Origin of the sequence: Bacillus sp. cl96 (genome assembly GCF_900100505.1) — a bacterium.
GTDB classification, from domain to species: Bacteria; Bacillota; Bacilli; order Bacillales; family Bacillaceae_G; genus Bacillus_A; species Bacillus_A cereus.
Genome location: NZ_FNDM01000003.1, coordinates 1 through 461,373, shown reverse-complemented (window position 1 = coordinate 461,373; position 461,373 = coordinate 1). Strand labels below are relative to the sequence as shown.

Genomic DNA, 461,373 nt, shown 5'->3' with positions numbered 1-461,373 from the left:
AGCCAAATTCATCACCTTTACCGAAGAAGGGATTGTTTTTGCTCGAACCAGTTCCTTCGCTGCCGATGGTACAGTATTAACCAAAGTTACACCTTTGGTAGACAACTTCTCTAGATGTAGAGCATTTTCAGTGACAATCACCTTACCACCCATCGTTAAGGGAACAAATACTTCAAAAACGGATAAATCAAAAGATAGCGAAGTTGAAGCTAACACTCCCGCTAATTCCTTTCGGGAATACGTATGATGCGCCCAATGAATCATTGTTACTGTATTCCTGTGCTCAATCATTACTCCCTTTGGATTTCCAGTGGAACCTGAAGTATAGATAATATAGGCTAAGTTATCGCCCGTCACTTCACTCGTACATACCGTAGTTACTTCTTGTTCTATTTCTGCTCGATTACTATCAATACAAATCACGTTGACGAGTTTAGGTATAACCATTTTTTGTTGTAACTTTTCCTGTGTCACCAGTACCTTTATTTGAGCATCTTCTAAAATGTACTGTAGTCGACTTTCCGGATACACTGGATCAATTGGGACATATGCTCCTCCCGCCTTCATAATTCCTAAGAGACCGACAATCATCTCAGATGAACGTGTGACGCAAATCCCAACTAATGATTCGCATGTTACACCATTTTTTTGTAAATAATGTGCCAACTGATTCGAGCGTTCGTCCAACTCTCGATATGTTAGTTCTTCATCTTCGCACACTACTGCAATTGCTTCTGGTGTTTTTTTCACCTGTTCTTCAAACATTGTATGAATCGTACTTTCTTCCATATCTATAACACGCGATTTATTCCATTCCTCTAGTAGTTGCTTATATTCTACTTTCGATAATATATTCAGTTCTGATAATACACCTTTTGGATGAGAGACAATTTGATTTAACCAATGCTCAAAATGACTTGCCATACGTTCAATGGTTGTATCATCAAACAAATCAGTATTGTATTCAAAGGTTAGTGATAATCCTTCTTCCGTCTCAGTAACAAATAAACTCAAATCAAATTTCGCTACAGAAGCATGGCTTTCCATGAGTTCCATTTGTCTTTCAGATAGCTGAGGAAATTCTTGCTTCGCATTCTGTAAAGTAAACATAGTTTGGAATATTGGTGAATGACTTGTATTCCGTTCCGGCTTTACGGATTCTACCACTTTCTCAAATGGGATGTCCTGATACTCGTATGCTTTTAGTGCTTTTTTTCTTACCTGCGACAAAAGTTCTTGGAACGACGGATTTTCACTGAAATCAGCTCGATAAACCAACGTATTTGCAAAGAATCCAATTAATCCCTCAATCTCTTTCACATTTCGATTAGCGATTGGGCTTCCAACCAAGATGTCATCCTGTCCTGTATAACGAGAAAGGAAGCTTTGATACGCTGCCATCAATGTCATAAATAAAGTGCATCCTTCTTGCAGACTTAAATCTTTGAGCTTTTCCTGTAGGGAATTCGCCACTATTAAGGACTGACTTGCACCACGATGGGTTTGAACTGCAGGTCGAGGACGATCCATCGGTAATTGTAAAACCGGTAGTTCCCCAGATAATTCTTCCTTCCAATATTGAAGGTGCTGATTCAAATTTTCTTCTTTTTGCCATTCCTTCTGCCACATGACAAAATCTGCATATTGGATAGATAATTCCTTCAATTCCGCCGGTTTTCCGCTTAATGCTCCTTCATAAAAAGCCATCCATTCTTCAAGTAAGATTCCCATTGACCATCCATCTGAAATAATATGATGCATCGTACAAATGAGAATCCATTCTTCCCTGTCCACTTTCAATATTCGTGTTCGAATCAGAGGATCTTGTCCAAAATGAAATGGTTCCTCAGCTTCGTTTTGAATGAGCCGTTTCATTTCTCTTTCCCTATCTTCCAAAGAGAGATCTGTTAGATTCGTTTGAGGAATATGTCTGAATACATGAGATTGAACTTGTTGAAAAGGTTCACCCTCTTGTTCTAGAATTATCGTCCTTAATGATTCATGACGCTCCAACAATTGATTCCATCCGGCCTCCAATGCTTCAATTGACCATTCACCTGTTAAGCGACACGCTGCATGAATATTGTACATAGCACTATTTGGCATTAATTGATCAATAAACCATAGACGTTTCTGCGCATAGGAAAGTGGGATAATTTCTTCTCGTTTCATAGGTACAAGGGGAGCAACCTCTCGTTTTTTATCTTCTTTTCGTAACTGATCCACCCGTTTCGCCAATGCTTCCACTGTATCGTGCTTGAAAAGTTCACGTAATGGAATTTTAATTTGGAACAGTTCTTGCAATCGAGAGACAATTTGAGTAGCAAGTAGTGAGTGCCCACCACGTTCAAAGAAGGAATCTTGAATACCAATATTTTCTGTTCCTAACACTTTGCTCCAAACCGAGGCAATAAGCTCTTCCGATGGCGTCCGAGGTAGCACATTTAAATCTTCAATAGCTTGCTCATCAGGTGCTGGCAAGGCCTTTCGGTCAATTTTCCCATTCGGAGTAAGTGGGAAGTGTTCTAACTCTATAAAGTGCGCTGGAATCATATGATTCGGTAATTGGTTTTGTAAATACTCTCTCCACTCCTCGGTATTTCCATCGCTTATTACATATGCAACCAATCGTTGATCACCTGGACGGTCTTCTCTAACTAATACGACAGCCTCTTTAATAAACGAACATTTTTCTAAAGTGGCTTCAATTTCTCCTAATTCAATCCTAAAACCACGCATTTTGACTTGATGATCCATTCTACCTATAAATTCTATATTTCCATCAGTTAGATATCTTACTGAATCTCCTGTTCGATATAGTCGTTCCCCCAATCGAAATGGGTGCGAAATGAATTTTTCAGTAGTAAGATTCTGACGATTTAAGTATCCACGCGCTAAACCAGCACCACCAATATATAACTCACCCTCAGTTCCTATTGATTGCAAGCGTTGATTTTGGTCTAATACATATAATTGCGTGTTCTGTATTGGCTGCCCAATAGAAACAAATTCTTGATTAGGCTGAATATCAAATGCATTCACATAAATAGTGGCTTCAGTTGGTCCATAAAAGTTGGTTAATTTCACTTGTCCACTATAATTCCATTTCTGTTGAAATCGTCTAACTAACCCTGAACTTAGTTCTTCTCCACCAGAAAATACATGGCGTACGGACGAACAATTCATGTTCATTTCAATATGATTGAAGTGATCTAAGAAAACAGATAACATCGAAGGTACAAATTGAACTATAGTAACCTGATGTTGTTTAATCACTTCAGCTATAATAGAAGGATCTTTTTCTCCACCTGGAGGTAGGAAAGATACACTTGCACCAACGTGAATGCCCCAAAACAATTCCCAAACAGAGACATCAAATGAGAATGGCGTTTTCTGCAAGACCACATCCTTTTCAGAGAGCGGATATTTATGTTGCATCCATTCTAGATAATTAATTACTGAATGATGCTCAATCATTACTCCCTTTGGATTCCCTGTAGATCCTGAAGTATACATAACATACGCTAAATTTTCTCCTGTTACACCACTTATACATGGGGTTGTTTCTTCTTTTTCAATTGCAGTATAATCTTTATTCATACAAATCGTTTCAATATTTTCAGATACAAACAAATTTTTAGAATTCTCTTCCGTCACTAGTACTTCGATTCCAGCATCCTCTAATATATATCGAAGTCGACTCTCTGGATAAGTAGGGTCAAGTGGAACATACGCTGCTCCTGATTTTAGAATACCTAATAACGCTATCATCATTTGTAATGAACGTTCCATATATACCCCAACTAGAGACTCTGGGCCTACACCATGCTTTTGTAAATAATGAGCTAGCTGATTTGCACGCTTCTCCAACTCTTTATAGGTAATTTGTTCATTTTCGTAACTAGCCGCGATTGCTTCCGGTGTTTTTTTAACTTGTTCCTCAAACATCGTATGAATCATGCCTTCAGCCAAATAATTAACTTGAGTATGATTCCATTCCTCTAGTAACTGTATCTGTTCTTCTTCTGTTAAATGAGTAATTTCAAATAGTTTTGAATCTAGGCTCTTCGTCATCTGAATTAATATTTGCAATAAGTGATTCTGAATCCGATTTATTGTTTCTTCATTAAAATAGCTTCGATCATACATCAACTTTAAAGTAATTTTCTTACCGGGCATTACAATGAGTGTTAAAGGATAATTTGTTTGTTCCGTGCTTGTAACATCTAGTAATCTTAAATCATCATTTCTCTCACCTTGAATTGGATAATTTTCAAACACATACAAGGTATGAAATAAGGAGCTATTTCGCGGAACCTCACTCCAGCCTTGAATATCTATCAACGAATTATACTCATACTGTCTTCGTTCCATTTCTTTCATTTGTATTTTACGAAGCCAATCTACTACTGATGTATTATCCGTTAATCGAATTCTGGTAGGTAATGTGTTAATAAATAGCCCCACCATATTCTCTGCTCCTATTAAATCAGTAGGACGTCCAGCGCTAGTTACGCCAAATACGACGTCATTGTCACCGCTATACCTACTCATCAAATAAGCCCATGCACCTTGTACTAACGTATTCAACGTTAATCGACTATTTCGTACCCACTCTTGTAAATTCTCAGTAAGTTCCTCAGATACTTGATAAGCACACTCCCCATAACCCTTCTCTTGTCCTTGATCCTTTCTTTCCATTGCTAATGGAGTAGGTGCATAGAATCCTTTTAATTCTTCTTTCCAAAATTCCTCTGCTTGACTTTGATCTTGTTTATTTATCCATTGAATATATTTTTTATAAGGAAGAGATTTAGGAAGATTCAAAAATTCTCCCTTTATCATCTTGAGATAAACTTCCATCACTTCACTAAAGACCAATGACACACTCCATCCATCTAGCAAAATATGATGATGTGTCCAGATAATTCTCGTTTCCTCTTTTGCTTCTTTAATCGCAGTGACTCTCATCAATGGTGCTTCATCCAATAAAAATCCTTTCCTACGATCTGCAGTCAAAAACTGTTGTAATTTCTTCTCCTTCTCCTCATGCGAATAGGTACTCCAATCCTCTTGATGAATAGTAAAAGGAAGACGTTCGTAAACTGCTTGTAGAGGTTTTTCTACTTCTTCCCAAACAAATACTGAGCGCAGAACCTCATGTCGTTGAATAACATATTCCCAAGCTTTTTCAAAAGTGGCAACATCCAATTGCCCCCCGAGCAAGAAACCTACTTGTACAATATAGGAAAAAGAATGTTCATCATCTTGATCGTATAAAGTATGAAACAGTATTCCTTTTTGCAAAGGTGATAAACCATATATGTCAATAACGTCTCCCATTTTTACACCCTCTTCTTTGTTAATTTAAGTAATACTTTGCTTAAGCTTTCTTCCGTAAGATCCTCTGCATCAGCAAAATCTGATACCGTAAAAGCAGACTCTGTTGTTGGTTTATTTATAAGTTGACGGAGATGCCTTAACATACCATCTGCTATCACTTGAATTTTCAATTTAGAAAACTGTTCCCTACTATACATCCAAATAAAATGTAACTTTTCATCTTTCACCATTCCGATAACATCAATTAGATGAGACGGTTTGGAATCTGGAGCATGATCTAAAAATGTAAATCCTGTCTCTTGCATAAACAAAGAGTCCCTTGAAAACACCTGATCAAATTGGCCCAAATAGTTAAAGCTTATTGAAGGCTTTTGCTGATAAAACGGAAGTAATCCTTTATTCAAGTAACGTAAAATACCATAGTCAACTCCGCGATTTGGAATTCGACGTAATTGTTCTTTGACAGCCTTTAACCCTTCAATAGGTGTCTGAGTTCCTTGAAAATTGAGATGAACGGGATAAATACTCGTGAACCAGCCCACTGTCCTTGATAAATCAATACCTTCAATCATCTCTTCTCTTCCGTGTCCTTCTAGATGAATAGAAACGGTTTGCTGATTTATACAATCAACGATAGCTTGTCCTAATGCCGTTAATAGTACCTCATCAATCCTTGTCTTATGAGTGACTAGAACTTCGTATAACAATGTTTGTGTTTCTTCTATTCCTAGAGTCCTCGTCACTTGATCAATCGATTCTTCTGTTGTTTCTTGTATTGGATAGTCCATTGGAATTTTCATCGTTTCTTTTTCTACTTGTTCATTCCAATAATTTTGTACTTCTTTTGAAATACCCGAATCACTGTATGTCTGGAGTCGTTCAGACCACTCTTTAAAAGATGTACTTTTCGCAGGTAAGCGAACTTCTTGACCTTGTTTCATCTGGTTATATACCACCTGTAAATCTTCCAATAGAATCCTCCATGACACTCCATCTACTACTAAATGATGAATCACCCAGAATATTCGATCATTTCCAGTCAAGTTATCTTCAAAGTACACTACTCTCATTAACGGACCAGTAACTAAATTGAAACTAGCTTGATTAATGTTCATCTCTTCTTGTATTATTTTATTCCACTCTTTTTCATTAACTTGATTACGTTTTACAACATGGAGTACTGACAGCTCATCAGTCCCTTCATTTCTCTGCCTCCACGTTCCGTTTGGTAACTGTTCGTACCGGAAACGTAAAGCATCATGATGTTTCAGTAAATTTAATATCGCTCCCTCTAGTAATTTCACATTCAATCTTTCTTTTACTCTTAAAAGCATTGATTGATTCCAATGCTCTGTATGTGGATGTTCTTGCTCGAAGAACCAGCACTGAATTGGAGTAAGAGGCACATCACCTATCACAATTCCCTGCTCCGCTTGTACTCCCTGCGTTTCTATAGCCACTTGTGCCAGCTCAGCGATAGTTGGGCATTCAAACATTTGCTTTGGAGTAAGTTTTAACCCCACTTGACTTGCTTGAGATATGATTTGAATACTGAGAATCGAGTCGCCACCAATTTCAAAGAAATTATCATAGATTCCCACCTTTTTAACACCTAATACTCGCTTCCAAATGGCAGTCAGTATCTGTTCGTTACTATTCCGAGGGCCAACCCATTCACTATTAATCTGCTTTTCCTCTGGCATAGGTAAGGCCTCACGATCAACTTTACCGTTAGCTGTAAGTGGAATAGCTTCCATCGCCACAAATCCCGAAGGAACCATATAACTTGGTAGTTTCGCTTTAAGATACTCTCTCCACGCATCTACATTTCCATCTCCTACAACATATGCTACTAATCTTTTATCGCCCGGCTGATCTTCTCTTACAATTACAACTGCCTCTGTTACAGATGCATATGTATTTAAAGTAGACTCAATTTCCCCAATCTCAATTCTGAAACCACGTATTTTAACCTGATGATCAATTCTTCCACGATAATCTAGATTCCCATCTGGCAAATACCTAGCTAAGTCTCCTGTCCGGTATAATCTTTCTTTCGGATTACTACTAAATGGATGAGATATAAAACGCTCTGCTGTTAATTCAGGTCTATTTAAATATCCACGTGCCAATCCTGCTCCACCAATATAAAGTTCACCATCAACACCTATAGGAACAGGTTGTTGATAAGCGTCTAGTATATACACTTCTAAATCGGGAATCCGCTTTCCAATATTACTTCTTGAAGCATGCTGCACATCATCTTGAGTAATTGGATAATATGTAACATGAACTGTAGTTTCTGTAATTCCATACATATTAATTAACTGTGGTTTTTTCTCCCCATACCTTTGAAACCACGGTAACAAGCCAATAGGTTCTAACGCTTCTCCGCCAAATATCACGTAACGCAGCTGCAAATTTTTATTCTTATCTTCTTGTTCACACACTCGTATTAATTGGCGGAATGCGGAAGGTGTCTGATTTAGAACTGTGACTTCTTCCTCCACCAATACTTGATAAAAATCCTTAGGTGATCGACTAATCCAGTACGGAACAACAACTAATTTCCCACCATATAATAACGCTCCCCAAATTTCCCATACTGAGAAATCAAATGCATACGAATGAAAAAGCGTCCAAGTATCTTTTTCATTAAACTGATACAAACAATCCGTCGATTTAAATAACCGTATAACATTGTGATGCTCTATCATAACGCCTTTTGGATTTCCCGTTGATCCCGAAGTATAGATTACATATGCCAGATTTTTGGGACCGACACTAGAAACCGGCAAAGTCTTACTTTCTTTCCCAATCTCATCTTGATCACGATCCAGGCAAATCGACTCAACATTTTCTGGTAACCAGTTCAATTCTTTTAAACTTTCTTGCGTTACGAATAACTGAATGCTAGCATCTTCTAAAATATATTGAAGTCGCTGCTCTGGATATGTTGGATCAAGTGGAACATAAGCCCCACCAGCCTTCAAAATTCCTAAAATACCTACAATCATTTCGAGGGAACGTTCAACGCACAGTCCAACTAAAGTATCAGGTCCTACTCCCTTTTTCTGCAGATAATGAGCTAACTGGTTTGCACGTTCATTAAGCTCCTTATAAGTAATTTTTTCTTTTTCATACGTAACTGCAATAGCATTTGGATAAATCATCGCTTGCCGTTCGAACATTTCATGAATAGTTACTTGAGGTGGGACATCCAGTTTAGGATTGTTGAACTCAACTAAACTTTTTCTTTTATCTTCCTCAGAAATGATTTCTATTTCAGCCACCTTCTGCTTTGGGTTTTCAAAAATATTTTCCAGTATCACTAGCATAACGTTAAAGAATCGTTCTATCTCTTCCTTAGAAAATAGCTCCTCACGATAATCAATATGTACATGTAAAGAGTCTATATCAATTAGATTTTCAATATGAACTGCAAAATCTTGTACTTCTTCACGGTTTGGAATCCATAGTGAGTCACCACTTTCATCACGATCCCTATAATCAATCGTAGTTCCGAAAAGTCTCACATTACTGTTATTCTCTTTATTAATCTGCTTTAATAACAAATCAAATGGATATTTCTGGTGTCTTAATGATTTACTTTGTTTTCTGGACACTCTACTAATAAATGAAAGTACTTCTTCTTCCGGATCAATATCCATTCTTAAAGGAACTGTACTCACCATCATTCCAATCAATTTTCGTTCCATTTTAGTCATACGGTTGCCGTAAGCCATTCCTAAACCAATATCAAGCGATGAGGTCCACCGATACATGGACAACGAAAAAGCAGCAACAAAAAGAGTATACAAACTAATTTTGTAATCTTCAGAAAATTTTTCTATCTTTCTCTTCAAATGTTCCGTTAATATAAACGTCTCACGTGATGCTTTTGTACTAACTTGGTACGTATTATAAGGCTTCAATCCAGTCACAGATGGCAGTGTTTTAAATTCCTCTAACCAAAATTTTTGATCTTTTTGAAAGCGACTACTATTCAAGTATGTTTGTTCGTTGGTCAGAAATTGAACATATGAATTTTTAATTTCGCCTTCCTGATTCTCGTTATGCATGTCATAATAATATTTTGCAATCTGCTCAGTAAATATTTGAATTGATAAACCATCCATAATAATATGATGAACATTTCCAAAGACTGCACATTCATTATCGTTTAATTTTATTAAAGCGAAATAGTATAAATTTGAATTAAATAATGTAAACGTTTCTTTTGTTTTCTGCTCAATCCATTCCTCAAGCAAATTTGTATTCTCCACATTACTGAAATCAAAAAACTCAAATTCTTGTTCTTCATGTTTAGTAAAATATTGTTTCGGTTCCTGATGCCCATTTTCTTTTAACCTAATGCACAGACCGTCATTTTCACTGATAACGCGATTCACAACTTGGTTTAATTTTGAATAATTCATTTTTCGATGAAGTTTAAATAAAAATCTTAAATTACATATTCCTTTATCAGAATAAACGACTTCTGTATACCATATTCTTCGCTGCGGATGGCTTAATGGATAGCATTCCTCATTGGTCATAAAAATCTTCCCTTCAAAAATTATTTGCTCTTATAGGTTCGTGTTTATGTTTAGCCCATAAATATTTCTGCAGTGAAACTCCAATTACTCCAATAATAACAAGCCCAATCCCTCCATAAACATAGAGTTGAGTTACTCCAAACAAATGCACTAATGGACCACTCATAGCAGGAGAAATAATTAGAACTGCGTTTGTTAAACTGCTTTGTATACCAAATACTCTTCCTACTTGATCTTGATCGGATTCTATTTGTAAAATGACTTGATTAGATACAAGCATCAGCCCACTTCCGATACCAGCGATAAAACTAATTAAATAAGCTAAAACGAAGACCGTACCGGGCGTTATCAAACCAATCCCCCCAAAACCAATTCCCATTAAAACCATACCTCCACATACTACCCAGCCATATTGAAATTGTTTTAATTTCTGAGTTAGTAATGCACCAAGTATTCCGCCAAGACCAATAATAGAAATGATATATCCCATTTTACTTTTATCATGTGGGAATAAGCTCTTAAATAAAGTTGGGAATTGTGAGTCTACTAATTGTAATACCGCCATGGCTATTGTAACGAAAATCATGGTTGATAATATTATCCGATTAGATAACACATAACCCCACCCTTGTACCCAAGCGGTCCAAGTACTTTGTTTTTGCTGTTCAACAAATTCTTTCGATATAGTTTCTTTAAATTTTATTGTGGGTATGAGAACTAAGGTAGCTAATAAACAACTTATAGCTCTTATAATGAGGCAGAACTCTGGTTGAAACCAGCTCAACAACATGCCCCCTATAAGGGGGCCTACTATCTTTGTACCCTGCTCTACTATTCCGTTGATACTTACTGCTTTAGTAAGCACGTCCGGGGATACAATCTGTCTTGTTAGTGTTTGCTGTGCAGGATAATAGAAAACAATAAAAATGGAACGAATCATTAATGCCACTAAGAGCCAGTGGATATCTTGTACAAATAAAAGAGCAATTGTTATTAGACCAACCATTAGATTACAGAACATCATAATTGGAATTTTTCTAAAACGATCTGCAATAACACCTGCCCATGAGCCAAAAATAATTCCAGGAAGTGCATATGCAACAGGAATCAATCCAATCATAGTAGGATCTACTTCCCATTCAAACCCAACTATAGTCATAATCGCTAACATATCAATAAAAACACCAAGCATAAGCAATGAATAGGCAGAGAAAACTTGTAAATAAACCCTATTTCCTAATAGGCCTTTTGAATCAGTAGTTTTCATAAAAGCAAGCTCCTTAGGTTACTAATATAAACGCTTTTGCGTATAAGGTACCTCTTTATTAAACCTAATTAATCATTATTGACATCTCACCTAGAATTTAACTTCGCCAAAACTCAGACCGGTCTTATTTTTCATATATTTAAAATAGTCAGACAAACGAAAGCATACCTATTTCTTCATTTTTATATCAACTGTTACAAAATATATCTTTACCTTACACTAATAACAGCTAAACGTTGCCTTAATATAACCCTTTACAGTCGTTTACACATTCAATTCACATCCTTTTTAAAGTTGGCTTTTTTCTATCTCAAATACTATCACACAAATATTTCACCTACTATATTCATAAAGTTGAAATATTTGAATCAGAAAATTCGGATAAAAAACCAAATCCACAAATCATAACAAACTATTATTTATTTATATTTTCATTTTATAGATAGCTTTAACCATAAGGGTATCAAGAATTAAGTTTTTTAATTTTATTAACATAATAGTTTAAAGAGACCGTAAATCCTACTAAACAAAAAAAATATACAATAAAGTATATTTTTTTCTTATCCTACATATTTTCTATGCAAATTAATCCCAATAACTAAAGTTGATAATAAAAATATAATATTACCAATCACTAATGTACTCATAACAAGAATTGAATAATATAGTATTAATACTTCTGCACCTACTACCTATTTTATTTATTGGATATTTATACTTCAAAAAATTACACATCATTCACAATTAGGATACATACCCAAAATATGTTTTGAACGTTTTATTATATTTTAAGATAATATAAAATCAGTTTTTCTATAAGAGAACTTAATTTTTATGTAGTACGAAACTGTTAGTAATACAGTATATACTAATTTAGTTATAAAAACATTTAAAGACCACCTATTTCCATAAGTGATCTTTCTTTGTAATTCTGTATTTGTGCACTACTGTAGAAATATATCGTAGAAACGCTTTGTTTGCTAAATGTTTAGTTCTTTCTATTTACTAAAAAACATAGCTTCATACAATTAATATCATATTCGTTACATTGCAAACTATTATTTTGTCTTCTGTACAGGCAAACTACTAAAAATTAATTCAGCAACTTTTACATATCCTTTTGAGTTTGGATGAATTAAATCCTTAGACCAAAGCGTATTGTCATTAACTAAATGATGATTCCAAAAATCAACATGATGAAGCTTATACTCTCTGCTCAGTGAATGTATAACTTCATTTGCCTCTAATAATTGTTCTTTTATTACTTGTTTTTTTTCAGAAGCAAAAGGAAGCCTAACTGTAAAATCTGGAAGGTTTGCTATAATAATATCAGCCCCTGCTTTACTTAATGTATCTATCATAAATTCCATATCGTTCTTATATGCATCATGATTCCAACGTCCTTTTAAAACATCGTTTGCCCCTGCAATGAGACTAACCAAATCTGGATTAAAAGTTAGCGCCTTTTCCAATTGCTGCGATTGAATTTCTTTAGTTACTAACCCACGCTTTGCAAAATTGGCATATTCTATATCATTTTCACACAGTTGAACAAAATGATCTACCCAGCTTTTTAATGCAATTCCCTCAACTTCATCCCCTATCCCCTCTGTAAAACTATCGCCAATTGCTACAAATCGCTTCCACATATGTATTCCCCCTTTATTGTTAACCATATCTATACTATACAATAGCTCACACCGTAATTGTTATTTCTAAGTGGTTTTCGATTTCAATTATATTCCACTTTACTATATTTACATTTAGAATCGGTCATATTCATATATTTACTAAAGAAATAAAATCTATCTAGGAATTATACTTTTTTCAAAAAATTTGTTGTTCTTTGTTTCGCCCAGTTGATACATTTCTTTTCGATTAAATGATATGAAACTATAGAAAAAAGTAGTGTCATTGCAATGCACAAAGTAAGAAGAAAAAATTACACCCTGATATTCCAAGCTATCCACATAAGAATCTATAGTACTTTGAAATCTTTTGTTTCAAACTAATATTTAGTTGTATCCTATAAAATTAGCTTTTTATTATATCAATCGCACTATCCCACATGCCACTAAAAAAAGATCCTGTTTTACGTATAAAACGTGTAAACCACTTTGCTTGTTCCACATCAGATTTTGTTACAAGGTCTATTTGTAATGATTTACCTGATAAGAACCCAGGATCTGTATTATCTTTAGGCGAGATAATCATTTTACTAATTGTTACACCTTTTTTAATAGGCGCTTCTTGTTCTTTATTCAATACTTTAAATTCTTTTTTATAAATGTCTTTATTGCCCTTCGACATTGGAAGTGAAACAGCTTGCTTCGTTTGAACTACTACATCTTTGTCTTTTGCATTTGCCACTCGAACTGTTTCATATCCTTTTATTACTGAATCTTTTCCATAGAAATTCTTCACTTCAAAATTCGCAAATCCATAATCGTATAATTTCTTTGTTTCATCAAAACGTGCCGTATGAGATTTTGCTTTTATCACTACAGAAATTAGGCGCATACCATTTCTTTCTACTGTACCAGTGAAACAATCTCTCGCTTCTGGAGTCGTTCCTGTTTTCAAACCATCTACACCTTCATATTGCTTAATTAAACCTTTTAACATCCAGTTAAAGTTCGCCATATCAATTGGATATTTACCACCCTCTTGGAATGTTTTTTTAGGAATTTTTGCTGTATTTAATATTTTGGGGAAATCTTGAATAAGACGTTGCGCTAAAATTGCACAATCCCTTGCAGACATTTTATTTTTCTCGTCTAGAGTTGTCCCTTCTGGGTGATATCCTTTTAAATCTTGATTTGTTAAGCCTGTAGAGTTTACAAATTTATAATCTTTCATTCCAAACTCTTTCGACTTATCGTTCATCATTTTTACAAAATTGACTTCTTTACCAGCAATCTGTTCAACTAAAGCAATTGTTGCACCATTTGCAGAGTAAATTGCCATTGCCTCATATAACTCTTTTACCGTATAAGAGCCACCATTTTCTAATGGAACGTTTGATAATGAACGATCTTGCGAAATCTTATGTGCATATTCAGAGATTTTAACTTTTTGATCCCATTTAAGTTTTCCTTTATCCACCGCTTCATGAACTAAGTATTCGCTCATCATTTTTGTCATACTAGCAATTGCCAATGATTCATCTGCATTTTTTTCATATAAAATTTTTCCGGAATTTGCTTCTATTAAAATTGCTGATCCCGCTTCAACGTCTATAGCAGAAACTGTTTCCGCTGCTGCTCTTCCAAATGTAACGAACATGCTAAAAAATAGTGTAAGCACTGTTACTATTGTAATAAATCTCTTGCAAAACATACCTTTCACTTCTGTTACCTCCAATACCTTTGTACTCAAAAAAAAGCATTATTCTAACATAATCTCAAAAAAATAGACAGTGTTCTCAAATTATATATACATATTAGACGTTAGGATCGCTTTCATATAGACCATCTCATCCGACACTTTTAGGTGCCCTGATACTTTGTACTCCCACACATATCCCTATTTTTAATCCCCTTATATTTTTCAAAATGATTCGCACTTTCATATTTTTTAGGATTACAATTAATAGACAGTCTAGATGCTACATTTGTTCCATATTTACAAAAAATAAAGTGAAACTTTAATCAGTGGGAGTCTTACTGCCCGTTAATGCTTTATTAGCTATCAAGGATTTTAATTATTCAATTCAGCTATTTGCTAGACCTATATTAGAGATGAATTTTATTTAGTCTAAACTATTAGTTTTTTGTAATAAAAAAACTACACCCTATACTGGATGTAGTTTTTCTAACTGATTTATTTATTTTTCACTTCATTTTTATAAAAAGCAAATAATGGTTCGATGGATGGACTAGATAACAGCGGAATTGCCTTCTCAATCAATTTCCTATCCCAATCAAACCAACGCATTTCCATTAACATATTTATCTCTATATCAGTGAATCGTTTCTTTATTTCCTTAGCAGGATTTCCACCAACTATTGTATACGGCGGAACATCTTTACTTACGACAGATCCTGCAGCAACAATTGCCCCTTCACCAATAGTAACGCCAGGCATTATTATAGCATTCATTCCAATCCAAGCATCACTTTGAATGACTGTATCGCCCTTTGGTTCATATGATTGTTTGATTTGCTCAGCGAATGGATATACTGTAATCCATTCTGAGTGATGATTATGATTACCACCCATTAAAATGACTACCCCACTTGCAATGCAAACATAATTCCCAATAATGAGTTTATCAAGATGCCATCCCATCTGTTCAATTGGATTGAAAAGTGCTTGAGACTTAGCATCTCCCCACAAATACCTTACACAGCCATCTTCAAAATTTTGATGGCTATAATAGCCTGAATAATAGGAGTACTCTCCTACTTCAATGAGTGGATTTGTTACTATATCTTTTATATACTTTGTTTCTGACCAATGATTAAATAATGGATACTTCATAACTTTATTCCTCGCTTCTAAGTATTATATATTTTGCTATTTACTTAGAAGCTTACTACGACTGCTACATTTTTTAGCTTTCTCAAACGACGAATCATTATCTTCAAGCCTTTCTTTTATACTATAAAAAAGCATAACGCAATATATTACACTAGTCAAATTGTGTAATTTTGAACACATCTTAAACAGCGTAATACTGCAATAAGAACATGAAAACACTCTAACTTTGATCCAAATAATATATTGATTACATTTAGTTTATATTTTGTAAAAAAATTTTAATTGCCATGACAAAGCAAACAATAACCACTATTGGTCGTATTAATGACGTCCCTTTTGTAAGCACCATCTTCGCTCCAATATACGATCCTATAATTTGACCAAGCATCATAATCAACCCAATTGTCCAATCGATTTGGCCAAAAATAATAAAATATAACAAAGCAGCGAAATTACTTGTAAAATTCAAGATTTTAGCATTTGCAGTTGCTCTCGTAGCACTATATCCACATAAAAGAATGAATGCTAAAGCAATTAAACTACCTGTTCCTGGGCCGAAGAAACCATCATAAAATCCAAGGAATGGAGCCACTGTTAACGCAAACAACAACATACTTATTTTTCTCGGTCGATCTTCGTTTGCTATATTTGGAGATAATAGAAAATAAAGACCAATAATAATAAGTAAAAAAGGTAATATCATGATTAAATATTCTGCTCGTATCTGTAAAACAAGCCATCCACCCAAAACTGATCCCAAAAAGGTCATTAAGATGGACAAACGCATTTCTTTAAGATTAATTTCTTTCTTCTTAATAAAAAACACTGTTGCCATGAGGGTTCCGCTACTCCCTTGTAGTTTATTAGTCGCTATCGCTACAGAAGGAGACATACCTACTAATAACATTATCGGGATAGTTATCATACCACCGCCCCCAGCAATCGTATCTATCCATCCTGCTAATACAGCTACTAAAAATAGTAGTATAAGTAATTCAATAGTAAAATCCATACAAAGAATATGGGGAGGCTTGAGCTATTATAACCCAAACCTCCCCATCGTCCCTCCTCTCTTTAAACTAGTTAATTAAATCTGTAAAGTAACTTTCTTTTTGATCACGTAATCGACTGGAAACGTATTGTCTGCAAACAATTCTTCTTCCATATTTATTGTTTCCAATCGGGATTTTATATTCTTCCTCAGATAACCTTTCCCTACCATGAGTTACATTTGTTTGTTTACCATAGTATGAATTTGGTATAAGTAATAAATCTTCAGATGTAAGTGGAACCTTATAAGTAGGCGTTGTTCGTAAGAGTTCTAAAAACATGTCAAATTTCAATTTTTCTTCTTCACTTTCTCCCACATAAATTAATCTATTTTCCGCTCCATTCAAACAAGTTGCAATAATATCACCATTATCATCTAAAAATATAATTTGGTTTATTTCTCCTACAAATCCCGATATTTCACCATCAGCCATTCCTGCGATATGAGCAATAGGCATTTTACTTACCGCCAATATGTCATCTTTACTGAAGTGATTTTCTTCAAGATGCTTTTGCAGTAATTTTGGCGTTCCAATATGAGTTTGAGTTTTTAAATTTAACACTCCTTTTAATAAAAGAGCATCAACTCTAGTAAATTTTCCACAAGTAATTTCAGACACTATTCGTTCCACGGATTTATTAAGTCTATTTGATACAATTTCTAAATTCGTATTGAATGTTTTCAATCTTGCTTCAATATCTGATTGGTCTTTCATATCTGTATACACTGTGGCATCGTTATGTTGATAAAAGTTCCCGCCACCGGTGCTTGCACCGACATTTCGCAAAACTTCATCGTTGTTTAAAGGTGAAATAAGATGAAATCTATTTTTCCCTGCATGTTCGGATGGGTGAATTAAAGCATCATAATTAAAAAGTGTGGCAAAAAGCCATGTGACCCATTCTGCATAAAAATATTTTTTCATTCTATCGTGTTCGTCTTCGCCATAATTAAAACCTCTGCGATTTTCCCCAGGTAATAGTGTTTCCATAGGATCACATGGAGTATTTTTAATAAGAGTAGGTGGTACGTTTCCGCCACAATTCGCTATTTTTATTATATGTAGTAGGTTTTTCATATCTGAATTCGGATTTTTCTTTGAATAGTCAATCAAACAATTAAGCCACTCTTTTGAAAAATATGCTGCTATTTCTTGATCACAAGTATAAGGATTATGAGTTTTCAATTCATTTTCTATCAGATTCTTCATTTTATCCTTCAATACATTAGGAATGCTAATTTCTTCAATTTCTGTAATCTGCAGTATTCCTTTATTCATTATAAAACCTCCGTTGTTTTATTTTTTATACCCTATCTTCTATTAAACAAACTATCCATTTCTTTTTTGCTCCTTCGCTTTTCGTCAGAGCTATTAGAACTACCGATTTACAAATAAAAAACGTGGATTATAAGAGATTTCTTCTTAGGTACATTTCCCCGACGAACCTCTATTGAATTGGTAAATTTAATTTAAAAATCTCTTTCATTTTCTAAAGTTTTCCTAATTTTAAAATCAGAATTTTCAATACAACTATGTTAACATTAAAAATATAACACGAAACCAAAAAATGTAAATGAATAGTTTTTTTATAAAAAATAGTCAGACTATTTATGAAGTAATTCGTATTCCATTGAACGAACTACGGCCCCTCAATTTTATTGATAACAATAAAAAAACCCCTAAATTGATAGAGGAATTTTTTTCAAGTATATTCTATTTTAAAGTTCTTACTTACCTTTTACCCCGCTATTTGCCGGGCAGTAAGACCCCTACCTTAAAATACAGCGGAAGCAAAGAAGTTAGGTGGGGGTTCGGGCTGCCCATAAAAGCAAGATTGGTGAGGGCTGATAATCAGTGGGGATGAACAAAACTCCCCCTGATTAAAGTTTCACTTTATTTTAAAAGATATTGCTGTAACTTCTTTATTAACAGTTCCATCCCGTTTGGACTTACAATAATCTTCCCATTCGCTAACGAAATATTGCTGTCTGAAATATCCCCTGTAAGTGCACAAGCTCTTGGAGATTGATATTTTCGTAAAATAATCTGGTCCTCTTCTATAAACATTTCAAGAGAATCTTTTTCTACAATTCCTAAACTCCGTCTTATTTCCATTGGAATAACAATACGCCCCATGCTATCTGCTTTACGAGTAATTCCTCTTGATTTCATAAAATGCCACCCTTTATATTTATCTAATATTACGGTATTTATTTTAGCAATAAACAACAATTAGGAATAGTTCGTATTACAGTACTTTTTTTAGAAAAAAATAACAATTAGGAATAGTTTATGTTAGAATTCTTTCTTGTTTATTCTTGATTTTTAATATATTTTTCCTTGATCATTTTTATATATTGTTTTCTTTCAGTTAGTTCAAATATAAATAATGCTTTTTTTATGTCTGTTAAACCAACTTCATTAGAGTGCTGAACTTTCAATAAAATTGCACCTTTTTCAAAAAATAATTCACCTAATAAGTATAAAGTATTCATATTTATCGCTAATTTTATACCTATTTCACTATACTTTATTGCTTCTTCATATTGATTTGCAAGGTGTAAACATTTTGTTAACGTATGAATGAGTCTTAATTTGATTTCTTTTTCTCTAGGAAATTCTATCTTATTAAAATTAATTAAACTTTGTTTTAATATATTTATACTTTTCTCATACTCTTCATTTTCTGCATGTATTATAGCAATTGAATTCATTATGCTTATTTCTTTTTCTGATAAAAAGTTACTACTACTTAAGGTTTGTTTTAGTGCTCTATTTAAAATGTCAAAGGCATTACTTGTTGCTCCATTTACATAATATATAGCAATCGCTTCATGCCATAATAGAAATTGTTTATCTTCTTTTGATTGAAAATTATTCTCATCTTTCTCTTTTTTTACTATTTCGTAAAGCTCATTATATTGTTTTTGTTTCACACAATCTCTCATTACACATTTTACATTTTCAATATATTTTATTTTTTTATTTTTGGTTAGTGCGAATATATAATTTGGATCAATACCAAGTCTTTCAGATAATTGATACAACAATATGCTAGATGGATAAATAATACCTTTTTCTATCTTACTAATTTGACTTTGTGAACATATTCCATGACATAATTCAGATTGTGACATGTTTTTTTTCTTTCTAAGTTCTTTAATAATAATACCAAGATTGTAGAATTCCATCTTTCCTCCCTCAAATGTAACACTTTATGAGTATAAGAATATTTCCCAACTTTTAATGTAATGTAAAATTAATATAGTTACAATTACTAATTATATGGATTTATAGTTTCTTTTACAAACTTGTATTACAATACGAGAAATTATTAAAAAATGGTTCACTAATAATTAATGGGAGTTTTATCCCCCCACTGATTATTAGTCCACTCCAGGCAGGCTTTTACAGGGAGTTAGACTTCTTTGCCACATCTAAATTTTGAGGTGGGAATCTTACTATCCGCAAATAGCCTGATTAAAATAAATATGATTTTTCACCTTTATTTCTTTTAATAGTTTCTTTTGATTTTTATATAAATAATTTCGAAGGAGCGTATTTTATGAAAAGAATGTTGACCGAAAGAGAGTTAGAAGTAGCTATTTATGTAGCAAAAGGATATACAGATGCAGAAATTTCCAAAAAAATATATGTTACCCCTCGAAGAATTTCAACGATAATTAATCATATTAAAGAAAAATGGCATATTAATTCTAGAGTGGAATTAGGTATTTTAGTTTATCATTATGGTTTTATAGATGCACCCTTATTTTCAAATAAAAAAATTCAGCTATGTAAAAAGGTTGTACAATAGATAGCGGAATATAACGAGTTTAAATTGCAAATAAAAATAGAAGAGCAGACAAATTTTTATTATTTGGTTTACTCCATCAGTTTTTAAATTTCATACATTAATATAAAAAGGTTAGAGAATTAACTTCTCTAACCTTTTTATATACACTATTAGGTTTCAAACAGTAAAGATGCCCTAATGCTACCATTGATCCTGTTCCCTATTCAACCCTGTATAAACACAAAAAAGAATCAGACATTACCACTATTCAAAACCAGTTACAATTCTCTCTTTCATTTTCTGTAATACTTCACTGCTCAATACTTTTTGACCAGTAGGAAGTTTTAATATGGCAGCGGCACCTTTACTAAGGTATATTTCTTGATCATTATTTTGATTTACTACCAATATTCCTTGCCCTTCAAATTCGAAATAACTAATTTCTTTTGTTTCATTTGTATTATTCTTTATTGCTGTATATAATCCATATAAATCTTTACTTCTATTTTCTCCGCCCGTTCGAATCGGTTCAATATCATTCGCAACAATTAGTCCTTCTGGCTGCTCACCCTTCATAATAAACCACAGCTTTTCATTTGTTGATAATAGTAAATTCTTAAATTCAGAGCTATTTAAAATTTGCTGTGCTGGAATTGTTGCATAGATTGGTAACGAAAATGGAGATGTTGTTATTTTTTCAAAACTTAAATTTTCAGAAGAACTTCCCTTACTATATTGATAATCTTTTAATGCGATCGATTGTACTGATTCACTTTTATTTTTTGATGCATAACTAATTTTACTAGCGAAAATAATAACGGTCATTAAGCACATGCACGGTATCACAAGCTTAAGTAGTTTTCCCATTTATGAACCCCCGCTTTTAATATTATTAGTTTGCATGGATATTATAAACAGTTTCACTCCACCAAAAATTATTATTGTTATGGAACGTACTGAAATTATGATTATAATGATCACCATACCAAGGGTCCATGTACGTTATATAATCTGTTCCATTTGTCCCTTTATAAAATCCATCAAGTACTAGAAAGTGTCCGATGTTAGCTCCATTTTGCCACATAATGAGTGCAATCATCGGCTGATTACTATTAATTTGACTTTTGAACCAATCATATGATTTTGCTCCAGAACTTATAGCTGAGCTAACACCATATCCTGATAATCCATATTGTATTTCACGTGAAGTTGCAGGATTATTATATGATCCACCCTTAACATACCTAACGTACTGATCTTGTGAAGGAGTTTCCCCAAAATAATTTAAAACTGAAACCGAAGTGCCTGCCCAACACCAATTTGATCTTTCTTGTAATATGTTAGGTACAGATAATTTACGATCTATTGATGTATTTGGAGGATTTCCATTAATATACGCTGACGTTACATATACTTTTTTTCCATCTTTAAAATAATAAAACCAACGATTATCTAAATTTCCTGTCCAGTAATCTTTAACCGCTTCACCATACTCCCATCCTTTAAAAGATACTGTTGTATTTCCGGGAATCACATCTACAATATTTGCATTCAAACTTTTTGCCTCTCTAACATTAACATTCAATGGAGCTGTTGTTCCTGTAAATTCAACTTCCTCTGCTATTATTTTCTGAACACCAATAAAACTAAATGTGAAGAACAATAAAAACATACAAACAATAAAATGCTTTCTTCCCTTCATTTCTCCACCCCTTCATCAGTACTAAAAAACATCAACAATTCATCCTTATTAATTGTTCAAGCTTAATATTACATACTAACGAAAAATGACTTCTCATAAAGTGAAACTTTGATCAGTAGTGGTTTTATTCATCCCCCACTGATTGTTAGTTAAACCAATCGGGCTGCTCGGCAAATAGCGGGATAAATTCCAATACAAAAAAGGAGCCTATAAATTTTTATAGGCTCCTTTTTATTTCGTCGTTATTACTTAGCTAATTCTTTTGTACCCTTCATTACATCAATGAAGAATCCCCAGTTATTCACTACAGAAGAGATACTGATATGTTCATCTGGAGTGTGGACGTTAAAAATGTCTGGTCCGAATGAAATTGCATCTAATTCAGGCATTTTTTGAACGAATGCGCTACACTCAATCCCCGCATGCACAGCGAAGATTTCAATTTCTTTATTGTATTTTTCTTGATGCACTTTTTCAAATAAATTACGAATTTGTGAGTTTGGATTGTATGGCCATTCTGGATACTCTGACTCTATTTCAAATGTAGCACCAACTAATTCAGCAATATATTTGATTTCTTCTGCAACATGTTGTTTTAAACTACTTACAGAACTTCGCACTTCGTTACGTAATTTAATTTCATCTTGCAACGTTTCAATAACGCCTAAATTTGTTGAGCTTTCTACAAGACCTTTAATATCCATGCTCATACTTTGAATGCCATTTGGAATTAAGAATAATGATGAAATAAGCTGCTTTTGTGTCTCTTTAGCAAATACTTTTTCAACTGTTTCATCCAATTTTGTCAGTGTAACATGAACATCTGGATCAACAGCACGCATTTCTTCTTGTAATACACGTGTCCATGATTCTAGTTTTTCTTCTACTTGTCCTACATCTTCTGTACGAATTAAAAGTGTAGCTACACTTTCACGCGGAATTGCATTCGTTTTTAATCCGCCGTGAACTTCACTTATGTTAAACTCCGTATGTGCCGATAAATCACGTAATACTCGTCCTAATACTTTGTTCGCATTACCGCGTTGTTTATCAATTTCCATACCAGAATGTCCGCCTTTTAGACCACCAACATATAGACGGTATGCATCCATATTCGCTGGCGTTTCATCCCAAATTACGGGAATTGTTTCAACAGCTTTCGCACCACCTGCACTACTTACAAGTAATTTATGATCTTCTTCAGAATCAATATTTATAAATATCTTTCCTTCAAAATGATTTGGATCAATAGCAAAAGCCCCGCCCATTGTCGTTTCTTCTTCAGTAGTGATAACGACTTCAAGTGCTGGATGCGGAATTTCTTTCGAATCTAATAAAGCTAATGCATACGCAACTGCAATACCATTATCAGCACCTAAAGTTGTTTGATTTGCATATAACATGTCCCCAATGATTCGTAATTCAATTGGATCTTTTTCAAAATCATGTACTGTTGCTTGATTTTTTTCGCAAACCATATCCATATGACCTTGAATAATAATAGCTGGTACATTTTCATAACCAGTTGTTGCTTCTTTTTTAATAATGACATTTAATGCTTCATCTTGAATAACTTCTAAGTTACGCTCTTTTGCAAAGCCCACTAAATAATCACTAATTTCCTTTTCATTACCTGATCCTCTAGGAATCTTTGAAATTTCTGCAAAATGATAAAATACAGGGTGCTTTGTTAATTGTTCTAAAGTAGAATACATTTTTCAAGCTCCTCTCCAAATGACAAAATAATATGTAAGTCTCATATCATTATACCATGATTCATTATTTTACCTTTCTTTTAACTTTTATTGTTCATTTTATGTACAACAATATTACAATATTGTAAGGGCGTTGTAATCTATATCGATTTTTCTCATTTAATAATAATCGTATACTTTTTAAAGAAACACATTAAAGGAGATGAAGAAAATGAAAAAGTTTTTAGCAATTATTACACTATGTTTATTATTTTTTAGTTTTACTATTGGCTGTGAGAGAGCGTCACTAAATAGAATTGGTAAAGATGTATATTACATGCAAATAAAAGGCGAAGGAACTATTGAAAAGGTAGATGGTAGAAACTTACGAAACTATACGCTGCCCGCATATGATGAAGATGGTGTTAAAAAACAAATTACATTTAGAAGTACAAAAAAAGAAAACGCCCATAAATTAAATGAAGACGCGTTTTTACGCCTTTATGTAGATCAAGATGATAATAGCAAAAATGAAATATCATCAATTGAAGTAAAGTCCTATGAAGAGATTCAGAAAGCAGATTTACCTGAAAAAGTAAAAGATAAGTTTACTATTAAATAAAAAAACAAAAGAAAATGCTCTATGCATTTTCTTTTGTTCTTTTCACCTGTATATATTTTGAACTACTATTATTCATCAGTTTCTCTAACCGATTTATATTCTCCGTTAATGCACCTTTCACAAGAGAGAAATCTGTATTTGATTCTTCTTTTTTTTCTTTAAAAAACGAAGACTTTTGTACATTGACTTCAGCCATCTCTTCTCCCCCTTTTCAAAAAGATACAACCTTTTATTTATATTATATAGCAAATGTAGAAAGAGTGTACACTTATGATTTTCTTTTTAATTCTTCTTCTAATTCTTCTACTTGCTGCAACGTATCCCCTTTTATTAAAGAGAAATCTGTTGTATCTTCGTTACCTTCTTTAAAAAAATCATTGTCATAATCTTTTACCACTACAATCACCTCTACATGCTAGTGTAGGAATGATTGTCCAATTTTATTCAACTTTGTCGGATTTTGTTTTTAATTTATGTATAGAAGAAAAGGACAGAAAAAGATTCTGTCCTTATTTACTAAAATAACTATGATGTATTGTTAAATTATATACATTTTCAAAATCCCGATCTTGCAGGTTATTTTTCTTTCCATCAATAACAATGAAAACGTCACTTACTATTTTTGCTGGTATAATCCCGACATTTTCTACTTGCACCGCTTTCTGCTCATTCAATTGCTCGATATGTTCTAACGGAACGATAATACTAAATTGCGAGCGAATACCACGAAAGTTTGTATTTAACTCTTTCGCGGCTTCAAAAACAACAATTTTCGCGCCAATCTTTTCCCCATATGAATCTAAAAATGCATTTAAGCTCTTTGTATATTCCTCTTCCGTATGCCATTCCATCGTACCGAATACTGCTGGATTAACATTTTGAATAATTGTCGTGTATATTTCCCCTCTCGCTTTAGATGCAATTAATGATCGTTTTATTGATTGAACTGTCTTGCCAATATCGCTAAATTTCGCACCCCATATTTCTGAAATATTAGGCGTTAAAATGAACGCAATATCAACAAAAATAACCATTGCAGTAAACATTAAAAGATTTTTCCAGAGGGTTAAATCAATTCCTTTTATCATGAAATACACGGTGACAGATATGATAAACAAACCATACCAAGTCTTTCTAATACGTTGCTTTTTCTCCTCGTACAACTCCTCATTTTTCCAATAAAAGAAAACAAGGACTACAAAGACAATCGCTAAAACAAATAAGCCGATTCGAATGTTAGAGATCATTAATCACATCACCCTCCATTCAAAAACTACTCACGATATCATTACATGCGCAAGCTGCTCTCTTTATGACAAAAGACGTGGACTAGCTTCTAAAATTAGCTACATCGCATATATATTAGAAAGTACCACGTCTTTTATCCTGTTATTTGTGGGAAATAAGACCCCTACTGATTAAAATTTCACTTTACCATGAGTCTATATTGTATATGTAGACAAGCATTCATTTCAAATTTTCGTATTAAAAAGAAATATGTTTCGGAATTTCCCCTTCAGGTACTTCTCCATCCATACTTAAATAATAATGACGAATCGGACGTAAGTTTTCGTCTAATTCATAAACAAGCGGAATGCTAGTGGGAATATTTAATGAAACTACACCATCACTTGAAAGGTTGTCTAAATATTTTACTAGCGAGCGAATTGTGTTACCGTGTGATGAAATAATTACTTTATTACCACTTTTTAATGTCGGCGCAATTTCTGAATGCCAATAAGCAAGTACTCTCTTCTCCGTATCCTCTAAACATTCAGTTAATGGAAATTCACCTTTTTTGAGTGTTTTATATCTTGGATCGGTCGCTTCATATCGAGGATCGTCTTCAGTAAGAGCCGGTGGTCTTACATCAACACTTCTTCTCCAAATATGAACTTGCTCCTCACCATATTTTTGTGCAGTTTCATCTTTATTCAGCCCTTGCAATGCACCATAATGTCTTTCATTTAGCTTCCAAGATTTATGTATTGGAACCCAAGTAAGATCCATCTCATGAAGTACAATCCATAACGTCCGAATTGCGCGTTTTAATACTGATGTATAAGCCACATCAAAAGTATATCCGTTTTTCTTTAATATTGCTCCTGCTTCTCTCGCTTCACTTAATCCATTCTCTGATAGATCAACATCTGTCCATCCCGTAAAGCGATTTTCAAGATTCCATAAGCTTTGTCCGTGACGAATAAGTACAAGTTTTATCATTATAATTCCCCTTTCGGAAATGTGAATTTTATTGTTCCATTGCGTACACGTATAAAGTATCTAGTAATGTATCTTTTTATCCATTCACTCTATGACCAAATCATAGTTGCCAAATGTATGGATAAAATTTGTTCTTTTTCAAACGATAAAAACAGAAGTTTTTTCATTATTTTTGATCGACTGGTATTTCACGTTTGGATATCCAAGCATCAAAACCTGATCGGCTATTTGCCATTTCATTCATAACTTGGTGCCAATTGTCCTCACATGATTCACCAAATTTTGAAAAAATAGCACCCATTTGTTGTCTTTGTACATCACTCAGTTTTTTCTCTAAATCTGTACCTTTTTCTGTTAAAGACAACTGTTTTACACGTCGATCATGCATAGCTTCATTACTCTCAATTAAGCCCTTTTCCACAAGTTGACGTAGCGGTCCGTGGAGAGCTTGTTTACTTATTTCTAATAGTGATAGTAACTCATTTACACTTATCCCTGGAAAACGTGCGATAAAAAATAAAATTCGATGATGTACTCGTTGAATGCCATATTCTTTTATAATTTCATCTGGCTTTTCAGTAAATGTTTTATATGCAAAATAAAATAATGCTAATGCCTCATTCATCTGTTCTTCTTTATGTTGTGTCATCTACTTTCCCCCTGTATGTAAATTATACCACAATCTAGTAATGAATATTTTAATCAACGCATTAGAACTTATTTAGTCTATTGAAACATTCATTGCATAATTAGGAGATGATTCATTTGAAAAAACAATATACTGTAAGTACATATTTATTGGATAGACTACATGAATTAGGAATTGAACATATATTTGGGGTTCCTGGTGATTATAATCTTGCCTTTTTAGATGATGTGGTAGCACATGAAAATTTAAAGTGGATTGGCAATTGTAACGAATTAAATGCTGCATATGCAGCAGATGGGTACGCTCGCATAAAAGGAATCGCTGCTCTTATTACTACTTTCGGTGTTGGAGAATTAAGCGCTATTAACGGTATTGCTGGCTCATATGCGGAAAACGTGCCAGTTATAAAAATCACGGGTACGCCACCAACAAAAGTAATGGAAAATGGAGCAATCGTCCATCATACGTTAGGAGATGGAAAGTTCGATCACTTTTCCAATATGTATCGAGAAATCACTGTGGCACAAACAAATGTAACACCTGAGCATGCTGCTGAGGAAATTGACCGTGTTTTACGCGCATGTTGGAATGAAAAACGCCCGGTTCATATTAATTTGCCGATTGATGTGTATAATAAACCAATTAATAAACCTACAGAACCAATTTTATATAAACCGATTTTAAGTAATAAAGAAGCGTTGGATAAAATGCTTCTACATGCCACTTCAATAATAAATAACGCCAAAAAACCTGTAATTTTAGCTGATTTTGAAGTAGATCGATTTCACGCTAAAGAAAATTTACATCAATTCGTAGAAAAAACTGGGTTTCCCATCGCGACGTTAAGTATGGGAAAAGGAATATTCCCAGAAAAACACCCTCAATTTATAGGGATTTATACTGGTGATGTAAGTTCTCCGTACTTGAGAAAAAGAATTGATGAATCTGATTGTATTATTAGTATTGGTGTGAAGTTAACTGATACTATTACAGGCGGCTTCACACAAGGTTTTAAAAAAGAACAAGTTATAGAAATCCATCCCTACACTGTGAAAATTATAGATAAAAAATACGGTCCAGTTGTAATGCAGGATGTTTTACAACATTTAAGTGATTCAATTGAGCATCGTAATAAAGATACCCTTGACGTTAAGCCATTTATTTTAGAATCATCACCTTTTACTGAAGAGTTCATTCCAAAAGCACAAATGGTCACACAAAAACGTTTTTGGCAGCAAATGTACCATTTCTTACAAGAAAACGACGTCTTAATTGTAGAGCAAGGAACACCTTTCTTTGGTAGTGCTGCTATCCCTCTACCTAATAACACTGCATATGTAGGACAACCGTTATGGGGATCTATCGGCTACACACTGCCTGCTCTACTTGGTACACAGCTCGCCAATTTATCACGGCGCAACATTTTAATTATTGGTGATGGTTCTTTCCAAGTAACTGCCCAAGAGTTATCAACTATATTACGTCAAAATTTAAAACCAATTATATTTTTAATCAATAACAACGGATACACTGTTGAACGTGCCATTCACGGCCAAAACCAACCTTATAATGATATACAAATGTGGGATTACAATAAACTATCAATGGTATTTGGGGCAGAAGAAAAAAGTCTAACATTTAAAGTAGAAAATGAATCAGAATTAGCAGAAGTCTTAACAAATATAACTTTTAATAAGAATCAACTTATCTTTATTGAAGTTATAATGAGCCAAAGCGATCAACCTGAATTGTTAGCTAAACTCGGGAAAAGATTTGGTCAGCAAAATTCTTAATATAAAAGCATAACCTAATTATACAATTGGTAGTGTAAAACTTGTTTTGAGAATAGTTTCGACAATCAAAATACATAAGGAAAAGGATGGAAAGCACCATCCTTTTCTATTTTAAGAGCGTTCTTCGACTAACGCCCCGTGCGACAAGCAAAAATTCTTAATCCATCTTTAACTTTATAGCTTTTGTCGCAATAAATGTTTTAATATGCTTATCTAATATCCTTGTTCCACCAAAATCATCCTCATAAAAACCTGTTATAGCAAAACCAGCTTCAATTTGGCCTTGGATTTGGTCTTCTAAAGTATGCGCATATTCTATTGTTTGATTTGAATCGATGTAATCTTGAACTTCATCCTCTGGTAAATAATCCAATATTGATGAAGGAATTGAATGTTTAACATCCAGAATACCTTTTTGTTCTTGGTTATCATCAAAGATCCATAGTAACGGATTTGTAAATCCAGCAATAAGAATACCTTTATTCTTTAAAACCCTAGAAACTTCATTCCATACAAGATGAACATCTTTTACAAACAAAAATAAGCTACGCTTTTTCTTTTTTATTCAGCAAGAGTTAACTGCCAAGATACACCATACTTATCATTTAACCAGCCAAACTTTTTACTAAACGGATAAGAACCTAAAGGCATAAGAATCGCTCCATCCTGCGCTAGTTTATGAAAGACCGTATCAATTTCTTCTTCTGTCTCACAAGTTACATAAAGAGACATAGCTGGAGTGAATGTAAAATTATGATTTACATAACTATCAATACACATAAACTCTTGGCCATTTAGCGTAAAAGTTGCATGAATTACAGTTCCCTCTTTACCAGGTCCATTTTCATCATAGCGAGAAATACTTACAATTTCTGATTGATCAAATAGCGACGTATAAAAATTCATTGCTTCCTCAGCTTTGCCCTCAAACATTAAAAACGTAGTAATTTTTTGATTTGCGTTACTCATATGGAGACAGCCCCTTGTTATGTATTTATGTAAAACATACGTCACTCAAAAAACGAACGTATATTCCTATGAATATATTGTCTATAAAAACGATGAGTTTGTCAATTATCTACTTTATTATTTCTTCTTAAATAATGCTGTCCAAAGAAATGATTCTCCAAACATTTCATTCGGTTGTTTCATTTGTTTCATCCTTCTAATCTCAATTACCTCTAATTCTTTAAATATCTCTCTTAACTTTTCTTCCGAGTATGCAAGACCACCTTGTAGACTCCATTCTCTATATACGTCCCAATCTGTTATTTCTGATCCATTTCGCTCATCTAAATCGCCTGCTGCAAAACATGTTAATCCGAAATAACCACCCGATTTTAATGAGTTTTTAATTAAATCCACATAATTTATTCTTCTATGCGGTGGAATGTGATGCAAACAGCCCGAATCATATACAAAATCAAATTCGTTTTGAACCTCTAAATTAAAAATTGAATCACAAATAAAATGAATTTCTACCCCTTTTGCCAATGCCCTTTCTTTTGCCCAGTTAATGCCTTCTACAGATAAATCCACTGCTGTTACATCAAATCCTTCATTCGCTAGATAAATTGCATTTCTACCCGGACCACATCCAAGTTCTAATACTTTCCCTTTTAAAACTCTCTCTTTTTGTATATAAGAAACTAGATTCTCATCTGGAACATTTTCAAAAAACGGAACATCCTTTTCTCTATTCTCATAAAACTCATTCCAAAATGGTTCAGCAGGTCTTAATAATGAATCAAGCATTTTTAAAATATCTTCTTGTGTGTGTAACATTTCAGTTTTCATTAATACCCCTCCATAAATTAATAGTCAGAAAATTATTATATATCTTTTCGAACTTTCAAACAAAGAAAAAACTCCTATATTCAATAGGAGTTTTTGTCTTTAAAATCCGAGTATAGCTAACCATTTTAACAATTTCTCTTCTCGCGCTTTTAAATCATCATTCCTAAACTTGCCTAGTTGTATTTCACTAACAACTTCTCCGTCCTCCATAAAAAGAACTCTTTCTGTTTTCTCTGCTACCTATACAACATGAGTCACTTAAGAAGGTTACTTTGCTGAAAAATAAAGCCGATTTCGTTAAGGGATATTTTTGCTAACGCCTCTTCTTTCATACATGTTATTTCATACAATCATACTTTTCTAATAAAATAACGCTTTTGTTCACTTTTTTGATACATTTACGAAACATTCATGTGTTACCTTCATTAAGTTCTTTTCTTTTTATAATGTCGTGTGAGATATACCAACAGAGGAAGCCCTAGATCCCCTAATCCTAGGGCTTTTTTATAAGAATTTTATACATTTTATTATTTCCACTAACTCTTTAAATTGTATATACATAATATAAAATTTTCATGTTGTTATATTTTTTGATGGCCTCTTATCTTTCCTTAAAAGGCTTTTTTTCAAATAACGCTTTTATTTAATTTATATTTAAAAAGTTCCTTTTCATAAAGACTTCCCTTATATGCTATACTCATTCTTAAATAATTGTATAAGGAATGTTAAAAATGGATGATAGATCGTCAAGACAATGGAAATTGCGACAAAAGTTAAGAGCACTGAAAACCAAAAACAACAATGACACAAACCCTTTGTTTAGTGAATGCCTTGAATCCCTAGGAAACGAAACTCTCATTTTCTCCCAAGAAAAAAGCCAGCAGATTGCTATTATTTTAATGAATTCATTTCCTATAACTGTCTCGGGAAGAATAGATTGGGAACAGATAGATAACCAATTCATAGCTTCGAACAAAGAACAACTAATTTCCCTTATTAGAGCAAACCAACTAGATTTTGACGAACAGATTTTTATAATATGGGATAACTATGAAATCCCTGTAGTAAGTACAAATCTTGATAAAGTATTCCAATCATTAGTTGACGTTGATGCAGTCAGTTTTTATTACTGGATATTAGACAAAGAATATAGATTCGTAATTGAAATAAATGATAAAGAATTGATTAGGATTGGGTTTCGCTAATACTCTAAGCATATTTCCTCATTCTACTGATCTGCAAAATTTAAATTGTATTATTTATCAAAGACTTAAAATATACGAATGTCACGTAAACCGATTGGTGTTAATCATGTTTATGTTTATAATTACGTTGATTTGGATAACTTGCATTTATAAAATGTAAATGTTTTACAAATTCAAGTTAAACAAACATTGTTATATCAAGGTTTGTTTGACCTAACATGTTATATTCTTGATACTAAGACGGTTTTTATGAGCATTTCGTATAAGTGTGATTTAACTGATTAAGACTATTTTTAAAAACGACATATCAGCGATAATTTATGTCTATTCTGTATAAGTGTTAGCAAGATCGTTTGCAAACTTGTTAGCACTTTTTTAAAACTTAAACCAGAGGAGATTCATACAATTTAGTAACAATGTAAAATTGTATTTATCAAGGATAAACCATTTAACAAATAGTTTGCAGCACTGAATGATTTACAAAAGAATACCCATCGATACACTACGAATAAAAATAATCAGCTAATCGAGGGAATATAATTATTTTTATTTAATTCGCACTTGTACTTCTTGTTCTTGTATTACTTGAATGATTAACTCCAATACAATATTTTGTATTAACTGATGCTCATTATCATGAAGTTTACTTTGTTCTGATATGTATTCAATACATTGATATATATACCCTTCTACCAATAAGCTCCCTTTTTCAACTGTAAGTGTATTTTGCTCATTCTTTTTTACCTTTGGTATTAAAAATTCGGTTTTTGTCAAAATAATCTCCTGTTCAACCTCTTTTATTCCAATCACTTTTTCTTTAAATACAACCTTTTCTCGCAAACTAATTTCACCTTTATATCTTCCTATTTCTATTGGTAGTTTCGCTGTAATAAAATTATTTACGTCTTCCCCATTTTCACTCTCTAATATTATACTGTGAATAGGAATCCATGAAGATGCCTCTACCTTATTCTCTTCTTTATTCCCTTTATTTTTTTGGTTATATAATTCAAAATGAATTCTCTTCTCATGAAGATTTAAAGAAACTAATTTACAATAACTATCCGAATAATATTGTTGCACTGTAGTTAATAACTTACAATCTAATTCACGCCCTTCTACACCTTTTTCATTCCTAAATACAAATGCTTCTTGATTTTTAACATTTATTTTGGGAAATATTTTAAAACTAGTTACTTCTGAAAAAATAGAAAATGGAGTTTTGACCACCAGTGAGCGTATTAAAGGCCCTATTTGTGATCCAGACGCTTTACCTTCTTTCTCTAATTTTGATGCTACATATTCTCCCTTTAATTCAGGTGGTATTTCTTCTTTTCCCCCTCTTTTTTCGTGTAAATTATCTTGTATATTCAGTTTTTTATACTTGTAAATTTCATCCCATATCCCCTTACCAATCCATGGATTTTTCATCACCATCCCCCCGTCTGATGAAATTCAAAAAATTTGTTTTTTGTATGTGACCATTTCATCATTATATATGTTGTATAAAAATAAAAAAGAAATTGTCTTTTTAACAAAGACAATTTCTTTTTATTTTTATAGTGCTACTTGTACTTGTTGTACTTGTAAAACTTTTAAAGTAAGATCTAGTACAATTTTTTCACGAAGCGTATCAAATGGTTCGTTTAGGTTTGTAGGACAAGGTGAAAAGTCTAATTCAAAAAATTGAGCGCTTACTAATTCACAATATGGTTGTTCGTTATAAAAAACTGCATTTTCAAAGAAATATTTGTCTAGACGTGGTAAATCACCGTTTTTAGGATTTATAAAATGAGAAGTAGTGTCCGAAGAAGAAGCTACTAAAGCTAATGATAGAAAATCACCTTCTGTCAGATCTGCAAAACCAGAAAATGGAACATTTGCAATACGATCATATAGAACTCCATTACACTCGTCATTTGCATATTCAATATTTTTACGAATATAGCCTTGTACAAATAATTTCGCTCTTGTAACTCGTCGGTAAGGTGTACCTGGTACTGGTACGAATGCTACAGGCACTAACTTACATTGTGTTAAAAATACGTTTTTTAAGATGCGTTTAATTTCGACTGCTGGAGGCTCTAATGAAATATCAGACTCTACAACAATTTGAAGCGTTCTTTCAGCTAATACAACTGGAATCTTTACAATAGGTGCTCCTGGAGTAACAATTGGTGTTGCAGTCTCATCACTTAATGGTGTTTGGGTTTGTCCCGCTACCTGACATGGTACATTAATTGGACATTGTTCGCTCATGTTTTATGCTCCTCTTTTTATAAGATTTTAGAGTTTATGAAATTTTCAAACTCATAATACTTGTATATGTCTTTCTTCTACTAATGTTTGGGTTCTATAGTAGCCTTTTTAATCATTATCATTAAGTTAGTATAATCTAATCATTTTTATTGAAAATTCTGAAAATTAATATTTTTAGAGGAATACAAATTCTGTTTTCAACGTATCTCGCAGATTCGGTAAAATTATGAAGTCTTTATTACATGAGTTATCTTGAATTTAATTTTGGATATCACGATATGAACATGGTTACCAAATGATGATTTTTATTTTTATCAAGCTATATATTCGTAAAAAATCGCTTTACATATACTGAAGTTTTATTTGTTGTTACATAAAATCTTTTACCTATTCAATTTTGAAATATACATTCAAGACAGTATACTCCAAAATAAGAAATTATTTTAAATTAGAATATTTTCTTTGATAAATGTGTGTTGATTAATTTCATAATCAGTAGTTCTATCCACTCTCCCTTAAAAATTAGCATAGTTTTTATGAATTCTATATCTAGTAGAAAGCTCTCTATCATATAAAAGTATAATAATAGGTTAATAAACAAGCAGTTTTTTTACTAAAACATAGAATAATACTGACCCTAATTGAAGGGAGGCATAAAAGATTTCCTGGAATAATGATTGCTGAAAATTTAAAGACAAGCACCATTGTGATGACGATAAATTTAGATATATTATTTAAATAATTTGTGTTATAGTTTCAAATATTAATTAATTACAATATTTTTCAAAAAGAGTATACATAGTCATATAAATCATGTTATTTTGGATAGTTTGTTCTTTAAATTAGGAATTAAATAAAGAATTATAAAAACGCGCTAGGTACAACTAAGAAAGAAACAGGATAAAGAATAAGTCATATTACCTGTAGTAATAACACTAAGTGAATTGCACCTCTTATAAGTGACTTGTGTATCTCTTACTGCGTTTGAAGTTAATTGCCAATATTTCGTGTCGTTCTTCTACAAGACATTGCGTAAAACCGTTTGGTTACCAATTCCACCAACGTAATCTTCAACATCTTTCATTCACTTCATTAAATTGTCCTGTTGCTTGATTTTGTGCTTCTTGAACTTTTTTATTCAACTCTGTTTTTGTGGTTTCAATATCTTTGTTGACTTGCTCTAAGGTATCTTCCTTTACTTTGTCCATATCAGGAACAACCGACTCCCAATTGCCATTCTTCCATAATTTGAGGATGCCAGGCTTGCCGTTTGAAATATCTAACCATAAGGTTTTTCCATTTTCTAAACCGATTGTCGGTGGTTTTGCGCTTTCAATAATTTTTGTTTGATAATTTTTAAGGTTTTCTTGTACTTTTTCTGCTAACTTTTTTGCTGCTTCTGATTCCTTTTTCACAACATCAACTTGTTCATTTGTCTCTTTCACAAGTTCTTCCAACTTATCTAACAAGCCTTTATTTGCTTTTCCAGCTAGACTGCCCATAACTTGGGCATACATGTGATCTAACAGACTTCTCGTATCTTCTACTTCTTTAAAATCAACAAAATAATATTTATCATTTGCCGCATTTGTATCACATTCATCCGCTGCGATAAGACGTGCTTCTAAAAACAAAGGTGGCGTAAATTTTGTATCTTTGAAATGGACAATATCGCCCTTATTTACTTTTTCATGAGATAAACCAAATATCTTTTCTAATGCAATTGGAGTTACTTCATACTGTACAGTGCTATTAATACGTTTCTTTAGTTCCGCTTCCGTTAGTTGTTTTAATCTTTCGGCTGACATATTTTGATCTTCTGTTTGTGGACTATAGATGTCATATTTGTGTGAACCATCTTCTGTCCAACGTTGTAAGGCATCTGCATCAGCGACGTATAACTTCCCACCGTTAATCTTTTCAAAAGTTAGATACTCACCTGTTTCTTCGTTTACTTCAACAGTAAAATCCTGTAGCGGTTCTTTTAAACTTTTCCTAGCCACTCCGCCATGCCATGTACTACCTGCACCAAAGTTATCTATAACAAAGCGCTCACTATCTGACTTTAGAGTTCCTGTGTTTTCACCTTCGTTAGTGTTTGGACCATTTTGATTCCAACCAACCATTGTTTTCATTTCATCGTGCATAACAAGCTGTTCTTTCTCGACTGTTCGTTCTTCCACAGAAACAGGGTATCCCATACGAAAATGTTGAATTTCTTCTTCCTTTTTTCGTGAAATATCAATAAAAGTAGAGGGAGTTTCTACCTTAACTATGAACGTAGGATCAGAATATTTACTCTCATTATTCGATATATTTGTAATTAATCTACTTCCTTGTAATTTGAAATCTATTTTTCTCCTTGGGCCTAGTTTATAAGGCATTGGACAAATGAATTTTAAGGTGCCTTTTCCTAAACTCATAAAATTATCAACATTAAAATCTTCATCAATAACAGCTATATATGTTCTATCTAGTTTTGTATCAAAAGTTAGCTCGGTTGCTTGTTCAGTAATTAACCATGTCGCTATTTCTTCTTTTAACGTTTCTAAATCTGTTCCATCTGGAACGATAATTCCCACAGGGACAGAAAGTCGACGAGGATCTGTTTCCATTCCTAATAATCTTGCGCCTGGATATCCAGGCGTGTTTAAGAATTTACGTTTTAGAGGTTCCCATGTTGGCGGGCTCCATCCTCTTTCTAGTTGGATATATTCTTTTCGTTGATTGTTGAATGTAAAAGAGCTCATTTTGACACTCCGTTTTTTTATAAAATAAAAGAAACCCAAACCTAAAAGGCTGAGTTTCTCTTTTCTTCTCTTTCTTGATACTCGGTTGTATAGCCGATAAGTACCGCGTGCCACGTCTCTTCCTTCTAAATTTACGGGTACTTCAATAAATCTCCACCAAGCATTGGAATAACTCCACCGCCAGATGATCCGAAAGAATTATTAATGACTTGATTTGATACACTATTTGTCATGGCTTGTCTACTGTTTGACATACTTCCATATACACCACTCATGACGGTCTTTAATCCTCCTAATTGGCTTGCGGAAGTAGCCATCATACGGCTTATATTATCCATTAATTGATTTTATAGATTATAAAGGTATATTATGAGTTGTGTTTTCCGCCACTTCTCACAATACAAATATATCACGTTAACTCCAAAACGACCGGCACATTTCCTGCCAAAAAACGGCCATAACCCTTTCACTTTTTATTATCTGATTTACATATAATTACAATGAAAAATGCAATTATGCTCACAAAAGAAGGGATTATTTTTAATCCCTATCTTTTGTGATTGTAGTATTTATGAAATTAGAGCTATCAAAGAGATGTATATCAATAAAGGCTGATGTTAGTTTTCATCTTTATCATTTTCTGATTTCGTAGCAGTATCTTTAAAAAAATCACCTGCTAAATTAAGTAGTTTCTTTCCACCTTCACTATTCAAAAGATTCATTAAAAATACCGGATCTTGAACCTTTTGAATAAGAGCTTGCATAAATACGGATTTAGCAACACCTAATATCTCTGTCGAAGTTATTTTTATATTAAAATATGGAATATTAATTTGGAATGGCGAATAATCAGATGAATTATTTTTCTGTTTTTTTAATGTTTCATCAGTCGTTCCATTGATTGCTTCATTGGTTGTTTCATTATTCGTTTTGGAAAGTGTAACAGCTTCGGCCGCTATTATTCGACTTTTCTTCTGAGTTACTTCGGTTATTGGAATAGATGAAGTTTGATACGAAACATTTTTATTAAAATATGGGCTAGATCCCATTTTTTTCTCCTTTCATAACGAACACATTATATATTCTAAACATATATTAAACTATATTGATGAAGGATTACTTCACACTACGTGAAGCAACCCTTTATTTATTCTTGGTGATATAAGAAGGTTGTTACTTAAAAACCACCATATCCGCACCAGCTTGCACCAACGATAATAAGCAAGATAAACAATACGATTAGTAATGCAAATCCTCCGCCATAACTACCACAACCACTTCCATATCCTTTTTCTGCAGCCAAGATACACTCCTCCTCTCTAGAAAAAAATGAAGTTCATAAACTAGCAAAAACAAGCAGCGCCAACGATAATAAGCAAGATAAACAATACGACTAGTAATGCAAATCCTCCGCCATAACCACAACCACTTCTATATCCTTTTTCTGCAGCCAAGATATTCCCCCCCGATCCTATAACAAAGATGCGTTTCATAATAACTAACAGAAGTTCTATTAATTTAACTCGTAATGAAAACAAGCTAACAGAAAAATAATTTTTCATTGCAGTCATGTTGTACTTGCTTATCACTACACTGACACTATATGTATTGGGCTGTAAACGGTTATGTGCTTTTATATCAACTTTTCCATTTTTGAGGAAAATGTCATTGACCATTTTTAAAATCGTTATATTTATATTAATAATTTTATAACCCACATTTAAATTTAATCATTCGTATCTTTTTCTCTACTTTGACGATTTGAAATCATTATCTTCTTAATCCATACTATTTTCACTAAGTAATTAATATATTATTTCAAGTTCTCTATGACTTACCCATATCTTATATTGTGTGTAACTGAACCCTTTGCTGAATCCCTTGGTATCATTGAATTTATAACACTTTCTTTTTTGAGTTACATAGTACAAAATTTATGAGTAACTGTAAGGAATACCACCACATTGCTACCAAGCTAAGAATATGAATTTTATCAATCCATGTTTTTCGTTTGCATATTGGCTAGTATAGAACAAAAGGTTATCAAATGCCGAGGGAACTCTCAGCAGATGATAACCCTTTGAACTAGCGTATCAATAATTTAATTAGATAACCTCACAAATATATTATTGAACCACCCCAAATACATTAATTTCAGCGGCACTTGTCCATGGATTGTTGTTTACCTCGCTTAATGCACGTAGTTTAATATAACGACCTGTCTTGTTTACAAAGCTGACCTCTTTCAAGTTAATATTGTTTGCAAAAGCACCTATGGATACCGCTGTTCCCCAGTTTACTCCATCACTACTGACGTAAAACTCATAGTCCTTAATCGTTCCATTTATTTGGCCGTCTTGCCTTGGCAAGTAGCTGAATTTGGAGAGGTTATAAGTTGCACCTAAATCAATTCGAATCTCGTGCGGCATTGGAGCTACGGGGCTCCAGTTTGTATGCCAAAATGTGTCTTTGTTTCCATCAAAGGCATACGTACCTAAATTGTACCAATTATAACTATCTATATATTTTAGTGTCCAGTTTGTTTGTGGAATTAAACTAGCTTCTTTTGTTGTGACTGCTACATTCATAGCAGAATTACTTGTACTTGTCGTTGTAATCGTTACTCCTGATTTTTCTCCCGTGTAGGTATTACTATTCGGATTAGTTTCTGGACCAAAGGTAGCAGCATGATTTTGATTCGTGTAATAGAACGGGTCTTGGTATTCACTGACTGATTGTTCTATATCAATGAAAGGATGCGGATCACTGGAATTATTATTCATGGATTCATCAATATGCCAAACTGCAATACCACCAGAATTTGTTGGTAAGCTCGCATCATACCCAACCTTTGCGCGATTCTCAACTAAAAAATACGTATTATCCTTTAAAGGAATCTTTAACACATTATAATTATTTGGGATAGCATTTAGAGTAAAGTTATTAGTGGTATTTACTACATTTGGTGTTACAAATCCTAATTTTACTTTTGACCAAGCATCCATATGACCCGGTGTAGCTCCATAATCTTCTCCTTGTAGACTATTCCAAGATCCATTACCCATTATACTTAGGCTACCCACACGATTATTATCACCATATAGATCTGGCAGGCCAAAGGAATGACCTAACTCATGAGCAGGGATACCAATTGTTGCCATATGACCATATTGTTTTTCACCCTGCGCCGTATACATGCCTGATACCGTAACACCATCGTGATTTGTATTTGGAGCATACGACTGATGTGCCCAAATATAAGGAAGTGGAGCACCAGGAGCAGCCTGTTCATTACCAGCAAGAAAACTTACAATGTAGAAGCCATCTTTAGAGTCAATGACTTGATCATTATTAGTATCAAGACTAGCAAAATCCACTTGAGAATCAGCTTTAGCCAGTGCATCTGTTATAACCGTACCCATACTTTTTCCCGATGTACTCGGATGAGCGTAATCTAATTTCACTTTAACCACTCCATCATTTTGAGTACCATATGTTTCAGGAGCTGGAGTTATCTGTACTTTTCCGTTACTTACTTCATTATAGTAATTCTTAACTGACTTTTGATTTGTAGAAAAGAATTTGTTACTCCAGTCGTTATCGTTATATGCAATATCAACATCTGTAAACCCAATTAACAAAACAAGTAATTTTTTGGTTCCTACAACTGGAGTGACAGTTCCATCAATATTTTTTGGTGATTCTTTTTGTAATTTATTCATGTGCACCTGTTTTTTCTTTGCTTGAGGGTTGTATTTTTTTATCCACTTATTCAAATTGTCCTCATTTAACGCCATTGAAGGCTTCTTATCGATTTTATATTTTGTACCCGTTGATATCAGTTCATCTGATGTAAGCTCAGCGTAATTCCAATATCCCTTCTGATCTTGTAAAAGTATGTCGCCATCCTTTGTACTTACCCAGTGGAACCATTCATCTCCATGTAACGTGCCTTCAAAAGTTTCGCCTGACGGCTGCTTCATTTTGACAACTCCCTCGTATGCTGGTGCGGCAAAAGCGTTCGTTTGAACATACAAAACACAAATCAAAGAAAAAACGAACATGAACAGGAACTTTAAAATTCTTTGCATAAACATTCCCCCTTTTTCAATTGTGTGTGAAATATTCTGTTGATAGCCAGACTAGATTCATACATGGAATAGATTGAAAGATACATTTGTATAACACTAACAGAATACCTTTAATTATAATTACAGGAAATTGAAAAAATGTTAATTTTTTATCCAGATAAATATTTTCTCAAGATTATCCAATAAAACAGGATTGATAATGGTAGTTCTTCAGAGAACTACTGATTTTCTGCCTAAAATGTGTCTTAACGTAACATGCGAATTTTTTTGATGTGGCGATCCCATCGCAATCAGGCTAAGGTTTTAAACTATCCCAAAAGAAAAAGCAATGATTAAATTTTAAACCTAGTCATTGCCTTATCCATTGCATCTTGATTTACACCTATATAACGTAACGTGACCTTCTCTGACGAGTGATTAAATATCTCCATGAGCAATGCTATGTTTTTCGTTTGCATGTACATGTGAGACCCGTATGTTTTTCTCAATGTATGTGTTCCTATTTCATCTAATCCAAACTCTGCCACTGCTCCGCTTAATATCTTATATGCCATACTACGACCAATTGGACGATTCCTACCTTGTCTACTTTGCAATAAATACTCATTATCTTCCCTTTCTTCGATAAACCATTTAAGCTCTCTTTTCATTGCTGCAGTAATTTGTATTCGTTTCTGTTTCCCAGTTTTCATTTCTCTCATAGATATATGACTACTTTTAACATCTCCTACCTTCAATTTCAAAATGTCCGAGATTCTCAGGCCTGTATTGATTTTCATAATGAAGAGGATGTAATTGCGTAAGCTCTTTTCCTTAAAATACTCTTTAAGCTGCTGTATTTGTTCTGGATCACGTATTAGCTGAACAAAATTCATTATTCATTACCTCTAGTTTCTTCAGTCTCATAAACTTCTAATCTAAGAGCAAAAGCAAGTTTATAAAATACTCTAGCCTTAACACGTCGATAAGTACGCTCACTCATGCCGATTTCGTTATATACCATATAATCACATACATCTTCATCTTCTAGATAACGCTTAATGATGATGTCTCTTTGCTCCCTTCCTGCACGCCCATTACCCAAACGACTAAGAAACTGGTCAATACGAAATGATGTTTGCTTAATCCATTCTTCTCTTTTACTTTGTTGAATATTAGCCATCGCTACATCTTCTAATGGCTTTCCTACATCATTTGTAGATCCGTGATATCTAATTTCATAAGAAGGAGTAACTTTCATTTCTTCACGCATCATTCCAAACTGTCTATATAAATGTACATTTTCGAGAGCACCTTCTAATTTTTTCTGCGTTGCTACTCTATCGATTTTTGGTAAGAAAAATAATTGTTTAGTCATGTAAGACCACTCCTGTTTATTTTTAAATTATTTTTGTCTTAATGCTCCGTGTCTTCGTTCATAACAAGGTCTATGTATTCCCATTAAATCACCAATTTCACGAGTACTTAATTTCTCTTTTTGTTTTTTCTTATTTTTCTTCTTTCCTTGCTTGGATTGCTTTTTCCACTCGCGTAATTGTTCTTTTAGTGCCCTCATATTTCCCCATCCCTCTTTTCAAAATAAAAAGAACACCTATTCCTAAAACAGCTTTAATTGCTGCTTTAATGAATTGGTGCCCTCTAGTTTTCTAGCCGGACTATATTCTGTTTGTTTTACTTTAAAAGGATTATTTTGTTAAAAAATTCATTCTAACTTATAAACACTATCTTTTTCTTATATTTCCCATTAAAATTTAATAGAAATATTCCGATAACAAAGGAGCAACCTATGAAACATAATATAAATCTATGGTCCTTTATTTTTTCATTCGTTTGTATTGCTTGTTTTCTTTTATATCTTGAAGTATGTACACCTGAAATAAATGCATCTTTTATAAACGCCGTTTATTTTCACCCTTTATTTTTCGTACTCATTTTTTCAATAGGAACTTTTTTTGCTGGTATTAAAGGATTCTCTAAAGTAGATAATTGGATATCAATGCTTAGAAGCATAGTAACAGTTCTACTAACAATGTTATTATCAGTGTTTTTAACACTAACTTTGATTGTGGGCTATGCATTAAGTTAATCGTAGTTCTTCACGAATAAAAACCAATATTCCGTCAATACTGTAGACACATGGTTATCTTTCTCCGATTTCCTTATATAAGCAGTTAGCTTTTGCTAGCTGCTCTTTATTTGTACAAGGTACTCAATTGACTGGCGCACATATAATATCCTGAGTTCCTTTCTTTATAAAATAGTCGTTATAAAATGAGACTCGTCACGAGAGCACTTTACTAAGTGCTCTTTTTATATTCCAACTTAATACAAAATGAAAGTTTGATTAAGCTTATTTTTACTACCGCATAACATGTTTAATTCTGCTTATAATATAGTTGTAACTTAAAGTTACATATCATTTACTTGTAGGGCCTAATCTTCTTTTGTACAACAAGCAGTTAGCTAATTAAGCTGGCTGCTTTGTTGTGCAAAATGAAGTTTTTATACGATTTTAAACACATTTAAAAATAAATTCATATGATATTATTCCTCTCTTTTACAAAATGGATTTTGGTCAGAAGAGCACTTTTACAAAGTGCTCTTTTCCCATGGAATTAAAGCTCTACAAAATAGAGTTTTTGTTCAAATTAACGATCATACAATTGGACGGATTTACTAGTATTTTTACCAAAAAATTCATGATATGGTTAATTAGTCGAGTACGTCATTACTTGGCACTTCCCCTTAGAAGCCCCGCGGACAATCGGGGTTTCTTTTATCAATATATATTTGTCAAAATAGTTAGTTGAGTGTTAAAATATCATAGATTCTCCTTAGGGAGTTTTCATGTAATTAAACAAGAGTTTACAAGTTCTCGAATCTTCGCCCCTTGGAGCGCCCTTCAAGGGGCTGAACTAATTAAAATAACGATTTTGTTCACTTTTTTGATACATATATGAAACATTCACATGTTATCTTCAATATGTTCTATTCTTTTTGAAAAACCATGTGAGAATACCAAAACAAGAAGCCCTAAATCTAGGGCTTCTTGTTTTCAAATAAGGATTTTGTTAAAAACTACACATTTATTAAGAACATGCATAAAATATAATGTGGTATTCTTTTTCAATATTATTTTTTATCCGAGAGCGCCTTGAATGGCGCTCTTTAATTTCTAAATAACATTTTCAGATAATTACGAGAGCGGATTTTATTATGTCTTACAAGCACTACTTCACTTTATTAAATAGACTATATAGATATCTAAAAGAAGGGAGCTTTAAATTCATATGGCTGATTACTTTTATAAAGATGGTAAAAAATATTATAAAAATCAATCGCATTCCAACAATCAAAAAAACAACTGTTTTATTGAAACTCATACGATAGCTGGTTCTGCAGAAAATGCAAATGGGAATATACCTGTATCTGTTTTCCTTGAAACCACCGCTCCACAAACTGTATTTGAGGATTTTACAAACAATCATAATAAAACATTAATTCAGTTATTCGTTGTCGGTATGAGTGCACCCGTTCAAGTAACTATTCTAACAAGAAGATCTAACGTACCAATTACTACTACATTACAACCTGTTCAAACAAAAATATTTCAAGTTGAAGATTTTCAAAGTCTTACTCTTACAAAGCAAGAAGGTTCTACTAGTGTAGTTAGTTTATTTGTTCAAAAAACATTCTGTATATGCTGTAACGATAATAACGATTCATGTGATAAATATTACCACGAATGTAATTGATAGATTAAATCACCAGAAGAACCCTTTATATAAAGGGTTCTTCTCCTTTAACTCCCCCACATTTTCCGGTTTTTATTAAACTAACTATTTTGTTAAAAATCTTTCTTCATTCTTTTTAGATCAAGTAACATATCTTACTAGATAAGGATATATTCCACAAAATTTTGAAAGGAGGACTTTTTATTAACACTACTTTAATTTCTCATTTTTATAACGAAGAGTATCTGCTTCCGTGGTGGTTAATGCACCACACAAAATTATTTGATCATGGCATTCTTATTAATCGTGGGTCTACTGATCGTTCGGTTGAATTATGCAAATTATTTGCACCTCATTGGGAAATCCGTGAATCAAAGGTACTAGAGTTTGATGCCATTTTAGTTGATCAAGAAGTAATGAACATAGAAAAAGAAATTACGGGATGGAAAATGGTACTAAATACCACTGAATTTCTTTGCTGTGTTGATAAGGAAGCCTTTTTCTCATCTCTTGCCAATTTAGGGCAAAAGATGTATGCTATTAGAACTATTCTGATGGTGGATGACCCTGCTCACGGTTATACCAATCCCAGATACGGAATCCCCCTTGTCAAACAGCGTTATCATGGGAGAATAATCCCTCCTAATCCACCTGCTCCATACTATGGTGGTAGATTAATCCACCATTATTCGCATGGTAACTATTGGGCAGGGCGACATTGGTCACCTCATCCATTTATCGTTTACATGTATCCTGCTTTCATTTTAAAATTCTTTTACAGTCCCTGGAATACTGCTATGAAAAACCGAAAATTACAAATTGGGCCTACTCTTTCTAAACATAGCATCCAGCGTGACTTAGGTACTCATCATCTGGCAACACTAGATAAATTAGAAAAAAATTATATACACTTTACAACCTCAACTACTGATCTTCGGTTAAACCCGGAATATCAAGTTTTATTTCCAGATTTATGTTTTCCTAACTTACAGTAATGTCCTTAAAAAAACATTCATATATATTTATCAGATGCACTTTGAAATCCCAGAGTATCGAATACTTTTATGAGTCGACTGACCAACAATATTCGATTTATCTTTAAAAATTTATTAAAAATAACTTAGATACAAAAAAGCTACGTTTTATATAGGATAAAAATTTTTTTACGCAAAGGAGCTTGATTATTTGTGAATTTCCAAAATGATAACAACTCTAACATTCACAAACCTTGCACTTGTCCATCCCCCACGGCTAATAGCTTAAATGTTGTTCAAACTACCCCATCAATAGTTTCTGTAAATTCCGCGATTCCACTAGATACCGTGGCAAATTCTAATGGTACAGCAATCTCGTTCACACCACCAACAACTGTTTTACTTGAAGGTGGAAGAACCTATTTGGCAATCTATGAAGTACAAGTTATCATTCAACCAGGAGGTAATTTGGCAGGTATCACTATGTATCTTAATAATAATCCAATCATTGGATCTGGTACTTCTCTGGGATATACTGCAGGATTCACTTCTGTATCAGCACCCGCAATTTTCACTACACCTTCAGGTATAACAAGTACTCTTACTATTAATGTAGGACCATATTCTAATACATTAAATACATTGGGCTTGACTCTTGCTGTTGTAGCATTAACATAGTTAAATCTAATACTTTCTAAAATAAATTTCTTTGTCCTTTAACTGCGGTTTGGAGTTAACCTCTTAGAACTCACTATAACTACATATAGAAAAAGATTATTATCTAAAATCAATAGTATTGGGTGACTCGGCTGACACAATTGCTGAGTCACCCATTTTTTATAATAAATTAACGCTTTTGTTTAGTTCTAATTTTTATAGTTAGATTAGATAAATTTATTTCTTATTATCTCAAAATACAATCACACCCAATTCATATCATGCATCTACTGGATATAATCTGCTATTCTTAGAGAGGATGATATACATATGTCTAGAAAAGACAGATTCAATTCACCTAAAATAAAATCTGAAATTTCAATTTCTCCCGACCTAGTCGGGCCTACTTTCCCACCAATCCCATCATTTACTCTGCCTACTGGAATTACCGGACCTACTGGCAACACTGGGGCTACCGGCGACACTGGACCTACCGGACCCACATTTAACATTAATTTTCGTGCAGAAAAAAATGGTGCACAGTCTTTTACTCCTCCTGCAGATATTCAAGTATCGTATGGTAATATAATATTTAATAATGGTGGAGGGTATTCTTCAGTAACGAATACATTTACAGCCCCTATAAATGGTATCTATTTATTCAGTGCCAATATAGGATTTAATCCAACTTTAGGTACGACTTCTACTCTAAGAATAACTATAAGAAAAAATTTAGTATCCGTTGCTAGCCAAACAATAGATATACAATTTTCTGCAGCAGAAAGCGGAACTTTAACTGTAGGCAGTAGTAATTTTTTTTAGTAGCGCATTATTACCATAATGAAAATCTTAAAATATAATAGCTACAACAAATCTCATACATATAGGAGGACCTTAATGATTCTAGCTCAAGAAAAGAACATAAAATTAATTATGCATTTTCTTACCTTATTATCTTTTTTTATTCTTATTTTCTTTAGCATCACAATTTTTTATATACCGTTGATTTTTTATTTTGTATACAAATCACAAAACATTCAAAAAAAATATCCTTGAAGCTGTGTTTTATCAACTATTCATTTGGATAATTACAGTAATTTGGAATCTCTTCGCAATAAGAATCTTAATGCTATCCTTGTCTAATTTAGACTTGACTTCAAATAATACTTTGATTATTTTCGGCATAGCTCCTTTATATCTAATACTGTTCCTTTTGTTAATTTTCGGGTCTATAAAAGGGATTTTATATGCGCTACAAGAAAAAGAGTTTCATTATCCTATTATTTCTAAATGGATTAACAAATAAAATCACGTGTAGAAGAATTCAGAGTTTTACTGAATTCTTTTTTTATGGACCTTTCAAAGTCTTTTACATATTCCTCCGTTCCTTCTTTTAAATAAAATCCAAATTCTATACCAATTAATTGACTTATATTTAATTTTTTGGGATTTCATAATAATATTTACCTATAAAATCATTACCCTTATATAAGGAGCCATGAGCCTTTCCACTCATGGCTCTTTTTTATTACGATTTTCATTTCACATCTACACGATTTTGACTAGCTTCTCGACTAAATCCGTCTGGATATCTTGTTGCTAATTTAGATATATTCATTTGAGCAATATCTCCTAGGGTATATTCCCTTTCGTGAGACATGATTGAAATGTAGTACAAGATGTCCCCTATCTCTAAAGCGATTTTATGTGTATTTCCTTCTTCTTCTCCTGGACAATAAGCTGGATCAAATCCATGACCATGAAAAATTGCTTTTTTACAACATCAGCAACCTCACCAACTTCTCCCGTAAGCCCTAATGCTGCATTTAAAACAACTCTACCAAAATCGTTATTTGTATTCCATGTACATAATGTCGCTTCTTGATATTGATCTAATTCACAAATTTGATTGATATTCATTACAGCTTGTCATTCCATTGATTCACTAACTAATCTGGTTGTTTCATATACACCGTTTTCCATAGCGTTCATTTTATTTTCCCCTTCCTATTTAGCAAATTCCTAATCCTTTTTGAGGTAAGTTCGATGACTGGTATAAATCTTCAAATTCATTTATCTAATTTACATCTGTTAACTGAAATTCAATAAGATATTCTCTTTCTCCCAAATTTCGTTTTAATCTTTCTAAGTCTTCATTGCTTATTACAAATCGCTTTGAACTAACGATTGATGGATTCATTTGAACATCACGAACACATGCTGATATCGTAAATTCTTGTTCTATATTATTTTTTATAATCCATATTTCATCTCCAATATGCAGATTGTATTTTTGCATAAAATAAATCGGTACACCTATTTCCCCTTTACTAATCTGTATCACTTTATTATTTAAATCTAATAAAAAATTAAAATTAGCGTTTTGTTTCACGGAACTAATATCTATTACGCTATTATGTTCGCCTTATTTTTATTTTGTATAAAAATGTTATACCCGTTTACTTGTACTTGGATCATCTCTGCCGTTTGCTACTTTTTTACAAAAGGAGTTTTTTCTACAAATGAATCCATTGACTTTTGATTTATTTCTCCGGTATGAATCTGTACGACGTGCGGTGCGCTTGATACTTTAAACAATCGATCATAGATTTATAACGTTACTTGAAGCACTAGCCATTAAAAACTTGATAACTTGATAAACATAAATAAAATGATAATTATCATTTTATTTTTAGAGAAATCTCTTTTTAACATTCTCCTAATCATATGAAGCTAGTTCCCTTCATTTCTTAATATTTTCTTCGTCACTATAGCTATTAATATCATTATGAAACTAATAGCAAATATAGGTAAATAAATTTTCGTACTGAATCCTTCAAACATAAAACCATATACGACTTGCCCAATTGGTGCCATACATTGAGATACCGCTGTTATAATTGCCATCACTTTTCCTAGATTTTCATTTGGTGTTTTCTTTTGGACTACAGTAATCACATAGATGGATACAATTGTCATAATCATTGCGATTAGAAGAGAAGAAAGTATAAAGAGGATAAATGGTGGATAGTATCCTAAATTAAGAATAAACGGTGTAACTGATAGTGCCACTGGCATTACTAATAAAGCTATGATAAGCATCCAATTATATAATGTTCTCATCTGTAACTTTTTAGCAAAGAAACCGATTGACAATGCTCCTAATATGGTTGCAAAATCAATTAATCCCATTCCAATTCCATACATCGTATCGCTACTCTGCATAGTTACTCGTAACATAATAGGTCCTCCAACAACAAATAACGGTGTCAAAATTAAGTTTAGTAAAGCTGCAAGTAACATAGCTTTCAAAATAAAAGGTTGCTTTAAAACATAAAGAAAACCTTCTTTCATATCTTTTACAATTGTCGGTACGATATGGCCTTCCTGTATTCTTTTTATAAATGGTATTGTAATAAACATTTCTAAAATCGCAGATAAAAAGAAAGCAAGACAACTTGTTATTACGAGCATTTTCAAACCAATTATGCCGTATAATATTCCTCCTAGTACAGGTGCAACTATATTAGATAATGCTTGCACACCATTTACGATACCGTTTGCTTGTTCTAACTTTTTCTCTGGAACTAATTGCGGAATACTCGCCATTACAACTGGTGCGTACATTGCACTAATGACTGCTAGTAAAAACATAATTGTTCCAATCAATAAAATAGATACCGATTCAGTTAATAACAAAACTATAAAACTTAATACAATAGCAGCGTTTATAAAATCAAAAATGACCATTACATTACGGCGGTTGAAACGATCTGCTATTGCTCCGCCAAGAGGTGCTAGCAGAAACGGAATACTCGTTACCGCATATAACCCTGCGAATATATCTGCACGCCCTGTTATATCTAGCACATATAGTGAGAGAGCAAAACGTAATAGTGTTGAACCTAAAATAGTAATAATTTGACCACTTACCATTAAGTGGAAATCTTTCAAGGAAGATTGAATACTTGCTGGCATCCTCATCACATCCTTCATTTAGTCTAGACCGACTGCCGGTCTATAACACCCAAACAGAAAAAAGCTATTTCTGTTTCATTAAAACCTCGATCATATAATCAAAGGACCCTTCTTTTGCTCCAACAGATACTTCCATCATTTTAATATAAGCCTTAGCTCTTCTCATCATTTCTTCCGGTTTCCACTGAAATAAACCATCATCAAATATGACTTGTGCTGAAGAGAGTAATAATTCAATTGTTTCTTGTGGGTATGGAGTATAAAATATGCCTTCTTCTATTCCTTGCTCTAAAACTTCCGTTAATACAGGAGATAAATGTATAATGGATTGCACTAAACTTTTCTGATGCATTTCTGCATTATTTGGTTGATGGAATTGTTCAATCATTTTTTCTTTGACATCTCCTGATTTTGGTGATTGTTCCATTAAAATTTTAAATAACTTATCTAAAACGGGGATATCGGGATTGGAGACAATCCTTTTCGCCTTAGTGACATCCTCTTTAATAATCCTCATAATGATTTCATCCATTACTTCCTCCTTCGACTTAAAATAATGATAAAACGTCCCCTTTGCTATACCTATTTCTTTTAAAATGTCATTTACGGTTGTTTTCGTATAACCTTTCGTAAGAAACAAACGCTCAGCTGTTTCTAAAATTTCCTTTCTACGCTCCTCATACTCCTTTACAATTCGCATTCAAGTTCTCCTTCCCACCTGACCGACTGTCGGTCTATTAAAATTATATGTTTAGTTTGCAAAAAGTTTCCTATTATCGTACATATACAACACCATACTTTCTATTTCCTTTATAAATTTTTATTTTTTAACGTCCGCTCAATTTGTTTAAAACGTATCTCATGTTTCTTATCGTCACCTTTCATTTTAGGAAAAGAACCATGCCCTCCGCTTGATCCTATTTTTCTCAATTCTTCATCCAGACGCACAACACTTTGTAGTTTTTCAGCTCCTTCACCACAAGTAAGCGCATCTCCTTTACATCGATGACTTCAAAAAATGACAATTGATTCATACGACACGGTTCCCCTCCGTTCGATCTATGTTCTTATCAATGGAGTATTTTGTTGAGTTCCGATATGTAATATTGCATATTTTGTACTTTTAATTTTTGCACATGCGATAATTTATTTATAAAAATATAATTATTGATAAGGGTAATTTATATGAGCAAGTTCCGAAAGAAAATGATTAAATATTTGCAAACATTTTGGGGATGCTTAGCATTTGGTGTATTAATGTTTGCTATCTTCTTAATTACGGATTTAACAGATGCATCTTTAAATACATTAGGCTGGAGAGACTGGCTAGGTTCTGTAGCAGGCGCAACCATTTTATCTGTTGGAATATTTACTTTAAATAAATTGAATTTAAAATAAATATTCGGTCAATACTGTATGTAGGCTGTATGCCAACATTCATTTAAAGTAGTCTTCTCTGTATCTCCTTGTATTGAGCAGTTAGCTTTTGCTAGCCGCTCTTTTATTTTGTTCCGGTTCTTGCCTCTTAAAGAACTCTTTATCTACTTTCCCCCTAATAAGTACACATATCTTATCTATTCCCCATTACTACAAAATGAAATCTTTATTTTGTTTTACGCGTCGCTTCTTCAATCAGCCAAGATACAATATTAAAATCATTAGCATCACCCTTTAAAGATGTTCCGTTCCAAAAGCATTCTTTCATCACTTCAAGTAATTCTTCAACAACTTCAATTCATCTCATATTCATTTTCCCTTTCTTCCAAATAACTATTTTGTTTTACTAATTAGCTGATTAATTTCACAAACACCTTTATCAAACATTCCACGTTTCTTCACCCCGTGAATATTTTTCAAATAAAAATACATACTATTTTCAAGCCGCCGTGTCCACGGCTAATACCTCTTTCTTTTGTTACAGCAAAAGCAGGTAGGTTCTTCACTTATCTGCTTTCTCTGTATATTTTTTAAGAAATCGAAAATAATACCAACAAGCTGTTTGAACTAGCAGCTTCACTCTTCTCGCAATGGGGATGCAAATTATCACAATTAGCTAACTCATTGAACTCACTGGCAGACAACCAAAATCGTTGTCTGCTTTTTGTATGAGATTTTTCGTTTTACATATACTAATTTTGAACCTGCAGACCAATACGAGCCATTTTTGTGCTTGGGATTTCCCTTCCGGGGATAAGTATTTTTTACTTATCCCTTTTTTGTATAGACACGTATATTTAGGGTAAAACTAATTACAAGCAGATTTTCTGTTTATGCGTAGTTCTAAACAAGATTACTTTTTCTCCTATTAAAGGACGGCAGGTACGACTGCTAGTCCTTTTTTCTTATTTCGCATATTATCACTACATTACCTTCATCGTCGTAAGCAATTTCCTCATAAGGATGGCAGTGTTGCTTCTCGAGTTCCTCATCGATCAAAACTAACAAATTAGTTTTCCAGTTTCCAACGATCGTACACCAATACGAGTTTAATCCTTCATAAACTTCTCTTGTTCTATTTCGATAATTGCGGAATGTATAATGAAAATACTCGCTCGCTTCAATACCTTTTTTTAACCAAAGTGTTCTGCTGAATGATAGTAATACCCTCGCTCTAATGGTTTTGGACTATAAAATTTCCTTTATAAATTCCAAATACGGTGAATGAAATTTTTGTTTTTTTCTTGCCATCATCCTTGTTATATACAAACAAAAAAAGAGCCACAATATTTTGCGACTCTTTTACAATTATAACTATTTAACGGCCACGTCTTTGCTGACCTTGCTTTGTACTACCTTTTTTATTACTTGGCTTATTAAATGATCGGTTATTTTCATTTCTAGAACTATTTCTCGAACTATTTCTTGAATCACTTCTCGAGCTATTTCTCGAATCACGTCTTGATTCACTTCTTGAACCCTCGCGGCTATCTCTTTGACGATTTTGACCTGATTTCTTCGGAGCCGGCTTTGGTACCGGTTTTCCATTTTCATCTACACGTTTTATCTTCGGTTGTTCGATTATTTCTCTTTGTATTGGTGCACCAAGCGTTTTTTCAATTTCTTCTAAATGTTTTTCATCTTTCGCTGCAACGAACGTAATTGCAAGACCTGATCCACCTGCACGTCCTGTTCGGCCAATGCGGTGAATATAACTTTCTACATCTTCAGGGATATCATAGTTAAATACGTGCGTTACACCATCTACATCAAGTCCACGAGCTGCTACATCCGTTGCGATTAAGTACTGAATTTTAGCTTCGCGGAAACTCTTCATAACTCTTTCACGTTTCGCTTGAGGTATATCACCATGAAGTTCAGCACAATTATAACCTAGTCCTTTTAAATTATCATAAAGCTTACTTGCTCTAACCTTTGTACGACAGAAAATAACAGCTAAAAATGGCTGATCACGATCCATAACAAAACGAAGTGCATCTGGCTTTGCACGGTCTGTCGTCTCAATGACACGCTGCTCAATTGTATCAACCGTTACTTCTTCACTTTGTACTTGAATCATTTGCGGTTCATCCATATAACGCTTCGCCAATTTTTTAATATCTTTTGGCATCGTTGCTGAGAATAACATCGTTTGTTTACTACCTGGTGTCTCATCTAAAATGTCTTCAATATCATATAAGAAACCAAAATAAAGCATTTGATCCGCTTCATCTAGTACAATCGTTGAAAGATTACTTAAATCAATTGTTTCACGTCGTATATGATCTAATAATCGTCCTGGTGTTGCAACAACAATATGTGTATTACCTTTTAATTTTCTCAATTGTTGTGCTACATCTTGCCCACCATAAATCGCTAGTACATTAATATCTTCTCTTTGAACAAGCATTTTTTTAATTTCAGTTGTAATTTGCAGAGCTAGTTCCCTTGTTGGTGCAACAATTAAAGCCTGAACATCACTAGACTCTGGATCGATTTTTTCTAAAATCGGTAACACGAATGCTAACGTTTTACCCGTTCCTGTTTTCGCCTGCCCAATAATATCTTTACCTGACAGAATAACTGGAATTGCCTTCTCTTGAATTGGTGTTGCTTCTGTAATTCCATTTTCACGTAATGTATGATTAAAAGTTTCACTAATTCCTAATTCTAAAAAGTTTTTCAAATAGACCACTTCTTTTCCTTATTTTTCACATTAGCTTTCATTGTACCATTTGTTTCGCCAAATATGAAAAATAAAAAAATTCTTATCTTCTTTTTTTATATTCATCCTGTACTAGATGAACAAATTCTTTTTGCTTTTTCTCAGATTTTATTAATGTTTCCATGTTAGTAGAAGACAAAATGAACTTCTTAATTTTTCTATTACTCCAAATTAAACTTGTATACTTCGGATCTTCATGTAGATTTCGAAACCACTCTAATTCACTTAATTTTGCGATATGCTGTTTCAATTTCATGTCATTTCGAGGATAAAATAAAATGATATCTGCTATTACATGAAATAACGAACCCATTTTCTCCCCCCTATACCCTTGCTCAAATTATATATATTCTTCTTTACATATATATTTCAATTTTACCGAAATATAATGTTACTGATTTGGTTGAAATCGCAAAATATATGAACTAAAAAACCGATCTTTTCGATTTAGGAAAGACCGGTTTTCATTAATTTATACAGTAAGCTTTCCTCCATGATAGCAATAATACTGTGCTGCTTTAAAACTTTTAATCCTATTTAAAGACTGTTTCGCTTTTTCTATATCCAAACAAAAATTCGGATTAGCTATTACTAACTCACGATTCTCTTGAACAGCCGCATCTCCCGTAATTACACAGTCTAAATTCGGAAAATATAATGAAATATGCCCCGAAGTATGTCCTGGCGTTGCCACTACTTGACATTCATTATTCAAAATCATTTGACCATCATGTACTTTTTCATCGACGGAAATATGTTTTATATTTTTTAACTGTTGTATAAACCATTTGCCAAATTCTTTTTCTTCATTGGGCATACGTTCTAACATTTCTTCAGCTTGAACTAACCTCTCTGATTTTATATCACCATTAATATAGTTAGATTCAATTTCACTAGCAATAACATTAATATTTGGATATTTCACTTTAAAATCATATACAGCCCCTATATGATCGTCATCATAATGGGTAATAATTATATTCTTTAAGTTTTTCATCTCATATCCATGTTTTAATATTGCATTTTCAATTAAAGGTAAAAAACTTGGATATCCTGTATCAACTAACGTTAATTCATTATGTAATATAATTAAACTTGGATAAATACATTGTTTTTGCCCGTTAAATTCGAATTCAATTGGTAGTTCTATTATTTTCATTTTTCTTCCCCCATACCGCTTATAAAATGCATAATAATAACTAAATCATACACATACATTTTACTGTACATATCACAAATAATTTGAATCCAAATATCCATTTTGTTAGAATTCACGTTTAATGTGTAATTTCTATATAACAAAGAAAAAAGCACCCGTTATGGATACTTCCTTATCTTACCTGCTCAACTACATAAATCAAATTGGGTCTATCCGAAACCTGATATGTATAGTCTTCATTTTTATGCATATATGTTTCTATCCTATTTATCACTTTAAACATTCTGTCTGAATTCGCACTGAAACGAGATACTGAATCACATAAAACTATTGACCCTTTCTTATAAAAATTTATAATTTCATAAATATCTCGTTCTAAACAAACTTCTCCTACTTGCAAATCCTCTTTCGCTTCATAGTTATAAATTCCCATTTTCATTTTCCCCTCAAATTGTATTTTTTCTTACAACATCCCCTTGTTACATAAATAATACCACGATAAAATTCTAAAACTCAAACTCATCGGCTTCATTTGAGAAAATAAAAAAGCCATCACCGAAGCGACAACTTTTAAGAAAATGGGAGAAAAGAGAGGAAAAATGGTTCGAACCAAAGTAACACCTGAAATGCTAGATGAAGTGGCTAATCTTGCAATTAATACCAGAATTACATTAGAAGCCTATGAACCAACAGCGAGTAAAGAGGCTATTTAAGAATTACAAAAGTTCTCATCAATAAATGCACCCTTAGATTATTTAGAAGTAATTCAATATTGTACGAATGCAGAGATTAATGTAGAAAATGAACTTTAATACGTATTACCACCAAACGTTACCTGCGTAGTACCTTTACTTGGAACGAACACATACTATGTAACGGAACACTGTTCAAAATAATCCACATTATAATATTTTGAACAGGTATTCCCCTATTTTTATGGAAATATATAATTAAGAAAAACAATAAAATTGATTACTCTCTCTCTTCTTTGTCCATCCTTTTAAAAAATCTATGTTTTTGTAAAAGGAGTGTTTATATGGAGAAACAGACCCTTTGGAAAAAGTTCAAAAAAAGCTCTGTAAACCTCGGTAAATCCAGCGTATATGAAAGTATTATTTTATTCTATACAATGAAAAAGAAAGAATTACCTAATAAAGCGAAATTCATAATATTAGCCGCTTTATCTTATTACGTATTAACAATTGATTTCATTCCAGATATAGCTGCTATTATTGGGATCGGCTTATTAGATGATGTTTTAGCAATCGCTGTAGCGCATAAATACGTGATGAGACACGCAGATGCTGAAATTCGAGAGAAGAGCAAAGTAAAGATGGAGTCATTATTTACTTCAGCACAAGCATAATGAAACTATCTAGTCATTTACCATGAGAGCATTGCAGAATAAATTCCTAAACAGTAAAAGAATTTCTCTTAGTCCTCAAACCGTAAACAAATAGGGAATCAGCACTTGTTCCTAAGTTCTGACTCCCTTTTATTTATTCTTATATCTATCTGTTATACAGTTTCATGCGTTCCCTTATATAAAACTGCTATTGCCGCTACTATAAGAATCATACCCATAAAAGCAGGTGCGGCATGACCAAGTGATACATAGATTTGTCCTCCAAGAATAGGACCAATCATTCTTGCTAAAGCTTGAATAGATTGGCTTCCACCTTGAATCCTTCCTTGTTCACTAGAACTGACAGACTTTGAAAGCATCCCGTTGAATGAAGGTCCGAAAATTGAATCCCCAAAACCATACATCAGCATCCCAATGATAAGTAGTGGATAGAGTGAAAACAAAGCTGATGCCGCAATAAAACTGTATCCTATAATCTCCGAAACCATCCCAAGAATTGCTATTTGTTTATCACTAAGCTTGATCAAAAGCTTTGGCATGATAAAACTTTGTGAAACAATGTCTTGAAAGCCCAAAATTGAAAACATAAGTCCGATTAATGCAGGTTTCCAACTGAAAGTATCCATTGTAAATTGCGTGAAAATTGATTGTAAAGATCCGTTAGGTATCCAAAGTAAAAACGCTGAGACAAGTAACCACTTTAAATTTTTCATGGAAAGTATGTTTGCTAGCTGCGCAAAAGGATTTAACCTTACAAACGTAATCTCTTTCAACCTATTATTTTTGTCAAGGCTCTCAGGCATATATTTGATCCCATATACAACATTTATTAACGTTATGATTGCACCAAAATACATAGGTACAGTATCACCAAACTTGGCAAGTACCCCCCCAATGGTTGGGCCAATGATAGTTCCCGCACCTACAACTGCACTCACCCATCCAAAGTATTTCGTTCTCTGCTCTTTTGGAATGATGTCTGCAAAATATGCGAAGATAGTACTTATGCTCCCACCTGTTATACCTTCTATTATGCGTCCAGCAAATAGTACCCATAAAGCTCCTCCTATTCCCAAAACTAAGTACCCAATTGCAGAACCAAATAAGCATATTAAAAGTAATGGACGACGGCCATACTTATCGCTTAAAGCTCCGAGTACTGGTGCAGTTAAAAACACGCAGGCCGCATATACGGAAGTTAGTAGTGTAACAACCAATGCTTGTTCTTCCGGATTACTTGTATATGGCTGTACTAAGAATGGGACTACAGGCATGATGATACTGAAACCTATACCACAAAGAAATACAGAAATAAGTCCGAATAGTAAAGCATGTTTATCTATGCTTTTTTCAGTTCCCCTTTCATTTTTCAATCTAAATATAGACATTTAACTTCTCTCCTAAAAAAATGTTGCTTTGTCAACAAAATAATAACTCTATTTTGTTGATTAGTCAACAAAAATAAAATAATAAAAAAGCAGCCTATTCTCATTAGAGTAAGGCTGCCCGTAAAAGCCCGATTGGTGAGGGCTGATAATCAGTGGAGATGAAGACCCCCCACTGATTAAAGTTTCACTTTATTATTAAAATATATTACGATTTAATATGTATACCTTGTTTCTTTATTTCTGCATCCAAATGTCTACTATACTTTTCCACAAAGCTAATTATACTGTTGAATTCTTCTTCAGTTACTTGTTCAAATACAGCTTTATCTCGCTCTTGAAACTCTTTGTGTAGATTTTCATGGATTTTATAAATTTCTTTCCCTTGTTCGGTAAGCCTAAAATAAATTTCTTTCTTATTTTCTGACTTTTGGTAGCTTTCAACAAGGCCTTTTTGTATGAGCTTCTTAGTCATTCTACTTATAGCACCGCGAGTCACATAAAAAGCCTCTGCGAGTTGTGTCACGTTAGAATCTGCATTGTTTTCAATATATTCAATGCAGTGGACTTCAGAAGACTTAAAACCTTTAAGACCCTCTTCCATCTTATCTTTATTAAGCCAAACCAGCTTATTATATAATTCCCTGAAACCGTTCATGACCTGTTCTTCTTTATTCATGCCCTGCCCTCCTCACCGCTCATTAGCACATTAAAACTATTATATTAAATTTCTGCTTACGTTTCGACAATATTGAAATAATTATTATAACATTAAAGATATGTGTAAAAATAGGCGCTTAAATAAAATAATTTTTAAACAGCAAATTTTGCAAGTCTATTTCTACTTACAGTAAACGGTAGACAAAAAGTAAGAGCTAAGATCATTTCTCTTAGCTCTTCTTTCATAAAACTATTTCACTTCATTAGCGACAAAAAAGTGCTCACATACACTTGATATGCGCTGTAAGTCCACGTTCCCACCAGATATAACAGCCACTACTTTTTTCCCTTTTATATAACTATCAACTTTTCCTGCAAGAAGTGCAGCAGTTGCTAATGCACCTGCACCTTCTACAACAGCTTTCCCACGTTGTAATAAATCTTTCATCGCTACTTCCAGCTCTTTTTCTGATACAGTTACAATATCATCTACTAATTCTTTTACAATTTCAAATGTTAATTCACCTGGTATTTTAACTGCGCAACCATCTGCAATAGTAGGCGCCTCATAGTGTTCTACGATTGCTCCTTTATCGTAAGATGCCTTCATTCCATGAACATTATCTGCTTGGACACCAATTATATTAATGGATGGATTAAAAGATTTCAATGCTACAGAAATACCAGAAATAATTCCGCCTCCACCTATTGGTACAATGACAGTATCTACATCCCACATATCATCAAGAATGTCTAATCCAATTGTACCTTGACCAGCCATTACCTCTACATCATCATATGGATGTAAGTATGTTTCACCTGTTTCCCTTATAATTTCTTCACATTTTACCTTTGCATCATCAAAGGTTTCACCATGTAAAATCACTTCAGATCCATATCCTTTTGTTGCTTCAACTTTTGCCTGAGGTGCAGAAATTGGCATAACAATTTTACTCTTAATACCGAGTAAATGAGCAGATAATGCAACTCCTTGTGCATGATTACCTGCTGAACATGCAATTACACCTCTTTCTTTTTCTTGATCCGTGAGCCGCGACATTTTATTAAATGCGCCACGAAATTTAAAAGAACCCGTTAATTGCATATTTTCTAATTTCAAATGAATTTCTCCACCCGTTTTACTAGTCAAGTAAAAAGATTTTACTAATGGCGTTTTACGAGCATTTCTATCTAGAATTTTGTGAGCTTTTTTAATATCGTCTATATGTAATGGTAGTTTTCTAGTTATCATACCGACACCTCTTCCAATGTTCTATTCCTAAGTTTTCGTAAGTCGTAGCTCCTTTATACGAAAAGAAAAAGTCTTTATATATGTACCCCACTCTGAAATAAACACATTTGCAAACAATTTAACATCCTCTTCATATCGCGTTCTTTATAATGATTTAAACATGCAATTTGGATCCAATTATTCTTTTGTAAATAAGATGACTCATAATGAACGATGTATCCTTGTAATGCTAATGTATCGCCTACTACTTTAGAAGAATGATCTTCGCTCAATACAATAGTAAGTATAATTGGCGCGGCATGTTCTTTAGGTGAAACAAGCTTTAAACCCATATCAGTAATAACTTCTTCAACATAATCATATGTCTCTTTAATTTTTACAAATGCCTTTTCATCTTTAAATCTCTTCAACGCTTCTTGCAATGCATAAATTAAATTCCATGATTGTGAGTATGGAATACTTTCATTTTCTTCATACATGCCAATGTCCATATAGGCCGGCACAGCCTCGTTTATTTTTACAATGTGGTTATGAAAAACGAAAGAAATTCCTGTATATGATTTAATCGCTTTACCGCTAACACCACTTGCAAAATACACATCCTTCAAGTCTAATGGTATTGCTCCAATTGAGCTTATGCAATCTACACACAGTTTCATTTGATTCTCGTTACAAAGAGTATTTAGCTCGTTTAAATCGTTTAACATTCCAGTAGATGTTTCATGATGAACAAACCAAATCCATTCATAATTTCCAGTTGTCATAATTTCTTCTAATTCGGTATAAATAAATGGATCTCCCATTTCCTTTTTATACGTATCAAAATGTAACCGTGCTCGTTTTGCATGTCCAACTAATCTATTACCAAATTCCCCATTTGTTAATACTAGTCCTTTCCCTTTTAAAGAACGTAACTGTAAAGCAATCGCATCATTTGCTAACGTCCCTGTTCCTAACATAAGCTGTACATGTTTTGCTTTTGTCATGTGAAGTAACCGTTTTTTCACATTGTCCATCATCACTTGAAATGACTTAGAGCGATGGGAAATAGGTCGCGTAGAAAATGCCTTTCGAACGTTCTCTTCAATATCTACTGGACCAGGTAAAAACGTATATTCTTTCGTCATAATCCCCCCAACACTCGACTCTTCAAACATAGCAGGGGTAACATACATTGGCTGGAAGGCTGCTTCTTCTGTACCAACTAACGTATGGAAAGATTTGAATCCCATTTGCTCATATAAAGCTAGTTCACGTGTTGTTGCAGAAATGAGTGCTAATTCATATCCATTTAGAAGCAAATAACGATGTAGAAAACGAATTAATCCTAACAACGCTCTTCCATTTCTATATTCACGTTCTACTGAAAGTAAACGAATTTCATACACTTTTTCTCCATGCTCTTGCAAATAAATATCTAAATTTGAAATTTTATAATCTAACGAGAATGGTCGTTTTCCCCGCACTGCGACCATACCTACTAATCTATCCTCATCTAAACAAATTAAATATGTATTTTCTATATGAAACCGATCTATACGAAACCGTTCTTTCGTTTCTTCATGTTGTGGTATCTCTTCTACAAAAGTTTTATAATTCAATTTATGTATACTTTCAAATTCCCAATCTTGATCAGCAACTTTATAAATTAACCCCATGCCTTATCTCCTTTATCTATTTAATAAAAAATGATAAGTGGAGATTATCCCCACTTATTAAACATTCATTTTATTCTCGATTTACATATAGAATGAGTACAATAATTATTCCACTTAATATAGTGGTAACAATAGAATAAGAATAAAGAATCATACAAATTGGTAAACAAGCAATCGTAATTAGTCCTGGCTTCGTAAACCCTTTAAATATTAAATAAAATACAATAAAAATGCCTAAGAGGGTAAGCGCTATCAAATAATCAAATGCGATTAGTCCTCCTATAAATGTTGAAATACCTTTACCGCCCTTGCCTTTAAATAAAACTGGATAAATATGTCCAATAATAACGGCCAATAATGTTAACATTACGAATGTAGGATCTTCAAAAAGGTATTTTGCTACAGCAACAACGATTGCCCCTTTAATTGCATCACCTAAAAATGTAGCGATGAAATACCCTTTTCCATATACGCGCCCCATATTTCTTGCGCCAGGATTTCCGCTTCCTTCATCCCTAATATCAACGTTATGTCTCAATTTTGTTACTATATAAGCGGTCAATATGTTTCCAATTAAATAAGAAGCCACCAAATATAAAAACTGCATACTATTAATCATGTAATCATTCACTTTCTACATGGGAATACATATACAATATTCAATTACTACGTATATTGTACGTTTTTAACATACATCCCTTTATACATTTTAACATCATATTTTTACAAATCATACAAAAATTCTCATACCTATTTTTAAAAATATATATCCCTCATTAAATAATATGTTCCTTTCACTGCCATTTCTGCTTGTGATACGAATGTAATTTCTTTCATACTTTCTTCACACCATTTCTTAAATACAGCAAATATTTCAGGAACTAAACGCAATATACTGCCACTTACTGCAATTGGCGTTGAGTGCTTAAAGTTCAACTTGTTATAAACATTTACTGTAATCCTTGCTAATTCCTTTCCAGCTTGCATCATAATTTCATGCGCATCATCATTGCCATCTCTCGCTTCCTGAATAACTAATGGGGCGATTGCTGCAATTTTATCTTTAGAAGAAGTATATACTAAGCTTTTTATATGAGACGGTGTCAAAAGTTGAAACTGGCTTTGAATATTCAAACTCAATGGACAAAGACTGATTCCTTGATCGAACTGAATTGCCATTTTCTTTAAAGCTTGTAATGCAATCCAATATCCGCTCCCCTCATCTCCTAAAATATGTCCCCATCCACCGCTATACTGATATACTTCTCCTTTTTTTCCTATACAAATTGCACCTGTACCACCTATAGTTAATATTCCATCCTTACCTTTTAAAGCAGCTGCATGTGCGATCATTGCATCATTAAAAATTTCAATTTTTGTTCCGTATTTCTTTTTTAAACGTAATGTTAATTCATTTGTATTCGCTCCGCTTATACCAGCTAATCCTAAACAAACACAAACACAATGCCCATTTATTAAACTCTTCTGGCATTGATTAATTGCTTCCATAATATGCACAAGAGCTTCTTCAAAATCTATTAATATGTTTCCAAAACCACTGGTAGCTCTTACAAGTTCATTTCCGTCTTTATCAAATGCAATTGCCTCGGTCTTCGTTCCCCCGCCATCTACTCCAATCATATACTTCATATGTTCGCCTCATTTTCATTTGCGTATGGAGGGAATGTTATATTCCCTAAAATTATGGAATTCTTAGCACCTGTTGCGCTCGGCACATTACTCGGATTACGATGATACGTTTCGTTTGCTAAAATAGCAAATGCAATTGCTTCTTTCGCTGCTGAAGAATGACCAATATCTTCTTGTATACATATGCTACATTTCTCTTCTCTTAATCCATTCCGTAACATTTCAACAAGTGTATTATTATAACTTCCACCACCACCTAAAATCACCTCATCAATTTCATAATACGGCAAAATAAACGCCTTATAATGATGAACAATTGAACATGCTGTAAACATCGTGACAGTTGCCAATATATTTTCTTTACTATGCTTTTTAAATCGATTCAATAATTCAGTCACAAACGCTTCTCCAAACTGTTCTCTACCTGTTGATTTTGGTGGTTTCATGTTCAAAAATGGATGGTTCATACAGTATGTTAAAATTTCATCTACAACTACCCCCTGCTTTGCAATCCAACCATTTTGATCATATGGTACATGAAATAATCTTTGACATACTTCATCGATTACCATGTTGCCTGGTCCAGTATCGAAAGCAATAACACTCTCTTTACTTCGTTTACTTGGAACCACTGTAACATTACCAATCCCACCAATATTTTGTAGTAGTCTATTTTTAGTTTGATGCCGATATAAAATAATCTCTGAATATGGTACAAGTGGTGCACCTTGTCCCCCTGCCGCCATGTCCATCGTTCGGAAATTCGAGATAACCGTCGTGTTCGTTTCATATGCTATTACTGCTGGTTCCCCAATTTGCAATGTTGAAGAAATAATATTCCCTTCTTGCTTTGGCTGATGATAAATCGTTTGTCCGTGAGAGCCTATTAAATCTAATTGTCTCAAAGGAAAATTGGCTTCTTTACAAACTTCCTTTACAGCATTGGCGAAGCATAAACCAAGTTTAAAATTTAAACTACATATAAGTTGGACATTCGAAGTTTCAATCGATAACGCTTGTTGGATCTCATTTTTCATATCATTACAAAATGGAACAGTAGTAAAATGGATGAGTTCGATTTTAGAATCTACACCACTTCCTTCTATATGAACGAGCGCTACATCTATTCCATCTAATGAAGTACCAGACATTACCCCTGCAATATACATAACATGCATGACCTCCTATTTACTAAAAAACAATCATGTAAGTAACGAACGTACAACAAATCGAAAACAATATAAATCTAAAAAACAACTGAGCTTTCGATGCAAACGATCCATCAATGAAAGAAACAACTACCGTAAGCAAAATGCTTGCCGCAATACTTGTAACAAGCCAGATACTATGCATTTGTGATAGATTTAGCATGCCTAATAAAGGGACAAAAAGTAAATTTGCACAAATCACTCCAAATAATAATAAAAATACGCCTTTATAACTAAATTTTATATTCATTCTATTTCCCCCTTTCTAGTTTTAATGTGAAAGAAGTGATAGACAAAAAGTCTATCACTCAAAATAACAGCGTGCAGATTAAGGATTAACAGATTCCCCGTCACCATTTTTTTCAATTTCAAGCATATTTTTGTCGTACATTTTAAAGAATGGTAAATAAATAAGGAACGATATTGCTATATTTATAAAAACTAATACAATCGCACGCCAATCTCCTCCTGTTGCTAAATATGCACCAATTGGAGCAGGTAGTGTCCATGGCGGCATAATATGCGTTGGTGTTACAAATCCCATCGCAGTTGCTGAATATGCAACAGTTGCTGTTACAAGTGGTGTAATGATAAATGGGATAATTAAAATTGGATTTAGTACAATCGGTAATCCGAATATGACTGGTTCATTAATATTAAAAATACCCGGAACAATACAAGTTCTTGACAATGCTTTCGAATATTTCGATCGACCAAATACAATCATAGCTAATACAAGCCCTAACGTCGCACCAGAACCGCCAATCCATATAAACCATTGATATAACGGCTCTGGTGAAATAAATGGCAACTGATCTGCTCCACTAGCAACTGCTTCACCATTTTTCCCTAGGTATACTTCCCATAATGGCCGAGCAACAGTTCCAACAACCGACACACCATGGATTCCGAATGACCAAAAAAACGTAATTAAAAACACTGGAATCATTACACCGAAGTAACTATCCCCAGCTTTTACTAATGGTGCTGCTAATTTATCAACAACATGGTGTAAATCAATGCTAAAAACGACAGTTACTAGACTCATTATAATAATAACGAATGCTGCAGGTATAAGTGCTTCAAATGAACGCGATACAGATGGCGGTACTTGTTCTGGCATTTTAATCATTACATTTTTCTTCTTACAAAACCTTAAAATCTCTACGGATAAAATAGAAACAATCATCGTCACAAATAATCCATGACCTCCGAGATTTGTCATCGGAAGCATGAATCCTTTTTTATCAATTAACTCAGGCGTTAATGTTAAAAGTAGTGAACATACCGCGAGCTGTGCTCCTGATAAAGCATCTAATTTATAACTTTTCGCTAAATTATATCCTATTCCAAATGCGATATATAAGGACATAATAAACATGGTTAAACGATATGGTATCAATATACTTGTTTGATTCTTTAATGCCCAAACTGATATAAAACTATCTTTCGGCAGTGGTGGAAATGCTACTATTAAAAAGAAGCTTCCTACTATAATAAATGGTAACGCCGAAATAACTCCATCACGGATTGCTTGTAAATGTCTCTGCTCAGAAAGCCTTGCCATCGGTCCAGATAAGTTTTTATCAAGAAACGTGACAAACTTATTCATAACGTTTCCCCCTAACTGATTAATTCATTTACAGTTTTTAATAAAGTCGGGCCGCCAAGCGGTGTGTATGCTTGCGGCGGTATGATGCCACACGGAATAGATTCCTCCTCTGCAAATTTTTTTACAGAGTCAAATCGGTGTCTTATTTGAGGTGCTACCATTACGACATCCCAGCCATTCTTTACTTCTTCCTCTACCTCATTCGTTCCAATTGCATGCACTTCCATGTTCACACCACTTTTCTCCGCTTCTTTTTTTAAAGCGTTTACAACAATTGCACTGGACATTCCTCCAGAACAGACGAACAAAACTTTCATTTATTAATCCTCCTATACTTATAATTTATTACCCTTCAAATGAAAGGAAGTTTCACTTTACTAACAAGCATATGAAGTAGTAAATGAATTTAGTTATAATGAAAGTAAATTTCATTAAAAATATTTTTCCTATTAAATTAATGTTTCAATATGCAATTTTCTCTATTGCAAGGTCAACCTCGCCTCAGATATTATTTTAAATAATCATATGATAGGGAGGCGTATAAATGATCGTTAAACGTTTATTAATGATATGTTGTATCGTTATCTTGTTCATCCCTTTCTCTTTCATTCCCCCTCACTCTACTTATGCTGAAGTAAATACTACGTACAAAAAACATGAATTACGTGCTGTATGGATCGCATCAGTTCTGAATATTGATTGGCCCTCAAAAACTGGCTTACCTATTGAAAAACAGAAGCAAGAATTTATAAGATTATTAGACGATGTAAAAAGCACTGGTATGAATGCAGTTGTTGTACAAATTAAACCAACCGCTGATGCTTTCTATCCTTCAAATTACGGTCCTTGGTCTGAATACATTACAGGAACACAAGGAAAAGATCCTGGTTATGACCCGCTCGCATTTATGATTGAAGAAACTCATAAAAGAAATATAGAATTCCACGCTTGGATTAACCCATACCGAATAACGATGAATCACACCGATATAAATCGATTATCAAATAATCACCCTGCAAGGCAACATCCCGATTGGGTTGTCCCTTATGGCGGAAAGTTATATTACAATCCCGGTATTCCGGAAGTGAAAAAATTTATAACAGAAGGCGCTTTAGAAATCGTACAAAATTACGATATTGATGCACTGCATATGGATGATTATTTTTACCCATATAAAGTAGCCGGTGAAGAATTTCCAGATCAGAAAACGTACGAAACATATAATAATGGTAGATTTACAAATATAGAAGATTGGCGACGTAATAATGTAAATGAACTTGTAAAAGATTTAAATACTGCTATAAAACAAGAAAAATCATATGTAAAGTTTGGCATTAGTCCGTTCGGCGTATGGCGAAATATAGCTGACGATCCTACTGGCTCTAACACAACCGCAGGCCAAAGAAACTATGATGACCTTTATGCTGACACACGTGAGTGGATACAAAAAGGATATATTGACTACATTACACCGCAAATATATTGGAATATAGGTTTCACCCCAGCTGCATATGACATATTAGTAGATTGGTGGGTTAAAGAAACAAATAACAAACCGCTTCACCTATACATCGGTCAAGCGGCCTATAAAATTAATAATAACTCCGTCCCTGCTTGGTCTGATCCAGAAGAATATCCAAAACAAATTGCATTAAACCGGCTATATCCTGATATAAAAGGTAGTATGCATTTTAGCTTAAAAGATATTAATAACAATCCACTCGGAGTTAAAGATAGACTTTCAAAAAACATATATAAACATCCTGCATTAATCCCGCCTATGCCTTGGCTTGATCATGATCCACCAAAACAACCGACTTTAAAAGGCGCCATTCCAAGAGATGAAGGTATTGCAATCGGTATCATTGACAATAGAGATAATGATTCTGCTTATTACGCTATTTACCGCGTGAACGGGAAAAATGAAGTGGATATACAAAATCCCAAAAATTTACTTACTACTGTAAGAAAAACAAAACTTGGAGAAATTTATGTAGATAAAACCGCTATTTCCGGAGAAACGTATACGTATGTCGTAACTGCAGTTGATCGATTGCATAATGAAAGTGTGGCTTCTAGTCATACTACCGTTAGAGCAAAATAAAACCTCATAAAAAAAGCGCCTTAAAGCCGTGATACTTAGCTTTTAAGGCGCTTTTTGTTATTTATTCTTAAACTTCTCAGTCGCTGCCCTCATCTTCACATTTAAATCGTGATCAATCGAGTCGCGAATATCTCGCTCTACTACTTCCATTTCTTTTTTGAAATTTTCCAAGTAGATCTTCAGTTCTTCTTCCTTCTCTGGTCTTTGTGAAGGTGGTAATTGTACTACCAACGATAACATGGCCGTTAAATCTTTCATTAAGAATGTTTCAAGTTTATGTTGTTGTTCAAACATGCGTTGCTCTTGATAGTACGGAAGTGCATTTAATACTGAAATTGTAATATCATCAACCGTTCTTTGTAATGAAGGATTTATTGAGCGTTTATACGCTTGAATTGTATTTAATGCGTCTGGATAACGGTCATAAAAATACAATTTGTAAAATGATAAGTCTGTCGGTTTTACCGTTTGCTGCGCTTCTTGTCTTAAGAAATCTTTCACTTTCATCGCAGCCACATCAATATCTTCATTTGTAAGCTTTTTCGTAGTTTTTGCCATTACATGCACTTTTTTCTGCTTTTCTTTCGGTAACATCGAGAAGACTTGCTCTCTCGTACGTTGACCTGATGCACAAAATAGAGTATTTAATGTATTTTGTTCTTTCTTTCCTTCGGTGCGAATCCAGCGATAAAACAGTGGATGTTGTGTAAATTCTTGTAGAAACGTTATTGATTTGTTTGATATCTTATCTAAAGAATCTTGCGCTCTTTTATATGGCTTCGTCCATGAAAAATACAGTTTCCGCCCGAAGTATACGACTAAAACAACGACAGTAAATGCTATTAAAAGCAATGTACCGAGTAGTAATAGTACTGTTTGAATGAAACTCATTTGTTCACCTCCTCTAATAATCCGTTATTTCCTTGGACGCTGAATGAGTTTCTGCTTCATCTCATCATTAAATGTGTCTAGTTCAATAACGAACTTCTTGCTTGACTCAATAATACGTTCTGACGATTTTTCAGATGCTTCAATTGCAGCGAACACATTTTGGAATGATTCACGTAATTTATCCATGCTAATAGCAGGGTTTTCAAGCAATTTCGTCGTTTCTTCTGTATTTTGTTTTAACGCTTGAGAATTACTTAATACCATCGATTCAATTGCTTCATTCGTTGCATTTACCGCATCAATTGTTTTACGTTGATTCGTTAATGCAAGCTGAATAGCAGCTGAAACTGTTACAACGTTTTGCGTCATCGTAATTGCATTACGTATTGCCTCTGTTAATTTTTCATTATTTTTCTTAATGATGTCTACAGAAGCTATAGATTGTAATAATACACTTTTCGCTTGCTGCATATTACGTGTACGTACAAGTATCTTTTCTAATGCATCGTTAATTAACGGAATATCCCTTTGACGCTCTGGGTTTTGTTTCTCAGCTTCAAGCATGCCAGCAAGCTTTTTCCCTAAGTATACTTGTTTATCAAGAGCATGAATTTTATCGTGCGATTGTTCTTTTAACATTTCAAGACCAACTGTATCCTCTTGTAAGTTATCACGACCAATTAGAAGGGATCTAATAATTTCCTCAATTTGCTTATCTATAGATTGATATTTATGCACGTATGTTTCAAGTGGATTTTTCTTAAATACTTTAAACATAATTTTCTTCATACCACTTGCTTTTAATGAATTCGGATCAAGCTCTGATACTACTTTGCGTAATTCTAACAATGTATTTGGAATTTCTTCATTCTTTCCATTCATCATCGCTGTGACAGGACGTTTTAATGCTGATAACGTTTGTCCTGCTGCTTGTTGTTCTTTATCCCCCAAATCTCCTAGCTGCGACAATACTTTCGATAAATCTGTATTTTGCTCGCTATTTAACTTTTGTACATAAAGATCGGCTTCTTTATTTAATTCATCAAGTTCTTCATCTTTTATAACTGTATCAACCACTACTTCTACATTATTATCTTTCACAATGGATACAGGTTCTTTTTTCTCGAGTTCAGTCAACAAAATCGCTCCTTTATTTATATGTGCGAATTTATATGCACTATATTTCATCAATTATATCGTATTTCATACACATTCTGATTGCTTGAAATCGATTTTTTTAGAAATGTCTGTTTATGCAGTCATTCCCTGTTTCTTACTATAAGTATACCTGTAATCAACATAATTTTCCTCAGACTTAAGACCTAGAGAACTACATGCTGAAGGCGGATTCTTCATATATTTCCTAAATAATTTACGTTCTTTTAATCGTGCTACACTCAATCTTTTGACATTCACCCGTTTTCAATGTGATAATTCTATTACACTCACTTCTATTTATTTTTGCGAGCTACAAATGCTCCCTTTTGAAACGCTAATAACACTGTTTCAAACGTATCATCTTCTTCAATCATTTTTATAAACTCATCTAATTCACTTGCATGAGAAGTTGCATTATCAACAACAAGAAAACCTTTTGGCTGTAACATACGTTTTATATGCTCAAACCACCACATGTATTGCGTGCGCTCTGAATCTAGGAAAATAAAATCAAATGAATGATCTAATTGGGAATCTAAAAATGCCCCTGCTTCTTGATTGTGAACATCAATCCTTTGTAAAAGGTTTGCCTTTTCAAAATTGACAAGTGCCTCTCCAACTCGTTCTGAAGAAAGCTCTACAGTTGTTACATTTCCATTTGTTTCTTCTACCGCATTAGCCAACCACAATGTAGAATAACCATTAGAAGTTCCAATTTCTAAGATATTTTTTGCATTACACCCTTTTACTAAAATTGATAAAAATTGCCCCATCTCACGAGAAACATTCCGTAATTTTTCTTCCCTTGTTTTTTTATTTCGATCATGCTCTTCTCCATATTGTTCAAGTTGAAGTAATAATGAATCTAACGTATCCATTCTTTTCATCGCCTTTCCAAGCAATATGATGAAAAAGCTCTTGCTGCCCGTCTACTTTTATTATATGCGAAACGAAATCCTTTTTCCCGTTATATGACAAAGATTTATAATTTTTTATAGCATATTGTTTCGTTTTTTGGTAAAGTTAATTTCTACGTGCAATTATTCCATTCATATTATTTCATATAAAAATTGCAGTTATTAAATTATATAAACCCCATTTAAATGAATCGGTATTTCAAATTCAATTAAGCGCCCTTTTCGGACGCATTTTCTTTGTTTATATATTTCCAGAAGAAAGGATGCTTACAAATGAACGTGATTAGCTTAGATGCTGCTCGAAAACGAAAGCAGCATAAAAAATTAATGATTACTATACCGATTATTACACGTATTTATGAAGAAGACGGGGAAATTAAATTTGAGGTAGCTGGCGAAAAAGATGTACCTCTTGAAATGTTAGAAAAATAATAAAAAACGCATTTCTGAAGAAATGCGCTTTTTTATATTTTTACATTCAAATGCATAAGTTTTTCAGGATTAACCATCATATAAATATTTGAAATCTTCTCATCCTCAAATGCAAACGAAAGAACATATGTTACTTTATTATTTATTGTAACTATAACTCCTGGTATACCATTTACCATTTTGAAATCAACAGTGTACTCCTCTGTCAATCGTTGTGCAATCCCAAAGAACAAACGTATAATTCGATCTGCAGAATAAATTGGATTGATCGCAGTCGTAACTTTACCGCCACCATCAGCTTTGAGTATAGCATCTGCTTTTAATACTTCCAACATACCTTCCGTATCCCCACACTGTAATGATGCTACAAACTTTTCAACATAAGAAGCCATTTTCTCCGTGCTTAATTTTGATTGCTTCGGTTTCTCCAACATGCTTTTTCGTGCACGTTGAAAGATCTTCCTGCAGTTCACACTACTCTTATCAACAATTGAAGCTATTTCTTCGTATTCATAACTGAAAACCTCTCTTAATATGAAAACAATCCTTTCTACCTCAGATAGTTGTTGTAAAAGTAATAAATATGCGGTGGAAAGGGATTCTTTCATTATAAATGACTTTGATGGCTCATCACTATCTTCTACAAGTGGCTCTGGTAACCACATCCCTACATACACGTTACGTTTATGCGCTGCCGATCGTAATTTATCAATTGAACGATTTGTCGCCATCTTACATAAATATGCTTTCATATTTTCTATAGATTGTGGATCTTCTATATTATTTAGCGAGATAAATACATCCTGAACGATATCCTCAGCATCCATAACACTCCCAAGGATTCTGTATGATAACGAAAATAATAATGGTTGATACGCTTCATATAACTGCTCCGTTTCCATGATGAACTGCCTCACTTTCATATTGCTTTAAAATGTGTAACGCTGCACGTTTCCCGCTTGCTACCGCAGCATCAGCTAATATTTCATCATGCCCTGCCCAATCTCCTGCAACATAAACACCTGGCATTTCAGGTATATTAGGACCCGGCTTTTCAACACGGTCAATATGAGGAAAATCATGTACTACTGTTATTTTCGGTAAATATTGCTGTGCAACAACTTCTCTTTTCCAATTTGAGTGTAACAACTCCATCGTACTTTCCAACTGTTCTTTATCTTCATGAATATGATTCATCTCTAGCACAGGATTATGGTACTTAATTAGACTCACTGCAATTGATCCGTCTTCACTTAATTTAGCTGCTCTCGATTGATTTGTGAAAAATATAGGTTGATCTAATCCTAATACAAATTGATGTGTAGGATTGGGTAATTGTCTCAAGCCAATATCTAATGCACCAACAGTAACCGGTACCGATTGTTCACTCCATTTATGCAAACTTGTTCCTTCTGCACCTTTTATTATTTTACAAGCCTCTTTCGGCGGAGTCGTCACGATGACTGTACCTACTTCAAAAACCTCATCATCAACACAATGTATTCTTTGTTTACCTTCGGAATGCTCAATTTCCACAACATGCTTTTTAGCCAAAAACTGCACCCCGATATCATTTGCTATAGCTCTTAATTTTGTTATTATCGTCTCCCAACCACCATCTACATAAAGCACTCCTTCTTTTATAGAAAGCTGTATTTGCTTTAGTACAGATGATGCTAATTGTATTGTAGGAGCAAACGTATATGTTGTTGTCCGGCATAGCGCATAAAATATATTGCGAATCATTGGATCTTTTATTTCATTTTCTGCCCATGTAGTTAGACTCATTTTCGGAACTTCTCCTACATCTAAATTTCCTAAACGAATCATAAGACGTGAGAATTGTACTTTTGCAGACCAAGAAAGTAGTGGTGTTGATAAAATTGAGCGAAAATCTGTTGGGATGGTGAATATATCCCCTTTCCATATTCCATGTGCTTTTGTAGATGGTATTCCACCTGGAAGAGTCATACCGAGCTCATTAAAAGTTATAAACGCTGCCCCGCCTCTATATAAAGCATGTGCACCAAGATTCATGCAGATTCCATTTTTATTTGTAGTCATCCCTCGGCCACCGAATTGACTGGACTTTTCTAATACAATCACTTTCCTTCCAACTTTCGCTAAATATATAGATGCTGTTAATCCAGCAAGCCCACCGCCAACAATTGCTACATCAAATTTCTTCATAATAAAATCCCTCCTTAATCGTTCTACATACAAGACGAACGATTAAGGAGGGATGTGACATAAAAATAAATTTTTATTACCCTACTATATTTCATTACTTTTTAATTCGGTCATATTGCATACGAAATAACTCAATTGCAAATGGAATATCCTCTTCACTCTTTAAATAATAACTGATCCATCCTGATTCAGGTAATACGTGATGTGGTTTTACCAAGCCTTGCTTCACTAATTCATCTCGCTTTAACTTCGGAAATGGTAAATCAGCTAATTTATCACCATGAAGATGGCCAAGTTCTTTCTTGCCATAATTTATTTCAATACCACCAAATCGATGCGGTTTTTCAGAAACACCCGCCCAGCTGAGTACTTCATTTCTAATCATTTCACTAAATGACATGAACATTCACTCCTTATAAATGATTGATGTAATTTTAAATTAACATTTTCATTACTTTTTTCCATCAATCCAAAGTATGAATGGGAATACGAATATAGTTTGGTCTTAACACCTTATTCTTTATGGAATAAGTGAATTTATTAAGCTACCGATAACAGCACAAAACAAAGACTAGACACATATCCTAATTTTGTAACCTAACTTACCTATAGAAAGGCGGGTAATACAATTGACTGCCAACATCGACTATACCTCCCCCTCAACCAATTTTACTTATGATGTAAATAAAAGTAATTTTTTTCGGAAAGATGCCCAAAATTATATAAATGTACTTGGTATTAAACAATTAAATACTTTAGAAAATACTTCTTTATTAGATATTTATTTAAGTACAGGAAATGTTGTAGAACCACATATTCATCAAAATGCAGCTGAACTTGTTTATTGTATTTCAGGGTCTGCTGTTGTTTCTTTACTTAATCCATTTACGAATCAAATATTAAACTTACCGATAAAACCGGGGCAAGTTGCCAACATTCCACAAGCGTGGTGGCATTATGAAATTGCTACAGCTGATAATACTCATTTATTAGCTATTTTCAATGCCCCAGCGCCAGAAGTTATTTTCGGTTCTGATATTTTAAGATTAACTCCGGCTCATATGATGGCCCATACTTACTGCCTCAATGAACAACAATGGAAACAAGCGGTTTCTCCTATTCAATCAACTACTGTTATTGGCCCTCCGGCAAACTGCAATCAAAACCGTGGAATGAAAAATTACCCAACCCAGCCCCTCCCTCAACAACATAATCCGTATCCCCAAGATTCTTATTACTTTCCTCTTTACTGGGGCTATTAATTTGTAAATTTTTAAAAGAATCATCATTTATCTCCTAGGAAAATACCGAGGAGATTTTTTTATTGTATGTTCTCTTCCTATTAATAATAGTAACAATTGATAGTGTACATACATATAATATTTATATATTAAATTGGAGGTGATAGTACTATGAGTAATTATAACTATCGAAAAAACTACTCTTATAATAAAAATAGTAGCTCTTCAGCATCCTCTCAATCTTCCAATTCTCAATCTTCCAATTCCCAATCGCAAAGAGACTTAGCCGAGCAAGGCTATGTAAAGAAAAAAGGATGTAACTGTAATAAAAATAAATAGTTTATTTTATGGATGAATTCTTTTTTAAAAGAATTCATCTTTTTTTGCTGATCGGAAATTTTTAAAGTTACATAACTTATGCCTTAAATGAGAAAGGGTAAATTATACTTTTTTATACGAACTTAACAAAGAGTAATTGTTCAATGGATTTATTACTTATTTCTCAAAAAAATATAGTCCTTCCTAAATTTATTAGGAAGGACTATATACAAACCCCTGTTTAATTTCCTACTAAATGTAACAAATTAAACGATATTAATACCTGCACTTACAAATCCAGCAACTGCAGCTATTGGACTTGCTGCTGTTAATGAAACATATAACAGTATTTTATCCCCAGCCGCTACTGGAATAGCTTCAGGTATGATTCCTGATGCTGTAGAACCAATCGCTATTGCGGCAAATGCTGGTGTTAATAAAAGAGGTGCGCCTTGTACTGTAAACGTATTGCTTGCTGCAGGTGCAGTTAATATTTGTATTTGTACTTGAACAGGTGATAATGGAGCTAATGCAGCTGTTGCACTAAAGAAACCTGCTAATGACGTAATAACCCCTGCTCGTGGTGCTACAAATGCATAATCACCTACACCTAATGCTAATGTGATACTTGTTCCACCCGTTAATGCTATACCAGGCTGACTAAATCCAAATCCAAGAAGAGTTCCTGTATTAGCTACTAACGCATTAACTAACGCTGCTGGTGTTGTACCTGAAGCAAACGGAATAATAGCTCCGCCACCAGTTGCACCCGTTGCTCCTGTTAAGCCTGTTGCCCCTGTTAAACCTGTTGCTCCCGTTGGGCCTGTTGCTCCTGTTGGACCTGTCGCTCCTGTTAAGCCTGTTGCTCCTGTTAAACCTGTTGCTCCTGTTAAACCTGTTGCTCCCGTTGGGCCTGTTGCTCCTGTTAAACCTGTTGCTCCACCAGTACCTGCTGGACCTGTCGCTCCTGTTGGGCCTGTTGGACCTGTCGCTCCTGTTGCTCCTGTTGCTCCTGTTGGACCTGTCGCTCCGCCTCCTGGACCTGTTGGACCTGTTGGACCTGTCGCTCCACCTCCTGGACCTGTTGGACCTGTTGGACCTGTTGCTCCGCCTCCTGGAGTAGCACCAATTAATTGAGTTAATAAGTTTAATAAAAGTTGTAAACTTGCAGGGTCAATAATTAAAGAGAAGAAGAATGGTGCAAGAGCACTGTAGAATTGTTGTAATAAAGAAAGTAATTGACTTAGATTTGGGTTAGGAGATTGTAGTAAATTAATAATACTTTGAATTAATTGTTTTAAGAAATTCCCTTCTGGAGAAGGTGCTAATTCATTTAGTAAGTTCAATAGTTGAGTAAACAAATTGAGTAAAGCTAATCTGTTTGCATCACTTGGATTTGCAAAAAACGCTGCAATAGCCGAAATTAAAGAGTTTAGTAAAGTAATTAATCTACCTAATTGCTCACTAGTAATCGGAACTGTTTGTGGATTATTACAACAATCTGGAGTGAAAACAATCGGATTATTGCAGTGGTTATGACCGAAACAATTATTACTTGTCATTTATGTCCTCCTTACTTGTTTTATATTTGAGTTTTTCCTATTATAAGGATCATAAAGTTGTAAAAGAGTATGTGTTATATATTGACTTAAAATAGGAAACATGAAATATAATTAAACTTAAAAACGTTATTTAATTATGTTCATGACTCACATATTAATTATATGTTTTTAATAATTGACTGCTTAGATTAAATACCTAAACTTACGGGTTTATTTTATTTTTCCACGTTTATCTCTTAGGTTTAAATACACATATTAATTTGAATATACTCAACAATTAACAGTGCCATTTTTTCATATAAATATACATTATTTCTTTACTAAGATTGTGTTCTCTTTTTAAACATGAAGCCCTTTGTATTATAGAGAACTCTCATATACTATATTGAAAAATTCATTTTATATTTTATTCCAATACACTATGAAAAGAATTGAAGTTAAAATTCCTATCATTCAACCATTTATGACAGCTAGAAATTGAATGTACCTTCACTTAATTTTAACTATTTAAATATAAAACAAAAAGGACAGATTCCTTTTCATTAAGGATCTGTCCTTTTAATTAATAATAATAAATTGTAATATAATTGAAGATCCTTGCGATGGTGGTTGCGTATCCAATAAAGTTAATTTACCAGTACTCACTTCATATAATGGTTGTGGCTGCAGTATTCCATTAACAAACAAATTAATATAAGAAACTTCACTAGGAGACAAAATATTCGTTGTACCATATTGGGGTATCCCGTCAGCATCTGTATATATAAGCTTCTCTCCATCCGCAAAAGTGTAATATAACACATTGGTGGTTGTTATAGGGCCAATCCCCCCGGTAGGACCTGTTGCTCCGGTTGGTCCCGTTATTCCAGTCGGGCCCGTTTCTCCAGTTGGACCTGTTGCTCCGGTCGGGCCCGTTATTCCAGTCGGGCCTGTTGCTCCGGTTGGGCCTGTTATTCCAGTCGGGCCTGTTACTCCGGTCGGCCCCGTTTCTCCGGCTGGTCCCGTTTCTCCAGTTGGACCTGTTGCTCCGGTCGGGCCCGTTATTCCAGTCGGGCCTGTTGCTCCGGTTGGGCCTGTTATTCCAGTCGGGCCTGTTACTCCGGTCGGCCCCGTTTCTCCGGTTGGTCCCGTTTCTCCAGTTGGACCTGTTGCTCCGGTCGGGCCCGCTATTCCGGTTGGGCCTGTTGCTCCGGTTGGTCCCGTTATTCCAGTCGGGCCCGTTTCTCCAGTTGGACCTGTTGCTCCGGTCGGGCCCGTTATTCCGGTTGGGCCTGTTACTCCGGTTGGGCCTGTTATTCCGGTCGGCCCCGTTTCTCCGGTCGGCCCCGTTATTCCAGTCGGGCCTGTTGCTCCGGTTGGAATATAAATTGGTGGAAGAATCGGAAATGTAGGTCCAATATTTTCTGGGCCTATCATCCCCTTATTCAATGATAAATTGTCATTGCGTTTCAATTTAATACCTCATTCCACATGTTTTTTAATTCATACACATCATTATGACCCTATCATTAAAGAATAACTTTATAACTATTCTCTTTTTTCTTCCCAAAGAATTATTACATATATTAAACATTTTACCGTTGCTATAACCGCTTTAATTAATATAATAAATTAATCATTCTATTTAAAAAGTACTAAATCTATTACATTCTTATTTAAAAAGATGAGGTGATTTATATTCAAGATAATAATGAAATTAGAAAAAAAGAAATAATGTCAATGGCCCTTGACATTATTTTCCCTTACAGGCTTACTGGACCTACGGGGCCTACTGGAAGTACTGGGCTTACCGGGAGTACTGGATCTACCGGAAGTACTGGGCCTACCGGAAGTACTGGGCCTACCGGAAGTACTGGGCCTACCGGAAGTACTGGGTCTATCGTTACAACAAACTCTATGTTCGCTAATAATACATCAGGTGGTCCTGTTTCAGTCATATTAGGAGGAACAAACATTCCACTTTCAAATAACCAAAGTCTTGGTAATTTTACAGTTAACGCTTCAAATGACGTATTTACAATTCCTGTAACTGGAAGATATCATTTAACCTATCAAGTTAATACGACAACCGCTCTACTTGCTGGAACTAGACTACTATTAAACGCTTCTACGCCAATTCCTGGCTCTATTTTTTCTCCCGCTTTATCAACTTCAAATTATAGTAATAATTTAATTACTAATTTAAATGCTGGTAATACAATTTCACTACAATTATTTGGTATATTATCTGTCGTGAATTTAGTTGGAGGTGGATCAACAGGTGCCTCTCTTACAATTATACGAATTGATTAAAAAATGATTCATTCTTTTTATAATAAACAATCTAAATACTCAATTGGTAAATATTACGAGAGTGATGACGTAATAAAAATAAATTGTACTATATCCATAGTAGAAAACATCTATACTAAATTTTCCGTATATATATTATCAATTTACACTTCCCCCATGTCGGTGTTACATTAAAGATGAAGATTGTTTCTTCTTTACAGACCATCTCAATATGTATTTGAGGAACATCTCCAATCCTATACGCGAGAGCAATACTATATTGACACTCTATTGAGTGTCTTTTTTTATATTCAAAAAATAAAACCATCTCTTATAGATGGTTTTAACAATACACTTTTACTCTTTATATTATTGCCAGCTTATAAAGCTGGATAATAAATAGTCATACTTAACCGCGTTAATGTTCTTCCTGAATTAGTATAAGTATGCGGTCTATCCGCCTTAAAGCGAATTGAGTCTCCATTATTTAAAGTATATTGACAATCGTTTATGTCAATTGTCAATTTCCCTTCAAATACCGTTATAAACTCTTCTGTTCCTTCTTTATGCGCTTCTGAACTTAATTTCCCTTCTGTATCAATTTCAACCATATAGATTTCAAAATTCCTATTATCTTGGAAAGGAAATGAGGGATACACCTTATATCTCCCATTGTCTTCAGACAATACTTGAACATCATTTCGTAAAACTACTTTTGTATCAGGCTGTGGATTATTAATTAAAGAGGTAAATGATACTTTCAAACCATTAGCAATTTTCCATATTGTTGTTAGTGTCGGGCTTGAATCTCCTCTTTCTATCTGTCCAATCATTGTTTTACTTACACCTGTTAATTGAGAGACCTTTTCTAAACTTAATTTTTCTTTTTCACGTATTAATTTTAAATTTTTTGCCAGAATAAGTTGAATTTCTTCCATAAAAAACACTCCTACACTGTATACAATATAACGACCGTTATGTATAATAAAAAGCACACGTTATATTGTTCTTTTCGGTCATTATAACACACAAAAAATAGGGGGTTTTGAAATGCCTATATTTTCTTTTTTGTTATTTGTATTTATAAGTAGCTTCACACCTGGTCCCAACAATTTCTTAGCTATGACATACGCAAATCAACATGGATTAAAGAGAAGCATAAACTTTTGCTTTGGAGTAGCATTCGGTTTTTTCATCCTCACTTCTTTATGCAGTTTCTTTAATATTGTATTAATTAATATTATCCCTATAATTGAATTTCCTTTAAAAATTTTAGGTGTCGCGTATATGCTATATTTAGCCTTTAAAATAATTACTAGTAAAGGCGGTGCCGGTCACAATGAAAAAAATAATAAAAACTTATTTACAGTGGGTATTTTCCTTCAATTTATTAACCCTAAAGGAATATTATTCGGACTCACAGTAGTCTCTACTTTTATACTCCCTTACTACAATTCATATTCAAGTTTTCTACTTCTCTCATTATTTCTAGGTATAGTCGGTTTACTGAGTACATTTAGTTGGAGCCTTTTTGGTTCCATGTTCCAAAAACTTTTATTAAAACATAATCAATTATTTAACATCATTATGGCTGTTTTATTAGTTTTCAGTGCCGTTTCAATCGTTATACACTAATTCGATGCTCATTTTAGATTTTGTACTTTTTAATACCACTCTTTATCATTCAGACTACTTTACATACTAATCCATCCACATACCCTATGTGGTTTAAAACTTTTAAGAGGAAACCTTCTAACAATAGGTTTCCTTCCATATTATATTAAATAAGAAGCAGGTTAAATACGGAGGTGATTTTGATTAAGACTACTTTAATTTCTCATTTTTACAATGAAGAATATTTACTTCCGTGGTGGTTAATGCACCATACAAAGCTATTTGATCATGGCATTCTTATTAACCGTGGATCCACTGATCGTTCAGTTGAAATCTGTAAAACATTCGCTCCTAATTGGGAAATACGAAACTCAAAATCATTCGAATTTGATGCTTATTTAGTTGATCAAGAAGTTATGGAAATTGAAAGAGAAATTACAGGATGGAAAATGGTATTAAATACGACAGAATTCCTGTGCTGTTATAATAAAGAACAATTTTTCAAATCACTTAACACTATGGGCGGCAATATGTTTTCAATAAGAATGATTATGATGATTGATGAACCGACTCATGGCTACACTAATCCAAGATATAGCTCTCCGCTTGTTAAACAACGTTATCACGGCATAATAATTCAACCTAATCCAAACCAACTATATCTTAACGGTAGATTAATTCACAATAATTCGCACGGGAACTATAGAGTCGGGAGACATGGTTCGCATTATCCTTATAGCATTTACATGGAACCTGCTTTTATTTTTAAATTTTTTTATAGTCCATGGAACGATGCAATGAAAAAACGAAAATTACAAATCGGGCCTACTCTTTCTCAACATAGTGTACGACGCGGATTAGGTTCTCATCACTTAACAACAATTGAAAAATTAGAAAAAAAATACAAATACTATGCAACCTTAACTACGGATCTCCGGTTATTCCCAGAATACCAAATTATATTTCCTGATCTTTGTCCTTAATGTCATGAATATTTAGTTTCGACATCCATCCGTTTTTTATTAACATACCAACTCCAACTAAATACTTTTCTCTAGTAGAAATCTGAGCTAGAACTCTTGCTGCACGGAAATTCCTCTTATTTAATCTCGTATCACTAGCCTATAATCTTTCATACCATTTCATTAAGCACTTGATGTTGGATCAGAAATAAAAAATGGTAGTTCATTTGGAAAATTTTCAATTTCAGATTTTATACCTTCTAAAACAAAGAATTCAAACAATAGAACCTAAACTAAGATTTTAAGTTATGGCTTTATTTTTTTCTTATTATTCACTTTAAAATCTTTTTATAATAATATTGAAAAATACGATATAATATAAATTACTGTTCTTTAGGAGGATCACAATGGCTGATAAGTATAAATTTTTTATTCTCATTGTTACCGCATTTTTTTCATTCTTTTCTTTAATAAAAGATTTCCGCAACACTTCAAAAAGTTTCTTTTGGGGTAGTTTTATCATTCTTACAAGCTTCATGATACTATTAATACATGCTCTAGATTTAACTCAAATACTTTTTTATCCAAAGCAAATTGCGCTTGAATTTATTACAATACCACGTAAATTATTTCTACCATCTGTCACTGAGGCCGCCAGTTTCCCTCCAACACTAAAATAATAATTTGATTAAGAGCTCTTTCTAAAAGAGCTCTCTTTTTTAACATAAACATACCATATACAAAATCCACCCTTAACCACTTAATTACTTATAAGAACCTAACTTATAAAACGCATAATAATTATACTTATTTACTAGTATACAAGCCGTATCTCTTAGTAGAAGCACAGCATAATATACGATACAGGACAAAACTTTCAAAAAACTTGTCTAAGTTAATTCTCAAAAAGGGGTGAATATAAATGCCTATCGTTAAACCTTTTATAGCAGGAAGACGATTTGTAAGTACAGCAGCAACAGGAACTGCTGCTGGAGCAGATTTAACTTTTGCTAACACAGACTTCACTGATGACACTGGTGCTGTAACAACATTCCCTGCTTCTTATGCCTTTTTAACACTTTATATTAATGGTGTTATTCAAACAGGTGATACTATTACTGGTGTGACTACTACAGCTGCTACTATTGTAGGAGGAGCAGTCCTAGATGGAGGCACTCCTATCGCAATTGAATTTACTATAACGTAAATTTAGTTGTCTTTTTAGAGGTTTCATTAAAAGAAACCTCTAATTTTAAAAATTCACATCAATTTTAGTAGCAACTACATAATACAGTGCAAATACTAGATAGAATGATAGAAATTTATACTCACTCTCAAAAAGAGTACTTATCTGTATTGATCTTTTTGAGAGTGCAATAATTTTGCGCCTATTTGCTCTTGGAGAACCTACTAAGCAGTTAGCTAACTGCTTTTCCATATAGTATTTATTATTATTCATTGCTTTATTCGTAATAGTGAAGCTTGTGCACTATCTACTATAAATTTTCATATATTGTATTATGCTTGTCCAAAATGTGAAGTTAATACTCACGAAATCTAAATACAAGAAAGGAGTGAAAATATGCGCTCATCCATTCGTAAATTCGCTAATTTTAATTGTGAAGCACACGCACCTAGTACACTACCTGCCCTAGGTTTTGCATTCAATGCTACTTCACCTCAATTCGCAACATTATTTACACCACTACTATTACCTAGTACAGGCCCAAATCCTAATATTACTGTCCCTGTAATCAATGATACAATTAGTACTGGAACTGGTATTAAAATTCAGGTAGCTGGTATTTATCAAATTAGCTATACATTAACGATTAGCCTTGATAACCTTCCATTAGCCCCGGAAGCAGCACGCTTTTTCTTGACATTAAATTCATCGACTAATGTTATTGCAGGATCCGGAACCGCAGTCCGTTCTAATATTATAGGAACTGGTGAAGTCGATGTATCAAGTGGTGTCATTCTAATTAACTTAAACCCTGGTGATTTACTTCAAATTGTCCCCGTTGAAGTAATAGGTACAGTAGATATTCGTTCTGCAGCGTTAACAGTTGCACAAATTCGTTAATAAAGTGAAACTTTAATCAGCCCTCACCAATCGGACTTTACGGGCAGTCCAGCCCCCACCTAACTTCTTTGCTTCTGCTGAATTTTGAGGTGGGGGTCTTACTACCCGGCAAATAGCAGGATAAAAACAAAAGACTTGGCTAATTAACATTTATTGTTCCTTATACACAATATCTTTTTATAGATTTGACACACATTTATATTAAACAAGCATATTTTATTGTATGACTATATAGTCATACAAATCTAAAGCGTTCATAAAAGCACACTTATATGTGTGCTTTATTTTTCATTAAAACCTACAACATTCTCACACAATATCCATATATTATCTTGACTCCTCTCTAAATATATGATTTGTCTCAGAGCGCTTTTAACAGCGCTCTTTTTATTTAAATTCCAATTTTTAAAGTTCGATTTTATGATTTACGTTATACACATGCTACGCTACTTTTGAAACAAGGTATACATCCAAAGACTGTAAGTAAACACTTCAGTTATAAAGATATGTTCATAACATTAAATCGTTATTCACATGTTTTTCCTAGAATACAAGGGGGTGCTGTTAAAATATGTAGTGAAAGACCATTCGAATAGTAACATTTACAAATATAAAAATACGGTTTCTCCTCTCAAGAGAAACCGCAACATATCAATGCTTTTACTATATTTTAAACTGGCTCGTATACAAATCAAAATAAAACCCTCTATCTTCCATGAGAGATTCATGATTCCCTCTTTCTAAAATATTTCCATCTTTTATAACAAGAATTTGATCTGCTTTTTCAATTGTTTTAAGTCGATGAGCGATCACAAAACTTGTGCGACCTCTCATTAAATTATTTAGTCCTGCTTGTATTTGTAATTCTGTTCTTGTATCAATATTTGATGTCGCTTCATCGAGAATTAATATATCTGCATCTGCTAAAATTGCTCGTGCAATCGCTAGAAGTTGTTTTTGTCCTTGACTTAAATTCGATCCTTCTGAAGCAATTTCTGTTTCATATTGATTTGGCAAATGCTTAATAAAAGAATGTGCAGATGCTGCCTTAGCTGCAGTGATAACTTCTTCATCAGTAGCATCTAAGCGTCCATAACGGATATTATCCATAATCGAACCAGCAAATAAATACGTATCCTGTAAAACTACTCCTATTTTACTTCGTAAAGAATTAATATCATAATCTTTTATATCTTTTCCATCAATATGAATTTGTCCTTGCTGTATATCGTAAAAGCGAGTTAATAAATTAATGATTGTTGTTTTCCCTGATCCAGTCGGACCAACTAAAGCAATTGTCTCTCCTGGCTGCGCTTTAAGACTCACTTCTTTTAAAATCGTTTTATTTTCTGCGTAGCCAAATGAAACATTCTCAAGTGCAACATGCCCTTGTAAATTTTGTACAACGAATGCGTCTTTTTTATTTTGAATTTCTGGTACCTCATCCATAATTTCAAAAACACGTTCTCCACCAGCAACTGCCGCTTGAATTGTATTCATTAAAGTCGCAAATTGACTTAGCGGTCTTGAGAATTGACGAGAATAATTAATAAAAGCCGCAATAACTCCTACTGTTGTCATTCCGTTTAAGACCATAACTGATCCAGTCCCAATGACAAGGCCCATACCTAAATTATTAATAAAGTTCATACTTGGAAAAATAAAAGCTGAAAATGTATCAGCCTTCGTAGCTGAAACTCTTAGCTGTTCATTAATTTTATTGAAATTTTGTACAGTTTCTTTTTCTTTTCCGTACAACGTTGTAACATCCGCACCTGTAATTGCTTCCTCAATAAATCCATTTAATTCACCTAAATCTTTTTGACGCTTCGCAAAGTTTTTACCACTATATGCAACTAGTTTTTTTGTAACGTAAAACATAATAGGTACTGTAATTAAAGTTACAATTGCTAAAATCCAATTTAAAGCGAACATCGCAATCGTTACACCTATAAAAGTTAACGCTGATGAAATAATTTGTACAACACTTTGTGTCAAAGCTTGATTCAAATTATCTATATCATTTGTCACACGGCTCATTAAATCACCTTGGGAACGCACATCAAAGAACCGTAAAGAAAGCGTTTGGATTTTCTCAAAAATATCTTGTCGTATTTTTTGAATTGTTTTTAATGCAACGTTAATCATGACAAATGTTTGTAACCATGTTAAAAGTACAGTTATACCGTAAATTGCGATAAGTAACATACACATTCTTGCTGTACCACTTAAATCTTTCGGTACAATATATTGATCTATAATGATCCCCATAAAATAGGGACCTAATAATCCAAGTAAAGTAGTAACAACGACTAGAAATATAACAAACATAAGAGCAGCTTTTTGGTAGCCCATATAGTTCCATATCCGCATTACAGTTCCTTGAGCATTTTTAGCTTTCCCCATCTTTGGCGTGTTTCGTCCACCTTTATTAGCAAATTGCCCTTGAAAATTACGCATGTTCTTCCCCACCTTCTTTATGCAAATTACCACCTTGGGAAAGATAAATTTCCTGATAAACCTCACTTCGTTCTAACAATTGTTCATGTGTACCATTGCCAACTAATTCACCATTATCTAATACAAGTATTTTATCCGCATCCATTATGGAAGAAATTTTGGACGCGATTAATAAAGTCGTTGTGCCTTTATATTTTGTTTTTAAAGCTGTTTGAATAGTAGCCTCTGATTTTGCATCAACTGCTGATGTAGAATCATCTAATATGAGAATCGGTGGTTTTCTCACAAGTGCCCTTGCAATTGATACACGTTGTTTTTGTCCACCTGATAGATTTGTCGCACCTTGTGTTAAATTATATTGATAAGATTCTTCCAGCTTATTGATAAACTCAGTCGCACAAGCTGATGCAGCTGCTACTTCCAGCTCATCAAGTGTTGCATTTTCTTTACCATAACGTAAATTCTCTTCTATACTACCTGAGAACAACAAAGCCTTCTGAGGTACAAACCCTATTGAAGCACGGAGTTTTTGCAAATCATATGTTTTAACATCTATTCCATCTATACATATTTCACCTTGATCCACATCATATAGACGTGGTAACAGTTTCGCTAAGGTAGATTTACCACTTCCAGTTGATCCAATAATCCCTACTTTTTCACCTTTTTGTATGTTAAACGAAATATCTTTTAAAACGTATTCATTATTTTTCGTATAGCTATAACTAACATTTTTAAATTCGATATTCCCCTCGATTTTCTCAGGTTCGATTGCATTCGCTTCGCTTATTATATCAACCTCGGTATTTAACACTTGCTGTACACGATCCGCAGATGGAAAAGCTCTCGCAATTTGAATAAATACCATGCTAATCGACATAAGTGACATTAAAATGATATTCAAGTAATTAATAAATGCCAAAATCGCTCCTACTTGAAGCGTTCCATTGAATACTTTTTCTCCACCAATCCATAATGTTGCGACAATCCCCCCACTTACAACTAGCATAATGATTGGCATCATTAAAGAAATAAGCTGCACAGCTCGAATATTTATCTTCGTTAAATTTGTATTTACACTTCCAAATTGAGCGATTTCATATTTTTGTCTTACATACGCTTTTATAACACGTACACCAGATAAATTTTCTTGTAACTTTGTATTCACTTTGTCCAATGCCTCTTGCACCTTTTTAAATGTACCACTTGCTTTACTTGCAATTAAAATAATCGCAAGTAATAAAATCGGAACAACTACAAGTAATATTGGAAATAACTCTCTTGCTGTTACAAAAACAATAATTATACTTCCGATAAATAACAGCGGACCACGAACGAGAACACGTAATGTCATCGTCATTGCTGATTGAATGGAAGTGATATCATTCGTCACGATCGTTAATAATTTACCTGTTCCAAATGAATCACGATTATTACTAGAAAATGTTTCTATTTTCGCAAACACATCTTTTCGTATGTCAGTAGCGAAATTAACAGCTGCTTTTGTAGAATACATCATACACCCAAGCCCTCCAACTAAACCGAGTGCTGCTGCTCCTATCATAAGAAGCCCCATTTTTATTACATAATTTAAATCCCGATTTGCAATCCCAACATCAATGATATGTTGCATAATAGTCGGTTGAATTAAGTCCATCGCAACCTCAAGTACCATAAATAGCGGTCCAATAATAGCGAAGAACATGTATGGTTTTAAATACTGTAATAACTTACGAAATGATTTCATACATAGTCTCCTTTTCCCATGAAATTACCACTGAATAATTCATATCCCTCCTTATTTAAGCGATATTTTTTGTAATTTCTTCATTACTTCTATTATATTATGTAAATTAATATTTAACATTATTAAATGATAAGTATTAATGACTTTCTGGTCAATACATATGCTTTATATTATGTAAATACAAAAACCGCATTCTTAATGAAAAGAATACGGTTTTTCATCTATAATTCTTCAATTGTAAAATGTAAAAACTCAGTCTCAAATCCCTTATTTTTAGAAGGACTACACGTGTAAAAACCTATTTTAATAGGCTCATTTCCTATATCCTCCATTAAATGAGCGATTCTTATTTGTTCCCATTGATGTCTCTTTTTCACATATATTGTATAATCACCGCGTTTTCGAATAATTCGAAAACGCAGTTGTTGCTTAGCTGCTTCAGTTGGATAATCTTGCGTTGACCAATCAGAATATCCATTATTCGTTACGACAGCACCTAAGTGAGATGGCCCTTCGGGGATATATTCTAAAGATGTTTTTAGCCAACAGTTCTCCGAAATCATAACCAAAAGACCTGCTTGATCGAATTTTGAATTTGGATTCATACGTAACTGAACTTCAGCTTGAAAGTCTGTCATCATCTCATTATAAAATACATGACCATTCATTACTTCAAAACCATAATGTGTTTTAAGCCAAAAATCAGTTTCTGCTTTCGAACGGACAATAAACGCATGATTATCATTAATTTTATAGTATTCAGGTACATTCATTATAGTGAGTTGCTCAATATGTTCTGGTATATACGATATATTCATAGCTCCTCCATAATAAAGCATTTATATAGACATTCAAAACTCCGCTAATACTGGGAATTTATAACCTTTAAAATCTAACTCTTTATCACTTCGAACCATTAAATACTTGCTAGACTGTACTTCTGTAAACTGTACTTCCTCAACCCCTAATTGATCCGGAGAAAAATAAAATTCGATTTCCGTAAACCTTTCATTGATTTCTCCACATAATTCATCTAAAACCGGAAGTACTGGCGCAAATACTCCAAATAATTTCAACTTTTCATTTTCTACTTCATAAACGATTAGAGCATCTAGTTTCTCTGAATAATACAATTTCTCATTCCATTCCGAATCATACATATTCAAATAAAATGAAGGATGGAAGTTTAAAGTTGAAAAACTATTTGAAAGTCTTTGGCTACTATCAATAGTTTCATGTATTAACTGTCTATTCTCTATATTATAGTAATCTAACTTTTTAAGTAGTGAATCGTTATTATTAATATTTTTATCATATGGTATAGTCATCAAATATTCCTGCACAACTTTAAATCCAAATGCTGTATATAGTTCAGGGTTTTCCGTAAACAATAATGCACATTCACATTTCTTATCGATTTCTTCTATCATTTTACCCATTAATTGTGTCATTAACCCTTGTCTACGAAAATTAGGGTGTGTCATTACTGATTGAATACCCGCTGCATTTATTTTTTCACCATTAATTAATAATGGGAGTGAAAATGCCGCAACATTTGCAATCACTTTATCTTCTTGTAAAAATGATAAAGCTTTATATGTATCATCCCAATATCCTTTATCCGAAAAATCATTCAATGTTTGATTTGTAATTCCAAACACTTCTTCAAATAAAGGAAATAACTGCTCTCTTTTCGGTTCTTCTATTAGAAGACTTGCCAATTTTTCAACATTCCCCATGTTGTACCTCCAAATGTTAAATTCCATTAAATTAGATATACTTATATGACCTACTCTTAAAAATAGAGGTCTTACCAATCAATATACTATCACAAAACATAAAAAAAAAGTCTAATTAATTTTATGTTTTGACTATTTGAAAATAAGTCGAATAAAACGATATTAAGATTTTTGGATATTAATTAGTTTATTATACAAAAATAGCGCTTTCTAATTAGCTTTTACTAATAGAAATACACTATTTATAATAAAATATTTTTAGTCTTTTATTCCTTCAAGTCTTTCCTTCGTATTAATTTCTTCTCCACTTATACGCTTTTCAAAAGACTTTCTCCAACTACATGAAAGTGCATTTACTTCTAATATCCTTTTTACCCCTTCAATATTTTGTTTTTCCTTATGCATGATACGATTAGCAAACGCTACTGAAACACCTTTTGGATTAGACTGTAGTTTTTTTAAGGTATCGACTGATGATACCCATCCTTCTTTTAATACACGAAAATAAAATCCTGTATATCCTGTTTCTTGAAAATATAGTGGTAACTTTGGAATATTATATTTTTTTGCTAATTTAAAACAAGGTTGCCTTGGTTGTGTTACCTGTACGATTGCCTGTCCTAGCTCAAACGTATCACCAATACAAACATCCTCTTCGCGCATACCACTAACTGTTATATTTTCTCCGAAAGCCCCATATACAAAATCTTGATTCAATTCTTTTTCCCAATATGGATAGTGATCACCAGTATAAACACAAACTGCTTTATCTACTCCTCCATGATGAACTAAGTCAGCTTGTCCATCCCCATTAAATTTTACAAAGGATAAATATACCGGTTCCTTTACTTGTTTCTTATTTATGCCTGTATGAATTACTTTTCCGCCGTATGTAACCTCTTTTGGTAATCCTATATTTAAAGATAATAATTGATATTCATTAGCCATTCTATTTCCTCCTTTACAGGTGTTACATGTATTTTCTCTCGATTAATTTTTACAAACCTCTCTGTTATATAAAGATGATTATAAAACCTCTAAAATCATTGTTCAATTCAATTATTTATATAATAATGATAGGTATAACCTATTATTATACTTGAGGTGATTCCAATCGAATTACGACAACTTGAATACTTTTTAGCTGTTTCAAAAGAATTACATTTCACAAAAGCAGCTGAGAAATTAAATATTTCACAGCCTTCACTAAGTCAACAAATACGTGCATTAGAGAATGAAGTAGGAATGCCACTTTTCGATCGAATTGGTAAAAAAATATCTTTAACTGAAGCAGGGAAGGTTTTATTATCACATAGTAAAACCATTTTTCATGAAGTCGAACAAGCTCGTTCAGCTATTCAAGACCTAAACGGATTACAGCAAGGTTCCTTAACAATAGGGGCTTTGTTAACCGTCGTAAATTATTTACTACCACCAGCTATTTTAAATTTTAATAATTTATATCCTAATATAGAGCTTTCTGTATTAGGGCTTCGTACAGGAGATATTCGTGAAAAATTATTACAAAACGAACTAGATATTGGAATTACATTTCTCCCGGTGCAAGATAAAGAGATTATCTCCATCCCTCTATACAAAAGCGATCTTACATTAGTCGTGCCCACTGGTCATCGATTAGCTGAACGTAATCATGTATCTATTGCTGAATTACAGAACTATCCTTTAATTCTTTTACCTAAAAATTTCTTTTTAACCGAACTAATTACATCTCATTGTCAAAAGTTAAACTTTAAACCAAGACCAATTTTAGAAATTAGCACGATGGAATCTTTAATCCAAATGGTTTCCAAAGGAATGGGAATTACAGTGTTACCCAAACCATATATAGACTTTTTACAAAATAATAACATTCAAGCTATTAAAATAGAAAAGCCTACTCCAACAATTGAAATAGGGCTAATTTATAGAAAAGATAAATATATGTGTGCTGCAACTCGAGAATTTATTGAGCAACTAAAAAGCACAGTACGTTCTTTCCAAAACTAAACAAAAGAGATTATCCTATGAAACCGTTTCACAACGATCTAGTAGAATAATCTCTTTTCAAAACAAAGTAAACATTATATTTAACTCCTATAAACTTTAATGTACCCTTTTAGATATTGGAATATATTTAGTAAAATATGCACCAACTAGCAATAATACAATTGAAAATAACCAAGTAAAAGCACCGCCAAAATGAAACCAATATGCAAACATATTTAAGATTGCAAGTGAAAAGAAGCAAATAGAAGTTAACGCACTTTTCAATCCTTTTATCCCAGATTTTTTTCTCTTTTGATAAGCAATATACATCGCAATAATAAGAAAAAAGATAAGAACAAATGGTAACATAACTTTCAGCATTGGTAATCCCTCCAGTGTAAATGCACTCTTTACATCACCATCTTATCCCATTTATCTTTTAGGTATCAATTCATTCTTATCTTCCTTCCAAAAGTCAGTATAAGTTTTATTTTTAAAGTTCACGTTCACCTCAGAAAACGGCATACTTCCTCCAACTTTCAATGAATACCAGTCGTTTAAAAGTGGTGATCCGAAACAAATCTTCATTGTACGATCATGTAAATCGAATAATACAGAATGTAAAGTTCCAAACCATTCTTCATAGTTATGCACAGTAAGTCCAGCAGGATATTCTTCTTCTACTAACTTTTTTAAAGACTCTATGCTTACTTGTTCACATCTATTTAAATGCTCATGTAAAAGGTAATATCTCTTTGTTGATTGTTCTAATTTCCTATTATTTAATTTCTGAATTGATGAACTAACTGCATGGTTTGTTGATACAATAAAAGCTTGTTTTTCATCATCAATCGTTATTGTGGATTTATGACCGTCCAATATTTCAATATATGCTGCATTTAAAGGATCAGCTATTATTAAATTAATATTACTAGCAATTGGGATTTCTTCTATTAGTAACTTAGCTTCCTGCACATTTTTACATTTCTCCAACAACAATCGAATTACCGCAAAACATTGTAAACCACTCACCATTGGCTTTCTTAAACCTGCAATATTTCCTACTGGTTGACCACATGCTGAAAATGTAACAGCTAATCCATGCTCGTTTATCCCTTCCGTTCGGCCAAAATATTGAGTAGAAAAGCCACTATGTGCATACGCACCTTCAACATGAGTTGAACAAAAACGCATATCATCTATTACTGGTGACAAATCATAATTCCTTAATACATATGTGTGCTCTAAATCGGTCTTTTTAGGTAATACTGCACAATGACTACAACCTGCTTTCAATAGTGTTTGATAGTAATACATCATATTTTTTGAAGGAATTTTTAACACTTCACAAAACCCCTCAATTTCTTCATTTATGCCTGGACAATGTTTGTTTAGTATATTTCTCGATTCTGTCCAATGGTTATTAGATATTACATTTTCTTCGTGTATAAATTGCGGGATGAGATACGGATTTTGTTTCACGAATTCCCCTTGTTGCTTTCCAATCTCATAATAACTTCCTTTTAATGATGAAAAATACCCCTTTACTTGATACATCAAACTCCCCCTCACATTGGATATATCCATATCGTACCAAATGGATTTCATTCATCCTTGATGTTTTTTACTATCTTTCTTTAACACCATCCCATTTTAATATCTCCACTAATAATTATTTACTAGACAATTAAAGTTTTGTTAATATTGCTGTAATAGCTTTATTTCAAAATAAAGTAGTTTGGATATCAAATGAGCAAAATACTTTGTTAAACCCACTTATAAGCAATCATCTAATTCATGAAATCAAAAAACTTATTTATCAAAATAAAAGGAGAATTTATGTATGAGTAGTTGCAAACCAATTGATGAATTAACTATTGAAGACCTAAAACAAAACCCCATATGGGAATGGGCAATAGATGAAGAGGAAAATGAAGAACATGACGAAACATGGGTAAAACCAGCAACAACTACTAATTTTACAGAGGAGTTAAACGGTTCAATCGTACTAGGCGAACTATTCTTACATAATGGTGAAAAATTCCCTATGATGTGTGAAATTGATATTGAAGGTAACGAGGCAGTAATCCGTTCTGTTGTTTATTATAACGAAACAGAAAATGAGTATATTGCTATAGAAGATATTGTGAAAACGGTCGAAATGCCGTTATCGATTATTATTAACCTTACAATTCATGCAGAATCCAAAACCTTACGCTTCACTGCACATAAAGTAGATATTTATAAAAATTCAATAACAACTAATTTAAAGTAAAGTTGGTCGAAATATAGAAAACCATTATGAAATAAAAACTGGGAAATCATTAACGATTTCCCAGTTTTTTAAACTATATTAAAGTATCCCCTTTTCCACTAAAGTCTCTGCGATTTGAACTGAATTCCAAGCCGCACCTTTTAATAGGTTATCGGAAACAATCCAGAGGTGGAATCCGTTTGGCGTATCAGGATCTTTACGTATTCTTCCGACAAATGTATCTATTTTCCCTTCTGCATATAATGGCATTGGATACAGCTGTTCACTAGGGTTATCCTGCAAAATAACACCTGGTGCACCCATTAATACTTCCTTAATTTCCGCAACGGTTGCTTCTTTTTCCAGTTCTATATAAACCGATTCTGAATGCCCTGATACAACTGGAACACGTACACAAGTAGCTGCCATTTTCAAGTTTTCATCTTCTAATATTTTCTTCGTTTCTTGAATCATTTTGACTTCTTCAAAAGTAAAATCATTGTCTGTAAATATATCTACTTGAGGCAGTACATTAAATGCTATTGGATAATGTTTTTTATCTTTTTTCACCGGTAATATATCACTCTTCACTTCTTCACCTGCAAGTATAGACTTAGCCTGCTCTCGTAATTCATGAATCGCATGAATGCCAGAACCCGATACAGCTTGATATGTTGAAACGATAATTCTTTCTAAACCAAATGATTTTCGAATCGGCTGAAGTGCTGTTACCATCTGTAGTGCTGAACAATTTGGAACTGCAATGATACCTTTATGCTGTTTTAAAGTGTGCGCATTCACTTCCGGAACAACGAGCGGTACACCTTGTGCCATTCGGTACTCACTTGTGTTATCAATTACAATCGCACCACTAGAAACTGCATGAGTTACAAATTGTCTAGATACTTCTCCCCCAGCGCTAAAAAAGGCAATATCTACACCTTCAAAACTAGTTGTTTTTGCCTCTTGTATAATTATCTCTCGTCCTTTGAATCTTACTTTCTTACCAGCGGATCGTTTTGACGAAAGCAATGTAACTTCAACTATATTAAACTTCATTTCATTCTCTAACAGTTCAATAATTTTTTGCCCTACCGCACCTGTAGCCCCAACAACAGCTACATGATAGCCCTTTTTGATCATCTTTTCTCCTCCAATATCACCTGAATGAATATTTCTACAATTTCATTTTATACAGAATTTAATCATTTGGAAAATTAAAATACATGATATAATCATTCACAAATCATGATAATAAAAGAGGGATCGCTTATGGAAATGAGACATGTTAAAACATTTTGCGCCATTGTGAAGTATGGTAATTTTTCTAAAGCTGCGCACGCGCTAGGTTATGCGCAATCTACTGTTACAGCACATATGAAAGCTTTAGAGAACGATTTACATATTCCTCTTTTCGATCGGTTAGGGAAAAAAGTGCTACTTACAAAAGCCGGTCATCAATTTCATCCTTATGCATTAGAATTACTTTCAATATATGAAAAAGCGCAAGAAATCCCCCAAAATACAGATTATTTAGAAGGTACATTAAGTATTACATCTAATGAATCATTAGCGGTATACCGATTACCACAATTATTACGTACTTACAAACAGAAAAATCCGAAAGTAAATATCGTACTTGAAACGAACACAAATGAACAAGCATTACAAAAATTACGTGAAGGAGAAACAGACGTTGTCTTCATAATTGGAGAAAGTATAGAACATAATGATTTTATTACGCGTACTTTTAGTAATGAAACATTTGGATGGATTTTACCAGCTTATTCCGCTGCACATACAAATCCATTCCAGTTATTACAGGAAACCCAGTTCATTTTTACAGAACAAAGCTGCGGCTATAGGACAATGGTAGATCGTTTTTTACGTCAAAGCGGAAATATTCCAGCTAAAACATTTGAAACTTCCAATGTTGAAGTCATTAAACAATCCGTCATGTGTGAGTTAGGCATTTCAATTCTTCCTTATATCGTTGTACAGGAAAGTTGTCAAAAAGAACAACTATGTTTTCAGCCTATCGAAACTCCATCCGTTATTCAAAGTCATGTAATCTATCATAAATCCAGATGGATTTCCCCGGTGTTACAGTCGTTTCTTTCCTTACTTGAACGAGATTAAGATATTAAGAAGTACATTTAAAAAGAGTAATTGCCTAATAAGCAATTACTCTCTTACATTAATTAGTATATTATTTATTAGTCTGTCCGCCACCTGCAATTAATTTACTACCTGAATATGTACCTTTGTTCATAAACAATTGATTAATTAATTCTTTTTGCTCAGCTTCCGACATTACTCCTTTTCCTTCTCCTAAATTCCCACTTTGTAATTTCCAAATCTTATTGTGATCCCCATCAACCTTTTCATATTTTCCTTGTTTCCATCGTTCTAAAATTTCTACATATGTACTTCCCTGTACAAGATCATTACTCTTTACAATATCAATTAAGCTTTCAATCCGCTCTTGTGTAATAAAAATATAACCCCACTTTTGATCAGCTTTCGCTTTTTGATGTGCCATTTCATGTAATGCTGTCTGTATGTTCTCATCTGTCCATTTAAAATTTTTATTAAAACCACTATTTGGCAATGAATAATTGCCATTCTCTAAAATCTTTGCATCTTCTGCTTTTACGTTACTATCAGCTAATACTTCTACTGCTGGAGCAGCTGGTGATGCCTTTTTCGCAGCTGGTTTACTATTATTTAAATAATGCAGCATACCATATGTTAAACCTACTCCGATTACCGCCATACCAGCTATAACACCTATTATTTTCAAAAATGTTTTCATCTCGCTTGTTTCCTCCCAAATATCTCTGTTCTGACTACCTAATTATTTCTTATATAAAAACTGTTACTTCATTCAAAATATCGCATCCCCTATCATATTATTTATATATACTTCCTCATATTGTATTTCTTTTTCTTTAAAATCGAAAGATTATTCTGTTAAATAATGAAAATATTCTACAAATTTTTCCTTTATATTTATAAAGAAACAAAAAACAACGAGCGTGTTCTACAACACTCGTTGTTTTTACTTTATGCACGATTTTCTTTTAACCACTTCGTAATCGCATCTAACCTCGAAACATCAAAACGTCTCTCTTCACACACATTCAAATTTTTTGAGTTTCTCACTATTTCTAATTCATTATTTCTTACACTTTTCGCCTCAATTAATTTACAATACCCATCTGTAACAGTATTTAAATTTTCATAATAACGCTGAAACGATTTTGATATATGTAAATGTTTTTCAAAGTTTCTTCTTCTTTTCGTCTCATCAGATACTTTCCGCTTTCTAAGTTCTTCATCGTTCGTATATAAATAAAAATATTGATCCGGAAAACCAATTTCCCTATTTATCATCTTTTCTTTATAAAAATTTTCTATTAAAGATAATGGCTGATTAAATATACCAAAATGAAAGCACCAATTATAACTAAGTGGTTGATATATATCCCCATCGAGTATTACTAATTCATATTGCTCTGACTTCTGAACAGCTATATTCCAGCGCTCAACTTGTTTTTCAAAATACCATGTTCTATGTTCATTTTTTGGCCTTTCAAATAAAGAATTCACTTCAGGTATTATATAAGCACCATAATTCTTTTCTAATTCACGGCACGTGGTACTTTTACCAACAGCGCTTGCTCCCTCAAATGCTATTATCCCCATAGTTTCCCCCTCTTTCATTAACTAAAATTTCGTTGTTTCGCTTTTCTTCCCCATAACTTTCTCCATAAAACAATTGAAGCAATAGTGAGCATGATTGTTGTAATGATACTACCTTCAATTCCGAACGTGCCTCCATGCAATGTTTCTGGTCCATTTGTTATAGACTTAAAAATTGGAGTAGAATATACAGTTGTGCCACTAACTGCAAAGCCATATACATTATATTGAGCCCAGTTCCAAATTGAGTGCCATGCACATATTCCCCACAGACCATCTTCTTTCAATACGTATAAAGCTGCGAAAACACCCACTAATATTATATTCGATATAGATAATATTGTAATTCCCGGATTAAGTAGATGAAGAAATCCAAATAAAAATGAAGTTACAATTATCCCAACCCATATACGACTTCTAACAGAAAGAACCGGGAATAACCAACCTCGTACAATAATTTCTTCCGTTGCCCCTTGTATTAAAAATGCAACTAGAGATCCTACTATTCCTACTATTACTGTTGAGGTAATATGTTGTACTTGCAATTTCACACTCCCCATTAATAATAGTAGAATAACTGGCGTTGAAATAAATACAAACCCTATTAACGCACCTTTTAAATACTTTCTCATCCATTTCTCTTTCCAAAAGCCAATGGATGAAAAAGGTCTTTTTTCTACAAAACGAACCCATATAAATAAAATAAATATAGCTCCGCCAAACGTTAACACCATTCTAACATTGTCATAAATACCTTTCATGAATATCGTTTCAGCTTTTGGTAAAAATAACATAAATAACATAAAAAGTTCGCCTAAAGTCAAAAATATAATGGCTAATATTACAGCAAAGACTGGATGCACCTTTTTTCTCCCTGCTTTTGCTGCTTCAATTATTATAAATGAATTATTTTTCACTTTCTTTTCTCCTTTTATAATATTTAACTACTACCAGTCAACAACCATATTTTACCATAAAAAATACAATATTAATATTTACTCTAAGTTTTTCTTACATGATTTTGCATAAATCCAAATTAGGAATAATATATAAATAAAAGAGGTGCCTTTGTGCCTTTACTATTATCACCCAGATTACTCAGTGGTATTACCAGCACTTGCTATTTCCAACCATTTGTTGTAAGATAGTAATTAAGGTCAATTTAACACTATATTTTCTTTGCATATTATCAAGTATCAATCAGGGACATTTTGTATTCCTTATGGGTTTTTGATAATATGTGAACTTTTATTTTCATTCAAATAAGGCCGATCATATTGTAATTTTTCTACTTTTAGGAGGCATTACCATGACATTAACAGGTAAAGTAAAATGGTTTAACAGCGAAAAAGGTTTCGGTTTCATCGAAGTTGCAGACGGTAACGATGTATTCGTTCACTTCTCAGCTATCACTGGCGACGGCTTCAAGTCTCTTGACGAAGGTCAAGAAGTTAGTTTCGAAGTTGAAGAAGGTAACCGCGGACCTCAAGCTAAAAACGTTGTAAAGCTATAATTCAAACAATAAAAAGGTTGTTACCAGCAAGGTTAACAACCTTTTTAATATATAACTAAAATTTTTTACATAAAAGGAGTGGTTACATGTATCGCAATCGAAAGAACGATGTAGCAGAAGTACCACCAGAACAAACCCCTGTTTGGGAATGTGAATCAGAGGATTGTTTAGGATGGATGAGAAAGAACTTTTCATTTGAAGAAGAGCCTAAATGCCCTTTATGTAAAAGTAGCATGAAAAGCGGAGAACGTTTATTACCTAAATTAGGTTAATTTATAATAAAAAAAACCTCTTTTAATTAAGAGGTTTTTTTTATTATAAATTTATGTCCTCAATATCAGTTCGTACTATAGAATACAATAATGCATCGTGTTGCTTATTTCCTTGATGAATATATCCACGCAATAGACCTTCCTTTTGGAAGCCAATTTTAGATAACATTCTACAAGAAGTATCATTTTCAGGATATGTAATAGCTCCAATTCTAAACAAACCTAAATCTTTAAATCCATAATCAATAATTTCTCGAGCTGCTTCCGAAGCGTAACCATTTCCCCAATAACGAGGATGCAGATCATATCCAATCTCAGATCGTTTACTCCATAATTGTAAATTGTTTAGTCCAATTGTTCCTATTAAAACGTTCGTTTCTTTTAACACAATTCCCCATCGTATTGCCTTTTTCTCAAAGTAATTTTTTGAAAAAGATTCGATCATACGTGAAGCTTGTCCAAACTCCGTAAAAGAATTCATACCGTAATAACACGTCACTTCATCCAATGAAAAGATTTCATATATTTTTTGACAATAAGATTGTTCTATTTCAACTAAACGTAAGCGTTCTGTTTCTAATATAGGAAATGCCATAGGATCACTCCTTTCTCTCTACTCATTCATTATATCAGAAAAAATATGTATAATTAGTAAAGTCCTTATTGTTCCATAAGTCAAACATTTCTAATGGCGCATTCCCTCTTTATTCTATATACACGAATTGGATACCTTCTGATTGCGACTCAAACATCACGCTATAATTTCCATAAATCAAATTTTAAATTATCAAGAACTGTAAAGAATTTGTTCCTTCATTTTTTCCTTCTAAATAACCACCCTAACCCATACATTTATGGTAAAATATAGTTAATCCATTTTACGCTATGGAGGTGTAAAAATCTATGTATATATTCATCGGCTTATCCCTCTTACTCATATTACTTATTTTTTTATTCGCAAAAAAATTCACACCAAACTCATTCATGATGACTAGCTTTAAAGGCAATAGCTTTAAGACATTTTCAATCGGTATTTTAATCGCTGCCATACTCTCACTTTCATATGGGACTTATCATGCAGTAACATATCAACCTAGTTATTTAGATATTAAATTAAAAAATCAAAACTATACTGTTTTCGGTAATGTAGGCGAATTCGGTTATTTCTCCGAAGAATTATTAAAAAAAGATACAGAAGTACAACTATATTTCGTCTCTTGGAAAACAATAAAGTTAAAAAATCCGGTAATACTTATAGAATATCCTTCAGGAAAACAAGAAACATGGAAGCCAAATATCGTATCAATACCGGTAAATAAATTACAAGAAAAACTTGATATAAAAGATATTTATCAACTATCACCGTATTCATTTAAAGAGTCTGGAGAAATAATATTAACAATAAAAGAAAACAATGCAAAAAACAATACAATTTCCATTCAAATAAAATAAATAAAAACTGTTCCTCCATTTTGCTGAAGGGACAGTTTTTATTTATTCTACAGTATTATTTATTTAATGTATCCATTATTTCATTGGCTATATTCTTTCCATTTCCAATACACGCACCAATTCCAACACCATAATATGAGGCACCAGCTAAATATACATTTGGATAAAGATTCGTCATTTTTTCTTGTAATGCTTGAACCGCTTGATTATGTTCTAAATGATATTTCGGCATTAAATCTTTCCAATTTGTAACTTCAACTACTTCTGGTTCACCTTTAATTCCGAGACTCTTTTCAATATCATATAAAGCGACTCGTACTAATTCTTCTTCACTGTAATTCTTGATTGTTTCATATACCGGATTGGTACTCTTATAAAACATTCTAACTAATAATTTTTGTTTACCCGATGTATGTTTCCACTTTCGACTTGTCCATGTACAAGCATCACAATGTAAATCACTGTTTTCCGTTACAATAAACCCCGTACCATCAGCTGGTAGTTGTTCATCTAGTATGTCAAATCCTAAATAAATACTTATAAGAGATGAGTTTTTAAATGTATTAAACTGCTCATTTAACTCATTAGACTGTAATAAAGTTTGTGCAATATCATGTGGAGCTGCTAAAACAACATAATCAGCTTGTATTGTTTCATGATTTGCAAAAGAAACCTCATATCGATCTTTTTGTTTACTTACAGCCGTCGTTATAGCACCTTTTTTTACGACAGTTTCAGTCAGCACTTCTTCTAAGCGATTAATTATCGTAGATAGTCCACCTTTAAATGATACGAATTTTTTATTTCCTGCTGATTGAAATTGTTTTTTATTCTCTTCAAAACCTTTAATAATACTTCCATACTTATTTTTATAATCCAGTAAATACGGTAATGTAGATGCCATTGTAAGCTCATTCAATTTACCAGAATATACACCTGAAAGCACAGGAGCAATTTGTCTTTCCACTAACTCTTTCCCTAAAAAGCTTTCTAAAAATAAAGCAAGTGATGTATCTTTCGTAAACTCTTTATTTTTCGTTATGAAATCTTTTAAAGCTACGATTTTCCCCTTCGTTGAGACTAGCGTACTGCTAAACAACGACTGGGCGCTCATCGGTATCCCAAATATAGTATCAGAAGGAATCGGATGTAACATGTTTTCAGAATATATGTAAGAAATACCCGTTTCATTATATACCATTTCATTTTCTAAATTTAAATCTTTTACAAGTGGCATAACGTGTTCATTACGAGCAACGATTGAATCCGCTCCTGACTCCATAATGAAATCCTTTTCTTCCACACTATGGATTTTACCACCTAAATACTCTTCTTTCTCAATAAGAATTAAATTTAAATCGATATTATAATCCTTTTTTAATTTTTCTAAATAAAACATAGTAGAAAGTCCCGTTATACCTCCACCGATAACAACAACTGTTTTCATATGTGCTGCGCTCCTAACCGATACAATTAATAATTCCTTTTTATTATAACCAAAAGTCCTTATATTCGACTAGCAAGTTGCGCATTCTGTAAGAAATTAGACAATATATTTTAATATATTTTCAAATTACCTAATAAAAAAGAACTATAACATTTACAAACCCCGTCATAGTTCTCTTTATTTTAAAAACATAAAGTAATTGATTAATTTGTCTAGTTCTTGACTCAATGCCAATACTTTTTCATGTTGAATTCCATAATCCGATACTAAATATAAAAGTTCTTCTTTTTTTATTTCAATTACTTTTTCCAATTTCGCTAGTTCCATGTCGTTTTACATCTCTCCAAAAATAAAATGTATGTATTTCAGTATAGCCTACTTACATAATTAGTAAAAGTAAAATACGCATGTAAAATCTTACATATTTGAAAAAATAATATACTACTAACAAAAAAAGAAACTAGATTAAACATCCTTTTACAGATCATTAACGTTCATTAAGAATGAATAACATAACGGAATTTTTCTAATGTGATATCTTTATAATTTGGAGCTCTCTGTATATGATTAAAATAACTATATGAGAATTTAAATACATGACCAAAATCCCAATCGAATTCACTATAGTCTTTTATCCAAAATATATTTTCAGTTGGTAAAATATTTGCACGTTTAGATTGAATTAAAGGTAATCGATCTATAGGTGAGTGTAAAGTTATTTCCGTATTCAGCTTGAGCTTTTGGCTAGCTCTTAGTACGTATACTAGTTTTAACAGCGGACGTATCCCTCGTTGAAATATATCTATATGTCCTAAATCGTACATTATATTAATTGCGTGAGAGTATGTAAGCAAATGCCCAATTAAATCATGATGTGATTCCGCTCGATAAATACTATTAAATTTCGATAACTCATTTAAAATGAACTGAGATACTTGTGTTGGATTACTCAATTCACTTTGTATCTCCTCTTCAAAACTTAATTGTTTTACTTCTTTCGTCGTATAACCAATCCACGATCTACCTGGAATTGTTTTTCGAAATGATAAAATAAGAGTAGTAATCCCTTCAATTGCTTGATTATCACCCCATTTTTGTAGCTCTTTCATAGCTAATAAACTTAATGACGCATAAATGACGTTATGCCCCACCCAATGAAGCTCATCAATCGTTTGTTCTAAAGATTTTATAATCATATTTTCCGCAATTTTAAAATCTATTTCTTTTTTATCATCAATCATCTCACCAATTTTTTTCTTGTTCAGCATCATCCTTGTTTGCGAATACATATTACGAGCTGTTTCTTCATCAATATTATTATCCTTCATAAAAAAATAACTAGCAATTGCAGCTGCTCCAAAATGTGCATGCCAAATATCATTTGTTTCTTTTTTACATTGAGAAATAATTGAAAGACCGCCTTTCAAAATACTTTTTTCCATTTTCTTTCTCCCCTATTAAAAATCACTATATTTTCATCCTAAAGATGGTGTCAGTACAAATAAAATGTGATTCGATTCATCACTTTTATTCAAAAATCGATGCTTCACATTCGGTGGAATACGTACAACATCGCCTTCTTCTAAAAAATATTCTTTTCCCTCCAATTCCACATACACTTCCCCTTTCATAATAACAGCAATCTCTTCCTTATCTTCATGGGAATAATGGCTTTCTGTTGTGTTTGCTCGTTTATTTAAATCCATCATTAACATTTCAATACGTGCTTTCATAAAATCAGGTGTTAATACATCATATACAATGTGATCATTGTTTTCCCGATATACTTTTTTTCGATCTTTTTTCTTAGAAATGAGCGAATCTGTATCGATATCGTTAATAAAAAGTGTAAACAGCGGTACATTTAATGCTTTTGCAATTAACTCCAAAACATTTAAAGAAGGATTAGCATGTCCTCTTTCAATTTGGCTAATTAGTGATGTACTAATTCCTGCATAATCAGCGAATTCACGAATTGTCATATTATTTTTCTTACGATAACTTAATACTGTTTGTCCAAGCCTATCATGTATCATAGTAAAACTTCCTTTCATCCATCATAATGCATATTTCATTGTCTTTGTGCTGACATACTAAACAAAGGCAAATAATCCTTTCCTATTATCTCCGGGACTTATATACTTACCTTTGTACATTATATCGTATTAAGTTCATTATAATAAACATTCTATCGGAGGGACAAACTTTGAAATCACCTATTCTTTCATATTGCATCTTATTTTTTGGTGTATTCGCCTTATCAACTTCAGCTATTTTTGTAAAATTGGCAGATGCTCCTGCGACAATCATTGCTTTTTACCGATTATTCTTTGCCACACTGATCCTGTTACCGTTATTACTATTTAATAAAAATAGTCGAAATGAGCTAAAAACTTTAATGAAAAAACAATGGGCACTTGGATTCGTATCTGGGCTATTTTTAGCTGCACATTATGTACTATGGTTTGAATCATTACAATATACTTCTGTAGCAAGCTCTACAGTTATCGTAACGTTACAACCTTTGTTCTCAATGATTGGTGGTTATTTTTTATTTAAGGAAAGATTTACGAAAGGAGCGGTTATTGGTTGCCTCATCGCTATTTCAGGTAGTATCATCATTGGCTGGCAAGATTTCCAAATTAGTGGAGAAGCTTTATATGGAGATATTTTAGCATTTATTGCTGCCGGTATCATTACTGCTTATTTTTTCATTAGCCAACACGTTCGTAAAGATTTGTCACTTATACCCTATTCAGTAATTAGTTATGGAAGTAGTGCTGGCTTTCTTGGCATATTTGCTTTCACGCAACAAGAATCTTTCATCCATTACTCTACACAAACTTGGTTGTGCTTTATTGGATTAGCTTTCATTGCTACAATTTTAGGACAAACCATTTTTAATTGGTTATTAAAATGGATGAGTGCTACTGTAATTTCAATGAGTATTTTAGGTGAAACAATTGGCACTTGTATACTAGCGTACTTTATATTACATGAGACCATTTCTTTACAACAAGGACTAGGAATTACCGTTATTTTTATTGGTTTAGTATTATTTTTATTGCAGCCAAGTTCTAATAAAAAAGCATGACGTATGCTGTCATGCTTTTAACTATTCATTATGTACAATTAAACCATTCGGTCTAAAACGACTCATCATAATTTCATTAATAAACTTTCCATGAGCTTTCAAATTCCCTATCTTTACTCCCTCTTCTACAAATCCAAATTTTTCATATAAAACTTTTGCTTTTGGATTCGTTTCTAATACACCTAGTTCTACTCTCTCTAACATTAACCAATTATCAGCCAAATCAAGCATCTTCGTAAGAAGTGCTCTCCCAATTCCTTTATTATGATATTCACTGTCTACCCCAATGAATAAATCGCCTGAATGAGATCTTCGGCCCGGACTTTGTGTTAAACCTACAAACCCAACAACTTCTCCATCATATTCTGCAACAAATTCAAATTGATTTGGTGCTAAATTTCGAATTCTATTTTCCATAGCCTCTACACGCATGCTAGGTAAGAAAACCATATACGGTAAAACGTCATCCTGTATACATATACGATGAATTGCTCTAGCATCTTGTATTTCTACTGCTCTAACGTTGATTCCCATCTTTCTCTCCTCCATATAAATAACAATATATTTGTGTGTATTCTAGAAACGTTCACGAATGACCTTCTCGCCCGGATTTCTTTATGTCATTTTTACATAATTATTTCGATATAATACTTAATTTCCAAAAAGATTAAAGACTATATGATATGGATTTGGTTAACTTTTCACCTTGTTATATAAATCAAGCAAATTTTCAATCAGAATACCATTTAGTTTCATGCCGACTATATCACAATTTTCTATTTCAATATTTTTCAGATTACTATTACTTATAGTGCTACATTCCAAATCACATTTATCGAATACAATAGGTTCCTTCTCATCTCCGAGACTTGTATTTTTAAATTGCACTCCACCTAAAGTCACCAAATTAAATTTACTGCCAGAAAGATTTAAATCTGCATATGATGACCTTCTAAAATTTATATTTCTAAACTTGGATTGACTTACATTACAATTACTCATATTCATATTCATTATATTGCTACCAACAAATGAACTGTTTTTTAAATTCACTTGATAATACTCTGTATTTGCTAAATTACAGTTTTCGTATTGACTATTTTTCATATCTTTATTTGTAACTACACTCGCTTTGTTTGAGCTTGTTTTTATTCTTTTCACGTAACAATACTCATCTTCCGATTCAAAAATCATTTGGTAACCCATCTTTTTATAAAAGTGATGATTGTTAATTTGTCTACTAGATGTTTCGAGATCCCAAATCTTTATGTTCGGATATTCCTTTTCTATTAATTTCATAACATGTGATCCAATTCCTTTTCCTTGATAAACAGGATCTACAAAAATACGATCAATTCGACCGTACGACTTACCAGAAATCGTAACTATTATCCCTCCGATTATTTCTTTATCCATTACAACTTTGAAAGAATCCAATTCTTCAATGGAATATTCCATCATTTCAACTGAAGAATATCCTGGCGGTTGAATGTTATAATCAATGACATCATCTTGGCCATATAGCCATTGTTTTGCTTCTGCATCAAATGTTCTTTTCATTATTTCTGTTAATTTCTCAGCATCTAAAATTGTAGCTTTTTCTATAGATATTTTCGTCATTTTCGTTTTCCCCTTCATTATTACAAACCAACCATTTTTGTGAATGGCATAATTATCAATTCACTTTTGTTTTTAATGCTTTTCCCATTATTACATATGGAACATCATTTTTACTTGGATGAAATGGTTCTAATACATTTACCCAATCTAATCTTTCATATAACGAACGTGCTTTTTCATTGTTTATTTGTGTTGTTAAAACACTCGTTCTATTTGGAATCCCTTCTATTGAGACTCCCACGACTAAAGTCGCAAGCCCTAATCCTTACGGATTGACGGGTGGGATTCTTGAATGACTAAACGTTCGCAGTCCATTTCTGTTTTGAACAGACTTCAAGATGAGGGCATCTCATTGCCCCTCCTAAGACAGTGCGTATAGCATCTTAGGCTGATTGACTGTTACCATCAATCACAGTTGCGTAGCGAATATTCATCGCCCCAACAATATCACGATGTTTCTCAAATCCACATCGGCACTTGTATTTTCTGTCTGGTGCTTTGTTCTTTTCAGAACATTTCGGACATGTTTGACTTGTATAAGCAGGTTTCACATATTCTACCTTAATACCAACTAAATTCGCTTTGTATTCAATGAATTGTGCTAAACGATAGAATGACCAAGTGTGTAGATTTTTCTCGTTTTTACGGCTTGTTCTTGCCGTCTGTCTAATATTCGTTAGTTGTTCTAAACGAATAACAGAAATGTTATTATCAGTTGCAAAGTCAATGATTTCACGACTTACTTTGTGGTCTTGGTCTTGCATCCATCTTTGTTCTTTATCATCAAGTTGTCGAATGGCATTTAATTTCTTATTTTCACCTAACTTCTTACGAACACTACGAAACTTACGTTTCATATATTTGTTTTGTCTACCATTGCCGAAGAAACGAACTTTCTCATCGTCTGTGATGGCTACCGCAGGGACTTTAAGACCTAAATCTACCCCTAAAATCTTCGTTCCTGTTTTTTCATTTGTAGGAATTGTGACAGATATTTGAGCAATCCACTTATTAGATTTCTTCGTGATACGAAGTGTACCTAACTTGTGTGTTAACAAATTAAAATTGCGATTATATTTATCAGTTAATAAAGCACGAACCTTTAAGCGAGTTGATTTTCCATTTACCATGAGTGGAACTGAAATGTGCGTGAAGTCAAACGAATAGTTTTGATTGTTCCATACACAAACAGGTCTCTTTAGAATCGGAATAACTTTGTATTTACTTTTTTTCACCTTTGTAGAAAACACACTTTTAGCGTCTTTAATTGCTTGGTTCTTCACTGCGCTTGGAAGATTCGCTTCAACATCTTTTGTACTTTTCTTAGTGCTCTTCTTCGCTTCAGCCATTTCAGATACAAGTGTATTAATGACTTTGATATACTCATAGCTACTTTGTTCCAATAACTGAATTTGTTCTTTTGTTGGAAGCAATTTAACTTTGACTGTGATTGTTTGTGACACAATTTTCACCCCCTCGTCTTTTGATTTTCAACATACTGTTTAATTGTCTCAGTCGATACATTTCCAGCAGTAGAAACAAAATAGGAACGTGTCCATAGACTTGGCAAGTGTTGAAGATGAGGAAACTCTCCTCTCAAACGCTTCGATGTCACTCCTTTAATTTTCGCCATTGTGTCAGCAGGACTAAGTGTTGGTAGTGTATTTAAGAACAAGTGAACGTGGTCTTTGTCGCATTCCATTGCGACAATAGCAACATCCATTTCTCCGCATATTTCTTGAACCAACTCTTTGAAACGTTCTTCTACTTTTGTGTTAAGAAAAATTTTTCTTCTGTATCGCGGGCAAAACACAAAATGGTAGCTAATTAATGACACAGTTGTTTTGGTTCTTCTATAATCATTTATCATATTCACATTGTATCAGTTTTACTTTTAAACTACACCACAAAAGATACCAATATTTTGGATACTTAAAGTACCACAAACTTAGCGATTTTTAGTGGTACTCCGTATCCAACCTCACTTTCATCCCATGCCTAAAGGCGATGGGCTTTCCCGTTCGGAAAGGGCTGTAAGAATCAATTCACATATTTCTGGAAATCCATCCACATACTATAGATAAATCAAATGAAATTTGGAGGATACATACATGAATAACAAAAATATGAATAAAAAAGAAAATGTTACTGAAAACACTACATCTATTCAAAATAATAATACTGCAAATCTTACTATCGAAGAACAAGCAATGAACGGCTTATACGGAATGCCCGAAACAACAATTGAAGATGCTGATCACGCTGCAGCTGATGATTTAACTTCAAAAAATTAATTAACTACATTGAAAAAAGCCAAGGAAAATATCCTTGGCTTTTTTAACTATGCATCCACCTTTTGTATTTCTTCACTCTTTCTTGAAAGTTTACCTGGCCAAAAAGCAAATCGGCCTAACACAACTGTAATTGCGGGTACAAGTAACGGTCTTACGATAAATGTATCTAGTAATACGCCAATTGCAGTTACAATACCAAATTGAACTAATACTTGAATTGGAAGTGTACCTAACACTGCAAAAGTTCCTGCTAAAATTAAACCTGCCGATGTAATAACACTACCTGTTTGTATTACACCATTTTTTACTGCATCCAAGTGATTTTGTGTCTTTCTGTTTTTCCATATTTCTGAAACCATAAAGATATTATAATCTTCACCTAAAGCAACTAAAAATACGAATGCGTACAACGGTATCGCACCTTGAATGGCCGGCGCACCCATACCGTAATGAAGTAATATCCATCCTGCTCCTAACGCTGAGAAGAATGATAAGACAACAGTTACAATTAAATAAATCATCGCAACAACCGATCGTAAGTAGACAAGTAATAGTAAAGCGATAATGCTAATCATTACTGGAATAATTACTGATTCATCACGTTCCGTAATTTGCTTTGTATCATATAATGAAGCTGTTTCCCCACCAATCCATAATTGATCTTTAGCATTACTAATCCCAGCATCTTTTAATACTTTTTCTACACTGCTTTTCAATTTAGGAATTTGATCTAACGCTTCAATTGAGTATGGATTTTCCGCTAAAGAAACTTCATACATTTGTATTTGCTTATTTTCTTTTCCCTCTTTTGGCTCTTTTACTGTATTTACGAAAGAAAATTTCTCTAGTTCTTGTTTAATAGGAAGCTCTTTTCCTTTCGTATCAACAACAACTTTTATTGGTGCTAGTTCACCAGCTGAGAAATGATCACTAATTAACGTAAACCCTTCACGAGAAGGCATATCCTTTGGAAACGACTCTAATAAGTCATATGTGTATTGAATACGTGGTACGAATGAAGCCAATCCGCCTAATACAAATACAGTTAGCATAATTATTGTCCATGGTCTTCGTACTACAATATCTCCAAGTTTTTTACTAAAGGAGCCTTTTGATTTTTTAACTTTTACAGCCCTCTTTTTCTTTCTTGCAAACTCCTCATTCATTGAATTTGTTCTCGGTATAAACGGGAAAAATGCAATTCTACCGAAAATTAATAATAGTGCTGGTAAAATCGTTAAAGCCGCGATTCCCATTATAAATACAGCAACACTAAATGGTACTGCAAATCGATGAAAGGCACCATAATGAGCAAGTAGTAATGTTCCTAATCCAAGTACAACAGTTAACGCACTCATTATTATTGCACCGCCAGATGCTTTAATCGCAAGTTGCAATGCTTTATATTTACTTTCTTCTTCTAACAAGTACTCTCTATATCTCGAAATTAAAAATAGACAATAGTCCGTTCCAGCGCCAAACAATAATACTGTCATAATTGATATCGCTTGGGCATCTACTTTAATCCATCCGTGATCAGCTAAAAAACCGAGTGTAGGACTAATAATACCGTATGCAAAGCCAACAACAAGTATAGGTAAAATCGCTAAAATTGGTGAACGATACAGTAAAATTAACAAAACTAACACTAGTAGTACAGTAGCCACTAACAATTTCACATCTGCTTGACTAAATAAACTAACTGCATCCGTTTGAATACCTACAGGTCCTGATAATCGAACATGTAAACCAGATTCACTTATTTTTTGTTTAAATGGATCTTCATCCACCTTACTATTCACTATTTTTCTAAACTCTTCAAGATTCCCTTTTAATATATCCGTACCAGCAGATTTATTAAAAAATACCGGTGTAACAAATGATGTACCATCTTTTGACGCACTTTTTGATAATACTTGCTCTGGAATTGTATCAAATGGTGGTAACGTTGATTGTTCTTTTAAAGGACTAGATTTTAACTCTTTATAGACATCTTGTATGAGTTTATAATCCTGTGACTGTAATCCACCATCTCTATACCATACTACTAATAAAGGATTCCCTGCATTATTCGGAAACTCTTTTTTCATAAGTGCTTCCGCTTGCTGCGACATAGCTGTTTCGGGTAAATTTTTCGGGTTCGGTTCTTTCGTACTATTTACTTGTGGTAACGTAAATGAAAGTAATAATGTAATAAGAATCCATACCGATAAAGTGATCCATTGCGTATTTTTACCTGCTACAAGCCTCCCTAACATATGTAACGGGTGCTTTTTCATAAAAAACCCACCTTTCTTTTTTCCTCCACTATTAATTATATATACTGGTCGGTTAATTAATCAAGAATGAATAAAAATTATGTTATAATTATCTAAACAATACATGTCAGGAGCGAATGGATTTGGAACAAAAACAACGCACTCTTGGAAGGCCTCGTCAAAATAAAAATACAAAATCTACAAAAGAAACCATTTTAGAAGTTGCAACTCGGTTATTTCTTACTCAAAATTATCAAGTCGTTTCTATGGAGGAAGTAGCAAAAGTTTGTGGTGTTACGAAAGCAACTGTCTACTATTACTATTCAACAAAAGCCGATTTATTTACCGCTACTATGATCGAAATGATGGTACGTATACGTGAGAATATGTCTCAAATACTCTCTACAAACAAAACTTTAGAAGAAAGATTATTAGACTTCGCTAAAGTTTACTTACACGCAACGATGGATATTGATATGAAAAATTTTATGAAAGATGCAAAACTGTCGTTATCTGAAGAACAATTGAAACAATTAAAAAATGCTGAAGATAATATGTATGAAGTACTAGAAAAAGCACTCGATAATGCTATGCACATCGGAGAAATTCCGAAAGGAAACGCTAAATTTGCGGCTCATGCTTTCGTATCTTTATTATCTATTGGGAATTTTAAAGATGAAAATCACAATCCTATTCTTGCAAATATAGATGAATTAGCACAAGAAATCGTTTCTTTTTATTGGAACGGATTAGGTCATTCATATTAAACAGATTTCCTTTAATAAAAAAGCATGTTTGAATTTTTTTCAAACATGTTTTTTATAATTTAGCATCCATTATCTAAAAATTATTATCTTCGACTTTTATAAATTTTGAAGTTGAATCTTTATATTCCCCTTACTTAATCCCCCATGGTAACAAACTACAGATTCAATATCTAGATTTAAATACTTCTTCAAAGACTGCTGTGCTTCCTTAATATTTATAGTTGTTGGGGCGTGAATTCCTCCTAACATCCCATTCACACTATACATAGAGTCTCCTGCAACAAGAATTTTACTTTGTTTCAAATATAAACTAATATGACCCGGGGTATGCCCTGGAGTATGAAGAATTAGTATTCCACCGCAATACGGAAGTTCTTGCCCGTCAATCATAGTATCACTCACTTTTCCTTTTGGTCGGTTCTCTACATTTCCGTCCTTCAATAAAGGTAAATCCCCCTCGATATATGGCTTATCTAGTTCGTGCGCATAAACTTTAATATTACTTCGACAGCGCTGCAACAACTCCGGAAGACTACCTATATGATCAATATCCTGATGCGTCAAAATCACGACTTTTAACTTATCAAATGATACCCCAACCTTTTCCATCTCTACTTGTATATCTTCAATTTGTCCTGGGAAACCCGTATCTATTAATACTGCCATTTCATCATCCCATAAAAGAATTGGATGAATAACAAATTCTTGAAATTCAAGTTGTAACATTTCTATCCCTTTAGCAATCTCCATACAGCCATTCTCCTTTATGTTGAAGTTTGAAAATATGTACGAGTAAACTGAAAATATAAAGTGAAACTTTAATCCGTGGGGCTTTTACTACTCGGCAAATAGCGGGATAAAGCACCTCTATCTTATAATATGTTTTGTCATCCCAATAGAGAATGCTTCAAACCCTATAGATTCATAGTAAGATTGCAATTTTTCTACACACATAAGTTGTGGAATAACCTTGTTTTGTTCACAGTGTTGGATTAATCGTTTCACTATTTCTTTTCCGATGCCACTAGACTGATATTTTGGCAATACACCAACTCCACAAATAATGCCTGTTATGACTCCATCTGATATGACACGCCCCATCCCTACTAACCTCTTATCATCAAAAACATAAATTGCATACCAACTTTGCTTACACATTCGTTCTAACTCGTTAACCGTTAATTTAAGAGAATTCCATCCTAAAGATTCGTATAAGGATAATAATCCATTAAAATCTGTAGGATGTTCACTTATGTAGCGTATACTATTTTCCATGTCAATACTCCCTATTCTCTGGCTTGTTTATATTTCATAAAATTCCCTTTACACAATTCTGATTGATGTAAAAATAACTAGAACAAACTTCAATAAGAAAGATAGAATTCCTTCTCAATATAAAGTAAAAAGAAGTTATCTCACTTAAGATAACTTCTTTTATATAAGACTCTCATTATATTATCAACCAAAAAATATACAACTGCATACGATTAGCACAAACAAAACTAATAAACCATTTGAGAAATAACCCATTGAATACTACCCCTTTATTAAATTATGTAAAAGATTTTATCATAAAATGATTTACAACTTAATAACTGAAAAAGACATTGTATTCATTAGTTATATATGTTTAGTAATATTTTATTTTCGGTTATATTCTCGTTCCCTGAAAGTGCTTATCATACTCTTCTACTTCAGTTCATATAAGTTCAAAATATTAAATAATAAGTAAAAAAGACCTCCACCTTACGAGATCTTTTTTACTTATTTTCCAAATACACTAATTGATTCTTCCTCAATTACAAGTAAACAATTAGCATATTACATGATTTAATATCCCAATAGCCAATTCAACTCTATTAATTCGGTTCGACCTTAATATCCCCCTTTTGTTCCAAAAACTCAATAATCGTTTCACAGACTTTATCCATCTCCTCGATATCTGGGAAATGTCCACTATTTTCAAATATAACAAGTTTACCATTTTTCAATTGTCTCGTTATTCTATAACTCATTCCTACACCCGTGTTATAGTCATGCGCTCCAACTATGACACACGTATCAATTTCTAAACCTTTAATACGCTCAATAAGCGGTAAAGATGCTTTTGTTCCAAAAATAACTTTGCTCATCTTCCCTGTATTACTTAACTGACTTTCCTCCCAAAACCTTCTATTTAGCTTTGCAAATTCTTCATTTTTAAACAATAGTCGATCTACAGCTTTTGTATCAACTATACTCCAAACTTGATTATACCTTTCTTTTAAAGGAATTTCTGACTTACTTATTATCAATATTTGTTCTTTCATTTCCCCTTTCGTTACTTGTAGAAAACCTTCTATCTGCACAGTATACATATCATTAAAATCATCTAACGATGGTGCTTGTAATACCATTTGTTCAACATTTTTTGGATATTTCAAAGCATACTCTAAACAAAGTTGTCCACCAAAAGAATATCCTAACAAATTTATCTTCTCTACATGTAATTGCTTTCTTAATTCCTCTAAATCTTCGACTAGAGTATTGATTGAGTACTCACCGTCATCTTGTGGTGCCTCACTTCGTCCGCAACCTCTTTGTTCGTAATAAACTACAGTCATATTTCCTTCTAACTTCAAACCAAGCGTTCTTTCGAATACATAATGATTACCACCTGGACCACCATGTACTATAATAAGAGGGACTGTATTATGAGCTGTCCCTGCAACTTTACACCAATGCATAATCCCATTGATTTTCAAATAGTGTATACCATCTTGCAACATTAACTGATTCATTTATCTTCTCTCCTCATCGCTCACTTATTACTATCTAAATATATAAGTTCTGACCATTTACACTTTTTCCCTTTATATTCTTTAGACACTATCCTCATTTATAAGAATAGCTTTCTTATTCAAAAATAGATTTTTAAAAATTCCTACTCCCACAATTAATAAACCTATACCAACTAATTTATTTACTTGTAATGGAACACTCTCCATTCCAAATAATCCGAATGTATCAATGCATAACGCAACGACCAATTGAGTAATAAGACTAATTAGCACCGTATATGCTGGACCTAAACTCTTTATTGCACCCATTATACAAATAATTAACCCGATGCCAAACAGTCCACTTACATAAAACAAATAATTTGCAGTATACACTTTAATGCTAATACTGTTTTCTGTAATGATATAAAATAGAATAGAGCTAATGAGACCTATTCCAAGGACACATGTAGTCGTTAACCACTGTCCTACATTTTCATTTACTTTTGCATTAAAAACAGATTGTAAGCTAATTAATATTCCTGCCAATGTAGCTAAACTAAATCCAATCAAAATCTTCCTCTCCCTTTCATTGCTCATATATATTATCTTTAGCGACTTCCTTCATTCTAAAAAAATCTTTAATTACAATAACTCCATTCCTCTTTTCAATTAATTTTTCATTATAAAATTTTTGTAATACCCGTATTACGTGCCTATAACTTACCCCTATAAAATCCGCAATACTCGTTACCGAAGTTGCATCCAAATCCTCTTTATACATATTTCCGTTACTATCTGTTGAAATTGAAAGTAAATAACTAGCTACACGTACTTCTACAGGATAAAGTAAATTAAGAGCAGTAAAACGAGTCGATATTTTTAATGTGTTCGCAATGTTTTCAAGCAAGAACTTCATAAATATAGGATCATGTAATAACTTGTTTCTAATAACCGTATTAGAAATAGAGATTGCTACAACATCTGAACAAGCTTCAACGACATTATGTGCTTTGCTATTTTGAATTAATTCAATATCACCAACAATGGCCAATGGATTGATAAAGCGAAGAATTAGTTTCTTCCCTTCAGGTGTAATCGTATAAACTTTTACTTTACCTTTAACAACAAAATATAAACGATGCATTTCGTCATCTATATTGCAAATAAGCTCGCCTTTTTCAAAGTGATTTAGTTGAAAATATGCTGTATCTATTTCTGAAAAAATCTCGAGCGTTTTATTGGTTTTCAAATAATGCGTAATTAAACCTGATCTATCCTCCATATTCATTTCCCCTTTCATTTACATATTAAATACAACAATACCTATAATCATTACTATTGTTCCCACAATATGATATCTCTCCATCTGTATCTTTTTTATATGAAACAGTCCTTTCATTTCAATAACTGTTGCCGTTAACAATTGAGCAACCATTAGTGTGCCGGCTGTCAATGTAACTCCTAATGCATATATCGCCATAGTTTCTGCACAAATAATGAATCCACCAAATGCACCCGCTGCTAAATATACTTTTTTTACACTCTTTAAATCTGTTACTTTCTCTTCTTTCTTTAACAAAAATACAGTTGTTGCAATAATGAATCCAATTAAATGCGTAATAATACTTGTCGACCATATACCAATATGTGAACTAAGTTTCGCATTAAATGTGCCTTGAAGTGTAATAAATATGCCAGCAAATACAGCAAATATAATACCTTTCAAAAAATCATCTCCTCATCTTTTATTTCTGACTTAATTAAAAGCTATAATCCTATAATGGCAAAAGGACAAATGTCACATCACTATGAAAATAACTTGGAATGAAAAAAACACACCTCAAAAATGCGAGATGTGTTTTTGATTATTTATATATAATGTTTTACGAATGAAAATTACGCTACATTAAAAGATTTCTTTTTCATAACAAACTTTGCAAATAAGAAACGTACAAGCGGCCCCATAATAATTAATTGTAATGGATACGCCATAATGAAGTTTTTAATAAAAATCGAGAAATACATTGAAACAAAAGATTCACCATGTAATCCATTATGAAAATACATCATTGCCATTCCATAAAACGACATGAAGAAAACCATTCCAATAACCATAGCTGTCGCCATCGCAATAATAATATTTACTTTTTTCGATTTATCAAATGGCAACATGAATACAATTTTTTTCGCACTAGGTCCAACGATACATATTTCAATTAATAGCGCAATAATAAATCCAATTAGTAGTTCTAATGCGATCTCCTTAATATGAATTGGCCCTCCTGATCCATTCGTTAGTAAATTGTAAAACGTCATTACGATAACCATCCCAAGGCACATCATCATACCAAATTGGAGGTTTTCCTTTCTTGTTGTTGGCAAAATTCATCATCCTTTCTCTTTGAGTCTTTGTCATTATATCGATATTGGAAACCTCTTCGTAAGTGAACATTTTGTGAACAAATTTAAAACGTTTTCATATATTTTCTTTACTTTCAACTCAAATTCTCACTTTTACTTATAACGGTTTTATATATTTCAATGTTGAATTACTAAATTTAAACATTACTACTAGGAGGAGAACCATGAATGAACAAGGATTTTTCGTATATCATATCGTAACAAGGAAAAAAATGAAGATCGGACAAAGCATTCAATTTAATAAAAATCAAACTAATACGCTATTCCACTTCTTTTTTGAAAGAAAACATTTAAATTCTAGTGGTGAAGATTCTATACAAATTTTAAAAGAACATTATACAAATGAAGAATTACATATAAAGAATGAAAATGCTACAGTAGTTATGAATTACATGGATCAAACAATTAGAGCCATTAGAGAAACGATTATGGAAATGGTTAGGCTGCAAGAATATCCTGATTATCCATCAAGATTGTCTTGTTTATATGCTGCTAAAAGCTATGAAGATGCTTTAAAATGGAAAGCATTATTTGATTCTTACAATCGAGAAGTTTTGCAGATTGTTAAACTACGAGTAATCGGAAGTTCTTTTGAAGGTGACGGGAATCTTTTACCGAAAGAAGATGCTATTCCTTTTTCTCAAAAAATGGAACAAGCTAGAGAATATTGGAAAGGAAATGTGAATAACGAACTCCCTGAGCTACTCATTAATGGCGAAATTGAAGTAGTCGAAATTATTGATGACTTTTCCTCAATTCATGTTTAATTTCTAACTAAATCAAATAGGATGGAGATTACAATGATGAAAAAAGTGTACTTCAATCATGATGGTGGTGTAGATGATTTAATTTCACTATTTTTATTACTTCAGATGGATAATGTCAAACTTACAGGTGTTTCAGTTATCCCTGCTGATTGCTATTTGGAACCAGCAATATCTGCAAGTCGCAAAATTATTGATCGCTTCAGCAAAGAATATATTAAAGTAGCCGCATCAAATTCCCGTGCGAAAAATCCATTTCCAAAAGACTGGCGGATGCATGCATTTTATGTAGATGCTTTACCAATTTTAAATGAGGCTGGAAAAGTTATAACACCTGTAGCAGCAAAGTCTGCACATCATCACTTAATAGAAACGCTTCTACAAACGGAAGGAAAAACAACTTTATTATTTACGGGACCCCTAACTGACCTTGCTCGTGCATTATATGAAACTCCCATCATAGAAGATAAAATTGAACGTCTCGTTTGGATGGGTGGTACATTTCTTACAGCAGGCAATGTACATGAACCAGAGCATGATGGAACAGCTGAGTGGAATTCGTTTTGGGACCCTGAAGCAGTGGCTCGTGTATGGGATGCAAAAATTAAAATCGACTTAGTGACACTAGAAAGTACAAACCAAGTTCCGTTAACTATAAACATACGTGAACAATGGGCAAAAGAACGAAAGTATATTGGTATGGATTTCCTTGGTCAATGCTATGCAATGGTTCCCCCTCTCGTTCACTTCTCAACGAACTCTACCTACTATTTATGGGATGTACTAACTACCGCGCTTGTCGGAAACACTAACCTTGCAAAAACTGAAACAATTAATAGTATTGTTCATACATACGGACCAAGCCAAGGACGTACAGAGGAAACTGCTGATGGACGACCTGTAAATGTCGTTTACGATGTAAAACACGATGTTTTCTTTGAATATATTACTAAATTAGCTAAAAAAGCTGCTACTTGAAACCTCAATAACACGAAAAAAATTTATTAAGAATGATATACTTTAATTAATATAACATGAGGTGATAAGATGGATTATGAGTTACTAAAAGAACGAATAGAAATTATAACTTCTAGAATTAAATACATAGGTGGTGAAGTTCAAGAAGTTTGTATAGATGAACCATCTTCCCTTGAACAAATAATCCAAGTAGAAGAAAAACTGGGTATTAAACTACCAAATAGCTTCAAAAAAGTACTTTTAGAGTTCTCAGGAAATTTTAGCTTACGCTGGTTTTTACCTGACGATGTAGAGCTACCAAATGAACTTACTGATATTTTTTGCGGAACACCCCACTGGAGTTTAGAAAGTCTTTCTGAATTCGAAAAAGAACGTAAAGACTTGGTTGACGAGTTTTTTTCAAATCTAGATGATGAATATGATGTAGTTTGGCACAACAAATTAGCATTTTGTGAAGTGGGAAATGGAGATTATTTAGCATTTGATATGAAAGATGATATAGATGCTCCAATAATTTACCTAAGCCACGACGATGGAGAAGGACATGGGTATAAGATTGCGAATAATTTCATTGAATTCATTGAGAATTGGTCAAGAGTAGCTTTTGTAGGATGCGAAGATTGGCAGTGGTTACCTTTCACTACCAGTTTTGAAAGTGGTATAAATCCAGATGATGAACCAGCCAAAAAATTTAGAAATTGCTTGGGACTTAATATTTAAAAGAGTATTGAATTAAATTTCAATACTCTTTTTGTGCAATTTAATTATATTGGATTAATGTAGTGTCTTATTGATTATTCATTTCATAACCATTGACAAAATAAGTTATTGTTTCTAACTCATCTTCATTTAATTCTCTATCTAGTTCTTGTTTATACGCTGCCTTTATCTTCTCTTCATCGCCCTTATGAGCTTCTGTATAAGTTCCTACTGCTTTTAACATGCGAATCTCTTGTAAAAACTCCTCTCGATTTATCGCTTCCCCATGAGAAAGAATATATGTCTCAGCATCAAATTTTTCTAATTCATCTATTAATGCAAACATTCTTTTCGTCGTATAGTTCCACTTCGAAGAAAAAATATCTGCATATATACAGTCTCCTAAAAATAATATCTTTTCTTCTTTCACGTAAATAACAACTGAATCATGTGCATGATCTCCGCCCACATGTTTTAACACGCATGTCACTTCACCAAGATCTAATTCCATTTGATTCTGGAACGTTAAGGTCGGAGGAATAATGTTAATATTTCTCGCTTTTTCTTCAAACTCTTTTTTTATGCAATCCGCACAAAATGCAATTTCAGTACCCTCTTTTACGCGTGCGTCCAAAGCTTCATCTGTCCATTCATAAGAAACAAGTTTACGTATCTCTTTTTTCGTTTCAGAATGTGCAATAGACAATGCATCTTGTAGTACAGGCAATCCAAAAATATGATCCCAATGCCAATGGGTTAGTGCTACGAAATCTGGATTCGATACATTTTGTTCTTTTAACATTTCTAAAAATAATTGTGCATGTTCTTCTGAATTCCCTGCATCAATCATTAACGTTTTTTCTTGTCCAACGACCATTCCTAAGATAGGTCTATCTGTTTCAGAAACAGGTGTCATATACCAAAATGAGTTTCCTATTTTTTTAATTTGTTGCATAACCAATTCCCCTTTTCATTTCCTCACTTAAGTTTAATATATAGATTATAACGAATCACTACTTTTTTCTCTATACTCAAACACAATTACTTGGACTATTCTAACTTTCCTTTTCGTAAGCTAAAAATAAGTGGAAGAATCGGAGTGTGATACTATGGAACGATTATGGATTCCAATGATTGTTACGTTTTTTTCATTTGGTGGATTACTATTAGGCGGTGCTGTTGGAGTAGCAACACGCCAACTCATTGAAGAAAAGATGCATCGTTTATACGCATTATGTGGCGGTATTTTACTTGGGCTTTTATCCCTTGAAATTATTCCTGAAACATTTTCAAGCTACGAAATGATTGGGCCTATACTTGGTATAGCCATCGGTATTTTAGTTATGAGCTTATTAGATAACTATTGTCACCATCCAATGATACATAAAAAAGATCAACAAGCATGGCAAACCTTCCTTTTTCTCTCTTTCGCTATATTTATTCATAATATACCGAGTGGATTTGCGTTAGGTACAGCTTTTATAAATCATAATGACTCTGCCATTCCCTTTTTAATAGCAATTGTCGTTCACCATATTCCAGAAGGATTAGCTTTAATTATTCCATTTCTTTTTACAAAACATAAATATATTTCCTTTTTATTAACGACTTTATTACTTTCTCTTATTCTCGGTACTGGCACAGTTTTTGGCATTTTGATGGAAGGAAAAGCTCTTCACCTGCAAGGACTCATTATGGGAAGTGCTATTGGTTCACTTGGATATGTCACAATTCATGAAATGCTTTGGAAAGCTAAGAAACAGCTCTCTTTCCTTACATTTCTAATGTGGGCAACTAGTGGTTTTTTACTAATAACAGTGTTCACTTTATTCGCTGGGCATCATTAAAGTTGCTAAAGTGAAACTTTTGTACCTCCCACACTGATTCTTAGGTCACAAATAACCAGATAAATTTTCTTATTTGTATATTTTTCCTTTTTATCCAAAACATAATGTTATCTACTTATTATAAGGAGGAACACTTATGTTTGGGAAAACAGCCGGTGAAGCATTAGTTGATTTATTAATTGACTGGGGAGTAGAACACATATACGGTATGCCTGGAGATTCCATCAATTCTATCATTGAAGCTTTAAGAAAAAAACAAGATAAAATTAAATTTATTCAAGTTCGCCATGAAGAAGCTGGTGCATTAGCAGCGGCTGCCTATGCGAAATTAACAGGAAAACTTGGCGTTTGTATGGCAATTGCAGGACCTGGTGCTATTCATTTATTAAATGGTTTATATGATGCGAAACTCGATAAAGCCCCTGTTCTAGCAATTTCAGGTCAAGTAGAAACCGATTTACTTGGAACGGACTTTTTCCAAGAAGTAAATTTAGAAAGAATGTTTGATGATGTTGCGGTTTATAACCAGCGTATTATGTCAGCAGAGCAACTACCTGCCGTAGTGAATCAAGCAATTCGAATGGCTTATACGAAAAAAGGTGTATCCGTTCTTACAATTCCAGATGATGTCCCGAAATTCGAAGTAAAAAATGGTGCTCGTATTACAAATACTTCTTTTACTTTGCCTGAGTTGTTTCCACAAAAAGAAGATTTAGATGCGGCGAAACTCGCAATAAATGAAGCGAAAAAGCCTGTGATTTTAGCTGGAAAAGGAACAAAACATGCGAGAGAATCTTTACTTGCATTGGCAGAACATATTGGTGCTCCAATCGTACTTACATTGCCAGCTAAAGGAATTATTCCTGATGAACACCCTCTTTGTATTGGTGGATTAGGATTGATTGGCACGAAACCTTCTTATGAAGCAATGAAGCATGCAGATACTTTAATTATGGTCGGTACTTCTTATCCGTTCACCGGCTTCTTACCTGAAAAAGCAAAAACAATTCATATCGATACAGATCCTGCCCAAATCGGGAAACGTTATGCGACAGATATTGGTTTAGCTGGTGATGCTGATAAAACATTACGATGGTTAATTGAAAATGTTGAAGAACACACAGACCATTCCTTCTTAGAACATCACCAAGAAATGATGAAAAAGTGGGAAGAAAAATTACACGATCAAGAAGAAGACTCTTCCATTCCAATTAAACCACAACGCGTTATGCATGCTCTGCAGCAAGTAGCACATGATGACGCAATTCTATCAGTCGATGTCGGAAATGTAACAGTATGGACCGCAAGACACTTCCGTATGACAAACCAGCAATTTGTCATTTCTAGCTGGCTCGCAACACTTGGTTGCGGTTTACCTGGTGCTCTTGCTGGAAAAATTGCATTCCCGGATAAACAAGTATTTGCAGTTTGTGGTGATGGCGGATTTGGAATGACGATGAATGACTTCGTAACAGCTGTAAAATATAAATTACCAATCGTTGTCGTCGTATTAAACAATAATAAAATTGCGATGATTAAATTCGAGCAAGAAGTTATGGGTAATATCGAATTCGAAACAGACTTAACGAACCCTGATTTTGCAAAATATGCAGAGGCGTGTGGAGGTATTGGATACCGTGTTGAGAATTTAGATGAACTACTTCCCGCTTTCCAAAATGCAGTAAAACAAAATAAACCATGTATTATTGATGTAGTTGTAGATGCTAACGAAGCACCAATGCCAGCAAAAATCACATTTGGTCAAGCCGCTGGTTATACGAAACATATGATAAAAGAATTATTTGAAGAAGGTAAGATTGATTTACCACCACTTTAAGCGAAAAAAGATAGCTGAAAACAATTTGTCTTCAGCTATCTTTTTTATTTTTGTATCTCTCTATAAAAAGAAAAGTCATCCATAGTTAGTTGTACTTGTTTCTCTACTTGTAATTCTTTACTTTCCCTCTCTAGCTTTCTCACATTTCCTAACTTAATCGCATCTTGCATGCTATTACTAATTAGATTTCCAGCTAAAATTGTCATACTATAAAAAGCAATCGGTATAAGTACAATCCATGTATGAGTAGTTAAATGACGGAAGTTTTGACCAATTAGGCCGGTCCATTCTTTTGTTACACTATCTGCCTCTGTACCAAAGATAATTGTTCCGCCAAAAAATAACTCTAACAAGCCAAGATGCAAGAGAAGTAATAAAGTACTCACAAATTGTTGAGCAACAAGTAAAAAAATGATGGTAATACGTGTGGCCATACGTGATTTTTCACTCTATGCCATTTACTGCCCCCAAGCACAGTTGCTGCCATCATAAATTCTTCTCTTTTTATCCGACGGACTTCCTGCGCTGTATATAACATAATTGTTGGTACCGCTAAACATGTAAGGATAACCATTTGAAATATTACCCTTAAATGAAACGGCTCTGGTACTGTCCCATTTTCAAACACTAAAACTTCCCTTAACACAAAAAAAGAAATCATAACCATAGGTACAATGCTGAACGGATCAAAAAAAGATGCTATAACTGGAAAAGAACGTTTGCTATACATACCAAGAAGCAAACCAATACCTCCTCCAACTATAACTCGTAGAATCGCTATAATTACGCTCGCACCAACTGTCCATTTCGCTCCTTCTATTATTAGCTGGAAAAGATCGCGTCCTTTCTCATCACTACCGAACCAAAATTTATTCGACGGTGAAAACGGAGCAGCCTCTAGTTCTCCTTTTTCGTTATACATCATCGTAAGTTCACGGATATTCCCATCGAAAAATAAAGTATTTCCAATACTAACAATCATAAGTACGCTTAAAAAAGTAACACCAAACCAAAATCTCACATCTCTTTTTACAACTTGCCACATGCTAAACACGCTCCTTTATTACATTTTGTAAAAATGTATGTAATAAACGAAATAGTATAAAAAGCGGTACGTATAATATAATTAAACTTACTGTAAATATTTCTAATTTCGAATTTTCTTTTACAAAAACAAACATACCGTACGTATTAAATATCCATTCAATAATATATAAATTTGATAACATAAATAAAATATTTGTTTTTGCATAATAGATTGTTGTTAACAAAACATTTCTTGAAATATGATTTGTTAAAATATGTCGTAAACTAAGCCCTTTACTTTTAGCAAATATACTATAATCTTTCTCTAATTCTTCTCTGAAACGTAATAGTAGTAGCTTAATAAATAATAGTGTTGTAGGCAAAGTTAGACATATTATTGGCAATAGGCGAGCCCTTTCCTCCCCAATCCCCGCTAGTTTTACTGGCATAAAGCCTGTCTTTTGAAAGATTATTACGACTAGAAGTTGCGATAATAAAATTATTAAAATATCTGGGATGCTTTCAAGTACGACAAAAATCCCATTCCACATTCGTTGCTTTGATTGAGACCGTTGTAATACCCACACAACGAGAAGATACGCAATAAGTAATGACAGTAAAAATGCCGAAATAAATACAAACATTGTCTCTAAATAATGAATCCATATTTGCGGAAATAATTTCCTCGAATCTCGAAATCCATATGTAATTTCCCAAGGTTGGAGTAACTTTCCTCCAATAAACACAATCGTGTTCCAAAAACCAATTAAATCAATTTGTAATCCCTTAAATAATCGAGGGAGCGCACCTAAACAGATTATACATAGAATTGCAGCGAATAATTGTAAACAAGTAATCCCATACCACTTAGCAGTTCGCATCAACATAACTATTACCCCTTTACGAAAGAAAGAATATCCAGAAAAAACAAACCTCCTCAACCACACCTTAAATTCGCTTTTTTCCACTTAGTAAAATAGCTTGGAATAAACACGTAACAAAAAATAATCAACCAAACACGATAAATCCCAAAAGTAATTTTTTAAAAGTTTCATTTAGGTATATATACCTAATCCCTTCTTTAAACTCTGTTATTAACATCTTCAAATTAACTTCTTTCCATTTTGTTCTACCATTTGGTAAACAAACTTTTTCTGGAATGGAGATTGTTTGAATCAAAATACCCCTCATAATAAAAGTGAGCGTATTTACTAAAATGCTCCCGTAAATTCCAAAAGTTCAGTACACCATCGTTGCAATTCCTACACCAAACAAAGCATACAAACTATTTACCATTTGATTAATACCCGCTGCTGCACCATATTGGTCTGATTCAACTACTCCCTGTATCATCGATTGTTCTGATGGAGAGAAAAATTGTATACATGCATTTTCCAAAAATAAAAATATAAAGACAAGTATAATCATCCCGTAATAAAGCGAAATTAGGATTCCAATATTACAGAGCGAACAACATATGTTACTTACTGTACAAATACGTTGTCTATCAAATCGATCCACTACTGTCCCTACTAATAGAAAAAAGATTAATGCAGGTAATGCAATCATAATTTTTGTCATCGTTGCGTAAACTGGTTGTTTTCCGTATTGATCTAACAAGTAAAACATTAAAGAAATTCCAGCAATCATAGAACCGAGTCGCTCTAAAATATTTGCTAGAAAAAACGTGCATACACTTTGTTGCGAAATAACTGTAGCATTTCTTTCATACTTCGTATCCTTCCTCTCGACAAAATAGTATTATTTTAGTCATTTATTGGAAGTTACATTATATTTTTCGACCATTATCCAATCTTTTCCTTCTTTATAAAAAACATAAAAAAGAGCCCCTATTTTCAAAACAAGGACTCTTTTCATAAAATAAAACTTTAATCAGCCCTCACCAATCGGGCTGCCTGGCAAATAGCGGGATAAACTATTTAGCTACCTCTTCTTTCGGCATTACCATACCTTTATAAAGTTGAACAGTTATCCAGTAATAAATGAAATAAATGACTAAGAAAATTCCTATTGGCACCCATACTTTTACAAACGGGTCAACTAATATAAAACTGAATAAGTTAAGCCCAACTAAAACGTGGGAAATTCCAATAATTGCTGGGAAGATAAATAAATATGAAATTTCTTTATATATACTTTTCGTTAACATACTGCGTCTCACACCGATTTTTCGTAACATTTCATAACGGCGTATGTCGCGAGAAGCACCTGTTAATATCTTGAACATAAGGGAACTTGCCATCATTGCTAAAAAGGCAATTCCGAGGAAAAATCCCATAAACATTGTTCCGCTCATGAAGCTGTTCATAAACTGATAAATTGTCATTTTCGTAAATAAGTCTACCTTTTCACCTGTTGCTTTTTCAATTTGTGCTTTTTGTCTCTTGTCTATTTCGATCAATAACGGTTTATATTTTTTCATATCATCTACTTTTGCTAATGTTACAGTGTGTTCTGTTCCTTGAATTCCTTTATAATGCTCTTCGTCTGCAATTCTTACTGGTTTTCCGTTAAATTGATTATGCGTAATTTGTATCTCTCTTACAACTGCGTCTTCCCAATCCTTTGGCATACGAGGGAATTTTGCTAATTCAGGAGCCTCTAAAGCTGAATATACAGGTTCTGTTAAAGGTTCAGTCACACGTTTACGAACAGGCTCTTTTAACGTTTTTGTATCAAAATGGTCTGAAACAAGTGGTGGTTTCGCAGTTAAGTCGTTACGTAAATAATAAACGGCTTCTCCATCTACTTTATATTTGTACTTGCTTTCTTCAACAATTTCCATTTCTTTTAAGGCAGCTTTGTCTTGATCATTCGGATCATGAATTACAACATCATATACACGAGAAAAGTCTGTCATAATACCTACATTTTTTTGGAAAGCCATACCTGCCGTCATCGCACCTGCGCCTAATGCAATTAACATCGCTACAGTACCTAATACTCTCGATAAACTATTTACTCGAAAGCGTAGCTGTGCATATGTAAAACTATTTAGACCAGTTTCATTTCGTTTTTTATTCCCCTTAATTTTCATCACAAAAAATGGGAGTAATGAACTAAAGATAAAATATGTTCCAAGTGTTGTAACGATGGTTGCTATAATAAAACCTAATTCAGCATATATTTTTACATTGATCATAAAATAGTACCCTATACTTACTAGTAATACACCAAGTACTGTCATTATAATAATGCGAGTTTTACTTTTCTTCACTTCATCTAGTGTTTCATCTTCACGAATTAACTCTAGTTCAGTTTTACGTAACAATCGGACACTGTTCATTAAGCCAGTAATGAAAAATAGTATTAAGAAGAAAATAGCTGTAACTAAAATTGCTGGTGTGTATACAGATGCATAACTACCTTTTGCTGAAATTTCCATTCCATTCATTAAAAAATTTCCTGCTACACTTGCAAGTAACATCCCTACTAAAATACCGATAATAATACTGACAATACCCATACCGAATGTTTCAATAAATAATAACTGTGCTACTTTTTTCTTTTTTGCACCAAGCATCATGTACATACCGAGTTCTTTTCTTCTTAACGTGAGTAAGAAAGAGTTGGCATATATAATATAAAATACAGTAATGAAAGATAATAGTATTGCACCTACCCAAAAGACGAGTCTAATACTACTAATTAGGCTATTATCTTTCGTAAATTCGCTATTCATCGCCATCGTTTGGAACATATAGAAAATACTAATACTAATAACGAGGCCAATAAGTAAAACCATATAATCTTTTAACATTTTTTTCATACTATGACGTGATAATTTAAATAACATAGTTTCGCCCCCTACTTAGACTCAGCAGCTGAGCCCATATGAGCGAGCACACCTAAAATGTCTTGATAGAAATTCTCTCTAGTGCCTTGACGATTTAATTCTTTATAAAGAAGACCATCTTGAATAAATAAAATACGCTCACAATAACTTGCACTAAATGCATCATGTGTAACCATCAAAATACTTACATTGTGATTTTCATGTAAATCTTGCATTGCTTCTAATAAACTTTTTGCGTTTTTACTATCAAGCGCACCTGTCGGTTCATCTGCTAATACAATTGCTGGATTATGTACTAAAGCTCTTGCCGCCGCTGTTCTTTGCTTTTGTCCACCAGAAACAGCAGTTGGATATTTTGTTAAAATTTCAGTAATTCCTAATTTCTTCGCAACGTCATTTACCTTTCCAGTAATCTCACTTGATGGTACGCCTTGCAGAGAAAGTGGTAAAGCTATATTTTCATAAATTGATAAGTTTTCTAGTAGATTAAAATCTTGAAAAATGAAACCTAATTTTTGAGAGCGAAAATCAGATAACGCATTGCCCTTCATAGAAGTAATATTTGTACCAGCTATCGTCACACTACCACCTGTCGCTTGGTCAAGTGTACTTATCACATTAAGTAAAGTCGTTTTTCCAGACCCAGAAGGACCCATAATCCCGACAAATTCTCCTTCTTTAATACTTAACGATACACCCCTTAATGCTTTTGACTGATTCTCATTTCTTTTTCCATACGTTTTTTCTACACTTTCTACAGTAACTACATTTGTTGACATCTCTTTCACTCCATCCCTTTTGTATAAAATTAATTTCTCACATATTTCTTATTATTTTGTCATGTAAATCCTTAAGATTTTTTTAATTATTCATTCAATAAGAGTTACACCTGTAACATGAACCTATTTCCTACTTCATATTCTCATTTTTCTACAACTCGTTCCCTCGATTTCGCTTACATTTACCTTACATTTTTGTAAGATAAAAAAGAAAACACACTAATTTCTAATAGTGTGTTTTCTTTACAATCAATATTTTCTATTCTTTATTTCTTCTTCAATAGTTGCCACAAATACATCTAGTGCAATAACTTCTGACTTCTCTTCCCCATATTTACGTACATTTACAGCTCCGTTTTCCATTTCCTTATCTCCAATAACAAGAACATACGGTACTTTTTGCATTTGTGCTTCTCTTATTTTATATCCTAATTTTTCATCTCGTGCATCTTGTTCAACACGAACTCCAGCTTGTGCTAATTTAAGTGCAATCTCATTGGCATATTGTTCATGTACTGCATTTGAAACTGGAATTACTTTCACTTGAACTGGTGCCACCCATGCCGGGAACGCACCTCCAAAGTGCTCAATTAATATTGCTAAGAAGCGATCTAATGACCCTAAAACTGCCCTGTGAATAACAACTGGTCTTTTCTTTTCATTATTTTCATCTATATAATTTAAATCAAATTTCTCTGGCATTTGGAAATCAAGCTGGATTGTTCCGCACTGGTGACTTCTATTTAAAGCATCTTTAATATGAAAATCAATTTTCGGCCCGTAAAATGCACCGTCACCTTCATTTAGTCTATATTTATAATTTAGCGATTGTAATACATTTTCTAATGCTGCTTCTGCTTGCTCCCATAATTTATCATCACCCATTGAGTCTTCTGGACGAGTAGAAAGCTCTACTTCATATTCGAATCCAAAAGTTTTATATACGTAATCAATTTGCGCCATTACGGATTTGATTTCATTTTCAATTTGTTTTGGAGTTACAAATAAATGTGCATCATCTTGGCAGAAAGTACGTACTCTTAATAATCCGTTTAACGCACCACTAAATTCATGGCGATGTACTTGACCAAATTCACACATACGAATCGGTAATTCACGATAAGAATGCAATTTATTTTTAAACATAAGCATGTGCCCTGGACAGTTCATCGGTTTTAATGCAAAACTTTTATTATCTACTTCAGAGAAATACATATTATCTTTATAATGTCCCCAGTGCCCTGATCTCTCCCATACTTCTTGGTTCATCATGAACGGAGTGCGTACTTCTTGATAATTGTACTCTTTTTGAATTTCTCTTAAAAATGCTTCCAATTCGTTACGAATCATTTGTCCTTTCGGTAAATAAAACGGCATTCCCGGAGCCTCTTCAGAAAACATAAATAACTCAAGCTCATTGCCTAACTTACGATGATTTCTTTTTGTTGCTTCTTCAACGAAATGTAAATACTCTTCTAATTCTTTTTGAAAAGAGTATGCAACACCATATATGCGCTGAAGCACTTGGTTATTACTATCACCTCGCCAATATGCACCGGAAACGTGAGTTAATTGAAATGCTTTCAAATAACCTGTTGATGGTAAATGTGGCCCTCTACATAAATCTACAAATTCACCTTGTTTATATAGTGTTACACTTTCCCCACTAGGAATTGCTTCTAAAAGTTCTAATTTCAATCGATCGTTCATTTCTTGAAACAGTTTTGCTGCTTCTTCTCGAGAAACCTCAACTCGTTCTATCTTTATATTTTCATTTATAATCTTTTTCATTTCTTTTTCGATTTTTCGTAAATCTTCTACGTTTACACTACTTGGAAGATCCATATCATAATAAAATCCATTTTCAATAACAGGCCCCACCCCAAGATTTATATCACCATACATTCTTTTTACAGCTTGCGCTAAAATATGTGCCGCAGAGTGTCTTGTAATTTCTACACCTTCATTTGAATCTATAGTAATGATTTCTACTTCCGCATTTTCTTCAATATTTCGGCGTAAATCATATAACCCATCATTCACTTTCCCCGCGACTGCTTTCTTTTTCAAACTACTGCTAATGGATCCCGCAATTTCTTCTAAAGTAATTCCTTTTACAAATTCTTTCACGCTACCATCTGGAAATTTAATTTCAATCATTTGTTCTTTCATTTTTCATCTCTCCATTTCATAATAAAAAGCACACTCATCCCTAACATAGGGACGAGCGTGCTTTTACCCGTGGTTCCACCCAGATTCCCATCACAAAATGCAATGGCTTCTTTTACGGTAACGTCGTTTATACGGCACTAGATACTTAATTTCCCCAGTGCAGCTCTAAGGTGGTAAGTTATTTTTCTGCGTTAGGAAGTTCTCAGCTTTCCTTCCTTCTCTGTATAACCGGGTAAAATAACTCGTGTCCTTTTCTTCGCTTATTATGAAATTGAATGTAAAAAAGCATATTCATCCCTAAATATAGGGACGAATATGCTTTTATCCGTGGTTCCACCCAGATTCCCATCACAAAAAACATAATGACTTCTTTTGCGATAACGTCGCATACACGGCACTAGATACTTAATTTCCCTAGTGCAGCTCTAAGGTGGTAAGTTATTTTTCTGCGTTAGGAAGTTCTCAGCTTTCCTTCCTTCTCTGTATAACCGGGTAAAATAACTCGTGTCCTTTTCTTTGCTTTTTGTAAAACATCCATTTATTGTTATTTAATATATCTTATTCATTTTATTTTTGCAAGTGTTTAAAAAAATTATTTATTTAATTAAAAAAGTGAAACCAAATTTTTTTGGTTTCACTTCACAATTTTACCAATCTTGTGGTTCGTAATTTAAGTCTGCAAATAGACGTCTTTTCTCTTTCTTTGTTAAATCTCTCCACTGCCCAACCGGTAAATTATTCAATTCAATATTCATAATTCTCGTACGTTTTAACGTGTATACTTGATAACCTAAAGCTTCACACATACGGCGAATTTGACGATTTAGCCCTTGTGTTAAAATAATTTGGAACTCATATTTTGATAACTGTGTAACCTCACAAGGAAGCGTTTTTGTTCCTAAAATTTTAACACCCGCTGCCATTTTCTCTAAGAAATCAGGTGTAATTGGCTTATCTACTGAAACGATATATTCTTTCTCATGTTTGTTTTCAGCACGTAAAATTTCATTAACAATATCACCATCATTCGTTAACAAAATTAAACCGTCTGAGTCTTTATCAAGACGTCCAATGTGACTAATTCGTAAAGGATGGTTCACTAAATCGATAATATTACCTTTTACTGATTTTTCACTCGTACATGTAATACCTACTGGTTTATTTAAAGCGATATATACGTGATCTCGAGCAATTCGAAGCTGCTCTCCATTTACTCGTACATCATCACCTGGGTTCACTTGGTCACCAATTTTTGCAACCTTACCGTTAATAATTACTCTTCTCTCATTAATTAGTTTATCCGCTCCACGTCGAGACGCTTTTCCAGCTTCACTAATAAATTTATTGATACGCAAATTAGGCACATCCTTTTCTAAAAAAATTTCAAGCTCACACTGCTTCTACCGTACAATACAAAAGGGTAAGCCTCCTATTATAACTTAAATATATTAACATGAAAGGGTATATAACGTCTTCTATTAATTACTTGTTTATAAGAAAATATCTTTATTATAACACTTTTTCAGCGTTTAATATACAAGCCATTCTTCCTTACATACAGCTTGTTTTCCTTTTATCTCTTCTATATCTTCATGAATATTAGCTAATTTATATAAATCTGGGAAAATCTCTTCCACATAATGTTGATGCGTCTGTTCATCTTTCCAATACGTTAACACTATGTAACGATTTTCATTTTTTAAAGACTTCCCAACTACTCCACCTAACATTCCTTTTGCTTTTTCCATTCCTTTATTCCAAATTGTTTCTTGCTTCTGTAAAAAATACTTTTCCTTTTCCACCTTTACATCACATATAGCAACTCTTACGAATGATCCTTCTGTAACAACGTCTTTCAAATGCGTATCAGTTATATCATACAACGTTTGAAATAATTCAATTTCACACGAAAGAAACGTATCCTCTTGATTACTATTTAAATAAATTGTATCGTGAGCACCATTCATAAATGATTGATATGTACTTCTATCTTCCCATAAAGTAAATACACATGCCTCATCTTCATACCATCCACCAAATTGTCCATGAAAACCATCTAGATGCCGTATATCACTCCATTTTTCTTGCGCATTTGAAAACAATTTCTTTTTCTCTTCTTCCACCTTACAGTAGATTGTTTTTAGTAACATTTTTAATTCCCCCTTTAGCATATAATTTATCTTCTTCTCACAATAATTAGTTCACATAATATTTTTATAATCACCCTAATACTCTTTATAGGCATATAGAACTAATCATATTTATCACTACATCTATCAAAACATCTATCGAATTTAATTTCAAATGATTCAGAATAAAAAAAGATGTAACTCTTAATGAATTACATCTTTAGCTAATCTCCCTTATTCATCTTTTTCTCAAATAAATAATACGTAATTTCTCCCGGATAATGTACTACTGCTACCTTCCTTTCCCCTTTTTTAAAACTAACAGTATGCCCGTTTTCCCCTAAGTTCTCCCATCCATTTGCCTTTGTAATAGGCATTACACTTATATATTGATAGTCCTCTTCATTATCATCGTTAATATGGATTGCTGACATTGGCACTGGAAAATCTTTAATTTTAGATTCTTTGTCTACATATATGAGTGCAAATAAACCAACTAATAACATAGCCATTGAAATACTTAAAACCAGTTTTCTTCTATTCATTTTCACTAAAAACCCTCTTTTCTCGCATATAACTTTCATCATTTTATTAAATTTAATTATTCATGTATAGAAAATATATAATTTAAATTATTTCTAACCTATTTTCTCTACTTTAAACAACATTATTGTTATATATTATAATTATAAGTTTTTAAATTTTGGAGGCGTTACATATTGCAGAAATTACTTTTTACTAAATGGACAGTTGTTATTTCTATTTTCATCATTTTCGGTACGATTTTCTATGTTACTAATTTTAAAAATAACAACGAAAAAGCAACTGTAGAAACAGCGGAGACAAAAACTTTCAAAACGAAATTACAACCTAAAATTCATGAATTGACTACTCATTATAATGACATCATCGAAAAAGATTGGTTACCTGCCTGGGAAGAGATTAACACGAATGGAGATTCAGTAGATCGAAATAAACTATTAGTTACAATGAGTGCTGTTTCCAAACAGTACGAAACAATTATGAACGAAATAGACACGCTTAAAATTGAAGAAAACATAACAGATATAGATATACAAAAACAACTACTTCAATTCACAACTCAGTTTAAATCCGCATCAAATTTCATGAAAAATGCAGCAAATTTGATTATAGACGGAGCAAATAACTCTACTTCAACCAATGAAACTATTGAAAAAACAAAACAAGCTTTAGGACTTGCGGATCAACATATTGTCATCGCTTTATCTACTTTAAATGAAGTTAAAGATAAATTAGGACTTACAAAAAAATAAAACTATTTACTATTTTAAAATAAAAAATGATTGCAATTCACAATTTGTATGTCTATAATGTTTTTATTGATTTACAATCAATGTGTTTATAAATTTTATAATTCGGATGAACCATTCAGGAGAAGGTCTATTGATCTACCGACGGGGCAAAAAGTTGTTATACCAGCTTTGAAACTCTCAGGTCTTGGTTACAAGTAGAACTGCATGGGGACGAATCTCTGGAGAGACTCCCTCTCGCTTTCATAGAGCGCGGAGGAAAACGAGCACCGAAGGAGCAAATCCGCTACTTTAGCGGATAATCTCTCAGGTAAAAGGACAGAGACAAGCGAAAGAAAAAGCCGATTGTATCGGTTTATTTTTCTATCCCTTGTTTCTCCAGAGACCATTTCATTTACTTGAAGTGGTTTTTATTTTTTCTAAAAAAGGAGAATAAAGATGGAGACAGTAAGTAAAGTATTAGAACAACTAAATCAATACGTGTGGGGATTACCAACTTTGTTGCTACTCGTTGGAACAGGTATCATTCTCACAGTGCGTTTGAAAGGTTTACAGTTTAGTAAACTATTATACGCTCACAAACTAGCGTTTAAAAAATCAGAAGATACTTCTTCTTCTGGAGATATTAGTCACTTCCAAGCACTCATGACAGCTATGGCCGCAACGATTGGTATGGGTAATATAGCCGGTGTTGCAACAGCGGTTACAATTGGTGGTCCTGGTGCAATATTTTGGATGTGGATTACCGCTTTATTCGGTATGGCAACAAAGTATGCAGAGGCAATACTTGCAGTGAAATACCGTGTTAGTAATGAAAATGGTGAATATTCAGGTGGACCAATGTATTATTTAGAGCGTGGTTTAGGTAAGAAATGGCTTGCTATATTATTCGCTATATTTGGTACAACTGCTTCTTTCGGTATTGGTAATATGGTGCAATCTAACTCAGTTGCAGAGGCAATGCGAATTAATTTCTCTTTCCCTCCTGCTTTAACTGGTATAGTAATGTCATTTTTAATCGCAATTGTTATTTTAGGCGGTGTAAAAAAAATCGGGAAAGTGACGGGATATGTCGTTCCTATTAAAGCTTTCTTTTATATAATTGCTGGTCTTATAATTATTTTCTATCACTACGACCAAATTCCAGAAGCATTTTCACTTATTTTTTCTGGTGCATTTAATGGTACAGCAGCTGCTGGTGGTTTTATTGGGGCAACAGTTGCATCAGCTATCCAAATCGGAATGGCGCGTGGTGTATTTGCGAACGAAGCTGGTTTAGGGAGTGCACCAATTGCGGCGGCGGCGGCAAAAACCGATTCGCCTGCAAAGCAAGCTTTAGTTTCAATGACTGGTACTTTTCTAGATACGTTTATTGTATGTACAATTACAGGACTAGTATTAATTACTACAGGCGCTTGGAAATCAGGTAAAACTGGTGTTGAAGCTACAACACTTGCATTCCAATCTGTATTCGGTACTGCTGGTAGTATGATTCTCGGTATCGCAATTATTTTATTTGCCTACTCTACTATTTTAGGCTGGTCGTATTATGGAGAAAAATGTGTAGCTTATTTATTCGGAGAAAGTGCAGTTAAATATTATAAAGCAATCTTTATTTTCATGATTGCAATTGGTGCTAATTTAAAGCTAGGAATCGTATGGACATTTGCTGATATTGCAAATGGACTTATGGCAATTCCAAACTTGATTGGTTTGATTGGATTAAGTAGTATTGTTGTTGCTGAAACGAATCGCTTTTTACAAGCAGAGAAATTGAAAGAAAATAATAAAAAACAGGCAAGTTAATCTATGAAAAAAGGAATGACTCATACATGATGAGCATTCCTTTTTTCATCCCCTCTTTTACTTAATTACTATCATTAAAAATATATTTATATCAATATTTACTCCTTTTTATTCCTTCAAAAGTTTTTCACATAAATGTCATAAATCGTATGGTCTAACTATATAGTTGAAAAGGAATGCGACATTAAAGTGTCGCTGAAAAACTCATCCAAGAAAAGGGAGGAAAAATCTTTTGAAAAACAAAATCATTGTTTTCCTATCTGTTTTATCATTTATTATTGGTGGTTTCTTCTTTAACACGAATACTTCAAGTGCTGAAACATCATCTACTGATTACGTTCCTAACCAATTAATCGTTAAGTTCAAACAAAATGCATCTTTAAGTAATGTGCAATCTTTTCATAAATCTGTCGGAGCTAATGTCTTATCTAAAGATGATAAGTTAGGTTTTGAAGTCGTACAATTTTCAAAAGGTACTGTAAAAGAAAAAATAAAGAGTTATAAAAATAATCCAGATGTGGAATATGCAGAACCAAATTATTACGTTCACGCCTTTTGGACTCCAAACGACCCATATTTTAATAATCAATATGGATTACAAAAGATTCAAGCTCCACAAGCTTGGGATAGCCAACGAAGTGATCCGGGTGTAAAAGTAGCTATTATTGATACAGGAGTTCAAGGCTCACACCCTGATCTGGCTTCGAAAGTAATTTACGGGCATGATTATGTTGATAACGACAATACATCTGATGATGGTAATGGTCATGGTACACATTGCGCTGGAATTACTGGAGCACTTACGAATAACAGCGTCGGAATTGCTGGTGTTGCCCCACAAACTTCAATTTATGCTGTCCGCGTATTAGATAATCAAGGAAGTGGTACTCTTGATGCTGTAGCGCAAGGTATTCGAGAAGCTGCTGATTCGGGTGCAAAAGTAATTAGTTTAAGTTTAGGAGCTCCAAATGGTGGTACTGCATTACAACAAGCCGTTCAATATGCATGGAATAAAGGCTCTGTTATAGTTGCAGCTGCTGGAAATGCTGGAAATATAAAAGCTAATTACCCTGCTTATTACAGCGAAGTAATTGCAGTTGGTTCTACAGATCAATCAGATAGAAAATCTTCATTCTCTACTTATGGTAGCTGGGTAGATGTTGCAGCACCAGGTTCAAATATATATTCAACATATAAAGGAAGCACGTATCAATCATTAAGTGGTACATCTATGGCAACACCTCATGTTGCAGGAGTCGCTGCTCTTTTAGCAAATCAAGGATATAGTAATACACAAATTCGCCAAATTATTGAGTCAACTTCTGATAAAATTAGTGGTACAGGTACGTACTGGAAAAACGGTAGAGTCAATGCATATAAGGCTGTACAATACGCTAAGCAATTACAAGAAAATAAAGCTTCTTAAGAAAACTTTAATCAGTCGATCTACCATGAATGCGGAATAAAATAGAAGGAGAGACTTCTATAATTAAAGCCTCTCCTTCTTACAAACTATATTACTCTCCCTGCTTTTTAACCATATGTAAATACAGTACAAAATCCATCATTGTCGACGAATGACCAAGTTGACGGATCATCGCTGTTATATTTCCTCTATGATATGTACCATGATTTACGACATGTTGCACTAATTCTAAAATCGAAGTTTCTAATTTCCCTACATATGGATTCTCAATAACAAATACAGCATTCACATCTTGTATTGTAATTAAAAAATCTTTATATTGATTTGCCATGTTTTCAAACATTTTTTCTAATTCATGTAACGATTTAGTTTCAATTTGTTTTCGTAAATCTTCTCGGTCTTGTATTGCTTCATTCATACTTTTACCATGCAATATATGTAACCACACTTGATCTGTAATATAAATATGCACAAAAGTATCCTTAATGGATGGGAATACACTCTGTATCTGCTCATTAAAAATCGTCTCATAGTTTGGTAACTCTTTTAATCGATTGAATAATCTTGTATTGGCCCAAGCATGATAATCACACTGTTTTAATATATAATCTTTCAATTTATATTACCTCCTTATTGTATGAAACGAATGGTTTGTTTCTTCATTTCTGATTCTCTATCAGCCTTTGCAATCCCTTTTTCTTTCATTTCATGCTTATTTATCATTTTATATTTTACATACGTATAAAATTCCGTTTGAAATGGAAATGGTGTAATCCGAATTGTTTCCTCGTCCACCCATTCAGCTTGAATAAGTTTCTCCTCTTCACTATTAAACATTTCTGTTCCTTCAAAACCATCTTTAAATAAATCAATTTCATCTTTCTTTTTGACACCAGGCTTATTCATACATACGTATAAAGAAATTTCATCACAAAACTTTAATAATTTATAATGTTTATCGAACATCGCAAACTGTTCTTTTGTTAACGTTTTCAAGATTCTTTTTTGTCGTTCTAATTCATGTTTATAAAATGACATCATCTCTTCATCTTCCTCGTTTAGTGGAAATGATAAAAAATGTTTACTACAAAGCAATGCCCCGTATGGATTAGAATTCTCAATTTCATTCAAACCAATCGTATAAAAAACAAAACGTAATGGGCTTGGACAATCCATAAATGTATATGGAATATTTTTAGCATCATTCAAAATTGGTACTTTATCAAGCTCTATCCATCCTCTGTCATGCTCATATATTGCATCAACTGTTTCTTTTAAATATGTTTTACTTTCAAAAAAGTCTTCTTTTATATGTTTTGCAATCTCTCCAGCTAAAAAACCATGGTCATGTTGACGAATTAATATACTTTCCTTCTCATTTTTTTCACGAAAAATCATTCATATACTCCCCCTCATCCTCATACTAAAGCTTTTTATATGCATCGATTCTTAATTAATCCCTAAATAATAGAAGGGATTCAGTCTCTTGCAACGAAATTAACATAATTATATAGTATTCTATCTAATCATAGTGATAGCTTTATCTTTACTATCTATTATACTAAAACATTCATTCCAAAAATTTTTTTATGAGGTGAAAACATGAACAAAACAGAATTAATTAAAAACGTAGCTCAATCAGCTGATATTTCTCAAAAGGACGCTTCTGCAGCTGTACAATCCGTATTTGACACAATTGCTAATGCATTACAATCTGGAGATAAAGTTCAACTAATCGGTTTTGGAACTTTTGAAGTGCGCGAAAGATCTGCTCGTACAGGACGTAATCCGCAAACTGGCGAAGAAATTCAAATCGCCGCTGGTAAAGTTCCTGCATTTAAAGCAGGTAAAGAATTAAAAGAAGCTGTTAAATAAACAAGAAACCAGCCATTTTATAGGCTGGTTTCTTGTTTTTATTTAAGCAATTGCTTTATATTCTCTGCATGATACACTTCACAAATATAAAATACACATTTGCATTTACTTACAATTTGATACTTTCTAGTTGGATACACATTCGCTGTAACAGAACATCCATCAAACAATTCAATAATATTTCCAGATGGCTGATATCCTTCATATAATACATTTCTTCTTACTTCCATCTTTTCTATAAGCTTTTCAACAGGAATATTTCCACTCTCTAATTCACTCTTTATTGCGTCCGGTAAAAACGAAGTGTCTGCAAAAATTAGATTTTCAGATAACACCTTGCCTTTATAACTAACATTAGATACACGGTAAAGAAATGTTCCATCTTTATCAAAGAAATTCTTTGCTTCTTTCGGAATGTACTGTCTACCAAGTGCCTCTTGTTCAAGAACATCAAACTGAACTGTATCATTTAAAAGCTTTTCTAAAGCATGAATGGATGATGTATCTCCAGAAAATAAAATATTTTTAATTGCTTGTACGTTATAAGTGAATTCATTCTTTCTATTTTCCGCTACTAACATGAGGAACACCTCTTCTATAATTTTTTTATTTAAGATTTAAAAGTGCTGCCGCATCTAATTGCGTAATTTCAGTTACTTCCTTACTGAATATTGCAACAGAGGCCCTATAATCTAAACTAGGCTTTACATCTTCCATCATTGTATTATTTAATAACTCTTGTCTATCCTTAAAAACCAACAAGTTTGGAGGATCATTTGGAGCTGATACTGTAATATGTACTGGCGGAATCATTAGTCCTTCACCTGTCGCTTTCAGCACCGCTTCTTTTCGAGTCCAATATGTTAAAAATCCTTCTATTTTCTGTTCATTTGGCAGTTTCATAACTTGCGCTATTTCAATATCTGTTAATACACCTTCTGCCATTTTCATAACATCTACATTTGGATTCATTTGTTCTACATCTATGCCAACAGGTGCAGATTTTGTAAAAGCAACGACAACCCACTCACCTGAATGCGAAACGGATAATTGCGGCATACCTTCTGGTAATTGTGGTCTTCCATGCTGCACTTTACATACTGAGCACATTCGATCAATTGGTACTTGGACTGGTGACATAGAAAGTATCTTACCGAGAACTAATCTACTTATTACGCAACCTATTATAAAACGAGCTCGATCTGCCGAATGATGATACGAATTTGCTTTCTCTCGCTCTATATCATTTAGTAAATTGTAATGCCATGATTGTAAATCCGAAATTCTTGCCCACCATATTTGACAATCATTCTCATTCAAAGTTGGAATAGAATCTACAACTTTACTTTCTATCATGTAAACTCTCCTTTATTCAACGAATATCAATTTTCATAAGAAAGCATGCGTATATTGTTATTCATTGACAAGTACTTTCTCTTTTTCTGATACAGATAATGTTTTTTCTTTCTTCTTTGACATTACCTCTTTATCGGAAATACGTAAAGAAAATAGTAGTGCTATGAGCAAAAATATTGCTGATCCAATTAATGCTGCTTGATATGGTAAAAAATCGGATTGAGCGTTATTACTTCCAAAACCAGCTAGTATACTAGCTAAAACAGCTACTCCTATTGCTGAACCTAATCGATTTTGCACATTGAATATAGTAGTAGCTCTCCCCATAGAAGGCGGCGTGATATTGTTAAAGGCAGAAAATTGAACCGCACCGACAGATTGACCTAAGAAAATACCGATACCAAACAATAATGCGCGGATTTGCCACGGATTCGTATCGTGATTTACAAAACTTAATAAAACAAAGATAACCACGGTACAAATTAATCCAATAGAAATTACCTTTCGCGCTCCTAATTTTTTATATGACCATGGCACAATTTGTGAAGAAATCATTAATCCAATCGCCTCTGGAAATGTCGTAAGTCCTGATTCCAGCGCGGAAACTCCTATCACATTTTGATACATAAGTGGAAAAACAAATAACATTCCTAGTAAACCAGCTGATGAAAATAATGATATAAGACTCATCTTTCTAAACACTGGTTCTTTTAATAAACGTAAATCTAACATCGGTTGCTTTACTTTCAGTTCTACGATTATAAACAATGTAATGAATACACCCCCAGCTATCCCAGTACTCATAATTTCTGGAGAAATCCACCCTTTTGATGGTCCCTGGCTGAGCGCATATATGAGCATCGCAAATCCTGGTGCTGATAAAATAAAGCCGAGCGAATCAAAGCGACCAGCTGATTTTTCAACATGCTCTGCTAAAAATAGAAGTCCAAATAGCAATGCAACGATTCCAAACGGTAAATTAATATAAAATGCCCAACGCCAAGACATTTGATCTACAAAGAAACCACCGATGATAGGACCAATTGCTGGTGCTACAGCAATTGGAAGTATAATGAACCGAGAAATCTTCGGTCTTTCCTCTGGTGAAAATGTTCGAAATAACATTGCCATTCCAACTGGTGTTAAAAGCCCTCCACCAGCACCTTGAATAATACGGAAAATATTCAATGAAGTAATATCGTTAGCCATTCCGCATAAAGTAGAGGCAATTGTAAATACGAAAAGAGCAATTAAAAACACTCTTTTCGTACCAAATCGATCTCCTAACCAACCAGAAATCGGAAGGAAAACAGCTAAACTAACTAAATATCCAACATTAACCGTCCCCATTGCAGATGCAGGTACTTGTAGTTCTCTACTTATCGTTTGCAGTGCTACATTTACAATCGTTGCGTCCATCGCAGCCATAAACATCGCAGTTATATAAACGATACTTACAACTACTTTTGGATTTAGTTTTTCTTTCATTATCGTTTTCCTGCTAATGTTTTTTCGCGAACTTGATTACTTTTTGGATTCAAATCTTTCCAGTTATATTCAACATATTCTAAGCAGCTCTGCCTACTAGCTTCTTCATATACGACATTCCAGCCAATAGGTACATCGAGAAAAGCAGGCCAGAGAGAATACTGGCCCTCCTCATTTATTAATACTTTATATGTGTAATTATCATTTTCAAATGGATTCGTCATACTCTACTTACCCCTTTCTTATTCTGCAAATATTTCGCTAATACTTGTCCAATTTCCGTAAGCGGACCTGGCTGACATAGATCTTTATGTCTACAATCAATATCGTGCTGCACAATTTGCCCGTCTAAATAATTTAGCCACGTATTTGGAGAAATAGGATCAAACCAGTCTGGTATAACAGTAGATCTAAAGAACAGGATATCTCCGTTATAAACTTTCGGTACATATTTCCCTAACAACCCTACTGAATTTACATATGTTTCTTTCAAGTTCAATATAGTCTCTTCTTCAAGACTTGCTAATGCACTTCCATCTTTACGAAGGATTTCAACTGCACTTTCCATTGTAAGTGGTTTACCATCCATGTTATCTGGGTCATATCCGCCTAAAGCAAGTAATGCGATTAACGCTTCCTCTTCAGTAGGCGCTTCCGTATTCGGTAAGAAGTGTCCAGGATAAGAGTCAAGCATAACGAGTAATTCTACTTCTTCCCCTTCATTTTGTAATTGCGCCGCCATTGCATGCACAACATTTCCTCCAAGCGACCAACCTAATAAACGATATGGTCCATGAGGCTGTACTTCACGAACGTGTTTCAAGTAATCCGCCGCCATCTCCTCTAAACTTTTTGGAAGTTCTTCATTTTTAGCAATACCACGTGCTTGCACACCATAAATTGGATAATCTGTTCCTAAAGATTTCATAAGTCCTGCATAGCACCAACTTAATCCACCTGCTGGATGTACACAAAATAGTGGTAATTGATCCCCGCTTGCTCGTAATGGAAGCAACACATCAAGTGCACTTTGACCATTCCCCATCTCAAGTCTTTCAGCTAACCCTGCAACAGTCGGTGCTGCAAATAAAGTACCAATGTTTAGTTCCACTCCAAGCGCCTCTTTCATGCGGCTCATAAGCTGCACTGCAAGGAGTGAATGACCACCAAGATCAAAGAATCCGTCATCAATTCCAATTTGAGGTACACTTAGCACTTCTGTAAACAAGTCACATAACATTTCTTCTTGCGGTGTTCTTGGACCACGACTAGAAGATGATGCGATAAATGCTGGAGCTGGCAATGCCTTTCTATCTAATTTACCGTTTGGAGTTAAAGGTAACTCATTTACTACTACAAAAGCGCATGGAACCATATAATCTGGTAAACTACCACTAGCAAACTGACGCATTTCATTCGTATCAATTGCTTCATTATTTGATGCAACGATATAAGAAACTAACCGTTTATCCCCTGGTTGATCTTCACGTACAATAACGGCTACTTGCTCAGCTTTAGGGTGCTTCATTATGACTACTTCTATTTCTCCTAATTCAATTCGGAATCCACGAATTTTGATTTGATGATCTGCACGTCCTATATAATCTAGCGTCCCATCATTACGCCAGCGAGCTAAGTCTCCTGTACGATACATTCTTGTACCTGGCTTGCCAAATGGATCTGCGATAAAGCGTTCAGCCGTTAATCCTGCTCTTCCTAAATATCCACGCGCAAGTCCTGCACCTGCAACATACATTTCTCCAACTACTCCAGGTGGGACTGGTTGTAAATAGTTGTCTAACACATACACTTTAAGGTCAGGTATACTGCACCCAATTAAACTATTTGCCCGTAAAGAGACGATAGTTTCATCTAATTCAATATAACTAACATGTACTGTCGTCTCTGTAATACCATACATATTAATAAGCTTTGGTGCGTTATGAGGATGTCGACTATACCAATCTTCTAAGCGACTTAGCTCAAGTGCTTCTCCTCCAAAAACAACATATCGTAAAGATAATTTTTGGCCAATCTCTTCATTTTCACGATCTGCTTGCATCAATTGGTAGAACGCTGATGGAGTTTGGTTTAAAACCGTAACCTTTTCTTTAACAAGAAGCTGTAAAAATTCTTTCGGCGAGCGACTTACAGTATGTGGGACTACAACTAAACGCCCTCCGTATAATAAAGGTCCCCAAATTTCCCAAACCGAGAAATCAAAAGCATATGAATGGAACATCGTCCAAACATCGTTTCCGTCAAACTGGAACCAATGATCAGTTGCTCCTAAAAGTCTCACTACATTTTGATGAGGTATCATAACGCCTTTCGGTCTGCCCGTTGACCCTGACGTATAAATAACGTAAGCAATATGTGATGGAGATAATGGCTTAATTCGTTCCACTTCATCAATATTGTCTTCACTATATTTCTCAACCTCTGCTATTACTTTCACATCATCAACTAAAACTTTTAGTGCCTCATTACATTCAATTTCCACTTCTGAATTCGTTAAAACACATGATGGTTTCGCATCGTGTAGCATAAATGAAATACGGTCTGCTGGGTAATCTGGATCTAACGGAAGGTATCCAGCACCAGCTTTAAGAACAGCTAATAAGCTTACAACCATGTTTAATGATCTTGGCATCGCTAAAGCAACGAGTTGATCAGGACCAATCCCTTTTGCTATTAGGAATCGAGCTATTTTATTTGCTTTTCTATTTAACTCTTCATAAGTTAATTTCTTATCTTCAAAGACAACAGCAATAGAATTTGGATTTATATGAGCCTGCTTTTCAAACAATTGTGGCAATGTCATTTCTGGTGCAATTTGAAAACCACCATTCCACTTTTCTAACACTGTATTTTTCTCTGCTAAAGTTAATATTTCTAATCTGCCAATGGATTGATCTGGATTTGTAGTTGCATCATCTAATAACAAAATGAAACGTTCTATTAGTTTTTGAACCGTTTCACGTTTATATAAATCGGTACTAAACTCTAGTAATCCATGTAAACCGTTCGGAGTACCATCAACCCCGTTACTCTCACTAATTTCAAATGTTAAATCAAATTTTGCAGAACCAACGCTTTGAATTTCAAGGCTCGCTTCTAAATCTGGTACATGAAACGTTGCTTCTGGTGTATTTTGAAAAGCTAACATAACTTGAAACAACGGATGGCTGTTTCGAGTACGTACTGGATTTAATACTTCAACAAGCCTTTCAAATGGAACATCTTGATTTTCATAAGCTGCAAGATTTACCTGCTTCACTCTATTTAATAATTCTTTAAAACTTGGATCTCCTGAAGTATTTGTACGTAACACTAATGTATTTACAAATAAACCAACAATATCTGAAAGTACATCATCATTTCTTCCAGCAATCGGACTTCCAATTGGTATATCAGTGCCTGCACCTAATCTTGTAAATAGTGCACTAAGCCCTGCTTGCAATACCATAAACAAACTAACTCCATTTTTACGTGCAAGCTCTACTAACCTACTATGCATACCTTCATCTATATGAAAATGAATTGTTTCCCCGCGGTAACTCGTCTCAATTGGACGCTGGAAATCTGTAGGTAACTCCATTTGGTCTGGTAAACCTTTAAGTTCTTCTTTCCAAAAATCTAATTGTGTTGAAATAAGACTCTCTTGTGTCGTTTCATCACCTAGCAATTGCTGTTGCCAAAGTGCATAATCTGCGTATTGAACTGGTAGTGTCTCCAGCTGAACTCTGTCACCTTGACATCGCGCTTTATACGCCGCTGTAAAATCTCTCGTTAACGGCTGTAATGACCAGCCATCACCTACAATATGATGTAATAGAATTAATAATACATGTTCGTTTTCACTCATTGTAAAAAGTTGCAAACGAACTGCCGGCTCAAAATCGAGGTTAAAGCTATATCTTACCGCCTCTGAAAGTACACTTTCTAATTCATCTTTACATGTATTAGTTATAACCATTTCTAAATTTAAGTTTTCCATATCTAAAATTTTCTGATAGGAACTACCTAATACGTTAGGGAAAATTGTTCTAAGTGTTTCATGTTTCTCAACTACATCATAAAAAGCACCTTGTAATGCTTCCCGATTCAATATTCCATTCATACGAATGACTAGCGGAATATTATAAGTAGGACTTGGACCTTCTAAACAATTTAAGAACCATAACCTGCGCTGTGCAAATGAAAGTGGAACTTCACTTGGCCTACTTGCTTTCTGAATAGCTGGTCTTGCGCTTTTTGCATGGTTTAATTGTTTCGCCAGTTCGGCAACAGTTGGTGATTCAAATAGTTTCCCAATTCCTAATTCCACACTTAACGTTTCACGAATTCTTGCCATTAAACGAGATGCGAGAAGTGAATGTCCACCCATTTCAAAGAAATTATCATCAATGCTAATTCGAGAAACACCAAGTACTTCTGCAAATAAATCACATAATATTTCTTCTTTCGGATTTCTAGCAACTCTCTCATTGTTCATTCCATTAAAATCAGGAGCAGGTAATTTCTTTCTGTCAACCTTACCATTTGGCGTTAATGGTAATACTTCTAGCACAACAAATGTCGATGGTATCATATAATTCGCTAAACTTTTTGAAACATAAGAACGAATTTCTGAAAGATTAATCGGTTCCTTTTCTTCTGCAACGATATACGCAATGATGCGTTTATCATTTGTACGATCTTCTCGTACCATTACTACCGCTTGTTGAATATTTTCATGTCGTTGTAATACCGTTTCAATTTCAGCTAATTCAATTCGGAATCCACGAATTTTAATTTGATGATCTGCGCGACTAATGTACTCTAACGCACCATCACTACGCCATTTCACAAGATCTCCTGTACGGTACATGCGCTTCCCTGATTCTCCATAAGGATTTGCAACAAACCGTTCAGCTGTTAACTCAGGTTTTCCAAAATATCCGCTTGCAAGTCCTTCCCCTGCAATATATAATTCCCCAATAACTCCAGGTGGCACTGGTTGTAACCCTGCATCCAATACATACACTTCTGTATTGCAAATTGGTTTTCCAATAGGAGGTATGCCCTTTTCACCTTCATCAATGTTCATGAAAGTAGACCAAATCGTCGTTTCAGTTGGTCCATATAAATTAGTTATTGAGCAACCTAATTCTCGTAATTTATTTGCTAAATGCGCTGGAAGAGCTTCACCACCAACAAGTATGCTTAGCCCTTGTAGCTTCTCTGGATAATCAGTTACTAACGCCTGCCAAAGCGTCGGTGTAGCCTGCATAATGGTCACTCTTTCTTCATGTAAAAGTGTCGTTAATGCAGAAGGCTCTTGTATGTCTTCTTTTTGCGCAATTGTTAAACTTGCACCACTAATAAGAGGTAAATAAATTTCTAGTGCAGAAATATCAAATGCAAACGTTGTAACTGCTAATAAATGATCATTTTCATTTAATGAAAACTTTTGTTGCATAGCCATTAAAAAGTTACTTAAACCTCTCATAGGAACAATTACACCTTTTGGGTTTCCTGTTGAGCCTGAAGTATATATTGTATAGGCTGGGTTTAACAGTGATACATCATTCTTACATGCTATATTCATACGAGAATATGTATGTAACGCTAGTTTCGTTTCTTCGTCATCTAATACAATTTTTTTCATATCCTTTTCTATAACTAACTTAGATGAAACAGATGAATGTGTTATGATACAAACTGGTTTTGCATCATTTACTATATAAGTAACTCTATCTGCTGGGTATTCTGGATCTATTGGTAAATACGCTGCACCAGCCTTTAAGACTGCTAGCATACTAACTACCATTTCTATTGATCTAGGGAATACTAAAGCTACAAACTGATTTGGTCGTATTCCTTCTTCTACTAAATAATGTGCTAGTTCATTCGCTCGTTCATTTAGCTCTTTATACGTAAGGATTACACCGTCACAAGTAATCGCTAGTTTATTGGGATTTTTTTTCACTTGTTTTTCAAATGATATAGGCAGACTGATTAATTCATCGTCTTCCTTCGTTTCATTCCATTCCAATAAAACTTTATGATTTTCTTCAGGCAGAGTAATGTTTATTTTTCCAATCGACTCGTTTTTCTCATAATTATTTATTACTAATTCAAATAGATTCATAAATCTTTCTTTATGCAATGCTAGCTCCGCGTTATTATATACTTCAGGATTTGCATCAAAATGAATCATTATCTCATTTTGATCAAAACGTTTATATACATTTATCGATAAATCATCGACAGGTCCTGCTGATAAGTTATGCGTAATACCACGATTTCCAGCAAAATTAAGCCCGTAATCAAAAGGCATAACATTCACTAACGGTCCAAACAACCTTTGATTTTCACCTAGTAACTTTAAATCTCTTCTTAATTCCTCATGACGGTATTTATAATGGCGACGTACATCTCGGATTTCTTTAGAAACTTGCTGCAATAATTCCGCAAGAGTTATATTTGGAGTTACTGTAATACGAAGTGGAACTAAATTCATTACCATACTTGGTGTATGAATAGATACAGAACCTAGACGTCCCATCATCGGTAAACCTAAAACAATATCATTTTCACCTGTTAATTTATGCATATAAATACTTGTTACAGCCACAATGAATTCCGGCCAACTTGTTAACGAAATATTGATATCTTCTAGTAAAGTTTTCGTGCTAGAACTAGATAAATAAGCTGTTTCTCGTGAAAATCCATTTGATGTTCTCGGTGCTCGTTCTGCCAAACTTACAACTTCTGGGGCATCTGCAAACTTTTCTAACCAAAAAGTACGATCTTCCTGAAATTGTTTAGACTCACGATACTCAATATCTTCTTGCACGACTTTTGCAAGAGAACCAAATGGTTTTTCATTCTTGTTTGTTTCTTCTATAAGTGATGTATACTCATTCGCTACTTTTTGGCTAAGAAGTGAAAATCCATAGCCATCCATCACAATGTGATGGATGCGCTGATACCAAAAGAAACGATTATTTTCGACTTGAATAAGTGCTTCAGTAAATAAAGTATCTTTTTTCAAATTGACTGGCATAGATAAATCATTTTTCATCCATACTTTAGCAGCTTCTTCAGGATTTTCTTCTTTACGAACGTCAATAAAATGCATATGAAACTGTGATTCTTCAATAACTTGCCATGGGCCAATTTCATCCTCTTCGAAGCGAACATGAAGTGCTTCTGCTTCCATTACAACTTTACGTACAGCTAATTGAAAAATGTCTTGATGAATATTTCCGTTTATTTCTACATATTCCCCAGTATTATAAATTGGATTAAGCGGATCTAATTGTTGCGCAAACCACATACCAGACTGCGCAGATGATAACGAATGACGAATCTTTTGACTGTTAGGCATTCTTTACTACCCCTTTATTATGTAGTCTATTTGTTACAGCACCTGTGCTGTTTGTGAAGATAGTAAACTGTACCAACCTGTAACAGTTGGACGTTCTGCTAAATCTGCAAAAGTGATTTCTTTCCCTTCACGACGCCACTTCTCTACTAAACTCATAATTCTGACCGAATCAAGCCCTCTATTTAATAAGTCCTCATCAATATCAATACTCTCTACTGGCTCACGAAGTAGCTGTGCAACTAGTTCATGCACTTCCTGTATAGTGATTCCTTCACCCTCATCACCTTTTACACTTTGTAAATCTTTTAACAGTAGGTTTGTTGATGTCGTTACTGCACATCTATTAGATGCATACTCCAATGCTTGTTTATGATGCTCTAGTGAAAAATCAGCAACTGCATCTGCTACAAAGAACGGCTCTATACCATCCATAAATGCTTCACAAGCTGTTAAAAGACAGCCAATATGCGCATAAATACCGCAAATAATGAGTTGATCTCTTCCTTGTTCATTTAAAATTTCTAATAGATTTGTCTTTTTAAATGCACTATATCTCCATTTTGTTAGGAATATATCATCTTCATCAGGAGTAAGTTCATCAACAATTTTCTTTTTATCTGGTCCAGCAGGTATACCGTCACCCCAAAAGTCTTGTAATAAACCTCGTTGTTCTAACGTTTGCCCACCAGGTTGTGCTGTATAAACAACTGGTATACCAAGTTCCTTACATTTTTCTCTTATCATTTTAATATTTGAAACAAGTTCTACTTTTGGTGATTCTTTATCGCTATATGCATCAAGAAAATATTCTTGCATGTCATGAATTAAAAGTACTGCACGTTTTGGATCTGGTGTCCAATTCACTTTATTTTTCGGTAGTTCTGATTCAATTGGCATTTTATATACTGAAATAGATGGAATAGCCATCTAATCACTTCCTTCCGGTTTTTATTATTGTTTTACTGTAATAAGTTTTTCAGCAATGACTTTACGTAGTTCTTTTTTGCTGACTTTTCCGACTCCTGTTTGCGGAAATGATTCAATAAATTCAATTCGATCTGGAATTTTATAAGCCGCTATACCACGTTCTCTTAAAAACATTTTTAATTCACTTACTGCCGGAACTTGTCCGCGAGCTATAACAAAAGCACAGGTGCGTTCACCTAAATAATCGTCAGGCATAGATACAATTGCTACGTCATGGACCGCATCGTGTGCTAATAGATGATTTTCAACTTCTTCTGCAGCAACTTTCTCACCACCACGGTTAATTTGATCTTTATCTCTTCCTTCTACAATGATGTATCCTTGTTCATTTACTTTTACAAGATCACCTGTGCGATAAAATCCATCCTTTGTAAATGATCGTGCATTATGCTCTTCGGCTTTATAGTAACCACGAATTGTATATGGACCTCGTGTTAATAAACTACCTACTTCGCCCGGTTGTACATCGTTGTCATTTTCATCAACAACTCGTACTTCATCGAGTGCAGACATTGGTCTACCTTGTGTATGAATAATAATTTCTTCCGGATCGTCTAATCTTGTATAGTTCACTAATCCTTCCGCCATACCGAATACTTGCTGTAACGTACATCCAAATGTAGGGCGTATACGTCTTGCTACCTCAGCACTAAACTTAGCACCACCTACTTGAATAACCTCTAGGCTCGATAAATCGGTATTACGAGAAGATGCAGCATCAAGCCAAATCATTGCTAATGGCGGAACGAGCGCTGTAATTGTAACTTTTTCTTTTTCGATAAGAGCAAATGCCTCATCTGGACTACCACCAGTTGCCAATACCACTTTTCCACCCGCATAGAAAGTTCCAAATGTCCCTGGAGAACTCATTGGGTAATTGTGTGCTACTGGAAGAACTGCCATATAGACGCTTTCTGCATTCAAATTACAAATTTTAGCGCTAACACGCAAACTATAAATATAGTCATCATGTGTTCTAGGAATTAATTTAGAAAGACCTGTTGTGCCTCCTGATAATTGGAGAAATGCAACATCACTTGGCTGAACTTCTGGTAATGAGACGGGATCCATATACAGATCATTTATGTTCACAAACTCTTCTTCTTCTCCCACTACAATTACATGTTGTAAATTTGGCACTTTCTCTTTCACTTCTCTTGCTAGTTTTCGATAATCAAAACCGAGAGCCTTATCTGAAATAACGTAAGCGCTCGCCTCGCCAAAATCACAAAAATAACTAATTTCACTGCTTCGATGTGACGGCAGTGCAAAGACAGGAAGCGCTCCAATTCGAAATAGTGCAAAACATATTTCGAAAAACTCGATAATGTTAGGTAACTGGATTACAACTCTGTCCTCTTTCTTTATTCCTAAATTCAGTAAACCTGCTGCTAAACGATCTACCTTTTTATTAAGTTCACTATATGTTATATGCTTCTTACCACTTACAACCGCGATTTGATCTCCATATTTCTCAGCCCGCTCTCTTAACACTCCTCCAAATGTTTCACCAAGCCAACATCCTTCTTCTCGGTAACGATCGGCAAATTCTTTTGGCCATTCTGTATAACCTACTAGCATTCTTTCTTCCCCCTATTTTTCATTAAGTGAACTATCTCTTAACCCTAAAGCTTTTAGCATTGTTTGGAACTTAGCTGATGTTTCTGCTAACTCATCTTCTGGTTTTGACTCAGCAACAACTCCAGCTCCTGCATATAAACGCAGTGTATTTTCTTGTACTTCAGCACAACGAATTGTAACAATCCATTCTCCATCTCCATTTAAATCGCTCCATCCTAGCATTCCTGTAAAGAACTCGCGGTCAAATGGCTCAATATGCTGTATAGCCTCTCTTGCTTTTTCCATCGGAGTTCCGCAAACTGCTGGCGTAGGATGAAGGGCAATTGCTAATTGTAAAGAAGAAGTATTTGGATCCTTCAGTTCACCTTTCACTTCTGTAGACAAATGCCACATCGCTTCACTATGAATAACTGATGGCTTTTCTGGAACATGTAATGTATGACAATACGGACGAAGTGCAGCGGCAACAGCTTCCACTACTACCGCATGTTCATGTAAATCTTTTGGAGAAGAAAGTAATTCCTCTGCTCTTCTTTTATCTTCTACTGGGTCCTCACTACGTGGCCTTGAACCAGCTAACGGGTTAGAAATAACTTGCATACCATTACGTGAAACAAGTAATTCAGGACTTGCTCCAATTAGCGTCTTACTGTTCTCTTTTTCATCTTTCGGTAAATTCACAGCAAATGTATAACCATGCTTATTATGCTCTGCTAATTCTCGCAGAAGTTTTTGCTTATCAATCTTTTCCGAAGATTTAACATCTAACGATCTAGATAGAACGATTTTCTTTAAATCACCGTCCTGTATTTTTTTAATTCCTTGCTTCACACCATTCATATAAACTTCAGGGTCTGGCATTGGCGTCATTTCAAATGTTACGTTCTCATTTGTTTCAAGCTGATTTGTTGTATCCAATTGTAAACGCTCAGAAATCCTACTATATTCTGGTACGATAAGTTGGACTTCTTTTCTACGATCGAATGGCAAAGCACCCACAACGATAGGATTTGGATTTCCAGCTTGTTTCGCATTACTTAATGTCGCTTGCACAAGCTCTGGGAAATTTTCAATTTCACGATGCTTTACTGTAGTAAACTCTCCTTCTGCTAATATCGTTCGAGTTGGTGAAGCAAAAAAGAATGAAGATTCAGTCTTATAATCTTCTAAAAGTTTTTCTGACAATTCCTTTACAGCTATATGTTCATTCATAATATAATAACCTCCTGAATTTTGATTAAACTCCTAACGTAGCACCGCCATCGACACATAAATTGTGCATTGTAATATGACTTGCTCTATCTGAGGCTAAAAATAACACGGCTTCAGCAACTTCTGAAGGTTGTGCAATTTTTTGTAATGGAATTCCGAGTCTATATGTATTTTGAGAACCAGCAATTATATTTTTAGCTCCATTCTCATCAGCCCATAGTAATCTTTGCATCTCAGTTTCAGTAGAACCTGGAGAAACTAAGTTGCAGCGTATATTGTATGCCGCAAGCTCTAGTCCTAAACATTTCATAAACATCGTCGTTGCAGCCTTTGACGCAGCATACGCAGCCATCTCCATTCTCGGCGTATTTGCCGCATTTGAACCGACTGTAACAATTGCCCCTGATTTTCTTAACATCATATTTTTACTTACCGCTCGGGACATATTGAAAACCCCTGTAGTATTTACAGAGAATGTTTTATTCCAATCTTCATCACTTAACGAATGAATTGGTCCCATACGTAAAACCCCTGCAACATTTATTAAAATATCTATTGGCGCTATTTCATTTGCAATATGATTTACCATGTCTTCAACAGCAGCGCTATTACTCACATCTAAACGAAACGTTTTCATACGTGTTTTATTTAATTCATTTTGATTTAAGAGTACATTTAACCCCTCTTCATTTTGATCAACCGCAATAACTGTGGCTCCTCTTTCTAAAAACATTTTGGCAACAACACTGCCTATGCCTTGTGCTGCACCTGTTACTAAAACTGTTTGCCCATCAAATTCCCCTAAGTTCATTTTCTCTATCCTTTCACATAAACATTAATTTCATTAAGTAACATAAATGATATTGATTTTCATTATCAGTCATGTTGTAAAAAATAATACACTTACTAAACTAATTGGTCAAGTGCGCATTACTTTAAAATCCATTTTATTGATAATGTTTTTCATTTACTATCTTACACCGAAATGATAATGTTTCTCAATAAACTTGTCAATCTTTTTTTATTTTTCAGATAAAGTATTTTAATGCTTCTTAATAAAATCATACCTAAACGCATTAAATGTACTTATATTATAAATAAAATTCAAACTCCTCTTTTTAAAATTGAAGAAGATAAACTAGAGATACGTTCATTTACAATGCTTTATGAAAAACTCAAGTATATATTTTCTCAATATTTTTCTGAAAATATATCTTACAAATACTAATGAATGTCTTCTTTATCATTTAAGATTTAATATATATTTCGAATATGATGTATCAATTTATTATATTCCAAATGGGTATTCCACTCACTTTTACATCTATAAAAATCACAAAAGTAATTTAACCTTGTTAAAATAACTCATAAAAAAGCATCCTAATTAATAGAATAGGATGCTTTTTCGTAATCATAGTGTTATAGAAGATTTGTATACTTATGCTACGCTGCGATACTCTTCTTCTTGTTCTTTTTTCTGTTTAGGTGCTTGAATTAAAATTGCGATAATGAATGACACGACACATAATACACCGATCACCATGAACGTTGGTTTGAATCCACCTAGAAGTGCACCGATAAAGGAACCTGCAAGCGCCCCAAATCCAAATCCTTGATACACAATTCCGTAGTTCTTACTATGGTTTTTCATACCGAAGAAATCACCAACAATAGCTGGGAAAATAGTGATATTTCCACCAAAGCAAAACGCTACACTTGCTACACATACGAAGTAAATACCATAATTTAAATCTACAAAACTTAGAACTAAGACTGAACTCGCCATAACAACAAAAGTACCAGTAACGATTTTTAAACGCCCAATTTTATCCGATAACGGTCCTAAAATGATACGACCTAATGTATTGAAGATTGCAACCATAGCCACCGCATTAGCTGCTGTTGCTGCGCTAAGTCCTACAAGTTGAACACCAATGTCTTTTACCATACCAATTAAGTATAAGCCACTCATACATGATGTAAATAACATGATAAATAATAAGTATACTTGTTTTGTGCCTAACATTTCTTTCGTTGTGTATTCCTTAGTTTTTGTTTCATGAACTGCTCCTTGATCTGCAGCTTGATGGATTAAACAAGCACCAATTACAATCATAGCTGTAACAATTAAACCCCAGTATATAAATGCTTGCGATACACCAACTGATTCAATCAACTGTGCGTTAACGTATTTAAAGATTAAGCTACCTGAACCATATGCAGAGACAGAAATACCAGCAATTAAACCTTTACGCTCTGGAAACCACTTTATTAAATTTGATAGTGAAGTGATATATGCTGTACCATCTGCATAACCTACAACAACTCCCGCTAGTACATAAAGTAATATTAATGAGGACGCTTGTGAGCTAAGTATTAATCCTAGTCCTAATGCTAATCCAGCTATCATAATAAGTTTACGAAGTCCCCATTTTTCTTGCAATTTACTCGCAAATAAAGTTGAAAATGCTAAAGAAAGACTAGTAATTGAGAAAGTTATCGCAACAGCGTTAAGACTCCAACCGTATTTACTAACTAAGGGCTGATTGAATAAACTCCATGTATATATCGTCCCAAGCCCCATTTGTACTATAACTGTGCCAAGGACAACAAACCATGGATTAACAGTTGATTTTTTCATACCTTTCCGCCTCCTCTTTCTATTTCAATGCTATTCGCTAAATTTACTTTTTTTATGTTCATTTTGGTCACCTCTTTTGATTTGACACCTTCATTGTATAAGATGTTTTCGTTTATGTAAGCACTTACAAGACAGAGCGTCAAAAACGTAGAATCAGTTACAAAAAACGAAGGATGAAATACAAAAACTACTTATTAAATACGTAACACTTATTTAATAAGTAGTTTTTGTATAAGATCGATTTACATTTATTTTTGAACTCTTTTTTAAAAAGTGAAACAATAAAACCGTCTCTTTACTATTTATTAAAGAGACGGTTTTATTAGCTCAATTCATAAGCCTGACTTTTTTTATACGTTTATAATTGTTTCTTCAAATGTAACAATTGGCTCTACAAATTCCATCATAATGAAAGCATTTTTAATACGTCTTGTTAAAACTTCTTTTAATTCTGCACACATTTCTTCTGTAAGTGATTTTACAAATACAAAGTTGTGATAATAAATCACACTCTTCTCTTTACTTAATGGGTTTAAAAACATCCCCTCTTTTGTAACGAGAGCATTAGAATGCCCCGATAAAGTTGAAAGAAACGTCTCTAAAATTTTTATTTCTCTTTTTGAAAACGATTCTTCACAAACTACTTTAATATTCATTTCTGTTATCATTTATATATTCCCCCAACCATTTTTTCACAAGGGGATACTATAATACTATTAAATTTTCACAAGACTCCCCTTGTCGTTCATAAAATTCACCAGAAAACTAAGTTGACTAACTTGTTTTTTCCCTTTATTCATATAAATCTCTCCTTTCGTATATATTACTTCTCCATTTGTAATTGATTACCTTTTTATATTAAAGTTTTTCTATGTTTTTAATTGGAATTCTACCAATTAGAGATCTTATTAATAAACGTATATTTTTCTTATACTCCTGAAAAAAACTTTACTTATCTACTTTACGTTTTGGGCTACATAGTGTCTGTTTTTTGAATAATTTGCTTCTCTGCAGTATTTACATAGAAATATTGTTTCGCTAATGCTGAAAACAATTTACTTTGCTTATAATAAAGTGAAACTTTAATCAACCCTCACCAATCGGGCTTTTATGGGCAGCAGGGCCCCCACCTAACTTCTTTGCTTCCACTGAATTTTGAGGTGGGGGTCTTACTGCCCAGCAAATAGCGGGATAAACTTAAATAAAATATAACTTTTAACATAAGAGTACTTTATACTTTTCTATTAGAGAACAAATTTTTTCCCAATAAATAAAACTAAATATTCACTAATATATCTATCCGTGGTTTAATATATATAATAAAAAAATATTTCTGTCTTTAATGAGGAGGTACTATGAAAGCAAACGTAGGGGATACTATACTTTTTCAACGAAATAATTTAAAGATTACAGGATCTGTATTAAAACTTTATACTGAATCGGTCTTAGTTGAAATTACAAATGTAAGCGGTGGTACTTTTGAATTTGATCGAACAATTGTAAATCATAAAAACTATAAAGTTTTAAATACAAATACATAAAACAACACAAAATAGCCCCTGCTCAACAGCAGGGGCTATTTTATATAAAAATATTTCACTAGTTTATATACCCTAAAACATTAACAATCTTACTCGCTTTTAAATTGTTAATATGATAATAAATTTCTAAACCTCTTCTCTCTGCTCGTAACACTTTACCCTTCATTTTTGATAAATGTTGTGAAACAGTAGATTGCGGAATATTCAGTAACTCTGTTAATTGTGTTACATTACAAGTTTTTCTCGTACTTAATTCATTTACAATTTGCAGTCTGATTGGATGCGCCATAATTTTTAAAATATCTACATCTTCTTCTGAAACTAAAGTTTTTCTCATTTCACTCGTATATGTTGTCATAAGACATTCCCCTTTTATATGAATTCCATATTCATAAGATCTATTTCCAAATTTTTTAAAACCCTTGATTAAAACTTTCATATAGAAATAAAAGGATTTTAAATTTTTGAAAACAGAACTTACATTCACTTTATTTATTTATTTGGTACATATACATAATACAATGTTAATATGTGCTCTATGTGAAGTTCACATAAATTTGTGATGAAGATTTACTTAGCCACTCGCATCCTACTCATCTAATTACTCACTGCGTAAAATCATCAGTTATTTTAACACATTTTAGGCGTTTGTATATACTATTTATAAAACAACTTTTATAAAGGAGGATTCATATGCCTACAGCGTTACAAGAAGAAGTCGAAGAAGCACGGGAAACATATGTCAGTCGTATCATCTTAGTTGGAGGATCGACTTTATTTTTAGTAGGCGGGGTTATATCGGCAATTTCAGCTTTTAAAGCTTATAATCGTTTGGAGAATACGCCGCCTTCTACAGATAATTCATAGATATTTTATAAAATAAAACGTCGCCTCTAATATGAAGAGACGACGTTTTATGATTCATACATATGACACTAAAAGTATCGGTAGATTCCCTACTCCATTCTCTAAGCTTACTTCACCACAAACCTAGTCTGACTACACCCATCCTTCTGCTTCGTTACTTCTAATACAGCTGGCATTGCGTTTTTCAGCTCTTGTACGTGTGAAATGACACCGATAAATCGGCCTGATTTTTGTAAGTCAATTAAGGCGTCTACTGCTTTCGTTAATGATTCTTCATCTAATGAACCGAACCCTTCATCGATGAACATCGTTTCGATGGAAATACCACCTTCATATGCTTGAATGACATCTGCCATTCCTAGCGCTAGGCAAAGTGATGCATTAAATTTCTCTCCGCCGGATAGTGTTTTTACATCGCGTGTTTGGCCAGTATATGCATCGTACACGGAAACGGCTATATAAAAGGCTTTGTGAAGGGTATTTGATAAGGGTTTTCATACAGAGTGTGACCGCTAGTGTGACCGCTAACACAGTAAAATTTATATAATAAACCGTTACAAGACAAGGGTTTATATCTTCTATTAACTTAGTGTAGGCTTCCCGCGCTTTTTATTTTTCCTAATTTCAAGTGTCTATTTCTTGACTACTAACGATAATTTAGGTCGCGCCCTTTTATATCACTGACCAACCACTTGTACATCCACTTTCTTCTATATATACGAAAACAAACGCAGAAAGAGAGGCCCCTATGGCTTATCAAAGGCGTTTCGCCTGTCGAAAGGCAGATGGTAACATGCTTAAATTTTGATTTTCAAAGTGCCACGATAAATTAGATTTTGATTTTCATTGTGCTTTCAATAAGATCATCTCTGTTATCGCAGGTGGTTCCTTACTTGAAGTTATTCGATATTTAAGTATGTAAAAGATTGAGCTGGTCCTTACGGGCTAGCTTTTTCTCGTTTTTAAGTAAGTATCGATTTGATCACACGATGAGATATAGATATGTGTTCTAAGCGATATCTTTCAAGCGATAATAAGGTTCATTTAACATCTAATTTATCCTTAAACAAAAAAACCAGTAGTAACCTACTGGCCCCCATAATCAAATTCCAAAAGTTGTTTAGCATGCCCCATGATACCGACTTGAGCAGCAATCGTTGAGTCCATCATTCTATATTTTTCATAGCCTTCGAACCCTTCAATTTCTACATAGCGTTCATCAATTATTTTTACAAATTCTTCTGTTGTGCCAACTACTTTTACTGGTGACCTCTTAATTGCCTGTTGCTCCTTCTCATATTCAATACCTTTTTTTACAACCTCTATTTTCTTTTGCTGTGTAAAGGAACCCCAGTCCTTCATTTTTTCACTTGGTTCTACAATTTCTTTTTTCAAGGGTTGTTCCTTATCTTTCGGCCCAACTGGTTTATTACTTTCAGTAGTAATTTCCCTCTTCTCCTCCGTCTTATTAGTACCATCTGTTGTCGAAGAGCAAGCGACAATAAAGAAAACTAATAATAAAGTTGTAAATATATTTTTATACATATAATACCCTCCTCTCTATAAGCTACATAACTATATTATAAATAGAATAATACATTAAAAGAACAAGAAAAGACCGCCTCCTTTTACAGAGCTGGTTTCTTTCTCATTTTATAGTTGGTGAATTATATCTCGCTTTTCAACTTCAGAACAGTAGACTTTCAACGATTTATTAAACCGTCTATCAATTCTTCTTCTAACTCCCTATCGTAACCCCTCCTCCGTTTTATCAGTAAGTTATCTCGTTATTTTCGTTTAAACTTAACGTTAGCCTTACTCCGTCCCCAACTACTTACTGATCCGTTTTTCCCTTCGCTTAGTTTTAGCGGTAGTAGCCACCGTCCTCCGCCTATCGTAGTCAGGGGCGTTACCTTTCGTTTTTGCCCTTGACTTTAAGGTTTTACGGTTTTACGGTTTTTATCATGCCGAAGCGAAGTTAGGAAAACGGCTGGCAGGCGAACTGGTCCCCTACGTCGCTACGTTAAAAAATAAACGAAGCGCGTAAGAGAGACAAGTGACTTACGCGGTTCCTGCCATGCCTTGCTTTGTCAGTGTTCCGTATGTATAGACCCTATTCACTTGGCGACTTTCATCACACACGCCCTTCGTCTAAGGCTTGTCCACTACACAAAGCCACCCCTGTGCGACAAGCTGAACGTGTTCCCTAGCACCGTAATGCTAATGGCTACCACCCGAGCCGTTATAGGCCGCTCTCACCTACCCGCAACGCATGAATAGGAATATGTTATGGGGCGCTATCCTTGTAGAAGCATACTCAGTACTTCTCGCACGACCGATAGCAAGCCAACATCAGTTTTTAACGTGGTTTACAGGCAATTCCACGTTCGGAAATTACCTCCTCGTCTCCTAAAAAAGACAATAGGAAACTAAGCCTCGTGTATTCCGTTTAAAAAAACGAATGATTACATGAGGCTATTCGGAGAATTTCTGTTATTCAATTGCCTTTCATACACGTGAATTCACGTATTAAAGTACATAAGCAATAAACATATCGATAGCGTACAACGTACCACCTACACCAAAGACTCCATAGTAGTAGATACGATCGGATAGCGTCTCAAGACCGAAGTAACGGTTTAACTTTTCGAACATAATACGTTACCTCCTCTATCCTCGTTATGTAGTAACTCAAACATGCTGATAGTCGTTTTACTTATCGTTTGTTTCTTAATTGACGTTCCTGCTTTAAGTACTACATAGGTATATACGTAATAATTTGCGTCTGTTTCGATATAAGCAATCGTATGTAGATATCCTCCTACGTTTAGTCTACGTACTTTGAACAGTAATACTCCGTTTTCTATCTCGTTTGAATCTACGCTGCTAGTAATCTCATGTTGTAATCCTACGGGTAATTCCTCGAAAGTTATGAATTGAATAGCGTTCATTAACAATTTAAACTCATTCATTCCGTTCATCCCCTTTCACATTACGTATGTGTAATTCGTTATTGATGATTTCATCTTACACTTGTGTAATTCGCAAGTCAATAGTTATTGACGAAATAATTACGAAACTGTAAGATGTAACTAAGGATAATTAGGACGGAGGTACTACTATGAAGGTGACACCACGTTTGTCGGAGATTTTATCGGAACGTAACTTACGTCAAAAGGATTTAGCGGAGATGGCCGGTACGACAGAGGCTACAATTAGTCGATTCAGTCGCCAGTCTCGTTATGAAATCGAAACATTGATTCGTATTAGTAACGCGTTAGAATTGAAAATCGAAGATTTATTCGTTGTGGAGGACGCTAAGTAAAGCGTTCTTTTTTATGGAGAAATTTACCGTTTGCTTTGATATACTTGTATTAGAATATATTTAAACGGGAGTGAGCTAAATGGGGAAGAAATGTTTGAGTAGATTCGGAATAATCATTATCGGGGCATCACTTGCACTTGCTACTGGATGTACTCCACAAGATAAAGAAACGGCTACGCAAGAACAAGCTCAAAAAGAGGAGCAAAAAGTACAGAAACAAGCCGAAAAAGAAGCAGAGAAGCAACGTAAGCAACAAGAGAAGGAAGAAAAAGAGGCGCAAAAACAGGCTGAAAAAGAACAGAAATCACAAGAGAAGGCTAAGAATGACGAGAAAAATAAAGAAGTGAAGTTCAAAGAAAGCATCGAGAAAACCGTTAAGAAGACCATTGGGAAAAGTGATGTTGAATCGATTGAAATAAATAAAAACTTCGACTTACCAGAACCGAACAATAAAGTCGTATTACTTAATTTAACAAATGCAACTGATAAAATTCTTGTGTGGAATGATACAACTAATATATTAAAAGAACTGGCTAAAGAAAAAGAAATTCAGAAAGTCATCTTTGTCTGGAAAGCCGAACTTACAGATACATATGGAAACAAAAAAACTGATCCCGTCGTGAAAATGAATATTGATCGTGAAACAATAGATAAGATTAATTTCGATAACTTCTTATATAAAAACCTACCTACCGTTGTTAGTGATTATTGGCAACATCCTGCTTTAGCAAAATAAACAAAGAAAACCGCCCTTCACAGGCGGTTTTTTTTTCGTATTCATCCCGCTTCCATCTCGTCCAGCACATGCGTCTTCAGGTGTAAATACGCGGATATCTCCTCTTTCGTCACCCCTCTATCGGCGCACACTCCGTCTAACAATACCCATTCGGAATCTCCTACGTAATCTAAAAAACGCTTCTTATCTTCGGCTACTACCAACATCATGGCTAACTCTTCCGTACTTGTTATCGCACGTTTCCGTCCTAGTTCATCGATATAGAATACGGACATTTCGTTATCTGAGCGATATACCTCAAATTGATACGTCTGTTTCCCTCGCCTCACCTCGGATACCACTTCAACTTTTCGTAACCTGGCATAGATATTTCGTATAGGGTACGTGTCATATTTCGGCTCCTTTTTCGTTATGTAATAATTACACAACTAATTTTAGTAGAGTAGCATTAAGTAGCCGTTAAGTCAGTATTAAGGATTTTAGCGTACGTTTACTCTACGTCAATGATATTGATAAATTTAAATGTACGTTTGTTACGAAAAGCATCCGTACAAATAACGTTCTTTTCTAAAAGATCGATGTCCATGACAGTGTAGTAATTCGTAAGTATGTAACCGTCCTCGTAATATGTAATAAGTAACTCCTCTTCGCCTAGTAACGAAATGAGCAATCGATTTTCAATTCGTTCTTGTGCGTCCTTTGTAACGATAGGTCTAGGTAATTTCGCGTTCTTCTTAATAATATCGCGAATACCAGCGAACTGTTCCGGCATGCTTGCGAAAGGTTGCCACTTGACCATACCTCTCCCCTTCGGCATATTACTATTGCTCATGTTAGTCACGACTTATGTCCCCCTAGTAATGTATTTCGATATCTTGCGGTTGCATTTTTCGTATAGGAAACGCCCCGTAATATGCTGTTCTTACCAAACTTAGTACGTATTTCGTCCATGACTTGTGTTAGTCGCATTTCCTTTTCGCGTTGTACTACGTTATCAAATAACGAAATCTGTTCTTCCCCTTCACTTGCTAAATTCGTTAATGAAATACTGACTGATCTAATCGGTTCGCCAGTATATAGTGTATGTAAATAATATGTACAGACGTTATAGATATCCATCGTTAGATTCGTTGGTCGACTTAATGTATGTGATTTACGTATACCTCCGCCTCCACCGTATCCTTTACTGTATCCAACGGAAAAATGAACGGTTCGAGCGAGCTTACGTTGTCTTCGCAATCGATAACAAACTTCCTCGATATGTTCTAACAAAATAATAGGGAATTCGCCTATCGTATAATCACGTAAGAGTATCTGACTTTTAGCGATAGAAGTTTCCGTTGGTACGTGTTTTTCCGATATACGACTGAAATCTATACCGTTACTATGTAAGTGGAGTTCCTCGCCGATTACACCGAAATTCTGCTTCAAATATTTCAGCGGATAATTTGCTAAATCTCCTATCGTCCGTATCCCTTTTCGATTTAACTTCTCCTCCGTTTTATACGATATACCCCAAAATTTACTGAGTGGTCTAATACTCCATAACTTCTCGGGTATATCGTCATACGTCCATTGTGTTATACCGGCATCATTCTTTTTTGCTTCGATGTCCATGGCTACTTTACTCATTAGCAAATTCGGACCAATGCCGATAGTACATTCGATACGAGTTCGGGCGTAAATTTCATTCTTTAACTTCAGCGAAAACTCATACGGGTTATCCGCAAATAAATGTAAAGAAGCCGTCATATCCATAAAAAATTCATCTATGGAATACTGGTGGAAGTCTTCGGGCGCTACGTACTGTAGCGCTAGTTTCGTTATGTAATTCGAACATTTAATATATGTATGCATGATTGGATTAACGATAATTATATCTGGTCGTTTAGGTATCTCATATAACCGAGCCATTTTATTAATCCCTAACGCTTTAAGTGGTGGCGTTGCCGCTAGTACTATTGATCCGCTTCGATTTACATCACCTACTACGGCAAGTTTTGTATACCGTGGGTCTAATCCTCTTTTGATACATGATACGCTTGCATAAAAGCTACGCAAATCGACGCATAATATAATCCGCTTAGGCAAAAGAGAATAATCATACAAGGTAATCACTCCTAACATCAAGAACGTTTGTTCTTATTATATGCGAACTTACGTTCTTTTAGAAGGCTTTTTAAGAAAATATTAGATAAGTTTTTTTCAATACTGTCTAAAATTCAATTTATTATTACTTAAATATCTTTATATAAAACACATGGAAATATTTACTTCAATTAAAAAACGTTATATTATTATATTTATTAATTATGTATTTTATATATTAAAAAGGAGATGAAGTTTTGATTAAAACTAGGACTGTCATATTAGTTGTCTTTATAGCTATAATTTTTTGTTTCTCTATTAAAGTAATATTCGGTGATAAACCGGCATCGAATACAGAGTCATCTACTAAAGTTAAAGATGCTACCTCTGAACCAAAAAAAGAAAAACTATCCGCACAATTAGATACATTAGATTATAATAAGGAGACAAATAAACTCAAATTATCCTTAACTACCAATATTCCTGATTCTACAAAAGCAACCATAAAAGTATACAGTTCAAAAAAATCAGATGAATACAATTATACCGCTACAAGTAGTGAGGTATTTAAAGATGGTAAATTACAAACAACTATTTCCCCGTCACAACTTGTCGAAAACGGACAATACTATGTGAAAATACTTATTGATGTTTCAACTGCAGAATATACTTCTACAAATAAACATCTCATTGATAAACTTGGAAGTAAATATGAAGTAGAAAAACAATATAGCGGAGATAAATCGGTAAAAATTCACAATATTTCTTACGATAAATATAAAATTGACATTGACACAAAAAATATAATATCTATTGAAAACGGCTTTTCTGAACAAGAAGCACAACAAGAACGAGCTAAAATAAAAAAAGAACAAGAACAACGCGAGCAACAAGAAGTACAACAACCTAAACAAAATGAAGTTCAGACTACAACTGTTGATGCAAACAGTAAGGGTGAAGCCTGGCTAAAGTTATCCGAAGCAGAGAAACGAACATTAACAAACCGACTAATTAGTAACTGGAAGTCTAATGGCTATACAGTTACAGTTGGTGCTGATTGGTTTATCGGAGCTTTAGATGCATTCTATGGAACCCCAGAAACAAACGTAAATACAATCGGGGATGCTATGACCTTATCTGGTGTCGCTGGTGGAGTAGTAAAAAAATAAAAAAATTGACCGCCTGTAATAGGCGGTCTTTTCTATGTTCAATAAACGCACATGTTACTTCACATTCACATAAGTCGGACTAGCCGTAATGTAGTACGTATTCCCTTTCGAATTGTGTGCCTTATACTGCGGATAGCCGTTTACATCAACTTTAGCATCGATAGTAAAGCCGAGTCCTGCGTCAACAGTGCCCGCTAGGTATGATTTATTCCACGTAGCTTTCGTATAGAAGTTCAAGTCGTTTACTTTCGATACGACACGTTTACCTACAACTTTAGTATTCTCGTTATTACTACCTTTGTCATAACGAATATAAGACGAATCATACTTAATCCATTGGTCACCGCCTAAGTTTAACCACTTACCGTTAGGCCCATTTACTTCGCCCCAAACTTGGTATGCTTCCGGTTTATTTAACTTACGAATCTTAGAAAAATCAGCGCTCGGGCCTTTTCGTAAGTTAACGTTAGTTCCATCGATGTATGCAACACCGTTAGATGGCGTTACAGAGACATTAGCTTTCTCGCCCTCTGGCTTAGTAGGTTTTTCCGGCACTACGACAGACACTTCGTTATTGCCGTACGCTTTCTTTACATCAGCACGGAACTGAGCGATAGAGATACCGTGTGAAGCTAAGTATGCACGTGGGTCTTCGTGATCAGTACCGCCTAATTTACGTGTTACATCTTCGTGAGTCCATAAGCCTTGTTCGACTGTTAATCCGTTGTCTTTCAGGATTTTCGCTAGTAACTTAACGTAACGCTCATACGAAGATTTAAATTTCGCTGGATTACTAGATTCAGAAAGCTCAACGTGGACAAATCGTTTATTTGCCGCTGGCCCCGCACCGTATGCGATATACTTTGTATCAGCGATTTGAATCGTTTCGTTCCAGTCTACCGCAAAGTGAACGAAAGCATTCCGCCAAGTCCTAGCTTCATAGTTTCGGATATTAATAGCGGGCGCTTCCGGAGTAGCGGTTGAATGGGCAACGACACCTTCGTATGCACCAACTCCATATCGATAGGATTGCTTAGGTAAATCTGGGATTAACATACGATTGATTGATTCGGCAAACGCCCCACCCGTGAATGAAAAAAAAACTACCAGTATGGTAGCCATAGAGATTAATAGTTTGTTAATACGTTTCACTTTACGTCCTCCTTCGTATTTAAAATCTGTTTGATTTCCGTTACATCTTTCGATAGCGAACCGAATGCGGAGGCTTGCGTTTCGATTACCTCCTGGTTCCTCTCGATTACCGCTTGATATTTACCTTCGCGCTCCTTACTTTCTTTACGTGAATCGAAAAATAACCAAACAAAAAGGACTGCTAAGAGTCCTTGTGATAACGCTAATTTAAAAATTTCTTCCGGCATAAACATCGTCATCCTCCTTTATAGGCAATTAAAAAAAGACCAGCTTACGGCTGCTCCTGCTCTATTTGTGTGTTATTTTCATTAGTTGGTGTTGGCGGTTCTTGAGATGGATAATTCCCTGTAAGTGATGTATAACACTCTAAACAAATGTTCTTTTTCGCAAATCCCATATCTAGTGGGTACAAACGCGCTCCGCGTTTACATATTTCACACAGCGTAGCAATTCGAAACTTTACTGTCCCATCCATTTCTCTCCATACTTCGACCCTGCTAACACCGTTTAGCAGACCTGCATTATTTAACATATCAGCAGGTATTTGAACAAAAATCCCTGTCTCTGTACGCTCAGCATCCACCAGCCTCCCCATAAAAGGAAAGCTTTCACCTGCTTGAAGTGGCATCATTTGATTCTCATCCATTCTTACTTCTCCTTTCTATCCAAGTGCATTAAATTTCCAACCACTTGGAGTACTCGCATAAAAACCTGCTCCAGCATTACCGTCTGTAAAACGAATATGCCCCCATTGTTGGAATCCACCCCCACCTAAGTTAACTCCCTGCATTGCTCGTATATTCCTAAAGATTTTAACTTCTTTTTCAGTACTTATATCAAACGTTTGTCCGTCTGGTGCTGGAGTTATATTATTATTCACACCACCTATAGCAAGTCCGTTAAACGGCTGAATGCCATCTGCTCTTTCTGCTGCAGCACGATCCCAATTATACATAGATGCATATTTGCCACTGTATAGCGTTACACCACTTACACAAATCGCTGTCCCTTGTCTCATGTCAGCACTTCCAGAACAAACTTTAATAATCAATGCATGTTGTTGTGGAATATAGTTTTTCGGCACTTTAAAGGTAAATGAATATCGTCTGATTTCTCCATAAAATGTAGACGGCTCAGGGAAGTCCATCTTTTGTTCACTCAATATGTCGTAACTTACGTTGTCTCGGAATTTAACGCAGCATACATGTATTCTCGGTTTTCCTGTCTTTCGCACGCCATTTATCATGGCAGTTCTAAAGTGTGCGGATGCTGTATATTCGTTACCAGGATGTATCCCATTATTCACGATTGCTTCTGGATAGTTATACATATCTACCCTTGCAGCATTCACCATTTGCTCGTAATCGAATATATGTGTATTCTTTTCTATTACGACATTTCCCCATGACTTCCAAGTAAGGCCGTATCCACCTTCAAACCCATAATAATCTGAATTGCCAATGTTTTTCTTTGTAACACTAGAAAAGTCTGGATCAGCTATTAGGTTTCGTCTTGATACCGCAGTTGTTTTTGTACCCCATTCGTCTTGGAATAGGAAATCTAGCATTTTAACAGTTACACCATCTTTATCAATGGTTATCTTATCACCATCAATTCTAATAAGATTTGTGTCAATGCCTTTTGCTGTTAACCATTTGACCATTGTATCGGCATTAATATTCAGTTTCTCAGCGTCGATTGTAATCTTACCAGGTGACATATTGATAGAAGTAATGATACCGTCTTTTAAAATTTGTGCTAAGATCCCTTCATCTAACACTTCTAACCTAGATTCCGTTTTCTTTACATAGGCATTATAAGTCTCATTTATAAACGTTTCTTGTTTTCCAGAGATGATTGAAACGCCTTTTTCAGTAGCACTAATACTTCTTTCTAATTCAGTTACTTTTTTAGTGTAATCTTCAGTTGCTATCTTATCGGCCATTTCTTCCATGATTTTATCTTTATCTACAATATCAACAGGGTTCTCCATAAATGAAGAAGGTTTATCGCCGATCTGTAACATAGGTTGCGCTACCCACAGTTTTCCATTTCTACGCAGCCAGTATTGTACTTGTACTTTTTTCGTTCCTTCTACAAGTAGACCAAACACATGATGTCTTACCCACATTCCTTGTGTTAACGTAATCTCTTGTCCGTATTGCTTTAACACATTTCCATTTGCATCTAAGCATTTCAGCTCCATTTTCGCACCATTATCAATGCTAGACTTATTATCTGTATAAAAGTATGCAGAAAAAACGTAATTCCAACCAGGTCCGGCATTTATAACTTCATGTGAAGCACCTCTGTATACGTCTGCTGTATTTCCCGTGGAGATTGTACGAAGTGTATTACAACCCTTATATAAAACGGTTGTATCTCTTGTTGTGCCTGATTGAAGAATCCAATATTTTGTATCATTCTTCCAAAGAACATTCCGTAATACAGTTTGATTACCGATTCCGCCAACATAATCTTCAACATCTTTTATTTCAACTTTTCCTTCCAAAGCTTTGGCAGTAGTTTCCCAACCTGCTTTAGCCTCCTGTAACTGTGTACCTTGTTTAGTTTGTATCTCTTGTAAACTAGTAACTTTTTCTTTAATACCGTCCGCTGTTTTCTCTACAGTAGTCACACGCTCGCTAAAATCGAGTTGTGTTTTTTCTACCGTTTTAATATTTTCTTTAATACCATTCACACTTTTTTCAATCTCGGTTGTTTTTTTAGTGAATTCCTCATTCGTTACTTGATTTTCTGGAGCTGGTGTCCAATCCTGTGGCTTATTACCTTTATATAAAGCAACCCATTCTACAGTTGCCTTTGTAGCATTATTTGGATAATTATATAAATTTAATCTTCGTTCATTCCCGCTTGTAGTTGCAACAGCTTTGAAAGTTACATAAGTTATTCCGTTAGCATAGACACTTGTTGCATATCCAACATTATTTGAACCACCATTCTGCCAAATTCCAAATTGTTGGCCTTGTGGGACACTTCCTTTAATTACAAAAGTATATTCCTCACCTGCAACAAAATTTTCAGTTAGAGAATATGGATTGATTAGATAATCTGTTTTTTCGTATTTAGTATTTGAATCTAATAACAGATTACGACCTCCAGCTTTATCGTTATTAACTTTCTTTTCTACGCTCTCCAACTTCTCACTAATCTGGCCAGCTTTTTCTGTAATTTCAGTTGTGGTTTTCTTTAGATTATTAGTTGTTTGCTGCACCTCAGAGATTGTCTTTTTCGTACCTTCAGCAGTCTCTACCACTGTATTTAATTTTTCAGTGATTTCACCGTCTTTTTTTGTTAAAGTTTCAATAGATTTGATAAAACCTTCGTTGGTCTGTTTCATTTCAGAGACAGTTTTGTCAATTTCACCTTGAGAGTTTTCTACATTTTTAATAGTTAGAGAAACTTCCTGAAGATTTTCTGTTACTTCCTTGAATTGTCCATTTGTCTCTTTTTGGGCTTCTTCTACTTTTTTATCTAATTCTTCTTTTGTGGACTGAATATCCTTATTAACCTGCTCCAGTGTATCTTTCTTAACTGACTCCACATCAGGAATAAGAAGCTCCCAATCTTTCCCGTTCCATACTTTTAAAATACCTGGTTTACCGGTGCTAATATCTCGCCATATCGTATTACCAATTTGAAGATTCTCTGTGGGCGGCTGCTTAGATTCAATGATATTTACAGTATTATTTTTTAGATTTTCTTGAACTTTTTCAGCGAGTGTTTTCGCTGCTTCGGATTCTTTCTTAGCATTACTAGCTGTTTCGTTTGCATCTTTCACTAATTTATCTAACTGATCTATCAGCTCTTGTTTATTACCTAATGAGCCCAAGATTCGATTGTAAATTTTTCGTAGTTCTTCGTTTGGATCAGTAATTTCGCGATAATCACCAAACACATATTTATCTTGTGTAGGGTCCGTAAAAGATTCATCACCAGCAATTACACGTGCTTCAAGGTATAACTTAGGTGTGAATCCTGTATCTTTGATTCGAATCGTATCGCCCTCATTAATTAGTTCATGTGCTAGTCCGAAAATACGTCCAATCGATTGTGCTTCTACTTCATAAGAAACTGAAGAATTGACACGCTTCTTTAATTCCGTCTTCATCAAAGTCATTAATCGCTGCGGTGTCATGTTTTGGTCTTCTGTTTCTGGAGTATAGAAACCAAATTTATGTTTTCCTTGCTCATTCCACCGTTGAAATGCTTCATTATCTACGATGTAAGGAATTCCATTGTTGATACTTTCAATCGTAATAAGTTTGTCACCTTCGCCCCGTACAAATCCGACTAAGGCAGTACAAATATCCCTGGAATGTTCAATGCGTCTAACGCCTACTAAGTCTTTTCTCAGGGTTATTTCCTTCCCTGTTTCTCTCCCTCGTTTCTTTATCATATCAACGTACCATCCAGTAATTTGAGAACCGGATACTTCAACGCGATATTGGATTTCTAACTCAAACAAAGCAGCGATTTTCTTTAAAAAAGTGAGAGGATCAATAAACTCGTCAATAGTCATCGTGTGGAATGACGAATAATCCGTTATTCCACGTTGCCATTTTGAATCCACAAGAGCAATATCGATAAACGTATTAACTGTTTCGCTCTCTATACGTTGAGGTTTAATAATCCCATCTTTAGCTATTTGAACCCAGGCACCAGAAGCATGTACGGTGATTGATCTATCCCTTGAGTCTTTTTCAACTTCGTTATTTATAACATACGGAACAATACGGCCATCACGTACTTCCTTTAAGACTAAGTTCTGTTGTTGTAATGTAATTGCATGTGGAGTACCATCAAAAGTTTTAAACTCTAGCATATCAATGTTATTCTTGATTTCCCAATGACGGTTATCCCCCCAATAATCTTTTGATTGAATAACTGATATAATCTGATCTGTTTTGAAATCAACAACATGAAGTAACCCACTCGGTGTTCTCATCTAAATCGCTCCCTATATTTAACCTTTGCTGTTCCTATATCGGAAGGCATGATTTCAAGTTTATTAGTACCTTTATTGATAACAGGAAAATTACTAAAAATATCTTTTATGTTAATAGCATTTTTCCCTTCAATACTGACATGACTGGTTTCTGTATCAATCACGACTTTATCACCAACATCGACTATATAAGGCGGTGTATTTTGATTATTTAAATTTACTTTCCAAAATTTCAAATCAGAAACTGTCATCGCTTCTACTGGCGGAACATCTTGCCACTGCATAATACTAATCTGTATTTGAGCTGCTTTTTCCATATGTTTATTGTCTTTATCGGTCCATCTTGCAAAGCGTTCTGAATCATCTTTTTCTGTTCCAGGAAGAAATTTTGAAATATACGCTTCCCATACATTTCCTGTTCTAGCTATCCACAATCGACCAAAATATTGATTCCATGTATTCGGATAATCACCACTCTCATAAATCAACCCTGTTTTCCCTGGCTTGTTATCGTATCCAATAACCATCGTTCCAAAATTTTGTTCGGCTTGCCAAAAGAGATCATTCATAGCAATTTTTGAAAGCACCTTACTATTTTCGTCTAATATCGCTATCTCAACCCGTCCCATTTCATTAATCTTTTTACTTTTACATGTAACGTGGGCTTGCATAATAAAATCTTTTACTGGCCCACCAGGAATACTCTTCTTAACAGCCGCGCCATGCCATCCATTACCCGATCCATAATCCGAACAATAGAATTGGTAACTATCTGTTTTCATTTCACCAACTGGATTACCGTCTTCCATAGAACTAACCTTACTCCACCCTACAGTTGTGGACATTTCATCCCATATAAGACGTTGATTTCTTTCTACAGGCAATTGCTCCATTTTTAATGGCATTCCAATACGGAAATAATCTCGATCACTTAAAGATGCCCCACTGAACCATACATCTAAAAATGTGTTTGGTTTCGTAATATCAATCTCAATGATAGGGTTAGAATGGACAGTACCTTTATTTTGGATATTAGCAACTAATCCATTAACTTCTTTTTTAAAGTCAACCGTTTGCTCTTTTCCTAACTTATACGGCATTGGACATATTAGTGTAATAGTTGCTTGATGAATATTAGATTTTTCTAAAGTCTCCGCTACAGATTCCTTAGTCCCGTAATACACAATATCTGGTTCGTCTGTGAAGGTGATTTTTACAGGTTCCTCTGTATCTAATAAACCATTTAATTCGTCTATTCGTTTCCTCAGTTCAAAAAGAGAGACTCCCTTAAGAGAGAAATCTACTTCTAATACTCTCTTGGGAGTCCTTTTATTCAAAAAATATGAACCTGGGCGATGAGGTACCGTTAACTCATTAATTTCGTCACTTAAAATTCCGCGACCTCTTATATCGTTAACCATAAAAAATCCTTTTTCATATTTTTGCTCGAAGTATTCTTCTAAATTAATTCCATTAAAAACTAGCAATCTACCGCCCTCCTTTAAATACATCTCTACGTTTTCTAACCGCTTCTTGCTCGCCAGTAATATCGTCAACGAATCTCGCAAACTCTTGCTTACCAAGTTGGACGTTAATATACGCTGGTTGCTTATCTCTAGACGTATGGTTATCGTATTGACTCGGCTTATACATGTTTGGCGTTGGTTTAGCTGATTGATACGCACCTAACCCGCTTACTCCTCTCGGTATTGTTACGCCTGTATCCACCGCTAACATTTCCGGCTTCATCCAATCAGACATTTGTTGCGTCGTACGTTGCACCGAACTTTTCATTCCGTCAACACCGTTAATCCAACCCTGCATCATGTTTACGCCGATCATGTCGCGCATCCAACGGGAAGGAGAGTGAATCGAAAATAGTCCGGTAAGCTTGTCCTTAATACCGTTACCTATCTCGGTTACCTTGTCCCAAACACGACTAGCCATCGAAGTTATTCCATTTAGCATACCTTCCATGATGTTCTTACCGATATCCATTAGGTTAATCCCTTTTAAGAACGAGATGATTTTATTCCATATATTTGATACCGTATTAGACATTGCGTCTAGGATACTTGAAGTCGCGGAACTAGCTGCATTCCAACCCGTAGAAATAATATTTCCAACCGCTGAAATTACTGATGAAATCACATTACGTATTCCCTCGAATATAGATTTGACTACATTCCATACCGCATTTAATATGCTAGAGAAAATCGATTGGACTAAATTCAACCCGTTACGTACGATTACACCTATTAAAGAAATCGCTCCATCAATAATACTTTTAATTAACGACATTACATTTGACGTAATCTCCTTAACCGCGTCCCATGCGCCACTCCAATCACCTTTCAATATCGACGTAAATAGTTTGATTATGTTCGTAATGATGCCAATAACAGATTTAATAACGCCCATTACCGCTGGGAATACGGCTTGCACGATCTGTAAAATGAATTGAATTGCTGGAATTAATACGCCTTTAATAATCTCGGCTGCACTTTGTAACAATGCTGAAATTATAGGAATTACAGCCTGAATAATTGCTTGAATTACCGGAAAGACTTCTTGCACCGCTTGTAAGATCAGCGGAACTACAGTCGTAGCAACTATCGTTATAATTTCACCGAACAATTTAATAATTTCTATGATTATAGGAATTGCCGTCTCAATAATCGATTGAATGATAGGAAATACCTCTTGTACAACCGTTAGTATGACCGGTATCATCTCTTGCGCTACAATTACAAGAATCTCACCGAAAGTCTTTATCAGCATTACCCATATACCAACCGATGCTTGGATAACGTTTAATATTGTCGGGAACACTTCTTGTGCTACTTGTGAAAGCATCGGCATTACTTCAGCCGCTAATTCTGCAAACATTTGAGATAACTCCTGAACTACTTGCGTAATTGCAGGCATGATTTCAATCGTGGTATCAGCGAATAGTTTCATTAGATCCGTAACCATAGGCATGATTAATTGAATGTTTTCTCCGAATAACTTAAATAAGTCCATTGCTACCGGCATTACTTGTTTTACAACGTCTCCAAAAAGACTCATAATAGTCGTACCTAACTCACCAAACGCTGCACCTAATTCTGCAAATGCCGGTTGTAGTGATGCGAAACTTTCCATGATGACTTGACCGGTCTTTTGAAACTCCGGTGCTAACGGCGCAAAAGCGTCGATAAAACCTTTCGCTAGTGAAGTAATTATCGGCATGATTACAGAAGCAACCGTGCTAAATACACTCTGAATTGATTCCCAAGCTGACATCAATGCTGCTTTTGCCTGATCATTCGTATTCACAAGTTTGAATATCGTAGCGCCTAATGAAGCGACAATAGCGATAACCCAACCAACCGGACCAGACACACCTAAAAACGATAATCCTAAACGTACGATTAACGGTGTTAGTGTAGCGATTGTGTTACCGATTGATGAGAATGATGCTTTTATAAAATCTACAACCGGTGAAATCGCTGCCCCCATACCTGAAAACTTAGCGGTTAATCCTTCAATAGCTGAACCGAAAGCCCCACTTATACTCTGACCGATACTGCTTAACGTAGCGGTTACAGAACTAAAAAAGGCACCTATCGCAACGCCCATCGCTGAAAATTTAGCGGGGATTGTTGCAAGATACGCACCAAATGAGTCAAATGCCGCTTTCATAGATTCCACGGCTGATATAGTTGTAGTTTTAATCGATTCCCAAGCGCTATTTACTGCGTTACGGAATGTTTCGTTGTGTTTGTATAGTTGGACGAGTGCCGTTCCTAGTATGGTTAAAATTGCAATAGTTGCACCAATAGGTCCCGTTAGAAATGTGAAGGCAGCTCGTAATCCCACCATTGCCGCACTCGCAAGTTTCGCGACCATTGTGCTTTTACCTAGCCAACCGACTAACGCACCAAACGCTGTTATTGTGGCTCCTATACTACTAATAAAAACTCCTAGTACCGCCATGAAGACTGTAAATACTGAAACGGCTGTAGCTACTGTAGCAATCACCGTTTTTATCGTCGGAGATAACCCATTAAATCCATCAGCTAATTTCTTAATAACGTCAGCAATAACCGAAATTGCGGGCGCTAATGCATCTGTAAATGCGCGAGCTGCTACGTCAATAGACGACTGCATCTTAACAATTGCACCTGCCCAACCTTCAAGCATTGAGTCCGCTGCTTTTTTCGAAGCACCATCCGATTTAATGAGAGATTGCGTTAATTTATCGATTTTCTCCGGACCTGCTGAAACGAGCGCCATCATACCAGAAACAGCTTCTGTACCGAATATCGTGGCTAACGCCGCGCCTTTTTGAGCGCTTGTCATTCCGTCCATACCTTTTTGTAGTTCACCGATAATTTGAGAGAGTGACTTCATATTCCCGCTACTGTCAGTCGTAGTAACTCCTAACTCTTTCAGCATATTCGCCGCTGCTTTCGGCGGTTTAACTAAACGGAGCATTGCCGATCTTAACGCTGTACCTGCCGTTTCACCCTTGATACCCGCGTTAGACATAATGCCGACGGATGCTGCAAGTTCTTCCATTCCAATACCCAACTGTGCTGCCGGACCTGCCGCGTACTTAAAGGCATATTGCATATCGTACACGCCTGCGGCGGTTGCATTTGCTGCTTGAGCAAGGACGTCCGCTACGTGCCCACTATCCTTCGCTTCCATACTAAATGCATTTAATGCGGAAGTTATCGTATCAGCTACCATACCAAGGTCCTCACCCGACGCTGCTGCCGCTGATAAAACACCAGGCAATGCGTCAGTTGCTTGCGCTGCTTCGAATCCTTTCGCCCCTAGTTCCGCATACGCCGCCGCTACTTGTCCAGTTGAATATACGGAGCTGGTCGCCATTTCTAATATATCTTTCTTAACTTGTCCATATGCACCGCCTGTAAGTACGGCCGCTTTTCTCGTTTGTTGCTCGAATTCCATCGAGTTTTTAATCATACTTCCGAAAGCTTTACCAGAAGCATAAGCAAGTGGTGCAAACGCCGTCGTCATATTTTGTCCAACTGATTGTATCCTACGTCCCATTTCCTGTGCTTGATTACTTACATTTTGAAACGTCCGTTGCCAACCTGACATATCAGGTGGTGGCGATGGTCTAGGTATTTGCGGTGGGGACGGAATATTAGGAGCTGGTATATTAATTGGCTGACTTACTGCTTGATGAAAATTACGCCAAAGCTGGGTTGCTTGTGTTAAGCTACTCCGTAACGACGATATATCAGCTAATAACTGCACTTCTACTCTGTTTTGACTAATAACTATTCACCGCTTTTTCCGTTTTGACTTCGTAACGCCCGTTCGATATCATCGAATAAAGACTCGTTTGCGTGAATCTTTTTCGTAAGTTGCTCACGCTCTTTTTCCTTCGCTTCTAACATTCGAGCGTTTTCAGGACGCTTATATATATCATCTAGACTCTTTACCTTCTCACTCTGAGCGTTTCGGTAAAATAGCGCTTGAACACTAGCAATCTCATAAGTATCAAGTAGACGCTCACGATAGCCGGTAAGCATAATGTGGTACTCCTTAATGCTTATCCGTTTAGATTCAAGCGTTGACATACCGAAATACCGAAAGCAATCTGCCTGTAAATCGTCGATGTTTATTCGTACAGACTCTCGAACGCTTTCTTCTCTTTCTCGCCCATGCTCGCTAGTAATTTGTTCACGGTCTTCTGGAAGAAAAAACTATTAAGAACAACTGCTTTATTGAACTTTAAGATGTCATCAAAAGATAACTCTTCAGATAATAATTGGCGTTCAATTTCTGCCTCAATATCTTTTTGCGTGATACCTTCACCTGTATGGATTAATCCGTAATAAATTACGTTAACGAAATCTTCAAGACCGCCTTGCATTGCTTTTTGTACAAATTCGAATGGGCCACCATTACTATCGATTAATTTGATTGCTTCAAAACCGTATTTAAGTTCATATTCTTTTCCTTTTACTTCAAAGCGTGTATATGATTTAGTCATTTATAAAAACCTCCATTAATAAGTTGATATTTTTTATAAAAGTAATAGGCGAAGGGGACTTCGCCTACTCATGAATTCTTTATGGTTGAACGACCGAACCGTCAGGTGCTCCAGGTGGAATTGTAGTAACTTTACCTACAGACAGACCACCGTTTAACTTAGCTTCAATAGAGTACTTAGAGAACTCTTCATTTTCATGAGAAAGTTCAACGCTACTTAACATAAATGTTCCACTTTTCGATTTGTACTCACCAGCTTTTGCGCTACGTAAAGAAACTTCGTGGATTTTAACCAGTTTCTTATTCGTAATTGCTTCCTCAATATAATCAAGTGCTTCATCACCTTCTGTACTTACGCCCTCGATAGATACAGACTGTGTTACATCCCCGTAATCACTACCGGATTTATCTTTTGTTTTTAATTCAATTTCACCAGCTTCAATAGAGCGGGAACCTGAAGTTTGGTTAAATAATCGAACTGTTTTAGAAGTGCTATCTGCTTGCGGGATATCGATTAAATATAACGTTTCTTTCCCTTTAAATTCTGGTGATGCTGCTTGTGCTGTTGTTGTTACTGTTGTTTCAGCCATCAGTATTCCTCCTTAATTTAAATCCTAATTGTGATAAAGCTAAGGTGTTTCGCCGTTACTTGAGTGACATCCGCTTGCGGAATAGGCTCACATGACGAAACTTCTGCATATAAAAAACCGATTAGTTTAGGTACCTTTGAACTTATGTTGTACAAGTCGATAGGCCGCCTTTCTAGTCGGTCGATGATTCTATCTTGTAATTCATTTCGGTTAGATACTGTATCGGAATACACACCGATTTGTATTAAATGATTTCGTGCGTAGTTATCTTTTGAATATCTGTCAATAGTTCCTGTTAATGACTCCACCGTAAGAAACGGTTTTTCTTTTCCAGTTAAAGAAACGCCATCATATATCCAAGTGGTCGGAGCGAATTCTTCTAGCGCTTTTTTTAGTGAATACATCACATCATTTACTGTAGTCATACTATAGACCTCTCGCTGTTCGTCGTATCGCTTTTTCTAAGTCAGTAACTAATGGTTGCTCTCCCTCAAACATCGTTTTACGCATAAAACCTTTTTTCGTTTTGTGAGTATATTCTTGAACAGCTGCATATTCAATATCTGAACCATACAACCATCCAGTTTTATCTCCATTTAAAGGTTTTACACTTGGCGGAATACTTCCCGCTAAATTACCGGATTCAACAGGAGCTCTGTTAGAAGCTGTGTTCGCTTGTAATCTCGCATGCTTTTCAACGGTATTCGCAACAGGCGTTTTATAACGATCAGAATTCATCATGCGGTAAATATCATCCATGCCTTTGATTCGTGCACTGACTTTCATTAAATCACCCTCTTTACGACTACTTCTCGACGGTTTATTCCGCCTAATCCTCGTTCATCAATCAGCATGATTACATATTTAATGCCGTTTCTCTCGAGGTAATTGACGTCATTTAAATTAATATCGAGACGGAAAGTAACAAGTGCTTCACCTTCTTTTACATCAGTTCCTAAAAACTTTGCTTTATCTTCTAACGTGAACTTTTTCCAAACGACTTGTACTGTTTCTTGAATATCTTCACCCGGAATTTCTTCACCTGTAATTGGATCAGTTTCCGTCATTCCTTTTCGCCAAATAACAATGGGTTCACGACGATTCTGTTCGATTAATTCACGATTGGCTCGAATTTGTTCAATGTCTTTTTCGGTTAACACTCGTTACTCCTCCTCACCGATAATGTAATTTAAACGAGATGAACACTGAGGATGCGGACTAATCAATTGAGTTAGCAAACTTTCAGGTATCTTTTTCGGATATCTACCCGGACCTAATCCGTAAGCGTCACGCCTAGCTAACTTGTAACACATATGCCGCGAGTGGTACCGATGTCGATGCCCGTTATCTACAATCTTGTAACCTGTAACGATATTACTCTCGTTTCCGTTGTAGATCGTGGCTGCTCGGTGCGTGTTATTACTCTCCGTAATTGCTACACGTTCGATTTTCCATTTCGAGTTATCATGTACTTCTCGTATTTTCTGAGAAATTGAACTAATGCTTTCACCTTTGAGTACAGCCGGCCGTATTACCGTCGTTAATTCTGCTCGCATGTCACCTGCTAGATTCCACACTCGATCAGACAAGACTAAACCGTCTTCTCCTCTCCGTTTTAACATATACCTCACAACTTGCTTATTTACGGAATTTAAATCCTTTATTTTCAATGGCGTTTCTGCGAGTTTAGAAGTTGTCCAATTCGACGTATCATTTATCATTTTTTCGAATGACACTCCTGCCTTCTTGCGAAACTCCTTTTCGTAATAGTCTAAATCCCGTAATAAGGCATTAAGTCTACCCCGTTTAATTACACCGTCTTTTTGGTAATCGTTAATTAAGTCCAGCAAAAAAAGACGGATTAGCATAATGGCGCCTACCGTCTCTTCTACTTGTTTTTCATTTTCTTTTTCGTATTGCTTCGATATCTTACCGAGTGCTTCGTCAAATTCACCTTGTAAATCGCTCACGAAACTACCTCCAATCTGCTCTCTTTGCAAATGTCTGACTAACGCCTTTGCCACGTCTGTATTTTCGATATTGTTTACGTGCGTCAGCCGCTAGTCTTTGGTAATTTGTGAAGATCATAGATTTATCTACAGCTTCTTCACCATCGGTATATTTAAAAAACCGAGCCGAATCTACTGCGATAGCTTCATAAGCAAACGTAAGCGCAAGATAAAATACCGCATTAGCGTTATCCTCTTCGGTAAAATCTGATTCAACTAAAGCTTCGGCTAGCCAAGCGTCAATGTCAGTCGACGTAACGCCTGGAACCTTTGATAATCGAGTCTGCAATCGTTCTGACACCGTCATTTGGCGTCACCTCCGTTATTCTGCTTTTTTAGTTGTCGACTTACCTCGTGGTTTAGGTCTTAGGTCTAAACGTTCAATAAATGGGGCCTTCTCGTCCAAAAATCCGATTTCACTTTCGTCTTCTGTTACATACTCACCTTGCGAATCAAATTGAATATGAAAATCCGGACGAATTAATTCATAGTTCGGTAATGTTTTATATTCCGCCATTTTATCGTCCTCCTTTCAATAAAAGGAGACGGTATTTAAACCGCCTCTAATTAAGATACTGTTTTAGAAATTCCGCTTAGTACAGCAATCGATTCTTTAGCATTCTTGATTTCGAAACCAAGTTCGCCGCGGATTACGCGAGAGAAGTAATCTCCACCTGGTAATGTTGCGTCTTGGTCATAAATTGGTGTTAAGTAGCGAGCCTTAATGTTATTCGTATCCAATAATAGCGCACGGTCTTTCGGCATATTTTGGTCAACAACTACGCTAGAAATCGCACCACCTGGTAAGTCAGACACGAACGATAAGATTTGGTAACCAGCGGCTGTATCCTGACGAGTCGTTTGAATAGTGTTACCGCCTAACTTAGTGATTTGTCGAGCTACATTCGGTGCGCATAAGATTGTATTTGCTGAACCACCTCTAACAAATACTTGTTCAACTGCATCATTTAACGATTTAGCATCGATTTCTTTACCTTTGAAGTCCTGAACGTGTGAACCTTGCTCACTAGCGAATGCAAATAAACCACCTGTAGAACGCGGTTGTTGTCCTGAACCAATATATTTACGTCCATAAATTAACGAGTTATTAGCTTCACGAATTAATTCTTGTAATCGTAAGTTGACTTGGTAATCTAGCTCGTCTTCTACGCCGTAAGTGTTTACTTGTTGTTGTGTACGAGATACAGAAGCGTATCTAGAGAAGATTTGTGAGAAGTTGAACGATACTAGACGATCATTGATTTCGTTTTTACGGAAAGTATCTTCACCTTCGGGGCGTGGTCGAGCAATAATTTTCAATTCACCTTTAGCTTCAATCGCTTCAGGCGTAGTTGAATCATACCCACGCTGTACTGTAATTTTATCTGCTAACTCATCCACTGCTACAATGCGTAACACTTCAAGACCGTTCTGCACTAATGCTTTCTCTGTAAATTTACGTGCTTCACCCGTACCTAACTCCAATTCTGTCACATCTGCCGCTGCGGCTGTCTTAACTATACCTGTATCGCTGTTTAAGTAATCGTTCTGCCATTCGAATTTAGTTTGCGTAAGTGCTTCGCCCGTACCAATAATACCGAATAAAACCGGTGCTTTCGTAAGGATTAAATCTACATTCGCCTGCATCTGACGAACCTGTTGTTGGAAATCATAAGTATTTGCTACTGCCATGTTTAATAGCCTCCTAATTGTTTTTTAATATAAAAAAGCCGTCGGTTTGGAACCAACGACTAATCTACTTCTTCGATTTTAATTCGAGTATTTTGTTATATAATTGCGTAACCTTACCAGCAAGCTTTGGATTTTTTAACGCTTCAGCCTTCGTTTCTGTTAATTCTTTTTCTAACGCTGATAATTCATTAGCTTTCGGATTGGTTACGGGATTAGAACCGCCTGACGCATCTACTCCGATTACTTGTTTGAACATCCACGGCTTACTTGCTTTTAAAGCCTCGACTGCTGACTCTACGCCCTGGATGTTTCCTTCTTCATCGACATTAATTTCCGACTTATCTAATAGCGCCAATACATCGTTTGGGTCGTTTGCATTCAAATATCGTGCAACACTTTTAATTTCGGTATTCAAGATTCGAGCGTTTGCCTTTTCTTGTGCTTTCTGCGCTAATTCGGAAGCTTCAATCGCTTTTTTAGCCGCTTCATCTTTTTCAGCTTGCAAACGTTCCACTTCAGTCATTTCTTGTTTCTTTCGTTCTTCTTCCGCTTGCTCAAACGCAATTAATTTCGCTTTAATATCATCATAGTCTTCGTATTTTTTGCGCTCACGTTCAAGTCGTTTAGCAACTACTTCATCGACCTGTTCTTGTGTAAGAGTTTTCGTATCTTCCTTTATATCCGTTACGACAACATCCTCTTTTACTACTTCACTCATGTTATTACCTCCAACCGTTTTAAGCCCGTCGGCTATGGTTTTATTCATCCGAAAGTTTAATGCCATTCCGTAAGGCCTATTTACATCACTCTTTATAAGGGTCCTGTGTTTGTCTTTTAAGTTGACGTTCTTGAATAATCTCCATAAACTTCTGTTCTGCATTTTCTTTACCACTTCGTGTAATAGCGCCTTTAATAGATTCAATTTCGTTGGATATTTCTTCTCCTAGCTGTTCTATTAGTGCTTTTTGATCTTGCGGTAAAGGTAATCCGAAAATAATCTCGCTAGAGTAATAGTCGTCTATCTTTGCGAGCATTTCCTTATCGTACTTAAAACGTGGGTGCTCTTGTCTCGCTTTCATATATCTAAGGATATATTCGTTTAGTGTCTGCAAACGCGATTGCCATATTACCCATGAACGTTGAGTCTTCGATATAATCGAGCTAAACATAAGTTGAACGGCCATATCGTTAATTCCTCCGGTGTTCATGTCGGCTGTATTTACGATTGGTACCTCCGCTTTTTCATGTAGTCGTTTTTGCAAACGGTCAAGATATGCTTCAATCGTTTCCTTAAACTTAAATCCGCTTTCTAACTTACTTGCACTCGGTACTCCGCTTTCTTTATCTCCATCGCCGAGATTCCATTTCGCACCTGGAGCGATTTGTAACGGATTCTTCGGATCCTCGTCTACATTAACAAGTAGATTAATAGCGAACATTTCAAAACGAATCGCGTCCGAGTAATCCGACATCTTACGGTCAATCTCTTCCGACAGTTCAATCGTTTTTTCTAATTCACTATAACCGGTAGTTCGACCGCTTAGTTTCTCGGTAGGAACGTGCACTACCGGAATAAAATCGAGACCCATTGATGAACGCTCAACCCTCGACTCCTGTACGTTTAAATCTCCGTCATGAACGGCCTCTTCAATTTCGCAATCATATTTTCCAGCTTCTTCGTGCCATACCAGGTAATATGAAAGTTTCCACAATCGAGTTTGTTCATCGTCAAGCCATGCAATGAAATGCACAGCATCTAACTGATCCTTATCCCATTCGTTGTGTACCGCAATGACTTCCGTAGATGGATGCCAAATGATTTTAAACTCTCCACGTCGGTTATCGAAATGAATACGTGCGTAAACACCCGTTCTAGAAATCGAACGGTCTTTTGCTGCGGCTAACAGCTTTTCGTGCATTCGATTATCGTCCCAAACCCACGTTAATAATCGCTCTTTTGCTTTTGCTCGACTATTCTCCGTCTGCTGTTCTTCACTAGGTGTATAGCCTGGTTGAATCATTAGTGCTGGGTCGTCTAAGACATCGGGTGGGACTGTTACTTTCGGTTCCTTCTCGAATTGCCAAGCCGCAATCGTATCGACTATCTTTCGTGGATAATTAAGTTCTAATTTCGTAGGCTCATAATCCAGTTGTGACGGCTTTGTATAATCAGACCAAACATTCAAGTCTCCGTCATATCGTCGATATAGCCTGATTTCATCAAGGATTCTTTGCCATTCGGTGTCTCCTAATGCTGTACGTATAGGGGCGACATACTCGATGGGATTCATTAGATTCCTATCAGGGGAAATTCGCATATGTTACCTCCTTTCTTTAATATCGATAGTTACCGGCGTTTCCTGCTTTTCTTTTACGTCCTTTGTCCGTAACTGAAACAGCCATCTCTAAACTATCAGGTAAGTCATCGTGCATATTCGTTCCATAGTATTGAAACTGCTCAAGTAATAACGAATGCCTTCTGTCAAATTGGATTTCTCCGTTTTCTATCCGCGGTAACAACGCCTCTAAACGTAACTCTTTTCGAGAACGTTGCTTAATTTTGAATAAACGAGTCATTGCCGGATAACCTTTTTCGATTAACCGTTTAGAAAGCATATCCGCAAAGAATTCCTGCGCTGCTTGCGCCTCAACCGCTATTGCATCCGGTCGAAAATGAAGAACTTTATCAACAATAACTTTCATAAACTTGTCGGGGTGTAATCGTTCGCCATACGAATCGATAACGTAAATTGTATCTGTCTCTTTATGCTTGGCCACGATTGAAATTGCGGAATAATCGCCTCGTTCTTTCCCCATCGCTAAGTCAACTCCGATGGAGACGAAGTATTCTCCGCTAAGGAAGTTACGGTTTATTTGTTTATCATTCCAGTAATTGAAATTATCAGGATTGAATACCATTACTTCCTCATCTATAGGATTGTTCTGTAGCTCAGTATTAAACGCTTTGCTACCGTTATCCCATTTGAACTTCATTAATTTAAATACCGGCTGTACTTCTTCCCAAAGTACCTCAGCGCCTTCTACCATTTCGTCATGATGTGCCGTAAAGAACAGTTCAGCGTCTCTTGCTCTCGATTTATTCTTTCGATCTTTATAAATACGTTCACATTCCGCCCATAAATCTTGTCGAGTAGGCGGAGTAATTAGTGCTCTGTATTTACGAGATTCAAAGTCGGAACGTCGCTCCATAATATCGATTAATAATGATTGCGGATGAACTGTCGTACCCATAAATACGATTGCTGTCCGCTTACCTTCCGGATCACCTAACGGAATAACTACCTGAGCGAACCAATCCTTTAATTCCTGGCGTAGTTGAGCCGTATTAGTATTACGCTTATCTTCCAAGTCATCACACACGATTAAATCCGGGCGCTTACCGTTCCAGTTTCGACCACGCAATGCTTGTCCAGTGGAAGCCGCTTGAACTAACGTTAGTAATTTCTTATCGTCTTTCCCTTTCGGTTCCCATGCGATAAACTCTGACGTATTATCCCTCGGATTCATTTGTTGCTTCGTATGTAACAACGATCCGAAGTCACGTCGTAGCTTATCGTTAGATTGTAGTTGTAGCTTAATCCACTCTAAGTTGGCGCTGGATACCGAAGGAGTTTCCGAAATTAATATGATGTAGGCTCTCTTCCGGTAACAAATTTCATGAATCGGAAAAGCCTTCGATAAATAAGACGATTTTGCATGCGAACGAGGTGCGGCAACTGCTACTCGTTTGTTTATTTCATCGTTAGATACTACGTTCATAATGTCGCATATTTCTTCGTGGAAATTCGGTGCGTATTCCGTGATGTTGTCTAAGTTAAAGCCTTGCGGAACTTGAAATTCTGGTATCCAGTTACCGGTGTTTTCTTTATTTCGATTTTCACCGAAGTAATTGTAAGCGAAGAAAAGTAAATCCGTTTCTCCTCGGTTTATATCTTGGAGACGGTTAAACTCGTTGATATACGTTTTAAGCTCGAATTTTTCATCGTCAGTAAGTTTGTGTCGGTTACGTACTCTAGGTACGATGTACTTTCGTAATTGATTTACTTTTTCTAAACGTTCTTTTCTATCGAACCATTCTCCATTGATCCATGCGATATTAACCGTCTCCTTTCGTAATTAGTAATTGACTATGGAAAATTTAACCGTTATACTGAAAGTAACAAAATGAGATTACGTTACATTAAATAACTGGAGGTAATACATATGTCCGGTGTAGTTCAACCTATCCGTTCCAAACGGGATATAGATAAAATGAAAAAAGCGCTAGCTGGAAAGCCGCGCGATCTATTACTTTTCATATTCGGGATAAACTCCGCGTTACGTATTTCCGATATATTGAAACTCAAAGTCGGAGATGTAAGTGGTAAGGAATCTATATCGCTAAAAGAAACAAAGACTCGCAAATCTAAACGATTCCATCTAAACGCATCCATAAAAAAAGCCGTCGTGGAATTAATCCCACCAACGGCTGACGATAACGATTGGTTGTTCCCTTCTCGTAAAGGTGATAAAGCAATCTCTCGTATCCAAGCGTATAGAATTTTAAATACTGCGGCTGATCGTGCCGGGCTTAATATCGAAATTGGTACGCACACATTACGAAAAACGTTTGCATTTCACGCGTATAAGAACGGTACTGATTTAGCATTACTTCAAACGATACTAAACCATTCAAGCCAACGAGAAACACTCGTATATCTCTGTATCGAACAGAAACAAATCGACGATGTTTATATCGAAATAAACTTGTAAGGACTGCGTCTTGACGACGTGGTCTTTTTCGTTTTACACTAACGTAAACTCAAACGTTATTTTGGGTACGCGGATTTCTCTCGTACCTGACGGGGCTTGTTCAAAAAACCATCCCCCGCCCCTTTTTCTATCCCGTATATTTTATGCACCTTCCCGAATATCTAATGTAACAGAATCATCTTTTGTTACATTCAATTCCGAATCAAAACGTTATTATATCAACGTTTGTACAATTATTATCGTTCATTTATTCGTTAGTTATTTTATACATGTGTAGTATCAACGTTTGTAGCGTCCACCACATCGATATACATTGCATAAGAACATGCATAAATAGTCCGAAAAGTTTCGAGGATGCATCCGTCTAGAGCGATCGACTGACCTACGGTAAACTTTTGTAAAGATTTATGTTATATCACCGCATAATATCCTGATGAGTTTCTTCCTATTATATATTCCTAATATAATCGATTACTTTACGTCTTCTTCAATCCTCGCTTCAAACGATGCAATCTCTTCGTCCAATTCCTCGTAGTTAATCTCGCCTGTCTTAGCCTTCGTTTCTACCTCTACCTTATCGGTAAGCATACCGTTAATCTGTAGCGCTAACTTCGCCATAGCCGCATTACCATCTCGAATAGCAATCTCGGATAGTGATGCGATTAAATTAGGTAACTGGTCTTGACTATTACGTACCATTTCCTTTTTTAACTCACGTTCGAATAACGTATCCTTACGCCAGTTATGAATCGATTGTCTAGATACACCGCATATCTCAGCGATCTCATCGTTTGTCTTACCGCCTTTATTCGGTAATGCTAACCATTTAATAGCGGTTAAATGTTCCGTGTTTAATCGTTTTAATGCCATGTATTACGTCCTCCTTTCCGTTTATATAATACATAATCCGTAAAAAATATATTTATTTTCTCTTCCCATAAACTCATGGACATATTAATATTAGGATATATAAAAAGAAGGGATTGACAAAAATGCAAAATAAAACTACCCCTACATTTAAACAAGAAACTTTCTGCTGTCCACATTGCGATATAGTTGCAGTTCAAGAATGGCGACAAGCTCAATACTGGGATTATAAAAAAAGCTCTTATTTACATGTAGGAAATTTAATCGTTTGCAAGTGTACTCATTGTCAAGAATACTCTTTCTGGTATAATGAGGAAATGGTTTACCCAACAAAATCTTTAGCCCCTAAACCACATCCAGATATGCCAGTAGAGATAATTGATGATTATAATGAGGCTGCAAATATACTAAAAGATTCACCTAGAGGTGCGGCAGCACTATTAAGGCTTTCATTACAAAAGCTATTGAAATCGTTAGGTGAATCGGGTACACATATTGATTCTGATATAAAATCTCTAGTTCAAAAAGGTTTGCCGGTCAAGGTACAACAAGCGCTTGATGTACTTAGAGTAATTGGAAATGAATCAGTTCACCCTGGAACGATAGATATGAAAGATAATCATGAAATTGCATTAAAACTATTCGCTTTAATAAACTTCATCATACAAAATCAAATCACGGAACCTAAAGAAATTAATGATCTTTTCACATCTCTACCGACTGGTAAGTTAGATGCCATTGCCAAAAGAGATGGCATAACTAACTAACTATTTCTTTTTATTACTTTAGCGGAGTATCTTTTATATAAGTACTTTATCGACTATATAAGATAGTAATTCTTTTCGATAGAAAAGGATTACCGGTAAGTATGAACGTTAGTGAATACTTACCGAATAGTACTTATACTCTCTTAATCTTTTGTTTGTTATTATTAAGTTCGTTATTATTACGTTTGTTATTATTACCGTCACTCTACAGTGATTTACCTACGTCACTCCTCGGTGATTGACCTAAATCACTGTAGAGTGATTAACGATATAACTCGTCTAAATTCCGTCTGATTTCCTCGTCAGTCAACGACGAATAGTACAACGGAAAATATAGCTTATCTCTTTTGTTAGTCGCATAGTCGTACACTGTCTTAATTAACCCAACGGCTATCAATACGTTTGATAACTTCGCAATTCTATTACGACCTATCCCAGTTTCTTCAGCTATTTTATCGACCGAAGGGAACGCACTCATATAACAATCGTTGTCCTTCTTGCCGTTAACATACGCCAGTAGGTACGAATATAACTGCGCAATAGATACGTTTGCCTTATCGTACTCTCTAGCGATTGGAATAATCCGACGCCAAAGGTCGTGTGGAATCGGTGCATTACCCGTTAATCTATTCCCTGGCGTCATTGCGTATTCTTTTCGTTGGATAGCTTCGTTAGCTAAATACTCAAATTTATTCGGCATATATATCGTCCTCCGCATATAAGTTATTCAGCATAAAGTAAACGTAAAATTAAATTACTTAGGCTTATTCGATTGCCACTCCGTCAATAAACTATCTAACTCCTCTGTACGGTAATACTGCCAAAACTTACGTAGCGTATTTTCGTTAAGTCCCGCACAGGTATACCGTTGGCCTCGTTCCTTTAGGAAGACGTGTAATACTGGTGAATAGCAATAGAAAAATTCGTTTTGTGTACTCATGATTAAATCACGTCCTTTTCTTCGAACTGTGTTAGTAATTCTTCGATTTCACTGACGGCTTGATCTGATGTTAATTTCTCATTGATATAATCCATTACGATATTTATCGCTACATCAGACGTCCCTATCTCCAATGCTTCAAAGATAAAATCGTCTTTTACTAACTCGATAGCTATGAATGAGTCACCGCCAAATAAATCTGTTAACTTCTCCGAAAGTTTGCTACATGATTTATCCATTAGTAATAGCATCTTAGTTAAATGTCGTTCTCGCTCTGTAAACTTCATTAAATTAAAACCTCCGTTAAATTAAAGTAAAATATAAAAAAGCGAACCCGTAGGCTCGCTTAATTAAAATATTCGTATGTATTTACGACGCGACTTGTAAGTCCTTCGGTTAGTGTATCTTCAAATTCGTAGTTGTAATCGTCTCCTCTTCGATTAAAATACGTAAAGTGGAAGGCTTAACGTTTTCCTATTACGTATACATAACTAAAGAAGTAAAACTTAGTACATATGTGGTAAAATTAATTAATATAGTAGCTTTAATAAACTATTTTCTTTAATTTTATATTAATTACGAAGAGGGAGATATTTTGATGGGTGTAAAAAAAGAGTTATTAATGGATACAACAACTATTGAACATTTAGCATGTTTAGAAATAAATACCTTAATACTTCAGCCTCCGTTCCATTTACATAGTAACGTGCAATGGAATGATAAAGGAATTTCTCTTGATGGTGACATTGAAGTCTATAATGACTATCAGAAAAAGAAGGCAAATTTTATTGGTAAAGTTCCGATACAAATTAAAGGAACTACTACGTTTAAAAGAGTTCATAAGAAAGGAAAAATAAAACATAGCGTAGACAAGAAGGACTTGGAAGTCTATTACAATAACAATTGTGGTGTATTATACTTTGTAGTAACAATAAACCCAACAACGTATCAAAGGCAAGCTTATTATCGAATTTTGGCCCCTTTAGATCTAAAAAGTCTCTTATCTACACTTGATAAAAGCAAAAAAGAATCTATCACCATCCCTTTTAAAAGGATGGAAACCGATAATTTAGAGTCCGTCTGTAAAACACTTATCAATGTAGTTGAAAGGCAACCAAAACATTATATAGAGGCACTAACAGAACCAGAATTTACACATTATAAGATAAGTTTTGTTGACATAAAAAAAGAGACTTTTGATTTTTTCGAAGAGCCTGCTTATATTTATGGGGTACTCGAAGACATTGAAATGCCTCTTGAAATAGCACACATAACAGAAATAAGCAAGTTTGATAATGAAACTATTTGCTTAAACGATGAGAAAATACATATAAATTACCATGCTGTTGAGACTGTAGAAAAACGTATAGTCGTTATAGAAGAAACTTTAACTTTTGAATTAGATAAAACGAAAAATACTTGTGCAGTTCATCTAGGGAAATTAAAAACACTAGCATCATATGTAAAATGTTTACAATTAATAGATTATCTATTGAAACATAATCAACTTCCTTTTCAATCTATACAGCTAAATGCAAAACTAAATCACAAGGAAAACTTCCAGAAAATCGAAAATGATATTAAATTATACATAGAGCTAATAGACATTTGTAATCAAATTGGGATAAACGAAAATTATGTATTTAATGATGAAGAAGATTTATCGTTTTTATTTAATGCTATATTTGATATTTTTAAAAATAGAAATTATGATTCGCTAAACCTTCCAGAACATGAAAAACTACAAAATTTCAAAATTTATAACATTGAAATTTCTAAATACGTGAAATTAAAATTAATATATATAGATGACAATTTGATTAATTTCTATAGTGAAGAAGTGTTAACAAAAATAGGCGGTTTACTACCTAAAGATGGTATAGATAACAAATTCGAAAAAGATACTTGGGTACCTGAAAATTGGAATGAATATTATCAAAAAATAAGCGTTTACCTCTCTCAAGATATTGAAGAAATGGTTGAGGATACTAACTTTGATTTCGATATCTTAAAAGCATCATTTTCTGATAAACATCATGATATAGAGGCTGGAAATGGTCTGATAATTAATATTTCTTTAAATTTCATGAACTATTATGATAAATATAATGATAAAAAATATTTAGATCTTGCTCTTAATTTGAATCAACGATACTTAGTAAAATTCCCTGAATTTGATATCGCAAAGGTAAATATATATCTTATTAAACTTAAGCAATGTGGAGTACTATCATCAGAAGAACAAGATGACATTTTAAATATACAAGAGAGGGCCGAGAATAACAAAGACCAAAAATTGCGTTTCGCGTGTGAGGTCTTATTACAAAATAAGTTAAAAGCCAATAGATTATTTGATTCTCTTAGAGATGAAGAAAAAGAAACAATTCAGGATTACCCAATCTACAATTTCTATGAAAATATGGATTAGCTACCAAAAATGAGGCCGCCATCTCTGGCGGCTTTAATCGTTTTGTCTTCATTCGCAGAATTATACGGTCGGTATTTCTCACGTAACGCTACTAACTCCTTACGTTTCAAGAAACAAACTAACCTTGTCCAACCTTTTCACAGGCGTTATCTTCACCTACTTAATTAACTGACTCATACGCGCACGTGTGATGTCTAATATCTCGATGGCTTCAGGGGAGCCGTAAGAACTTCATTATGTATGAAGTCCTCAACTTCCTCGCGTGATTTTAAATCGTACCACAATTGCGTTTACCTTCCACTAAATCCTTATAAGCGTTCATTTAGCCTTTTCAAACGTTCATTTATTTCCTCGAGAGCGGGCGTATTAATATGTTTTCCATCACCATGAACTATTAAATTTCTCCATTTTATAATCTCTATGATTTCCTGAAAGTCTATATCTGCAATTTTTTCTTGTTTCAATAGTTCATTAGACATTCCTATAAAATTCGAATGCTTTTTCAAACCCAATTCTGGGTCTAACAATCTATATTTACTCTGAATAATAGAATCTAATTCTATAAAATTAAGTAAAAAGTGACCAATTATTCCACCTAGTTCCACTGCTACATTGTCAACAACTAGATCTTTATCTGATTCAGATAAAACTATTTTATTTAAACTATCTAAAGCTTTCTGTAAGTTTTCTTTCACTTCACCAATTAATTTGGCAATTTGATTATACTCACTTCGAGTGATACCCCTATTATGTGCAATTTTATTTCTTAATTTATATATTTTTTTCCAACGTACAGTTAAGTACTCTTCATCACCTTCCACAAATTCCGAAAAATATTTTTCCCAGTTTGATTTTGGAACAAATACTTTTAATTCGTCTAGTGTTAATTCTTTTAATTCTGTCACATCTCTTAATTTTTCTAATAATTTATTTGGTGATTCGGATGAATACTTTTTAAACAAAAAGTTCGCTAGTTGAATAAAATCTGTTTTATACAGATAATCAGGCGTCTCTTCCTTAGATTCCTTGACTGAATCTTTTACTTCTTCTGGAATATTCTCTTTAGCCCATCCTAATCCGACAGTTGTTAACATAAATTTTGTGATGAGCTTTCTCATCAAGTTCTCTATCTCATATACTAAAGGGTACGCCTTAGTAGAATAATAATAACTAAAGTCATCCCAAAGGACCTGCGGATGCTTATCAACTTTATGAAGCATTTCTCTTACAGCTCTTAATAGTTGTTCGTATTCTTCAATTTGCGATAAATCTTCAAACTTTAATTCTACATTGAAAAATCGTTGATTCCCCTTATGTGATTGGTTTGTATGTACTTTATATTCAGCCTCTACTTCTTTATACTTTAATTTTCCGCCTTCTATTTTAATATCTGAGTTCGCCCTAAGTAAATTATTAAAAGCAGCTTTATTTGAACAAAATGCAGTTGTTGTATCTATTATAATTAAATATTCTACCTTTAATGGTGTATCTATCATATTTGTTTATTCCTCCAAATGCCTTCTAATGAAATGCTTCTTGAAACCTAGTCTATTAAAGCTCATTTTCTCTTATTAAATTATATAGTGAAATTTACCGCAACACCACTATAAAAAGCACCGAATAGTTGTTCTTTATAGAACTAGTTCCCTCCCACCTTTATTTTCTCGATTTATTTCTCGAATAGAACACATCTGAACCGCCTACTCTCGTGTAAACTCCCGCTACTTTCTTCGTCTTTCCTCCTTTTCTACACTATATACTTATAGCCTCACCTGTGTAGAACATATCCCTCTGCTATACGACAAGTCAGGATAGGAATTAGTAGTTACTCGATATAAATGCTAAAATACCATTATTAAACTATATTCGGGGGATGCATATATGGGAGAAAAGTACTCACTAAATGAGCAAACGCTTCAATTCATTCAAAAATTCGAAAGAACGGTAGCACCTGATAAAACATATATAACGCAAGAATTGGTTAATATATTTAATGATTCCACTTTCAATAAGGAACAATTCAATACGTACATAGAACCAAAAGGTAAGGCTATATGGTGGGCGTTAAAACGTAGCGGAAATTGGGAACAGGTTAAAAGAGGATTATATAAGAAAAAATAAGGCCACCTTAGTCGATGGCCTTATTTTTATTCCTTCGCTGTATTGGCTGGTACTTCTCCTATAGTGCTAATCTTAATTTAATACCCTTAAGTAATCAGGAAATTTATTGAGTGAAATAATAGCTGTCCTTATAACCGAATCAGGGAATTTTTCATATTTAATATGAGATTTACCAACGATCTCGTTCTTTTGTAAATCTGGAATTATCGACCATATATGATGTCTTATCTCTTTCAAAACATCAGGCATTTTTACATTCTCCGACTCACTTTCTCTATCTGTTAAACTTCTAATATCCATAAAAGAGGGGTAATAAAAATAAGCTACTAAAATTAAAAAGGAAGCATGGATAAAACACGGAATTTTATTTTCCTTACTAAATACAGAATCGAAATAATTCTGCCAATTTTCTAGTAAAAATTGAGAAAAACTGATAAATGTCCTTGGGTTATGTAAATTTATATGTTCCTTCAATAGACCAACTACCATATAATATGAATCTATTGTATAATCCGAATTCATTGCAACAAGTTGCCAATTACCCTCCAGTGAATTATCGAGATCACTCACTTCAATTGGATAATCTATGGCGAAATATTTCTCTTCTCCATAAAAATAGGCCTTCAAAACTTTAGATAAAACTCTATGGGATTCATTATTTTCCATATCAAGAAACTTTATAATGAAATTATCTGTTAATGTCATAAGTTGATGCTTTGTGTTAATAAAGTACTTTCTTTGAAAAATTTTATGCAAGTAGTAATCTGGTTTACTAACGCCTTGTTTTTTTAAAGCATCGAATACAACTTCTTCATCCATAGCGACTACAAAGAATAAACCAGGTAAATCGAGAGTAGATTTAATCATTTGAAATACTGTAATAACCTCTTCAGGGAAAAGTCTATCTATTTCATCAATCATAACTACGATTTTTTGACCATCTGGTCTAATTGTCTGATTTAAAATGTCATTTAATTCTTTTTTTCTTAGTGACAAAGGTTTATCCTCAAAAATAGTATCACTAAATGCTTGAGTTGTCTCACCAACAACGACACTAGTACCGGTAGCTACAGTAGGAGGCATTCCGGCTTTATATGCTCCCACAAAAGCTATAGCTTTTGCTGCCGGCGCTAATAATTTTTGAGCATATTTAGAAAATTTTTCTTTTGCTCGATGAAGTTCACCTTCACCCATTGCATAGTAGATTTCTTCAAATAAATTCTTAATTAATTCTTCCCTATCAGTAATCATCCAAGGATTAAAACGCACAACCTTACATTTTCCTTTGTTCAAATTATTCTCTATAAAATTTAACATAGTAGATTTACCAGATCCCCACGATCCATTAATAGATAATGAGTATGGTAAGTTTGCCGAAAAATTATCAATAAATGTAGCTATATCTTTCGATTTCTCTTTAAACCCTAATTTATCATCATTTACATTTTCTAAAGGTAAATATTGCAGTTCATCCATCAAATTCTCCCATCTCCAAACTGATATTCCTCTTCTAAACATATATTATCATAACACATTAATTAAATTTAATATAACAAAAGACCACCATATAGGTAGTCTTCATCAGTTCTTATTTTATACATTCAACATACTTTACTTTTTGCGTATCGATACACATATTACCTTTCGTATCGTGAGCGTTTAATACAAAATATCTACCAGAAAAGAACGTCTAACTCCACTCCGCAAAACTATCTCCCCCATAATATGTGAGTGTTATCTTCAAAAACTACTTTTATTTGCATGCAATCGACTCCTTTTCGTTATATACTCTAACCTCTTCCACTCGCGTAAACTCCCTATACATCTTCCGTCTCTCCTCTTTCCTAGACTTCGCTTCCCTATCGATTCGCCACGTCTCTTTTCTCGTACGTTTCCTGCGAAACGGAGGCTTGTAATTTCTCCGATCTACTCCGTATTCTTCCGCTACTTTCATCGATACCTCTCTGCTATGTCTCCTCGACAACTGGTAATCGCTCATTATCGGATATTCTTCACGAGTCATTTTATCCGGGTGTGTATTCGAAAGCTCTTCGTAAAGCAACAAATCTGCTAAACGTTCGAGTTGTTTCAGCTCAGGTCGCTCTCCGATGGACGCCACATAAGCGTCTGTGAGCGATTTAATTTCTTTCGCACGTACATCTCTATTACTAATCGCCTCAGAATCGCCCTCTCGGAGACTAGTAATTAACGTATTTACGTACGTTTCGAACTGCGTTTTGTAATCTCCGTTTGTTTGGAATGTATATTTCGTCTGCTCCATTAAGCAACCGCCTTCCTCTCTGTACTTACCATCGTCAATTTATAACCTTCGTCTTCCCAACCCCATCGTTCAAACACCGCCGCTATCTTTTGCGCTAACAATCGCTTATATAAATTAACCGTAGGTGCCGTGATCCCCATCTCGACCGCAACTTGCGTTTGTTTCATATCCTCGAAGTATACTAACTGCAAGACTTGACGCTGCCTATCCGTCAAGTTCGCTTTTGAGATTGCCGTCTCTAAATCGATTAGTATATCGCAGGCTGCATAATCACCGTTAAATCTACGTTCATACATATACGGTAAATGCCGTAGTAATAAATCAATTGACTTCGGATTGTCCAATGCGTATTCCTGCTCTATTCGACGGTGTGCCGTTTCATTATCGTATTTGCTTACGCCCATTTACTCACGCTCCTTTTTCCGTTACCTCTACATAACGACTGCCTATCTCGTTATGCGGTAAGTATTTTAATAAGCGAGTGCCAATCGCTTCAATTACGTTTACAGTTACGGCGTTGCCCGCCATTTTATAAAGTTGAGAGTTCGATATGCCAGCGCCAACTAACTTATCAAACTCGGAATCTAGAAAGCCTTGTAGTCGGAAACATTCCTTCGGTGTGAGTTTACGGATTCTATATGACGGTGTGAGTGTCGCTTGGTTACACGATGTTTCCAACGTTTGAGCAACACCTTTGCCGACGCGACCGCGTCGGGTCTTACTATTTGGAAATTGAACGTTGATTGAATCGCCCACTTCCGCGATTGCATAACCTTGTTTCGTTGCCTCACGGATTGCCACTCCATGTCGATCTTGTGCCGTTAATGTAAACGATGGCTCGTCATTCTCTTTAAATCTACGTCCATTTTGTCGTTTTTCGATACAATCAGGTGTTAATACGGGTCGGACTTCTTGAACAGCTATTTGTTTCGGCTGTTTGTAGTCCGTAGCGGTTAAGCAAGAGCATAATCCTTCTGAATCGTATATATGCCCTTTTTGCCCACCGCTTCCGCTATGTCCTAAGACTGCTATCTTCGGTTCTCTATGTCCACCACCCATTGTTGTTAAAGTTGGCGAAACGCCCTCCGCGCTGTAAACGCGCTTGATTGCGTCATGACCTTTTATATCAACGTGACCGACCATTTGTGGTTCGGTGTCGGCTCGTTTTTCGACTTTCGTTTCTTCTAACTGTGCAATCAACCTCGCTGTCTTCTCTTCGCTAAGATAATAACGCTCGTCCACTTCGTCCTCTAAGATATCCCGTAATCTAGTCGTTACTGTATCTTGTGCAGGCCAATCGAAGTTAAACGTCTTGACACCTTCCAGTGTAGAAATACGTCGCTTACCCTTTGTAACTACGTTATTCCCTTCGATTTTCCAAGGTTCTGTTTCTCCGTTTAAGATACCGACTATGAAAATTCGTTCTCGATTCTGCGGTACTCCAAAGTATTTCGAATTCAGTACATTGAAGTCAACCGTATATCCAATATCATTCAGCGTTTTAATAATCGTATCTAGCGTCTTTCCTTTATCGTGTGAAATAAGTCCTTTTACGTTTTCCAAGAGTAATAGTTTCGGTTGCTTTTCCTTTGCAATACGTGCAACTTCGAAGAATAACGTTCCTCGTGTGTCATCAAATCCTAATCGCTTACCTGCTACCGAGAATGCCTGACAAGGAAACCCACCGACTAAAACGTCATGCTCCGGGACATCTCCCGCAGCGACCTTCGTCACGTCACCGACTGTTTTATGTCCGTAAAGCACTTCGTAAGCTTGATTTGCGAATTTATCAATCTCGGAGGACATAACACATTTCCCTCCGAGTTTATTTATAACTTGTTCGAATCCACCCACGCCAGAGAATAATGATACGAATTTAAATGTGTTATTCGTCATAGAATCGCTCCTTATATTCGATTTATTAAAGTCCTAGTTCCTCAGCAAACTCGCCCATATCAAATCCGACTAATTCCTTACCGCTAGGAAATACGGTTACAGGTGCGCTCATATACCCTTTGTCCGCCATCCAGGCTGCATGCAATGGGTCTTCGTCGATATTGCGAGTTTCATAAGTTACTCCTGCGGCATTTAACGCCCACTTTACCTAATCACAGTTCGGGCATGCGTTCTTTGTGTAAATGATTACGTTAGTTTCTGACATCTTGATTCCTCCGTTTCTTTTTTAAATTCGTTTTTATCGTTTCACCCTTTACACCTAAAACTAACTAAATATTCAAATATATTTTTATAAAGTTAATATTAAACATTTATAGAAGGTTTCTTCCAAAAGAAAAGGAATTCATATTATGTAGTGATATATTCACATCAAAAAACGACTTAGGAGATGAGAAAATGCTTAAGAAAATCGTTGTTGGTACTTTAGCTTTAGGATTAGTTACTGGAATTGGCGGTGAATACGCATCTGCTGCAACACTTAATTTACCTACTCAACCCATAAACAATGCACTACACAATTTAAAGGCTGATCCAGGAACTTTAATAGATGATAGATATTCATTTAAAAGATCCGGTAAAGTATATTTCGACTATCTTGGTAGTGAAGAAGGGATGATTAGAATTTACATCAAAAACTATGGAGTGTCCCCTGTCACATTTAAACTAGTTAATCCAAAAGGAAGTAACCTGATGAGTGGTTATGAACTAGATCCAGGCGAATCTATCATTCAAGAAATGTATCTGCCAGACCCTACTTCTAAAAAAGATAGAACGTACTACTTCTATTTTAAAAATGAAGATGGAACTAAAATAGATGTACACGCTAAAGTAGGTGCAATTTAACACAAAACAGTCAAAGATAGGGGAAAGATTTACACAGATGCAAACACATCTCTCCTTATCTTTTTCTCATTCCATCACATTCTTTATATATTGAAAGGCATCCCTCATAATCTCCCTATTACTAACCGACTGCACACCTAACTCACGCATAATCACATCGAATTGATTGTACATCTCGCCGATACTCCCAACGTTATTAATCTCGTAATCTACTTCAAAAGCATCGATATGACTTTCCGTTTCATGTGACAAATCTTCTTCCGTAAATACATCGCCCACGTTGTACGCCCTACCAATACGTAAGTCATCCGATGCGCTTACTCGAATAAATACAAAACCTTCGTCTCGTAAACGCTGATACTCATTCGGTTGTCTTACTCCGTTTATTAACACTTTCGGCTTGTGGTTGGTTTTATTCAACGCATCTTCGAAACAATATTCGTGTACCTTTCCCATCGTCATCTTCACCCAAATATCCGGATCAATCTCACGTAACCACTGACCGAACTTTTGATAATAAGCACGTGGTTTCGGGTCGCGTGGAATATTCGGAAACAGTCGATGGAACTCGTCCTTTAATACCGCTGAGAAGTCGAACTCTTTAAAGCCGTATAACATCCAGGCGTAATGGGATAACTCCGTCTTTCCACTTCGGGCCTTGCCCGTAATAGCGATTTTCTTAGCGTTACATAACAAATCATTCACGCCCCTTCGTAATAGATTCAACGATTGCTTTTGCAGATTCTACGTCTAGAACGTTAATATTAATCGTAATGTTTTGCGGTAGTTTTGCCTCTTCTAACGCTGATACTTTTTCGTCTAGAAATACGATATCTTCACGTACCAACTCTAGCTGCTCATCTAAGGCATTTACACCGCCGATTGCTTTTGATGCATCACTACGTGCGGATTCAGCCATTTGTGAGAACGTTAGGATATTACGGTGGTTTTCTTCTGTACGTTCTTCAAGGCGTGTTTGTTTCGTTTTAATCTCGTCGAGCACATCATTTATACTAGGTCTAGTAATCAACTCTTCACTTTCAAATTTAGTTACGTCTGCCATATTAACGCCCTCCTTTATTTGATTAGGTATAAAACGCTTAACAGTAACGACGGTGAGAAAAGTATTATAGTTGTAATGCGCACTGACAAATCGTATTTTTTATTCGTTATTACCGCGACTACAAATATTAATGAAATTACGATTACTATCCACGCTAATACTGTCACTTATTTCCCTCCTTCGAAAAATTCGTCTATCCACGGTTCAACCTTAACGACTTCTTTTCGTAGATGTTCCGCTAGCTCTGCGATTTCAGCTTGTGCGCCATTTCCTTTTCGACGTTTAGTATAGAAATCTAGTAAGCTACGTAAATTCACCGTCATTACTAGATTTGTTGTTGCTGCGTTAGGTAATACTGATCGAGCATCTTCAGCAGGGATTCCCATACGTCGCAATGAATCGTAAGAGTATTGAAACTCTCTCATGATATCTTTGAAGTGGCTCACGTGGTCTTCACCTTTGGCTTTAATACTTTCAGGGATTGCATAATCAAATCCACCTGATTTATCGTCACTACCAAAACGTACATATCTCTGCGACTGTACCGAAAAGCTGAATCCAACTCGATGTCGGGTGAGTTGTGCTAACAATGCACGGCTCACCCCTTCGATAGCAAACGTAAATGTAATATGCTCTAAAGTGCTTGTATGTTTACTTGCTATGATATGACGCATTAAGCGATCAGCTTCCGTACCTTTCCCTCCGTCCGTTGCTTTGTTTCCGAAGTATCGACTGCCTTCTTTAGCGACTATTTCTGACGGTTTGTTTGCGGAGTAACACGTGCGGACTGCGGATAATCCAACGGCTTGTCCATCTGTACACTTCATTAGTAATCTAGCTTGTTCTGCATCATGTAAAATCGCTTTAAAACACTCTGATAACTGTGTATGCGCTAATAAGTTAACATTCACCTTCGATTACCTCCTAATATTCAATAAATATTTCTCAAAAGCTATCAAACTATATTTACTTGTCCTCCAATAAATTGAATAATAATTATAATCATAAATTTCAAAAACCAGGAGTGATTTTATGACTATTTGTATCAGATGTAAAAAAGATTCGAATCATCGTCCAAGTATATTTGTGTGCTTTGTTTGCCAAAATTACTTAAAACTTATCCTTATTTACAACCCCTGATTACCAAAAAAGAACTTAAGGCACTACAGGAGAACGTAAACCAGTTTCATAAAGATAAACGGCAACGCGACCTCTTTTAGAAAAATAGAGTCAATTTTTGTAGAGGTTTATTTGCTAGGGAACCTTAGTTGCTCCCTAGCATTTTTTCTTCTGTTACCCTCCCTTTATCAATTAAATACGCTAGTCCTATCGCTGCTGCGTCACTTTCATCACTCGTCTTAAATTCGCCCCACTCAACGTACTGCCTCACGCCAGCCTCGACCTCTTCTTTTTCCGCTCGTCCTTTACCGAGTAGTTTTTTCTTAACGGAAGCCTGTCCGATACTATCATCGACTTTTAAACCGAAACTATTCAGCGCTCTATCTACTGCATTCCAAGCGCTGAATACTGTATAATTCGTGTACGCTATCTTACTCGAAAATCCCTCTCGCACTATTACATCGAAGGGAGCGTACTTTCGTATAAAAAGTAGCGCCCATGCTTCAATGATCTGAGTACGGAGTGCTATCGGCTCAGTGCTTTTTGTTTTAACATGTGATACGTCGATTAGTTTAGACTTACCGTCGATAACATCGATTACCGCAATACCAGGACAACCGAGTGATGTGTCGATTGCGAGGGTGCGGAAAGCTTTTTTACTTCGAGCCATCGCTACAAGACCTCACTTTATCAATAAACTCCAATGCCCCAAAATACGGAGCTTTCTTCGTATCTGACAAACTCGAACGCTTCACTTGGTTCACTTGCGTCTTAAGTTCCTCGTATTCTTCGTCACTTAACGATTGAGCACACGCCGACTTGTAGTTGTTAAATGTCCAATGTTCGATATCTAGTTTCGGAGGTTGCTTCGTATTAACAGCCGCTACGATACTAGCAAACTTGTCCAATACCTCATTTCGCATCTCGTCCGTTACCGCAACACCAAACGCTCTGAAATCGGGATACTTTGCGTAATCTTCTTCACTCATATTCCACGCTTTCTTCGATGCGTTCAGATAAAGTACGATGTAATAATCTAAGTCGTACATTAACGAGTAGCATGTAACTTGTTTGACGTGATCGGCGCCAGGTTCGCGCAGTGAATATCCAGAAGTTTTACTGTAGGTAGTCTGTTTCGATTTTATTTCGAGTCCGACGCGAGTAATTACGCCATGCTCATCGGTGTATTCTAAAATACCGTCACACGTACCGATTAAAGCGAATTGTTGGTCATTATGCTCGATTACCTTACGAGTTTTAACGAAATCCTCAAACGATGGATAACCGTCTTTCGTACGTTCAATTCTGAAACGTGGTTTTTCACCGGTGAACTTTTCGTAATGTCGTTCCGCCAGTAAAATATCACGTTGGATTGCATCACCGATGTTAGTACCGATGAATTGCCAACGTCTTTGCCACGGCTTCACTTCAGCTTGATCACGTGGGCTTCGTAATGCCTTTTCGTAAAGCTCCCTCGGACATGAGTTAGCTGAAGAAGGAGAGAAATATGGTAGACTTCTATAATCTAAGTATTCGCCTTTGCTTAATACTTTCGCATAGCTTTCGTGGAGCCAGACGTCTAAAGGCGTATCGTAAGGCTCCGAATAGGAATGCCACGTTTCGAGAAACTGGCGAAATTCCTCTGCGATTTCATAAGCGAATGTTTCTTGTGTGTTCTGACGTAATAATTGTGCTGCGTTTCTACTCAAATTACCTACTCCCCTCAAATATTGATTTCTTAATTAACCACCGTATTAAATCCAACTTTTTCCTTGTATAAAAAATAATCTGTAATGAATTCTAATAGTAGAAAGGCGGTGATTTCATGAATATTATTAACACTAGACCAAGTGATGACGGCTCTTATACAAAACCAAAAGGCCCAATCGATCCGATAGGTCCAATCGCACAAGAAGTTGCACGCGAGTTCGGTGTACATTTGGGGGCAGAAACAACATCTCGTGCAAACGGTTCTGTTGGCGGAGAAATTACAAAACGCTTGGTAGCAATCGGTCTTCAAAAGATATCTGGTACTTCTGAACCTCAACCTATTCCATGGAAAGTTTTACACTAATACGTTTCTTACATAAAGCTACTTATCCCGAGCCTTAACTTATACATAACGGGATTCTAAGTAGCTTTATTTATTTAATCCTAATTTATTAAAACGTTTGCCGGCCCTGCTACGCGTATGCCTCCGACTTCTATCTTTTCGTAAGGCTCAACTTTGACGGTGATTACGCCCTGTCGTCGCTCTAATTCTTCGCTTAGTTCTTTCGTTGAAACTTCGGATAGGTTAATCATTCGGTTCCTCCTTAGGTTTACAATTTTCGAAATCCCACTCATCAGCCGAATACTCGCTCATCCATTCCGGCTCAATTACCGTGTCACATTCTAACGGAGTTTCCAAAATGACTGTATTCGTCATAATGTCGTCATATAGCGCAATGGCTTCAGGTGTTAATTGATCGTTTGGGATCGAATGCTTCATTTCATCGTGTAACGTTAGGTTGAACTCCCAACCTTTCGCAAGAGTACATTCGTAATAACTACGAATCATACAAAGCTGTAATACGTTAGCGCCCGAACCTTGAATCGTATGGTTAAACGCTTGTCGTTCGGCTTTACCTGTAGCTTTGATTAACTCCCAAAACTCCGAACGTTCTTCCCATTTCAACTTACGTGATTTCTCACCTAGTTTCGGATCGTTTTTATCTGAAATGCGTGCTTTACGCATGAGTTGATTTAGTCGTTTCCACTGTTCTTTATATTTCGGGAATCTACGTTTCTGTCCCCATAATGTAGCGACCCATCCATGTTGTCGAAGATGTTCAAACGTAGCTTCTACCATCTTTTTAAATCCTGGTAGTACTTCATCGAATTTCTTATACGCTGTTGATGCATGTTCTTCTGTGATTCCGTATATTTGAACCGACTTATAAAACTGCTCGAAAGCCTGCCCGTATCCTTCGGCTAAGAATAATTGCTTCATTAATTTACGGAATGGTGGTACGGCTTTATCAGTTCCTTTCATCTGTTTGTAATACGCCTCTAAGCAATGATCTTTCGGTACATCGAATAGCAATGACGCAAATTCCACGTAAGGGTCAAGCCCTTTGCGGAACATAATAGCAAATATCTCATCTCCGAATTCAGTTGCCATACGATGCGCCTGCAACCTCGGCTCAATCGAGGATAAATCCGAAGCACCGAATTTATGCCCTTCACGTGGTTTAAACGTCTTACGCACTCGCAATCCTTCCTCTGATCGTGATGGTATGTTCTGTAAATTCGTTCCTTTTTCAACTTGTTCTTCACAATTTACTAATCGTTGGATAATATCTAAGAAATTACTATCCGTAATAGAGCCTGTATAGACATTGTTTGGCTTTCCTTTGTAACCACTCGAACCATAACGTCCAGTCGATACCGTTCTAAGTTGTGTATGAATACGTCCGTCGACATCTAACGCTTTCGGCATCTTCTCAACATAGGTACCTAGTAACTTGCTATATTTTGAAAAGTCCGCTAGTGGTTTTAGCGATTCTTCTTCCTTGAAATAACGTTCCAGCACATCATTCGAAACCGCTCGTACTTTCTTCTTGTCCTTTACGATTTCTTTCGTACGGTCCTTAATGCCTAAATGGTCGTATATTAAATACGCTAAATGATCATTACTTGATAAGTTAAATTCATGTATATAATCCGGTGCGTTCTGCGGAATCGCCTCGGGAAAAGCCTCGGTTTGATACTTATGAATACGAGTCTTTAATTGTTGATACTTTTTAGTCGTTGGATTGGCTGTTTTAAATTCCGCCTGGCACTTCTTTAACATATCTTTTTGTTTTTCAATACGTTTCTTTTGCGCCTCAATCCACTTGTTAATCTGCTCGCCTTTAATTGCAAGCGACATCTTATATAGAAATTCATCGTCAATCTGATATGTTTCAAATAACTTACGTTGCGCTTCGCCATGAGCTTCTCCGTACTCAACTTCCAACTTCGAAAGCTCTTCTAAGTTTAATTCGAAGCCAGTACGAACAATCTCTACGTTTACTTCAGGTAAGTATTGACGAATTTCAAAATACGCTTTCGCTAAGTCATCCGTCGCTACTAAGTTATCAATTTGCCATTTCGTTAATAACCAACCTTTATGAACATCCTTGATGGCGTATATCCCAACAGTTTCAGCGTTGTACGGTAACGGCGACCCATTTCCGAATAAATCTTCGAAAGTAAAATCATCCATTTCTAACGCATAACCGCCGATTGCTTTTTTGTACTTCGTGAATAGCGGTTTTAAACCGTATGTTTCTTCGTGATCATATAAGATGAATTGTGCGTCCATTGAGTCGAATCGTACACCTGCTGGCTTAAATCCATCGTTACGTAAAATGTTTAAGTCGTACTCTGCGTTATGAAACGACTTGATGTGCGCTGCGTCTTCTAAAAACGATTTAACTACTTCCAATGCCACTGAACGTTTACACTGGTGTTTTTCATTTACATGGCCATAAGCTACGTAATAACCTTCGTTTAATAACGGAAGCCAAAACGAATAACCGCCCGTTAAATCAATCATCTTATCTAAGCCGGAAGTCTCCGTATCCCACACCGTCAATGACAGCGCTGAAGGGATTGTGATACCTCGCTCGCTTAACTTACGTCGGATTAATGTATTATCGAATAGTTTGAATGCATGTTGAAACCATTCGTTAGTACGTTGTAATTCTGTTTCTTTATATAAACGCGAAATCATTTCGCCTAGTTTCGTTTCATCAGTAATAATATGGTAATTACTTGGTTTATTAGCAAGCGTTTGTTGGATACGCTGCTTTCGCAACGCATCCTCACGCTCTTCTTGTACTCGTTGTCCCATTTCTTTAATTTCTTTTTTCGTTAAACGTTTTTCCGATAACCTGCCTATCGCACCGGAAAAGAACGCTTCATGTGCCAGTTTAAATAATGATGCTTCTTTCTCGTCCCATTTACTCGTCTGCCAAACGCGTTGGAACGCTTCTTCAATCGTTTCGGTCGCTTTTTCCTTTCGCTCGACCGCTTGTGCCACTCGTTCTTTTACCGTCGCTTCATCGCCAACACCCGGTATTTTTAAGTTCAACGTTAATTTCGGCGTCATAACTTACCGCCCCGTTTCCTTGCAATTTAATCGGTAATAAAAACTTACTACTATAACGTAATTATCTTCCGCCCACTCTTCGTAGCATTTCCTATCACAAAACGAATTACCTTCGCGATCGTCGTAAACGAATTCTTTATGGTTGAGTACAGTGCTACAATTTTCGCAAATGCGCATTGTTTAACCTACTGTGTCGAAGCGTTGTTCTACTGGCACGATTAGTTCTACCCTCGACCAATTTCCTGAACCACCGGCTAAAGCGACTGTCGAACAAGAATATACCGTACTATCTTCACGCGCAACACCGATTGTTCCTACAGGATTTACACTTCCACAATGGGAAACCGTACGGACGATATCACCTTTCTTAATCTCACCAACCTCACGACCGATAGCCGCCCACTTAGCACGCTCCGCCTTCGCTTTCTTCTCTTCTTCACCCTCACGAGCAATGTGTTCCGTTTCTTCTTTCGTTAGTGGTTCGAGGTCTTTACTATAAACTCCCCAGAAATCCGATCCGTCAAGGTAGTAAGCGGAAAATGATTTAGTATTACTGTTATGACTCTTCAGATTTACTACCGTACCGATTTCAAAACGATGGTTTGATGTATTAGCAATAACCCTTGCAAAGTCGCCTTCTTTCAATAACGCTTGCTTTGCTTCGAGGACTTCTTCGTCGGTTGCTTTTACTAAATGATCTTTAGGGGCCCACCCAATCTCTTCCCCGTTTAAATTTTTAATACCGTAGGGAATCCCCGTCTTGTCAACAACGTTAATTACTACAATCTCGTTTAAATCTGCATTCGTATTAAAGTTTGTGCTAATTAATTTCGCGAAATCGCCGACTTTTAGCGGTTCGACTTTCGGTTCAGTTACCGCTTTTACTTCGGCTTCTGTAGCGCGGACTAAATCTTTTTCATAGTGCCATCCCGCATAACTACCGTCTAAATGTTTAGTGTCAAACGGAATGTCGCTTTCATCATCCTCTGTTACTTTTACAATATCGCCAAATTTAGATTGGCCATTATCATCGTGTGCGATAACCTTCACATAGTCACCAACCTGTAAACGTTCTGACACCGGCTCATCTTCATACTCTACTTCGACTTCCTCTTCCGCTACTACCTGTTCCGCCTGCCCTTGCTGCTCATTTTGCATCTTTTGCATACTACGTGTAATCTTTTCTAAGTCAGACGGAGTACCCTCGAGTTTAGTTCCGTCAGGTAAAGTAATTGTAACTACGCCTTCCGCATCGGTTAGTTTGTCGGTAGTAATTACGTGCGATTTACGGAATACGGAATGTTCTCCTTGATTAAAGTAATTCGAATCATCGACATTGTCTTTAAAAACGATATCGTTGTCGTCATCAATGTCTACCACTAAGTAAAATGCTCCTTCTGTTACATCAAGTTCTTGCTCAGATGCTTTCACTATATCTTCTACTTTTGCATCTCCTGTAACTAACGTATAAACAAACTCGTTATATTCCACCGTTTCATTAACCACTTTAACTCCGTCTAATTTAGCCATGTTTAATTTCCTCCTCGTTTTCTTCGTTATTAGTAACTGCCGTTAACTCAATCCATCGTTGACTTGCGCTAGTTTCCGTAGCCCAATACTCACGTTGTCCTGCACACTCGAACATGAATACTCGGTCACCTTCGACTCCTGCTATATAGTCGCAATCATCTTTCGTGTAAGCTTCGCCGTTACCTTTCTTCGCTTGTACCACTAACGCATCGTCGCGATCGTGTCTTACTCGAATCGTTTTTACCTGTATCGTGTACCACTGTTTATTAATCGGATCACGCGCCACTAAATCGTAAACCTCCGGGATGAACGAATTCGCTACTTCCCAACCGAGGTTTAAGAGCGCGAGGGCTACTCGGAGTTCCGAGCAACCGCCCTTAACTGTTGTTTCATGTGCCATATACGCTCCCCCTTAGAACGGTAAATCATCATCTGAGATATCGATTGGTGTACCTTCGTTGTTTGCGGCTGTCGGCAATTTCGATTTATCAATCGCTTCGTCTTCCGCATCTTGTAACAATGTAATGATGTCGTCCTCTTCGCGGTAATTAGCTAAATCTTCGTAACTGAAGTCCGTACCGATAAACGTTTTAGCCTTTTCGACTTGCTCGTCTGTTGCTTCACCTGACTCAAGCGAATAAGATTTATCGACTTGTTTGAAATGGACCGCTTCACCTACTAACGAGTACTCTGGATTAAACTTACGTCCCATCTTTTCGGCTTTATCGTAGTCAGCAATGATATTGTTGATATGGAACTCAGCCGTATCGATTACGCGGTAAGTACCGTACTCTAAGTCGTAAACAGGAATCATTGCGTACATCTTACGTTTCGCCCCGACTTTACATGACGGACACTCCGTTTTACCTGGCTTGAAGTACTGCGTAATGTCTGCGTTTGTTTCACGTGGAGAGTGTAAACATGAATGCTTTCGGAATCGGTGGATTGTACGTTTACCGTCGAAAGTTTTATCTTCGTGTACGAAGTAGAAATACCAATTATCTGGATCCGCCAGTAAGATAAACGTGCGACCATCTGCGTTTACTTCGCCGCGCTTCCCCATGCGAACATATCGTGTTACGCCTTCTGGAAAATCGTTGTTACCTCCGTTTTGATTTGCTTCTCGTTGTTCCTCACGCTTTTTTAACGTTTCTCTAATACCCATTGAAACAACTCCCTTGTTATAAATTCGAGCTTGGGTGACTCCCACGCCCGTATTACGCAACTTATCGCTTTTGAGCGCTAAACAATCGCTCAAGTTACGCAATACCGACGTGGGGGATACATCGGTAGAAATCGAGAATTTTTGTAGGACGCAACACATCGTGCTGTAATGCCAAACGCCCATATGACGTCACTACCCGTTGTTCATATTTTGGGGAAATACACAGGTAATGACGTTATATCAACGTGCATTTTTCGTTGACTATTGTCGATAGAAGTTTAATTCGTTAACAATTGTTAATAATACAAACGTAAGTTATAATAAAAATACGGAGTGCACTATCAGTGTACTTCGGCTTAACTCCTCGTTAAGCAAAAGTATTGCAATTGATTGACCTGCCAAGTCGGTTAGTTGTAGGTACGAGAGGAAGCGCTTTGCCTCCTTCGTACATCAAACAAAATGTGTTAAACTACTTGTCCTATATGCACTGCCTAAGCATATAGAACGTATCTTTACGCAAGGAGATAGTCTCGGTAATTACCAAACTTTCTCTCGTCGAAGCGCTTTGCCAGGCGCTCGATCTTGCGTATAACCGTCGAGTGATGTAGCCCCAACATTTTGCCGATTGCCGTCGGCGTTGGAGTTTTATTCTCACTCGACAGGAACGATTCAACGATCGCCGTCGTTGTCTCGTCATTGACCTGCTCAGGGTCTGCAAGGAAGTCGATTAGCTCACGCTGGTCGGCTTCTTTCTTTTTTATAACGTGTTCTTCTAAGTCAAAGTCGTCTTTGAGAGTTTCGAACATTGCCGTGTTCTCATTCTCATCGCTATCTGGCCCATCGTATAATTCGTACTTTCTTCTCGTACGTAACTTCCGTAGTAATGATTTGTAACAGTTACCTAATGATACTGCGAATAGTTTTACGAAATCGCCGCCAACGTTATTTCGCAAACTTTCTAATACTTTGTGTATTACATCATGGAACAGGTCGGTTATGTCGTGTTCGTTTGCCATGTATGTACTCGTACTCCAATACCTAAGCTTGTCTCGATATACCTCCGATAAGCTAGTGTACAAATCCGTAAATACGAAATCATCACCTGTTCGAAGATAGTCGTTTGCCATCTCGTTAATATTCAATTTTTGTTCGTCTTTCACTTCTTATTCCCCCTTACAATAACTATGACGCACAAGCTGCCAAGCCCGCGCACATTTTTTATAATTTTTCAAAATAAATTTTTCGTTTATTGCCAATGTTCAAATTGTAGCATATTACCATGGAATATTTATCAAAGTACACTAAGTACTGGAATTTACACTTTGTATACTTTCGTAAACATTTAGAAAAACAAAAAAAGAGCGATCAATAAGATCCCTCTCCATAATCTTATTCAATTACCAATTAACCACCCGGTCTTGTTTCTTGTGAACTGTATTGTTGATTATCTCCTTGTGCATCTACAAATTCATTAAGCGCAAACACTCCTAGAGCTAGAGTCAAAATTGCGGAAACTCCTAATAAAACTTTTTTCAAACTGAATCTCTCCCTTTAAATTGTTAGTTTTAAAATTAGTTAACATTTGAGTCATACCGGAACGATCGCCTCTGTCGTATATTTCTTTTGCTACTAGACTAGAGAAAAAGAAGTTCGAATTTGAAAAGAACCTCTGGAAACATTCGTACAGCCCAAGGATAGATTCTTGATTGCAAGCTCTATACATCAAAAGAAAGTCTCTCTCACCTCTCTCTTCAATATAATCGTTAATTAACTTCACATTTTTTCTATTGTTTTGATACATAACAAGTCTCGCATCTGAATCTATCCCAAGCGGTATCCCTAGGTAAATTTTAACATAATCTAGGTTATCTCTTGTTTGTAAAATTAATTTTTTTACATTGACAGATTTGGCGATTTCGTGACTTCTTTGAAGATACTCTAAACATTTATCTTTATCTTCAACTAAGTACGTCATCCCTACATAGTATGACGCATCAGAAACTGTTTTCGCGCAAATATTTGCATTAATTATTAGAGAGGCATAATGTCTTGCTAAATCTAGCTCATTTCTATGTAGATAAACTGGAGCTAAAATTTCAGCTAGTCTATGAAGATAGCATTCCTTGATAAATAACTTTCGACTATCACTTAAATTCTTAATCATTTCTTCTACCTCTAAAGCCATATCCAACATAAGATGGATCTTTTTTTGCGCAAAATGGTCATAACACTTAAGTATATTAATCAATATCGTGAGTGTATCATCTTCAGTATTTTCAATCTTTTTTAAATGTTCTATTATTTTATAACCTTCTATATCGTAGTTCATGTATTTATAGATAATTTTGTAAACATCTATATAATCTCCTACAATACCAGTTTCTTTTTTGTGTTTCTTAATTAGTTTTTTTAGTAAATTTACATTCCGTGTTATTGCTGCATATTCTAAACTCTGTTGGATTGACTCTGCTGAATCTAATTGCAGGCACCAATCCTCCATCCTCTCACGTTGTTTCTCTGGAAATAGATAATAGGAGAGTCTCAAGAGTTTTCTAAACCCTATGGTACCATCCTTCTTAAACTTAGACATACATTGCTTTGACGCCTCGATTTGTTCACCTACACTTGAAAATGTTAAATCGTCTCTATCATTTATAAAATCGCATATCTCTCTGTGAAACCCCGGCACTTGAAAACCCTCCTATGCTGTATAAGAAAATTTTGGTATAATGTAATTATAATTCTAATGTTTACTTTTGTAAACAGAGAATAGGTTGAGAAACTTTTTTAAGGACGTGTTAAAATGATTGACTACTCTCCGTTGCATGAGACACTAAAAGAAAAAGAGATGGTAATTAGTGATCTCCGCGGTACCATTCTAAACGCAAGAACTATTGCCAATATTAACAAAGGGATGTCTGTAAATTTGAGTACAATAGAAGAAATCTGTCTACATCTAGACGTACCTATAGAAAAAGTAGTTAAAATTATAAACATTCAAGAATAATAGTTTCAAAGCCTCCGGTTTAAGAAAGGAGGTGGTTAAATCGTTTAAAGTCGGAAGGTGCCGTATTCCCGAACTATGTAAAAAGAATGGCATTACACAAGCTGAACTTGCACTAAAAGTCGGTATCACACCGCAATCCATAACGGATTATGTCAGCCTGCGTAATTTGCCTAACGTAGAAAGAGCGCGTAATATTGCCGCTAAACTACATTGTGACATCGAAGAATTATACGAATGGGAAACGGAATAACATCTATTTACCGGGAAGGTTTCGTATCTTCCCTCCGACCGTCACTACGTGAATTCACGTACAATAATTTTAATCGAACTGGCTCCGCATTATCAACTACAGATATCAACGAAGATGCCTCTTCTTTTATTAGCGCTTCATTCGCATCCTTATACCCACGAACAAATCCATTTGTCAAGCGTATTTTCCCATTTAAATATTTCTCAAGTTCTTCTCGAAGTTTCTCGCCTGCCGGATCGTTATCCGCCACGATAACTAATTCTTCTATCGGCGACTTCAATATTTGCTCTGCCTTTCGTTGGTTAAACGACGAGCCTCCGTTTGCCAATCCGAAAAACCCAGCCGTCATAAATGACATCGCGTCTATTTCCGCCTCACAATATACTGCACGTTTAATATTTCGTCTATAAGCAAGATGTAGTCCGTATATCAAATCTCCAATTGGCTTTCCATCCTTTTCGTACCAAAAGACTTTCGAAGAAACCTTCCGATACTTTATATTCGCCAATCTACCGTTTGTATCAAACCACGGAATTACAACCGCCTGCCTAAAACGGTCGTAACCTATCTTCATTTGTCGTTGTACTTCTTCGCTAATACCTCGTTGTTCTAAATACGGATGACGATAAGCGTACTCTTGCAACCGACCAAAATCGAGGGGACTACGTCCGCTTTCAATCCGGAGTTTCGGTGGCTTAAGTACGAGATTATCGTAACCATATTCCACACCGTACATTTCGAGTAAATACTCTTCCGTTTCTTCATACGTCTCATTTCGCAAGTAAGATAGCAATCTGGTAAAGTTGCCGCTTTCCCACTCGTTATCAAATGCGCCTGAATCTTTCCACGTGCCTGCGTAATCCCCGTCTAAGTTAACGAAGAAGCTCGGTGTGTGTTCATACCTAAATGGCGAGGCTGCAATCAGTTTATCATATGACCATCTTTCGTTAGTCCAAGAAAACTGCCGAAGTTCATACTCGATGTCTACATTTACTTCCTGCCCACGTATCTGAATACTTGACAAGGTGAATCACCTACCGTTCTTTTAATTTAAAATACTGAAGTGAATTGCTTCGCCGCTTGTTCGCCGGTTTCCATTTCCTTAATAACACCAATCTGTGGCATGTAAATAATTTCGGCGGATTCCCCTTCACCACCGTCACGCCCTTTATTAATACCGATCATACCTCGTCCTTGCTTTGCATCAGTATCAACCGCTATCAATAACGCTGCGTCCTCTAAAAGCGCTTTCGTTTTCTTTACCTCGCTACGTTTCGGTAAACGTAACTCTCGTTGGCCATCTTCGTCCTCACTATTATCGACCTCATCCGCCTGTGTGATAGCGAACATAACCACGCCTGTCTTACCGGCTAATCGACGTAACTTCTTCGATGTTTCAGCCGCATCACCACCAGCCGTTTTAGACGTATTCTTCTCGTAGTCTAGATAATAGAACGGATCTACGATAACGACATCTGCATTCGTCTCAGTAATATCAACTTCTAACTGTCGTAAATCCCTTCGGTGAAAGTCGTCATCATCTACGCCTCGGACGATAATATTACCAGGTAGAATTTCGTTGATATTCGCTAAGAACGTTTTAAACCCTTGTTCAAATTCTTCTGATAGTTTGCCGTGACGGATTTCTTTTGAATCAAAACCAGCTTCGAGGTTCACGCCATCTAGTTCAGCAACCGTCGCTCCAATACGAGAAGAAATCGAAGTGTATAAGCGTACCATTCCCTCAAACCATCCCATTTCCATTAGCCAGATAAGCACGTTCGCTCCTTGGAACGCTATCTCTACGCCCTCTTCGATAGTTGTTGCGGATTTACCACGCCCTGACTTTCCGTAAATTGTGTAGACGTTCGAAGAAACATAGCCACCAATCGCCTTATTAATGAATGGAAAACGTGAGTGCCAAATACGATATGACTCGCCCTTTTTACGACGTTCGTATTCTTCTAGAAACCTGTTCGTGTCGGTCTTTAAACTTGTTCCCACTTTATCACGAACATTTGTTCTTATTATAACTCCGTCGACTTTTTCTCGCAACCATTCAAGGAAAGAATTTCCGTCTAGTTGTTCGAATTGTCCTGGCGCTTCGTTTTGTAGTAGTCCCATCACTTCGATTTTCGCAGAATAGGATTTTATTTGCTTCGTTAAATACTCGAAACTATCCTCGACATTTGGGACGTATGTGAAACCGTCGACTTCTGCTACTAGCGTACGAAAGTCGGGGACACGCCCTCGATTAGTCTCTACGTAATCTTTAATAAAACGGTACGCTTTACGTTCAGCTTCTGTAACAAAATCTCGTTCTGTTACATGGTTTAATTGTATAGGATTAGCGGTGTCTACCACTTTCGATAATAGCATTTCTCCGTAGTTCATTAACTACACCTCCACTATATTGTTTGTTGAGCGATTTTTTATTCGGTTGTCAAAGAGCGGTATGATTCCGAGTGTATAAAAGAAACTAACACTAGGCAACATCCTTTGTAATCGCGCTAGATTCTATTTATAGAACAACTGTAACACATATATTTTTTCTTATCTTTTTTAAATCTCTTACATAAAAACTGCTTATTTTCTATGTTTTTAATAAAAAAACGAAACTTTACATCCATTTGCAAAAAAATGAGTAGTTTTCACTAAAGAAATCAAAAAGCGCGAAATTGTGAACTATGATATAATACCTTGTTTTTTCTACCTCAAATCTTAAAAAGTACAAAACTTTAATTTATGGTATAATTCATATTTTTAATTCCTTTCTCCAGTATTATTGCCCTTCGGTGTTGTCCATCATTAATCATATATTTTCCCGAACCGCCCGCATTCTCTCCGCCATTTTACGTTTCTGATCCTCACTATACTGACGTAGTTTTTTCATGCTTACTTGTTTTTCTTCTAACGTACATTTCACCGCTATTGGTTTACCATCATCACTCTCGATAACTGTAACGTTTTCCTCTCCGACTATTTCTAATAGTTTACGAATGTGTTTTGGAACGCAAGAGTATGCGCTCCATTCCTTCGTTTCGTTGTCGAAAGTCAATACCGTTTCTTGTTCTTTTGTTGAGTACACACACATATCGTTTCCTCCTAATATTCATTTTTATTATTTAAGTCACACATCATTGTCATATTTCCATCTTTTCAGAAACTTAAAAACGTTTTAAAATATTAATAAAGATAACAATTTACATTGGAGGTAAAATCTGTGACTTTATATAACGCACTATTAAAAGATTCCCGTAAAAAAGTAAACTTAGAAACTTACACAACAAAGCACAAAGGCGAACCTATCATTTGTCCGATTTGTGAGGCTGATATACGTGTTGATGCTGACCAATCTCTTATTAAAAGCGCATATTTTATACATCCAAAAAATTCAGTTTGTCCATCTATGAAGAAAAAACGTGTTAATTATTCTGATGCTTTAGGTTCTCAAACTGATAAAGAAAATGGAAAAGACATTATAGAGTTTGTAAAAAATCATACCTTTGATATTTATAGCAAATGTGCCGCTTTAGCAGATGGATTAACTGTTTCTGAATTTAGAGATTTAATTAAGATTGCTAATGAAAAAGATTTTTGGTACCAGAAGGGATTAACGCCACTATATGTCCCTTATGTTCTCCTAACATTTAAGGATAAATTTATAGAAGCTGAAGGAGGTAAAACACGAAATGATGATTTTTATTTTGTCTTAGAACCTTCAGTTCAAACAATTGATCAACTATGGGGTAAGCCAACAAAAATAAAACAAAAGATTTGGAAAGTGTATGCATCCGAAAAAAATGATTTACAAGAATATATAATTCAAGAGGGTTTAATCCCACCTAGCTGGTTTTCCAACACTCAATCTTACATTGACAAATTATTACAAGACTAACTGATATGAAACGTTTTGCACTATAGTTCCTTCTATCTACTGTTTCATATAATTAACGATAAGTTATTCTTTCTAACATATGCGAATAATGATTTTTAATCATACGCATACTACCTTTGAGTCGATCTCCCTTCGACTTCATTCTTTCAAAACGGGGTTTCTCCTCCGTGTCGTGCAGGGACGTAGCGGGTAGCCTATTTGGTTACTCGCCGTTTTTTTACGTATAATCGTAAAACTTCTTGTCCATACTTTTTAGAGAAAACATTTTATGCCATTTGGAGCGACCTCCAGCACATGATATTTGTACGGCCGCTCCTATAAAAGGATCGGTCATTTTTTTATTTCCGCATCCCTCTTTTCGAATCTCCCTCGAACGGCAAGACCACGCACAAATCTCGCACCCTATCGTACAATCTACGATCAAACACGTTTGCCAACTCGTCGATAGGAATGTTCGAAGTGTATACCGTCGCTAATCCATTCGTTACCCTATTGCTAATCACCGCATGTAAATCCCCTCGAAATGCCTCGGTTGCACTACGTACTCCAATATCGTCTAGCACTGCGAAAGGTGCCGCCTTTGCATTATTCATACGATGGTAATATTCCTTTGCGGATTTCTCCGCAACTTCTTTCGGTATATTTGACCGATTGAATTCGTTAAATAACGTTTGCCATTCATTCACATCCAAGAAATATCCAGGTACCTGCAACGATTGCCTATTTCGTTGCAAACTACCGATGTAATGTTGTATGAGCCACTCGTTTAAAATTACGGCTGCTGTCGTCGTTTTCCCTGTGCCAGTTTCTTCGGAAAACAAATACATCGATTTGATCTTATCCTTCGGGTTTAACGACGCACCCGCCTCAAATTGCCGTGAGAAAGTCTTTATATATGCTTCGATAGACTTATAGACTTTCGGTTGAGACGCTCGTACAGGGTTGTTCTGCAACGTTAAATGACGATATTCTTTCGGTAAATTGGTCGCTGCCATACGTCCTCCATTACCGTTATGCCCGTGTAGTGCGATGTACGAGGTACACTGTCGGTTACATGCTTCGCTTTTGTATAATGAACAATGATCGGATAGAATGCATTGCATCAAATCGTCACCTCTTTACGGTCGATACGTTCTTTTTCAAATTTCACCTTATAGTACTCAATCACCGCGTCTGCATCCTCACCAGCTAATATTGCGCCACATCTTCGTATATCTAACCCAATTCTATAAGGACAGTTTTTATAGCAATGTTCTTCAATCGCTCCGATATACGGTAAGTCTTTGTTTGGACAATCGTAACAATACGTATCTAGCAATCTCGAAGTTTCTTGACGTACTTTTTGACGCTGCCCTTTCGTATAAATTGACGGACCATTCGATGCTTGCTCTCTAAAATGTACTTCTGATCGGACTTGTCCACTTCGTTCTTGACCACATTTCGGACAACCGTGACCTCTTCGTAAATGTGAAAATAGTATCGTAAATACTTCGTTTGGATGGTGCGGACATTTATATCGCATTTTTGTTCTATCATTTACGTAATTCTTTTCTAGTAATTTGTAACCTCGTGATTCAAACGTTTCTTTTACGAGTTCAAAAGAATGTCTACGTTTTAAAATCCCACAATATCGACAACCACTGCCGTTACGTAACTCTGCATAACTAATCGATAACTCTTTATCCGGATGATGCGGGCATTTATACCGCATCTTTGCTGTACCTATTACGTATTCAGTTTCCAACAACTCATAACCACGTTCTTCAAACTTCTCTTTCACTTGTTCAAACGTTAATTTAGGTCGTGCCATTTCTTTCCCTCCATCTCTACTAATACTACTTTCACATTTTTCGGTTAGTGCTCACATATTCAAAAAATAATTTCTCCATTATAAATAATCGATAATTTCTTCCGTACTTACTGATATATGTTCCGTATTCCGAGATAAATGTGCACCTTTTCTACGAATTTCTCCAAGAACTCTCGGCAACAACCTGGATCGCATATACGAATACATAAACGCAAAGTTTAATCCGGGATACTCCCTTGTCGGCTTATAGTCGGCGAAACATGCGTCGATGAATAGTTTTGTTGCTTCCGGTTTATATTCGGCGATGAACGTCTTCAACATACGACCTTCCATCGCATAGCTGCGAGTGACATACGGAATTTTATAACGTTCCTCATGTACATGCTTTAGGTACTCTCGGAATGTCGTTACGTTCCACTTTTCGATTGGTAGGTTGCGGAAATCTTTCGTTGATATGCGTGTCATTGATTCCCCTCCTCGGCAAATAATTGCGCATGTAATTCCTCGTTAGACGCCTGCCATAAGTCCCGCCCGTCTTCCGTTTTGAATACGTTGCGACGGATTAGCGCCTCGATGTAGATTTCTTTCAGTAATAAATCGTGTAACATTCGTTTATTTGTTAGTCCTCCTTGGTCTTCTAATAGTGGGGATATTTACCGCTATTAGTTTCTGAAGATTCGTGCTACCATTTAATTATCGAGCAGACATTACTCGATGCGTCTTCCTAATAGACGTATTTACTCCATCCCTTTCGAATCTCTGTCGTTACAGAGGTTCTTTTTTTCTATGTTTTCGACATATGTCGTTATGAATTTTCTCAATACGATACATATAGTCTTCGACCGACAAAAATGTTAATATATGGCTACACCTTTTCTTTTGACCTATATTCTTAGGTCTTTTTTTCTGACCGGTATCATATATCTGCGTTAGTTACCGCCTATCCTACCGATAACACTCCTTGTTATATACATTCGTAGATTCCTAGATTCTTATCTCGTTATTTGAGTGTAAAATTTACGTCAGTAACCTTTTGTAACCTTGCGTTCTTGTTGACGTTCAATGACTCCGGTTACACTTCCGATGCTACACTCGACTCTCTGCTTAACGCCTTTTAGCGTGTGCATGACCGACTGTAAAACCGCTTGATCGTCCTTTGCCTTACGACGTTCTTTACGAATACGTTTCAGTTCTTTCAACATGTAATTACCACGTGCTGTAGTAAACGTCTCAATTTCAATAGTATGTAAAATATCTTGCTGCGCTATATCGGTTTGTGACCTGCGTATATTCGTTTGTTGCATGTCGGACTCTAACGATTCTAGTTCCGATAGGATACGTTGTAATCGTTTCGTTACGTCTCTCACCGTAAATACCTCCTATTCACTTTCCTTCAGTTCATTTACTAAGTTTTCTAAGCTATACTTGACGTCTTCTAATGTGCGGTAACCGCCGATTATTTTTCCGTTTGTATTTATGTGAAACAAGATATTTTCTAATCGTTTAATAAGAATCTTTTTATCCATATAAATCGTTCCTTTCCATAATTATTTAGAACCTTACAACTTCGCATACGCTCGTTGTATCTCATCATCTATTAGCGACATTCTTTTATTTAAGTAATTACCGCTGAATATATTAATGATGGAAGGATATTTCGCTAGAAATAGACTTCAAGGTTTTAGCTCTTAATCTTTTTCTAGTTAAAAGATAGTTCTTGTTAAGAGTTAGTTCTTGTTAGTGTGAACTACAACCATGTGTGGAAGTCACCATATGTGGTCATGCGTCACATGGACTGATAGATTCCGGTTCATTTCCGAATATTGTTAGCTGACTAATCGGTAGAATCGTATAAACCGCATTCTCCCATTGTTGTGTACGTTCGTGTCTACGTCTCTCTTTAACGACTAACGGCTTTCCATCCCAACGATATTCACATAGCTTTTTGATACGTCTATTGGCGCTCTCACGGCTTATATTAAGTCGTTTTGCAATCATATCTTGCGTTGGATAACATTCGCCATCTTCATCCATGAATGAAGCTAATACGCAAAGAGTCGTCCATCTTTCCGGACCTAAGTCTGCTATTAAACCGGAGTGTACTGCGTCGACATACATCTTAAGGAAGATTCGTGTCTCTCGTTTTCCACTCGTAATTGAATATTCCGTTTGGGCTTCGATTGATACTAATTTGCTATTTTCGCTCACTGTACTCACTCATTCCCACCTCCGTGTAATGCCTTGTGAACTCCTTACATTTACTATGACGCGGGACTTTGTAACCTCGCGCACTTTTCATAAATAAATTTCGGATTTATTTTTCTCATCGCTTATATAAACGTTTAGGCTTTTGAAATTGAGCCAATGTTTTTACGTTTTTCTACCTTTTATACCCCTATACAATTTGTGACTTTAGTTTTAGAATACAGGTAATGGAAGATATAACCTCTTTCTTGTGACTTTTTAAAGGAGGACATAAGATTGAGTGGTACAGTAAGTAAAAATAAGGATACAGGTAAATGGGATTTTGTCTTCGCTATTAAAGATCCAATGACAGGCAAGCGTAAACAGATACGCCGTAGAGGTTTCGCTTCTAAAAGAGAAGCAAATGAAGAAATGACGCTCTTAAAGGCTGATTATCTTAACGATGATTTTCTTAAGCTTTCCCATATGTCATACGAAGCATTTATGGAACAGTGGTTTAAAGAAAGGCAAAATCAGCTTCAAAAATGTACCTTTCGAGCAAATTACACGCATTACTTAAATATAATAAAACCCCGTCTCGGTCATTTGAGGATTCAAGATATTACAACAATGCATCTACAAAATTACATCAACGCGTTAATAGAGGAAAATTATTACTCAAAAGGTACAATAAATTTAGCTTTCAGTTTTATAAAAACCTCTTTGAAAAGAGCGAAGGTACTTAAACTTATAAAGAATAACCCAGCAACCGATGTTGTTTTACCTAGAATAATTAAAACTGAAATGGAAGTATGGACGTTGGATCAGGTAAATTATTTTTTGAGTGGAAGTAAGGCAATGGGGAACGCTACGAGATTTCGTATTAGCTTCTCAATAGCGATATTTACTGGAATGCGTCAAGGGGAGATTTTGGGGCTACGTTGGAAAGATATCGACTTTGAAAATAATAGAATTTTTGTTAGACAAACGTTGTCTGAGCGTGGGGAATTAAAATATGGAGCAAAGAATAAAACTAGCATACGTACAATTCATATTCCGAATATTTTAGTAGAAGAGTTAAGAACTCACCGTAAGTTCGTCGAATATGAAAAAGAAAAAGCCGGTGATAAATACACCGACTTAGACTTAGTTCTCCCCTCGAAATATGGAAAACCTTTAGATTCTCGAAGCATACGTAGATCATTTTACAATGTAACTGAAAAACTCGGTTTACCTAGAATAAGGTTCCATGATTTACGACATACTCACGCTACGCTATTGATTCAACAAAACGTTAATGTAAAACTAATTTCAGAACGACTAGGTCACGCTGATATAGGAACGACATTAAATACGTACAGTCATGTGTTACCTGATATGCAACGTTCTGTAGCCGAGAAGCTCGATGAAATATTCGAAAAGTGTGACCGCTAGTGTGACTCGACCTTCAAATTCCGAAAAAAACGAGTGGAAAAATCGATGGTTACAGGTGTTACTTCACCACAAACCTAGTCTGACTACACCCATCCTTCTGCTTCGTTACTTCTAATACAGCTGGCATTGCGTTTTTCAGCTCTTGAACGTGTGAGATGACACCGATAAATCGGCCTGATTTTTGTAAGTCAATTAAGGCATCTACCGCTTTCGTTAACGATTCTTCATCTAATGAACCGAACCCTTCATCGATGAACATCGTTTCGATGGAAATACCGCCTTCATATGCTTGAATGACATCTGCCATTCCTAGCGCTAGGCAAAGTGATGCGTTAAATTTCTCTCCACCGGATAGTGTTTTTACATCGCGTGTTTGGCCAGTGTATGCATCGTACACATCTAAGCCTAATCCACTTTGACGATTTCTCTTTTCAACTCGTTCACTTCGTTTTAAATAAAATTGTCCGTTTGATAATTTACGTAATCGTTCGTTTGCAATTTGAACAATTTGTTCTAAATACTCAATTAAGATGTAACGTTCAAATGATATACGGCTCTCGTTATCACCTTTCATTACTTCATATAAGTCAACAAGTTCTTGGAAAGCTTTTTCTTCCTCATGAATTTGCTCATCAATACGTCTAATGTTTTCATGTAAATCAGAAATATATGTTACCGCATTTTGCGCACGTTGACGTTTTTCTTTAATGATATCGAGATTAATTTGTAATTCTGTTATGTGTTCACCTAACGCTGTAATATCCATATACTCTTTATCTTTTAATTCAGCTTGTAACTCTTCAATTTGTTTTGCAAGCACTTCAAGCGATGAATAATAACCTTGAATTTCTTTTTGTAACATTTCCATCTCGTGATCGCTTAATTTGGCTTCTTTATACGTGAATTCGTCTGTAAACCCGCTTTGTTCTAGCTCTTTCATAAAGCGTGCGAAAGTCTCTTCTTTCTTTAATTTTGCACTTTCAAATTGATTAGAAGCACCTTTTTGTTCTGCTTGAATACGTATATTTTCATTTTGCCAATGCTGATACGCTTCCTGCACTTTCTTCCATTCGTCCTCCATTAACCTAAGTTCCTGCATAGCTTGGTCAAACTGTGCTTTCCAAGCTTGTACTGTTTGTAAGTTTTCTGGAATATTTCGTTTATCATGTTCATATGACGTACGAAGTTGCATACACTCCATTTCTGTACGGTGCTGCATTGTTTCCACTTCTCGTTTTTGTTTCTGAAGTTCTTCTATTTTTTCTTCTACGCTTTTCATGTTCGCAGCAATCTGCTTACGTGTTTCTTCACTTGCTTTTAACGTATTAACGTCTGCAGCTAATTGTTTTCCTTTTTGAACAAGTGCACTATATGTTTCAGCTAATTTTTCCGAGTTGTAGCCGCGCTTCACAACTTCTTCTATCACTTGTTCATATTGTAGTCGATAGAAATTCCATTTCTCCTCTACTTGCACATGTAATTTTTCAGCAATGTTCTTCTTATCTCTTAAATCGTTTAACTCTTTTTCATCGATCGCATTACTTTGCTCTGTAGCTTTTTGCGGATGATTCGTACTACCACATACCGGACAAGATTCACCGTCATGTAAATGAAGAGCTAATATACCAGCTTGTTCACTTAACCAGCGGCGCTCCATGTTTTCATATGCACGAACTGCCACTTGCATTTTATTATTTGCCGCTTCTTTTTCTTGCTCGAATTTTTGTTTTTCTTGCCAAACATCATATGCTTGCTTTAAAACTTTTGCATCTTCTCGCATATTCGTTAGTTCTTCTACTTTAGCTACATATTGCTCAAGTGCTTGTTCTAATTGCTGCAATTCATCAGACATTCTCTGTTTTTTGTTTGTATGCTCTTCTAGTTGTTGATCTAACTTTTGCATACTTTCTTTTAATTTCCCTATTTGGATTTCGGTATTTTGTAAATTCAGCTTTCTCTCAGCTAATGATTCAATAATCGCTTGTAACTCTTCTAATCTTTGAACAAGTTTTTTAGCCTCTTCTCGCTCAGCTTCTTTATTCTTTACTACTTCATACTTCTCCTGAGCAAGTTCAAAGCTATTCATTATCTGTTCTTGTTTGACGCTTATCTGTTTTAACAAACTTTCAGCTTTCTGCTCATTTTCCATCGCTTCTTCATACCATTGTTCAAATGGTAATAAGCGCTTTGCTTGTTCCGCACGTTTAAAGGATTTTTCTTTCCTTTCAATTGCTGCACGGTTCTCTTGTAAAGTGTTATATTTCTCATTCTTTTGTTGTAAATCTATAAATTTCTCATTTACAGATTTTGCTGCATGAAAACGTGTTTCTGCATCCTTTAATTGCTTCGTTTGAACATCTTGTTCTACTTGTAATTGCTCAACCTCTGCCTTATACACGGTTGTTTCTTGTTCTAACGCTTCTACTACTTGATGCGTATTTACATGTTCTTGTGCCACTAATGTCTCTAATAATGCTCCATCACGGATTGGTAATTTAAAAACATTACGGAAATAGAGCTCTCTCTCTTTTTGTTTTTCTTGCAAGACATCTTTCCATTGTTTTCTCTTTTGATCAAGTAACTCACGCATTAATTTATAACGATCCGTTTTAAAAATACGACGTAAAATCTCTTCTTTGTTTTCCGTCTCAGATGTTAATAGTTTTCGGAATTCCCCTTGGGGTAACATAACAATTTGGCTAAATTGATGTTTACTTAACCCAATTAAATCTTCCACTTTTTTGTTTACGTCTGTTACATGAAAACGATCGACGGCTGGAACGTTTTCTCCATCAATAACTTCATATAATTCTACTGCATGTCCTGTAATGGTCTTATTCCCTTGTTTTTTATGTCCAAGTTGTCGTTTTATTTCATAGCGTTTCCCTTTTAACTGAAAGGTTAATTCAACACTTGTATAAACATTATCATCAGCAAATTGACTTCGAAGCATGCTCGTATCACTACGTTCTTCTCCACTAGCCTCACCATATAACACATAACAAATCGCATCAAAAATCGTTGTTTTTCCAGCTCCCGTATTCCCAGAAATAGCGAAAATACGATGTTCTCCAAGATCTTCAAAATCGATTACTTCTTTCTGTTTATATGGCCCGAATGCTGTCATAATAAGCTGAATCGGTCTCATCCTCGTTCACCTTCCCGTTCTTGCACTGTTTGTAATACATCTATAAATAGGCGTTCTTTCTCTTCTGATAAATCTAACCCTTTCATTTCTTTATAGAAAGCCTTTAAAAGAGATAAATCATCCGTTTTATGTCTTGAAACCGTTACTTCATTTGTATCTGTGAGTTCTCGCCTTTGCATCGCTCTTTCAACGTGCATTGCATTTGGATATACAGATCGTATTTTCTCCATTGGCTGTAAGACAGGGTTTTCGTCTAATAATTTTACAAATACGTAATCTTCACTTACTGGGTGCTGTAATAATTCATCTATTTTCGCTTCTACTGTTCGCATTTTACGACGTGGTGAAAGTAACCTTTTTTCAATTGCTACTTCACCAGTTTCATTCAGTTCTACAATGTAATAACCTTTTTTATGTTTCTCTTCAGAAATTGAATAGGCAAGTGGTGAACCTGAATATCTAATGGTCTCATTACGTACGAAATGCGCTTGATGTAAATGTCCAAGCGCTGTGTAATGAAACTTATCAAAATAATGACTATTTACATATTCAGCACCACCAATTGAAAGTGGTCGTTCTGCATCACTTGTATTCTCCTCCGCTTCTCCTGAAGAAGTTACAAATGCATGTCCAACAAATACATGTCTAGCTTCTTTATCCATCGTTTCAGAGAGCTCATTCATAAAAATGCGCATCGCATCATCATGAGAACGTACGTCTTCATTTTTCAACACGTGTCTAACTATGCTTGGGTCTGCATACGGTATTAGATGGAAGTGAACCTCTCCATATTCATCATTTAGTACAACAGGTTCGTACGGGAATTGAAATTGACCTGCAATATGTAATCCTTGTTTTTTCATTAAACTACTTCCAAAATGGATACGATCCGGACTATCATGATTACCAGCTACTGCAATAACTGGTGTTTGTAAATCAATAACTATTTTTTGCAGCACATCATTTAATAAGTCTACTGCTTCTGTAGGTGGAATTGCTCGGTCATATAAATCCCCTGCAATAATTACAGCATCTGGTTTTTCTTCTTCAACAGCCTGTACAAACTGATCTAATACAATCTTTTGGTCTTCAGTCATATACACGCCATGAACAAGCTTTCCTAAATGCCAATCCGCTGTATGAAATAACTTCATATTTTTCTACTCCTTTTAATTTACTGATTTTAGTGAAACGAGTTGATAGTTTATTGTAGTTTTTCCGTTCTCCCACTCTAGTTTCAATATCGTTGCACTTCCAATTCTTTCTTCATTTGATTTATATAAAGGCAATATTTCTTTAATTGTAAATAAGTGGTAATCATCCAATATTAATTGAAATATATTTTCTTCAATATGTAATCTTACTTCTTTTTCATTTGAAATAATTTTTGTGTGCATCTCAAATTTCATGATAGATACAACCCCTTTTTATAATCTCTACATTTTAATAGTATAGTGGCTATGCAAGATTGACAAGTACATACACAGCAAAGTACACACTTTTCTATTGTTATATGCTTTATGTATTTTATATAAAATACGGTATGTGAAATTTTACATTTCCCCCAAAATAAAAATGCCTATTGTGACATCTTTATTTTTGTATAAAGTCTTTCATTACATAATATAAAACGGTAATTAAGACGATTGCGACGAAAAATGAGAACACTGCGACAATGTAGCCATCTTTATTTAATAAAATACAGAATGAAATAGATATTATAAAAATCGGAAATACGAGACGTACTTTATCCTTCACTTCTTCTGTCGTATCTGTATGATGAAAATACTGCGTTATTCCTATCATTAAAAAAGACAAAATAATAACCGACAATAGTAAAGGTCCTGGCATTCCGATTTCTCCTTTCTCTATTTCTAATTCAATGTAAAATTTTTTATTACAATTGTACGATTTATTTTTTCTTCAAACACACTTTTAGAATTGATAATGAACATTTCACACCTATATAATAGCGCTTTTATCATTATAACTTCAAATAATTACACTTACAGTAATGTTGTAATATTCCCCCTCAGTCTCTGAAATCCTGCAAAGATAACTCGTCAAAATATGCAGTGACCAAATTAATATTTACCGTCAACTTTTGACAAAATTTATAAAGGACATTTCAGTACATATCAAGAATTAAGAATAAGAAGATATGTAAGGGAGGATGCATTATGACTGAACAAGTTTTATTTTCTGTTAGTGAAAACGGCGTTGCGACAATTACTTTAAACCGTCCAAAAGCACTTAATTCTTTATCTTATGACATGTTACAACCTATCGGACAAAAACTTAAAGAGTGGGAACACGATGAGCGTATTGCACTTATCGTGTTAAAAGGAGCTGGCACAAAAGGTTTTTGTGCAGGTGGCGACATTAAAACTCTTTATGAAGCGCGTTCCAATGAAGTGGCATTGCAACATGCAGAACGTTTTTTTGAAGAAGAGTATGAAATTGATACATATATTTATCAATATACAAAACCGATTATTGCTTGTTTAGATGGAATTGTAATGGGCGGTGGTGTCGGTCTTACAAATGGTGCGAAGTATCGCATTGTAACTGAGCGTACGAAATGGGCAATGCCAGAGATGAATATCGGCTTCTTCCCAGACGTCGGAGCTGCATATTTCTTAAATAAAGCGCCTGGATATACAGGACGATTCGTTGCTTTAACAGCATCTATTTTAAAAGCTTCTGACGTATTATTTATTAATGCTGCAGATTACTTTATGACATCTGATTCATTACCAGAGTTTCTTACTGAACTTGAAAGTGTAAATTGGCATAAAGAAGATGATGTACATACTAATTTAAAAGAAGTTATTCGTACATTTGCAACTGCTCCAAACTTAGAAAGCGAGCTGGCTCCTTCATTAGAAGTAATCAATTCACATTTTGCTTTCGATACAATTGAAGAAATCATCCATTCATTGGAGAAAGATGAAAGTTCCTTTGCTCTAAAAACGAAAGAAACACTGTTATCAAAATCCCCTATTTCACTAAAAGTAACATTAAAACAGTTTATTGATGGACAAGATAAATCCGTTGAAGAATGTTTCGCTACGGACCTTATACTTGCTAAAAACTTCATGAGACATAAAGATTTCTTCGAAGGAGTACGCTCCGTTGTCGTTGATAAAGATCAAAATCCGAATTATAAATATAAACAGTTAAGTGACGTTTCAGAAGAAGATGTGAATCGTTTCTTTAACTTACTTAATGCATAAAATGAAATTGTCATGAGGGGATATTTTGTTCATCCCCCACCTAACTTCTTTGCTTCAGCTAAATCTTGTGCGGTGAAAATCTTACTCCCCGCAAATAGCGGTATAAAATCGAGGCTATATAGTAGTGTAATTACAGCTACTATATAGCCTTTTTTATTTAATTATTTTTAATAAAATTTAATTTTATTAAATCCATTTTTATGCTACACTGATTTTAATCAAATATTCTAAAAATAAAAAGGAGGGGCGGCTATGATAGAAAATTATCTTCTTTTCATCATTATGTCTATTTGCCTTATCATTTTACCTGGTCCAGATACAGCAATGGCTACGAAAAATACATTGGTTGCTGGTAAAGTCGGTGGAGTGAAAACAGTGTTTGGTACATGTATTGCACTATTAATTCATACTTTAGCTGCTGTAATTGGTCTTTCTGCACTTATTGTAAAGTCAGCTCTTTTATTTTCTATTTTCAAGTACGTTGGGGCTCTCTATTTAATATATATCGGTATTAAAGCCCTTTTAGCAGTAAGAAACAAAGAAAACTTAGATACAAATGATCTATCTTTGAATAATGAAAACGAACATACTTCTTGCTTTCGCCAAGGATTTCTTACAAATTTATTAAATCCTAAAGTAGCAGTCTTCTTTTTAACTTTTTTACCACAATTTTTAAATCCAAATCATAATACATTTATTCAACTTCTTGTAATGGGCCTTACTTACCTCGTTTTAACAGTCATTTGGTTTGCATTTTATATATTTTTAATTGATAAAATTAGTGCTTTTATGAAAAAACCGAAGACGCAACGTTATATTCAAGGGCTAACAGGAGTCGTCCTAATTGGATTTGGTATTAAACTAGCTTTTGAAAAAAATAATTAACAAGACGAAAACCACCACTATTAATAGTGGTGGTTTTCATCTAATAACTGATTTGGTTGTTTACTCTATATTAAAACCAGCGCTCAGTTACAACTTTTTTACGTGTATAGAATTGAACGCCATCTGTACCATTTGTACCTAAATCACCAAAGAATGAAGCTTTATTTCCTGCAAATGCGAAGAATGCCATTGGTGCTGGAACGTTTACGTTTACACCAATCATACCAGCATCGATATTATCACGGAATGTTTGTGCATGTTTACCATTTGACGTATAAATAACCGCACCATTTGCAAATTTAGATTGATTTGTTAGTTTAATACCTTCTTCTAAATCTTTAACACGTACAATACTTAATACTGGAGCAAAAATTTCATCTTGCCAAATTTTCATTTCTTGATTCACGCCATCAAAGATTGTCGCACCTACAAAGTAACCTTCTCCAACTTCTTCATTAATTTTACGGCCATCTACTAATAAAGTTGCCCCATCTGCTACACCGCTATTAATATAGCCTAAAACGCGCTCTTTATGAGATTCACGGATTAATGGTCCAACATAGTTATCTTCGTTAAAGCCATCGCCTACTTTTAATTTTTTCGTTTCTGCTACTAATACATCAATAAATTCATCAGCAATTTCATCCACTACTGCTACTACTGAGCATGCCATGCAGCGCTCTCCACTACTTGCAAATGCAGATCCAATTACACCTTGTACTGTTTTCTCAAGATTGCAATCTGGCATTACAATCGCATGGTTTTTCGCACCTGCTAATGCTTGTACACGTTTTCCGTGTTTCGTACCTGTTTCATATACGTAACGAGCTACCGGCTCAGAGCCAACGAACGAAACAGCCTGAATATCTTTATTTTCTAAAATGCTATTTACAACATCTTTTCCGCCTTGCACTAAATTTAATACGCCTTTTGGGAAACCTGCTTCATAGAATAATTCTACAAGTCGCTCCGCTAAAAGTGGCGTTCTTTCAGATGTTTTTAATACGAATGTATTACCGCAAGCAATTGCAAGTGGGAACATCCATAACGGAATCATCATCGGGAAGTTAAACGGTGTAATACCAGCAACAACTCCGATTGGGTAGCGCCAAATCGATCCATCAATTCCGCTAGCGATATTCGGAAGTGCTTGACCCATCATTAAATTTGGCGTAGATGTTGCAAGTTCTACCGCTTCAATACCACGCTGTACTTCACCTGTTGCATCCGTTAGCGTCTTACCATTTTCTAGCGTAATGATTTTTGCAAGCTCATCTTTGTTTTCTTGTAATAGCTGTAAATATTTATATAAATTTCTTGAACGATTTGGAACTGGTACTTTAGACCATGTTTCGAATGCTGCTTTTGCCGCTTCAACAGCTTTTTCAACATCTTCTTTTGGAGATAGTGGAACGTAAGCGATAATTTTTCCAGTCGCTGGATTTGGAACTGCTTCTACTTCCGTACCTGTCGATTCAACCCACTCACCGTTAATGTGATTTTTTACTCGTTTAATTTCAGTTGTAATCATTGTATTCTCTCCTTTGTATAATTTATTTTTGATTAGAAATTAATTGCTCGCTAACTTTCTTATATAAAGCAGCCATATCGTTTTCACCATATCCAGCTTGACTCGCTTCGTCATATACGTTTAATAACATTTCGCTTACCGGTAAATGGAGTTCGCTTTCCTTAGCTAAGTCAACTGCAAATCCTAAATCTTTCTTCAATAAGTTCACAGTAAATCCTGGCTCGTAGTTTTCAGGTGCTATAAAACTTTTATAGTTACGTTCATAAATTCTACTTTGACCGTAACTTACATTTAAAATATCAAACATTTTATCTAAATCCATATTATTCTTTTTCGCTAATGTTAAAGCTTCACTCACACCAGCTGTATAAAAACCAATTAATAAGTTATTAATTAACTTAACAGTTGTACCACTATCAATCTGCTCACTAACGTGGAAAATGTTCGCGCCTAGTACGCCCATGATAGATTCCGTTTTCTCATATACGTCTTTTGATCCACCAACCATAAACGTTAATGTACGGTTTTCGGCTCCTATTACACCACCGCTCACAGGTGCTGCTAAAAAGTCTACTTTCTTTTCCTTTGCAGCTTCCTCTAACTGTTTGTTTAACTGCGGCGATACCGTACTTGTATCAATGAAAACTACATTCGAGTGACCATTTTCAAATAATCCTTCTGCTCCAAAATATACCGCTTCAACAGCGCGAGGTGAAGGTAAACTTGTAAAAACTACATCACATGTTTCTGCTAGTTTTGAGATTGATAGACCGATAATTCCGCCTTCTTTTTCAAAGGACGCTTCCGCCTCTTTATTTAAGTCCACGCCATATACTGTGTAACCTGATTTAACTAGATTTTTTGACATTGGAAGGCCCATGTTACCTAAACCGATAAAACCAATCTTTTTCATATCGCTTTCCTCCTATTTACACAATATATTTCCCGCGATTTATAATAGCTTTCGCAATTTCTCTCTTCTTCGTAAATACGTTCGTGTATAAAGGCACTAATAATTGACGGATTTCAGCTAAAATCACATGTCTATCTTGTTCTTCTGTGACAGCCGCTGAAAGTACAGAAATCGCCGCTTCTTCTACTTTACGGTATCCTTCTTCACAAATAACATCCGTTATTAATTGCTTCGTACGTTCTTTTTCCTCACCATTTTTACTTACCGCTTTTCTCGTACGTAAAAACGCTGATTCCATGACGTACACGTCCGTCAACATATTTGAAATTACACGTGAATATTCTTGTTCTTGGTCAATTTTTAGGCCTGGAGTTTTAGAGAGCGTTTCCAAAGATTGTTTCAACAATTTTTTCGCTAATAAAATGTAACGATGGTTTCTTTCTACATTTGCTACATCACTTTCTACTTCAGTATCTTCTAATTGTTCGATTTGCTTCATTAACATTTTGGCAACTGTTAATCTATTAATTTCGTTCGTTCCTTCAAAAATACGACTAATTCTAGAATCACGATATAATCGTTCTACCTCATACTCTTGCATATAACCGTAACCACCATGAATTTGTACAGCTTCATCTACGATATAAGCAAGTGTTTCAGAAGCATTTACTTTATTCAGTGCACATTCAATTGCAAATTGGGACATTTTCTTCATAAGATCTTCATCGCTCTCATGAATTGCTTCATCGATTACACCTGCCGTACGATAAGCTGCACTTTCGGCTCCATATGTAGCAATGATCATATTTGCAATTTTCTCTTGAATCATCGTAAAGTCTACTAATTCCGTTTGGAACTGTTTTCGCTCTTTTCCATATTGAACCGACAAACCAATTGCTTGTTTTGCTGTTCCAATATTTCCAAAAGCAAGTTTAAGTCTAGCAAAGTTAAGAATATTAAGGGCTACGTGATGCCCTTTCCCAACTTCCCCTAAAACATTTTCAGCAGGGATGACAACATCTTCTAAAATAAGAGTCGCTGTTGAAGAACCTTTAATCCCCATTTTCTTTTCTTCTAATCCAATAGATACACCTTCACATGTTCTTTCGACAATAAACGCTGTCATTCCTTTATTTGTCTTCGCAAAAACAACGTATACATCTGCCATATGAGCATTTGTAATCCATTGCTTCTCACCATTTAACTTCCAAGCTGTTCCCTCTTCATTCAATACGGCGCTTGTTTTTGCACTTAATGCATCCGAACCAGCATTTGGCTCTGTTAAAGCATAAGCCCCAATCCATTCTCCCGATGCGATTTTCGGTAAATATTTTTCTTTTTGCTCTTTCGTTCCATAATATATGTAAGGCAATGTACCGACACCAGCGTGTATATTAAAAGAAACGCTAAACGCACCAGCGTAACCCATTTTCTCTGCTACAAGACCTGAGACAGCCTTTCCTAACTCGAACCCGCCATAATCTTCTGGTACCTCAATGCCTAATAATCCAAGTTCCCCAGCTTTCTCAAATAATTGACGAGAAACTTTATAGTTATGTTGTTCAATATTCTCCATTTGTGGAACAATTTCTTGTTTAACGAATTGTTCTGTCGTTTTTGCGATTAAATCTTCATCACCTGAAAAATCTTCTGGTGTAAAGTAAGTATGATTTATATCTTTATTAAGTGAAAAGAATTCATCCCATGGTAACTTCGTTTTCTCCATATGTATCCCCCTATCATTCGGCTTTCATAGCTTTTTGCTTATGCTCGTCTACGATGAGTGGAATATCTTTTTTGAAAATAGAAGGCGATGATTTTTCACATCAAGCATTTTATTTTGCCAAAGATGTATTTTCATCGCCTTCGCTGCTTTATCTATTGATCTTCTGATAATACTGTTTTTGCAATACCAGTATCTAACTCTTCAAAGTCATGATATGAAATTGTTTCGTATAATTCACTTCTCGTTTGCATATTAGAAAGTGCATCTTTTTGAGAACCTGTTTCTTTAATTAAAGCAAACACATTTTCATACGCTTTCGCTGCAACGCGAAGTGAAGTTACAGGATAAATAACCATTTGGAAACCCATATTCGCAAATTCCTCTGCACTATAATATGGAGTTTTTCCGAATTCAGTCATATTCGCAAGCAAAGGTGCATTTACCTTACTATTAAATAGACGGAATTCTTCCTCTGATTGAAGCGCTTCAGGGAAAATTGCGTCTGCACCTGCTTTTACATATGCATTTGCTCTTTCAATTGCTTCATCTAATCCTTCAACGCCACGAGCATCAGTACGTGCTACAATGTATAAGCTCGGTGCAACTTCTTTAATCGCTTTAATTTTTTGAACCAATTCTTCTGTAGTAACAAGTTTCTTACCATTTAAATGTCCACATTTTTTTGGTAATTGCTGATCTTCAATTTGGACAGCTGCTACTTTCGCTTCCACCATTTCTACAGCTGTTCTCGCCACATTTAGTACACCACCAAATCCTGTATCAATGTCAACAAGAACAGGTAAGTCTGTAGCTCTTACTAAATCTCTTGCTCTCTCAGCCACTTCAGTAGACGTCACGATACCTAAATCTGGTAAACCTTTACTTGCAGTATAAGCAGCTCCTGATAAATAAAGAGCTGAAAAACCTGTATTTTTCGCAACAAGAGCTGCCATTGCATCATGAGCACCTGGAATTTGCAAAATTTCATTTGCTTCTACTAAAGCTCGGAATCGATTCGCAAGCTCCTCTTGTGTTGACTGTTTTTTCACAACCCAAGCCATTCTAAATTCCCCCCTATTATTAAATTAAGAATAGATCTACAAATTCGTTTACATTCATATTTTCTAGTTTTTCTTCATTTAAACAAACTTCATGAATTTGTTCTTGTTGCTTACTAGAATAATGACCTGCCATATTTGCAGTGAATTTTTGAACAACTTTTGGAATTGCTTCGTCTCTACGGAAGCGGTGACCAAGCGGATATTCACATTCCACATTTTCTGTTACTGTGCCATCTTTAAAGTGAACTTGAACAGCGTTGGCGATTGAGCGCTTGTTCGGGTCAAGGTAATCTAAACTGTACTGTTTGTTTTCAACAACAACCATCTTATTACGTAATTCATCTACACGTGGATCGTTTGCTACTGCATCTTCATAATCGTCTGCAACGATATCTCCTTTTAATAAACCAATTGCCGTAATGTATTGTAAGCAATGATCACGATCAGCTGGGTTATTTAATGGACCTTCTTTATCAATAATACGAATTGCTGATTCATGAGTTGTAATTGTAATACGGTCAATTTCATCTAATCTCTCTTTAATTTCCGGATGCAACTTCACTGCACATTCTGCAGCCGTTTGTGCATGGAATTCTGCTGGATATGACACTTTAAATAATACATTTTCCATTACATATGACTCTAGTGGTCTTGCTAATTTTAATTCTTGTTTATTGAATAATACATCTTGGAATCCCCATCCTGGCGCAGATAATGCTGTTGGATAACCCATTTCACCTTTTAGAGCAGTCATTGCAAGATGAACACCGCGGCTCGTTGCGTCACCTGCAGCCCATGATTTACGTGAGCCCGTATTTGGAGCATGACGATATGTACGAAGACTAGAATTATCAATCCACGCATGTGATAATGCATTAAAGATTTCTTCACGTGTTCCGCCAAGCATTTTCGCAACTACTGCAGTTGTTGCTACTTTTACATATAATACATGGTCAAGACCAACTCTGTTTAAGCTGTTTTCTAAAGCAAGCACGCCTTGAATTTCATGTGCTTTAATCATCATTTCTAATACTTCACGTACTTTTAAAGCTTCTTTTCCTTCTGAAATACGAACACGGCTAATATAATCTGCAACTGCTAAAATTCCGCCTAGGTTATCAGATGGATGTCCCCACTCTGCTGCAAGCCAAGTATCGTTATAGTCTAACCAACGGATCATACATCCGATATTAAATGCACCTTTTACTGGATCTAGTACATAAGACGTACCTGGTACACGTGTACCATTTGGCACGATTGTTCCTGGCACAACTGGTCCTAGTAATTTCGTACATTCTGGATATTGCAGTGCTAAAATTCCACATCCAAGTGTATCAAGTAATACGTAACGAGCTGTACTGAATGCTTCTGCACTAGTAACCTCTTTATTTAATACATAATCGGTAATCTCTTCTAATAATGCATCTTTTTGCTTAATTTCATTTGTTTTAATCATGCTATTCTTCCCTTTCTGTCGAAAATTCGTTATTATTAATGATGGGTGTCGGTCAAACACCCATCTGGCGGGCGGCGCTAACAACTCCCCAGTTGTTCTTATTTACTAAGTACATGTCGCTCGCCAATATAATTTACACGAGGACGGAACAAACGATTATTTGCATGTTGCTCAATAACGTGCGCACATAACCCCACTGTTCTAGAGCTAAAGAAGATTGGTGTGTAAAGTTGAATTGGAATACCTAGCATCCAATATACTGGAGCTGCATAATAATCAAGATTTGGATAAATTCCTTTTTCTTTTTCCATAATCTTTTCTCCAGCTTCACACATTTCATATAGTGTATAATCACCTTTTACATCACATAACTGTTTTAAAGCTTCCTTCATCATAAGTGCTCTTGGATCCATCTTCTTCATATAAACACGGTGTCCAAAGCCCATAATTTTTTCTTTGTTATATAGTTTCTTCTGTAATAACTCTTCAAATTTCTCAACATTACCAGCTTCTAAAAGCATGTACATAACCGCTTCATTTGCACCGCCATGTAAACTTCCTTTTAAAGATGCAACTGCACCTGTTAAGGCACCGTATAAATCTGATTGTGTTGATGCAATAACGCGAGCTGTAAATGTAGAGTTTGGCATTTCATGCTCACTATATAAAACAAGGGAACGATCAAAGATCTTTTCCTCAAGTTCAGTTGGTTTTTTACCAGTTAACATATAGAAGAAATTCGCACTATAAGATAATTCTTTAAGAGGTTCAATTGGCTCCTCATTATTTAAAATATGATAGCTATTCGCTACAATGTTTGGCACTTTACTTAGCAGCTTGTACCCTCGGCTTTTATTCACTTCTAACGAGCGGTTTTCGATATCATTATCGTAACCAGCTAACGCTGACACACCTGTACGTAATCCATCCATGGGATGCGTCTCTTTAGGCAATGCCTTTAGTACGTTGAATACACCTTCTGGTACTGCATATTCTTCTTTTAATTTCTTTTTAAGTGTTACTTTTTCATCTTCATTCGGTAGGTGTTCCTCCAATAAAAGGTGCACAATGTCTAAATACTCTTTTGTTTTTGAGAGTTCGATTAAGTCATACCCTTGAATTACAATTTCACCTTTTACTGTGTCAAGAAACGAGATTTTCGTCTCCGCTGCCACTATACCATCTAATCCCGGGGAAAATTTCTCTTCAGCTTTCATCATTATTTCCTCCAATCCTAATAGATCTTCGTGCACATAACTGTAAGCCTTTACAATATTGTGAAACTACATTTCTATTTCAATGTATCAGAGTTTTTAGAAGATTTCAATTTATTTTATAATGATAAGTTTCCTACACTTTTCTTACTGTAACAATACAATTTTTTGAAAATAATTCTTATATTTTATAAAGAAAGGATAGACTTCTTTGCGTATTTTCAAAAACAAGATATAAAGATTTTTCATATAACACCGCCAAATATACAATTATTCTAATTTTATTTGAGAAATAGAAAAAACGAGCTGTACATAAATACAGCTCGTTACTATATGATATTTATTTCACTATCTCTTAAATATAATTTTTATATAAAATTTATTCATTTTTAATAAAGTTATTATTTTACATAATTAAATTGAATTTCTTCCATTTCCTCATGATAACTTACAAATAAATCATAGTTTTGAAAATACCAAAGATCATCAGAATCTACAAAAAATATAATACCTTCCTTCTCAACTGACACTATTTCGCCATCGGGTTTCTCAGCAACAACCCCTAAAGAATATCCGGGCTGAATTGAACTATCCCCTCCGTACCTTACAGTAAAACGTACAGATTCACCGTGCTTTATACGTAATTCTTCCTGGAACCATTGCAGAGCTTTACGATCAATTGAAATTCTCATCTTTATTCCTCCAGTTTACGCAAACTCTTTTTTTCCTAATCGTTGTTTTACAAAGAAGACGAAAATAATTAAGGCTATCAATGCTGAAATTGCACTCCCTGAAAATAAAATACGATAACCAAACATTTGTGAAACAACTCCAAGTAAAATAGCACCTAACCCGATTCCTAAATCAAACGCTGTAAAAAATGAAGCATTTGCAACTCCTCTTTTACTCGGATCGACAATTGTAAGCATTGCCGCTTGCAAAGCTGGCTGCGCTGAACCAAATCCAATACCGTATAATGTTGCTGCGATAATTACACCTATCAAACCATTTGAAATAGTTAAAACAACTATAGCTAAAATAGTAATACATAATGCTGGAAGTATAATGAATACTTCTCCATACTTATCTAATAGTTTCCCTGAAATTGGTCTTACAATTGTTAATGCAATTGCATATACAAGAAAGAAAGTTCCCGGGTTTACATGAATTGATGATGCAAATAACGGTAAAAAGGTTGTTATTCCTCCATATGCAAACGATAAAAAGAATACTACAATCGTGATTGTTAATACGGATTTCTCAAATAGCTGAATTTTCCCTTTTTCTTTTTGTGGCGTAAATGGGATCTTCGTTATTAATGATAATACGACTGCCATAAAAGATAACAACGTCGCTAATAAAAATAGACCATCAAATGAATAATTTTGCACAACCCATAATCCAATCATAGGTCCGATCGCCATTGCAATTGTCATCGCCATCCCGTACCAACCCATACCTTCACCGCGGCGTGAATCTGGAATAATATCCGTTATTGCTGTTCCAACAGCTGTTGTAGAAACAGCCCATGTTACTCCGTGAATAACACGTAAAACAGCTAAAAGGACAATAGTCGATGCTATATTATAGGAATACATCGTTAAGCCAAAAAAGATGAGTCCGAAAATAATAAAGGATCTTCTACCATATTGATCTAACATTCCTCCAATAATCGGTCGTATTACAACAGCAGCTATTGTAAACATCCCCATCATAAGTCCAACTTGCGATTCATTGCCACCTATCTCTTTAATAAAGAGCGGGAGCGTTGGAACAAGTAAATAAAATCCTGTAAATAAAAATAACATTGCGAAAGTCATTTGAATAAATGATTTCGTCCATAATCGTTCCATAAAAATACCTCCATACACTCGTAAAATATTACGATTAACACCCTCATTGTATATTTTTTTTATCTCTTTTCCCTCCGCAAATAGACGTATCTTTTCATATTAAATAGTCCACCATCAGCTTACATTAGTCTTAAGACTTTGTACGCATATTTTAAACGAAAGTCCTATATATGTACCTTTATACGTGTGAAAAGAATATACTAATTTATTATCACAACTTAGGAGTGATTATTTTATGTGGGTATTATCATCAAGAGTAACTGTCGTGGTTCCTTCGATACCCGAAATACATGCCCCCGCCGTTCATACAGCAAGTTCCGATGTCGGCATTGAACTTCCAGCAATTTGGCAACAATACCAATCACCAGGTCAAGCTACCCCTTCATTTTGGCATCATGGTGCCCATCCAAGTAGCACTACCTTTTATCATCCTAGCCACGCTCCACTACCTCAGGCTCAAGTCTTTTATCATTTCCCATCAATTTATTTTCAAAATTTTTATGGTACGTTTAACATTTAAAACACATCATTTCATAGCTACTACATTTAAACGAAAAAAGCACTTAAGATTGTAATTTTCACAAATCTTAAGTGCTTTTTAATATTTTTTATAAATTTTTCTTATTGCCCATTATTAGCAGGGGTCTCTCCTGCATTACCGCCAGTCTCTGGTTGTGTGGTCGCTGGTGGAGTTGTATTTCCTTGACCTCCTCCGTTATTTGCTGGAGGTGTCGTATTTCCTTGACCTCCTCCATTATTTGCTGGAGGTGTCGCATTTCCTTGACCTCCTCCATTATTTGCTGGAGGTGTCGTATTTCCTTGACCTCCTCCGTTATTTGCTGGAGGTGTCGTTCCTTGGCCATTTCCATTATTTTGTTCTTCTTGTTTCTTTTGCTCTTCTAGTTTCTTTTGTTCTTCTTGCTTCTTAAGTTCCTCTTGTTTCTTTTGTTCTTCTTGTTTTTTCAGTTCTTCTTGTTTCTTTAATTCTTCTTGCTTTTTCTCTTCTTCAGTTTTTTGCTGTTGATCTTGTTTTGGTTGCTCCGTTGTATCCGGTACGCTAGTATTTGGCGATGAATCACGTTTTTCACCTTTTATACGTAGCTCACTACCTTCTTGAATAACACTACTTGGCATTTTAAAGCGTGATTTATCTGTAGCCATTTCGCTCATCATTTCTTTAAAGATCAACTGTGCAATTTTCGTATTTTTACTACTAATATACTCGTCTTTACCATCTTTCATATACCCAGTCCATACTGCCATCGTATATTGCGGTGTATATCCAGCGAACCAACTATCACGAGTTGCACTTTCTGGAATTTTATATTGAGCTAATTGCTTTGATGAATAGTTTGTCGTACCCGTTTTACCAGCTACATCTAAAGAGCCTACATTTGCCGATGTACCAGTACCTGATGTAACTACAGAACGAAGCATATCAGTAATCATGTATGCGGTAGAATCTGTCATAACTTGTTTTGGTTTTTGTCCAAAACTTTGTGACTTACCGTCTGGATAAACGACTTTCTTAACAAAATGCGGTTTCGTATATTTACCTTCATTACCAAATGTCGCATAAGCACCCGCTATTTCAGTTGGCGATACTTCATTTGTACCAATCGCTGTCGATTCTGTCGGTGCTGTATTAAATGTAATACCTAGTTTCTCAGAGAATTCTTTCGATTTACTAATCCCTACTTCTTTTGCAGTTTTAATTGCAGGAATATTACGCGACATTTTTAATGCTTCACGCATTGTAATTGGACCCATATGACTTCTATCTGCATTTCGTACTTCTTGTCCCGTTGAATACTTAAATGGAGAGTCATCAATTTGATGGTACGTAGCCCATTTTAAATATTCAATTGCAGGAGCGTAGTCGAAAATCGGCTTCATCGTTGAACCAGCTGCACGATCTAATTCAATTGCCATATTATGCCCTTTAAATACAGCTTTATTTTCTCCACGGCCACTACCTATAGCACGAACTTCTCCTGTTTTCGTATCCATAAATGTGAATGCACCTTGGAATTTATCGTTCGGATAATCAATGATATTATTATTTAAAATATTATCAGCAAGTTTCTGTGCTTTCGGATCTAACGTTGTATAAATTTCTAAACCGTCAGAACCGATATTAGCATCTGGTAATTCTTTTTCTACTTCTTTCACAACTGCATCCATAAATGCAGGGTATGGCATTGTTTGTAGTTGAGCTGCAGGCTTAAGCCCCTTTTCTACGTCAACTTTTGATGCTTCTTCCATTTCCTGTTTTGTTATATATCCATGTCGGTTCATTAAACTTAGAACAACATTTCTTCTTTCTGTTGCTTTTTGAACATTTTCTTTTTTCGTTGGATCATAGTTATTCGGTGCTTTCGGTAAACCTGCAAGCATCGCAACTTCTGGTAATGTTAAGTCCTTCAATTCTTTACCATAGTAGTTTTGTGCTGCTGTTGCGATTCCGTATGAACGGTTTCCTAAGTTAATTTTATTTAAGTACATCTCTAATATTTCATGTTTTGAATACTGTTGTTCTAGCTTATAAGCTAAATATATTTCTTGCGCTTTACGCTTTGGTGTTTTGTCCATTGATAAGAAGTAGTTTTTAATAACTTGCTGTGTTATCGTACTTCCACCTTGAGAACCATAATCCCCTTTAAGACTTACTAGAACAGCACGGGCAGTACCTTTAAAATCTACTCCGCTATGCTCATAAAAACGTGAATCTTCTGTCGCTAAAAATGCATTTTCTACTAATTTAGGTATTTGCTCATACGTAACATTCGTCCTTTTTTCTTTTCCATATTCATATACCAAATCCCCGTTTTTATCATAAATTTTTGAGGATAACGGATTAACAAGTTTTGCTTTCTCAAGTTTTGGTGCATCCTTAATCATTACGAAAAAGGTAGCAACCCCCGCCACTAAACCAACAATACCAAGTAATAAACAAGTAATTAAAAACTTGCGAAAGAATGATGTTTTACCTTTTGGCTTTTGTGTTTTAGAAGCTGGTTGTTTTTTCTTTTTAACTTGTCGTCGTTCCTCTCGAGAACGATAATTTTCTGACATGTTACTTTCTCCTGCCTTTCAATTCTCCCGTTGATTTACTTAAAAATATTGAGGTCGCTTTCTAAAATAAATTTGATTAAGAAAGTATATTGACCTGGAGCATTCAATATTTTCCCAATTCACAGATTATAAATTTTAGAATACTTCTTATACAAACTATTTTCACTTCTATTTTTCCTAATAACGCTGCCCCTTGAAGCATAGAATGTAAAAAGTGAATTTTTAATACCTCGTATAAATAATATACCTTTTTTTCAAATGGTCAATATTTTCTTATTTATAAATCAAAGGTGAAATAAAAATAGCACAACGATATGTACTTCGTGTGAACTTCCTTATAATTACGTATAACAAACATTTAATATATTGCATATAAGTATAATACCTCTTAAATTATAAGGATTTCAACATCACAACCTCAACATTTACAAAAAAGTATTAAAAATAAAAAGTGAGGAGTTGCGTAATGATGAAGCTATCTCCCGTAATTTCAAAAAATATAGTTGCTGTTGGTTATAATCCTTTTTCTATGATTTTGCGAATCCAATTAAAGAATGGTATGTACGATTTCTTTAATGTACCAGAAAGTATTTATACTGGCCTATTACATGCACAATCTAAAAGTTATTATCATAATACTTACATTAAAAATTCTTTCCGCCACACAAAAATCTAAACTTAACAACCACTAAAAAAGAAAGGAGGTTAATCCTCCTTTCTTTTAAAAACATTTTGCAGATGAATTATCTTCGATTCCTCTTATTAATTTCATCATATGCTTGAATTTGTTTTTTTAAACGCCGATCAGCTTTTTTATCATGCACTACAAGAATTGCATGTATAACTCCTGGAACCCAAAATATTAATGTTAATATGAAATTTATGATTGCCTGAATTGGTTTTCCACAAAATAATACAGCAACAGGTGGAAGAAGAATTGCTAATAAATACATCATCCCTTGAAAACTCCTTATTTTGTATTTTATATATCACTTTTCAAAATATACGCAAAAAAACCTACTACCATTTTAATCTTAACCTACCTCTAAAATCAATGTATCTCCTTCTATTTAAATAAGTATTTCAGACTTTTTATTGTTTTCTAGCCTATTTTCTTCCTCTATTGCAGTTACTCCAATTGCAGAAATTAACGTTCCTATCGCTTGTATCCAAATACCAATGAGTGCAATGATTCTCTCATCCTTCTTATCAAAAATACTATCTTCATTTTCTCCCTCATCTTTCAATACATTTGAAACACCTTGATACGCTTGTAATCCAGCCCCTAAACTTTGCATGGAGTTACCCAGTATAATAATTTTCTGTAATACATTTATATCCAACAAAGCTGCTTCTACTCCTAAAAAAGCACCGATCGATTGTAAACTGTTCCCTGTAATGATAAGATAATCATTTTCTTTCAATTGTTCATTTATATTAAAATATGTTCCTATTACATTTGATATATTGCCTAATGCTAATAACTCAATTCCTATTTGATCAAGTAATTTACTTTGATTCTCTAAGCCTATATTTTGATTTTCTCTTTTTTCTTCCCCATCATCATAATTGCTCGCAATGATTTGTAATATATATCCGAGAGCTTGTAATGAGCTTCCTACAATAACAAGATCCGATTCAACTTTCTCTTCTCCAATAAATCCTCTTGTCGTTCCAATAGCAGCTGTAAGATTCCCTCCCACTTGAAACCATGCCCCTGTCACTTTTAAACTGCTTGGATTCATTTTTATCACCTATTTAAATATTTTCTAAAGCTTTCAAAACAAACAAATCTCACCCTTAATCTTTTATTTTATTTTTTAGATGTAATTTTGTGAATGATATAATGTGCTACTAATATAAAAGCACCTTAAAGGTGCTTTTTATATGCATGCTGGGCATGTCAATGAATCTCCATTTTTATCTATTGTTATATTCAATATATATTCAATTGCTTTATGTGACCAAGTTTCAGGTGTAGGCGATTCATTTATATATTGTGGCGCACATGACTTCAGCATTGGAGTACTATTACTCCCTCCAGGATCTAAAGCAACTACAGCCATGCCATGGGGTAATTCCAGGGCCATAGATTTAGTGATACCTTCAATAGCAAATTTCGAGGCACAATATGGCGCAAGCTCAGCCTCACCTTCTCTCCCCCAACTAGAACTCATATTAATGATAATTCCTTCTTTCCTAGCTACCATCGCTGGAACAAATGCTCTTATTACATTTACTACACCATTCACGTTTACATTCATTACATTTTCGAATTCTTGAGCCGTAATTTTCCAAAGTTGTGCATTTTGATTTACAATCGATGCATTATTTATTATCATATTGGGAGCTGTATGTGTATTAAGTATATAATTTGCCCAATTGTTAACTTGCTGAGAATCTGAAACATCAATTACTTGGAAATCATGTATTTTACTGTACTGTTTTTTTAGTTCTTCAATTTTATCTTTTGAACGTCCACAACCATATATGTTCCACCCTAATTCATGAAATCGATCAACCATCGCACGCCCTAACCCTTGTGTCACGCCTGTAATAATTACAGATTTACTAATTTCTTTTCGCTTCATTTCTCTCATCCTCCTTCCCTATATCTTACTCTCTTCATTTTTATTCAGCGATTTACTATAGTATTAACTCAACTCATACTTTAGTAATGGTTTTGATATTGTATACATAAACAAAAAAAGTAACCATCATGGTTACTTTTTGCTATATATCTAAAAATTCATTGTTTATTTCATTATTGTTTTTATATTTCAACTTCTCTTTTCCACATTTCTCACACTGGTAAATATAAACTACACCTAATGTACCTTTTTTAAAATCCTCATTATCCTGCATCTTAATAAAAATATATTTATGTTTACAATGCGATTCACCCAAATAATTTTTAAACCACTTTTTCAACACAACACATTCCACCTTTATGATAGAACCTTTATTTAGCTGCTTTATTACATACTTTTATTTAAATGTTCAATCTCATCTTGCAACTTTTTAAATTGCTCAAAATGCATGGTAATAGATTGGCTACTACCATAATCAACATTTTGTTTCACTAATATAACACCCGTATCATGAAAAAGCGCTTCAAGTTCTTTCCTAATAGACACTTTCGCAATATGAGCTGTTTTAATTGCAGATAAAATTGCAATTTCATTAAACTTTAATTTTATTTCATTTGGACAAAATGCGTCTTCAACTAATATAACTTCATTACTATAAATTAGTGCAACAAGATTACTTGATTTGGCATCTGTTAAATCAACTTTTTTCATAATATCTTTCATTACATTTTGCCTCCTTTATTTTCATATATATCAATTATACAAATTTTTTAAAAAAATTACTCAACTTTATTATATTAATTTTAACACACTTTTATTGAAATCCATGCTCCAAACGTTTTACTATTCCACAATTTTTATTATATGAACCATCTGGACTATAACTCCATATAGTAATGTTAACAACTTTTTATAAAGCAGGTGAAAATTATGCCATCAGTTGTAGGAAATTTAGTTGTACAAAATAGTAATGGATCATTTAACTTAGGTGATTTCTACAACGTTTCTCCGAAAGAAAATACGAAAGCTTATAATGGTTCCGGCGCATCAAACGTTGGTTTTGTTGTTAATACTTTTAGCGGTGTTAGCGCGACCAATACATTTGATTCTGACCTTGCAGATCAAAACCAAGTGGGTACAGCCTAATCTTATGTTCAACTTTTTGTATAGAAAATTTTAATTTGTCTATACTATAATCAGGCTGTTTGACAGCTCTTATCGATTTTGGAGTACCCTATCTTTTTCTCCCTTTCCCTGGGGCTCAGCAGCTAGCACAAAGCTAGCTGCTTTTTCTTATATTATTTGTCTCATAAATCAGAAATAAAAAAAGCTGCCATTTAATATTCAGCTTCTTTTACATTATTTCAATAATATCCATAGCGTTAAATACGTAAGTTTTATAAAAGGCGTCTGTACAAATTACAATTTGTTTTACCGGATTGATATGTACAACAGTCATGTAGCTTGTTAATATGTAACCATCTTCAAAATATGTTACCAATATTTCTTTCTCAGACAGTAATGACGTTAATAATTTATCAGAAATCCTCTCTTTTGCTTCATTTGTTAAAAGCGGTTTTTGTACTTTTAATTTCTCTCCAATAATCTTTCTCATATTTAAAAGTTTTTCGGACATTACTGTAAACGGAACCCACTCTCTTTCTTCTTTTTGTATCTTTACATCGTTCATTTTTTATCTCCTTGATCATTTATACATTTATTTATTCATGCTATCCCTTAGTTATTTTTAATACTTACTAAACTCGAATTTACTTCTAAACTATAATTAGGTTACCTCTCAAAAGAACATTCGTTCTTATTATACACGAACTTACGTTCCTTTGAGAAGAGCTATACTTATTATTTCTTAACAAAAAACATAATTTTATTTATCTCCATATTTTTTCCTTTATCAAATAAACTTTTCATTTCTTATATAAAATGCATATAAAAACTAAAAGGCGACTTCACACAAAGTGAAATCGCCTTTTTCTAAAAAATATTCAAAGCTTATTTTTCTATCCTAACTAATGTTCTTTCTGGAATACATAATTCATCTATATTAAAATGATTTATTTTTAAGTTCAATTCCCCTACTCGTTCCTTATCTTCATCACCAACCCAACAACTAAATAATTCGAAATAGTCTCCATCTTCCAAATAACTTTCCATAATCTTGCATAAAGTTAAAAGTTTTTCTTTCACTTCTTTTTTTTCCTTTACATTTTGCCACTCGACCAGTTCAATTCCCCAATTAGTTGAAACCTCATATGTGTAATTTGTTTGGAATTGATAATCTTGTACAATTTCAAGCATACTTTCATCTGAAAAACACGGTCCAAAAACAATTACATCATTAGAATCTGGATCCGTTAACGGAATTTCTACATTACAGCCTGTGTAACTTGCTAAACTCATTTTATACTCCTTCAATATTCGTATAAAAAATACTTCATAGTATATTTATTTACTCAAATATAAAATCCCTGCCTAAACGAAAAAGTTTTAAATTTTTATCGTTTATTAACCATCTATAACTGAAAACATATACTATGATGAACGAACTCACAAAGCATAAGAAAAGAGAGCATTTACAACACTCTCTTTTCTTACATACTCTATGGAACTTTACAAAACTGAATCAGTGATTTTTATTATTATATTTTATTACATATACTTAGGTTGTACTATTATATGTAACTCTCTCTCTGTATCCGCTTTTTTCGGATGACGAAAATAATTAAGTTCGTACTTTAACACTTTATACTCAACCATCCCAATTTTAATCCCTTTCGTTTCTTTTAATATAACTAATAAATCACTTATATTTTCATCATATGACTCAAAAATTTTCGCTCCGCCCTCTCCTTGAAAGATTACTTTCATATATTCTCCCCACCTTAATTTATTGATGTGGTAAATGATGCGTTTAAAACGATTCATTCTTTATCCTAAAATTTTCACAACAAAAAGAACATCCTTTCCAATCGAATGCTCAGCTTTTTACTAATTATCCATGTTAAATATTTATTCAAAAACATTATATGTATTATTTTTTAAATTATGTTCGATATTCATTATTAAAGAGTAAATATATGTAATAAACTTGCATAATGAAAACCGTAAAATATCCACTTTCGTTGAAATAATTATAAACCATAATTTCCCATTGTAATTCTTAATATTTAAATGTAATATTGTATTGTCTTACTATCTATTTATAACTCACACACTAATTAGAAAAGGGAACTCTATATGAGTTCCCTTTTCTAATTATGATTACAGTCATTATTTCTTTTCTAGAAATTTAAATGTATCTTTAAATTCTTTATTATTCACTTTAATATCAGCATCTTTCAATAAATCATTGACTACTTGTTGTTTCCATTTACCTGTCGTATCTTGTAGTCTTTGTTGTTCTATATCTTTACGAATTTTATCCTTTACTTCATCAAATGGCTTCAATTCTTTTTTATCCGTCACTTTAATAATATGGTAACCGTAAGTTGTTTTAACCGGATCACTTACTTGGCCTGCATCTAATTTATACGCAGCTTCCTCAAATTCTTTCACTGTTTGCCCAGGAGCAAAACCAGATATTTCCCCGCCCTGTTCCTTTGAACCAGTATCCTCTGAATACTGTTTTGCTAAGGCAGCAAAATCTTCACCATTATTTACTTTCTCCTTTATTTCTTTAGCCGTTTTTTCATCTTTCACTAAAATGTGACTTACTTTCATTTCTGGTTTATAGTTATTTTTCACATCTTTATCTGTAACTGTTGCTTTAATCGCTTTCTCAAATGCAATTTCTGGCTTCATTTTTTCTTTTAATTCATCTTCGTTTTTCAATCCAAGTTGTTCTAAAGTCGATTTAAAGTTCTCACCCATTTTATCTTTTGCTTCTTCTACTTTCTTTTTTGCTTCCTCATCTGAAACTTTATATTTATCTAACAATGCCTTACTTAACATCATTTGATATAAAGTACTTTCTCCATATTGTTGTCGTAATTCTTTACTTAATTCTTTCTCTGTAACATTCCCTACTTTTGATGTTACTACGTTGTCTGAGGAACCACATGCAGATAATGCTAGCATCACGCATGAAATAATTGTTCCAATAAATATTTTTTTCTTTTTCAATTCAAATACCTCACTTTTATCATTATGCAAATTAACTATACACAGTCATTGTGAAAACAGTGTGTTTTCTACATGTAATTCATTTCATATGAGTAGACTATGTATCATGTATTTTCATTTTTAAACGTAAAGAGTCTTCTTACTATTATGTATAGTAAGAAGACTCTTTACATACTCCTTAAAAACAATACTGCCGCTATAGTTACTTAATAATTACATGTTTTTCAGGTATCCAACTATTCTGCCCGATATCTACCGCATTTCCCACTCTACCCCACACTCGAAAAGATGTCGATCCATCTATATTCCCTTTATAATTCATACATTCAGGCTCTTCATAATAATTTACTCCGTAACCGACAGGATATTTCGAAGTTGCATAAAACCATTTCACATTAAAATGTTTTAAATATGCCCACTGCTTATCGTTCTCTAAACAAATCATATCTTGCTCACCGCCTCCCCAATAACCTGTTAAGATTAAATATGGAATTTTCTGAGTGAGTGCACCTGTAAATTGAGGGGTCATGGGAGTTTCATATAAATTTATTCCGTATCCATCAGGATATTTCGAAACTGCAATACCAATGCCATTCGGTTGCTGTGTATACACTATGTTAGATTGATTTGCTTTGTTGGAATCTATAAACCAAGAAAGTGACTTATTTCCTACTAATCGATTCAGATCACATTTCCCAATCCCAGGAACATTCCCTGAATCCGTATATTGCCACATATCGCATGGATATGCTGGCTTATTCCCTCCATAACGAGGGATCCATACAAAATCAGCTTCAATATTACATGCTCCAAATGATAAATACGTGTGATGCCCTACGTATAATCCTACTTTTTCCGCACCTAAACGGCGTAATTCATCAATAAATGCCTGTATCCCGCCTTGCATATCTGCCATCGTTTGAACTTCTACGTCCGCCACCCAAAATCACCACGATTCCAAAAATCTTGTGCCTCTTTCTTTGCATCAGCAATAGATATAAAACGGCAAAAAGCATAATTACCGAATGGGATACTATGCTTTTTCATTTCACTAACATAATTTTGATACATAAAATCCACCGTATTAGAGCCATCTTGAACTCTAGCAATCACTAAATCTAGCTGAGATGCTGCAATATCCCAATTAATAGTTCCATTCCATTTTGAAATATCTACAATATACCCCATACATTCCAGCTCCTTTTGAATGTCTTATTCATAGCTTGTTTTATTGTAAGCCTCCTCTCTCTAAAACTAACTATCTATAATATAAATAAAAAGAATCTTTACTGTTTTTCAAAATATATTCTCTTTCAGAAATATTTCTATCAACTTTAACATGTATGCCACATAAAACATTCGAAATATACCCTACTATTCATTTATTATGTAATCTCGTCCTATCAATCATTTTTACAGATATTAAAAAAAATCTCCTGTATTATTAAATTATAACTTTCAGTATCGATTTCCTTTCAACTAAAAAATTTCATCCCTTATTTTCTATATATTCTTAAGTCAAAATTACTACCTCTACATGAAATTTGAGATTTAGAAAAATTTTAATTAATTGAAGTTTACTCCTATTAAATTGCAATTTTCCAACCTGAACACTATTGGTGCATAAAAAAGACATTTTCTATTACTGAAAATGTCTTTTTACAGTTTAATAAAACAACTTTGGTGCTAAATCTGTATTTTGTAATTGTGAGTTTTCACTGCTCATAACACAACTTGTGGAAAATAGAATTGGGATACCACAAACCTCATCATTCATTACATCACGAAACACATTGGCCGCAACACCTGTAAACGTTTGACATAAGTTAGAAATATCGTCATTGAAAAACTGAATGACTTCCGCAGCGAAAACCGGAAAAACAACATTCGGTCCGCCAGGGAACTGAGGCTGTACCACAACTTGTTCAAAATAAGGATTATTTTCTAGTGCTACTTGAAATAAATGAGCTATTTCAAATGCATCTAGTGGACAAGGAAATGGATTTACAATTTCATTCTCATTATTCGTTACAATAACTGTCACACTTACATTCCCAAATTGTACAAAAGATTTTAAAAGCGTTGCTAATGCTCTCGCTTTTTCGTTGCTTAACGCATGCACTAAAATAATATAATTACCACCAACAGGAATAAGCGGCCCAACTGTAACAGTTGGATCAGCACCTATTGAATTTTTTAATTCATTAAAATATGTGATCCACGGTGGCGAAAGCTGAGCTTGTACATTTTCTTCCACTATTTTATACTACCCCCTTATACCATTCTTACTAACATAATATGTAACAAACAAAAAAATGCATTAGTTATATTAACCATTTGCGTATTTATTGATTATATTAATTAAACATTTTATTTTCCATTCTCAATTTCCCCTTTACATCTTTAAGCACTTTTACTACTATAAAATTCTTTATTATAAGCAAATCCACTGAAATTTCATATTATACTAATACGACTCTATATCCATTAAATTATAATACTCAATATTAGGAGCTGATTTCATGGAAAAAAAACCTATCGTGTTCAAAATCCCACCAAATTCAAAGCTAAAAATTACATTTTTCGGTCCTTGTAACGAAGTAATTACAAATGTGTCTATAATTAATCAACTATGCACCCCTAAATGTCAAACTATCACGCAATACCCAGACTTTAAGAAATATGTAACGGAAGTACGATCGCTATCCCGTTGTTAGTCCGCATAATGCACGATTTTCACAACTTTATTACCTAAAATAACCGAGAAAGAAAATAACTGCATTCCTAGACTAAAATTACTCATGTTATGATATTCCATTGATAATTCATTGATTTTTTACACGTTTTTATGAAAAGAACATATATTATCGTATGGAGATTATCCACTCATAAAACCTATCTTTCTTTGGAGCGTACTTTTTATGTATGCTCTTTTTTTATGTAACCGTCCCCCTTCTAAATTGACCAACAATATATTAAAATTCTTTATATACTCAAGGAGGTCAAATATGTTCAAGTTGCATCCAATACTACTCATCTTAGGATTGATTTTGTTTTTATATAGTGTAATCGCCTTTATGCTATTCTTTTCAGTGTATTAGCATTCCCTACACAAATCTATGTTCAATATATAATTTCTATATGGTAAAGAAAAAACATAATGATACGATCTTTTATGTATTCCGTCTTTCTTGTTCTATAAGAAAACTAGTAAACTTACTAACAATGCGTTTTTACAAGCATGTTACTTATTATTCTGTTTATTATCTGAAGAAGGTTGAAGCCCTTACAAATTAAACTACGCTTTACCTATTTACTTATATATTTTAGAAAAACAATAATAATCCCCCACCATTTGGTAAGGGGATTAACTAAACCTACTAAAAAACATTTAATAATCAGTTTTATTTAGTTGGAGAAGGAAATCTTGCCGCTTCAAAGTGAACCGTATTTACACCATTAACATTTTGTACAATTACGCCAGCAATACTACTTTCTGCAAAAACTTCAACTAAATCTCCTGCTTCTAATTGAAGAATAGTAGTTACGGAAACATCATTATTAAAAAATACTCCTGTTCCAAAGAAATCATTATCTATCGCTATTGCCGGATTGCCATTTACACGAATTTCTACTCTAGCTCTGTAATTTACATTAAAATCATTTGGAGAAAATGTTATATTTCCTAATACACTATATACCCCTCTAGTTTTCGGAGTAAAAATCGACGTTACTGGATTATATTCATTCGCTAGATCAAATTGTTCATTTTGAAATAATACTTTAACAGGAGTATTTGCTAGAACAGGTTGATTAACTGTATTCACAGCTCTAAATGCCGATGCCCTTACAAGCTCCTCTTTCTTATCATCACAACACTTCACCTTTACATACTTCCTATCACATTTACTACTTTTCCTATAACAATCATGACTTTCCTTTTTGTAATCTTTACAATACTTACAGTAATAATAAGACATAGTGAGTCCCCCTTTACACTTATTTTTACATAGTATGCTATATAGATTAGAATAGCTTGGACGACCTGTTACTATTTTTAATAGATTAAAAAACCCTCACCATTTCGGTGAGGGTTTACCTTTAAGCTTCTGCAAACTCATTGTTTAATGACTTTATTTAATTGGAGAAGGAAATCTTGCTGCTTCAAAATGTGCACCATCTTCTAAAGGACTTAAAACTCCATCTATACTACTTTGTGCATAAATCTCAACTTCATCCCCTGCATTCAATTGAACAATCGTCGAAACACTTACGACATTTCCAAAACTTATTGGACCAAAAAAGTCATTATCTATAGCTATCGCTGCGTTTCCATTCACACGAATTTCTACACGCGCTCTATAATTTAAAGTTGGATCGTTTGGAAAGAAACCAATCGTTCCAATAATAGAATATACACCTTTAGTCTTCGGCATAAAAATAGATGTTGCTGGATTATACTCATTCGCTAAATCAAATTGTTCATTTTGAAATAACACTTTCACAAAAGTATTAGCAGGAACATTTTGATTCACAGTATTTCTAGCTCTAAATGCCGATGCTCTAACAAGATTGTCCTTGTTATCATGGCACTTACAAGTGTTCTTACAACAATCATGATGCTTCTTTTTATACTCTTTACAATACTTACAGTAGTAATAACAAGACATACTAATTCCCCTTTCAAACTTATTACTACATATTATGTAAGATTGATTTATAAGGTTTGGACTAGCTATTTTTATTATTCATAAGGGCGCTATTAACCTGCACCCTTATTTATATACACCACTTCATTCCTTACTAGTTATAAGTTGTATACAGTCCCATATGGAATAGCCAGAAAAGAACTTCCGTACGGTGTAACTTGATGTACTGGGTAAAAATACTCTACGGATGAATAATACGTTTGTACACCTTGCTGCTGCATTTGCAATTGTTGTTGCATTTGCAATGCTTGTTGAATAGCTTGGACTGTACTTTGTGCTCCACTATACGTTATAGATGTACCATACGCTGGTCGCATACCAGTTTCAGAATTAAAATATGAATAAAACATGATTTTCAGCTCCCTTCCCGTATAATTTATTACAAATTATATTATGATTCTTTATTTCAGTGGGTACTATAAAGCTAGTCCGCTCGCTTATATTCAAATGACAAAATAAAAAAGTAGCTGCTAGACTACTTTGACTCCTTCTTATCACCAAATAAAATGATATACATATTCTCCTGTTACACGCTCATTAATTCCCGCAACCCTAACGAACCTAAGTAAATCCGCTCCTTGAAGGAAATATACCGAAATCGTAACCGGTACTTGCGACCACATGAATTGATAAAGCTCATTCACTCTCTGATTCGTCGTAACGATTAAATCATTTACAGGTCCATGATTCCATGCAGAGGTTTGAACTGAAGTGAAAGAAAGGTCTTTCCCATTAACCACTATTCTTGATACGCTTTGAGTTATGTCCACAATAATCCCCTCCAACATTACAAAAATTGGACCTTTTTTAGTTCATATTATTATAAATATTCTTGACTGTAATAAATGTTTAAGGCAAATCCCTAATAAAGTGAAACTTTAATCAGCTCTCACCAATCGGGCTTTTACTGGCAGCCCGACCCCACCTAACTTCTTTGCTTCCGCTGAATTTTGAGGTGGGGGTATTTACTGCCCGACAAATAGCGGGATAAAATTTTTTTATTCATATCCCTCAATTCCCATTACAACCATATAATTTCTAACCTTATTCAATTTTTGGAATTAATATAAAAAGGCATCTTAATTAGATGCCCTTTACTTATCTTCCACTACAATTCCACTATTAAAATAGCAACGCCAAATCCGATGCAAACCAATCCTATCAATATAAATAGCAATCGGAATCCCCATAAATCACTGATTATTTCTATAATATGCACCAGCACAATAATAATAAAATCTTTAAACCCACCGAAACTATGTTCCTTTGTCTCTCTGATTCCATCAATTACAGTCAGACAAACAATAAAAACACCTAAACCAATTAATATAAAACCTAATACAAGCATTCATATATCCTCTTTTTTCTTTTATCTCCTATTAACGAACATTTTCACATTAAAATTCAGTACATACGAGGAAGTTAGATAAAAAATTAACTACCCGTAAAACCTTATTAGTGTGTACTAATAATTAGAGGGAAGGCCCTCCTCTTCACCTTATATTATCATGAAAGGATATGAGCTTCGGAGTTATTTCTTTATAAAATAAAAAATAGCTAATTCACTACTTAAAAAGTAAAAAAGCATCAGATTGACTAGTATGTAGATGGTTAAATGCATGTAAAATGAGTTTAAATTATCTACTCTTTTTTTAGCTCGGAAGTAACTCTCATCTCGTCCCATCTTTATACACCACTTTCTTAATCACACTGAACGCAATATTCAATTGATGAGTTTGTCATTTCGTTACCTCCAATTAACGCTTTTGTTCAATGTAGTTATTTTCTTGTATAATAAAAGTTAATTAATCTAGAAGGGATTCTGAGAAAGAGCGAAAAATCAGCTGGAAAGCTTATCGATTTAAATATCTATTCGAAATTAATAAGCGATTAATTTTAGTCACTCTGCCCATACTCAATCAAAGTGTGGGCTTCTTTAATTTCTGTATAAAATTCAAAAGTTTGACACAATCCTGGAAAAAGCTTATAAAGAAAAGTGAGGTTCCATTATTTTCACACTTAGTAGCGCAGTCATGTTACATATAATTTTATAAGTGTGAACGAACTACAAAACTAAAAAACAAATAATAAGTTTGCAACATGTTTGCAAATACGAATTTTGCATATAAATTCGTGTGATATTGAAAGGAGTTTTACTTATGAAAGAAATTAAAACAGAACAAGAATTCAAAGACATCATCGCAAGCGAGGAGCCTGTAGTTGTTAAGTTCTTTACTACATGGTGCCCAGATTGCGTACGTATGGACAACTTTATCGGAGATGTAATGGAAGAGTTCAATAAATTTGAATGGTACTCTATCAATAAAGATGAGTTTCCAAGTATCGCTGAAGAGTATCAAGTAATGGGTATTCCAAGTTTACTTGTATACCAAAACGGTGAGAAGCTAGGCCACTTACATAGTGCTAATGCAAAAACAGAAGAGCAAGTTACTGAGTTTTTAGAAGCATACTAAAATGAAAGCCCTCTGGAAAATATTTTTCAGAGGGTTTTCATCTATTTTCACAATTATCTTTTGAAGTTTTTCATCGTTTAATGAATTACACCTTGTCATGATAAGAATAATACGTAGTAAGAAAAGTATTCGTTTCCTCATCCATCTACCCTCCTATCTCTTTAGTAAATAAACTCCAATTAGGTTCACACCTTGACTTTGTACTTTTCAACATATTTTTCCTTTACGAAACTTTGTTATCCCCTTCTTAAAAAGCTATAAAACGTCAACAATGTTTGTATAGACCCACACGACTTTCGTTTGATACTCTATTTATAGAAAGAAATTCCTTTAAAGAAAGGTGAGTGATTAAAATGGATACTCTTTCTCATAAAGAAGCTGATAAAGGTGCTATTGTCAGCATTATGGCCTACATATTTTTATCCTCTATGAAAATCATCATCAGTTATATTACCCTCTCTAGCGCATTACGCGCTGACGGTTTAAATAACTTAACGGATATCGGTGCTTCTTTAGCGATATTAATTGGTCTAAAAATATCTCGTAAACCTCGTGACCCAGATCATCCGTATGGGCATTCGCGTGCCGAACAAATCGCATCACTTGTTGCGTCCTTCATTATGGCAACAGTCGGATTAGAAGTTGTTATTAGTGCCATTCAATCTTTCTTAAATCCGAAACAAGCAGCGCCTAATGTACTCGCTGCATGGGTTGCTTTATTTTCTGCTGTCGTTATGTACTGCGTGTATTTGTATACGAAAAAAATTGCAGCACGAACAAAAAGTAAATCATTAGAAGCCGCTGCAAAGGATAATTTATCAGATGCACTCGTAAGTATTGGTACCGTAGTAGGTATTGTCGGTTCTCAGTTCCAAATGCCTATTTTAGACCCTATTGCCGCTTTAATTGTCGGTCTTATTATTTGTAAAACTGCATGGGAGATTTTCGTAGAATCTTCTCATATGCTAACAGATGGAATTGATCCTGATAAAATGGAAGAATACGCTGATGCTATTGAGCATATTGGCGGTGTGGAAAACATTGTAGATATTCGAGCACGTATGTATGGGAATCAAACGTACGTTGATATTACAATTGAAGTAGATGCTCGCATGGATGTTGGAGAAAGTCACTGTATTACCGACAACATCGAAGCTATGCTGCGCAAAAAATTTGGAATTTACCATGCACACATTCATGTTGAGCCAATGAAAAAAGAACCTATTATGACATAGGTTCTTTTTTTATGAACGTTTTATGGAATATAACACATAAAACGAGCCAGCTACCGCCAGCTGCCCATCCTGCTAATATGTCAGATGGATAGTGCACGCCAAGATATATTCGGCTAACTGAAATAGATAATACAACAAAGCTTGCTATAAGAATAATTAACAATTTTTTATGCAACGAAATACGCTCTTCAGTAATTGTGACGTATGCAATAAATCCTAAAAAAGCAGTAGCATTCATCGTATGACCGCTCGGAAAACTATATCCAGTTGCAGTAACAAGCTGCGTGACATCAGGTCTTGCTCGTTCGTACCATAGTTTAAGCATACTGTTTAAATAACGAGATCCGTAGTAATTAATTGTTAGAAGTAACGCACTAAGTAACTTTTTTCTAACGAGAAAATACATTACAAGAATAATGAGTAATGGAAAATATATTCTTTTGGAACCGATAAAAGACACCCAAGTAAAATAGGTCGTCAAATAATCGTTTCGAAAGCTTTGAATAAAATGTGCGACTATATTGTCAAAGTTCTCAATACAAGCGGTATGATACGAAAGTGATAATACGACAAAACAAATGAGTAACGTAAAACTTAGCAAGTATAAATGTCGATATCGTTTCACATACATAACCTCACTATGCAAAAAAATGGAGCGGTTGTTTTAGTTTTCCTCTCCATTTCTTTTTTATGCATAGTTTATTAAAAAATATAATTATTAATTTTTTGCTTCATCTCAGGGATATCTTCTCTTGTTACGGTAAAACGAATCACCTTCTCATCAAGATCAAGCGCCTCAGCGAATAAACCAGCTAATCCACGTGATTTTCTATCTACTTCCATAATAATTTCTAGTCGGTCGTATGCACGTGGCAAGATTAATAATTCTAATTCATCTAATTTCCCATAATGCTCTCCAGAAACCGGAATAAACTCAAATTCTTGTGCGAATGGAACTTGCTTACGTAATCGATGCGGTAATTCTTCACATTCTATATGACGTGCTTTAAACCCTAATTCATTTACACTATCTAAAACACTACTTAATAATGCATTAGGTAACACTTGAACGTAGTCGCGGTCACTTGGGTCTATACTACGTTTAATATCAAGACCTGTATGAATCCAAACCGTTTTCATACCAAGTGTAAGTGGTGCTTCAATTGGCATTGGAAAAGAAAATGGAATTTCAACTTTTTCATTCGGTTCTACAGAAAAAGGTTCTGTTAAGCGTACTCGCTCTAAATCATATGTTGCTGTTACTTTTTTATCATCCACTTCTCGTACATACGACGTCGATAATGTTAAGTAAATGCTTTCAATTTGTTGGCTAACTGAACCTCCAGTTATATGAACCTTTCCAACTATTTCTTCCCCAACAATATACTCATCTTTTTCAAGAACAGTATCTACCTTTGCACTTCCAATACCAACGCTTGCTAAAAACTTTTGAAACATGGAGTCTCCATCCTTTCTAAAGCAGAAGCTACATCTTGTTTTAAATCTTGTACATTCTCATAGTACGGCGTTTTTATTTGTAACATTCGCATAAGCATTTCACGATTATAATGTTCCAAAGTTAATTCTTCGTACCATGGTTTTTCCTGTTTTTCATTAGATTCATATCCTGCATATAATAAAAATAATGAGAAATGACCGAGCGCATAAAAGTCGCTACGAAAGTGAACTTCTCGCATCAAAGCTTGTTCACCTTCGTAAGTTGTAGCTCGCTCATCATCTTCACCTTTCCATTTAGCCAATCCAAAATCGATAATACTAATTTGATTTTCTTTCATTAGTATGTTTGGAATGCGTAAATCTCGATGAATAATGCCTTCACTATGAAACACCGATACAATTTCTAATATTTCATATAAAATCTCAAAAACTTCACGTTCTGTATATACATACCCATCTATGAAAATATAATCTTCAAAATTTTTACCAGGCATGTACTCCATCACAAAGAAGCTCTTTTTCTCCCATAAGAAATGATCATATAGACTAGGAATTGCATGATGATTTAATGTTTGTAAAATCATTTTCTCTTGTTCAAATGATTTTCTACCAGACTCATATCTTTGTTTACTTTGTCTTAATTGTTTTAAGACTTTATATCTATTTATTTGTAAATCATTAACGACATATGTAACCCCATAACTGCCCATTCCAATTACTGATTCAATTTTATAACGCTCTGCAACAATTGTATTTTTTCGCAGTGGTCTATCAAATAATGCTAGTACACGACGCCATTTCATCAGCTACTTGAAAAGAAGCTACGGCTTTTACGTTTTCTTTTATAATGTTGATGTCCATAACCAGATGAACGTCGTTTATAATCGCTACTTGAATACGAGCGCCCTCTACGACGATAATCACTACTTGAATACGAACGATATTTTTTCTTTCCTAATAAAGAATCAATAATTTTTTTGAACATTCCTTCACCTCTTGAGTAAAATTTCCTTTTCATTATACCAATAATTATTGACTATATTTGTGACAGGTTTGTAAAGAGTAAAAAACGACGAGTTATGCCCGTCGTTACTTTCATTCATCCTCTTCATCAAAAACTTCATCAATCATGCATTTCTCTAATAAATACTCAAATGTAATATCTGCGAGATCTTCAATTTCTTCTCGTTTTGGAACGTACCCTCTTTCAATTAGTTGCTCATAAAAAAACTCCGCAATCTCTTCCGTATCAATCACGACTTCAATTTCCTTCATGAGCATCACTCCTTTATTTCTGTTTTATGAAAAAATCTCAAAATTATGTATATGAGATTAGAAAAATAGATTTTATTTTTTTATAGGTCATAAGCTTTGGACGAGATGCATACGATTGTAGTACAAGCTATTCAAAGGGGGAAATAATAATGGAAAATCAATATGAAGTAGGACAAACAAAAGAAGAGTTCATGCATGAAGATCAATGGGCAGACTCTCTTATAAAGTGGCTTTTTATTTTTTTAATAGTTGTAGGCATACCTTATACTGCATATGTTGTTGTTCAATTTATTCTCTCTTTCTAGTTAACTATTTTTTCTCTGTCAATTTAACTAAATAATTATGAACAACATCCATTACAATTTTATATTCTTCATCTTTAAATGTATCGAACAATAATTGATAATCGTTATAAATATCAAGTAATCCATCAATGATTTCTTGACGATTCGTCTTAACACTCACTTTTTTCGAGTTGTTAATTGACTTTAACTTTCCTAAATCTAATTTATTCATACCTGCTTTATCTTGTTTCATTTTCTTCAAAATTGCATTTGCCGTTTGAGCATTGGCGAGTAACGTTAAATCTGATTCATCCGCTTCTAACCATTCACCATCCGTAATCCGTGACAATTCATAAATTGTATCTTCCCATGCGTCATTCTTATATCTCCATACTTCTGTACGAAAACCAACAATACGGAAAACATCTTTATCATATCCAGTTACTTGCACAAGATCACCAAACGTGAAATTATAATTTAATTCAATCCACTCCGTATCGCCCTTTTTCATATCTTGCTCTGTAACGTGCTGCAATGTTTGCTCTACGTAAAATCCATCATGATTATTGACTTCGTATACATAAACTCCATCTAAAATCTTCATATTTGTGATTTTCCCAACGGTTCCATATAGCGTAATCACGACTATGTCCCCTACGTTGTATTTAGGTTGTTTTTTTCTTGCCATCTCTATCTCTCCTTTTTTTGACGTCGTGATTTTGATATCAGTATATGCAACCTACATAAAAACGCTTATCACAGAAGCTTATATTCATAAATTTTTTCAATAAAAAATATAATCTTATAAAATTTACATTACACTCAAACAAAAGCTAGTAACTAGACTAGCTTCAAATCAACAAATTTCATAATAAAAAAACATACAGAATACTTCACTTTAAATAAAGTAATGTATTCTGTATGTTTTCAAATAGTTTTTATCTATCTTGTATGTATAAATCCCAGGCTTCATCAAATATAGACATACTTTCTAGCATTCCGCTCAACTCTAAGTATGAACTAATTTCATCATAGTCTTCAGATTGCTTCGGAAAACTTAAATCATCATACATCGCCTCTGCTAAATCTGAAATTTCATTTCTAAATAAAGCTGCACGATGCTTCATCATATAATGGTAAAATGTCTTTTTCAAAAATATTCCCTACCTTTCTAACTTGGGTACATTATACAAGGCAAAAAAGAAAAAAACCAGCATAAAAGCTGGTTAAAAGTCGAAATAATTTCTTTTTAATAGACGCGGTCTTCCCATTAATTCTTCATATGTTAGTTGTTTTGGTAAATCTTTCGTGTAAATTAAGAATAATTGATCTTCAATTTCTTTTACTGTATGGTCTGATTGATAGTCCATCCCGCACGAGGAACAAGAAATACATGGTGTCTCTTGGATTTCAATGGCTTTCGTACCATCTGGTAATTCCCAATATACAGTATTCAAGCTTTCTTTCGCTTCTGTACTGTCACACCACATACAATTCATACTGCATCACCCTCAGTTTTTTTGTCGTTTTCTTCTAACTTAGCCATTTGTGCTTGATATTTTTTATCTTTTAATTGATCGCGCTTATCACGTTTATCTTTTAAAGATGCATGAGTATCATTATCTTCGTAGTCTTTACGACGGTTCATACGCTGTAAGTCGTCTGGAACGAGGTTAAATTTCTTATCGCTCATAAGACCTGCGATACCAACATCTGAACGTTTTTCTTCGTAGTTCGGATAAATCTCTTTAAAGTATCCTTCCGCTCTTCCTGGAATATAGCTCTCTGGCTCTGGATACGTCGTAATAACACCTTCAAAGTTACGAAGTACAACTTTATCTGCACTTTGTGAGATTAAATAGTTTGGCTGAAGTGCAATTTTACCGCCTCCACCTGGCGCATCAACAACGAATGTCGGAACAGCATAACCAGATGTGTGTCCACGTAAACCTTCAATAATTTCAAGACCTTTAGATACTGGTGCACGGAAGTGACCGATACCTTCAGATAAGTCACATTGATAAATGTAGTATGGACGTACACGGATTTTTACTAAGTCATGCATAAGTTTTTTCATAATTGGAACGCTGTCGTTAATACCAGCTAAAATTACTGCTTGGTTTCCGACTGGAACACCAGCATTCGCTAACATTTCACATGCCTTTTTCGATTCTTCAGTAATTTCAATAGATGTATTGAAATGTGTATTTAACCATACTGGATGGTATTTTTTAATAATGTTACATAAATTTTCTGTAATACGTTGTGGGAATACTACTGGTGCTCTCGTTCCGATACGAATAATCTCAACATGCGGAATCTCTCGTAAATTTTTTAATACATATTCTAAAATTTTATCGTTAATTAGAAGTCCGTCACCACCGGAGATTAATACATCTCGTACTTGTGGCGTTTCACGAATATAAGCAATTGCATCATCTAATTGTTTCTTCGGTACACCCATTCCAATTTGTCCACTAAAACGACGACGTGTACAGTAACGACAATACATAGAACATTGATTTGTTACTAAGAATAGTACACGGTCCGGATAACGATGTGTTAGCCCTGGAACTGGTGAATCTTCGTCTTCGTGAAGTGGGTCTTCTAAATCATATTTTGTTTTATATAACTCTTCCGAAATCGGTACTGATTGCATCCGAATCGGACAGCGTGGATCATCAGGATTCATTAGCCAAGCATAGTACGGTGTAATGTTTAACGGGATCGTTTTCGTTGAAATTTTAACGCCCTCTTCTTCTTCAGGTGTTAAGTTAATTACTTTTCTTAAGTCATCTAACGTTTTGATCGTATTCGTTAATTGCCAAACCCAATCATTCCATTGCTCTTCAGTAACATCTTTCCATAATTCGATATCCTTCCAGTGACGATTTGGTTTGTATACATCATGTAACATTGCTATTCCCCCTTTTTATACGCTCATCCTTTATATAAGCAATAGTTATGCCAACTTTACATTGTTGATAAGTAAATGTGCGGAGAACCCTATTACATAAGCGAAAAAATATTTTTAAGCGTTGTATGAAATCAATACTTAACATCATATTCATTACTTTTTATATATGTAAACGCTCTTTTATTGGTGCAAACACACAAAAACCGCCGATTATTCGGCGGTTTTGTCGTACTTGCTCAGTTTATATTGAAGCGTTTGACGAGGGATACCCAACATTTTTGCGGCTTGTAATATATTCCCTTCCGTTTCAATCAACGCTTGATCTATTAATTCTTTTTCTGTTTGATGAAGTGCTTCTCTAAGTGGCATTATACCCTTCTTCTTCGAAAACTTCTCTTTCCGAAATGTACGTGGTAAACAATTGGCTGTTAATGTATTCCCTTCTGCAATAATAACAGCATGTTCAATCGTATGTTTTAACTCCCGTACATTTCCAGGCCACTGATAAGCTTGCAGTCTATCTTTCGCTTCCTCATCAATTTGAAGTACACCTTTTTTATAACTTTTATTATATTCTTTCAAAAAATAAGATGCTAATAATAGTACATCCTCAGTTCTTTCACGAAGCGGTGGGATATATAATGAAAATACGTTTAAGCGATAATATAAATCAGTGCGAATTTTATTCTCTCGTAAACATATTTCTGGAGGCTGGTTCATCGCGGTAATAACACGAACATCTACTTTTCTCGTCTTATTATCACCAATTCTTCTAATGACTCCATCTTCTAACACTCGTAACATTTTTGCCTGCAAATCAAGAGGCATTGAATTCAGTTCATCTAAAAATAATGTCCCACCATCAACAAGTTCAAATAGCCCAGCTCTTTCAATCGCTCCCGTATAGCTTCCTTTTGTCGTTCCAAACAATAAACTTTCTAATAGCGACTCTGGTAAAGCTGCACAGTTTTGTGCAATAAATGGCTTGTTTTTTCTTTTAGAAGCTTCATGAATTGCTTGTACGAACAGTTCTTTTCCTGTTCCTGTTTCACCATATATTAAAACATTCGCGTCTGTTGGTGCTACTTTTTGTGCTAACTCTTTCGTCTGTTTAAACCGCGTATCATTTGTCACTATCGTCTCAAATGCAGCGTGCTTTTTAATCACTTTTTTTCTAGATGATCGCTTTATTTTCGACTGTAAGTCAACAATTGTGTCAGTAAGCTTTTGAATTGTAGAGTAATCCTTTGCAATTTCAACAGCCCCAGCAATATTCCCATCTATAAAAATAGGTAACGTCGTATTTACTGTACAAACATCTTCACCATTTAAATTTTGATAATGTTGTACCTGATGTACGATAGGTTTTTTTGTATCTAGTACTTTCATCAATGTACTCGTTTCCCTTGATAAAGACGGGAACGCTTCTAACAGATGTTTCCCTAACACTTTTTCAATCTTCGATCCATCGTGTTTTGCAGCTACAGAATTATAAAATATTGTAATTCCATTTTCATCTACAGCGTGTATAGCCTCATCAATACTGCCCAAAATCGCTTCAATGACTTCTTGTGTCGAAACTGCTAGCAATGTCATCCCCCCTCTTGCCGAAAATCCAGCAATTACATGCCGAATTTTCGGCACACCTATGTGCGATTGTAAGCATGACGATTCCGTTCTATAATTTTAATCAATTTTATATTTTCATTAGATAACTCGAAACTCTAATTAGTACGGCTTTTTCAAACACCCAGCTCCACCTAACTGTTTTGCTTTACAGCCAAATTTTGAGGCGGAAGTTTTACTGCTTTCGAATAGCTAGATAGATCTTTCACCCATATATTCATATCTTCCAACTTATCGAAAATGTAGCAATTATTCGCCAGTCTTCCTGTATACGTATAGCCTAATTGATGAAAGGCAGCATTCATTCCGAAAGAAAGCGATCGAGCAATTGTATAGGAGCAGAAAATAGATCTTTCTTGAAGTTCTTCCTCTAATTTAATTAGTAAACTTTTCATAAATCCATGTTTACGGTATTCAGGTAAAGTAGCACAATTCGTTAATTCTGCATTCCCTTCCTTTATGTTCATTTCTGCAGATGCTGTACTAATAATTTTCCCCTCAAATTCATACACGTAGTAAATTGTATCGTCTTCTTTCATCGTCTGTAATACATAACTCGCTTCATTTAAAGGTGTCGGATACACTTCAAATACTTTTCCGAATACAGTTGCTAATTCTTCTGCATCTTCTTCAGTCGCTTTTCTCAGCAAAAATTTCTCTGGAACTACTTTTTCTTTTATTTCTTTTCCTTTTACACCGCTTAATATAGTATCTTCCTCAATCCAATGCATACTATTTCGTCTTTCATCATTATTATATTTCACCAAAAAGTATGCATCGTGTCCTTGAAAATAATGAGGTATCGTTGCTTCCAACAAAAAACCGAAAGAGAGCCATGTTGAAACATGCTCTCCCTTTCCTTTAATAATACATTTAGTGAAAGAATGTTTCTCTGCTAGTTCGTCAATTGTCTGTATAATACTTTCAACATTTCCTGTATAGTGATCTACCCGAATACGCTTATTAAAATAATCTAAAACACCTTCTACTGTATAACAATTCGTCTGTTCTCTAAAAGATTCATAGTATTTCATTTTTTCACCTCACACCAATCTAGTAATGTACATGCAATAATTTTTGCGGCAGCTATCATTTTATCAACTTCTATATATTCGTTTGGATAGTGTGCTACTTTCGTCTCTCCTGGACCAAATACTATTGTTGGTACGTTTGCAATTTGTGTAAATAAACCTCCATCAGTCCCCCACGGAGATGCTTCAATAATTGGTTCGTTCCCTTCGATTTCAACAAAGTTGTGATGAAGTGTCGTAATGAGTTCATGATTCTCTTCTAGTTCACCAGGAACCCATCTCGCTCCAAACCATTCTACTTCTACTGGATTTTCAACAAACCAATTGTCCACATCATTTAATTCAGCAATCCAATTCTCAAACTCTTCTTTTGCCGCCTCTATAGTCTCATTCGGCGCAACACCGCATCTTCCTTCTAAAATTAATTCATCGGGAACAGAACTTGGCCAACTCCCTCCTTCAATTTTCCCAATGTTAATTGGAATTGGAATCGGAATTTCTTTAAATAACGGATCTGTAATTCGACTATTTCTTTTCTCCTCTAGCTTTCTTACATGTTCTATAACAAACATACTTTTTTCAATTGCACTAACCCCTTCATAGCGCGTTCCACCGTGTGCAGCTTTCCCTTTTACACGTAGACGAAACCACATGGAACCTTGTTGTTTCGGGAAAAACTTCATATTAGTAGGCTCCGGAATAATGACACCATCTGCCTTATATCCTCGTAATATAGTTGCTAATGTCCCTGCTCCGCCACTTTCCTCTTCTATTACACTTTGAAAATAGATGTCTCCTTTTAATTCAATGTTAGATTCAATAATCGCTTCCATCGCAAGCATAAGTGCGACATTTCCGCCCTTCATATCCGTCGTTCCACGGCCATATATACGATTTCCGATTTTCTCACCGCTATAAGGATGATGTTCCCACTGATTCACATCCCCTTCTGGAACTACATCAATATGCCCATTCAATATCATAGATTTCCCGTCGCCACTTCCTTTTAAAGTTGCTACAATATTTGGGCTATCTGAAAAACTTGTACGGGGTGATACAAAATAAGGATGATCTTTCATTTTAGAAAAAGAAGGCTCCCATATATCGAGCTCTAAACCTAATTCACGTAATTTTTCAATCACAATTGCCTGCGCACCGCTTTCATCACCAGATACGCTCTTTTCTTGAATTAATCGTTTTAAAAATTTCACACTTTCCTCTTCATGGCTCTCAATATAATCACAAACTTGCTTTTTTAATTGCTCCATATATTACATCTCCCTTCATTCAATTACTAGTAAGTTAGAACTAATTTGAAAATCAGCTTCTGTATGTCGTTTTACATCTTCTACTGTGTATGGGCTCATTAATTCTTGTAATATAAGTCCATTCGGAGTTACCTCCATGACTGCCATATCAGTAATAATTAAATCTACACATTTCTTTGAAGTTAATGGCAATGTACACTCTGAAACAATTTTTGCATTTCCGTACTTATCAACATGATTCATCACAACAACGACCCGCTTCGCTTTTTGTGCTAAATCCATTGCTCCACCAATACCTGGAACACGTTTTCCAGGTACAATCCAGTTTGCTAAATCACCATTTTCACTTACTTGTAATGAACCAAGAATCGTTATGTCTAGCAAACCTTTTCGAATCATCCCAAACGCTGTGCAGCTATCGAAATAACTTGCTCCTGTTATAAGAGAAGTTGGTAAACCTGCTGCATTACACAAATTTTCATCTTCATTCCCTTTACTTGGCGTTGGTCCCATGCCGACGATTCCATTTTCCGCATGAAACATAACATTTATATCTTCAGGCAAATGATTTGGTACAAGCGATGGTATGCCAATACCTAAATTTACAATCATACCATTTTGTATTTCTTTCGCCGCACGCCTAGCAATCTTATCCCTCACTTCTACGCCCATACCCATTTCCAGTTCACTCCTTCCGACGGTACAATATAATTTACGAAAACACCTGGAACGACAATTTCCTCTGGATCTAAACTTCCAAGCGGGACTATTTCTTCTGCTTCTACAATTGTTATATCCCCAGCCATAGCTACATGGGGATTCATATTTCGTGCACTTTTGTCAAATACAAGGTTACCAAACGGATCTGCCTTTTTCGCATATACAATTGAAACTTCAGCAGTTAATGCTGTTTCAACTAAGTAGGTCTTACCATTCATTTCAACTGTTCGTTTTCCCTCTTCCACAATCGTATCAACACCAACATCAACTAAAACACCACCAAGACCAACGCCACCAGCGCGAATACGCTCTGCTAATGTTCCCTGCGGAGAAAACTCAATTTGTAACCTTCCCTCGTTTAGTTGCCTTCCTGCATTTGGATTGGAGCCAATGTGAGAAGTAATTATTGATTTAACTCTTTCATTTGTAACAAGACGACCGATACCTACATCAGGAAATCCAGTGTCATTTCCAATTAAATTTAAATTTGTAACGCCTTTTTCTAAAATTGCCTGTATTAAAGATGGAGGGGATCCAATCCCTCCAAATCCCCCAAACATCAATGTCATATCATCATGGAACAAAGAAATTACTTCCTCAATTTCTTTTAATTTACCGAATGTATTTGTAATAGTTGTCATGCGATACTATGCCCTCCTTTTTGCATCATCTCTTCCACACTTTTAGAGAAAATTGAAAGTAATTCATCTAACTCGGAATATGTAGTTGTCATTGGCGGTGCTACAAGCAGTGCACTATCTTCTTTTCCTGCTTGCCCTGAAACTGCTTGGTATAAAAGCAGACCATTTTTAGCTGCAACTGAAATAAGCTCTGACGCTTTTGTAAACGATTGCAATTCTACCCCGATTAGCAACCCTTTTCCGCGCACATCAGCAATGATTGTCGATTGTTGCTGAACTTTCTGTAAGCCTTTTATTAAATACTCTCCCTTTTCTGCTGTTTTTTCAGGAAGATTATGTTTCTCCATATATTCAATAACAGCTAAAGCCGTTGCTGCAGACAATGGATTTGCACTTAACGTATGACCGCTCATTACTGAACGTGATCCACGTAATATTGGTTCCATAACACGATCACTTACAACTGTCGCTGCCATCGGTGTATATCCCGCTCCTAACCCTTTACCAAGTGTCATAATATCCGGCTCTACGCCCCAATGCTCCATCGCAAACCATGCTCCAGTACGACCAAGCCCAGTCATTACTTCATCCGCAATAAATAAAATATCGTAATGGTCGCAAATCTCTTTAATGACTTTATAATAGTCTTTCGGCGGAACAACCGCGCCTCCAGCTGCTCCGATAATCGGCTCAGCAATAAAAGCAGCAATATGCTCTGCACCAATTCTTTCAATTGATCTTTCTAGTTCAGTCGCACATGCCAGCTGACAAGTTGGATATACCTTTTGAACAGGACATCTGAAACAATATGGAGCTGGTATAGTCGGATAATCTTCCAAAATAGATACGAAACGTTGTCTACGTAGTGGATGCCCAGACATCGATAAAGCACCCATCGTAATACCGTGATAACTCATCCATCTTGATAAAATTTTATGTTTCCCTTGAATACCTCGCTCTTGAAAATGCTGAATTGCAATTTTCATAGCTGTTTCATTCGCTTCCGTGCCACTATTTACAAAAAAACTCCAGTTCAAATCTCCTACACTTAAATCACTTAACTTCTTCGCTAATTTTTCAGCTGGTTCACTCGTAAACTGTGATCTATAAACGAAAGCAATCTCCTCAGCTTGCTTTTTAATAACGTCTGCAATCTCCTTTACGCCATGCCCAATACCTGCCGTAATTGCTCCTGACGAACCATCAAAATATTTATTGCCATTTTGATCATACAAATAAACACCTTTTCCATGTGAAATCATTGGATACGGCTGACCAACAAGTGGTTTAATTAAGTAATCGCGCATAGCGCTCCCCCATTTCTCCAATTTGTATATATATATGAAGAAAATTGACGTTTCTTTCATAAAAAAGAATCCTCTGCAAAAGCAGTGAATTTATCAAAAAACTATTATAAAATATACAAATGAGTGCTTAAAAATTTTTATAAAACAGAAAATTCAGAACTAAAAAACCGAAGACCAACCCTTTTCTATACGCCCAAATAACCCTCCTTTTTATATGAAATGACTACATCACCAAATGTTTTTATAGCATAATGCCAACTGTCCTTAAATGCCGACATTCTGTACACTTCGACGGAACTCCCGTTAAACTCCTTCCTATTATCCTACTTTAAATTGCATATTTTAAAACAAATTTCGACACCCACCTTACTAATCAATTCAGATTCCTATTCATTATGTAAACTTTTCAGTTTTAAACTATAAAAAAAGAACCGATTAACCACACTAATCAGTTCGTCATGACGCTCTCTTATGGGTTAATACTGTCAATTGCTAAAATAAATAGAAAAATGAAGTTTACAAATTCATCCTACAGCCTATAACACAAAACCTTTTCATAACTTCATTCACAATTACTATCGGGATATCCCTATCCCGAAGTGGCACTCCTTTCCTCAGATTCAAAGTATCTTTCCTTTATAATTTATGTAGGACAATTATCACTTTGTATGTGTATTTGCCTATAATTAAAAAAATCCCTAGTTTTCTAGCGATTTTTGGACATGTATTCAATATGTTAATTGAAATGCACTTTCAATTTGGCATTTATTTACTTTCGTACAGTCATATGTACTGCTTTACTCTGCGAAATTCTCGTAAGCACCAGCACCTCTTTATGAAAACATATTTGTTGTCAATTTTTAATTTTCCCTTTATAAAATCATTTTTTTTGCATAACCGCTTTCTTGCTTCGCATATAGTTTTAATGATGACAAAGGAGGAATGTTCATGTCTCAATCTGAAATCGAAAAATATGGACAAGAAGTTACACAATACGAACAACTCGCACGTTACTATCAGTTTCGTAATCCTAAAAAATATATAGAATTATATATGAAATATTACGATGCACTATCAAAACTTGTACAGGCGTATGAAACAAGAGACTCACAAGAAGCTGCTTTACCGTCACATATAAGAATTTTTCATGCCGATCCAAATATACCAGCGGTTGACATTTTAGTAAACGGACAAAAGGTTATTAAAAATATTTCATTTAAGCAATTCAGCCCTTATTTATCATTAGTGCAAGGTAAATACCGTATAGATATTGTTCCTGTCGGAAATGAAACTCCAATCTTTTCAGCGTTGGTACCAATAATGGGAAATCATACTTATACTCTTGCTGCAATAAATAGTGATAATCACCTACAATTACAGCCTATACTTGATAATACACATTTACCAGCTGGTCAAGCCAAAATACGGTTTGCACATTTCTCTCCAGATACCCCTGTTGTAAACGTAGATTTAAAAGATGGGGATCATTTATTTGAAAATGTACTCTTTAAACAAATAACAGACTTTTTGCAAGTTAGCCCTGGTACAGCAGATATTGAAATTTCACTCGCAGATAATAAAAACGTTTTATTGACTATACCAAAATTCAATGTTGAACCAAATGTTATTTATACAATTTCAATAGTAGGTTATTCAACTAAAGATCCTAAATTAGAAGCCGTTATACTCACAAATTAAAACAGTCTACACCATTCATTTGGTGTAGACTGTTTATTTTTGAAATGCAATTTGAAATTCTGTCCAATCGTTATCTGATCGACACATAATGGATCCATTATGTTTTTCCACAATTTGTTTACATACAAATAATCCAATACCAGTTCCTAACTTTTTAGTAGTTACAAATGGTTCAAAAATCGTTTCTACATTTTCAGCTGGAATCATTGGTCCATTATTTTTTATCACAATTCGAATAGCTTGATCTTCTTCAAATACATCAATGATAATTTTTCGTTCTTCTTTCATTGATTCAAGAGCATCAATTGAATTCATTAATATGTTTAAAAATACTTGTCTCACTTCACTCCGATAACCAACAAGCGGAATTGGATACGGTAAATTCTTTTCAATCAAAACATTCGCATTGACCAAACTCGGATATAAGAATTGTATAATGTCTTGAAACAAGTCATTAAGCCAAAACCGTTCCGATTCATTCCACATTTCTTTTTTCGATACGAGTAAAAATTGCGAAATACGAAAATTTAATTGATCTAATTCATGCGAAATAATATCTAAATACGATAAACTCGGATGATCCGCCTTTAATAATTTAACAAACCCCATAATGGAAGTAAGCGGATTACGAAATTCATGTACAAAACTAGCTGACATTTGCCCTAAAATCGTCAGCCTTTCTTTATGTGTTTCGTTAATATATTGCTGTTTTTCCTCTAAATTCTTCGATATAATTTCCGAGTATTTTAAAACGGTATAATAAATTAATTTGTCAAAACAAGTATGTATTTTTGCCATAATTGGTTTCAATTCACGAGCGCTAACATCTAATTCACACATCGCTTCGAAAAGTTCATTTCTTCCCACGTTTGCGTTATAAACAAAATCTCCAATATTCGCATCTGCTCCAGCACGTTCAATAGCAATTTTCTCACATAACGGTTGAAGATAATTTATATCTTTATCTTCCATAGTAAGTTCGATAATTAACTCTAGTAAATCCTCTCCATTTTGAACTACTTCTAGTTTAAATGGATCTTTTTCGGAAATTATCATTTTGTTTTTCCAGTTCTCTACGAATTGGTGCCTATTGTTTTTCAAGTGTGAACAAAATATTTCTTTAATATCCTTATCGATTGGAAAAACCTCCATTCCCTCCATTTCCATACGACGAATACCCTTTATATTTTGAATATTAACACAAAAAATACGATTCGTTAATAGATTTTTGTCACATTTTGTTAATTTCTGTTGATAAAATTATTTTTTCTTTCTTATTTAACTAATTGTATACAAATCCCCTTTTTCCTTCACATATTTTCATTATTTCCGTAGTCAAAACGACTTTTTTTTGCATCATTTTTAATTCTTGCGTACAATAGAAAATGAAAGGTGTGAAAAATATGGTAAATAAAAATGTGGAAGATTATCTCCAAGAAGGCATTTACGGCCAAAAGCAAAACAAACCAGAAGAACGTAATATGTATTTAACTACATTACGTGAGCGTGTGGAAATCGCTTTAACAATCGGTCAAGTAATGCAAAGTAATGTATACTCTGAAGTGGCGGGTAGCATGCGCTCTTCTCAATCATTACAACTCCTCCTAAATGGTGGCATTGCTTACCCACATTTATCAAAATACATTAAATTAGCAAACGAAAAAAATGTTCCTTTTACAATTGTTCAAAATAAAGATACAAAAACACCAATCGGTTTAGTATTAACTCATGCTACTGCTATAGATAAAGAACAAATTTATGTAGAAGATACTATTTTCAAACAAGAAATGAAGTAAAAGTTACACTTAATTAAATAGTTACTAGAAGCGTAAAAAACGAGTATGGAATCGTAAACATTTCCTACTCGTTTTTTAGTGCAAGTTTTAAGTTTTTCCACTTTATTTTTTAATACATACTAATTTCATTTCTGTCATTTCTTCTATTGCATATTTAATTCCTTCGCGTCCCGTGCCACTTTCTTTCACACCACCATAAGGCATATGATCTACTCTGAACGTTGGAATATCATTAATCATGACACCACCAACCTCTAGCTCATCAATTGCACGCATTGCTTTAAATAAATTATTTGTAAATACTCCTGCCTGTAAGCCGTAACGCGAATTATTTACTTGCTCAATCGCTTCATCAAATTCTTTAAATGTATTTACTGTCATGAGTGGACCGAATACTTCTTGGCACTGCACAGATACATGATTTGGAACATTTGTTAATACAGTCGGTTCAAAAATTCTTGCATCCTGCTTCTTACCACCACATAAAACAGTTGCTCCTTCCTTAATTGCTTCTTGAACCCACATATCAATTCGCTCTACATCTTTTTTTGAAATTAAAGCTGATACATCCGTTTCCTCAAGCAATGGATCACCAACAACAACTGATTCCATCGCTTTCTTTAGCTTTGAGAGAAATTCATGTATTTTCGTTTCATGTACAAAAACACGTTGTACTGAAATACAAACTTGCCCATTATTAACAAATGCTCCCCATTTTACACGTTCAATTATTTCATCTGTTAACTCTACATCTTCATCAATAATAACAGCAGCATTTGAGCCTAATTCTAACGTAACTCGTTTTAGCCCAGCCTTTTGTTTTATTCCGATTCCAACTTTTGGACTTCCGGTAAAAGTAATAGAAGCAACGTAATCATTTTTGACGATTGCCTCACCAACCGTGGGGCCAGGGCCAGAAATGATATTTAAAGCTCCATTTGGCAATCCTGCCTCTTCAAATAACTCAACTAATGCATAAGATGATAATGGCGTTTGATCAGCTGGCTTTAATACAACTGTATTTCCGGCAGCGATTGCTGGTCCAACTTTATGCGCTACTAAATTTAATGGGAAATTAAATGGTGTAATAGCCCCTATAACCCCAATCGGCTTTCGGATTGTATATGCAATACGCCCATCTGCACCAGGTGCGGCGTCTAATGGCAATGTCTCACCATATATACGCTTCGCTTCTTCAGCTGCAAATTTGTACGTTTGAACAGTACGATCTACTTCTCCCCTTGCAGCACGTATTGGTTTTGCAGCTTCTTTTGCAATAATCTCTGCAAATTCTTCTCTTCTTTCATCCATTTTTTGTGCAACTTTCTCTAAAATAGTCGCACGATCATATGCAGATAATGTATTCATTTTTATCATTGCATTTTTTGCAGCAGTAACAGCCTCTTTTACATCTTCTTCCGTTCCTTGTGCAATTTCCGCTAATGTTTCTTCAGAATATGGTGCGTATAATGGTTTATACGTGTTTACAGATTTCCAATTTCCGTTTATATATAAATGCTTTTTCATACTTCTTCTCCTTCCAAATATATGTATACAACAATACTTCACCTAGTGAAAGGTTCAACTTATGTCATTGTATCATAGCCCCTATCCCTCAAAAAACATTATGCTCAAAAAAACTCTGCTATATAGCAGAGTTTACGAGCTAATTTGCTCTTGTAACGAAATTTGTTTTTCATCTTCTAAAATAACAATCGATTCTACTATCTTTGTAACTTCTAATCTTTTTATATAATGTCCATCTAATTCTTTCACACAAAACTTATAATTTTCAATTTCAATGGAATCCTCTTCAGCAATCTCTATATTCTTCGTTAAAATCCAACCACCGATTGTATCAACACCATCATCATCAATCCCTAAACCAAATAACGTATTCACTTCACTAACAAGTACTTTTCCCTCTAGTATCGTCTTCGTTTCACTAACCTTTTGAATTTCTGGCTGCTCATCCGTATCAAACTCATCCTGAATATCTCCAACAATTTCTTCCAAAATATCTTCAACAGTAACAAGTCCAGATGTCCCACCATATTCATCTATCAATATAGCAATATGTGTTCTTTCTTTTTGCATTTTTAAAAACAAATCATGAATTGGAATAGAATCGATAACTAAAATAATTGGTCTCACATATTGCTCTACTGTCTTCTTATTAACAGCTTTATGTTGTACAAACTCAGTAAAAATATCTTTAAAATTCACAAAACCTATTACGTGGTCTTTGTCGCCATCAACAACTGGATACCTTGTATATTTTTCGCGAGACATTTTTTGCAAAGCTTCTTCAGCAGGCATTTCTTTACTTATAATATTCATTTCAGTTCGAGGTACCATTATTTCTTTTGCAATCCGATCATCAAATTCAAAAATTTTATTTACATATTTATATTCAGATTGATTAATCTCACCATTTTTATAACTTTCTGAAACTAACAACCGTAATTCTTCTTCTGAATGAATCTCATTATGCCCCTTCGGCGGTTTCAGCCCTAGCAGCTTCGTAATGATTCGAGCTGAACCATTTAATAGCCAAATGAATGGGAATGCAATACGATAAAAGAAAATTAACGGCTTAGAAACAAGCAAACTCACTTGTTCAGATTTTTGAATTGCAAATGTTTTTGGGGCCAATTCCCCTATTACAACATGTAAAAAAGTAATTAACAAAAATACTAAAGTTACAGCAAAAATGTCTGCTAGTTGAGTAGAGATATTCCAATTTGCAAAAAGCGTATCAAACATTTGCTTTAACGCAGGTTTACCAAACCACCCAATTCCTAAAGCTGTAACAGTAATTCCTAACTGACAAGCAGATAAATATTCGTCTAAGTTTGTAATGACTGTTTTGACCGATGTTGCACGATTATTTCCTTCTGCAATTAAATAGTCAATTCGTGAACTTCTCACTTTAACAATTGCAAATTCTGCTGCAACGAAAAATGCCGTTAAGGCAATTAAAACAATCACTATACTTATACTATATATGTCCAAATACTTTTCCTTACTTACTTTGTAAGCAAGGAAGCCACCTCCTACTTAATTTTATTCAAGTGAAGTAAGCATTCTAATACTCTAACAAAATTCTACATTAGCAACCACCTTTTTATATATTATATGCATACATAAAAAAGATATTTATCATTATGATAATCTAATTCATTTACACTCGTCAAATTATTCTAAATGTTACGATAAGACATTTTTATTTAAAAGAACTATTCTCCTCAACTCAATTTCGTGAAAAAACACTTTCTTTGCCGATTCCACACTTCTTTTGTCGCACTAGAAGGGAACTTACTTCATAGCTCGAAATCATTCAACAGGATATATATAGGAGGGATTATTTTGGAATATAAAACACCATTTATCGCAAAGAAATTAGGTGTTAGCCCAAAGGCTGTTGTCCGGATCGCGCAACAATTAAATCTTACGATAGAGAAAAACAAATATGGCCACTTTATTTTCACACAAGAGGATGTCGATCAAATGTTAGAACACCATCGATTTCAAATAGAGCAATCTCAAAATTCTCAATCTACTCAAAAGGCTTCCTCAAATGAAGTTGAGGAATTAAAAACTCAAGTTAATACAATTGTTCAAAACATATCATCGAATGATTTTGAGCAATTAGCTAATCAATTAAACACTATTACGAGAAGACTTGATCGAATGGAAGAACAAATGCAAGATAAGGCAAATGATGTCGTCACGTACCAACTTTTACAACACCGTCGTGAAATGGAGGAAATGTTAGAGCGAATTCAAAAGTTAGAAGCTGCCCTAACGAAAGAAGAACCCATTTATATTACTCCAGATTCAAAACCAACATATGAACGAGAAAAGAAACCGAAGCGCCGCAAAATGATTTTTAGTATATTTGGATTATAATTTTTAGACCCTTATTAAAATAATAAGGGTCTTTTTTAATGAAGAGTTATATCCTATACAAATATTATTCTCTTTATTATACATATTCACTTCGCTTTATTTCGTTAACATAATATTTTTACTGTATTCTGTAATTAATGCCTGTGCATGAGCATTCCCTTGAATCACATCACGAAATTCTTTTAAAGAATACAAATGCGTAACCCCTTTTCGAGCATGAATTCTTACTGGTACACCTTGTAAAGTATCATGAAACTGAAAAGGATTATCTATTGGTTCAATTGGAAAACCAAGTGTAAGTAAATACATATACATTCTTTTTGTTACTGCTGCAATGTACCATTCAGCTTTTGTTTCTAACGCATGTATAAATAAAATAGCTGTTAGCCTTTTGAAATGTCCTCTTCCACGAGACGTTTTCGAAATACTTAACTTGCCTATTTCATATACATTCTTCAAATCTTTTACTAAATCATTTTTAGAAAACGGATAGAAAAACTCAGAATTCGATTGTTCAGGTACCGTATACTTAATACATTCTACTGTACCAATAGGATGTTCATCTTCTATTAATAAAAATCGTGATGGATTTAAATTACGTTCTACGAACATTAAGTTTCTTTCTTCACAAAAATCTCCCCATAGTTGCTCGAACCCAAAATGTTCTTCCTTTGTTTGAACACGCTGGAACATATTTAACCGCCTTTCCCATCGCCGCTCTGTTTTTTGATAACGCTTTCACTATCTATCATATAAGAACAAATCTTCGTATGCAACTAAAAATATTTATGACTTATTATATTCTGCAAAATGAATTAGATTCCAATTTAATCGACTTTTATCCCGCGCTCACATTCCTTTTAATAACACATTTGTAGCACTTTTCAAATCTAAATTACACTACGTTTCTTTCCATACAGCATATAATTCTTCTTAATCTAAAGAAATCCTTTATGAAAAAGGATTTCTTTTACTTCTTAATGCTTTTTAGCCATTTTTCAAAAATTTGTACCATCCCATGTTTTCCAGCTAATTTCTCTTCCCCTTGTTTCGTCTTATATGGATATAACTGCAAGAAAACACCGCATCCAGACTCAATTTTTTTACTATGCATATGGCTTCCTGGATATACACAAATGACTTCATAAATTGACCTTCGATAATAGACTCGCTTTCCATCCTGTTCTTCTACATACTTTATAGACCAGTACTTATACATTTGCTCAGTTGCTTTCGTATTTCCGACGTGCTGAAAAATATTGTACATTGGACTATACTTCACTTCAATAATAATAGAAGATTTATATACGTATTTCCCATCTTCTTTTACATAACAGTCTAAGCGAATATCTGGCTTCTTCGTATCCTCACCATTGTAAAAATTACTACCTTTACTTAATGCAATAAGAGGATGTGTTTCAATTAAGTCATTAAATGCGACATGCACCTTTATATCATCTCGTTCTAAAACTACTGTCGTTCCATCTTGTAATCCATCTACATAAAAATGTTCTTGTATTTGTTCACGGATGGAGTTTCTAGCCTCAAAACCAATTTGCTCTAAAAGTGAAATAACGATAAAAAAAGCGTAATATTCATACACTAAAAACGTTGGCTTATAAACAAATAATAATGATGGAGATTGATCCGTATATTGCGGGAGTACTTCTAAATGATGTAGTAATTGTTGATGTGGTATCGGTAAATCATGTAAGTTCATGTTACTTGTTTCAGTAACTTCCCTCCAAAATGAAGAGTGCATTAACATTTGAAAGTATTGTACATTTTCATGCACAATATGCGCCAATATTTTATATTCTTGTATTTTCATTGAGCTCTTTCGTAAATCGGCTTCTTTTAGTAAATGTATATTTTTATATTTTTGCTTCTCTCTATCGGTTACTGATCCATTACGCTCAATTGTTTGTATAATCGTTTTTACAGCTTGAAACTCTTCTGATTTTTTCTTTTTTTCTCTTTCTAATATTTCAATTGTTTGACGTAAAAAACTTTTAGCTTCAATTAAATAATGATAAAATTGCATCGCTTTATATTTAAGAAATGCATTTTCCTTACTATTTTTTTGTTCCATAAACTTACGATTATAATGTTTGGCATAAGGTTTTCGTTCTGCCACTATAGTTCCTTTTCTTGTTGGCTTTCGCTCTTTTCCTTCCCATTTATATTCATTTATAAATTTTGAGCTTGATTCTATTTTCTTAAAGATTTGCTTTATCATTTTCATTTTTTGCGGTAACTTTCTAAGTAACACTAAATAAGAAGAATCCTCAATATCGCTAAGTGCAGAGAAGGTTTTTTTATAGTAACCTCTATCCAAAATCAACTCATTTAAAATTGACTTCACATAGTCTTGAATCATTTCAAATTGATCATCAAAAAAGTTTTTCGGTACGATTTGAAATGCGCCATAATACGTTGTATCTTCTATACGCACTTCAAAATGGTATAGACCACAGCGCCATGGATAAAAGAATTCTGTTTTCCCGTGTTCATATATTAATACTCTTTGTTTTTTTTCATTTATTTCATATTGAGCCTCTTTTATATTTTTCTGTCCCTCATATACTTTATTCCATATAAAAGTAATATTCATTGGGATTTCATAATTGTACTGCAATCTTATTGGTTTTAATTCTTGTACTTTATAAATACATTGAACTAATGCTGTAGTAGATGTACAAAGACGATTTAATAAAATATAATCTCCTTTCCCCTCATTTCCAATGATTAACTTTAATACAAAAGGGAGCGTTTCATTCGTATCAACGATTTTTGTTTCATAACGCCCTTCATTTTGCATATCCATACAACTCCAGTTCTCTACGTTTTTCTCGTATATATGCTAAAGAGTGTTCAAATGTAGATACTCTGTTTGCAAGTGTAGATTGCAAAAGAGGTACTAAGGTCGCCCCCCTTTTTGCTTCTTCAGAAAGTAAAGGCCCAACCATCATTTCGGTCCCTCTGATTTTCGTCAATACACGCTGCTTTATTTGTAAATCAAACCCCTCTTCTCTACTAATCATATAGGTATGGTTATTTTGAAACGGTATGTTTTGCAAATAAGTCGCAATTGCATTTGCACATCGGAAAGAAATTCCCTTAGACGCGTCATGTGATGACAATACGACATGCAACTTATCTAATAGCTCTAATTCTTCTTCAGAAAACACTTCAATCATCGCTTTATTTCTCATCCAATTTATCCGAAATTCTCCAGCCGTTACTTTCAAAGGTGGATGTAATACGACTTTCCCCTGTTCCATGCCCATCTCACAAAACGGAATTTTCTGTAACGTTATTAGGTTCGTTCGGTCTAATAATCGATCAGAGAGCTCTTTCGTTGTTTCATCAAAATTTACAGTACCTACAAATATAATATTTTCTCCAATTTCAATTGTTGATGGAATTGAATTCTCTATGTCCTGTACACCCTCATACAAGTTTAAAATACGATTTTTTGTTTCAAGTTCAAGAACAGATAGAAACGGAGTAAACCAATGCTCAATATGAGACATGTTCATTTCATCAAAAACGATTATATACAGTTGATTTGGATTTTCTTTCGCCTTCATTAACGTCCTAACTAACTTCGCTTCAGATTCAATAAAAGTACCATTTGGATGAAGGTAACCAAGTAAATCATGTGGTTCTTGATACGATGGCGAAATTGGAATCCAAACCAACTCTTCCCCATACTGTAACCCTAATGCTTCTGCATAAGTTTGCACAAAACGTGATTTCCCAACGCCCGGTATACCACCAAGAATCGTTAACATATTTGTTTTTACACTTATATGGAAATTATAAATATCCGTTTCATCCAAATATAACCCTTTATTATGCACCATACTTTGTACATACTGTAAAAAGGACGATTCACGCTCATCCCATTCCCATTCATCTTTTTGTATTTTTATATCCTCTACTTCAACTAGCTTACCTTCTTCATGCATTCGTTTTTTTAATTGCTCATATACATAATCACTTACAAAATATAATTGATCTTCTACCGCTATTTCTACATACTTCGTCCAGTCACTGCAGTTTATATATTTACATTCACGTTTCTGTTCAAAATAGGCGATTGAGCTAATTGATGACTTTAGGGATATGTTTCCGTACAGTCTTCCATCGTGCCACAATAATTCGGGAGGCTCAAAGTCTTTCGGAAATTTTGGCATAAGAAATGATAAATAACCGTTGCTAAGTTTTCGCTCTAAAGATTCTCTTTTTTTATGATTTGTAACTTTAGGTGCCGGAATCATTTTATAGCTGCTTGCTATTTCTTTCGGTTCTTCTGTACATATTAACTCCACGTATACATTTCCTCTTTCATAATAAAGACGAAACATTACTAATTGCTTTTCTAATTTCCTCTTCTTTAATTCCGAAAAGATTTTTTCATTCTTTTTATTGCTACATAACCCTTCAAATACATATGGTTCATTTGTAAATTGTTCCTGTAAAGTGAATGGTATTGGCGATAAGCAGTGTACAAAGAAATTCTCTCCACTCTTCTCTTTCTCAGCTTTTGTAAATTTCCCTAAAAATCTCATATAGTACATTCGTTTTATAAAACTTGGCTGAAGAGCTTTATGTAATTTCACCTTAGTCACCTTCTTTTTTCATACTATTCTTAGTGTATGAAAGAAACAAAAAACTAGAAATAAAAAACCTGACGTTATCCGCCAGGTTCAAAATAAAAACTTATATTAATGAGAAGGAAATGCTTTTTTCTCTTGTAAAATTGCATTATGAGCAATTTTCATTTTCGCAAGTACGTAACGTAATCGATCTTCAGTGTTTTCATCTTTACTTATTTGTAATTCCGCCAAATTTTCAACAGAACTTGCTAAATTTTCAATGACTCCTCTTAGTTCAGGATGATGATTAAAAAAAGATTCTTGCACTAATACTTTCCTTAACTCACTAGCTAAATCAATTATTCTAGACAACTGTTCTTTTTCTTCCATTCTCATCCCTCCTGAATATCTTATGTAGTAAATATTCTCTAAACAAAGAAAAAAGCCCTTTAAATGAAAAGGACTTTTTACATTTTTATATTTCCAGTTAATAACATATATATTGATGTGATAGCCGCAACAATAATTGCCCACATCACATACTTCTCTGCACCTACAAAGCAACGGTTCCCTTGTTCTTTTCTTGCAAACGTGTAAACAATAATTCCAATTCCATACACAATTGAAACGAGTAGTAAATTCTTTAAACCAGCTGCATAAAGAAGCCATACAGAGTAAATAGAAGCAATTAAAGCTAACGCTCCATTTTTTAATTTAGCGTCTTTTAGTTCGTTTGTAATGACTAATTTAAATTGGAATAACGCTGATAATAAATATGGTAATAAAATTGATGTTGATGCAATGAAATACATAATTTGATATGTTGATTCCGAAAACAAAACGATGATAAATATAATTTGGGCAACACCATTTGAAATCCATAATGCCATGTGCGGTGTTTGCTTCTTATTTGTTTTCGTAAAGACTTTCGGAAATACGCCATCTTTTCCTGCTACATGAGAAATTTCAGAAACAAGTAAAAACCAGCCAATTAATGTACCGACAAGTGAAGCAACTAATCCGATGTTAATCGCAACTGCACCCCATGGACCAACAACGTGCTCTAATACATGTCCCATGGACGGAGTTTCTAACACAGAAAGTTCGCCTCTTGTCATAGCTCCCATTGACAGGACAGAAATTAAAATATAAATGGACATTACTAAAATAAGTCCCAATACTGTTGCCTTACCAACATCTCGACTATTCTTCGCTCTTCCGGATAATACAACCGCTCCTTCAACTCCAATGAAAACCCAAAGTGTTACAAGCATTGTATTTTTCACTTGACCAAGTATAGCGGAAAGTGAGATCGTTCCTTCTCCCCAAAAATCATGTGTAAATGTGTCCCAGCGAAAGGCTGTTACCATTACAACAATAAATAAAACGATTGGAACTAACTTCCCTATTGTTGCGATCACATTCATAATAGAAGCTTCACGGATTCCAAATAAAATTAAAAAATGAAGTGTCCATAATAAAAGTGATGCCCCAACGATAGACGCAACATTATTTCCTCCTTTGAAAATTGGAAAGAAATAACCTAATGTACTAAACAGTAACATAATTGTTGCGACATTACCTAAGATTCCTGCTAGCCAATATCCCCAAGCACTATTAAATCCAATATATTCACCGAAACCAGCACGTGCATAACTATAAATTCCACCTTCAAGTTCCGGTTTTTGTCTTGCTAACGTTTGATATACGAGCGCAAGTGGAATCATTCCCATCGCTGTAATACACCAGCCAATTATTATTGCACCACTGTTTGCTCCTACTGCTAAATCATGCGGTAAACTAAAAACACCGCCACCAACCATTGTTCCAACTACTAATGCGATTAATGGAAAAAATCCTAACTTCTTTTCTATTTGTACCACCCCATCTGTCATTCTAGGTGTTATGTTCGTTCAACTATTAAAGTCACCTTTTTCTCTAATAGACGTTTCTCTTATATTTTTTCAGGAAAACATTACTTATTCTAAAAGAAAATGAGCAAAAATGGAATACTTTTTTGAAAAAATGTATAAGTATGCACAAAAAAACCGCTCATTTTGTAATGAACGGTCATTTCAAACATATAAATTTGTATATTTCTTGTAAATTTAACGAAGTAACTTCTCTTTTTGTAAAAATTGTTTTGCGACTTCTTCACTACTTTTACCATTTACGTTAACTTCATAATTCATTTTTCGCATTTCTTCATCTGTAATCTTTCCAGATAATTTATTTAATACCTTTTCAAGTTCGGGATATTTCTGTAACGTTTCTTTTCTTAATAATGGTGCTCCTTGATAAGGTGGGAATAACCCTTTATCATCTTTCAGCACTTTCAGTCCGTATTGCTCCAATTCACTATCTGTTGAATATGCATCAATTACGTTAACATCTCCAGATTCAATTGCGCTATAACGCAGCTTCGGCTCCATCGTTTTAACATTCGAGAACTTATAGTTATATAATTTTTGCATTCCTTTATAACCATCTTCACGATCAGCAAATTCCAATGTAAATCCTACTTTGGCTTCCTGTGCAACATTCCCTAAATCAGAAATTGTATTTATATTCTTTTGATCTGCTATTTTTTTCGGCATAGCTAGTGCATATGTATTGTTATACTCCATTGGCTTCAACATAATCATATTATATTTCTTTTCCATTCCAATGCGAGCCTGCTCATATACTTCATCACGATTTGTACTCTTTGGTTCTTCTTTCACGAAAGTAGATAAAGCTGTTCCTGAAAATTCTGGATATATATCTACTTCCCCTGATTTCAACGCTTCAAATACAAATGCTGTTTTTCCAAGACCTGGTTTTAATTGTACGTGTAAATCTGTATCTTGTTCAATAAGCTGCTTATACATTTGAATTAAAATTTCAGGTTCTGATCCAAGTTTGCCCGCAATAACAATATCTTTCTTTTCTGTACTCCAAAGAAATGGAGAAGCAATCATTATACAAACAATACATATCGTCAATATAACACGCTTAGAAGAGCGTTTCGGTCGTTCAAGTATGCGAAGTACTATATCAAAGAATAAAGCGAGTAACGCGGCTGGTACGGCCCCTAAAATGATAAGTGCATGATCATTTCGATCTATACCTAATAGTATAAGCTTACCGAGCCCACCAGCACCAATGAGAGCTGCTAATGTAGCCGTTCCAACAATTAATACCATCGCTGTACGAATACCGGCCATAATGATAGGCAATGCAAGAGGAAGTTCTACCTTCCACAATCTTCTCCAACTATTCATCCCCATAGCTTTCGCGGCTTCTATTAGAGATTCATCTAATTCCCTTATTCCTGTATATGTATTTCGTAAAATAGGTAATAGTGCATACACAACTAATGCGATAATCGCTGGAAGTTTTCCGATTCCTACTAATGGAATTAATAGTCCGAGTAATGCAAGTGATGGCACTGTCTGCATTACTGCAGAAGTTCCTATTATAAATTCAGCCATTCGTTCTTTTCTTGTTAATAAGATGCCAAGTGGCACCGCTATAATTACTGCAAAAAATAATGAAATAAGCGATATTTGTAAATGCTCACTTAATGCAGTTAGTAATTCTATTTTTCGTTCTTGGAACGTTTGTATAAAATTAGTCACTGTTTAGCCTCTTTCCTTCATTTGTTCAACAATGTAATTGACAATATGACGACTTGTTAACGCTCCAATATATTGACCGTTTTTTTCAACTGGAACGACCTCCTCATCACGCACACGAACTAACGCTTCTTGTAAAGAAGAATGTAATGATAGCGCCTGCCCTTCTAATTGCACACTTTGATCAAGCGGCAATACATCTGCTATACTTTTCCCCTCATACCAAGTTCGTCCGCGATTTCCAATAAACTCCTCTACAAATTCATTTTTCGGATTATGTATAATTCCTTCTGGTGTATCTAGTTGAACAACTTTTCCTTCTTTCATAATACAAATGCGATCTCCAAGTGATAATGCTTCTTGCATATCATGTGTTACAAATACGATTGTTTTTTGAATCTTTTTTTGCAACTGTACAATATCCTTCTGAAGCTGTTCCCTACTTAATGGATCTAACGCACTAAATGGTTCATCCATAAGAACGATTTTCGGGTTTGCAGCTAATGCTCGCACGACACCGACACGTTGTTTTTGTCCTCCTGACAATTCATCAGGCATACGATTTCGATAAATATCCGGATCTAATCCAACCATATGTAACAATTCATCGACGCGTGCTTTAATTTCTTTTTTGCTCCATTGCCTCATTTCAGGAACAATTGCAATATTTTCAGCAATTGTCATATGAGGAAACAAAGCAATCTGTTGCAACACGTATCCTATATCCCAACGTAATTCGTTTATATTATATTGTTGAATATCTTTTCCATCGATTAAAATCGATCCTTCAGTCGTTTCGATTAAACGATTAATCATCTTCATTGTCGTTGTTTTCCCGCATCCACTCGGACCGATGAGAACAAAAAATTCTCCCTTTTTAATTTCTAAATGCAATGAATCCACTGCTTTCGTGCCATCTTCATACGATTTTGACACATGATTAAATTGAATCACAAATACAACTCCTTTAATGTTGTTTCCTTTATTTTGATGGAATATGGCATTCATTTCAAATGATACGCTTTTAAATTAAAAAAGAGCTCACATTTGAGCTCTAACGGTCGAACAATATTGTTTTCATAATAGCAGCATATTCGCGAACATACATTTTTCTCTTAGAACGAATTGGTGTTTCAGCAGCTAGTGCCTCCATCTTCATGCCTAAACGCTTTGCAATTATTTTCGTTCGATATAAATGATACGTATTACTTACAACTACTGCATGTTTCACATTATATAAATCCATACTAAACTTTAAGTTTTCATACGTATTTGTAGATTGATCTTCTATTAAAATACGACTCTCATCTATACCGTGTACCATTAAATAGTTTCTCATGCTGTGAGCTTCCGGTATATCTTCATCTTCTCCTTGACCACCTGAAACAATTACTTTCGCTTCAGGATGGGAAAATAAATACTCCACCGCTACATCCAAACGATTTTGAAGAGATAAAGACGGTCTATCTCCAAATAACTTTGCACCCAGTATAAGAACGTACGGAGAGTGATAGCTCAACTTTTCACGAGCAACTTTGTTCATTCTAAACGTCATATAAATGATGTATAGTGGCGGTAATAATAAAATGATAAGAAAGATCCATTTGTTCATAAATAAGTTTGCACTCCCTTTCTTTTTATTATACAGAAAAAGAAAGGGCGGCAGAAGTGTTTTTTAAACGATTGATTTATTAGAAACATTCGCCGCTACTTTACGTTGTGATAGTACATAATAAATAGCTATTCCTAATGAGAAGATCAATATGCAGCTTAATACGTAAAACGGAAGCATTACTCCGGCTTTAGATACACCCGCTGTAAACAGCATTAATAATACAATTCGTATTCCAGTACCAATTAGGCGAAATAAGCTGTCTACACGTCCCATTACTTCGTTTGGAATTTCCTCCATCATCAATACATTTCTCGCCACTCTTGTACCCGCATTTCCAACTGCATGAAAAATTGCAAGTCCATATAAGAAAATTACGGAAGGTTCAATAATCATTGCGGTAATTGAAATTACATAAATGAACATCGTCATAACGATTGAAACTTCTGTTTTTACATATTTCATTATGAGTGGAATACAGATTCCTGCAACAACCGCTCCGACACCGTACATCGTGCCCTCTATTGCGTATACAGAGGCATTGGCTTTAAGTATATCCGAAATATAAACTGGTATTAAATAATTTGCCATCATAACACCTATAAACGGCATATAAGTGGCCAGTAAGAACCAAAAGAGCTTAGGACGTTTTTTCATAAAGTGAATTCCTTCAAACAATTGCTTCTTAAATGTTATTTTTCTTTTCACTTCTTTTTTCTTTACGTACGGTATACATAAGAAAAGAAAAAATGCTCCAGCAAAAGTTAACATGTCTACTAACAAAATCCACTTCAAAGATACAATTTCAATTAAGAAGCTCGCAGCCGCTCCAGAAATAACTTGTGTTAACTGTCCTTGTATTTCCATCGTTCCACTTAAACTTTTATAATGTTCTGCTTGAAATATCTCTTGGTTGAACGCAAATATTGTAGGATAAAACAATAAATAGTAGAATGATCCGGCTATATAAATAAGAATATAGTGAATAGAATGATAAGGTTGCCCAGCAAATCCCCATATAACCATTATTCCGATTACGGCTATTCCGATTCCTTCGTTACATAGCAATAAAGATTTTCTTGAAAAACGATCAATACTTTGCCCAATGAATGGTGTTAATAAAAACATAATGAGGGTTGCAATGATAGAAACATAACCAAATGTTGTCTCTCCTCCACTCTCTTTAATTAACAGCCAAGGAATCGTTATCATAACAATTCCGGAACCAATAGCAGATAGACTATTGGCTCCTAGAATGTAATACAAGCGAGAATCATGATAAAGTGAGGACATATCATTCCACTCCTAGTTGTTTTTTCACCTCTTTATATACGCTCATATATGCTTTTAATTCTTTAACTACATCATGAATTAATGGTTTTGCATCTTCTCCAAGTTCACCATCTTGCACATGTAATCCATCAAGCACAACTTGTTTTGGAATTGCATTTGCATAAACACCTCTAGCGACCGTTCGCATGCTGTTTAATGCATTTATTCCACCTTTACCGCCACCAGCAACCGCTAACAATGCAACTGGTTTATGAATAAATTCACTACTACTTAAGTAATCTAAAGAGTTTTTCAGCGCACCGCTCATCGCATTATGATATTCTGGTGTACATAATACAACCCCATCCGCAGCTTTCACTAACGTTTTTAATTTTTTTACTGCCTCTAAATCACGTTGTGACTCTTCTCCATTGTATAAAGGTAACTCCTCAATTGCTAAATCATATAATTCCCCTTCAAATTGATCCGCAATATATTTTGCCACCACACGAGTTCGACCAAATTTTCTTGGTGTACCGTTAATAACGACTAGTTTCATGATTATTTCTCCCCTTTGTTTTCAAGTTCTACTTATATATTATCAGAAATTTCTATACAAAACACAATATAAAGAGTTAACTTGTTTCATAAAATAGTATGATAAACAAAAAAGAACTCATACTTTCGTATGAGTTTTGTACAATTACTTTGTTTCATCTCTCATGCTCAATGTACCTAAACTTTCATTTGCTTCAAAATGATTATATGCTTTTTCCGCTAATCTTTTCCGTTCTTCTGGTAATTCTATATATTTCATTACGTTTTCAATTATTTTTTCGTACGGAGTAAACACAATTCCTGGCCACTCTACCTCATCTTCTGGATTACTATTTTCGGAAATAATAAATTTCTTATTTGCGACTGCATAAGACACGCGAGGTGTTTCAAGAATTCCTGATAAATAAAAATGAATATTTAATATAATTTTAGCTCTAGCAATCAATTCATTTCTAACAATTCCCCACGCATTATTTTTAAAAACTATATTTAAATTCGGGGCAATCGCTTTTAGATGATCAAAAATAGCTTGTCGCCTCGGATTAAGAGCACCTATAAACAGAATATCAATATCTTCAATAATTTCATCTTCAAACGCATCTTTTTTTATTTCCAAAGTTGGAGCATAGTTCATTTCTACATGTTTTATTTCTTTTCCTACCCCTTTTTGTTTAAGCCATTCTATATTTTGTTTACTATAATCCCAAATCACTCTATCTTTTAATAATATTAAATAAAGGGGGTGCGCATATGGACTTCCTTCGTATAGCTGTTCTAAATTATAAACAATTGCATCTTTCGGAAGAAGGTTCGGGTTATATGCATATGTATGTGCTCCAAAAACAACTGTATTCTTTACATTTTCCAGTATTGTTTCTGATATAATTACTGTATTTCCCTCCTGCTCCAACCTCCACTTTAAAGCTCGCGCAATATCTATGAAACTACCGTATGTCTTTGGGCATATAAAAAGACAATAATCATATTCTTTATTCAAATAAACTTCCATTAATCTTAAATTATTTTTATATAGATCTACATCCGGATGTTTAAGTACCAACTCATTTGCATGTTTTCTTGCTACTTTATATAATCCAGCATAATAAGCAGCGATGCATCTTCTTAATTCGATTCTTTCCCGGTCCTCATCTAATACATCCATGTTTAAAAGAAGATTTGCGATACAATACGCTTTTAAATGATCACGATCATAATAATAGTCTAGTAGTGGCATCAATTCTTCATACGTATTTCCATGCACCGATTCTCCTAGTTCAATCGCCCATCGTATTAATTCCATGATTACTCCACTACTCCTTTAATCGAAAATGTATTTAATAAAATTTCGCATTATTCTCTACTATATTTGCTATATGAAATGGAATCTTTTCTTTTATCGATTCCAAATACTTTTGCGACACCGCCCCTAAATGTTTTTTATGAGGTATATAGAAAGCACTAATAGAAATTTCATAGTCAAATAAGTAATCATACACATGATAATCTACAAATAGTAGATCATCCTTTGGAAAAGGAATTTCCTTCCCTTGCAGAGCATACATCAAAGCAATATTGTTTTGAGATCGTAATCGATACAACCTTGCAAGTTGGTATAATGGTTCAGCCCGGGTTGGTCTATATTCCCAAGCTTTTTGAAAATAAAAAACAGCTAACGCTAAATATTGCTCTTCTTGCCCTTTAACAGTTTCTTTTTCATCAGCATCTGTCACTTCATTTTGTTTATTTGCTGAACGATTTGCTAACTGCTCATAACAAAATCCTATTCGCAATAACGAATAGAATACCTCTTCAACCCATCCTCCTGCTTCCACACGTTTTTTATACCATTTAATTGAATTCTCAAATTGACTTAAATGAAAATAAGTCTGAGCTAAATAAAATAAATATCTTATATGCAAATCTGGCGTTGTTTCTGGGTCGTTTATTCCCTGTAACAACAACCTCTCATCTCTTTCAAATTTATCAGCTTTGCTCCCGCCATCTCCGGGATCATTCACGACAAGAGTCTCTAACCGAGCTACCCTCGTATTGTAATTCGCTCCAACTTTTGAACGATCTATATCCCAATACTCATGAGTAACACCGACAGATTTCCATGGTAAAGAAGCTTTTAAAAGACGTGTAAGCCAATATTTAATATGAACATCATATTGTAATGTAAGATAATGATCTTCCGTTAAGCTCGTTTTATCGAAATTCGGATCAACCTCTAAAATCATATCCGCATCTAATATTAATAAATAATCTGCTTCTGGGTATGTTTTTTGCGCTAACGAAACAGCTAAGCTTCTGTTATAACCAAAGTTTTTAAACGGCTCATGATGAACCGTCCCAGGTATCTCATTTTCCTTACACCAATTTTCAATAATTTCAGGCGTATTATCCGTCGATCCAGTATCACAAATAGAAACAAAGTCTACAATTGATTTTGTTGCATTTAAACATCTTTCCATAATTCTAGACTCATTTTTAACGATCATACAAAGACATAACTTTTTTTCTTCCTTTACAGACTTCACTTGCTCATTTCCCATTTAACCACCTCATATTTTATTAACACGCTCTTCTCATATGTAACAACATTTCTTAGCTATACTGATGACATAAGCACCCTTTTACTATTTATGAAAACTTCATTTTATTTATTCTTACTTTTATGTTGGGACATATTTCATGCTTCGCTTTATATTTGATACAATCAATACAAAAAACATAATACGGGAATCCGTACATTTCAAAGTCTAAGAGGAGGTTATATTTTGTTGGATTACATTTGGCTAGATGACAAATCACCAATTTTAGAACAACTACCAAGAAACTTTAAATCTGCAGCTATATTGCTACATCCTTTTATCCAAATGCCTTTAGAATGGGAAAAGTCTGTGAGAAAAAGACCATATGAGCACATCTATCCTAGCGCTGAAGAAATCATTTATAATGGGAAATCCGTTTCTTGGAAGGAAATGATGTCTTGTAGTGGATTACATTCATACGCAGACCTAGCAATGGCCATGTTGACTTCCATTAGTGCCCTTTCAGAAGAATATAAAAGAGAGGATTTAGCTGAAAAGCTACATTCAAACTTAAAAAAAGATCTTTATTATCCAACAGAAGATTATACGTCTATATTTTTATTACACAAATTACTTAAACTCCTCGGTTCTAAAGGTGCAAAAAATCTATATTTCTCTGAACCAATTCTTGATACAAACGGATTATTACGGGTAAATAATACTACTCCATTAGATATTTGGGACATTAGCAATAATGAGTTAATTATTACTGGCGAAGATAATGAGTATGCGTTTATGAGTATATACGATTCCTTTACAACCTTATTATTAGCTAAAGAAGAAAATATAGAATATATTGTTCATTCAATGAACGTCGAAGCTATCATTTGTGACAAAAAAACGATGATTGATTGGTATTTTTAAATTAGTAATTTCTTAAACTATAAAAAAGAAACTTGCGCTTATACACAAGTTTCTTTTTAAAAACATCCTTATTTTTTCACAACTTCATGTCCACCGAACTGATTACGTAATGCTGAAACTACTTTTCCATGGAATGTATCATCTTCCTGAGAACGATAGCGCATAAATAATGACATAGCGATAACTGGTGCTGCAGCTTGAAGTTCAAGTGCAGTTTCAACAGTCCATTTTCCTTCTCCTGAAGAGTTCATTACACCTTTAATGCCATCTAGTTTCGGATCTTCTGCAAATGCTTTTTCAGTTAAGTCCATTAACCAACCACGGATAACTGATCCGTTAGCCCATACTTTTGCAACATCTTCATAATTGAAATCAAAGTCACTCTTATCTAGTACTTCAAATCCTTCAGCGATTGCTTGCATCATGCCGTACTCAATACCGTTATGAACCATTTTCAAGAAATGACCACTACCAACACGGCCAGCATAAGAATAGCCATTTTCTACTGCTAAATCTTTAAATAAAGGTTCTAATTGGTCGTAAATTTCTTTTTCTCCACCAACCATTAAGCAAGCACCGTATCTAGCTCCTTCTACACCGCCTGATGTACCGATATCTACATAATGTAATCCGAAGCTTTTTGCTTCTTCAGCACGGCGTAACGTATCTTTATAGAATGAATTTCCGCCTTCAATAACGATATCACCTTCATCTAATAATGGATATACATCTTTTAGTACTGACTCTACAACTTCTCCTGCAGGCACCATTACCCAAATTGTACGAGGAGCTTCTAGTTCAGCAATCATTTCTTTTAATGTATGACGTGCAGTAATTCCTAGTTTTCCTGCCTTTTCAACAAGCTCTTTATTTACATCGTATACAACTACTTCATGCTTGTCTTCATATAAGTGTTCAGCTAATGGAAATCCCATTTTTCCTAATCCAATTAAACCTAGTTTCATATTAATCAATCTCCTATTCTATACAAATATATTTAATATCGAAATTAGCCCAAGTGCTACTACAGATAATATAGTCTCCATTGCAGTCCATGTTAATAATGTTTCTTTCACAGTCATTCCGAAATACTCTTTAATCATCCAAAATCCTGAATCATTCACGTGTGATAAAATTAATGACCCTGCACCAGTTGCAAGTGCTAATAATTCAACATTTACACCTGGTGTGCTTGCTGCAATCGGCGCAACAATACCAGCTGCTGTCATCATAGAAACAGTTGCCGATCCAGTTGCAATTCGGATTAGTGCCGCAATTCCCCACCCTAATAATATCGGTGAAATATGTGATTCTTTCGCCATATCTGCAATTGTCGTTCCAATTCCAGAATCTAATAATACTTTATTAAATGCGCCGCCTGCACCAATCACTAACAATATGTTTGCAATAGGTCCAAGGCAATCATTTGTAAATTGTAACACTTTATCTTTTGAGAAACCTTTTGCATATCCAAGACTAAAGAAAGAGTAAATGGTTGCAATTAATAAAGCCACAATCGGATCTCCAATAAAGTGTAATACTTGTGCTAGTTGACTCGTTTTATTTAATGCAACTTCTGCTATTGATGCACCAAGCATAAGAAATACTGGAAGTAAAATTGTAAACAATGTATTCCAAAAGCTAGGAAGCTCTTTTTTATTATCTTTTTCAACAAATTGCTCCGCTATATCTAATGGTACTTCCTTATGTATACGAGCACCAATCCATTTCCCGTAAAGTGGACCTGAAATAATTGCAGTTGGAAGTCCGACAATTAACGCATATAAAATTGTCTTCCCCACATCTGCTTTAAAAATACCAACTGCCGCCATTGCCGCTGGATGCGGTGGAACAAGTCCGTGTACGACTGACAGTCCTGCTACTAGCGGAATACCAATTGTAATAAGTGATACCCCAGTTTCTAACGCAATTGTAAATACTAACGGAATTAATAGTACAAATCCAACTTGGAAAAATACCGGAATCCCTACTAAAAATGCAACGAACATCATCGCCCAGTGAACTCGTTTCTTCCCAAAACGATTAATTAATGTGTTAGCGATACGTTCAGCACCACCAGATTCGGCCATCATTTTTCCAAGCATCGTTCCTAGTGCTAAAACTATTGCTAAAAACCCTAATGTATTACCAAGCCCTAGTTTAATAGAATCAATAATCCCTGGATCTTTTGGTGAAGTTCCAATTAAAGGCATTCCCATTGCTAATCCTACACCAATTGCTGTTAAAATTAATGCGACAAATGGATGCCATTTTACTACCGTAATAAGTAAAAGTAGTATGACAACTGCCGCTAGTACGATCCCAACTACCATTTCTCCCAATCCCCCTATTGTTTACGTTGGAAAGCAGCTATACAATCAAATTCTTCTTTCAAGCGATTGTAAAGTCGTTCATACATATAAAACATTTCTAAATATATAGCCGTATTTTCTTTATTCGGTACATGGTGATGGACAATATCAATCCAATCCTTTACCTCTTCAAGAGAATCAATTTTTCCTACAGCATATAAAGCAACTGCCGCTGCCCCAAGCGCAGATGCTTCATGACTTTCAGGTACAAGCAATTCTTTTCCCATCATATCGGACAACATTTGTCTCCAAAATGCAGATTTTGCAAACCCTCCTGAAACTCGTATTTCAGTAAGTGGCCCTGTACAATCCCTGATTGCGAGTGCTACTGAATATACACTCATACAAACACCTTCCATCACTGCACGTATAAAATGTTCTCGCTTATGTTGAAGATTGATTCCAAAGAATGTACCACGAGCATTTGCATTCCAGTAAGGTGCGCGTTCTCCAGATAAGAAAGGTAAGAACAATAGCCCATCCGCTCCAGCTGGTACGCTTTCTGCATATTTAATTAATAAATCATAAGGATCAATGCCGAGCTTTCTTGCTACTTCTTGCTCTGGACTACCAAATTCATCACGTAACCATCTCAGTAATATTCCGCCGTTATTCGTTGGACCACCGATTACCCAGTGCTCATCTGTTAATGCGTAACAAAACGTTCTCCCTTTCTCATCTGTATTTATATTTGATGAGATTGTTCGAACCGCACCACTCGTTCCAATCGTAATTGCAGCCGCACCCGGTGATATCGCACCAACTCCTACATTTGCAAGAACCCCATCACTTGCTCCGATGACAATTGGTGTTTCTGCACTTATCCCCATTTTCTGTGCTAACTCTGGCTTCATACCTGATAAAATATATGTAGTTGGTACAGGGGTTGATAATTTTTCTGATGACATATGTAACATAGTTAAAACATCTTCATCCCAGTTTAATGTTTCTAAATTAAATAACCCTGTAGCAGAAGCAATCGAATAATCAACTACGTAGCGTGAAAATAATTGGTAAATCACATACTCTTTAATGGAAATGAATTTATAGGCACTTGTATATAACTCTGGTTCCTCTTCTTTCATCCATAACAATTTAGAAAGTGGTGACATCGGATGAATCGGTGTACCTGTACGTCTATAAATTTCATGCCCATTCATTTGTTGTAATAATTTTTCTGATTGCTTCGTACTTCGATTATCTGCCCAAATGATAGAACGCGTTAATGGCGCACCATTTTCATCTACTGCAATTAATGCGTGCATAGCTGTACTAATACCGATTGAAGAAATATCTTCTGGTAATACATTACCTTTTTCAATGGCAACGCTTACACTTTTGTATACAGCGGCACATATTACATCAGGATCTTGCTCAGCCCATCCTACATTCGGTTGAATAATTGGGTAATCGATTGCATGTGATGCAATGACTTTTCCTTTTTCTGTGAACACAACCGTTTTTGTACTTGTGGTACCGATATCAATCCCGATTACTCTCCCCCTTGTTTCCATGCGAATCTTCCCTTCATTACTAGCAAAATACGATTTAGTAAACCGTTTACATGAATTAGTATATAAAATATTTTTTCATTTATCAAGTTATAAAAAGAAAATTTTTTTCATACCAAAAATAAATCCCCTCATTCCATTTCACTTATATACTAAATTTAGCTTTTCCATGCGGTAAAATTACGTTATATTCGTTACGCAATACACTCTTTCCTCTCATTAACAACACATACATAATCCTCCATACGTTCTACTTATTTGCTTGAAGAAAAAGTTGAAAAGCAATATTCATTTTTAGCGGTCACGTAACATCACCATCAAGCCAAGAAAAGTAACTAACCGCAGAATGAGAATTCTGTGCATTTTACTCATATTTATTGTTTTAGGTTCACTAGTCTTTTATCTTGATAAACATAGAGCGTGGCCCCCTACTATCACTTTTTTATCTTGTAAATATATCTTGCATACTATAAAACCGAAAAGTATTTTTATTTTTCAGAAAAATAAAAACAATAACACGAAATTTATTGTATAATGTTGTAAAAAGATGTCGGAGGGATTTAATGTTAAATAAAATATCTCAATTCACAATTAAGCTTTCATCAATTCTTTTATCACTCTTACTATTATTAAATTTACCTTATTTATTTATCACTCAACAAGGATTTACCTTTCAACCAATTTATTTTTTTAATCAGACCGTTACTATGTTAAAACAAGTTTTTTCCCCTGAATCATTAGTGATTATAGGATCAGACCCGAAGTTTGGCCATTTCAAAAAAACACCATTATTTCCAACTGTTTTAGAACCTTACCTATATTCATTTACTATATTATTTTTAGCCTTTTTTCTTGCTCTCTTTTTATCATCTAGCATGGCATTTTTTTATTTTTTAGCAAAAGATTATATAAAAAAATGGATAAACCGAATTGTGTTCATATTAGAAGCTGTCCCTGATATGATGATGATGATCTGTTTGCAAATATTTTTCATATGGGTACTTCAGAAATTTGGGGAATCTCCTGTCACTATTATTTCCTTTAATGAAAATCGAGCTTATTTACTCCCTATTTTATCATTAGCTGTCTTACCTACATTACAAATGTTTCGGATGATGGTGTTATACATAAAAGAAGAGCAAGGAAAACATTACGTAGAGGTTGCATATGGAAAAGGCCTTTCATCAAGTTATATACTATGCATTCATTTATTCAAAAATATATCTATCCACTTCTTCCACCATTTAAAAACGATTTTTGTTTTCTTACTTTCTAATTTATTCATTTTAGAATTTGTTTTTAATATGGAAGGCATTATTCAATTTTTATTTAATAAGGCGTTTGTTTCACCTCCAGCTGCATTTATCATACTTGTTATGATTATTTTACCATTTTATGCTATTTTCCAAATAGTCTCATTCATGATGAATAGATGGAAAAAGCAATTGAAAGGAGTATCATTATGAAATCTATTTGGAAATCAAAACGCTTTTTAATCGGCTTTACTTATCTATTCATACTTATTTCAGCTAGTTTTATTTATAGTTGGTTCTTTAAAGATAACATCCCAAAACCTCCTCAGTTACTTTACAATGACAATAACGAATTACTTGGAAAGGCCCCCTTTCCGCCATCGTTAATTCCACCTTTTGGATCTGATCGTTTTGGAGAGTCTGTTTTCTTACAAATTGTAGAAGGAGCAAAATTCACTATTTTATTAGCCATGGCAATTAGCTTCTTTCGAATTTTATGCGGAACATGTATAGGAATCCTCTTAAGTTTATTTGCTCCAAAACTCAAGAGATTTTTCCAGTCATGCTCAGAAGTTTTTTATTACATTCCAACTCTATTTATCGCATTCATACTCATCACGCCCGTTAATATTATAATCACATCAAATGCTGATGGGGTAGATCCAAATATTTCATTTACGTTTTATCAAGTACTCGTACTTATTTTCGTCGCTCTGCCTACACTTTCTTTATACATATCCTCAGAGGTTGATGAATTTATGAAACAAGATTACATCTTAAGTTCACAATTACTGGGGGCTAGTCGTTTTCATATTATAAAAAAACACTTACGAGTCTTATTACTTGACCGCTTATTTGTATTATTTATGGAACATATCGTCCAAACACTCATACTCGTTATCCATTTAGCGTTGCTTAACATTGTAATTGGCGGCATACAAATGCGTGAACTCTATGACGGAGTGCTCAAACCTGTTTCTCTATCTAATGATTGGGCAGGTCTTATTGGATTAAATCGTAATGAAATGAATCTTTCATGGTGGATTATTTTTTATACTCTCGCTTCATTCTTTATTACGATTCTATTTATTAAGCTTATGACCATCGGGATTCAAGATGCACTGAAAGCAAGAGATTCGCAAATTGTAGCAATTCAAAACGTTCCAGATCATAAAAAATTTGTTAAACATAAAGATTCCTTTTCGTTTGCAAATAAAGTAAACCTTTAATCATTTCTCATTAATGAAGTATTAATTGGCATCGATATTAGTAGAAAATAAAGAAGATGATCCCTATTAAATACAGGGATCATCTTCTTATGCTGTCTAACTTTTTTACATGTCCTTTGCTAGACTCATGTTTTTTATATTTAAAGTGAATTATTTGCAATCACAATTATGTTTTTTAAAATCAATTACCATACGCCCTTGAATTCTACCTTGTTCCATTTCTTCGAATACATTTTGTACTTTATCTAGCGAACAAGTTTGAACAACCGGCACTACTTTTCCTTCTGCCCCAAACATAAACGCCTCTTCCAAATCTTTACGAGTACCAACTAGAGAACCAACTACTTCAATTCCATCCAGTACAAGTCGTGGGATGTTTAAGTCCATTGTTTCTACTGGTAGCCCTACTGCAACTACTTTACCGCAAGCACGTACTGCATCAACTGCTGAGTTAAAGGCTACTTTAGAGACTGCTGTTACTACCGCAGCATAAGCGCCACCAAACTTCTCTTGCACAATTTTATCAGCAGGACCTTGAGAAATTGGATTGATAGTCATATCAGCACCAACTTCTTTCGCTAAGGCTAATTTATCGTCATTAATGTCTACTGCGATTACCTTTGCACCAAATACATTTTTAGCATATTGGATAGCTAAGTTACCTAATCCACCGCAGCCATAGATTACAATAGGTTGACTAGGTTTAATATCTGATACTTTAATAGCTTTATATGTAGTTACACCAGCACAAGTAATTGATGATGCTTGAGCAGGATCTAATCCTTCTGGTACTTTTACCGCATAATCAGCTGTAACGATACATTGTTCAGCCATACCACCATCCACTGAATAACCAGCGTTTTTAACTTCACGGCAAAATGTTTCTCTACCAGTTACGCAATATTCACAACGTCCACAAGATTGGAACATCCATGCAATACTTACACGGTCACCTATCTTTAGTGAAGTAACATCATCAGCTATTTTCGTAACAATACCTACACCCTCATGACCAAGAATACGGCCATCAGTGTTACCAAAATCATGATTCGCAACGTGTAAATCAGTGTGGCAAACTCCACAATACTCTACATCTACTAACGCTTCACCTGAGTTTAACGGACGTAATTCTTTTTCAATCACTTCGATGTTTGCTTTGCTGTTTTTATTAACCACTACTGCTTTCATATGTGATCTCCCCTTTAGTGTTTTAGCATTTTAATGAGTTTATCTCACAACTACTTTCTTCACTACTTTGGCTAGTTATTGTACCAAATTTAAGTGTTCAATCATCATTACATCTTCATCATAACATGACACTTCATAAACAATTTGTGAAATTATGAACAATATTTGAATTATTACATAAATCGGTCTTTATTTTAAATTTTTAAAAATGAGAGTTTATCACTGACTATAAGTAAGTCATACATTTCTAAAAGAAAATAAAGTAACAAACTTCTCATCGATAAAAAAGCTCTTCACTCAATATTTTCTATATTTAAACACTTAGTTTCACAGTAATAGCCTTTGCCACCAACATAAACTTTTTCTATTTTATTCTTGCTATTGGTTGCTAATTTAACTAATATTTCGGAAGGCGAGTGTAAAGAATAACCTTGTTCAAATACATAGACTTCTTTTTGCAAATAGTGCTGTTCATAAAGATAGCAAGCTAATGCACCGTTTGAAGTTCCAGTCGCCGCTTCTTCATTAATGTCGTATAGTGGAGCAAAATTTCTGCATATAATTCGATTGTCATTAAAAGTATATAAATGCATCCCGACAACATTATAATACTTGCTGATTTCTTTAATTTTTTCAAAATTAGGTTGCAGTGCATGTAATTGTATTTCGCTTTTTATAGGAATTAAAATATCTTTTAAGCCAGTGGAGACAATTTGAATTGGGTATTTATTGTCTATATCTTTACTATCAAAACAGTCGATGAACTCGTTTGGAGATACAACATCATAGAATCTCGGTTTATTTTGTTCCATGAATATGATGTCATCTTTTATAGTGATAGTAAGAACACCGCTGTTCGTTTCAATCGTATAGCGATTCCTGAAAAGTTTATTTAAATACATCAGTATCGCGAAAGAGCCAATTGTGGCATGACCACATAAATCAACTTCTTCTTTTGGAGTAAAATACTCAAATTTATAATCAGCAATTTCAGATTCTGATATAAATGCGGTTTCCGCATAACCCAGTTGTTTGGCTATTTCGATTTTTTGAGTAGTGGTCAATGTATTTGTATTCTCAATAAATACCACTCCTGCTTTATTTCCGCCTTTATGTTCCTTGCTAAATGCACTTGCAACATAAACAGATATTTTCATAAGACATCTTCCTCACTTATAGTAAATTATAGTATAGAAAGCACTACATATAAATTCCATTGGATAAATTATCCCTAAAATAAGAAACAAACTATTTTTAGCATTTGAACTCTCCAAAAATAGTTTGTCTACAGTCTGAAAGCTCTTCATTTGAAGAGCTTTTTTTATATTCGCTTCATCGAAATCGTTTCACGTATACTTTGTAAATTTTTTAGAGTTTCCTCTTGTCGCTGCAACGACAACCCTACATACAAAGTATCTAATAAGCTTAACTGTGCTAATCGTGATGAACTTGCTTCTGTGCGGAATTCAGTCTCACGTGTTGATGTATATAACGTTATATCAGCAAGTTGACTTAATGCTGATTTCTTATAGCTCGTAATCGCAATAATTTTGGCTCCTCTTGCTTTCGCTACTTCTAACGCTTCAAGTAATCCTTTATTGCTACCAGAATGAGAAATACCAATAACAACTGAATTTTCTGAGAGTAAACCTGCTCCCATAATTTGAAAATGCGAATCAGTATGAGCGATACAAGAAATACCCGTTCTCATAAACTTATGATACGCATCCATTGCAATAATACCAGAGCCACCATTTCCATAAAACTCAATTCGACTTGCTTCTTGTAAGGCTCGTACAGCCTGCTCAAGTGCCGTTTCATTAAGCAAATGTAAAGTATCTTGCAGTCCTGTAATATGCGAATGAAAAACTTTTTTAGCAACAGTTACCATACTATCTTCTGCTGATACCTCTTCATGAATATTTTGCATCGGTGTATGTACAATTTCACGAGCTAATGTAATCTTTAAATCTTGAAAACCTTGCAAACCAAGGTTTTTACATAAGCGGAATATCGTAGCTTCGGAACTATTCGTAACTTCAGCTAATTCTGTAATAGATTTATGTACAACATCTTGTGGATGTTTCAAAATATGTTCGGCAATACTTCGCAATTTCGGTGATAAACCATTTAACGAAGCCTGAATCTTTCCAATCCCACTTCTTGTACCAGGCATAGCATATCCTCCCCTTCCATCGTAGCTTTATCCTGTAAAAACCGATTAGTTAAACTAATCATCAGTGGGGATGGTCCCCCACTGATTAGAGTTTCACTTTATTGTACCTAATTATCGAAAGAAGAAAAACCTATATTAGGGATTACTATAAATTTTAATTGCTCCTATGTATTCTGTCATACGATATAACAGAATTATTCATGCTTATGAATAATTCTCTCCATGTTTCACTGCGTATAATGCGGCTTGCGTACGATCATCCACTTCCAATTTAGCTAAAACGTTTGAAACGTGTGTTTTCACAGTTTGTTCTGTAATATGAAGTTCTGCTGCAATCTCCTTGTTGCTTCTTCCTTTCGCAATTTCGCGAAGTACCTCTTGCTCTCTTTTCGTTAACATTGAAAAAGGATTTTCTACTTCCTTCTTTACTGCAGAACGCCCCATTAATGCAGGTGTTACTTTCGGGTGAAAATTCGCATTTCCTTGATGTACTGCAATAATAGAAGCGACAAGTTGCTCAGGTTGTACTTCTTTTAATTGATAACCATCTGCTCCAGCTTCAAGTGCTGGTATAACATAATCTTGCTCTGAAAAACTACTTAATATAAGTACCTTTATTGTCTCATCATATTGCTTTAGACGTTTTGTTGCCTCAATTCCATCCATTTTCGGCATCGATACATCCATTAGTACGACATCTGGTCTTTCTTTTTGCATGAAATGTAATGCCTCTTCGCCATTTTCCGCTTCCCCAATAATTTCAAATTCTTCTCTCGTTTTCAAAAAGAATACAAGTCCTCTTCGAACGATATGATGGTCCTCAACTAGTAGCAGTTTAATCTTCAACCTTATTCTCCCCTTCAAATCGGCAATTGAATTTCTATTTTTGTACCCTTTTTCAACTCTGTTATAATTTGAAACGACCCCTTCATTAACTGAATACGTTCCTTCATACTTTTCAGGCCAAGTGCTGATTCCCTTACTTGTTCTTGTATAAATCCTATTCCATTGTCTTCTATGTAAAAATGTAACTGGTTATTTTCTATTTTCAAAAGAATATGTACCTTTTCACACGAAGCATGCTTTTTACAATTATGTAGCGCCTCTTGGCTAATACGCCATAAAACTTCTTCTATTTCATCCCCAATTGAAACCATCCCATCAATTCGAACTTCCACTTGAACTCCTAATAACTTCCCGTAATTTTGAATTGCTTCTGCTAATCCTTTCTCCAATCCTTCAGGTCTTAATTGCCAAATTAATAGCCTCATCTCTTGTAATGCTTCTTGTGATAATTCCCCAATATAACTTAACATCTCTTGCAATTCTCTATCTTGCGTCATATTCAGAGTACCTTTCGCTGTTAGCATAATAGAAAATAACAATTGTTTTACTGAATCATGTAAATCACGTGCAAGTCGATTTCTTTCCGCTACCACTACATATTTACGTTCTTTCTCAACTAATTGAATACGTTGTATTGTCGTTCCAATTTGAAATGCAATTGATTCTAATAACGCTAACTCTTCCTCAGAAAAATGAGTCTTATGAGGTGCAGCCACATTTAGTAGACCAAATTTTTCTGATCCAGACCTAAGCGGAATTGTCGCATGATGTGTAACATCTTCTGTCTCTCCCCAATTACATTCAATTGCATCTTCTATTCGCTTACATTCAATAATATTAGTCGCTTTTTCCAATCTCCCATTCACAAAACGTTCTACACACCAACAGTTTCCTTCACACATCGGCTTCTTCTTTTGCCACGTAAGAGCCTCTGGTAAATTTTCGTCTACAAGCATGCTGTGCTTTCCACTTTCATCAATAAAGAATATCCACCCTGTTTGTAAATTCATTACTTGTAACAATGTATGCAACACTTTTTCTAACATATCCTGTAAGTTTGTTGCTTCATTTAATAATTCAGCAATTTCTTTTAATGCTTCTAAACGACGCATCTCTTTTTCTTCAAAGTTCATTCTCATCACCAACTACAATTATAACATTAAGAAATTTCTAAATTCTATAAATAAAAAAAGAACCGAATTCCTTCAGCCCTTTCTTTATATCAATCATTTTATTATTGTTATTCTATCCAATGTTGGAAGCAGAATTTTTGTTAACAAACGATTCTACTTTAGCTGTCCGATAAAGATTGTCCACCATGGATATGCTGTAAACCTTCAGTAGTAACAACCATATTCGCTGCTGGCATTTGCACTTGATTCTTATGGAACATAGACATTAATTCAAATCTTACTTGTCTAGAAGTTTCAAAATAATCTTCTGGCTTTATTAAACCTGTAATACAAAATTCATAGCCAACATATTTCAAGTTAGGATTTAAGTCTGTAACACCGACGTATTTAAATGGTTCAACAGCCTCATCCTCTACTCTATAAAGAGTTTGATTCAATTCTTCATTGCATATAACACATACTTCTTCTAACAATTCCTTCACTCTTGTTGGATCTTCCTGATAACTTACCGTGATGCGTTCAATTACACGCATCCATCCTTTATTAAAATTTTGTATCGTTCTAATCTCTCCGTGCGGGATGGTAAGTAGTTTTCCTGACCATTCACGAATTTGCATAAAACGAATACTAATCTCTTCAATAGTTCCTGAATTTGTTCCGTTAAAAGTTACAAAATCACCAACCCGAAACTCTTTGTCCGCTAATCTTGCAAAGCCTAATATAACATCTTTTAGCATCTGTTGTGCAGCAAAACCGATGACAACTCCAGCTATCCCTGCACCTGCAATAATACTTTTTATATCTACAAATTGGCTAATTAAATATATGATAAGACTGATGATAATGATATATCTAAAAATAGATCGAATTACACTTTGAATCGTCTGCTCTACCTCTTCATCAAAAAAGCTTGATTTCCTAAAAAACCAATCAATAATACGGTTTATTACAAAAGAAATAATGATTAAAACTAAAGCAAATAGTAAAAATCTTAAAAGTAAAAACTCTCTTACATAATTAAAAAATTCTTCAGTATACGTTAATAAGCTCATTTAACCACTTCCTTACTAATTAAAAAATTCATAATCGCCTAAGTTTGTTCCAGAAAAATCTATTATCCTAATCTAAAATGCCACTATCCTTACTATGTATTTTGACTCTATTACTAATTCACCTTAAACAGTATGTCTAGGTGTTCTTTTTCCTTTCCCTTTAAATATACCCTTTTTAATAACCTAAGGGGGAGCGAATCGTGAAATTTTTTTATACGTTAAAACTTTATTCATCTCATTACGATTTCAACTCATTTATTCATTAACTACGTAAAAAAAGAGCTGAATTTATCAGCTCTTTTATTCAATATTAATTGTTGTCTTACTACTTTTTTCTTCTTTCAATTTTGGCAATTCAATTGTCAGTACGCCATCTTTATAATTTGCTTTAACATTTTCTTCCTCAACTTGTTTAAAATTAAAGCGTCGAGTTACAGAACCTATAGAACGTTCTTTACGAATATATGTGCCATTCTCATTTTTTTCGTCTACTTCATTATGATTCGTTGCTTGGATCGTTAATATATCTTGTTCAAAATCAACTTGAATGTTTTCTTTTTGAAAACCTGGTAAATCTGCTTTCACAGTATATTTACCAGATTGCTCATGAACATCTACTTTAAAAGTATCCATGTTCAGTGGCTTAAAGAAAGCATCTGTCATCCCTTCTAATAAAGAAGGCCCAAAATCAAAAATGCCATTTTGACGTTTTGTTATCTCTGGAAATAAATTACGCATATTTTTTCCTCCTTATTATTTATGAATGAAAGATTATCTCTTTCTGCCTTTATTATAACATTTGGTCAAAAAAGGTCAAAGTTTTTGTTTGACCTTTTTTGATGTATATTTTACCAAATAAAACAAATAAGTTATATGTCATCTCTCCCCTTATAAAGAGGAATATATTTACATAATAACGAATAGTTTATTTGCTCTTATTTTTTCTTACGGAGGTTACATACAATGGGATATATTGAAGAACTTAGAAAAGTTGTCGGATCAAGACCACTCTGCTGTAGCTGTTTTCAATGAACATGGACAAATAAAAGAGACCTTTTTTAAAGGCCTCTTTTTTCACTTCACTTCTGCATGTAAGCATGACTTAAAATGTCCAAGTGCATATTCATGCCCTTGTGCATTAAAAGATGCAACCGCCTTTTCATAAACAACAATTTTAAACCCTTTATTATAAGCATCTACTGCTGTATGAAGAACACAAATATCAGTACAAACACCTACAAGATGAACTTCTTCTATTCCTCTTTCTCTTAGCTTCATCTCTAAATCCGTTCCAGCAAACGCACTGTATCGCGTTTTGTCCATATAATATACATTCTCTGCATTTTTATATGTTTCGTACACATCTTGTAATTCACCAAACAAATCTCTTCCACTTGTACCAGCTATATTATGAGGTGGGAATAACTTTGATTCTGGATGATATACATCATTTTCTTCATGTTTATCAATAGCAAAGACAACGTAATCTCCATTTTCAATATATTGCTTCGTTATATGTACAATTTCCTTCTCAATTTCCTGTCCTGGTTTCCCGCAAGTTAAAGCACCCTTTTCCGCTACAAAATCATATGTATAATCAATATTAATAAGAGCTCGTTTCATAACCACTATCTCTCCTTCTTCTGTTTCACAGTAAACAATAGAAAATTTGTTATTACGACATCGTATGTACTATTCGACATTTCAAATGAAATACCTACATTTTTCTTCTGAAACTTACCTTAGTCCGAGTTTATCATATAATAGATAAACAATGGTAAAACAAATAGCTCCTATTAACAAGTCATGAATTTGATAATTGAGCGTTATTTGCATAAACTCTTGTATCGTAAACCAAATTACTGCCATCATTAGGCTAATCAAAATGATACGAATACACCGATTCACGTATTCAACCTCTTTCTCTGTCATAGTAGTAACAAGTGATTACTTCCTATTTAATCGTATTAGAAAATGAAATAAGTTATTCACTCTTGCCCACTTTAGTCCAAACAAAAAAGCACACTACTTTTTGAGTAATGTACTTTTTATTCTTATTAAGACGCAGGTTTTGTCTCAAATGTTGCTTGATTAAAACTAATAACCTTTCCTTTCGGGTCATTGTTTTCATACTGAACTGCAGTAATTGTATGACTACCTGTTTCCAGCGTTTTTTCTTTTAACTGCACTGTTGTCTGCGTTGTACTAGTTACTTGATGTTTATCTGTATACATTTGATCTACAAATACGAATGTTTCTTTATCACTTTGAAAATTAGAAAGTTCTAATTCAACTTGCTGAATTAATGTATCCTTTTTGATGAATACAGTCGGTATATTGCCGTTTTCAGAAGTACCATCTGGAGTAATAACTTTTACTTTCCCTTCTCCAATTGACATTGCTCCTTCAGGAAATACAACCATATTCTCATCACTTGCGTTTACAACTTGTTCTTCCTGTTTTGATTGCGCGTCCTCTTTTTCCTGTGGAGCACCGCAACCAACTAATAACAATACAGACAATCCAGTGATTATGAATTTTTTCAAAATTCATCCCCCCTGTAACTTCATTATAATTTATTATACAAAAATAACTTTTAAATTTTGAGACTACTTTCAACACTTTCATGAACAAATAGAATCTTGCTCACGATTAATGTATCATACTTTCCTTAATAGAACATTAATTTTTTTTATGAAATAAATAGTAATTTCCTCTTATCTATCATTTTAGCCCAACATATGAATTACATACCCTCAAAAATAAAAAGACATTGTTAATTCAATGTCTTTTCTATACAGCAATTAAAAAACAAACGTTGTAATCTCATCTACTTCTTTTCTTGGAAGTTTCTTCGGTTTATCTTTCGGAAATCCGAGTGAAATAACCATATTTATTTGTTTTTCAGGCTCAACTTGTAAATATTGGCGCAGTTCATCTTGAGCTAGCAATACTGGCCCTGTCATTGGACAAGTACCAAGTCCCTTTGCATGTGCAGCTAACATTAAGTTTTGTGCCGCTAAACAGCTACTCTTAATGCCTTCTTCCTCCCAAACTGAATTTGGAACAAAAGCAATTGGATCAAATATCTTTTCACGGAACTTTGATTCATATGGTGTTGCCAAACATACGATTAATACTGGTGCCTCCGAGAAAGCTGTTGCATATGGTCCGAAAGAACGTGTAAGTAATTTCCCTGCTTTCTCTTCTCCATTTTCTGCTGCTTTTGCCGCAAGTTTATGTAATGCATCCCACGTCATTTGTTCAATTTCTTTAATCTTCTCTCGATTCATGATAACTAAGAATTCCCACGTTTGTGAATTCGTATCACTTGGTGCGTAACGAGCACAATCAATTATTTCTTTTATATCATTAGTAGATACTTCTTGATCTGTAAACTTTCTAACACTTCGTCTTCCGTGAATTACTTCTTTAAAATCTTCATAATTCATATATTAAATCCCCTTTTTACAGCGTTTTCAACACTTGTCCTATGCTTGAATTATATCATGAAAAAAAGCCGGAAGAATACCAGCTTTTTTCTTCATGATTAATTTGTCACTTTAAACAAACGAATACTCTCTTCGTATGCAGCTTGTAGTTTTTTCGTAATTGGTCCTCTTTCACCAGCCCCGAACTGTTCATCACCAATTTGAACGACTGGGAATATTTCAAGTGGCGTCGCTGTAAAGAAGCACTCCTCAGCGTCATATACTTCTTGTAATGAAAACTCTCGTTCCTCTACATCGATATGTAACTCTTTCGCTAATGTAATTACATAGTGACGTGTAATACCATGTAAAATGAAATGATCCGCTGGATGTGTAATCAACTTATTATTCTTCACGATAAAGAAATTGGAATGACACCCTTCAGTCACAATACCATCTCGTACTAATATTGCTTCTTGATACCCTTGTTCATTTATTTTGTTTTTGATCATGATATTAGGAAGCAAATTTAAAGATTTTATATGGCAAAACTTCCACCTGATGTCCTCTTCTACTGTCACCTTAATCCCTGCCTCCATTGAAGCAACTGGTCTTGGGAACGAAACAAGATTTGCAAAATATGTCGGTTGTAAATCTGATTCATATACATGATTGCGCGGTTGTGCACCTCTTGATATTTGTAAATATACATTCCCATCTTCTTGAAATTGATTTTTTTCAATCATTTGATATAACTCTTCTACTAATTCTTCCTTCGTAAATGGTGGAATTAGTTTTATTTCTGCCATAGAGTTAAAGAATCGTTCCAAATGTAAATCTAATAAATGAGGCTTGCCATCGTATAGTCTAAATACTTCATAAATCCCATCACCAAATTGGAAGCCTCTCTCTTCTAATGCTACCATCGGCTGTTCTTCTTTCGTATTAATCATTCTCCCATTAAACAAGATCCAATCTTTATGAGTAGCTTTCATTCTTCCCCACTCCTTTATCACATGATTGATTTTATTGTACAACTTATGACACCCTGAAAGAAGGAATTTTCTGTATTTTCACAAACTAAAAATACATCACTTCGTAAAAGTGATGTATTTTATCATTTATTTAAGGAAATATTTTTCAATATCATCTAACATAAGGTTCGCAGCTTTAATACCGCCTGCTGTATTCCAGATTACCTCATCCACTTGGAATACTTTATTATTTTTAGAAGCCTGTAGTTGCTTAAAGAGTGGATCTTCTGTCCATTCCTTCGCTAACGAATTTCCTTCATTATTCTTATCTGCATCTTTATCAGACGTGAAATAGAATAAGTAGTCTCCGTCCATATTTGGAATCTGCTCTTTTGTAATTCCTTTTATCGCAAAATCATCTTTATCTTGTAATGGTGGTCGTTTAAATCCAATATCATTTAAAACAACGCCCGAGAATGAGTTTTTTTGATAAATACGAACATCACCTGGCACGAAACGAATAATAGAAACTTTAGAATTCAATTTATCGCCTAACTTCTCTTTCATTCCTTCAATGCGTTTTTTATAATCATCAAGAGCTTTTTGCCCTTCTTTTTCTTTATTTACAGCTTTTGTATAAAGTGTAAAGTTTTCTTTCCAATCACCGCGTAATGTTTCTGCATAAACAGTTGGTGCGATTTCTTTTAGCTGATCATATATTTTTTCATGACGCATTTTATTTCCGATAATTAAATCTGGCTTAAGCTTCATTACAGCCTCTAAATTAATATCACGTTCAGTTCCTACAACTTCCGTGTTTTTTAACTCTTTCGCTAAATGAGGATACCATTCATCACCAGCACGTGGTTTCGTAGTCCCCACTGGCGTTACGCCCACAGCTAGGAGAGCCTCTGCGCCTTCATTTGTTAAAACAACAACTTTTTTAGGTGTACCATTTACTGTCGTTTCACCCATTGCATGCTTTACCGTATATGAATCTTTTGCTTTCGCTGATATATTATTTTCTTTTTTCTCTTCTTTACTACATCCTGCAATTACAACCATGAGTATCATAATGCAGAACATAATTAGTTTTTTAGTATGTATCATATGTCCTCCCTAGATGAAATCGATTATCATTAACATTTAAAGATTAATGTATATTACATACATTGTCAATGTATATCAGAAAACTTTTTTAATATATACTATTTAGATTCTATCCGCTTTTCTAATGTTTCTTTTTAAAACATAGTGCATAAGTATGAAAAAAATGTTGTTATTAAAATGCGTATCCTTGTTATACATAACAAGGATACGCATCCATATTGCACTATCATTTCAATTCCTAATATTGAGTATACTTAATATACGCTGGGTCATTATATACCCACTGATTTCCACCAAGGTTTAACCAACCATTTTCATTTATATATACTAAATAAGATTCTGGAGAATTTAATTGGCGGATAACTGCAGATGTAGTTGATGGACCACTTCTTAAATTTACATTCATCCCTTGTATATATGCAACCCCAATCGGGCTTCCATCACTATTGCTTGTCTTTACAAAATTAATGTAAGAAGAATCATTATACACCCATTGTCCATTCCCCAAATCTAGCCATCCGTTACTTTCTTGATATACAACGTAAGATTCTGGAGAATTTAATTGACGAATAACTGAGGAAGAAGTTGATGGACCATTTCTTAAATTTACATTTTTCCCAAGAACATAAGCGATTCCCTTCGTTTGAGGTACCGGTTGTGGGTTAGGAGGTTGTGGATTTGGAGCTACTCCAAAAATAGCTGCTATTCCATTTGCATACGCTTGACTTAGATCTTCAATAAATTGTGGATTTTTTAATAAATTTGCATCAAAAGCTGTATCAATAAAAGCAGTCTCAGTTAAAATTGCATCCATTGCGGTTTCTCTTAATACCGCATAATTTTCTTTTTTTGCTCCTCGATCACGAAGACCATATTTTGTTAATACAGGATTGACAGCTGTATGCATTTTTTGTTGCTTTGCATATGCAGTGCTGCTATTGGATAACGCATTATAAATATAACTTTCAAAACCTGTACCCCCGCCGCTATTAATATGAAATGAAATAAAATAATCCGCACTGAAAGCATTAGCAATATTAGCACGTTCAGATAAAGAAATAAACACATCACTATCACGTGTCATTTTAATTGTAATTGGGTAATTTACCGTTAAAATGTCTCGAACGCGTCTAGCAATTTGAAGTGTTAAGTTTTTTTCTACTAAACCATTACCAACAGCACCAGAATCATATCCACCGTGCCCTGCGTCTATAACAAGTTTCATTTTATTGCCCCGCCCCTTTCTTGTAATATGTTTGCATTTCTACTCGTCCTATTTTATGTGAAATGTACAAATTCTGTTACAATTGCAAATAAAAAAACCGCCTTATGTAAGGCGGTTTCTATCATCTTGCTTTAACCAATTTAAAATAAATATATACGATTGATAGTGAACATAACGTATGCAAAATAAAATAAATAAAAGTGCTATTCCAACACCACTATAAAGTAAACCGAACTTTAAAAAAACATTTACAAGTGGTGGAAAGTTTATTAGATTTTGTAATGTACTAAGCATACAAAACATAATGAAAAAGACAGGGACGTATTGTAATTCATACGGCTTTTTTTTCTTAATCATTCTTTTCCGAATGATTATATGACATAATTCTGCTACTATAAAGCACCCTCCAATTAATACAAGACCAGAAGTCATCGTCATACATCCACCTGCCTTATATTTATTGTATCGCATAAATAATCATCGTTATATTTTCTTTACGTACTCTTCATCTTCTGAAGTAAAACCAAAACTCTCTATGAAAGACTTCGCCTTTTCTGTTAATTTCTCTTGTAGCACTTTTATTTCTTTCACATTTCTTTGTTTCATCATTTCTTCAAATGTAAAATACGTATTTGTACCATAACCGTAACCTTGGTAATCAAAATGAATAATTAGCTGTGATAAAACAGCCCGTTCCTCTTGTACACTATAATCTATTACACCAATATATGTATCATCAACTTTCACACAGTACTGTACCTTTTTCTCACCTAAACTATGCGATTTAAACATTTCTTTAACAACGCTTTCATTTTCTACAGTAACTTTCTCAAACGTAATCATATGTTGTCCATCCTTTTACTATTATTGTATCAATAATACTTCCTATTTATGAAAAAAACCTTAAGACCGTATGCGATCTTAAGGTTTTTCTAATTAAACTAAGCTATACGCACGTTTTGTTTCTTCATGGAACTTATTCGTATCGTATTTATGCTCAACATAAATTTGGTGCCATACCATAAACGCAAGTACAGTCCAAATTTTACGGCTATAATCGCCTTTATCTGCACAATGTGCTTCCAGTAAGTTTAATACATACTGTTTGTCGATTAAATGCTCTGTCTTACTTTCGTTTATAATATTTATAGCCCAATCATGCATTTCGTCTTTTAACCAGTGACGAATTGGTACTGGGAATCCAAGTTTTTTACGATCTAATACGTGATCTGGAACGATTCCGCGTGCTGCTTCACGTAAAATAGCTTTCGTAGTTCCGTTAGCAATCTTAAATTCAGTTGGAATTTTAGATGCAACATCGAATACTTCTTTATCTAAGAACGGTACACGAAGTTCTAATGAGTTTGCCATTGTCATTTTATCAGCTTTTAATAAAATGTCACCGCGTAACCATGTGAACATGTCAATGTACTGCATTTTACTTACATCATCATAATCTTTAATCTCGTTATACAATGGTTTCGTGATATCCATATAGTTAACACTTTCATTGTAATACTTCATTAATTCAGCTTTTTCTTCTTCACGGAAGATTTTAGCATTTCCATAGTAACGCTCTTCAATTGGTGTACATCCACGCTCTAGGAAGCTCTTACCTTTAAATCCTTCTTTAAGAGCACCACTTAATGCTTTTAGAACGCTCTTACCTGGGCTAGGAATGTAAGAGAACATTTTTAGTGAGTTTGGCTCACGGTAAATGTTATAACCACCAAATAGCTCGTCTGCGCCTTCACCAGAAAGAACAACTGTTACATGTTTACGTGCTTCTTTCGCAACGAAGTACAATGGTACAGCTGCTGGATCAGCTAAAGGATCATCCATATGCCAAATGATTTTTGGGAACTCATCCATAAATTCTTTCGCTGAAATGAATACGTTATGGTTTTTAACGCCTAATTTCTCAGCAGTTTCTTTCGCAACATCAACTTCACTGAAACCACGTTGCTCAAAACCAACAGAGAATGTTAAAAGATTTGGATTCATTTCTCTTGCGATAGAAGCGATGATAGATGAATCGATACCACCAGATAAGAATGAACCTACTGGTACATCACTACGCATATGCACTTTTACTGAATCATATAACACATCACGAATTGCTTGGATATGCTCCTCTTTCGTTGCACTTGAAGCGTTGAAATAAGGTTTCCAGTAGCGATGGATTTCCATCTCTTTACCGATTTCTTTTACGAAATAATGACCAGGCTCAATTTTATTAACATCAATTGTTAAAGTTTCTGGCTCTGGACCATATTGGTACGTAAAGTAATGTTGTAGTGACGTTGGATTAACGCCTTTATCTTCCATCACATGCATAATACTTTTCTTCTCAGATGCGAAGAATGTAGTATCACCTTGTTGTGCGATGTATAAAGGTTTAATACCGAAGTGGTCACGTGCACCGAAAAGTTTCTTTTCTTCACGATCCCAAATCATAAATGCAAACATACCACGAAGGTAATCTACACATTTTTCTTTCATATGTGCATACAATGCAATGATAACTTCTGTATCAGATTGCGTTGCAAACGTTGCACCTTTTTCAAGTAACATTTCACGTAATTCTACATAGTTGTAAATTTCACCATTAAAAATAATTACATATCGATCATTTTCATAAGTTAGCGGCTGATGTCCTGCCTCTAAGTCAATGATGCTTAAACGGCGGAAGCCAAATTGTACATGTTCATCACGAAAATATCCTTCGTCATCTGGACCACGGTGGAAAATCATCGTGTTCATATTTTCAAATTGATGTTTTTCTGTTTCTGAAAACTCTCTAGGGTTTTCACATAAACATCCTACAAAACCACACATACTTCTTACCCTCTTTCAGTTTTCATTCTGTCTCTATACTACTATATCAACCCTATTTATACTAGCATAATCAACTGAATATGGCGACCAAAAACTATAAAAAAATCACTCCGTTTCACATTTTTAACAATTTTTTATGAAAACATGAAAACTAGGCACTCACCTTTCTCCGCTTTTGTCATATGATATTGCAAATTGATTTCTAGGAGGGAATACCATGAGTGAAGAAAAAAAAGATTCTTCTCGCCCACCGGTTCGTAATTACTTAAAGCAAATTGATGATTTCTTCGAGCAAACACCTCTTCGCAATGTAATCGCTGATTTAAATCATTTTTTCCAAAAAGGAAACCGTTTATTAACATTCCCTGTAGATTTATATGAAGTTGGTGAAGAACTCGTTGTTACAGCTGAACTACCAGGTATACAAAAAGAACAAATCCAAATTGAAATACAAAGTGAATACTTAAAAGTCTCTGTAAAAGAAGAGATACTTGAAGAGGAAGAAGAACAAACATCCCATAACTATTATCGCCGAGAACGTTCCATTTCAGAAGCATCAAGATTGATTAAATTGCCGTATTCAATTAATAAAAAAGCGGCAAAAGCTTCTTATCAAAACGGCGTATTAGAAATTCGGGCGCCGAAACTTCCCCAGCAACATGACATTTTATCGATAGACTAATGCAAAAAAATAAGGGTGCTATGCACCCTTATTTTCAACCCACTAATCGCTTCATATCACGTATAATGTCTTCGTATGGCGTATTACTAATGCCACTATACTTTTTCATTACTTTTCCGTTTTGATCAATTAAATAAAATGATGTACCATGCATGACCTGACCGTTCTCCGGCTTATCTACAAGTGATTGGAAATTATCTTTTGAAAACTTTGTAATATCTTCTAACGAATACCCCGTTAATAAATTCCAGTTACTAGTATCCTCTGTAAACTTTTGAATAAAAGCTTTCAGATTTTCTGGCTTATCAAGGTCTGGATCTACACTAAATGAAACAAACTGAACGTCTAATTTCTCTTCTTTTGCCATCTTTTGAAGCTTGGCCATATTTGCAGTCATTGGTGGACAAACTGTCTGACAATTTGTGAACATAAAATCTGCAACCCAAACTTTCCCTTTTAAATCTTTTGTACCAAATTTCTTTCCATCTTGATTGATAAATTGGAAGGTTTCTAAATCCCAATTTAATGGTTTACGAAGCTTTGAACCTGATTCACTACATCCAGCAAGTACAAAGAGACAAAATACAACCATAAGACCAATTATTTTTTGATAACGCTTCATTTATAAACCTCTTTTCTCTATCCTAAATTTAAATAGGTTATGTTTATAATAACAAAAGTTAACACTACGAGAAAATTGTTTACTACATTTGTTCACGAAATCGTACGAATTTACGTATGTTACTTTTTTATTTCAAGCGAATTACTAGACAAAATATATTTTTTTACTATTATTTCTCTAAATAAAAGTGATAAAACTAATTTTATTGTTACTTTTGTAAATACCTCTCCCTATTTTTTAACAATTCCTTAAACATTAATCCATGTTTTACACTGTATTCCTTAACAACATTTCGGTACAATACAAATACAACGATTTTAAATGAGGTGATGTTCATGGCAAAGCGCTATGAAAATATGGATAATGTTAGTACAAAAAAATCAATTCGCTCTTTTTTACGCTGGCGTAAAGAACGAAAGCAAAACAAAAAAGATTTTTCTTTCTTAGTAGAACAATCACCCGTTAAACAAAGTGCATTTTTGCAAAGTAATGTTGAAAAAACGACTATCACATGGATTGGGCATTCCACTTTTCTTATCCAAACGAATGGACTTAATATATTAACAGATCCAGTATGGGCTAATAAATTAAAGCTAGTTCCAAGACTTACAGAACCTGGACTCTCTATAGAAGCACTACCTAAAATTGATATTGTCCTTATTTCACATGGTCATTATGATCATTTAGATTTTTCAACTCTTCGTCAGTTGAATGATGATGTTCTATATCTTGTACCTATTGGATTAAAAAAATTATTTACTCGTAAGAAATTTAAACATGTAGAAGAGTATAAATGGTGGGAAAGTACGATAATTAACGAAGTTTCTTTTCACTTCGTACCCTCTCAGCACTGGACGAGAAGATTCTTATTTGATATGAATACGTCTCACTGGGGTGGATGGATTATTGATAATGAAACGACTATGGAAACCATATATTTTTGTGGTGACAGTGGCTATTTCCAAGGTTTCAAAGAAATTGGTGAACGCTTTTTAATTGATATTGCTCTTATGCCCATTGGCGCTTATGAACCAGAATGGTTTATGAAAGTATCTCATGTTTCACCTGAAGAGGCCGTGCAAGCTTATTTAGATTTAAACGCTACGCATTTTATACCAATGCATTACGGAGCTTTTGCACTCGCCGATGAAACACCTCGTGAAGCAATAACTAGACTTCGAAATAATTGGAATTTGCGCATGTTACCGTGGGAACAACTGCATGTACTCTTTTTAGGTCAAACTTTTATTTATAGTAACGCAACAAATAATAAGCAAATAAAAGAAAAAATTGAAACTTTACATGTGTAACGTAATGACTGATTTTCTATATCCAACATATAATATAGAAAATCCTATAGTGAAACTTTAATTAGTGGGTTTTCTTCATCCCCACTGATTATTTGCCTTCACCAATCAAGCTTTTACGGGCAGCCCGCTACCTAACCTCTTTGCTCCAGCTAAATTTGAGGTAGAGAGTTTTACTGTCCACAAATAGCGGGATAAAGGGTGTTTTCTATGAATGAATATTTACAGACTCGCTATATCATTAGCGGTAGTGCCTGTGTAGCTCTTCTTATTTCTTACTTTCTATTTACATAAAAAAGCTACTTGAAATATATTTTCAAGTAGCTTTTTTATTACTCTGCTAAATACATAAATCCGATTGCGCCCGGACCTGTATGAGTACTAATAATAGGCGTTGTATAGAAAATTTCTGATTGAGCAAATCCACTTACTTTTTCAACCGCCGCTTTCATACTTTCAGCTAAAGGAATTGCTTTCGCATGCGGAATTGCAACAGCTTTTACGACTTTTCCAGCCGTATCTTGCTCAAATAACTTAGCTAATGTTTTTACAATTTGGCCTTGGCTACGAACTTTCGTTACAGGATTATAAACACCGTCTTCAAGACTAGCAATTGGCTTTATATTAAGTAGAGAACCGATAAACGCTTTTCCTTTACCGATACGTCCACCCTTCACTAAGTTTTCTAATGTATCCACTACTACATATAAACGAGTATTCTTTCTTACTTCATCTACACGTTTTAAAATTTCTTCTAGTGAGCGTCCGTCATTTGCCATTTTTGCAGCTTCAATTACTTGATATGCTAAAGCATGTGTAATAAATTGAGAATCAACAACTGTTACTTTTGTATCAGTCATTGATGCAGCGCTATTTGCAGTTGCTACAGTACCGCTCATTCCACTTGTCATATGGATAGAAAGGACTTCGCTTCCATCTTCCCCTAGCTTGTCATACATTTCTACAAATGTACCCATAGCTGGTTGTGATGTTTTTGGTAATTCCTCTGATTTAATCATTTCTTCAATAAATTCGTCAGGTTGTAAATCAACGCGATCTAAATATGTTTGTCCATTTACAGAGATTGATAATGGTAAAACATGAATGTCATACTTTTCGATTACGTCTTGTGATAAATCTGCCGTTGAATCTGTTACAATTTTAATTTTTTGCATACTATACTTCTTCCCTTTCCAATACGCTCTCCTTGTTATTATACTAGTATTCCCATTGCTTTCAACAATTTGGAACGAAATTTCATCAAATTAATTATATTTTCATATCTAAAATGAAAAAGACAGAGTTTACTAACCCTGTCCGTACTTCGTATCATGCATTTTTTTCAAGGGTATTTGTTTTATATACATTTAAATAATCATTCCACTTCAAACAATTTTGTAAATATTCACGGAAAGAATACGAAAATCTTGGGTGTTTTTGTTTTTGAATTTTTGCAATAAATAATTGAAGACGAGACTGAATTAGAAACGATAATGGATGCTGTGCCTGTAGGACAGGGATTTCGAATATTTTAATGCAATCCCCTGTTGAATGAGTGAAATAAAAACTTTTCGTAATCACAATATCAATCCTCTTTTTCATTGGATTTTTGAACTTCCTCTACTTTGCGCTGTAACACGTTGTTTAAAGTGGAGTAAAATCAGACTTATATGATTTCTGTAGTCCTTATGGCTAGAAGATTTATACTCTATTCATCTCCACCTAATTCACCTTCCCGCCCTAAATATCTCTGAGACGGGAATCTCATTATCCATCAATTGTTTAATACATTTAGTATAAGCTTATAAAAGCGCAAAGTTTGTCTAAATTTTGGAGATTCTATAATTTTTTTCTTCTATATATTGTATACGTTTATAGCTATAGTATAACAAATAAATAAAAAAGTGCCTTTATAACGAGGCACTTTTCGACTGCATTTCTTCTCTTTTCTTTTTCCTCTTACTAACAACCTTTGATAACGCAATACTTACTTCATAAATACAAATAAGCGGCACTGCAACTAAACTATGAGATAAAAAGTCTGGCGGTGATATACAAGATGCAATGATAATTAATGCTACGTAAGCATACCTTCTTATTTTTATTAAAAATTCCGCCGTAAGTATTCCAATACTAGTTAAAAACATTACAACGACTGGCAATTCAAAAATCACAGCAAATGGAACTGTTAAATTAAGTACAAAATGAAAATACTTTTCTGTCGTAAACATCGTATTAAACATTTCATTACCTATCGTAGTTAAAAAGTGAAATAGAAACGGCATTACAATAAAGTATCCAAAACATAAACCTGCAATAAATAACATAGACAATACCGGTATATACATTATTGTCATCTTTTGTTCATTTGGATGTAAACCCGGTTTTACAAATAACCAAATTTGTATAGCAGCAAAAGGAATTGTACAAACGATAGCAAATACTGTAGCAATCGAGAAAAAAATCCACAATACATCACTAGGACCGAGAACAGTTAATTTCATTGGTAAATCTTTTACAAGCCAAAAATAAATATCCTTTGTAAAAGTAAATCCAATAATTAAAAATAGTACAAAGGATAACACCGTATATATTACTCTTTTTCGAAGCTCAACAATATGTTCTACTACGCTCATTTCCCGATTTTCCATCTCGTTCACCACACTTTATTTATCCATTACAAGGAAAATACACTACATTTTTTCTTTCTTTTCCTTTTCTTGAAATGCGTCATCTGTCAATTCTTTCGTTGATTTTTTAAACTCTTTTAACGTTTCCCCTAAAGCCTTCCCGATTTCCGGCAATTTTTTAGGTCCAAATAAAATGAGTACTGCTACTAAAATTAAAATTAACCCTGGAAAGCCAATATTTGAAAACATTTCCCCATCCCCTTTATTAGTAGTTTCCTTGTCCTACTATTACATAATTTTATTTTGTCAAAAAAGTTTGAAAACGTCAACAAATCCATTGTCTTTTGTCAAAAAAATTCAAAAATATAATCAATTATACAAATTTCATTTTCTATTGCTCTTGTGTATGATATGGTAAGGGAAATGACATATTATTTTATGATAGTAGAAAGGATTTGCATTATGACTGAAAAAATGACACGAATGACCCAATTTGTAAAAGAAGAAATTGCAAATGCAATTACACATGGTATCGGTGCCATTTTAAGCATCCCAGCCTTAATCATATTGATTATTCATGCTTCTAAGCACGGTACCGCATCAGCCGTAGTTGCATTTACTGTTTATGGTGTAAGTATGTTCTTACTGTACTTGTTTTCAACATTGCTACATAGCATTCATCATCCTAAAGTAGAAAAAATATTTACTATTTTAGATCATTCAGCCATTTACTTATTGATTGCTGGCACGTATACTCCTTTTCTACTTATTACACTTCGTGGCCCATTAGGATGGACGTTGCTTGCTATAATATGGACACTAGCAATCGGAGGTATCGTCTTCAAAATTTTCTTTGTACGTCGCTTTATTAAGGCATCAACGCTATGTTATATCATAATGGGATGGCTCATAATCGTTGCTATTAAACCACTTTATGAAAATCTAACTGGACATGGTTTTTCACTACTTTTAGCAGGTGGCATTTTATATTCTGTCGGAGCTATATTCTTCCTTTGGGAAAAGCTACCTTTCAACCATGCCATATGGCACCTGTTCGTTTTAGGTGGTAGTGCGATGATGTTCTTCTGTGTACTCTTTTATGTCTTACCTACAGCATAATAAAAAGGATTCAGCTTACGATAAGCTGAATCCTTTTTTATTACTTATGTAATTGTGATGCAATAACTTCCTGTGTATGCTTCGTTAATTCTTTAATATCCATATTCGCATAATCTTCAGGTGTAATCGGCTTAGAAATTGTTACTGTTGCATGAGCTGGCTTCATACGATTTCCATTTGCTTCAAACATCTTATATGTACCATCTAACGTTACAGGTAAAATTGCTACACCTGACTTTACTGCAAGATGAAAACTACCAGCCTTAAACTCTCCAACTTCGCCACCCTTACTTCTCGTTCCTTCAGGGAAAATTACGATAGAATGTCCATTCTTTAATAGTTCAATTCCATCTTTAATCGCTTGAAGAGATTGACGACGATCGCTACGATCCATAAATACACAATTCATCAGTTCCATCCAAGTTGGTACAACTGGGAACTTTTTAATCTCTGCTTTTGAAACGAATCCAATTGGTTTATTTAAGTAACCTAGTAAAACAGGGATATCCATATTACTTTGGTGATTACTTACAACTAGTACTGGCTTGTCTTTCGGAACATTTTCAAGTCCTTTCACTTCTACTGCCCCTCCAGCTACACGTACCATTTTCTTACCAAACCAATTTGTCGTTTTATACACAGCATTGTCTTTTTCTTTTGGCGCCATCGTATTTACTTGTCTTTTAAGACGCCACATTCTCGGTGTAATCGCAATTACGATTAAAATTAAATAAAAGATTTTAAAAAACGTTTGAATCATACAGAACCCCCACCTATTATCATTCCGACCTTCATTATACTAGACAAACGAAGGAAAAAGAAGAAAAAAAGTCCAAACAGCAAGTGTTCGGACTTTTTAAGCATTCTATATTAGAAACGTTTTGCTAATTCACGAGCATTAGCAATTGCTGCTTCTTTAATTTCTTGTGCTTTTTCAGGGTTTGCATTCATGCCTTCAACTGCAATATATTCAGTATCATTCACACCGACAAATCCTAATACAGTCTTTAAGTGATTACGACCGAAGTCTACAGCTGCGTATGCTCCTTCAGAATATACGCCACCTGTTGCTTGAATGTGAAGTGCTTTTTTACCTTCTAATAAGCCGACTGGACCATTTTCAGTATATTTGAATGTTTTACCTGCGATTGCTACGTTATCTAAGTATGCTTTTACTACTGGTGGATAGCTAAAGTTCCACATTGGAGTTACGAATACATAACGATCTGCATTCATAAATGTTTCTAAGTTTGTGTTCATTGCTGCTACTTTTTGTTGTTGAACTTCAGTTAAAGCTTCAAAGCCTTCACCTGCTGCAAATTTACCCCAAGCAGCAAATACATCTGCATCAATTGCTGGTACTGTAGTGTTGAATAAATCAATTGTTACAACTTCGTCTTGTGGATGTTCGTTTTTATAAGCTTCGATGAAAGCTTCCCCTACTGCCATTCCGAAAGAACCTTCTGCTGAATTTGGATTTGCTGTAATAAATAGTACTTTTGTCATTGTATTCTCTCCCTTTTTTCTCTTTATCTTTAATTCAAGATTTGTTTTTTAAAAGTTAATAACTTACCTTATGTAAGTATAATATAAAAAGTTTTAATCAATGTCAATAAAAAATAGCTACTTTTTTTTCGTAAGTTAATGATTTACTTTGTTTCCTTAAAATTTAGTATACAGATATTACAAACTCTTTCATATAAAAAGGCTACCTCTACAACCTATAGAGATAGCCTTCTATTACATATTATTTTTGAAATACATGTTTTACTTTTTCAGCTGGAATATTACTTCCGCCTCTACCTTTTACATCTTCAATCATCATTGTAATGACCATATCTGGCGAATTTAAATCAAATGCAGCGAACCAACCTAGTTCTTTTCCTTCGGCCTCTTTTGATACTTTTAATTCCGCTGTACCTGTTTTTCCAGCAAGAGTCATACCATCAATTTTAGCAATTTTCCCTGTACCATCTGGATCATTAATTACTTTCGTCATTGCAGTTTTTAATATATCCTGATTTCCTTTAGAAATTACATTTTCTTTCCAAGCTTTTGGTTGTTTATCTGTTTTAATAATATACGGTGACGGAATCGTTCCATCATTTACAATTGGCGCATACGTTAAAGCTAAATGAAGAGGAGTCATTAATACTTGTCCTTGTCCATATCCCGTATCTGCCATTTGAATATCATTTTTAATGCCGTCATTTGCAATTTTAGAAGCAGGGAATCCATATTCAATTGGTAGTTTCTCATCGAATCCGAATTTTTTTGCTTCACTCATAAACTTGTCTTTTCCGATTTTCAAAGCTTCTTGTGCGAAGTAAATATTATCCGAGTATTTCATCGCCTTATCAAGATCAATCGGATTTGCATCTTTCACACGCGTTACATAGTAATTACCCCAAGAAGAATCTTTTGTCCATTTTAATCCTTCAATTTTCAACTCTTCTTTTGGATCAATTGTTTTCGTTTCAAGACCAATTGCAGCTGTAATAGGTTTAAATACAGAACCTGGTACCGACAATTGTGTAAAGCGATTTGTCATTGGTTTTTTCGGATCATTATTCCAAGCTTCGCGTTGTGCCTTCGATGTCCCTCGTGCAATTATATTAGGATCATATGCTGGACTACTTACTAGTGCAATTGTTTCTCCACTTTTCGGATTAATTGCTGCACTTGAACCAGCTTCGCCCTTCATTTCATTATACGTTTTTTCTTGAACAACACTATCAATAGTTAAAGTTACATTTTCTCCATCAACAGCATCTGTTTTTGCCAAGTTTTTAATTTCTTTTCCTTGCGCATCTTCTACAAAGACACGGCCACCTTTTTTACCGCGTAGCTTTTCCTCTAATACTTGCTCTAAACCAGCTTTACCAACTGGGTCATCAGCTTGATAGCCTTTCTTTTGTAGCGTTTTTAAATCTTCAGCATTTACCTTTCCAATATAACCAGTCAGATGAGCTGCCGCTTCCCCTAACGGATATGTACGAACATTTACAGGTTTTGTTGAAACACCTGGTAAATCAATGTACGTATTTTGTGTTGCCCCTTCAGGCAAAATTCCAATTGGTACGAGATACCCTGGTTTTACCCATTTAGCAGCTAATTTTTGATCAATTTCTTCTACAGACATATTTAATAACTTCGCTACTGTTTCTTTCGTTTGCGGAGCAGCATCGCCTAACTTTTCAGGAATCAATCCGATTTCAGAAGCTTTCCCATTCGTTGCAAGACCTTTTCCATTACGATCGTATATTTCACCACGTTTTGGCTGTGTTGTCTGCATACGCACTTTACTATCTTTCGTCATGCCTGGGAAAATAAAATCAGGAGTCCAATCTATTTTCCAAGATTCTTTATCTCCATCTTTTTCTTTCACCATTTTTGCTTCATGACCAAATGTAATTTTACCACCAACTGTATCCATGCTTACTTTAAAAGGAACAGGGCCTTCATCTTTTTTATCTTCTTTTACTTCCCCTGTTTCTACCTTTAAGTCTTTCACTTCGATACCAGAATAAATTTTTTCATATTTCTCAGTAAACTCTTTCTTTGAAATATCTTTTTTTGCATTTTTTGATAGTTGATCATACATATCTGCAAATTTTTGTTTATTCCACGCTTTTACATATGTATCAAACGCTTCTTGTGGTTTTTCTTCTTTACCACATCCAACTAACATGAATGTTAAGCAAAGAAAAAGAATCCCCCATATCTTTCTCAATCGATTCTCCTCCTCTTTCTATATTAGTACTTTTGAAAATTTTAGCATTTTTACATGCTACCTATCATTATAGCACTATCGAATCTCATCTATAAACTTATATTGGTGAATATAAATAAAAAGATTGATGCGAATTCTCACATCAATCTTTTTTATTATTGTTGTTTCTCATATACATGGTAATAATACGTATATGGGTTTTTTTCATCCGTTAAACCTTTTTCTACAAAAATCTCTTTCCAATTTGTCATATCTATTTCTGGGAAGAATGTATCTCCTTCAAATGCATGATGGATTTTTGTTATATATAACTTGTCTACATAAGGTAAAAAGAGGTCGTAAATTTGCGCTCCACCAAAAATAAAAATCTCTTCTTCATTTTTACATAGTTCAAACACTTCTTCTACAGAATGAACAACTTCACAACCTTCAACATGATACCCTTCATTACGAGTTACAATAATATTACGTCTTCCAGGCAGTGGTCTACCAATCGCTTCATAGTTCTTTCTTCCCATAATAAGCGGGTGACCCATCGTTGTTTTCTTCACGTATTGTAATTCACTCGGTAAACGCCAAGGTAAATTATTATCTTTACCAATTACTCTATTTTCGTCCATAGCGACCATAAATGAAACAATCATTTTTTCATCTCCTCTACAATTATACTGCAACCGGTGCTTTAATTGCTGGATGCGGATCGTATCCTTCAATCGTTAAATCTTCCATTTCAAAATCGAAAACAGATTTCACATCTGGATTTAATGTAAGTTTCGGGAATGGACGTGGTTCACGTGCCAATTGCTTTTCTACTTGTTCAAAATGATTTGTATAAATGTGTGCATCACCAATTGTATGAACAAATTCTCCCACTTCAAGTCCGCATTCATGTGCAATTAAATGTGTTAGTAGTGAGTAACTTGCAATGTTAAATGGAATCCCAAGGAATATGTCACCACTTCTTTGATATAACTGACAAGAAAGCTTTCCATCTGCTACATAAAACTGGAATAGCGTATGACAAGGCGGTAAGGCCATACTTGGTACATCTTCTGGATTCCAGGCAGAAACGATTAAACGACGTGAGTCTGGTGTTTTTTTAATCATTTCAATTACATCTTTTAATTGATCAAGTGTCTCACCAGCTGTCGTTTTCCAAGCACGCCACTGTTTACCGTAAACGTCTCCTAAATAACCATATTTATTTGAGAACTCATCATCTTCTAAAACGTTCTTTTTAAACAATTCCATTTGCTCGTCGTACTGTACTTTAAATTCTTCATCTTGTTGTGAGCGAAGACCAAAATCAGTCATGTCAGGGCCAGTATACTCATCACTTTCTACCCAGCTCTTAAAAGCCCATTCATTCCAAATGTTATTATTATGCTGCAATAAATAGCGAATATTTGTATCACCTTTCATAAACCAAAGCAGTTCACTTGCTACAAGGCGAAACGGTACTCTCTTTGTTGTTAATAAAGGAAAACCTTTACTTAGATCAAAACGCATTTGATATCCAAATACAGATACAGTGCCTGTCCCTGTACGGTCTTCTTTCTTCGTACCATGTTCCATTACATGGCGGCATAAATTTAAGTATTCATTTTCAGCATGTTTCATATGTAGGAAAACCTTCTTTCAATCGTATATGCAATTTATCATAACATGAAAAATGATAAATTTAATAATCCTAATTAATAAAATTTCTTGCGCTAATTCTTACAAAATTATTAACTTTCCAAATATAAAAAGGTTTTCATTTTCTATTACCGAAAGTATAGTGCGGTAGAACAAAATTTATATTTGGAGGTTAGAAGTATGTCTAAAATTGAAACGCCTGTTATGACTTCTTTACAAACAACGGCTGAAAAAATGATGAAGGATTTAAATGTTCCTGGTGCTGCTGTCGCTGTTATAAAAGACGGTGAAGTTATTATTTCAGAAGGTTTCGGCTATCGTAATATAGAAACAAAAGAGGCTGTTACACCGAATACTCGATTCGCAATCGGTTCCTCAACGAAAGCATTTGGCACACTTTCATTAAGCTTGTTAGCACAGCAAAAAAAGTTTAATTGGGATACCCCTATCCAGTCTTATATACCTAACTTTACTTTATCTGAACTACTTGCTAGCTCACAAGTTACAGGACGGGATTTAGCTTCTCATCGAACTGGAGTGAGTCGTCATGAGGCTCTTTGGTACAGTTCTTCCTTATCTCGAAAAGATCTCGTTGAAAAAATAAAACATTTACCACTTGATGCACCGTTCCGAACTGCATTTCTATATAACAATTTAATGTATGCAACAATTAGCTACATTGTTGAAAACATTACAAATCAAACGTGGGAGCAATACACTACAGAACATATTTTAGAACCTTTAAATATGAGACATACAAACTTCTCTGTTAACGATTCACAAACTACAGATGATTACGCTTTACCTTACATTGAAAATGACGGTGAAATAAAAGCAGTTCCATTCCGTAACATCGATACAGTTGGCGCTGCTGGGTGTATTAATTCCACAATTGAAGATATGGCAAATTGGGTACTTCTCCACTTAAATGAAGGAAAATTTGGAGATCATGAATTAATCTCCTCTGAATTATTACAACAAATGTATACACCACACAATTCAATTCCAGACCAACCGGTTTTATCACTCCCTGAATCTCCATTAAATAGTTACGGTCTTGGTTGGTTTATTAGCGCTTATCGTGGTAAAAAAGTGATTCATCATGGCGGTAATATCGATGGATTTTCAGCGCTTGTTTCATTCATACCAACAGAAAACATAGGCCTTGTCATTTTAACGAATGCTGGAGGAACATTACTTCCTACTTATCTCGCTAATCAAATTTATGACGAACTACTTGAATTAGAATCCATTGATTGGCATAAACGTGCTGTAGAAGATACTAAAAAAATGAAGGAAATGATGAAAGAAGCAACTGAATCCCTCCCTGAACAAATTAAAGGGACTACACCTTCGCACAAGTTAGAGGATTATACTGGTACTTTTGAACATCCTGCATACGGAACATTACAAGTATACAAACAAGATGATTCGTTATATGTACAATTTATGGAAATGGATATTCAATTAGGGCATCATCATTACGACATCTTCTCTGCAAAAGTTGACTTATTCCAAATGAAAATGAGCTTATTATTCGCTTATGAAATGAATGTAAGTGGTGAATTCCCATCCCTTCAGTTACATGTACCAGCTACATTAAGTACTCAGCCGCTTACATTTAAGAAAATTAAATAAGTATTTTGATGGTAAAAAATAAAGGTAGGTGCGAATCACACCTACCTTTTCTATTTCATATCAATCTTATCTGATTGAAACCAAATTGGCTTCGATAACTCAAAGTTATTATGATCCTCTAAAACTATAGTAAGGCGCTCTAACATATCATCTAACATATGCGGCGCTGCTCGTAATGTCCAGACAACTGAGGAGAAAACTGTCATACCAACGTACACCGTGTATAATTTCCAGAATTCCTCTGGTATTTTTCTATTAAAGTATCCTTCTATTTGTCCGATTGAATACGGAATACTAATGTCCCTTGCAAACAGTGCAATTTTCACAAAATCATGAAGTGGATCGCCCCAATCGTAGCCATTAAAATCAACAACACCTACATATTTTCCATCCCGTACAATTATATTTTCTAAGTGAAAATCATCGTGTTGAAATCGATTTGGGCGGTTCTTTAAATATATTTCATTTTCTTCAATAAACTTTATGATTTTATCATCATTTTTTCTGTTTATTCCACATGTTTTATATGCCTCTAAATATTTACTATGTTTTTTCATTGCTCTTTCATACCATGGAAGTATATTATTAGGAGCTTCATATGTATGCATTTTTGCTAAATCTTTCCCTGCCTCTATACCAATATCATATTGTTCTTTTGGTGAATACGTAGGCAATAACTTCTTCGCATCTTCCCCTTCTAAATACGAAAAGATGCCATAGCATAAACCTTCTTCTGCCAACAAACCTATTTCAATTGGTTTTTGTGCTTGCACACTACGATTTTGCATTTCATTTAAGATTTGAAACTCTATTTTCTTTCTTTCATACTCTTTTATATCGCCTGTCCGCAATAAATATTTATCATTATTCGCACTCGTAATTATATATTTCTTATCAGGTGAAAAACCTTTAGAAATTTCTTTAATATCCACTGCATTTTTTACTATTTGTATATTGTTTTGCCATGCTGTAATTATCTTCATATCTATTCCCCTTACATTTCTGCATTTGGTGTATAGGCAACTTCTACAATAAATCCATTCGGATCGTAAAAATCAATCGTATAGTAACCTTCCGAATAATGATTCATTTCAATTGGACCACGTATTACCTTCACTTTCGTACTAGAAAGAAAATCTGCTACTTCCTCAACTACTTCTCTATGAATAGCTTGATAACAAATATGTCTAGGCCCTAACGTCCTTACAATTTCCTCATCTACTTCTTTAAAGTATATTTCACTTTCTCCTGTGCTATATGCTATTTCATTTAACTTTCTCCACCCAATTATGGAAAACAACTTATTATAAAAAGAAATGGATTCCTCTAAATTTGCTACCCAAAATTCAATATGATGAATGCCTGCTCGCAGTGTATTCATATTAAGAATACGCTCCTTGTACTACTTGCACAATTTCCATCGGCTTATGAACCATGTAATCTGGTGCATCTTTTTTCACTGTTTCAATAACATCATATCCCCAAGATACCCAAATTACGTTCACTCCAGCCTTTTTACACGCTGCTACGTCTCGCTGTTCATCACCGACATATAACATATCTTTCTCTGTTATTTTTTTTGATTTCAAAAATCTTTTTATCATTTTATCTTTACCAAACAAATTTTTAGAACAATACACTTCTTGAATATTTTCGATACCATTCTTGTGTAAAAACGCCCGAATATGCTCTTCTGAGTTCGATGATATGACTGCAATTCCGTAGCCTTTTTTATGTAGTTCATCTAATACTTCTTTCATCCCATGGAACAAAACGAGATTTTTTATAGCAGGCTGATATAATTTATAAAATTCCAACGCTAATATCGGTAGTTTATACAGTGGTACATTAAGTTGTTTACATCTCTCTGGCATCGTTAATTTACGTAAATGTTCAATTTCGTCTTCCTTTACTGCTTTATACCCATGTTTTTCAGCAAGTTGATTATAAATCGGTACAAATATATTTTGTGAATCTACTAATGTGCCATCAAAGTCAAAAACAATATATTTTTGCATTCCCATACTCCCTTTGCTTCTTTTTTCTAAACCTATGTTATTCAACAACATAGGTGTCTGTCCCTTCTATAAAAATAAAAAAGAACAAGATTTTCTCTTGTTCTTTTTAAGACAACCATTTCGGTGGTACATTCGTATTCCAATAAATATTTCCTAACTCATGATGTCCAGAGTATCCATCATCAAAACGGTGGTAATGGAAATTAAAATAATAACCATCTTGCGGTGGATGATCTCTTCTTACATGGAAACGCAATAAATCATTTCCAGATTTCGTATCGTAGACGTGAAAAATCTTCTCATTATTTCCACCAGCTGGTTTTTGAGAAATCGCTAATGATTGTAGTGAATCTTCTGGTACATCACTAGCAAGCTCAGCAATTGCCTCTTCAATTTTCGGTAATATTACATCTTTAAACTCATCTTCAATTACTGGACCAATTTTAGTACCAAACTTTTGCATCGACTGCTTCTCTGCTTCTTGCATTGCATAAGTAATAAAAGTATCGGTGGTTAACCTGTCATTCGTTTCTTCATATGTATAGGACGTGCTCTCCAAACTTTGTTGCCCAGCTGTGCTCGTAGGCTTGTCCGCAGCTTTGGCATTATCAAGTAATATGGAAGGAGGCGTCACTAAACCAAATGTAAACACGGTAATTAATGCGACTAAGGTTTTTCTAAACCAATTTGGCATTTATGTTCCCTCCCCTTTCACTCATTATTTTTTATATAACGGTGGTTTCTTCTATTATACAAAATGATTGTAATTTTTGCACTTTACAATTTTGTTAACGTTCACATATTTTTCACTTGAATATGAAATTGTAAGATTTCATACAATAAAAATACAACAACAATAAGGAGGCGATCAGATGACTTTAGATGTCATGTATTCCGCCGCAAGTATACTCGTTTTAGTATATTTTATTTATCAATGTGTTACAGACTAGAAAAAGAGCCGTCACTGGCTCTTTTTTACTGGTACAAATACAATCCATACAATTAATAAAATAAAAACAACGCTGCCTACCACAGCTGGCAATAAATAAAACTGTGAAAGTATAACTATTCCATATAAAAGTATTGCTGGTAGTAGTAAATAACGATCTGCCTTCCATCTTAACAATAGTAATTTCCCTTCATCACAATATAAACGAAGAAACATCTTATTCGTAAATTCATTCCAATAATCACGTGCATAGCGAGAAATTGCAACTACAGCAAATACGAGAACAATAGCTGCAATCCACCTTGGAGTCATAATTATACTTGCAGTACTGATACATACAATTTGAATATAAAATATTCGTGCAGTACTTGTACGGAAAAATTCTTTCAAAAAAGATTCGACAATACGAGAATCAGCTTTTTTCCCTAAAAGTCTTTTAGAGCGCGGAAACATCCACGGTTTTTTATTCGAACTACTCGGTTTAGCCGCATGACCACCAACTTGCATAATTCCGCTCGTCCAGCGCATGCTTTCCTCCTTTTCTTTCTCGATTTCTTTAAAAAAGAACTTTTTATAATTCATTTTCTCTTTTACTAATACACTACTTAAGAAAATTACTAGACCGATAAATAGAATTGAATACAACGGATTTTTATAAATAAAAAATAAACTAATTCCAAAAAAGGACACGCTCATAGAAAATACTACATTTTTTACAATCCATAAAACCCATCGTTTCCCCACATGTACATGAACAAATCTCGTTAACAACGACAACATAAATCGAAATATAGTAAAGAATACCCAAAATAATAGGACTTGTATCTCTGTTACTTCGATACTTTTCATCAACACTGGTAACATAATAACGACTACTATTATATTCGTTATCGCTATTCGAACAAATGTGTACATCATGCCATACTGGACTAATTTTCGCATATGTGTTGCATACGAAATTAAAAATAAACTATCCGCTTGCTCAAAAAATGAACGAACTCCTCTTGGATATGTTACTAGATAAAATGCGAGTAATCCTAATCCGAAATAAATCGTCTCTTCCGTTGATAATTCATTTATCCATAGCGATCGATAATAGATTCCCATAAATATAAGTGCTGGAATAATAATATATAATGCGACTGTCCAATCTGTTACCGAACGTATAGACTTCCATTTCCGCTCAAGTTCATGGCGTAATCTCTTATAAAATTGTTGTTTAATCATGTTGTTCACGCCTTACAATTACATCAAAGCAGTCTAATAATGAACTACCCGGCATTTCCGCTAATATTTGAATAGATTCTAAATGTCCATCTGCGACTAATGTACCTTGTGAAATGAGTAAAAATCTTTCACAAATTTTTTCAGCAGTATCTAATACGTGCGTACAAAGTAAAATTCCTGCCCCGCGCTCTTTTTCTTTATATAAATAATTTAAAAACTCTTTCGTAGCTACTGGATCTAAACCGATAAAAGGTTCGTCAATGATATAAAAATCTGGCTCAGTTAAAAACGCCAATATTAGCATAGACTTTTGTTTCATGCCTTTTGAAAACTTTGATAAATACTCATGTTTATGCTTATTCATTCGAAAAGTATGTAATAATTGTTCCGCTCGTTCTTCCCAACTTCCCATTTCACTTCCACGAGCTGCCATTAATAATTCAATATGTTCCCAGAGCGTCAAGTAATCATAGTATGTTGGATGTTCTGGTACGTATGCATACGGATTTTTCTTTTCACCGAATGATATTTCACCGTCCATATTTACAAGTAATCCGAGTATCGTTTTAATCGTCGTACTTTTCCCAGCACCATTTGCTCCAATAAGAGCAACTAGTTCACCTTTTTCGATAGAAAAAACTATATCATGAATTGTTTTTTCGCCTATTTCATATCCAGCTGAGCGGATATTTACTTTTAACATGCATTCCCCTTCTTTCCATTTCCAATACAATCAAGGAAAAGAATAACATATAACTATCTATATATCATTATAAAATATTTATTTTCATAGCAGGAAAAAACATTTTTTAACAGAATATTAAATGTTTGATTACATTTTATTGGAGTTGATAATATGTCTTTTCAAATTCGTGAAGCAACGATAGATGATATAGACGCACTTTGTTCTTTAACGAAAGAATTAAAAGGTTCCTCTATTTCCTATGAAGATATGAACAACCGCCTACAATTCGTACAAATGAGTCCGTTTGATTTTTTATATGTTTACGAGGAAGAAGAAGCTATATTTGGATTACTTGGATTTCGCATACGTGAAAATTTAGAAGATGTAACACGTTATGGAGAGATTTCAATTATTAGCGTTGATTCTAACATACGACGGAAAGGCATTGGACAAGTTTTGATGGATTATGCCGAGCAATTAGCAAAGAAACATAATTGCATTGGCACATGGCTAGTTAGTGGAACAAAAAGAGTAGAAGCTCATCCTTTTTACAAAAAATTAGGTTATGAAGTAAATGGCTACCGATTTGTAAAATATTTTTAAACTACTTTATAAAGTGAAGGGACTATAACTATGACAAACATTAAAGCAATTTTCATTGATCGTGACGGTACAATTGGTGGTGACACTACAATACATTATCCAGGATCTTTTACATTATTTCCATTCACAAAAACATCCTTGCAAAAACTAAAAGCTAAAAATATAAAAATTTTTTCTTTCACAAATCAACCCGGTATCGCAGATGGAATAGCAACTGTAGCCGATTTTGTACAAGAATTAGAAGGCTTCGGTTTTGATGATATTTATGTATGTCCTCATAAACACGGTGATGGTTGTGAATGCCGTAAACCAAGTACAGGCATGCTGCTTAAAGCAGCAAAAAAACATGGACTTAATTTAACACAATGTGCTGTAGTTGGTGATCGTTGGACTGATATTGTTGCAGGAGCAAAAGTAAATGCGACTACGATTCTAGTCCGAACAGGCGCTGGGTATGATGCTTTGCATACGTACCGAGACAAATGGGCACATATTGAACCAAACTACATTGCAGATAACTTTGAAGATGCAACAAACTGGGTTTTAAATCAACTATAATACAAATGAAAATTTTGATTCACCCGAAATAATTTAAAACATAGTTAAAATAGCCTTTTGGCAAATAATTGTATTCCACAAAACGGATCCCCTCAAAAGGTAGCAAGTTCCCTTTTGATACGCAAACATTGCAATTCAAATTATATTTTTTATTAGTAACAGCAATTAACGTAAAGAAGGAATAGCTTAGTGGCTATCCCTTCTTTATTGACTTCTATTATTTACATTTGTTATCTGTTTTTATTGAGTATTCTCATCGTTTTTATACTCCAAAATATCCCCTGGCTGACACTCCAAAGCTTTACATATCGCTTCTAATGTTGAAAAACGAACCGCTTTTGCTTTCGCATTTTTCAAAATAGAAAGATTCGCCATCGTAATTCCAACCTTCTCTGAAAGCTCCGTTACACTCATTTTTCGTTTTGCTAACATGACGTCAATATTAATAATGATTGTCATATCCGCCACCTCAAACCGTCAAATCATTTTCTGATTTTATGTGAATTGCCTCTTGTAGAAGTCGTTGGAGGATAGCAGCAAAAACGGCGATAACGAGCGAAGCAAAAACGATAATGAGTCCCACTAACCCAATAGGAGGATCCATTTTTTTCGCTATAAAATGAAAAAGTGGCAAACTTAATACATACAAACCACTGATTGTAATTGCACAGCGCTTTATATTCTTTAACGCCTTCACTGATAATTCCGAGAACGCTGTGTTCTCATCAATGTACTGTAAAAGATTGAAAGCCTGATAAAGAGCAACGTAAAAAGGCACAGCTGCTCCATACATTACAATGAAAACAAGATATTTTATCGGAGCAATGTTAGGATACAAATTCGCTGTGAAATCCGCCATTTCCGGCACTAAAAATATGCATAAAGCAAGCACTGAAATTCCAGCAAGAAAAATAATTACTTTTAAGAACATTGTTGAACTTCGTTTAAGATTCATTTACAATACCTCACTTATTTAATGGCAACATAATTTTATCACAACATTTATTGTTTAACAATAAATAAATATCGTTTTATTTTTGTCATGTTTTTTAATTTAGGCAAAAATAAAAAAGAATTTCTCATTACAAAGAAATTCTTTTTCTTGAAAATGCCTCTTTCAACTTAATTTTTTAAAACGTTAATTCGTAATGGAAATAACGATTATCTCTCAAATAGCCATTTTCAGCATATAATCGTTGTGCTGATAAATTATCAATCTCTGTTTGCAATTTTACACCTTTTGCTCCATTTTCTAATGCGTATTCTTTAGCAGCTTCTAATAATTTTTTACCTGTTCCGGCTCCACGCTTCGCCGCTTGTACAAATAAATCATTTAAAATCCATAAATCTTTCATTGAAATGGAAGAAAATGATGGATATAGTTGCGTGAATCCAATATATTCGTCGTCTTCAACTGCTACGAAAATAACAGACTCTTTTCTCTCAATTCGATTTCGTAAAAATACTTTTGCCCCTTCTAAATCAGAATCTTGTCTATAAAACATGCGATAGTTATTAAAAACTGATGCCAGTCCATCTAAATCTGCAATTGTTGCTTCATATATTCTCATTTTACTACATTCCCCTTCCAATACTGTCTCATTATATCCGTTGCCCATTTAGGCTGGTGTATTTCTTCTGTCGGCATAAACTCTTTCATTATTGGTTTTATATCCAATATAGGAGTGCCATCAATAGCATCTAATCCCTCAACAATAATTGATTTACCTTCTCTTTTGATCACCTTTACAATTGTTACACCTATGCGATTCGGACGATTTTTCCCGCGCTGTGCAAAAATACCTACTTCAGGATAATCCTTATTATTTCTAGGATGTCTAGCAAAATACTGAATTTGCTCGTCAGTTACTTTATGAAAATAAAAAACAACTTCAATATGAGAAAAATCTTCAATCCCTTGTATACTTTTTTCTGCATACATTTCAGTTAAAGTTATACGGGATCTTACTTCTCCCCACTCATCATCTTTTATTTCCTTTCTTTCATTATGTACAAATGCGATTGGTTGAACTGAAAACATACGCATTCCCCCTCAAATGTAACCACTTACATTATAAAGTATTTTCTGAATGTTTTCCAGATATACGAATTAAGTTTACATAATATAATTATAATCTATTTATCTAAAGCTACCTTGACTGCTTCAATTGCATGTATATGGGTCGTATCAAATATCGGGACTGATACGTTTTCTTGCTTTATTAATAAACCTATTTCCGTACAACCTAATATAATTCCTTGTGCTCCTTCTTGTACTAATTCTTCTATAACCCTTTTATAATACTCTCTAGATTGAACTACTATTTTTCCTAAACATAATTCTGTATATATTACTTCGTTTACTTTTTCTCTATTTATTCCTGATGGTACTATTACTTTTATATCATGCTCTTCAATACGTGACTTATAGAAATCTTGCTCCATTGTATATTTAGTTCCAGGCAGACCAACCTTTTGAATGTCTTTTCTTTTAATTTCTTTTGCAGTTGCATCAGCAATATGTAAGACTGGAATATCAATTTTTTCCTTTATTTTTTCAACTACCTTATGCATTGTATTTGTACAAATGATTATAAAGTCTGCTCCTCCCTTTTGTAATGAATATGCCGCATTTCCTAGAATTTCTCCAGCACCATCCCAATCTCCGCTAGACTGACATCGTTCAATCTCTTCAAAATCCACACTATTAATCAAACATTTTGCTGAATGTAGCCCTCCTAATCTCTCTTTTATTTCTTCATTAATAATTCGATAATATTCAGAAGTTGATTCCCAACTCATGCCACCTATAAGACCTATCGTTTTCATATAAACACCTACCTAAACTATTTTATAAAACTAATAACAACGTTTTATTGTGTATATTATACATAATAAAACAAGACTTTAAGTTTGGAATATAAAGTCTTGTTTTAACGGAAATATGGAAATAATAAAGAATAATTCTACTTTCATTTCCAAGGAAATTTTTATAGAATATTCTGAAATTAACAATCTGATGTTTTTATAAATTCTTTATACTTATAATTAAAACACTCTCGATACAGCTCTTTGATTTCATCATATGATGGAACACGTGGGTTATTAGCTGGGCTACCACTTTCAATTGCATCTGATGCCATTTTAGAAATAGCATTTTCAAATTCAATTTCATCGATTCCGTATTCTTTTAAATTTGGAATACGAAGATCAAAGCAAAGTTTTTTTATTTCACCAAGTGTGTAGTCTGCTACTTCCTCATCAGAATTCGAATACAAATCCTTATTTAAACTACGTCCAATTTTTGCTAACCTTTTCATTGCACTTGTTTTTGTAAACTCTAACACTGTAGGTAATAGTATGGCATTTGATATTCCATGCGGTACATGAAATAATGCTCCCACTGGCCTTGACATTCCATGAACTAATGTAACTGATGCATTAGAAAATGCAATTCCAGCTTGTAAAGAAGCAATCATCATCGCTTCTCTTGCCTCCATATTACGTCCATCTTCATATGCTATACGTAAATATTTCATAATACTTTCAATAGCTGAAAGAGCAAGTACATCTGTAAGTGGTTGTGAAAATTTAGAAATATAAGCTTCAATCGCATGACATAACGCATCTATTTCTGTTGCTGCCGTAATTTGTGGGGGTAACGAACTTGTCAAAACTGGATCTATAATTGCTACTTTCGGTATAAAACTAGGATGCTTCATCATCATTTTTACATCTGTTTTTTTATTCGTAATTACTGCTACACTTGTAACTTCCGATCCAGTACCAGAAGTTGTTGGAATTGCAATCAGTGGTAGTGGATTGTTTTCTATTTTAATATCCTTTTGGACATAATCCTCAACTTCTCCACCATTTGTATATAAAACCGCTACCGCTTTCGCAGCATCAATACAACTTCCACCACCAATACCGATAATAAAATCGCACTTTTCCTCTTTACAAAGAGATAACGCTTCTAATACGTGTATATTTGTAGGCTCAGCATCCACTTTATTATATGTACTAACAGTAATACCTTTCTTATTTAGTTGTTGCATACACTTTTCAACATATCCTAATTTCTCCATAATTGTATCAGTAACTATAAAAGCTCTTTTCCCTAACTTTTTTGATTGTTCTCCCAGTTTTTCAAGCGAATTCCTTCCATATAATACCGACTTTGGCATACGAAACTCAGAAACCTCTTGCAAGTCCCCCACCCCTTCTTATCCTAATTAATATTTTATAACATAAATTATCGATTTGATGAATCTTTACGATTCAAATTTTTTAATAGAGTCCTGTTAAAGTATAGAATGCGATAACTAAAAATACAGCAACCGTTTTCAAAATTGTAATAGCAAATATATCTTTATATGACTGTTTATGTGTTAATCCTGTTACTGTAAGAATAGTAATAATAGCCCCGTTATGTGGTAGTGTATCCATTCCTCCTGATGCCATTGATACGATACGGTGCATAACTTCTAATGGAATATCAAATTGATTGGCCGCTGCAATAAATTTATCTCCCATTGCACTTAATACTATTCCCATTCCTCCTGATGCCGAGCCTGTAATTCCAGCTAAAATATTCGTCGTTACTGCACCATTCACTAACGGATTTGTGAAAGTAGCAGAGATGCCATCTCTCATAATTGCGAAACCTGGAAGTGCTGCAATGACACCACCGAATCCAAACTCAGCTCCTGTATTCATCGTTGCAAGTAGCGCTCCACCAATACTTGTATTCAATCCAGCTTGGAAACCTGTTACTACTCGCTTCCAATATAATAATAACGTTGTTAAGATCCCTATAATAAGTGCCAATTCTACAGACCAAATTCCTACTACTGCACTTAATTCTACTTTTCCAAATGCTTTCATACCAATTGCAGAAAAATCAAAACCGCTTGGATACCACTTCGGTATCATAATAGTAAACACTTTATTCATTACACCTACTAAAATAAGTGGTATAAATGCAATAAGTTGTTGTGCTCTTGTTATTTCAATGTTATTAGTTAATGGCATATTTTTTTGTTCTACTTGCAAAGATGCTGCCATTTCAGTATTTCCATCATTAAAACCAAAGTATCCTTCACCTGCCGCTTTTGCCTTCTTACGTCTACTCTCTAAATATAGTAAACCTACTGTAAGAACAAAAATTGCTCCTACAATCCCAAGTATCGGTGCAGCATAAATATCCGTTTTAAAAAATGTTGTAGGTATTACATTTTGAATTTGTGGTGATCCAGGTAACGCATCCATTGTAAACGTTACTGCTCCAAGAACAATCGTTCCAGGGATTAAACGCTTTGGAATATTAGCTTGTCGAAACAACTTAGCTGCGAACGGATAAACAGCAAACACTACTACATACACACTAACACCACTATACGTTAAAATAGCCCCCATTAATACAATCGCTAATATAGTACGTTTTTCACCAACTAACTCAATAATTGTTTTTGCGATAGAATCTGCAATTCCTGACATTTCCACTACTTTTCCAAATATTGCTCCTAATAAAAACACAGGAAAATATAATTTTATAAATCCAACCATTTTCTCCATAAAGATATTAGAAAAGAAAGGTAATACATAACTAGGTTCTGTCAAAAATACTGCAAATAATGCAAATATCGGTGCGAATAAAATAACAGAAAAACCTCTGTATGCTACGAACATAAGTAAACTTAGTGCTAATAATATAATAACTAACTCCAATTTTACCCCTCCATTAAACAGAATATTCTAAATTTTATTGATAAATTTCTACTAACCTTTTAATTCTGACATCCCTCCTCTTATTCATACAAATTTTTATGCTAAAAATGTCTAATTATAATTATTCGATTACATATGAAAAATCCCTTTAAACAGAAACGAATTCATCGTCATACGTTATAAAGGGATTGCTAGAATCTATATTTACTGCTGTATTAAATTTTTCTCTACACAAAAATGATACAGTTCTTCAACATCTTTCACTATGTAGGTCGCACTAACTTCAGTCAGTTCTTTTTCACAGCCATAGCCATATAAAACACCAATTGAAGCAATTCCATTCTGATTTGCACCTATTATATCGTGCTTTCTATCACCAATCATTATCATTTCTTCTTTATTTAGTTCTTCATTTTTTTGTAAAATATGAGCAATTATTTCTTCTTTTTTTATTCTCGTACCATCTAAATTACTTCCAATGATGTCTTCGAAATAATTCGTTAATTGAAAATGCTCTATAACTTGTTTCGCAAATACAGTGGGCTTTGAAGTTGCTACAAATATGCGATTCCCTGAACTTTTTAATTGTTGCAAGAGCTTCAGAATCCCCTCGTATACATTATTTTCAAACAATCCACGCTGCTTTAAATACTCACGGAAGTAAAAAACTGCACGTTCAACCTCTCCTTCACTCATATTATATCTCTCTACGAATGATTGCTGAATAGGAGGACCTATAAATGAATCTAACTCACTTATATGTACTTCTTCAATTCCTACTTTTTTTAACGCATACAAAACCGAATTTACAATTCCTTCTTTCGGATCCGTTAAAGTTCCATCTAAATCAAATAGAAATGTTTTATACATGTTTCATTCCTCCACTTAATTTGCTGTATAAATAACTGCTAACATCTCTTCCACTTCTCCCTATTATACTATCATTATCTATTTTTTCGAAAAATCAATTTCCATATGTCACATACTTTCAGTTACAAAATACGATAGATATGATAAAGTAAAAAAGTTACAATTATTTTAATAGAAACTGGTGAAACAAATGTCAATTACGTTAATTTTTATAATGGCTTTCACAATTGTAATCCACGCAGTTGAAACAAGCTCTTATAGTATTCGATTAGCGGGGGTTCGTTTAAAGAAGATTGCTGTCGCATTATCCGTCGTAGGAATCGTATTACTCATTTCAAGAACGTCAAACTTACTACAAGCCTTTTTACTTGGCGGGATTGTGGACGAAGCAAAACTAGATCCTTCTATTGATTTAGAGCATATTATACGTCTTGTACTATTATCTGCTTCTATCGGTACATTGCTTGCGATTATACTGTATCCAACTTTGACAAAACTATTTGGATATGTCATTCAAAACTTTGAAACAGACGGTTCTTTCATTCGAATGATGAAAACGAATAACATTCAAAAATTAAAGTACACAAAAAAATATGTCCGCTTTCCAAAGTTAGAAATGATTCATAGACTGCGTATCGGCGGTATTCCAAAGCGTATAATGCTTATTAACATGTTCGCTACTGCAATTTATACAGCGGGAGTTCTTTCCGCACTATATGCTTCTTTTTTAATTCCAGCTTTCGCAACAAAAGCCACTACAGCTTCTGGTCTTATTAATGGTTTTGCTACTATTTTATTAACAGTGCTACTAGATCCACGTATTGCTCTTTTAACAGAGCGAGCTCTTCAATCAGAAGAAGGTGCTGAAGCAATGAGTAAAATGTATGCTTGGCTAATGATTTCTAGACTTTTTGGTACATTACTTGCTCAACTGTTATTCATACCAGGTGCTTACTGGATTACATGGATTATAAAGCTTATGAATTAAATTTACTCTCTAAAAAAAAGCAGGTGAGATAACAAATGACTATACAAACAGAACAAGATATCATTCGCTTAATAGAAAACGACAAATGGATGATGAATGTATTACAAATGGCAAAATCACTAGAGCTACCTGATTGGTGGATTTGTGCCGGATTTGTTCGTTCTAAAATTTGGGATACTTTACATGACTATGAAGCTAAAACGGCTATGCCTGATGTTGATGTAATTTATTATGATAGTCTACATCAAGATGAGATATACGAACAATCATTAGAAACGAAATTAATGAATATTGATGCTACTATCCCTTGGTCTGTAAAAAATCAAGCTCGTATGCATGTAGTGAATAATATGCCACCATATTCTTCTTCTGTTAATGCTATATCTAAATTCCCTGAAACAGCAACGGCTTTAGGAGTTACACTTGATGAACTAAACAACGTTATCTTAACAGCCCCATGTGGTATTGAAGATGTCCTTTCCTTACAAGTGAAACCAACAGCTCATTTTCTTAAATCGAAAGAACGATTACATATGTACAAAAACAGAGTTATAAAAAAGAATTGGCAAAGTAAGTGGCCTAGCATCACAATCACATATCCAGAAATTTAGAAAGGGTGCCTCTCATTTATAGAAGCACCCTTTTCTTCATTTCAAAAAATGTATGACTGTTTCTGCAAATCTATCTGCTTCCTCATAATGAGGTGAATGACCGCTCTCTTCAAATACGATATACTTGCCGTTTCGGGCATCTTTATTAAATGTTTTAATTTGTTCTTCACACGTTACTACATCATGTTTTCCTACTATTAATAACATTAGATTTTGTACATCTTTTATTTTTGATAATAATGATGTATGACATGCTCCCTCTAATTTTAATCTATCAAAGTGAATTTTGGAGCGATTTGAAAATATTTCCCACTCTTCATCACTGTATAAACTCTCATCTGTCCTATCTTCCTTATTATTGTAAATCTCCATTCTTTTTTCTTCTAATTCAGCGCTTAATCTTATATAAGCTTCTAACAACTCTTCTGAACTAGCATCGCTAGATGAATAAGCAAAGCATTCTTTTGCTATTTCTTCTTTTCCATACTTTTTTAATAAATGCCCTGTTTTTTGTAACAAAGCCCTACTTGTTAATGCAAAATTAAAAGTTGGTCCTTCAAATATTATTTTCTCTATTGAACTTGGATATATCGACGCATAAAGCAATGCTACATATCCACCGAAAGAATGACCAATTATAGACCACTTCTCAATTTGTAATACTTTTTTTAATTCCTCACAGTCTTCAATCAAATCATTTAATCCAAAAGCTTCGTCTTCAGTAATTTCTTCTGAGCGACAAACACCTCTTTGATCTATCATAATTACATATAGAGAATCTTTTAAACGTTCCGCTTGATGAAATGAAAAATCATAACAACTTTCTCCTGGTCCACCATGCAAGTATAAGACTGGCTTATTTTTAGGATTTCCATGTGTTTCAACGTATAGCTTTTTCCCTCTAATATTCATGTATTTCCCTGCTTCTATCAAATTTTCCTTTATGATCACCACCCCTTTTTTTACTGAATATTATAACATTTAATATTAAATAATTCCTATCACATTTAAGAAGACGATAATTATTGCAAGTGGTGCTACAAATCGAAGTAAAAATGCCCAACAAGTAAATACTTTCTTTCCATAATTTCCACCTACAAAAAACTCTGCTTCTAGTACCTTCTTCTCCATTTTGAATGAAACGAAAATACTAATAAATAGTGCTCCAAGTGGCATTAATATATTACTAGATAAGAAGTCTACTGCATCAAAAATATTCTTTCCGAAAATCGTAATATCACTCCATACTCCAAATGATAACGCTGATGGTATACCTACTAAGAAAATGCCGAAACCGATCAGCCATGATAATTTCGTTCTCTTTTCTTGTTCACCATTTGCTAATGCTGAAACAACAGTTTCTAGTAGGGAAAATGCTGATGTTAATGTCGCAAATGTAAATAGTGCAAGAAATACTGTTAAGAAAAATCCACCGAATGGGATTTGACTAAATACAGATGATAATACGATAAATAGTAATCCAGGTCCTTCTGTTGGCTCCATTCCTAATGAAAATACGGCTGGAAAAATAGCAAGACCTGCAAATAATGAAACAAATAAATTTAATCCAACAATTGTTATTGCTGATTTTGGTAAACTTTCTTTTTTATTTAAATAGGAACTATACGTAACCATAATTGAAATCCCGATACTAATTGCAAAGAATGATTGCCCCATTGCGAACAAAATACTTTCCGAAGTAATCTTTGAGAAATCTGGTTGTAAGAAAAACTTCACACCTTTCATTGCATCATCAAGTGTTAACGAACGAATAATAAGAGCGACAAATAAAACGAACAATGCTGGCAACATATATTTACTTGCTTTTTCAATTCCGTTTTGTACACCCTTTGATACAACCCATATCGTAATGAACATAAAAGCGAAATGTCCCATAATAGCCCAAGCAGGATTCCCAATTGTTTCAGTAAATAATGTGCCGTAATTTTGTCCTGGCGTAATCAGTTGTCCAGTTATTCCTCTGAATAAATAAATTAATACCCATCCACCTACAACACTATAAAATGAAAGTAGTATAAAACACGTTCCAACACCAAGGCGTCCAATCCAATGCCATCCTGTATTTGGTGCGATGCTTTTAAATGCTCCAACTGCTTGTTTCTGCGTACTGCGTCCAATCATAAATTCAGCTATAAGTAGCGGTAGTCCAATTAAAACAGTAAATAATATAAATATTAAAAAGAACGCTCCTCCCCCACTCTTCCCAGCGATATAAGGGAACTTCCATATCGCACCAAGTCCAATTGCTGATCCGGCTGCCGCCATTATAAAACCTAATTTCGAAGTCCATTGCTCCGTCTGTTTCATCTCATTTTCCTCCTAATTAAATCTTTTTATATAAATAAATAAATAAATTTTATAAACCTATTCAAATAAACCCTCCATTTCTTCTTCCATATAATAAAAAAATGGCCTAGCATCTCTATATAAAGAGACGCTAAGCCATTTACTTAACGCGGTACCACCCTTATTGATTCCATTATGAATCCACCTTAGTAGTAATCGTTTGATTACAAACCTAATATCGAAGGTTAACCGTTAAGATTTACTAAGAATGTAATTCCGTTCCACCTTACTGCTCCTAGGCGAGTTCAGGATGTCATTTGACTATGTCACACCAACCCATAGCTCTCTGTACAAATACATGACCTTACTACTCCTATTCAACACATTGTAATATTTAGAATATATTTTCTTTTGAAATTAATATGAAGTATATCGGTTATATTTGTAACTGTCAAGGGGTATATTGATTTTTTGTCGAAATGGTTCATATTGATAACTCACTTTTACTAAGCTTATTAGCAAAAGAAAGGGTCTATATTTTCATCTTTTCAAACGAACTAAAAAAAATCTTCGCGATAATCGCAAAGATTCTTTTTATGGTATAAGACGAGTACAATCTCTCGGAAAAGCACTAGCCTCTCGTACATTTGTTAATTCTAATAGTTTATATACAATCCTTTCTAACCCAATTCCGAAACCTCCATGTGGTGGACAACCATATCGGAATGTATTTAAATAAGATTGAAATTTCTCTGGATGTAATCCTTTTTCTTTAAACGAAGCGAGTAACAATTCATAATTATGAATTCGCTGTGCCCCTGACGTTATTTCTAGCCCTTTATATAATAAGTCGAATGAATCAGTAATAGCTGGATTCTCTTTATTTTGCATCGTATACATCGGTCTCGCTTCTTTCGGATAATGTGTAATGAAAACAAATTCACTATTATATGTTTCCTTTACATATTTCCCTAGTAACTTTTCACCTTCTGTATCTAAATCCCCTACAGGAGATTCTTTACGATACTTACTTTTCAAAATTTCTTGTGCTTCTAACAATGTAATTTTAGGTATTTCAATAATAACAGGTACTTCTATTTGTAATAGTTGTAGTTCTATTTCACATTTTTTCGCTACTTGTTGAAACATATATCGTAAAACATCCGTTTCTAGTTGCATCACTTCATAAAAATCATGAATAAAACCAAGTTCTACGTCTAACGATATATATTCATTCAAATGACGGGAAGAATTATGATGTTCCGCTCTATATACAGGTGCAATTTCAAAAACTCGTTCTAACCCACCTGCCACCATCATTTGCTTATAAAACTGTGGTGATTGTGCTAAATAAGCTTCTTTTTGGAAGTATGGAAGCTTAAAAACATTTGCTCCTCCTTCTGCCCCTTGCGAAACAATTTTCGGCGTAAAAATCCGTGTGAAATCGTTCTCTATAAGAAATTCACTAAAGCTCTGAACGAGTGTAGATTTCACTTTAAAAATCGCTGCGGTTCGCTCATGCCTTAATGATATTACTCGCTCATTAAGTAGTTGATCTAAGCCAACTTGTAACTTCTTTTTATTTATTTCAAATGGAAGTGGCTCTGCACCGTTTATTACTTTCACTTCATGAGCAAGTACTTCAACACCCAATTCTGTTTTCGACGTCTCGACTGTTTCACCGATTACATGGACGACACTTTCTACATCAACTTTATATCCGGCCAATTCATTTTCTAATACACATTGAATTACTCCTGTTCTGTCCCGTAATAATAAAAAACTAACATTTCCAAGATGTCGAATCTTTTTTACCCATCCTTGAAGTAATACAACCTTTCCGCTTTTCTTTGTACATTCTTTTGTGAGTGAACGCTTCATTATTGAATCCATTATTTTTCCCTCCAGTAATTTTATATTTATTTACGTTATTGTTGTCATCGTCATCATCCACGGTCACTCACCCCCTTTCAAAGAATACAAAAATCCGCCCCTATAAATAGGGACGGATTTTTTCCGCGGTACCACCCAAATTGTCATATTGACCATCTTAGCCCTGATAACGGTAGGTACCGTTTGCTTTTACTAATAATCACGTTCAAAGCAACACTCACAGGTGTCTTTCCATCATGCGGTATCGCAACCTTCCCAGCAACTGGCTGCTCTCTGTAGACCTTTGCACCATGTACTTTTCCTGATCATCACTTTTTATATTTACAGAGTATTCTAACTCCTTACCTTATAAAACGCAAGCTTTTTTTGAAACATTCTGGTTTTATAACTCCTAACTTCTTCTAAAGTGTGAAAAGTTAATTTTGTAATACATATTCTTATGTATTACAAAATTACACCTTTAATATTTTCCAATTTTTACATAAAAACTAATTCATTTACGCATATTAATAAAAATTTTAAAGCGAGGTGTGTTTATGCAAAAAGCAATTAGTTTCTTTCTCCTTTTGTTTTGCTTAATTGTAGTAAACGAAACGTATGCCTATTCACCAAAATCTTTACCAATCTCTCAAAACTCTGATCGATGGCAAGTGAATATTGATAAACCGAAAAAAACAAACAAGAATATGCTTCAAGCTAAAAAAGATGAATTTCAAACATATCATTTTTCAGTAAAGAATGTCGGGAATAGTGAAGTATATAATGTAAACGTCGAAGTATTCCGCAACGAACCAAATAAGAAAACGAAATATGAACTCTTTTCCCTAAAGGAAAGTCGTTTGGCAAGTGGAAAAACTGGATTTGAACACGCTAATTTACCCGTTGCTACAAAAGCAGATGAAGTTGATGTTATTATTACATGGCAAGAACACCCATTCCGATCGATGCGAAATGGTCAAAAAGTTGAATCTAGAAAATTTAAAGAGCATTTTGTTTTTAAAGAAGCCAAAAAGTAAATGGGATACGGATATATTCACACTATCATTGATATAGCTTTATTTACTAGTACCAGTTCTTAAGCAAATTAAAAAGTCGTGGCTTATAATGCCACGACTTTTTATATTAATTCGTACTAATGCCTCTCGCTGCCCAAATGCGATCGATATCAGCAGCATGTTGTCCGCCATATAAAAGAGCATCCGCTTGCTTAATCGCTTTCGCTCCATCACTGAATTTAGAGTTTGGTGTTAATGACCAGTGTGATTGTAAAATGATTTTTGTTGCTACATCACGGCCAAAAGCTTGTGCCATTTCGTATTGGCCTTGAGCCCAAATTTCACCATCATCATGCACTTCATTCGTTATATCTTTCGGATATACTTTATTCGTATCTAATCGGCGTAAGCATGTTGGATCTGAACTAGAATAAGCTGTCGCATCCCATTCTCCAACACATGCTTTACCATATCCAGTAGTCGATACAGCATCTTCATACGTAGCACCTAGGAAGTCGCCAAATCCTTCTCCCATCGCTCCGCCTTCTGCTGAACTACCAAAGCCAGGAACTTGGTTATCTTGGATTGAATGTCCGTATTCATGTGCGATAATTCCAGCATCTTCTGCATCATCAACACCGCCAGTACCAAATGTTAAAGCTTTCGTTGTCGGTGAATAGAATGAGTTATCAGCTGTTGTTCCATTCACATTCACTTTAATCGAACGATTATTAATATTTTTAAATCCTAGACTTTGAATGTAACGTTGCAATGTGTCGATATGATAGTACGACATAACATCTTCAAAGCTATCATTTGCGCGTGTATAGTTAAATTGTAAATTCGTAGATTTTGTTCTCGCTTTTGAAGAAATCGTTACATACTCTCCAATTAAAAATCCTGTTCCATCTAAACCTTTTAACGTAACAGTTTTCAGTTGGTTCGTTAGAGCTGTGGAATCTGCATCGTTATTATCTTTTAAGCCTACTTTACTACCGCTAGATACAACTGGGTTAGGTAAAAATACTTTTCCTGACCCTTCAGCTTTTCGGTTTATATCAACCTTTTTAATTAACTTTCCATTTTCTGCATCAATAAATGTTTCCCATGCACCAAATGGATTATTAGAATGGACTACAACTTTATATACTGGACGAGCAATTCCTTCTTCAACAATATATCCGAACTCTTTATCTGTAGGAGCCCATAAATTTTGCTCACTTGCTTCTCCAACATACGCCATTGATTTTTGTATTGCATCTTTTTCACTAATTTTTGTCGTTACTTCCTTCACACCTGTAACAGGCTGATAATCAGAAACAGCGAGTACTCCCTTTCCCTCTCCGTTAAGCGTAACTGTTATTTGTTTTGAAAATACAGGTGCACCATTAACAACTTGTTGGAACCTAACATATGAAGCTACTGACGTTTCTATTGTAGAAATATATTGCAAGTCTGAAAGGTCTGTTTTCAATCCATACTGCGCAGCATTTTCTTTTAAATATTCAGTTGCTTTTTTCTGTGGCGAATAAGCTTCTAACTTTACTTGCTGTTGTTTTTCCAATGCCGAAACCGTAGAAATCGTCCCCATTACTAACGGTACAGTCATTGCCATTGCCACCATTTTTTTATTAAACATAGAACCACTCCCCCTAATAAAGTAGCTCAACCTTATCCCATTACCACTAGGCAATCATTCCCCGCAAAATGGATGGATAAAAATTGAATCTACGAGTAATTCTCTATGAACACTTCTATTACCTTTCCATTTAGGGTAAGTGAAATTTTCTCAATATTTATGTATAAATTGAACACAATACTGTAGAAATATATTTCTACAGTATTGTGTTCGGTACGCTATGAAAAAAGACAATTGCTAGTGGTCCTATCGAATGTATAGTCAAATAAATTCTAATCATACAAAAAAGGAAGTTGGAATCATTCCAACTTCCTTTTTTCTTTAATTAGCTGCACTTAATTTAATTCTAAGTTTTGTTTCACCTAAAGAAAGTTCATCATCTTCGTTCGTTAAGTGACCAAATGTAAATTGTTTAACGAGTAAGTTTTCTTCCAATAAATCTTTATGGTTCGTTAACGTTCGCTGTAGTTCTTCTTCTGTATCAAGAATAATATCGACTCGTAAATTAACTGGTAAATTCAACTGTTTACGGTATTCTTGAACCGCACGAATGAATTCACGCGCTACTCCTTCTTGTAACAATTCTTCCGTTACATTCGTATCTAACATAACTGTATATTGTCCGTTAGTCGTATTAGAGAATCCTGATTTTGCAACTTTCTCAACTAGCACATCTTCAGCAGTTACAACTACTTCTCCTTCTGGTGTTGCTTCGTAAACTGCTCTTCCTGTTGATACAAAGTTTTGTACTTCTTCTTGTGATAATTGTTTTAGCCAACCATTCACTGCATTCACATTTTTACCGAATTTTGGCCCCGCTGTTTTAAAATTAAGCTTCAATTGATATGATGTGTATTTTGTTTCATCGAGTTCAACATGGAACGCTTTTACATTTAACTCATCCATAACGATATCACGATAAGATTCCCAATCCATATCATTCTCGTTATGCTCAAGTAATACAAGTTCTGCTAGCGGCTGTTTTACTTTTAAAGAATGCTGATTACGGTTACTTCTTCCAAGTTCAACAACTTGTAAAACAGCATCCATTTCCGCTTCTAATTTTGGTTGAAGTAGTGATTCATTTACAACTGGATAATCGGCTAAATGAACGCTGCTTCCTTCTAAATTTAGATGAATGTCTTCCGCGACAAACGGTGTAAATGGTGCAATTAATTTACTAATTGTTACAAGCACTTCATGAAGTGTCTCATACGCAGCTGCTTTCTCAGCGTTCATACCAGATTCCCAGAAACGATTACGTGAGCGTCTTACATACCAGTTACTCACTTCATCTACAAGTGCTGCAATTTCACGAGCTGCATTCGTAAATTGATAATCATCAAGTGCAGTTCTCACTTTTTTCGTTGTACTATGCAATCTTGATAATACCCATTCGTCTAATTTCGTAAGCTTTACATCATACGTTTCTTTCGGATTATACTCATCTAAATTTGCATATAAAACATAGAAGCTATACACATTGACTAATGTATCTACAAATTTAGATTTCGCTTCCAGTACTGTTCTTTCAGAAAAACGCTTCGCATTCCACGGGGCACTATCAACAAGTAAAGCCCATCTTAGCGCATCTGCACCAAATTTATCTACTAAATCAACTGGATCTAGTGCATTTCCTTTGCTTTTAGACATTTTCTGCCCTTCTTCATCTAAAACATGCCCTAGTGATAACACTCGTTTATACGGTACTTTTCCTGTATATAGTGCTGATACTGCTAATAAACTATAAAACCAGCCGCGTGTTTGATCAATTCCTTCTGCAATAACATCCGCTGGAAACTGCTCTTCAAATAACTCTTTATTTTCAAATGGGTAATGATATTGTGCAAATGGCATAGAACCACTATCAAACCAAACATCAATCACTTCTGGTGTACGATTCATTGTGCCTCCGCATTTCCCGCAGCAGACTTGCACTTCATCTACATAAGGCTTATGCAATTCCAAATCTTCTGGTGTTTCTTTCGTACTATTCTTTCTTAATTCGGCAATGCTTTTCGGTGCGAACTGATGATCACAACTTTCACATTCCCATACATTCAATGGCGTTCCCCAATATCTATTTCGGCTAATATTCCAGTCCACCATATTTTCTAAAAACTTACCAAAGCGCCCATGTTTCATATGATCCGGATACCAAGTAACAGAATCATTATTTTGTAAAAATGTATCTTTAATTGCAGTTGTTCGGATTAACCAACTTTCTCCTGCATAATAAAGTAGTGGTGAATCACAACGCCAGCAATGCGGATAGCTATGTTCATATTTTTCTTTATGATACAGTAAACCTTCCTTCGCTAAATAACGAACGATATCCACGTCACAATCTTTTACAAATTTCCCTTTCAAAAATGGTACTGCCTCTGTATACTCACCTTTTTCATCTACAACGTGCAAGAATGACAATCCTTCACTTTGAACAACTCTATAATCGTCCTCTCCATATGCTGGAGCAATATGAACAAGTCCTGTACCACTATCTCCCGTTACAAAATCTGCTGCAATAACGCGGTAACCATTTGTAACTTCTTTCATCGGAAATGGCGCTGTATAAGATGTGTTTAATAATTCTTCGCCTTTATGAACAGATAATACTTCATAGTTTTCTTTTAATACTTCTTGTACACGTTCTTTCGCAACAATGTATACATGACTTTCTTGTTTTGCTTTAACGTATTCCATATTTGGATGGACAGCAAGCGCAACGTTTGCTGGAAGTGTCCAAGGTGTCGTTGTCCAACCTAAGAAATACTCATTTTCACTATCTTTCACTTTAAACTTCACAGTTGCACTTAAATCTTTTACTGTTTTATACCCTTGCGCAACCTCATGTGAGCTCAATGAGGTTTGGCAGCTTGGGCAGTATGGTGAAACTCTATGTCCTTTATATAACAATCCTTTTTCATGAATTGTCCCCAAAATATGCCATACACTTTCGATATATGGATTCTTTAAAGTTACATATGGATCATCCATATCTACCCAATAACCAATACTTTCAGTGAATTCGCGCCACTGCTTCTCATATGTGAAAACACTCTCTTTACACTTTTGAATAAATGGTTCAATGCCATATTCTTCGATCTCATGTTTACCAGAAATACCAAGTTGCTTCTCAACGCCTAATTCTACAGGTAAACCATGTGTATCCCATCCTGCTTTTCTTAACACTTTATAACCAGCCATCGTTTTATATCTTGCTACTAAGTCTTTAATTGTTCGTCCAAGTGCATGACCTACATGCGGTAGTCCGTTCGCCGTTGGTGGTCCTTCATAAAATACGAAAGACTGTGCGCCTTCTCGATTCTGAATTGATTGTTCGAAAATATTTTGTTCGTTCCACTGTTTGCGAATTCGCATTTCTCTTCCTACAGCTGATTCTTTTACATCTACTTTTTCCATATACAATCACTCCTTTGAATATTTTAAAGCACACAAAAAACCCGTCCCTATAAAGTAGGGACGGGTTTACCCGCGATACCACCCTAATTCTATTAGCTTTTTCACTAATAGCACTTAGCAACGTACTATCATACGTGTTCTTTGTAACGGTAGACATCCGTCCGGGCTTACTTACTTTCAGCCTCGGCTCCTCGGAGATGATTTTCAAATAACGTCTGCACACCGGCTTTCAGCAATATACCGGCTCTCTGGAGAACAGCTCACTATTTTACTCTTTCTCGTCTTCAGATTTGTATACTTTGTTAAAAGTTATTTTATGCCATTTAGCAACTAATTGTCAACTAATTCAAAATATATCCTTATCTTTTTCCCCTATTCTTATACAATTACTTTTCAAACTCTCGCAATGCTGCTAAATTTTCATCATCCTCAATAAGTTCAGCAAAGAATCCCGATTCATCCTCACGAAGGACAAATTCAAGCTCTTCCTTCGCCTCTTCATTTCTATTTAACTGTGCTAAATAACAAGCTCGATCATATCTTGCTAACAAATCACTCGCGTCAATTATTAATACTTCATTTGTTATTTTTTCTGCCTTTATCGTTTGGCCGGCACCATGATATGAAGATGCTAAAGAAAGAAGAATTGCTGTTTCATTTGGATGATGTATAGAAGCATTTTCTAATACATGAATTGCCTCTTCAAACCTTTCTTGACTTTGATATATTTCTCCTAAAGCAAGAAATGCTCTACTTACAAACGGTGTTTGCTCTGTTAATTGTAAGATAATCTTTTCTGCTTTTCTTTCTTCCCCTGCTTTAAAGAATACTTGTGTTTGCAGAAGAAGAGTATCATAATCATCTGGTAGTTCTCGAACCATTTGTTTCGTTAATTCCAAAGCATCTCTTAACATATCTTCTTCCTCGCACTCAACGAAAAGATTTACAAGTTGCTTCGCTACGTCATAATCCCATTTATTTTCTAGTGACGTGTGCAGAATCTCTATTGCTTCTTTATTCATCTCTACATTCTCATAAAATAGCGCAAATCGCTGTGCTGCCATACTATTTTTCGGATTTAACTTTAAAGAGATTTCATATAAATCAATTATCATAGTAACCATTGAAATTTCTTTCGCACGATTTTTCATACGATAAAAAGCTCTCGTAATGATAGATCGTTTTGGCTGTTCATGCAGCTGGCGTTCAATCCATATTTCCGTAACTGCAGCTGCAGCATACATGAATGCTGTACTCCTTTCTGCTTTTTTCACCTTTAACGTATGAAGAAAATCTCGTATGTTAGACAATTTTTTATGTTGCTCTACTGCTTTTACATAAACATCAAATATACGTTCATTATCAAAATCTTTTTGTATTACTTTCATTGCAACTTCAATTGCTTTTACATTTCTTTTTTTCACTAATACTTTTGCATAATGATATAGAACTTCTATATGCTCACCATCTAATTGTAGTGCGTATTCAACCTGTGCTTGTTCTTTATCTATTTCATTCATCGCTCCGTACACATATGCAATCGCATCTAAACGCCATATTTCAGGTACTTCGTCCACTAATTGTTCTAGTTCAGTCAGCAATTCTTCCTGAAGATTCATATCTACTGAAAGCTGTGCTAAATATTCCATATTAATATGCAACGGCTCTTCTTTCATCGCCTGAACCATATGACTTTGTTCTTTAGAACGGTTTTCTTCTTTTTCGTATATTTCCGCAAGCTGTAAATGTACACCTACGAAATTCCCATCAAGCTCTAAACATGTTTCATACGCTTGCTTTGCTTCCGTCAATTGCCCTAATGCCATAAGTGTTTCACCAATTCGGTAATACGGTAATGCCGTTTCCATTTGTTCTATCGCCTTATTATATCTTTTCATCGCTTGGCCGTACTGTCCAATAGATTCATATAAAATACCTGCATAACAACCGTACTCACTTACTTCATTTCTTTCTTTGTGTAACGTTCTTAAAAATGCTATACCTCGTTGTACAAATTCCGTTCCTTTAATTCGATTCACATATTCATCTAACGCACTTGCTACATTATAATCACTTTTCTTTATACCATTTTCTAACTTAGATAGTGCTACTTTAAACCCTTCTTCATTTCCACCAAGTTCAATTTCAGCATCCCATAAAACCATTCCTGCATTCATGAGGAAATCTTGGCTCTTTTCAATTTGCTTCTCAAGACCAAGTATATATTCTTTTGCTTCCTTATATTGTTCTCTTGCCATATAAACTTGTGTAAGTCCGAAGTGAGAATAAACATCCTCATCATTTTCTTCTAAAGCACGCTTATACAATACTTCTGCTTCTTCCAAGCTATCATTTTGAAAATGATAATCACCTAATTTTACGTAAAGAGGTGCTTTATCATCACAATTCTCAATACCGTTCAATAAAATTTCTTTCGCACTTTCCTCATCCTTCAAATCAGATTCGTATATTTCCGAAAGTTTCGTATAAATGTAAGGTGCATTACTATCCAAACGAATCGCTACTTTAAGCCCTTTTATTGCTAAATATAATTTCCCTAGTTGATGTGCACATCTCGCTCGTTCATACCATACATGCGCTTCATATTTATACTCTTTTAACAAGTCATTAAAGATTTCATATGCTTCTTCATATCTTTCTAAATCTATTAATATTAAACCGTGATTTGTTAAAGTGAACCTTTCAGGACTACGCTCTAACGCAACTTGAGAGTATTGCAATGCTTTTTCAGATTGATCAATATACATATAGGATAAAGCGAGAAAACTCCAAGCAATAGGCTGATCTGCGTCTAATTGTAACGATGAACGAAAGCTTGAAATCGCTTCTATATAACTTTCCTGCTCAAAAGCATATCTTCCGTTTATTAAATGATATAAAGCACGATTATTTTTCTTCTCAACGCTTGTCAGCATTTGCTCCGCTTTCTCTACTTCTTGAAGACGAATAAAACACTGTGCACCATGCAATTTAACAAAGTCCGAGTTCGGAAACTTTTCCATTAACTTATCGATACAATATAAAATAAATTCTTTATCTACTTCAACATCTAAGTGCTTTATCGTATATAACCACGTATTTGGATTATCACTCGTTTCTTTTAAAAATTGTACTAAGTTACTAATCCCCTCTTTGTCATGTTCATCTAAATGATCCGTAAGAGAAAAAATAGATTTAAAGTAACGATTTTCTTCCTCACTTAGAAACGCTAGTTGCTCCTTCTTTTCTTTCGGAACAAACGTGATTGCTAAACAGCCTGTATAACGATATTTTTCTTGTAATTTACTATATTCCACAAGAACTGGTTCTATAAAGTTTGGATCTTGAACATAGAAAGCTTGCAATGTATCATCATATCCAGATAGAACTTGTACGTGTGAAGCATGCTCAATATCTATACTTAATAAAACAGGAATTCCTTCGTCAATCAGTCTCTTATAATTCTCTTCATTCCCTTTAAAATAACGATATTCATAACCTAATTCTTCTAAATAAGAAACAGTATCTGAAAACTTCGAACCTGTCATATCAAAAATAAACTCTGCTATTTCATCTTGTGTACGTTTCTCTCCCCATATACGCAACATCATCTCTAAACTTGTCGGAACACAATAATTATCCTTTTGTACAATAGGAACTATCGGCAAGTGAACCTTTTTTCCATCCGGATTTTTTTCTAAATTATGATATAAAGATTCTTTTAAACTCTTTTCTTCTTTTAATAGTTTTTGTAAATCTGCAAATTTATTCATTTTGTACAGTGCTTCTGCACGTAAATGTACAAAGTAAGTATTATAGGCATGATACGGCAGCTGAGTATTTATGTTATCTATTACCGCTAACATCTCTTCATATCGCTCTAAATCTAATAAATACTTTATCTTCTCAAAATGAAAATATGGTACTTGTGGGAATTTTACAATTGCATCATCGATTAACTGTATCGCGCGTTTTTGTTCTCCTTTATTCGCATACAATTGTGATAATAAATAGGTAGATAACTCTTCACAATCTTCATGCTGCATGCCAGCAATAAATTGTTCTTCCGCTTTCTCCCATTCACCTGTATGCATATAAACGTAGCCCCATTTATCAAACACTGCGCGTGCACTGTACTCCTCTGCTTTTTGCATATACATTAACGCTTCTTCGTTTCGTTTCATTTCTAAAAGACATCGTACTAACGTAAAATATGTTTTCGCTAAAAAATCTGCATCTATTTCTTCTTTATTACTCTCTTCTAAAGTTTCTTTTAACAGCTGCTCTGCTTCAAGAATTTTCCGCTCATCAATTAACTCATCACAATATAAAGAGAGCGTTCTCATATTTGGGAATTTTTTATAAGCGTAACGAATGAGGAATGAACTGTATTGGTGCATAAGCCCTTCATCAGTAAGACGAATTAATATATCGAACTCCTTATGCGAAGGAATATTGGCAAGCCAATTCTTCACATAGGATAAAGTATTCGTTTCTTTTATATATGCAATTTCATTATTTATTTCCTGTAATCCATCTACAAATCTCTTGTCTTTTAAACAAGTTTCTAACTGCTTAAAATCTAGCATGCATTCACCTCGAATTTATATTTATACTGCTACTTGCTTAGATTTTACACACCATATAGTATGTATTCAACTAAAATCTCTTATAATGGATGGTATTAATTAATATTATTCAAATTTATAACAAAATATAGTAAAAATGATTGTCTTTCTCTGTATTTTGTTTGATTATATAGAATAACGTAACATGTGTATCCTATCTTTTGTTAGTTAAAAACAGTACATGAAATTATATCGGCGATTATACGGTGAATATCGACTTACCAACAAAAAATGACATTTTTCTCATTCATTAAATTTCAACTCTACAAAAACACTGTAATGATCACTAGGAAACACACCAGTTGAAGTTAGTACCGAATCCCCAAATATAGATACGTTTTCAATCGTAGGAAATTCAAATGCGGCATTTTCTTGTATCATGACCCAATCATATCTTTTTTCTTGCTTTACATCACCTTTTAAATTCGGATTCTTTCTATAATCTAAAGTTGGTTGAGCTATCATGTTCTCTTCGATTTCTTTAAACTGAGCTACATCTATCCAATGCTTCCGAATTAAGTATTGATGCACCATTGAATATGGATCATCATTAAAATCACCACATAATAATTCGTAATCACTTACTTTATTTGTAATCCAATTATTCACGGCATTCATTTGTTCTTGTCTTTTTCTATTAGATTTCCAATTTAAATGAACATTCGTAACTCCTAAATTGCAACCTTTATATGTAAACATGATTCGAATAGCACAATAATTTGATTCATCTATATCAGTTTCCCAAATTGCTTCTTCATCTATAATAGGTATTTTACTTAAAAAGGCTAATCCTTCATCTGGAGAATCAGGGTACTCCTTAAATATACAAAACTAAAGTTCTCTATAGAATAGTCGTATTCCTACACTTTTCTTAAAATTTCAAAGCAAAAAGCTAGTGTATTTTTAATAATACACTAGCTTTTTATTTGGAAGAAAAATTTAACAAGTACAATCACAATCAAAACAATCCGTACAGTCTAAATCGTCACAATCTGCTTTTCTCTTTCTTTTGTTTCTTTTAAGATAATAATACAGTAGCCCAAACAATAGTATACAAATAACAAAAGCTATTATTGCTTCTGTATAGTTATTTTGAGTCATAAAACCAATTCCACTTCCGCCTGAAATAAAAATTAGAATTAAGTAAATCCAGAACATCTATGTAAATACCTCCATTACTATATATCTTAAGATAATATCCATATAACACTAGAGGAAATGAATAATCCCATACCATTACCGCTTAATACACCAGTAGTTATTCTTAGCAAATTTGAGCTATTTCTCCATTTCCACTTTTGGGTGAACCCATCGATAAGTAACGGAATTTGAGCGAAAAATGATAGTATGATTGCCAAAAGAAATGAAGGTGTCATATAAAAATAAATTGGAAACATTAAAATACCAATAAGCATGCCTGTACAACGTGCACATAAAGGTATGTACTTTTGTAGTTTAAAGAAACTCCTATCTAATCTTCTATGACAAGGAATTTGTAAAATAAAAGTTCGAATCAATATGAATCACCCTCTCTAAAAAGATTTTAATTGATTTTGCAAAAAAAATATATATCCAATAAAAAAACAAACCAGGTTTATACTAGACCCAGTTTGTCAGTTTACTACTATGTTACATCTCCTCAGGTGCCTCCACCCCAAGTAAACGTAATCCTTCTTTTAATACAACCGTCACAGCATAAACCAATGCGATTCTGCTGTCTTTTTCTTTGCTCTCTTCTAATATACGAACATTACCGTAATATTTATTGAATGATTGTGCTACATCTAATATATATTTCGAAATAATCGATGGCTCATTTTTATTGAAAGCTGCTTCAATTATTTGCGGGAATTTATTTAGTAATTTTACGACACTCCAGCTATGATCGTCTTTTAAAGCAAATGTACATGTTTCAAATTCTACACTTTCTTTTCTTAAAATAGAACAAGCACGTGCATGTGTGTACTGTACGTACGGGCCTGTTTCTCCTTCAAATTTCAGCATGTTTTCTAATGAGAATTCAATATTGTGCATACGCTCATTTTTTAAATCGTGGAAGATGACTGCACCAACACCAACTTGCTTTGCCACTACTTCTTTTTGTTTTAAGTTTGGATTTTTCTCTTCAATATTTTGTTTTGCAAGTTCGATTGCTTCTTCGAGTACTTCTTCAAGTAAAATAGCTCTTCCTTTACGTGTCGACATTTTCTTACCATCTTTTAAAATGAAGCCAAACGGTACGTGTTCCATACCATCAACCCAAGTATAGCCAAGTTTTTTTAATACGGTGAAAAATTGATTGAAATGTAAGCTTTGTTCTGGACCAACAACATATAGCGCTTTATCAAACCCATAAGTGTTTTGACGATATAAAGCTGCCGTTAAGTCACGCGTTGCATAAATCGTCGCACCATCTGATTTTCTAATTAAGCAAGGCGGCATTCCTTCTTCTTCTAAATTAACGACTAATGCACCTTCTGATTCTTCAAGCAACTCATGTTCTTCTAAAATCCCAATAAAATCTTCCATTAAATTATTATAAAATGCTTCTCCCTGAAAATTAGTAAATTCTACGCCGAGAAGTTCATAAATGCGAGAAAATTCTTTAAGGGACTCATGACGGAACCAATTCCAAAGTTCTACCGCTTCTTCATCACCTTCTTCTAGTTTCTTAAACCAAGCACGTCCTTCTTCTTCTAGTTCTTCGTCGTCTTTTACCTCTTCATGGAATTGGACATATAACTTAAATAGCTCACGTATTGGATCTTCTTTAACAACTGCTTCATTTCCCCATTTTTTATAAGCCGTAATTAACTTTCCAAACTGTGTTCCCCAATCTCCTATATAATTAATCCCTACAACTTCATAGCCACATTTTTCAGCTATATGTTTCAGCGAATTTCCTATCATTGTAGAACGTAAATGCCCCATCGAAAAAGGTTTCGCGATATTAGGAGAGGAATAATCAATTACTACTGTTTTTTCACAGCCAAAGTGGTTTTGACCGAACTCTTCTTTCTCCGCTAAAACTGTTTTTAATACTGCATCACTTACAGTTTCACGATTGAAAAATACATTTACATAAGGACCAACGGCTTCTACTTTCGTAAAAAACGTATCATTGAATTTCTCAGCAACTTCCTTTGCGATAAGAGCTGGTGCTTTTTTATATTGCTTCGCTAATGAAAAGCATGGGAACGCTGCATCTCCAAATTCATCTTGTTTCGGTGTTTCAATTAAATCTAAAATTTGTTTTTGCGTTAATTCATTCGTGAAAATATTAGATAAACTTTCCGCAAACTGCATTTTATAATCCATGATACAACCTCCTTATTTTTTAAAACACAAAAAACTCGTCTCTAAAAAAGAGACGAGTTTTAACCCGTGGTACCACCCTTGTTGTTCGTTACGAACCACTTTCCCGTTTATAACGAGGACAGGGGGCCTCGGCTTTCTCTACTATTCGTTCAAGAAGCATCTCCGAAGTGCGCTTCATCTTTTTCTTCCGTACTAGGCTCACACCATCCCTAGCTCGCTTTCCTTCTAAAAAAGACTACTCTCTTCATCACAGACAGTATATTTAATTAATTATTGCTTATTATACATCTTTTCAAACAATTAGCAAGGGTCAATTACACCAAAGTGAAACTTAGCACTTTTTCTTTTGTATACATAAAAATTGTGTTTTTCAAATCTAGAACTACGAAAATGATCTTTTAAAACGACACGTTTTCTCGCCACTCGTTTTGCCTCCGCAATTGTTTCGTCAGTAATATCATGATACAAAGCGAAGTGTTTTAATCCTTTAATTCCATCGGATTCTATGACAGTTTCTTCAAACATCGGATCAAGGTAAACGACATCGTAACTATTGTCTTCACATTGCGCTAAAAATGAAAAATGCTCCGTTTGCTTTACTTGGATTCTTTGCATTGCTTCATCAATTTCAGAAACAGATGAAGACCATGTTTTCAAACCATTTTCCATAATATAAGCCATATACTCATTGCCTTCAAGTCCTGTTACTTTTCCGCTTTCCCCAACAACATAACTAGCTACAATACTATCTGATGCCATCCCGAGCGTACAATCTAACACTGTCATTCCTCTCTCTAATTGCGTGGCTTGTACAAACGGATCGTGTTCTCCACGCATTAACCTTTTCACACGAAACATCGCTGAGTTCGGATGAAAGAAAAACGATTCTTCCGTACCTTTTGGATAAATAGCTAATCGGTTCTTCCCTACGACAAGCACATCTTGTTCATACTGCTCATGTAGCTTATGTACCGGTATGTCATTACGTTTAACGAAAGAAGCATTTAATTCTGCTGCTACCTCGTTTGCATAATCTGTCATTTCTTTGTTCGTTCTTCCTGCTGTTGTTACGATCATTGTTTCACCTCTATATAAAGAAAAGAGGGAGATTTACTCTCCCCCTTCTTTAGCAATTCTTTTCGAAAGCTTGTTCTAAGTTCGTAATAATTTCGTCCATAGTTGCACCTTCAATTTCATGACGGTGAATAAAGTGAACAACTTCTTTTCCTTTTAATAATGCCATAGATGGTGAAGATGGAGGAATTTCTCCGAAGTATTCACGCATTTTTGCAGTAGCATCTTTATCTTGACCTGCGAATACAGTTACAAGATGATCAGGTTGTTTTTCAGCACGAACAACCGCTTGACCTGCTGATGGACGTGCTAAACCAGCTGCACAACCACAAACAGAGTTTACAACTACTAAAGTTGTACCTGATGTATTTTCCATAAATTCTGTTACAGCTTCTTCTGTAGTTAACTCTTCAAACCCAGAACGCACTAACTCTTGGCGCATTGGGATTACCATTTGGCGCATGTATTCTTCATAAGCATTTGACATCTTGTAATCTCTCCTTCAACTTTCATTCCAAATTCATCATATCACGCTCTATTAATAGGTGCAAAAGAAAGATAACGATGATTTCATTTTTTTGTAGGGATTTCACAAACCCCACCGCGGCAATGTCCCACTGGAACAAGTTTTCTATTATTAGCGATATAATCGTATACTTTACTTCCAAAACCAAGTACGATAGATAGCTTTATAAAAGGAACTGCAAACCAATAAGATGGAACGGCCTTTGCTAATACATCTATGCTCTGAATACCGTCATACCACTTATTATTTTTAAAAATATACAGTCTTTGTTCCATCTTACTTTGTAGTTCTTGAGAAAGCTCATACTTCTCAACTACATCTTCATTTCGAAATGAAACAAATTTCATCTTACCCTTTTTATCTAATTTTTTCGTACGTTCTGCAACGGCCGTACACATCGGACACCAACTATCATAGAAAACAATCATACATTATTCCCCTTTACGAGACTCCGTCATTTGTTTCCATACAGAACCTTTTGCTTCTTCTCCGCCTTCAATACGCTCTAATGCTAGACGTGCTTGCATGGCTACTTCAAACTCTGGATCATCTTGCGCTGCTTTTAATGCTGGAATCGCACTTTCATCTCCAAGTTCAAATAAGAACATCGCTGCACGCCAGCGTACTAATTTACTTGGATCTTTCAGAGATTTAATCATAACGAACATCGCTGCCGGATCACCTACATCTGATAAACAATCTCCTGCAGTACGGCGAACACTTACAGAGCGATCTAACAAAGCTTTATATAATAACGGTAATACTTCATCACCTTTTACCATACCTAAATAAGCTGTTGCTAAACGGCGTATTGAAACTTTTTCATCATCTAACGCCATCTTCAACACTGGAATATCTTCTTCAGTAGGATCCATTTGTTCTAATGCTGCAAAACGATTTTTCCAGTCAGAATCTTTCATCATCTCTTCTGTTACTTTATATGGCTCACGCTTTTGAATCGTTACTTCAACAGCACCTGCTTGATTTAATAATTCTTTAACCGTTTCATTTACACGTTCTTCTGAATAAGCAGCAACAATCTCTTCCACTACTTCTTTCCCAATTTCTTCAAAATTACCGTAACGTGTACTTTGTTCTACCCATTTACGCTCTTTTACAACGTTTGGTGCAGACATTTGCACTTTCATAATTGATTCTTTAAAACGATCTGGTAAGCCAACACGTTCTTCCGATGTTCCATCTGTTAACTTTACTTGCATTGGAATTGTAAAGAACATTTGAACAAACACTTTCACTTCTCCAAAATGAGACAGTTGTTGTTCTTCACTTTCTTCCAATACTTCTTCGCCGAAAACAGCACGAACTTGTTGTAATAAAACTTTCCAGTCATACTTCGCATTTCGCTCCACTGCTAAAAAGTCGGCTACATGATATACACCTTTAATGCCTTCAATTTTCAAAATTTCTTGCACTTGTATTGGTGCTTGTTCTTTATTTTCATTTGTATAATTATTACGTGCTCCTGATGGTAATACTTCATTCAAAATAACTTTCATTGTATTTGGACTTGGCGTCGGTTCAATTGCTTTAATCTTCACGTAAAAAACTCTCCTTTATTGCATGTTCTTAGCTGTATTGTAACATGTTATCACTCTATACTCCTACTCGGATGCTTAATTTTACTACTTTCTTCCCGCTACCATACTATTTCATTCTTTTTATATTTTAAATTAGGAACGGGATTTTAAAAGCTTTCGTTTCCGATGATTTTTATTTTTTATCCATTAAGTTTATTAAAATACTTTCCACAATTTTTTCCGAAGCTATTACTTAAAATCACCTTTTATTACGATGCCCCCTCCCGCCTTCTCTCCAAAAAGGTAATACTCTCAATCACAACTTCAGTTCTATATATTCTCTTGCCTTGTTCATTATCGTAATTACTAGTCTGAATACGCCCTGTAATCCCAACGAGTGATCCCTTTTTACAATATTTAGTTACATTCTCAGCCGATTTGCGCCAAACGACACAATTAATAAAATCGACTTGTTGTTCACCTAAACTATTTCGAAATCCTCTATTCACCGCAACACATATTCGTGCATAAGCGACGCCTTGTTTTGTGTAGTATAATTCTGGCTCCTTTGTCAATCTACCGATTAATACAACTCGATTCATCATAAGTTATACCACCTCACATGTTTTTCTTCATTGTAAGGAGAAATGTTTGAATGGTAAAAAGCACAAAATGATATATCCGTAAGTAAAAAGTATTATTTTAGACCTTACAAAACAAAAAAAGAAACCATACATAGTTCAAACATGTATGGTTTCAAAATTTATTACACTTCAGTACAAGATATGTAATATCCTCCGCGAGCCATCTTTATTTCAGCACGGTACATTGCATTTTCTAAGTAGAAAGTAATCGGTTTAACTTTACTCTCAAATTTTAATCTTTCATTGCATTCAGTTGCATATCCTTCAATCGCTGAAGTAATAACTTTTGATGATGGATACGTTAAAGCTTCATCTAGTTCTATGAAAAAACTTTTAGAAAATAGTTTTTTCATAATCCCCTTCTTCTCTTTCATCATATTCCATCTCCTTCACTTCAAGTTGCTATCATCCATATTATACCATACATTCAATATATCTTTGAAAATAAAAAAATCCTGCATTTTTCATGCAGGATTTTTTTATTAGTCATTTTTCGTAAAGTACGAAACGAAACGAAGAATTTCTAAGTATAACCATACTAATGTAAGCATTAATCCCATCGCAGTATACCACTCCATATATTTCGGAGCTTGACTACGTACACCATTTTCGATTAAATCGAAATCTAGTAATAAGTTTAATGCAGCAACTACAATAACAACTGCACTAATAATAATACCGATTGTACCACCTTGGTGAATGTATGGAACAGTTACACCAAACATATTTAGTAGAAATACGACTAAATACATAACCATAATTCCAAGTGTTGCTGCCATCACGCCTGTACGGAATTTATCCGTTACTTTTACTACGCGTGTTGCATATAACACTAACATTGCAAATAGAATTGAGATTGTTAGTAATACAGCATTTAAAACGATAGAATCGCCAAATTTCATTGTATAAACTGCTGAAATACTTCCTAACACAACCCCTTCTACCGCTGCATAGATTGGTGCACCAAAAGGTGAAATACGCGGGAAGAACATAGACGCAAATGCGATGATTGCCGCAACGATTAAAGCACCAATTAATACTGGCATCTTCATCGTCCCCTGCATCATCTGTATGTATGAATAGACAGACGTTGCAAGTAGCAAGATAAGCATAATGAACGTTTTGCCTACTGTTCCGCCAATCGTCATCGCAGAAGCACTTGCTCCCTCTTTACGGAATGCCTCTTTTTTCAACATTGGATTAGATGTTCTCATTTTTTCCCTCCTAAAATAGGTTCTACCAATAGTGTAAAGTTTTTCTCTTTACTTTTCAATATATGCAGCTTGTTTTTATTTTAATCCTTCAACGATGTCTGATAGTTCACTCCATCTTTCCATCTTTTTTTCTAGCTCTTCTTCTGTTTTCTGCTGTGCTTCAGATAATTCTTGTGCCTTTGTGAAGTCAGATCCAACTTTCGCAAGTTCTTCTCCAATTGACTCAATTTTCTCTTCAAGTTCGGCAATTGTATCTTCAATCGTTTCCCATTCACGCTGTTCATTGTATGAAAGTTTACGTTTACGTTGTTGTTTTGGAGCTTCTTCTACAACTTTTTTCTCTTTTTGAACTTCCGCTTTCTCCATAAGTTCTCTCGTTTTTTCCATTTCTAAATAATCTGTATAACTACCTAGAAACTCACGCACTTCGCCTCCGCCAGTAAAGATGAACAGTTCATCTACTACTTTATCTAAGAAGTAACGGTCATGCGATACAGTTAAAACGACACCTGGGAAATCTTCTAAATAATCTTCTAGTACTGTTAATGTTTGTGTATCTAGATCGTTCGTAGGTTCATCAAGTAAAAGTACGTTTGGTTCTCCCATTAAAATACGTAATAAATATAAACGTCTTCTTTCACCACCAGATAGTTTACCAAGTGGTGTACCATGTGAATGCGTCGGGAATAAGAAACGTTCTAACATTTGAGATGCACCAATTACTTTTCCATCTGTCGTATGAATAACTTCTGCAATCTCTTTAATGTATTCAATCATACGCTGATTTAAATTCATCTCTTCATTTTCTTGCGTATAATAAGCAACTTTTACAGTTTGTCCTACTTCCACTTCACCACTATCAGGAGATAACTTACCTGCAAGCATATTTAATAGGGAAGATTTCCCACTTCCATTCGCCCCAATAATTCCGATACGATCACCCGGTTTCACAATATGATTAAAATTATGTAATACCGTCTTATCGCCAAATTTTTTCGTTACATCTTTTAACTCAAGTACTTTCTTTCCTAGACGACTTCCGCTTAGTGCAATATCAACTGACTGTTTTGCAGCTGGTCCTTCTTGTGCCTTTAGCTCATCAAAACGCTGAATACGCGCCTTTTGTTTCGTAGAACGGGCTTTTGCACCACGACGAATCCAAGCAAGTTCACGACGATATAAATTTTGGCGTTTCGATTCTTGTGCCAATTCTTGCTCTTCACGAAGTGCTTTCGCTTCTAAAAATGTACTATAGTTTCCTTCGTAGCTATATAGTTTACCATTATCTAATTCAAAAATACGATTCGTCACACGATCTAAGAAATAACGATCATGGGTTACAAGTAATACCGAACCTGTATATCTCGCTAAATATTCTTCTAACCATTCAACTGTCTCATGGTCAAGATGGTTCGTAGGCTCGTCTAAAATTAATAAATCCGGTGTTTCAATAAAACATTGTGCCATTGCGATACGTTTTTTCTGTCCACCAGATAAATTCCCAACAATTGCAGTGAAGTCCGTAATTCCTAATTTCGTTAAAAGAGACTTCGCATTTGCATTTGCTTCCCATGCACTCATTGCATCCATACGTTGCTGCACTGCAAATAATTGTTCCTGTACTTTTTCATTACTTGGATCTTTTTCAATATTTAATAGTGCTTTTTCATAATCACGAAGAAGACGAATTAAAGGTGTATCACCATGGAACACTTGCTCTAATACTGTCAGTTTTTCATCAAACTCTGGTTGCTGTGATAAATAACTAATTGTATACCCACGTGAATGCGTCATATCACCTGTATCAGGAGCTTCTAATCCTGCAATAATTTTTAATAATGTCGATTTACCAGTTCCGTTTACACCAATAATTCCGACACGTTGTCCTTCTGTAATACTACATGATAATCCATCAAATAACGGCTTTTCTCCATATGATTTTGATAAGTTCTCCACAGTTAACATTTTCATATTTGTGCATTCCACTCTTTCATAAATTGTTCAATAAACTGTTCCATATAACGATGACGAATTTCAGCCTCTTGTTTTGCTGCATTCGTATTCATTAAATCTTTTAATTTCAAAAGTTTTTCATAAAAATGATTTAAAGATGGATCATTATTTTTTCTATACTCTTCTTTCGTCATTTCTTCACGCGGCGGAATAGTTGGGTCATACATTAATCTCCCTTTCGCCCCACCATATGCAAATGTACGAGCAATTCCTATTGCACCAAGAGCATCTAAACGATCCGCATCTTGAACAATTTTCCCTTCAAGTGACTCTACTGTGCCGCCATGGCCACCTTTATAAGACATATTGGCGATGATATGAAGAATATGTTTACTTTCCTCTTCTTCAACACGTAGCTCTTCTAACCAATCAGAAACTTTTTTCATTCCTGCTTCTTCACTTTCATTTAGCTTTTCATCTGCCACATCGTGAAGTAATGCTGCCATTTCAATTATAAAACGATTTCCACCTTCTTGCTCAGATAAAGAAATCGCCATTTTATGTACACGTTCAATATGATACCAATCATGCCCACTCGCATCTTTTTCTAAAATATGTTTTACAAAAGTAATTGTTTTTTGAATTTTTTCTTGTTTTGTCATTTTATCTTCACCCAGTTACTTATTGTAACACGCCCGCATTTTTTCATCACATATTTTCTTGTCCGCCCATACACTAGGTGGTAGGCATCATCATGAAGGAGGAATAAACATGTTCTATAATAATCAACCGCCTTATCCAAGGCAACCATTGTATCCTCAACAACAAGAACAGAGATACACAGAACAATACGAAGAACAAGAGTTACAACAGCAAGAGCAACAATATGACGAAAACCCATATGCAACAACGCAAAACCAAGAAACTGAATTTCAACAAAATCCATATGACACACGTCCAAATTATGAATATCCTCAAAATCCATATGCAGCACCACAAAATCAAGAACAGCGATATCCTCAAAATCCATATGTAATACCACAAAACCAAGAACAACAATATCAACAAAATCCATATGCAGCACCACAAAACCAAGAACAACAATATCAACAAAATCCATATGTAGCACCACAAAACCAAGAACAACAATATCAACAAAATCCATATGCAGCACCACAAAACCCATACACAACTCAACCACAACAACCGCAATATCAACAACAAATGTATCAACCAAACTACGACGCACGTGTCTCACCACCTAAACCACCAACAATAGATCCAACTCAGCCACAAATTTTACCGCCCGGACCAACACTAGACATTACACAACCACAAATCTTACCACCTGGACCAATTACTGAACCAACACAACAACAAATTCAACAAGTTGTCGGTACACAATTTTTACCTTTCAAGAAACCTGTACTAGATTTCGTAAAACCATGGGTAGATTACGGTTTAAATGAAGCAAAACATACATCACACGAACACGCATTAACAGAAGTTGCTGCGATTATGTTTTTAGTTGGTAAAGGCTTCAATCCGACGATTGCACATTATATCGTTGAATCTTGGGAGAAGAATGAGCAGTTTTAGGGTTGTTTATTTGATAAAATATAAAAAACACAAAAGTGCCAAACCCCTTATACCACAAGGGTTTTGGCACTTTTTAATATCTAAAACAAATTTTATTGAAATAATTATTTTTATAGATTTTCATACTTTTTTATATAGTACGTGAACATATACAGTACAAAAATACACCTTTGTATACACATTTTTAGAAACATCTTACGTTTATCAAACAATAACCAAAAGACGTACCTGCAACCTCATCATATAAATAATAGATATTAAAAAGAGGACACTATAAGCGCCCTCTTCCTTAGGTTTTAAATATGTTCTCCATGATCCATAAACACTTCAATTGCTTCGTTTTGTGGTATGTCTTTTGCATTAGTAAGACCAAAAGTAAAAACAGCGGATAACATCATCATTAATAAGATTGCTTTTTTCATTTTAGCGCCCTTCTTTCTATGCTCTTTTTGTCTGCATCTAAAGCGATGTGCAAATACTTGCTTGCTTTTCTATGATTTTCTGAACCATAGAATATTTCACCTAAAAGAGAAGCATATTCTTTTACCCAATCATATAATTCTTCTTTTTCAAAATACGAAATACCTTCTATAACCACATTTTCTAATTCTTCTTGCGGTACATAGTTATGTACTGCTTTTAAAATTCGGAAATGATGACGATAACATAAGTCGCTAATCTTATAGCCATTCTCAATATATTCATTAGCGATATGACTATAACCTAACTTAAAATGTTCTCTTGCTAAAAGAAACATAGTTTTAGCGTTATTTTCTAATGAATCCTCTAAGTGTTTAATTGCTAACTCTGGCATGTTTTGACTTGCGTATAAAAGTCCTAAATTATGCTTAACTCGTTTAATAAGAAGTTCATCATTAGATTTTTGGAAGGTACCTAGTGCTGAAAGTAAATATTCCTCTGCACTTTCGAATTCATTTAGTCGAATGTGTGCCATTCCTAAAGTATTTAAGCATGCTGCAGTTTTTAATTCATACCCTGGACTAATTGAAAATACTTCATTCGCCTTTGTAGCAAATTGAACTGCTAGGATCGGTTTTAATACGTGATAGTAATGGACTGCAAGCCAATAATTAAATTCAGCTTTTTCAATTTCATCATGCATGTACTCTAAAAACGTTTCAGCTTTTTCAAATTGCATTCTTGCTTCACTATGGTTTGCTTTATTAATAGCGTAAATTGCTTTAAATAAATGATGATAGTACTCTAAAAATGTCTCTGTAGACTCTGGTAAAGGCTCGATTTTGTCCAGAATATCTTTTGTACTATCCATATCCCGAATTAGCAGTTTATACCGTGCATTCAATAAAGCGTAGTAGACTAATATTGTTTGGTCTTCCTTAATATTATTGATTTTATTTGCAATATCTTCTTTTATTTTCTGAGACTGTAATACACGTTGTGAAATCATAGCTTGATACCAGTCGTTTAATAATTTTGTGATTTCTTCTTTAGAAATAATGTCAACACTCATCTACTTCTACCCCCTTTTGTTAAATGTTATCATGACATGCTTGTTTGCATAAATAAGTTTTTGAATATTCTAACTTGAAAAAATTATTTTTGAATATTCATGTTAACAAAATGGTCCCATTTCAAACCAAAAAAGAACACACGTTTGTTTGTAGTGGAGTTAAAAAAACAAACGTGATGTATTACATCATGGAATATAACGGCTTTCCTGTAGTACGTGGAAGAGGTATGGTGAAATGGAATCCGTTTGCTTCAATACCGGAGCAATACGAGGAAATACATAGAATGTTTGAGGAACAATATAAAGTACCTAAACCTTTTTTAACACAAGATACTATGGAACGAATAGAAAGAGCGTTAATGCAATCTTTTCACGAGGAAGAAGAAATACATATCTCATACTATCGTGATGGAATGGTGCAAGACATGTACATAAATGTATTACATATTGAACCGATGACGAAAACTATATATTGTACAGATGCTTTTGGTTTGAATACTAAGTTTAAGTTTGATGAATTGGTGAATATAAATTAAAAGAAGCCGCCCGACAGGACTGAAGTGCACCCCAATTGTTAGACACAGCCTAACAATTGGGGTGCACTTCACATATATAGGTGGCTTTTGTACGACAAAAAAAGAGCTCTGCTATACAGCAGAGCAAAAGAAAAATATATAACCCTATAAAAATAATACAAATTATTGATACTTTCAAAAGACGAAATTTAAATTTCCATCACAATAATACCTATGTTTAAGTATGAAACATTCTACCTTCCCTATAGCTATGAATATTCTTATTTTAGAATTCCATAGTATCCAAATAGCTCTTTGAGAAATACCTCAATACCGAACTTCTTCAAAGAATCTTTTCTTTATTCAAAGAGAAGTTCTAAAACTTTTTTCTTATCTTTGTCTCTTCCATAATGAATCAACCTATGACAGTTCGGACATATACTAACTATATTTCCAACAACATCTAAACTATTTTCAAAATCATGTTGCATTCTTAACGGTATTAGATGATGGGCCTCCATATAATTTTTTCGGCTGGCTTCCGATACAAATGTTTCATGTGTGTCATCTATTTCACATTTAAATTCTGCCTGTTTAATAGCTTGTTTAGCTTTTTTCGGATCACGAGGCCATACTTCCCTACCAGATTCCATTTTAGTTTTTTTTCGATTTTCCGATTTCTCTTCTTCTGCAATCTTTACTTTACTAAAATCCGAATCAATATTAGTAAATCCTTGTGGTGTATGGTTCAATTTGTAGCCAAAGAAAGCTGCGAATTCGATTGCTTTAATGTTTACAGGTTTTAGTTCCTTAATAAAATAGATGTATTCCCAAGTTTCATCATTATCGTTTGTTTTCTAAATTTTTCTAGCCACATCTGGGTTATGAGTCTTAGCAAAAATTGTCCCGAAAAACTTAAATTCCCCTTTAGAATATGCTAAAATCCCGTCACCCTCTTTTAACTTTTCCCATCTATCAACATTTGAAGAACCAGGAGTTGCTCCCCACATACATACATTCTCATGTAATTCATTATCTTTAAGTTTAGTTACTGTATCGGCATCTAAATCTGCTAAACATGTAGAAATAGGATATATTTTTTCAATAGTAGCTTCCAAATTTTTTATAGCACTATCATTACTTGCAGTAAAAAGATATAACATATTTAATTCCACCTTTTTTAAATTTCATTATATTTCTTTTTAGAGTCTCGAGATTTCTCTACTGGATATTTTTTATTATTTTTTCTATTTTGTTTATAATAATCTCTTCTAAGTCAATATCCAATTGATCTGCCAACTCATCTTTCATGTCTTCTTTTTTTGTTTCTACAGCTTCCTCACTGCTTTTCCACTGAAAATTCTCCAACAACTCACTCGCCTCTAAAGAAAGAGAAATAGCTAAATCTTTAGGATTGTGGAACTGCTTCCAGTTCCTATCATCCCGAAATTTTAGGACTTTCTCTAAAATAGTTTGATTCATTTTTTGAATCCCCCAGTTACTTTTCATTGGTAAACTCTTCTATTTATCAGGTAAACTATCATAAAAACGTTCAATGGCCGCTACTAAAACTAAATCTTCTAAATGAGCAGTTTTAGGGTTGTTTATTTTTAAAAACATCAAAAATGCCAAATCCCTTATGTCACAAAGGATTTGGCATTTTTAAGTATCTAGAACACTCGCTAAGTTTAAGGAAAACTTAACAGACATGCGTCCGGCATAATGCCATGTCCACACCCAAGGATCGGTTACATAAAATAACGTATCTAACATGGGAAGTCTATTGGTCTTTTCCCCTTATAGTAACACTCTCTTCTACTAAGACCTTTTCTTTCTAGGACCTACAATTAATTTAATCGCTGTTCTATCTTCATTATTGATAGAAATCTCTTGAAATGCTGGTACGAAGGCTAAGTCAATACCACTTGGAGCGACGAACCCTCTTGCAATCGCAATTGCTTTAATCGCTTGATTTATAGCTCCAGCCCCAATCGCTTGAATTTCCACATTACCACTTGTTCTTAGTACACCCGCTATTGCACCCGCGACTGAATTTGGGCTTGATTTTGAAGATACCTTTAATATATTTTCCATGTAAGTTGCTCCCTCTATTATTTAATCTCTCTTTCGTTACAATTTTAAATATTTTAGCGTATCTTTAATTACTATTCACACCAAAAACAAACGATGCTTCATATGTACATTATTCTATATTTTCTGACTTCTTCCTGCTCAGCTACGCAAATAAAAAAATAAACTGAATAACCTAATATACATACAGTTAAATGCCATAACTTCACCAAATGATAACATCCATACAGCGAAAGATAATATTGCTGTTTGTCAGACGAAATTAATATAGTAAAGTGAAACTTTAATGAGTGGGGGTTTTGTTCATCCCCACCTAACTTCTTTGCTTTCGCTGAATTTTGAGATGGGAGTCTTACTGCTCGGAAAATAGCGGGATAAACGTTTCCTCGTTACTTCAATCTATTTAGAAATTCCATTTATTTTTCTATCAAATTATGAACCTTATCATCTTCAAAAGGTGTTACAGGTAATATCCAAATACTACATTTCATCATTTGACCACTTTATATTCCACATCTATCTCCTTTTATAGTACAAGCATACACGCCAATTGTGATTCACCTTCATAAACTACTATGTGGTTTAAATTTATTAAGAATAGGAGGTAATATATTGGGTTCATACTATCATTCTTCAAAATCGTATAAAAAATGTTCATGTGACCATTCACATAAACGCAGCTGTCCTGCATACGGAACTTTTTGGCAAACTGAATTTATAACTGTTCCTTTTGGCGATCCTTTTCCATTTAATCACGTTGGACCTTTAGCAGGAGGCGTTTCCTTACTAAATCCTACTACTATACACTTTAGACAATTTGGTGATTATAGAGTTTCGTTCATTTCCAGTATTAATACTACTTTAAATCCTGTATTTCCACATATCCCAGTCATAACTATATTTTTAAATAACAATTCACTTGCTAATAGTCAAGGTGACTTCGCTATTCAAATGAATACTTCATCAAATAACGAATGTCTTCAACTCGTTGGCGAAACGATTGTTACAGTGCCTGCTAATTCAACTCTTCAACTTAGAAATAATAGTGGTTTTAATCGTCAAAGTATTGTAACTTGTGACAATGGTATAAATTCAGTTGAATTAACAGTTACAAAACTAAGTTAATATTATTTCTTTACATTCAGATGCTATTTCAGCATCTTTTTTTATTGAATAACAGTTTTCTTCGACTTTTATTATCTTTCATCACGCAAAAAAAGTGCAGAATTCTTTCTAACACAAGATTTCTGCACTTTTTTATTATACTTATTTATTCTTCCTTATTTCTCTACATAAACCGACTTAACAATCGTACGATTATATGATTTCCCTTCTTTATTCATCCCTTTTATATCCATCGTAACGTTATATACTCCCGGTTGTTTTATATCTTTCAAAGCACCTGTAAATGTATTCGTATTAACATTTTGTAATTCATTAAATTCAGAGACTAACTTACCTTCTTTATTAACGACTCTTACTGTTATGGAAAGATCCCCTTTCATTTCAGGTGCTACAGGTGATTTTTTCAGTTTATACTCAGGTTTATTTACTTTAACTTTTGTAGGCATTTGAAGAACAAATGGCGCGCCATCCTTGTAATCGCTTACAACTAAATATGCATCTTTCGACTGCTTCGCCATCATTTTGATTTTCCATTCGCCTACTTCCAATTTATCAAACTTAAATGTTCTAATTGTCGCCCCATTAAAAAAAGATTCGCCTTCACTAGTAGTTATAGCGCTATCTTTATTTGCATAGATTTTTCCTTTTGGAGATACCATTTGTACTTCAACATCAGAAGAAGCAGTTAGTACAGAAACTATTCCTTCAGCCTTTTTATCAACAGAAATACTTTGCTCTATCCACTGATTTTGTGGTAATTCGCCTCCTAAAATATTTTGATTTGAAGTTGTATTTAATTGTTCTAGATTTTCATTTGAACTAGTGCTAGATGCTACTAAAGCTGGTAATCCCACATTTGTCGTACGTAAATATGGTTCAATTCGTGCAAAAACAGCTGATCCTTTTCTTATATTGTCATGATCAAATCTGGAATCTGTAAATAAATGTGTACCGTACGATAGCTTGGCACTCCATTCATTTACTAGTCCATCATTTGAACCGTACGATGATAAATATAACCCACCCATAGATAATGCAGAAAATGTTGGCCCCCAGCTAGTTCCAGTAGCCGTATAGTAACGGTTTAATTTAGCTGCTGGGTTGTTATCTATTATTGAACGAAACTTTGCCATTTCACCTATTTGTAACGAGTACGTACCATCATCTTTTTGACCTAATATAGAAGCAAGCCACCCTGCCCACCAACTATATGACAAATCTGCTAAATTTGAGCCGTGATGCGGTGTAGCAAGTGTAATAACATTTCCAACAAATCGATTCGCACCATATTCAACTAATGCGGCTTGTGTATCAATACCACCTTTACTATGCGCTACAATATTAACTTTTTTACCGAAATGATTATATATTTCTTCCAGTTTTTGTGCTAACAATTTTCCGTTATCCCACTGACTAGCCGAACCTTTCCCCGCAGCATCATACAATTGTATAAACACTGTTTGATAGCCTGCTTTTAAAGCATAATCATACATATCATTTATATCATGATATACTGTCTTTCCATACCAACTATCAGCATTACCATTTCTTCCTTGTACAAAGAGAATTGGCGGTTTATTCTCATCATAATTAGCAGGTTTTTGGCCTAAAAACCATTCTCCAGGTGTGAATACTTCTGTATCAGGAAACCCCTTTCCAAGCTCTTTTACAACTTCTGCCTGTACATTTGTGCTAATCGTTGGAGCCATGATAAAAAATACAATTAGTAAGGCCACACATCTTCTCATCAGTCGCATATTACTCCCCCTATTTTTTTGAAAGAAGGTGTTCTTTATAATATTTTATATTTTCCCTTCCTTAATAATAGCTAATCTTTTATTTTAAAAAGATGTTAGCCCTATTTTTAGAAGGTTACTAGTTGTATACCCTCTTTCTTAACTCTCGTTATTCTCTTTGTTTCTACCTCTTCCTTTTGATAGAATACGACAAAAAAGTTTCTCAATAATTGTTTACTTAGCTACATCCAGATATTTTTTAAATCAATATTGTTTATATAAAGCATACAAATCTTGAAAAAATTTTAGTAAAAAAACATTTTATTACTAGTTAGTTATTTAAAAATATAATAAAGATCTGTACTTTCTTTTCATTAAATACAAACTAATTTTAAAGGAGCTTATATTATAAGACTTTCCTACGATTAAAAATTAAACTGAAATTTCAGAAAAAACAATCACATTTCCAGAAACATATATTATGATAATTTCCGCGCACTTGAATTAACTTTTTAGAAGTACTAACCTATCGGTGAGCAGAAGAAAATTCTGTAAAAAGAAAGGAGAATACTTTATGATGACCAATTTACAAAAGGAGTTTTTTAAACGCTTAAAAATTCCTGCAAAAGAAATAACATTTGATGATTTAGATGAAATTCTCTTAAAAATGGGAATGATTCTCCCCTATGAAAATCTTGATATTATGGCTGGTACTATTAAAAATATCTCAAAAGATAACTTAATAGAAAAGTTACTTATTCAAAAACGAGGTGGACTTTGTTATGAATTAAACTCCTTATTGTATTATTTTTTAATTGATTGTGGGTTTCAAGTATACAAAGTAGCCGGTACTGTTTATGATCTGTACGATAATAAATGGAAACCCGATGATGGTCATGTCATTATCATATTAAGTCATGAGGATAAAGATTATGTTGTGGATGCAGGTTTTGCATCTCATCTCCCTTTACATCCAGTCCCTTTTAACGGAGAAGTCATCTCCTCTCAAACAGGAGAATATCGAATTCGTAAGCGAAATACTCGAAAAGGTACGCATATTTTAGAAATGAGAAAAGGAGCTAACGGGGAATCTACAAGTTTCTTACAATCTGAACCTTCAAACGAATGGAAAATAGGCTATGCTTTCACTGTAGATCCAATAGATGAGAAAAAAGTGAATAACATTCAAAAAGTGATTGTAGAGCATAAAGAATCTCCTTTTAATAAAGGGGCTATCACTTGTAAATTAACTACTTATGGTCACATATCATTAACAAATAAAAATTATACAGAAACCTTTAAAGGCACTAAAAATAAACGACCAATAGAATCTAAAGATTATGCTCGCATTCTTCGTGAATCTTTTGGAATAACGCAAGAGAAATATGTAGGAAAAACACTAGAAAGAGGTTAGTTGACTACAAGTACTTCATAATAAAGCAGATTCTATATTTAGAATCTGCTTTATTTTATACTTTGTTATAAATTAATTTAATTTTGTTGTTACCCTTTAATTTTCAATTATATATTCATCATCATATTTATCGTATTGTAACCCTTTCCCTATCTTTGATTCTGTAACTTGATCTCTTAAAAACGGTGCAGCATCCATTTTGCTAGTTGCAATTTCAATTCCATATTTTTTCGTTAAATAAGCTAACTCTAGTAAAAACCACTCTCTTCGCAATGTAACTGGAATATCAAATGTTTTTCTTTTCATATATAATAGCACCTCTTTTATTTTCATAACTTAAAAACATCACTGGATGCACTTATTAAAACTACCTTTCACCGCTAACATCCAATGAAACATTATAGTATATGCATGTCCATTTCAAACGTGCTATCACAAATATGATATTTAAGTTTACATAATTATATTATGTAATAGTAGAAAAGGAAGGCATGTCCCTTCCCCTTCTACTATAGAGATTTAAATTAAGAACATCTTGGTACACCTAAAGCTAAAAATAAACCTGCTACTCCCGCAGTAATCGGTACTTTTAACGTAATAACATCGTCTACCTTCGTTACTAAAAAGTAAGCATTACCTTCTTGTAATATACAAGTTACCAACAATTGAAATTCCATTCAAATCTCCTCCTTTCAATCGATATACTATAATTTATGAAATCTCTTTCAAAACGTAATAGGATATATATCTATTTTTCCCTATATATAAAATAAATGTTTGTAAGTCTAGTAAAAATATTAACTTTCTAAATTTATATAAAACGTGTAATATCCAATAAGTTCCTATATAATCAATAAGAAGAATCTTACAAATGGAGGTATGAAAATGACGATTTTAAGTAATATTGGTGCAGCTTTATTTTTTATTGCTTTTATTCTTTTAATCTTATGTATTATTTCATTCTTTAAGAAAAATGGAAAAGCAAAACAATATGGACGTCCTACCGTTATTCTTTTTATGATTTCTATTATATTAATAACGGCCGGTACAACAAAATCGGAACACCCCGTCGTCGAGTTTTTTTCTACTTTAAGTTTCATTCTATTTATATTCTTCCTTGTTCTAGCAATCTTATCTGTTATTAAGAAAACAGGTGTAGCGAAAAAACAATTTATTATTACAGCCGTATTATTTGTCATTTTTGTTGCGCTATCAGGTATTTCAGATCCTTCTTCTGAAAAAACGACAGCAACTAGTACAAAAGTTGCTTCTAACAATGAAGAACAGAAAGATAGCGAAAAGAAAAAAGAGGCGGACGAAAAAACTCAAAAGCAAGAAGATGAGAAGCGTCTAGCCGATGAACAAGCTCGTAAGCAAGAGGATGAAAAACGTCAGGCTGATGAACAAGCCCGTAAACAACAAGAAGAGCAAAAACGTCTAGCCGATGAACAAGCTCGTAAACAACAAGAAGAGCAAAAACGCCTAGCTGATGAGCAAGCTCGTAAGCAACAAGAAGAGCAAAAACGCCTAGCTGATGAGCAAGCTCGTAAGCAACAAGAAGAGCAAAAACGTCAGGCTGATGAACAAGCTCGTAAGCAACAAGAAGAGCAAAAAGCACAGCAAGCTCAAACACAACCTGCTTCAGGAAATACTAGTAGTGCATATTACAAAAACTGTGCCGCAGTTAGAGCTGCCGGGAAAGCTCCTCTATATAAAGGACAACCAGGTTATGACTCACATCTTGATCGTGATGGCGATGGAGTTGCATGTGAAAAATAGTAGTAAAAAAGAAGCTTCTAGTAAGCTTCTTTTTTATTATCAGAAACTATTATGACGAATTCCCTCTCTCTCTTCCTTTTATAAAACTCATTTGATTATCCTTAAAATTGACACATTATAAGTGATTTCAATCACCACATTGTTTTTCATTTATTGCTATTCTTAATTTAGATATTACATTCAAACTTTATGGAGGCATTCATATGGAACATACATTTACTGAAACTTCTATTGTCGGTGAGATTGTTACACAATTTCCAAAAGCTAGTAATCTTTTTAAATCATATAGAATAGACTTTTGTTGTGGTGGTAATAAACCACTTATTGATGCAATTCATGAAAGAAATTTATCAGCAACAGAAGTACTTACAGAATTAAATACGCTTTATCATAATACGAAACGATTAAATGAATCTGAAATTGATTGGAAAAATGCTTCTTATCGCGAATTGATTGATTATGTTATAAATAAGCATCATCGCTATTTAAATGAAGAATTACCACAGTTAAGTCCGTATGTGACGAAAGTATTACGCGTCCACGGAGCAAGTCAGCCTCACTTAGCTCAAATTCATAAGCTATTTCACGAATTAAAGATGGAATTAGAACAGCATTTAATTAAAGAAGAAACAGAAGATTTCCCATTAATTTTAGAATTTGAACAAAATCCAATTGACGAAAACTATGTGAAATTACGTAAAATAGTAGATGAGTTGGAAAATGAACATAACCACGCAGGCAACATTATTAAAGAACTTCGTAAAGTTACAAATGACTTTACTCCTCCAGAAGGAGCTTGCGGTACTTATCGACTTGTTTACCAACGTCTTGAAGCGCTAGAGTCTGATTTATTTAAGCACATTCATTTAGAAAATAATATTTTATTTCCACGTGCCATTACGAGAGCATAAATAAAGAGCAGGACATGAGTATACATACTTATGTCCTGCTCTTTCATTTGGTAAAGACTATACACATCCCTCTCGAATAAATCCGAATTTTAACAATTTGTGAATCATTATAAAAATGTGATAAACATCACATCTCTTCCTTTTTTGATTTTCTATAATAAAAACATAATCCTTTGTTCAACATTTCACAGAAAAAGGGGAAACGAAAATGAAAAAACGTTTAGTTATGATCGGAAATGGTATGGCTGGCATACGCTGTATGGAAGAAATATTAAAACATGATAGTGATTCATATGAGATTACTATTTTTGGAGATGAACCTCATCCAAACTACAACCGTATTATGCTCTCTCATGTTTTACAAGGCAAAACAAATATGCAAGATATCATTATGAATGAATACAGTTGGTATGAAGAAAACGAAATAACTTTGTATACAAATGAAAAAGTTCAAAGTATTAACCGAGAAGAAAAAATTATTATTACAGAAAAGAATCGTACTCTTACATATGACAAACTCATTATCGCAACAGGTTCTAGTGCTTTTATTTTGCCTGTAGAAGGTTCCACTCTCCCTGGTGTAACAGGATTTCGAACAATTGAAGATACACAATTTATGATTGATACCGCTAATGAAAAGAAAAAGGCTGTTGTCATTGGTGGTGGGTTACTTGGTTTAGAAGCCGCAAGAGGTCTTATTGACTTAGGGATGGACGTACATGTTGTTCATTTAATGCCAAACTTAATGGAGCAACAACTAGATACGAAAGCAGCTTCTCTTCTGCGCGAAGATTTAGAAGCGCAAGGCATGAAATTTCTAATGGAAAAGAAAACTGTAAAAATTCTTGGTACAGACCATGTTGAGGGCATTCAATTTGAAGATGGTGAAGTTGTAGATTGTGATTTAATCGTAATGGCTGTCGGAATACGCCCAAATACGCAAATAGCAAAAGATGCTGGTTTAATTGTAAATCGCGGTATTGTAGTCAATGACTATATGCTAACAAATGATGAGTCCATTTATGCAGTTGGAGAATGTGCAGAGCATGACGGTATCGCATATGGACTTGTTGCTCCTCTTTATGAACAAGGTGCGATACTAGCAAAACATATAACAAATTTACAAACTGATGGATATTCGGGCAGTATCGTCGGTACGCAATTAAAAGTTGCAGGTTGTGATTTATTCTCTGCTGGTCAAATTTATGAAGATGATCAAACGAAAGCAATATCAATCTTTGATGAATGTAAACGTTCCTATAAAAAAGTATTAATTCGTGATAATAAAGTCGTCGGTATCGTTTTATATGGTGACACAGCTGACGGTACACGTCTCTTTAGCATGTTAAAGAAGGAAGAAGATATACAAGAATATACACCAGCTTCCCTTCTTCACAAAGCTGGTGAAGAAAGTGAATTTGACGTTGCTACAATGAGTGCGGATGACACGATTTGTGGATGTAATGGTGTTACGAAAGGTTCAATCGTTCACGCCATTTTAGAACAAGAGTTAACGACTTTTGAAGAAGTTAAAGGCCGTACGAAAGCCGCAGGTTCTTGTGGTAAATGTCGTCCACTTGTGGAACAAGTTTTATCTCATACACTTGGAGATGCTTTTGATGCCTCAGCGCAATCTGCCGGTATGTGTGGATGTACACCTTTATCCCGTGATGAAGTCGTAGCAGCCATTCACGAGAAAGGCTTAAAATCTCCAAAAGAAGTACGAAATGTTCTTGGTTTTGCACATGAAGACGGCTGTTCGAAATGCCGCCCTGCTTTAAACTACTATTTACGTATGGCGATTCCAGAAGAATATGAAGATGATAAATCGTCCCGTTTCGTTAATGAAAGAATGAATGGTAACATCCAGCACGATGGTACATTCTCTGTTATTCCACGTATGTACGGAGGCGTTACAACAGCTGATGATTTAATGAAAATTGCTGAAGTTGCGAAAAAGTACGATGTTCCTCTTGTGAAAATTACAGGTGCAAGCCGAATCGGCTTATATGGTGTTAAGAAACAAGATTTACCTAACATATGGGCTGACTTACATATGACTTCGGGATATGCATATTCAAAATCGCTTCGTAATGTAAAATCATGTGTTGGTTCTCGCTTCTGCCGTTTCGGTACGAAAGATTCATTAGGACTTGGTATGCTCCTTGAACAATCATTAGAAATGGTAGATACACCTCATAAAATGAAGATGGGTGTAACGGGCTGTCCGCGTAACTGTGCGGAAGTACTGACGAAAGATTTTGGCGTTGTTTGTGTCGAAAATGGATACCAACTTTATATTGGCGGAAATGGTGGTACAGAAGTACGTGAAGCTGATTTTGTAATGATTGTCCCTACTGAAGATGATGTCCTTCGCATCGCTGCAGCTTACATGCAATATTATCGTGAAACTGGTATTTACGGAGAGCGTACCGCCTACTGGACAGAACGTTTAGGCTTCGATCACATAAAAGAAATACTACAAGATGCAAGTATGGTTACTACGTTAAATGAACGTTTCCAAACAGCTCGTAGAACATATACGGAAGCATGGGGACAAGCACTAGAAACGAAATCATTAAAAGCGATGTATGAAGTAGAAACTGTGAAATAAGGAGCTGTGATCTAAATGATACACACGAAAGAAAAAATAAAAGTTATGCGTGCGGAAGATCTTGCTATTCAAATCGGTAAAGAAGTGCAAATGAAAGGTATGTCTATCGCCCTATTCCGCCTTTCAAATGGCGATATTCGAGCTGTAGAAAATCGTTGTCCTCATAAAAACGGACCGTTAGCAGAAGGGATTGTGTCTGGAGAATTCGTCTTTTGTCCACTGCATGATTGGAAAATCTCACTACTAACAGGTGAAGTTCAAAAACCTGATGACGGCTGTATTCAAACATACGAAGTAGAAGTTATTGACGGTGACATTTATTTATACATGTAATTTTCGAAAGGAAGCCTCCTCTGGCTTCCTTTTAAATAAAAATTGATGAGGTGCAATTATGAACGGATATGTATATTTAGTTGGTGCAGGACCAGGTGATGAAGGGCTTATTACAAAAAAAGCGATAGAGTGTTTAAAACGTGCAGATATTGTTTTATATGACCGTTTACTAAACCCTTTCTTTCTTAGCTATACAAAACAAACATGTGAACTTATGTATTGCGGAAAAATGCCAAAGAATCATATTATGCGACAAGAAATAATTAACGCACACCTTCTTCAATTTGCGAAAGAGGGCAAAATTGTTGTCCGATTAAAAGGCGGAGATCCATCTATTTTTGGCCGTGTTGGTGAAGAAGCAGAAACTTTAGCAGCAGCAAATATTCCATATGAAATTGTACCAGGCATTACATCTAGCATCGCCGCTAGTAGCTATGCAGGTATTCCCCTCACCCACCGTGACTACAGTAATAGTGTCACTTTATTAACCGGACATGCAAAAGGTCCCTTAACCGATCATGGAAAATATAATTCATCTCACAATAGCGACACGATTGCCTACTACATGGGTATAAAAAACTTACCTACAATTTGTGAAAACTTACGACAAGCAGGAAAAAAAGAAGATACGCCAGTAGCAGTCATTGAATGGGGTACAACTGGTAAACAGCGCGTTGTCACAGGGACACTGTCTACCATTGTTTCTATTGTCAAAAACGAAAATATTTCTAATCCTTCTATGACAATTGTTGGTGATGTTGTTACTTTGCGGAATCAAATCTCTTGGAAAGAACGTAAACCATTGCACGGCAAGAAAGTTTTATTTGCAGCTGCAACAAATAAAAAAAGCGCAATAAAGCAAAAGTTACAAGAGTCCGGTGCAGAAATATATCAAATTCCAACTTTCAAAAAGAAAGAATACACAGTAACCTCTGAACAAATCAATAAGATTTTTAACGTTGATCGTCTTGTATTTTGTTCCGCTGACAGTGTAGACATCTTAATGCAATCATGCAGTAAATATCATAAAGATATTCGTTCCTTACAGGCAGAACTTCAGTATATGAACCTTTCTATTCAAGAAAAGCTCATGCAATATGGATTGTTCAGTAAACCTGCGCAATTTTCTTCGAATTCAACGATTTATTTAGGACGAAACATTAACCGAATTGCTGTTATTCAAGAAAAAATTGGTGCTGGTTCCTATATGATGACTCATGAGTACACAATTGATCATCGCTTCGATGAAATTCATTCACGTATTCTTTCTGAATTCTCATGGGATAGCATTGTATTTGAAGGTCGTGCTTCTATTGATACGTTTCTAGCAGAAATAAAACGCCTTGGCTTTATCAATATTCTTACTCTCCCATTCTCGTATACCGACGTTCCAACTTTACACTATGCAAATAAAGTTGGGTTTCATAACGTAGATCATCAATTACAAGAAACTCTTATGAAGAAAGACATGGTGAGACAATGAAAGGAATTGTATATGTTGGACATGGAAGCCGGCTACAAGAAGGTAATGAACAATTCATTCAATTTATTCAATCTGTTATGAAAGAGCGAAACGAAAGAATTCAAAAAATAGCTTTTCTAGAACTAAAGACACCTACTATTTCGGATGCAGTTACAGAAACGATAATAGAGGGAGTAACTGAAATAATGATTGTACCTGTTTTATTATTTGCAGCAGCTCACTATAAACGTGATATTCCTTTGGAGATAGCGAAAATGAAAAATCAATATCCACATATCTCATTTTCAGTTGTACAACCTTTTAGTACGCATCCGCATATGGTTGAACTTGTAGTGAAAAGAATACGTGAAACTATGCCAATGCAAGGTAGTAGTGTTTTACTCGTAGGGAGAGGTAGTAGTGATTTTCAGCCGATACATGAGTTACAACAAATCGGAGCAGCTGTCGAACAAAAACTCAGTCTACCAGTATCATGCTCCTTTTTAACGAAAGGAACGCCCTCTTTTACTGCTGAGCTAAAGACTATAACATCAACTGCATCCCATGTATATGTCATGCCCTACCTTCTCTTTACCGGATTATTGCTTCAAAAAATTAAGTTGTATACAAAAAAATACGATCACGTGACGACTTGTAATTGCCTACAGTTTGATACATATATGAAATTAACATTGTTAGAACGAATGGAGGAATGCATATATGTATAACATGTACCCCCTTATGTTTAATCTGCAAAATAAAGTGGTCGTTATCATTGGTGGAGGTAAAATTGCATATCGAAAAGCGTCTGGATTAAAAGATACAGGCGCTTTCGTCACCGTTATTAGCCCCGAGATTTGCGAGGAAATGAAAGAACTTCCTTATATTACTTGGAAGCAAAAAACTTTTAGTAATGATGATATTAAAGATGCTCATCTAATTTATGCAGCTACAAATCAACATGCTGTAAATATGATGGTCAAACAGGCCGCTCATGATTTCCAGTGGGTTAACGTTGTAAGTGATGGTACAGCATCATCGTTTCACACACCTGGCGTTATACGAAATGATGAATATGTGGTCACTATTTCGACTTCAGGTAAGGACCCATCGTTTACGAAGCGTATGAAACAGGAATTAACTTCTGTCCTTCCTAAACTTATAAAAAGACTTTCTCGTACTCATAAAATGTAATCTATCACTTAGCTAAAATAGGAATTAACTGTGAACAAACGTTTTTTAGAGGCGTTTGTTCTTTTTGCTTTAGTTTCGTTTTTTAGGATCAGACAAACAATTGGACAAGAATCTGTGAAGAAAAATAACGGCAACAATTACGGACAAAAAAGCAGTTGCTTGAGAGCAACTGCTTCAATACAGGTTTTATATTGGATATTCATTCAACCAAATTAGCGCTTGTTCATAATCATCAAAAAATCTCACAGATTCTTTCGTATTAGATTGTTGTAAATAATCCATTATCTCCCCCTCTTCAAGGAGAAATGCAATTGCCTTACTGTTATTCAAAATGATTTCATTGAAGAACTTCTCTTTCCATACTTTTTGAACAGAAAAATGATTTGGCGTGTATCCTTTTCTATCCACCAACAATTTGTATTTCCGCCCTTCAGAAATGAATTGCTGACAAACCTGCTCAAAACCATTAAACCATTCATACACATCATCTGTTTTTATATTGCCAACTAGATGGGTAACAATTATATCTCCTGAAACTGTTGTGCTGATATTCTGTTTACTCAACTTGGAATCCCCCTTAGTTACAATTTTGCGGAAAAACCGCATAAAATCAATAAAGAAAAATTTCTTACTTGACACTCCCACCCCACCGCTATCAAACTAAGCTCATGTAACGTCAATTATAAGCGAAATTGTGTCTTTTTTCGCTAAGCTACTTGATTATCAGACATGGTACAATTGTAAACGATACCCAATATATCATAGACTGTTTTCTTCTCATATCTATGGGATTTCCGCCATCATTTACCGCCTCAAATCTATTCGTTTTAACACGTATATTCAAAACAAAATATATGACAAATAAATAACGACAGTTACTGTAATAATGCTGAAAAGTGTTGAAAATAAAACGATTTGTGCATGTAATTCAGGCTCTATTTGATATTCCATAGCAATGGTTGATGTATTTCTTGAAGTAGGAAAAGAACTTGCAATAAATAATGATTGTGCAACAATACCATCGATGTTTAGTATGTATATTACGGCAAGTGCTAATAATGGTCCCATCAGTAACCTTCCAATTAAAGCCCATGTTATGACTCGATGGAAAAAATTAAGCTTAATGTTGGATAATTGTGCCCCTAGCAATATGAGTGCTATTGCAACAAAACCATTCGCAAGCTGATTAAGAGGAATAAAGATAGAATTAGGTATTTGAATTGTAAAAGATTGAAAGAAAACCCCTAATACGAGTGCATGAAATACAGGCAGTCTTAGAAACGATTGAATAATACCTCCGATTGTTTTTGTTGCTGATAGTAAGTTATATATCCCATATGAATAAGTTAAAAGATTCTGGAAAATAACAATAAAAATTTGAATGGAAACCCCCACTGGATTGTGACTGAAAATCAATTGACTTACTGGTAACCCATAATTACCGGAATTCATTAACGAAATGCTATTTTTTAGAGCTGCACTTTCTCCTTTTTCTAACTTTAATATTTTTGAAATGAAATGACTTACTATGATCAGACTCAGACTATAAAGCATTAAATAGTATATTATCTGGAGCAACAAACCTGTTTCTATACGAATATCATATATATTCACAAATACAGCCGCTGGCATTAAGCAATAAGTAATAAGTGTAGATAGCTGCTTTAAGTTAAATTGGAACTTTCTTTGTAAGATTGCACCAATTAGCATCAATATTAATATCGGTAATATTACGTCTAATATAATAAATACAAACATTTAAAACCTCATTCTAAATATATTTTAGTTGGATTAAACGCTTTACTAAATGTGGACACATTTCATTCATCGGAAAACACCCTTAGTTCTCAATAATCAGAAAACTGAAATCGATAATATGAAAATGCTCATCAAAAATTCTTATTTCATTTCCCTCCCCTCTCTTTTCTTTAACATATCAAATATAACTCATAAAGAAAATTATGGATTATTTATACAAATTCATAATTTTATCTTATTGAACTAAACTGTATTCTTTAGTGTAGTACTTTTTTCACAATATCCGTTAGCCTTACCAAAAAATTTGGCCCTAAAAAAATCTGATACTGCAGTTACTATGCGAAGAATACTTACATCAATCCCATACTTGTCGCTTAAACCACCTAACACACCTGATACTTGTTTATCTTGAGTGGACTTATATTTTTTTCATCTAAACATCCCGATTCAATTAAATATTTGCATTCTAAAAATGAGTTCGATCTTTAGAATAGATTTAAGATTTCCTTCACTAATCTACCCTTTAAATGAATAACTTTTGACTTCTATATTTTAAAATAAAATTCCATAAGCCTTCTGTTTTTCATTTTAAAAACACATTCTTATAGAAAACAAGCGTTTATTGAGATATCAATAAAAACATGTTGAAGCCTATTACTAAAAGAACCATCCCAATATACTTTGGGATGGTTCTTTTTCCTTATTAATGATTCTTTAACATCACTAACAATTTCTCTTGGCTATACATCCATACTGTAATGATTAAACAAGCAAGTGCGACTTCTGATAGCGCCATAAATCCAATTGCATAATGACCTGTTAATTGGAATAGTAATGTTAAAATTAGCGGTGGGAAGAATCCTCCTAGTCCACCTAAAGCTGATACGAGACCATTTACAATACCAGCTTGTTCTGAGAAATACATTGGAACGAGTTTGAAGATTGTACCATTACCAATCCCTGCACAAAATGCTACTAGTAAGCAACCAAATGTATACACGTTCATACTTGGCATAAACGATAAAATAATACCTGAAAGTGTTAAACCGATAAATACGAAGATTAATATTTTAAATGGATTAAACTTATCACCGAGCCAACCACCAATCGGGCGCATAATTGTTGCGAGTACGATGAATCCGGCTGTCCGCATACCTGCATCTACTTTCTCTAATCCGAAGTGAGATACTAGAAAGTTTGGTAAGTATACTGTAAATGCGACAAATGATCCGAATGTTAAAAAGTAAAAGATACATAAAAACCAAAGTTTCTCATTTTTATATACACCTTTTATTTGTTCCATTAGTGGTGTATTCACTTTTTTCTCCTTACGATCACCTAATAAAAAGTTCATAAGTGCAAACGCTGCAAGTAAAACTAAATAACATTGTACTGTCGTTCTCCAGCCAACTGAAGTTGCAATGACAGGTGCTAAAAACGAAGTAATTGCTGTTCCGGCGTTACCGACACCGTAAATACCATTTACAAAACCGTGACTCTCTTTCGGAAAGTATTTTGGTAAAGAAGTTACTCCTACAGAGAATACAGCACCACCGATTCCTACAAATAATCCACCAATAATTAAATCCATCATAGAATTGGCAACACTAATATAAAAAACAGGAAATAATAATAGAATAAAACTAATAAAGAATAATTTTCTTGCTCCGAAACGATTCGTCCAATAACCAATTGGAATACGAAGAATAGAGCCTAAAATAACAGGTACTGCTGTGACCATAGAAATTTGTCCCGCAGTTAATGGAATATCCGCTTTAATATAAGGCATTAATGATGATAAAATGACCCATACCATAAAACCGATAATTAGATTAGAAGTTTGTAAACTTAATTGAAAATTAGGACTTTTCATCCTGTTCCCTCCTATGTATGCATAGTTATATTCATTCTCTCCAGCCTAATCACGTCCTAACATGATTAGGCTGAAAAGAATCAACCACCACTTACTGGCGGAATCATTGCTACGATATCGCCAGTTTGAATGATGTCATTCTCATTTGCATACTCTTCATTTATCGCGACCATAATCTCGTTTGAAATTGCTATGTTGTATTTCTTAATGAGTACTTCCTTCAGCTTCGCAACTGTAATATTTTCACAATCTATGTGCAATGACGACTTACTTACTTCTTCCTGTAAATGTGCAAATAATAGCACTTCAATCATATTCTCATCTCCTTTCTAGGCTCACCATTTGCATATGTTACCCTCTCTAACTGATCACCTATCCATGACTCACCATCTTCCCAAAACTCTTTCTTCCAAATTGGAACAATTTGTTTAATACGCTCCATAATATATTTGTTCGCCTCATAGGCAGCTTTCCGGTGTGGTGTAGAAACAGCAACGACAACAGCAAGATCAGAAATTTGTAATGTACCAATGCGATGTGTAATAGCGACATATATCCCCGGCCAATTCTCCCCTACTTCAGTGCCAATTCTCTCAAGCTGTTTCTCCGCCATTGTCTTATAAGCTACATACTCTAAACAAAGTGTACGTCGACCTTTCGTAAATTCTCTAACAGTACCAATAAAAGTAGTAACCGCACCACACTCACGACGAATTACTTTGTTTGTAACTTCTTCAATTGAAATAGGTGTATCAATTACTTCATAATACGTATGTGTCATTTTGCACCTCTTATCTTTATATAAGTTAGCAACCTATTTTTCTATTACTTGTATGATCGAAGCGGCTCTTCCCACGGCCACTCACTTCCGTTGTTTGATTCTAATAACAGTACCGAAACAGTAATTCCAGCTTTAAATCCTCTCGTTCCCCCTGGCAAAACGATAAATGCATTCGCTTCTGCAAGTGAAGAAATTGCGCTAGATTTATCTAAACCAACTGGTGTAACTTGTAATTGCCCATCTACAATTTCCACTCTCCCTCTTACAAAACGAGTAAATGGGTTTGCTTTCGGAAAGTCTTTTTGTAAAATTGCCTCTGCACGATATATGTGCGAATCTTCCCTATGCAAGTATTTTCCAATCACTGGTCTAACATATAATTCACAACCGACATAACAAGCAGAAGGATTACCAGATAGACCAAATAGTAATTTTCCTTCTACCTCAGCTACAGTTGTCACACTTCCTGGTCGCATCGCTATTTTGTCAAAAAGTACATTAGCTCGTAATCTCTCATAGATGGCAGGTAAATAGTCATAGTCTCCTACTGAAACACCACCAGTTGTAATTAATATATCAACTTCTTTTATCGCCTTTTTTACAGTGTTATAACACGTCTCAAAATCGTCAGCGAATTGCCCATAATACTGTACAATCCCCCCTGCTCGTTCAATTTGAGCAGCTATCATATAGGAGTTACTATTTCGAATCTTCCCTGGCTTTAATTTTTCATGTACTTCAAGCAGTTCGCTACCCGTCGTTACAATTCCAATCACTGGTTGTTTTATAACATATACCGTACTATAACCAAACGTAGCAAGAAGTGCTGCTACTCCAGGATTAATAACAGTCCCTTCTTTCACAAGGATAGTATTTTGTTTTACATCTTCACCTTTAAAAGAAATGTTATCACCGGCTGTGAAACAGCGTTTTAATGTCATATAAGTCTTTTCGTTTTTTTCAAATCCTTCCGTTAGTTCTAACATAACAACCGCATTACACCCTCTCGGAATTGCGGCTCCTGTCATAATACGGACAGCTTGAAATGCTTTCACTTCTTCTGTAAAAACAACCCCTGCTCCAATTTCACCAATTACTTCAAACTGAATAGGGTTACTACTACTTGCTTCTTTCGTATCTTCTGCTCGAATCGCAAACCCGTCGTACGGAGAGCGATCAAAATGCGGGACATCATGATCTGCAATAACATCTTCTCCAAGCGTTCTTCCGTAACTTTCTATAAGAGAAACCTCTTCTGTTTCACCTTGATGAGCATATTTCATTACTCGTGCAACTGCTTCTGCCACTGGAATCGGTATACGTTTTGCTAACATTCTTTTTCACCTCGTTTTAATAAGGGGGAAACTCTCTCTGTTCATCCTATATATTTTGCGTACAATCGTTTTGCTATTTTCACATCATTTGTCCCATGAATAAATGCCCTACCGTCTGTAAATAAAACGAAACGATATTCATCAATTAGAAATGATAGTAAGTACGGCGTTTTTTGGACATGTACAATTTTTTGTAATCTTTTTTGGATTTCGTTTAAATTTAGAACTCTCTTTATTCCTGAACGGATTTGAACTGTATTCCGTCCGCATAGCACCTCCGTTTTCACCTGTGATTCAAATGTTAAACTTGGGTACGTACGTGTATTTCCGCAAGATGGACATGTACTTTTTTTCTGTTTATTTACTTTTAATGAGAGAAATTGATTGTTCCAAATATCAAATGATAACATTGTTCCTCGTAGCGTCTCGAAATCATCCACCAATATTTTCATTGCTTCTGTCACTTGGTGAGCAACAACCATCTGTACAGCTGGCTGAATAATTCCCGCTGTATCACATGTTGCACCGCCCATCGGATGATCCATTAAGCAGCGAAAACATGGTGTTTTTCCTGGAAGACTTGTATACGTTACACCGTAACCTCCAACGCATCCACCGTATATCCAAGGTATATTTTCTTTTTGTGAAATATCATTTATAAGTAGGCGCGTATCGAAGTTGTCAGTGGCATCTATAATGAGATCCACTTCTTTTGTTAACTCTTCTATTTCTTGCATTGTGACATCCATTACAACTGGTACAATTTCCACTTCAGAATTAATCTTTCTTACATGTTCTGCCGCTGCAATTGCTTTTGGTTTGCATTGTTTTGCATCTTCTTCTGTATATAACTGTTGCCGTTGTAAATTACTCCATTCGACATAGTCACGATCGGCAATTGTCAATTTCCCAATTCCCATCCTAGCGAGTGCTTCTGCATTCGCAGCCCCTAGTGCACCCGCACCGATTAGGAGCACATGCTTTTCTCTTATTTTTCTTTGTCCCATTTCACCAATTCCAGAAAACAACACTTGTCTTGAATAACGCTCTTGCATAAGAAATCCTCCTTTCACTATCCACCAATGTAAGACATTTCAACTTTTGGACGTTTACTTGCACTCTCAACCGTTCTTTCATCTGAATATCGATCTGTTCTATATCGCCATGTATGTTGTAAAATTTTTAATAGTGAGGCATCAGAAATATTTTCTCGAAGAAGCGTTCGCAAATCCGTTCCTTTTTCTCCAAATAGGCACGTAAAAAACTTACCATCTGCCGAAATACGTGCTCTCGTACAAGAAGAACAAAATGACTCAGAAACAGAAGTAATAAATCCCACTTCTGCATTACTCCCTACATATCGATACAATTTCGCAACCTCTCCAAAGTAACGAGGCTGAGCGGGCTCAATTGGATATACACGATTAATTTTCTCTATTAATTGTTCCTTCGTAACGACTTGCTCAAAGTTCCATCCGTTCGTACTGCCTACATCCATAAACTCAATGAAACGTAACTGTATTTCTTGTTCTTTAAAATAACGAACCATAGGAAGAATTTGACTATCATTCATCCCTTTTTTTACGACCATATTTACCTTTACTTCTAATCCAGCTTCCTTCGCTGCTTCAATTCCTTTCAGTACAGGTTTCGTACTTACATTTCTTCCATTAATTTTTTGGAAGACATGATCCTCTATTGCATCTAAACTAATATTCACACGCTTTAATCCTGCTTCTTTTAGCGCCTTAGCTTGTTTTGCTAAATGAATTCCGTTTGTTGTGAGTCCAATATCTTGTAAGCCTTCTAGATTTGTAAGTCTTGCAATTAACGTCGATAAGTCTTTACGCAATAAAGGTTCACCGCCAGTAAGCCTAATTTTATTAACTCCCATACTTATAAATAATCTCGCTAACCTTTCTATTTCATCGAACGTTAATAAAAGCTCTTCCTTTAAAAAAGCGTAATCAGGTCCGAACACTTCAGCAGGCATACAGTATGTACACCTAAAATTACAACGATCAATAACTGAAATACGTAAATCTTGAAGTGGCCGCTTTAAAGAATCTTTTATGTTCTCGTGCATCTCTATCCCTTCTTTTCTGCTGCAATCCTTAGTAAGCTTTCATTTTTTTATTTGCCTTTATTATAAAAAAGAAGCTACATATTCAATGTGACTTTTCTCACATCACTTTCCCCATTCAAAAACTTTTCACAAATCCGTTCGTATTTTGTTCACATCTTCAGGCCATACTCTTTACGGTCATTGAAATTTTACATTATTTTTAAAATAGCTCTTGCATTTTCATCATATTTACACTCAAAATAGGAAATGTATTGCTTATAAGAAGAAAGGTGATTGCTGTGGCAAACAGTATGACATTATCTCAAGATTTAAAAGAATTACTTGCATCTGTTGAATATAAAATGCAAATTAAAAAAGGTAGTTTTATTTTTCAGGAAGGTATGGAGGCAACCGAACTCTATATCATCCACTCAGGAAAAGTACAAATTAGTAAACTTAGTGCTGACGGACAAGAACTAACACTTCGAATTTGTTCGGCATACGACATTATTGGAGAATTAACATTGTTCACGGATAATGCGAAGTATTTATTAAATTCAAAATGCCTTGAAGATGTTGAAGTAGGCGTTATAAAGCGTGAAGCGTTAGAAAAAGAATTACTCCAAAAACCAGCTCTTGTATTTGAATTTATGAAATGGATTAGTGAACATTTAAGAAGAATGCAAACGAAGTTCCGAGATTTAGTATTACACGGCAAAAAAGGTGCCCTGTATTCTACCCTTATACGAATGACAAATAGTTACGGTATATTAAAAGAAAATGGGATTCTCATCGATTTACCATTAACAAATCAAGAACTTGCTAATTTCTGTGCAACTTCACGTGAAAGTGTAAATCGAATGTTAAATGAATTAAAAAAGCAAAGTACAATTTCAATTCATAAAGGAAAGATTACAATCCACGATTTACAATTTTTAAAATGTGAAATTGCTTGTGAAGATTGCTCTGCTTCTGTTTGTAGCATTGATTAGCGTCTTATTTAGATACTTATACCTACAAAGAAAGCCGAGGTCTCCAATTAGATCTCGGCTTTCTTTATAAATTACGAAACATATAAAACTAAATTATTTTTTCAGCTCATTAGGAATACGTCTTCTGTAAATTACATAGCTACGGCTTATATATTTAATTGGGGCACTAAATACGTGTACCAGTCTAGTAAATGGCCATACTGCGAAAAGCCCCATTCCCGCAAGAATATGAATTTTAAACCATACTGGTACTTCCATCATATATTCAACTTTCGGTTGGAAAATAAAGAGACTTCGGAACCAAGGGCCAATTGTTGTACGATAATCAAATCCTTTTGAATCGATATTTAAAAATGTTGAAGAAAGTCCTGCTAGCATTACGATAAGTAATAAAATAAGCGCAATATAATCTCCCTTTGTACTCGTTGCAATGATACGTTTTACAGTTACGCGGCGGTACGTTAATATAATTAAACCGATGATAGAAGCAACACCTGCCGGAAGACCAAAACTAATTGCTACTACATGATACATATGCTCAGAAATACCTATTGAACGGTATACAGCTTCTGGAATTAAAATCCCCATAACATGACCGCCAATTACGAACATAATCCCAAAGTGGAATAATAGACTTCCGATTCGGAGCATTTTCTTTTCTAATAGTTCACTAGATTTTGATGTCCATCCAAATTGATCATAGTTGTATCTAAAAATATGTCCACCGATAAAGATTGCAAAAATGATATAGGGAAACAATACCCATAGAAATTGATCCATCATTTTAACAACTCTCCTTTCTAATTTGTCTGTACACCCCATGTATCGATAGCGAGTAGAACAGCCGCAAGAATTGGTTCATACATACTACCTGCTTCTTTTAACTGAACGTGTAATGCTTGTATGTTCTCCTTGTATTTACTCATAATTGGTTCACTGTCTTGCTCATTTGCATTTGCAAAAAACTCAAGCAATAGCGGTAAATAATCAGGTAATTCTTTATCTGTTACTTCAAAACCTGATTTTTTATAATGCTGTTTTAACTCCAGTAATTCAATACCTCTTTCTCTTTGTTCACCAGTGTTCATATAAGTAAGATACATATTTGTTTTCTTACCAAAATCGAATGTATATACGTAACTATCAATCAATTGATCATTCGTTTTATTTAGCGCTTGTTTTATAAATGTTGCAAGTGAAGCTTTAACATCGTCCTGTTCAATCGCTTCAATCTCTTCTAGTAATTCAGTTAAAGTTTCTCTCCACCCGATTTCTGGGTAGGAGAGAAGAAATGAAGAACATGAAAAAGCAGTTTGTAAACTTTGTTTCATATTTTTCCGCCCCCATTATTTAAGAAATTGTCATACAAGAGCCTGGACCACCTGCGAATGCTAAACCACAGCTTCCTTGTTCACTATATAAATCTGCAACTTGTTCTCTGTGAGATGTCGGGATAACAAAACGATCTTTATATTTTGCGATAGCAAGAAGACGATACATATCTTCTACATCCTGTTTCGTTAAGCCAAGTTCTTTTAATACAGCTTCATTTGGTTCTTTATTAATTTGCATTGCTCTCATATGCGTTCGCATAACAGCCATTTTTTTCAATGTAAGACGAATATGTGATTCATCTCCTGCAGTGAGTAAATTCGCTAAATATTGAATTGGAATACGCATATTATCAATAGCAGGGAAAATCTCTTCTGCTTGCCAGTTACTACCTTTTCCCTCCACCATATTCATAATTGGGCTAAGCGGCGGAATATACCAAACCATTGGCATTGTACGATACTCTGGGTGAAGAGGTAGAGCAATTTTCCAATCGATAATCATTTTATAGATTGGTGACTGTTGTGCCGCTTTAATCCATTCTTCAGGAATGCCTTGTTTTTTCGCTTCAGCTGCCACTTCTGGATCATTTGGATCTAGGAAAACAGTAAGCTGAGATTCATATAAATCTTTTTCGTCTTCAACAGACGCTGCTTCTTTTACTTTATCAGCGTCATATAGCATTACCCCAATATATCTGATACGTCCTACACATGTTTCTGAACAAATTGTTGGCATACCAGCCTCAATACGTGGGAAACACATTGTACATTTTTCAGCTTTATTCGTTTGCCAGTTAAAATACACTTTTTTATATGGACAAGATGATACGCAGAATCTCCAAGCACGACATGCATTTTGATCCACAAGTACAATCCCGTCTTCTTCACGTTTATACATTGCACCAGATGGACAAGATGATACGCACGATGGATTCATACAATGTTCGCATATGCGTGGTAAATACATCATAAAGACGTTTTCAAAATCTGTTTTAATTTCTTCTTCCATTTTCTTTACATTCGGATCTTGTAATCCTGTTATATGTCCGCCTGCTAAATCGTCCTCCCAGTTTGGACCCCATTCAATTTTGTCGATAAATTCGCCTGTAATTGCTGATTTCGGATGAGCAACTGGTTGATGCTTACGCTGCGGGCTATTTGTTAATGTTTCATAATCATAATTCCAAGGTTCAAAGTAATCATCAATTGTTGGTTGATCTGGATTGTGGAAAATGTTCATAAGACGTTTCATTTTCGAACCAGATTTCAGCTGAATTTCACCATTTTTCAATTCCCAGCCGCCTTTATATTTCTCCTGATCTTCCCATTGCTTCGGATAACCAATGCCAGGTTTCGTTTCTACGTTATTGAAATACATATATTCAGCACCTGGACGATTTGTCCAGGTGTTTTTGCACGTTACGCTACAAGTATGGCAACCGATGCATTTATCTAGGTTCATAACCATTCCGACTTGTGCTTTAATCTTCAAGCCAATCTACCTCCTTCAGTTTGCGAATTACAACGTTTAAATCGCGCTGGTTCCCAGTCGGACCATAATAGTTAAATCCATAACTTAATTGACCGTATCCACCAATCATATGTGTTGGTTTAACGTGAATTCGAGTTGGACTATTATGCGTTCCCCCCCGGTTACTTGTTAATTTCGTACCAGGTACGTTAATATGACGATCTTGCGCATGGTGCATAAACGCCATTCCTCTCGGTATACGATGCGTTACAACAGCACGCGCTACAACAACACCGTTACGATTAAAGCACTCAATCCAATCATTATCTGCAACACCCGCTTCAGCAGCGTCCTCTTTATTCATCCAAACAGTTGGACCACCTCTAAATAGCGTTAACATCGGTAATGAATCGAAGTACATACTATGAATCGACCACTTATTATGCGGTGTTAAATAGTTTAGTGTAATCTCTTTCCCTTCTACTTCGGGCCGTGATTTACGGAACGGTTTATGTTGCAGAATTGGTTTAAATGTTGCCATCGTTTCACCAAATTCTTTCATCATGTCATGGTCTAAGTAGAAAGATTGTCGACCAGTTATCGTTCTCCAAGGGATAAGACGTTCCACATTTGTTGTAAACGGTGAGTAACGGCGTCCACCTTTTTCTGAACCTGTAAATGCTGGAGAAGTAATTACTGTTTTCGGCTGTGCTGTAATTTGTTCGAATGTGAAGCATTCCTCTTCACGTTCTTCTGCTAAATCACGTAATTTTAGATCTGTTTGTTTTTCAAGTGCTTCCCATGCTTTTACTGCCATATGACCGTTTGTTGTAGAAGATAGTGTTAGTACCGCTTCAGCAGCATTGATTGCTTCTTTGATGTCTGGGCAACCTTTCGCGATAGAATCCGTTCGAACAACTCCTAATTTGCTCTTTAATTGCTCATATTCTTTTTCCGCAGACCAAGAAATCCCTTTCGTACCAATCGGTTGTTTTCCGACATTCGGTCCAAGCGCAGTCATTTTGTCATAAATCGTTTTATAATCTCTTTCGACAACATGAATTTGTGGCATCGTTTTACCCGGGATTGGTTCACATTCACCTTTACTCCAATCTTTAATCTTGCCAAGTGGTTGCGCTAATTCTTGCGGTGTATCATGAAGAAGTGGTGTTGCAACAACTTCTTTCATTGGTTCAAGATCAATTTTCTTCGCTAAATCTGACACAGCTTTAGAAAGTGAAGTGAAAATGTCCCAATCAGAGCGTGCTTCCCACGGTGAACCGATTGCTGGATTAAAAGGATGCACAAATGGATGCATATCTGTACTACTTAAATCATGTTTTTCGTACCAAGTTGAAGCTGGTAATACGATATCAGAATACAGTGCTGTTCCAGCCATACGGAAATCTAAATTAATAAGTAAATCAAGCTTCCCTTCTGGTGCTTCTTCATGCCACTTAATTTCTTCTGGTCGTAATGAATCACTATCGTCATTCATTAATCCGTTTGTTGTACCTAGTAAATGTTTTAAGAAATATTCGTGCCCTTTACCGGAACTTGAAATTAAGTTCGCACGCCATACGAATAAGTTGCGCGGGAAGTTATTTTTGTTATCTGGATCTTCAATCGCAAATTTCAGTTCTTTTTCTTTTAGTTTTTGTGCAACGTATTTTCCGATTTCTTCTTGTGTTGTTGCACCAGCAGCAACAGCTTCTTTATATAGTTCAATTCCATTTTTCTCGAATGTTGGATAAGAAGGTAACCAGCCGAGTCGTGCTGCTAATACATTGTAATCACCGTGATGTTGATAACGTGAGTTACCTTCAATTGGTGATGCTAAATGTCCAACAGGTGTATCTTCATAGCGCCATTGATCTGTTACGAAATAGAAGAAAGACGTACCATTTTGTAATTTCGGTGGCCCTTGCCAATCTTTTGCCATCGCGATTGTTTGCCATCCTTCTGCTGGTCGTAATTTTTCTTGACCAACGTAATGCGCCCAACCACCGCCGTTTACTCCTTGTGCTCCGACGAGAAGTACAAGATTTAAAACTGCGCGATAAATCGTATCAGAGTTAAACCAATGGTTAATACCAGCTCCGACAATAATCATTGAGCGACCGTTCGTATCCACAGCATTTTGTGCGAACTCACGAGCGATTTGAATAATAAGCTCACGTTTTACTCCTGTCATTTTCTCTTGCCATGCAGGTGTAAACGGAACGTCATCATTGAAGTCTTTCGGTTCTTGTCCGCCAAGCCCTCTGTTCACACCGTAATTTGCTAACGTTAAGTCGTATACAGTTGTAACGAACACTTCGCCTTCTTCTGTCATAACCTTTTTCACTGGATTTGTACGTTCTAGTACTTTGTTTCCATCATCAGAGAAGTACGGAATTTGTACAGTTCCAATCGATTCTTCCATTCCAAGTAAAGAAAGACGTGGATCAATCTTTTCACCTGTTTCTTCATCTTCTAAACGCAAGTTCCATTTCTTTTCGTTATCCCAACGTGAGCCCATTGTGCCATGAGGTGTTGCAAAATCATTCGTGTTCTCGTTCCAAAGAACAGGTTTCCATTCTCCTAACTTCGTTTCGCGTCCAATATCAGCAGCGTTTAAGAAACGATCAGCAACGAATTGATCTCCTTTTTGTTTCAATGTGACAAAGAAAGGAAAATCAGTATATTGCTTCGCATACTTTGTGAAATATTCCACTTGATTATCTACGTAAAATTCTTGTAAGATCACATGCCCCATTGCCATCGCAAGTGCACCATCTGTACCTTGTTTCACACTAATCCAATCATCCGCAAACTTTGTAGATTCAGCGAAGTCAGGACTGACAGAAACGACTTTCGTTCCTTTATATCGAACCTCTGCTAAAAAGTGAGCATCTGGTGTTCTCGTCATCGGTACATTTGAACCCCATGTCATAATGTAACCAGAGTTATACCAGTCACTACTTTCTGGTACATCTGTTTGATCGCCCCAAATTTGCGGAGAAGCTGGTGGTAAATCTGCGTACCAATCATAAAAACTAAGCATTGGTCCACCCATAAGTTGCATAAAGCGGCTACCTGCAGCATGACTTAACATCGACATAGCTGGAATTGGTGAAAAGCCAACATTTCGATCTGGCCCGTATTTAATTACTGTATAAAGTAGAGAAGCTGAAACGAGTTGTAATACTTCATCCCAATTCGCACGAATAAATCCACCTTTACCACGCGCCTGCTTATACTTACATGCTTTTTCAGGGTTTTCCACAATACTTTTCCAAGCATCTAGTGGTGACTCGTTATTTTTTAGTTCCTCTTGCCACATACTCCATAGAACACCACGTACATACGGATATTTCACACGAAGTGGACTATAGATATACCAAGAAAAACTTGCTCCACGTGGACATCCTCGTGGTTCAAAATCTGGCATATCAGGACCTGTCGTTGGATAATTAAGCTCCTGCCCTTCCCAAGTTACAATTCCATCTTTCACATATATATTCCAACTGCATGAACCAGTACAGTTCACACCGTGTGTAGAGCGGATTACTTTATCATGTTGCCATCTCTTTCTGTACACATTTTCCCATTCGCGATCTTCATATGTTTCTTGTGTATGATTATCGTTATATCGATCTATTGGTGAAAAATATTTTAAACGTCTCATTAGTGCTGAAGGTTTTTTCTTCATACTGTTCACTCCTTTAATACGTCTCTCTTACATACCCTTACTATAAGAGAAGTTGTAAAATGCAGATGTGACATTTCGCACAGTTCAAGAGATTGTCAAAAATTCAGTAGAAAATAAGTTTGTGAGAAAATCTTGTGTTCCGTTGTGAAGATTATGGTTAATCTTAATTATTAGGAGAATGGTATTTTGAGGTATCGACTATTTTGCAAAAGAAAAAGAGTTTTGATATTATTTCAAAACTGCCATAAGGAAAAGAGTATAAATTGTATGTAAAAATATTTTTCCCAATGTTATTATTTTATATCGAGTCTTATTTTACATAAAACTACAAATCATTATTTACTGTATTGCCCTTAGTTACGGAAACAATTATACTAGATGTAATTGAAATAAATATTCTGAATATTCTCAGAATTTAAGTTAGACCTTTACTATCTACATATAGAATTAGAAATATGTCCACTAAATTGATTAGAAAACGATAATAACATTAGGAGGATTACGATGCCCCAGCTTGATTCATTACATCCCACTGTAGAAAAAATAATCAATAATATTGAAAAAATAATGGTCGGAAAACGAAAAGAAACAATCTTAGCTTTGACAGCTCTCTTAGCTGAAGGTCATGTGCTATTAGAAGATGTTCCTGGTGTCGGGAAAACAATGCTAGTACGTGCTCTTTCTAAATCCATTGATGCTGATTATAAGCGAATTCAATTTACACCTGATTTATTGCCGTCAGATGTAACAGGAGTTTCTATTTATAATCCGAAAGAGCTCCAATTTGAGTTCAAGCCTGGACCAATTATGGGGAATTTTGTACTTGCTGATGAAATTAATCGTACATCTCCAAAGACACAATCTGCTTTACTTGAATGTATGGAAGAAGGCAATATTACAATAGATGGCATTACAAGACCTTTACCAAAACCGTTCTTTGTCATGGCTACACAAAATCCGGTCGAATATGAAGGAACATATTCTCTACCAGAAGCTCAGCTCGATCGTTTCTTATTGAAACTAAAAATGGGATATCCTACACCAGAGGAAGAATTTGAAATTTTAAACCGGATGGAAAAAACAAATCCACTCTCTCAATTACAAACCATTACTACAATACAAGAATTACTTTATTTACAACAAAGCGTACGGGTAGTAAGTATGGACAAAGCAATTAAGCATTACATTGTAAAGCTTGTTAATCAGACTCGTACGTACAGTTCTATACAGTTAGGTGCAAGTCCACGTGGCTCGATTGCTTTAATGAAAGCTTCACAAGCTTATGCATTTATCCATGGCAGGAATTATGTTATTCCAGACGATGTTAAATTTTTAGCTCCTTACGTTTTAGCACATAGACTCATTCTAAAAATGGAAGCAAAATTTGAAGGAATAACTGGCGAACAAGTTATCGCAAAAATCGTTGCACGAACTACCGTGCCTACTCAAAGGACGATGAACCCTTGATGAAACGAATGCTGCGAGCGCTATATCACATTATGAAGTTATTGCTACTCCCTTTATGCCTAGTCTTAGCATTTATGTACGCTATGTTTCAAGGCGGGTTTGTCAGTTGGTTTTTGTTTTACAGCATAATTCCCATTGCTCTTTATTCGCTACTACTCCCCTTCTACGCTTTACGGGACGCTGAAGTAAAGCGAATAACAAACCAGAATGGATATGTAGTAGGAGAACAATTTGTAAGCACGATTACAATAAAAAGAAAATTTCCTTTTCCCTTACTTTATTTAATTATAGAAGATGAACTGCCACCACAATTTATAAGTTGTAAACAAACAAAGATGAATAAGGTAGTACTCTTCCCAGGATTGAAACGAAATATTTCGTTTCAATATGTTATTGACACAATCCCTAGAGGCGAGCACACTTTTTCAAGCGTTCGTGTCAAAACCGGCGATTTATTCGGCATGATAGAGAAAGAAGTAACTTTTTCAGTTCCAGATACATTTTTAGTCTATCCCCAGTATGTAGATATAGTATATCGACAATTGGAAAATCATTTCGAACAAGGAGCGCTTTCAGCAAATATAAATTCAGCAAAAGACTCTACAATCTCTGTCGGTGTCAGAGACTATAAACCTGGTGATCGCTTTTCATGGATTGATTGGAAAGCAACTGCACGAACAAACAATATTATGACAAAAGAGTTTGAACAGCAGCGCAGCCATAATGTCATGATATTCATAGACAGAACCGAGTCTCCTCTATTCGAATCAGTCGTCACATTTACCGCCTCTATCGTAAGGGCTGTCTTGAAACAAAATTCACCAGCATCATTCGTGTCTATTGGAAAAGAACAAACTATCTTCCCTTTAGACAATGGAGATACGCAGTTACAACAAATCCTTTGTCATTTAGCAAAAGTGCAAGCAGACAGTGTATTCCCGCTCTCCCAGAGTGTAGACATGGAACTAAGAAAAATTTATGAGCCCGTCACGGTTATACTCGTGACCAGTAATCTTTCTCCCGATATTCAAAAGGCGGCTGATTGTGCTGCTATAAAAAATAGAAAATGTATGGTTTTTGTCGTGAAAGAAAAAGCGAATCAACTTTCACACCGAGAAATCAGTATAATAGAAACTCTAAAAAAACGACAAATATTTGTAAACACGGTTTATGAAAACCGGTATACAAACGTGTTTTTTGAGGTGAGCAAATGATAACATTACAAACAAAATACAAGTGGGATACGAACAGATTCTTTATGCATGCATGTGTATTTCTTCTTTTACTAGAATGGCTAAGACCTCTTATAGGCATTACAAATGTAGGTAGATTAGATATTTTCGTAACATTTATAGGAATTTGCTTCGCTCTCTCTTTTTTTCAGACGAGGTGGCAGATTCCAATAAAAATTGTCACAGTCCTATTTATCATTCATTCCCTATATTATAAAAATGCTTTTATAAATCCATCTTGGCTAACAACATTCTTTTCTGATATGTCTCGAAATTCCTCCCTATTTTTCCAAGGGAATTTACTAGATATTTCTCCAGTTTTTCCGACAGTTTTATTTTTTCTCTCATTTTGGTTTTTGAGTTCTTTCACTTCATTTTGGATTATTCATAAAAAACGTGGGTTTCTATTTCTTGTATTGACTATTATTTATATCGCAACTTTTCATAACTTACATTTATACAATGCAAACTACGCTATTATTCGAACTGTTGTCATCGGATTTTTTATGCTTAGTCTTCTTCAAGTAGAACGAATAAAAGAGCGTGAACACTTACAAAATTATGCTAGGGAAATCTCAAAATTACTTAGACCACTTACAATATTTATTGTATTATTAGTAACCATCGCATACTTTGCTCCAAAATTTGGCCCTCAATGGCCAAACCCAATGGATTTTTTAAAATTCAACACATCTGAAGCAAGTAAAGAACAAAAAGTTTCTACAATTGGGTATGGTTTAGATGACTCGCGATTAGGTGGTCCTTTTAAGGCGGATCCTACAATTGTTTTCACAGCACGAACGCAAAACAAACACTATTGGAGAGTAGAAACAAAAGATTTCTATACAGGAAAAGGCTGGGGAATTTCTGAAAATCCGAAAAAGATTTCTTTTAAAAATAAAAACGACGTCGTAAGCTGGTACGAACAAAATACAAAAACGGAAACGACTGAGGCAACAATTACCATGCAAAAAAGTTACCCTCACCTTACCTATCCAGCAGGATTAGTATCAGTTGAGGCTTCTTCTGATGTATCATACAGTGTTGACCCGTTTTCAGAAAAAATTTATACAATGAATGAAGACTCTTCTACTACTTTACATTCGTATAAAGTAACATATGAGATCCCTGAGTTTTCCATAGAAAACTTGAAAGCTGTAAAAACAAATGAAGATCAAGAAACAAACCCTTATTTTATGACAAAGTACACACAACTTCCCGAGTCATTACCACAGCGTGTAAAAGACTTGGCTGTCAATCTTACAAATGATAAAGACAACCGATATGATAAAGTATTAGCTATTGAAAATTACTTCACAGACAACTCTTTTACATACGAATCAACGAATGTCTTATTCCCTGCCAAAAGCCAAGATTATGTAGATCAATTCCTTTTCGATACAAAAAGCGGCTACTGTAATAATTTTTCGACGTCTATGATTGTACTACTTCGTTCTGCCGGGATTCCTGCTCGCTGGGTAAAAGGCTATACAGAAGGAACTCTTGACAATACACTTGCCTCTGCAGAAGGTGCGGATGTTTATACAATCACGAACGATAACGCACACTCTTGGGTCGAAGTATATTTCCCAGGATACGGATGGATTCCATTCGAACCAACAAAAGGATTTACCAATCCCTATAATTTTATAAATAATACGCCTGCTCCTATTTCACAAAATAGCGAAGCAAATAATTCTAATAACGAGCAAATACAACAACGAAATAATGAAGCAAAACTTAAAAGTTTAATAGAAAATACAGAAGAAGCTTCTACTAAAAAGGTCACAAATTCTAAAACTAGTTTTTCTTGGTGGTACGTATTCCTCTCTACGATACTAATTAGTATTATAGGATACATTCTCTTCACCACTAGAATGAACTGGATGACATTTCTTATTATTCATTTCTATAAATACCGAAAAAATGATGCTGTTTATCAAAAAGCTTACGGTGCACTTTTAAAACAATTTGCGAGAATTGGCATACCACGGAGTGAAAGTCAAACATTCCGAGAATACGCTCTCCATATCGATACACTTTACAACTCGGCCGATATGCAACAACTTACTGCCAGTTATGAGAACGCTATGTATAAACAGGAGCAGGCTGCAGAAGAATGGAAGAAATCTGTACACTTATGGGAAGTGCTTATGAAAAAAGCAGCTTCTCTACCTAAATCAGATGGCTTTGATACAGTTATTTAATCTTGAAAATGTGAGTTTAAAGAAAACGTCTCAAAGAACTACATTGTTCTTTGAGACGTTTTTTAATAAAGTGAAACTCCTAATTATTCTCCAAGCACCTTCTCAATCTCAACCTCTAAATCTACCGGCTTCGTCTGCGGAGCAAAACGCCCTACTACTTTCCCGTCTTTTCCGATTAAAAACTTCGTAAAATTCCATTTCACTGCTTTCATACCAAGTAAACCTGGTGCTTGTTCTGTCATGTATGTATATAGAGGGTGAGCCTTATCACCTTTCACATCAACCTTTGCAAACATCGGGAAGTTTACACCGTAGTTTAATTCACAAAAACTAGTAATGTCCGCTTCTGTACCTGGTTCTTGTCCCCCGAATTGGTTACAAGGAAATCCGAGTATTTCGAGTCCTTGGTCTTTATATTTATCATATACCTCTTGTAATCCTTTATATTGTGGTGTGAAACCACATTTGCTAGCTACATTGACAATAAGAAGTGCTTTTCCTTTGTAATCTTTTAACGATTTTTCTTCACCTGTAATTGTTTTAGCTGAAAAATCATAAACTGTCATTGTCTTTGCCCCTCTCTTCACTATCATTCTATGTTTATACTATACTACATTCGTGAATATACAGCTCTTATTACGTACTTATAAGTTGTAATGATAGCGCTTTATTTCTGTTCGAAAATTCGACACAAACTACTAGACTTTTATGATGGAAAGTTTTACAATTGAATTGTGAACAAAATGTGACAGTTTATATTCCATTATAAAAGAAAAGGATGGTGTTCATTATGAAAACTGCACAACATGAAACGATTTCAAATCGCGAGTTTTATTTCGTACTATATATGATGTTATTGTATGTTACTGGCTGGGTAATCGATGTAAATGGTTTATTCTTAAGCTCCTACTTTAATTTAGCAGGAGAGATTATGCTTCCATTAGTAGGCGGGATTGTTGGACTGTTCATTATGTCTGTTAATAAACAACAAACGAAATAATAATATTACAAAAAGGCAGAAGACGAGCTTCGTTTTCTGCCTTTTTTCTATTTTAGCGTATAATAAAAACATGCAGTATATAAGGAGTGGTAACTATGAAAAAAGTAGAGCAATTATCTTCTCACCTATATCTTATTGATGATTTCGATTTACAGCATAATGAACGAACAGGTACGTACGTTTTATTAGGTGACGATATTACTTTAATTGAAACTTGTGCAGCCCCTTCTCTTCCGTATATTTTAGACGGCTTACAACAATTACATATTGATTTAAACGATGTTAAAAACATTATCGTTACACATGTGCATTTAGATCACGCTGGCGCAGCTGGTTTAATGATGGAAAAGTGCCCAAATGCTACGTTATATGTGCATTCTCGTGGTGCTCGTCATATGATTGATCCAACAAAACTCATTTTAGGTGCAAAAGCTGTCTACAAAGAAGATTTCGATAAACTCTTTGACCCAATTCTTCCAATTGAAGAAGAACGTGTTCATATTGTACAACATGGTGATATGTTAAAAATTGCAAAAGACCGCACCCTTACATTTTATGATACACCAGGACATGCGAAGCACCATATTAGCATTCACGATTCATTAACAAACGGGATTTTTACTGGCGATACAATTGGAATTTATTATAGAGAACTCGCAGACGTTGATGTAGAGTTATATCTACCATCAACGTCCCCTTCACAATTCCAACCAGATGCGATGATTGCTTCTAAAAATCACATTCAAAGCATGAATGTAGATACTATTTATTTCGGTCATTACGGCGCATCCTCTCATGTTACAGAAGTATACAATCAATTGGAACATTGGCTACCTATTTTCGTTCAGACTGGTAAGGAAGTCTTTGACAAGTATAATGATTTCGATGAAGCGACTAAAGCTTTACAAACTTTGTTAATGGATAAAATCTCTTCTCATCTTACAAAGTTAAACGTTCCATCAGATCATTCCGTTTATAATATTTTACATTTAGATATAGAAATTAGCGCAATGGGCATTATTGATTATTTCACGAAGCAAGAAAAAGCAAACTCCACTATTAACTAACAGTAAAAGAAGAGATATACAACAGTAGTTATTGTATATCTCTTCTTTTTTTGAATATATTTTGAGTAAAGGATGGTGGAATATAATGCAAAAATTGATGCTATACCTCTGCTTCACATTATTTATCGTCTTATTATTATTTGTAGGAGTAAAAATTCAATTTTATTTAGATACAGATGCACAAGTGAACTTTAACGTTTATCCAAGATTATTCTACTTTACACTCTTCCCTCTTATAGTTGGCATTTTATTACGATTCCTTCAATCTATTAATCGCGAAACGAGTAAACAAAACTGGAGCTTTCAACCGGATAAATTTATTGCTATTACAGTGCCTACACTATTCATTTCCTTTTCCCCAGCACTACTCTTTTCACCACTTGCCGAATACCTACCTTATTTAGTTAATATTATTCTAATAAATACAACTTTTGTTACGATTATTAGTTTAATAGCTGGTTATTCCCTTTTAGATTGTTTTATACAAAAGGACAATGCAACGATGAAAAAATATAATTGAATGCTCTATTTAATCGTGCAAGTCAAGGATTGTACTGCCTTGGCTTGTTTTTAGAATACTTATATTCCTGTATAATACAGTTATCGAATAAATTTCGGAGGAATGATACAATGTTTTTTCAATTTTTTCTACTAGCAGTCATTATGTCTTTTATTAGTGGTAGACTCATTGGTACAAAACTAAATCTTTTCAAACAAGCAAGTGCAGCCACTGTAGGTGTTTCACTTACGTCTGCTCTGTATTGGTTTTTATATTTACGTTATCAAGATGAATCGGTTGTCGGTGTTGATAGATATTTTTGGCTAGGAAGCTCATTAATTGTATCGATGCTTTGTTACCTAGTTTTTGAATTATTTGATCCTATTAGGCGTGGCGAAATGGATGACGTAGTAACGGAAAGCCGAAATCCTATTTCAAAATTCTTCGCTAAGATTGGTAGACAAAAAAGATATATGCGCGTCTCTTCTATTGCAATAAAACACGGAATGGGAAAATATTTAGCTTTAAAGCGCTCACCAGAAGCAGATCGTAAGCTCGCCACTTCACTTCGAAATACACTAGAAGAATGCGGTGGTGTATTTATTAAATTCGGACAAGTTTTATCAACTCGCTCTGATTTATTACCACCTGTTTTTATTCACGAGTTATCAAACCTTCAGGAAAATGTAACACGTTTATCACAAAAACAAGTTGAAGAAATATTGAAAAAGGAACTACATACACCAAAAGATGAAATCTTCAGCTCCTTTGAAATGGAACCGTTAGCTGCCGCCTCTATTGGCCAAGTACATAAAGCAAAGTTGAAAGAAAACGACCAGGATGTCGTCGTTAAACTACTACGTCCTAATATTTCTGAGACAATTAAACGTGACTTAGATATTTTAATTCACTTTTCTTTATGGATTTCCAACAAATCAACTTGGGCTAAAAATATCGGCTTTCTTGATTTAGCACATGGCTTCTCTATCGCAATGAAAGAAGAAATTGATTTCAAAATTGAGGCTCGTAACTTCGAACAAGTGTCTGATTCACTAAAAAATAGTGAAACGAAAGTAAAAATACCGAAAGTATATAAAAAATACAGTAATTCAAAAATACTTGTGCTTGAATTTTTAGATGGAGTAAGTGTTAAAAGTGGGTCAGCATTATTAAATGAATTACAAATTGATACGAAAAAAGTACAACGGCAACTCTTTGATTGTATTTTAGAGCAAATTTTCTTTAAAGGTATTTTCCATGCAGACCCTCATCCAGGTAATGTGTATATTCTTCGTGATGGCACTCCTGCATTACTTGATTTCGGTTCTGTCGGAAGATTAGGAACCCTACAACAAGATGCATTCAAGCGGCTACTTATTGGCTTTGAGCGCAAAAATTCATATGTCTTGCTTGATGGACTGCTTCAATTAGTTGAAAAGAAACCAAATGTTGATAAAGAAGGATTAGAACAATCTATCAGCCAATTATTAATCCAAAGTACGTACGGCTCTACAAACGGTTCTGAAGAATTTATTCAAGGGTTGTTTCAAATAATCGCTGAGTTTGAATTAGCGTTTTATCCAATGGTTGCAGGGGCTTTCCGCTCTCTAATTACGCTAGAAGGAACGATGCTGCAACTAAATCCCGAATTCAATTTAATGGACGAAGCGAAACGCTTTGCGAAAGATCATGCAGCTAGTTTCATGCCAGTTAACAATTATTCTAGTTTAAAAGAAGCTGCAACAAACGAATTACTCGCTATGTTACCTGCCATGCGACGCATTCCTAGAAAACTAGATGATTTAAGTTCAAAACTAGAAAACGGAGAACTATCCGTTAAGGTTGGCTTTTTCTCTGACGAAACAAATGCATCGTTTATTACTACATTTATCTCACAATTCCTCATTGCGTTTATTGGAACTGCATTTGGTGGGATTTCGGTAGGCGTATTGCATTTAGCAAACAGTGCGACAGAGCCAAATGATCAATTTTTAAGTGTCGTTGGTTACGGTGGTTTATTTATAAGTGCGATATTACTTGTAAGAGTCGCTATTCATGCGGTAAGAAAATTTAAGTAATAATAAAATGAGTATACAATCACGTAGATTGTATACTCATTTTTTATTGTTTACATAATCAATATGTAATAGTTAAACGAAAGAAAGCTTTGAGCTTTTCTACTTATCGCACCTTTTCATCTACATACTCCATAAACTGCTCCGCTTTAATAAATCTTTCTTTGTACGCCTCAGGTACTTCTTCTATTTTTATTGCACCAGTTGATTTTGTCTTCACTCGTACTATTTCATGTGTCATTAAAGCTTCCATATAGCGATCAAACTCTTCTTGCGTTAATACTTCTTTACTAGATTTATGACCATTTAATTTATCAAAGTATGGTTGAAGGCCCATACTTACCTTTTTCATTTCTTCTCTTTTTGCTGGTGATAATCCATCATAATCTATATTACCATTCGAATCTCCGTACGCAAGCTTTGCATTTGTTAATTTTTTTAGTTCTTTTGTAAACTCCTCATATTCCTTCGTGTCCATTTCATCTTTCGCTTCTGATAACTTTGCATTAAAACGCATATACGCTTCTAACGTCATCGCTCCGGCGTGTTTTTTTAAATTCTCAAAAGATCCGTATATACCATCCGCCATAATAGATTGATATGTAAAACCGGTCGTAGGGATTAAAAATGCTGCTGCAAGCACTCCGGCGATAAGACGTTTCTTCACCTTATTTCCCCCGCGATTCATTTTGATTTGAACAATTACTTTTTCTTTTAACTCCGGCGGGGCAACAATCCCCTTCGCTTCTTCTCGTATAGATTCTCTAACTCTACAATCTAAACTCATTTCACATTCCCTACCTCTCCTAAAAAGATTTCTTCTACTTGCTCTTTTTGACGTAGTTTCTTTAATGCCGCATGAATTCTAGACTTCACTGTACCGATTGGAATATGTAATATTTGTGCTACTTCTTCTTGTGAATAATCGTGTAAGTATCTTAAGATAATAACTTGTTTCAATTTATACGGTAATTTATGAATGAGTTCGATTAGTTTTTGGTTTGATATTTTACTTACAACATCGTTAGAAAAATCAATTTGCACTGGCTTTCTTTGCTCTTCTGCTTTTTTTATAATTCTTAGTCGCATCCACCTCTTTCTTCTATAAGAATGAATTTGTTTAATCGCAAGTCCAATTAACCAAGGGCGAAATGGCTTCCCGCTATCATATTTACGAAGCGATTCATATAGCTGTATGTATACTTCCTGAACGACATCATCTACATCCGTTTTATCTTCAATTAAAAAATGTGCTGTTTTATATACTTCTTGAATCGTTACATCATACAATTCGCTATACGCTTCTTTATTGCCTGATAAAGTTAATTGAATTAAATGTGCGTAATCTATTTCACCCTTCATATTCCAGCCCTCCTTTGTCTTACACTATATATTGGCAGGTAATTCATATTTCGTTCGATTTTTCCGAAAAAATTTTTTATATAAATTAATATAATGATCCACTGAGTTCATAAGCTTCACTTATAACCACACATAACTATTATATAATTTTCCAATTTCTGATAAAGATTTAAAATAATTTATATAGTCAAATTTAGGAGGACATATAATGAAAGCTATCGTTGTAACGTCGTTCGGTGGTCCTGAAGTGATGAAATATACAGATTTTGATATACCGGCTATTTCAGAAGATCAAGTTTTAATTCGCGTAGTTGCTACTAGTGTAAATTTCGCTGATATTAAATCACGTTATGGCAAAAAAGGAGATAAAGCACTACCTTTTATTCCAGGAATAGATGCAACTGGTATTGTAGAACGCGTCGGTTCTCATGTGAAAAATATTCAACCTGGACAGCGTGTCATTGCTTTTCCTCAAAATGGATCTTACGCAGAGTACGTTGTTTCAAATGAAAATCTCACTTTCGTTTTACCCCATGAAGTCGACTTTCAAACTGCAGCTGCTTGTCCGATCGTATCTTTCACAAGCTATAATTTACTCGTGAATGTTGCAAGGCTTCAACAAAATGAATCCGTGCTGATTCATGCAGCTGCTGGCGGAATTGGTACTACCGCGATTCAACTTGCAAAACGATTAGGGGCTGGAACAGTTATCGGTACTGTCGGAAGTGAAACGAAAAAAGAAATCGTTTTAGATGCTGGAGCTGATTATGTAATTTGTCATCAAACTGAAGATTTTGTAGAGAAAGTCAATGAGCTGACAAACGGAGAAGGAGTGAATATTATTTTGGACTCTATTTCTGGAACTGTTTCTGAAAGAAGTTTAAACTGCCTTGCTTATTACGGTCGCCTCGTTCATTTCGGTAATGCTAGCGGTGAAATTGGTAACTTTCAAACGAAAGATTTACATGCAAGTTGCCGCTCTATACTCGGTTTTAGCTTTGGAACCACACGAAAAAAGCGTCCTGAACTGCTCCAAGAAACTGCAAATGAAGTTTTCCGTTATTTGCGTGACGGACGTTTACAAATTAAGGCTACGAAATCTTTTCCACTTCAAGATGCAGGGAAAGCACATGAATGGGTCGAAAGTAGAAAAAGTACAGGGAAAGTAATACTAACTGTTCAGTCCTCTTCCTGAAATGAATACTGGAAACAGAGGTGGCATTCATGGGATCACGAATTATGCATGTTATTATCGCTAACGGTATTGCTGAGAAACTATCTATTCACGATAAGACTTCTTTCTTACTTGGAGCTGTAGCCCCTGATGCTGTTCATTCAAAAAAAGAAAAAGGAACCTCACATTTTTATGCCGGTACAACGAAGAACTATACGAGAAGAATAGATTATGATTCATTTTTTCATAAATATGAATCACATATAGATTCCCCATTTATTTTAGGCTATTATACCCATCTCATTGCCGATGATAATTGGCTAAGTGGATTTTTTCTACCTTGGCTAAAAAATAGAATAGAGAATGACGAAACTATCGCACCCCTGTACTATAACGATTTTAAATTGTTAAATGCAAAGTTGCTTCATCATTACGATCAAGAACAACAGCTTTTCTCTCTTCTCAATCAAGAGGCTCACATTGTGGATATTGAAGAGGTTTCTAAAGAAAACGTTTTAGCTTTTCGAAAGTATCTTTTTGAAGATATGTTGTATCCAAAGCAACATTTGCATGAAGACTTACAAGTATTTACGTTTGAGCAAATCGTTGGCTATATTGAGACAGCGATTGAAAAAGGAGTATTTTTTATTAAACAACTCTCTAATGAAAAATCCACTTCAAAAATTTAATCCCCCTCAAATATATTTGAGGGGGATTTTCACATAGCAATATTATTATTGGTTCTTCTCCATAACCGCAAAATAATTCCCTTCGCTATCAGCAAAGTTAAACACTTTACCAGAAGGCATAGTTACCATTTCTCCAACAGTAACATTTTTGTTTGTTAAATCTGTATATAATTGATCAAGATTTTCTGAGAAGAACATTAAGGACGGTGTACCAAGATTCAATTCTGGGCTCATTTTAGAAATAACTTCTTTATTATGTAATATAATGCTCGTTTCTGCACCGTTAGTCGGAGCAATTTCAATCCATCTCATTCCTTGCTTGTTATCTTCCTCTGCTACTACATGAAACCCTACCTTTTCCGTCCAAAAATTTACTGCCTCATCTTGATTATTTACATATAACATAATTTGTCCTACTTTATGGATCATTACATTTCCCCCTAATGGTTTTTATATTCTATGTAGCTTTCTACAAATACTATCGTTATTCCTTTTGAGTTGGTATGTACTTCTTTGCAAAATTTATCGACTGACTCATCCCATCCAGTTCATCAAAATAATCATTTCTTTCAATCATGTTATATCCGTCGAATCCAATTTTATCTAATACTTTGAAGAATATATCGAAATCTACTTCACCATTCCCTACTGCTACTTCTATATACTTAGTTGAACGATCACTTTTCACTTCTTTACAATCTTTAATATGAGTTTGTACTATATAATCTTTTAATAGTAATAAACCTTCTCCCGGATTTTCATTTACATCACTTATTAAATTTGCTGGGTCAAAGTTAACAGCTAGTCCTTTCGAGTTTGCAGTTTCTAAAAATCGTTTTAATACTATTGCTTTTTCAGATCCCGTCTCAATAGCAAAGAATCCCCCAAATTTGAACGCTAATTCCCCTATCTCATAACAAACCCGTAGCATTTTATCATAGTAGGCACTTTTTTCATCATCTGGAACTTTCCCAATATGAGCTGTTATGATCTTTGCCCCAAGCCCCAAACCTCTGTCAGTAATATATTTAAACTGATCTATTGCACTCTCAGCTTCTATTCCTATAATTCCATTTTCTCCAAAACTAATTGCTAATGATGGAATCTTTATTCCATTAAAAGATAAGCTTTTCTTTAAAGCATTCCATTCTACCATTGAGATATTAGCTAAGTTAAAGTTTTTATTCATAGCATATAATTGAATATATTCTAAATCCCATTCCCTTGCTTTTTGTATTCCTTCGTTTACTTCAATATATTTTGTATTCAAAAACATTCCTAATTTCCTATCCATATGTGTACCTTCTTTTTATTATTTCGTGTCAGTTTAATATTCGACTTTTTTTATATTATTTCCTCGTATAAACCAAATAAATAAACTACCCTTTTTTCGATACTCCCAGTAGAAGCATATATATGATAGGCACATTAAAAACACTAATACAATTCCCATTATCGCTTGTTTACAAACAAAAAAGACGTAACTACAAATAGTTACGCCTTCCCTATCATTTATCTAGGCTTTTTCTTCCCAGTAAATGCTGGTTTCTTTTTCTTTGGTGCTTTCGGTTTCGTTTCTACAAATGATCCCTTGAACATTTCTTGCTTCGTAAATACGATGCCTAGTTTTTTCGCAAATTGTAGTAATTTACGCTCTTCTTGTGGTGTTACAAGAGACACGACAGTTCCTTCTTTACCCATACGTCCAGTACGTCCTGAGCGGTGAATATATTGGTCTACTGTGTCTGGTAACTCTAAATGAATTACGTGTGTTAAATCGTCAATATCGATACCGCGTGCTGCAATATCAGTAGCAAGTAGAATTTCTAATTTCCCTCCGCGGAAAGCACGCATTGTCGCTTCACGCTCTTGTTTACTTGCTTCTGCATGAAGAGCCGCTGCTTTCATTTTACGGAATTTCAATTTCTCAGTAATTTCATCTAAACGGAATGGGTCGTTTAAGAACGCAACTGCTTTTACATCGCCCATATGCATAATTCTTCTTACGTAATCATTTTTTTCGCGTCGCTCACAAATGATATACGTATGCTCAACTAAGCTTTTTGATTCTGCACGTGTTACACGTACTAATTGTGGTTCCACTGCTAAATCACGTGCCGCATCTTCTGCCGCTTTTGTCATTGTCGCCGAGAAGAATACTAATTGACGATCGCGCATCGTTGATTTAATTACATCTTGCACTGCGCCCATCATTTTTTGCTTTACAATTTGATCAAACTCATCAAATACAATTGTTTTTACTTCATGCATTTTTAGCTTTTTCATACGAATTAATTCTAAAATACGGCCTGGTGAACCGACAATTACTCTTGGGTGTTTCTTTAATTTTTCAACTTGGCGCTTAATATCTGCACCACCAATTAAAGATGCACCTGAAATTTCAGTTCCTGCTGTAAACTTTTGAACCTCTTCATGAATTTGCATTACAAGTTCACGTGTTGGCGCTAAAACAACAACTTGTGGCTGTTTTACTTCAGGATTAATTTTATGTAAAAGGGGTAATAAGTACGCTAATGTTTTTCCTGTTCCAGTTGGAGATTCAGCTATAACGTCTTGTCCTTCTAAAATAGTTGGAATCGCTTGTTTTTGAATTTCAGTTAACTCTTTAAAACCAGCCTTCTCCCAAGCTTGTTGTAAAAATGGTTGCATATCTTTTATCATTTGTTTTTCTCCTTTATCTCTATTTTTGAAGAAAATGCTGTATTGTTCGCACCGTTTCTATCATGTGTGAAATAACAGCTATTAAATCATCAACATGGTCTTCTGTAATCGCTTTTTGAAATAGAACCTCTACCTTATTATGATATGAAATCGCTTGCTTATTATATTCGTATGAAACTTTCTGCATAATCATTCTTTCTTTTCCCCATATAGAACGCATTAATGTTTCAATTTCTTCGCATTTTACTTCTGGTTGTTCTAACGGGAATGAAAATGCTAGCTTCATCTCACAACCTGGTGTAAACTGAGGCACTTCTAGTATTTCACCAGACAAGTTCTTTGCATCCACAGATAATGAAAATGTTGCTTCTACTAATGGTTCAAACGGTTCTGTTAATTGAAATGAGATATGATATATGCGACTTAATGAAGCAAGATCCATCATATCTTTTCGATCTGTTACAAGAATATCTCCATGTAGATCAAAATCATACACAGCACCTTCTACGATTACTTTTAAATTGTCAAAAGCAGTTGGATCAAACATAATTTCCTCCAAAAAACAGGCGCCTTTCGATGGAAAGGCGCCACTTGATGTATATATAGTTTACAGATAAACGAGATGAATTACAACCTTTTAGAATAAACCTACTGCTTTTCCATCTTCATTTACATCCATTTGAAGTGCTGCTGGCTGTTTTGGAAGACCTGGCATTGTTAACATTGTACCTGTTAACGCAACGATAAAGCCTGCACCGATAGATGGTTTTAGCTCACGAATTGTAACGATAAAGTCAGATGGACGACCTAATTTTGTTGCATCGTCAGAAAGAGAGTATTGTGTTTTCGCCATACAAACTGGTAGATTACTCCAACCTTCTCCTTCATATTGAGCTAATTGCTTACGTGCTTTCGGAGCAAATTCAATATCTTTTGCGCCATATACTTTTTGAGCAATTGTACGAATTTTTTCTTCTAATGGTAATTCTAATTCATAAAGTGGTGCGTAGTTGTTTTCACCTTTTTCGATTTCTTTTAGTACTTTTTCAGCAAGGTCAACTCCGCCTTGGCCACCTTTCTCCCAAACTTCTGTTAAGGATACTGCATAGCCACGCTCATTACACCACTCTTGTAAGTATGTAACTTCTGCATCTGTATCTGTAATGAATTTATTAATTGCAATTACGAAAGGCACACCGAAGCTTTGAATTGTTTCAACATGCTTCTGTAAGTTTTCCATACCTTTTGCTAATGCATCTACATTTTCTTCTTTTAATTGATCTTTTGCAACGCCGCCATGCATTTTAAGCGCACGAATCGTCGCAACAATAACAACTGCTTCTGGTTTAATGCCAGCTGCACGAGCTTTAATATCTAAAAACTTCTCAGCGCCTAAATCAGCACCGAATCCAGCCTCTGTAATAACATAATCACCTAATTTTGCTGCCATTGTTGTAGCGATAACACTGTTACAACCGTGAGCGATATTCGCAAATGGTCCGCCATGAATGATAGCTGGTGTATTTTCTAACGTTTGTACTAAGTTCGGCTTTAATGCGTCTTTTAATAATAGTGTTAACGCACCTTCTACACCTAAATCTTTAACCGTTACAGGTTGATTTGCAAAGTTATAAGCAACTACGATGCGAGATAGACGCGCTTTTAAGTCTTGAATATCTGTTGCAAGGCAGAACACGGCCATAATTTCAGATGCTACTGTAATGTCAAAACCGTCTTCACGTGGTACACCTTGTACAGGTCCACCCAGACCAATTACTACGTTACGAAGGGCACGATCATTTAAGTCAACACAGCGTTTCCAAACAATTTTACGCGTATCAATTCCAAGTGTGTTTCCTTGTTGGATATGATTATCAATAAACGCTGCTAATGCGTTATTGGCAGTTGTGATCGCATGGATATCTCCAGTAAAGTGAAGGTTAATGTCTTCCATTGGTACGACTTGTGAAAAACCGCCACCTGCTGCTCCACCTTTTAATCCCATCGTCGGTCCAAGAGATGGTTCACGAAGTGCAATTACTGTTTTCTTACCAATTTTGTTAAAAGCTTGACCTAAACCAACTGTTACTGTTGATTTACCTTCTCCAGCTGGAGTTGGGTTAATCGCTGTTACTAAAACAACTTTACCGTCTTCCTCATCTTGTAAGCGCTTAAAAATATCAAGAGATAACTTACCTTTATAATGCCCGTATGGCTCTAATTCATCTTCTAAAATATTTAAATCAGCTGCAATTTCTTGAATCTTCTTCATACTCGCTTCTTGTGCGATTTCAATATCGGATTTCACTGTTGTAGTAGTTGTCATATACCCTAGTCCCCCTTTAATTGGTTCTGATGATATTGTATCAGTTTTTTGTATTTTCTGCACTTATTTACCTCCTAAAAATTCTTTCATTTCTTTATACGTTTTTTAACATAAATACCCATAAGAATGTTAACGATTGTTGTAACTCTGTAGGTAGTTGACCTAACATCTTCTCATTTACTCCGCGCTTATATACGCCGATGCCATCTATAACTTTAAAACCTTGTTCTTTCGCTAACTGTTCAAATTCCCAAGGCATCATCGTATTACAAACAACGTCTTTTCCATACAAGCGAGGATAACTGTTCTCTCGTGGCTTTGCTGTCGGCCCTAAAATTGCAATACATGCATATCCATCTTTCTTTAACACACGCTTTATTTCATTTAACGCTCGTAATGGCTCTTCCGTCCATTCTAAAGAATTAATTGCCATAATTGATTCAAATTGCTCATTTTCAAATGGTAATGCAGAAAGATCTCCTTTTATAAAAGATAAATTCGGTCCTTCTCCGCGCTCCTTACCTTTTTGAATCATCACTTCCGATAAATCTACTCCCACTGCTTTATAGCCTGCGCTACTTAATTTATATGTACCGTACCCATCACCACAACCAACATCGAGCACTTGTGCTTCTTTCTTCACGTATTGTTCAAAAAACGGAATAATTGTACTTCTGCTACCACTGTCCCACATCTCTTGACTATTTTGATTCCAAAACTCTGCGCTACTATCCCATTTCTTTTCTGCTGATTCATGCCAATTAAATTTCGTCATACATTCCCCTACCTTCACGCTTTATCACTCATTTCATTCTACATCATTTTCCAAAATTCCTGTTTTATCTTCATAAGGAGATATACATGCTGATGAAGGAATCTTTATTCTCCAATTTTTGCTTTACTTGGGTTTAACTCATACTCATGTTCTTCTCTTTATGAAAGATACTATAGATACACCCAATTGAAAGAGAGGGATGTACATGCGAAGAAAGAGAAATCATCATTTTAAAAGTGGTGAAAAAAACGAAGAGTATGCAGCTGAAATATCACCAGCTGGCATTCCAATTAGACATAAGCGTAAAGAAATTGCAAATGAGATAGAAGGTACAAATACCGGTGCAATGGTAGGCTATGTCGCTTTATTTCTTTCGTTATTCTCCATTGCTTTTTATCCAGTTACGCTCGGCTCCCTAGCAATTTTAGTTGGCCTATTAGCTGTCAATTTCGGAGCAAGAACACTTGGATATACAGCAATTGGTTTTGGTAGTTTTTCTGTTTTATTCACTTTATTTTATCCGCTTGCTTTGTCAGCGTTTTAAAAAAACACACCAAGTCATACTTGGTGTGTTCATTCATGATACAACATAATATGGCCGCATCCACAACAATGTTTCGCTGTAATTTCTTGAAACACTGGATAATTTTCTTCATCTCGATGCTCAATAAATACTTTTTCAAATCGATACATGTTTGGTGCATATGCCCAATCTTGTTTCGTACGTGCATATAACGTTGAGGAAAAAAACTCCTCACCGCCACAAACAATACATGTGTTCTTCATCAATACCCCTCCTATGCTTGTCTTACTTCATCTATATGAACATAAGCATAAAAAAAAGACCTTCTATTACTAGAAAGTCTTCTCTGAAACAAAAAGAAATGTACCAAACATTCCTACTCCGCTATATTCTTTTGAAACACCAGCTTCTGTTTTAAATGTTTGCTTTACAGTCATAAAGAATACACCATTTCGTGCATCTGTACTTTCAAATTGTAGTTTTTCTTTTTTACCATCTACATTTTGCGTGCATTCAAAACTACTCTCATTACAATTCAACGCATACTTATCCTGTACATACACTTTAAAATCTGATTCTTTTGGACAAGTTATAAGTAATATTGCCACGAGAATAATACTTATAATACCCACAATTGTATAATATTTCTTCATTTGTACTCCTTTCAAATGACAAGAAAACTTGACTTCATACGCCAAGTTTTCTTAGTCAACAACCCATTGCCACTCTTGTTCTTTCTTATCAAAAATGAGCCAACCTGTTTCTGTTGCTTCCTCTTTCAATTCATCGATATTATCTAACACCTCATCCGTACTTTCATACGAACCAACTACATATACCGGAATTTCAAGACCTCTTCTTGACTCAATCTTCCCTGCTAAATCTATGTAAAGACCATCTTCCATTAGTGGAATAAGTCCCATAATCAATTCTTTTGAAATCGCTGGGAAAATTTTTGATTTTTGGAAGAAAGAAAAACGTTTCTTACCGAAAGCACCGAGTTTATACGGAATGACTTTACTTAACATTCCTACAAAATCAGCAATTCTACGATAATACACTTTGTTGTACCATCCGTCATCATGTGAAAAATAAACAAATCGATTTTTCAGTAACGGAAAGAATGTTCTTGCAAGTGGTTCTTTTTTGTGAGCCAAATATAATAATTCTGCAATTTCTTTCGGCTCTAATTCATCTAAATCGCTTGCATCATCAAAATCTACCCAACAAAATTCATCAAATTCATCAATCTCTGCTTGAATTAACTTATGTATATTTTCTTCCTCAACATATTCAAATAAAGTATGATAATGAAAATCCGTCCATTCAAAGTTGTGCTTTAAAAGCAACACTTGATGAAGCGGTGAAGGGATGTTACTCGCAAACTCTTTAAACGTAATTCCTGATGTAATAAAACAATGACCTCGACGATTACCATTAATATATATCATATTCTTTACTTGGTCAGATCCTCCAGACAAAGCACCTAGCCACCTTCGTTTTATATGTTTCAATTCTATAGCATATTTTAACATGAAAAATTTTAGAAACATAGAAAAAACTTCAAAAACTATTTACAATTTCATGTGTTTTATTACATAGTGATTACAAGAAAAAACGCCTGCTCATAAGCAGGCGTTTTTAAAGGATTTCATCAGGGTTTTGAGGATGATGATTTCCCTCTTTCTTTTCTTCTTTTTGGAACATCGATTGAATTTTATCAATTGTTTGTGGAGCTAATTCAATCATTTTTTCTGCTAAATGTGTCGCATTTTGTAGATGTAGAATATTTACTCCATCTTTATTCACCACAAGAAATGCTACTGGTGTAATCGAAACACCACCCGCGCTACCGCCACCAAATGCAGGGTTACCGTTCGCTCTTTGTCCATCATTCGTTTGGAAATCAGAACCTCCTGCTCCAAAACCGAACGCTACTTTAGAAACCGTTAACACTACACCACCGTCAGCCGTTTGAACAGGCTCTCCAACAATCGTATTTACATCGACCATTTCTTTTAAATTTTCCATTGCTGCTTTCATTAACCCTTGAATTGGATGATCCACCGTTCATAACCTCCTTTGTCATATCTTTCCTAGTTTTTCCGAAAGTTTGTGAACTAAACATAAAATTTTATATTGATTTCAAAAAACTTAAGTTGTAATATTTAGAAAAATAAAAAAAGAGGTCGATTCGTTATGATGCGAAAATTAACAAAGAAAGATCATGAACAAGTATTCGCTTACCTAAAAGAAGAAGCAGCCCTTAACTTGTTTATTATTGGAGATATTGAAGCTTTCGGTTATGACACAGATTTTCAAGAACTATGGGGAGTATTTAAAGAGAATGGAACATTAAAATCAATTCTACTCCGATTCCACGATTCATTTATACCCTATAGTAAAGAAGAATTTATTACCACTGATTATGAGGCACTTCTTTCCACATATAAGCCGCTTAAACTCTCTGGTAAGTCAACTATCGTAGAACAATTTGAAACTGCTTCAAATATACAACTAGGTACTAAAAATGAAATGTATTTTTGCGAATGTCTAAATGACAACAACTTACCTAGCACACCAATTCATGAAACAATTAAACTTGCCTCACTCGATGATATAGAACGAATTATGAAATTACGAAGTGACATTGCTGAATTTCCGACTACCAATGAATCAGAGAAAATATTAAGGCAGGCTATCGAAACAAATACAGGACGCACATACTATATTGAAAAAGATGGCGTGATCATCGCATCCGCCTCTACTTCCGCTGAAAATTCATTATCTGCTATGGTAGGACAGGCGAGTTAATTCACCCGAGGCAGGACAAACCTCACAAGGTTAAGCTGAATGGTTGTCTATGACAGAAACAATATTCTCACAAGAGACCACTTTCTAGGTTACTCACAAGTAGCCTATGGAGGTGGTCTTTTTGTGCGTACTCAAGGGGGAAACTAAATGGCACTACTTAGATTTATGATTAAGGATTACCTAGAGGATAAAGAACTCAGTGGACTAGCTCCTAGGACAATACAGAGCTACGGAGATACACTCAATGAGTTTTCTCGTTGGCTCGTTGCTGAGAAGGAGATCATTAACATCGAGGATATTACTCCACAAGTTATAAAGGGCTACCTCCTCTACTGTTCCAAGGAGAGAGGAAACACAGTAGTTACTCGTAATGGTAAGCTCCAGCACTTGAAAACATTCTTTAGATACCTAGAGGATGAGGACATTATAGAGATCCGTAGCAATCCCACTAACAAGATTAAGCCTGCTAAGACGGACAAGGCCATCAAGGTGTACTCCGATGAACAGATTAAGCAAATGCTTAGATACTACAGAAGGATGCGCTCTCGAGAAAACACGCTGTATAGCTACAGAGGTCATACCATAATAGTCGCCCTTGCAGGTACAGGTATAAGACTAGGCGAGCTGGTATCCATGAGGTGGGATTCCGTGGATTTACTCAATAAGACTATCACTATCTTCGGGAAGAATCGTAAGAGCCTGTCTACTCCGTTAACGGATAAGGTGGCTCGAGAGTTGTACGAGTGGAGATTATTCTGCGAGAAGTACTACATTAAGTTGCCTGCTCATGTGTTTAATGACCACAGAGGTAACCCACTTACAGTGAACGCTGTCAAGTTAATGTTCACCAGGTTGTCTTTACGCATGGGTTTCAAAACTACAGCTCACATGTTTAGACACACTTATGCGAGCAACTGTTTAAGAGCTGGCATGGATATATACACATTGAGTAAACTTATGCATCACTCCCAGATAAGAACTACTGAGGTTTACCTACATGCTTTCGGTAACTCGTTAGCTGAATCCAACGATAAGTATAACCCTCTCAATAGGTTCGACCTATAAGTAAACACAAAAGAGTCCTGCTCTAGTTTGGCGGCCAGACAGGACTCTTTCACAAAATAACTATGGAGCTATTTGCTTATATTGTACTACCCTAAGGTACACTCTGCAAGTAGCTCCTATTAAGGAGATTATTTACTATGAAGGAACTACGAAAATATCAATCTTTTAATTCGATTACTGAGATGGACAATTCTATTAGTGAATACCTGTCAGCGTACAAACTTAAAGAATCAGAGTACACAGTGTTATGGAAACTTGCTTGTTACTCATGCAAATTCATAGGAGTTAGCTACCTCAAAGTAGACTCTTTAGCTGATCTCACAGGTTACTCTAAGCGCACTATACAGCGTGCTCTCAAGGGTTTATCTGATTTAGGAATCATTACTCGCATCAACCAATTCAAGCCTATTAAGGGTGGCTATAGCGCTTCAATAACAGTGATTAACCCTTATAAGAGTCACCTTGTTAAGTCACCTTGCGAGGAAGCTGCAGAGCCTACTCCTGAGTACATTGAGGAGCATCCTTCTCATACAGATACAATTACTTACAAAACTAAAAGCTCTAAAGATAATACATACGTAGACGATCTAGGCATAGATGACTTAATTGCTGCTGATGTTCCTACCGAGTTCGCTAGCTTGGCTATCTCCTGCTTTGATGCAACTGAGGTGTACAAACTATGGAGTCGTGTTCAATTGGCTGCTCGAAAGTACGCACCCGATTTAGTTAATACTGTAGAGGTAGCTATCTCAGGGTTACGAGCTAGCATTCTTGCTAGCAAATCTAAACGTGTACGTGATTTCAATGGTTATTTCTATGGAGTTCTGGCTCAGAAGTTATCTACTGCTCAGCGATCTCTTAAATGCAAACTTTTCAACTTCCTTCAGTAGGATTACTGTAAGTAATATCCCTCCTATCCGGTTGCTGTCTTATAGCTCTTTAACATAGGAGGTATCTCTATTTAGCTATGCCCGATTGATTACTAGGGGTGGCATTACATCTGGTTCTTGTACGATGATCAAATTTAGAGATAGTCCTCGGTGGGTTGTGTCTAAGGGTCTGGCAACTGATTAGGTATATGCTCGATTGAATGCCATATGATGTAAAATAACATCTCCATTTTCGAGCCACCTCATAAAACGAAGCTCTATTTTCCCTTGTATGAGTTTTTATTATCCAACTCATTACGTTTGCACCTAAACAAGTTATGTAACGTGTAATAAGCTCGTACGCACTCTAAATAGCTTTACACTTATTCAAGCTTACTTTGGTAACCCAAAATAGGTAGCTAATATAATTGGTTGTAAGGATAAATTGTGAGTCAAAGAAATGGATTTAAAAAACTTCCAGAAAAGTATTGACGGTTCTAGAACTTTTAATTAATATGTAATTAAGCCACTCAGGGAATGAGGTGAGCAAGGAAATTGGAAAGTAAGCAACAAAAGTTTTACGGTAAAGTCAAAGACTTTTATGAGCTGGAATCCATCGAGGATGCTAAGAGGTTTTATACAGCTTTTAATCAACTCAACAAGATTAACACAGTAGATAAAGCTAATAAAATCGATAAAATGTTAACTCGAATGTATGCTGGTAAGAAGTTAACCGACTAACCTAGAACTACACAAAACAAAATAGCCCTACTCGGTAGTTATACTTTGGCGAGTATACCGAACAAGGCTACGCAATTCAGTCGAACCTATAAGGCTCTTTCCTCCCTATAGTATCACGAGCAGGAATAGCTGTAAAGGTTCGACCCCACAGGAGGCGAATAAGTTGAAACCTAAAGAGTGGGTTACATCAACCTTGGTAGCTGGCGGTAGTATAAGCTTTCTTTACGCAGCCGGTTACATCGTTTCACTCATGATTGTACACCTGTAAGTATTACCTATCTCGTGTAAACAAATAAAAACTAAAGGGAGAGATTTTTTATGACAACAAATACTATTCAACCAACTAATTTAGATATCGCTATGGAGGAGATCGATACTTTAGTGTCCAACTTCCAAGACTCACTATCTCGTATCACTAATAAAGTTTGCAAAGTAGATACATTCCAACTAGGCCTTACGTATGTAGTTATCTTACGAGCTGGCAAAATCTCTAAAACTCTTAGTTTTAATTTAAACGAAATAACTGAGGAGGAATACCAATGAAAAAACGAATGGTTGTTTTCCTGTCCAGTATTATCCTGCTTAGCGCCTGCAACAGTTCAACAATCTCCGAAGATGAGTATAACTCTCTAGAGGAAGGGATGACGCTCTCAGAGGTTGCAGATCTCGTGGGCAGTAACGGAAAGCGCGCCAACTCTAATGGCTACACCGACGTAACTTATGATGGTGACAGTGAGGAAACTGGTGAGATTGACTTTGCAGTCATGGTATTCGAAAAGGGTAAACTAAGAGTGTGGGATCGAGTAGATAATAACTAAGGGGAATAAACTAAAACTCTAGGACACTCCCCTCCGAGCTGGCTCTCATTGAGTCAGCTCTTTTGTTTTCTTCCTCACAGATACCATTACGGTAATTGAAATTATAATTTGTACACTCGTTGAAACCAATTAGATAACCCTTGGGCTTGATGTTTATCTAACACAAACCCCTTATCCATCCCCTTCAATTCAATTTCAATAGCGAGATAGTCGTCTCTCAAAGGACGAACTCTCAACAAATCTCCTCCAAGATCTAACACCTCAGCCACCTCTCCATCACTTAAGATTCTCACAAATTTACGAGATCTTCCACCCGAGAATACACAATGGACATAAAAAATGAGACAACCTAAAACGGCTATCTCGTTAGTATCCCTATCATGAATAGTATGGGGAGTAATAATGCTAAACTCTGCAAGCCAAACCATATAGAGCCAGCTAAAACTATATACGTTAGAGCTATAAACAAATACAATCTCCACCTGTGAGATCGACTCTCTAGGTTTAATTTACTTAGTCTTGACTTTTTCTGTGGTACATTCATTAGTTTTACCTTCCTTTTTGTCTGTTTATAACCCTTTAGGCGACCTATGAGAGCGCCACCTCTGCAGCTACAGCACTACAACGAGTACAGCATAGAAGTTATACCCAAGCAACCAAGTACTACTCTCTAGCCAGATATCTCACCAAGTAGAGCTTGCTTGCCCCACTTAGTCAGCTTCACTTCAACCACTGTAGCCATATTAATGACCTCCCTCTAGGATTACTAGTTCTTTGTTGGATTCAAAATACTTTCTTGATACCTTACGAGTACGAACGGTGTTGAGTGTTCCTCCTAGTGGCTCGATAGACTCCCTCACTAACCTCTCTGTGTTTCCTCTCAGTTGGACTGCAGCTAATACTGGGTTACCCTTCATAGCCACACACTGTTGAGTTTCCATATGTTCGCCGTTCTCAATAAAGTTAACATTCACTTGGTAGTAATTCATCGTCTAACACCCCTTTTCTGTAGGTTAAGGTCTCGCTTGCCTTCTCTGGAGAGTGCGTGTCTTTTGTATTCAATCTCGCTTACTTCTCTAGGAGTAACACTAATGAGATCGCACTGAGTAATAACGAATGCTTTCTCGTATGCTCGTTTGGTTGCCACTGAGTAGGCTTCCATCGTCTCGTTGATATCGTCCTCAGTTTGGAACATACGGCTATCTAGGAATCTCTCATTGTTCTGCTTGTAAGCTACCTCTATACAAAAGTAATTCATTGTCCATCTCTCCTTTTAATAACCAAGGAGACCGAAGTCTCCCTAGTATTTTCTAATTGATTGTTGTAAACCTGTGTAGTCCATTCCGCTTACGCCTTGCTCATAAGCTGTTCTTGCGACTCTCTGCTCTACAGTGCTTCTTAAAGCATCTCCGTCTACATCTACAGTGCCATTAACATTATGCTCGTGCTTGTGGGTAACTGTGATAGCCGTCTTTCCTCCGGTGAATGCCTCCAAGCCTGTACCTGCTAGAGCTACATTAGCCTCTTTAGCTACACCTCGGAAAGCACCTCCTACAGCACGCTCCATAGCTGACACCTGAGTTAGCGCTGCCTCGTACCAAGTAGGGAAAAATGCTTCACCTGATTTGTCTAGGTCACTAAGTGGCCCTTTCTTGGCAGGTGAGAATGGTAAGTAAGCTCGAATGTTTTTCATCCCTCTAGCTACCGCATCAGCAGCGTCCCAGAATCCTGACGTGATACCACTAGTGAACTCTGAAAGCAACCCTTTGCCTGATCTATAGAAATCCTTAAACCACCCAGTGAACTTGTCTACTATATTTCTCATTCCATCAGATACTTTCCATTTAGCATCGTCAAATCCTTGAGTAAGGCCATCCTTAAACCACTTCATCATATCCTTGGCAGCGTCACCCATAGAGCTAGCTTTGTCTTTAGCAGATTGAACAAGATCGTCCCACTTCTGACGAGCGTCACTAACCATCTGTCTCAATTTGTTTTCTGCGTCAGTCTTCATCTGTTCGTATTTATCTATGGCTCCTTGTTTCATCTCTTGAGCCTTGTCTCTTACGCTATTCTTAAGGTCAGTCCATTTCTTGGCGTTATCACTTAGGATTTCATACATTTTTTGGATAGCTGCTTGTTTCAGCTCCTCGTATTTCTCAACTACCTTATCCTTCATTTCCTCAGCTTTCTCCTTAGCGTTGTCTACAGTTTCATTCCATTTCTGCTTAGTTTCAGCCCACCATTTTTTAACACCCTCAATCATCTTGTCATGAGCATCACCAATAGCCTTAGTCATTCCGTCCCAAGCATCCTTAACCTTATCCCATAACTCCTGAGCATACTTCTTTACCTCATCCCAGTTTTGATACAAGAGAACGCCAATAGCAATCACTGCTGCAATAGCTGCTACTACCCAGAACCAAGGAGAAGCCAACAGTGTCAAACTCAATCGACCTAGCAACTTAATAGCGTCAAGTATCCATGAACCAAACAATTTACCTATCTCGATTACCTTATTGATAGCCTTTCCTGTATCATCAATCCATGTAGCTACACTAATAAGAATGCTGAATGTTTTGAACCCTGCCCAGAGAGCGGCTACTATAGGGATTAACCAATTAGCATTATCTACTACAAACTGGATAGCATCGCTCACTAGACCTAAAGCAGCATCAAGAGCGCCTGACTCCCTAGCCCATGTCATGAAGTCATTAGCGAGCTGGACAACCTGTATAGATACTGGCGCTAACGCTTGGATGATATCCCACAGAGTTAACACCAAATTGCCTATGAAGTCCATAATGACTGGCGTACTCGTCTTAACAAAGTTAACGAAGTCTTGGAAGGCTGTGCTCGATTGTAATCCTGCTGCCCAGTTAGCGAACTTCTGAGTCAGATCAACCATTCCATTACCTAAGTCCATACCTAATGGAGTGAATGCTATCATGATGTCACCGAACCCTTTGAGGATATTACCGGCAGACTTCATTACCATTTCGAACATCGGAACTGCGAAGGTATTCATATGCTCGAAGAACTTATCAGCTTTACCTTGTGTGATTCCATCGTTCATCTTGCCTATCATGTTAGAGAAGGACTGTCCGACTCCTTGGAAAGAAGGGAACAATTTAGTCATTGTCAATCGGAGAAAATCTGTGGAGTTAGCTATGAGGTTTAACGTAGTAGGAGCCATTTGATTTTCCATCTCTCGCCAAGCATCACTGAGGTTGTTTATAGCTACTACAGCTTTCTTTTCTTCCTCGGTGAGACTCTCCATAATAGCCTGCACCAGAGCCATCTGTTTGGCATAACCTTTGGTGTCACCTGCTATCAGAGCTGCGTTAGCCTTGAGTTGAGCTTCCTCTAATTGGTTTGCTGTCTCTACAGTTTTACTTATGGTAGTAAACGCTAGAGCACCAAACCCAGCAGCCGCTATACCGGCAGTACCGAATAGAGAGGCGATTGCTCCTAGTCCACCTAACAGAGCTGGAGTCATTGCACTTGCCGCTATCGTGATTCCACCTATGATGGCTGCCATCTTCTTGGCTTCTGATGAGGTTTGTCTAAACTGACTGCTAGCTCTGTCTTGAGCTTGAATTATAATATCAATTACACTCGCTATGATAATCACATCCTTATGTTTATGAGAACGACAAATAAGCCCACCTGCAAAGTAGGCTAGAGAGATCCGTCCTCACTAGTTCTTAGTTATCAAACAGTTGGTTATATAGATTAACGTTCGTAGAGTTAGATGAGTTCTCACGAGACTTCTTAAACTTACGAGACATGCCTAAGTCATCAAGTAACTTGATAGCTCTGTTCTCAAAGTCAACCATCGAAACCTTCTCATTGACCGCATAGCTCATTGACTTACCATTCTTTCTCCAGCTCTTCAGTGTATTGATTAGAGCTAGATCAAGTTTAGCAATGTCTAGTGGATCTAAGTCTTCATAGTTGTTCTTGTACCACTCCATAGTATCGCTATACCAGTCCTTTTCCTCCTCGGTTAATGTTGCTAAGAAGTCTTTCTGATACAACCCATGTATAGGCTGTCTCCCTTTAGCTAAGTTTTCTTTCATTTTATTTTTCCCCTCCTCTGTAGTTGCTCCTGTGCTTTTACCTCCATGGAAACAGCAACGCAGATTCTTCTCATTAGAAGGAATACGAGTACACACTTCTCCGCTACCCTTGATAGCTCCGCATATAGACGATTCCTTCTTGAGAAATTCCTTAACGAGTGCCATCTCCTCAGAATCCTTTTTAAGATCTCCGTTAACTAGACCTGATTTAATGTTGTCTATGTACTTTTGGAGATCCTTCCTTAATTTCTTTTTAGCCATATTATTTCTTCCTCTGGCCTAGACCTAGGCTAGCCATATACTTATCGTAATAAGCTCGGTCTTCCCTGCTCATCTCGATAGGTTTTTCGTTCTTGCCGATGCTGATTAGGTACTCATCGTATTCCTTTTGGAACTTAGCCTTCTCGTTAGCTTTCTTCTGTTCAGCAAATGCTCGCTTGTCTTCCTCAAGTTGTTTGTTCATTCGGTCAATCGTTTCGTTAAACTCTTTGAATCGTCTCTCTAGTTTCATTTGTGCTATTCGTTGATTTGGGTTCATGTTCGTTTCCTCCTCGCTTATTTAATCTGTATGAGAAAGCCACTTTCTGAGCTACGGCTGTTCATCTGTTGTGTAGCTTTCTGGTGGAGCCGATCTACCGAGTTAGCAACCTCCACCTGTGTTAATGGCTTCTGCGATTGCTAACTCAGCATCCGACTCTGAGTGTTACTTATATAGGAACCTACCGAGGTTAGATTCTCGATAAGTTAACTAGCGTCTGTTGTCCAAGCTCAATGTTATGTTTCTTGAAGACTGACAGGATAGCTTCTTCTAACTCTCGAGAAATAACTTCAGCTTGTTTGTCTGCTTCAGCAGCGTCCTCGTTATTCATGTCTGCAATAAAATTCCAATCTTCACTACGAGGATCTAAGCTGTCTGTAGCGCCTACTCCGTATTCAACTCCTAAGTCGTATCCTTTTGCATCATAGACAGTAACCAATCGTAGGGCATCCTCTAATCGGAATACATTGTTGAATCGGCCAGCAACTACCATGTTGCGTCGTTGCTCTACATTGTACTTACGAGCTTTCTCTCCACGAGAACGATACAATTCCTTAATCGCTTCTTGCTTCTTCGAGCTAATCTCTGCAAGTTTAGATTGCGTAGATTCGATCTCTTTTGTTAACGCTTCTAGCTTAGCCTCACCTTTCTTCTTGTTGGCTAAAGCTACCTTGTCTGTCTCATCAATGATTAGGCTGGCTGAAATAATGTCTAGTGCGGCCGATACTTTGGCGTGTCCTGCTTGTACTTCTTGGAGTTTTCTTTGTAGGTCATTTTCTTGAACTTGTAACTTCTCAACCTCTTTGTTGGCTTGCTCCTCTGTCTTTACCTTTGTGTTACCTGCTAATAAGTTTTTAAAAGTGTTCATCATTTGTCATCTTCTCCTTTTGATTTGGGTTTATTTTGTATTGAGTCGGCTAAGGGGTAGCCTGTGAAGCAATAAGGTTAGGGGATTAAATCAGGTCTAGCAATCTAGCGAACTCTTTGACACCTTTCTGGCTAACAAGCATCTGTAGTTTCTTCTTCTCGATAGGCTTGTAATTGATGTAGCCATCCTTCAAGTATTCATACCCTGCTCGGTGTAACCATGAGCCTCTACTTGAACGCTTGATAACTTTTTTGCCTTTCAACATCTGGTTTAGCTGCTGAGCACTTCTGAGACCGAGTTCTTTAGCTGTCTCATCTATAGTCATGTAGCCTTCTATGTTTAACACTTTATCGTGATACTCAATAGCAGGAGCTTGCTCTTCCAGTTGAGCTTGTAACTTCTCTGTGGCTTCCACTTGTTCGACTAATTGGAGTAGCGCTTCTTTGTAAGTAGTCGGTAGAGCTGGCTGCTGAATAGCTTTTTCCATCTCGTGGAACTTGTCAATATAGGCTACTGTGAAGAGGATTCCTTTCTCGCCTGTCATCTTGTTAGCCACTAATTCGCAACCCTTACGAGTAAGAAGATACTTCCTTCTTGGTTCACCTTTGAGATCTAAGTAAGTTGCTTTCCGGAAATAATCTAACGCCCCCAAATTTGGGTTGGTTAAAAATATATCCATGTAGTTGTCGATATCTCTTAGTAGGTGATCGTGTCGTTTACCTGTCATGTTTGCGACCTCTAAGCTATCAATGAAGTTTACCTCTTGGTTATTTACCTGTAAGTTATTTGTCATTTTCTCCAGCTCCCTTTTAGTTGTTTACTAGCTTACCTTTTTCGTAGTATGACAATATCGATAAAGACATCCTACCTCTCTCATAAACTGAGAAGTTCTCTCCAGGATCCCCTCAATTTTATACATCGTTACGTGGATCTCACCAATGCCATCCTTGATAGTAACCTCTCCAGCGATATCCTCAATACCGTTAGCCCACTCAAAAGTATCTACAAAGTGAATGCTTTTCTTTTTGTTAGTGTCTCTCATATCCACTCCGTAGTAATACGTGTTAGCATGAATACCTCGTGTGATATGCAAGTATCCTTTCTCTTGTAGCTCCTCTACGTGGCGCTTTACCGTTCTCAAGGATAACCCAGTTAGCTGCGCTAAATCGTCATACGTAATAGTTGTTCCTACAGTGACTAGTGAGCGGATAGCCTCAAAAGTTTGAGCCAATTTGTCTTTTACCATCGAGTCAGCAAACTGTCTTTCTAACTCTTGAGCTTCTTCCTTTGTAAGCTTGTCTGCCCCAACTTGTTTACCTACTTGAGTTAGGAATTCGTTGTACTCATCCTCAGTAGAAATACCTGTGTAGCCTTGCTCTGTTCTCCATTGTAGGTAAGTTCCCCAAGTGTTATCCATTAGTTCGCCTCCCCATATTGTATTTTTAATCTATTGTATTTCGCCTCAGTGATCTCCTCACAGTTGATACTGATGAGTTGTGTCGTCCTCGTGTTATATAAATCGCTGTAGGTTTTGTCCATCAGACTCGAATGCTTAGCTTCTTTCCCCTCAGTTACCTGTGCTAGGTGATACCTCTTGAGGACTGTACGAGTACCTATGAACTTCATCCGAATAGTGTACTTAAAGTATCGCTTCATTTAGCTACCTCCCTTAGGTGCTTGCTCACCAGTAGATCCCTCTTTCGGTTTTCCTCTCCGAGTCTAACTCGTAGTTTGAACATGTAAGTTTCTCGTTCTCGTTTAGCTTCTTTCTTCATCGTCATCCTCTCCTCGGTTTGTCTGTTTAGCTCCCTTTGTTACTATCGAACTTTTACTATCTCGTTAATATCCTTAATGTTAAGCGCTTGAGCAATTCGACTGATACTACCTAGAGTAGCTGTTTGGTTTCTCTTGATACGAGTTAGGTTAGGACGTTCAATCCCTGTTCGTCTCGATAGATCAGCTAATGTAATTCGGTGCTTCTGTAGTAAGCCTTCTAAGTCTACATAGTGTTCCATTTCGTTTCCTCCTCATAGATTATTTTATATGTGATGATTCTTTGTGGTTGTCTTGGTTATAATATTCCTCCAGATACCCTTTGAATAAAAAAGGGAGCTAGCTGGTTGACAAGACCGAACTAGCTATGTTAATCATTCTGGAGAGAATGTAACAAACGTATTAAGAGTAAACGTTGGAGGTAGTAAGTGTAACTCCTTTGATCCGTCTCAAGGGGTGGAAACGAACCAAAGCAATAACCCTTATCAGCCTATCTACTAATTAAGTAGCTAAATACCCCTCATCGAGAATCATCTTCCTTTTAAAGGGTTCAATATATATTAGTCCAACCGTGAGTGAGTCCTCTGTTTAATCCCTCTATATACATAGTACTAAACTTGTGACAATCCTTATTAGCTCCCTATACTATTAAGTAGCCTGAGAGTACTACTCCTTTGTTTAATTCCCTACATATATTAAGTGTTAACCGAGAAGTATCCCCTTTTAATTGCTTCATATATTAAGTAGCAGTATGGTAGTCACATATCTCATCTCAAAAGATCAACTTGTAGAGACCCCCCCTCTTTTACGCCCTCATACTATAGTACGATTTCCGCAACCTCTCCTAAAGCTCCATCGAACGCTTGTAAGTTTGCCATCAATATTCCCCCTCATTAATTGCTTCATATATATAGTAGTACTGACGGGACAATATCTCATCTCAAAAGGTTAACTCCCCCTATTGAATTACGTTTCAAAATAAGACACAAGATATACCTGTAGAGATCGCCATCTCTAGGAGCAATCCTAAAAGTGCTCATTTTTGGCACTCTGTACCTTTTTAGCCACCTCAAAAACGGATGTAACCCTTGGTATCACTAGCTTTTGCTAGGGGTCAGTACTTTCCAGCTAACTCTACGTATATACACTGAGTAGTTAAACCTCTTTAAAATATAAAGGTCTACTGAGGAAGGACTCTAGGAGTAATACTTTAAAGTATTACCTCTAGAGAAGAATCTATTAGGCTATCTCACTATAGACCTTTGTTTTAAATATTTTAAATACCTATAACCTAGAGAAGGATAAACTAAAAGAGGTATACCTATAGAGAAATACCTTAAAGATTTAAGCTCTATAGGTACACCTCTTTTGGCTTTCTCATATAGTTATTGTTTTAAGTTCATTACTGAGCAAGGAGATCTATATAGATATTCTCTTAAGTTCTTTTACCTTTTCTTAAGAGGTTATTCTATATAGGTATACCTAATTAGGGTATTCTCTAGAGTTCTTTTATTTCTTTCTCTAGGAATTACTCTAATTGGTTAACTATCAGATTTACCTCTAAAGCTAAACTCATTAGTTTAGTAGCAATAACGCTCTCACGAGACGGCAAACTAATAGAGAACACTGTTAGAGCTGGTACTTGTAGAGTACGTCCAATAAGTGATATTGATAGGACAACTATGGGAACGAATATAATAAACCAAGGGGGATGTTATATGGTTAAACACTTTGAATTAGGGGCCTTATTTATAAGTATTGGCTTATTAGCTGCCTGCTCACAGGAAGAAGAAGTTACCACGAAGGCACCATTTGAGGACTACAAGCCATCTCAGGGATACATAAACGAGGGAGAGTTCGAAGCTCTTGAAGATGATATGACTCATGAGGAAGTAGCCCAGTTGATTGGCGGTGTAGGTGAACTCTACAAAAAGGAGGGCTATATAGAAACCATAATCTACAAAGGTGAAGGCAATATAGATTTTGCTATGCTGAGATTCGAAGATGGCAAGTTGGACATGCGGAACAAACACGATAAAGAATAATTGCTTTATAGATAGTTAGATATAAGGAGTTAGGCTGAGGAGGTCTACTCCTTTATTATTACTACGTTCTCATAGGCGTCTGCTCAGAAGATCTTTATGTTTTTTAACCTTTTAGAGTTGGATCTACTGAGGCGGAAAACTGTAGAAGGATAACTACCGGAAGCGAATGTTGAGTATGACTTTTAGTAAAACTGAGGAGGCACCACGACCAGTAGTTATAATGGAGCTAAACCTAACTTTTTATTTAGAGCTAATAGCTGGTAGCTTTATCAGTAGTAAATTAAACGATAACCCACACAATACTAGTCCATTTACATATGACTTGGTAATTGAGCTATAGAAATCTCCTTCTAAGGTTTGAGATCTATCTCGTTTACTTTCAAACTCATAGTTATCAAATGTATCACCTAGAGCTGGCATATTTGTAACAACTGACCTGTTCACTTCTTTTGGAATATATCCTTGCTCAATAGCCCACTCCTTCATAGTATTGAATTGCTCTTTACTAGAGATCGTCCTATCAAAGAATTGCCTTAACCCTTCCGAGGTTAACACTGTAAGTTTGTACCCGCCAGATGACGGAATTTTATTCTTCTCTTCCTTGTCTACCTTGGTGAATAGGTCTGTCATGTTTCTATATCCAATAGCATCCATTAGAATATCCTTAGCAACGAACCACTTGAGACCGTCAACCTCGTAGGTACGAATACTTCCGAGTGGTGACTCAATGTTTGTGAACATATTTATCCCTCCTCTATAGTTATCATTGTAAGCCGTCTCTAGGTGGCAAACAATAGTATTCGCATATTCTGAATATAGGTCATACCTAGGTAATACTGGTGAGGTAGCCTCGATGTCCCGACTCTAAATTTTATTTTTCTGGGGAGGTGGAAACTCTGTAGGCGTACTCGTGGATGACAGGTCTGAGGAGGTGCTGTCTCAGGAGCCGATTTTCCTATATGATTTCTCCTACATAAGTTTAGGTGCGTACGTACGTACACCCCTATGCTTCCGGAAAGTACGGGTACCCTTGGTAAGTGGCGGCTAGTGAGAACGGTGGCTACTGAGCTGGCTGGCTCATGGTACTGCTCCTTAGTCCACACCGTGGAGGCACACACCCTTAGACACACCAAGCAGGCTCACACTGAGGAGGCAAGGCACTAGTAGCACACAAACATAAGGCGCTCTCTTAGCCACACTACATAGCAACTTATACTGTCTCGTGTGTATCCTAGTAGGCATAGCACTGTAGCCATACACATAGGTGTATACTGGTGAGGTAGCAGCACTGTAGATATACACTGGTGAGGCAGGCTAACAGGTAGTGCTATATGTACCCAGCTCATAGGAGCCTCTCTGTAGGTGTATATCCTCTTTCACTTTCAGAGGGTGTACTTTCGTGGGTAGATCCTAGTGAGGTGGTGTACTTTCGTGGTAGTATATCGTAGTGATAGCGGACTGCATAGGACAGTGCCTTACTTTCATTGATCGATTCAAGATCAATAGGAGTTGGCATCTATTGAGGTTCGCCCTCTGTAGCTACACTGGAGAGATGATAACACTATTTATATAGCTACCGTCTCATACAGGTCAATCTGGAGTGTTTAACAGGTATGTCTGTATGAGTACCACTATAAGTTGTACTGGTGAAGTAAGCTAGGTGGATCTACCCTAAGAGTTCGGCTACCGTTACTACACTTTCAGTAAGACTAAGAACTCAGTCTAGTTAGCCACCTCCATTAGCCCTCGTACTTTCATTCATTAATCAAAGGTCTATATGAGGACGCAGACTAAACAGTACACACTCTATACCTGCCTCGCTAGACCTAACACACAGGTGTACTCATAGGTATACGCGGTACACACAGCAGCAGGGCTACACAAGGTGCACTCTGCAGGTAGGACGTATATCCACTTCAACAGTACACACTGCACAGCGTACCGTTCAAGGCGTCTAGGAGACTCATACAGAGGCGCACCGATATAAAGTAGTCGTTACATCACCTCTCTGTAAGTATGCACAGAAGCAGGTTCATGAGTTCACTCTGTAGAGTTCGGCTACCTCGCTTTCTTATAGGTAGTAACTAAAATAGTTACTACCTATAAGATTGATTATGTAAACTACAGGTACAGCTATGTAGGTATACTCTAGGGTATCTGCTTCCTTGGTACATCTACACTAATCGTACTTTCACTAGTCCTTTGAATAAATTACTGTATGAGGTAGCGGTCTCTACAGGTATTCACCTAGTGTATATCTACTCAGTTGTATTCACTGTGAGGTGGCGCCAACCAGTATGGCTATAAGGTTGATGGATCTGTAGGTTATGCACTTTCCTTTAGGTTCACCTCTGTAACTGTACTCTGTGGGTAGTAGCGAGAAGGCATACTCTAGAGGGGTACTAGTAGGCTGACTCAAGGGTGATCACTTTCAAGGTCACATGACCTTATAGTTCCTAGATTGGATATCCCATCAGGCATCGCATCGAGGTGGGGGTTTTACCTCTCAGAGTAGTTAAAGAACAGGAGGAGAAAATCATGTAATAAGAACCTTGCAAGTAAAAAAGCCAACTAGAATAACTCCTAGGTCACTTTATAGGTGATCTAAAGATATTCCAATTGGACTTTCTTATTTAATAAGATATGGGTCTGATTAGATAATATTCAAAAATCCACTTTAAAGCAGGTTTCACTTATTATCTTTGAAACTTCCTATTAGCTATATCTATCGGATTTCCTCCTTTTGGAAAATCAATAGGTAGTCCACTAACCTCTAAGATATTACTTCCCAGCTCAACTCGGATATTTTTAATCCCATCAAGCTCTACTTTAGAAAACTTGAATATGTCAGCAATCTCCCCAACATATTTTCGAGCTTCTGATTGTAACCCAGCAGATGTTGATATATCATCAATACTATTAAGTAACGGTGTTATAACTGATAGTAAATAATTGATTACAGCATTACCTTCATCAATTTCCTTGTGAGTTGCTGCATATTTAAGCCCCCTAACTAAATCAGCATATGCAGTTTCTATATACTCTTTTGGCTGTGATATGATGAATTCAATCTCCTCAACAGCTGCAGTTGGTTTCCCCTCTGTAACCTGTGACGCTAACAAGTAGTAGTTTTCAATAGTACCTTTTCTTAATACAAAACAACCTGACAGTTCTAATATATCAAATAAAGAAGTTAGCATTTGCTTTATGCCACATAAAATATCCCCATTATTAAGTCCACTAAGCTCTTCATCATTGCTGATAAATAGCGTTGCCATTCCTGCCCTTCTCTTAGCAATTTCCATATCTTTTTTACCACCATGGTTAACCCAATAAGAATGCCTCTCTGCCAATGGACGTATGTCCTCCCAATGCTCATCAATTACTGTTGTAAAGCGGTCATGAATATTCCTTGAGAATGTCCTAAAATCAACATGTCCCATTTTTTGTATTGTTTTAATCACCTGCTCATCATTAGCGAATATATCAATAGATGCAATATCATCAGCTACAGTATCCAAATCAGTTATTACAACTGGTTTTTTCCCTATTAACCTCATTAATTTTATTACACTTGGAATCTCACCTTTTCCAATAATAGGGACTAACTGTGAACCTCCTGCCTCTAAAAATATTTGCAGATGCTGATTTAATGCATTACAGATAAGAACGTCACTTGGCCCTTCTACTAGTAATGGTTTTAAACTGAAGAGCGCAGATTTATGTGCTTGCCCTAGTCTGGTAAGTAGTTCTCTTACTTTTCTACTTTGGAGTTCACCAGCTTCAGGATCAATTTGAACTGGCTTTGTCATCGTATTTTCAAAAAATACAATTCTCGTTAAATCTTCTGGCACTAAAAGATTTACAAACTCTGTCGAGTGGGTTGCCAAGATAATCATTTTTTTTGATTTGTCCTGAGGATCTCCAGCAACCTTTTTTATCTCTTGAAATAAAAATGCCTGCAATTGTGGATGTAATGAAATTTCAGGTTCATCTAATAGCAGTACACCAACTTCATCATCATAAAGCGCAGAAAGAATTGTTACCAAATGCAGAAGACCACTTGCTTCCCTTGCAACTGAGTAAGGTTCTCCCTCTATTGTACTAAACTTTATTTTCAACTCTCCTGCATCCCACTCAATAAAGATTTTCCGATTAAAAAGTGTGCTTAATCTCTCACTTACTTTTATACGTATATCGTGTCTCAAGCTTAATGTGTGAAAGTCTCCTATAGCACCTTCTGCTGCGTGTCGATTTTCTCTATAGTTCAATCCACCAAACGCTGCCCTATCGTTATGAAGCATGTAACTACTTACACCATCATGATTTGCGCGAAAATCTTCAACCTTTGAAAGTCTTCCCGCTGTTAACAACCTTACTTTTCTATCTGAAAATGCCACTCCAAAGCTGTCTTTTAATCTTCGTAAAACTTGAGATTTACCTGAACCATTTGGTCCCACAAAGGTAGTAATTCCACCATAAAACTTTATACTAAAAACCTCTGAAGAAAATTGTCCATCTATATGTACTTGCTGTTCAAAAGGATAAGTCACCTTTCCCACCTTCTTTTCTAATGATTCTAACTCTAAAGTTTATTTTATCAAATTGCTAATTCGTTTTATATAATATACAAAACTAAATATTAAACTCCTGAAAAACTACTACACGCCTTTTCAGACAAACCTCAAGAGCTCTCCCTCTCTAGTCCCATCTATAAGTTATACATTCTCAAAATAAAGCAGATAGAGATGAACTATATAGTTATCTCCTTTAGTCTAACTCCATAGAAAAAACACTGCTTAGATTCAAACAGTGTTTAGGTAATACCTATTTACTTTCTTCCCCCTGAGCTGGAGCCTTCGGAGAAATACCATTAATCTTTAAGGCTAGCTCAACAAGTGCATCTTCTCTCTTGTCCTCATTCTGAATCTTAGATAATAAGAAGTTACTAAAGTAGAAGTGATGTGTGTTTACAAATCGATTATGAAACTCCGTTAATGATTTGACAGCCTCAGAATGCATCTTCAAGTAAATTACAGCAATAAAATTAGATAGTATAGCTCCTATCGCACCTACTGAGGCTACAATTATCTTATTTTCTAGCTCGTTGGAACTGTTAAGCATTAAGAAGTACAAAGTTATTCCAATTATTGCAAAACCAATTAATATACATGCTATACCAACAACAAATATCCATGCGCTTTGTTTTAAATTTTCATCATAGTATTTCTTCAATTCAAGATGATGATGTTTAAAGAGTGTTTCCGATCTCTCCTCTAATGATGAATGAGATATACTTAATAAATCTAACTCGTTCTCTACTTCTTGTAATTCAATAATATACACAGTTGACGGCCTTCTTAAAAGTTGATAAGAAGTGAACATAAAACAGAATGTAAAGGCTGCCGATAGGATAAATAACACAAGTTCTGTATATACTCCATAACTATCTTGTTTGAGTATATCTCCTACATTATATACAAGAGCTAACAATGTACAAATATTCAGGATAGCTAAAACCAAGTAAATTCTATTTCTTCTCTTATTCCAATTAATCAAGTTCTTTAAATGTATCTTTCTATTTTCTAATAAAGATTTACGTGAATTCGGTAGCGAATTAATACTTATCTTTAACTCCCCTTTCTATTAAAATATCCTTCTATTATATTATAACATGTCATATCTCAATAAACGATATCTCCATCTCTTATCCCCCCGGGGCAGCTTACCTAGATTACTAATCAGCACTAGATTCGAAGACACTTCTCACAAGTCCCAACTGAATAGTTATTGACTCACAAGTCTGTAACCTCTATAATTTTCCTAAACGAATAACTAAAAGAGTGGTCACTCATAGATAAAACCTCATCAGGCTTAACCTCCGCCTCTACTTCCGCTGAAAATTCATTATCTGCTATGGTAGTTGGTGTATGTACACACCCGAATTATCGCGGAAATGGTTACGCTTCACTCATATTACAAAAAATGATCCAAGACTTTACGAAAGAAGGCCGAACACTTTGTTTATTTTATAACAATCCAGCTGCTGGACGAATTTATAAACGACTAGGATTTAAAGACATTGGAATGTGGACGATGTATCGATAATAAGAAGTACTCTATAAGAGGAAATAGTTGTAACTTAGCAATAAAAGCAGATTACACAAAAACTTCAAACCGTTGTTATGAAGAAACTACTTGAGGAGCAAGGACTCTAACTAAAAAATGGTATGCATTCAAACTAAATTTAGACAGATAAACGCCCCAATTGTTGCATCTACTCCAGCAATTGAGGCTACCTGTTTATTCTCAAATTCTTTCCGCTACAAATAGAAATATTTATGAAAGATTTATCTCACTTATGTCACTATTATCTTTACGTGCAAATGCCCTTCTTAATATTACTGCTTCTTATTATACTTTACTTTAAAATCAATATATTCCTGTCTCGCATCCTGATTATTACCTTGGTGACTATCAAAAGATGTATGTATTTGTGATATATATTCTACTAACTTACCTTCATCATTTCGCTTCTTATAATTTATTACAATACTTACCTCCAATATCTGCTCTGAACCATCTTTAGAATCTATATGCAGTACAATCGATCCACCATCATATTCATCATATTGTATTTTCAAGTTATCATTAATAATGCTCTGAAAATCTGATTCAGTTAATTTGTATCCAACAGTACTAGGTTGATCAAACTTTTTTATATCACCTCCTGGCTTCATCTTTAGTTTCCCTATTCCTTTTAAACGATCAACAATTAAGTTTACGTATGAAACATCTAGATTTGAATCCGGACTTTTCACCTGTCCATTTTTATACATAATATTGGTACGATAAACACCTTCTTTTTTATTATCTTTGCTGTCTACTGCTGAAGTAACCGCTTGTGTTGTACTTCCATATAAACTTTTATCTTTCGTATTATATATGCCTTTCGAAGTTTGATAGATTGTTTTACTGTGCTCTCCATCTTCCTTTTGCTCATATGTACTATATATACCTCTTTGTTTCACATACGCATATCCATCATCACTAGCGGACATTACCTTTTTCATGTCACCTTCATCCAAAGCTTTGACAAATGGCTCATACTCTATCTTCGTCTCCCCAAAACCACATCCACTTAATAAACTTGATACTATTGACAGAACTATCATCATCTTAGATTTCTTCTTTAACTTCATACTGACACCCCGTTGATTTCCCTAGGCATTTTTAAGTTCATTATGTTCCTTTTTGGAAATTAATACATTTCACCTTTACTTACTGCTATTTATTTACTCATGCAGATTATATTGAAGATGCTTTAATTTTTAATAGCATTAATTTATATACAATCCTTAATTGTTTATATATTCTATTCGAATTTTCAGAAACCAAAACTTATTTTATTTCTTTAGTTTTCTTTTTTCCTTCTCTTCATAAAGCTTTAGTCTTTTCTGACGTTCCCTTTCATGTTCCTCCCACGAAATATAAAATGATGGAAATTTAAATCTACAATAGGCTAATAATTGGAACTCTGCTGCACCTATGGCTACCGCGTACATTACAAGGGTTCCTGCCATATACCCCACTAAAACCCCTGTTTCATAATTATTATGAACATAAATTAAGATAAGAAGGGTTAGTACATATATCGTAACACCAATCATTGCATTGCCTTTTGTTTTACTAAAAAATGAAGTTGCTCTTTCATCCATACTAAATGCCCCACTCTCTGCTTGTTTAAAGGTATCAATCGTTGTCACCAGATGAACAAAAACTGCTCCTAGAAACAATAAACCCACATACAATAATGTAATTTGATCAATTGAATAATTCGAAATTGCTGGAAGTATAAACAATGTGAATCCTATAGTTCCTAGCTGAAATGCAAATAATAATATCACAAGTGCTTGCAACTTTTGATATTTGAAACGAGCTTTTGGAATTAGATATAGAATGAAAAAGATTACTTGCAAACCATATAACACTAATTCAATACTAACAATTATTTTGTCAAAGAGAGTCGGATAGTATCCCCAGCCAATCTTAATTAATGCTACCAAAATAAAAAGCATGAATAATGAACTATAAACTATTCCTCCAAACATAAATCCCACAGAGTCTTCTGGGCTTAAGCGATTTCTACATGTTATTTTAAATTCATCTAAATCTTTTTCTTTTATATTCCACATATAATTACACCATCTTTTCTAAAATCATGTAATAACTCTATTTTTGTAGACAAACTGAGAGTAAATAAATGTTTTTGGTATTTCATATTAAACTAGCCTTTTTTACTTTTTCTAATAAACATAACATATAACAATAGCATCGATATTAACCCTATCCCACCGCCCAACACCCCTCCATATTCTTCTAGATATATGCAAAGAAATATACTACCAATAAAAAAATATTATTCCGAAGATAACAATCCACTTCCCCAGAAACTCTGCTACTTTATATAGAATTAAAGAGATAAACATAATCCCAACAATAATAGGTGCTATTACACTTTCAAATAAACCTTTTTCTTTTTTTGCAGCTTTAGAATCTTTATTCAAGATATTACATTCCTCCCTTTACTAGTTAATTTATGAATAATGTATTCATTCTATCTTCAATGTAAGTTTACGAGTATCATTTATAACTTTCATTTCAGTTTTTGTTTCGCTTTTGTTCTTTCTCTCTTATTCTTTTTCTATTTGCTATAAATTCTTGGTGTTCCTTTTCATGTTGTTTCCACGTAATATTAAATGATGGAAATTTAAAGCGACAATACACCAATAGGACGAATTCTGCTGATACTACAGCGAATATATATAATATTATTGTTTGTACAACATAAATTGCCATTTGACTAAATGTATAATTAAGATTTAGAAAAATTAATATAAGTAGAACCATTACACCAATTGTCATTCCAATCGATAAATATAATTTTGCGTTAGTAAAAAATGAGACAGCTGGTCCTTCCGATTTATATCCTCCATGCTTTGCTTTTCTAAAAACATCGATCGTTGCTACAATGTGGGTACAGATTGCTCCTAATAGTATTAAACCGATATAAACCAATGTTTTATTGTCACATGGAAAATCATATATTCCTTCAACAACCATAACTATGAAAGGTAATGTCGCTAACTGAAAAGCATAAAATACAGTTACGATTGTTTGTAGTTTCTGTAATTTAAAAGCAATCTTTTTAGACATGAATAATATTAAAAAAACGAACTCCAAAACATACAACTTAACCTCAGTTTGTACAACTATCTTTTCAAAAGGAGTTAGAGAAATCTTATCACCGTTCAGCAAAACACCTAAAAACATGATGAGCATTGGTATAGAAGTATATGCAAAAACTCCCCCATAAAAGATTCTTATATAATCCGGACTTAATCGGTTTTTATTTGTAATTTGAAAAAAACCTAAATCTTCTTCCTTTATTTTAAGCATTCATCTTTCCCCATTTCGACGCAAAACTTATTTTATTTCTTTAGTTTTCTTTTTTTCCTTCTCTTCATAAAGCTTTAGTCTTTTCTGACGCTCTCTTTCATGTTCCTCCCACGAAATATAAAATGATGGAAATTTAAATCTGCAATAGGCTAATAATTGGAACTCTGCTGCACCTATGGCTACCGCGTACATTACAAGAGTTCCTGCTATATACCCTACTAATATCTCTGTTTCATAATCATTATGAAAATAAATTAAAATAAGAAGGATTAGTGCATATACCGTAACACCAATCATTACGTTGTTTTTTGTTTTACTAAAAAATGAAGCTGCCCTTTCATCCATACTAAATGCTCCACTCTCTGCTTGTTTAAAGGTATCAATTGTGGTCACCAGATGAACAAAAACTGCTCCTAGAAACAATAAACCCACATACAATAATGTAATTTGATCAATCGAATAATTTGAAATTGCTGGAAGTATAAACAATGTGAATCCTATAGTTCCCAGCTGAAATGTACATAATAATATCACAAGCGCTTGCAACTTTTGACATTTAAAACGAACTTTTGGAAATAGATATAGAATTAAAAAGATTACTTGCAAGGTATATAAAACTAATTCAATACAAACAATTATTTTGTCAAAGAGATTTGGATAATAACCCCAGCCAAATTTAACTAATGCTCCAAAAATAAAAAGCATGAATAATGAACTATAAACAGTTGCGCCAAGTATAAACACCATGGAGCGTTCTGGACTTAAACGATTTCTACATGTTATTTTAAATTCATCTAAATCTTTTTCTTTTATATTCCACATTCAGTTTTTCACCTTCTATACAGTTTAAATAATTTTCATTCACTAAATTCCCATTACATTCGTAACTTTTTTAAGTATCTTCATCTTTTGTATAACTAAATTTAGATAATCTTGTATGTATATCATCACTACATTAATTGCCGTACATAATCCGAATGCTTTTGATAGTACAAATAGCCTTCTTTCTCCTCAAAAGCTCTAAATATTCTTCTCTCTTTCACTTAACCATATCCCTCATACTCTATTTTTGTTTCTCTGAAATTGCACTCACTTAGTAAAAACGTTACTGTTATCACAATTGTATCTTCAGAAAGTTGATAACCTCCCATCGACAATATGCTAGGAGGTTATTACAGTTATTTAAAATTTGATTTTTATTTTAATGGATTCGATTTTTGCAAATAATAATGTTATTTAATTTGAGAGAAGCGAATACTAAAAACATACTGCTTAATAACTCGTAATTAAGTCTTTCCCCTCATATCTAGGGTCTTTCTCAACTTTACCATCTTTTGTTTTGATGACTTTTAGTCTACCTAACCACTCTGCTCCGTTATATGTCTCTTCACTTACCCATACATTATGCTTTTTACCATCTACCTCAACTACTAATGTGGGGTGTGTAAACATGAATTCCTTCTCTACATGCCTACCTACAATTTCTGCATTTAATGATGTACCTTCTTCAACTAATTTACTATTTTGATACCCTTCGATAATAGGTAATCCAATAAATACAAAAAATATCAGTCCAAATACGATTACTTTCTTCTTTGTACTCCATTTATTCTTTTCTTTCAATTCTTTCTGTCTCGCTTCTCTTTCTTCGCGTTCATCCAAACTCTCATTTAAAGCATCTTCCCATGCCTTAATTTCCGCTTCGATTTCTGCTTCAGCTCTTGCTAGTTTTTGTAATTGTTCATCGGTTGCTACCATCTCATATGAGTTATCTCCAACCAAACGAATTTCAGTACCATTTTCTTTTACTTTTCGCAAGTCTTTTTCTGTACAATTAAACTCTCGAATGTTTTCCCCTTGTGTGTTTACCAATCTAACGTAAATGTTTTTTTTCTCCTTCTTCTTAAACATCTGCACTCCCCCTTATTTGTTTCCTATCATAGATAACCCTATTGCAATTAAGAGAAAGAAAACGATAATAAGGAAAGTCTTCCCTTTGCTTACTTGTGTTGTAGAACCTTCCAAGACAGCCCATATAAAAATTGGGAATTCACATAATCTTGCTTCGCTTTCCTCTTTAACTTCATACTGTCACCAGTTACTCTAGGCATTTTTAGTTTCATTACGTTCCCTTATTGTTTCTATCATAAATCCTAAAGCATCCTCAGGACTCCAACGATGTTTACATATCATCTAGAATTTATCTGAATCTTCTTTTACATTCCGCATTCAAGTGTCCCACCTTTAACTACATTCATTTAAATCATGTAGATTAAATATAAAAACCTTCTCATTTTAATGAAAAGAGAAGGTTTTCTTGCTGTTATACATTCATGCCATATTCAAAACTTTCCCTCTTGAAATAACGTATTATAGTTAATCTTTTTAATTTTATTTTCACTATTAATTTAGGCATTTTTACTTTTCTTAAAAAACACCACATATGCAAATAATGACGAGATTAAAAGAAATACACCTGCCCCTATACCCTCATATATTTTAAAATAAACAGCAGCAATTATCACAAATATTGACATTATTATTATTAGAATCATTGTATATTTCACTATAAATTCTAACGCTTTATAGATAGATACTATTGTCCTTTCAAAAAAACTTTTCTCTGTTTCCGAAATATTCCGATTTTTATCCAAAATAACACCTTTCCCTCTTTCCAAATTGACTTTCGAATAAATTTTCCCTTTCAAAATAAGAACAAAGCGAACTGCAGAACGTAACTACTCCCCATACAGATTGACCCAACTGAAAAATCTCATGTCGAACTATTCAATCAATTGCATATAGATTTTAGAATAAAAAAACCTCCTCATTCTAACGAGAAGAGAAGGTTTTATTTATGTTATTTCCCCAAACCCTATTCAAAACTATCTCTTTTATGATATTTCATGATGTTTCCATATGTTAAAAGTCACAAGCTTAAAATATTATTCTTCATTAAATACAGCAATCTTCACTTCAACATACTGTAAAGACTCATCACCGCTAAACACATGATAAATTGGCGAGGCTAAATTCAGGTTATTATCCTCCATATACTGAAGCATTTCACCATATACCTGCTCTGTTAATTTTTCATAATCTCCCGTATATCGTTTCATGAGCATCTCATCAACATAATAATAGCTCCTAAATTGAAGTGTTTCTGATGTTGGAATTTTATCTTCATTTACTGGCATGAATAATTCAACGTACATATTTTCATCAGATGGTATATTTTTCAAAGCATAAAACATCGGACCTTTTACTGTTAAATTCGCTGTTGCAATTTCTGACATAAAATGTTCAATTGCTTCTTCCATATCTTCGTAATGAAAATAGTACTCTTTCGAAACAACATTTGTATATGCAATACTTTGTCCTTCAATTATCATTTTATTGTTTCACCTACTTCTATAATAGGAGCATAAATATCTAGCCACATGTCACCGTATACGTCTAAACATACGTGATAAAAACCGTTATCTAATTTAATATGATGCTGTTCTGCAAACTCATGTATTAAATTATAAGCCTCCTCAATATCACCATCTTCATCAGTAAATCGAACACTTAATGCCTCTTCAATAATTAATCCATCAACGTATTCATATGCAGAATTCTCTCCTAATTTAACACGCTCATTTACTGGAACAGAATACGTATATTCACCGTACTCTGGTTCATTTTCCAATGGCTGATATTTAAAAAGAACGGGACCTACTGCATATATTCCATTATGAACAACTTGATTTCTCAGTGCGATAGCAGGTAATAACCAATCTTCTTTTTTTACAATTTGAGTAATACTAATTAAATTTAAAAGTGATAATGCTTTATATTGAATTTTCATAATAACTACTCCTTTTACTATACTTTCTCTTGGCTATATTTTTTATGTTTCTTCAAATGTCACTTACGCTCTCCTTCATATTCCTTCCACATTATAGTAAATGACGAACATTTAAATCTACTATACTCATTTCCTTTACGCCTTACGTTTTGATTTACCTTTTTTATTTTTCTTTTGATATCTTGGAGACTCTCTTTTATGTTGCTCCCACGATATGTTAAATGAAGGGAATTTAAATCTGCAATACGCTAATAGCTGAAATTCAGCTGCACCGATGGCTATCGTATACATTAAAACAGTACCTACCACATACATAACTAAAAAATCAATCGTATAATCATGTTGAAAACACAACAAAATAAGAAGTATTAATACGTATATTGTAGCTCCCTTTATCACATTTCCTTTTGTTTTAGTAAAAAACGAACTGGACCTTTCATCGCTACTAAACGCTCCTTCACTTGCCTGTTTAAATGTATCAATCGTTGACACAATATGAACAATAACTGCCCCTAAAAATAATAGCCCTGTATATATCCTACCATTTGAATTATCAGCCATTTCAGAAACAATCGAAACTGCAAATAATATTGTTCCGAGTTGAAACGCATAAAGTAATATGACTAGTGTTTGTAATTTTTGAAGTTTAAAACACGCTTTCGGAAATAGAAATATAATTAAAAATATAATTTGAATACTAAATAACACAATTTCGGTCTTAACAATTGTTCTATCAAAAAAATTGTTATAGTAATCCAAACCTCCTACAAGAATAACAAACATAAATATCGAAATATAAAATATTGTTCCAAGCATAAATCCCACAGCACTTTCAGGGCTTAAACGTTGTCTACATGTCATTCTAAATTTATCTAATTCTTCCTCTTTTATATTCCACATCATCCTATATGCACCTCTCGTGTAGTCTAATTACCAAAATACAGTTTTAAGTTTTTCTGTTACCTTTCCAGTTACATTTTTAATTCCTTTTTTAGTAATATCAATGATATTGTCCTTACCACCAAGTGCTTTCCATTTGTAATTCAGTCCCGCCGTAGCAACCACTGCAACACCAGCCCCAACCACAGTACCAAGCGGCGGAAGGAAAAACGATCCTGCTACAGCACCAGCTGCCATCGCTCCAGCATTTGCTCCAATATCTACAGCTGAATCTGTTGCTATATCTACTACATCTTTTAACTGCCAACCATCTTTTCTATCATCTACACCTTGCTTAGCGTCTACAACATTACCTCCAACTGACACAACCGCTCCAAAAATACCTGCTCCTTTCAATATCCCCCCTGCTTTACCCAGGCCTTTAAACGATTCTTTCCATTTCATAGGGTTAATATCCTTTAAGCCGTCTGCCCAAGCGGCTTTAAATGAACTCAGTCCTTTTTTCCCAATCGCGGTAGGCAATCCTTGGTTCACCCGATCCATCCGAAAATCTGCGTAATTTTGAAACTCTGGTAATTTATAAATATTTCTGCGTGCCTTTTTTATTTGTTCCTTTGTTGTTTTCAAACCCTCGAATTTAAATTCTAATTTATCCTTTAAATATTTGAATAAAACGTCATCTTTATTATCCATTTTAAGTATTCTTTCTGCTAAAACCATATCTTCTTTCTTAAGAGTCGATAATGTATATGCCCCTTTACCTTTTCGGCCTTTAGGATCAAAAAGGACTTCCAAACCCAATTTCTTTGTAACATAATGCATACGTATGTAGGCATTTAAAGTAGCCTTAGCTCCCTTGTTCCCAATATCAAACTTAGTCATGCCATCTGCCAATCCCTTAATGATATTTCCAATTGATGTGTCAGCTAATAACTTCCCTATTGAAGCGATAGACAAATTCCCATTATTCACTTTTATTTGTTTCATTCCCTCATCTATCTTACGCATTAATTCATCAAACTCTTGCAGGTCACTTTGCTTACTATTATAAGTTTCTAATTTTTCTAATGTATCACTGATTTCTTTTTGGCTTTTTACAGCGCCTTCAGTGATGCTTGATGATGATGGATATTGAATTGCGACGATGTCACTAATCGTACCTACTGTTTTTTTCGCCTCTTCATTAGAGTGGCTAAATCCCTCACTATATCCATTAACTTTTTTCTTTACATCATCCAAATAACTTCCATGAATTTTTGCATCTGCATCACTGTCAACCTCATTGTTAAACTCCTCTATTGCTTTTTGAAATTGACTTTTTAACATTTCCGTTGTAACTGTAAATCCAGTGATAACAGCTCCATGAACTGTAGATAAATGATTCTTAATAGTATCAGCAGCTTTCCCTTGAAAAGAGTTAATTTGTGTAAAGTCCTCTATTTTTTGCTGCAATGTTTCCAAATGTTGATTTAACTCTTCAGCACTTGAATTAAACCGCTCTTGCAGTTCTTTTACTTCTTGTAACTCTATGATTTTGCTCATATTTTCCCCCTCCTATCCCTTTACATAGCACGGTGAGCTGAACTGTCTTTCAAATCTTTTCCAAGCTTTTCATCTTGCTGAACCATTTCTTGTCCTGTTTGCTGAATTCTACTAATATCCTTTTGTAGTATTTGTTCATATTGCTGCACTTTTTTTGATAACTTTTCAATCGCTTCACAATATTTTTTCAGTTTACTTAAATTCGTACGATGTAACTGCATACCATTAAATTTAGTCTTACCTAAATCACTAGCACCACTTTTCAAATCACTTACTTTCGCATCAAATACCCCTTTATTTAATTTAATTTCCCCCATTTATCATTTCCCCGCCTTCTGTACTTCTACTTGAATACTAGCGTCAACCATTGAAACACTTCTACTTAGAGAAAGAATACTAGACTCACATGTAGCGATTTCTCTTTCAAGCCGCCGTATAGCTTGATCGATGTCTTCTTGCACTCTCCCTAGTTCTCCGATAAACTTCCCTAAATTCGAAATGACTTGTTGTTCATATGTTTCTTTAAAAGTAGTTGCTCTTTGCCCTTTCCAACTACTCTCGTTTATTTCTAAAGACTTAAACTGCTCTTGATTTTGTTTAATTGCTTCAAGATTATTTACAAATTTCCCCTTAGCAGTTATTAGCCTTCGTAGTTTCATTTGTAATTCAGCCAATTGCCCTTGTTGATGACTTATACTACTTAATAAACCCGATTTTTGACTATTTAATTCCTCTATCCCCATGCAAATCCCCCCTTAAATAGTTGGCACTTTAATTCTAGTAGCAAAACGATTTTCAACAAAATACCCTTCAAATGGATTTAATTTTGTACTACTTAAATCTTTATTAGATACATCGAAGACCATTTGGCCTGATGATTTTCTAAGTAAAATAACATGAGATTGCGTTTTTATTGTTTTTGAAACTAAGTCGTATCGACTGTCAATTGAATCAACATCACAGCCAATTACGAAGTGGATGCCCATAAATGCACCATTTGTTATTAATTCCGCCAAACTATATATATCGCTATCTTCTAAATTACTTAAAATATCATTTACATCTGCAATTACGATTACAATCGGCTTAAATTTCTTAATAAATTCTGCCGGGTTCACTGTTTCACTTGATGCTTCCTGCTCTTCTTTAAACGCTGCTTCTCTCGATTTATAAGCATTTGTAACTTGTTTAATCGTTTTCTCAATTCCTGTTTTTTCAGCTACATATAAAGCAGCGCTCTCTCTATAGTTTGAGAAATTGCGTGTTCTTGTATCAATTAAACCTAGATCAAAGTGTCCACTATCTGCTAACTGTTGAAGGAATTGATGAACTACATTTTCAACTTCATCTTTCTTAATTCCCCCTACAACAATATTAGACGCTTCCGTTAAATCTAATTCGAGAGGCGTAACGTTTTCTGTCTCTACACCAAATGCTAGTTTGCCTGCTTCAATAATTTTTCTTGTTTCTGGCCATGCAATGAATTCCTTGTATTCCAGAACTTCAGGTACCATAGGAATTGCTTTCGGTCTTTCTCCATCCCAGAAGGAATCCATCTCTTTTCCTTCAGCTTGTATATTTTCAATTCGAGTAAGGACATCTTCTCCATTTGTCGGTAAAGCTGTTTGGAAGATTGTTGGTTCGTCAATTTTAACTAAACCACGGCCTGCTAATTCTTCAATTTTTAAGTCTGTTCTTCCTACAATAGCTCTAGATTCTGCCTCATCTATCATATATAGAGCAATTTGTAGTTTAATATTTGTATTTACTTGTACTCTCAATGCATTTTGACGTGTAGCCGTAAGCATTAAATGAATTCCTACCGCTGCCCCTTCACGTACAATTTGTGCAACAATGCGTTCAAAGTCTTCGACAAATCCAGCTTCTCTAACAGCATCATAGTTATCTAACGTAATTAATATTGTTGGTAATACTTCTTTACTAGCTCTCTCATACAGTTCAAGACTCGCAACGCCATATTTACTTAGCAATTGCTTTCTATCTTTTAATAGGTCTTCTATGCGACGAAGAAATTTCTCGCATTTTTCAACTTGATCTAATGTAATGATGTCTGCCACATGCGGTAATGATTTTAATGGCATTAAACCGTTCGTTCCGAAGTCTAATAAATACACATGCAAATGCTCCGGACTATGCTGGCGAGCTACATCCATAATGACTGATTGTAAGAATGTTGATTTTCCGTAGCCTGGGCTTGAGAAGACCGCTACGTGTCCGTCTTTACTAATATCTAATGTTAATGGTGTTTGTGATTGTAATTCAGGCTGATCTAGTAGACCAATTGTTGCTTGTAATGGTTTCTTTTCTTTCGTCCATGCTTCTTTGAACTGAATAGCATGTAAGTCTTGTAAATATACGCTTTCTGGAAGTGGTGGTAACCACGGTCTTGCTAACGCTTCAATTTCATTTATTTCTGCGTAATCGTGAATGTAGTCAATAACAGCATCCAGTTCAGATGGTACGCTTATTACTTCTTTACTGCTACCAAGTCCACTTAAGTCTTCACTTAATATTTCATATTGTCCTAGATCATTTATTGCATAGATTGTTGCATCTAAATGTTCTTTATCCTCTTTATTTTCTACATAGTCTGCTCCGCTCCAAGCTGATTGGAATAGTTCATAAATTTCATTATTCCCAACTTGTAAGTAAGCACGTCCTGGTAATGTAATTTCAGCAGCATCCGGTGTTTTTAAAATTTCATTACTATCTGACGTATTTTGCACTTTTAGTGCTAGTTTGAATTTCGAGTTACTCCAAATTTGATCATCTACAACACCACTCGGTTTTTGCGTAGCTAATATTAAATGGATTCCGAGTGAACGACCGATACGCGCTGTTGAAACTAACTCTTTCATAAATTCTGGTTGTTCTGACTTCAATTCCGCGAATTCATCACTAATTAAAAATAGATGCGGCATCGGCTCACTTACTAAGCCTTCTTTATACAGTTTTTGATACTGATTAATATGGTTTACATCATTTTCACCAAATAATCGTTGTCTTTTCTGTAATTCAGCTTTAATTGATGCGAGCGCTCTCATACTTTGCGCTCCATCTAAGTTCGTAATTGTTCCTAATAAATGCGGTAAGTTTTTGAATAAATTCGCCATTCCGCCGCCTTTATAGTCAATTAGTAAAAAGGCTACTTCGTACGGGTGGAAATTGACTGCTAGAGATAATATATACGATTGTATAATTTCCGATTTACCTGAACCTGTTGTACCTGCTATTAATCCGTGTGGTCCGTGTGCTTTTTCGTGTAAGTTTAAGTTTACGATATCTTCTTTCCCACGTAATCCAAGTGGTACAGCTAAAGATTTATGCGCTGCATTTTTCTCCCAACGACTTGTGATATTCAGTTCTTTTACTTTTTCAACGCCGTACATTTCTAAAAATGTTACGCTTTCTGGAATACTATTTTTTAAGTTTTGCAAATGATTTAATGGTGCTAATGCCCGTGAAATATCTTCTAAATTGAATCCTTTTGGCACATGATTTAGTTTAAATTGACGGTTAACAAGTTCTCCTTGCTCTAAGATGATGTTCCCTTGTTTTGCATCTCTTATATCTATTACCGTTTTCACATGCTCCGGTAAACTTTGCATAACATCTTGTACAAATACAAGTGATACACCTAATTGACTCGGATCATCATTAAAGAATTCCATAACAACATGGTCTAATATTAGTTTTTCATCTGTAATGAGAACGACATAGTGCGGTGCAAAGTACATTTTTTCATTAGTAGAACTTTTTTCATCTAGTTTTAATTTTCGTTCTTTCAATATTTGATACAAACTATTTAACACTTGATCACGGCTACGATCATGGTATACAAATCCACGTACATTTATATCGCGAACACTTCCATGAGGTAACCAGCGCATCCAATCCCATTTTTCTTTTTCTTCTTCCGGAAAAATAGTAATAAACTGCAAGTCATAATAACTATGGAATAAAGCCGTTTGTGCAACTAATAATTGTAATTGCTCTAACACTAAAGAGCGTTGACCAATATAACCGACTGGTCCATTCATTAAATCTGTTACAACTGGTACATCTTCCAACGATAGATAACGCTGTCTTAGTTCACGTGCTATATCAATTAATTCATCTTTCGTTTGACTAAATTCTTCTTCATTAAATTGAATTTCAAAACTCGTATTAGCTTGTCCTGTTCCAACGCTAAATGTTAAGAAATCATGATGTAACATTGTTTTTTCATAAATTCGAGGATTTACTTGAACTGCCATATTACGTATTACTTCTACATTTGGATTGTGATAATGTAATGCGTGACGCTGTTTTTCACTTTCTGCATGTAAATCTTTCGTTTTTTGTTTTATATACTCTCTATAGCTTTTATCTCGTTCAACAATATCGACTTTATATTGCTTTAAATTTTTTATATACGATGTGACAGAAACAATGATTGTTACTAATGTCATCGCAATCGATGCGATAATAAACATTCCATATTTCATGAAAATAGCAAGTAATACAGTTACGACAATCATGACAAGTGAAGGTGCAATGATTCTTGCTAAATGCTCCGTTGGTTTTGATGGCATACTTGAAGGCTTTGCAATTGTCATTTTCTCTTCTGGTTCACGGTAAATAATACGTGGTGAACGATGATAGTCTGGATAACCACTTTGATAATTCGTTTCTGATTCTACTAAAATAGGTAACTCAGATTTCACTTTATCTTCTGAAGAAAGTACTTGAATGTCTTCACTACCAATCTCCAATAAAATACCATCAAAATATAATACGTCTCCTGATTCCAACATAACGCTATCTTTTAACTTCGTATAATTATGAAATACATCCCCGCCATACACGTTCACTTTAAAAGAATCGTACAACGTTTCGCGAGATAGCATTAAATCTACACTAGTCCCGGTAATAGAAATATCATCGTAATCGTTTTGACTCACTGTAAGAGAATGTTTCGTTCCGATATCAAACACTTTAGTTGTGCCAACAATAGATATAAAGATTTTCAAGCTCACATCTCTTGTTTTCCCAATCTCAATTTCCTTATTGAATTCTATTAATTGATCCTGTACCATCCAAGCATTTACTTCATTATTCCACTTTAACTCTACTTCTTGTTCTAAACTTGGATTCGTAATATCGTTTGTCCACTCTTTTCCAATCGACACTATTGATTGCTCATTTGGATGTAATGTGCACTTATATATTTTGTCTCCATAAGTCAATACTAATAGTTGCTCCATCCGTGTTCACTGCTCCTTTTCAACTGTCTCATCAAGTGCTTACTCTTTTTTCTCTGTGTCCGACAAATTTTTATCGTTTGATGAATTGCCATATTTCTTTTTATATTCATCTAATTGTTGCTCATATGTTTTTAACTTTTGATCACGTTCTTCCCCTGATAAATCTGGATTATTTTTCAGTGATTCAATTTGTTTAACAAGGCCGTACATAATAAGCTGAGGATCATCAAGTGTCTTAGCTAAATCTAATGATTTATCAAAATTACCTTTTCCGTTATACATCCAATACAGCAAATACTTTTCATCACTTTTCAAACTAATGTTTTTCATAATCGATTTCTTTTGAGCTTCACCTAGTTTTTCAGCTGTAATATATGCAAATGCTAACTCATATTTAGATGCAATCGGTAATGATTCAAACTCCTCTTCATTCAATTGCGTAATGACTTTGTCATAATCAGTTGCTATGAAACTTGCATTTGCTTCTAACAATTTATTTTGATAAGGAAATTTTATAAAAGTGAAATATATTAAAGGAGCAGCTAAAATAACTGTCGCCGCTATGAAGGAAAAAGCTAAGTATTTAAATGATTTATAGCTTTTTTTAGGTACTAACTGCATATTTTTTTCTGTTTTTGTTTGTTCCTTCTCAAAGCTGTCATCAAGAAACTGCAGTAATGCATCTAAGCTTTCCATTTGAGCAACGGTCTGTTCAAATGTTGTTTCTTTTGCATCTTTTAGTAACCCAGCATACAAATCATCAAAGTTATGTTTTTGGGAGAATAAAGCAATAATTAGACACTTATATTGTCTTAAAAATTGCTCTTCTAATAATGGGGTTGGCGGAACAATATCTCGAATTCCTCTATGTATAATACTTGGTATTAAATTAGCATTAAAAACTATATTGTCTGGATGTAAAAAGAACGTGATTCGTTTATTTAAATATTTACGAAACTGCGCAACATTCCGAAGTAGTCTTAATTTCTCATTTCTTCCAAAACGGCTAAGATCGTCCCACTTATATAATTTTTTATCTACTTGATATAGAAACGTAAACATATCATCCGTTTCTTCTATTGTTAATGGTACAAATTCAGATGATTCGCCCGTAATTATATCGAATTGACGGAAGTCTTTTATACGTGTTTGAGATTTGGTCATCTCCAATTTCCAATTTTCTTTTTCTATTTGAAATTGATAGTTCATTGCATCAATTTGAATTATTTTTTCCGTCATGTTTATCCTCTTCTCCTTTTCTTTATAACCCGTAATAACTTATTTTCAAATAACTAAAAGTAAAAAATATTCTTTATAAAACTTGCAAAATATCTCCATCTGTTATTTGGTGATCAATTAAACGATCATTATCTGTTAAAACAATTGACTTATTTTTCACTTTAATTACAAAATGTGAACCTTCATGATTATCAATCTTTAGCGTATCTAATAAGTTTTTTAATAAATATTTAATAGATTGATGATTCGGAATACGCAAATCATATGTATTTCCATTCCATTTACTAAAATCTACTGTCACATTGATATGTGTTTGTATTGCCATCACTTTACCTCCAACTTTTACGAAGAACCGTATAAATACCGATGCAAATAAATAGAATGCCGCCGCCAAATAATAATATTATTGTTATACTAATTGGCTCTTCATTCATTGTTTCATTACTCGCTACTTCATCTGCACTTTTTCTGACAATGTATTCACTGCTAAACAAACTATTTTTCGTATCTTTAACACTATTATTCTCTTTTTGTTTTGTAAAAAGAGAATCTCGCAAAGCTTCCATATCTTTTTGTTCTTTCTTTTTCTTTTTCTCAATTTCTTCTTCTATATCTTTGTTAAATAACTCAATCGATGCTTTATCTAATTCTGTTTCCTTATGTTCCTTTTTATTTTTTTCTTGGTCGCTTTCTTCAAGTCGATCCACTTTAAACTTAATCTTCCCATCATCACCAAGATAACTGTCAGCCGCGCTCCTTATCGGTAGCGCGACAAACAGTAAAAGGATAGAGAGAAATGATAACTTAGCCACTATGCTCCATTGTTTGATCATTTACTTCTTTTTCCTCCCATTTCTTATGCCATACAAATAGATTACTAACCAATCCAATAATGGCAATTACAAACAATACGACAAAAATAACTTTCCCAGTATCTTTACCACTAATAAAATCATTTAGAAAACTTTCTATATACTGAAGCGGTGAGAATTGACGTATCTTTCCGACAGAGGACATTTGATCTACTTTACTTCCAACTGCCTCAGTTAAAAATAGGTACATGCTTAAAAATACTAATAGTATAAACATACCTACCATTTTTATTTGTCGTAATAAGTAGGTTGAGACCAATACAAACGCCATCATAATAAATGTGATGAACGCAATCCATAGTAAACTTTGATCCTGACCGAACTTTAAAAGACGCCCAGAAATGATACCTATACTAATCCCTTCCACAATTGATATACCGAAAGCTACTACTGTAGTTGGTACATTCATATCAATTAATGAGAATTTCTCTTCAAAATGATCTGATTGCATTCGTTTCTTTTCTTGATTCGCAATTGCGTATGCTGTAAATAATGCAACAATGAAACAAGTTAATACAATTAAGTACGGTGTAAAAGCATTACCTGCTACAATTACTCCATCATTTTGCTTTTGAACTGGACTAGCTAAAAAGTCATATAGCATTTCATTTTGACGATCTCCAATACGACTATTCGCTAAAATTTTCGTAAAGTTTTTGGAGAATGATTTATCATCTTCCATTTTCTTCGTAAAGTCGTTTAATAATAAATCAGCTTTTGAAACAATTGTCGTTCCGCTGTCTTGAATTTCTTTTGCTTGTCCATTGATTTGATCAAATGTTTTATATACATCGTCTGAAGTTGCTAAACTATGTTTCGAACTTTCGACCAATGACTGACTTTGCATCATTAATGATTTAATACCAGAATCTAACGATAAAACAGCTGTTTGCTCACCAGCATGATTTGCTGTTAATACTTGCTGCTCTTCAACTAGTTTTAAGCTATTCTCACGCCATTTCGCTAAACCTTTTAAATACTCTCCTAAATTTTCATTCATACTAGTTGCTTGTTGCGTCGTTCCATTTAATTTCTCCGCTAGTAGCATAGAATTTTGATCCGCACTAGTAATAGATTGTTGATAAGAGTTTATTTTTTGTTTTAAACCTGACATATCTTGCTTTATTTCTGTAGTAATACTTGATGAAACAAGATTTGAAATTAAATCAATTAAGCTTTGTTTATTTAATACGTAGTACAAAGATTGGTCCGTCGCAATTGCATCTAAACTTCCCTCTTCTAACTTAGGACCTACATCTTTCGTTCTTAAATCAATCCCATAATACATTTCGTAAAGGCTCATTAAACCTTGATAACTTTCGACTGTATCTACTGCTTCTTTTATTAATACACTAGATATATTTTTTGTTAATACTTCTGCTTTTTGATGTACAACTTGATTCGTTGTACTTTCAGTAACTTTACCGTTATCTGTTCCCGTTTCGCCTCCTGGATTTCCTCCGGTCCCGTTATCTGTTCCCGTTTCGCCTCCTGG

The 461,373-nt window shown here is 34.8% G+C and carries 446 protein-coding genes, 19 pseudogenes, 1 riboswitch and 5 other annotated features (1 of these 471 only partly in view); of the genes and pseudogenes, 108 read left to right on the top strand and 357 right to left on the bottom strand.

The window, feature by feature from the left end:
• The 11 genes and pseudogenes from BLT20_RS10050 to BLT20_RS10005 all read right to left on the bottom strand — a co-directional run.
• On the bottom strand, positions 1-5,343 hold the 5' portion of the coding sequence (locus BLT20_RS10050) for a non-ribosomal peptide synthetase (protein WP_000503024.1). Its footprint begins 1,128 nt before the window's first position; only the first 5,343 of its 6,471 coding nucleotides appear in the window; the start codon lies at positions 5,341-5,343; its stop codon lies beyond the left edge, outside the window.
• A 2-nt stretch (positions 5,344-5,345) separates the two neighbouring features.
• Positions 5,346-9,902 carry a non-ribosomal peptide synthetase gene (locus BLT20_RS10045; RefSeq protein WP_000180453.1) on the bottom strand — a complete coding sequence of 1,519 codons (4,557 nt, stop codon included), beginning with the start codon at positions 9,900-9,902 and terminating at the stop codon, positions 5,346-5,348.
• A gap of 13 nt (positions 9,903-9,915) precedes the next feature.
• The gene (locus BLT20_RS10040; protein WP_000858622.1) at positions 9,916-11,169 is read right to left on the bottom strand and encodes an MFS transporter; all 1,254 of its coding nucleotides are present in this window, start codon (positions 11,167-11,169) and stop codon (positions 9,916-9,918) included.
• A 1,058-nt stretch (positions 11,170-12,227) separates the two neighbouring features.
• Complete coding sequence (locus BLT20_RS10035) at positions 12,228-12,818, bottom strand: SGNH/GDSL hydrolase family protein (RefSeq protein WP_000265880.1); 591 nt, start codon at positions 12,816-12,818, stop codon at positions 12,228-12,230.
• Between the two features lie 167 nt (positions 12,819-12,985).
• Positions 12,986-13,111 (bottom strand): annotated as a pseudogene (locus tag BLT20_RS30140) (acyltransferase); the annotation flags it as partial.
• 92 nt (positions 13,112-13,203) lie between these two features.
• Positions 13,204-14,517 carry a D-alanyl-D-alanine carboxypeptidase family protein gene (locus BLT20_RS10030; protein ID WP_000677695.1) on the bottom strand — a complete coding sequence of 438 codons (1,314 nt, stop codon included), beginning with the start codon at positions 14,515-14,517 and terminating at the stop codon, positions 13,204-13,206.
• 474 nt (positions 14,518-14,991) lie between these two features.
• The gene (locus tag BLT20_RS10025; RefSeq protein WP_000876937.1) at positions 14,992-15,651 is read right to left on the bottom strand and encodes a CatB-related O-acetyltransferase; all 660 of its coding nucleotides are present in this window, start codon (positions 15,649-15,651) and stop codon (positions 14,992-14,994) included.
• Between the two features lie 253 nt (positions 15,652-15,904).
• Positions 15,905-16,663, bottom strand: a complete 759-nt coding sequence (locus BLT20_RS10020; RefSeq protein WP_000347994.1) for a TSUP family transporter — start codon at positions 16,661-16,663, stop codon at positions 15,905-15,907.
• 67 nt (positions 16,664-16,730) lie between these two features.
• Positions 16,731-17,981, bottom strand: a complete 1,251-nt coding sequence (locus BLT20_RS10015; protein WP_001032358.1) for a hypothetical protein — start codon at positions 17,979-17,981, stop codon at positions 16,731-16,733.
• 615 nt (positions 17,982-18,596) lie between these two features.
• Positions 18,597-18,875, bottom strand: a complete 279-nt coding sequence (locus BLT20_RS10010; protein ID WP_000842216.1) for an AbrB/MazE/SpoVT family DNA-binding domain-containing protein — start codon at positions 18,873-18,875, stop codon at positions 18,597-18,599.
• Between the two features lie 140 nt (positions 18,876-19,015).
• Positions 19,016-19,894 (bottom strand): helix-turn-helix domain-containing protein, encoded by an 879-nt coding sequence (locus BLT20_RS10005; protein ID WP_000397979.1) that lies wholly within the window; start codon positions 19,892-19,894, stop codon positions 19,016-19,018.
• 374 nt (positions 19,895-20,268) lie between these two features.
• Between BLT20_RS10005 and BLT20_RS10000 the strand changes: the two genes are divergently transcribed.
• Entirely contained in the window at positions 20,269-20,520 is a 252-nt protein-coding gene (locus tag BLT20_RS10000; RefSeq protein WP_000827560.1) for a response regulator transcription factor, read from the top strand.
• A 243-nt stretch (positions 20,521-20,763) separates the two neighbouring features.
• Here the strand turns inward: BLT20_RS10000 and BLT20_RS09995 are convergent, their stop codons facing one another.
• The 3 genes from BLT20_RS09995 to pepD all read right to left on the bottom strand — a co-directional run bounded on the left by BLT20_RS09995 (position 20,764) and on the right by pepD (position 23,916).
• On the bottom strand, positions 20,764-21,366 hold the full coding sequence (locus tag BLT20_RS09995) for a hypothetical protein (protein WP_073339611.1): 603 nt from the start codon (positions 21,364-21,366) through the stop codon (positions 20,764-20,766).
• A 25-nt stretch (positions 21,367-21,391) separates the two neighbouring features.
• The gene (locus BLT20_RS09990; RefSeq protein WP_000678368.1) at positions 21,392-22,201 is read right to left on the bottom strand and encodes a papain-like cysteine protease family protein; all 810 of its coding nucleotides are present in this window, start codon (positions 22,199-22,201) and stop codon (positions 21,392-21,394) included.
• 245 nt (positions 22,202-22,446) lie between these two features.
• A complete protein-coding gene (gene pepD / locus BLT20_RS09985; protein WP_000287555.1) occupies positions 22,447-23,916 on the bottom strand; it encodes a beta-Ala-His dipeptidase in 1,470 nt (489 codons plus the stop codon).
• A 211-nt stretch (positions 23,917-24,127) separates the two neighbouring features.
• Here pepD and BLT20_RS09980 point away from each other — a divergent pair, with 211 nt between their 5' ends.
• Complete coding sequence (locus BLT20_RS09980; RefSeq protein WP_000713862.1) at positions 24,128-24,517, top strand: YxeA family protein; 390 nt, start codon at positions 24,128-24,130, stop codon at positions 24,515-24,517.
• 19 nt (positions 24,518-24,536) lie between these two features.
• Here BLT20_RS09980 and spoIISB read toward each other — a convergent pair whose 3' ends face one another.
• The 5 genes from spoIISB to BLT20_RS09950 all read right to left on the bottom strand — a co-directional run bounded on the left by spoIISB (position 24,537) and on the right by BLT20_RS09950 (position 27,389).
• Positions 24,537-24,713, bottom strand: a complete 177-nt coding sequence (spoIISB, locus tag BLT20_RS09975; protein ID WP_000852629.1) for a stage II sporulation protein SB — start codon at positions 24,711-24,713, stop codon at positions 24,537-24,539.
• A gap of 72 nt (positions 24,714-24,785) precedes the next feature.
• Positions 24,786-24,914, bottom strand: coding sequence for a hypothetical protein (locus BLT20_RS09970; RefSeq protein WP_000237819.1), 129 nt, complete (start codon positions 24,912-24,914; stop codon positions 24,786-24,788).
• A gap of 112 nt (positions 24,915-25,026) precedes the next feature.
• Entirely contained in the window at positions 25,027-25,764 is a 738-nt protein-coding gene (locus BLT20_RS09965) for a type II toxin-antitoxin system SpoIISA family toxin (protein ID WP_000624977.1), read from the bottom strand.
• A 238-nt stretch (positions 25,765-26,002) separates the two neighbouring features.
• Positions 26,003-26,740: a 2,3-diphosphoglycerate-dependent phosphoglycerate mutase gene (gene gpmA, locus BLT20_RS09955; RefSeq protein WP_000594152.1), complete on the bottom strand. Its 738-nt coding sequence runs from the start codon at positions 26,738-26,740 to the stop codon at positions 26,003-26,005.
• Between the two features lie 166 nt (positions 26,741-26,906).
• Complete coding sequence (locus BLT20_RS09950; RefSeq protein ID WP_000191888.1) at positions 26,907-27,389, bottom strand: MarR family winged helix-turn-helix transcriptional regulator; 483 nt, start codon at positions 27,387-27,389, stop codon at positions 26,907-26,909.
• Positions 27,390-27,496: 107 nt separating this feature from the next.
• Between BLT20_RS09950 and BLT20_RS09945 the strand changes: the two genes are divergently transcribed.
• The gene (locus tag BLT20_RS09945) at positions 27,497-29,182 is read left to right on the top strand and encodes an alpha-keto acid decarboxylase family protein (protein WP_002025806.1); all 1,686 of its coding nucleotides are present in this window, start codon (positions 27,497-27,499) and stop codon (positions 29,180-29,182) included.
• A gap of 157 nt (positions 29,183-29,339) precedes the next feature.
• Here BLT20_RS09945 and BLT20_RS09940 read toward each other — a convergent pair.
• From BLT20_RS09940 to BLT20_RS31320, 4 genes and pseudogenes are all read right to left on the bottom strand, one after another.
• Positions 29,340-29,720 (bottom strand): annotated as a pseudogene (locus tag BLT20_RS09940) (SAM-dependent methyltransferase); the annotation flags it as partial.
• 23 nt (positions 29,721-29,743) lie between these two features.
• A complete protein-coding gene (locus BLT20_RS09935) occupies positions 29,744-30,151 on the bottom strand; it encodes a VOC family protein (RefSeq protein WP_000063587.1) in 408 nt (135 codons plus the stop codon).
• 117 nt (positions 30,152-30,268) lie between these two features.
• Positions 30,269-30,979: a class I SAM-dependent methyltransferase gene (locus tag BLT20_RS09930; protein ID WP_000846112.1), complete on the bottom strand. Its 711-nt coding sequence runs from the start codon at positions 30,977-30,979 to the stop codon at positions 30,269-30,271.
• Positions 30,980-31,078: 99 nt separating this feature from the next.
• Positions 31,079-31,219 (bottom strand): annotated as a pseudogene (locus BLT20_RS31320) (ABC transporter ATP-binding protein); the annotation flags it as partial.
• Between the two features lie 491 nt (positions 31,220-31,710).
• On the opposite strand from BLT20_RS31320, the gene BLT20_RS09920 reads away from it, so the two are divergent.
• Positions 31,711-32,184, top strand: coding sequence for a CDI toxin immunity protein (locus BLT20_RS09920; protein ID WP_000342724.1), 474 nt, complete (start codon positions 31,711-31,713; stop codon positions 32,182-32,184).
• Between the two features lie 546 nt (positions 32,185-32,730).
• Here the strand turns inward: BLT20_RS09920 and BLT20_RS09915 are convergent.
• From BLT20_RS09915 to BLT20_RS30535, 11 genes and pseudogenes are all read right to left on the bottom strand, one after another.
• Positions 32,731-33,615 (bottom strand): BC_2427 family protein, encoded by an 885-nt coding sequence (locus tag BLT20_RS09915; protein ID WP_000795504.1) that lies wholly within the window; start codon positions 33,613-33,615, stop codon positions 32,731-32,733.
• Between the two features lie 126 nt (positions 33,616-33,741).
• The gene (locus BLT20_RS09905; RefSeq protein ID WP_001294982.1) at positions 33,742-34,443 is read right to left on the bottom strand and encodes a CsxC family protein; all 702 of its coding nucleotides are present in this window, start codon (positions 34,441-34,443) and stop codon (positions 33,742-33,744) included.
• Positions 34,444-35,513: 1,070 nt separating this feature from the next.
• A complete protein-coding gene (locus BLT20_RS09895; RefSeq protein WP_002025803.1) occupies positions 35,514-37,193 on the bottom strand; it encodes a distal tail protein Dit in 1,680 nt (559 codons plus the stop codon).
• Between the two features lie 41 nt (positions 37,194-37,234).
• Positions 37,235-37,540: pseudogene (locus BLT20_RS09890) on the bottom strand (phage tail tape measure protein); the annotation flags it as partial.
• A 270-nt stretch (positions 37,541-37,810) separates the two neighbouring features.
• Positions 37,811-38,242 carry a hypothetical protein gene (locus BLT20_RS09885; RefSeq protein ID WP_000535863.1) on the bottom strand — a complete coding sequence of 144 codons (432 nt, stop codon included), beginning with the start codon at positions 38,240-38,242 and terminating at the stop codon, positions 37,811-37,813.
• Positions 38,243-38,370: 128 nt separating this feature from the next.
• On the bottom strand, positions 38,371-38,496 hold the full coding sequence (locus BLT20_RS09880; protein ID WP_000718601.1) for a YjcZ family sporulation protein: 126 nt from the start codon (positions 38,494-38,496) through the stop codon (positions 38,371-38,373).
• A gap of 40 nt (positions 38,497-38,536) precedes the next feature.
• Positions 38,537-38,647: a YjcZ family sporulation protein gene (locus BLT20_RS09875; protein WP_000718602.1), complete on the bottom strand. Its 111-nt coding sequence runs from the start codon at positions 38,645-38,647 to the stop codon at positions 38,537-38,539.
• A gap of 672 nt (positions 38,648-39,319) precedes the next feature.
• Positions 39,320-41,284: a M6 family metalloprotease domain-containing protein gene (locus tag BLT20_RS09870; protein ID WP_001188936.1), complete on the bottom strand. Its 1,965-nt coding sequence runs from the start codon at positions 41,282-41,284 to the stop codon at positions 39,320-39,322.
• 332 nt (positions 41,285-41,616) lie between these two features.
• Positions 41,617-42,159 carry a site-specific integrase gene (locus BLT20_RS09865; protein ID WP_001012102.1) on the bottom strand — a complete coding sequence of 181 codons (543 nt, stop codon included), beginning with the start codon at positions 42,157-42,159 and terminating at the stop codon, positions 41,617-41,619.
• Positions 42,159-42,641 carry an ArpU family phage packaging/lysis transcriptional regulator gene (locus tag BLT20_RS09860; protein ID WP_000166128.1) on the bottom strand — a complete coding sequence of 161 codons (483 nt, stop codon included), beginning with the start codon at positions 42,639-42,641 and terminating at the stop codon, positions 42,159-42,161. Before BLT20_RS09860 ends, BLT20_RS09865 begins: the two co-directional genes overlap by 1 nt.
• A 27-nt stretch (positions 42,642-42,668) precedes the next feature.
• A complete protein-coding gene (locus tag BLT20_RS30535; protein ID WP_001202055.1) occupies positions 42,669-42,839 on the bottom strand; it encodes a hypothetical protein in 171 nt (56 codons plus the stop codon).
• Positions 42,840-43,070: 231 nt separating this feature from the next.
• Between BLT20_RS30535 and BLT20_RS30990 the strand changes: the two genes are divergently transcribed.
• From BLT20_RS30990 to BLT20_RS30985, 6 genes and pseudogenes are all read left to right on the top strand, one after another.
• Positions 43,071-43,370, top strand: a complete 300-nt coding sequence (locus tag BLT20_RS30990) for a hypothetical protein (RefSeq protein WP_000682208.1) — start codon at positions 43,071-43,073, stop codon at positions 43,368-43,370.
• Between the two features lie 1,204 nt (positions 43,371-44,574).
• Positions 44,575-45,039 (top strand): hypothetical protein, encoded by a 465-nt coding sequence (locus tag BLT20_RS09835; RefSeq protein ID WP_000796389.1) that lies wholly within the window; start codon positions 44,575-44,577, stop codon positions 45,037-45,039.
• 242 nt (positions 45,040-45,281) lie between these two features.
• On the top strand, positions 45,282-46,013 hold the full coding sequence (locus tag BLT20_RS09830; RefSeq protein ID WP_000546544.1) for a hypothetical protein: 732 nt from the start codon (positions 45,282-45,284) through the stop codon (positions 46,011-46,013).
• Positions 46,014-46,205: 192 nt separating this feature from the next.
• Complete coding sequence (locus tag BLT20_RS09825; protein ID WP_001010965.1) at positions 46,206-46,670, top strand: hypothetical protein; 465 nt, start codon at positions 46,206-46,208, stop codon at positions 46,668-46,670.
• 309 nt (positions 46,671-46,979) lie between these two features.
• Positions 46,980-47,471 carry an exosporium leader peptide-containing protein gene (locus BLT20_RS09820; RefSeq protein ID WP_000087352.1) on the top strand — a complete coding sequence of 164 codons (492 nt, stop codon included), beginning with the start codon at positions 46,980-46,982 and terminating at the stop codon, positions 47,469-47,471.
• Positions 47,472-47,546: 75 nt separating this feature from the next.
• Positions 47,547-47,955 (top strand): annotated as a pseudogene (locus BLT20_RS30985) (DUF4870 domain-containing protein).
• Between the two features lie 231 nt (positions 47,956-48,186).
• On the opposite strand, the pseudogene BLT20_RS30130 reads toward BLT20_RS30985, so the two are convergent.
• The 4 genes and pseudogenes from BLT20_RS30130 to BLT20_RS09785 all read right to left on the bottom strand — a co-directional run bounded on the left by BLT20_RS30130 (position 48,187) and on the right by BLT20_RS09785 (position 51,327).
• A pseudogene (locus BLT20_RS30130) lies at positions 48,187-48,641 on the bottom strand (nucleoside triphosphate pyrophosphohydrolase family protein).
• Between the two features lie 25 nt (positions 48,642-48,666).
• Positions 48,667-49,376, bottom strand: a pseudogene (locus BLT20_RS30980) (ABC transporter permease); the annotation flags it as partial.
• Between the two features lie 6 nt (positions 49,377-49,382).
• The gene (locus BLT20_RS09790; protein WP_001111721.1) at positions 49,383-50,627 is read right to left on the bottom strand and encodes an MFS transporter; all 1,245 of its coding nucleotides are present in this window, start codon (positions 50,625-50,627) and stop codon (positions 49,383-49,385) included.
• 64 nt (positions 50,628-50,691) lie between these two features.
• Positions 50,692-51,327: a TetR/AcrR family transcriptional regulator gene (locus tag BLT20_RS09785; RefSeq protein WP_001223581.1), complete on the bottom strand. Its 636-nt coding sequence runs from the start codon at positions 51,325-51,327 to the stop codon at positions 50,692-50,694.
• A 485-nt stretch (positions 51,328-51,812) separates the two neighbouring features.
• On the opposite strand from BLT20_RS09785, the gene BLT20_RS09780 reads away from it, so the two are divergent.
• Entirely contained in the window at positions 51,813-52,025 is a 213-nt protein-coding gene (locus tag BLT20_RS09780; protein WP_000033157.1) for a hypothetical protein, read from the top strand.
• A 1,357-nt stretch (positions 52,026-53,382) separates the two neighbouring features.
• On the opposite strand, the gene BLT20_RS09765 is transcribed toward BLT20_RS09780, so the two are convergent.
• From BLT20_RS09765 to BLT20_RS09750, 4 genes are all read right to left on the bottom strand, one after another.
• Positions 53,383-54,759: a DEAD/DEAH box helicase gene (locus BLT20_RS09765; protein WP_002025792.1), complete on the bottom strand. Its 1,377-nt coding sequence runs from the start codon at positions 54,757-54,759 to the stop codon at positions 53,383-53,385.
• Positions 54,760-54,832: 73 nt separating this feature from the next.
• Positions 54,833-55,102, bottom strand: coding sequence for a hypothetical protein (locus BLT20_RS09760; RefSeq protein WP_000535044.1), 270 nt, complete (start codon positions 55,100-55,102; stop codon positions 54,833-54,835).
• Positions 55,103-55,261: 159 nt separating this feature from the next.
• Positions 55,262-55,948 (bottom strand): MBL fold metallo-hydrolase, encoded by a 687-nt coding sequence (locus BLT20_RS09755; RefSeq protein WP_000691158.1) that lies wholly within the window; start codon positions 55,946-55,948, stop codon positions 55,262-55,264.
• Positions 55,949-56,120: 172 nt separating this feature from the next.
• Positions 56,121-56,381: a hypothetical protein gene (locus BLT20_RS09750; protein WP_000513517.1), complete on the bottom strand. Its 261-nt coding sequence runs from the start codon at positions 56,379-56,381 to the stop codon at positions 56,121-56,123.
• A gap of 603 nt (positions 56,382-56,984) precedes the next feature.
• Here BLT20_RS09750 and BLT20_RS09740 point away from each other — a divergent pair.
• Positions 56,985-57,314 (top strand): YkvA family protein, encoded by a 330-nt coding sequence (locus BLT20_RS09740; protein WP_000415079.1) that lies wholly within the window; start codon positions 56,985-56,987, stop codon positions 57,312-57,314.
• A gap of 152 nt (positions 57,315-57,466) precedes the next feature.
• Here BLT20_RS09740 and BLT20_RS09735 read toward each other — a convergent pair whose 3' ends face one another.
• From BLT20_RS09735 to BLT20_RS09690, 10 genes are all read right to left on the bottom strand, one after another.
• Positions 57,467-58,702 carry an MFS transporter gene (locus tag BLT20_RS09735; protein ID WP_000021786.1) on the bottom strand — a complete coding sequence of 412 codons (1,236 nt, stop codon included), beginning with the start codon at positions 58,700-58,702 and terminating at the stop codon, positions 57,467-57,469.
• A 205-nt stretch (positions 58,703-58,907) separates the two neighbouring features.
• Complete coding sequence (locus tag BLT20_RS09730; protein ID WP_001030904.1) at positions 58,908-59,378, bottom strand: MarR family transcriptional regulator; 471 nt, start codon at positions 59,376-59,378, stop codon at positions 58,908-58,910.
• Between the two features lie 231 nt (positions 59,379-59,609).
• The gene (gene tdcB / locus BLT20_RS09725; RefSeq protein WP_000632959.1) at positions 59,610-60,611 is read right to left on the bottom strand and encodes a bifunctional threonine ammonia-lyase/L-serine ammonia-lyase TdcB; all 1,002 of its coding nucleotides are present in this window, start codon (positions 60,609-60,611) and stop codon (positions 59,610-59,612) included.
• A 74-nt stretch (positions 60,612-60,685) separates the two neighbouring features.
• Positions 60,686-62,269, bottom strand: a complete 1,584-nt coding sequence (locus BLT20_RS09720; RefSeq protein ID WP_000523056.1) for an aminotransferase class V-fold PLP-dependent enzyme — start codon at positions 62,267-62,269, stop codon at positions 60,686-60,688.
• Between the two features lie 70 nt (positions 62,270-62,339).
• Positions 62,340-62,888: a glycerol-3-phosphate 1-O-acyltransferase PlsY gene (plsY, locus tag BLT20_RS09715; protein WP_000610870.1), complete on the bottom strand. Its 549-nt coding sequence runs from the start codon at positions 62,886-62,888 to the stop codon at positions 62,340-62,342.
• A 137-nt stretch (positions 62,889-63,025) separates the two neighbouring features.
• Positions 63,026-63,919 (bottom strand): BadF/BadG/BcrA/BcrD ATPase family protein, encoded by an 894-nt coding sequence (locus BLT20_RS09710; protein ID WP_000876590.1) that lies wholly within the window; start codon positions 63,917-63,919, stop codon positions 63,026-63,028.
• The gene (anmK, locus tag BLT20_RS09705; RefSeq protein ID WP_000274965.1) at positions 63,916-65,088 is read right to left on the bottom strand and encodes an anhydro-N-acetylmuramic acid kinase AnmK; all 1,173 of its coding nucleotides are present in this window, start codon (positions 65,086-65,088) and stop codon (positions 63,916-63,918) included. The genes BLT20_RS09710 and anmK overlap by 4 nt, the downstream gene beginning before the upstream one ends.
• 22 nt (positions 65,089-65,110) lie before the next feature.
• Positions 65,111-65,377, bottom strand: coding sequence for a hypothetical protein (locus tag BLT20_RS09700; protein WP_001021960.1), 267 nt, complete (start codon positions 65,375-65,377; stop codon positions 65,111-65,113).
• Between the two features lie 78 nt (positions 65,378-65,455).
• Positions 65,456-66,739, bottom strand: a complete 1,284-nt coding sequence (locus tag BLT20_RS09695; protein WP_001032280.1) for a PTS sugar transporter subunit IIC — start codon at positions 66,737-66,739, stop codon at positions 65,456-65,458.
• A gap of 11 nt (positions 66,740-66,750) precedes the next feature.
• A complete protein-coding gene (locus tag BLT20_RS09690; RefSeq protein ID WP_000865911.1) occupies positions 66,751-67,056 on the bottom strand; it encodes a PTS sugar transporter subunit IIB in 306 nt (101 codons plus the stop codon).
• A gap of 227 nt (positions 67,057-67,283) precedes the next feature.
• Here BLT20_RS09690 and BLT20_RS09685 point away from each other — a divergent pair, with 227 nt between their 5' ends.
• Complete coding sequence (locus BLT20_RS09685) at positions 67,284-68,843, top strand: glycoside hydrolase family 10-like protein (RefSeq protein WP_000636016.1); 1,560 nt, start codon at positions 67,284-67,286, stop codon at positions 68,841-68,843.
• A gap of 57 nt (positions 68,844-68,900) precedes the next feature.
• Here BLT20_RS09685 and BLT20_RS09680 read toward each other — a convergent pair whose 3' ends face one another.
• From BLT20_RS09680 to BLT20_RS09670, 3 genes are all read right to left on the bottom strand, one after another.
• Complete coding sequence (locus BLT20_RS09680; protein ID WP_000008374.1) at positions 68,901-69,734, bottom strand: DUF3974 domain-containing protein; 834 nt, start codon at positions 69,732-69,734, stop codon at positions 68,901-68,903.
• A 24-nt stretch (positions 69,735-69,758) separates the two neighbouring features.
• Positions 69,759-70,871 carry a toxic anion resistance protein gene (locus tag BLT20_RS09675; RefSeq protein ID WP_000137402.1) on the bottom strand — a complete coding sequence of 371 codons (1,113 nt, stop codon included), beginning with the start codon at positions 70,869-70,871 and terminating at the stop codon, positions 69,759-69,761.
• A gap of 314 nt (positions 70,872-71,185) precedes the next feature.
• Complete coding sequence (locus tag BLT20_RS09670; protein WP_033684640.1) at positions 71,186-71,779, bottom strand: O-methyltransferase; 594 nt, start codon at positions 71,777-71,779, stop codon at positions 71,186-71,188.
• A 303-nt stretch (positions 71,780-72,082) separates the two neighbouring features.
• Between BLT20_RS09670 and BLT20_RS30530 the strand changes: the two genes are divergently transcribed.
• A complete protein-coding gene (locus BLT20_RS30530; RefSeq protein WP_001100984.1) occupies positions 72,083-72,241 on the top strand; it encodes a hypothetical protein in 159 nt (52 codons plus the stop codon).
• 32 nt (positions 72,242-72,273) lie between these two features.
• Here BLT20_RS30530 and BLT20_RS09655 read toward each other — a convergent pair whose 3' ends face one another.
• The 3 genes from BLT20_RS09655 to BLT20_RS09645 form a co-directional block, all read right to left on the bottom strand.
• Entirely contained in the window at positions 72,274-73,143 is an 870-nt protein-coding gene (locus BLT20_RS09655; RefSeq protein ID WP_000447159.1) for a sigma-70 family RNA polymerase sigma factor, read from the bottom strand.
• Complete coding sequence (locus BLT20_RS09650) at positions 73,121-74,431, bottom strand: phytoene desaturase family protein (RefSeq protein WP_000713009.1); 1,311 nt, start codon at positions 74,429-74,431, stop codon at positions 73,121-73,123. The genes BLT20_RS09655 and BLT20_RS09650 overlap by 23 nt, the downstream gene beginning before the upstream one ends.
• 94 nt (positions 74,432-74,525) lie before the next feature.
• Positions 74,526-74,831: a luciferase domain-containing protein gene (locus BLT20_RS09645; protein WP_000010319.1), complete on the bottom strand. Its 306-nt coding sequence runs from the start codon at positions 74,829-74,831 to the stop codon at positions 74,526-74,528.
• Positions 74,832-75,060: 229 nt separating this feature from the next.
• Here BLT20_RS09645 and BLT20_RS09640 point away from each other — a divergent pair, with 229 nt between their 5' ends.
• A complete protein-coding gene (locus tag BLT20_RS09640; protein ID WP_000126322.1) occupies positions 75,061-75,693 on the top strand; it encodes a cupin domain-containing protein in 633 nt (210 codons plus the stop codon).
• Positions 75,694-76,256: 563 nt separating this feature from the next.
• Here BLT20_RS09640 and BLT20_RS09635 read toward each other — a convergent pair.
• Together BLT20_RS09635 and BLT20_RS09630 are read right to left on the bottom strand one after the other, a co-directional pair.
• Entirely contained in the window at positions 76,257-77,552 is a 1,296-nt protein-coding gene (locus BLT20_RS09635) for an exosporium glycoprotein BclB-related protein (protein WP_000203318.1), read from the bottom strand.
• A gap of 558 nt (positions 77,553-78,110) precedes the next feature.
• Entirely contained in the window at positions 78,111-79,004 is an 894-nt protein-coding gene (locus BLT20_RS09630; RefSeq protein WP_090869539.1) for a DUF4183 domain-containing protein, read from the bottom strand.
• A 216-nt stretch (positions 79,005-79,220) separates the two neighbouring features.
• On the opposite strand from BLT20_RS09630, the gene BLT20_RS09625 reads away from it, so the two are divergent.
• Positions 79,221-79,844 carry a BclA C-terminal domain-containing protein gene (locus BLT20_RS09625; RefSeq protein ID WP_025690058.1) on the top strand — a complete coding sequence of 208 codons (624 nt, stop codon included), beginning with the start codon at positions 79,221-79,223 and terminating at the stop codon, positions 79,842-79,844.
• Between the two features lie 359 nt (positions 79,845-80,203).
• Here the strand turns inward: BLT20_RS09625 and BLT20_RS09620 are convergent, their stop codons facing one another.
• Positions 80,204-80,818, bottom strand: a complete 615-nt coding sequence (locus BLT20_RS09620) for a helix-turn-helix domain-containing protein (RefSeq protein ID WP_141096619.1) — start codon at positions 80,816-80,818, stop codon at positions 80,204-80,206.
• Between the two features lie 55 nt (positions 80,819-80,873).
• On the opposite strand from BLT20_RS09620, the gene BLT20_RS09615 reads away from it, so the two are divergent.
• From BLT20_RS09615 to exsF, 5 genes are all read left to right on the top strand, one after another.
• Entirely contained in the window at positions 80,874-81,458 is a 585-nt protein-coding gene (locus BLT20_RS09615; protein ID WP_001121274.1) for a LysE family transporter, read from the top strand.
• A 179-nt stretch (positions 81,459-81,637) separates the two neighbouring features.
• A complete protein-coding gene (locus BLT20_RS09610) occupies positions 81,638-82,420 on the top strand; it encodes a glycosyltransferase family 2 protein (RefSeq protein ID WP_000598280.1) in 783 nt (260 codons plus the stop codon).
• 386 nt (positions 82,421-82,806) lie between these two features.
• Positions 82,807-83,079, top strand: a complete 273-nt coding sequence (locus BLT20_RS09605) for a hypothetical protein (protein WP_000774114.1) — start codon at positions 82,807-82,809, stop codon at positions 83,077-83,079.
• Positions 83,080-83,321: 242 nt separating this feature from the next.
• Positions 83,322-83,606, top strand: a complete 285-nt coding sequence (locus BLT20_RS09595) for a DUF4183 domain-containing protein (protein WP_001123247.1) — start codon at positions 83,322-83,324, stop codon at positions 83,604-83,606.
• Between the two features lie 375 nt (positions 83,607-83,981).
• Positions 83,982-84,485: an exosporium protein ExsF gene (gene exsF, locus BLT20_RS09590; RefSeq protein WP_001257868.1), complete on the top strand. Its 504-nt coding sequence runs from the start codon at positions 83,982-83,984 to the stop codon at positions 84,483-84,485.
• A 663-nt stretch (positions 84,486-85,148) separates the two neighbouring features.
• Here the strand turns inward: exsF and BLT20_RS09580 are convergent.
• The 5 genes from BLT20_RS09580 to BLT20_RS09560 all read right to left on the bottom strand — a co-directional run bounded on the left by BLT20_RS09580 (position 85,149) and on the right by BLT20_RS09560 (position 91,379).
• Entirely contained in the window at positions 85,149-86,945 is a 1,797-nt protein-coding gene (locus tag BLT20_RS09580) for an ABC transporter ATP-binding protein (RefSeq protein WP_001243550.1), read from the bottom strand.
• Complete coding sequence (locus tag BLT20_RS09575) at positions 86,938-88,692, bottom strand: ABC transporter ATP-binding protein (protein WP_000834784.1); 1,755 nt, start codon at positions 88,690-88,692, stop codon at positions 86,938-86,940. Before BLT20_RS09575 ends, BLT20_RS09580 begins: the two co-directional genes overlap by 8 nt.
• 221 nt (positions 88,693-88,913) lie before the next feature.
• Entirely contained in the window at positions 88,914-89,510 is a 597-nt protein-coding gene (locus BLT20_RS09570; RefSeq protein WP_001027678.1) for a DUF1349 domain-containing protein, read from the bottom strand.
• Between the two features lie 33 nt (positions 89,511-89,543).
• On the bottom strand, positions 89,544-90,431 hold the full coding sequence (locus BLT20_RS09565; RefSeq protein WP_000528668.1) for a GNAT family N-acetyltransferase: 888 nt from the start codon (positions 90,429-90,431) through the stop codon (positions 89,544-89,546).
• A gap of 258 nt (positions 90,432-90,689) precedes the next feature.
• A complete protein-coding gene (locus BLT20_RS09560) occupies positions 90,690-91,379 on the bottom strand; it encodes an MOSC domain-containing protein (protein ID WP_001262991.1) in 690 nt (229 codons plus the stop codon).
• A gap of 156 nt (positions 91,380-91,535) precedes the next feature.
• Here BLT20_RS09560 and BLT20_RS09555 point away from each other — a divergent pair, with 156 nt between their 5' ends.
• A complete protein-coding gene (locus BLT20_RS09555; RefSeq protein WP_073339594.1) occupies positions 91,536-92,438 on the top strand; it encodes a LysR family transcriptional regulator in 903 nt (300 codons plus the stop codon).
• Positions 92,439-92,534: 96 nt separating this feature from the next.
• Here the strand turns inward: BLT20_RS09555 and BLT20_RS09550 are convergent, their stop codons facing one another.
• Together BLT20_RS09550 and BLT20_RS09545 are read right to left on the bottom strand one after the other, a co-directional pair.
• Positions 92,535-92,798 (bottom strand): hypothetical protein, encoded by a 264-nt coding sequence (locus BLT20_RS09550; protein ID WP_000921854.1) that lies wholly within the window; start codon positions 92,796-92,798, stop codon positions 92,535-92,537.
• A gap of 51 nt (positions 92,799-92,849) precedes the next feature.
• Positions 92,850-93,974: a C45 family autoproteolytic acyltransferase/hydrolase gene (locus BLT20_RS09545; RefSeq protein ID WP_000285231.1), complete on the bottom strand. Its 1,125-nt coding sequence runs from the start codon at positions 93,972-93,974 to the stop codon at positions 92,850-92,852.
• A 286-nt stretch (positions 93,975-94,260) separates the two neighbouring features.
• Here BLT20_RS09545 and BLT20_RS09540 point away from each other — a divergent pair, with 286 nt between their 5' ends.
• On the top strand, positions 94,261-94,692 hold the full coding sequence (locus BLT20_RS09540; protein WP_000093104.1) for a hypothetical protein: 432 nt from the start codon (positions 94,261-94,263) through the stop codon (positions 94,690-94,692).
• A gap of 78 nt (positions 94,693-94,770) precedes the next feature.
• Here the strand turns inward: BLT20_RS09540 and BLT20_RS09535 are convergent, their stop codons facing one another.
• Positions 94,771-95,814: an aspartate-semialdehyde dehydrogenase gene (locus tag BLT20_RS09535; protein ID WP_000591710.1), complete on the bottom strand. Its 1,044-nt coding sequence runs from the start codon at positions 95,812-95,814 to the stop codon at positions 94,771-94,773.
• 129 nt (positions 95,815-95,943) lie between these two features.
• Between BLT20_RS09535 and BLT20_RS09530 the strand changes: the two genes are divergently transcribed.
• The gene (locus BLT20_RS09530; RefSeq protein WP_000425898.1) at positions 95,944-96,810 is read left to right on the top strand and encodes a LysR family transcriptional regulator; all 867 of its coding nucleotides are present in this window, start codon (positions 95,944-95,946) and stop codon (positions 96,808-96,810) included.
• Positions 96,811-96,880: 70 nt separating this feature from the next.
• Here BLT20_RS09530 and BLT20_RS09525 read toward each other — a convergent pair whose 3' ends face one another.
• The 3 genes from BLT20_RS09525 to BLT20_RS09515 all read right to left on the bottom strand — a co-directional run bounded on the left by BLT20_RS09525 (position 96,881) and on the right by BLT20_RS09515 (position 99,293).
• Positions 96,881-97,486, bottom strand: a complete 606-nt coding sequence (locus BLT20_RS09525; RefSeq protein ID WP_000846977.1) for a PRK06770 family protein — start codon at positions 97,484-97,486, stop codon at positions 96,881-96,883.
• Between the two features lie 251 nt (positions 97,487-97,737).
• Positions 97,738-98,397 (bottom strand): nucleoside/nucleotide kinase family protein, encoded by a 660-nt coding sequence (locus tag BLT20_RS09520; RefSeq protein ID WP_002025777.1) that lies wholly within the window; start codon positions 98,395-98,397, stop codon positions 97,738-97,740.
• Positions 98,397-99,293 carry a CPBP family intramembrane glutamic endopeptidase gene (locus BLT20_RS09515; protein ID WP_000794822.1) on the bottom strand — a complete coding sequence of 299 codons (897 nt, stop codon included), beginning with the start codon at positions 99,291-99,293 and terminating at the stop codon, positions 98,397-98,399. Before BLT20_RS09515 ends, BLT20_RS09520 begins: the two co-directional genes overlap by 1 nt.
• 392 nt (positions 99,294-99,685) lie before the next feature.
• Between BLT20_RS09515 and cspD the strand changes: the two genes are divergently transcribed.
• Both cspD and BLT20_RS09505 read left to right on the top strand, forming a co-directional pair.
• Positions 99,686-99,889: a cold-shock protein CspD gene (gene cspD, locus BLT20_RS09510; RefSeq protein WP_000176366.1), complete on the top strand. Its 204-nt coding sequence runs from the start codon at positions 99,686-99,688 to the stop codon at positions 99,887-99,889.
• An 86-nt stretch (positions 99,890-99,975) separates the two neighbouring features.
• Positions 99,976-100,161 carry a cold-shock protein gene (locus BLT20_RS09505; protein ID WP_000286203.1) on the top strand — a complete coding sequence of 62 codons (186 nt, stop codon included), beginning with the start codon at positions 99,976-99,978 and terminating at the stop codon, positions 100,159-100,161.
• A 43-nt stretch (positions 100,162-100,204) separates the two neighbouring features.
• Here BLT20_RS09505 and BLT20_RS09500 read toward each other — a convergent pair whose 3' ends face one another.
• On the bottom strand, positions 100,205-100,756 hold the full coding sequence (locus BLT20_RS09500; RefSeq protein ID WP_000885396.1) for a GNAT family N-acetyltransferase: 552 nt from the start codon (positions 100,754-100,756) through the stop codon (positions 100,205-100,207).
• Between the two features lie 308 nt (positions 100,757-101,064).
• Between BLT20_RS09500 and BLT20_RS09495 the strand changes: the two genes are divergently transcribed.
• Positions 101,065-101,613, top strand: coding sequence for a hypothetical protein (locus tag BLT20_RS09495; protein WP_000275239.1), 549 nt, complete (start codon positions 101,065-101,067; stop codon positions 101,611-101,613).
• Between the two features lie 55 nt (positions 101,614-101,668).
• Here the strand turns inward: BLT20_RS09495 and BLT20_RS09490 are convergent, their stop codons facing one another.
• The 4 genes from BLT20_RS09490 to BLT20_RS09475 form a co-directional block, all read right to left on the bottom strand.
• Positions 101,669-103,060: a protoporphyrinogen oxidase gene (locus BLT20_RS09490; protein WP_000860353.1), complete on the bottom strand. Its 1,392-nt coding sequence runs from the start codon at positions 103,058-103,060 to the stop codon at positions 101,669-101,671.
• A 177-nt stretch (positions 103,061-103,237) separates the two neighbouring features.
• Positions 103,238-103,387, bottom strand: coding sequence for an aspartyl-phosphate phosphatase Spo0E family protein (locus tag BLT20_RS09485; protein ID WP_000417698.1), 150 nt, complete (start codon positions 103,385-103,387; stop codon positions 103,238-103,240).
• A gap of 170 nt (positions 103,388-103,557) precedes the next feature.
• Positions 103,558-104,502 carry a hypothetical protein gene (locus BLT20_RS09480; RefSeq protein ID WP_000415694.1) on the bottom strand — a complete coding sequence of 315 codons (945 nt, stop codon included), beginning with the start codon at positions 104,500-104,502 and terminating at the stop codon, positions 103,558-103,560.
• Positions 104,503-104,535: 33 nt separating this feature from the next.
• On the bottom strand, positions 104,536-105,096 hold the full coding sequence (locus tag BLT20_RS09475) for a helix-turn-helix domain-containing protein (RefSeq protein ID WP_000581031.1): 561 nt from the start codon (positions 105,094-105,096) through the stop codon (positions 104,536-104,538).
• Between the two features lie 170 nt (positions 105,097-105,266).
• Here BLT20_RS09475 and BLT20_RS09470 point away from each other — a divergent pair, with 170 nt between their 5' ends.
• A complete protein-coding gene (locus BLT20_RS09470; protein ID WP_000841796.1) occupies positions 105,267-106,154 on the top strand; it encodes a DMT family transporter in 888 nt (295 codons plus the stop codon).
• A gap of 21 nt (positions 106,155-106,175) precedes the next feature.
• Here BLT20_RS09470 and BLT20_RS09465 read toward each other — a convergent pair whose 3' ends face one another.
• The 5 genes and pseudogenes from BLT20_RS09465 to tnpA all read right to left on the bottom strand — a co-directional run bounded on the left by BLT20_RS09465 (position 106,176) and on the right by tnpA (position 109,644).
• On the bottom strand, positions 106,176-106,688 hold the full coding sequence (locus tag BLT20_RS09465) for a GNAT family N-acetyltransferase (protein WP_000512620.1): 513 nt from the start codon (positions 106,686-106,688) through the stop codon (positions 106,176-106,178).
• A gap of 159 nt (positions 106,689-106,847) precedes the next feature.
• Positions 106,848-107,792 carry a GNAT family N-acetyltransferase gene (locus BLT20_RS09460; RefSeq protein ID WP_002025754.1) on the bottom strand — a complete coding sequence of 315 codons (945 nt, stop codon included), beginning with the start codon at positions 107,790-107,792 and terminating at the stop codon, positions 106,848-106,850.
• Between the two features lie 37 nt (positions 107,793-107,829).
• Positions 107,830-108,086, bottom strand: a pseudogene (locus BLT20_RS09455) (GNAT family N-acetyltransferase); the annotation flags it as partial.
• A gap of 71 nt (positions 108,087-108,157) precedes the next feature.
• Positions 108,158-109,237 carry an RNA-guided endonuclease TnpB family protein gene (locus tag BLT20_RS09450; RefSeq protein WP_000084146.1) on the bottom strand — a complete coding sequence of 360 codons (1,080 nt, stop codon included), beginning with the start codon at positions 109,235-109,237 and terminating at the stop codon, positions 108,158-108,160.
• A 5-nt stretch (positions 109,238-109,242) separates the two neighbouring features.
• On the bottom strand, positions 109,243-109,644 hold the full coding sequence (gene tnpA, locus BLT20_RS09445) for an IS200/IS605 family transposase (RefSeq protein WP_000606466.1): 402 nt from the start codon (positions 109,642-109,644) through the stop codon (positions 109,243-109,245).
• A gap of 241 nt (positions 109,645-109,885) precedes the next feature.
• Here tnpA and BLT20_RS09440 point away from each other — a divergent pair, with 241 nt between their 5' ends.
• The gene (locus BLT20_RS09440) at positions 109,886-110,068 is read left to right on the top strand and encodes a DUF4021 domain-containing protein (RefSeq protein ID WP_001060657.1); all 183 of its coding nucleotides are present in this window, start codon (positions 109,886-109,888) and stop codon (positions 110,066-110,068) included.
• 47 nt (positions 110,069-110,115) lie between these two features.
• On the opposite strand, the gene BLT20_RS09435 is transcribed toward BLT20_RS09440, so the two are convergent.
• Positions 110,116-112,347, bottom strand: coding sequence for an MMPL family transporter (locus BLT20_RS09435; protein ID WP_000716563.1), 2,232 nt, complete (start codon positions 112,345-112,347; stop codon positions 110,116-110,118).
• Positions 112,348-112,469: 122 nt separating this feature from the next.
• On the opposite strand from BLT20_RS09435, the gene BLT20_RS09430 reads away from it, so the two are divergent.
• Positions 112,470-113,093, top strand: a complete 624-nt coding sequence (locus tag BLT20_RS09430; RefSeq protein WP_000436046.1) for a TetR/AcrR family transcriptional regulator — start codon at positions 112,470-112,472, stop codon at positions 113,091-113,093.
• A 96-nt stretch (positions 113,094-113,189) separates the two neighbouring features.
• On the opposite strand, the gene BLT20_RS09425 is transcribed toward BLT20_RS09430, so the two are convergent.
• The 7 genes from BLT20_RS09425 to BLT20_RS09395 form a co-directional block, all read right to left on the bottom strand.
• The gene (locus BLT20_RS09425) at positions 113,190-113,843 is read right to left on the bottom strand and encodes an MBL fold metallo-hydrolase (RefSeq protein ID WP_000401476.1); all 654 of its coding nucleotides are present in this window, start codon (positions 113,841-113,843) and stop codon (positions 113,190-113,192) included.
• Between the two features lie 117 nt (positions 113,844-113,960).
• Positions 113,961-114,368 carry a GNAT family N-acetyltransferase gene (locus tag BLT20_RS09420; RefSeq protein ID WP_000431726.1) on the bottom strand — a complete coding sequence of 136 codons (408 nt, stop codon included), beginning with the start codon at positions 114,366-114,368 and terminating at the stop codon, positions 113,961-113,963.
• A 584-nt stretch (positions 114,369-114,952) separates the two neighbouring features.
• Complete coding sequence (locus BLT20_RS09415; protein WP_001072680.1) at positions 114,953-115,873, bottom strand: alpha/beta fold hydrolase; 921 nt, start codon at positions 115,871-115,873, stop codon at positions 114,953-114,955.
• An 81-nt stretch (positions 115,874-115,954) separates the two neighbouring features.
• Complete coding sequence (locus BLT20_RS09410; RefSeq protein ID WP_000579031.1) at positions 115,955-116,425, bottom strand: DMT family transporter; 471 nt, start codon at positions 116,423-116,425, stop codon at positions 115,955-115,957.
• Positions 116,426-116,441: 16 nt separating this feature from the next.
• Complete coding sequence (locus tag BLT20_RS09405) at positions 116,442-117,137, bottom strand: Crp/Fnr family transcriptional regulator (RefSeq protein ID WP_000390196.1); 696 nt, start codon at positions 117,135-117,137, stop codon at positions 116,442-116,444.
• An 18-nt stretch (positions 117,138-117,155) separates the two neighbouring features.
• Positions 117,156-117,581 (bottom strand): DMT family transporter, encoded by a 426-nt coding sequence (locus BLT20_RS09400; RefSeq protein WP_000676015.1) that lies wholly within the window; start codon positions 117,579-117,581, stop codon positions 117,156-117,158.
• A 170-nt stretch (positions 117,582-117,751) separates the two neighbouring features.
• Positions 117,752-118,237: a DUF2798 domain-containing protein gene (locus tag BLT20_RS09395; protein ID WP_001143426.1), complete on the bottom strand. Its 486-nt coding sequence runs from the start codon at positions 118,235-118,237 to the stop codon at positions 117,752-117,754.
• A 203-nt stretch (positions 118,238-118,440) separates the two neighbouring features.
• Between BLT20_RS09395 and BLT20_RS09390 the strand changes: the two genes are divergently transcribed.
• The 3 genes from BLT20_RS09390 to BLT20_RS09380 all read left to right on the top strand — a co-directional run bounded on the left by BLT20_RS09390 (position 118,441) and on the right by BLT20_RS09380 (position 120,738).
• On the top strand, positions 118,441-119,043 hold the full coding sequence (locus BLT20_RS09390; protein WP_001005241.1) for a DUF2441 domain-containing protein: 603 nt from the start codon (positions 118,441-118,443) through the stop codon (positions 119,041-119,043).
• A gap of 21 nt (positions 119,044-119,064) precedes the next feature.
• The gene (locus BLT20_RS09385) at positions 119,065-120,018 is read left to right on the top strand and encodes a nucleoside hydrolase (RefSeq protein ID WP_002025760.1); all 954 of its coding nucleotides are present in this window, start codon (positions 119,065-119,067) and stop codon (positions 120,016-120,018) included.
• Positions 120,019-120,087: 69 nt separating this feature from the next.
• Positions 120,088-120,738: an SMI1/KNR4 family protein gene (locus tag BLT20_RS09380; RefSeq protein ID WP_000384352.1), complete on the top strand. Its 651-nt coding sequence runs from the start codon at positions 120,088-120,090 to the stop codon at positions 120,736-120,738.
• A gap of 67 nt (positions 120,739-120,805) precedes the next feature.
• Here BLT20_RS09380 and BLT20_RS09375 read toward each other — a convergent pair whose 3' ends face one another.
• Positions 120,806-121,672 carry an MBL fold metallo-hydrolase gene (locus BLT20_RS09375; RefSeq protein ID WP_001186113.1) on the bottom strand — a complete coding sequence of 289 codons (867 nt, stop codon included), beginning with the start codon at positions 121,670-121,672 and terminating at the stop codon, positions 120,806-120,808.
• 154 nt (positions 121,673-121,826) lie between these two features.
• On the opposite strand from BLT20_RS09375, the gene BLT20_RS09370 reads away from it, so the two are divergent.
• Together BLT20_RS09370 and BLT20_RS09365 are read left to right on the top strand one after the other, a co-directional pair.
• Entirely contained in the window at positions 121,827-122,564 is a 738-nt protein-coding gene (locus BLT20_RS09370) for a ZIP family metal transporter (protein ID WP_000440626.1), read from the top strand.
• Positions 122,565-122,700: 136 nt separating this feature from the next.
• Entirely contained in the window at positions 122,701-124,401 is a 1,701-nt protein-coding gene (locus tag BLT20_RS09365; RefSeq protein WP_000467233.1) for a pyruvate oxidase, read from the top strand.
• A gap of 44 nt (positions 124,402-124,445) precedes the next feature.
• Here the strand turns inward: BLT20_RS09365 and BLT20_RS09360 are convergent.
• The 9 genes and pseudogenes from BLT20_RS09360 to BLT20_RS09320 form a co-directional block, all read right to left on the bottom strand.
• Positions 124,446-125,446: pseudogene (locus tag BLT20_RS09360) on the bottom strand (ABC transporter permease subunit).
• Between the two features lies 1 nt (position 125,447).
• Positions 125,448-126,314: an ABC transporter permease subunit gene (locus BLT20_RS09355; protein WP_000929110.1), complete on the bottom strand. Its 867-nt coding sequence runs from the start codon at positions 126,312-126,314 to the stop codon at positions 125,448-125,450.
• 124 nt (positions 126,315-126,438) lie between these two features.
• Positions 126,439-127,157 (bottom strand): annotated as a pseudogene (locus BLT20_RS09350) (MFS transporter); the annotation flags it as partial.
• A gap of 206 nt (positions 127,158-127,363) precedes the next feature.
• The gene (locus tag BLT20_RS09345) at positions 127,364-129,244 is read right to left on the bottom strand and encodes an FtsX-like permease family protein (RefSeq protein ID WP_000897854.1); all 1,881 of its coding nucleotides are present in this window, start codon (positions 129,242-129,244) and stop codon (positions 127,364-127,366) included.
• 11 nt (positions 129,245-129,255) lie between these two features.
• A complete protein-coding gene (locus tag BLT20_RS09340) occupies positions 129,256-130,023 on the bottom strand; it encodes an ABC transporter ATP-binding protein (RefSeq protein WP_000106426.1) in 768 nt (255 codons plus the stop codon).
• Positions 130,024-130,272: 249 nt separating this feature from the next.
• Positions 130,273-132,195, bottom strand: coding sequence for a threonine--tRNA ligase (gene thrS, locus BLT20_RS09335; RefSeq protein WP_000663064.1), 1,923 nt, complete (start codon positions 132,193-132,195; stop codon positions 130,273-130,275).
• A 302-nt stretch (positions 132,196-132,497) separates the two neighbouring features.
• Positions 132,498-132,721, bottom strand: a binding site (T-box leader).
• 121 nt (positions 132,722-132,842) lie between these two features.
• A complete protein-coding gene (rluF, locus tag BLT20_RS09330; RefSeq protein WP_001222171.1) occupies positions 132,843-133,550 on the bottom strand; it encodes a 23S rRNA pseudouridine(2604) synthase RluF in 708 nt (235 codons plus the stop codon).
• 174 nt (positions 133,551-133,724) lie between these two features.
• Positions 133,725-134,345 (bottom strand): YdbC family protein, encoded by a 621-nt coding sequence (locus BLT20_RS09325; protein WP_000925179.1) that lies wholly within the window; start codon positions 134,343-134,345, stop codon positions 133,725-133,727.
• Positions 134,346-134,548: 203 nt separating this feature from the next.
• A complete protein-coding gene (locus BLT20_RS09320; protein WP_002025767.1) occupies positions 134,549-134,911 on the bottom strand; it encodes a hypothetical protein in 363 nt (120 codons plus the stop codon).
• 132 nt (positions 134,912-135,043) lie between these two features.
• Here BLT20_RS09320 and BLT20_RS09315 point away from each other — a divergent pair, with 132 nt between their 5' ends.
• The 3 genes from BLT20_RS09315 (at position 135,044) to BLT20_RS09305 (ending at position 138,848) form a co-directional block, all read left to right on the top strand.
• A complete protein-coding gene (locus tag BLT20_RS09315) occupies positions 135,044-135,619 on the top strand; it encodes a hypothetical protein (RefSeq protein WP_001170870.1) in 576 nt (191 codons plus the stop codon).
• Between the two features lie 208 nt (positions 135,620-135,827).
• A riboswitch (glycine riboswitch) is annotated at positions 135,828-135,948 on the top strand.
• Positions 135,949-136,054: 106 nt separating this feature from the next.
• A complete protein-coding gene (locus tag BLT20_RS09310; RefSeq protein WP_000451037.1) occupies positions 136,055-137,422 on the top strand; it encodes an alanine/glycine:cation symporter family protein in 1,368 nt (455 codons plus the stop codon).
• Positions 137,423-137,654: 232 nt separating this feature from the next.
• Positions 137,655-138,848, top strand: coding sequence for a S8 family peptidase (locus BLT20_RS09305; RefSeq protein ID WP_000790935.1), 1,194 nt, complete (start codon positions 137,655-137,657; stop codon positions 138,846-138,848).
• Positions 138,849-138,939: 91 nt separating this feature from the next.
• Here the strand turns inward: BLT20_RS09305 and BLT20_RS09300 are convergent, their stop codons facing one another.
• Together BLT20_RS09300 and BLT20_RS09295 are read right to left on the bottom strand one after the other, a co-directional pair.
• Positions 138,940-139,464 (bottom strand): DinB family protein, encoded by a 525-nt coding sequence (locus tag BLT20_RS09300; protein WP_000656267.1) that lies wholly within the window; start codon positions 139,462-139,464, stop codon positions 138,940-138,942.
• A 14-nt stretch (positions 139,465-139,478) separates the two neighbouring features.
• Positions 139,479-140,246, bottom strand: coding sequence for a DUF3891 family protein (locus BLT20_RS09295; protein WP_000577294.1), 768 nt, complete (start codon positions 140,244-140,246; stop codon positions 139,479-139,481).
• Between the two features lie 204 nt (positions 140,247-140,450).
• Between BLT20_RS09295 and BLT20_RS09290 the strand changes: the two genes are divergently transcribed.
• Positions 140,451-140,723: an HU family DNA-binding protein gene (locus tag BLT20_RS09290; protein ID WP_001043905.1), complete on the top strand. Its 273-nt coding sequence runs from the start codon at positions 140,451-140,453 to the stop codon at positions 140,721-140,723.
• A gap of 38 nt (positions 140,724-140,761) precedes the next feature.
• Here the strand turns inward: BLT20_RS09290 and BLT20_RS09285 are convergent, their stop codons facing one another.
• From BLT20_RS09285 to BLT20_RS30120, 11 genes are all read right to left on the bottom strand, one after another.
• Complete coding sequence (locus tag BLT20_RS09285) at positions 140,762-141,304, bottom strand: hypothetical protein (protein ID WP_000959125.1); 543 nt, start codon at positions 141,302-141,304, stop codon at positions 140,762-140,764.
• 25 nt (positions 141,305-141,329) lie between these two features.
• Entirely contained in the window at positions 141,330-142,079 is a 750-nt protein-coding gene (gene sfp, locus BLT20_RS09280) for a 4'-phosphopantetheinyl transferase Sfp (RefSeq protein WP_000573004.1), read from the bottom strand.
• Positions 142,080-142,136: 57 nt separating this feature from the next.
• The gene (locus BLT20_RS09275; protein ID WP_000660197.1) at positions 142,137-143,567 is read right to left on the bottom strand and encodes an MDR family MFS transporter; all 1,431 of its coding nucleotides are present in this window, start codon (positions 143,565-143,567) and stop codon (positions 142,137-142,139) included.
• Entirely contained in the window at positions 143,567-143,791 is a 225-nt protein-coding gene (locus tag BLT20_RS09270; RefSeq protein ID WP_000184057.1) for an MbtH family protein, read from the bottom strand. The genes BLT20_RS09275 and BLT20_RS09270 overlap by 1 nt, the downstream gene beginning before the upstream one ends.
• Complete coding sequence (locus BLT20_RS09265) at positions 143,788-150,945, bottom strand: amino acid adenylation domain-containing protein (protein ID WP_001133914.1); 7,158 nt, start codon at positions 150,943-150,945, stop codon at positions 143,788-143,790. The genes BLT20_RS09270 and BLT20_RS09265 overlap by 4 nt, the downstream gene beginning before the upstream one ends.
• Positions 150,946-150,978: 33 nt before the next feature.
• Positions 150,979-151,872: an isochorismatase family protein gene (locus BLT20_RS09260; protein WP_001007284.1), complete on the bottom strand. Its 894-nt coding sequence runs from the start codon at positions 151,870-151,872 to the stop codon at positions 150,979-150,981.
• Positions 151,873-151,896: 24 nt separating this feature from the next.
• The gene (locus tag BLT20_RS09255) at positions 151,897-153,513 is read right to left on the bottom strand and encodes a (2,3-dihydroxybenzoyl)adenylate synthase (protein WP_000960125.1); all 1,617 of its coding nucleotides are present in this window, start codon (positions 153,511-153,513) and stop codon (positions 151,897-151,899) included.
• Between the two features lie 12 nt (positions 153,514-153,525).
• A complete protein-coding gene (gene dhbC, locus BLT20_RS09250) occupies positions 153,526-154,725 on the bottom strand; it encodes an isochorismate synthase DhbC (protein WP_001002068.1) in 1,200 nt (399 codons plus the stop codon).
• Positions 154,726-154,750: 25 nt separating this feature from the next.
• Positions 154,751-155,536 (bottom strand): 2,3-dihydro-2,3-dihydroxybenzoate dehydrogenase, encoded by a 786-nt coding sequence (dhbA, locus tag BLT20_RS09245; RefSeq protein WP_001048437.1) that lies wholly within the window; start codon positions 155,534-155,536, stop codon positions 154,751-154,753.
• A 627-nt stretch (positions 155,537-156,163) separates the two neighbouring features.
• Positions 156,164-157,366: an L-lactate MFS transporter gene (locus BLT20_RS09235; RefSeq protein WP_000750111.1), complete on the bottom strand. Its 1,203-nt coding sequence runs from the start codon at positions 157,364-157,366 to the stop codon at positions 156,164-156,166.
• 350 nt (positions 157,367-157,716) lie between these two features.
• A complete protein-coding gene (locus tag BLT20_RS30120) occupies positions 157,717-158,034 on the bottom strand; it encodes a hypothetical protein (RefSeq protein ID WP_000627302.1) in 318 nt (105 codons plus the stop codon).
• 687 nt (positions 158,035-158,721) lie between these two features.
• Between BLT20_RS30120 and BLT20_RS09220 the strand changes: the two genes are divergently transcribed.
• Positions 158,722-158,907 carry a YkvS family protein gene (locus BLT20_RS09220; RefSeq protein ID WP_000646793.1) on the top strand — a complete coding sequence of 62 codons (186 nt, stop codon included), beginning with the start codon at positions 158,722-158,724 and terminating at the stop codon, positions 158,905-158,907.
• 58 nt (positions 158,908-158,965) lie between these two features.
• Here the strand turns inward: BLT20_RS09220 and BLT20_RS09215 are convergent, their stop codons facing one another.
• Positions 158,966-159,265 (bottom strand): ArsR/SmtB family transcription factor, encoded by a 300-nt coding sequence (locus tag BLT20_RS09215; RefSeq protein WP_000214801.1) that lies wholly within the window; start codon positions 159,263-159,265, stop codon positions 158,966-158,968.
• Between the two features lie 335 nt (positions 159,266-159,600).
• On the opposite strand from BLT20_RS09215, the gene BLT20_RS30525 reads away from it, so the two are divergent.
• Positions 159,601-159,774: a hypothetical protein gene (locus BLT20_RS30525; protein ID WP_001141668.1), complete on the top strand. Its 174-nt coding sequence runs from the start codon at positions 159,601-159,603 to the stop codon at positions 159,772-159,774.
• A 107-nt stretch (positions 159,775-159,881) separates the two neighbouring features.
• On the opposite strand, the pseudogene BLT20_RS09205 reads toward BLT20_RS30525, so the two are convergent.
• The 4 genes and pseudogenes from BLT20_RS09205 to BLT20_RS09195 form a co-directional block, all read right to left on the bottom strand.
• Positions 159,882-160,232, bottom strand: a pseudogene (locus BLT20_RS09205) (SbcC/MukB-like Walker B domain-containing protein); the annotation flags it as partial.
• Between the two features lie 628 nt (positions 160,233-160,860).
• Entirely contained in the window at positions 160,861-161,319 is a 459-nt protein-coding gene (locus BLT20_RS09200) for a hypothetical protein (protein WP_073339585.1), read from the bottom strand.
• A 984-nt stretch (positions 161,320-162,303) separates the two neighbouring features.
• The gene (locus BLT20_RS30520) at positions 162,304-162,429 is read right to left on the bottom strand and encodes a DUF3961 domain-containing protein (protein WP_161946896.1); all 126 of its coding nucleotides are present in this window, start codon (positions 162,427-162,429) and stop codon (positions 162,304-162,306) included.
• Complete coding sequence (locus BLT20_RS09195) at positions 162,414-162,746, bottom strand: hypothetical protein (protein ID WP_073339582.1); 333 nt, start codon at positions 162,744-162,746, stop codon at positions 162,414-162,416. The genes BLT20_RS30520 and BLT20_RS09195 overlap by 16 nt, the downstream gene beginning before the upstream one ends.
• Positions 162,747-162,895: 149 nt before the next feature.
• On the opposite strand from BLT20_RS09195, the gene BLT20_RS09190 reads away from it, so the two are divergent.
• Complete coding sequence (locus BLT20_RS09190; protein ID WP_000869306.1) at positions 162,896-163,099, top strand: helix-turn-helix domain-containing protein; 204 nt, start codon at positions 162,896-162,898, stop codon at positions 163,097-163,099.
• Positions 163,100-163,178: 79 nt separating this feature from the next.
• Entirely contained in the window at positions 163,179-163,835 is a 657-nt protein-coding gene (locus BLT20_RS09185) for a hypothetical protein (RefSeq protein ID WP_073339579.1), read from the top strand.
• A 490-nt stretch (positions 163,836-164,325) separates the two neighbouring features.
• Here the strand turns inward: BLT20_RS09185 and BLT20_RS09175 are convergent, their stop codons facing one another.
• Both BLT20_RS09175 and BLT20_RS09170 read right to left on the bottom strand, forming a co-directional pair.
• Complete coding sequence (locus BLT20_RS09175; RefSeq protein WP_073339630.1) at positions 164,326-164,667, bottom strand: YolD-like family protein; 342 nt, start codon at positions 164,665-164,667, stop codon at positions 164,326-164,328.
• A gap of 5 nt (positions 164,668-164,672) precedes the next feature.
• Positions 164,673-165,944, bottom strand: a complete 1,272-nt coding sequence (locus BLT20_RS09170; protein ID WP_073339573.1) for a Y-family DNA polymerase — start codon at positions 165,942-165,944, stop codon at positions 164,673-164,675.
• 236 nt (positions 165,945-166,180) lie between these two features.
• Between BLT20_RS09170 and BLT20_RS09165 the strand changes: the two genes are divergently transcribed.
• A complete protein-coding gene (locus BLT20_RS09165; protein WP_073339570.1) occupies positions 166,181-167,092 on the top strand; it encodes an NADH dehydrogenase in 912 nt (303 codons plus the stop codon).
• 54 nt (positions 167,093-167,146) lie between these two features.
• Here BLT20_RS09165 and BLT20_RS09160 read toward each other — a convergent pair whose 3' ends face one another.
• The 19 genes from BLT20_RS09160 to terL all read right to left on the bottom strand — a co-directional run bounded on the left by BLT20_RS09160 (position 167,147) and on the right by terL (position 187,299).
• Positions 167,147-168,244: an N-acetylmuramoyl-L-alanine amidase gene (locus BLT20_RS09160; RefSeq protein ID WP_073339567.1), complete on the bottom strand. Its 1,098-nt coding sequence runs from the start codon at positions 168,242-168,244 to the stop codon at positions 167,147-167,149.
• A complete protein-coding gene (locus tag BLT20_RS09155) occupies positions 168,241-168,477 on the bottom strand; it encodes a BhlA/UviB family holin-like peptide (protein ID WP_000480958.1) in 237 nt (78 codons plus the stop codon). Before BLT20_RS09155 ends, BLT20_RS09160 begins: the two co-directional genes overlap by 4 nt.
• Positions 168,478-168,515: 38 nt before the next feature.
• Positions 168,516-168,890 (bottom strand): hypothetical protein, encoded by a 375-nt coding sequence (locus tag BLT20_RS09150; protein ID WP_073339564.1) that lies wholly within the window; start codon positions 168,888-168,890, stop codon positions 168,516-168,518.
• A 15-nt stretch (positions 168,891-168,905) separates the two neighbouring features.
• On the bottom strand, positions 168,906-173,213 hold the full coding sequence (locus BLT20_RS09145) for a phage tail spike protein (RefSeq protein WP_073339562.1): 4,308 nt from the start codon (positions 173,211-173,213) through the stop codon (positions 168,906-168,908).
• Positions 173,210-174,700: a distal tail protein Dit gene (locus BLT20_RS09140; protein ID WP_232485722.1), complete on the bottom strand. Its 1,491-nt coding sequence runs from the start codon at positions 174,698-174,700 to the stop codon at positions 173,210-173,212. The genes BLT20_RS09145 and BLT20_RS09140 overlap by 4 nt, the downstream gene beginning before the upstream one ends.
• A gap of 1 nt (position 174,701) precedes the next feature.
• A complete protein-coding gene (locus BLT20_RS09135; RefSeq protein ID WP_083605818.1) occupies positions 174,702-178,487 on the bottom strand; it encodes a phage tail tape measure protein in 3,786 nt (1,261 codons plus the stop codon).
• A gap of 23 nt (positions 178,488-178,510) precedes the next feature.
• The gene (locus BLT20_RS09130) at positions 178,511-178,813 is read right to left on the bottom strand and encodes a hypothetical protein (protein WP_073339557.1); all 303 of its coding nucleotides are present in this window, start codon (positions 178,811-178,813) and stop codon (positions 178,511-178,513) included.
• Between the two features lie 41 nt (positions 178,814-178,854).
• A complete protein-coding gene (locus tag BLT20_RS09125) occupies positions 178,855-179,229 on the bottom strand; it encodes a tail assembly chaperone (protein WP_073339553.1) in 375 nt (124 codons plus the stop codon).
• A 79-nt stretch (positions 179,230-179,308) separates the two neighbouring features.
• The gene (locus tag BLT20_RS09120) at positions 179,309-179,818 is read right to left on the bottom strand and encodes a phage major tail protein, TP901-1 family (protein ID WP_073339550.1); all 510 of its coding nucleotides are present in this window, start codon (positions 179,816-179,818) and stop codon (positions 179,309-179,311) included.
• 17 nt (positions 179,819-179,835) lie between these two features.
• Positions 179,836-180,243: a hypothetical protein gene (locus tag BLT20_RS09115; RefSeq protein ID WP_073339547.1), complete on the bottom strand. Its 408-nt coding sequence runs from the start codon at positions 180,241-180,243 to the stop codon at positions 179,836-179,838.
• A 1-nt stretch (position 180,244) separates the two neighbouring features.
• Positions 180,245-180,604: a hypothetical protein gene (locus tag BLT20_RS09110; protein WP_073339544.1), complete on the bottom strand. Its 360-nt coding sequence runs from the start codon at positions 180,602-180,604 to the stop codon at positions 180,245-180,247.
• On the bottom strand, positions 180,604-180,978 hold the full coding sequence (locus tag BLT20_RS09105; RefSeq protein WP_073339542.1) for a hypothetical protein: 375 nt from the start codon (positions 180,976-180,978) through the stop codon (positions 180,604-180,606). Before BLT20_RS09105 ends, BLT20_RS09110 begins: the two co-directional genes overlap by 1 nt.
• A gap of 3 nt (positions 180,979-180,981) precedes the next feature.
• On the bottom strand, positions 180,982-181,788 hold the full coding sequence (locus BLT20_RS09100; protein ID WP_073339540.1) for a hypothetical protein: 807 nt from the start codon (positions 181,786-181,788) through the stop codon (positions 180,982-180,984).
• A gap of 4 nt (positions 181,789-181,792) precedes the next feature.
• Positions 181,793-182,134: a hypothetical protein gene (locus BLT20_RS09095; protein ID WP_083605817.1), complete on the bottom strand. Its 342-nt coding sequence runs from the start codon at positions 182,132-182,134 to the stop codon at positions 181,793-181,795.
• A 15-nt stretch (positions 182,135-182,149) separates the two neighbouring features.
• A complete protein-coding gene (locus tag BLT20_RS09090) occupies positions 182,150-182,344 on the bottom strand; it encodes a hypothetical protein (RefSeq protein WP_073339537.1) in 195 nt (64 codons plus the stop codon).
• Positions 182,345-182,394: 50 nt separating this feature from the next.
• Positions 182,395-183,519, bottom strand: coding sequence for an SU10 major capsid protein (locus BLT20_RS09085; protein WP_073339534.1), 1,125 nt, complete (start codon positions 183,517-183,519; stop codon positions 182,395-182,397).
• 64 nt (positions 183,520-183,583) lie between these two features.
• Positions 183,584-184,237, bottom strand: a complete 654-nt coding sequence (locus tag BLT20_RS09080; protein ID WP_073339531.1) for a phage scaffolding protein — start codon at positions 184,235-184,237, stop codon at positions 183,584-183,586.
• An 85-nt stretch (positions 184,238-184,322) separates the two neighbouring features.
• Positions 184,323-185,837 carry a phage portal protein gene (locus BLT20_RS09075; RefSeq protein ID WP_073339528.1) on the bottom strand — a complete coding sequence of 505 codons (1,515 nt, stop codon included), beginning with the start codon at positions 185,835-185,837 and terminating at the stop codon, positions 184,323-184,325.
• 16 nt (positions 185,838-185,853) lie between these two features.
• The gene (gene terL, locus BLT20_RS09070) at positions 185,854-187,299 is read right to left on the bottom strand and encodes a phage terminase large subunit (RefSeq protein WP_073339525.1); all 1,446 of its coding nucleotides are present in this window, start codon (positions 187,297-187,299) and stop codon (positions 185,854-185,856) included.
• Positions 187,300-187,743: 444 nt separating this feature from the next.
• Here terL and BLT20_RS09065 point away from each other — a divergent pair, with 444 nt between their 5' ends.
• Positions 187,744-188,292 (top strand): site-specific integrase, encoded by a 549-nt coding sequence (locus BLT20_RS09065; RefSeq protein WP_073339522.1) that lies wholly within the window; start codon positions 187,744-187,746, stop codon positions 188,290-188,292.
• 471 nt (positions 188,293-188,763) lie between these two features.
• Here BLT20_RS09065 and BLT20_RS09060 read toward each other — a convergent pair whose 3' ends face one another.
• Positions 188,764-189,162, bottom strand: a complete 399-nt coding sequence (locus tag BLT20_RS09060) for a phBC6A51 family helix-turn-helix protein (RefSeq protein WP_073339520.1) — start codon at positions 189,160-189,162, stop codon at positions 188,764-188,766.
• A gap of 122 nt (positions 189,163-189,284) precedes the next feature.
• Here BLT20_RS09060 and BLT20_RS09055 point away from each other — a divergent pair, with 122 nt between their 5' ends.
• The gene (locus BLT20_RS09055; RefSeq protein ID WP_001180308.1) at positions 189,285-189,926 is read left to right on the top strand and encodes a DUF4145 domain-containing protein; all 642 of its coding nucleotides are present in this window, start codon (positions 189,285-189,287) and stop codon (positions 189,924-189,926) included.
• 262 nt (positions 189,927-190,188) lie between these two features.
• Here the strand turns inward: BLT20_RS09055 and BLT20_RS09050 are convergent, their stop codons facing one another.
• Together BLT20_RS09050 and BLT20_RS09040 are read right to left on the bottom strand one after the other, a co-directional pair.
• Complete coding sequence (locus BLT20_RS09050; RefSeq protein WP_073339517.1) at positions 190,189-190,626, bottom strand: helix-turn-helix domain-containing protein; 438 nt, start codon at positions 190,624-190,626, stop codon at positions 190,189-190,191.
• Positions 190,627-190,868: 242 nt separating this feature from the next.
• Positions 190,869-191,153, bottom strand: coding sequence for a hypothetical protein (locus BLT20_RS09040; RefSeq protein ID WP_000673113.1), 285 nt, complete (start codon positions 191,151-191,153; stop codon positions 190,869-190,871).
• 311 nt (positions 191,154-191,464) lie between these two features.
• Between BLT20_RS09040 and BLT20_RS09035 the strand changes: the two genes are divergently transcribed.
• Entirely contained in the window at positions 191,465-193,294 is a 1,830-nt protein-coding gene (locus BLT20_RS09035; protein WP_073339511.1) for a DUF4365 domain-containing protein, read from the top strand.
• Between the two features lie 308 nt (positions 193,295-193,602).
• On the opposite strand, the gene BLT20_RS09025 is transcribed toward BLT20_RS09035, so the two are convergent.
• Complete coding sequence (locus BLT20_RS09025; RefSeq protein ID WP_073339508.1) at positions 193,603-194,790, bottom strand: HEPN domain-containing protein; 1,188 nt, start codon at positions 194,788-194,790, stop codon at positions 193,603-193,605.
• 385 nt (positions 194,791-195,175) lie between these two features.
• Here BLT20_RS09025 and BLT20_RS09020 point away from each other — a divergent pair, with 385 nt between their 5' ends.
• Positions 195,176-195,415, top strand: a complete 240-nt coding sequence (locus BLT20_RS09020) for a hypothetical protein (RefSeq protein ID WP_073339505.1) — start codon at positions 195,176-195,178, stop codon at positions 195,413-195,415.
• A 72-nt stretch (positions 195,416-195,487) separates the two neighbouring features.
• Here BLT20_RS09020 and BLT20_RS09015 read toward each other — a convergent pair whose 3' ends face one another.
• The 5 genes and pseudogenes from BLT20_RS09015 to BLT20_RS08995 form a co-directional block, all read right to left on the bottom strand.
• Entirely contained in the window at positions 195,488-196,891 is a 1,404-nt protein-coding gene (locus BLT20_RS09015; RefSeq protein ID WP_073339501.1) for a KAP family P-loop NTPase fold protein, read from the bottom strand.
• 277 nt (positions 196,892-197,168) lie between these two features.
• On the bottom strand, positions 197,169-197,696 hold the full coding sequence (locus BLT20_RS09010) for a hypothetical protein (RefSeq protein WP_073339498.1): 528 nt from the start codon (positions 197,694-197,696) through the stop codon (positions 197,169-197,171).
• A complete protein-coding gene (locus tag BLT20_RS09005; protein ID WP_073339495.1) occupies positions 197,696-198,100 on the bottom strand; it encodes a sigma factor-like helix-turn-helix DNA-binding protein in 405 nt (134 codons plus the stop codon). Before BLT20_RS09005 ends, BLT20_RS09010 begins: the two co-directional genes overlap by 1 nt.
• A 4-nt stretch (positions 198,101-198,104) precedes the next feature.
• The gene (gene dcm / locus BLT20_RS09000) at positions 198,105-199,592 is read right to left on the bottom strand and encodes a DNA (cytosine-5-)-methyltransferase (protein ID WP_073339492.1); all 1,488 of its coding nucleotides are present in this window, start codon (positions 199,590-199,592) and stop codon (positions 198,105-198,107) included.
• A 25-nt stretch (positions 199,593-199,617) separates the two neighbouring features.
• A pseudogene (locus BLT20_RS08995) lies at positions 199,618-199,857 on the bottom strand (glutaredoxin family protein).
• A gap of 191 nt (positions 199,858-200,048) precedes the next feature.
• On the opposite strand from BLT20_RS08995, the gene BLT20_RS08990 reads away from it, so the two are divergent.
• Complete coding sequence (locus BLT20_RS08990) at positions 200,049-200,495, top strand: hypothetical protein (protein ID WP_073339489.1); 447 nt, start codon at positions 200,049-200,051, stop codon at positions 200,493-200,495.
• A gap of 66 nt (positions 200,496-200,561) precedes the next feature.
• On the opposite strand, the gene BLT20_RS08985 is transcribed toward BLT20_RS08990, so the two are convergent.
• From BLT20_RS08985 to BLT20_RS08965, 5 genes are all read right to left on the bottom strand, one after another.
• Positions 200,562-201,191, bottom strand: coding sequence for a nucleoside/nucleotide kinase family protein (locus BLT20_RS08985; RefSeq protein WP_073339486.1), 630 nt, complete (start codon positions 201,189-201,191; stop codon positions 200,562-200,564).
• 1 nt (position 201,192) lies between these two features.
• Positions 201,193-201,558, bottom strand: coding sequence for a hypothetical protein (locus BLT20_RS08980; RefSeq protein ID WP_073339483.1), 366 nt, complete (start codon positions 201,556-201,558; stop codon positions 201,193-201,195).
• A gap of 167 nt (positions 201,559-201,725) precedes the next feature.
• The gene (thyX, locus tag BLT20_RS08975) at positions 201,726-202,469 is read right to left on the bottom strand and encodes an FAD-dependent thymidylate synthase (protein WP_073339481.1); all 744 of its coding nucleotides are present in this window, start codon (positions 202,467-202,469) and stop codon (positions 201,726-201,728) included.
• Between the two features lie 353 nt (positions 202,470-202,822).
• Positions 202,823-203,347, bottom strand: coding sequence for a crossover junction endodeoxyribonuclease RuvC (locus BLT20_RS08970; protein ID WP_073339479.1), 525 nt, complete (start codon positions 203,345-203,347; stop codon positions 202,823-202,825).
• Positions 203,334-204,386, bottom strand: coding sequence for a hypothetical protein (locus BLT20_RS08965; protein WP_083605815.1), 1,053 nt, complete (start codon positions 204,384-204,386; stop codon positions 203,334-203,336). Before BLT20_RS08965 ends, BLT20_RS08970 begins: the two co-directional genes overlap by 14 nt.
• A gap of 116 nt (positions 204,387-204,502) precedes the next feature.
• Between BLT20_RS08965 and BLT20_RS08960 the strand changes: the two genes are divergently transcribed.
• Entirely contained in the window at positions 204,503-204,751 is a 249-nt protein-coding gene (locus tag BLT20_RS08960; RefSeq protein ID WP_083605814.1) for an alpha/beta-type small acid-soluble spore protein, read from the top strand.
• Between the two features lie 80 nt (positions 204,752-204,831).
• Here the strand turns inward: BLT20_RS08960 and BLT20_RS08955 are convergent, their stop codons facing one another.
• The 7 genes from BLT20_RS08955 to BLT20_RS08925 all read right to left on the bottom strand — a co-directional run bounded on the left by BLT20_RS08955 (position 204,832) and on the right by BLT20_RS08925 (position 213,198).
• Positions 204,832-204,981 carry a BC1881 family protein gene (locus tag BLT20_RS08955; RefSeq protein ID WP_073339474.1) on the bottom strand — a complete coding sequence of 50 codons (150 nt, stop codon included), beginning with the start codon at positions 204,979-204,981 and terminating at the stop codon, positions 204,832-204,834.
• Positions 204,974-207,814 (bottom strand): DNA polymerase, encoded by a 2,841-nt coding sequence (locus BLT20_RS08950; protein WP_073339472.1) that lies wholly within the window; start codon positions 207,812-207,814, stop codon positions 204,974-204,976. The genes BLT20_RS08955 and BLT20_RS08950 overlap by 8 nt, the downstream gene beginning before the upstream one ends.
• A gap of 180 nt (positions 207,815-207,994) precedes the next feature.
• A complete protein-coding gene (locus BLT20_RS08945) occupies positions 207,995-209,344 on the bottom strand; it encodes a hypothetical protein (protein WP_073339469.1) in 1,350 nt (449 codons plus the stop codon).
• Positions 209,337-209,630, bottom strand: coding sequence for a hypothetical protein (locus BLT20_RS08940; RefSeq protein ID WP_226798470.1), 294 nt, complete (start codon positions 209,628-209,630; stop codon positions 209,337-209,339). Before BLT20_RS08940 ends, BLT20_RS08945 begins: the two co-directional genes overlap by 8 nt.
• A 126-nt stretch (positions 209,631-209,756) precedes the next feature.
• Positions 209,757-210,509, bottom strand: coding sequence for a single-stranded DNA-binding protein (locus BLT20_RS08935; protein WP_073339463.1), 753 nt, complete (start codon positions 210,507-210,509; stop codon positions 209,757-209,759).
• Positions 210,510-211,021: 512 nt separating this feature from the next.
• The gene (locus BLT20_RS08930) at positions 211,022-211,669 is read right to left on the bottom strand and encodes a sigma-70 RNA polymerase sigma factor region 4 domain-containing protein (protein WP_073339460.1); all 648 of its coding nucleotides are present in this window, start codon (positions 211,667-211,669) and stop codon (positions 211,022-211,024) included.
• Positions 211,670-211,980: 311 nt separating this feature from the next.
• The gene (locus tag BLT20_RS08925) at positions 211,981-213,198 is read right to left on the bottom strand and encodes an AimR family lysis-lysogeny pheromone receptor (protein WP_073339458.1); all 1,218 of its coding nucleotides are present in this window, start codon (positions 213,196-213,198) and stop codon (positions 211,981-211,983) included.
• A gap of 114 nt (positions 213,199-213,312) precedes the next feature.
• Here BLT20_RS08925 and BLT20_RS08920 point away from each other — a divergent pair, with 114 nt between their 5' ends.
• Positions 213,313-213,516, top strand: a complete 204-nt coding sequence (locus BLT20_RS08920; RefSeq protein WP_000568403.1) for a helix-turn-helix domain-containing protein — start codon at positions 213,313-213,315, stop codon at positions 213,514-213,516.
• A gap of 31 nt (positions 213,517-213,547) precedes the next feature.
• The gene (locus tag BLT20_RS08915) at positions 213,548-213,766 is read left to right on the top strand and encodes a helix-turn-helix transcriptional regulator (RefSeq protein WP_042867551.1); all 219 of its coding nucleotides are present in this window, start codon (positions 213,548-213,550) and stop codon (positions 213,764-213,766) included.
• 7 nt (positions 213,767-213,773) lie between these two features.
• On the opposite strand, the gene BLT20_RS08910 is transcribed toward BLT20_RS08915, so the two are convergent.
• The 3 genes from BLT20_RS08910 to BLT20_RS08900 form a co-directional block, all read right to left on the bottom strand.
• Complete coding sequence (locus tag BLT20_RS08910; RefSeq protein ID WP_073339455.1) at positions 213,774-214,790, bottom strand: toprim domain-containing protein; 1,017 nt, start codon at positions 214,788-214,790, stop codon at positions 213,774-213,776.
• A 26-nt stretch (positions 214,791-214,816) separates the two neighbouring features.
• Complete coding sequence (locus BLT20_RS08905) at positions 214,817-216,160, bottom strand: DnaB-like helicase C-terminal domain-containing protein (protein WP_073339452.1); 1,344 nt, start codon at positions 216,158-216,160, stop codon at positions 214,817-214,819.
• Positions 216,161-216,578: 418 nt separating this feature from the next.
• On the bottom strand, positions 216,579-216,860 hold the full coding sequence (locus BLT20_RS08900; RefSeq protein ID WP_073339450.1) for a hypothetical protein: 282 nt from the start codon (positions 216,858-216,860) through the stop codon (positions 216,579-216,581).
• Positions 216,861-216,989: 129 nt separating this feature from the next.
• Between BLT20_RS08900 and BLT20_RS08895 the strand changes: the two genes are divergently transcribed.
• Entirely contained in the window at positions 216,990-217,664 is a 675-nt protein-coding gene (locus BLT20_RS08895) for a hypothetical protein (RefSeq protein WP_073339447.1), read from the top strand.
• Positions 217,665-218,002: 338 nt separating this feature from the next.
• Here the strand turns inward: BLT20_RS08895 and BLT20_RS08890 are convergent, their stop codons facing one another.
• The 7 genes from BLT20_RS08890 to BLT20_RS08865 form a co-directional block, all read right to left on the bottom strand.
• Positions 218,003-218,767 carry a P-loop NTPase family protein gene (locus BLT20_RS08890; RefSeq protein ID WP_073339445.1) on the bottom strand — a complete coding sequence of 255 codons (765 nt, stop codon included), beginning with the start codon at positions 218,765-218,767 and terminating at the stop codon, positions 218,003-218,005.
• Positions 218,767-219,474 carry a DUF723 domain-containing protein gene (locus tag BLT20_RS08885; protein WP_073339443.1) on the bottom strand — a complete coding sequence of 236 codons (708 nt, stop codon included), beginning with the start codon at positions 219,472-219,474 and terminating at the stop codon, positions 218,767-218,769. Before BLT20_RS08885 ends, BLT20_RS08890 begins: the two co-directional genes overlap by 1 nt.
• Positions 219,475-219,552: 78 nt before the next feature.
• Positions 219,553-219,939 (bottom strand): hypothetical protein, encoded by a 387-nt coding sequence (locus BLT20_RS08880; protein WP_073339440.1) that lies wholly within the window; start codon positions 219,937-219,939, stop codon positions 219,553-219,555.
• Complete coding sequence (gene fbpA, locus BLT20_RS08875) at positions 219,936-220,082, bottom strand: Fur-regulated basic protein FbpA (RefSeq protein WP_073339438.1); 147 nt, start codon at positions 220,080-220,082, stop codon at positions 219,936-219,938. The genes BLT20_RS08880 and fbpA overlap by 4 nt, the downstream gene beginning before the upstream one ends.
• A 414-nt stretch (positions 220,083-220,496) precedes the next feature.
• Positions 220,497-220,841 (bottom strand): hypothetical protein, encoded by a 345-nt coding sequence (locus BLT20_RS08870; protein WP_073339435.1) that lies wholly within the window; start codon positions 220,839-220,841, stop codon positions 220,497-220,499.
• Positions 220,842-220,853: 12 nt separating this feature from the next.
• Positions 220,854-221,000, bottom strand: a complete 147-nt coding sequence (locus BLT20_RS30515) for a hypothetical protein (protein ID WP_176328016.1) — start codon at positions 220,998-221,000, stop codon at positions 220,854-220,856.
• Positions 221,001-221,253: 253 nt separating this feature from the next.
• Positions 221,254-221,691 (bottom strand): helix-turn-helix domain-containing protein, encoded by a 438-nt coding sequence (locus tag BLT20_RS08865; protein WP_073339433.1) that lies wholly within the window; start codon positions 221,689-221,691, stop codon positions 221,254-221,256.
• Between the two features lie 264 nt (positions 221,692-221,955).
• On the opposite strand from BLT20_RS08865, the gene BLT20_RS08860 reads away from it, so the two are divergent.
• The gene (locus BLT20_RS08860) at positions 221,956-223,092 is read left to right on the top strand and encodes a site-specific integrase (protein ID WP_073339430.1); all 1,137 of its coding nucleotides are present in this window, start codon (positions 221,956-221,958) and stop codon (positions 223,090-223,092) included.
• A 58-nt stretch (positions 223,093-223,150) separates the two neighbouring features.
• Here BLT20_RS08860 and BLT20_RS08855 read toward each other — a convergent pair whose 3' ends face one another.
• The 4 genes from BLT20_RS08855 to BLT20_RS08840 all read right to left on the bottom strand — a co-directional run bounded on the left by BLT20_RS08855 (position 223,151) and on the right by BLT20_RS08840 (position 228,091).
• On the bottom strand, positions 223,151-226,240 hold the full coding sequence (locus tag BLT20_RS08855; protein WP_001247465.1) for an AAA family ATPase: 3,090 nt from the start codon (positions 226,238-226,240) through the stop codon (positions 223,151-223,153).
• Positions 226,237-227,394: an exonuclease SbcCD subunit D gene (locus BLT20_RS08850; RefSeq protein WP_000765150.1), complete on the bottom strand. Its 1,158-nt coding sequence runs from the start codon at positions 227,392-227,394 to the stop codon at positions 226,237-226,239. Before BLT20_RS08850 ends, BLT20_RS08855 begins: the two co-directional genes overlap by 4 nt.
• 15 nt (positions 227,395-227,409) lie before the next feature.
• On the bottom strand, positions 227,410-227,649 hold the full coding sequence (locus tag BLT20_RS08845; RefSeq protein ID WP_000667341.1) for a DUF2584 family protein: 240 nt from the start codon (positions 227,647-227,649) through the stop codon (positions 227,410-227,412).
• Between the two features lie 184 nt (positions 227,650-227,833).
• Entirely contained in the window at positions 227,834-228,091 is a 258-nt protein-coding gene (locus tag BLT20_RS08840; RefSeq protein WP_001119404.1) for a hypothetical protein, read from the bottom strand.
• Between the two features lie 329 nt (positions 228,092-228,420).
• Here BLT20_RS08840 and BLT20_RS08835 point away from each other — a divergent pair, with 329 nt between their 5' ends.
• Both BLT20_RS08835 and BLT20_RS08830 read left to right on the top strand, forming a co-directional pair.
• A complete protein-coding gene (locus tag BLT20_RS08835) occupies positions 228,421-229,476 on the top strand; it encodes an enoyl-CoA hydratase/isomerase family protein (RefSeq protein ID WP_000139778.1) in 1,056 nt (351 codons plus the stop codon).
• A 252-nt stretch (positions 229,477-229,728) separates the two neighbouring features.
• Positions 229,729-230,361: a LysE family translocator gene (locus BLT20_RS08830; RefSeq protein WP_000572360.1), complete on the top strand. Its 633-nt coding sequence runs from the start codon at positions 229,729-229,731 to the stop codon at positions 230,359-230,361.
• A 70-nt stretch (positions 230,362-230,431) separates the two neighbouring features.
• Here the strand turns inward: BLT20_RS08830 and BLT20_RS08825 are convergent, their stop codons facing one another.
• The 8 genes from BLT20_RS08825 to BLT20_RS08790 all read right to left on the bottom strand — a co-directional run bounded on the left by BLT20_RS08825 (position 230,432) and on the right by BLT20_RS08790 (position 240,115).
• Positions 230,432-231,892, bottom strand: coding sequence for a CoA-acylating methylmalonate-semialdehyde dehydrogenase (locus BLT20_RS08825; RefSeq protein ID WP_000633344.1), 1,461 nt, complete (start codon positions 231,890-231,892; stop codon positions 230,432-230,434).
• A gap of 22 nt (positions 231,893-231,914) precedes the next feature.
• On the bottom strand, positions 231,915-232,805 hold the full coding sequence (locus BLT20_RS08820) for an NAD(P)-dependent oxidoreductase (protein ID WP_000719409.1): 891 nt from the start codon (positions 232,803-232,805) through the stop codon (positions 231,915-231,917).
• A gap of 16 nt (positions 232,806-232,821) precedes the next feature.
• On the bottom strand, positions 232,822-234,531 hold the full coding sequence (locus BLT20_RS08815) for an acyl-CoA dehydrogenase family protein (protein ID WP_000416000.1): 1,710 nt from the start codon (positions 234,529-234,531) through the stop codon (positions 232,822-232,824).
• A gap of 152 nt (positions 234,532-234,683) precedes the next feature.
• Positions 234,684-235,592, bottom strand: coding sequence for a methylisocitrate lyase (gene prpB / locus BLT20_RS08810; protein ID WP_000312639.1), 909 nt, complete (start codon positions 235,590-235,592; stop codon positions 234,684-234,686).
• Positions 235,593-235,611: 19 nt separating this feature from the next.
• Positions 235,612-237,048, bottom strand: coding sequence for a 2-methylcitrate dehydratase (gene prpD, locus BLT20_RS08805; RefSeq protein WP_000598123.1), 1,437 nt, complete (start codon positions 237,046-237,048; stop codon positions 235,612-235,614).
• A 98-nt stretch (positions 237,049-237,146) separates the two neighbouring features.
• Positions 237,147-238,268 carry a citrate synthase gene (gene mmgD / locus BLT20_RS08800; RefSeq protein ID WP_002025748.1) on the bottom strand — a complete coding sequence of 374 codons (1,122 nt, stop codon included), beginning with the start codon at positions 238,266-238,268 and terminating at the stop codon, positions 237,147-237,149.
• Between the two features lie 395 nt (positions 238,269-238,663).
• On the bottom strand, positions 238,664-238,954 hold the full coding sequence (locus tag BLT20_RS08795; protein ID WP_001222842.1) for a HesB/YadR/YfhF family protein: 291 nt from the start codon (positions 238,952-238,954) through the stop codon (positions 238,664-238,666).
• Between the two features lie 15 nt (positions 238,955-238,969).
• Positions 238,970-240,115, bottom strand: a complete 1,146-nt coding sequence (locus BLT20_RS08790) for an MFS transporter (RefSeq protein WP_000440662.1) — start codon at positions 240,113-240,115, stop codon at positions 238,970-238,972.
• Positions 240,116-240,350: 235 nt separating this feature from the next.
• Between BLT20_RS08790 and BLT20_RS08785 the strand changes: the two genes are divergently transcribed.
• On the top strand, positions 240,351-240,635 hold the full coding sequence (locus BLT20_RS08785; RefSeq protein WP_073339428.1) for a hypothetical protein: 285 nt from the start codon (positions 240,351-240,353) through the stop codon (positions 240,633-240,635).
• 101 nt (positions 240,636-240,736) lie between these two features.
• Here the strand turns inward: BLT20_RS08785 and BLT20_RS08780 are convergent, their stop codons facing one another.
• A complete protein-coding gene (locus BLT20_RS08780) occupies positions 240,737-243,190 on the bottom strand; it encodes a transglycosylase domain-containing protein (RefSeq protein ID WP_001293966.1) in 2,454 nt (817 codons plus the stop codon).
• Between the two features lie 466 nt (positions 243,191-243,656).
• On the opposite strand from BLT20_RS08780, the gene BLT20_RS08775 reads away from it, so the two are divergent.
• Positions 243,657-243,866, top strand: a complete 210-nt coding sequence (locus BLT20_RS08775) for a KTSC domain-containing protein (protein WP_000977081.1) — start codon at positions 243,657-243,659, stop codon at positions 243,864-243,866.
• Positions 243,867-243,933: 67 nt separating this feature from the next.
• Here BLT20_RS08775 and BLT20_RS08770 read toward each other — a convergent pair whose 3' ends face one another.
• The 5 genes from BLT20_RS08770 to BLT20_RS08750 form a co-directional block, all read right to left on the bottom strand.
• Positions 243,934-244,146 (bottom strand): YqaE/Pmp3 family membrane protein, encoded by a 213-nt coding sequence (locus tag BLT20_RS08770; RefSeq protein ID WP_000990233.1) that lies wholly within the window; start codon positions 244,144-244,146, stop codon positions 243,934-243,936.
• Positions 244,147-244,260: 114 nt separating this feature from the next.
• Entirely contained in the window at positions 244,261-244,935 is a 675-nt protein-coding gene (locus tag BLT20_RS08765) for a DUF6944 family repetitive protein (RefSeq protein WP_001070036.1), read from the bottom strand.
• A gap of 138 nt (positions 244,936-245,073) precedes the next feature.
• Positions 245,074-245,781 carry an SDR family oxidoreductase gene (locus BLT20_RS08760; protein ID WP_000823065.1) on the bottom strand — a complete coding sequence of 236 codons (708 nt, stop codon included), beginning with the start codon at positions 245,779-245,781 and terminating at the stop codon, positions 245,074-245,076.
• 142 nt (positions 245,782-245,923) lie between these two features.
• Complete coding sequence (locus BLT20_RS08755) at positions 245,924-246,124, bottom strand: hypothetical protein (RefSeq protein ID WP_000915143.1); 201 nt, start codon at positions 246,122-246,124, stop codon at positions 245,924-245,926.
• Positions 246,125-246,168: 44 nt separating this feature from the next.
• Positions 246,169-246,504, bottom strand: coding sequence for a hypothetical protein (locus BLT20_RS08750; protein ID WP_000651907.1), 336 nt, complete (start codon positions 246,502-246,504; stop codon positions 246,169-246,171).
• A 207-nt stretch (positions 246,505-246,711) separates the two neighbouring features.
• On the opposite strand from BLT20_RS08750, the gene gerPF reads away from it, so the two are divergent.
• The gene (gene gerPF, locus BLT20_RS08745; RefSeq protein ID WP_001141569.1) at positions 246,712-246,927 is read left to right on the top strand and encodes a spore germination protein GerPF; all 216 of its coding nucleotides are present in this window, start codon (positions 246,712-246,714) and stop codon (positions 246,925-246,927) included.
• A gap of 208 nt (positions 246,928-247,135) precedes the next feature.
• On the opposite strand, the gene BLT20_RS08740 is transcribed toward gerPF, so the two are convergent.
• The 6 genes and pseudogenes from BLT20_RS08740 to BLT20_RS08715 all read right to left on the bottom strand — a co-directional run bounded on the left by BLT20_RS08740 (position 247,136) and on the right by BLT20_RS08715 (position 252,178).
• The gene (locus tag BLT20_RS08740; protein WP_002025743.1) at positions 247,136-247,471 is read right to left on the bottom strand and encodes a YolD-like family protein; all 336 of its coding nucleotides are present in this window, start codon (positions 247,469-247,471) and stop codon (positions 247,136-247,138) included.
• Between the two features lie 320 nt (positions 247,472-247,791).
• Positions 247,792-248,199 carry a KH domain-containing protein gene (locus BLT20_RS08735; RefSeq protein WP_000050526.1) on the bottom strand — a complete coding sequence of 136 codons (408 nt, stop codon included), beginning with the start codon at positions 248,197-248,199 and terminating at the stop codon, positions 247,792-247,794.
• 249 nt (positions 248,200-248,448) lie between these two features.
• On the bottom strand, positions 248,449-248,667 hold the full coding sequence (locus BLT20_RS08730; protein ID WP_000864275.1) for a hypothetical protein: 219 nt from the start codon (positions 248,665-248,667) through the stop codon (positions 248,449-248,451).
• A gap of 402 nt (positions 248,668-249,069) precedes the next feature.
• Entirely contained in the window at positions 249,070-249,921 is an 852-nt protein-coding gene (locus BLT20_RS08725; RefSeq protein ID WP_000727348.1) for a peptidylprolyl isomerase PrsA, read from the bottom strand.
• A gap of 202 nt (positions 249,922-250,123) precedes the next feature.
• Positions 250,124-251,109 (bottom strand): annotated as a pseudogene (locus BLT20_RS08720) (glycoside hydrolase family 25 protein).
• 478 nt (positions 251,110-251,587) lie between these two features.
• Positions 251,588-252,178: a hypothetical protein gene (locus BLT20_RS08715; protein WP_000392281.1), complete on the bottom strand. Its 591-nt coding sequence runs from the start codon at positions 252,176-252,178 to the stop codon at positions 251,588-251,590.
• Between the two features lie 265 nt (positions 252,179-252,443).
• Between BLT20_RS08715 and BLT20_RS08710 the strand changes: the two genes are divergently transcribed.
• On the top strand, positions 252,444-252,638 hold the full coding sequence (locus tag BLT20_RS08710; RefSeq protein WP_000412555.1) for a hypothetical protein: 195 nt from the start codon (positions 252,444-252,446) through the stop codon (positions 252,636-252,638).
• Between the two features lie 687 nt (positions 252,639-253,325).
• On the opposite strand, the gene BLT20_RS08705 is transcribed toward BLT20_RS08710, so the two are convergent.
• From BLT20_RS08705 to BLT20_RS08680, 6 genes and pseudogenes are all read right to left on the bottom strand, one after another.
• A complete protein-coding gene (locus BLT20_RS08705) occupies positions 253,326-253,901 on the bottom strand; it encodes a complement C1q domain-containing protein (protein ID WP_000122943.1) in 576 nt (191 codons plus the stop codon).
• A gap of 153 nt (positions 253,902-254,054) precedes the next feature.
• A complete protein-coding gene (locus tag BLT20_RS08700; protein WP_002183539.1) occupies positions 254,055-254,591 on the bottom strand; it encodes a C1q-like domain-containing protein in 537 nt (178 codons plus the stop codon).
• A 137-nt stretch (positions 254,592-254,728) separates the two neighbouring features.
• The gene (locus tag BLT20_RS08695) at positions 254,729-254,980 is read right to left on the bottom strand and encodes a DUF3947 family protein (RefSeq protein ID WP_000500099.1); all 252 of its coding nucleotides are present in this window, start codon (positions 254,978-254,980) and stop codon (positions 254,729-254,731) included.
• A gap of 144 nt (positions 254,981-255,124) precedes the next feature.
• Positions 255,125-255,400 (bottom strand): hypothetical protein, encoded by a 276-nt coding sequence (locus BLT20_RS08690; protein WP_000355695.1) that lies wholly within the window; start codon positions 255,398-255,400, stop codon positions 255,125-255,127.
• A gap of 338 nt (positions 255,401-255,738) precedes the next feature.
• Positions 255,739-255,978, bottom strand: coding sequence for a hypothetical protein (locus tag BLT20_RS08685; RefSeq protein ID WP_000960639.1), 240 nt, complete (start codon positions 255,976-255,978; stop codon positions 255,739-255,741).
• Between the two features lie 231 nt (positions 255,979-256,209).
• Positions 256,210-256,314, bottom strand: a pseudogene (locus BLT20_RS08680) (2TM domain-containing protein); the annotation flags it as partial.
• A 475-nt stretch (positions 256,315-256,789) separates the two neighbouring features.
• Here BLT20_RS08680 and BLT20_RS08670 point away from each other — a divergent pair.
• Positions 256,790-257,104 carry a thioredoxin family protein gene (locus BLT20_RS08670; protein ID WP_000658787.1) on the top strand — a complete coding sequence of 105 codons (315 nt, stop codon included), beginning with the start codon at positions 256,790-256,792 and terminating at the stop codon, positions 257,102-257,104.
• Between the two features lie 353 nt (positions 257,105-257,457).
• Positions 257,458-258,339 carry a cation diffusion facilitator family transporter gene (locus BLT20_RS08665; protein WP_000380385.1) on the top strand — a complete coding sequence of 294 codons (882 nt, stop codon included), beginning with the start codon at positions 257,458-257,460 and terminating at the stop codon, positions 258,337-258,339.
• Here BLT20_RS08665 and BLT20_RS08660 read toward each other — a convergent pair.
• From BLT20_RS08660 to BLT20_RS08640, 5 genes are all read right to left on the bottom strand, one after another.
• Complete coding sequence (locus tag BLT20_RS08660) at positions 258,329-258,964, bottom strand: phosphatase PAP2 family protein (RefSeq protein WP_000833370.1); 636 nt, start codon at positions 258,962-258,964, stop codon at positions 258,329-258,331. The genes BLT20_RS08665 and BLT20_RS08660 overlap by 11 nt on opposite strands.
• Before the next feature lie 77 nt (positions 258,965-259,041).
• The gene (locus BLT20_RS08655; protein ID WP_000486625.1) at positions 259,042-259,797 is read right to left on the bottom strand and encodes a sporulation protein; all 756 of its coding nucleotides are present in this window, start codon (positions 259,795-259,797) and stop codon (positions 259,042-259,044) included.
• On the bottom strand, positions 259,779-260,600 hold the full coding sequence (locus BLT20_RS08650) for a serine/threonine protein kinase (protein ID WP_000872063.1): 822 nt from the start codon (positions 260,598-260,600) through the stop codon (positions 259,779-259,781). Before BLT20_RS08650 ends, BLT20_RS08655 begins: the two co-directional genes overlap by 19 nt.
• Entirely contained in the window at positions 260,600-260,782 is a 183-nt protein-coding gene (locus BLT20_RS08645) for a hypothetical protein (RefSeq protein WP_000473371.1), read from the bottom strand. Before BLT20_RS08645 ends, BLT20_RS08650 begins: the two co-directional genes overlap by 1 nt.
• A gap of 110 nt (positions 260,783-260,892) precedes the next feature.
• Positions 260,893-261,072, bottom strand: a complete 180-nt coding sequence (locus tag BLT20_RS08640; protein WP_000658451.1) for a YozD family protein — start codon at positions 261,070-261,072, stop codon at positions 260,893-260,895.
• Between the two features lie 149 nt (positions 261,073-261,221).
• On the opposite strand from BLT20_RS08640, the gene BLT20_RS08635 reads away from it, so the two are divergent.
• The gene (locus BLT20_RS08635) at positions 261,222-261,377 is read left to right on the top strand and encodes a DUF3930 family protein (RefSeq protein ID WP_000431486.1); all 156 of its coding nucleotides are present in this window, start codon (positions 261,222-261,224) and stop codon (positions 261,375-261,377) included.
• Positions 261,378-261,381: 4 nt separating this feature from the next.
• On the opposite strand, the gene BLT20_RS08630 is transcribed toward BLT20_RS08635, so the two are convergent.
• From BLT20_RS08630 to BLT20_RS08585, 10 genes are all read right to left on the bottom strand, one after another.
• On the bottom strand, positions 261,382-262,044 hold the full coding sequence (locus BLT20_RS08630) for a hypothetical protein (protein WP_000101491.1): 663 nt from the start codon (positions 262,042-262,044) through the stop codon (positions 261,382-261,384).
• 250 nt (positions 262,045-262,294) lie between these two features.
• Positions 262,295-262,510: a YozE family protein gene (locus BLT20_RS08625; RefSeq protein WP_000750717.1), complete on the bottom strand. Its 216-nt coding sequence runs from the start codon at positions 262,508-262,510 to the stop codon at positions 262,295-262,297.
• 72 nt (positions 262,511-262,582) lie between these two features.
• Positions 262,583-262,855: a YokU family protein gene (locus tag BLT20_RS08620; protein WP_000995763.1), complete on the bottom strand. Its 273-nt coding sequence runs from the start codon at positions 262,853-262,855 to the stop codon at positions 262,583-262,585.
• A complete protein-coding gene (gene ablA / locus BLT20_RS08615) occupies positions 262,852-264,273 on the bottom strand; it encodes a lysine 2,3-aminomutase (protein WP_000902142.1) in 1,422 nt (473 codons plus the stop codon). The genes BLT20_RS08620 and ablA overlap by 4 nt, the downstream gene beginning before the upstream one ends.
• A 210-nt stretch (positions 264,274-264,483) precedes the next feature.
• Entirely contained in the window at positions 264,484-265,869 is a 1,386-nt protein-coding gene (gene rocR, locus BLT20_RS08610; RefSeq protein WP_011110073.1) for an arginine utilization transcriptional regulator RocR, read from the bottom strand.
• A 164-nt stretch (positions 265,870-266,033) separates the two neighbouring features.
• On the bottom strand, positions 266,034-266,933 hold the full coding sequence (ablB, locus tag BLT20_RS08605; RefSeq protein ID WP_000878607.1) for a putative beta-lysine N-acetyltransferase: 900 nt from the start codon (positions 266,931-266,933) through the stop codon (positions 266,034-266,036).
• Positions 266,930-268,198, bottom strand: coding sequence for a peptidase (locus tag BLT20_RS08600; RefSeq protein WP_000436698.1), 1,269 nt, complete (start codon positions 268,196-268,198; stop codon positions 266,930-266,932). Before BLT20_RS08600 ends, ablB begins: the two co-directional genes overlap by 4 nt.
• Positions 268,199-268,213: 15 nt before the next feature.
• Positions 268,214-268,876: a CoA transferase subunit B gene (locus BLT20_RS08595; RefSeq protein ID WP_000525291.1), complete on the bottom strand. Its 663-nt coding sequence runs from the start codon at positions 268,874-268,876 to the stop codon at positions 268,214-268,216.
• Positions 268,861-269,559, bottom strand: a complete 699-nt coding sequence (atoD, locus tag BLT20_RS08590) for an acetate CoA-transferase subunit alpha (protein ID WP_000208102.1) — start codon at positions 269,557-269,559, stop codon at positions 268,861-268,863. The genes BLT20_RS08595 and atoD overlap by 16 nt, the downstream gene beginning before the upstream one ends.
• A complete protein-coding gene (locus BLT20_RS08585) occupies positions 269,556-270,866 on the bottom strand; it encodes an aspartate aminotransferase family protein (RefSeq protein WP_021727616.1) in 1,311 nt (436 codons plus the stop codon). The genes atoD and BLT20_RS08585 overlap by 4 nt, the downstream gene beginning before the upstream one ends.
• 948 nt (positions 270,867-271,814) lie before the next feature.
• Between BLT20_RS08585 and BLT20_RS08575 the strand changes: the two genes are divergently transcribed.
• Positions 271,815-272,564: a DUF4397 domain-containing protein gene (locus BLT20_RS08575; protein ID WP_000083284.1), complete on the top strand. Its 750-nt coding sequence runs from the start codon at positions 271,815-271,817 to the stop codon at positions 272,562-272,564.
• A 33-nt stretch (positions 272,565-272,597) separates the two neighbouring features.
• Here BLT20_RS08575 and BLT20_RS08570 read toward each other — a convergent pair whose 3' ends face one another.
• A complete protein-coding gene (locus tag BLT20_RS08570) occupies positions 272,598-273,731 on the bottom strand; it encodes a BA2291 family sporulation histidine kinase (RefSeq protein WP_000425086.1) in 1,134 nt (377 codons plus the stop codon).
• A gap of 236 nt (positions 273,732-273,967) precedes the next feature.
• On the opposite strand from BLT20_RS08570, the gene BLT20_RS08565 reads away from it, so the two are divergent.
• A complete protein-coding gene (locus tag BLT20_RS08565; protein WP_000247558.1) occupies positions 273,968-274,360 on the top strand; it encodes a YueI family protein in 393 nt (130 codons plus the stop codon).
• A gap of 102 nt (positions 274,361-274,462) precedes the next feature.
• Here BLT20_RS08565 and BLT20_RS08560 read toward each other — a convergent pair whose 3' ends face one another.
• Together BLT20_RS08560 and BLT20_RS08555 are read right to left on the bottom strand one after the other, a co-directional pair.
• Positions 274,463-275,887 (bottom strand): aldehyde dehydrogenase family protein, encoded by a 1,425-nt coding sequence (locus BLT20_RS08560; RefSeq protein WP_000716482.1) that lies wholly within the window; start codon positions 275,885-275,887, stop codon positions 274,463-274,465.
• 132 nt (positions 275,888-276,019) lie between these two features.
• A complete protein-coding gene (locus BLT20_RS08555) occupies positions 276,020-277,375 on the bottom strand; it encodes a hemolysin family protein (protein ID WP_033684403.1) in 1,356 nt (451 codons plus the stop codon).
• A 354-nt stretch (positions 277,376-277,729) separates the two neighbouring features.
• Between BLT20_RS08555 and racA the strand changes: the two genes are divergently transcribed.
• Positions 277,730-278,272: a chromosome-anchoring protein RacA gene (racA, locus tag BLT20_RS08550; protein WP_000456023.1), complete on the top strand. Its 543-nt coding sequence runs from the start codon at positions 277,730-277,732 to the stop codon at positions 278,270-278,272.
• 96 nt (positions 278,273-278,368) lie between these two features.
• Here racA and BLT20_RS08545 read toward each other — a convergent pair whose 3' ends face one another.
• The 12 genes from BLT20_RS08545 to BLT20_RS08490 all read right to left on the bottom strand — a co-directional run bounded on the left by BLT20_RS08545 (position 278,369) and on the right by BLT20_RS08490 (position 292,490).
• A complete protein-coding gene (locus BLT20_RS08545) occupies positions 278,369-278,965 on the bottom strand; it encodes a hypothetical protein (RefSeq protein ID WP_000487796.1) in 597 nt (198 codons plus the stop codon).
• A 277-nt stretch (positions 278,966-279,242) separates the two neighbouring features.
• Positions 279,243-281,093 (bottom strand): hypothetical protein, encoded by a 1,851-nt coding sequence (locus tag BLT20_RS08540; protein ID WP_001178729.1) that lies wholly within the window; start codon positions 281,091-281,093, stop codon positions 279,243-279,245.
• Positions 281,083-282,900, bottom strand: coding sequence for an AAA family ATPase (locus BLT20_RS08535; RefSeq protein WP_000766187.1), 1,818 nt, complete (start codon positions 282,898-282,900; stop codon positions 281,083-281,085). Before BLT20_RS08535 ends, BLT20_RS08540 begins: the two co-directional genes overlap by 11 nt.
• 105 nt (positions 282,901-283,005) lie before the next feature.
• A complete protein-coding gene (locus BLT20_RS08530) occupies positions 283,006-283,266 on the bottom strand; it encodes a hypothetical protein (RefSeq protein WP_000391446.1) in 261 nt (86 codons plus the stop codon).
• Between the two features lie 77 nt (positions 283,267-283,343).
• Positions 283,344-284,771: a basic amino acid/polyamine antiporter gene (locus tag BLT20_RS08525; protein ID WP_000129444.1), complete on the bottom strand. Its 1,428-nt coding sequence runs from the start codon at positions 284,769-284,771 to the stop codon at positions 283,344-283,346.
• 213 nt (positions 284,772-284,984) lie between these two features.
• Positions 284,985-286,496: an ABC transporter permease/substrate-binding protein gene (locus BLT20_RS08520; protein ID WP_000181014.1), complete on the bottom strand. Its 1,512-nt coding sequence runs from the start codon at positions 286,494-286,496 to the stop codon at positions 284,985-284,987.
• A 3-nt stretch (positions 286,497-286,499) separates the two neighbouring features.
• On the bottom strand, positions 286,500-287,447 hold the full coding sequence (locus tag BLT20_RS08515; protein ID WP_000614067.1) for an ABC transporter ATP-binding protein: 948 nt from the start codon (positions 287,445-287,447) through the stop codon (positions 286,500-286,502).
• Between the two features lie 100 nt (positions 287,448-287,547).
• On the bottom strand, positions 287,548-288,105 hold the full coding sequence (locus tag BLT20_RS08510; protein ID WP_001045715.1) for a YdcF family protein: 558 nt from the start codon (positions 288,103-288,105) through the stop codon (positions 287,548-287,550).
• A 63-nt stretch (positions 288,106-288,168) separates the two neighbouring features.
• Positions 288,169-289,398, bottom strand: coding sequence for an MFS transporter (locus tag BLT20_RS08505; RefSeq protein ID WP_000097165.1), 1,230 nt, complete (start codon positions 289,396-289,398; stop codon positions 288,169-288,171).
• A 1-nt stretch (position 289,399) separates the two neighbouring features.
• Positions 289,400-289,936, bottom strand: coding sequence for an NADPH-dependent FMN reductase (locus tag BLT20_RS08500; RefSeq protein WP_000780355.1), 537 nt, complete (start codon positions 289,934-289,936; stop codon positions 289,400-289,402).
• A 144-nt stretch (positions 289,937-290,080) separates the two neighbouring features.
• Entirely contained in the window at positions 290,081-291,235 is a 1,155-nt protein-coding gene (locus tag BLT20_RS08495) for a CgeB family protein (RefSeq protein ID WP_000420428.1), read from the bottom strand.
• Positions 291,236-291,269: 34 nt separating this feature from the next.
• Entirely contained in the window at positions 291,270-292,490 is a 1,221-nt protein-coding gene (locus BLT20_RS08490) for a glycosyltransferase (protein ID WP_000526219.1), read from the bottom strand.
• A gap of 225 nt (positions 292,491-292,715) precedes the next feature.
• On the opposite strand from BLT20_RS08490, the gene BLT20_RS08485 reads away from it, so the two are divergent.
• On the top strand, positions 292,716-293,393 hold the full coding sequence (locus BLT20_RS08485; protein WP_000888152.1) for a DUF2711 domain-containing protein: 678 nt from the start codon (positions 292,716-292,718) through the stop codon (positions 293,391-293,393).
• Positions 293,394-293,461: 68 nt separating this feature from the next.
• On the opposite strand, the gene gnd is transcribed toward BLT20_RS08485, so the two are convergent.
• From gnd to gntK, 3 genes are read right to left on the bottom strand one after another with little or no spacing between them, the layout of a single operon-like run.
• Entirely contained in the window at positions 293,462-294,358 is an 897-nt protein-coding gene (gene gnd, locus BLT20_RS08480; protein ID WP_000765995.1) for a phosphogluconate dehydrogenase (NAD(+)-dependent, decarboxylating), read from the bottom strand.
• A gap of 18 nt (positions 294,359-294,376) precedes the next feature.
• Positions 294,377-295,726: a GntP family permease gene (locus tag BLT20_RS08475; RefSeq protein ID WP_000260208.1), complete on the bottom strand. Its 1,350-nt coding sequence runs from the start codon at positions 295,724-295,726 to the stop codon at positions 294,377-294,379.
• A gap of 14 nt (positions 295,727-295,740) precedes the next feature.
• The gene (gene gntK / locus BLT20_RS08470; RefSeq protein ID WP_000450003.1) at positions 295,741-297,279 is read right to left on the bottom strand and encodes a gluconokinase; all 1,539 of its coding nucleotides are present in this window, start codon (positions 297,277-297,279) and stop codon (positions 295,741-295,743) included.
• Positions 297,280-297,839: 560 nt separating this feature from the next.
• Here gntK and BLT20_RS08465 point away from each other — a divergent pair.
• Positions 297,840-298,742, top strand: a complete 903-nt coding sequence (locus BLT20_RS08465) for an ABC transporter permease subunit (RefSeq protein ID WP_000932683.1) — start codon at positions 297,840-297,842, stop codon at positions 298,740-298,742.
• Positions 298,739-299,758, top strand: coding sequence for an ABC transporter permease (locus tag BLT20_RS08460; protein ID WP_000836565.1), 1,020 nt, complete (start codon positions 298,739-298,741; stop codon positions 299,756-299,758). Before BLT20_RS08465 ends, BLT20_RS08460 begins: the two co-directional genes overlap by 4 nt.
• 150 nt (positions 299,759-299,908) lie before the next feature.
• On the opposite strand, the gene adhP is transcribed toward BLT20_RS08460, so the two are convergent.
• The 17 genes from adhP to asnB all read right to left on the bottom strand — a co-directional run bounded on the left by adhP (position 299,909) and on the right by asnB (position 315,731).
• Positions 299,909-300,946: an alcohol dehydrogenase AdhP gene (gene adhP, locus BLT20_RS08455; RefSeq protein WP_000649127.1), complete on the bottom strand. Its 1,038-nt coding sequence runs from the start codon at positions 300,944-300,946 to the stop codon at positions 299,909-299,911.
• A gap of 293 nt (positions 300,947-301,239) precedes the next feature.
• Positions 301,240-302,103, bottom strand: a complete 864-nt coding sequence (locus BLT20_RS08450) for a PhzF family phenazine biosynthesis protein (protein WP_000704350.1) — start codon at positions 302,101-302,103, stop codon at positions 301,240-301,242.
• A gap of 164 nt (positions 302,104-302,267) precedes the next feature.
• Complete coding sequence (locus BLT20_RS08445; protein ID WP_001119646.1) at positions 302,268-303,122, bottom strand: MurR/RpiR family transcriptional regulator; 855 nt, start codon at positions 303,120-303,122, stop codon at positions 302,268-302,270.
• A gap of 204 nt (positions 303,123-303,326) precedes the next feature.
• A complete protein-coding gene (casR, locus tag BLT20_RS08440) occupies positions 303,327-303,968 on the bottom strand; it encodes a two-component system response regulator CasR (RefSeq protein WP_000694623.1) in 642 nt (213 codons plus the stop codon).
• Between the two features lie 14 nt (positions 303,969-303,982).
• Positions 303,983-305,080 carry a two-component system sensor histidine kinase CasK gene (gene casK / locus BLT20_RS08435; protein WP_171287445.1) on the bottom strand — a complete coding sequence of 366 codons (1,098 nt, stop codon included), beginning with the start codon at positions 305,078-305,080 and terminating at the stop codon, positions 303,983-303,985.
• Positions 305,081-305,259: 179 nt separating this feature from the next.
• Positions 305,260-306,153 (bottom strand): mechanosensitive ion channel family protein, encoded by an 894-nt coding sequence (locus BLT20_RS08430; protein WP_000055427.1) that lies wholly within the window; start codon positions 306,151-306,153, stop codon positions 305,260-305,262.
• A 300-nt stretch (positions 306,154-306,453) separates the two neighbouring features.
• Complete coding sequence (locus BLT20_RS08425) at positions 306,454-306,891, bottom strand: Hsp20/alpha crystallin family protein (protein WP_001245055.1); 438 nt, start codon at positions 306,889-306,891, stop codon at positions 306,454-306,456.
• Between the two features lie 336 nt (positions 306,892-307,227).
• Positions 307,228-307,776 (bottom strand): cysteine hydrolase family protein, encoded by a 549-nt coding sequence (locus BLT20_RS08415; protein ID WP_000816763.1) that lies wholly within the window; start codon positions 307,774-307,776, stop codon positions 307,228-307,230.
• Positions 307,777-307,890: 114 nt separating this feature from the next.
• Positions 307,891-308,085, bottom strand: a complete 195-nt coding sequence (locus BLT20_RS31315; RefSeq protein WP_017674122.1) for a hypothetical protein — start codon at positions 308,083-308,085, stop codon at positions 307,891-307,893.
• Positions 308,086-308,210: 125 nt separating this feature from the next.
• Positions 308,211-308,699 carry a putative periplasmic lipoprotein gene (locus tag BLT20_RS08405; protein WP_000713496.1) on the bottom strand — a complete coding sequence of 163 codons (489 nt, stop codon included), beginning with the start codon at positions 308,697-308,699 and terminating at the stop codon, positions 308,211-308,213.
• Between the two features lie 258 nt (positions 308,700-308,957).
• Positions 308,958-309,605 carry a nitroreductase family protein gene (locus BLT20_RS08400; protein ID WP_001105288.1) on the bottom strand — a complete coding sequence of 216 codons (648 nt, stop codon included), beginning with the start codon at positions 309,603-309,605 and terminating at the stop codon, positions 308,958-308,960.
• 98 nt (positions 309,606-309,703) lie between these two features.
• Complete coding sequence (gene dat / locus BLT20_RS08395; RefSeq protein ID WP_000648383.1) at positions 309,704-310,579, bottom strand: D-amino-acid transaminase; 876 nt, start codon at positions 310,577-310,579, stop codon at positions 309,704-309,706.
• Positions 310,580-310,705: 126 nt separating this feature from the next.
• Positions 310,706-311,668 carry an ABC transporter substrate-binding protein gene (locus BLT20_RS08390; protein ID WP_000581989.1) on the bottom strand — a complete coding sequence of 321 codons (963 nt, stop codon included), beginning with the start codon at positions 311,666-311,668 and terminating at the stop codon, positions 310,706-310,708.
• Positions 311,669-311,906: 238 nt separating this feature from the next.
• A complete protein-coding gene (locus BLT20_RS08385) occupies positions 311,907-312,893 on the bottom strand; it encodes an N-acetylmuramoyl-L-alanine amidase (protein WP_000779891.1) in 987 nt (328 codons plus the stop codon).
• A gap of 102 nt (positions 312,894-312,995) precedes the next feature.
• Positions 312,996-313,325, bottom strand: coding sequence for a hypothetical protein (locus BLT20_RS08380; protein WP_000200455.1), 330 nt, complete (start codon positions 313,323-313,325; stop codon positions 312,996-312,998).
• A 51-nt stretch (positions 313,326-313,376) separates the two neighbouring features.
• Positions 313,377-313,736, bottom strand: a complete 360-nt coding sequence (locus BLT20_RS08375) for a GNAT family N-acetyltransferase (protein ID WP_000627523.1) — start codon at positions 313,734-313,736, stop codon at positions 313,377-313,379.
• 93 nt (positions 313,737-313,829) lie between these two features.
• Entirely contained in the window at positions 313,830-315,731 is a 1,902-nt protein-coding gene (gene asnB, locus BLT20_RS08370; protein WP_000333816.1) for an asparagine synthase (glutamine-hydrolyzing), read from the bottom strand.
• Positions 315,732-315,948: 217 nt separating this feature from the next.
• On the opposite strand from asnB, the gene BLT20_RS08365 reads away from it, so the two are divergent.
• A complete protein-coding gene (locus BLT20_RS08365; RefSeq protein WP_001288085.1) occupies positions 315,949-316,413 on the top strand; it encodes an Hsp20/alpha crystallin family protein in 465 nt (154 codons plus the stop codon).
• A gap of 34 nt (positions 316,414-316,447) precedes the next feature.
• Here the strand turns inward: BLT20_RS08365 and BLT20_RS08360 are convergent, their stop codons facing one another.
• Positions 316,448-317,035 (bottom strand): SCO family protein, encoded by a 588-nt coding sequence (locus tag BLT20_RS08360; protein WP_000833330.1) that lies wholly within the window; start codon positions 317,033-317,035, stop codon positions 316,448-316,450.
• Positions 317,036-317,370: 335 nt separating this feature from the next.
• Here BLT20_RS08360 and BLT20_RS08355 point away from each other — a divergent pair, with 335 nt between their 5' ends.
• Entirely contained in the window at positions 317,371-318,345 is a 975-nt protein-coding gene (locus BLT20_RS08355; RefSeq protein ID WP_001129632.1) for an MBL fold metallo-hydrolase, read from the top strand.
• 329 nt (positions 318,346-318,674) lie between these two features.
• Here the strand turns inward: BLT20_RS08355 and BLT20_RS08350 are convergent, their stop codons facing one another.
• The 4 genes from BLT20_RS08350 to BLT20_RS08335 form a co-directional block, all read right to left on the bottom strand.
• A complete protein-coding gene (locus BLT20_RS08350; RefSeq protein WP_001169470.1) occupies positions 318,675-319,517 on the bottom strand; it encodes a DegV family protein in 843 nt (280 codons plus the stop codon).
• Between the two features lie 154 nt (positions 319,518-319,671).
• Positions 319,672-319,923: a DUF2535 family protein gene (locus BLT20_RS08345; protein ID WP_000629012.1), complete on the bottom strand. Its 252-nt coding sequence runs from the start codon at positions 319,921-319,923 to the stop codon at positions 319,672-319,674.
• A gap of 329 nt (positions 319,924-320,252) precedes the next feature.
• On the bottom strand, positions 320,253-320,993 hold the full coding sequence (gene tatC, locus BLT20_RS08340) for a twin-arginine translocase subunit TatC (protein ID WP_000431524.1): 741 nt from the start codon (positions 320,991-320,993) through the stop codon (positions 320,253-320,255).
• Positions 320,994-321,035: 42 nt separating this feature from the next.
• A complete protein-coding gene (locus BLT20_RS08335) occupies positions 321,036-321,221 on the bottom strand; it encodes a twin-arginine translocase TatA/TatE family subunit (RefSeq protein WP_000492443.1) in 186 nt (61 codons plus the stop codon).
• 213 nt (positions 321,222-321,434) lie between these two features.
• Between BLT20_RS08335 and BLT20_RS08330 the strand changes: the two genes are divergently transcribed.
• A complete protein-coding gene (locus BLT20_RS08330; RefSeq protein ID WP_000136889.1) occupies positions 321,435-322,091 on the top strand; it encodes a PAQR family membrane homeostasis protein TrhA in 657 nt (218 codons plus the stop codon).
• A 40-nt stretch (positions 322,092-322,131) separates the two neighbouring features.
• Here BLT20_RS08330 and BLT20_RS08325 read toward each other — a convergent pair whose 3' ends face one another.
• The 5 genes from BLT20_RS08325 to BLT20_RS08305 form a co-directional block, all read right to left on the bottom strand.
• Entirely contained in the window at positions 322,132-322,851 is a 720-nt protein-coding gene (locus BLT20_RS08325; protein WP_000616577.1) for a lysophospholipid acyltransferase family protein, read from the bottom strand.
• 110 nt (positions 322,852-322,961) lie between these two features.
• Positions 322,962-323,597, bottom strand: coding sequence for an FMN-dependent NADH-azoreductase (locus tag BLT20_RS08320; RefSeq protein WP_000170025.1), 636 nt, complete (start codon positions 323,595-323,597; stop codon positions 322,962-322,964).
• A 241-nt stretch (positions 323,598-323,838) separates the two neighbouring features.
• Positions 323,839-325,824 carry a penicillin-binding protein 3 gene (gene pbpC / locus BLT20_RS08315; RefSeq protein WP_001227240.1) on the bottom strand — a complete coding sequence of 662 codons (1,986 nt, stop codon included), beginning with the start codon at positions 325,822-325,824 and terminating at the stop codon, positions 323,839-323,841.
• A 155-nt stretch (positions 325,825-325,979) separates the two neighbouring features.
• A complete protein-coding gene (locus tag BLT20_RS08310; protein WP_000637205.1) occupies positions 325,980-326,468 on the bottom strand; it encodes a dihydrofolate reductase in 489 nt (162 codons plus the stop codon).
• Positions 326,469-326,487: 19 nt separating this feature from the next.
• Positions 326,488-327,444 (bottom strand): thymidylate synthase, encoded by a 957-nt coding sequence (locus BLT20_RS08305; protein ID WP_000679609.1) that lies wholly within the window; start codon positions 327,442-327,444, stop codon positions 326,488-326,490.
• A 198-nt stretch (positions 327,445-327,642) separates the two neighbouring features.
• On the opposite strand from BLT20_RS08305, the gene BLT20_RS08300 reads away from it, so the two are divergent.
• Entirely contained in the window at positions 327,643-329,100 is a 1,458-nt protein-coding gene (locus BLT20_RS08300) for a serine hydrolase (RefSeq protein ID WP_000034321.1), read from the top strand.
• A 50-nt stretch (positions 329,101-329,150) separates the two neighbouring features.
• Here the strand turns inward: BLT20_RS08300 and BLT20_RS08295 are convergent, their stop codons facing one another.
• The 6 genes from BLT20_RS08295 to BLT20_RS08270 all read right to left on the bottom strand — a co-directional run bounded on the left by BLT20_RS08295 (position 329,151) and on the right by BLT20_RS08270 (position 333,997).
• Positions 329,151-330,083, bottom strand: a complete 933-nt coding sequence (locus BLT20_RS08295) for an aminoglycoside phosphotransferase family protein (protein WP_000692088.1) — start codon at positions 330,081-330,083, stop codon at positions 329,151-329,153.
• Between the two features lie 11 nt (positions 330,084-330,094).
• Complete coding sequence (locus BLT20_RS08290; protein WP_001094664.1) at positions 330,095-330,481, bottom strand: VOC family protein; 387 nt, start codon at positions 330,479-330,481, stop codon at positions 330,095-330,097.
• 1 nt (position 330,482) lies between these two features.
• Positions 330,483-331,118, bottom strand: a complete 636-nt coding sequence (locus tag BLT20_RS08285; protein WP_025687389.1) for an HAD family hydrolase — start codon at positions 331,116-331,118, stop codon at positions 330,483-330,485.
• Between the two features lie 106 nt (positions 331,119-331,224).
• Complete coding sequence (locus BLT20_RS08280; RefSeq protein ID WP_001134421.1) at positions 331,225-331,812, bottom strand: YpjP family protein; 588 nt, start codon at positions 331,810-331,812, stop codon at positions 331,225-331,227.
• 267 nt (positions 331,813-332,079) lie between these two features.
• Entirely contained in the window at positions 332,080-333,294 is a 1,215-nt protein-coding gene (locus BLT20_RS08275; protein ID WP_000595443.1) for an ABC transporter permease, read from the bottom strand.
• Entirely contained in the window at positions 333,287-333,997 is a 711-nt protein-coding gene (locus BLT20_RS08270) for an ABC transporter ATP-binding protein (protein WP_000921912.1), read from the bottom strand. The genes BLT20_RS08275 and BLT20_RS08270 overlap by 8 nt, the downstream gene beginning before the upstream one ends.
• A gap of 153 nt (positions 333,998-334,150) precedes the next feature.
• On the opposite strand from BLT20_RS08270, the gene BLT20_RS08265 reads away from it, so the two are divergent.
• Together BLT20_RS08265 and BLT20_RS08260 are read left to right on the top strand one after the other, a co-directional pair.
• Positions 334,151-334,582, top strand: coding sequence for a GNAT family N-acetyltransferase (locus BLT20_RS08265; RefSeq protein WP_000009777.1), 432 nt, complete (start codon positions 334,151-334,153; stop codon positions 334,580-334,582).
• 30 nt (positions 334,583-334,612) lie between these two features.
• Positions 334,613-335,140 carry an HAD-IIIA family hydrolase gene (locus BLT20_RS08260; RefSeq protein ID WP_000181785.1) on the top strand — a complete coding sequence of 176 codons (528 nt, stop codon included), beginning with the start codon at positions 334,613-334,615 and terminating at the stop codon, positions 335,138-335,140.
• A gap of 240 nt (positions 335,141-335,380) precedes the next feature.
• Here BLT20_RS08260 and BLT20_RS08255 read toward each other — a convergent pair whose 3' ends face one another.
• The 8 genes from BLT20_RS08255 to BLT20_RS08220 form a co-directional block, all read right to left on the bottom strand.
• Positions 335,381-335,599 (bottom strand): helix-turn-helix domain-containing protein, encoded by a 219-nt coding sequence (locus BLT20_RS08255; protein ID WP_000152532.1) that lies wholly within the window; start codon positions 335,597-335,599, stop codon positions 335,381-335,383.
• 10 nt (positions 335,600-335,609) lie between these two features.
• A complete protein-coding gene (locus tag BLT20_RS08250; RefSeq protein WP_001050141.1) occupies positions 335,610-336,095 on the bottom strand; it encodes a DUF2975 domain-containing protein in 486 nt (161 codons plus the stop codon).
• A 175-nt stretch (positions 336,096-336,270) separates the two neighbouring features.
• On the bottom strand, positions 336,271-336,711 hold the full coding sequence (locus BLT20_RS08245; RefSeq protein ID WP_001223867.1) for a GNAT family N-acetyltransferase: 441 nt from the start codon (positions 336,709-336,711) through the stop codon (positions 336,271-336,273).
• A complete protein-coding gene (locus BLT20_RS08240) occupies positions 336,708-337,181 on the bottom strand; it encodes an SAM-dependent methyltransferase (RefSeq protein ID WP_000493258.1) in 474 nt (157 codons plus the stop codon). The genes BLT20_RS08245 and BLT20_RS08240 overlap by 4 nt, the downstream gene beginning before the upstream one ends.
• 95 nt (positions 337,182-337,276) lie before the next feature.
• The gene (locus BLT20_RS08235; protein ID WP_073339425.1) at positions 337,277-337,969 is read right to left on the bottom strand and encodes an aspartate/glutamate racemase family protein; all 693 of its coding nucleotides are present in this window, start codon (positions 337,967-337,969) and stop codon (positions 337,277-337,279) included.
• 179 nt (positions 337,970-338,148) lie between these two features.
• A complete protein-coding gene (locus BLT20_RS08230; protein ID WP_073339421.1) occupies positions 338,149-339,351 on the bottom strand; it encodes an iron-containing alcohol dehydrogenase in 1,203 nt (400 codons plus the stop codon).
• Between the two features lie 79 nt (positions 339,352-339,430).
• Positions 339,431-340,870 carry a GntP family permease gene (locus tag BLT20_RS08225; RefSeq protein WP_000424333.1) on the bottom strand — a complete coding sequence of 480 codons (1,440 nt, stop codon included), beginning with the start codon at positions 340,868-340,870 and terminating at the stop codon, positions 339,431-339,433.
• Between the two features lie 204 nt (positions 340,871-341,074).
• A complete protein-coding gene (locus BLT20_RS08220) occupies positions 341,075-341,740 on the bottom strand; it encodes an HAD family hydrolase (protein ID WP_000278485.1) in 666 nt (221 codons plus the stop codon).
• Positions 341,741-341,930: 190 nt separating this feature from the next.
• On the opposite strand from BLT20_RS08220, the gene BLT20_RS08215 reads away from it, so the two are divergent.
• Both BLT20_RS08215 and BLT20_RS08210 read left to right on the top strand, forming a co-directional pair.
• Positions 341,931-342,728 (top strand): lipid II flippase Amj family protein, encoded by a 798-nt coding sequence (locus BLT20_RS08215; protein WP_000028911.1) that lies wholly within the window; start codon positions 341,931-341,933, stop codon positions 342,726-342,728.
• A gap of 35 nt (positions 342,729-342,763) precedes the next feature.
• A complete protein-coding gene (locus BLT20_RS08210) occupies positions 342,764-343,339 on the top strand; it encodes a nucleotidyltransferase family protein (protein WP_000155291.1) in 576 nt (191 codons plus the stop codon).
• Between the two features lie 36 nt (positions 343,340-343,375).
• On the opposite strand, the gene BLT20_RS08205 is transcribed toward BLT20_RS08210, so the two are convergent.
• The 3 genes from BLT20_RS08205 to aspS form a co-directional block, all read right to left on the bottom strand.
• Positions 343,376-344,251 carry an alpha/beta fold hydrolase gene (locus BLT20_RS08205; RefSeq protein ID WP_001026102.1) on the bottom strand — a complete coding sequence of 292 codons (876 nt, stop codon included), beginning with the start codon at positions 344,249-344,251 and terminating at the stop codon, positions 343,376-343,378.
• Between the two features lie 75 nt (positions 344,252-344,326).
• A complete protein-coding gene (locus BLT20_RS08200) occupies positions 344,327-345,667 on the bottom strand; it encodes a sodium-dependent transporter (protein WP_000814543.1) in 1,341 nt (446 codons plus the stop codon).
• 120 nt (positions 345,668-345,787) lie between these two features.
• Positions 345,788-346,036, bottom strand: a binding site (T-box leader).
• A gap of 204 nt (positions 346,037-346,240) precedes the next feature.
• Entirely contained in the window at positions 346,241-347,539 is a 1,299-nt protein-coding gene (aspS, locus tag BLT20_RS08195) for an aspartate--tRNA(Asn) ligase (protein ID WP_000377333.1), read from the bottom strand.
• A gap of 105 nt (positions 347,540-347,644) precedes the next feature.
• Positions 347,645-347,857, bottom strand: a binding site (T-box leader).
• A gap of 218 nt (positions 347,858-348,075) precedes the next feature.
• Between aspS and BLT20_RS08185 the strand changes: the two genes are divergently transcribed.
• The gene (locus tag BLT20_RS08185) at positions 348,076-348,555 is read left to right on the top strand and encodes a hypothetical protein (RefSeq protein ID WP_001167921.1); all 480 of its coding nucleotides are present in this window, start codon (positions 348,076-348,078) and stop codon (positions 348,553-348,555) included.
• A 106-nt stretch (positions 348,556-348,661) separates the two neighbouring features.
• Here BLT20_RS08185 and BLT20_RS08180 read toward each other — a convergent pair whose 3' ends face one another.
• From BLT20_RS08180 to BLT20_RS08105, 16 genes are all read right to left on the bottom strand, one after another.
• A complete protein-coding gene (locus BLT20_RS08180) occupies positions 348,662-350,173 on the bottom strand; it encodes a M36 family metallopeptidase (RefSeq protein WP_000482270.1) in 1,512 nt (503 codons plus the stop codon).
• A gap of 321 nt (positions 350,174-350,494) precedes the next feature.
• A complete protein-coding gene (ileS, locus tag BLT20_RS08175) occupies positions 350,495-353,596 on the bottom strand; it encodes an isoleucine--tRNA ligase (RefSeq protein ID WP_000416536.1) in 3,102 nt (1,033 codons plus the stop codon).
• 53 nt (positions 353,597-353,649) lie between these two features.
• Positions 353,650-353,890, bottom strand: a binding site (T-box leader).
• Positions 353,891-353,982: 92 nt separating this feature from the next.
• A complete protein-coding gene (locus tag BLT20_RS08170; protein WP_000883836.1) occupies positions 353,983-358,185 on the bottom strand; it encodes a bacteriocin-processing peptidase family protein in 4,203 nt (1,400 codons plus the stop codon).
• Positions 358,186-358,467: 282 nt separating this feature from the next.
• Positions 358,468-359,049, bottom strand: coding sequence for an exonuclease/endonuclease/phosphatase family protein (locus BLT20_RS08165; RefSeq protein ID WP_306299079.1), 582 nt, complete (start codon positions 359,047-359,049; stop codon positions 358,468-358,470).
• Positions 359,050-359,163: 114 nt separating this feature from the next.
• Positions 359,164-359,382 carry a hypothetical protein gene (locus tag BLT20_RS08160; protein ID WP_000498606.1) on the bottom strand — a complete coding sequence of 73 codons (219 nt, stop codon included), beginning with the start codon at positions 359,380-359,382 and terminating at the stop codon, positions 359,164-359,166.
• 29 nt (positions 359,383-359,411) lie between these two features.
• Complete coding sequence (locus BLT20_RS08155; protein WP_000621474.1) at positions 359,412-359,741, bottom strand: DUF2085 domain-containing protein; 330 nt, start codon at positions 359,739-359,741, stop codon at positions 359,412-359,414.
• Positions 359,742-359,853: 112 nt separating this feature from the next.
• Positions 359,854-361,542 (bottom strand): arginine--tRNA ligase, encoded by a 1,689-nt coding sequence (gene argS, locus BLT20_RS08150; protein ID WP_000384915.1) that lies wholly within the window; start codon positions 361,540-361,542, stop codon positions 359,854-359,856.
• Between the two features lie 45 nt (positions 361,543-361,587).
• Positions 361,588-361,802, bottom strand: a binding site (T-box leader).
• Positions 361,803-361,842: 40 nt separating this feature from the next.
• A complete protein-coding gene (locus BLT20_RS08145; protein ID WP_000637459.1) occupies positions 361,843-362,619 on the bottom strand; it encodes a class I SAM-dependent methyltransferase in 777 nt (258 codons plus the stop codon).
• A gap of 49 nt (positions 362,620-362,668) precedes the next feature.
• Positions 362,669-363,103, bottom strand: coding sequence for a BrxA/BrxB family bacilliredoxin (locus BLT20_RS08140; RefSeq protein ID WP_000063706.1), 435 nt, complete (start codon positions 363,101-363,103; stop codon positions 362,669-362,671).
• An 83-nt stretch (positions 363,104-363,186) separates the two neighbouring features.
• Positions 363,187-363,570, bottom strand: a complete 384-nt coding sequence (locus tag BLT20_RS08135; RefSeq protein ID WP_000634884.1) for a thiol-disulfide oxidoreductase DCC family protein — start codon at positions 363,568-363,570, stop codon at positions 363,187-363,189.
• A 3-nt stretch (positions 363,571-363,573) separates the two neighbouring features.
• Positions 363,574-364,701, bottom strand: a complete 1,128-nt coding sequence (locus BLT20_RS08130) for a conserved virulence factor C family protein (RefSeq protein WP_000692554.1) — start codon at positions 364,699-364,701, stop codon at positions 363,574-363,576.
• Between the two features lie 248 nt (positions 364,702-364,949).
• Positions 364,950-365,285, bottom strand: coding sequence for a single-stranded DNA-binding protein (locus BLT20_RS08125; RefSeq protein WP_000982020.1), 336 nt, complete (start codon positions 365,283-365,285; stop codon positions 364,950-364,952).
• A 161-nt stretch (positions 365,286-365,446) separates the two neighbouring features.
• Positions 365,447-365,701 carry a DUF4318 domain-containing protein gene (locus tag BLT20_RS08120; RefSeq protein ID WP_000975138.1) on the bottom strand — a complete coding sequence of 85 codons (255 nt, stop codon included), beginning with the start codon at positions 365,699-365,701 and terminating at the stop codon, positions 365,447-365,449.
• Between the two features lie 105 nt (positions 365,702-365,806).
• Positions 365,807-366,538, bottom strand: coding sequence for a Bax inhibitor-1/YccA family protein (locus tag BLT20_RS08115; RefSeq protein ID WP_001260655.1), 732 nt, complete (start codon positions 366,536-366,538; stop codon positions 365,807-365,809).
• Positions 366,539-366,613: 75 nt separating this feature from the next.
• Positions 366,614-368,509, bottom strand: coding sequence for an ABC-F family ATP-binding cassette domain-containing protein (locus BLT20_RS08110; protein WP_000783160.1), 1,896 nt, complete (start codon positions 368,507-368,509; stop codon positions 366,614-366,616).
• A complete protein-coding gene (locus BLT20_RS08105; protein WP_000165966.1) occupies positions 368,506-369,153 on the bottom strand; it encodes an HD domain-containing protein in 648 nt (215 codons plus the stop codon). The genes BLT20_RS08110 and BLT20_RS08105 overlap by 4 nt, the downstream gene beginning before the upstream one ends.
• A gap of 109 nt (positions 369,154-369,262) precedes the next feature.
• On the opposite strand from BLT20_RS08105, the gene BLT20_RS08100 reads away from it, so the two are divergent.
• Positions 369,263-370,090: a hypothetical protein gene (locus tag BLT20_RS08100; RefSeq protein WP_000499733.1), complete on the top strand. Its 828-nt coding sequence runs from the start codon at positions 369,263-369,265 to the stop codon at positions 370,088-370,090.
• Between the two features lie 296 nt (positions 370,091-370,386).
• Here BLT20_RS08100 and BLT20_RS08095 read toward each other — a convergent pair whose 3' ends face one another.
• Both BLT20_RS08095 and BLT20_RS08090 read right to left on the bottom strand, forming a co-directional pair.
• Complete coding sequence (locus BLT20_RS08095) at positions 370,387-370,512, bottom strand: aspartate phosphatase (RefSeq protein WP_000709201.1); 126 nt, start codon at positions 370,510-370,512, stop codon at positions 370,387-370,389.
• A complete protein-coding gene (locus BLT20_RS08090) occupies positions 370,509-371,582 on the bottom strand; it encodes a response regulator aspartate phosphatase (protein ID WP_000109855.1) in 1,074 nt (357 codons plus the stop codon). The genes BLT20_RS08095 and BLT20_RS08090 overlap by 4 nt, the downstream gene beginning before the upstream one ends.
• A 188-nt stretch (positions 371,583-371,770) precedes the next feature.
• Here BLT20_RS08090 and BLT20_RS08085 point away from each other — a divergent pair, with 188 nt between their 5' ends.
• Positions 371,771-372,118 (top strand): YolD-like family protein, encoded by a 348-nt coding sequence (locus BLT20_RS08085; RefSeq protein WP_000456182.1) that lies wholly within the window; start codon positions 371,771-371,773, stop codon positions 372,116-372,118.
• Between the two features lie 338 nt (positions 372,119-372,456).
• Here BLT20_RS08085 and BLT20_RS08080 read toward each other — a convergent pair whose 3' ends face one another.
• From BLT20_RS08080 to BLT20_RS08065, 4 genes are all read right to left on the bottom strand, one after another.
• Entirely contained in the window at positions 372,457-372,849 is a 393-nt protein-coding gene (locus BLT20_RS08080) for an HNH endonuclease (RefSeq protein ID WP_001016941.1), read from the bottom strand.
• Positions 372,850-372,954: 105 nt separating this feature from the next.
• Positions 372,955-373,260 (bottom strand): hypothetical protein, encoded by a 306-nt coding sequence (locus BLT20_RS08075; protein ID WP_000966110.1) that lies wholly within the window; start codon positions 373,258-373,260, stop codon positions 372,955-372,957.
• Positions 373,261-373,318: 58 nt separating this feature from the next.
• Positions 373,319-373,606 carry a nucleoside triphosphate pyrophosphohydrolase family protein gene (locus tag BLT20_RS08070; protein ID WP_002025705.1) on the bottom strand — a complete coding sequence of 96 codons (288 nt, stop codon included), beginning with the start codon at positions 373,604-373,606 and terminating at the stop codon, positions 373,319-373,321.
• Between the two features lie 309 nt (positions 373,607-373,915).
• Entirely contained in the window at positions 373,916-374,191 is a 276-nt protein-coding gene (locus tag BLT20_RS08065; protein WP_000427799.1) for a stage V sporulation protein S, read from the bottom strand.
• A 609-nt stretch (positions 374,192-374,800) separates the two neighbouring features.
• Here BLT20_RS08065 and BLT20_RS08060 point away from each other — a divergent pair.
• The gene (locus BLT20_RS08060) at positions 374,801-375,313 is read left to right on the top strand and encodes a hypothetical protein (protein ID WP_000536142.1); all 513 of its coding nucleotides are present in this window, start codon (positions 374,801-374,803) and stop codon (positions 375,311-375,313) included.
• Positions 375,314-375,468: 155 nt separating this feature from the next.
• Here BLT20_RS08060 and BLT20_RS08055 read toward each other — a convergent pair whose 3' ends face one another.
• Positions 375,469-377,070, bottom strand: a complete 1,602-nt coding sequence (locus tag BLT20_RS08055) for an esterase/lipase family protein (protein ID WP_001238704.1) — start codon at positions 377,068-377,070, stop codon at positions 375,469-375,471.
• Between the two features lie 553 nt (positions 377,071-377,623).
• Here BLT20_RS08055 and BLT20_RS08050 point away from each other — a divergent pair.
• Positions 377,624-378,463, top strand: coding sequence for an arylamine N-acetyltransferase family protein (locus BLT20_RS08050; protein ID WP_000988903.1), 840 nt, complete (start codon positions 377,624-377,626; stop codon positions 378,461-378,463).
• Positions 378,464-378,559: 96 nt separating this feature from the next.
• Here the strand turns inward: BLT20_RS08050 and BLT20_RS08045 are convergent, their stop codons facing one another.
• Positions 378,560-378,769, bottom strand: coding sequence for a hypothetical protein (locus BLT20_RS08045; RefSeq protein ID WP_000824197.1), 210 nt, complete (start codon positions 378,767-378,769; stop codon positions 378,560-378,562).
• Positions 378,770-378,987: 218 nt separating this feature from the next.
• Complete coding sequence (gene exsG, locus BLT20_RS08040) at positions 378,988-379,140, bottom strand: exosporium protein ExsG (protein WP_000395679.1); 153 nt, start codon at positions 379,138-379,140, stop codon at positions 378,988-378,990.
• Between the two features lie 208 nt (positions 379,141-379,348).
• On the opposite strand from exsG, the gene BLT20_RS08035 reads away from it, so the two are divergent.
• From BLT20_RS08035 to BLT20_RS08005, 7 genes are all read left to right on the top strand, one after another.
• Positions 379,349-380,242 carry an excalibur calcium-binding domain-containing protein gene (locus tag BLT20_RS08035; protein WP_000154137.1) on the top strand — a complete coding sequence of 298 codons (894 nt, stop codon included), beginning with the start codon at positions 379,349-379,351 and terminating at the stop codon, positions 380,240-380,242.
• 203 nt (positions 380,243-380,445) lie between these two features.
• Complete coding sequence (gene ric, locus BLT20_RS08030) at positions 380,446-381,153, top strand: iron-sulfur cluster repair di-iron protein (protein ID WP_000401372.1); 708 nt, start codon at positions 380,446-380,448, stop codon at positions 381,151-381,153.
• Between the two features lie 208 nt (positions 381,154-381,361).
• Entirely contained in the window at positions 381,362-383,767 is a 2,406-nt protein-coding gene (gene nirB / locus BLT20_RS08025; protein WP_000746943.1) for an NADPH-nitrite reductase large subunit, read from the top strand.
• Positions 383,768-383,782: 15 nt separating this feature from the next.
• On the top strand, positions 383,783-384,100 hold the full coding sequence (gene nirD / locus BLT20_RS08020; RefSeq protein ID WP_000581982.1) for a nitrite reductase small subunit NirD: 318 nt from the start codon (positions 383,783-383,785) through the stop codon (positions 384,098-384,100).
• A gap of 58 nt (positions 384,101-384,158) precedes the next feature.
• Positions 384,159-385,583, top strand: a complete 1,425-nt coding sequence (locus tag BLT20_RS08015) for a uroporphyrin-III C-methyltransferase (RefSeq protein WP_001014946.1) — start codon at positions 384,159-384,161, stop codon at positions 385,581-385,583.
• Entirely contained in the window at positions 385,580-386,290 is a 711-nt protein-coding gene (locus tag BLT20_RS08010; protein WP_000676468.1) for a sirohydrochlorin chelatase, read from the top strand. The genes BLT20_RS08015 and BLT20_RS08010 overlap by 4 nt, the downstream gene beginning before the upstream one ends.
• Entirely contained in the window at positions 386,283-386,756 is a 474-nt protein-coding gene (locus tag BLT20_RS08005) for a precorrin-2 dehydrogenase (RefSeq protein ID WP_000282590.1), read from the top strand. Before BLT20_RS08010 ends, BLT20_RS08005 begins: the two co-directional genes overlap by 8 nt.
• 186 nt (positions 386,757-386,942) lie before the next feature.
• Here the strand turns inward: BLT20_RS08005 and BLT20_RS07995 are convergent, their stop codons facing one another.
• The 9 genes and pseudogenes from BLT20_RS07995 to moaA form a co-directional block, all read right to left on the bottom strand.
• Positions 386,943-387,362 (bottom strand): STAS/SEC14 domain-containing protein, encoded by a 420-nt coding sequence (locus BLT20_RS07995; protein WP_073339619.1) that lies wholly within the window; start codon positions 387,360-387,362, stop codon positions 386,943-386,945.
• Between the two features lie 234 nt (positions 387,363-387,596).
• Positions 387,597-388,514 (bottom strand): AEC family transporter, encoded by a 918-nt coding sequence (locus BLT20_RS07990; RefSeq protein WP_000497498.1) that lies wholly within the window; start codon positions 388,512-388,514, stop codon positions 387,597-387,599.
• Between the two features lie 300 nt (positions 388,515-388,814).
• Positions 388,815-388,943 (bottom strand): annotated as a pseudogene (locus BLT20_RS30975) (PspC domain-containing protein); the annotation flags it as partial.
• 274 nt (positions 388,944-389,217) lie between these two features.
• Positions 389,218-390,387, bottom strand: a complete 1,170-nt coding sequence (gene narK, locus BLT20_RS07980; RefSeq protein ID WP_000841841.1) for a nitrate transporter NarK — start codon at positions 390,385-390,387, stop codon at positions 389,218-389,220.
• Between the two features lie 80 nt (positions 390,388-390,467).
• The gene (gene moaD / locus BLT20_RS07975) at positions 390,468-390,701 is read right to left on the bottom strand and encodes a molybdopterin converting factor subunit 1 (RefSeq protein WP_000573688.1); all 234 of its coding nucleotides are present in this window, start codon (positions 390,699-390,701) and stop codon (positions 390,468-390,470) included.
• The gene (gene moaE, locus BLT20_RS07970; RefSeq protein ID WP_000149963.1) at positions 390,698-391,168 is read right to left on the bottom strand and encodes a molybdopterin synthase catalytic subunit MoaE; all 471 of its coding nucleotides are present in this window, start codon (positions 391,166-391,168) and stop codon (positions 390,698-390,700) included. The genes moaD and moaE overlap by 4 nt, the downstream gene beginning before the upstream one ends.
• Positions 391,169-391,212: 44 nt before the next feature.
• The gene (gene glp, locus BLT20_RS07965) at positions 391,213-392,502 is read right to left on the bottom strand and encodes a molybdopterin molybdotransferase MoeA (protein WP_000880213.1); all 1,290 of its coding nucleotides are present in this window, start codon (positions 392,500-392,502) and stop codon (positions 391,213-391,215) included.
• A gap of 41 nt (positions 392,503-392,543) precedes the next feature.
• Entirely contained in the window at positions 392,544-393,557 is a 1,014-nt protein-coding gene (locus tag BLT20_RS07960) for a molybdopterin-synthase adenylyltransferase MoeB (RefSeq protein ID WP_001158123.1), read from the bottom strand.
• A gap of 17 nt (positions 393,558-393,574) precedes the next feature.
• Positions 393,575-394,588 carry a GTP 3',8-cyclase MoaA gene (gene moaA, locus BLT20_RS07955; protein WP_000545004.1) on the bottom strand — a complete coding sequence of 338 codons (1,014 nt, stop codon included), beginning with the start codon at positions 394,586-394,588 and terminating at the stop codon, positions 393,575-393,577.
• A gap of 278 nt (positions 394,589-394,866) precedes the next feature.
• On the opposite strand from moaA, the gene BLT20_RS07950 reads away from it, so the two are divergent.
• Positions 394,867-395,559, top strand: coding sequence for a Crp/Fnr family transcriptional regulator (locus BLT20_RS07950; RefSeq protein ID WP_000013858.1), 693 nt, complete (start codon positions 394,867-394,869; stop codon positions 395,557-395,559).
• 93 nt (positions 395,560-395,652) lie between these two features.
• Here BLT20_RS07950 and narI read toward each other — a convergent pair whose 3' ends face one another.
• From narI to BLT20_RS07930, 4 genes are read right to left on the bottom strand one after another with little or no spacing between them, the layout of a single operon-like run.
• Positions 395,653-396,342 (bottom strand): respiratory nitrate reductase subunit gamma, encoded by a 690-nt coding sequence (narI, locus tag BLT20_RS07945; protein ID WP_000969212.1) that lies wholly within the window; start codon positions 396,340-396,342, stop codon positions 395,653-395,655.
• Between the two features lie 17 nt (positions 396,343-396,359).
• Positions 396,360-396,890 (bottom strand): nitrate reductase molybdenum cofactor assembly chaperone, encoded by a 531-nt coding sequence (gene narJ, locus BLT20_RS07940; RefSeq protein ID WP_000814212.1) that lies wholly within the window; start codon positions 396,888-396,890, stop codon positions 396,360-396,362.
• 19 nt (positions 396,891-396,909) lie between these two features.
• A complete protein-coding gene (narH, locus tag BLT20_RS07935; RefSeq protein ID WP_073339418.1) occupies positions 396,910-398,385 on the bottom strand; it encodes a nitrate reductase subunit beta in 1,476 nt (491 codons plus the stop codon).
• On the bottom strand, positions 398,375-402,058 hold the full coding sequence (locus BLT20_RS07930; protein WP_073339415.1) for a nitrate reductase subunit alpha: 3,684 nt from the start codon (positions 402,056-402,058) through the stop codon (positions 398,375-398,377). Before BLT20_RS07930 ends, narH begins: the two co-directional genes overlap by 11 nt.
• Positions 402,059-402,562: 504 nt before the next feature.
• On the opposite strand from BLT20_RS07930, the gene BLT20_RS07925 reads away from it, so the two are divergent.
• Genes BLT20_RS07925 through BLT20_RS07915 form a run of 3 tightly spaced genes read left to right on the top strand, consistent with a single transcriptional unit; the run spans position 402,563 to position 406,964 of the window.
• The gene (locus tag BLT20_RS07925) at positions 402,563-403,525 is read left to right on the top strand and encodes an AAA family ATPase (RefSeq protein WP_001135810.1); all 963 of its coding nucleotides are present in this window, start codon (positions 402,563-402,565) and stop codon (positions 403,523-403,525) included.
• Complete coding sequence (locus BLT20_RS07920; RefSeq protein ID WP_000827531.1) at positions 403,525-404,739, top strand: DUF58 domain-containing protein; 1,215 nt, start codon at positions 403,525-403,527, stop codon at positions 404,737-404,739. The genes BLT20_RS07925 and BLT20_RS07920 overlap by 1 nt, the downstream gene beginning before the upstream one ends.
• Positions 404,736-406,964, top strand: coding sequence for a transglutaminase TgpA family protein (locus BLT20_RS07915; protein WP_000631798.1), 2,229 nt, complete (start codon positions 404,736-404,738; stop codon positions 406,962-406,964). Before BLT20_RS07920 ends, BLT20_RS07915 begins: the two co-directional genes overlap by 4 nt.
• Before the next feature lie 83 nt (positions 406,965-407,047).
• On the opposite strand, the gene bsaA is transcribed toward BLT20_RS07915, so the two are convergent.
• Positions 407,048-407,530 carry a glutathione peroxidase gene (gene bsaA / locus BLT20_RS07910; protein WP_000219440.1) on the bottom strand — a complete coding sequence of 161 codons (483 nt, stop codon included), beginning with the start codon at positions 407,528-407,530 and terminating at the stop codon, positions 407,048-407,050.
• A 224-nt stretch (positions 407,531-407,754) separates the two neighbouring features.
• Here bsaA and BLT20_RS07905 point away from each other — a divergent pair, with 224 nt between their 5' ends.
• The 4 genes from BLT20_RS07905 to BLT20_RS07890 all read left to right on the top strand — a co-directional run bounded on the left by BLT20_RS07905 (position 407,755) and on the right by BLT20_RS07890 (position 411,608).
• A complete protein-coding gene (locus BLT20_RS07905; RefSeq protein WP_000844985.1) occupies positions 407,755-407,964 on the top strand; it encodes a DUF3925 domain-containing protein in 210 nt (69 codons plus the stop codon).
• A 95-nt stretch (positions 407,965-408,059) separates the two neighbouring features.
• Complete coding sequence (locus BLT20_RS07900; RefSeq protein ID WP_000754964.1) at positions 408,060-409,031, top strand: MBL fold metallo-hydrolase; 972 nt, start codon at positions 408,060-408,062, stop codon at positions 409,029-409,031.
• A gap of 85 nt (positions 409,032-409,116) precedes the next feature.
• A complete protein-coding gene (locus BLT20_RS07895) occupies positions 409,117-409,551 on the top strand; it encodes a hypothetical protein (protein ID WP_001170914.1) in 435 nt (144 codons plus the stop codon).
• A gap of 110 nt (positions 409,552-409,661) precedes the next feature.
• Positions 409,662-411,608, top strand: a complete 1,947-nt coding sequence (locus tag BLT20_RS07890) for an ABC1 kinase family protein (RefSeq protein WP_000466006.1) — start codon at positions 409,662-409,664, stop codon at positions 411,606-411,608.
• Between the two features lie 103 nt (positions 411,609-411,711).
• Here BLT20_RS07890 and BLT20_RS07885 read toward each other — a convergent pair whose 3' ends face one another.
• Both BLT20_RS07885 and BLT20_RS07880 read right to left on the bottom strand, forming a co-directional pair.
• A complete protein-coding gene (locus BLT20_RS07885) occupies positions 411,712-412,392 on the bottom strand; it encodes a DUF3600 domain-containing protein (RefSeq protein WP_000050701.1) in 681 nt (226 codons plus the stop codon).
• Entirely contained in the window at positions 412,389-412,967 is a 579-nt protein-coding gene (locus BLT20_RS07880; RefSeq protein WP_000675558.1) for a sigma-70 family RNA polymerase sigma factor, read from the bottom strand. The genes BLT20_RS07885 and BLT20_RS07880 overlap by 4 nt, the downstream gene beginning before the upstream one ends.
• Positions 412,968-413,175: 208 nt before the next feature.
• Here BLT20_RS07880 and BLT20_RS07875 point away from each other — a divergent pair, with 208 nt between their 5' ends.
• Both BLT20_RS07875 and BLT20_RS07870 read left to right on the top strand, forming a co-directional pair.
• Complete coding sequence (locus BLT20_RS07875) at positions 413,176-414,162, top strand: quinone oxidoreductase family protein (RefSeq protein WP_000644619.1); 987 nt, start codon at positions 413,176-413,178, stop codon at positions 414,160-414,162.
• 29 nt (positions 414,163-414,191) lie between these two features.
• The gene (locus BLT20_RS07870; protein WP_000535621.1) at positions 414,192-414,830 is read left to right on the top strand and encodes a zinc dependent phospholipase C family protein; all 639 of its coding nucleotides are present in this window, start codon (positions 414,192-414,194) and stop codon (positions 414,828-414,830) included.
• A gap of 45 nt (positions 414,831-414,875) precedes the next feature.
• Here BLT20_RS07870 and BLT20_RS07865 read toward each other — a convergent pair whose 3' ends face one another.
• The 6 genes from BLT20_RS07865 to BLT20_RS07840 all read right to left on the bottom strand — a co-directional run bounded on the left by BLT20_RS07865 (position 414,876) and on the right by BLT20_RS07840 (position 420,613).
• The gene (locus tag BLT20_RS07865; RefSeq protein ID WP_000581478.1) at positions 414,876-415,259 is read right to left on the bottom strand and encodes a VOC family protein; all 384 of its coding nucleotides are present in this window, start codon (positions 415,257-415,259) and stop codon (positions 414,876-414,878) included.
• 55 nt (positions 415,260-415,314) lie between these two features.
• Entirely contained in the window at positions 415,315-416,124 is an 810-nt protein-coding gene (locus BLT20_RS07860; RefSeq protein ID WP_000375217.1) for a sugar phosphate isomerase/epimerase family protein, read from the bottom strand.
• Between the two features lie 218 nt (positions 416,125-416,342).
• Entirely contained in the window at positions 416,343-417,512 is a 1,170-nt protein-coding gene (locus BLT20_RS07855; protein WP_000588613.1) for a DEAD/DEAH box helicase, read from the bottom strand.
• Between the two features lie 19 nt (positions 417,513-417,531).
• The gene (locus BLT20_RS07850) at positions 417,532-418,059 is read right to left on the bottom strand and encodes a hypothetical protein (protein WP_000460219.1); all 528 of its coding nucleotides are present in this window, start codon (positions 418,057-418,059) and stop codon (positions 417,532-417,534) included.
• A 90-nt stretch (positions 418,060-418,149) separates the two neighbouring features.
• Complete coding sequence (locus BLT20_RS07845; protein WP_013141915.1) at positions 418,150-419,838, bottom strand: formate--tetrahydrofolate ligase; 1,689 nt, start codon at positions 419,836-419,838, stop codon at positions 418,150-418,152.
• A gap of 94 nt (positions 419,839-419,932) precedes the next feature.
• Positions 419,933-420,613 carry a class I SAM-dependent methyltransferase gene (locus BLT20_RS07840; RefSeq protein WP_000160049.1) on the bottom strand — a complete coding sequence of 227 codons (681 nt, stop codon included), beginning with the start codon at positions 420,611-420,613 and terminating at the stop codon, positions 419,933-419,935.
• 205 nt (positions 420,614-420,818) lie between these two features.
• Between BLT20_RS07840 and BLT20_RS07835 the strand changes: the two genes are divergently transcribed.
• Entirely contained in the window at positions 420,819-421,157 is a 339-nt protein-coding gene (locus BLT20_RS07835) for a hypothetical protein (RefSeq protein ID WP_001253200.1), read from the top strand.
• Positions 421,158-421,186: 29 nt separating this feature from the next.
• On the opposite strand, the gene BLT20_RS07830 is transcribed toward BLT20_RS07835, so the two are convergent.
• The 4 genes from BLT20_RS07830 to ytfJ form a co-directional block, all read right to left on the bottom strand.
• Complete coding sequence (locus BLT20_RS07830) at positions 421,187-421,399, bottom strand: hypothetical protein (protein WP_000798747.1); 213 nt, start codon at positions 421,397-421,399, stop codon at positions 421,187-421,189.
• A gap of 69 nt (positions 421,400-421,468) precedes the next feature.
• Positions 421,469-421,789 (bottom strand): hypothetical protein, encoded by a 321-nt coding sequence (locus BLT20_RS07825; RefSeq protein WP_000761174.1) that lies wholly within the window; start codon positions 421,787-421,789, stop codon positions 421,469-421,471.
• Between the two features lie 51 nt (positions 421,790-421,840).
• Entirely contained in the window at positions 421,841-422,617 is a 777-nt protein-coding gene (locus tag BLT20_RS07820; protein WP_000014087.1) for an oxalate:formate antiporter, read from the bottom strand.
• A 160-nt stretch (positions 422,618-422,777) separates the two neighbouring features.
• The gene (ytfJ, locus tag BLT20_RS07815; protein WP_000349991.1) at positions 422,778-423,203 is read right to left on the bottom strand and encodes a GerW family sporulation protein; all 426 of its coding nucleotides are present in this window, start codon (positions 423,201-423,203) and stop codon (positions 422,778-422,780) included.
• Between the two features lie 132 nt (positions 423,204-423,335).
• Here ytfJ and BLT20_RS07810 point away from each other — a divergent pair.
• From BLT20_RS07810 to BLT20_RS07785, 6 genes and pseudogenes are all read left to right on the top strand, one after another.
• Positions 423,336-423,935: pseudogene (locus BLT20_RS07810) on the top strand (GNAT family N-acetyltransferase); the annotation flags it as partial.
• A gap of 162 nt (positions 423,936-424,097) precedes the next feature.
• Entirely contained in the window at positions 424,098-425,015 is a 918-nt protein-coding gene (locus BLT20_RS07805; protein WP_001196721.1) for a tyrosine-type recombinase/integrase, read from the top strand.
• Positions 425,016-425,152: 137 nt separating this feature from the next.
• The gene (locus BLT20_RS07800) at positions 425,153-425,905 is read left to right on the top strand and encodes a helix-turn-helix domain-containing protein (RefSeq protein WP_000661515.1); all 753 of its coding nucleotides are present in this window, start codon (positions 425,153-425,155) and stop codon (positions 425,903-425,905) included.
• Positions 425,906-426,439: 534 nt separating this feature from the next.
• Positions 426,440-426,625 carry a hypothetical protein gene (locus tag BLT20_RS07795; RefSeq protein ID WP_000444252.1) on the top strand — a complete coding sequence of 62 codons (186 nt, stop codon included), beginning with the start codon at positions 426,440-426,442 and terminating at the stop codon, positions 426,623-426,625.
• Positions 426,626-426,943: 318 nt separating this feature from the next.
• Complete coding sequence (locus BLT20_RS07790; protein WP_000210744.1) at positions 426,944-427,168, top strand: hypothetical protein; 225 nt, start codon at positions 426,944-426,946, stop codon at positions 427,166-427,168.
• A complete protein-coding gene (locus BLT20_RS07785; RefSeq protein WP_000747001.1) occupies positions 427,165-427,443 on the top strand; it encodes a hypothetical protein in 279 nt (92 codons plus the stop codon). The genes BLT20_RS07790 and BLT20_RS07785 overlap by 4 nt, the downstream gene beginning before the upstream one ends.
• A gap of 101 nt (positions 427,444-427,544) precedes the next feature.
• Here BLT20_RS07785 and BLT20_RS30970 read toward each other — a convergent pair whose 3' ends face one another.
• From BLT20_RS30970 to BLT20_RS07730, 8 genes are all read right to left on the bottom strand, one after another.
• Positions 427,545-427,679 (bottom strand): hypothetical protein, encoded by a 135-nt coding sequence (locus tag BLT20_RS30970; RefSeq protein WP_255445223.1) that lies wholly within the window; start codon positions 427,677-427,679, stop codon positions 427,545-427,547.
• 1,064 nt (positions 427,680-428,743) lie between these two features.
• Positions 428,744-430,984 carry a phage tail tape measure protein gene (locus BLT20_RS07765; RefSeq protein WP_230641345.1) on the bottom strand — a complete coding sequence of 747 codons (2,241 nt, stop codon included), beginning with the start codon at positions 430,982-430,984 and terminating at the stop codon, positions 428,744-428,746.
• Between the two features lie 166 nt (positions 430,985-431,150).
• Complete coding sequence (locus BLT20_RS07760) at positions 431,151-431,786, bottom strand: HGGxSTG domain-containing protein (protein ID WP_001085114.1); 636 nt, start codon at positions 431,784-431,786, stop codon at positions 431,151-431,153.
• 1 nt (position 431,787) lies between these two features.
• Positions 431,788-432,063: a hypothetical protein gene (locus BLT20_RS07755; protein WP_001069273.1), complete on the bottom strand. Its 276-nt coding sequence runs from the start codon at positions 432,061-432,063 to the stop codon at positions 431,788-431,790.
• 190 nt (positions 432,064-432,253) lie between these two features.
• Positions 432,254-432,934 (bottom strand): hypothetical protein, encoded by a 681-nt coding sequence (locus BLT20_RS07750; protein WP_000982207.1) that lies wholly within the window; start codon positions 432,932-432,934, stop codon positions 432,254-432,256.
• 82 nt (positions 432,935-433,016) lie between these two features.
• Positions 433,017-433,724 carry a Rha family transcriptional regulator gene (locus BLT20_RS07745; RefSeq protein WP_000183784.1) on the bottom strand — a complete coding sequence of 236 codons (708 nt, stop codon included), beginning with the start codon at positions 433,722-433,724 and terminating at the stop codon, positions 433,017-433,019.
• Positions 433,725-433,751: 27 nt separating this feature from the next.
• Complete coding sequence (locus tag BLT20_RS07740) at positions 433,752-434,348, bottom strand: winged helix-turn-helix domain-containing protein (protein WP_000370758.1); 597 nt, start codon at positions 434,346-434,348, stop codon at positions 433,752-433,754.
• A gap of 400 nt (positions 434,349-434,748) precedes the next feature.
• Positions 434,749-434,946, bottom strand: a complete 198-nt coding sequence (locus BLT20_RS07730; protein ID WP_000401446.1) for a helix-turn-helix domain-containing protein — start codon at positions 434,944-434,946, stop codon at positions 434,749-434,751.
• 1,476 nt (positions 434,947-436,422) lie between these two features.
• On the opposite strand from BLT20_RS07730, the gene BLT20_RS07725 reads away from it, so the two are divergent.
• Positions 436,423-436,749 carry a hypothetical protein gene (locus BLT20_RS07725; RefSeq protein ID WP_232485717.1) on the top strand — a complete coding sequence of 109 codons (327 nt, stop codon included), beginning with the start codon at positions 436,423-436,425 and terminating at the stop codon, positions 436,747-436,749.
• Positions 436,750-436,989: 240 nt separating this feature from the next.
• On the opposite strand, the gene BLT20_RS30965 is transcribed toward BLT20_RS07725, so the two are convergent.
• From BLT20_RS30965 to BLT20_RS07710, 3 genes are all read right to left on the bottom strand, one after another.
• Positions 436,990-437,490 carry a BRO family protein gene (locus tag BLT20_RS30965; protein ID WP_000494847.1) on the bottom strand — a complete coding sequence of 167 codons (501 nt, stop codon included), beginning with the start codon at positions 437,488-437,490 and terminating at the stop codon, positions 436,990-436,992.
• 1,955 nt (positions 437,491-439,445) lie between these two features.
• A complete protein-coding gene (locus tag BLT20_RS07715) occupies positions 439,446-441,311 on the bottom strand; it encodes an ATP-dependent nuclease (RefSeq protein ID WP_002025684.1) in 1,866 nt (621 codons plus the stop codon).
• Positions 441,312-441,576: 265 nt separating this feature from the next.
• The gene (locus BLT20_RS07710; RefSeq protein ID WP_230641343.1) at positions 441,577-442,272 is read right to left on the bottom strand and encodes a TRADD-N-associated membrane domain-containing protein; all 696 of its coding nucleotides are present in this window, start codon (positions 442,270-442,272) and stop codon (positions 441,577-441,579) included.
• Positions 442,273-442,629: 357 nt separating this feature from the next.
• Between BLT20_RS07710 and BLT20_RS07705 the strand changes: the two are divergent.
• Positions 442,630-442,857, top strand: a pseudogene (locus tag BLT20_RS07705) (GNAT family N-acetyltransferase); the annotation flags it as partial.
• Between the two features lie 293 nt (positions 442,858-443,150).
• Here BLT20_RS07705 and BLT20_RS07700 read toward each other — a convergent pair.
• From BLT20_RS07700 to BLT20_RS07615, 18 genes and pseudogenes are all read right to left on the bottom strand, one after another.
• On the bottom strand, positions 443,151-443,951 hold the full coding sequence (locus BLT20_RS07700; RefSeq protein WP_000768491.1) for a DUF3952 domain-containing protein: 801 nt from the start codon (positions 443,949-443,951) through the stop codon (positions 443,151-443,153).
• Positions 443,952-444,155: 204 nt separating this feature from the next.
• Complete coding sequence (locus BLT20_RS30110; protein WP_000267178.1) at positions 444,156-444,944, bottom strand: hypothetical protein; 789 nt, start codon at positions 444,942-444,944, stop codon at positions 444,156-444,158.
• Positions 444,945-445,036: 92 nt separating this feature from the next.
• A pseudogene (locus tag BLT20_RS31310) lies at positions 445,037-445,316 on the bottom strand (hypothetical protein).
• A 94-nt stretch (positions 445,317-445,410) separates the two neighbouring features.
• Complete coding sequence (locus BLT20_RS07685; RefSeq protein WP_000912762.1) at positions 445,411-446,208, bottom strand: hypothetical protein; 798 nt, start codon at positions 446,206-446,208, stop codon at positions 445,411-445,413.
• A 27-nt stretch (positions 446,209-446,235) separates the two neighbouring features.
• Positions 446,236-447,030 carry a hypothetical protein gene (locus BLT20_RS30105; RefSeq protein ID WP_000267181.1) on the bottom strand — a complete coding sequence of 265 codons (795 nt, stop codon included), beginning with the start codon at positions 447,028-447,030 and terminating at the stop codon, positions 446,236-446,238.
• Between the two features lie 450 nt (positions 447,031-447,480).
• Positions 447,481-448,119: a hypothetical protein gene (locus BLT20_RS07675; protein ID WP_000473573.1), complete on the bottom strand. Its 639-nt coding sequence runs from the start codon at positions 448,117-448,119 to the stop codon at positions 447,481-447,483.
• Positions 448,120-448,616: 497 nt separating this feature from the next.
• Positions 448,617-448,862, bottom strand: coding sequence for a hypothetical protein (locus BLT20_RS30770; protein WP_025921923.1), 246 nt, complete (start codon positions 448,860-448,862; stop codon positions 448,617-448,619).
• Positions 448,863-449,153: 291 nt separating this feature from the next.
• Positions 449,154-449,600 carry a DUF5085 family protein gene (locus BLT20_RS07665; RefSeq protein ID WP_000582718.1) on the bottom strand — a complete coding sequence of 149 codons (447 nt, stop codon included), beginning with the start codon at positions 449,598-449,600 and terminating at the stop codon, positions 449,154-449,156.
• Positions 449,597-450,058: a DUF5085 family protein gene (locus BLT20_RS07660; RefSeq protein ID WP_000701784.1), complete on the bottom strand. Its 462-nt coding sequence runs from the start codon at positions 450,056-450,058 to the stop codon at positions 449,597-449,599. Before BLT20_RS07660 ends, BLT20_RS07665 begins: the two co-directional genes overlap by 4 nt.
• 135 nt (positions 450,059-450,193) lie before the next feature.
• Positions 450,194-450,958 (bottom strand): hypothetical protein, encoded by a 765-nt coding sequence (locus BLT20_RS07655; RefSeq protein ID WP_025921922.1) that lies wholly within the window; start codon positions 450,956-450,958, stop codon positions 450,194-450,196.
• 30 nt (positions 450,959-450,988) lie between these two features.
• Positions 450,989-452,500, bottom strand: a complete 1,512-nt coding sequence (locus tag BLT20_RS07650; protein WP_000034620.1) for a T7SS effector LXG polymorphic toxin — start codon at positions 452,498-452,500, stop codon at positions 450,989-450,991.
• 20 nt (positions 452,501-452,520) lie between these two features.
• A complete protein-coding gene (locus tag BLT20_RS07645; protein ID WP_000503886.1) occupies positions 452,521-452,817 on the bottom strand; it encodes a TIGR04197 family type VII secretion effector in 297 nt (98 codons plus the stop codon).
• A 3-nt stretch (positions 452,818-452,820) separates the two neighbouring features.
• Positions 452,821-453,243, bottom strand: a complete 423-nt coding sequence (locus BLT20_RS07640) for a YwqH-like family protein (RefSeq protein ID WP_000510565.1) — start codon at positions 453,241-453,243, stop codon at positions 452,821-452,823.
• Between the two features lie 12 nt (positions 453,244-453,255).
• The gene (gene essC / locus BLT20_RS07635; RefSeq protein WP_000436744.1) at positions 453,256-457,767 is read right to left on the bottom strand and encodes a type VII secretion protein EssC; all 4,512 of its coding nucleotides are present in this window, start codon (positions 457,765-457,767) and stop codon (positions 453,256-453,258) included.
• Between the two features lie 39 nt (positions 457,768-457,806).
• Positions 457,807-459,006, bottom strand: a complete 1,200-nt coding sequence (gene essB / locus BLT20_RS07630; RefSeq protein WP_000136610.1) for a type VII secretion protein EssB — start codon at positions 459,004-459,006, stop codon at positions 457,807-457,809.
• Positions 459,007-459,079: 73 nt separating this feature from the next.
• Positions 459,080-459,331, bottom strand: a complete 252-nt coding sequence (locus tag BLT20_RS07625) for an EsaB/YukD family protein (RefSeq protein WP_001007571.1) — start codon at positions 459,329-459,331, stop codon at positions 459,080-459,082.
• Between the two features lie 4 nt (positions 459,332-459,335).
• Positions 459,336-459,839: a type VII secretion protein EssA gene (gene essA, locus BLT20_RS07620; protein ID WP_000595656.1), complete on the bottom strand. Its 504-nt coding sequence runs from the start codon at positions 459,837-459,839 to the stop codon at positions 459,336-459,338.
• A pseudogene (locus tag BLT20_RS07615) lies at positions 459,811-461,373 on the bottom strand (type VII secretion protein EsaA); the annotation flags it as partial. The pseudogene BLT20_RS07615 and the gene essA, both read right to left, overlap by 29 nt.

Coding starts and splice junctions, on each gene's coding strand:
- BLT20_RS10045 (WP_000180453.1), bottom strand. CDS start 9,902: ATGACCAATGAGGAATGCTATCCATTAAGCCATCCGCAGCGAAGAATA.
- BLT20_RS10040 (WP_000858622.1), bottom strand. CDS start 11,169: ATGAAAACTACTGATTCAAAAGGCCTATTAGGAAATAGGGTTTATTTA.
- BLT20_RS10035 (WP_000265880.1), bottom strand. CDS start 12,818: ATGTGGAAGCGATTTGTAGCAATTGGCGATAGTTTTACAGAGGGGATA.
- BLT20_RS10025 (WP_000876937.1), bottom strand. CDS start 15,651: ATGAAGTATCCATTATTTAATCATTGGTCAGAAACAAAGTATATAAAA.
- BLT20_RS10020 (WP_000347994.1), bottom strand. CDS start 16,663: ATGGATTTTACTATTGAATTACTTATACTACTATTTTTAGTAGCTGTA.
- BLT20_RS10015 (WP_001032358.1), bottom strand. CDS start 17,981: ATGAATAAAGGAATACTGCAGATTACAGAAATTGAAGAAATTAGCATT.
- BLT20_RS10010 (WP_000842216.1), bottom strand. CDS start 18,875: ATGAAATCAAGAGGAATTACTCGTAAAGCAGATAGCATGGGGCGTATT.
- BLT20_RS10005 (WP_000397979.1), bottom strand. CDS start 19,894: ATGGAATTCTACAATCTTGGTATTATTATTAAAGAACTTAGAAAGAAA.
- BLT20_RS10000 (WP_000827560.1), top strand. CDS start 20,269: ATGAAAAGAATGTTGACCGAAAGAGAGTTAGAAGTAGCTATTTATGTA.
- BLT20_RS09995 (WP_073339611.1), bottom strand. CDS start 21,366: ATGGGAAAACTACTTAAGCTTGTGATACCGTGCATGTGCTTAATGACC.
- BLT20_RS09990 (WP_000678368.1), bottom strand. CDS start 22,201: ATGAAGGGAAGAAAGCATTTTATTGTTTGTATGTTTTTATTGTTCTTC.
- pepD (WP_000287555.1), bottom strand. CDS start 23,916: ATGTATTCTACTTTAGAACAATTAACAAAGCACCCTGTATTTTATCAT.
- BLT20_RS09980 (WP_000713862.1), top strand. CDS start 24,128: ATGAAAAAGTTTTTAGCAATTATTACACTATGTTTATTATTTTTTAGT.
- spoIISB (WP_000852629.1), bottom strand. CDS start 24,713: ATGGCTGAAGTCAATGTACAAAAGTCTTCGTTTTTTAAAGAAAAAAAA.
- BLT20_RS09965 (WP_000624977.1), bottom strand. CDS start 25,764: ATGATCTCTAACATTCGAATCGGCTTATTTGTTTTAGCGATTGTCTTT.
- gpmA (WP_000594152.1), bottom strand. CDS start 26,740: ATGATAAAACTTGTACTTATTCGTCACGGACAAAGCTTATGGAATCTT.
- BLT20_RS09950 (WP_000191888.1), bottom strand. CDS start 27,389: ATGACACAACATAAAGAAGAACAGATGAATGAGGCATTAGCATTATTT.
- BLT20_RS09945 (WP_002025806.1), top strand. CDS start 27,497: ATGATTCATTTGAAAAAACAATATACTGTAAGTACATATTTATTGGAT.
- BLT20_RS09935 (WP_000063587.1), bottom strand. CDS start 30,151: ATGAGTAACGCAAATCAAAAAATTACTACGTTTTTAATGTTTGAGGGC.
- BLT20_RS09930 (WP_000846112.1), bottom strand. CDS start 30,979: ATGAAAACTGAAATGTTACACACACAAGAAGATATTTTAAAAATGCTT.
- BLT20_RS09920 (WP_000342724.1), top strand. CDS start 31,711: ATGGATGATAGATCGTCAAGACAATGGAAATTGCGACAAAAGTTAAGA.
- BLT20_RS09915 (WP_000795504.1), bottom strand. CDS start 33,615: ATGAAAAATCCATGGATTGGTAAGGGGATATGGGATGAAATTTACAAG.
- BLT20_RS09905 (WP_001294982.1), bottom strand. CDS start 34,443: ATGAGCGAACAATGTCCAATTAATGTACCATGTCAGGTAGCGGGACAA.
- BLT20_RS09895 (WP_002025803.1), bottom strand. CDS start 37,193: ATGAGCTCTTTTACATTCAACAATCAACGAAAAGAATATATCCAACTA.
- BLT20_RS09885 (WP_000535863.1), bottom strand. CDS start 38,242: ATGGGATCTAGCCCATATTTTAATAAAAATGTTTCGTATCAAACTTCA.
- BLT20_RS09870 (WP_001188936.1), bottom strand. CDS start 41,284: ATGCAAAGAATTTTAAAGTTCCTGTTCATGTTCGTTTTTTCTTTGATT.
- BLT20_RS09865 (WP_001012102.1), bottom strand. CDS start 42,159: ATGAATTTTGTTCAGCTAATACGTGATCCAGAACAAATACAGCAGCTT.
- BLT20_RS09860 (WP_000166128.1), bottom strand. CDS start 42,641: ATGACTAAACAATTATTTTTCTTACCAAAAATCGATAGAGTAGCAACG.
- BLT20_RS30535 (WP_001202055.1), bottom strand. CDS start 42,839: ATGAGGGCACTAAAAGAACAATTACGCGAGTGGAAAAAGCAATCCAAG.
- BLT20_RS30990 (WP_000682208.1), top strand. CDS start 43,071: ATGAAACATAATATAAATCTATGGTCCTTTATTTTTTCATTCGTTTGT.
- BLT20_RS09835 (WP_000796389.1), top strand. CDS start 44,575: ATGGCTGATTACTTTTATAAAGATGGTAAAAAATATTATAAAAATCAA.
- BLT20_RS09830 (WP_000546544.1), top strand. CDS start 45,282: ATGCACCACACAAAATTATTTGATCATGGCATTCTTATTAATCGTGGG.
- BLT20_RS09820 (WP_000087352.1), top strand. CDS start 46,980: ATGTCTAGAAAAGACAGATTCAATTCACCTAAAATAAAATCTGAAATT.
- BLT20_RS09790 (WP_001111721.1), bottom strand. CDS start 50,627: ATGCCAGCAAGTATTCAATCTTCCTTGAAAGATTTCCACTTAATGGTA.
- BLT20_RS09785 (WP_001223581.1), bottom strand. CDS start 51,327: ATGCGAATTGTAAAGGAGTATGAGGAGCGTAGAAAGGAAATTTTAGAA.
- BLT20_RS09780 (WP_000033157.1), top strand. CDS start 51,813: ATGAGCAAGTTCCGAAAGAAAATGATTAAATATTTGCAAACATTTTGG.
- BLT20_RS09760 (WP_000535044.1), bottom strand. CDS start 55,102: ATGGGTTCGTTATTTCATGTAATAGCAGATATCATTTTATTTTATCCT.
- BLT20_RS09755 (WP_000691158.1), bottom strand. CDS start 55,948: ATGAAAATAATAGAACTACCAATTGAATTCGAATTTAACGGGCAAAAA.
- BLT20_RS09750 (WP_000513517.1), bottom strand. CDS start 56,381: ATGGGAATTTATAACTATGAAGCGAAAGAGGATTTGCAAGTAGGAGAA.
- BLT20_RS09740 (WP_000415079.1), top strand. CDS start 56,985: ATGGAGAAACAGACCCTTTGGAAAAAGTTCAAAAAAAGCTCTGTAAAC.
- BLT20_RS09735 (WP_000021786.1), bottom strand. CDS start 58,702: ATGTCTATATTTAGATTGAAAAATGAAAGGGGAACTGAAAAAAGCATA.
- BLT20_RS09730 (WP_001030904.1), bottom strand. CDS start 59,378: ATGAATAAAGAAGAACAGGTCATGAACGGTTTCAGGGAATTATATAAT.
- tdcB (WP_000632959.1), bottom strand. CDS start 60,611: ATGATAACTAGAAAACTACCATTACATATAGACGATATTAAAAAAGCT.
- BLT20_RS09720 (WP_000523056.1), bottom strand. CDS start 62,269: ATGGGGTTAATTTATAAAGTTGCTGATCAAGATTGGGAATTTGAAAGT.
- plsY (WP_000610870.1), bottom strand. CDS start 62,888: ATGATTAATAGTATGCAGTTTTTATATTTGGTGGCTTCTTATTTAATT.
- BLT20_RS09710 (WP_000876590.1), bottom strand. CDS start 63,919: ATGAAGTATATGATTGGAGTAGATGGCGGGGGAACGAAGACCGAGGCA.
- anmK (WP_000274965.1), bottom strand. CDS start 65,088: ATGTATATTGCAGGGGTAATGTCTGGTACTTCATTAGATGGAATAGAT.
- BLT20_RS09700 (WP_001021960.1), bottom strand. CDS start 65,377: ATGAATATAAAATTTAGTTATAAAGGCGTATTTTTATTATTATTTGGA.
- BLT20_RS09695 (WP_001032280.1), bottom strand. CDS start 66,739: ATGAATAAGTTTGTCACGTTTCTTGATAAAAACTTATCTGGACCGATG.
- BLT20_RS09690 (WP_000865911.1), bottom strand. CDS start 67,056: ATGAAAGTTTTGTTCGTCTGTTCTGGAGGAATGTCCAGTGCAATTGTT.
- BLT20_RS09685 (WP_000636016.1), top strand. CDS start 67,284: ATGATCGTTAAACGTTTATTAATGATATGTTGTATCGTTATCTTGTTC.
- BLT20_RS09680 (WP_000008374.1), bottom strand. CDS start 69,734: ATGAGTTTCATTCAAACAGTACTATTACTACTCGGTACATTGCTTTTA.
- BLT20_RS09670 (WP_033684640.1), bottom strand. CDS start 71,779: ATGAAAAGAATGGATACGTTAGATTCATTATTACTTCAACTTGAACAA.
- BLT20_RS30530 (WP_001100984.1), top strand. CDS start 72,083: ATGAACGTGATTAGCTTAGATGCTGCTCGAAAACGAAAGCAGCATAAA.
- BLT20_RS09655 (WP_000447159.1), bottom strand. CDS start 73,143: ATGGAAACGGAGCAGTTATATGAAGCGTATCAACCATTATTATTTTCG.
- BLT20_RS09650 (WP_000713009.1), bottom strand. CDS start 74,431: ATGAAGAAATTTGATGTAGCAATTGTTGGCGGTGGGCTTGCTGGATTA.
- BLT20_RS09645 (WP_000010319.1), bottom strand. CDS start 74,831: ATGTCATTTAGTGAAATGATTAGAAATGAAGTACTCAGCTGGGCGGGT.
- BLT20_RS09635 (WP_000203318.1), bottom strand. CDS start 77,552: ATGACAAGTAATAATTGTTTCGGTCATAACCACTGCAATAATCCGATT.
- BLT20_RS09615 (WP_001121274.1), top strand. CDS start 80,874: ATGCCTATATTTTCTTTTTTGTTATTTGTATTTATAAGTAGCTTCACA.
- BLT20_RS09605 (WP_000774114.1), top strand. CDS start 82,807: ATGGCTGATAAGTATAAATTTTTTATTCTCATTGTTACCGCATTTTTT.
- BLT20_RS09595 (WP_001123247.1), top strand. CDS start 83,322: ATGCCTATCGTTAAACCTTTTATAGCAGGAAGACGATTTGTAAGTACA.
- exsF (WP_001257868.1), top strand. CDS start 83,982: ATGCGCTCATCCATTCGTAAATTCGCTAATTTTAATTGTGAAGCACAC.
- BLT20_RS09580 (WP_001243550.1), bottom strand. CDS start 86,945: ATGCGTAATTTTCAAGGGCAATTTGCTAATAAAGGTGGACGAAACACG.
- BLT20_RS09575 (WP_000834784.1), bottom strand. CDS start 88,692: ATGAAATCATTTCGTAAGTTATTACAGTATTTAAAACCATACATGTTC.
- BLT20_RS09570 (WP_001027678.1), bottom strand. CDS start 89,510: ATGAATATATCGTATATACCAGAACATATTGAGCAACTCACTATAATG.
- BLT20_RS09565 (WP_000528668.1), bottom strand. CDS start 90,431: ATGGGGAATGTTGAAAAATTGGCAAGTCTTCTAATAGAAGAACCGAAA.
- BLT20_RS09560 (WP_001262991.1), bottom strand. CDS start 91,379: ATGGCTAATGAATATCAATTATTATCTTTAAATATAGGATTACCAAAA.
- BLT20_RS09550 (WP_000921854.1), bottom strand. CDS start 92,798: ATGCTGAAAGTTATGTTACCATTTGTTCTTATCTTTTTTCTTATTATT.
- BLT20_RS09545 (WP_000285231.1), bottom strand. CDS start 93,974: ATGTATCAAGTAAAGGGGTATTTTTCATCATTAAAAGGAAGTTATTAT.
- BLT20_RS09540 (WP_000093104.1), top strand. CDS start 94,261: ATGAGTAGTTGCAAACCAATTGATGAATTAACTATTGAAGACCTAAAA.
- BLT20_RS09535 (WP_000591710.1), bottom strand. CDS start 95,814: ATGATCAAAAAGGGCTATCATGTAGCTGTTGTTGGGGCTACAGGTGCG.
- BLT20_RS09530 (WP_000425898.1), top strand. CDS start 95,944: ATGGAAATGAGACATGTTAAAACATTTTGCGCCATTGTGAAGTATGGT.
- BLT20_RS09525 (WP_000846977.1), bottom strand. CDS start 97,486: ATGAAAACATTTTTGAAAATAATAGGTGTTATAGCTGGTATGGCGGTA.
- BLT20_RS09520 (WP_002025777.1), bottom strand. CDS start 98,397: ATGAAAGAGGGGGAAACTATGGGGATAATAGCATTTGAGGGAGCAAGC.
- cspD (WP_000176366.1), top strand. CDS start 99,686: ATGACATTAACAGGTAAAGTAAAATGGTTTAACAGCGAAAAAGGTTTC.
- BLT20_RS09505 (WP_000286203.1), top strand. CDS start 99,976: ATGTATCGCAATCGAAAGAACGATGTAGCAGAAGTACCACCAGAACAA.
- BLT20_RS09500 (WP_000885396.1), bottom strand. CDS start 100,756: ATGGCATTTCCTATATTAGAAACAGAACGCTTACGTTTAGTTGAAATA.
- BLT20_RS09495 (WP_000275239.1), top strand. CDS start 101,065: ATGTATATATTCATCGGCTTATCCCTCTTACTCATATTACTTATTTTT.
- BLT20_RS09490 (WP_000860353.1), bottom strand. CDS start 103,060: ATGAAAACAGTTGTTGTTATCGGTGGAGGTATAACGGGACTTTCTACT.
- BLT20_RS09485 (WP_000417698.1), bottom strand. CDS start 103,387: ATGGAACTAGCGAAATTGGAAAAAGTAATTGAAATAAAAAAAGAAGAA.
- BLT20_RS09480 (WP_000415694.1), bottom strand. CDS start 104,502: ATGGAAAAAAGTATTTTGAAAGGCGGTCTTTCAATTATTTCTCAATGT.
- BLT20_RS09475 (WP_000581031.1), bottom strand. CDS start 105,096: ATGATACATGATAGGCTTGGACAAACAGTATTAAGTTATCGTAAGAAA.
- BLT20_RS09465 (WP_000512620.1), bottom strand. CDS start 106,688: ATGGGAATCAACGTTAGAGCAGTAGAAATACAAGATGCTAGAGCAATT.
- BLT20_RS09460 (WP_002025754.1), bottom strand. CDS start 107,792: ATGAAGGGGAAAACGAAAATGACGAAAATATCTATAGAAAAAGCTACA.
- tnpA (WP_000606466.1), bottom strand. CDS start 109,644: ATGATAAATGATTATAGAAGAACCAAAACAACTGTGTCATTAATTAGC.
- BLT20_RS09440 (WP_001060657.1), top strand. CDS start 109,886: ATGAATAACAAAAATATGAATAAAAAAGAAAATGTTACTGAAAACACT.
- BLT20_RS09435 (WP_000716563.1), bottom strand. CDS start 112,347: ATGAAAAAGCACCCGTTACATATGTTAGGGAGGCTTGTAGCAGGTAAA.
- BLT20_RS09425 (WP_000401476.1), bottom strand. CDS start 113,843: ATGGAGATTGCTAAAGGGATAGAAATGTTACAACTTGAATTTCAAGAA.
- BLT20_RS09420 (WP_000431726.1), bottom strand. CDS start 114,368: ATGGAAAATAGTATACGCTACATAAGTGAACATCCTACAGATTTTAAT.
- BLT20_RS09415 (WP_001072680.1), bottom strand. CDS start 115,873: ATGAATCAGTTAATGTTGCAAGATGGTATACACTATTTGAAAATCAAT.
- BLT20_RS09405 (WP_000390196.1), bottom strand. CDS start 117,137: ATGGAGGATAGATCAGGTTTAATTACGCATTATTTGAAAACCAATAAA.
- BLT20_RS09390 (WP_001005241.1), top strand. CDS start 118,441: ATGAATGAACAAGGATTTTTCGTATATCATATCGTAACAAGGAAAAAA.
- BLT20_RS09385 (WP_002025760.1), top strand. CDS start 119,065: ATGGAGATTACAATGATGAAAAAAGTGTACTTCAATCATGATGGTGGT.
- BLT20_RS09380 (WP_000384352.1), top strand. CDS start 120,088: ATGGATTATGAGTTACTAAAAGAACGAATAGAAATTATAACTTCTAGA.
- BLT20_RS09375 (WP_001186113.1), bottom strand. CDS start 121,672: ATGCAACAAATTAAAAAAATAGGAAACTCATTTTGGTATATGACACCT.
- BLT20_RS09370 (WP_000440626.1), top strand. CDS start 121,827: ATGGAACGATTATGGATTCCAATGATTGTTACGTTTTTTTCATTTGGT.
- BLT20_RS09365 (WP_000467233.1), top strand. CDS start 122,701: ATGTTTGGGAAAACAGCCGGTGAAGCATTAGTTGATTTATTAATTGAC.
- BLT20_RS09355 (WP_000929110.1), bottom strand. CDS start 126,314: ATGTTGATGCGAACTGCTAAGTGGTATGGGATTACTTGTTTACAATTA.
- BLT20_RS09345 (WP_000897854.1), bottom strand. CDS start 129,244: ATGTTATTTAAATTATCACGTCATAGTATGAAAAAAATGTTAAAAGAT.
- BLT20_RS09340 (WP_000106426.1), bottom strand. CDS start 130,023: ATGTCAACAAATGTAGTTACTGTAGAAAGTGTAGAAAAAACGTATGGA.
- thrS (WP_000663064.1), bottom strand. CDS start 132,195: ATGAAAGAACAAATGATTGAAATTAAATTTCCAGATGGTAGCGTGAAA.
- BLT20_RS09325 (WP_000925179.1), bottom strand. CDS start 134,345: ATGTTACTAAAAACAATCTACTGTAAGGTGGAAGAAGAGAAAAAGAAA.
- BLT20_RS09320 (WP_002025767.1), bottom strand. CDS start 134,911: ATGATGAAAGTTATATGCGAGAAAAGAGGGTTTTTAGTGAAAATGAAT.
- BLT20_RS09310 (WP_000451037.1), top strand. CDS start 136,055: ATGGAGACAGTAAGTAAAGTATTAGAACAACTAAATCAATACGTGTGG.
- BLT20_RS09295 (WP_000577294.1), bottom strand. CDS start 140,246: ATGATTTTTCGTGAAAAAAATGAGAAGGAAAGTATATTAATTCGTCAA.
- BLT20_RS09290 (WP_001043905.1), top strand. CDS start 140,451: ATGAACAAAACAGAATTAATTAAAAACGTAGCTCAATCAGCTGATATT.
- BLT20_RS09285 (WP_000959125.1), bottom strand. CDS start 141,304: ATGTTAGTAGCGGAAAATAGAAAGAATGAATTCACTTATAACGTACAA.
- sfp (WP_000573004.1), bottom strand. CDS start 142,079: ATGATAGAAAGTAAAGTTGTAGATTCTATTCCAACTTTGAATGAGAAT.
- BLT20_RS09275 (WP_000660197.1), bottom strand. CDS start 143,567: ATGAAAGAAAAACTAAATCCAAAAGTAGTTGTAAGTATCGTTTATATA.
- BLT20_RS09270 (WP_000184057.1), bottom strand. CDS start 143,791: ATGACGAATCCATTTGAAAATGATAATTACACATATAAAGTATTAATA.
- BLT20_RS09265 (WP_001133914.1), bottom strand. CDS start 150,945: ATGCCTAACAGTCAAAAGATTCGTCATTCGTTATCATCTGCGCAGTCT.
- BLT20_RS09260 (WP_001007284.1), bottom strand. CDS start 151,872: ATGGCTATTCCATCTATTTCAGTATATAAAATGCCAATTGAATCAGAA.
- BLT20_RS09255 (WP_000960125.1), bottom strand. CDS start 153,513: ATGCTAGTAGGTTATACAGAATGGCCAAAAGAATTTGCCGATCGTTAC.
- dhbC (WP_001002068.1), bottom strand. CDS start 154,725: ATGAATGAACATATAGCTGTAAAGGAATTGTCAGAAAAACTTTTAGAA.
- dhbA (WP_001048437.1), bottom strand. CDS start 155,536: ATGAACTTAGGGGAATTTGATGGGCAAACAGTTTTAGTAACAGGTGCA.
- BLT20_RS09235 (WP_000750111.1), bottom strand. CDS start 157,366: ATGAAAAAATCAACTGTTAATCCATGGTTTGTTGTCCTTGGCACAGTT.
- BLT20_RS30120 (WP_000627302.1), bottom strand. CDS start 158,034: ATGATAACAGAAATGAATATTAAAGTAGTTTGTGAAGAATCGTTTTCA.
- BLT20_RS09220 (WP_000646793.1), top strand. CDS start 158,722: ATGAAAGCAAACGTAGGGGATACTATACTTTTTCAACGAAATAATTTA.
- BLT20_RS09215 (WP_000214801.1), bottom strand. CDS start 159,265: ATGACAACATATACGAGTGAAATGAGAAAAACTTTAGTTTCAGAAGAA.
- BLT20_RS30525 (WP_001141668.1), top strand. CDS start 159,601: ATGCCTACAGCGTTACAAGAAGAAGTCGAAGAAGCACGGGAAACATAT.
- BLT20_RS09200 (WP_073339585.1), bottom strand. CDS start 161,319: ATGTATAAAAATATATTTACAACTTTATTATTAGTTTTCTTTATTGTC.
- BLT20_RS30520 (WP_161946896.1), bottom strand. CDS start 162,429: ATGTTCGAAAAGTTAAACCGTTACTTCGGTCTTGAGACGCTATCCGAT.
- BLT20_RS09195 (WP_073339582.1), bottom strand. CDS start 162,746: ATGAATGAGTTTAAATTGTTAATGAACGCTATTCAATTCATAACTTTC.
- BLT20_RS09190 (WP_000869306.1), top strand. CDS start 162,896: ATGAAGGTGACACCACGTTTGTCGGAGATTTTATCGGAACGTAACTTA.
- BLT20_RS09185 (WP_073339579.1), top strand. CDS start 163,179: ATGGGGAAGAAATGTTTGAGTAGATTCGGAATAATCATTATCGGGGCA.
- BLT20_RS09175 (WP_073339630.1), bottom strand. CDS start 164,667: ATGAGCAATAGTAATATGCCGAAGGGGAGAGGTATGGTCAAGTGGCAA.
- BLT20_RS09155 (WP_000480958.1), bottom strand. CDS start 168,477: ATGTTTATGCCGGAAGAAATTTTTAAATTAGCGTTATCACAAGGACTC.
- BLT20_RS09150 (WP_073339564.1), bottom strand. CDS start 168,890: ATGGATGAGAATCAAATGATGCCACTTCAAGCAGGTGAAAGCTTTCCT.
- BLT20_RS09145 (WP_073339562.1), bottom strand. CDS start 173,213: ATGAGAACACCGAGTGGGTTACTTCATGTTGTTGATTTCAAAACAGAT.
- BLT20_RS09130 (WP_073339557.1), bottom strand. CDS start 178,813: ATGTCAACGCTTGAATCTAAACGGATAAGCATTAAGGAGTACCACATT.
- BLT20_RS09125 (WP_073339553.1), bottom strand. CDS start 179,229: ATGACTAAATCATATACACGCTTTGAAGTAAAAGGAAAAGAATATGAA.
- BLT20_RS09120 (WP_073339550.1), bottom strand. CDS start 179,818: ATGGCTGAAACAACAGTAACAACAACAGCACAAGCAGCATCACCAGAA.
- BLT20_RS09115 (WP_073339547.1), bottom strand. CDS start 180,243: ATGACTACAGTAAATGATGTGATGTATTCACTAAAAAAAGCGCTAGAA.
- BLT20_RS09110 (WP_073339544.1), bottom strand. CDS start 180,604: ATGAAAGTCAGTGCACGAATCAAAGGCATGGATGATATTTACCGCATG.
- BLT20_RS09095 (WP_083605817.1), bottom strand. CDS start 182,134: ATGACGGTGTCAGAACGATTGCAGACTCGATTATCAAAGGTTCCAGGC.
- BLT20_RS09090 (WP_073339537.1), bottom strand. CDS start 182,344: ATGGCGGAATATAAAACATTACCGAACTATGAATTAATTCGTCCGGAT.
- BLT20_RS09085 (WP_073339534.1), bottom strand. CDS start 183,519: ATGGCAGTAGCAAATACTTATGATTTCCAACAACAGGTTCGTCAGATG.
- BLT20_RS09080 (WP_073339531.1), bottom strand. CDS start 184,237: ATGAGTGAAGTAGTAAAAGAGGATGTTGTCGTAACGGATATAAAGGAA.
- BLT20_RS09075 (WP_073339528.1), bottom strand. CDS start 185,837: ATGCGAATTTCCCCTGATAGGAATCTAATGAATCCCATCGAGTATGTC.
- terL (WP_073339525.1), bottom strand. CDS start 187,299: ATGAACGTAGTATCTAACGATGAAATAAACAAACGAGTAGCAGTTGCC.
- BLT20_RS09065 (WP_073339522.1), top strand. CDS start 187,744: ATGTCCGGTGTAGTTCAACCTATCCGTTCCAAACGGGATATAGATAAA.
- BLT20_RS09060 (WP_073339520.1), bottom strand. CDS start 189,162: ATGGCATTAAAACGATTAAACACGGAACATTTAACCGCTATTAAATGG.
- BLT20_RS09055 (WP_001180308.1), top strand. CDS start 189,285: ATGCAAAATAAAACTACCCCTACATTTAAACAAGAAACTTTCTGCTGT.
- BLT20_RS09050 (WP_073339517.1), bottom strand. CDS start 190,626: ATGCCGAATAAATTTGAGTATTTAGCTAACGAAGCTATCCAACGAAAA.
- BLT20_RS09040 (WP_000673113.1), bottom strand. CDS start 191,153: ATGAAGTTTACAGAGCGAGAACGACATTTAACTAAGATGCTATTACTA.
- BLT20_RS09035 (WP_073339511.1), top strand. CDS start 191,465: ATGGGTGTAAAAAAAGAGTTATTAATGGATACAACAACTATTGAACAT.
- BLT20_RS09025 (WP_073339508.1), bottom strand. CDS start 194,790: ATGATAGATACACCATTAAAGGTAGAATATTTAATTATAATAGATACA.
- BLT20_RS09020 (WP_073339505.1), top strand. CDS start 195,176: ATGGGAGAAAAGTACTCACTAAATGAGCAAACGCTTCAATTCATTCAA.
- BLT20_RS09015 (WP_073339501.1), bottom strand. CDS start 196,891: ATGGATGAACTGCAATATTTACCTTTAGAAAATGTAAATGATGATAAA.
- BLT20_RS09010 (WP_073339498.1), bottom strand. CDS start 197,696: ATGGAGCAGACGAAATATACATTCCAAACAAACGGAGATTACAAAACG.
- BLT20_RS09005 (WP_073339495.1), bottom strand. CDS start 198,100: ATGGGCGTAAGCAAATACGATAATGAAACGGCACACCGTCGAATAGAG.
- dcm (WP_073339492.1), bottom strand. CDS start 199,592: ATGACGAATAACACATTTAAATTCGTATCATTATTCTCTGGCGTGGGT.
- BLT20_RS08990 (WP_073339489.1), top strand. CDS start 200,049: ATGCTTAAGAAAATCGTTGTTGGTACTTTAGCTTTAGGATTAGTTACT.
- BLT20_RS08980 (WP_073339483.1), bottom strand. CDS start 201,558: ATGGCAGACGTAACTAAATTTGAAAGTGAAGAGTTGATTACTAGACCT.
- BLT20_RS08970 (WP_073339479.1), bottom strand. CDS start 203,347: ATGGCTCGAAGTAAAAAAGCTTTCCGCACCCTCGCAATCGACACATCA.
- BLT20_RS08960 (WP_083605814.1), top strand. CDS start 204,503: ATGAATATTATTAACACTAGACCAAGTGATGACGGCTCTTATACAAAA.
- BLT20_RS08955 (WP_073339474.1), bottom strand. CDS start 204,981: ATGATTAACCTATCCGAAGTTTCAACGAAAGAACTAAGCGAAGAATTA.
- BLT20_RS08950 (WP_073339472.1), bottom strand. CDS start 207,814: ATGACGCCGAAATTAACGTTGAACTTAAAAATACCGGGTGTTGGCGAT.
- BLT20_RS08945 (WP_073339469.1), bottom strand. CDS start 209,344: ATGGCTAAATTAGACGGAGTTAAAGTGGTTAATGAAACGGTGGAATAT.
- BLT20_RS08935 (WP_073339463.1), bottom strand. CDS start 210,509: ATGGGTATTAGAGAAACGTTAAAAAAGCGTGAGGAACAACGAGAAGCA.
- BLT20_RS08920 (WP_000568403.1), top strand. CDS start 213,313: ATGATTGACTACTCTCCGTTGCATGAGACACTAAAAGAAAAAGAGATG.
- BLT20_RS08905 (WP_073339452.1), bottom strand. CDS start 216,160: ATGAACTACGGAGAAATGCTATTATCGAAAGTGGTAGACACCGCTAAT.
- BLT20_RS08900 (WP_073339450.1), bottom strand. CDS start 216,860: ATGTGTGTGTACTCAACAAAAGAACAAGAAACGGTATTGACTTTCGAC.
- BLT20_RS08890 (WP_073339445.1), bottom strand. CDS start 218,767: ATGCAATGCATTCTATCCGATCATTGTTCATTATACAAAAGCGAAGCA.
- BLT20_RS08885 (WP_073339443.1), bottom strand. CDS start 219,474: ATGGCACGACCTAAATTAACGTTTGAACAAGTGAAAGAGAAGTTTGAA.
- BLT20_RS08880 (WP_073339440.1), bottom strand. CDS start 219,939: ATGACACGCATATCAACGAAAGATTTCCGCAACCTACCAATCGAAAAG.
- fbpA (WP_073339438.1), bottom strand. CDS start 220,082: ATGTTACACGATTTATTACTGAAAGAAATCTACATCGAGGCGCTAATC.
- BLT20_RS30515 (WP_176328016.1), bottom strand. CDS start 221,000: ATGGATAAAAAGATTCTTATTAAACGATTAGAAAATATCTTGTTTCAC.
- BLT20_RS08855 (WP_001247465.1), bottom strand. CDS start 226,240: ATGAGACCGATTCAGCTTATTATGACAGCATTCGGGCCATATAAACAG.
- BLT20_RS08850 (WP_000765150.1), bottom strand. CDS start 227,394: ATGAAGTTATTTCATACAGCGGATTGGCATTTAGGAAAGCTTGTTCAT.
- BLT20_RS08845 (WP_000667341.1), bottom strand. CDS start 227,649: ATGAAATTTGAGATGCACACAAAAATTATTTCAAATGAAAAAGAAGTA.
- BLT20_RS08840 (WP_001119404.1), bottom strand. CDS start 228,091: ATGCCAGGACCTTTACTATTGTCGGTTATTATTTTGTCTTTTTTAATG.
- BLT20_RS08835 (WP_000139778.1), top strand. CDS start 228,421: ATGACTGAACAAGTTTTATTTTCTGTTAGTGAAAACGGCGTTGCGACA.
- BLT20_RS08830 (WP_000572360.1), top strand. CDS start 229,729: ATGATAGAAAATTATCTTCTTTTCATCATTATGTCTATTTGCCTTATC.
- BLT20_RS08825 (WP_000633344.1), bottom strand. CDS start 231,892: ATGATTACAACTGAAATTAAACGAGTAAAAAATCACATTAACGGTGAG.
- BLT20_RS08820 (WP_000719409.1), bottom strand. CDS start 232,805: ATGAAAAAGATTGGTTTTATCGGTTTAGGTAACATGGGCCTTCCAATG.
- BLT20_RS08815 (WP_000416000.1), bottom strand. CDS start 234,531: ATGGAGAAAACGAAGTTACCATGGGATGAATTCTTTTCACTTAATAAA.
- prpB (WP_000312639.1), bottom strand. CDS start 235,592: ATGGCTTGGGTTGTGAAAAAACAGTCAACACAAGAGGAGCTTGCGAAT.
- prpD (WP_000598123.1), bottom strand. CDS start 237,048: ATGATTAAAACAAATGAAATTAAGCAAAAAGATGCATTATTAGAAGAG.
- mmgD (WP_002025748.1), bottom strand. CDS start 238,268: ATGATGAAAGCTGAAGAGAAATTTTCCCCGGGATTAGATGGTATAGTG.
- BLT20_RS08795 (WP_001222842.1), bottom strand. CDS start 238,954: ATGAGAATTTCAATTGATCGTAAAGCTCTGCAATGGTTCCAGGAAGAA.
- BLT20_RS08790 (WP_000440662.1), bottom strand. CDS start 240,115: ATGGAACGATTATGGACGAAATCATTTATTCAAATGACTTTCGCAATG.
- BLT20_RS08785 (WP_073339428.1), top strand. CDS start 240,351: ATGTGGGTATTATCATCAAGAGTAACTGTCGTGGTTCCTTCGATACCC.
- BLT20_RS08780 (WP_001293966.1), bottom strand. CDS start 243,190: ATGTCAGAAAATTATCGTTCTCGAGAGGAACGACGACAAGTTAAAAAG.
- BLT20_RS08775 (WP_000977081.1), top strand. CDS start 243,657: ATGATGAAGCTATCTCCCGTAATTTCAAAAAATATAGTTGCTGTTGGT.
- BLT20_RS08770 (WP_000990233.1), bottom strand. CDS start 244,146: ATGATGTATTTATTAGCAATTCTTCTTCCACCTGTTGCTGTATTATTT.
- BLT20_RS08765 (WP_001070036.1), bottom strand. CDS start 244,935: ATGAATCCAAGCAGTTTAAAAGTGACAGGGGCATGGTTTCAAGTGGGA.
- BLT20_RS08760 (WP_000823065.1), bottom strand. CDS start 245,781: ATGAAGCGAAAAGAAATTAGTAAATCTGTAATTATTACAGGCGTGACA.
- BLT20_RS08750 (WP_000651907.1), bottom strand. CDS start 246,504: ATGAAAGATATTATGAAAAAAGTTGATTTAACAGATGCCAAATCAAGT.
- gerPF (WP_001141569.1), top strand. CDS start 246,712: ATGCCATCAGTTGTAGGAAATTTAGTTGTACAAAATAGTAATGGATCA.
- BLT20_RS08740 (WP_002025743.1), bottom strand. CDS start 247,471: ATGAACGATGTAAAGATACAAAAAGAAGAAAGAGAGTGGGTTCCGTTT.
- BLT20_RS08735 (WP_000050526.1), bottom strand. CDS start 248,199: ATGAGTTTAGCAAGTTACACAGGCTGTAATGTAGAAATTCCGTTAACG.
- BLT20_RS08730 (WP_000864275.1), bottom strand. CDS start 248,667: ATGAAAGTAATCTTTCAAGGAGAGGGCGGAGCGAAAATTTTTGAGTCA.
- BLT20_RS08710 (WP_000412555.1), top strand. CDS start 252,444: ATGGAAAAAAAACCTATCGTGTTCAAAATCCCACCAAATTCAAAGCTA.
- BLT20_RS08705 (WP_000122943.1), bottom strand. CDS start 253,901: ATGTCTTATTATTACTGTAAGTATTGTAAAGATTACAAAAAGGAAAGT.
- BLT20_RS08700 (WP_002183539.1), bottom strand. CDS start 254,591: ATGTCTTGTTATTACTACTGTAAGTATTGTAAAGAGTATAAAAAGAAG.
- BLT20_RS08695 (WP_000500099.1), bottom strand. CDS start 254,980: ATGTTTTATTCATATTTTAATTCTGAAACTGGTATGCGACCAGCGTAT.
- BLT20_RS08685 (WP_000960639.1), bottom strand. CDS start 255,978: ATGCTTGTATTAGGTTTTATATTAATTGGTTTAGGTGTTTTTATTGTT.
- BLT20_RS08670 (WP_000658787.1), top strand. CDS start 256,790: ATGAAAGAAATTAAAACAGAACAAGAATTCAAAGACATCATCGCAAGC.
- BLT20_RS08665 (WP_000380385.1), top strand. CDS start 257,458: ATGGATACTCTTTCTCATAAAGAAGCTGATAAAGGTGCTATTGTCAGC.
- BLT20_RS08655 (WP_000486625.1), bottom strand. CDS start 259,797: ATGTTTCAAAAGTTTTTAGCAAGCGTTGGTATTGGAAGTGCAAAGGTA.
- BLT20_RS08650 (WP_000872063.1), bottom strand. CDS start 260,600: ATGAAATGGCGTCGTGTACTAGCATTATTTGATAGACCACTGCGAAAA.
- BLT20_RS08645 (WP_000473371.1), bottom strand. CDS start 260,782: ATGTTCAAAAAAATTATTGATTCTTTATTAGGAAAGAAAAAATATCGT.
- BLT20_RS08640 (WP_000658451.1), bottom strand. CDS start 261,072: ATGAAGGAAATTGAAGTCGTGATTGATACGGAAGAGATTGCGGAGTTT.
- BLT20_RS08635 (WP_000431486.1), top strand. CDS start 261,222: ATGGAAAATCAATATGAAGTAGGACAAACAAAAGAAGAGTTCATGCAT.
- BLT20_RS08630 (WP_000101491.1), bottom strand. CDS start 262,044: ATGGCAAGAAAAAAACAACCTAAATACAACGTAGGGGACATAGTCGTG.
- BLT20_RS08620 (WP_000995763.1), bottom strand. CDS start 262,855: ATGAATTGTATGTGGTGTGACAGTACAGAAGCGAAAGAAAGCTTGAAT.
- ablA (WP_000902142.1), bottom strand. CDS start 264,273: ATGTTACATGATGTATACAAACCAAATCGTCACTGGAAGGATATCGAA.
- rocR (WP_011110073.1), bottom strand. CDS start 265,869: ATGACATTGCTAGCAGTTTCGACACAAGAAGTCATTGAAGCGATTTTG.
- ablB (WP_000878607.1), bottom strand. CDS start 266,933: ATGAAATACTATGAATCTTTTAGAGAACAGACGAATTGTTATACAGTA.
- BLT20_RS08600 (WP_000436698.1), bottom strand. CDS start 268,198: ATGGAGCAATTAAAAAAGCAAGTTTGTGATTATATTGAGAGCCATGAA.
- BLT20_RS08595 (WP_000525291.1), bottom strand. CDS start 268,876: ATGGGTATGGGCGTAGAAGTGAGGGATAAGATTGCTAGGCGTGCGGCG.
- atoD (WP_000208102.1), bottom strand. CDS start 269,559: ATGACAACTATTACAAATACATTCGGTAAATTAAAAGAAATTGAGGAA.
- BLT20_RS08585 (WP_021727616.1), bottom strand. CDS start 270,866: ATGCGCGATTACTTAATTAAACCACTTGTTGGTCAGCCGTATCCAATG.
- BLT20_RS08575 (WP_000083284.1), top strand. CDS start 271,815: ATGTCTCAATCTGAAATCGAAAAATATGGACAAGAAGTTACACAATAC.
- BLT20_RS08570 (WP_000425086.1), bottom strand. CDS start 273,731: ATGGAAATGGAGGGAATGGAGGTTTTTCCAATCGATAAGGATATTAAA.
- BLT20_RS08565 (WP_000247558.1), top strand. CDS start 273,968: ATGGTAAATAAAAATGTGGAAGATTATCTCCAAGAAGGCATTTACGGC.
- BLT20_RS08560 (WP_000716482.1), bottom strand. CDS start 275,887: ATGAAAAAGCATTTATATATAAACGGAAATTGGAAATCTGTAAACACG.
- BLT20_RS08545 (WP_000487796.1), bottom strand. CDS start 278,965: ATGTTCCAGCGTGTTCAAACAAAGGAAGAACATTTTGGGTTCGAGCAA.
- BLT20_RS08540 (WP_001178729.1), bottom strand. CDS start 281,093: ATGCAAAATGAAGGGCGTTATGAAACAAAAATCGTTGATACGAATGAA.
- BLT20_RS08530 (WP_000391446.1), bottom strand. CDS start 283,266: ATGGAAGAAAAAGAACAGTTGTCTAGAATAATTGATTTAGCTAGTGAG.
- BLT20_RS08525 (WP_000129444.1), bottom strand. CDS start 284,771: ATGACAGATGGGGTGGTACAAATAGAAAAGAAGTTAGGATTTTTTCCA.
- BLT20_RS08510 (WP_001045715.1), bottom strand. CDS start 288,105: ATGAACAAATGGATCTTTCTTATCATTTTATTATTACCGCCACTATAC.
- BLT20_RS08505 (WP_000097165.1), bottom strand. CDS start 289,398: ATGTCCTCACTTTATCATGATTCTCGCTTGTATTACATTCTAGGAGCC.
- BLT20_RS08500 (WP_000780355.1), bottom strand. CDS start 289,936: ATGAAACTAGTCGTTATTAACGGTACACCAAGAAAATTTGGTCGAACT.
- BLT20_RS08495 (WP_000420428.1), bottom strand. CDS start 291,235: ATGGAATTAATACGATGGGCGATTGAACTAGGAGAATCGGTGCATGGA.
- BLT20_RS08490 (WP_000526219.1), bottom strand. CDS start 292,490: ATGGGAAATGAGCAAGTGAAGTCTGTAAAGGAAGAAAAAAAGTTATGT.
- gnd (WP_000765995.1), bottom strand. CDS start 294,358: ATGAAACTAGGTTTAATTGGATTAGGAAAAATGGGATTTCCATTAGCT.
- BLT20_RS08475 (WP_000260208.1), bottom strand. CDS start 295,726: ATGGTAGTTGGGATCGTACTAGCGGCAGTTGTCATACTACTTTTACTT.
- gntK (WP_000450003.1), bottom strand. CDS start 297,279: ATGGAAACAAGGGGGAGAGTAATCGGGATTGATATCGGTACCACAAGT.
- BLT20_RS08465 (WP_000932683.1), top strand. CDS start 297,840: ATGTTAAATAAAATATCTCAATTCACAATTAAGCTTTCATCAATTCTT.
- BLT20_RS08460 (WP_000836565.1), top strand. CDS start 298,739: ATGAAATCTATTTGGAAATCAAAACGCTTTTTAATCGGCTTTACTTAT.
- adhP (WP_000649127.1), bottom strand. CDS start 300,946: ATGAAAGCAGTAGTGGTTAATAAAAACAGCAAAGCAAACATCGAAGTG.
- BLT20_RS08450 (WP_000704350.1), bottom strand. CDS start 302,103: ATGAAAATATCTGTTTATGTTGCAAGTGCATTTAGCAAGGAACATAAA.
- BLT20_RS08445 (WP_001119646.1), bottom strand. CDS start 303,122: ATGCCTGGTACAAGAAGTGGGATTGGAAAGATTCAGGCTTCGTTAAAT.
- casK (WP_171287445.1), bottom strand. CDS start 305,080: ATGCGTCGTTTAGAAGCATTAAAAGAAATTGCTGAATTATTAAATGAA.
- BLT20_RS08430 (WP_000055427.1), bottom strand. CDS start 306,153: ATGAGCTTATTAACGTATACTGAAGAATTTTTTAATTATGTAAGAGAG.
- BLT20_RS08425 (WP_001245055.1), bottom strand. CDS start 306,891: ATGCGTAATTTATTTCCAGAGATAACAAAACGTCAAAATGGCATTTTT.
- BLT20_RS08415 (WP_000816763.1), bottom strand. CDS start 307,776: ATGAAACGAGCTCTTATTAATATTGATTATACATATGATTTTGTAGCG.
- BLT20_RS31315 (WP_017674122.1), bottom strand. CDS start 308,085: ATGACAGAGAAAGAGGTTGAATACGTGAATCGGTGTATTCGTATCATT.
- BLT20_RS08400 (WP_001105288.1), bottom strand. CDS start 309,605: ATGAATTATGAAGATTTTAAAGAAGTAATTCACGGAAGACGAAGTGTT.
- dat (WP_000648383.1), bottom strand. CDS start 310,579: ATGAAAGCTACTCATAAAGATTGGATCTTGTTTAATGGGAGAATGATT.
- BLT20_RS08390 (WP_000581989.1), bottom strand. CDS start 311,668: ATGATACATACTAAAAAACTAATTATGTTCTGCATTATGATACTCATG.
- BLT20_RS08385 (WP_000779891.1), bottom strand. CDS start 312,893: ATGAAACTTGTTATAGACGCAGGGCACGGTGGATATGATTCTGGTGCT.
- BLT20_RS08380 (WP_000200455.1), bottom strand. CDS start 313,325: ATGACTTCTGGTCTTGTATTAATTGGAGGGTGCTTTATAGTAGCAGAA.
- BLT20_RS08375 (WP_000627523.1), bottom strand. CDS start 313,736: ATGATTACGTTTGAGAAAGTTACTGTAGAAAATGAAAGCGTTGTTAAA.
- asnB (WP_000333816.1), bottom strand. CDS start 315,731: ATGTGTGGTTTTGTAGGATGTTTATGTGAAAACCCTAGAGAGTTTTCA.
- BLT20_RS08365 (WP_001288085.1), top strand. CDS start 315,949: ATGAGTGAAGAAAAAAAAGATTCTTCTCGCCCACCGGTTCGTAATTAC.
- BLT20_RS08360 (WP_000833330.1), bottom strand. CDS start 317,035: ATGAAGCGTTATCAAAAAATAATTGGTCTTATGGTTGTATTTTGTCTC.
- BLT20_RS08355 (WP_001129632.1), top strand. CDS start 317,371: ATGGCAAAGCGCTATGAAAATATGGATAATGTTAGTACAAAAAAATCA.
- BLT20_RS08350 (WP_001169470.1), bottom strand. CDS start 319,517: ATGCAAAAAATTAAAATTGTAACAGATTCAACGGCAGATTTATCACAA.
- tatC (WP_000431524.1), bottom strand. CDS start 320,993: ATGGAAAATCGGGAAATGAGCGTAGTAGAACATATTGTTGAGCTTCGA.
- BLT20_RS08335 (WP_000492443.1), bottom strand. CDS start 321,221: ATGTTTTCAAATATTGGCTTTCCAGGGTTAATTTTAATTTTAGTAGCA.
- BLT20_RS08330 (WP_000136889.1), top strand. CDS start 321,435: ATGACTGAAAAAATGACACGAATGACCCAATTTGTAAAAGAAGAAATT.
- BLT20_RS08325 (WP_000616577.1), bottom strand. CDS start 322,851: ATGATTCAAACGTTTTTTAAAATCTTTTATTTAATTTTAATCGTAATT.
- BLT20_RS08320 (WP_000170025.1), bottom strand. CDS start 323,597: ATGACAAAAGTACTATTTATTACAGCAAATCCAAATTCAGCAGAAGGT.
- BLT20_RS08310 (WP_000637205.1), bottom strand. CDS start 326,468: ATGATTGTTTCATTTATGGTCGCTATGGACGAAAATAGAGTAATTGGT.
- BLT20_RS08305 (WP_000679609.1), bottom strand. CDS start 327,444: ATGAAACATGCTGAAAATGAATACTTAAATTTATGCCGCCATGTAATG.
- BLT20_RS08300 (WP_000034321.1), top strand. CDS start 327,643: ATGTCTAAAATTGAAACGCCTGTTATGACTTCTTTACAAACAACGGCT.
- BLT20_RS08295 (WP_000692088.1), bottom strand. CDS start 330,083: ATGAAGATAATTACAGCATGGCAAAACAATATACAAATAGTAAAAAAT.
- BLT20_RS08290 (WP_001094664.1), bottom strand. CDS start 330,481: ATGAATACACTGCGAGCAGGCATTCATCATATTGAATTTTGGGTAGCA.
- BLT20_RS08285 (WP_025687389.1), bottom strand. CDS start 331,118: ATGCAAAAATATATTGTTTTTGACTTTGATGGCACATTAGTAGATTCA.
- BLT20_RS08280 (WP_001134421.1), bottom strand. CDS start 331,812: ATGCCAAATTGGTTTAGAAAAACCTTAGTCGCATTAATTACCGTGTTT.
- BLT20_RS08275 (WP_000595443.1), bottom strand. CDS start 333,294: ATGATTAAACAACAATTTTATAAGAGATTACGCCATGAACTTGAGCGG.
- BLT20_RS08270 (WP_000921912.1), bottom strand. CDS start 333,997: ATGTTAAAAGTAAATATCCGCTCAGCTGGATATGAAATAGGCGAAAAA.
- BLT20_RS08265 (WP_000009777.1), top strand. CDS start 334,151: ATGTCTTTTCAAATTCGTGAAGCAACGATAGATGATATAGACGCACTT.
- BLT20_RS08260 (WP_000181785.1), top strand. CDS start 334,613: ATGACAAACATTAAAGCAATTTTCATTGATCGTGACGGTACAATTGGT.
- BLT20_RS08255 (WP_000152532.1), bottom strand. CDS start 335,599: ATGACAATCATTATTAATATTGACGTCATGTTAGCAAAACGAAAAATG.
- BLT20_RS08250 (WP_001050141.1), bottom strand. CDS start 336,095: ATGAATCTTAAACGAAGTTCAACAATGTTCTTAAAAGTAATTATTTTT.
- BLT20_RS08245 (WP_001223867.1), bottom strand. CDS start 336,711: ATGAGAATATATGAAGCAACAATTGCAGATTTAGATGGACTGGCATCA.
- BLT20_RS08240 (WP_000493258.1), bottom strand. CDS start 337,181: ATGTTTTCAGTTCAACCAATCGCATTTGTACATAATGAAAGAAAGGAA.
- BLT20_RS08235 (WP_073339425.1), bottom strand. CDS start 337,969: ATGAAAACGATAGGTCTTATAGGTGGCATGAGTTGGGAATCAACTTCT.
- BLT20_RS08220 (WP_000278485.1), bottom strand. CDS start 341,740: ATGTATAAAACATTTCTATTTGATTTAGATGGAACTTTAACGGATCCG.
- BLT20_RS08215 (WP_000028911.1), top strand. CDS start 341,931: ATGTCAATTACGTTAATTTTTATAATGGCTTTCACAATTGTAATCCAC.
- BLT20_RS08210 (WP_000155291.1), top strand. CDS start 342,764: ATGACTATACAAACAGAACAAGATATCATTCGCTTAATAGAAAACGAC.
- BLT20_RS08205 (WP_001026102.1), bottom strand. CDS start 344,251: ATGAATATTAGAGGGAAAAAGCTATACGTTGAAACACATGGAAATCCT.
- BLT20_RS08200 (WP_000814543.1), bottom strand. CDS start 345,667: ATGAAACAGACGGAGCAATGGACTTCGAAATTAGGTTTTATAATGGCG.
- aspS (WP_000377333.1), bottom strand. CDS start 347,539: ATGGATTCAATAATGAAGCGTTCACTCACAAAAGAATGTACAAAGAAA.
- BLT20_RS08185 (WP_001167921.1), top strand. CDS start 348,076: ATGCAAAAAGCAATTAGTTTCTTTCTCCTTTTGTTTTGCTTAATTGTA.
- BLT20_RS08180 (WP_000482270.1), bottom strand. CDS start 350,173: ATGTTTAATAAAAAAATGGTGGCAATGGCAATGACTGTACCGTTAGTA.
- ileS (WP_000416536.1), bottom strand. CDS start 353,596: ATGGAAAAAGTAGATGTAAAAGAATCAGCTGTAGGAAGAGAAATGCGA.
- BLT20_RS08170 (WP_000883836.1), bottom strand. CDS start 358,185: ATGCTAGATTTTAAGCAGTTAGAAACTTGTTTAAAAGACAAGAGATTT.
- BLT20_RS08160 (WP_000498606.1), bottom strand. CDS start 359,382: ATGTTCTGGATTTACTTAATTCTAATTTTTATTTCAGGCGGAAGTGGA.
- argS (WP_000384915.1), bottom strand. CDS start 361,542: ATGGATTATAAAATGCAGTTTGCGGAAAGTTTATCTAATATTTTCACG.
- BLT20_RS08145 (WP_000637459.1), bottom strand. CDS start 362,619: ATGATCGTAACAACAGCAGGAAGAACGAACAAAGAAATGACAGATTAT.
- BLT20_RS08140 (WP_000063706.1), bottom strand. CDS start 363,103: ATGTCAAATGCTTATGAAGAATACATGCGCCAAATGGTAATCCCAATG.
- BLT20_RS08135 (WP_000634884.1), bottom strand. CDS start 363,570: ATGATTGTTTTCTATGATAGTTGGTGTCCGATGTGTACGGCCGTTGCA.
- BLT20_RS08125 (WP_000982020.1), bottom strand. CDS start 365,285: ATGATGAATCGAGTTGTATTAATCGGTAGATTGACAAAGGAGCCAGAA.
- BLT20_RS08120 (WP_000975138.1), bottom strand. CDS start 365,701: ATGATGAAAGAGAAGAAGGGGATTATGAAAAAACTATTTTCTAAAAGT.
- BLT20_RS08115 (WP_001260655.1), bottom strand. CDS start 366,538: ATGAGAACATCTAATCCAATGTTGAAAAAAGAGGCATTCCGTAAAGAG.
- BLT20_RS08110 (WP_000783160.1), bottom strand. CDS start 368,509: ATGAAAATGTTAACTGTGGAGAACTTATCAAAATCATATGGAGAAAAG.
- BLT20_RS08105 (WP_000165966.1), bottom strand. CDS start 369,153: ATGACAAAACAAGAAAAAATTCAAAAAACAATTACTTTTGTAAAACAT.
- BLT20_RS08100 (WP_000499733.1), top strand. CDS start 369,263: ATGTTCTATAATAATCAACCGCCTTATCCAAGGCAACCATTGTATCCT.
- BLT20_RS08095 (WP_000709201.1), bottom strand. CDS start 370,512: ATGAAAAAAGCAATCTTATTAATGATGATGTTATCCGCTGTTTTTACT.
- BLT20_RS08090 (WP_000109855.1), bottom strand. CDS start 371,582: ATGAGTGTTGACATTATTTCTAAAGAAGAAATCACAAAATTATTAAAC.
- BLT20_RS08085 (WP_000456182.1), top strand. CDS start 371,771: ATGGAATATAACGGCTTTCCTGTAGTACGTGGAAGAGGTATGGTGAAA.
- BLT20_RS08075 (WP_000966110.1), bottom strand. CDS start 373,260: ATGTTATATCTTTTTACTGCAAGTAATGATAGTGCTATAAAAAATTTG.
- BLT20_RS08070 (WP_002025705.1), bottom strand. CDS start 373,606: ATGAAAAGTAACTGGGGGATTCAAAAAATGAATCAAACTATTTTAGAG.
- BLT20_RS08065 (WP_000427799.1), bottom strand. CDS start 374,191: ATGGAAAATATATTAAAGGTATCTTCAAAATCAAGCCCAAATTCAGTC.
- BLT20_RS08055 (WP_001238704.1), bottom strand. CDS start 377,070: ATGCGACTGATGAGAAGATGTGTGGCCTTACTAATTGTATTTTTTATC.
- BLT20_RS08050 (WP_000988903.1), top strand. CDS start 377,624: ATGATGACCAATTTACAAAAGGAGTTTTTTAAACGCTTAAAAATTCCT.
- BLT20_RS08045 (WP_000824197.1), bottom strand. CDS start 378,769: ATGAAAAGAAAAACATTTGATATTCCAGTTACATTGCGAAGAGAGTGG.
- exsG (WP_000395679.1), bottom strand. CDS start 379,140: ATGGAATTTCAATTGTTGGTAACTTGTATATTACAAGAAGGTAATGCT.
- BLT20_RS08035 (WP_000154137.1), top strand. CDS start 379,349: ATGACGATTTTAAGTAATATTGGTGCAGCTTTATTTTTTATTGCTTTT.
- ric (WP_000401372.1), top strand. CDS start 380,446: ATGGAACATACATTTACTGAAACTTCTATTGTCGGTGAGATTGTTACA.
- nirB (WP_000746943.1), top strand. CDS start 381,362: ATGAAAAAACGTTTAGTTATGATCGGAAATGGTATGGCTGGCATACGC.
- nirD (WP_000581982.1), top strand. CDS start 383,783: ATGATACACACGAAAGAAAAAATAAAAGTTATGCGTGCGGAAGATCTT.
- BLT20_RS08015 (WP_001014946.1), top strand. CDS start 384,159: ATGAACGGATATGTATATTTAGTTGGTGCAGGACCAGGTGATGAAGGG.
- BLT20_RS08010 (WP_000676468.1), top strand. CDS start 385,580: ATGAAAGGAATTGTATATGTTGGACATGGAAGCCGGCTACAAGAAGGT.
- BLT20_RS08005 (WP_000282590.1), top strand. CDS start 386,283: ATGTATAACATGTACCCCCTTATGTTTAATCTGCAAAATAAAGTGGTC.
- BLT20_RS07995 (WP_073339619.1), bottom strand. CDS start 387,362: ATGCGGTTTTTCCGCAAAATTGTAACTAAGGGGGATTCCAAGTTGAGT.
- BLT20_RS07990 (WP_000497498.1), bottom strand. CDS start 388,514: ATGTTTGTATTTATTATATTAGACGTAATATTACCGATATTAATATTG.
- narK (WP_000841841.1), bottom strand. CDS start 390,387: ATGAAAAGTCCTAATTTTCAATTAAGTTTACAAACTTCTAATCTAATT.
- moaD (WP_000573688.1), bottom strand. CDS start 390,701: ATGATTGAAGTGCTATTATTTGCACATTTACAGGAAGAAGTAAGTAAG.
- moaE (WP_000149963.1), bottom strand. CDS start 391,168: ATGACACATACGTATTATGAAGTAATTGATACACCTATTTCAATTGAA.
- glp (WP_000880213.1), bottom strand. CDS start 392,502: ATGTTAGCAAAACGTATACCGATTCCAGTGGCAGAAGCAGTTGCACGA.
- BLT20_RS07960 (WP_001158123.1), bottom strand. CDS start 393,557: ATGCAAGAGCGTTATTCAAGACAAGTGTTGTTTTCTGGAATTGGTGAA.
- moaA (WP_000545004.1), bottom strand. CDS start 394,588: ATGCACGAGAACATAAAAGATTCTTTAAAGCGGCCACTTCAAGATTTA.
- narI (WP_000969212.1), bottom strand. CDS start 396,342: ATGATGGATCAATTTCTATGGGTATTGTTTCCCTATATCATTTTTGCA.
- narJ (WP_000814212.1), bottom strand. CDS start 396,890: ATGAAACAAAGTTTACAAACTGCTTTTTCATGTTCTTCATTTCTTCTC.
- BLT20_RS07930 (WP_073339415.1), bottom strand. CDS start 402,058: ATGAAGAAAAAACCTTCAGCACTAATGAGACGTTTAAAATATTTTTCA.
- BLT20_RS07925 (WP_001135810.1), top strand. CDS start 402,563: ATGCCCCAGCTTGATTCATTACATCCCACTGTAGAAAAAATAATCAAT.
- BLT20_RS07920 (WP_000827531.1), top strand. CDS start 403,525: ATGAAACGAATGCTGCGAGCGCTATATCACATTATGAAGTTATTGCTA.
- BLT20_RS07915 (WP_000631798.1), top strand. CDS start 404,736: ATGATAACATTACAAACAAAATACAAGTGGGATACGAACAGATTCTTT.
- bsaA (WP_000219440.1), bottom strand. CDS start 407,530: ATGACAGTTTATGATTTTTCAGCTAAAACAATTACAGGTGAAGAAAAA.
- BLT20_RS07905 (WP_000844985.1), top strand. CDS start 407,755: ATGAAAACTGCACAACATGAAACGATTTCAAATCGCGAGTTTTATTTC.
- BLT20_RS07900 (WP_000754964.1), top strand. CDS start 408,060: ATGAAAAAAGTAGAGCAATTATCTTCTCACCTATATCTTATTGATGAT.
- BLT20_RS07895 (WP_001170914.1), top strand. CDS start 409,117: ATGCAAAAATTGATGCTATACCTCTGCTTCACATTATTTATCGTCTTA.
- BLT20_RS07890 (WP_000466006.1), top strand. CDS start 409,662: ATGTTTTTTCAATTTTTTCTACTAGCAGTCATTATGTCTTTTATTAGT.
- BLT20_RS07885 (WP_000050701.1), bottom strand. CDS start 412,392: ATGAGTTTAGATTGTAGAGTTAGAGAATCTATACGAGAAGAAGCGAAG.
- BLT20_RS07880 (WP_000675558.1), bottom strand. CDS start 412,967: ATGAAGGGTGAAATAGATTACGCACATTTAATTCAATTAACTTTATCA.
- BLT20_RS07875 (WP_000644619.1), top strand. CDS start 413,176: ATGAAAGCTATCGTTGTAACGTCGTTCGGTGGTCCTGAAGTGATGAAA.
- BLT20_RS07870 (WP_000535621.1), top strand. CDS start 414,192: ATGGGATCACGAATTATGCATGTTATTATCGCTAACGGTATTGCTGAG.
- BLT20_RS07865 (WP_000581478.1), bottom strand. CDS start 415,259: ATGATCCATAAAGTAGGACAAATTATGTTATATGTAAATAATCAAGAT.
- BLT20_RS07860 (WP_000375217.1), bottom strand. CDS start 416,124: ATGGATAGGAAATTAGGAATGTTTTTGAATACAAAATATATTGAAGTA.
- BLT20_RS07855 (WP_000588613.1), bottom strand. CDS start 417,512: ATGATAAAAGATATGCAACCATTTTTACAACAAGCTTGGGAGAAGGCT.
- BLT20_RS07850 (WP_000460219.1), bottom strand. CDS start 418,059: ATGTTTGATCCAACTGCTTTTGACAATTTAAAAGTAATCGTAGAAGGT.
- BLT20_RS07845 (WP_013141915.1), bottom strand. CDS start 419,838: ATGACAACTACTACAACAGTGAAATCCGATATTGAAATCGCACAAGAA.
- BLT20_RS07840 (WP_000160049.1), bottom strand. CDS start 420,613: ATGACGAAATTTAATTGGCATGAATCAGCAGAAAAGAAATGGGATAGT.
- BLT20_RS07835 (WP_001253200.1), top strand. CDS start 420,819: ATGCGAAGAAAGAGAAATCATCATTTTAAAAGTGGTGAAAAAAACGAA.
- BLT20_RS07830 (WP_000798747.1), bottom strand. CDS start 421,399: ATGAAGAACACATGTATTGTTTGTGGCGGTGAGGAGTTTTTTTCCTCA.
- BLT20_RS07825 (WP_000761174.1), bottom strand. CDS start 421,789: ATGAAGAAATATTATACAATTGTGGGTATTATAAGTATTATTCTCGTG.
- BLT20_RS07805 (WP_001196721.1), top strand. CDS start 424,098: ATGGCACTACTTAGATTTATGATTAAGGATTACCTAGAGGATAAAGAA.
- BLT20_RS07800 (WP_000661515.1), top strand. CDS start 425,153: ATGAAGGAACTACGAAAATATCAATCTTTTAATTCGATTACTGAGATG.
- BLT20_RS07790 (WP_000210744.1), top strand. CDS start 426,944: ATGACAACAAATACTATTCAACCAACTAATTTAGATATCGCTATGGAG.
- BLT20_RS07785 (WP_000747001.1), top strand. CDS start 427,165: ATGAAAAAACGAATGGTTGTTTTCCTGTCCAGTATTATCCTGCTTAGC.
- BLT20_RS07765 (WP_230641345.1), bottom strand. CDS start 430,984: ATGGCAGCCATCATAGGTGGAATCACGATAGCGGCAAGTGCAATGACT.
- BLT20_RS07760 (WP_001085114.1), bottom strand. CDS start 431,786: ATGGCTAAAAAGAAATTAAGGAAGGATCTCCAAAAGTACATAGACAAC.
- BLT20_RS07755 (WP_001069273.1), bottom strand. CDS start 432,063: ATGAACCCAAATCAACGAATAGCACAAATGAAACTAGAGAGACGATTC.
- BLT20_RS07750 (WP_000982207.1), bottom strand. CDS start 432,934: ATGATGAACACTTTTAAAAACTTATTAGCAGGTAACACAAAGGTAAAG.
- BLT20_RS07745 (WP_000183784.1), bottom strand. CDS start 433,724: ATGACAAATAACTTACAGGTAAATAACCAAGAGGTAAACTTCATTGAT.
- BLT20_RS07740 (WP_000370758.1), bottom strand. CDS start 434,348: ATGGATAACACTTGGGGAACTTACCTACAATGGAGAACAGAGCAAGGC.
- BLT20_RS07730 (WP_000401446.1), bottom strand. CDS start 434,946: ATGGAACACTATGTAGACTTAGAAGGCTTACTACAGAAGCACCGAATT.
- BLT20_RS07725 (WP_232485717.1), top strand. CDS start 436,423: ATGGTTAAACACTTTGAATTAGGGGCCTTATTTATAAGTATTGGCTTA.
- BLT20_RS30965 (WP_000494847.1), bottom strand. CDS start 437,490: ATGTTCACAAACATTGAGTCACCACTCGGAAGTATTCGTACCTACGAG.
- BLT20_RS07700 (WP_000768491.1), bottom strand. CDS start 443,951: ATGAAGTTAAAGAAGAAATCTAAGATGATGATAGTTCTGTCAATAGTA.
- BLT20_RS30110 (WP_000267178.1), bottom strand. CDS start 444,944: ATGTGGAATATAAAAGAAAAAGATTTAGATGAATTTAAAATAACATGT.
- BLT20_RS07685 (WP_000912762.1), bottom strand. CDS start 446,208: ATGCTTAAAATAAAGGAAGAAGATTTAGGTTTTTTTCAAATTACAAAT.
- BLT20_RS30105 (WP_000267181.1), bottom strand. CDS start 447,030: ATGTGGAATATAAAAGAAAAAGATTTAGATGAATTTAAAATAACATGT.
- BLT20_RS07675 (WP_000473573.1), bottom strand. CDS start 448,119: ATGTTTAAGAAGAAGGAGAAAAAAAACATTTACGTTAGATTGGTAAAC.
- BLT20_RS07665 (WP_000582718.1), bottom strand. CDS start 449,600: ATGATAATTGAAGGACAAAGTATTGCATATACAAATGTTGTTTCGAAA.
- BLT20_RS07660 (WP_000701784.1), bottom strand. CDS start 450,058: ATGAAAATTCAATATAAAGCATTATCACTTTTAAATTTAATTAGTATT.
- BLT20_RS07655 (WP_025921922.1), bottom strand. CDS start 450,958: ATGTGGAATATAAAAGAGGAAGAATTAGATAAATTTAGAATGACATGT.
- BLT20_RS07650 (WP_000034620.1), bottom strand. CDS start 452,500: ATGAGCAAAATCATAGAGTTACAAGAAGTAAAAGAACTGCAAGAGCGG.
- BLT20_RS07645 (WP_000503886.1), bottom strand. CDS start 452,817: ATGGGGGAAATTAAATTAAATAAAGGGGTATTTGATGCGAAAGTAAGT.
- BLT20_RS07640 (WP_000510565.1), bottom strand. CDS start 453,243: ATGGGGATAGAGGAATTAAATAGTCAAAAATCGGGTTTATTAAGTAGT.
- essC (WP_000436744.1), bottom strand. CDS start 457,767: ATGGAGCAACTATTAGTATTGACTTATGGAGACAAAATATATAAGTGC.
- essB (WP_000136610.1), bottom strand. CDS start 459,006: ATGACGGAAAAAATAATTCAAATTGATGCAATGAACTATCAATTTCAA.
- BLT20_RS07625 (WP_001007571.1), bottom strand. CDS start 459,331: ATGGCAATACAAACACATATCAATGTGACAGTAGATTTTAGTAAATGG.
- essA (WP_000595656.1), bottom strand. CDS start 459,839: ATGATCAAACAATGGAGCATAGTGGCTAAGTTATCATTTCTCTCTATC.